This window comes from Methylophilus flavus (assembly GCF_042678905.1).
Taxonomy (GTDB): domain Bacteria; phylum Pseudomonadota; class Gammaproteobacteria; order Burkholderiales; family Methylophilaceae; genus Methylophilus; species Methylophilus flavus.
In genome coordinates this window covers 57,672-519,044 of record NZ_JBHTLN010000002.1, presented here as the reverse complement: position 1 = coordinate 519,044, position 461,373 = coordinate 57,672, and the positions used below count along the sequence as shown (strand labels likewise).

The following is a 461,373-nucleotide window of genomic DNA, read 5'->3' as shown; positions in this document are numbered from 1 at the left end:
GATGTCCGTGACAACCTGAGCAAATTGCGCGTGCCTGACGGTTTTAAAGTCGATGTTTACGCTGAAGTGCCAGGGGCGCGCCAGATGACGCTGGGTACCAATGGCAATGTCTATGTCGGCACCCGGGGCAGCAAAGTCTATGCTGTGGTCGATAAAAACAAGGACCATAAAGCAGACCAGGTCGTGGCGATCCTGGATGACCTGACCGTAGGCAATGGCGTCGCCATGGTAGACGGGCATTTATATGTCGCCGAACAACACCGCATCACGCGCTATGCCGCACCCGATTTTGACTTGACCTTGCCGTTCAAAGCCATGCGTGAAGTCGTTTACGACAAGTTACCGAATAAAGCACATCACGGCTGGCGCTATATCGCGACCGGTCCTGATAACAAGTTGTATGTCACTATAGGTGCACCTTGCAATATCTGCGACCCGACCGGTATCGAAGCTTCGATCATCCGCATGAACCCGGATGGCAGCCAGGTTGAAACCTTTGCCAAAGGGGTGCGTAACTCAGTCGGCCTGGATTTCCAGCCAGGCACCAATACCCTGTTCTTTACCGACAACGGGGTGGATTTACTGGGCGCGGATATCCCGCATGATGAGTTGAACGCGGCGCCTAAAGCAGGCCTGCATTTTGGTTTCCCTTACTTTGCCGGTGGTGATGCCCGCGACCCGAACTGGAAAAACAAAACACCGCCAGCAGCTGTGACCAAACCAGTCGTCGAATTCCAGGCGCACAGTGCCAACCTGGGCTTCAAGTTTTATACCGGCAAGCAGTTCCCGGCTGAATACCAGGGCAATGCGGTGATTGCGCAGCATGGTTCATGGAACCGTAAAGAACCGGTAGGCTATCAACTGGTGCGCGTGACTTTCGATGAACAGAAACAGGTGAAAGAAACCAAGGTATTTATTGACGGCTGGCTGAGTGCCGAAGGTGAAGTCTGGGGCCGCCCGAACGATGTATTGCAATTACCTGACGGTTCATTACTCGTTTCTGATGATTACAATGGCGTAATTTACCGTGTCAGCTACGATGGCAAAGCACCAGGTAAATCTGCCGCTGCCGCTCCAACGACTAATGCAGGTGAAACGACATTGAGCGGATTTGCCATGCCGGAGTCTGTATTTGCCGCCCCGAATGGCGTGGTGTATGTATCAGAAATCGGCGAGTTTGGTAAAGCAGGCGATGGCAAGATCACGCAGATTGATGCCAGTGGCACCCGCAAAACCCTGGCGGATGGCTTGAATGATCCCAAAGGCCTGGATCTCTTTAATGGTCAACTGTACGTGGCGGATGTAGACAGGGTCGTGCGTATTGATGCACAAAGCGGACAGCAAACTGTGGTTGCAGCCACCTCGGCATTTCCACGCAAACCGGTGTTCCTGAACGACATTGAAATAGATGGTTTGGGCAATGTGTATGTTTCCGACAGTGGTGATGACAATGGCAAAGGCGCCGGCATTTTCAAGATCGCAGCCGGCAAAGTAACTGAAGTGCTGAAAGGTAATGCCGGCATCAAGCGGCCAAATGGCTTGCTGATGGATGGTCCTGACAGTTTGTTGGTCGCTGACTTTGGCACAGGCAAATTGTTCAGGGTACAGCTGGGCGCTAAAAAAGCGGCAGTCACCCTGCTCAACCAGGGCTTCGGTGGTGCAGATGGCCTGGTCAGGGATGCACATGGTCACCTGTATGTGAGCGATTGGGCAGGCGGCAATGTCTGGCAATTGACTGACCCGAAAGCGACACCACAGCGCATTATCCAGGGTTACCAGTCAGCGGCAGATATCAGCCTGTCTGCGGATGGCCAATCTTTACTGGTGCCGGATATGAAAGCAGGCACATTGCATAGCGTGCCTGTTCAATAAACGTTTCTAGTACCCATGAAAGCCCGGTAAATCACGGGCTTTTTTTGTTGAGTTTTTTTATTCAGTCTTTTTGTTTACCTGGGCATTCTTCTCTGTGTCAGAATGCAATTCACAGGCACGCATATGGCGGCTTGTATCACACTATCATCTGTTTATTTTTGTTTGGAGACTTTCATGAAAAAACTGGTTCTTGCCCTGCTGCTTTCCTCAGTCTGTCTGTCAGTATCTGCAGGCCCGCAACAGGAAAAAATGAAAACCTGTAATGCCGATGCCAGCACCAAAGCCTTGAAAGGCGATGACCGCAAAGCTTTTATGAAAACCTGTTTATCAGCCGATAGTGCTGATTCCGGCCTGACTGCGCAACAGAACAAAATGAAAACCTGTAACGCCGATGCCAAAACCAAAGCATTAAAAGGGGACGAACGCAAAGCCTTTATGAAGACCTGTTTGTCCGGTAAGTAATTTTTAAGCCTTATCTGGCTGTCCACTCGCGCCTGCAGCCACACTGCAGGCGTCTGTTCAAAATAATCCACATTCCGCCTCAAGTTTTTTTCCTGCCTGCCGTTAACCCAGTTAGCTCTTGGTGTGGGTCCACAGTTGACCAGTTTTTTTAATACTGCTGCCCTTATACCAAGCCATCATTGCAAGGAACGCAAAGATAGAACGGTATGCATAACCCACTCAGAAAATTACCTGCAAAACTGTTATTGATTGTGCTGGCAGTGGCGCATCAAGCCTCGGCATCGACTCTGGTTCAAACTTCAGCCCCCGATAATCCAGGATTAATCAGTCATCTGGCGATTGAAGCAGGCATGACGGTGCTGGCACTGGCATGCATGTTACTCGTGTATCAGCTGTGGCGGTTTTACCTGCGCGCACAAAGGCGTGAAACCGAAGTGCGTCAACAGATCTGGCGCCAGGCCAATTATGATTACCTGACCCAGTTACCCAACCGCTACCTGTTACAGCAATGCCTGGAAAGCGCGATTCTGGAATGCCAGCAGTCGCAGCAACAGCTGGGATTGTTGCTGATTGACCTGGATGGTTTTAAGGATGTGAACGACATTGCCGGCCATGCCGTGGGCGATCGCTTGTTACAGAATGCCGCGCTGCGGATTCAATCCTGCGTGCGTGATGGTGATACCACGGCCAAGCTGGGTGGCGATGAGTTTGTGGTTGTGATCCCCAGGCTGAAAGATATCAAGATACTGCATGACATTGGTGCCAAAATTGTAGAGACGGTGCGCTCGCCTTTCCATATCGATGACAACCAGTACTTTGTCACCGCCAGTATAGGTATCGCCGTTTTCCCGGACCACAGCGACTCTGCCGAAACCCTGATGATGTATGCAGACCAGGCCTTGTATGCCGCCAAACGCGCTGGCAAAAACCAGTACCAGTTTTTTACGCAAACCATGCAACAGGAAATCAAGGAGCGTATCTCACTGACGCATGACCTGCGCTCGGCGATTGAAAATGGCGAACTGCATATGGTCTATCAGCCGATCTACCGCCTGCATGACATTGCGCTGATTAAGGCAGAAGCGCTGATACGCTGGCAGCATCCGACGCGAGGCAATATTCCACCGAGTGCATTTATTCCACTGGCGGAAGAATCCGGCATTATTATAGAGATAGGCAAGTGGATTTTTAACGAAGTACTGCATGACTTATCCACCATAGACCCCCTGCGCCTGCAAGGCATTCAGATCAGCCTGAATATTTCGCCAGTGCAGTTCGCCCATCCGCAGCACCTGATGGCGTTTATTAAACGCCTGGAACGTTCTAACATCCCGTGTGAGCTGTTCTGCTTTGAAATCACTGAAGGCTTGTTGCTGGAGCCTTCGCGCGTGGTTCAGGACACCCTGAAAGCCCTCAAGCAGGCAGGTATCAAGCTCTCGATTGATGACTTCGGCACCGGCTATTCAGCCCTGGGCTATCTGAAGAAATACCATGTGGATTATGTCAAGATCGATAAGTCTTTTATCAACAACCTGGGCGTGGATAACTACGACTTTATCCTGTGCCGCTCCATCATCCAGATGGCGCATGAACTGAATATGCAATTGATCGCCGAGGGTGTGGAAAATGCGCAGCAGGAGAATATCCTCAAGGTGATTAACTGCGACTTTATCCAGGGCTTCCTGCATGGCAAACCTGCCATGTTCAGTTCTTTATTACAGCAGATAGACCAGCAAACACTTGAACAACTATCCCAGCCTTTACTGGGCGTTGGGGCAAACATAGCTGGCGTTGAAACAAAAATGGCAGCATTTAAACATGCTGCCACCAAGCTCTCTTGATACTGGCTGAGCCTTAGATCAAATAATGATCCAGTAATAAAGCGGCGAAAATCAGGCTCAGGTAAAGAATCGAATATTTGAAAGTGGTTTTAGCCAACTCATCAGAATAGCGACGATACAGGCTGACCACATAGTACAGAAACACGGCATTCAGCACCACCGAAGACGCCAGATACAACCAACCGCTCATGCCAAGGCCATAAGGCATCAACGACACCACAATCAGGATCACGGTATACAGCAGGATATGCAGCAAGGTGAATTGCTCACCATGCGTCACCGGCAGCATAGGCATCCCGACTTTGGCGTACTCTTCACGGCGGTATAAAGCCAGTGCCCAGAAGTGTGGCGGCGTCCAGGCGAAAATAATCAGGAACATGACCAGGGCTTCAGGCGACACGGTATTATTCACCGCCGCCCAACCCAGGATAGGCGGCATAGCGCCGGATGCACCACCGATCACAATGTTCATGGGCGTCGCAGGTTTCAGGAACACGGTATAAATCACGGCATAACCGACAAATGTCCCCAGTGTCAGCCACATGGTCAGCGGGTTGACCCAGTAATACAGAATACTCAGGCCCAAACCACCAAGCACACTGGCAAACAGCAAGGTTTCCATTTGCGACAATTGCCCGGTAGGGATAGGACGCGCACGCGTACGCGCCATCATGGCGTCAATCTTATTCTCAATCAGGCAATTAAACGCCGCAGCAGCGCCTGAAGCAAAGGCAATCCCCACTGTTGCCGCCAGTAATATCTGCAACGAAACCATGCCCGGCGTGGCCATAAACATGCCGATGATCGCGGTGAAAACAATTAACGACGTGACACGTGGCTTGCACAAGGCATAAAAATTGCGCAAGCTCATCTTGGCCAATGTCAGTTGTGTAACCCAAATACTTTGCATGACTAATCCCCCAACTTTTCTAATAAGACGTATTCATTAATCTTGCATTGATCGTGACCAGGCAGATGCCCAGTAACGCAGCGCCAGCATTATGCAACACTGCCAATACCAACGGCAGTTGCAAAAGCAGGTTGCCGATACCGACACTGATTTGTAACAACAGAATAACCAGCAGTGTCCATGCCAGAGTTCTTGCAGTTTTCCGTTGCAACAAAATCCTGATGCTTACCAGCCCCCACGCAAGCACGAGCAGAGCGCCCAGCCTATGCACCCATTGAATCGCAGTCAACGCATCCAGGTGCAATTGCCCGCCATCACGGCTTTCACCCAATGCGCGGGTCAGGTGAAATGCATCATGCATATCCATGCAAGGCCACCACAGGCCATGACAGGTGGGAAAGTCGGTACAGGCCAGTGCCGCATAATTACTGCTAGTCCAGCCGCCAAGCATCACCTGCAGCAACCACACCAACAACCCCAGGCGTAACCACCATTGCTGCGATGAGGGCAATGCGATGGATGCTTGCGAGGTGTTGCGTACGGCGATCCAGCATAAGATTGCCAGGGTTGTCATTCCACCCAGCAAATGCAGGGTGACAATCACCGGTTTGAGCAACAAGGTCACTGTCCACATACCCAGTAAAGCCTGTAACACAATCAATACGACCAGGGCAGCAGATAACTGCCAGGAAGTGTGGATACTTTTCCTGTGCTTGTAGGCCAGCCATGCCAGGGCGACGACGACTAACCCCAGGCTACCGGCCAGATACCTGTGCGCCATTTCCTTCCAGGCCTTGGCATGTTCCAATGGTCGATCAGGATAAGCCTGCTGCGCAGACTGGATGGCGGATTCACTTTGTGGAACCGACAAGGCGCCATAGCAGCCTGGCCAGTCCGGGCAACCCAGTCCGGCATCGGATAAACGCACATATGAGCCAAGCACAACCACGCAAAATGCCAGGACAACGGCTAAAACACTTAATGGTCTAAACATGATCAACCAGCCCAGGAAGCTTTCAGCAACTTCATCAGGTCTTTACGTATCCACTTCGCTTCCTGCTCAAGGTCGTACTGCATCATGACATTACCGAGCGGATCAATAAAATACACCCGTTGCGCCGCCAGCGTATTTTGGCCGCCGCCGCTAAGCATACGCCCCAGTGCAGCCACCTGTTCAGACTCACCATTGATGATCAGCAGGTCAGGATACCGTTCACGAATCTGCTGCGTATCTGCCTGTTGCGTGATCAGCACGCGCTGTACACGTATCATGTCTTTATACAACGAAACATATACTTGTCTCAAATCGTACAGGCGCTGCATACAGCGTGCATCACACTCGCCTGCAATCAGCACGATATTCCATTTGTCTTGCCAGAAGGCGGGCGCAGCTTGCTGATTGTCAGTGACCCAATGAGTAGTAGAAGCGATTGAAACCGGGGGTTGTATCAGCTGGCCGTAACTTTTGCCACTGGGGCGCCAGTCAAATTTGATCATCGCCACCACGACCACCAAAGGCACGGTGAAGAAAATCGCCAGCAGTAAAAAGATCATGCGTCCTTTGCGTTGCTGTGCTGCATCCAATGAAGCGTGCGTATTTGAATTTTCTTGCATGACTACCTGACTAACTTTCTTCCTGCCGTTTTTCCAGCATTTGATACACACCAATCAGGATGCTTGCCAACGCAAAACCAAACCATTGATAGGCATAACTTAAATGTTTCTCCACTTGCCCGGCGGGCACATCCCAGTTCCGGACAAATCCATCTTGCGCGACTGCAGGATCAAGCTTGAGTATGGCATGCGGCAGTAAGGGATAGGGTAACTGCTGCTGCAAATATTCAAAATCGATCACCTGCTGTACTTTATTCCATGTGGCATCCTGTTTACCCAATTGAAAACCGGTTTTCTTTTGATGCCACAACATGCCTGCAACGGTCTGCTCCGCAGGATTAGTCTCTACCACTGGCAATTGCTGATGATCAGAAAAACCTGCCACCCATCCTCGATTGACCAGAATAACTGTGTGCCCATCATTTAACAAAAATGGCGTCAGCACATGAAAACCTGCCTGCCCCTGCTCCACCTGGTTATCGAGGAAAAAACTGTGTTCAATCAGATAATGCCCGGTCAGTTTAACCGTCCGCGTGTGTAGTGCTTCTATATTCTCTTCATCCAGCTTACCCTGCGCGAGCAACTCGACCACATTCAGCTTGCCATCGGTCAGGGCAAGCGTAATCGCCTGCTTTTGTTCGGCTTTGTGCCACTGCCACATGCCCAATTTAAAACAGCCAAAAACCATGAGTGCCACCACCAGAATCACCACCGGCCGCACCCTCAACACATACGATCCTAAAGGTATTTGCATTTTCCTACTTACAGCCCATAATGTGCCTTCACTATTTGTTTTCACTTAGCGCAGGATCACACCATGCTTATCAAAATTGCAACGGTTCTAATACTACTTGTCATTATAGGCAGTTTGTTTTCAGCCCTGGTATTTCTACTCAAAGATAAACAAGGTTCTGATCGCACCGTGAAAGCACTCACAATGCGTATCGGTCTGTCCATTACCTTATTTCTGCTACTTATTATTGCCGCTCATTTTGGCTATATTGGCCACACACTGTAGTGACCTGCAATTTAGAAACTTGTCAGTTGATAAACTGCGCCAAGTGAATTGTCATGAATCAACCTCTTTGATCGAATTTCTTTGATGGTAAACAGCTGACAAGCAACAGTCACAGAAAAGGGCGCTTTTGGCGCCCTTTTTAATATTGCTAGAGCATGTAGACAAAGATATACAAGCCCAACCACACCACATCTACAAAATGCCAGTACCAGGCCACGCCTTCAAAACCGAAATGATGTTCTGGTGTGAAATGCCCTTTAATGCTGCGCAACAAAATCACGATCAACATCAAAGTACCAATCGTCACATGGAAACCGTGAAAACCGGTCAACATAAAGAAGGTGGCGCCATAAGCACCGGACTTCAGTGTCAGCCCCATTTCAGTGTAGGCATGGTGATATTCTGCAGCCTGGCAAATCAGGAAAGTAATCCCCAAAGCCACTGTCAAAGCCAAGCCTACAATCAATTGTTTGCGGTTATTTTTAATCAGCCCCCAATGCGCCCAGGTAATGGTCGCGCCAGAGCTCAATAATAACAAGGTATTGATCAGAGGCAGGCCACTCCATGACATCGGGTGGAAATCAGGATTAGGCTTGAACGTCTCACCCAGCACGACCCCGCCCGGACCCTGCGTTGGCCAGGTGTTTAAAAAGTCTTTATAGGGCGTGATATCGGGCGCATACGAAGCCAGGTCAGGCACCGATAACACCCGCATATAAAACAGCGCACCGAAGAACGCTGCAAAGAACGCGACCTCTGAACAGATAAACACAATCATCCCGATACGGAATGATTTGTCTTCCCATTTTTTATACTGTCCGGTCATGCTCTCGGTGACCACATCACTCAGCCATTTGAACATCATGAACAGAATGATCGCCAAGCCAAGATACATCATGTATTTGCCAGGTGTAGCCAGGTAGTCGAGCGATGGATTCTTGAGCGAACCGTCACCGCGTAAATCAGAGCCCGTCACGTTAAACACAAAACCGCTGGCCATGGAGAGCAGGCCAACCGAAATGAAGGCGGGGTAAATGCTGCCGTGCGGTACGAAATAATGGTTATCTGAATGACTTGCCATGCCTAAAACTCCCAATCATTTGATTTTTATAGTTACGTAAGCTTTGCTTGAGCCCACCTTCGTCGCCATACATTGCTACTCATAAAAAATTTATCCTGATATATCAATATGTATACCGCGTCAAAATTTTTTACTCACACCTAGTCTGGCTTGGAAGTTGCCCTCAATCTAAACTTCCTGATACTCACATCAATTAATTAATTTGAATCATTAGTCGCCGGAAAAAATGAGTACGATAACGTTAACTCATTCACATCTGTCGGCAGATCCGCGCTGATAAAAAACCTGAGTGGCAGCTGTTTCACCTGGCCGGGATTGAGGGATTGCCGCACAAAGCAAAAACACTCAATCTTCTTCAGGTGGGCCGACGCTTTACCCGGTGTCACACTGGGAATCGCCTGCCCCACTACCACTTCACTCGTAATATTTTTCGCTTCAAACATCACCACGGTCACTTGCCCGGGGTGTACCTTGACGCTACTTTGTTTGGGATAAAAATTCCAACCCAACCCTGGCATGACAGATGATACAAATTGCACCGTCACTTCACGCGAGGTATCCACCTTTTGTTTAGTTGCCGTCTGCGCAACATTGCTTGTTTTGCCATTCAAACCGGTGACAGAACAAATCACGTCATACAGTGGCACCAGGGCAAATGCAAACAGCAAAGCACCTGCAATAATCCACACTAACTTTAATGCCAGTTTTTTATTGGCCTGCGACTGTTGCTCGTTCACTAATGCATGCCTTCAATATTATTTCCACATGGTAAACATTGAAATCACATACCATGCGATTGCCACACCAGCCAAAATCCAGGCAATCTTTTTGTTATTACTTTGCTTTGGTTTACTCAAAATCTGTTCCTGTCTCACGATTGCATTAAAGACCACCCAGCCATTGCCGAATGGTCTGATGCATGCTTATTTCACAACAGGCTGCTCGGTAAAGCTGTGGTAAGGCGGAGGTGAAGGTAATGTCCACTCCAGGCCAATCGCGCCTTCCCAAACTTTGTCAGTCGCTTTTTGGCCGCCTCTGGCACAACTGATGATGTTGTACACCAGCAACAGTTGTGACAAGCCCAGTACAAAGGCACCCACTGTCGAAATCATATTGAATTCGGCAAATTGCAGTGCGTAATCAGGGATACGGCGTGGCATACCTGCCAGACCGACAAAGAACTGAGGAATGAAAGTCACGTTGAATGAAATGGCAGTTAACCAGAAGTGCAATTTACCCAACTTCTCGTTGTACATATGGCCTGTCATTTTTGGCAGCCAGTAGTAAACACCAGCCATGATACCCATGATGCCACCGGCAAACAGCGTGTAGTGGAAGTGGGCAACCACGAAGTAACTGTTATGGTATTGCGCATCCGCGGCTACGTCGGCCAGTACCAGACCTGTCAGGCCACCGACACCAAAAAGGATAATCCAGCCCACGGTAAACAGCATAGGTGTTTCAAACGTCATGGCGCCTTTCCACATGGTGCGGATCCAGCAATAGAACAGCACGGCCAGCGGCAATGAAATCGCCATGGTGCTATACATAAAGTACAGCAAGGCTGGCACAGGCATACCTGCAGTAAAGAAGTGATGCGCCCAGACAACGACTGACAGCGCGCCAATAGACCACAGCGAATACACTTGCGCTTTGTAGCCATACATTGGCTTACGGCTGAAAGTTTGCAGGATCTGTGGAATGAAACCCCATACCGGCAACAGCAGAATATACACTTCAGGATGGCCAAAGAACCAGAACAAGTGCTGGAACATGATAGGGTCACCACCACCGGCCGCATCAAAGAAGTGCGTACCAAAATGTCGGTCTGTCAGCAACATGGTCACCGCACCGGCCAGCACAGGAATAGTAGCGATCAGCAGGAAAGCAGTGATCAGCCAGCCCCATGCAAACAATGGCATTTTCATCAGAGTCATGCCAGGCGCGCGCATGTTGAAAATAGTGACGATGACATTAATAGAACCTAATACTGAAGAAATCCCCAGTAAGTGCACAGCAAAAATGGCGAAGTCCACGCCTATGCCACCTTGCACTGAGAGTGGCGGATAGAAGGTCCAGCCGGTTGCCAGCGCACCATCACCAATGCCGAATAAGGCCAGGGTAAAAGGCAAGGTCAGCAGAATGGCTGATGGCGGCAGAATCCAGAAGCCCCAGTTATTCAACCGCGGCAATGCCATGTCCGGCGCGCCCAGTTGTAACGGCAACATCCAGTTGGCAAAACCGGTAGCGGCAGGCATGAGCGCCGCAAAAATCATGATCAACGCATGCACGCCAATCAGTTGATTGAAAAACTCGGGGTTCATCAGTTGCAGGCCCGGCTTGAACAGCTCGGCACGAATGCCAAGAATCATACAGCCACCAACCAGAAACATGACCAGTGAAAATGTCAGGTACATGGTCCCGATATCTTTGTGGTTGGTCGTCGTCAACCAACGAATGATCCCGGTAGGATGCTCCTGGTGCTCGTCGTGATGTGCTACGGAAGTAGTACTCATCGTTGCTCTCCTAAAAATCTCTTAAAGTATTATTCACGCGCTGCTTTGACTTGTGGCGGCTGCACCAGGGCATCTACCGAAGCAGTATTCCCCAGGGCATTGCGCTCATAAGTAATCACAGCAGCAATTTCAGTATCATTCAGGGTCGCTTTCCAGGCCGGCATTACACCTTTGCCGTTCAGTACGCGATCAAGATGACTGTCTTTTTGATATTTACCATCCGCCCCGAAGATAGGCCCGACAGCAATCTTGCTGCCTGTCAGTGCCGGGAAAGCCGGAGGCAGGCCAGCACCGGTAACCTGGTGACAGACCGCACAGTTTTTCTCGTAAACGGTTTTACCCTGGGCCAGCAATTCTTCTTTGGTCATTTCTTTGACATCACCGGCGGCTTTTTGCTCCTCCTGTTTTTTACCAGCCCAGGCAGCGAACTCTTCTTTAGAAACCGCATTCACTACCACTGGCATATAGCCATGGCCTTTACCGCATAACTCTTTACATTGGCCGCGATAGACACCGGCCTTTTCAACCTGCACCCAGGTTTCACGGATAAAGCCGGGTACAGCCACGCGTGAAGAACCAAACTGCGGCACCCACCAGTTATGCAATACGTCAGATGCTGTCATCAGGATGCGGACTTTCTCGCCTACCGGCAGCACCAGCGGATTATCAACTTCCAGCAGGTAATGCTCGCCTTTTTCTTCCTTGTTGTTCAGCTGGTCATTTGAAGTTGCCAGGTTGCTGACGAATTTGATGCCTTTGGCATCACCGTCGAGATACTCGTACTGCCAGCGCCACTGTGAACCGGTGATCTTGATGACCATGGTTGACTGGTCACGCGTATCTTCCATCATGACTACACTGTGGTAGGCCGGGATGCCCATGATGACAAAGTCAATCAGCAACAGGATGACAAACGGGATCAGGGTCCAGAAAATTTCGACTGTGGTAGAAGGTGGCTTATCAACAACCGCTTTATAGCCTTTGTCGTGCCGGTGCTTCACAATTGAATAAATCATGATTGCCAGTACCACCACAAAAATCACGGCAGTAATCAGCATGAATTTGTTATGAACGTGCAATGTGTCCAGCGCCATCGGTGTGACCGGGTCTGGGAAATTGAAAGTGTAGTCAGCGCGTGCGCTTAATGAATACAACAGTGCAAACGCACTAGCCCCAAGCTTCTTCATTCCTTGCATCTAATCTGCTCCAAAATCTAGTTATTTAGTTTTTAGAAGTGTGCGCCTTAAGTGAGACACCAGCTCATCGCGTTGCGCGTTGTTCATGGTGTCACGACCAAACTCGACTTCTTGATTATGGGACCCAATCCACAGTGACGTTTTACCGTTCTCACCTTCCCTGAGCGTTATACGAGTCCAATATCGTTGAAAACGAACGTGTTTTATTTTGCCTAATACACTCTGTTCAATCTCAACATGATCCTCGGCGAATGTGATTTTTTCGTAATCACTGCTGTGTCGCAACACCAACACAAACGCCAGAACCACCAACACTAATTCCAAACCGGCAAACGGCAACACCATCCAGGCACCGATATGCAAAAAAGCAAAGGCTATCAGTATGGTTAATACGCCCAAACTTAGCAGCAATCTCCACACACTTTCAGCAGAAGCGGAAGCGTTAGGCTTTGCAATGCATTGTGTTTCGCAGATGGATAACATGTTTGCCAACCCGGAACTGAATCTGTAGCAACTAAATTACGTTTAGTTACAAATTTGTTACACATTGAAAGGTAGCATAAGACAACCTGAGTGACAAGAAAAAAGAATACGCCTGCCTTTGAAAATATAAATAATTAAATGCATCAACGAATCTGCATGCCTGATAGCGAATGGCTTGCGACTGTGCATTGCCATAAAAAATCAGTTTGAAAAATCCGAAGGATGACAAAAGATTCTTTTACAAACGTAAACAGTGCGCGACTGGTTTGACTGAAAAATCTTGCGTTTGTGCAGCGAAAAATTCGATTGATACACTTAGCGTTATTGATACGCAAAAAAGATCCCCACACTTATCCGAGGAAAATGGCAAGTGCAGGGGTTGAAATGCAGACACCATCGTTAAGAAAGTGAGGGATTGCATTTCCGATGATGACTGCTGCAGATCTGTTATATTTCTTATTCCAGTTTGAAAGATACCGGGATCGAGACTTTGAAGGTCTTCTTGCGTAAACTGTCTTTCACGCCCAGTTGTGCGATGGCTTTTTTCACCATCCGCATCGCTTCCTCATCGAGTGGCACATGTTTGCTGCTGTCTACCATCGACACCTGCACCAGCTCCCCGCGTACAAATTGCGCCAGGATAATTACCTCACCTTCCAGATGTCTGCGAATGGCAATGGTTGGGTATTGTTTGCTTTTGTTGACCAGGGAGCGTAACTGTTCACCGTAATCGCCCCAGGCATCATTATCGCTGGTGGTCAGCTCATCCGACTCACTGCTTGCCGGTGCATTGACTGCGGGTGACGGCCGGGACTCTTTGGCAACCGACTCGGTCGCAGTATGGTTAGCTGCATCACTATTACTGGGCGAAGCTGTCGCATTCACGGCTGGCGCCGGCTCTACACGCGCTGGCAAGGCCTGCTCCGGCACCTGGTAATCTGCCTCGTTATGCGCAGGCGCAGTGATCACTGACTTCTGGTTCTCCACCGGCGGCGCTGTGCGTGGCTTGACGGTGGTAGTCGTCCTTTGTGGCTCTGGTGGAGCCGAGGTCACCATCGGAGGAGAAACTTGTTGCTCGCTGGGTCTTGAGGCGGGCATTTTCATGGTAAAGAATTCGATTTCCAGCCGGTCGGGGATTTTGGGTAGCTGTATGTGACTGAGTGTCGGGTAAATCACGACTACCAACACGTGCAACACCAGTGACAGAATGACTGCGCGCCATACCTGGGTGGACCTATCATCTTCCATATAGACCAGGCTGGTCATCTTTGCTACTTGCCCGCTTCCGGTGACATCACAAAACTGAACTTGCTGATGCCAGCCCGCTGGATGGCCACCAGCACCTTGGCCACAATGCCATACTCGGCATGCTCATCGGCATAGATCTCAACAGCCGGGTCCTGTTGTGCTTTTAAAGTACCCAGGTTGCTGGTCAGGGTGTCCAGTGCCAGCTTCTGCTGGTCGAGGAAGATATCACCGGCATCGGTGATGCTGATATGCGCGGTCTTGGGCACAGTAATGGCGACTTCAGCACTGGCTTTCGGCAGCTTTACTTTCACTGCGTTCATCAGTAAGGGTGCGGTGACAATGAACACGGTCAGTAGTACCAGCATGACATCCACCAGCGGTGTGACGTTGATCTCGCTCACCAGGTCTTCCTGTTCTGCATCGCCAAGGATTGCCATGATTTAGCCTTCTACACCGGATTGGGTGAGTAAAGACTGGAAGCGGCTGGCGACTTGTTCCATATCGGCACGGTGTACTTTCTGGCGGCGCATAAAGTAGTTATAGGCGAGTACGGCAGGTACCGCAGTGGCAATGCCGATGGCGGTGGCAATCAGTGCTTCGCCGATAGGACCTGCCACCACATCCAGTCCGGCAGAGCCGGTGGCAGTGATGGTCTTGAGCGCATTCATGATGCCCCAGACGGTGCCGAACAAACCTATAAAAGGCGCAGTCGAGCCTATGCTGGCCAGGACAGCGACACCGCCGTCCATACGTTTATGTTCGAGGTAGGCTTGCTGCTTGAGCGAGAGTAGGATCACTTCCTGCCGTTCGTTGCGGCGCAGTACTGAATTGGCCATCACTTCGTTCATGGCGTTCATACCGGCATTACATAAGCGGGCAAAGCTGCTTTCGCTCTTGGAGATGAGTAGTGGTAATTCATAGATACTGCGCGTCTGTTGCCACTCGGACAGGAAGTCTGTGGATTCGCTTTGGGATTTGTACCAGGCCCAGCTTTTGATAATGATGATGGCCCACACCACCACTGAAAGTACGCCAAGCAAATACAACACTAAATCTACGATGTCAGGTACCAAGTCCACAAATCACCCCAAAGATAAAAAATCAAACCTTTTTTGAACACATTCGCAATGTCGGGAAAAACACCCATTGACATGGGGAATGTTTCCTTTTATCGCGTCTACATATATTCATCGTTGGGGATGCAAAAAACCTCACGTTTTTAACTTATTTTTACATTTATGATTGCTATGCGGGTTTTATCGTGCAAGTGGTATATGGATTGGGAAAGTGCGGAACGAAGCTACTGAGCAAAACTTACTTATCCGGTGGGCCAGTTAAAGCGGATTCTGGCCTGAAATAGCGGGTGGCACATAGACAAAGTACCATTCACCGTAATAACGCTTGTTATTCAAATGCTGCAACTCGCCGCGATAACCCTTGATCTTGAAGGGTGGTTTATCAGACAAACTGTAAATACCCATGATACCGCCGCTGGGGGCTTCCACTATGCCCCAGCCTTCACGTTGTGTGATCGGATCAACATATGGCTTGCGCAAATGGCGGCGCGGGATAGGAAACCGCTCATCATTGAGCAAGGCTTCGAAGGTACGCGGAAACATCTTCACCACACCCGGCGTCTGGTTGTAATAGCGTCCGATGGCGTCTCTGTAAGCCAGGCCGACACGGATCAACTCCTGCTCCCTTTCTCGCAACACCTGGGTCTGCCAGCGCATGGCTGCCTGCGCCATCACCAGCCCGCTCAGCATCACCAGCATAAACATGCCGATCAGCACGAACCCCGCAGGTGATTGCTTACCAGATGGCATAGGGCGTGCCATCGCCGGAAAGCTGGTTGGAACCACTATGCACATCAAATACACTGCCCTGCTCGTCTATATTCGGCGGCAGGGTAACCACCCAGGTATCGCTACGCTCTGTCATCGGGTCAGGCGGAATCGCTTTCAGGTATTGCCGCTCGACCAACTCTTCAAGGACTTCCGGGTAACGGTTTTTATCACTGTAAAACTTGTCGATGGCGTCACGCATGGTCAGCAGGTCATGCCGCAAGGTGGTTTCTTTTGAGCGTTGCAACATATGCATGAACTTGGGGCTGACAATGGTCAGCAGCATGGCCAGGATCGCCAGCACCACCAGCATTTCAATCAGGGTGAATCCGCGCTTCATCTGCATTCCACTCGCCATCGCTCTACCAATCACTATATGGTTGCCGGTTGATGCCGATAGCACCGGAACGGGATGAAACGTCATAGACATCCTTGGCCATTTCATCAATATCGCCGTCATATGCGCGTATGCGCCAGGTCTGGGCATTACTCAATGTGATATCTGACGCAAACGGGTCACGCGGGATACGCCGCAGGAAAAACACTTTTTTCTTTTTTGGATCCTGGGCATTTTCAACCCCGGTCACCAATATCCTCAGATTGGAAGGATAGCCACTACTGTCAGCGGTTTTTTTAATGACCCCCTGGTCCACGGCATCCTTATAAGCATCCAGCGCATCGCGGATTTGCCACAACGCCCGTTTCAGTTCGCGCTCTTTTTCACGTTTGCTATTCAGCTGCACCACCGGGCTGGCCGAAGTCACCAGCAACGCCAGCAAGGCCAGCGTCACCAGCAACTCCACCAGCGTAAATCCGTTTCTGCGCCCTGATGCTGACATCATCATACTGTTCACAAGCCTATGGCTGCACGGTGCCAGTATCAGTGCTGTTCATGATTTGCGCGCCGAAGCCGCCATCGCTACGGGCATTGGTGCTTTGCGTGGATTGCGGCGTCACCGCTTGTGGCGTTACAGGCTCTGCCGCCTGCACCGTGCGCGCACCACCTGCACCCACCGGATTGGCAGTCGCCGCCACCCCGGAAGGAATCAGGCTATACACCGAATTGGCCGGGCTGATGTTATGCATGATGCGTGGCGTGATCAGGAGCACGATTTCATTCTTGCGCTTGTCCTGATTATTATTGCTGAACAGCTTGCCTATAAACGGCAGGTTACCCAGCCCTGGCACCCGGCGCTGTGTTTTCTGTTCATCATCACGGAACAAGCCTGCCAGTATCTGGGTTTCGTTATTGCGTAACTGCAAGGTGGTATTGGCATTGCGGCTACCGATGGTATATGCCAGCACGCCGGTACTGGTGGTGACCTGGTCAGTGATATTGCTGACCTCCATGGCGACCTTGATGCTGACCTGGTCCTGCATCTGGATCACCGGCTCCACATCGAGCTTGATGCCCACCTCGATATAGTTGACATTCTGGCTCACAAACCCTTGCGCACTGGCGACGCTGGTCAGCACCGGAATTTTATCGCCGACATGGATCTTGGCCCGGTCACGGTTCTTCACGCGTATTTTCGGGCTGGCCAGCAGGTTGGTATCGGTATCCTGGTGCAACAGATTCAACACAATGGCGGGGTCACTGATGGTAAACACACCCAGGTTGCCATTAAAGTTGCGCAACTCTCTCAGTGTCAGTTCGCCACCTTGCGGCTGGGTACCGTTGGTATTACCCAGGGCGTTACCCTGCACGCCGACCCCGATCTGGCTCGGATACTGTATGCCCAGGTTTTCGAGGTTGCGGCGGTTGATTTCCATCACCTCCACCTCCAGCATCACTTCAGACTCGCTCAAGTCCTGCGAGGCGATCAGTTTCTCGGCGACCTTAATCCTGTCCATGGTGTCGCGTATCACCAGCGTATTCAATTTTTCATCTATATAAATGTCACTCGTCCGCAACACGGTTTTCATCAGATTCAATGCCCGCTTGGCGTCCATATAGGTTAAATAAAAGCTGCGCACAAACAGTTCTTCATATTGTGCCGCACGAGAAACCGGGTAGATCAGCAAGGTGTTGTCATTGAGGACTTTCTTGCCTAACTGGTGGCTGGTCAGAATCACGTCCAGCGCCTGTTCAATCGGCGTATCCCGCAGAAAAACACTCACGCGTATGCCTTCATTTAACTCCTGGTCAAAAGAAAAATTCAGATCCCCGGCTTTGCCCAGATACTCGAAAGCATTTTTAATCGGCGTATTTTTCAGCTCTAGCGTGACTTTCTTTTTCAGTGACGATTGCACTGGCCGTACCACGCCAACGCGTTCGCTTTTCTTCTGTTCCAGTTGCTCGAACAGTTTCCGCGCCTCCACATGCGCAGGCTGCTCAGCCAGCACATTGCGTAATAAAAATTCGCCACCGGCCAAATCCCCTGCCGCGATGGCGGTTTGAACCTGCTCTATTTGCATCGCGTGTTTCCGCATCATTTTCACTTTTTGCAGGCCATCACTGGCGGCACGGTTGGTGGATGAAGCCTGCAGCACTTGCTGGTAAATCACTTCAGCAGCGTCATACTGCTGTGCCTCCAGCAAACTGTCAGCCTGTTGCACCTGCTTTTGCAGCTTTTTCTCCTGCAGCAAGGTCAGCCAGTTTTTATATTGTGGTTGGCGCGGGTGAGCGTCCACTAGCGGTTGCAACAATTTGATCGCTTCATCATCCTGCCCGCGCGCGGCATAGATCCTGGCCTGTTCCAGCGTGGCATCGCCAGGCGTGGCTGTGGGAAACAGGTTGCTGCAACTGGCCAGCAATAACGGGCTCCACAATAACAATGGCCTGGTTGCAGAGCACGCCGACTGCCAAAAATTCTTCTTTTGTATTATTTGCTTATTCAAAACACCACCCCGTTATCCACCTTGTCATCCAGCCTGATCTCAAATCGCTCGGCCGCGTGTTGCAAAACGACTTTCTGCTGATCAAGCACGGCCACCTTCCACCCTTCGGCAAAGCGGTCGCCTTCCTGTAATACATATTGTTGCTGTCCATCGGTTAAAAACACCGTCCAGCGTCCGCCTTCCTGCAAGCGGCCAGCATAGGTATAAGGGCTGACCGGTACAGCGGCCGCTGCCGTTTCCGTTTCCGCTACAGGCATGGGCATGGCGCTGAATAAATTCACGCCAGCTTCCTCGTCTGCCACGATTGTTTTTGCTGGCGTCACTTCCTGACTGTCGGCTTTCAGTATGGGCATCACTTGCGCCAAAGGAATGCGTTTTTGTACACGTGGGGGCGCCGTGGCGACGCCGGCATCCGATGGCTGCTCCGCCTGCTCAACCCACCAGCAAGCCAGTAATGTCAGCCCCAGTGCGCCCAGCATTACCCAGCGCCGCATCATGTCGGCTCCCGCTTGCGGGTATACAAACTGAACTCGACATAGGCTTCCACCCCGGTTTGCATCACATCGCTACGTTGCAGTTTGAACTGGCTCAATGCCAGGCTGGGGTATGCCTGCAATACCCGGTTTAAGAATTGCCGCACCTGCAGGTAATCGCCTTTCAGCGGCAGTTTGATCCGCTGTATTTGCAAGCTGGAATGCTCAATAGGGAGTGATTGAAATTCAGCCCGCTCAAAGATCATGCCCATGGCATCGGCCTGTGCCAGAATCTCGCCACTGATCCCTTCAGCTTCGTCTTCTGATGGCCATTGCTGCAGCGACTGTGCCGCATTGGACACTGAAGATTTTGCAAGAGGGATAGCTGGTGTTGAACGTGCAGGCAGTCGCTGCAAGTCCTGTTGCAATTGATGACGCGTGAAAAAGGCATGACTCAATAACGCTAAAAGTATCAGCACGATCACCAGCAAGGCTGCCACCCAGCGCTGCCCCAAAGGACCTTGCTGCCAGCGGAAAAGCAAACGCTGCACAGGATGATTCAGTACAGCCATCCTGCCTCCAGATGTAAGGTAGTCATCATTGATCCGTTCACATCGGTGGATTCGCTGGCATTCAACTTGACGTCAGCCAGGCCGGATTGCTGTTTTAAACGCTCAACCAGCGCCCACCCCTGTTTGCGATGCGGGGCCAGCACCGTCATGCGGATATGCTTTCGTTTGGCATCCGGCGCCAGTTGCATCCAGTACAACTGAGGCTGTTGCACTTTTTCCAGTGTATTCAATAAAGGTATCCAGGGTGTTTGTATATGCGATTGCGCTTCAGCTATTTCTGCGGTGATCGCCTGCTGGCTGGCTGACGATAAATTGGTTTGCGGATTTTTGACCGGGGAAATGGCTGCCTGCCGCGCCTGCAATTGCTGCTGCAACACCGCATTCTCATTGGCCAGTTGCAGATAAATGCCAGCCAGCATGCCAGATACCAGCAAGAGTCCCAGGCCGAACAACAATGGCGCTGGCCCCGGTGCCTGGCCCCGCGCATGGTTAAATGTCAGCCGCCGCATTACGCCAGCCTCCTGCGCAACTGCTGGTGAAAGGCTTCGCCCAGCCAATGACCTGGTTGCACATCAATCAACGCAAATGGCGATAAAGAGTTGGTGGTGACGCCACTCAATTGCGCCTGTGGCAAAAACACCGGCAAATCGACCCAGTCGGGATGCATCACCTGCTCGCGCATTAAACACTGGCTCAGGCTCTCACGCCATTGTGCATCTACGGGTAAATAGCGGATTTGCTGCCATTCACCATCTACCAGGCAGCCTATGGTCAAGCTGCCGGATTCGCGGCTGATGATCCAACCCTGCTGAGGTAGTTTTTGCTGCCGCATGGTATGCAGTGCCTGGTTCACAGACAACATCCAGGCTGGCGCAATCACACCCGGCGTGAAACGGACTTCAGCAAACACGGCATGCAATTGCTCAGTGAGTCCGGGTGGTACGGCATTGACCAGCGTATTTTTCCCATAGCTACTGGCCTGCGCTTGTACTTGCCAATCCTGCACCTCCAGGCCGAACGCCTGTTGCAGGCCATGGCTGTAATAGGCCTGTTTTTCGGCAGCACTGCGAATCTCGCTTTGCCAGGGCAGCACCAGCCAGCGCGTATATTGATCGGAAAGCACCACCACCACATGCCAGCGCTGGCCCTTCAGCGCTGCGAGTATGTCACGCAGGCTCTGCCACGTTTCCTCTGGCGGCAGCGTATCCTGCGGCCGTCCGGCTAAGGGATAATGTTGGTGACTCAACAATGCACGTGGTCCGCCTGGCAACCACTGGCGTTCAAACGTCAACACTTCCAGTGCATCGCAAGTCACCACTATCCTTAGCTCAGGCGCACTGAGTGCCTGCCACCAGCGGCGGCTATCCGCGAAATGGCAGTCAATGCCGGGATCAGGATAATGCTGTAACACGATTGATCTCCTGCAAGGTGGTTTCGCCGGCCTTAACTAATGCCATACCCGCTTCACGCATGGAGCGGGTACCGGATTTGGCCGCCAGTGCCTTGATTTGGCTGATGGGCGCTTTCGCCACGATCAGCTCCCGCATGCCATCATCAAACAACAGCAACTCCGCAATGCCTTTACGGCCCTTGTAGCCGGTGCCATGGCATTGACCACAGCCCTGCCCTTTCTTGAAATGGAAGTGCGCACTGGCTTCTGCATCCAGCCCGGATTTCAGCAACAACTCCTGGTCAGGCTGGTCATCTACCTTGCAAAACGGGCAGATCACGCGTATCAGGCGTTGCGCCAGAATGACGTTCACCGCCGACACAAAACTGTAGGCATCCACGCCCATATTGGTAAAACGGCCGATCACATCAAACACGTTATTGGCATGCACGGTGGTCAGCACCAGGTGACCGGTCAGCGCTGACTGCACGGCAATCTGCGCGGTCTCGCCATCACGGATCTCACCGACCATGATTTTGTCCGGGTCATGCCGCAAAATGGAACGCAGGCCACGCGCAAAGGTGAGACCTTTTTTCTCGTTGACCGGAATTTGCAGCACCCCAGGTAGTTGATATTCGACCGGATCTTCAATGGTGACTATCTTGTCCTGGCCGGTATTGATCTCGGAGATCATGCCGTACAAGGTGGTGGTCTTTCCGCTGCCGGTGGGGCCGGTCACCAGGAACATGCCATACGGCGCCTCGGCCTGGGTGCGGATCTGCGTCAGCATGGCCGGGGCAAAGCCCAGCACTTCCAGGCTGATACCTTGCGCTTCACTGAGTGCCTTGCGGTCTAGCACCCGCAATACCGCATCTTCGCCGATCACACTGGGCATGATGGATACCCGCAGATCGATTTCGCGCCCGAGTGCATGCACCTTACAGCGCCCATCCTGCGGGATACGGCGCTCGGCAATGTCCAGTTCCGACATGACCTTGATCCGGGAAATCGCCTGTTCTGCCTGCATGACGCCGCTCAGTCCCCCGGCTTCATTGAGCACGCCATCAATGCGGTATTTCACGCGCAGGCCATGTACGGTGGATTCAAGGTGGATATCACTCGCACCTGCTTTCAGGGCATCGTATAAAGTCGAACGCACAAAGCGCACCACCGGGCTGCTATCTTCGCTGATAGATTTAAGTGACAGCTGTTCGACAGGCACCTGGTCTTCACTACTCAGCCCGTCTTCAGTATGCATCTGGTCCAGTGCTCGCATTTGCGATTCGTGATACTGTAAACAGGTAGCGATATCATTGCGGTGCGCCAGGCACCATTGCACAGGGAGGCGCACGCTGTTCTGCAAGCGCAGCTGCAAACCATGATCGAACGGGTCGGCAATGACTAATCTGACTTGTCCATCCTGGTTCTGCATCAACACCGCCTGCATGGCAACTGCCTCGTTGAAGCTTAGGCGGTCAAACAACGGCTGCATGGCATTCAGATCCAGCGCACTCAATGGCGGATAATGCATCAAGCTGGCCAAGGCCAGCACAAAGGCATCTGGCGATAACGTGGATAATTCTTCCAGCACTTCGATCACGGGACGCCCGCTCTGCGCTGCCAGGCTTTTCGCTTCAGAGAGCAATTCTGCTGTCAGGGCATGCGCTTCCGTACCAGCCATTGGCAGATCCTGCATGTTCATTCAATGGCTCCTTTGCTTTGCCTAGCCATTACTCGATAGGATTTTTGGTTTTGGCCAGTCATTACTCAATCGCTCCCGCCAACTCAAAAATCGGCATATACATCAGCACCACCACCAGCCCGACGATCAGCCCAATGAGTACCATCAGCGCAGGCTCCAGCAACTTGCTCAGCCACTCGACACGGCGTGCCGTATCTTCATCATAAAAGATACCGATGCGCCCCAGCATTTCATCCAGCTGCCCGGTGCGTTCGCCGACACGTAACATACGGTTGGCAATAGAAGTGGTCAGGCCGTGCGCTTCCATTGATGAAGAGAGTTGTTTGCCTTCACGCACTTCGCTGATGACCTTTTGCAGTACTTGCTGTAATTCTTGCGGTAGCAGAGACTGCACCATGCCCAGTGCCGTGAGCAAGGGAATTCCTCCCTGTAACAGCATGCCCAGCGTGCGGTAAAAACGCGCCAGCTGGTAAATGCGTAAGGCCTCACCCAGGCTGGGGATACTCCACACCCGTTGCATGACCCAGATTTTGCTGGCCGGACGTGAAAATATCAGCCATAGCAACACGCTGATACCTATGGTGCCCATCAGCACCCATTCACCATGGCCTTGTAGCAATTGCCCCCAGCGCAGCAGCATGCGGCTGGCCCAGGGCAGGTTATCGCCGCCACTTTCATAAATGGTGCTGAAGCGCGGCACCACATAGCCGAGCAGAAACAATACGACCATGCCGCCAACGACGATCAGCAACACCGGGTAGATAGAAGCAGAAATGATTTTTTTGCGGATGGCTTCCACTTGCGCCTGGTAAGCCACATGCCGTCGCAGCGCTTGCGCCATATCACCGGTGCGCTCACTTGCGCGTATCAGTGCGACATACAACGCACTGAATACCTCGGGTTGCAGGGCCAGTGCCTGTGACAGTGGCAGGCCCTCGTACAAAGAAGTACTCAGCCGGGTCAGCACATAGCGTGACTGGTCATGCTGCTCTTTCTCCGCCAGGCCCTCAATCGCTTCGATCAGGCTGAGCCCGGATTCCAGCAAGGCCAGCAACTCCTGGCTGAATAAACTCAGGTTAAAACTCTGCTTGTTGAACGGCCATTTTGGCAGCCAGCCGGTAGCATCCGCCTGGCGGATCTGCAAAATACCGTAGCCCTGCGCCTGCGCCTGCTGGCGTGCAGATTGCTGGTCTGCCGCATCCAGCGACAGCCAGCTGACCTGCGTGCCTTGCATGACTTTTAGCTCAAATTTCATGCGCGTTTACTTCCTTTACCGGCATGGCTAACAAAGATCAGCGTCTGGCATTACCAGTTGCCGACATCACTATCAGCATCCTGTCCACCCGCGACCCCGTCACTGCCCAGGCTCCACACATCGTAATCGCCATGTTCGCCAGGGTAACGGTATTGATATTGCCTGCCCCATGGGTCGGCCGGCACGCCTTTGGCCAGGTATGGCCCTTGCCACTTCGCCTCGTTATCCGGGTTACGATTCAACGCGGCCAGGCCCTGCTCACTGGTGGGGTAATGCCCGACATCCAGACGATAGGTATCCAGCGCGCGTGACAGCGCTTCAATTTGTGCCTTGGCCGTTTTGGTTTCGGACTTGCCGATCTGGGCAAAGTATTTGGGGCCGACATACCCGGCCAGCAAACCGATAATCACCATCACCACCAGCAATTCCAGCAAGGTAAACCCTGATTGTTTGATTTTTTTCAAGACACTGATTTTTCTCAAGATATGACTCCCTCATAAAGCTTTATTTTTTTGCGATAAACAACTGGCTGACGCGGCTCAAAGCATCCAGCGTCAGCAGCCCACTACTGAATTGCAGGTTCACCCAGTCACTGATCAGGCTGTAATAGGCCTTGCTCAGCGACAGTTGATTGGTAAATAATTTCTGCTGCGCATCCAGCACTTCATGATTGGTTTTAAACCCGGCCTGAAACCCCTTCTGGGTGCCGTCCAATGCCACTTTGGCTGACTGTACCGCCTGCTGGTAAGCGCTGATGGATTGCTGCTCGGCTATGAGGTTCTGGTAATACTTGCGCACATTGAACTCGATTTCGCGCGCCTTGGCAGTCATGGTCTCTTCACTGGCGGTAAGACGGCTGGCGCTCTGGCGCACATTGGCATTGACGTAACCGCCGGCAAACAAAGGCACATTCATTTGCAAGGCAATGGTCGAAGTATCAAAACGCGAGCCCAGCGTATTATTGCTGTCGTTCTGGCTGTAAGAGCGCACACCGACCAGGTCCAGCGTCGGGTAATGCCCGGCCTGTTTCTTTTCTACCTCTTTCCTGGCGACATCGATATCCAGCGTCGCCGCGATTAATTCCGGATGATGTTGCCGTGCCGCATCCAGCCAGCGTTCCAGGCTATATTCGGCACCCGAAAGGGTATTCAGGCCATCGACTTTCAGCTCGGCTGATAGTGCATGCGTACTACCAGTGAGAATCTGCATGCTTTGCTGGTTGGAGAGTAAATCATTTGCAGCCTGGATTTTCTCTACCTTGGCTATATCCAGGTTGGATTGCGCTTCATTCACCTCCACCACCGTGCCACTACCCCGGTGATATCGTTGCTCCGCCTGCCGTAACTGCTGGTTCACTGCTTCCAGCTTATTCGTCTGCAAAGTGACGCGATCTTGTGCATAGAGGGTTTCCAGGTAAACTGATACCAGCTTGAGGATCAGCTTGGCGTTTTGCTGTTCCAGCAATGATTCCTGTGCAGTGACATAAGACTTTGCACCGCTGTAAATGGCAAAAGTTTCCTTGTTGTACAAAGGCTGGCGGACGGTCAGGCTGTAATTTTCAAGCTCATAATTCAGCTCAGAATTCAACGCGCCGATACTGGTCTGCGTAGTGCGGTCGGTATTGCCGCGGCCACGCATCAACCCGAGTTGCACCTTGGGGTAAAACAAGGCTTTTGCTTTGGTCAGTTCTTCACGTTCGGCTTCGGTATTGGCGAGTGCCGCTCGGAAATCCGCGTTGTACGTGACGGCTAATTGATAAAGCCCATTCAGGTCATCTTGCGCTTGTGTAGCTATGCAATAAGATAGCAAAACGCAGCTAATGAATACTTTCATGGTAATAATGCAACGCATTTCGAGATTCACAATAAGTGATCGAGCGTGATGAAGTGCAAGGCGCACGGAACGGACGAGCCGAGACAGTACAACTAGTACGGCGAGGTTAGGAGTACCGCGCAACGCCGCAATTCGCTCGCGCAGACACTTATTCAGCGCTTCCATTATTCTTCCTTCATCGAGGCTGCCAACCGCTTGCTCAAAGGATGCATCCAGTAATCCCATAAGGTGCGTTCACCGGTTTTAATGACGACCTGTACCGGCATGCCGGGTTGTAACTGGCGACCCTGTAAGGCTTTGGTACCTTTTTCGGTCAGCACGATTCTGGCTAAATAGTAACTTTGGCTGCCTTCAGCAGTCGCTGCCGGTTTGCTCAGCAAATCTTTTGAAAGCGATTTTAACTGGCCTTCAGCCAGCAATTGCGGGCTATTGGCAAAGGTGGAAAAACGGACATCGGCGGCCTGTCCGACATGGATCTTGTCGATCAAATGTGGTGGAATTTGTGCATCGACAATCAGCGCCTCGCCAGAAGGCACGATATCCATCAGCTTCTGCCCCGGCTGGATGATCGCGCCTACGGTATGTACCTGCAAGCCAACCACCTGGCCGGATGCCGGTGAACGGATTTCGGTACGGCCCAACTCGTCGCGCAGTGCCAGCACCTTTTGCGCATCGGCTTCTACCTGCAATTTCACCTGCGCCATCTCGGCATCCATCTCTTTGCGCTCCAGCTGGTTGCGCTGGTTGATCTGTTGCAGCAGTTCCATGATCGCCCGTTGCGCACGGATGATATTCGCCTGGGTATTGGCGCGTTCACCGTGCAAAGCCGCCACGCGTTGCTCCAGGTCATTCTGCTGGTTGCGTGGCGCATAGCCTTCGGCAGTCAGGCCGCGCACCCCTTGTAACTGGTCTTCAAGCAAAGTGAGTTGTGATTCGTGGCTGGACAACATGCCTTTATAGCCCTGCACCATGGCTTCGTAACCAGCGATGGATTCTCGTTTACCGGCGATGTCGGCTGCCAGTGCAGAGGTGCGCGCTGCCAGTAACTGGGTCTGGTTACGCATTTGCTGCTGTATCAATGGGTCATTTTTTTCTTGCAATAAGTCGGGATGAAAATCAATCACTCTGCGATGCAATTGCTCGGCCCGTAAACGGTCTTCCTGCGCACGCAAACCGGCATAGCGCTGGCGCACTTCTTCATAGCGCGCTTTGCTGGCCATGTCATCCAGTTTGAATAACACATCGCCCGCCTTCACCTCCTGGCCTTCGTGCACCAGCAAAGCGCTGACGATGCCGCCAGATAAATGCTGCACGACTTTGTGGTTACTCTCGATGCTGATCTGGCCTTCGGTAGGCACACCTTCATCGAGCGGCGCGTAGGCAGCCCAGACCACGAAACCGACCACCCCGGCCAGTAAAATAAACGCGCCTTTTCTGGTGTGGCCTGTGTTCTGCGCATAGCTTTCAATGGCATGCACATTATCAGGAACAGGTTGGGCGATATTTGAAAGCCCGGGATTTAATTGCATAGCGCTAAACTCATGTGGACTCCGCAGTCAGGCTTGAAGCAGCAGAATGAAGTTGATTAAGATAGGCGATACCCGCATCACGCGGGCCATGATGGACCACCTCGCCACGTTTCAGGATCAGTAGATCATCGGTGACTTTGAGCACGCCGGAACGATGCGTCACCACTACGATGGTGGTGTGCACCAGTTTTAAGGCTTGCAGCAACTCCATCAGTCGCGCTTCGCCAAACTCATCCAGGCTGGCATTCGGTTCATCCAGCACCAGTAATGGCGGCTCTTTGTAAATAGCGCGGGCCAGCCCCAGCAACTGGCGCTGACCGCCCGATAATGGCAGGCCTTGTTCATCCAGCCGGGTGTCATAGCCATGCGGTAAGCGCAGAATCGCTTCGTGCAAACCTACGCGCTGGCAAGCCTGGATAATGTGCTGGCTTTCCAGCGTGCCGAACCTGGCCACATTCTCGGCAATCGTGCCTTCAAGTAATGACACCTGCTGCGGCAGATAACCGACACTAGTCAGCAAGGTGCGGGCATTATTGGCCTGGATGGCTGACTGGTTGATCTGATATCTACCGGCATGTGGCGAAATGACACCGACCAGTAAACGCGCCAATGTGCTTTTGCCTGAGCCGGAAGGCCCCATGATGCACAGCAATCTTCCTGGCGAAATACTCAGGTTCAGTGCATTCAGGATACGACGCGACTGGAGCTCCACAGTCACTGACTCCAGCTGCAGGTGATAAGGACGTTGCAGCGGCTGCACCACAGGCATGGCGCCCAGATTTTTTTCACGGCTTTCCAGGATCAACTGCAGATCGCTCGCCGCAGTATTGGCCTGCAACCACTGGCGCCAGCTATGCACAATCACATCGAACGGTTGCAAGGCGCGGGCGATCAGCACATTTGAGGCAATCATGGAACCGACACTGATCTGGCCTTTAATGGTCAACCAGGCGGCAATCGCCAGCATCAGCGATTGCATGGTGTAACGCACCCATTTATTGACAAACTGGCTGCGGTCACTGGCGGCCAGCCATATGCTTTCGGCCTGGGACTGTTCGGCCAGCAACGACTGCCAGCGCTGGCGCAAGGTTTGTGACATGCCCAGCACATGGCTGGTTTGCAGATGGCGTATCTTTTGCTGGATAAAGTTTTCGGTGAATTGCTTGGTTTGCTGCGCTTGCTGTGCCGGGCCAGCAATCACCTTCTGGTTCCAGAACGCGACCATGCACTGGACCAGGCAAAACACGATAGCCGTGGCACCCAGCACTGGATGCAGCACAAATAACACCGAGATATACACCATACTCCACGGCATATCCAGCATGGCAAACAAGCCTTGCCCGGTCATAAACTGCCTGACGGTGGTGAGCTGCTGCAAGGACTGCACCGGCGACTGTTTTTGCGTGGTGCGAGTATCAAAAATGGCAGAGAAGATTTGCTTGCCGTAGGTGAGGTCAAACTGCACGCCAGTCTTGATCGCATACAGGTTACGCAACCAGTCGGCGCCTGCCATCAATATCAGCAAACCGGCGGTCAGCGCAGTCACCGCTACCAGCGTCAAGGTATTCCGGCTTTGCATCACGCGGTCATACAACTGCAGCATATAAAGCGTAGGCACCAGCATCAGCACATTGGTCAGCAAGCTGAGCCATGCCATTTGGATAAACTGCCGACGGAACGGCTTGACCAGCACCCACAATGAATTTCTAGTCGCCGTCTTCATGGTTGTGCTGCTTTCACTACTTGCGGCTTCGCAGTTTGCGGTTTGACGGCTCTTGCTTTAACTGTTTCCGCTTTTGCAGCATCTTGTTGAAAACTCGCCATCACATCATGCGGCTTGCCATAGCGGATCATTTGCCCCTGGCACATCACCAGCATAAAGTCTGCGATATTCAGGATGTGTTGCAAATGGCTGATAATGATAAAAGTCGTACCCTGCTGTTTCATGCGCGCAATCGCCTGCTGAAAGGTGCGCTCGGCAGCCGTGTCGAGGTTGGCATTCGGTTCATCAAGCACCACGATACGCGGGTTGCCATACAGCGCACGCGCCAGGCCAAGCAGTTGCCGCTCACCGCCGGACAAGGGCACACCGGATTGACCAATCAGTGTATTCAATCCATCCGGTAACTGGTTGATCCAGTCAGCTAACCCCAGCAGGGCAATCACTTCGGATAAGGCCTGTTTGTCCGGGCTGTTAAAGCGGCAAATATTGTCGATCACCCGGCCATCAAACAGGTCTACCTCCTGTGCCAGGTATCCCACATACGGCCCTAGCCTGTTTTTGTCCCAGCCGTGCACATCGACACCATCGTAACGCACGCGACCACTGGTTGGCGCGACCAGCCCCACCAGTAATTTTGCCAGGGTGGTTTTGCCGGATGCCGAAGCACCCGCGACCACCAGCACGTTTCCAGCAGGCAAACTAAACTGCACCTGGCGGATAAACACTTCTGCTTGTGCCTTCCCCGCTTGTGGTTGCGCATACGCCAGTTGGTCTACCGAAACTTCTCCGGTAGGGGGCGGCAGTACCAACCCTTCACCTTTTTGCGCAGCTCCGGCAAACAAGCTTTCTATGCGCTGCCATGCGGTCCACGCCTGTTCATAGGTTTTCCAGTGACCCACGCATTGCACCAGCGGCGCCAGTACCCTGGCTGCGAGAATGGAGGCGACAATCATCATCGCGCCGCCGTTGAATAATTCGCCTTCAATAAACAGGTAGCAGGCCAGGCCCAGAATCAGGCTGGTTTGCATGGTCTGCAACCAGCGCGAAGCCGCCGAATTTTTGCCTGCCAGCTCGGAAGCCTGCGCCTGCTGCCATAAAAAACCATGCTGGCTTTGCAACCAGCGCTGCTCCACCGGCGCCATCATCTGCATGGACTGCATCACATCAGAATGGCGGCTGATGCTGGCAAAGTAACGGTGGGATTCCATCGCATGCTGATTGGCCTGCTTCATCATGGGCGCAACGCGTGCCTGGTTTTGCACGGTCAACACTAACTGGATCAATAAGCCCAACAGCGTCAGCACGCCCAATGCCGGATGGATCAGGAACACCGCCACCAGGAAAATCAGGCAGAAAGGTGCATCAATCAGGCCCAGCAAGGCAGAAGAATGCAATGTACTTTTGAGGGTAGAAAAATCGGAAAATACTTGCTGCGCCGGAAATTCCGGCATGGATAATTTGGCGGTAAACACACGCTCAAACAGTCTTTGCTGCAATGATTTTTCAAAATGGTGAGAGGCGGATTGCAGAAGGCGGCGGCGTTGCCACTCCAGCGCTTCCATCACCAGGTAAGCAAAGGCAGCCATCAAGGTCAGCATCAGTAATGTAGACACATTACGGCTGTTAATGACACGGTCATACACCTCCAGCATATACCAGGAGGGCACTAAAATAAGCAGGTTTGTCACGACGCCAAACAGCCACACTTTGCGCCAGATGGGCCAAAGTTCAGACATGACTTGTTTAAGAGTTTCAGATTGCGACAACATGTTCACCAAGGTATTTCTTTAACTAAAAACTGCGGACGCTAGGCCGTCCACAGCTATCGCAATTAAACGATGATGAAGTCTGAAGTAGACAGAGTATTCACGCCTGTAAGCACAGCGATGTCTACCTTGGCACCGCTACCATTACCGTCAGCGTCATAGCTGAGTGTTTTAGTAGTTGTGTTGTAAACCAGGTAGTCATTGGAGTCTTGCGCAGTACCGGTTGAGTTCACACGCAAATTGTTGGCGTTAAAGCCAGCCAGTTTGCTGTACTGGTCAAGATGCAATTCCAGCTTGTCAGTACCACGTGTGAAGTCAGTGATGGTATCTACACCAGTCAGGTTGAAGCCGGTGTTAGTGTAAGTCTGCACAGAGGTGGCAGAACCCGTCACCACTTGCTCATACACTTTACCGAATACAAACTTGTCAGCGCCGCCGCCGCCAGTCAATGTATCGTTACCTCCATTGCCAACGAAAACGTCAGCTTTGCTGGTGCCGATAAAGGTTTGCTGGTTGGCATTACCTTCAAAACGCAGGCCGTTGGTAGTCACGCCAGAAGCATCAACGACTACATTGTTGATGGTGCCGCCGTTGTTACCCAGGGTGTTGGAAAGGTCAGCAACTGTGCCGTTGGCTTTGAAGTAGTAGTGGTCGTTCAGCAGTTGCAGGTCTGTATTTTCTACATTCAAGCGACCGACAGTACCCCCAACTTGCACGACTTCCATAGATTTGAAGTTGTCGTTGTTGAGCACAACAGTGCCATTGGCTTTGGTGTTGGCACCGATACCGGTCGTGATACGCAGTGTATCCACACCGTCACCACCCACGATCACATCGTGCTTAGCGCCAGTAGCGATCCACTCTTTGTTACCGTCATCTGCTTTGGAAGTAGTGCCTTGCACACCACTGCCGAAACCGCCAATCACGAAAATGTCATTGCCGGTACCGCCGTCCAGGTAGTCAGCACCACCATGACCGATCAACAGGTCATTGCCGCCGTTACCGTAAACAGTGTCATCACCCAAACGCATGGTTGCGTAATCAACACCTTCGCTACCCAGCACGATTTCATGCGCATCGCTACCTTCGTTAGCACCATCGATACGGGTGAAGCTACCAGCTACGCCTTCAGAAGCGTCGTAAGTAACATCTACGTTGTGGTAAAGGTGAGCAACAGAGAAATCATCCACCTCAAATACCGCTTTATCGTATGTGACCGGAGTGGCACCCACGATGGAAGCTGCTGGTTCAAACTCTTCCTCTTCGAACTCAAGTTCCAGAGTTACGTTTTCAACATCGCCGCCTGCAACGCCGTAGATGTGGGTGCCCGGGCTGATTTCACCTAAAGCAAGGGACTCACCATTTTCTTCCAACTGTTCTGCTTCGAGAGTGATACTTACACCACTGGCAAGTTCAATACGTTCGATACCTGAAAAAGCAATGTCTTCAAACTCACCTGATTCTGTGAAAACTAAAGTATCAACGGCATTGTAACCAGCAATTGTGGTTGCAAAAGTACTGATTGCTGATGATCCTGGGCGCGTAACAAAGTTCAAACGTACATCAGTCTCAACTTCTTCGGCAATATCATCATCAAGCTCAACGTACTCACCTGTGACCGTATCGAAGACAAGAAAACCAGCATCCTCGTTACCTTCTTCAGCTTCGACTTTACCCACATATCTGGCTGCATTGCCATCATTGTCTAGCCCTGAAACGCCTGCGGAAATAATAATGCCTGTTGAATCATCCTCACTACCAATCACAAAGGTGTCATTACCCTTATCACCTAAAAGATAATCATCAGATGTAGCAATGAACACATTGCCATCTACATTCTCATCTCCCAATGTGCTTGCTCCACCGGATACAAAATCCTCACCAGCGCCGCCAGTAAGAATGTCATCTCCTTCACCACCAAAAATGCCATCATTACCTGCACCGCCACTGATAATATCGTTACCACTTCCGCCAGTAAGATTATCATCGCCACTCCCACCCAAAATGACATCATTACCAGCACCGCCATCAATATAATTACCAAGACTGTTACCAATGATTAAATCAGCGCTTGCTGTCCCGGTATAATCAGTCTCTGTTGCATTGAACACTTTAACAGCCATATCTTTCTCCTAAACTTTTAGAAGCAAGGCAATAAAATTGCCTTGCTGTAGTTAACTATCGGGAAGTCTCCAAACTACTATGGCGTACCGATGGCATAGCCAGTAATATCAATTGCTTTCAGCGTTGCATTTTCTTGACCGGTTTGACGCAACCTGATTGCGCCTGCTTGCTCCGTTGGGTCTGCACTGCATGGAGCTTCAACATATGCCACTGCAGAATAAGCGCTTGTTGATCCATCATCATCGGTAAATACTGCATCCATGGTGAAGTCCACATGATTACTATTCACAACAGCATCTTGCGTAGCACTTGTGGTTGATGCCGTTGTTGTTGAAGAAATACCAGTAGGCTCACCAGATGTTGCAGTCGTCACACTGTTTGCGGTTGGCAAGTCAAGGTAATTTGTACCATTCAAAGCTTTGTTCGCGAGGGTGTCATATTTCAAAGCACGGTGCTGAACAGAAGTAAATGTTCTACCAACACGGTAGACCGGAGACATGACAGTGATAGGGGTCAGGTTGCTCGGGAACGCATAAGCAATGCTTACACTTCCTGAACCGCTAAAGCCACTGCGAACAACATCATTCACCTCAAACAATTGTGTTCCTGTGGCTGCATCCGAATCCACATTCAGCATCCGGACACGTGTGGCAATCACGCATACATTTGTCGTTGGATTGCGCCAAAACTTATCAAAAACACTACCAATGGAAGCTCCACCAGTTGGGTTAGGGATTGATCGTGTCACGCTACCCGATACAGTAAAGCCAGTAAATGCAACCCCTGATTTATCTAGAGGAGGCAAGGAGGTTTCCGTAGAAGGGGCTGTAGTCCAGCATGTATCGCTTGTACCAGTTGAAGGATATTGTGCTGCATTAATGGGGTAGGATCCAAAGTTGCCTTTAGGCGCGGCCGCTGTGCGCCCTGCATTGTAGCAATTGGCATATGCAGAGCTTCCAAAACCAGCGGCTGGAACTGTCAGCCAGCCTGCTTGTGCCTGAGCCGATATAAACAAAGCTCCAATAACCGCTAATTTCAATGTTATGTTTTGCATTTTTAACTCCTGAATTAAAGAGGTACAATTAGCAGGCATTTGTGGCTGCCTGCATCACCAACTCACCTCAGTTCTAGACCCTTGTAAGTTCTATTAGCTAGAGGAGAATTCTTAAATTCATTTTAAGAAAGGCAGTTCACAAATGCCCTCATATTGTTGATATTTTTCTAGTCGATTCAATTTTTAGCTAAGACAGTCTTGATTAAAAACTTCTGTTAGAAAAGTGAATGTCATTTTTGCAAATTTCTAGAAAAACATTCCGGGAATAATTCCCAAAATGAATTAATCAGGCACAAAGTGCCAATTCAAACTAAACCACACACCTCTTGGCGCACCCGGTGCAATGAAATTAGTGCTTAGCCAATCTCCGGAGTTATGGTTATATCCATCTGGCCCGATAGCGCCATTGATGCTTGGAGAGAATGGGTTACGCCCTAAGCGACCCGCACTGAAATATTCTTTATCAAAAATATTATTAACCAGCATAGTGGCCGTCCACTCTTTGTTGAATCGATAGCTAGTCTGGAAATTAAATGTGGCATACCCATCCACTTTTCCCGGATTTGTAGTTGGTGGGCGAGATACAGTAACCGGTCCTAACAGCGGGTCAAAAACATCGAACGTACGCGCTACTCCCTGCCTATGTTGATTGTTTTCGTTCCCACGCAAATAACTATCGGAATGGGCTACGCCGGTAAGGCCTAAAGTCCATCTATCGGTCACATCATAGGTCAACGTGGCATTTAAGTTATGTAAAGACACCCCAGGCATAGTGCTACCCGGCTTGACATCAATGGCCTGTCCATAACCATCATTTCTGTCGGTAGAACTACTGTTATCCAAGCTAATCATCCGAAATTTATCTTCGAATGTTGCATCCGTTAACGAATAATTTAAACGAAAACCCCATCGATCTTTTTTACCAGAGACACCTGCTTCAATCCCTCTTCGGCGTGTTTTACCGACGCTGTCAAAAAAACCAGCACCATTCCCCACCGCTACAAAGTAAATATCGTCTTTTAAATCAGTCTGGAAAGCACCCAAATTCCATTGCACCGCATCAATTCCAAATACGCTAGGTAAGCTTCCTCGAAAGCCCACATCATAGGTAGTTGCTTGTATTTGAGGTAAAAATGGGTCGCCAGATAAACTGGTAGGCAAGGTACATTGCCGGTTTTCAGCCAAGCTCCTTGGCACCACATTGCCCCCAGCGTCTAGTGTTGGTGTTTTATCAAATGCACACCCCAACTCAATCACACTAGGAACACGTGTTCCCTTTGCCCAGTTTGCGTAAACATTTAAGCTTTCTTTTGCTTGCCAGCTCACCCCTAGTGAAGGATTGAATGAGTAAAAACTAAATTTCTCGGTTTCGGCCGGATCAAGGACTCTAGTTAAGTTTAGCGGGCGATAGCCTAATGGGATGCCAGCGCAATCCGCCATGGTGACAACGCCATCGCCATTGGTATCTCCGCAAACGTTATATCGATCAGGTTCCGCGATTACATCGCCTATGCTGTAGTTTAAAAAACCACTTCTGGCTGCAATTTTGTTTTTTACAAACGTTTGGTTATATCGACCTGAGGCACTTAAATGGAGGGTTTCAACTGGTGTCCACGTCTCGCTAAAATAGACACTTTGGGTGACTTGCGTGCCTTCAAAATTATTATTGGCCAGCGGGACAAACGCCCCAGCAAATTGTGGGTGTGCTTGTTCAGGGTCAAGATAGCCGTTACGTTCAAAATCCAAGAAACCTAAGCGCTGATAGTTCGAGTAATCAGCATTAGCAGAGTCAACTGATGCTCCAACCATAAATTTGTGCTTTTCCAAATTCCAGTTGAGCTGTAACGAAACACCGTCTTTGACCTGGTCAATCTGGTTTTCAGTGATTAATGCAGTGGGTGTACCTTCAACAACCCCTGGTTGGTTTAAACCTTTGCCATCAACTAATATTGGTTGAAAAGTTACAGGATCAAACCTCTCTAAAGACTGCGGATTCAGACAATCAGCAGAATTAAGTGGGGCCAGTAACATCACATAGTTTTTAATTACAGCGTTAGTTACCGGATCTCTTGAAAAAAAATAATTTTCCGGAGAGTTATACGAAACACCTCCTACATCTGTAGGAGTACGTATGTCTAAGAAAGTAGCGAAAAAAGATGGTTCGTTGAAGAAATCAGGGTCATTTGCACCTTCACGAACCGGAGGAGTGTTACCACGAGTATAAATATTCTGCTCTCTGAAGTTTTTCCACTCCTCAAATGTATAACCATAGGCTTTTACTACCTCTGGTGGTAACTCAGTGTTAATGAATTGGGTATAATTATTGATGTCTAAAGTTCCATTATTGTAATCTTGCGCGAAGGCACTATTCTCAAAATCAACATTGCTACCAACTCCCGGATTGTTATATTCGACCGGTATCACGACATAATCTGGCAGACCATAACGATTGGCTTGGCTAGCTGGACTGTATGCATTTGCACCACTAGTTCGATATAAACAAGTGAATTGCTCTGACGGATCTGGCGTTCTTTTTGCTGTCAATTCCTCATCGTAGTCAGTCATGACATCAGTACCTTTTTGACTACGCTTGCTATTTCTTCGATGCACTTGCGCAGTTATAGTGAAAGTGTCATTGACGAAATAACTACCGCTAAGCTGAAACTGACTTAATCTATTTTTGGTTTCATCGGGGCTAGTAAAAACGTCATTTCTGTTTCTTTCATACATCTCGCTTGGAATCAATCCATTGCCAGTTAAATCATTGCCTACCAATAAAGTGCTGAAATTGAGGTCAATCTTTTCTCCACGAAAACTAGCTTTTGTAAACAATTGATTTACTTTACTTGGAGAATTTTTACGCCAGCCATCTTCAAGAAAGAAGTTGCCTGCGGCAAACAAACCAATCGTCCCGTTGTTCCAGCCTGCCTCAGCCTGTAATTGTTTCCTGCCGAATGATCCTGTCAATACATCAGCATCCATGCCCGCATTATTAAAACCATCTTTGGTTTTCATGGAGAATGCGCCACCCAAGGTGTTCAAACCAAAGATCGGGTTTGAACCAGGAAACACATCTACGCCTGCTAAGGCGTTCATGGGAATCATGTCCCAGTTCACCACGTCACCAAAGGGCTCGTTAACCCTAATACCATCCAAGAATACGGACAGACCTTGGGGCGTTCCAATCTGGGGTCCAGCTGTGAAGCCCCTGTATTGCACATCCATTTGAAACGGGTTGCCTTGGTAGTCATTGACCGTCACTGATTGAAGCTTGCGGTTCATCAGATCAGTCAAACTAAGAGAATGCGCTTCTTTAATTTCCTGGGCAGATATACTTTGGACGTTGCCGGGAATTTCCTCTTTGGTCAAACCCAGCCCAGGTAATGGGCCCACCTCATAAAAACGCTTGGCACGCACTTCGACTTTATCGAGCGCAACCGTTTTATCTTCTTTTTTTGGGGGGGCCTTTTGAATGTAAACGCTATCCCCTTCAATTTTGGGAGCCAGACCAGTGTCATTCAGCATGCGGCGTAACGCTTCCTGCCGCGTCATACGGCCGCGCACTTCTGGCGCCGTTTTGCCTGAAACCAAGTCATTAGGGAAAGAGATGCTCATGCCAGTTGCTTTACCTAAAGCATGCAATGAGTTAGCCAATGGCTGCTGGGGGATATCAATATTGACCGGTACACTGAACGTCTCCTCTTGCTGTTTTGGTAGCTGCGTATTCAATGCTTCAGCGATGGCAAACGGCGCTGACCCTACTCCCCAGACTGCAAACAATGTGTACATTGCACACTGTTTAATATTCTTGATTTGCATGACCTAAATCTCCCTCTGTATAGACTCATCTCTGAGGGAAGTAAAAACCTGACGTCGTTTACTTAATTTTACAATTAGCATATCAATGCAGAATCACAGTGCAATTTGAAAGATCACTGCCAACTTCTGAATATTCAGAAAATGAGTTATAAAATAAATAAAGAGCGAAGACATCGCCAGCATTTAGTCTCAAATGTAAGGGGCATTAGAATGAACGAATTACAACAAAATACAGAATTCAAAAAGGCTTTGACATTCCATCAAAACGGCAATGTGCTTGAGGCTAAAAACATATATCTCAATTTGTTAGGTGTTTATTCAGATAGCCCTCATCTTTTGAACAATTTGGCCATGCTTGAATTTCAACAAGGACGCTTTGAATCTGGATTGGGTTATGTTGAGAAATCTTTAGGCTTAGACTCAAGCCAATTTGCCGCATATGGAAATCGCGGTGCTGCTCTATTCGCACTTGGAAGGGTGGACGAAGCGTACGATGATTACAATAAAGCGATCGCTTTAAGTAACAATTACGCTGAGGCTTATTACAATCGAGGAATTCTGCATGAGAAATCCGGAAGGCATGAAGAAGCGCTGAGGGACTACGATAAGGCCATTGAAATCAGACCTAATTATACGAACGCTTACAACAATCGCGGCAATGTGCTAAAAGTACTTAAACGATTTGAGGAAGCACTGTTAAATTACGAGAATGCAATTAAATTAAATCCACGCCATGCAGAAGCTCATTACAACCGGGGCGTGATTTTTAAAGAACTCAAAAGCTATCAAGAAGCACTTTCAAGCTACCAACAAGCAATCTCGCTGAAGAGCAATTATGTAGATGCATATAACAATTGCGGAAGCGTCTTAATTGAACTTGGAAGATTTGAAGATGCATTAGCTTATTACCAAAAGGCAATTCAAGCGAACCCCGATTATGCGTATGCTTATACCGGCCAAGGCATTGCATATATGGAGCTCAAGAGATTTGATGAAGCGTTTGCTAGTTTTGAGAAAGCAATCGTGTACAACTTACGAACATGTGAAGCCAGACACAATAAAAACAACACGCTTTACAACGTTACAACTACACCTGACGCTGATGTCGCTGACGCGTTTTGGAATAAAGCCATTCTAAAAATCTTGCTGGGAGAGTATGCAGAAGGTTGGCATTTATATGAATATCGGCGCCATCGCATTGAACAAAAACAATCTTATCCCGATTACAAACAGCCGCTATGGCTAGGTCAGGAATCTGTAAATAGTAAGGTCTTATATATTTACCCCGAGCAAGGGCTGGGGGATTTTATACAGTTTTGTCGTTACATTCCCCTGGTTGAAAAACTGGATGCTAATGTCATTCTGAGTGTGCCTGCACAGCTGTATCCTGTAATAAAAACAATGGGCTTGAATGCCGAAATTGTTATGAAGGATCAGATGGTGGATGCATTTGATTTACATTGCCCGATCATGAGCTTGCCACTGGCATTCAAGACGACATTGGAAAGCATACCCAACACGTTGCCTTATTTGTATTCTGATAAAGTGAAAAAACATGCTTGGGAAGATAGGTTTAAAGCTAGCCAACAACTAAAAGTAGGATTGGTTTGGTCAGGTTCTAAAGACCATAAGAAAGATCATGATCGCAGCATTCGACTGGAGCAACTTGAACCGTTACTAAGCTTGCCAATTGCGTTTTACTCTCTGCAAAAAGAAGTCAGGGAACGGGACATAACGACGTTATCTCGACTGCCTCAGATACGTCAGTTTTCAAACGAGTTAATTGATTTTTCTGATACCGCAGCATTGGTTGATTGCATGGACTTGATCATCACGGTAGATACGTCGGTTGCACATTTGGCGGGGGCAATGGCAAAAAATGTCTGGATACTCATCTCATATTTACCAGATTATCGTTGGATGTTAGACCGGGACGATACGCCTTGGTATCCGACAGCGAAGTTATTCAGACAAGCAAATGTAGGTGATTGGGATAATGTTGTTTTGAATGTTAAATCAGCATTAGAAGAGTTGCTAAGAAAAAACACCTAAGCTTCCTAGAGGAGCAAAAACGAGATGTTAAAAAGGTGTCTAAAAGGTACCTTTTTGTTAAGACAATTACCTAACTACTTGCTTTTAACAAGCGTGTATTGCGGTGTTTCTTTAATCGAAACCGGGGCGATATTTGGTAAGCCGCGCAGGAATTGCTCTATGTCTTTAATATTGATATCTGCTGAAATATTACGGATATCTTTACCCATTGAATGGACTGGTTTTTGACGGTAACGTGAGACTGTCGTTGCGATTTCATTGGTATCGGCGCGATCAAACACCAGCCGGCCATTCAGGAATGCAAACGCATCAGATGCAGGACGATTGACCAGAACGGTTGCATAATTCGGGTAGACTTCGACCACCTGGCCATTGGTGATCACACGCGTTTCAGTCGTTGAATCTTGTTGATTTTGTACCTTGGGCTCCACTTTGACAGTGCCATGGTCTACGCTGACCCGCACCAATTGCTCCAGTTTATTTACAGCAAATCGGGTACCTAATACGGTCACGCGTGCAGTGTCTGTTTCTACAATAAACGGGCGATCAGGATCTTTGGTCACTTCAAAAACAGCTTCACCTTCTTTAAGCAATACGTGGCGCTCGTGCCGGTAGTAGGTGACTTCCATATCACTTTTAGCACTTAACGTGACGTGTGTGCCGTCATCCAGTGTTTTAAACGCAATTTGGCCGACCGGGTTCTGGGCAGCCATTTGCATCACAGGTGTAGCTTGCCAATCCAGGTATTGCTGATGGAAAACATAACTCATGATGCAAAGCAAACTGACCAGGAACAGTTGCCCGATATGGCGCTGCTTTGTTTTACGTTTAGCTTCCTGCGCTAAAAACACTTGCTGTTCGGCTTCATCCGCCAGTGAGGACAATGATTCAGGCGAGCTCATTCTTTGCATGGCGCGCCTGATGCTTTCATACTCGGAGGCATGCATGGGGTCATCTGCCAGCCATTGCTCAAATGCATCACGTTCAGGGGTACCATGTGAATGCTCACGCATCCGCAAATACCACCGTGCTGCCACTTCGCTGACTGTCATTGGTTTTAGCATTAAGTATAGTTTTAAGAGTGAATTAGCGCGCCATTTTTTCCTGGAATGCGCGTATGTCGAGCATAGCACGAATCAGGTGTTTTTCTACCATGCTGGTAGTGATCCCTAAATGCGTTGAGATGTCGCTCTGTTTCATTTCATCCACATGATATAGCCAGAAAACCTGGCGGCATTTTTTTGGCAACAGGTCGATAATCCGCTGCAAATTAAAAAGCATCTGCCGGGTTTCGTATATCTGCTCAGGAGAGCATTCCAGAATAGTTGCAGTTTCGTCTATCTGGTCTTCTTCTACAAAGCGGGTGCGATAACGGTACTCATCCACCATCAGGTGATTGACGATGCCATTCAGGTAGGCCTGCGGCGATTCTTCCCTGGCCGGGTGGCTGGAGACGGCAAAATAGACTAACGCATCATGCAGAATATCTTTTGCACGCTGCACACACGCCGTGCGCCTCCCAATGCGCCGCAGCACATCCGTATACGCCCATTGCAAATCAATCCCAGACCATGCCAATGTATCGTTCATATTCCATCACCAAAAATTTTCATTTCACTGAATCAGGTGCAAAACGCGTGCCATTACATTTGTTTGCAATAAGCGACTGATTCTCAATTAGAAAAATTAAGGATAGGGAATTTTTCCCGAATAAATTCAGGTTGAATGCAGCCATTTTGCTTAAAATTGGCTAACTACAACCACATTTTGCAATGTGGTTGTTGGGTCTAAAGATAATCGCTATTTTATTTAATGCGCTGATGGCGGCATCTTGCGGATTTTAGCAACCGCCTTGGCACTGGTTTCTTCAAGGTTATGATTCCAGGCTTTCTGCATAAAACTCACCAGTTCCGCCACTTCAATATCATTTAACGTATGGCGGAATTTGGGCATGTTGTATGGCGCTGCAACGCCTTGCGGTTTCAGTTGCGGCGAACCGTTCAGGATCACATTGATCAGGGAGGACGGATCCGGGTCCATGACCGCAGAGTTACCGGCTAGTGGCGACAAGTAAGGCGCAACCCCCTTGCCATTTGCCCCGTGACAGGCCGCGCAATATTGTTGATAAAGCCTGGCGCCCTTAAACTTTGTGGGCTGATTGAGTTGAGCCAGAGTGCTGCTGGCATTGTACTGATAGGGCTTCTGGCCTTTGTCGTCCGTACCCTTCACGGTTTTCAGGTATCTGGAAATGCCGGTTAAATCCTCGACACTCATGCCTTCTGTGCTGTTGTTGATCACCGGCGTCATAGTGCCAAATGCAGAACTATGCTGGTTGGCACCCGTTTTGAGGTAGACCAGGATATCGCCTTCTGACCAACGGCCCAGACCGGTATTGTGATCACCACGCAGATTGGTCGCTGACCAGCCCTCCAGCACTTCGCCACTCAGGAAGTGATCTGATTTTTCTGTGAGTGCTTTTTCCTGGAACGCTACTCCACGTGGGGTGTGGCAGGCACCACAATGCCCCAGACCTTGCACAAGGTATGCGCCGCGATTCCAGTGGGCATCCTTTGCCGGGTCAGGTTGATAGACTTCTTTATCGAGAAAGATGGCATTCCATACAGCCAGCGGAAATCTGTAATTCAAAGGCCAGGGGATCTCACTGGCTTTATTGGCCTGACGTACCGGCTTCACCCCATTCATGAAATACACATACAGGTAGTGAATATCCTGGTCACTGACCTTGGCATAGGATGGGTAAGGCATCGCCGGGTAAAGGTGATGCCCATCTTTTGCAACGCCACGCCGCAGGGCTTTGCCAAACTCCGTTTCGGTGTATTTACCGATGCCGGTTTCAGGGTCAGGTGTGATATTGGTGGTATAGATAGCGCCAACTGGCGTCAGCATGGGCAGGCCACCGGCGAAATCTTTACCGTGTGGCGCGGTGTGACATGATACACAGTCGCCTACCCTGGCCAGGTATTCCCCTCTTTTGATATCAGCAGGACTCACGGCAAGCGCCTGTAAAGACCAGGCTAAGGCAACAATGGTGAAGCATACCGTGGTAAGGCGTGATGTTATTTTCATCGTGATTCCTTATGCCTGTAATTGATTACCGATAGGAAGCTTGCGAATGCGTTTGCCGGTGGCCGAGAATACCGCATTGGCCAGGGCAGCGCCGATGGCGGCTGTCCCCGGTTCACCGATACCGCCTGGCGCTTCGGCACTCTTGATCAGGTGCACATCAATCGCCGGCGCTTCGTTGATACGCATGATGCGGTAGTCGCTGAAGTTGTTCTGTTCGACACGGCCATGCTTGATGGTGATCTCGTTGTGCAATACCGCGGTCAGCCCAAAAATAATGCCGCCCTCAATCTGGGCGATGACGGTGTTGGGGTTGACGGTCAGCCCACAATCCACGGCAGAGACCACACGATCAACCTTGACTTCGCCCTGGTCATTTACGGTGATATCCACCACCATGGCCAGAAAGGTACCGAAAGCATGCATGACGGAAACGCCACGCCCCTTGCCTTTTGCCAAAGGCTGGCCCCAGTCACTTTTACTCACGGCTGTTTGCAGCGCTGTTTTCAATCGTGGGGTTTTGTCCAGGAGATCGAGCCGGTATTTCACCGGGTCCACATTGGCCAGGTGTGCGAGCTCATCAATAAAACTCTCCACGACGAAGGTGCCGCGGGTAGGACCAACGCCGCGCCAGAATGCCGTAGGCACATCGCGCGGCTCGACACGTACATAATCTACATACAGGTTGGGTAACTCATAGGGAGGGTCCGCTGACACTTCGACTGCATCCGGATCCACACCGTTTTTGACAGCTGGTGGCGCAAAGCGCGCCATGATGGAGGAGCCGACGATGCGATGCGACCAGGCGACTGGTTTGCCGTCAGCATCCAGCCCGGCGGAAACACGATCATAGTAATAGGGCCGGAACATATCATGCTGGATATCTTCTTCCCGGGTCCAGATCACCTTGACCGGTCCTTTGACCTGCTTTGCAATCTTGACTGCCTGTACCACACCATCAAACTCCAGGCGCCTGCCGAAACCACCGCCAATCAGGAAGTTATGCAATCTGACTTTTTCAACCGGAATGCCCAGGGTTTTGGCGGCCATGCCTTGTGCAAACGTCGGGATCTGCGTACCTACCCAGATGTCGCAGCCCGTAGCACCTACTTCCACCGTGCAATTCATCGGCTCCATCGTCGCATGCGCCAGGAACGGCTGCTCATAAACCACAGCGTGTGTTTTACTGGCACTTTTAAATGCCTTGGTCGCATTGCCTTCTTTTTTGGCAACGGCGCCTGGTTTCTTGGCCGCTTCCCTCAAATCATTGATCAGATCACTTGTGGTGACATCCGTACTCTTGCCTTCATCCCACTTGATATCAAGTGCGCCCAGGCCACGTTTAGCCGCCCAGGTATGTATGCCGATCACCGCCACAGCATTGTCTGCTTTCACCACCTGCAGCACACCCGGCATTTTCAGGGCGCGGCTGTCGTCCACACTAATCAGCTTGCCGCCAAATACCGGGCTGGTGGCGATGATGGCAAACTTGACCTTGTCAGGCGCTGCATCTATGCCAAATTTTGCCAGGCCATTGACCTTGTCCGGCGTATCCAGCCGCCGAGCTGAAGTGCCAATCAGTTTGAAATCTTTGGGGTCTTTAAGGGGGACTTCTTTCGGCACGGGTAGGGTGCTGGCAACCTTCACCAGTTCTCCGTAGCCGAGGTGACGTCCTGAAGCATCGTGATACACAACACCGGACTTCGCGTGACAGGCAGATGGTTCAACCTTCCATTTCTGGGCGGCGGCCGAGATTAACAGTGTGCGGCAAACAGCACCTGCCTGGCGCATGGGATCCCACAGTGCACGGATAGAGGTAGACCCACCTGTCACCTGGGCACCCAACATGGCATCTGCATATAGCTTGTCGTTAGGCGGCGCATGCTCCAGCTTGACCGTCTGGACATCCACCTCCAGCTCCTCCGCCAGCAACATGGGGATAGAGGTATACACACCCTGCCCCATTTCAACCTTAGGCATAATCATGGTGACAACACCGTTAGCATCAATCTTGATGAATGCATTGGGTGCCAGGATATCCTGCTTTGCGTTCGGCTCCGTATACGCCTGAGTCTGTTTGCTCTGGCTAAGCGCAGGCAAGCTAATGCTTAATACCATCCCGCCTGCGGTAGTGGCACTGATGGTGGCGGCAAATTTAAGAAAATTACGGCGCGGAGGATTGGCGACGGTATGTGTGTCGGATAAGCCCTGAATCAGACCTTGTGACATGATCAGGCCCCTTCCTTGGATGCAACCTTGATGGCAGCACGTATTCTGGGATAGGTGCCACAGCGGCAGATATTGCCTGCCATCGCAGCATCAATTTGCTTGTCATCAGGATGCGGGTGCTGACCCAGTAGTGAGCAAGCGGACATGATCTGGCCAGACTGGCAATAACCGCATTGCATCACTTCCAGATCCAGCCAGGCTTTCTGGATAGACTTGCCTGCCGCAGTTTCCCCGACCGCTTCTATCGTTGTGATTTTCTTGTCACCGACGGCAGAGACGGGCAGTACACAGGATCGCGCGGCCTGACCGTCAATATGTACAGTACAGGCGCCGCATTGCGCGATACCACATCCGAACTTGGTCCCGGTTAATCCTACGATATCCCGGATTACCCAAAGCAGAGGCATATCTCCAGGTGCATCCACTTGGTGGGTGGTGCCATTAATACTCAAGCTGACCATTGCTAAATCCTTCCTTGAAAGGGGCGCATCACTTAGTGATGTCGTTTATTGATTTTTAAATGACGAATATGCGATTCTGACAGATAGAGATTGGAACAATTCCAAAACTGAGGCAAGTAAAAATTTCTCAAACTCTTGCCTAAAACTATCAAATGATACAGCTTTAAAAGAGAAGGCATGTAGTAACTGTTAGTCACGCGCCCGCCATGACTCAACTAGCAAAGGAATGTGGCAGTACGTACTATTCGTATAGGAGAACCTGGAAATGCCATGATAAATTTCAGCGTATCGATGAGTTATATAGCGTTTTATACAAGGAGACAATATGCGAAACCTTACACAATCTTTATTGAATAAATGAGACCAGAGGATGAGGCCCATCGTGATAAGTGCCATCATTTCCCTGATAGCTTTGCTAACCGCCTCCTGCACACAGCAATCAATACTCACAACAAATACTTATGAAAAGGCAATGCCGTTTTCCAAGCCAGAAATCAAAAAAGTGGAAACCAACCAAGAGGCAACATGCGCTATATATGCTGCCAAATCAAACATCCGTATATAGCGGATGAAAGCAATCAATGCCTCCATGAATGAGCAAGGCTTAACGCAAAATCAGCAAAACGAAAGATATGATTACTCAATGGCTCACTTGAATGATGGATTAGAAGATTCCGAACAGTGGAAAGACAAGTGCGATGCCTTGAATAAACAGCTTGATCAAATGTACGAGGCAAATCATAAAGCTGGTAATAAATATTTAGATCAGCGCAAAAGCAAATGATTAGGTGGTGGGAATGTTTAAGAGACTGCCAGACATAAAGAATATTTTTAATCAATGATTTAAAGGATTTTTAGATCTTAGTAAGACTTCTTGTAACATTCCGTTGGAGGGAGCCTGAACCGAATGTTGCGTTTAACAATATTATTTAAGTCACTTTAAGTAAATTAGAAATATTATTTACCCTCCTCCCAAAAAAAGTTACCCCAGTTTGATAAAAGTCACTATCTAAAGCTTCATTAAAAAAGCGCTTTGTAGCAGGCAAGTGGAATAAACAATTGGAAAGTCTCACTACCTTTAATTTACTAAGTAAATAAATTAATTAATCTCTATCATTAACCCATTTTGGCTATTGCCAAATTATTATTTTTCAATATGATTTCTCCCTAAAAATTTCAAATAAACAAACAGGAAAAAATAATGAAAAAAATATCTTTGCTCTTCGCTCTCCTTTTGATTTCGGTAAACGCAAGCGCAGCAAGTTCAGCCGGGGCTTCTTTAAGTAACTTTAAGCTCGAGATTATCTCTGGAGATGCTGTAATTCCTTATCTTGATACTTTAAGTATCGATATAAATAACAATGTCAGTAATCAATTCTTAACGTCTGCATATGACCATACTCATTCAGTAGGACTGCCTTTCTCTTTAAACTTGACTACTACTGATGGACTAAGCTCATCTACAGGCATTGCAACAGGATCCTCTCAATTACAATCACTTTCCGCATCTGCAAATACTTCCGGAGGCAGCGCTAACTCGGACGTTTCTGGCAACATGGCATTAGCCTATAAAGCCTTTACATTACTTTCGTTTAGTGCTGATGCTTTAGTGTATGGATCAGCCGATAACCTCAACGTTGATAATTCCAATTCTAGAGCCCAAATTTCTTTATCGACTTCTTCATTTGATGATGCGTTTTCAACCACTTCGATCTATTCTGATTTAACTTCAGGAAGCGGACTATTTGAATCGGGTGACTACTCCTCATCAAAGCGAATTAAATTTTTCTTCTACGATGACAAAGATAGTTTTATTCGCTTGGCAGCAACGGTAAATGCGTCTGCCTATTCCATCCCAGCAGTAACTCCAGTCCCAGAACCTGAGAGCGTGGCAATGTTGCTTGCTGGTTTAGGCTTATTAGGTATTGCTGTACGTAAAAAACAAGCTTAATCAAGCTCACTGACAAGAGGCCGTCGGTTGGTCACTTTACGGTGCAACTAATCCACTATCAGTATATAGAAGCATGAACACTGCAAATGGCTATCCATATCAATGGCTATACTTCACTCCTAAAGAAACACCTGGTTTAAAAATATTAGGCACGCCATTAGCAGCCGTTCCAGAACCAGAAAGCCTAGTAATGCTAATAGCTGGTTTAGGCTTGATAAGCCTATGTGTTCGTAACAGAAAAAACTAAAAGAGAGGATTTGTTTTGAAAATTGTTAAATATGTTGCTCTGACTTTGCTGAGCTTTGGTACGATAATCGCATCAGCTAGCGCACACGCTATTAATCGACTGGAGATTGAGTACTATGGCAATCTGCAAGATTCAACGTGGGGCGTAACAAACTCATATGTTTTCACTGATGCGACGGGAAGTTTTTGGGCTTACACTCCATACTCAGGCAATCCAAACTATGAGCAGTCAGTCAGTTTTATATATGAGTCAAACGTTCGTTTTGAACGGTGGATAACTTTAGCCTTCTCGCCAGATACTCTTGGCTTAAATCGATTAATTCCTGGCATTTATGAAAATGCAGTAGGATTTCCCATGAACACATACGGTCCCGGATTGGACTTTAGTAATACAGGCCAGGGATTTAATACACTTGAAGGTCGTTTCCAAATCTTTGAAATCGAGCGAGATTCTACGGGTAGATATGCATCATTGGCAGCGAGTTTTGAAATAACAGGCAATAATGGAACAAGCAAATACATAACAGGAAAGCTTTGGTACAACACAGATGTTTTCGTTGGTCAAGTAGGTACAGTAAGTACAGTCCCAGAACCAGAAAGCATCGCTATGCTATTCGCAGGTTTGGGTCTATTAGGTGTTGTAGTACGCCGTAAGCAAGCTTAACTGAGGCTTGATAATCAAAGGCCGGGATAACCGGCCTTTATTCTTCCCAAACGCAGGTAGAGGTTTATAAACCTGATTCAGATAGCTATTCATTTGAGTTTATTCAAGCGCAGCAATTCATGCTGGCAGCTTATATCTATAACGGACCATTCTATTTGATGCTACCTGCTCATATTCATGGTCGCCGGCTGGTTGAAAGTATGATCAAACCTATGCCTCCGATTATACTTCCAGCCATTGTAAGCACTGCTGCCACTTCTATCTCCAATAGATAGACAGCAATCCAAGCTCCGGCTAAAGCAATAAAACCACCTATACGAAAAATCCGCCACCCTCCTCTCGCTATTTCTGGGAGTTTTCTTTCAACAAAATCGGTAAATACATAAAAGATTAGAGGAGCTAGAACACAAACAATCTGAGCAACAATCAGCTTTGAGTTCATATTTTCCATAAATTTCCAAAATCACATCAATCTAAAGATCGGATTAAGAACATGGAGTGTGACTTCTGGATATGTACCAAAAGACATTAGTTTGGGTTTACCCAGATGACGGTAACGAAAACGCCACCCTTTAGCACCTTTACTTGTTATCAGTATGGATAGGCCTTGACCGTCTGTGATCGAATAATCTTTCTCAGCTGGTTTAGCATTGCGAAGCTGTGTATCAGTGAGTGCGATATGTATAACATTTCCGTGTGTATAAGAATGTTATACACAAAGTTATACATGGAACGTGTATATGTCAAGCGACGGTATGATATGAAAAAAGGCCTAGATTTTCATCTAAGCCTTTGAATTAATTCGTTTTTGCGTCTTTTTGATACTTCTTGAGAGTATTACATGGTGCCGGGAGCCGGAATCGAACCGGCACGCCTTGCGGCGCTGGATTTTGAGTCCAGTGCGTCTACCAGTTCCGCCATCCCGGCATGGGATATAATGTAGGACATCAAAGACCGCTATTATAACCATAATTTTGATTTATGAGAACTCTAGATTTCGATTTTCATCTTCCGCAGCACTTGATTGCACAACATCCATTACCCAATCGCTCACAAAGTCGCCTGCTGGAAGTCAATGCCACTCACGATACTATCCGGGACAATTTCTTCCGCCAGATCAGCGATCATTTTGAAGCCGGTGATGTATTGGTGCTTAACGATACCAAAGTGATCAAAGCACGGCTTTTTGGGCAGAAAGCCACCGGGGGAAATATCGAGGTGATGATAGACCGCGTATTCGAGTCGCAGGAAGCTTATGCGCAGATCAAATCATCCCGCTCCCCTAAAGCTGGCGGCCTGTTGCACCTGGCAGATGGTTACCAGGCAGAAGTGTTAGGTCGCCATGCCGATATGTTCCATATCCGCCTGCTGGGTAATGAGTCATGGTATGACTTTCTGGAGAGCTATGGTCAATTGCCATTGCCGCCTTATATTGAACATGCAGCCGATACTGCCGATGACACTCGTTACCAGACGGTATTTGCCAAACATGAAGGTGCAGTAGCTGCACCTACCGCAGGGCTGCATTTTGATGAAAAGTTGCTCAACACACTGGCTGAAAAAGGCGTGCATGTACGCTATGTCACCTTGCATGTGGGTGCGGGCACTTTCCAGCCGGTGAAAGTGGATAATATTGCCGAGCATCATATGCATAGCGAGGTGTATCACCTGCCGGAAGAAACCATTGCAGCTATTCTGCAGGCGCGGTCAGCAGGCAAACGTGTGACTGCGGTGGGGACGACTTCATTACGTACGCTGGAAAGTGCAGCGCGTGCCGGGAAACTATTTGCGCACCATGGCGAAACCGATATTTTCATCACGCCTGGGTTTGAGTTTCAACTGGTCGACCGGCTGATCACTAACTTCCACCTGCCTAAAAGTACCTTGATGATGCTGGTTTCTGCCTTTGGCGGCTATGATCTGCTCAAGCGTGCTTATGCCCATGCCATTCAGGAATCTTACCGGTTTTTCAGTTATGGCGACGCCATGCTGATCACACGTGTAACATCGCAAACAATTCAAAAAAGTTCTGATTAGGTGGAATTTCCAAGCCAGACCAGGCGCGAGTAAAAAATTGACGAAGTATATATTTGATATATGAGGAGAGTTTATTTGCGAGCAACAACATATGGCGACGAAAGTGGGCTTAATCAGCATTTTTTAAAACTTGTCGCTTAAAATAGCGTCCATACAACACCCATAAAAACAGGATCACGGAGATATGCAATTGAATACAAAATTACTAAGCGGTTTGGCACTGCTATGCCTGTCGCTTGCCAGCCAGGCAGAAATTCTGCCGGAAGCAGAAGTCGGCATTAAAATCCCGCTCGCCAAGAAACCGACGACGCGCCCGATGACTGTGGCTTATTTGCCCGGCAACCAGCATTACTATATTGCGGATGGCGGCCTGGCACCTATGGGTACCGAGTTTGAAGCACCCATTTCAAAATCGGAAGTGCATGCTTATACTGCCAATGGCCAATACGTGAATTCAGCCAAGCCGGGATTTGATAACCGTTCACTGTATTACAACGCCAACTCCAACAAGCTTGAAACGATTACTTACAACATTTCTACCGCCGCAGGTTTTTCACCTAATACAGGCATCTTTAGTATCGAAGTTAACGACAAGGGTGAAGTGCTCACCAGTTCTGGTGATATTTCCCAGTTTAACCCCGCTTTTGGCGACGCTGGCACCATGCCAAGTTACGATGCTGCCAGCAATCTTTATTATGCCAAGCAGGAACACGGCAACCTGGTGTTTGTGGTGGACAACAAGCAGCGCGAAAAGCTGAAAGAAATCAAACTGGATTTCAGCAAGGCACAAGTTGCATATGATGATGTGAGCGACCACTTTGTCGGCTTTACCGGTGTGGCTGGCAATGAGCTTGCCCTGCTTGATGTTGACCATAAAACCGTATTGATTTTTGACCTGAATGGGCAGTATGTCGGTAAAAGTGCGTTGCCTAAAACCATGAAGCTGCGTTCACACAACCATTTCAATGGCGCCGGTTACAGCAACGGCATGCTGTTCGTTTATCACGAGAATGAAGGCGAGTTTGGCACTTATTACGGATTCAAAGTCGTCAAATAAAAGTGGCTAAGTAAAAATGTATATAACAAAAAACCGCGCAGCAGCGCGGTTTTTTTCAATCAGCCAGGCCTTATTGGCTGGCAATATTCATTTTTAGCGGAGAGTCATAATGCCAGTGATTACGCCAGGCACCTACCACAAGGTTAGGATATTCCGGCTTGCCCAGGCTACCATTATAGCGGCCTAAGGCGCGATAATAATCCCCGCGTTCGATATCCAGGTAGTGCCGCAAAATCGTGCAGCCGTAACGCAGGTTCAGGCGCATATCAAACAGGTTATGCTCGTTGGCACCTATGCTTTTCACCCAGAACGGCATCACCTGCATATAGCCACGCGCACCGACACTGGAAAGTGCATATTTCTTGAAACCACTTTCAACCTGTATCAAGCCCAGTACCAGTTGCGGATCCAAGCCCGCACGCGTCGATTCATAATGCACTGACTTTAAAAAGTCTTCACGGTATTGTGTATCCGGCATGCGTTTTGTTAACCGCACTGACATCTCCTGCAACCATTGCTGCGCCGTCTGCTCGGTGTCAAACAGCAAGCGAGGTGCTGCCACATCGCTGACTGATTTTTGCATCACAGATTTGACGCTGTTAGCTAACGGCTCTTCTTTCTGGTTACCGGCCAGGGTGATTGACGACCATAACAACAGGCCGGTCAACATCATGGCAGCAGGTAAAAAGCTTGGTTTATTCATCTTGCCTATTCTATGCAATAGAGAAGCGATCCAGGCGCAGAACAGAAGCAATAAAGCCTTCTAGTTAATGCCCAAGTTTGTCACGTAAAAACGCAACACTATCAGCCACTTGCAAGTTCTGTGCCTCGGCATCCGTGCGGCCTTTATATTCCACTTTACCTTCTGCCAGGCCACGGTCGCCAATCACAATCCGGTGCGGGATACCCAGCAAATCACTTTCGGCGAACATTACCCCTGGGCGCTCGCCCCTGTCATCCAGCAACACATCCACGCCACCTTGCTGCAATTGCTTGTACAAATCAAATGCGGCTTGTTTCACAGCATCACTTTTATCCAGGCCAATCGGGCAGATCACCACATCAAACGGCGCCATGCTGCGAGGGAAAATAATACCTTTGTCGTCATGGCCCTGTTCAATCGCCGCACCGACAATCCGTGACACACCAATACCGTAACAGCCCATTTCCATCACTTGCGACTGACCGTTTTCGTCAAGGTAAGTCGCCTGCATGGCTTCGGAGTATTTGGTACGCAACTGGAAAATATGGCCGACTTCAATGCCTCGACACAAACTCAGCGTCCCTTTGCCATCCGGGCTGGCATCGCCTTCTACTACATTGCGGATATCGGCCACGATGACAGGCTCTGGCAAATCACGGCCAAAATTGACACCCGCCAAATGGAATTTAGGCTTATTGGCACCGCAGACAAAATCGCTTAACACTGCGACGGATCGATCTGCAATCACACGTACGTTAGCATTAACACCGACCGGGCCAATAAAGCCAGGTGGGCAGCTTAAATTCGCACGAATCTCTTCTTCAGTCGCCAGGCGGAAATTTTGTACGCCTGCCACTTTGCCGAATTTGACTTCGTTCAGCTGGTGGTCGCCACGCAGCAAGGCCAGGGTAAATACTTCATCAACGATCAACGCGACCGATTTCACGGTTTGAGTGACTGGAATTTCCAGCAGTTTCGCTACATCTTCGCAGGTGGTCTGCTTGGGCGTATCCACTTCACGCATGGCTTCAGCCGCAGCCGCACGGCTGCCGGTAGCGATGCCCTCGGCCATTTCAACGTTGGCTGCATAGTCAGACTGCTCGCAGTAAGCCAGTGCATCTTCACCGCTGTCGGCCAGTACATGAAACTCCTGCGAACCATCGCCGCCAATGGCACCGGAGTCGGCTTTCACCGCACGGAACTTGAGGCCAAGGCGGGTAAACACATTGCTGTAAGCCGTGTGCATGCCGTTATAGGTATTCACCAGGCAATCAACGCTGGTATGGAAGGAATAAGCATCTTTCATCAGGAACTCGCGTGCGCGCATTACGCCAAAACGCGGGCGGATCTCGTCACGGAATTTGGTCTGCACCTGGTAGAAATTCAGCGGCAGTTGTTTGTAGCTGCTGATTTCCTTGCGAGCGATGTCAGTAATCACTTCTTCATGGGTAGGGCCAAAACAGAAATCGCGCTCGTGCCTGTCCTGGATTTTGAGCATCTGCGGGCCAAACACTGCCCAGCGGCCGGTTTCTTCCCATAACTCTTTCGGTTGCACGGCTGGCATCAGCAGTTCCAAAGCACCAGCTTTGTTCATCTCATCCCGCACGATGTTTTCCACTTTGCGTAACACGCGCAAACCCAGCGGCATCCAGCTATACAAACCACTGCCCAGTTTTTTGATAAGCCCGGCCCTCACCATCAGTTTATGGCTGATCAGTTCAGCATCTGAAGGGGCTTCTTTTTGGGTAGCAATAAAAAATTGTGATGCGCGCATAAGAATCGAATTTATAAAGATTTTGAACACGCGATTTTAGCGTTATTCAGCAACTGCGTCAGTAAAAAGGTCGCTACATGCGGTATTAACACTCATAAACAGCCATTTAAGATGTAGCAATTTACATTTAAGCAAATCTAATATACATTCAACAAGATCAGCAATGCGCTGTAACAAGCGTTTGCCTGATGCAACATGCCGTCACCGTCCTTGCATTATTATTCTAATAACAGAAAGGCTTTGCTATGTTGACAACTTCCCGCCGTCTCCCGTCCCTGCTTGCTTTTACTTCTTTGGTTGTCACCCTTTCTACCAGTCTGCAGGCACAAGCTGCTCTTGTGAACTATAGCTCTGCGGGGGTGGACCTGTATTACAGCAGTATCAGCGATGTCAGTTGGACACAAAATGCCAACCTGCTCGGCTCCCTGATTTCCAATAATGGCTATAGTACGGTTGTGGATGCCATCATCAACGCCAATAGCGGAGTGAGTTACGGCAGTACGCCTTACACACTTTCCAGTAGTGATTTCAGTAATGTGGGCGAGACCTCATGGTGGGGCGCACAAGCTTTTGTCCATTACCTGAATACCGTCAACTATGCTGGTAGTAATGAATGGCGCCTGCCTACGGTAGCAGACATTGGCAATGATGGTTGCGACGGCAATGACTGCGGTTACAACTCTTCCACCAACGGCACCACCGCTGGCGATGAATTCGCAGAGCTTTATTACAAGGAATTAGGCCTGCCACCATTTGGCGGCGTTCATAGTTCAGGCTACGGTATCGGTAGCCCTTTCAGCCAGGTGCAATCGTTTTACTGGACCGGCACCGAAGTAGTCAACTCTGGAGATGGGGCATTTGAGTTTTTTGCCACCTATGGATTCCAGCAAGTTTATCCGAAAGACGCCACCGTCTGGTATGCCTGGGCGGTGACCCCGGGTTCTATCATCCCGGTAAATGTGCCGAGCGCCGTGCCTGAGCCCTACAGTGCAAGTTTGCTACTGGCAGGCTTGTCAATACTGCTTTTTGGTCGCATAAACAAGTCATCCCAGTAGAGAAACTTAAATAAGCCTTCAGTTACATTCACTTGCGCTCAAGTATAGGGCTGTCTTCAGGAATGTAACCTTCTTTCCACTGTGCCATAGGCACGATGGTCGCAGCATGGCCGTTATCGTAAAACCAGCTGTCGACCGCAAACTCGGCTTGGGTGTCATTTTCACGGATAACAGCGGTGCTATGTGGCCAGCCGGTAAAGAAGAATTTGCGGGTACGGGTATCCTGAATGGTATGAAAGCGTATCAAGCGCGCCTGCTGCATCAAGCGCATGTAGGTGGTGCTATTAATGGCCTCATCATTACAGTCTTGCTGATGCTGGTAATCGCTATTGCCAAAGGTACCGGCGCGATCAGCGGCAGTGCCGATTTTGGTGCCTACGATATCTTCCAGCATGCCGATGGCTTCGGCTATCTGGATGCGTTCTAGTTCAGCGGTTTCGGGGAGGGGAGAGAAGATTCTTAGTACATGATTCCACTCGGATTCAGCCAGTTGCAAAGTATCTGAATGGGTGCAGCCACCACCTTGGCAAATTTCGAATGCCGCCAGGCTGGGCTGGGTGTGGTAGATGCGATAAATATCTTTTAAGTCAGCGTGCGCAGTGACTGCGGCAATCAGCAATAAACCGCCCGGCAAAACACTAGAGCACCAATACGTGATTGCAGAGCTCGTTGCGCGGAGTCGCTTGTGGCGGGAAGTACTCTGCAAGATGCTCGCCAATTGCGGTAATGCCGTGTGTAACGCCTTGTTCAAACTGCCCACTTCTAAACATCCCTTCCATTTGCTGGCAGATATGCTGCCAGCCCTGCGCTTGCACGTGCCGGTTTATGCCGCGGTCGGCGATAATCTCTACATCCTTGTCCGCCAGCATCAGGTAAATCAGCACGCCGTTGTTCTGTTCAGTATCCCAGATATTCAGTTGGCCGAACAGGTGTATCGCCCGTTGCCGTGGAGAGACGCCCTGCATAATGGCAGCAAGCGGCAGGCCGGACTCGATCACGACGCGGATTTCACCGGCATGCAGATGCTCATTTGCAGCAATTGCGTGTTCAATATGTTGCAACGCAGTCTCGGAGAAATGGCGTTTGACCTGCCATGGATGGCTGGTGAGATGCCGGAAGAAACGTCTGAATGGATGTACGGGTCTCATTACCAATCTCCTGACGCGCCACCGCCACCAAAACCGCCACCGCCGCCGCTGAATATATCGCGGCCGCCGCCTCCACCGCCGAAGCCGCCCGGGAATCCGCCTATCGGCAAACCACCCTGACCGCCGCCCATGGCCAGCGTGAATATAAATGCGGCAAGGCCGACCAGCCCCATGACCAAGAGCGTTGCGCCCAAGAAACCAGCGAGTACAGCTAAAGCACCACCAGTGAGGGCACTGCCAAAAAACGAGCCCAGCATGCCGCGCAAAATAGCGCCGAGGAAAATGGCGGCAAACATCAGGATGGGCAACCAGTGCATCAAGCCCTGTTGCCCTGCCGCCGCTTGACCTTTGGCAGGCGCGGGTAATTGTTCGCCCTGTATCAGTTTGATCAGGGTATCTGTCGCCACATGCAGGCCTTGGTAAAACTGGCCTTGTTTGAATGCGGGGCTGAGCTGTTCAGCGACAATACGCTTGGCGACCGCATCGGGAATGGCACCTTCAAGCCCATACCCGACTTCAATGCGCATTTTACGGTCTTGTTTGGCCACGATCACAATCACGCCATCGTCCTGCTTTTCGCGGCCTATCTTCCATGCTTCCGCCAGCCGGATACCGAATTGCGCAATATCTTCCGGTTGAGTAGTCGGTAATATCAGCACGGCGATTTGTGAGCCGGTCTGTTGAGAAAACTGCGACAGTTTTTCGTTGAGCGCAGTTTGCTCTTCCGCCGAAAGCGTCTGTGTCAGGTCAGTAACGGCGCTGCTAAGCGGTGGAATATCAACCAACCCCTTGGCAGCATGCGCGTTCAGGCCTGCCATCAACATGCCACCTATCAGCAGCATGCGCAGCCAGCTCATTACCAACACCTTCACAGACATCAACAAATAATTAAACTATTCAATTACTTATCACCAAAGTCTACTTTTGGCGCAGATGAAATCGATTTTTCATTTTCTACGGTAAACGATGGCTTAGGCTGATAGTTGAACATCATGGCGGTTAAGTTATTGGGGAAACTACGCACGGTGACATTGTATTGCTTCACCGCCTCAATATAACGGTTACGGGCTACAGTCACGCGGTTTTCGGTACCTTCCAATTGCGCCTGCAAATCACGGAAGCTGGCATCAGCTTTCAGGTTAGGGTAGTTTTCAGACACCACCATCAGGCGCGATAACGCACTGGTCAACTGGCCTTGTGCAGCCTGGAATTTCGCAAACGCTTCCGGGTCATTCAGCAATTCAGGCGTCACCTGCATACTGCCTACTTTGGCACGCGCTTCGGTGACTTCAGTCAGTACTTTTTCTTCATGATTGGCATAGCCTTTCACGGTGGAGACCAGGTTAGGCACGAGGTCAGCACGGCGCTGGTACTGGTTCAACACTTCGGCCCAGCTCGCCTTGGCTTCTTCATCCAGGGATTGAAACTGGTTATAGCCACAGCCAGACAGGGTCAATACCCCGGCCAACAGCACAATCTTGAAAATTTGACGCATCAGATATTCCTCTTAAATGGATGTCATTAACATGGGGGCATGGCGACTAGCTTCAACCAGCCCGGTTTTTTATTTTTCTGCCAGTTTATTGGGTTGCCAGAAGCAGGCACACATCATGCCAGACTTGTTTTTTCAGTAAAGGATCTTCAAGCATGGCATGCGGATGGTGGGTGACCACATAGCTTAAATCTGCGTGCTTCAGTAATTGGCCTCTGATAGAAGTGATCTCGGCATGATTGGTTCCCAGGAATGTATTGGCGGCTTGCAAACCAAACAGGATGCAAAAGCGGCCTTGTACCTGGGTGACCTTTAAATCCTGGTCAGAAACATGTAATGCCTCAGGTGGCAATTTCAAGGCCTGCACAATATTTTTCAGCAATTGCTGCGCAGCGGCATCACCGGCTTGCGGGCACAATACCAGCCAGGGGGATTCAATCAATGGCGGGGAAATGACTTCTTGAGGCTGAACTTCAGTAGCTGCTAATGGTGGTGACGCCACCTCTTCAGCAAAGCGAATGCCTGGCTCAGAGATGAAAGCCTCCGCGATGACAGGTGAAGCGATGACAGGCTCAGCGATCACTGGTGTAGCAATAACGATCTCAGGCAAAACATCCGCAACCTTTTCTGACGGCGGTTCACTTATCGGTGTGACTGGTGCCAGCGCGACCGTATCGGAGACCGTATTTACTTCTACAGGTGCGCGCAAACGCCAGACCGGTAACAACTCCAGTTCGCGCAGCATATCTTCGCGAACCAGACTCATGGAGTACCCTTATTCATTCTATACATAGTGAAACTCCTCATAATGCCAGCCCCATTAGCACAGCATCTTCCCGCCCTTGACTGGTAGGATAATAGTGTCGACGAATACCCATTTCACAAAAACCCATCGCCTCGTACAAACCAATTGCTTTCGTATTGCTCGCGCGCACTTCCAGAAACATATTGGTGGCAAGCCGCTGCCTGGCAACTGTGATCATCTGTGCCAGCAACGCTCTCCCCAAGCCCTGGCCCTGATAGTGCTGACTGACGCTGACATTTAACAGATGCGCTTCATCCAGCACCATCATGACCAGCGCATACCCTATGATTTCCCCTGCCATTTCCATGACCCAGGCGCTGTAGCCAGAGTCCAGCGAGTCCTTGAAGTTTCCGTAAGTCCATGGATGACTGTAAATCGTCGGCTCAATACGGCAAATCGCGATCAGGTCTTCATAAGACATCTTGCGGAATTGCGGCTGATGCTGGGGTAGTGCACTCATGATATATCTACAAAGTTTGTCCTTGGGCGCGCTCGGCAGCAGTCAGCGCCACGCGGTTACGTATATATAGTGGTGCAGCCTGTTGCGGTGACTGTGCATTACCAGCCACAAACTGAGGCATGGCAAGCATTAATATCGCTGTCGCAGTTGGCATGATCTCTGCACGAACCTGGCCGATCTGCTGCTGATATTGTGCAGACAATGCTTCGCCAAACACACCCCAGCCAGAACCCGCCGCCAACCAGCCGTCCCCGTCAACGGTGGGCACTTCGTTTGGTTTGCATACAATAGGCGGCGACACTTCCAGCCAGCCATCCTGCTGCCTGATTAACGCTGCATGATACACCTCACCCATACGTGCATCTAGACATACCAGTACTTTCTCGGCTTGCGTTTCCAGCCATGCCGCTTGCGCTACCGCCTGCACAGAGCTGATTCCCACCACCGATAAGTGAGCACCAAAAGCCAGGCCCTGCGCGACGCCGACTGCTACACGCACGCCAGTAAACGCGCCCGGGCCAGTGCCATATACGATGCCATCCAGGTCCGCGAGTTGAATGCCCGCCTCTGCCAGCAAGCGCTGGATTTCCGGCAGGATACGCTGCGAAGCGGCAGGCCCGGTTGACTCATGGAATGAGGTAATCCCAGCCGAGCTTTGCACGGCCAGTGAAAGAAATTCGGTAGAAGATTCGATGGCGAGTAGCTTCATGGGATCAGGTGCATTCCACGCATCATCTGTTCGCTCATTGTTTGAATGCGGCTCATGTTTAATAACTGTGCCTGGCCGTTGGAAATTCGCCGCGTTTGACGGCCTGCACATAGCACAGCACTGCCTGTTCAATACTACCGGACTGACTTAAAAAGTCTTGCACAAATCTTGGTGCTTTATATTCCTGCGGTGTTTTTTCGGCAGGTCCTGTATAAATCCCCAGCAAATCCTGCAGTACCAGCACCTGGCCACTACAGCCAGGCCCTGCACCGATGCCTATGGTGGGCACCGGGATGTTTTCTGTGATATGTGTCGCCAGCGCAGCAGGCACCATTTCAAACAGCACCATACTGGCACCAGCGGTTGCCATGGCTTGTGCATCAGCCAATATGGTGTTGGCAGCCTCTTCCGTTTTACCCTGGATTTTATAACCGCCCAGCTTTTCAACAGATTGCGGTGTAAAGCCCAGGTGCGCGCACACGGAGATGCCGTTCTTAACCAGGTAGCGCGCGGTATCTACCATATGGCCGCCACCCTCGATCTTGACGATATGCGCGCCTGCCTCGATCAATGCCTGCGCATTGGCCAGTGCTTGTGACAGATCATGCTCATAACTATCTACCGGCATATCACTCATGATCACCGTCTGCGGCGCACCTTTGGCGACAATGCGGGTGTGGTAGAGCATGTCCTGCATCTTCACCTCCAGCGTGCTGTCGGCACCTTGTATCACCATGCCCAGCGAATCGCCGACCAGCAATACGTCTACTCCGGCCAGCGTCATCAGCTTGGCAAAGGTAGCGTCATAGCAGGTGAGCATGGCGATCTTCTCGCCGGACATTGCACGTGATAACAGGGCGTTTAGCATATTTGGAAGACAGTTTTAAAATGCATGTACAGGATAAATTCAAGACTCACCGAGCGCAGAAACCGGAGTGTACATGAGTATCCTGATCACCGCGCAAAGCAGGCTTTCGCCCGTTAATGCATTTTTTACTAGAAGTTGGGATTAAAGTACTCGCGGCTGCTTTTGATCTGGTTAATCCGCTCAATCAGTAAATTAAAGGCTTCCTGGTCTTTAATGATGTTGAGCTTTTCATTATTGACGATCAGCAGTGGCGATGCGTCATAAGTGTGGAAAAACTCGCTATAAGCCTCGGCCAGGCGTGCAATATACTCGCGCGGCATGTCCTGCTCATAACTGATATTGCGTTCTTCAATCCGGCCCACCAGCGCATCGATAGGTGTTTGCAAATACACCACCAGATCAGGCTTGGGCGCTTTCAGTTGCAAGTGCTGGTAAATCTGGTGATAAAGGGAATATTCTTCATCATCGAGGTTCAGCCGTGCGAACAGCGGATCTTTTTCGAGAAAGAAGTCAGACACCGTAGGCTGACCAAACATATCACGCTGCGCCATATCTTCAATCTGGCGTGAACGCTGGAACAGGAAAAACAGCTGGGTCGGCAAGGCGTAACGCTGGGCATCCTGGTAAAAACGGGTCAGGAAGGGATTGGCTTCAGCTTTTTCTGACAGCAGTTCTACCGAGAACTTGTCTGCCAGCATGCGCGCCAGCGTGGTTTTGCCACTGCCTATCGGGCCTTCAATTACAACATAAGGAAAACGGGTAAACATTGTTATTGCTCGTTCAGCTAATTTAATCAGTGATCCAGTTTTTGCGCGTCCAGTTTCCGCACATCATCATGCGGGAATTCTGTTGCCCATTCTACAACAGTCTGCCCTTGCGGCAGTACAAAGTCAGGCACAATTTCAGCCAGCGGCAAAATAACGAAACCACGCTCATGCATGCGCGGATGCGGCAATGTGAGGAGAGCTGTCGCCATTTGCAGACCGGCATAATCGAGCAGGTCCAGGTCCAGGATGCGTGGCGCATTCGGGAATGGCCGCTCACGGCCAAAGGTTTGTTCAACCGAGAGCAATAGCTGCATCAGTTGTTGTGCAGGAATCTCGGTAGACACCTGTATCACTGCATTGATAAAGTCAGGCTGGCTGTCATAGCCGACCGGCGCGGTGGCATACAGGCTGGAAGCTTTCAACAGGTGAAGCCCCGGCGTTTCGGCCAGCACCTGGATGGCTTTAGACACTTGTTGTTTGGGCTGCTGCAAATTGCTGCCCAAGGCGACCAAGGCCAGGGCCATTACGCCGACTCACCATTCGTAGCTGCCGGTTTTTTCTTGCGCGGACGGCGACGGCGTTTTTGCAAGCCGCTGTCAGGCAGCAGCATATTGGTACGCTCTTCGGTACCGGCATCGGCAAAGCGTGTCCACCACTCACCCAGCTCTTCTGGCAATTCGCCGGAAGCGCAGCGCAACAGCAGAAAGTCATAGCCTGCACGGTATTTCGGATTCGTCAGCAGGGCATAAGGGCGCTTGCCCGAACGCTGTTCAAAGCGTGGCTGCATGGCCCAGATTTCTTTCATGGTGGCAGTGTAGCGATTGTGGATCGCCATTTTTTCGCCCTGCTTATCGATGATCTCATTCATGGCCGCATGTAGTGCCGGAATCAAAGGCTCCCCGCGCTTCTGATTTTCCAGCCAGGCCTGCAACACTTCATGCCATAGCAAGGTCGCGAACAGGAAACTTGGGTTGGAAGACTTGCCTGCCAGAATGCGCTCATCGGTGTTTTTCAGCGCCAGCATGACAAATTTTTCGCCTAGCGGCTGCTCAAGCACGACATCCAGCAAGGGCAGCAATCCGTGATGCAAATGCTGGGCGCGCAACGCGCCTATGCTTTCAATCGCATGTCCGGAGAGAAACAGCTTGAGCATCTCATCAAACAGGCGGCTCGGTGGTACATCCTCCAGCAAATCAGCCAACTTGCGGATAGGCGCTTCAGTGGTTTGTTCCAGCTTGAGACCCAGTTTGGCGGAAAGGCGCACTGCACGCAGCATGCGCACAGGGTCTTCCTGATAGCGTTTCACCGGATCACCAATGATGCGCAGGGTTTTGGAGCGGATATCCGCCACGCCATTGTGAAAGTCCAGCACTTCATGGCGTTTGGGATCGTAATAAAGCGCATTAGCAGTGAAATCGCGCCGCACCGAATCTTCTTCAATCGAGCCAAAAATATTGTCGCGGATAATGCGGCCGCTGTCGTTGGTCTCTCCATCGCCTTCACTTTGGTGATGGCCGCGGAAAGTAGACACTTCTATCGTCTCCTGTCCCCACAGCACGTGTACCAGGCGGAAACGTCGGCCTATGATACGCGAGCGGCGGAAGGTTTTATGCACCTGTTCCGGCGTGGCATCGGTGGCGATATCAAAGTCTTTGGGGGGATGATTAAGCAGCAGGTCACGCACCGCCCCACCGACAATGTATGCCTGGAAACCGGCTTTTTGCAGACCATCGCAGGTCTTTAATGCGGCCTGGCTGATCAGCTTTTGGTTGATTTTATGTTTACTGGCGGGAATCACCAGAACAGCAGACGACTTGCCATGCTTGGGCGCCAGCTTTGAATCCAGGTCTGAATCTGAAGACTGACCACGCTTGCCAAATACTTTTTGCAGAAATTGTTTAATCATTACTCAGTGCACACAGGCGCTAATCGCGCATTACAGTTTATGTTGGTTATTCCACAGCACATCCGGAAGGCCGGCGTGCCGATTCAAGGTACGGCATAGTACAAACAGCAAATCAGACAAACGATTCAGGTATTGCAAATTCACCACCGTCACCGGCGATTGCGCGTGCAGGGCATGGAGCACACGCTCGGCACGCCGGCAGACGGTACGTGCCAGATGGCACACTGCCGCTGCGCGACTGCCGCCCGGCAATATGAATTCTTTCAACGGACTCAGATCGGCATTCCAGCCATCCAGGGTTTGCTCCAGAATAGCCACACGGCCTGCCTGCATAAATGTATGGCCCGGCATACTCAGCTCGCCACCCATATCAAACAGATCATGCTGGATAGCCTCCAGACCGTTACGCACATCATCAGGCAATGCTTCCGTCAGCAGCATGCCCAAGACAGAATTCAGCTCATCCACCTCGCCCATGGCCTGTACCCGCAGGTCAAACTTGCTGACACGCGAGCCATCACCCAGGCCAGTCGTGCCATCGTCTCCGGTACGTGTATAAATCTTGCTCAGCCGGTTGGCCATCCCTATAACCCGTTTGAAATCCTATATAATCCGTCTATTATAAATCATACCGTGCCATTTCGATGTGCCCAGCGATTGCAGTGAACGCCCCGGTCGGCGTGATGGATTCAGGTGTAGGCGGATTGACCGTTCTCAAACACCTCACGCGCCAACTGCCGCACGAGCATTTTATCTATTATGCGGACAGCGCCTATGCTCCTTATGGCAATCAATCTGCCATAAAAATCCAGCAACGCTGCTTTGCCATCGCCGACACGTTGATCGCGCAAGGCGCCAAAGCCTTGGTAGTCGCCTGTAATACCGCCACTGCCGCGGCCATCAGCCCATTGCGCGAACACTTTCCTTTGCCCATCATAGGCATGGAGCCCGCCGTAAAACCCGCCGCTGCAGCCAGTAAAAACAGCATCATAGGCGTGCTTGCCACCACGGGCACATTGCAAAGCGCGCAATTCGCCGCGTTGCTCGAACATTACGGGCATGGCGTACAAGTGGTGACTCAAGCCTGTGTCGGGCTGGTCGAGTGCATAGAGCAAGGACAGCTGGATAATCCACACACGATTGCTTTACTCGAAACCTATTGCCAGCCACTGATGGCCGCTGGCGCCGATACGATAGTCCTAGGCTGCACACATTACCCTTTTGTGCGTGCGCACATCCAGAACATTGTCGGTCCGCAGGTGACACTGATTGATACAGGCGCAGCAGTAGCGAAGCGCTTACAACAAGTTTTGGCAGAAAAAAATTTACTTCATCCCGTCAAAGATCCATTTTTAGGCAATGCGCAGGATGAACCATCAGAATTAAAACCGGTATTTTTAACCAGTGGCTCTGAAGAAACACAACGCGTGATGCAGCAGCTCTGGCAAATACTTGGAACAATATGAACAAAACCCACGCATTGCGTGGGTTTTGTTTAATGACTCATGCTTCAGTGATGATGCACTTGGGTGCCAGGCTTGAGCTTGAATTTCGTGCCGCAATAAGGGCAGGCTACTTGCCCGGTTTTCGCCACATCCAGAAATACGCGTGGATGTGAAGCCCATAAAGCCACTTCTTTGGTCGGGCAATGCAATGGCAGATCATTGCCATCCACTTCAAACTCTTTTACATCAGACATTCAGTTTCTCCCGCACAGCGATTCAAAACAGTGACTTAAACCAACGTCAGCCAGTGCTCATATTTGGCGTTTTTGCCTTTAACCACATCAAAATACAGGCTTTGCAGTTTTTCAGTGATAGGGCCGCGTGTACCTTCACCAATGGCACGGTTATCCAGTTCACGGATAGGCGTGACTTCAGCCGCCGTACCGGTAAAGAAAGCTTCATCCGCGCTATAGACTTCGTCACGGGTGATGCGTTTCTCAATCACTTCCAGGCCCAGCTCGTCTTTAGCCAGTGTGATGATGGTATCGCGGGTGATGCCTTCCAGAGCAGAAGTCAGATCCGGCGTATACAGCTTGCCATTACGGATAATGAAAATGTTCTCGCCAGAACCTTCAGCCACAAAACCATCCACATCCAGCAACAACGCTTCCTGGTAACCATCCTGAGCAGCTTCCTGATGCGCGAGGATACTGTTCATATAGTTGCCGTTCGCTTTGGCTTTACACATGGTGATATTGACGTGGTGACGTGCGAATGAAGAAGTCTTGACGCGGATACCTTTGGTAATCGCTTCTTCACCCATGTAGGCACCCCAGCTCCAGGCACCGACAATCACGTGGGTAGATAATGTTTTAGCAGAAATACCCATCGCCTCGGCACCGTAAAATGCCATCGGGCGCATATAAGCGGATTCAAGATTATTTTCGCGCACGGCTGCGCGCTGCGCTTCAACCAGGGTCGCTTTATCAAACGGCATTTTCATACCCAAAATATGCGCACTGCGGAACAGGCGGTCGGTATGCTCTTTCAAACGGAAAATGGCCGTGCCTTTGTCTGTTTTGTAAGCGCGTACGCCTTCAAACACGCCCATGCCATAATGCAAAGTGTGGGTTAATACATGGGTAGTGGCATCACGCCAGTTGACCATTTTGCCGTCGTACCAGATTACGCCGTCACGGTCTGCCATCGAACTCGGTATTGCCATTTAAACTCGCCTCTAATCCGTCTATCGTCAAAAACCATTATTGTAAACCAATCTGCACCCTTTTCGCCTATGCTAAAATCCATTTCAATGATGATTTACAAGGATTTTTGTATGCGCGCTCGTTTCCTATGGGTTTGGTTTATCGCAGCATTGCTGACTAGCCTGCTGGCGGGTTGCCAACCCGATAAAACTTCCAGCTTTATCGGCACCGACCTGACCGGCACCCAGTTTGGCAAACCACTGACCCTGACTGACCATACCGGAAAATTACGCAGTATTGATGATTTCAAAGGCAAGGTCATCGTGCTGTTTTTTGGTTATACCCACTGCCCGGATGTGTGCCCCACCACCATGAGCGACCTTAAGCAAACCATGAAACTGCTGGGAGAGAAGGCCAATGATGTACAGGTGTTATTTGTCACCGTAGACCCGGAACGTGACACGCAGGAAGTCCTCGCGCAATTCGTACCGGGCTTTGATGCAAGATTTATTGGCCTGCGCGGCACGCCCGCTGAAGTTGCCGCCAACCTGTCGGAATATAAAGTCTATGCCGCGAAAGTCGCGGAAACGGGCAAGTCTGGTTACACCATGGATCACAGCGCCGGGTTATATGTATTTGATAAAACCGGTGCCCCGCGCATTTACCTGGGTTATGGTGAAAAACCAGCTAATATCGCGCATGATTTGCAGCTGCTAATCTAGTGTTGAGCAGGCATTAAGCGCTGTTGGAAAATGCGGGATCAAGAACGATTTTCATTTATATTATTGTTTAAAAACTCATTTTAAATCAATAAGTTACATAATATTTTTTATTGCATACTTTTCATTTTCCTGTATCATGCACTTCATTGAAAATGCATACAGGAGCCGATGATGAAAGGCGATAAAAAAATTGTTGATATTCTGAATGATTTACTGGCAGGCGAGTTAACCGCTACCGACCAGTATCTGATTCACGGTGAAATGTATGCCGACATGGGCCTGGGTGTGATTTCCCAGCGCATCCTCCACGAATCACTGCATGAACGTGAACATGCCCGCGCGCTGATCCAGCGCATCCTGTTTCTGGAAGGCACCCCTAACCTGACCAAGCGTGACCCAATCCATATTGGTAAAGATGTGAAATCCATGCTGGAATCTGACCTTGACCTGGAATATGCCGTGGTCAAGCATCTGAAAAAAGCCATGGAAGCTTGTGAGCATGCGCAGGATTTTGTGACCAAAGAAATGCTGCTGGTGCAACTGGAAGATACCGAAATGGACCACGCTTACTGGCTGGAAAAACAATTAAGCCTGATCAAACTGATTGGCATTGAAAACTATTGCCAAAGCCAGATGGGCGACGGCCCTGCTGTTGCAGTTTAAGGAGACCGCATGAAAGGCGAAAAACAGATTATCAGCACTTTGAACAAAGTGCTTAAAAATCAGCTGACCTCTATCAACCAGTATTTCCTGCATGCACGCATGTTCAGGAAATGGGGTCTGGAAAGACTGAACGACTATCAGTACAAGCAATCTATCCGCGTCATGAAGGAAGCCGACGAAGTGATTGAACGCATCCTGTTTCTGGATGGCCTGCCTAACCTGCAAAACCTGGGCAAACTTCTGATTGGTGAAGAAGTGGTGGAATGCCTGCAAGGCGACCTGAGCTTCGAAAGAGAAGTGCAGCGTCCACAATTGGTCGAAGCGATTGCCGAAGCAGAAAAACTGCAGGATTATGTCACGCGTGATTTGCTGACTGAATTGCTGGAAGCCTGCGAGGAAGCCATAGACTGGCTGGAAACCCAGCAGCGTCTGATTGCAGATGTGACATTACCGAACTACCTGCAAACACAGATAGAATCCGATTAGTCACGAGTCGTTTTGAACACCTGAATTAAGCCGCTTTTGCGGCTTTTTTCACGCCTTGCCGGAACCAAACTACGCTTGACAATCTCTCAATAAATGATAATAATTATCATTAGTAACTTAACTTGAGATGATATGTACGTTTGCGTATGTAATGCAGTGACCGAGCGCCAGGTGCATCAGGCAGTCAGGCAAGGCGCCAAAACCGTTAAGCATTTGAAAGAGCAGCTAGGCGTCGGTGCCGACTGTGGAAAATGTGTCAGTTGCGCAAAAGCCTGCCTGAAAGAGGCTCATGCCGAACAGCACCCTGGCCTGGTCAAAAAACTGATCCAGTTAACGCCGGTCCAATTGGGCGCTGCGTAACTACAACTCTACATCAAATATTTGAAAAGGGGCTTTAAAGCCCCTTTTTGCATTTTATTGTTTACGCTTTGCAACTGGCTGCCTGGCCACTTACAATCTCTATACTGCCATCCATTTTTGCAATCTTGGCACATCCCACTTAAAAGACTTCAATGCAAGATAACCCAGTCGCACCATTACATTGGCGCATACTATTATTGTTATTACTGCCACCCCTGTTGTGGGCGGGCAATTTTATTGCCGGACGTGCCATTAATGCCGCAGTGCCGCCAGTCACTTTATCCCTGATCCGCTGGAGCATTGCGTTTCTGTGTCTGCTGCCTTTTGCCCTGAAGCCTTTTTTGCGAGACCGCGTTCATTACTATGCATATCGCTGGCACATTTTCGGTACAGCCATCACCGGCGTTGCTGCCTTCAATTTACTGGTGTATTGGGGCTTGCACACGACCAGCGCCACCAACGGCATTATCCTGAATTCATTCATCCCATTCCTGGTCGCGATATTCGGTTTTTTGTTTTACCGGCAAACCCTCGCTTCCAGCCAGCTGACCGGGCTGCTGGTGTCGCTGACGGGCGTGTTAGTGGTTGTTTCCCATGGCGATTTGCAAGTGCTTTTAACACTGGCTTTCGCAGAAGGCGATGTGATTATTTTCCTGGCGATGGTGTTCTGGGCCTTGTACACATTATGGGTTAAGGAGATTCCGGCAGCCATCAATCGTACCGGGCTAATGTTATGTCAGGTCATGATCGCCCTCATATTTCTATTGCCGCTTTACCTTTGGGAGAGCCAGACCACTATTGTCCATTTAGAAAACCCGCATACCCTTTGGATACTGGCTTATATCGGCATCTTCCCCTCAGTGATTGCATTGCTGGCTTACTCTAAAGCCGTTACCCTGATAGGTTCTGTGCGCGCCAGTGTTTTTATTCATGCCATGCCCATCTTTGGCTCTGTGCTTTCCACGCTGCTATTACGGGAAACATTCCACTTGTATCAACTTCTGGGTATGCTGACGATATTCACTGGTATCTGGCTGGCGAACAGAACACACTAGCCTGCGCTGCCCACTAACCTTTTCGGGCTAAACCGTGCATAGCGTTTTATGACACTTAAAGGAGAAGCGGTATGACGATTGAAATCAACCCGGAACTGGATTTGATCCTTGAACGAGAAGTCGATGTATCCCCTGAAGAAATATGGCATGCATGGACCACCCCGGAACACCTCAAACAATGGTTCTGCCCGCTGCCATGGAAAACAGTGGAATGTGAAATGGACCTGACACCTGGCGGTCGTTTCCATACGGTGATGCAATCGCCTGAAGGACAGCAGTTTCCGAACACCGGCTGTTACCTTGAGCTTATCCCCAACAAGAAACTGAGCTGGACGAATGCGCTGGAACCCGGCTTCCGACCAGCAAAGGGCCTGGAACCGTCACCAGGACATGAGTGCGCAGAGTTACTGATGACGGCCAGTATTGTGCTGGAAGCAACCGCTACCGGCACCCGCTACACAGCTTATGCTTTGCACACTAGCCCTGCCTCTAAACAACGGCATGAAGCGATGGGTTTCCAGCAAGGCTGGAGCATGGTGCTAGACCAGCTGGTGGCGGTCATCAAGCAGTCTCGCTGAATGCTGAAATCAGGTAATCCACAAAGGTAGTGAGTTTGGGTTGCGACTGCCGGTTGCGCGGGTATACCGCATGTATAGGCCTGGCAGTTGGTGTGTAATCGGGGAGTAACTCTATCAGTCGCCCCGCCTCTATGTCTGCTTTCAACAGTGCCCTTGGCGTTAAAATAATCCCCAGCCCTTTGACTGCAGCGACGCGTAAGGCCTGGCTATTATCCGATTCGAAACGCAGTGCCGAAGAAATATTTAAATACGGGCTAATCTGCTTCCAGCCACCCTGACTATGCCAATTGCTGAACCCTAGGCATTGATGCTGTAATAAATCTTCAGGTGTTTGCGGGATACCATATTGCTGCAAATAGTCAGGTGAAGCACAAATGGCGACTTCAAACATGCTCAGTTTTCGCGCAATCAGCGACGAATCAGCCAGATTGCCGATGCGGATAGCGACATCATAGCCTTCATCTACAATATCTACATACCTGTCCGTCAGCGACAGCTGCAGATTCACCTCCGGATACACTTTCAGGTAATCACATGCCAGTGGCGCCAGTGTCAGCGAGCCAAACCAGACTGAGGCACTCACGCGCAACATCCCTTTCGGGTGGCTGCTCATGGCTTCGACACCCGCTTCAGCCGCCGCCACGTGCACCATGATCTGTTTGCATTGTTCGTAATAGGCTTGACCGGCTTCGGTCAGATGCTGGCGGCGTGTGGTGCGTTGCAGCAGTGGCGTGCCCAGGCGTTTTTCCAGGGCACTGATATGTTTGCTGATCATGGACGGCGTCATCTTCAACAAGGTGGCCGACACGGTAAAACTTCCGCTTTCCACCGCAGTCACAAAGACTTCCATACTTAAAAATCTATCCATATTGATGACTTTAAAGACAATATATTTTTAATATTACATGATTTATCTGCATGAATTAATCATGGACAATGCGTTCACACATTTTAATTTCTGGAGAAACACATGAAAGTCTTACTCATAGGTGCCAACGGCACCATAGGCAAACTGGTCAAACAGAATCTGGCATCACGCCACGAGATCATTGAAGTGGGCAAAACCAGTGGGCAGTTTCAAGTGGATATCAGCAGTGAAAGCAGTATCCGGCAATTATTCGAGCAGGTCGGAAAAGTAGATGCGATTGTGGTGACTGCGGGTGATGTGCATTTCGGCGCCATGAAAGAGATGACTTCAGACCAGTTCACCCTGGGCCTGCACAGTAAATTACTAGGCCAGGTGAATATCACCTTGATCGGCCAGCATTACCTCAACGAAGGCGGCTCCATTACTTTGACCAGCGGTAGCCTTAGCCACAACCCGACCTTTGGTGGCACCAACTTTTCAACCGTGAATGCCGCAGTGGATGGTTTTGTCAAAGGCGCAGCGCTTGAGTTGAAGCAAGACCGCCGTATTAATGTGGTCAGCCCTACGGTGCTCGAGGAATCATGGCATATCTATGGCGCGGCGTTTCCTGGCCTGGAAGCGGCTCCGGGCGCCAAAGTGGCACTAGCTTATCAGAGAAGTGTGGAAGGGTTTGAGACGGGCCAGGAATATCGTGTCTGGTAATGTGCAGTCAGGCATTAACCTGCCTGATCAGGCCATGCGGTGCAAGATCGCTGACAGTGACTTCAATTCTTTTTCCGCCTGCACATGATTGGGAAACAGGCTGGCCTGCACTGCATAAAACCTGGCTGAATGGTTCATCTCCCTGAGATGGGCCATTTCATGACAGATCACGTATTGAATAATATGGGGTGGTGCCTGTATCAAGCGCCAGTTCAGGCGGATCTGCTTGCGGCTATTGCAGCTTCCCCAGCGTGAACGCGCATTCGACAGCGCTACAGAATTCACTTTTTCACCCATCTGTGCCGCCACCAGTTCTACCCGCCGCGTGAAATCCGGCAAGGCTTGCTGGGCAAACCACTGTAATACTTTGCGGGCGACAAATGCCTGCTGATCGATCTGCGGCGACCTGACTAACAACTGGTTACCCTGCAGGATGACCGCTTTATTAGTGGCATGATGCTGCAGGGATAACACAATATCCTGCCCCATAAACATCAATGGTTCACCATCCACCCACTGCATGGGGCTCACCTGGTTCACTTCTCGCAAGGCGAGTTTTTGCTGTATCCAGCTGGCTTTTTGCAGCAACACCTGTTGCAGCTGGCTGGCGCCGATACGTTTCGGCGCATGCACCACCAGGCCTTGCGCAGTGATTTTAAGACCTATGGTTCTGCGTACCCGCAAATCAAGCTGGTAGGGAATGGTTTGCCCGTCAGGCAATTGCAGCACCTGCTCTATCATATGGCGGCAATCACAGAGACTGCATCTCCGTTTCTATCCAGTCTTCCACCAGCTTATTGACGGCATCCGGCTTCAGGCCTGTGGTATCAATCGGTGCACCAATGACTACCTGTATGACACCAGGGTATTTCAAGATAGAACTCTTGCGCCAGTAGCGTCCGGCATTGTGCGCGACCGGGACCACGGCACTGTTGCTATGCGTAGCCAGCCATGCACCGCCGATATGGTATTTGCTGCGCACACCTGGCGCAGTACGTGTGCCTTCAGGGAAAATCACCACCCATAAGCCGCGCTTGAGCCTGTCTTTGCCGTGATTGACCAATTTTTTCAAAGCCTCACGGCCTGAACTGCGGTCGATGGGGATAGAGCCAACCGCCCATAAAGCCCAGCCAAGAAAAGGGATAATCAGCAACTCTCTTTTAAGCACCCACACTTGTGGTGGAAAAATGCATTGCAACGCGATGGTTTCCCATGCAGATTGATGTTTGCTCAGGATCACGGAAGGCGTGGCCGGGATATGCTCGCGGCCTTTGACTTCGTAGCTTAAATTGCAGGTGACTTTCAACCACCACAACACACTATCAGCCCAAAGACTGACCCAGCGCGAGCGCGTAACGGCTGAGGGTAACGGAATCAATACCAGCGCAAACAATGAAAAAGGGATAGTCAGTGCGAATAGCCCGACATAAAACAACAGGGCACGTACGTACAATACCGCATGGCGCATTACCTATCCCCTGCGATGATATCCTGCACAGCAGCGGCCAGGTCGGCGACGACAATGGTATTAGGCGGCACGGTGGACAGGTTATTGGTTTCCTCACCTTTACCGGTGCGTACCAGGTAAGGCTGGCAACCGGCATCGGCAAAGGCCTGCAAGTCGCGCAAGGCATCACCGACACCAGCGACTTTGTTAAGCTCAAGATTAAAGCGCAGGCCGATCTCTTCTATCATGCCGGTTTTTGGTTTGCGGCAAGCGCAATTGTCACCGGCGGCATGCGGGCAATAGAATACCGCATCTATCCTGCCACCTGCCTGTGCGACAGCTTTATGCATTTTCTCGTGAATGGCATTCAGGGTAGCCATATCGAAATAGCCTCGTGCAATGCCTGACTGATTAGTGGCTACAGCGACGCGGTAACCACGCTGGTTTAATAAGGCAATCGCTTCCAGGCTACCGGGAATCGGGATCCACTCGTTGGGATTTTTAATAAAGGTCGCGCTGTCCTGGTTAATGACACCATCACGATCTAATATAACGAGTTTCATCAACTTTCTCCGGCATTCCTGAACAACAGGAATGTCTTACATTAACTGGCTAATTTCGATAAATCTGCTACGCGGTTCATGGCCTGATGCAAGGTTGCCAGCAGGCCTAAACGGTTGGCCTTCAATGCAGGGTCCTCTGCATTGACCATGACATCCTCAAAAAATGTATCCACCGGCGCTTTAAGCGCAGCCAAGGCTTGCAGTGAAGCGGCATAATCACCGGTTTCAAAGAGCTGGTCGGCCTTGGGTTTAGTATTTGCCAATGCCTGGTGTAGCGCTTTCTCGGCTGGTTCCTGTAGCAAGCTGGCGTTCACTTCCGCAGTCACTACGCCTTCGACTTTTTTCAGGATATTGCTGACGCGTTTGTTAGCGGCTGCCAATGCTGGCGCTTCCGGCAAGTTAGAGAAAGCCTGCACCGCAGCTAAACGGCGAGGCACTTCTGCCAGCCGGTTGGGTGACAACGACAGTACGGCATCCACTTCCAGCGCGCTGGCGCCCTGATCGCGCAGGTTAACTGCCAGGCGGTCAAAACAGAATGCCTGGATCGCTTCCGCCACATCCGCATTGCCGTTAAATACACTTAATGTTTGCGCAATCAGCTTGTCGAATGCCAATGGCAAATCTGTTTCCATCAGCATGCGCAAAATGCCCAGCGCCTGACGACGCAAAGCAAATGGATCTTTGTCGCCGGTTGGTTTTTCGCCTATGCTGAATAAGCCGACTAAGGTTTCCAGTTTGTCTGCCAGGGCAACCACCACACCTACCTGGCTACGTGGCAAGTCATCACCGGCAAAGCGCGGACGGTAGTGGTCTTCAATCGCATAGGCGACATCATCGGCCAGTCCTTCATGCTGCGCATAGTAGCGGCCCATGATCCCTTGCAGCTCAGGGAATTCACCGACCATATCTGTCAGCAAATCGACTTTGGATAAACGTGCCGCTTGCGCGACTTTTGCCACAAATCCATCACCCCCGATTTGCTGGGCAATCACAGAGGCAATCGCCACCACACGCTCGTTCCGCTCACCCTGTGAACCTAGCTTGTTGTGGTACACCACTTTCGCCAGGCCAGGCAAACGGCTGTCCAGTGTCTTTTTCCTATCCTGGTCAAAGAAGAACTTGGCATCGGCCAGGCGAGGACGCACCACGCGCTCATTACCACCAATCACTTTGCTGGCATCCGCCGGGTTGATATTGGAAACGATTAAAAACTTGTTGGTCAGTTTTCCGCTGGCATCCAGCAATGGGAAGTATTTCTGATTGGCCTTCATGGTCAGGATCAGGCACTCCTGCGGCACGGCCAGAAACTCTTCTTCAAACTGGCCGAGCAGCACATTGGGACGTTCCACCAGCGCAGTCACTTCATCCAGCAATGCATCATCTTCAATCGGTTTGAGGTTTTGTTTAGCAGCCGCGGTGTCGAGCTGTTTAACAATCTCGGCACGGCGCTCTGCAAAACTGGCAATCACAGCTCCTTCTTCAGCTAATTGTTGCGCATAAGTGTCAGCAGAGCTGAGTGTCACCAGTGGATTCTTCGCTTCAAAACGGTGACCTTGCGTGGTATTGCTTGCGGTCAAACCCAAAGTTGAAACAGGGATAATCTCATCGCCATGCAATGCCACCAGGCCATGCGCCGGACGCACGAAATTGACACTTTGCCAGCCATCATTGATCTGGTAAGTCATCACTTTAGGGATAGGCAACTTGGCCAGCGTGTCATCAAGGGCTTTTTGCAGGCCTTCCTGCAGATTTGCACCTGACTGCGTCGCATCCAGGAACAGGATATCCGCTTTGCCATCATTTTCTTTTCGCAATCTGGCAACCGCAGATTCGTTTTCACCCAGCGCCTGCAGTTTCTTTAGCAACGCAGGTGTTGCATTGCCGCTGGCATCCAGACCCACAGTCGCTGGCATCAGTTTTTGCTCGACTTGCTTGTCCGCAGCCCTGGCAGCTACATTTGTAATATGCGCGGCCAAGCGACGAGGGGAAGCGAACGTAGTCACGGCACTGCCATCGGCCAGCAAGCCGGTCGCTTTCAGGCTTTCGGCCAATACGCCACTGAATGCCTCACCTAATTTATTTAGCGCTTTGGGCGGCAGTTCTTCTACAAACAATTCAACTAACAGATTGCGGGTACTCATGCGGCGGCTTTCTTATTTTGTTCTGCTTTATCGCTTTCCAGTTTGGCGATGACTTCGTCGGCCCATGCTTTAGGTGCCATCGGAAAACCCATACGCGCGCGGCTATCGAGATAGCTCGCAGCGACTGCACGGGCCAGGTTGCGGATACGGCCAATATAGGCTGCACGCTCGGTGACTGAAATGGCGCCACGTGCATCCAGCAAATTAAACGTATGCCCGGCCTTGAGTACCTGCTCGTATGCAGGCAAGGCCAGTTGCACCTCCATCAGATGCTTGGCCTGTTTTTCATGCGCGTTAAAGGCGGTAAACAGGAAATCGACATCGGAATGTTCAAAGTTATAGGTAGATTGCTCAACCTCATTCTGGTGAAACACATCACCGTATTTCACCCCAGGTGAATACTCTAAGTCATAGACGTTTTCTACACCTTGCAGATACATCGCCAGACGTTCCAGGCCGTAGGTGATTTCGCCGGTGATCGGTTTGCAATTGATGCCGCCGACCTGCTGGAAGTAAGTAAATTGCGTCACTTCCATGCCATTCAGCCAGACTTCCCAGCCCAGGCCCCAGGCACCCAGGGTCGGGTTTTCCCAGTCATCTTCCACAAAACGGATATCGTTCTCTTTCAGGTTGAAACCCAGGGCTTCGAGTGAGCCCAGATACAGTTCGAGAATATTGGCCGGTGCCGGTTTTAGCACTACCTGGTACTGGTAGTAGTGTTGCAGACGATTAGGGTTTTCGCCATAACGGCCATCTTTTGGGCGACGGCTAGGTTGCACATAGGCGGCCTTCCACGGTTCAGGGCCTAATGCGCGCAGGAAGGTGGCAGTATGGCTGGTGCCTGCACCGACTTCCATGTCATAGGGTTGCAGCAAGGTACAACCCTGTTTATCCCAGTATTCTTGTAGTTTTAAAATGATTTGTTGAAAGGTCAGCACCATTTTGCCTGATCCGATGAAATGCAAAAGGCAGATTTTACCTGATTTACAGGTAGCGACGAAATGATTCGCCGTGTGGGAAAAGTGGTTAGATGGTCATCAAACAGTTCTTGCTACAGGAGGAACTGATTACCTCTTAAATTCTGACTTGCATTCTATGCTTTGGCTTTATACCGGAAAGCGGCCGCCAGCCCTAATATACTCAGGATAATAAACAGGTAATTCCCCCACTGCACATAAGGTGTAGCTCCCTGATAACTCTGCGCCTTGCCAACCAGGATCAAACCTTCATCGTGTGATGCATGCTGCCTGACTTGCCCATCCTGACCAATAATGGCAGTGGCGCCGGTATTGGTGCTGCGTAACACCATACGCCCGGTTTCAATCGCCCTCACCTGGCTGAATTGCATATGCTGTTCTGCCGCAAACGATTTACCGTACCAGGCGTCATTGCTGATATTCACCAGTAATTCTGCTTCCGGCAGCTGCTGCGCGATCTCTTCACCAAACACATCTTCATAGCAAATATTCACACCTACTTTTTGCCCGGCAATGTGCAGCGGCTTCCTGGAAGTACCGCGGGACAGATCACTGAGCGGCATATGCAACAAGTCCTCGTATATCCAGCCGAATAAGCTTTTCAATGGAATATATTCACCAAACGGCACCAGGTGACTTTTGGAATAAGCTTGCTCAGGTGACGCACCCACGCTGATAGCACTGTTGTAGTAATTGTTATTTTTGGCTTCTACTACGCCGAGCAGGATATCCCCTTGTTGACTGACGGCATGCTGTTTCAGTGCTGCCAGATAAGAGGGATCAATCTGGTCGGCCAGCATAGGCAAAGCGGTCTCGGGCAGCACAATCAGTTTCGCTTCCGCCATGCGCACCATATCCAGGTATTGCCGCAAGGTACGCTGCGCCTGCTCGGGTGACCATTTAATGGTCTGACTGATATTGCCCTGTAAAAGGGCGACAGTAACAGGCTGACCGACCGGTCGGCTCCACGGGATGACAGCCAATAGACTCCCAATCGCCAACAACACAACCGGTAGCGCCAATGCACGTAAACGATTGGCGGCATTCAGGCATGCATAGGCCAGACTGGCAGCGATGACTGCCGTCAACGCCGAAACACCATACACGCCGATAACTGGTAAAAAACCGACCAAAGGGCTGGAGGGTGCTTGCGAATAACCCAAGGTGAGCCATGGAAAACCGGTAAAAATCCAGCTGCGCACCCAGTCTGAAACGGCCCATAGGATAGGGGCTGCCCACAATAGATTGCCCAACCGTTTTGCCAGATACCCGGCCAGTGCGGGGAACAATGCCATAAATGCACACAGGCAAAACGTGCTGAACCCGGCAAACCACCAGGGCATACCGCCAAAATCATGCAGGCTGATATATATCCAGTAAATGCCTACGCAATATAAACCAATGCCGAATGCCAGCCCCAGCTTGAATATCTGACCTGCGGTACTGGCTTGTTGCCATAGCAATAGCAGCATTGCTAAAGACAACCATGGTAACCAGAACAGGTAATACGGCGCGAAACCTAAAACAGTGAGCGCGCCCAAAGCGACTGCCAATAACGCGCGTTGCCAGAGTGGCGCTGATTGCGCCCATTGCTTGAACCTACTCAATGCGACCCTTTCACAGGTTGGATATCAGCTTTAGAAAGCCAGGTAGAAAAATCTGGGGATTGCATGACTTGCCATTCAGTAATGCGTGCCTTTGCGATTGGATCGCTGCCATCGACTAGATCAGATGGTTTTGCAGGATGGCACATCAATACGGGTGGCAAACGATGTTCGGCAGGCGCCGGGCATTGTTTCAATTGCCTGGCCCAGGTTAACCAATGTGCCTGATAGGCCGCAGCATCGCCTTGAAAATCGTAGACACCCAGTAATTGCGGTGACACAAGAAACCCTGATTGTTTAGCTTTGGTTTGCAACGCTTTTGCGCCTAGCCAATGGATAATTCTTGCCTTGAAACCACTGCCCGCAGGCGGGCTGGAAACCCTTAACCACGGCCGCTCGGAAACTGGTAACTTTCCATAGCGCTGCTGCATTTCCGCTAGCAACTCGTCACGGATCATGGGCAACTGGTGTACATGCAAATGTCCGTCCACATAATCTGGTGCGGTGCCGGTTGCCTGTTCAAAGGCATTTAACTGCTGCTGAATGTTGGCGCGCACCGCATGTTGATCCAGTAAACCAAGCAGACTGCGTAACACTAGCACGGGATGCGATAACCGCAACGTTCGCGAAAACTGCGTGAAATCCAGATGCAGGCCAATATCCGCTTTGGCACGAATATCAGGTGTTAACCGGGTCGCGCTTTCAACCCAGGCAGGACTCAGCGTCATACACGAAGTCGCCGTGAGTACGCCGCGCTGGATGAGGTCAAGAATGGCGTCATCAATCGCTGCAGACTGTGCGAAATCGTCTGCACATACAATCACGCGAGTCATTGCAAGCCCTCACGCATGCTTAAATGCCCAGAAGCGGCTGAGCAGCCAGGTGCTTACTGCAACAATCACCATCACAAAACCCAACACAAACCAGAACGGCAACGGCGTGTAAGTAAGCGCCAACCATACCAGGGCCTGGTTACCCATAAAACCCAGCAGGGCAACGGCTAAAAATTTGGGAAAAGCTTGCTGGTGCCCGGCTTGCGTGCCGCGAAAAGACCACCAGCGATGCCCGATGTAACTGACTGGGAATGCAGCAAGAAAACCGAGCCAGTTAGCATTTGAAGGCACTAAACCTAGCGCATGGGCCAACAGGGCCACCACATAATGCACAGCTGCAGCCACGGCACCTACACTGACAAATCCTAATACTGAAGCGCGCATTTAGTCACTAAACTTCAACTTTGGGTTTACGGCGACGAGGCGGTTTGACAGCTGCTTCGGGTTTAAAGGTTAACGGCTCTACCACTTCCGCCACAATATAAGGCGGGCGGCCTTTGACTTCGTCATACACCCGCGCCAGGTATTCACCGAGTACACCAATGAACAACAATTGCACGCCGGCAAAAAACATCATGCCGGCGATCATCGTTGGCCAGCCTGGAATGGATTCATGAAAGAATAAAGCATCAATCACGACCACTGCGCCATAGGCAAATGCTATCAACGCCAGCACCACACCGGTCAGACTGGCCAACCGTAAAGGCAATACGGAAAAACTGGTAATGCCTGTCCACGCCAGCGCAATCAATTTGAGTTTTGAATAAGCACTTTCGCCATGTAACCTCGGTAAAGGCGTATACGGGATACCAATCGATTTATAGCCAACCCAGGCATAAATACCTTTCATGAAGCGGTTACGCTCTGGCAGCGCGCACAGGGCATCCACCACTTTTCTATCCATCAGGCGAAAATCACCGGCATCACGCGGAATATCGATATGGCTGCTGGAACTCATCATGCGGTAAAACAGGCGGGAGCCCCAAAGCTTGAAAGAGGATTCTTGTTCTCGGTCCTGACGCACGGCATAAACCATGTCATAGCCTTCACGCCATTTCTCCAGCATGGTAAACATCAGCTCGGAGGCGTGCTGGCCATCGGCATCCATACAAATCACCAGGTCACCTTTGGCAAAGCCTAAACCGGCGCTGATGGCGTTTTCTTTACCGAAATTACGCGAGAACCTGACCAGGGTGACATGGTGGATGTCTATCAGGGTTTGTACCACCTGCGCCGTTTGGTCGCGACTGCCGTCATCCACCACCACGATATCCCAGTGCGGAGACATTTTCTGCAAAACACTGCCTATATTTTGCAGTGTACTGGCAATGTTTTTTTCTTCATTGTAAGCCGGTACCATCACCGTGATATGCGGCTGGGCGGTCGGGCGGGCAGAGTCTGTGATTTTCATGGCATTACTTCGGTAATGAACTGGTTAGATTGTAGCGGATTAAATCTAGTTTTTGGCGGGCGTGGCCAAACGATCTTTACCTTGCAGCATGCGACGGTCTTTCACTACAGCCAGCGACATCCCTTCCCGCTGGATATTGATGATCACTTTGCCCTGCATGACTTCATGGCAGTGCATATTGGTGGTAGAAAGATAAAAATCTGCCTCTTCCCACCTGCGCGTGACGCTGAAACGGCCGTCAAGGTATGGCTCGATTTGCGGCGTATCCACACATGCTCCTACCCAATAAGGCCCTGGCCGTGCGGGCAATTTCAAGTTTAGCAACTGATCGGCAGCTGCACGCAAGGCGCTGGACCAGTAATCTTCTTCCCACTTGAACTGGGCCTGTTTCTGGTCACCTGCGAGCCGGTTCAGGCGTACATATTCATATGGGTGTAACTGGATAATATCGACCAGTGTCACCAGCATCAGGCCGGTGATCACGCCTGCCCACAATGCCTGGAAAGTGGCTCGCGCCTTCAGGTGGCTATTCGCCAGCGCTTGCCATACCGACAGCACTGACCAGGCGGCAAGAATTGCCAGCAGTGGCAGCAGGAAAGTAAAGTGACGCACACCATTGTAAAGTGCAGGCTTGTCATTCAGGACAAATCCCAGCGGGAATAGAATACCCAGCAACAGGGTGTGCAGCACAATACGCGTCTCTATGTCAGCCGCTTTTAAAGCGTGCTTGCACAACAGCCACACTACCGGGATAGCGGCCAGCCCCAACAAGGCAGCTTCAGGCAGTTTCACCGCCAGATACTGAAACAGGTAACTGCGTGGCACGTCGCCAATGTTATAAATGACACCGTTAACCATGGTCTGCATATTGAAATCAAAGTGTGAGAACGATGCGGCGGCTTCGAAGATGTTATCGACGTCAATCACGCTCCATGGCCAGCAGATTGCCATAAACACGAAAGCCAGCACTGCCGCCGGCAGCAACACCACTACCATACGCAACAACCGGGAAAATACAGGATACCCGTTTTTTATATGATCCAGCCACGCGCGCCAAACCACCAACAGAATAAGGTAGATCACAGCGAAGGCACCGCCGACACGCAAGCCCAGCGCACCGCCTACTGCAAATCCCAATAGCACAATGGTTTTACCACTGATATTTTCCATATCACGCGCCACCAGCGCGGTGGCGTATAACGCCCATAGCATGCAGGCAGCGAAAGGCACATCTTTGGTATGGGTAAACATGGTGCCTGACCAGGAAACGGTCAATAGCAACATCGTCATCGACAACAAGGCCAGGCGCTGTCCGCCTAACAGATGGGCAAAACGGGAAACCCCATAAAAGCCAAGCAGGCCAAACAAGGCGGAGAGCAGGTGGCGGATATCCCAGATCATGATGGGGATATAAGGATCCAGCGCGGCGGCAATGATATCGAACAGGCCGCCATACAGGTAAAGATTACGGTAATGAAAAGCGTCCTGGTCAGTGAATCCCGAGCGGTACCAGTCCAGCAGCATCTGCCCATAAGTATGCTGCACATACTCGTCGTTACTGATGCCGTGCTGCCTGAAGGTTAAGGCGACCCAGACAATCAAGCCCAGCCAGAAGAGTCGCGTTAACCGGCGAAGCGTAGAGGCAGAAGAAAGTTGGGCAGGCACAGGTTTCATAGGCTTATGAATATGAAAAACGAACTCGCAAGCGTATCACGACGCCAGGCCTTAGGATAGAGCGCGCCCTGCCCTGCAAACAAAAAAGCCTGCAACAACGCAGGCTTTAGGCAAATTGATTATTGGCCGGGATCAGTATGCACCGAGAAGCGGTAGCCGGAACCACGCACTGTTTGGATCATGTCCTGATGGTTAGACGCGACCAGTGCATTACGCAGACGACGGATATGCACATCGACCGTGCGGTCCTCCACGAATACGCGGTCACCCCAGACCTTGTCCAGCAACTGTGTGCGGCTGTGCACCCGCTCAGGGTTGGTCATGAAAAAGTGCAGCAATTTGAATTCGGTAGGTCCGAGCGGGATATGCACATTATGGCCGGTGACGCGGTGGGTCGTCGGGTCCAGGTGCAAGCCCGCAATTTCAATCGGATCATCTGTCATCTGTGGCGCACGGCGGCGCAACACGGCCTTGATACGGGCATTCAGTTCACGCGGGCTGAATGGTTTGGTGACATAGTCATCGGCACCGACTTCCAGGCCGCGTACTTTATCGAACTCGTCGCCTCGGGCGGTGAGCATGATGATAGGCACTTCTTTTGTCAGGCCGTCAGATTTCAGGCGGCGGGCGAACTCGATGCCACTCATGCCCGGCAGCATCCAATCCAGCAGAATCAGGTCAGGCATGGTTTCCCGCAATAACATTTGCGCATGTTCAACACTGGTTGCGCGAATCGCGTGATGGCCAGCCTGCTTGATATTCAATGCAAGCAATTCCTGGATTGCCGGTTCATCTTCTACGACCAAAATATTTGCTGCTGCCATGACGCTCCCTTTAAGCATTTCCAACAAAATGTACTTCCTTTAATTGCTCGCCAGTTTATGAATGTATTGTGACATTTTAATGACAAACTCACATAATTTTAAATTTGCGTGGATTGCCTTTTGGGTCAAACTGTAACAAGATGTTACCGGGAGAAATTTAAGGGGTATTAAATGTTGTTCAATCTGTCAAAAGAACATATTACGGCAGGCAAAGGCTTTAACCGCTGGCTGGTTCCACCGGCCGCATTAGCAGTACATTTATCGATAGGCATGGCTTATGGATTTAGTGTTTTCTGGAAACCACTTGGTACCGCATTGACTGGGCCAGATGGTAAACCACTCGCTGCCTGCGCAGCAGGTGCCACTACCTTTGCCGACAAACTGGCAGGCACCGGCGAGGCACTGTTTGCCACAGATTGTAACTGGACCCAGTTTGACCTCGGCTGGATGTATACCCTGTTTTTCGTACTGCTTGGTTGCTCGGCTGCACTGTGGGGTGGCTGGCTGGAACGCGCAGGCCCACGCAAAGCCGGACTGGTGGCGACACTCTGCTGGTGCGGTGGCTTACTGATTTCTGCGTTTGGCATTTATCACCACCAGCTATGGATGATGTGGCTGGGTAGCGGCGTGATTGGCGGCATAGGCCTTGGCCTTGGCTACATTTCGCCGGTCTCCACCCTGATCAAATGGTTTCCTGACCGTAGGGGCATGGCCACTGGCATGGCGATCATGGGCTTTGGCGGCGGCGCAATGATAGGCTCGCCGCTGGCGACCAAGCTGATGAGTGTGTTCTCCACACCGACTGATCCCGGAGTTTGGCAAACGTTTGTCGTCCTTGCCATTGTCTATACCATCTTCATGACCTGCGGATCACTGGGCTACCGTATCCCGGCTGCCAACTGGAAACCGGAAGGCTGGACACCGCCAGACCAGCAGCATAAGCGCATGGTGGTGAACAAACATGTACACCTGAAAAATGCGCATAAAACACCGCAATTCTGGCTACTGTGGCTGATTTTGTGCATGAACGTTTCTGCGGCGATTGGCATTATTGGCGCAGCAGCGCCCATGCTGCAGGAGACTTTTGGCGGCAAACTGATTGGTCAGCCATCTCTGAGTTTTGCCGATATTAAAGCCGATGAATCCCTGACTGTCGCGGCAGCGGCGGTTGGTGCCGGATTTGTTGGCCTGATCTCGGTATTCAATATCTTTGGCCGCATAGGCTGGGCCACGTCATCAGACAAACTGGGCCGTCGCAATACCTACTTCATCTTTTTTGTACTCGGTGCACTGATGTATGTCACCGCGACCTACGCAGCTAACCATCATCAGTTACCCTTGTTCCTGGTCGCATTTTGTGTGATTGCCTCCATGTATGGCGGTGGGTTTGCCACTATCCCTGCCTACCTGGCTGACCTGTTTGGCACCCAGTTTGTCGGTGCCATCCATGGCCGACTGCTTACTGCCTGGTCCACCGCAGGCATCGTCGGGCCGGTGATCGTTAACTATACGCACGATGTGCGGTTGGAAGCGAAAACGCCGTTTGCAGATATTTATGCGCCTATTTTCCTGACACTGGCAGCGTTACTGGGCATAGGATTTATCGCAAACCTGCTGGTCAGGCCGGTGGATAGCAAATACTTTATGACCGATGCCGAGCTTGCCGCTGAACAATCCGTGGGCAAAGCTCAAGACGTGAGCACAAAAGTCGTCAAGCTCGCGAGCAAGGGACAGCCGAGCTCGCCATGGCTTGTCAGACTGGCCTGGCTGACAGTCTTAATCCCTATCACCTATGGCATTTCCATGACGGTGCAAAAGGCCTGGGCGCTATTCGCATAATACAAATCATCTTAAGTAATGATGACAATATCCGGCTAAAAAGCGGCGTGAACGCACACTTTTTAGCCGGCCCTACATTCAATCAAACGCGAGTCGGGTCGTTTGGGTTAAAATACATGTTTTAAGTATTAGCCCACGGATTCCCAAGTGAACAAAATCTCCCCAAACCTGGATGGTACCGGCAAAAAAATCGGTATTGTTCTTTCACGCTTTAATGACAATATCGGTGCCGGTCTGTTGCAGGCTTGCGAACAGGAACTGCTGAAACTGGGCGTGAAAGCCGAAGACATCACCCTGGCTACCGTGCCTGGCGCACTGGAAACACCCCTGGTTTTGCAACACATGGCCCTCACTGAGGCCTATGATGCACTGATTGCACTTGGTGCCATTATCCGCGGCGAAACCTATCACTTTGAAGTGGTTTCCAATGAATCGGCGCGTGGTATTTCGGAAGTCCAGCGTGATACAGGTGTGCCGGTCGCTAACGCCATTCTGACGACTGAAGATGACGAACAGGCGGAAGCGCGGGTCGCTGTCAAAGGTGCTGAAGCAGCACAGGTCGCCATTGAAATGGCAAACCTGGTAAATACGCTATGAGCCAGGATCAGGCCACAGGTAAACCCCAGGCATCAGATAAACCGCAAGCCTCGCCTGCAAAAGGCAAAGGTAGCAAAAATCGCCGCAAATCACGCGAACTGGCACTGAAAGCGCTGTATCGCAACCGCATGAATGCAGGCGATGTGAAACAGTTACGGCTGGATAGCCTGGATGACCCGGATTACACCAAAGCGGACGAAGGCTACTTTAAACAACTGCTGACTGGTGTGCTCGACCACACTGCTGATGTAGATAATATGATCAGCCAGTTTATTGACCGCCAGCTGGACGAACTTAGCCCGATCGAACATGCCATCTTGCGCATTTCCGGTTACGAATTAATGTTTGATGTCAGCATCCCTTACCGCGTAGTGATCAATGAGGGCGTGGAGCTGGCTAAAACCTATGGCGGTATTGATGGTCATAAGTACATTAATGGGGTACTTGATAAAATTGCAGCCCAGGTCAGACCGCAAGAGTTTAAACGTTAGGCAAGTTCACGACATGCAAAAAAGCCCTGGTTCACAGGGCTTTTTCATTTATCCGCCAAATATGTCCAGCCTTTAGCATCAACTCCGGTAAATGTAATAACCATTGCGGCCAGCGCTTTTTGCCTGGTACATCGCCTGGTCTGCCTGCTTCATCCATTCATTCACCGGCCCTTGCGCTGTGATGCCGCGTAGCGCGACACCGACACTCACGCCAATCTTGATCTCCTTGCCATTCACCAGTATCGGGGCGGCAAAACTGCTGACGATTTTTCTGGCTACCAGCTCGGCATCCTCATCCTTTTTCAGTTCAGGCAGCATAATCACGAACTCATCCCCGCCCTGCCTGGACACCGTATCGGTTTGGCGCAAACAACCCAGCAAGCGTGCAGCCACTTCTTTCAAGATGGCGTCGCCTACATCATGACCCAGGCTATCGTTGATCTGCTTGAAGTGGTCCACATCGAGGAAGATCAGTGCAGCCAGCTGCTGGTAGCGTTCTATATGGGCATGTAGCTGATGCAAGCGCATAAGCAGCATGCGGCGATTCGGTAAATTGGTCAGCGCGTCAAAATAAGCCTCTTGCGCCACCTCGTCAAACTGGTGTTTGCGGGCGGTGATATCTTCAATTTGGGCAATAAAGTATTGTGGCGCCTGCTCGTCATCGCGGAAAATAGACACCGACAGTTGCACCCAGACCATGGATTTGTCTTTACGGATGTAGCGTTTTTCCATCTGGTAGGCATTGATCTTGCCATCCAGCAACTGGTGGACGTATTCGAGATCCGCGGCCAGGTCATCGGCATGGGTGATTTCCTGGAATGTGCGGATAATCAACTCTTCTCTGCTGAAGCCGACAATATTACAGAGCGCCTGGTTGACCTTGGTAAAGCGCCCTTCCAGAGACACGATCGCCATACCAATCGGCGCAAAATCAATAATTTCCCTGAAGCTCTTCTCGCTGGCGCGCAACGCCGATTCTGTTTTCTTGCGGCTGCTGATATCATCAAACACCACTACCGCACCACACAGCCTGCCATCGCGGATGATAGGCACCGAGGTCACATCGATATGGATAGGTTTTTCATCACGCTGCCAGAGCACCTCATCTGAGGATTTAATCGGCTGGCCGGTTTTCATGACGTTGCACATCACACATTCGTGCTCTGGATAATGCGAGCGATCTGCCTTGTGGTAATGGAACAAGGCATGCGCATTTTTACCCCGTACGGCGTGCTGATCCCAGCCCAATAGCCGTTGCGCCTCCGGATTAATAAAGGTGATCAAACCCGCCGCATCAGTCACATAGATGCCCTCACCCAGCGTATCCGTTATTTCCTGGAACCTGGCAGAGCTCTCTTTCAGTGCCTGGGTTTTCTCGTCCACCAGCGTCAATACCCTGGCGGTGAATCCGGTACCAATCAGCAGGATCGCCCCCACCAGTCCGGTACAGAAAATACCGACCACCAGCATGCTCCAGCTTTGCCAGCCACGGTGACGGGCGAAATATTGCTGCGAAGGGGACATCTCCAGCCGGTAATGCTTGTCACCAAACTTGAATTTTCGACTGAATAACACTTCCGATGGCTGGCTGGCGCCAGAGACATACACGGTGTCACCGCTCTCCTGCTCTATCAGCCGAGCTTCTATCAAATCGCGCGATCCTGCAAACAGCTCGCCAAAAAACTCCCTAGAGACCAGTACGGTCTGTACCACGCCATCCCAGGAATAGCCATGTACCGGATACATGAGCAACAAACCGGTTTCGCGGCCGGAAGACAGGTAAAGTTTGATGGGTGCAGTCACCACTGCAGCATTCTGCTTGAACGCCTGCAACAGGGTGATCTTACGGTTATCCAGTGCCGCCATATCAAAGCCTATCGTGCGTTGCGACTGGGCGGTGGCTGGTTCAATATAGGCCAGGGGAAAATAGAACGAGCGCGCTTTTGCAGCATGCCATTGGTTATCGGCGCCCGGTTCAAGGATGCTGTAGCCGGGAAAGTCCTGCTGCATCTGCGCCACAAACCTGTCGCGTTTGGAATGACGCACTTTGGGTACCCACTCGATGGCATAGATCATGGGGTATTTATCCAGTGTCACTTTCACAAAGTTGCTGAAATCCTGTTTGCTGACATCGGATTGCTGGTAGGTAAACAGGGCACTGATCTGCGCCAGTACTGCTTCCTGTGCTTCTAGCCGTGTACGCAACTGTTCGGACAACTGGCTGGCAAGGCCATCGAACTCGGTAAGCGATTCCTTGCGTTCCCATTTACTGGCAATGACATAGGCAAAGACCAGCAAGGCAAACAGAAACAGCATAGGCACAGCCACCGTGTACAACCGTTTTTCCCAGAGTTTGCGTGGCTGTCCGAAGATCACCAGCGTCAGCGGCAGCATCACCATCAGGCCAAGAAAATCGCCTACCCACCAGCTGAGCCAGCTTGTCAGTAAACCCTGCCAGTCCAGCATGCCCAGCGCCAGCAGGCTGGCAGCTGACAAACTGGCGCTGATCAGGCAGATGACCGGGGCATAAACTAAAAAGGCGACGACTTCACGGGGAGCGTCCAAAGTTGTCGGATAAGGGATCTTGCGCTGCAAGCACCAGCCACCAGCCCACGCCTGTATGGCGGAAGCGGCGGCAATCAGCACAGCGGCGGCGAGGCTGATAAGACTGATCTGCTGCTGGGCGCTATAGCCTATCCACAAATTAAGGATAAACGAGCCGAGAAAAATCGCAGGCAGCATACGCTTGCCTGCAATATAGGTAACCGCAATGGCAATGCCCGCAGGCGGGAAAATGGCTGAGGCATAGCCGGGAGGCACTGCCAGCATCAAGCCCAGCTTGCCGGTGACGATATAGATCAGCACTATCGCAAGGCTGTAAAAGGCACTTTTATAGCGAAATAATAATCCGGACAACATCAATAACGCGACTCATAGACTAGACAAATAATCTGCTGCTAAAGGAAAACATCCTTTATCAGCTATTTTAAGAATAGCATTTATCTTGAAAGGCGCAAGTTGGAAAGTAAGCCTAAAAAAGTGCTTAATTTCAGCACAATACGCGCGCAGTCAGATAAAAAAGCTGAAAGAAGACGGGCAGTTGTTGCGAAGACTTCAGGCTGGAAAGGAGCTTAAAGTATGAGTGATAAGGTATGTTGCTGCAGGCCTGTGTCATCGAGCTTGCAAACGATTGCTGTGTCATGCCAGTCACCCAATACCCAGCGTTCACAGTGGTGCCCATCGACAGTAAGTGCATGCATGCCCGGCCTATGAGTATGCCCGTGTAACAGTACTTCGGGATATTCATATTCCCGTATCAAGGCAATCACCGCCTCTGTATTCACATCCATGATATCTATGGGTTGCATGGCCTTGTTTTGCGCGCTCTGGCTACGCGCCTGCTCGGCAAAGGCAATACGTGCAGCCAGGGGTTGCGCGAGGAAAGCCTGCTGCCATGCTGTGCTGCGCACCTGGTTGCGAAATTGCTGGTAAGCGAGATCATCCGTGCACAAGGCATCCCCATGTGACAGCAGGATGCGTTTTTCAACAGAATAAATCATGGTGGGATCTGCCAGCAACTGCAAGCCACAGGCTAGCGCAAAGTGTTCACCGATTAAAAAGTCGCGGTTACCATGCATGAAATAGAGTTTGACGCCGCTATCCGACAATCTGCGTAACGCATGCACCACCGGTTGGAATTCGGAACCATGCTGAGCATCATCCAGCACATCGTCACCCACCCACACCTCGAAAAAATCGCCGAGGATATAGAGCGCTTCGGCTTGGGTAACCTCAGTCTCCAGCCAATGCAAAAAAGCCTGCGTTACCGCAGGCCTTTGCGCACTCAGGTGCAGATCAGAGATGACCCAAATCGTCATGCCTTAATCAATCACCACTGCTTTTTCGATAATCACTGGCTCGACAGGCACATCCTGATGACCGGCACGGTTACCCGTAGCAACGGTTTTGATTTTATCTACGACCTCAGTGCCTTCAACGACTTTAGCGAAGACACAGTAGCCCCAACCCTGGCTGGTGGCTGAGGTGAAGTTAAGGAAGTCATTATCTTTCACATTGATAAAGAACTGCGCTGAGGCGGAATCTGGCACTGCGGTACGTGCCATGGCCAGTGTATATTTGTCGTTGGACAAGCCGTTATCAGCTTCATTTTTGATAGTAGGATCAGTCGCTTTTTGCTTCATGTTGACATCAAAGCCACCGCCCTGGATCATGAAGTCATTGATCACGCGATGAAAAATCACGCCATCATAGAAACCTTTATCAACATAATTTAAAAAGTTAGCCACCGTGATCGGGGCTTTGTCAGCAAAAAGTTCGATAATGATATCGCCAAAGTTGGTAGTAAGTTTTACCAAAACATTCTCCGTTTATTGATTGAAAAGTCGCATCTAGTGTTCTGCATAAGCACTACAGTGACTTGAATAGAAACTGATGATTACTTGGCGCCAACTATCGTTGCGCGCTTGATAATCACAGTCCGAATAGGCACGTCAGAAAATCCGCGCTGATTGCCGGTAGGCAGATTACTGATTTTGAATACCACGTCCATGCCGGAAACCACTTTACCAAACACGCAGTAGCCAATCATGCTGGCTTCCGGGCTGGTGTAATTCAAAAACTGGTTATCTGCCACATTGAGAAAAAATTGCGCGGTGGCGGAATTAGGGTCCTGTGTACGCGCCATGGCAATCGTACCGGTCTGGTTGATCAGGCCATTGTTGGACTCATTTACAATCGGCGCGCGGGTTGGCTTTTCGTTCAACTCGCGGTCAAAGCCACCACCCTGAACCATAAAGCGGCTGATCACCCGATGAAAAACAGTATTGGTATAAAAGCCGTCTTTCACATATTGCAGAAAATTTTCTACTGTCTTAGGCGCTTTATCGGCATAGACTTCCACCGTGAAATTGCCCTGGTTTGTTTCAAAGGTGACTTGTGTCGCCGCATTCACTGATGAGAAAGAAGCGATAAAACACAACAAAAATACTGCTATCAGTTTATGCATCAAGCGGACCCTTCATATAAAATTTTCCATTGGCCGTTTTCCTGTACCCAGTACTGGCGTTTTTTCATGACGTTGCGTAAAGCCGTGCTGATGTATTCCTGTTCAAAATCAACCACCACCATGTTTTTGGCAGAATTGGGATAAGTAAACATGCTGACTTCTGACAAGTTAATATTTACTTTAGGCTTGGTCGCCTGTATCTGGCGCTTGTAGCCTGACCACTTGGCCAACCCGCCCTCTGAATAAAAGAAATCACCTGCATAATGCGATAGATATGCATCGGTATTCTGCGAGACCCAATCCTTGCGCCAGTCTTCAAGCGCCACTTTTAATGCAGACTTTACTTGCGCCTGCTGCTTGAGCGACTCAGGACTGATCCACTGGAAATTGACCCCGATCACCACCGGCGTATTACCAAACTGCAAAATGTCCTGCAATGCTTTCATATCCGGATTGGAGAGCACAACACAACCATCGCTGGCACGTGGCGGACGGCTGTAGGTGTCGCGCGGGGTGCCGTGAATCCAGATGCCTGAGCCGGTCTTGCGCTCGTAACTGTCAATCTCATTAGGATAGTTCAATGGGTAAGCAGCATCACCGTATAGATCAGGCAAAGGGCGATTAAGTTTCCGCGAGGCAAAGTAAACACCGATCGGCGTGCGCTTGTCGCCCTGGTCTTTCTTACCGATGCCATTCTTACCGATAGTGACGTAGTAATCCGCCAGATACTTCAGTGTATCTTTTTGGCTTTTTTCGTAGACGTACAAGCGAGAGCGGGCAGTATCGACGAACAATACATGCGTTTGCTTTTCAGACAACTCCACTAGCAGATTAGGCTGGGTTAAGCCACGATTCTGGTCAAAGTAATTGCGGATACGAATTTCCGCTTCGTCTTTGAGATCCTGGATACGGTTCAAATTGGCAGCATCCGCATCGCCAAAACCATTGAGGATGCGCGCTTTGGCGGAGAGTAAATCGCCATGAATAAGGTGGGCAAGTGCGAAGTTTGGAGAGATTGCCAGTAACTGGTCTACGTAATCCAGCGCCTGTTGCAGGCGCCCTTCCTTGATGGACTGCAGCGTTTGTACCAGCATACGTTCTACGCTACCGGTGTTTTTATTTTGTATGAACAAGCGCGTGGTTAACGCCTCATGGTTCACCGCTGTTGCATTCCACGGCAACAGCGCGGCACTCACAAATGCGATACAGCAATATTTTCTCAAACTTCTCATGCCGATATTATACATTCGTTAATTCAAAAACTGCGCGCAACTCGCTGAATTGGCTGGTTATTCCCGATTTTAACTGCTCAATTCAGCGGACACATGCATTAAAACTTGCCAACGCGCTCCTGCTTGATCAACCAGCGTGAACCTTCTTTGACCAGATTCAAGGTTTTATTGGAGTTTGCATCCAGGCCTGTCGCCTTGTATACCTGTCTGAATGTCACTTTTGCTGACGTCGGGCTTTCCATCTTCACAACGATATTCTGCAAATTCACCGATATTTTGGCCGGACGGCTGACACGGTCGCGGCGGGTTGTTTCCCATTGCTTACGCGTCTCGCCGCCTGGTGTTTTGAAATCTTTGGCATAACTATCCAGGTATTTATCCACATTTTGTGCTGCCCAGGCATCCGCCCACGCATTGACTGCATCGGTGACAGCCTGTTCCTGCGGATCAACAGCTGGCTTGGATTCAACCGGTTTAGTTTCTACCACGACAGGCTTTTTGGGCTCAACAACAGCAGGCGGGGTTGTCGTAGCGGGTGCCGGATTCGCCGGCGGCGTGACAGTTGGTGCATTGCTGACCGGTGGCATCACAGGGACGGTAGATGCTGGAGGGGTTGAGGAAGCTGAGGTGGCCGGACGGGGAACGGCGCGTTTACCGCCAAACAGATCGGTAATCATCGCCAGTTTATTTTGTGCACGGCTGTTGGAAGTATCCAGCTTGAGCGCTTTGTCATACGCTTCAGAAGCCATACGTGCATAAATATCACCCAGGTTTTCATGCGCTGTGGCATAACTTGGATGGGTTTTAATCGCAGACTCCAGCGCTTTGCGGGCCTTGTCATACTGACCCTGGTCTGCATATAAAACAGCCAGGTTATTGTAAGGCTCAGGCAGATTTGGAAATTTTTCGGAAAGGTCAGTAAACGCTTTAATCGCATCATCACGCTTGCCGAGTTCGACCAGGATCACGCCACGCATAAACATGGCTTCGGCATTTTTAGGGTTGGCCGACAGGTAGGTATTTACCTTATCCAGCGCTGCAGCCTGATTCCCTTGCTCTGAAAGCTGATTGATTTCGCGAAGTTCTACGTTTGTTTGACCGGCCATCACCACATTTGTTAAAGCGGCCTGACTGAAAATGACACTGAATACCAGTAAATATTTTTTTAATGTTGCATTCATGAGTTAATTACCTGAGCAATCGTTGATTTTTAGCAGTATGTTATACTTGAATTGTACAAGAGACAGTGCAAATTTAGGTGATTATTACGCAATGATATCTGGATCAATTCGCGTTTTAATCATTTGCCTGACAACATAATCATTCGGATTGTCATCAATGTTAAGCCAAGTGCAGAGGCCATTCACTTAACATTCGTCAAACATTCCCTTACTTCTGCTAATTTTATCACGCATTAATCCACATTACATTTGTTAGCATGTTAAAACTACACAACACACTCACCCGCAGCAAGCAAGATTTCAAGCCCATCCAGCCTAATAAAGTACGCATGTACGTCTGTGGAATGACGGTGTATGACTTTTGCCATCTGGGACATGCTCGCGTGATGGTGGTTTTTGACATGGTCGCCCGCTGGTTGCGCGCCAGCGGTTACGAAGTCACATATGTACGCAACATCACCGATATTGATGACAAGATCATTAAACGTGCCAGCGAAAACAATGAATCTATTCAAAGCCTGACACAACGTTTTATAGAAGCGATGGATGAAGACTCAGCCAAACTGGGTATTATCCGACCGGATATTGAGCCGCGTGCAACCGAGCATGTGCAAGGCATGCTGGATATGATCAGCCAATTGATTGCGAAAGACTTTGCCTACCAGGCCGATAACGGCGACGTGTTTTACAAAGTGCGGAGCTTTAATGACTACGGCAAATTATCCGGCAAAACGCTGGATGACTTGCGGGCCGGTGAACGCGTGGACGTAGATGGCCACAAACACGATCCCCTGGATTTCGTATTATGGAAGTCTGCCAAAGCAGGCGAACCATACTGGGAATCGCCATGGGGCAATGGCCGCCCGGGCTGGCATATTGAATGTTCAGCCATGAGCGCCGAACTGCTGGGCGAACACTTTGACATCCATGGCGGCGGCCAGGACTTGCAGTTCCCTCACCACGAAAACGAGATCGCGCAATCCGAAGCCACCCATGGTTGCACCATGGCTAACTACTGGCTGCACAATGGCTTTGTACGCGTGGATGACGAAAAAATGTCCAAGTCACTGGGCAATTTTTTTACCATTCGCGAAGTGCTCGAAAAATACGATCCTGAAGTTGTGCGTTTCTTTATCCTGCGCGCACATTACCGCAGTCCCCTCAATTATTCAGACAAGCACCTGGATGATGCAAAAGCATCATTGACGCGTTTGTATACGGCTTTACGCGGTGTGAACGTACCTGATATAGAGATCGACTGGCAACAACCGCAAGCTGCCAAATTCAAATCAGCCATGGATGACGACTTCAACACGCCAGAAGCACTGGCTGTGTTATTTGAGCTGGCCAACGATTTGAACAAAGACAAATCCGACCAGACCGCCGCATTATTGAAACAATTAGCCAGTATTGTCGGTCTGTTACAACGCGACCCGGAAGCGTTTATGCAGGGTGAAGATGTTGGCGGTGAACTGGATATCGACAGCCTGATCACGGCACGTATCGCGGCCAAAAAATCCAAGGATTTTGCCGAAGCAGACCGTATCCGCAAAACCTTGTCTGATGCAGGTATTGTGCTGGAAGATACGGCACAAGGTACCACCTGGCGCCGCGCCTGACTTATTCACCAACCCATTCTTTGAAATACTGAAGGAAAACGGATGCCCGTTAAATTAACCGCTCCCCTGGCTCAAGACTTACTACCTGTCCCAGGCGTACAGCTAGGCTTTACGCAAGCCCATATCCGCAAACCGAACCGCAAGGATGTGCTGGTCATCACCGTGCCAGAAGGCAGCAGCGTGTCCGGCGTGTTTACCCTTAACCGATTTTGTGCGGCACCAGTCACGGTCTGCAAAGAGCATTTACAGCTAGGCAATGGCATTCGCGCTTTATTGGTGAATACAGGTTGTGCCAATGCGGGCACCGGCCAGCAAGGCCTGGATGATGCACATGCCAGCTGTATCGCCGTCGCACAATCGCTGAATATCAGCCCTACGCAAGTACTGCCATTTTCCACGGGCGTGATCCTGGAAACCTTGCCTATGGAAAGATTGTTGGCAGGTATCCCCAACGCAGTCGCCAACTTGCAAACGGATAGCTGGCTGAATGCTGCTGAAGCGATCATGACAACGGATATCGTTGCCAAAGGCACTTCCCGCACTTTGACAATCGGCGGCAAAACTGTGACCATCACCGGCATCAGCAAAGGCTCCGGCATGATTCACCCGAATATGGCGACCATGCTGGGCTACATTGCGACCGATGCAGCAATCAGCCAAAATGCTTTGGACAAGATGATTCAGCATGCGGTGAACAGATCATTTAACTGCATTACTGTAGATGGTGATACCAGCACCAACGATAGCCTGATCCTGATGGCGACCGGCCAGGCTGGCAATGCAGAAGTGACTGAAGACAGCGCAGAATTTGTTGCTTTGCGGGATGCGCTGACAGATGTAGCGACAGAACTGGCACAAGCGATTGTGCGTGATGGTGAAGGCGCGACCAAGTTTATGACCATTCAAGTTGAAGCAGGTAAGGATGAAGAAGAATGTCGCAAAGTTGCCTACGCGATCGCACATTCACCATTGATCAAAACTGCGTTCTTTGCTTCTGATCCGAATCTGGGACGTATTCTGGCAGCGATTGGTTATGCCGGGATTGATGACCTGGATGTCAACACGTTGCAGCTATACCTTGGCGATGTCCTGGTGGCTGAAAAAGGCGGGCGGGCAGCGGCTTATGTTGAAGAGCAAGGCGCAGCGGTGATGAAGGAAAGTGATATTCTGGTGCGGGTAGTGCTAAATCGTGGTGATGCAAATGCTACGGTTTGGACGTGCGATTTTTCTTATGATTATGTGAAGATTAATGCGGATTATAGATCCTAGAATGAGTCAGTATTTTGCTACTAAGTAGCATTTCCTTTCGCCTCTAGGCGAGTTACTTTTCTTTGTTTGCCCAAAGAAAATGTAACCAAAAGAAATGCACCCTAGCTTCCGCTTTCTCCCTGCGTTGCTCATCACCGTGGGCGGCCAACGAAACTCGCCCTGACAAGCCACACAGAACGTGGCTTGTTGCGGAACTCAAACAGACGCTGGCCGACTCCTCCCACGCTGACTGCGCTACTCGGCGCGTCAGATAGGGGCCCGTAAAAGCCACACGCTTTCACATAGGTGTACATCTTTATACATCATAGCCCGCTCAATTATTGTTAAAACAAAAAACAGCATAGTTTGTTGAGTTTTTAGTCTTGAAGTTAAAAAGCCACTAAGCGCCCACTACCCATTATGTTCAACCAACGATTCATCGTGGTGGTTTTATACGGGCCCCTATCTGACGCGCCGAGTAGCGCAGTCAAAATAAGGAGGAAGGGAGCGACTGTGTGAATCCCGCGGTGGCCTGCGTTTTGTGCAGGCCGCTAGGATGAGTTTCGTGACCGCTTATTTTGATGAGCAACGCAGGAAACAGCGGAAGCTATGGCGCCCTTTACTTTGGTGACTTTGCTTTGGGCAAGCAAAGGAAAGACACTCGCCTAGAGGCGAAAAGGGATGATGAATACTCGAAGAAATACCGATTAAAACTTACAGAAAGTGCAAAATTTGCGCTTTTACTGTAATCAAGCTAATCATCAACCGAGACTGGATTCCGGCCGTCGCCGGAATGACGAGCAGTTGCAGGTAGTAAGTACCTGTTTTAGCACAATACGGGTACACAGCTTATTCAAAAACCCAACGCTGAATATTTAGCACCTCACTCTTAATGATCCTCAACCACTCTTCCCCGCCCCTGCTTAATCACTCCCCGCTGAATCTTCCCCGCCACCCTGCGCTTCTGTGAAGCCCGCGTCGGCCTTGTCGCATATCGCGTCGCATGCACATGACAAGCCGCTTCCACAATCGCCTGCAACCTTGCTATTGCATCCTTTTTATTCGCCTCTTGTGTACGGTATTGTTGCGCCTTAATTATCAATACGCCTTCAGCAGTAATACGCTGGTCTTTACTGCTTAACAATCTGGATTTCACAGCCTCATTCAGGCTTGAGCAATGAATATCGAACCGCAGATGAATCGCAGAAGATACTTTATTTACATTTTGCCCACCAGCGCCTTGCGCGCGGATAGCGGTCAATGTGTATTCATTTGCCGGAACTGTGACCATGTTGCTTAGCTACCCTAATAGGCTCAGGCTTTTCATCCACACGCTCAAAAAATGCCTGCACTTCATCGAGTTTCCGCGTGCGCTTGAAAGGCGGCAAACTCTGCCAGATACGCCGTCCATAAGGCTTATCAACCAACCTCGGATCGCAAATCACCAACACACCTGAATCGCTCTCGTCGCGAATTAAACGACCCGCGCCCTGTTTCAGCGTAATCACAGCATAAGGTAACTGATATTCCATAAAGGCATTTTTGCCTTCGGTATTCATTTTATCGATGCGTGCCGCAAGCACCGGATCATCCGGCGGGGCAAATGGCAGTTTATCAATGATGACGCAGGAAAGCGCTTCACCGCGTACGTCTACGCCTTCCCAGAAACTTTGCGAACCGACCAGCACCGCATTGCCATGTGCGCGGAACCGGTCCAGCAATTCGGTACGGTTACTTTCACCTTGCATCAGCAATGGGTACTCCATGCCGTGCTCTTCAAATGCCTGCTTTAACAAGGCATGTACTTCGCGCATAGCTCTCAGTGAAGTGCACAGCACAAAAGCACGCCCCTTACTGGCTTGCAATACCGGCAAAGCGATGGCGGCTACGGCTGCCGCGTAAGCAATGCTATTCGGCTCTGGCATACCTTCTGGCACATAAAGCAAGGCTTGCTGATCATAATCAAACGGGCTTTGCCAATGCCGGGTTTGTGCGGCAAGCAGGCCCATTTGTCCCTGGTAGTGATTGAAATCACTTTTCACTGCCAAAGTGGCAGAAGTGAAAATCCAGGCACGCGGCTGTGCATTCAACTGTTTGCCGAAGCCATCTGCCACACTGAGCGGCGTTGCATGCAACTGCACACTTTGCGTAAACACTTCTACCCAGCGCACCAGGTTGGCGTGATTTCCTTTTTGCCAGGCCTTCAGCAAAGCCAGTAAAACTTCGCCGCGTTGCCAGCATTTTTCCAGTAGAGGATCGCGTGATGCCTGCGTCTCCAGCACTTTGGTCAGTGTCGCCAGGGTTTCCAGCATACGTTGATAGGCATCGGAAAAATTCTTTAATGCCTGCGCTTTTTGCACCGGCATGCGTGCACCTTCAAACTGGAATACCAGGCGAAAATCACGGCAGGCTTTTTCAAGTGGTGGGACCGCTTCCGATAAAGCCACACAATCTTTGACAATCGAGAGGTAGGCCATCTGGCTGTCACGTGCCAGATCCATCAATTGCGAGGTGGAAATATCTTCACCAAAAAACAATCCGGCAACTTCCGGCAGTTGATGCGCTTCGTCGAATACTACGGTGTTGGCACTTGGCAGCAGTTCAGCTACACCTTCGTCCCTTAACATGACATCGGCAAAAAACAGGTGGTGATTCACAACCACGACATCGGCTGCCAGCGCCTGCTTGCGCGCTTCCATCACAAAGCATTGTTTGTAAAACTGGCAATCCTGGCCGACGCAATTGTCTCGCGTAGAAGTGACCTGCTGCCAGACAGTGGCCTGTTCTGGCACTTCGATTAACTCGGCCTTGTCACCCGTCTGGCTGTTCTCGGCGAAGCTTTGCAGAATGGGGATATATTGCGCGTCTTCGCGTGACTGGAAACGACCTTCCTGGCTGGCACGCAGTAAATGGTAATGGCAGATGTAGTTCGCTCGGCCTTTAAGCATGGCGACAGACACCGGCACTTTGAGCGCTTCGCGCACGGCGGGCAGGTCACGCTGGTAAAGCTGGTCTTGCAGGGTCTTGGTGCCGGTGGAAATAATGACTTTGCCACCAGACAAAAGAGCGGGCACCAGGTAGGCATAGGTTTTACCGGTACCGGTGCCGGCCTCGGCCACCAGTTGCTGCTGCTGATCAATCGCCTGCGCAATCGCTTGCGCCATTTCCTGCTGTTGCGGTCGACTTTTAAAGCCCGGCATGGTCTGCACCAGACTTCCGTTCTCTGAGAATGCTGTCGTGACTTGTTGCATTAAAGACATGCGGCAATTATCCCACGGGCGACCCTGAATGATGCAGTTTTTTAATGATCAAGCGATGCCTGATACATTTAAAATAAAGCTGAAAACTTGCATCTGCGATTGAAGTATGGCAAGGTTTAGGCCGTTATACTTATTTCTGACACAACAAGAACGATGACCAAGCTTTGATTGTGATGAATAATTTAGTTCTTCGACTCGCCGCACTACTTATCTGTGCACCTCTGATCAGCACCCTTTGCATCTCCCAAGGTCATGCCGCCCCGGGTGAGGACAAGCGCTGGCAGAACGCCTACAGCTATTCGCAAGAAGAGGTGTTAGACAGCCAAACCGGACTTTCCGGTTCCTGGTCAGAAAAAGTAGAAGAAATCATGATTCGGGCGCTGAGCCTGACTGGTGTAGGTTATAAGTACGGTGGACGTACTCCTGAAACCGGCTTTGATTGCAGCGGGTTTGTACAATACGTCTTCAAGCATGCCGCCCAAATTTCACTGCCGCCATCCGCCCGCACCATCAGCGAATTGGGCGATACCGTCAAGCGTGACGATCTTCAGCCTGGCGATCTGGTATTTTTCAACACATTAAAATCAGCCTTTTCCCATGTCGGCATCTACGTAGGCAACAATCAGTTTATTCATGCACCACGGGCGGGCGCTAAAGTACGTGTTGAAAACATGGATGAACGCTACTGGCGTACCCGTTACAACGGCGCCAAACGCATAGAAGCGGAAACCGGCAATTAAAGCTTAGTTTTAAATAAGCTTCTGACTTGATTATTCACCCGTACTTTTTACCGGACTATCGCTGTGCCCAAGTGACCGCTCCGGGTCAATCAAATCTCTAATCAGCTGCTTTAATTCTTTTGCTTCAGGAAACCGCCCTGCTTCTTTGCGTGAAAAAATCACTTTTCCATCACAACGTATGTCCAGAGTCCCTCCGGTGCCGGGCACCAGATTCACCGATCCAAGATCAGTATCAAATGTGGTGAGCAGCTCTTGTGCCAGCCAGGCGGCGCGTAATAGCCAACGACACTGTGTACAAAACTCGATTTCTACGATAGGCTTTTGCATATTGCACTCTAATAAATTATTTGCGTGAAGAGTATAGTCAATTTTATTGAAATAGCGGAAAATGAACTTAACATGATTGTTTCCACTCTCTCAAAACAGGCTGACATCAACTGATGGCAACTGAATCTTTATTACAGTAATCTTCACTCAATAGTATTCTTCGCTTAATTGATCATACAAGGCTGGTATGCGTTCCAAATTTGAAAAATTTAGCTTGCTTGGTGCAGGCGTTTTTGTAGGTATTCTGGTAAGTATCAATATCTCTGCCTGGGCGGATAGAACCTCTGTTTCGCAACTGCCTATCGACGAGCTGCGCGTATTCGCCGAAGTGTTCGCCAAAGTCAAATCTGACTATGTTGAACCGGTCGAAGACAAGAAACTGATTAACGAAGCACTTGCAGGCATGCTGCAAGGCCTGGACCCGCACTCCACTTTCATGGACGCCGACGCCTATAAGGAATTGCAGGCAGGTACGCAAGGCGAGTTTGGCGGCCTGGGTATTGAAGTGGCGATGGAAGATGGCCTGGTCAAAGTAGTGACACCTATTGAGGACAGCCCTGCTTACAAGGCAGGCTTGAAATCCGGCGACCTGATTATGAAGCTGGATGACACGCAAGTGCGCGGCTTGACATTGAATGACGCCGTGAAACGCATGCGCGGTGTACCGGATACTAAAATCACACTGACAGTCGTGCGTAAAGGCGAAGACAAACCGCTCACCTTCACGCTGACGCGCGCCATCATCAAGGCACAAAGCGTGAAGAGCAAACTGATTGAGCCTGATTATGCCTATGTGCGCATTACACAGTTCCAGGAGCGTACTGGTGAGGATCTGGCTAAAGCCCTGAAAACCCTGCGTGCCGATAACAAAGGTCCGTTCAAAGGCCTTGTACTGGATTTGCGTAACAACCCGGGTGGCTTACTGGATGCTGCGGTCGGTGTTTCTGCTGCCTTCCTGCCAAAAGATGACCTGGTGGTGTACACAGAAGGTCGCGTGGCTGACTCCAAAATGCGCCTGAATGCAACACCTATGGATTATGCCCGCCGTGGTAAGTCTGATTACCTGAAAGACCTGCCGGAAGAGTATAAATCAGTGCCTATCGTGGTATTGATCAATGCAGGCTCTGCCTCAGCTTCAGAAATTGTTGCCGGTGCATTGCAAGACCACAAACGTGCCACCATCATGGGTATCCAGAGTTTTGGTAAAGGTTCAGTACAAACCATCTTGCCAATGAACAACGGCAGCGCGATCAAGTTGACCACTGCGCGCTACTTTACACCTAACGGCCGCTCTATCCAGGCGAAAGGTATTGTGCCGGATACGATTGTGGATGATGGTTCTGACCCAAGTCTCAGCCTGCACGAGGCGGATTTGAAACGTCACTTGTCCAACCCTAGCGATATTGCCAAAGCCAACGCAGAAAAAGCTGAAGAAGTGAAAGCCCGCGTCGGTGGTGATAAACCGAAGGAAGAAAAATTTGCTGAAACCCGCGGTCCTATCGAACCGGCCAGCAAAGATGACTTCCAGTTTGTACAGGCCATGAACCAGCTTAAAGGCTTGCCAGTGCAGAAAGCGCCTGAAGCTGCTGTGAAAGCCAATGCCGATAAACCGGCCAGTTCTGGAAAACCTGCTGACAAACCGGCAGCGACTGATAAACCAGCCAAACCTAAAAAACCATGATGCCTATGCCACTGCCTGCAAGATACACAAGTGCCTGCAGGCAGTGGCGATCTACAGGGAGTAAGCAATGACGCTGCCACCACTTACACTGGACAAAGCGATTGCCGTACTGGATATGGGCTTACGCACAGTGTTCAGCCAGGCAAGTCCGAGTCGCCCCTACCCACAAGCAGAAACGTCTGACGACAGCGCGCTGTCTGATAGCGAACGCAAGCATGCAGCCGCTCTTATGCGTATCAATCACGTCGGTGAAGTCTGTGCCCAGGCTTTATACAGCGGCCAGGCACTGGTTTCCCGGGATCCGGACAATGTGGAAGCGCTTCAAGAAGCCTCGCGCGAAGAAGTCGATCACCTTGCATGGTGTGAGCGACGCATCAGCGAGCTTGGCGGCCGCAAAAGCCTGCTCAACCCTTTATGGTTTGGAGCAAGCTTTGGCCTGGGGGTGACGGCTGGTTTGCTCGGCGACAAATGGAACCTGGGGTTCCTGGCTGAAACCGAGCATCAGGTCGCGGCCCACTTAGGCAAGCACTTGCATGAGTTACCCGCGCAAGACCATGCATCGCGTGCTATTGTCACGCAGATGAAAAAGGACGAGGAGCACCATGCCGAGACTGCGGAGCATCTTGGTGGCGCCACGCTGCCAGCCCCGGTTAAACTGGCTATGCGACTCGCGTCCAAAGTGATGACGCGTACCGCGTATCATTTATAGTATTCGTAGTCACCTAGAGTCAACCATGCAAAAATTTAGTGATAACCTACTCACCCTTGACAGCGCGGATCATGTGAAACGCATTGAGCTGTACGATGAGAAAAGCCAGCCTGCCGGCCAGATTGAAAACAAACCTGGCACCCAGGGCTCCATCAAGGTCTACCATCATTTGTTCAAGATCTATGGTGAGATCAACACCGATGCCGCAGTAGAAGGCCTGGCCTTGTATGCGGAGCATACTGAAGATGCCGAGAATCACCCGGGCAAACACCCGAACATTGATCGTTTGCTGACGGTTCTGGATAAAGAGCAAACACTCTCAATCAAATTAGTGACCAACTGAATTCAGAGACTGTAAAAATTAAGCCTCCACGCTGGAGGCTATTTTTTTGTCACACGTTCCTTAAGAGATCACTTTTCCTTGTTCAGGCAATGTTGCATCAAGTTTAAAGTGATGGGACTTAAAATAGCCGGGCTGTGAGGCAATCGTCTTTATTTCAAACCATTATAAATTAATAATCTGATGTTATTTAGATTCCATATAATTTATTGTTATATTGGAAATCATGAATTTCCAACAATTAAAAATCGTACGTGAAGCGGTTAAACTCAATTACAACCTGACCGAAGTTGGTAAAGTACTCTTTATTTCCCAGTCCGGCGTTTCCAAAAGCCTGACCGAACTTGAAAATGAACTTGGGATTGAAATCTTTAATCGGTCAAAAAACCGGTTGATCGGTTTAACCAGTGAAGGCGAGGCGCTGATTCCCATCATTAGCAAGATATTGTCTGAAACCCAGCATTTAAATACGCTGTCCTCGCAGATGGCCAGTAAATCCAAGGGGAATTTGTTTTTAGCAACCACCCATGCCCAGGCACGTTATGCCTTGCCCGAAGCAATCAAGAATTTTGTCATCGACTACCCTGATGTGCATTTCACCCTGCATGAATCCAGCCCGCTTGAGATTTGCGAGCTTTTAAAAAGCGGCGAAGCAGACATCGGCATTGCGACGGAAGGCGTTCATCTGAATGACGCTTTGGTAACTATCCCCTGGTATGGGTGGTATCACTCCATCATTGCCAAACCTGACCATCCGATTTTTGAGTCTGAAGTGATCACGCTGGAGCAGTTATGCCAGTTCCCTATCATTACCTACCACTCTGGCCTGACCGGCCGCTCCCGGGTAGACAAAGCTTTTTCTGACCAGGGTCTTTATCCGGACATTCCCATCACGGCACTGGATGCCGATATTATTAAAACCTATGTTGAGCTAGGGCTAGGGATAGGTATTGTAGCAAGTATGTCTTTTGATCCTGTCAGGGATACCAATTTGAAAAGCGTGTCAGCGGCACACTTGTTTGAAAAGAACGTCACCAAGATTGCCCTGCGGAAAAATCACTACCTGCGGCCGTATGTTTATGACTTTGTATCCCGCCTTTCACCCAGCTATAACACTGCAAGTATTAAAAACCTGATAGGCGTATAGGTTACTTGCCCAGCTTAAGTATCAGGATACCCGACAAGATAAACACCAGCCCGGCCAGATGCAGCAGCGACAAACGTTCACCGTAATACAGCCAGCCTACCAGTGCAATGATGGCAATCCCTGCGCCTGACCAGGTGGCATAGGCGATTGCCAGCGGTACTGTACGTAAGGCCAAAGACAGAAAATAAAATGCGCATACATAGCCGGAAACCACTACCAGCGACCAGGCCGGATGGGTAAAGTTTTCTGCATTCTTTAATGCCGAAGTGGCTACCACTTCGGCCAGAATAGCGACTACCAGATATAACCAGTGCATTTATATATTCTCAATCAAACTCATCACAGGATTATCATTGCTCTAGTGAATCAATATAGTCATTCAAATGGTTTATCTCTCCGGTAGCGACCTGAATACATCGCAGATCACTTTCACATATAGTGGTTTATTGTAGACAAGCTAGTATTTAACTGGCCTGGATACCGTCCTCCGCCGGTATGACGACAGTGGTAAATAATTGCAGGTGTTTAACATCACAGCGACCACACTTACAGTAAAGCAATTCTAAAAAGGTACATCCCCAACGATGGTCGCCCTGTGCATGGTGCGGCGCTCGGGCAGGTAATCCGCGACAGCATAATGCTGTGTCACCTGGTTATCCCAGAAAGCAATGTCATTGACCTGCCACTGCCAGCGCAAGGTGAACTCGGGCCGTATGCTGTGTGCAAACAGAAAGCCGAGTAAAGAATCGCTTTCCTTTTGGCCAATGCCATCAATATGCGTGGTAAAGCCCTCATTCACGAATAACGATTTTTTGCCTGAGACCGGATGCGTTCTGATCACCGGATGGCTTATCGGCGGATGTTTTTTTACCGCCGCATCATAGCGTTCTTTAAACGCATCATCTGTTCCCCAGCGGTCTTTAGGGAAAGACTTTGTTACGTCATGTGTCGCCGTTAAGCCCTCCAGGGAACGTTTTAATGAGTCCGACAACGCGTCATAAGCTGCCGTATTGCTAGCCCATAAAGTATCCCCGCCAGCAGAAGGCAGTCTTTTTGCCGCCAGGATGCCTGCTCGGGGCGGCGTCGTACTAAAGGTGACATCCGTATGCCAGTTATCATTGTCAGGCAAAAAATTCTCATGGGTATCGATATTCATGATTTCCGGCAGATCTGGCAACACCGGATAAATAGGATGAATATGCAATTTTCCAAAATTGGCGGCAAAATTCACTTGCTGGTGCGGCGTGATTTCCTGGTGACGGAAAATCAGGATTTCATGCTCAAGCAAAGCTTGTTCAATCGCCTGTTTGTGTTCCTTGGACAATTCCCTTGAAAAATCCACCCCTGCGACAGTCGCCCCGATGGCAGGTGTAATCTTTGTTAATGTAAGCGTCATTTATTTCCTCTTGTACTAATAGTTCTTACCCTTCCAGGGCACCAATCTTTGCTGGATCATGCGCAGGCCTATCTCCATCGCATACGCAATAACCGCGATAAACAGGATGCCTGTGATGACCAGGTCTGTAATTAAAAACTGGGAAGCAGACTGGATCAAAAACCCCAATCCCTCGGTTGCTGCAATCAGCTCGGCAGCCACCAGCGTAGACCAGCCCAGACCCAGGCCTATCCTGACCCCGGTCAGGATATCCGGGAAAGCGCCAGGCAAAATGACTTCCCGGATGATTTGCCAGCGACTGGCACCCAGCGTTTTGGCCGACCTGATCCACAGCGGGTTGACCGCACGCACACCATTTGACGTAGTGACCACTACCGGGGCGAAGATGGCTAGTGCAATCAGCAACACTTTTGAAAATTCACCGATACCAAACCAGATCACAATCAAGGGCAAATAAGCCAGCGGCGGCACCGGCCGGTAAAATTCGATCAGCGGATCAATCGCTGCATGCGCGTTGGGGTTGACGCCTATGAGTATGCCTAAGGGAACCCCGACCACCACTGCAATCACCAGTGCTAAAAACACCCTGCCCAGGCTGGCAGATAGATGCTGCCAGAAGCTGGCATCCATATAGCCGTTCTGGATTAACTCCAGCGTTTTGCGCACAACATTGAGCGGACTTGGCAGATATAAAGGTGGCAGCCATTCAAAGTAAGTTGCCACCGACCAGGCAAGAATCAATCCGAAAACGGTGAGGAGGCTGATGGCAACCTGGCGCTTATGCAGCAACGGCATTGCTCACCCCCGGATCATTTTCAAAAAAATAAGCCAATACCGCCTCACGCACCTTGATAAAATCAGGATCGGATTTGATGCTGCGCGCCGACTCACCGGATATATGCCGCTTCCCAAAATCGAGCGGGATGACCTGGGCAATTTGACCGGGATTCGCTTTCATCAATATCAGTTTTGTGGCCAGAAACACAGCTTCCTCAATGTCATGCGTGACCAGCAATATCTGCTTGTGCGTGGCATGCCAGATATTCAGCACCAGCGTCTGCATCTGCTCTTTGGTAAAAGCATCCAAGGCGCCGAAAGGCTCATCCATTAACAATATCTGCGGGTTGGTCACCAGGGCCCGTGCCAGGCTTACGCGTTGCTTCATGCCTCCGGATAGATTCCAGACCTGACAATCCACATACTGTGATAGGCCCACCAGATTTAAGTATTCTGCGCTTGTTACAGCACGGCTAGCTGGCGAAATACCTTGTAGCTTCAATCCGAACTCAACGTTTTCACCCACTGTCAGCCACGGCAGCAGTGTATGCTGCTGAAAAATCACGCCCCTATCCGGGCCTGGTCCGGATACTTGCTTCCCATTGAGTAGAATATCTCCCGATGTGGGCTGCTCGAACCCTGCGACCAGGTTGAGCAATGTGGTTTTACCGCAGCCCGACGGGCCGACAATCACTACGATTTCCTGCGGCAAAATGGTCACCGATATATCTCGCAGAACAGTGCGTTGTTCGCCCCCTGCCCTAGTAAAGCTGGCAGTCACCTGATTAACAGTTAATGTGCTCATATCATGCTCAAGGAATAAACCTGTCCGTGGCATACGCCCGGTAATCCGGCAGCAACCGGTCTATCTTGCCCTGTTCTTTGAGGAACAAGGCGGTATCGGCAATAGCTTTGATCACCGAGGTCTGTAGCAACAGCTTTTGCCTGTCAGCTATCGGATACTGGTTACCAACCAGCAGGCCGGGAATCTGCTCTGCCGAAGCGCCGGTCAGGGTGGCGATTTTATTCAGGTAGTTGTTATCTGCCAGGTATTGCGGTTTATTGGCCTGGTAAGCGGCGTAATAATCGGTCGAGGTTTTGCTGAATGCCTTGAGGAAAGCAGCATTCTTTTCTGCAAACGGCTTGCGCGTCACCCATACATCAAAGGTCGGTGAACCCCAGGCAGCGACTTCTTCAGAACTCACCAGCACTTTGCCATTGGTTTTGATTTTGCTTAATGCAGGATCCCACACATAGGCTGCATCAATATTGCCGCGCTGCCAGGCAGCGGGGATTTCAGAGATACGCAGATTGACAATCTTGACCTTGGTACGGTCTATGCCCCAATGTTTCAGGGCCGCCAGCAGGCTGTAATGCGAGGTAGAAACAAAAGGCACGGCAATCGTTCTTCCCACCAGATCCTGGTAACGCTGGATGCCGGAACCGTTTCTGACAACTAATGCTTCTGAAGTCCCCAGCTCGGAAGCGACCAGGAAAGTCTCCACCGGCAGATCACGGCTGGCAGCCACCGCCACGATACTGGACCCCACATTCGCAACATCGATATCCCCGGAAGCCACTGCGCGTATCAGCTCTGCCCCGTTATCAAAGCGACGCCAGTTTATTTTTGCACCGGTGGCTTTTTCGTACTGGTGATCAACGATAGCTACTTTCGCGGGCTCTACACCGGTCTGGTAACCTATATTTACTTCTAGTGCTTGTGCCATGGGCCCTGTGCCTGATATTAGAAACAGAAAAATATACCGCAAAACGTTCATGTTCATCATGTGTACTCGAATGATTGATGCCACCCCAAAACGGGGTGGCATATGGCGTGATTAAAACTCGCCGGCAAACCTGACAAACGCCGTGCGTGGTGCCCCGGCCAGCAGGTTATAAGCATCGCCAGTTGGGTCTGTGGCTTGATATGGGTTATCACCAAACGCAAAATACTTCTTATCAAACAGGTTGTTCACCCCGATTTGTACATTCACATTTTTGGCCAGTGAGACATTTCTCCAGCGGTAACCACCGCTGATATCCCAAATCGTGTATCCGCTGACAGATTGATCATTGGTATAGGTGTAATAACGCTGGCCTATGTAATTGGCACCTATTTGCCCGTACAAAGACCCATCGTTATATTTGAGCTGGCTGCTGACAATCGTTTTTGGCGCATCCACCACATTTTTGCCATCGGTACGGAAAACAGTGTTATTAATACTAAAGTCATCACGGTATTTTGACTGGTTCAAGGTCAGCGAGTTATTGAACCAGACATTGGTAATCGGCGACCAGTTAGCCGAGAACTCTGCCCCTACCGTTTCCACCTTGCCAACATTGGTTAATACTGAAGGATTACCGACAATCCCCGATCCCTGTTGCAACGCTAACAACCTGTTTTTAAAGTCAACATGGTAGAGGGCAACCGAGCTGTTGAAATTGGGTTGACGATAGCGCCAGCCGCCTTCTACCACTAAAGACTCTTCCGGCTTGATAGAGCCCTTGATGGCATTAAACCCGGCCTGCGTGGTATCGAACGGCGAAGCGCCACCTTTTACAACACCCCTGAAGGCGGCGACGTTTTCAGCCGCATCGGCAAAAAACTCATTTTGCTCATCCAGTTTGAAGTTGAGTCCAAGTGATGGGAGAAAGTGATCGGAAGCAGTCAGTGACCCTCTCAGCTCGTTACCCGCCGCAGTATCTCTCAGGGTAGACACTGAAGTAGTGGCATCCAGGGATTTGAATCCGGCATTGACAGTTAACTGATCGCTTAACTTGATATTGTCCTGAAAGTGCAGCTGTAAGGTATTGGTATCAAACTGGTAGTTCCAGGCAGTGAAGAATGGATTTGAAGGCCGCCTGTAGGGCGATGAAGGCCCGTTATCCTGTGCGTAAAAGCGCATGGCGTGCTGGAAATCATTGTTCTCGTACCAGAAACCGGCATTAAAACTGTGTATGCCCTGATTATAGGTAAGGGCACTCAGTATGCCGGAACGGTTAATATCAAACTCCAGTGTGCGCAGTGAAATCGGCGTGCCGCCTGGAGATGCCCGATAAGGCGTCCACCAGGTACCGGTACCATCCTGATCATGATGATAAATAGTCGTTTTCAGCGAGACCGTGTCACTCAGGGCTAATGCCAATGTTCCGCCCACCAGCCAGTCTTCACGTAACCCGGAGCCATTGTAGTAGGCGTCATCCAGCGAAGTGATATTACCAACCGTACCACCTGCCCCCACTTGCGTGGCAACTTGCTGTGCGAGCGCCCAGTCAGGGGCAAAATAATCCCAGCGATAACCCAGACGCCTGGCGCTGGATTTTGATAAATCCATGTAATCGACATCTTTGCGGTCTGAGTAGTTGATAAAACCGGTAAATTTACCAATATCAAAATCTTGCGTCAGTTTGAAATTCACCAGCTGGTGGCGTTGCTCGCCGTGACCTTTCCACTTATCGGCATTTTGCTCGGTGGCGCTGATGGCAAATTTGGTACCCGTGCTTAACAAACCACTATCAAAGCGGGCAAAGGTACGTCGGTTGTCATATTCCGCAAAAGATTGTTCGAACTTAACGCCTTGCTTTTCTGCAGGTTCCAGTGAGTAAAACTGTATGGTCCCGCCCAGGTTACTCGAAGATGCCGTTCCCAATGCACCTGTCCCTTGTGAAACCACGATACGCCCGATATTCTCGCTGGAAATCGCCCTGGAGATATGCAGGCCGTTGTAGTTGCGGTAGCTCATATCACCGAGCGGCACGTCGTCCAGGGTGAACCCAAGTTGATTCTGGTTAAAGCCGCGAATCGAGATTCTTGAACCCCATTCATAGTTACCGAAGCTGTCCGGTGAGTTGTAATTGACTCCAGGCAAAGTGCTCAAAGCTTTGATCGGGCTGGTGCCAGGCGCAGTGTTATCCAGATCGGCTCTGGAAATCTCGCTGACCTGACGCGTTCTTTTCTTGCCGAACACAACCACCGAATTAAGCGCGGTTTCTTCATCAGCAACGCTTTCTTTAGTCTGTACTTGTGCGTCATCAGCCGCATGGCCCTGGATACCATATAAAGCACCCATCACCGCAAGCGTGACTGGCAATCGTTTTAATCGATAATGCATGACAACTCCCTTTTTATTTAAAATTTTAAAAAAGTATAGGGAGTGGCAAACGTTTAATCGAATGGCATTAAGTCATCACACGATGAATTTTAGTTCTGGCAAGTGGAGGTAACTGGCAGTCAGAAAACTGCATGGAAAGAGGGTTTAGAGAGGCTGAAAAAAGCAGCAGCGCATCTCAGGGAGCAAAACATCTTAAGGCGCAGGCTTAAGCAATGACTTCGCGATGGGTGGATGGTAAATGAATTCCAGCAAATGGCCGACGCTGTCCAGGCAATAAAAACCACGTGAACCGTCTCTATGCGTTTTAGGGGCTTCGGTGATACGTACCCCATGTTTAACTACATGATCATACCAACCATCTACTGCCGATTCATCCACTAGGGCAAAGCCGATATGGTCCAGTCGCTGCAGCGGGTCGGCTTTGTAATCCACCCTATGCAAGGCAAATACATCACCATGATTGGTCAGGTAAACATTGTCAGGATCAGGTTGCCACTCGATCTGCATGCCGACAATGCGCGTATAGAAATCTATCGCCGACTCCAGGTCTTTGATAAACAATGCCACATGGCGGATACCTAACATACCAGCAGGAGTTGTCATCATTTACTCAGTAGTTGGCGTTCTAATTTCAAAATCATGCGTAATTTCACACGCCTTTTGCAGCATGATGCTGGCTGAGCAGTACTTTTCTGCAGACAAGCTTATCGCACGCGAGACTTGTTGCTCGTTCAGGTTTTCACCGGTGACTACAAAGTGCACATGAATCTTGGTGAATACTTTAGGGATGGTATCGGCACGCTCTGCTGAAATTTCTGCCACACAATCCACAATCGGCTGGCGTGCTTTTTTCAGGATGGTCACGACATCGAATGCCGTACATGAGCCCATGCCTATCAGCAGCATTTCCATAGGACGCATGCCAATATTACGGCCACCATTTTCAGGCGCGCCATCCAGCACGACTGCGTGACCGGTTTCAGACTCGCCGACAAAGCTGACGCCATCTATCCATTTCACTGTGACTTGCATTGTGACTTTCCCATCATTCTATTGATTTGTATCTGTGAGGATGCGGCGGGAACCCGACCTGCCAACCGCATCCGAAAGAATTTGCTTTTTATTTAACGTTGAGCAATTCAACATCAAACACCAATGTTGCATTTGGTGGAATCGCGCCACCGGCACCACGTGCGCCGTAACCCAATTCAGAAGGGATGATCAGCGTGCGTTTGCCGCCGATCTTCATCCCTTGCACGCCTTCGTCCCAACCTTGAATCACCTGGCCACCGCCAAGGAAAAAGTTGAACGGGGAATTACGGTCCAGGCTGCTGTCGAACTTTTTACCTTTGAAGTCTTTGGCATTGGCGTCGTACAACCAGCCCGTGTAATGCACAGTCACGTTAAAGCCGACTTCCGCTTCACGACCATTACCCACAACAGTATCAATCTTTTGCAACTCGGTGATATTGGCAGACATTTGTGTATTTTCCTTAGTATTAGTAGAGTTGGATTGCGCCTGGCAACCCGCTATCGCTAAAAGCAACACCATGCCCAAGCTTAATTTTTGCATTCCTGATTTCACATTCGCTCCTATAAAACGACCATAATCATACGCGTTTTTAGTTAAAAACACTTGGTTAACATACTTGCTTACGTTACGTACTAACGTCCTTCGATCACAGCTTTTATCAAACCATCCTGAATTGCGCGGGAGGCCGATGCCTGCGAGTGATTTACCAGCATGACCACGACATAACGCTTACCCTGGGTATCCTGCACATAACCGGCAATACTGCTGACACCTTCCAGCGAGCCGGTTTTCAGGTATGCCATGCCCTGGCTGGGAGCTTCGGGCAAACGCTTTTTCAGCGTACCATCTAACCCAAGAATCGGCAGTGAAGCCATTAGCACCGGCATCACAGGACGCTGATAGGCTGTGACGAGTAATTGCGCCAGATGTTCCGCACTGATGCGCTCAATGCGCGAGAGGCCAGAACCATTTTCCAGCACCAGTTCAGGAAACGACAGGCCACGTTTGCGCAATACTTCCTTGAGCATCAAAGCGCTACTGCTTTCATCAACGGGGGCCAAGCCTGTCTCCATGCCTATGGTCAGCATTAGCTGCCGCGCCATGACATTGTTGCTCCATTTATTAATGTCGCGGATCACCTCATCCAGCGGGGCTGACCACCAGGTAGTGACTAAATGCGCGGAGGCTGGCAACGCTGCTGCTAGAGCCTGGCCATCCAGCCGCCCGCCCAGTTGTGCCCACAACTTTTTAAAGGTGCTGACAGCATATTGCTGCTGGCTGAGCACGTTTAATTCAAGGTAGCGCTCATCGCATTGCTCAGGCAATGTGCCACTAAACGTCACCGTTGCGCCTTCTGATGTTGTAGAAACGCCATACCGCAGGTTATTACGCCAGTCTCCACAAGCGCCCTTACTGACCTGCATGGCATTCACCACTTTGATCTGTGGCAACTCAAACTCTTGGGTGATATTCACGACAGGCTTGCTGCCTTCTTTTGCTACGCCAAATCTGAAACTTGTGTGCCCGCCATTCAACAGCAATGCATAGGGATTGACGTTATAAGCACGCCATGGCTCGTCATCCAGTATCGGACGTTGACTGACTTCTGCCGTATAAATGGAACCATCTAGAACCAGGTTACCTTTGATGTGCTTGATCCCTTGTTGTTGCACCTGCTGTAACAAACGCCAAAGCTCGGCATTATTCAGGGCCGGGTCACCGTAACCTTTGATTATAAGATCACCATCAAGCACACCCTGATTGACCGGCCCGTTTTTATACACTTCTGTTTTCCAGCGATAAGCGGGCGTCAGGGCTTCAAGTGCGGCATAAGTCGTGACCACTTTCATCACACTGGCCGGATTCAAGGCCTTGGTCTGGTTATGGCTGATGAGCGGCGGCTCACCATTCAGCGGTTGCACCACAATCGCAACGCTATCCAGCGGCAGCTGCGCTTTGGTCAGCGCTTCCTGCAGTGAAGACGGCAAAGCCGCCTGCGCAACGCCAGCCCATAGACAACAGGCAAACAGGCACCAGCGCTTAGTTAGCTGCATGCCATACTTTCCAGAATCGCGGTTTGTGTCGACTGTACCAGATGATCAATCTCTGCCGCATTCAGACAATACGGTGGCATCCAGTACACGGTATTAGCTATAGGCCGCAGCAATAAGCCATGCCGTAATGCAGCCGTATAACAATGTTGGGCAAATTGCGGATTGCTGGTCTCGACCTCAAAGGCAGTAATCATGCCCCGCTGGCGGATATGCCCCAGCGGCAAGTCATATGCCTGCACAGCTGCCAAAAGTTGCTGCGCGGTTTTCTGATTATTACCCAGCACGTTAGTGGTTTCGAATAGTTTCAGTGTTGCCAACGCCGCACTGCACGCCAATGGGTTGCCCGTGTAACTGTGGCTGTGCAAAAAACCTTTGGCAGTCTGGTCATGGTAAAACGCCTGATAGACATCATCGGTCGTGAGTACCACGGACAATGGCAAATAACCGCCGGTAATCCCTTTGGAAAGACACACAAAATCGGCGATATCACTGACTTTTCCACCCGCCTGCTCGCACGCAAACAGGGTGCCGGTACGGCCAAAACCAACCGCAATCTCATCTGCAATCAAATGGATGTTATAACGGTCGCAAATTTCCCTTGCCCTGCGCAAATACACCGGGTGGTACATAGCCATCCCGGCTGCACCTTGCACCAGGGGTTCAATAATGAAGGCTGCCAATTCGGCATGGTGCTCGGCTGCATAAATTTCGAGCGCCTCAGCGCAGCGTAAGGCGAAAGCTTCTTCAGATTCACCCGCTTCAGCCAGCCGACTATCCGGACTGGGCATTTGTGCCGACTGTAAGATCAGAGGCGCGTAAGTGTCTTTAAAAATGGCCACATCGGTGACGCTAAGCGCGCCTAGAGTTTCACCGTGGTAACTGTTTTGCAGGCTGATAAATTTTGTTTTCTTTGGCTGACCGATATTGCGCCAATAGTGAAAGCTCATCTTGAGCGCAATCTCGGTAGCGCTGGCGCCATCCGACCCATAAAAGGCATGGCCCAGGCCAGTCAATAAAGAAAGCTTCTCCGATAACTCGACAACAGGTCCATGGGTAAAACCGGCCAGCATCACATGCTCTAACTGGTCTAGCTGGGCTTTGATCGCGTCTTTGATGACGGGCTGGTTATGCCCGAACAGATTGACCCACCAGCTGCTGACGGCATCCAGGTAGCCTTTGCCATCAGTATCAAATAGCCAGGCGCCCTCACCACGTGAAATAGGTACCAATGGATAACGTTCATGATGCTTCATTTGCGTGCATGGGTGCCATACACTATTGAGGCTGCGTTGTAATAAATCCTGATTTCCGCTCATGCCGCTATTTTAAACCAAGCGTAAACAGCATGCTTGGTTTAAAATAGCGTCTTAAATCAAGTTGTTACACTGTACATAGACTCTTTCATGCAAAAAACCCGCAAACACCTCGAACTGCTCTCACCTGCCAAAAATGCTGATTTTGGCATTGAGGCAATCAATCACGGCGCTGATGCCGTGTATATCGGTGGCCCGGCATTTGGTGCGCGCGCCAAAGCCCCGAATACCGTGCAGGATATTGCCCGACTGGTGCAGCATGCGCATAAATTCCATGCTGAAGTGTTTGTTGCACTGAATACGATTTTTCATGACAACGAGCTGGAAGGTGTACGCCAGCTGGTGCATCAACTGTATGACGCTGGTGTAGATGCGCTGATTGTGCAGGATATGGGCTTGCTGGAACTGGATCTACCGCCGATACAACTACATGCAAGTACGCAAACCGATATCCGTACCGTGCAAAAAGCGCAGTTTCTCGATCAGGTGGGGTTTAGCCAGATCGTACTGGCGCGCGAGCTGGATATCGCGACGGTGAAAAAGATTGCCGATGCCACGACGGCTAACCTGGAATATTTTATCCATGGCGCCTTATGTGTTGCTTTCAGCGGGCAATGTTTTATCAGTCATGCCCACACAGGCCGCAGCGCCAACCGGGGTGAGTGCTCACAAGAATGCCGTTTGCCTTATACGCTGGAAGACCAGAAGGGTCGCATCCTGGGTAAAGACAAGCATTATCTATCCATGAAAGATAACGACCAGAGTGCCAACCTGCGTGCGCTGATTGCCGCCGGCGTCAGCAGCTTCAAAATCGAAGGCCGCTACAAAGACCTGCCTTATGTGAAAAATGCCACGGCGCATTACCGCCAGCTGCTGGATGAGATTCTGGAGGAAATGCCGGAATATGCTAAATCCTCAGCAGGGAATGCCAGCTATACATTTACGCCGCAGCCGGAAAAAACCTTTAACCGCAGCTCGACCGATTACTTTGCCAATGGCCGCCAGGCAGATATCGGTGCCTTTGATACACCCAAATTTTCAGGTGAAGAACTGGGTAAAGTGCGTAAAGTCGGTAAGGACTTTATCGATGTGGCGACAGAAGTTGCATTACACAATGGCGATGGCGTGTGCTTTTTTGATGTGCATAAAGAGCTGGTCGGCCTGCGTGTAAACACGGTACAAGCGCTGGATAACTATACACAACGCCTGTTCCCCAATGAAATGCCGGCAGATATCCGCAACAACACCCAGCTCTACCGCAACCGTGACCACGCTTTTATGCGCTTGCTGGAAAAGGATTCAGCCTCACGAAAAATCGCATTGGATGTTGTTCTTTACGAGACGCGCGATGGCTTTGCACTGACACTGACGGATGAACAAGGCTTTAGCGCTACCTCCCAATGCACTGCTGAAAAGCAGCCTGCGAACGATGCAGAAAAGGCCGAGGCATCACTGAGGGAGAATCTGGCAAAACTGGGAAATACCGATTTTTCTGCCAGAGATATCGGCCTGGAATTGACCCAGCCTTGGTTCCTGCCCGCCTCTGTTGTGAACCATCTACGCCGTGATGCCGTGGAAGAGTTAATTGCCATCAGAACATTAGGCTACGACCGTCCGCCATTGCGTGCGGCTGCCGAACCGCCTGCGACCTATCCGCAAGACAGCCTGAGTTATCTTGCCAACGTTTACAACCAGAAAGCACGTGATTTTTATCATAAACATGGCGTGAAACTGATTGCCAATGCTTATGAATCAAACGAAGAGCTGGATGAAGTGCCAGTGATGATCACCAAACATTGCCTGCGTTTTAGCCACGGCTTGTGCCCGAAAGAAGCCAAAGGCGTGATAGGTGTGCAAGGCACGGTGACGGCCGAACCCATGACGCTGATCAGCGGCAATGACAGGTACACACTCAAGTTCGATTGTAAGCCCTGCGAAATGCATGTGATGGGCAAAGTGCGCAAACATATCTTGCAGATGGCACCGCCACAACCAATTGCGTTTTTTGACAAGCGTCCTGCATAAATAAAATGACCTTGGCAATTTGCCTACACCATTCTTTTCAGGCAAGCTTGGCGACAAAATCCGATGCCAAAAGTAACCGCCATGAACGAATATACCTACCTGCTTAAAATCGCGATTGCCTTGCTGGCGATTGTGAATCCCATCGGCAGCCTGCCAATCTTCATCAGTGCCACCAGTGGCTGGAGCAAAAAAGAACGCGCCCGCACTGCGCGCACAGTCGGCATGACCGTGATGATTGTGCTGTGCGTCTCGGCTTTTATAGGCGACAAAGTACTAGACTTTTTTGGCATCGACATCCCTTCATTCCAGGTCGGTGGTGGTATTTTGCTGCTACTGATTTCTATCTCAATGATGCATGGCAAGCAAAGTGGCACTCGCCAAACAGCCGAAGAAGCGCAAGACCTGTCAGAGCGTGAAGTGATTGCGATTGTGCCATTGAGTATCCCGCTACTTGCCGGACCAGGCGCGATTTCCAGCATGATTATCACTGCGCAACAGCATCCTGGTTTTTGGGGGCATTTAAGCCTGATAATACCGGTGGCTTTAATTTCACTGTTTATCTGGGGCTTGTTATTACTTTCTGATGCCATCACTGATTACCTGGGCTCTATCGGGATCAATATCGTGACCCGCCTGATGGGGCTGATTCTAGCGGCAATGTCAGTAGAGTTTATTGCGCATGGATTGACTGGTTTGTTTCCGCAGCTGGCGGGGTGATGACAGCATAACTACAAGTGCATGGCAATGGTCCCAGGCTTTAAGATAATTACCGCAATCAATCACTTAGCGTTAAAATAGCGCTTTTAACGAAACCCGCGTATTTTGAATTCACCTGCCTCTTCAAAATCCTCCCAGCAGTGGAAACCCAACGTCACCGTGGCGGCAATTATCGAACAACACGGCAAGTTTTTGCTGGTTGAAGAAACCACTGACCGTGGCAATCGCTTTAACCAGCCAGCCGGTCACCTCGAAGAAAACGAAACGATTATAGAAGCGACGATTCGGGAAACGCTGGAAGAAACTGCGTATGATTTTACGCCGGAAGCCCTGGTAGGCATTTACCACTGGCAGCATCCGGGCAATGGCATCACCTATTTGCGTTTTGCTTTTACCGGCAAGCTGGGCACACATTATCCTGAACAAGCGCTGGACGACGGCATACTCCGCACTGTATGGAAAACTGAAGCCGAGATCGCTGCCGAGGGTGAGTTGATGCGCAGTCCTCAGGTGCTGTTATGCGTGCAGGATTACCTTGCGGGCAAACGTTATTCTTTAGATATTTTGAAACATTTGGGCCAGGCATTATGAGTAAGCCACATGTGATCGTCGGCCTGTCCGGCGGCGTTGATTCTTCTGTGACCGCTTTGTTGCTAAAGCAACAAGGCTACCATGTCACCGGTTTGTTTATGAAAAACTGGGAAGACGACGACACTGATGAATACTGTTCGTCCAAGCAGGATTTGATCGATGCCGTATCTGTCGCTGACAAGATAGGTATTGATATTGAAGCCGTCAATTTTAGTGAGGAATACAAAGAGCGAGTATTCACTAACTTCCTGGAAGAGTACCAGGCTGGCCGTACACCTAACCCTGACATCCTGTGTAATGCCGAAATAAAATTCAAGGCATTTTTAGACCATGCGATGAGCCTGGGTGCGGATTTAATTGCGACTGGTCACTATGCCCAGGTACGTGAGAACCCGATTCAACCGGGTAACTATCAGTTGCTGAAAGCAGATGACGGCAGCAAGGATCAGAGCTATTTCCTGTCACGCCTGAACCAGGCACAGTTATCTAAAACATTATTTCCTTTGGGTAAATACCTGAAGCGCGAAGTGCGTGAGATCGCGCGCGAACATGGACTCATCAATGCCGAAAAAAAGGATTCCACCGGCATTTGTTTTATCGGCGAACGCCCGTTCCAGGAATTTTTGCAACGCTACCTGCCAAGACAACCCGGCATCATGCGTACCCCTGAAGGCAAGGTGGTCGGTGAGCACGAAGGTTTGATGTATTACACATTAGGCCAGCGCCAGGGCCTGAAAATTGGCGGCAGCCGCGACAGTAACGGCGAACCCTGGTTTGTCGCAGGCAAAGACATGGTAAGCAATGAATTGATCGTCGTACAAGGGCACGATCACCCGCTACTGCAAAGTGACGGCCTGACGGCCGGGCAATTGCATTGGATCAGCGGCGAACAGCCCCGCACCAACTGGGTTTACGCGGCCAAAACCCGCTATCGCCAGCCGGATGCGCCATGCGAAGTCGATGCGGTGAATGACGAGGAAGCGACCATCCGCTTTGGTCAGCATCAATGGGCAATTACCCCAGGCCAAAGCGTGGTGGTTTACGAAAGCAATGTCTGCCTGGGTGGCGGCATCATCAATGGGGCGATTTAAGTAACCCAAAGGCATGGTTATTGCTTCTGCTTTCCTGATAAACAATAACTCACACCTAAAGTGACAAGGAATGACACCTGATGGCCTATATACTCAAAAATAAAGAAGGTTCAATTATTGCCGCAAGCCCGGATACACAAGTGTCTGCTGATTGGATAGAAGTAGAAAATTCAGATACCGATTATCTACACTTTCTGGACGAAGAACTCAAAAAGCATCACACTTTCCGCGAAAGTGACATTCAATTGGCACGCGTGCTGGAAGACCTGATCAGCATTCTGATCGAGCGCAACCTGATAAGTTATACCGACTTCCCAAGTGCTGCTCAAAAACGCCTGAATGAACGCCAGACATTGCGTCAAAAGAACAATCTGCATACATTGATTAGCGACGATGACGTCGCGCCACTCTAAAACATCCTCCCATAAATAACTCGGCGCTGGAATATTACAAAGCGCCGAGAAATTCATAAGCTTTACTCCAGACTCGCGTGTAAATCATTTTTTGTATTTGCTTATTAAATTATCCATCCACGATAGATAATTTATTTATCCAGTAAAACCCCTGAGTAACATCGTTTTATTTACGACCTCAGCTACCCTCCTTTTAGAACCAATTTTTTACTTAAAAAATTTAAATTTATTTTGATAATAATTCTCATTAACATCTAATGAGGTAAAATTACCAGACAATAAATTCAATAGTTTTGAGAGGATGAAGCATGTTAAAGCATTTACATCGTGCACCGATACTGGCTTTCCTGGTATCGGGCACTGCCTGGGGTGGCTATTACCCCATGTATGCAAGTTGGGACCAGCCGAATGGTATCGGCTCACCAATTACCCTGACCTACAGTTACAGTAATTTATTTGATGGCGGGATTATCAGCGCTACCGGGCAATCACTTTCAACAGACATTATGCGTAGCGCTTTCGAACAGGCATTCGCTGACTATGCTGCAGTGTTGCCTATTCACTTCGTAGAAGTGGCTGATCATGGCCCGCTACCGGAAACAGGGCAATACGATCCTACTGGCCTGGCTGATATCCGGATCGGGGTGGTTCCGCATGTGGATGATGCGAATGCCTATGCTTATTTCCCGCAAGACACCAGTGGATTAGCTGGCGATGTGATATTCAATGGACAGCGTTTCGGTTTTGGCTGGAGCTCGGTTTTATTCTATGCAGTCGCACAGCATGAATTGGGCCACTCGCTAGGTATGGGGCATTACATTGACTCAGATGACCCTGGGAATTCAATACTGTCGAAATCTGCCTATACCGGCCCGGTTTTCCCGTTAAATAACATGATGATCGCCGCACTACAAGATGTGTATGGTGCAGGTACAGGTGCTGTCACACCACTATCCGCAACACCAGTGCCTGAACCTGGTACATGGGCATTGTTGCTGGGGGGGTTATCAATCCTGCTGTTAAAAGGAAGAAAAAACACATGAAAAAATTGCACATATCAGTGGTAGCTGTAGGGTTACTTGCCACCATACCAGCACAAGCGCTTACCATCGAATTTGACTACACGTACGATACCAGAGGCTTTTTCACAGACCTTGTCACGGTGACACCACTTCTTGAGCGTAGAGCAATCCTTGATCAAGCTGCTTCCTTTTACAACACATTTACCGATACATTGACGGCAATCACACCACAGGCCGGTGACGTCTGGTCTGTACAAATGACGCACCCCAGCTTGGCAGGTGCGCCTATCACCTTAAACAACCTCAACATTGCTGCAGACACATTGCGCATTTATGTAGGTGGCTCCTCCTCGGCACCAGGAGTATTAGGCTTCGCCGATACTGGTTACAACCTTATCGCCACCGGGTCTGATGCATTTGTAGATTCAGTGACAACCCGTGGACAAGCCAATACAACCGGTCCTGCAGCAACGGATTATGCTGTATGGGGTGGCATGATCTGGTTCAATGCCGCCAACGATTGGTACTTCGGCAGTGATGTTGGTGGTTTGACCGTTGGGCGCCCGGATTTTCTCACCACAGCAACACACGAAATAGGGCATATTCTTGGTTTCGGCGAAGCAGATTCATGGCTAGCGCAAATCGATAACGGCTACTTCACTGGCGCAGCATCCGTTGCAAGCTATGGTAGTGCGGTTCCTGTAGACCAATATGGTAGTCACTGGGCACCAGGTGTTTCGAGCACCTACAACGGCGTCACACAGGAAACACTGATGGATCCAAGTACAGTAAGAGGCCAACGTGAATTGCCGACAGTTCTGGACTACGCAGCGTTTAAAGATATCGGTTGGCAAGTAAATGTCACCGCAGTGCCGGAACCGGGCAACTTTCTTATGTTAGTAACGGGTTTAGGACTAATTAGTTTGGCTGCACGCCGTAGGCATTCTATAAAACAAGAACAGCCATAAGATTTAGAGAAAAAGCCCCATTAGTAACTGGGGCTTTATTTTTTAACTATGAAACTGGATTTAATATGTCAGCTCGACCAGAAATTTGACATTACGGCCAGGCGCTGGCAAACCAAGAGATCCAAATGAACCATTCAGGTTATAAAACTCATTCTTCAGATTTTCCCCGATCAATCTGAACGTTAGTTGTTCGCTGGACTTCCAACGGACACCGGCATTCCATAATTCATATCCATCCTGGATACCAAATCTGTAGGGATTAAGGAGTGTCCCAGAACCACCGACAATGATGTCCCTCTCTGAGACCCTCCTGTAAGTTAAGTTGATATCGACACTCTTGCTTAATTCAGCGCCGACATTCAAATTGAAGGTATTACCAGGCGCAGTGAAAAGTGGCGTATTAATCAAATCGAGATGACCTGTGACCTGCTCTCCTGTAATCCGAGAGTATCCGGCACGCGCATATAAGCTTTTGTATTGGACAAAGCTTTCGATCTCAACCCCATTTCTGCGCTCCCAGCCATCCTGCGTCACACGCCCATTATCCTCACCTAAAGATGAGAGCAATCTTGAAGTATTGATATGAAAGAAATTAAGCTTGCCGGTGAAAAATACATCGGTACCAAGCAGATGTGGCGTTTGATAACTTACGCCGGCCTCCGTCGATTCGGACAATTGTGGTTTGTAGTAATCACCACAAATTTCTGAAGGTCTTCCCTGTGTCGGCATAAATGCTGATCTGCAAAAACCAAATGGGCCTTGTGTGAAATACTCATCGATCAAAGGCGGACGGAATCCCTGTCCATAATTGCTGTAAAGCGTCAGTTTCTCTGGATTTTTTCTATCAAAAAAATCATAGGCCAACCCTAAACTCCAGGTCTCTTTTTTGAACTCTATTTTACTTTCTTGACCAAAGCGTCTCAGCAAAGCCAATGTGCCGCCATCTGCCTCTACTTTATATCTATCCTGCCTATAGCCAGGAATGATACTTACCTGGCCAATTTCAAATTTTGGCTGGATATAAATCGCATGAAAGGTTTTCGTTCCGGGTGGGACAGCAGGATTAAAGCCACCGACAGGGCTAATCACCGCATTATCAAAAACGCGAGTCACATCGCGATGACTGAAATTATATTGATAACCAGTTAATAATGAGACATTGAAAAACCCCTTTTCGGCAAAAATCGCCTCATTACTAATATCGACAGTCCTGGTTTTGAAGTTGAAAGTATCCGTGGCATTACCCCTGCATATTCCAGTGTTGCTTGGATCAGGTATGTAAATAATCCCGTTACAATCAGGTTGAGCACGGTTTACCACATCAGAGAATCCTGGCGGGAAAAAATCCTCAACATCCGAGTGTCCAGCACCTACAATAGCTTTAAGGTTCACCCATGGATGGTCTGGATTGTACTTTACGGTTTCAGACCATGTGAAATCGTCCACAGAGCGAATAGTTTTACCAAAGAAACCTGGCGTCGCGGAATTCACATCATATTGCTGCAGTCCTGAATCCTCAAACTTAACTATAGAAGTGACCAACTGCAAATCCTCAGTCGGAAAAAGACTGAATTTCAGTAGATGAGAAACTGACTGTATCGCTGAATTTGCCAGCTTGGAATTATCACCTAATGTAATGTTATTGGCAGTCCTGTTTGAATAGTTGTAGAGAATATCCACTCGCTCATCAGGCCTGGCATACAGTAAATAGGATCGGGAATACTCATCACTATTATTACCATAGCCGAATTTGACTTTTGCGCCATATTTCTGACCAGGCTTCAAAAAATCTTCGGCATCCTTAGTATTTGCGATGACGGTTCCCCCCAACGAGCCTGATCCGCTGGCAATTTGCGGACCGCGTTGAATCTCTATACTTTTAAGTAATTCTGGCTCAATAAATGTGCCACCCATCCGGTACTTCTCAAACCCTTTAGGTACTCCATCGACCTTGACCAGCACATCTTCATTGTCCTCATAGCCTCGAATATTGAATGACATACCACTTGGGCGGGGACCGCCGTTGATAGATACGCCTGGAGCTGATCGCACGGCATCAAAGATATTGCTAGGCTGACTACGCTGTAACTGGTCAGACGTGATAGTTGTAATTGGAAGTGTCCGGTTGATGCCTGAATTTTCAATGACTCTTTTGTCTTTGACAGATACCTCAGGTAAGGTCTCTAACTTGTCCGTTTCAGTCTGTTGAGGCACCGCTGGCGAGAGCGTGTTTACCGCTTTATTTTCCGACTCGTCTTGTGCAGCATCTTCTGCTGCTGATACATGCGGACTGGTAATTAACAATGTCGCTAAAACGACCAGACCACATAGCCACATAGTTGGAATGTTCTTTGTTTTTGTGAATTGCCAGTAATATTCAAGACTTGCCAACATGGGGTGTTTTACTTATTCGTTAATATTCAGGTAAAACAAAAGGGCTATAAAAGCCCCTTTGTTATGAAAACTACTAACCGGAATTAGGCTTTTTTGGAAGAACGACGTGCAACAAATGCCATCAGACCCAGGCCCAGTGCCATCATGCTGAACGCTTCTGGTTCTGGTACGGGGGTGACTGTCGGCACAGAAACTGTTGCCAGCGCCACTTGATCCAGACTCATGTGAGGACCAATAGCAGCGAAGTTAAATGTATACAGGCTGGATGCTGAAACGTCTTCCCATTTCCAGTACACCTCTTGCGCAGCACCACCAAATGGACCACCTGCTGCACCACCATCCCACACGACTGAAGTGGCTGCAGTACCATTTAAAGTAGCTGATGTACCTGCAACCTCACCAATGGTACCGATGCGCAGGTACACATCAAATAAACCCGTTGTCGCGCCGCCACCCAAAGTAGCGGTGAACGTTGTTGTGCCTGTAAAACTGTAAATATTGCCACCCAAGCCGCCACCGGTTACAAACCCGTTTCCAGATGTTTCACGCAACGAAGCAGAAGTGGCACCGCTAAAACCGGCATCCGGAGTAGTGTCATTGATAGATTCAATAGCACTCCACTGCGCAAAAGATGCAGTAGCATCGCTACCCCATGGTGTTGCGGAGTTCCAGGTAGCCGCTGCAGCAAATGCAGAACCACTGAATGCCATACCCAAAGCCAAAGCTAAAGCTGATAATTTCATTTTATAAGTCTCCTCTTACAGCGCATGAGTCCCTTCCTCTTGAAGGTGATACGCCATTTACCTCAAAATAAGCCTCACGGACTCACACCGTTGAGTATTCAATTTCCATGCTGACAAGCATGGACAAACACCTTTACCGCTTATATGCGCTACCAGCGGCTTTAGGAGGTTGCCTAGAGCAAGATAAAGACCCCTTGGCAGGGCCTTTACCGCTCAGCATAGGTTAAATCGTTAAACCTGACGGCGGCGTGCTGCAAAGCCGATCAAGCCTAATCCCGCAAGGATCATTGCATATGACTCTGGTTCAGGCACTGGTACCGCAACCACTTGATTGAACGTGTCGCTCTGTGTCAGGCGGGCTGCGTAGGTTTGACTGTGAGCGACCACATCGAAAGTCACATTGAACGATGAAATATTGCTGTAGCCGCTCAGATCCCACTGGAATGCATACAGGTTGATGTAGATCGGCTCTTCTGTACCGCCAGCACTTGTTGTGCCGTTCTCGCCTTTGGTGCTCAGTTCAGCCCAGTTGGCAGATAACTGAGTTGTTGTGTTATCACCAAAGGTCAGGTTGAGTGTAGGGAAGTAATTGGTCACGGCTAAAGCACCTGCCGCATGCGTTGAAGCGCCACCAATTGTGGTTGTATTGCCCACAGAAGGCTGGTAGAAATCGTAACCATTGGCACCGCCAATTTCGACCTGGAACACCACATTGGCCAGATTGTCCACTGGCGCAGTTTCAAACACACCCAGCTTGCCACCGTTAACATTGAAAGCACCGCTGAAAGAGCCAGCATAAAGGCTATCGCTGGATGGGAAAGCGCCACCTGTTGCACCATTGTTCACTTTTCTGAAAGTCGCTGAATTGTCAGCGTCAGATTTGACTTGTGACACTACATTTGGCAGTGGTGCCATGCCTGGGAAACCACCACCAGGAATACCAGCGATGGTGACAGACTGGCCGTCCACTGTTTTGGTTTTGGAGGCAGAGCTCAGGTTATACCAGCCGTCATCCTTTTTAGTACCATTCAGCGATTTAGCGACAGGGATAGCATCCTGAATACCAGTAGGGGTTGCAGCGAAAACCGAGCCTATATTCAGGCTAAATGCAGTCAATGCAACGATTGAGAGGGGTTTGAAACTTAGTTGATTCATCATTTTTTCTTCTCCATAGTTCATACGGGCACAAGCCCATTAAACCGGCTACCCCCTTCTCCTAGTTAGAGGTAGCTGGCATGCTCGTTCGCAGCAGATACTGCACTGCAGGACAATGAGCCCGGCAGGTAACGAATCTTTTAATGTCTTGTTGAGTATGTAATCGGAGGCGAGAAGATGCTTATGAACATAAGCATGCAATACCACGTAGAAACCTAGGTAGAAACCCAAGTAGAAACATGGTGCCATGGATAATGCCGTTGACCCTTCCTCATGAAGGCGCTTGCGGGCGAACTACTCAACTCAACATTTCCACGGCCCCATGCCGTCGGAACTTTTGGGGAGATATCCCCGGTTTTATTCAACTAACCAGCGAGCTACTTGCTGTCAGCTAGTTCTGCAGCAGGCTGAAAATCCACCACAAATCGATATTGCTTTCCGCAGTCGATAATGACTTCTTTCTGACCGCGCTTTAGAAGACGAATATCTACCCTAATGCTGCCAAAACCGTCATGCGCAATTAGCTCATCGACTAATTCAAGCAATCTTTTTTTTACTGGCATGCTGGCATCCATCATGAAGTTGTAACCGTTACTGAACACTGTATTCTCAAATGATAACAATTATCATTTTTATTATCAATGCCAAATTAAAGACTTATAGTGATCAATGGAACTTTTTACAACATTTAACGAGAACGGTGGTTTGCGGGCTAATGACAGCTAAATTGAAATGACAATTCAACTTAGCTGAATGTGATTGCAGTTTTACTGCAATAGAAAAGATAACAGCTTCAAGACTGTTATTGTGGAAGCAGATTTGCTAAGGTTGCGGCATGGTCTGTTTGAAGCTTGGGCGCTTGACCAGCACGCCATAATGCTTGGCGAGGTTAGGAAATTTCTCCTGCCAGTATTTACCCTCTAACTGGGTGCTCTTGAAACGCAAATCGATGTAGCCCAAGGTTGTGCCCAAGGCAATATCGGCGAGGCTGAATGTTTCATTGACACACCATTTTTTCTTGAGGAGATCATTATCTAATGCCGTCAGGCCAGCGACTACTTTAGCCATTTGCTTCTCTATCCAGGCACCTGTTTGCTGCGCTTCAGGTTTGCGCTGTTCCTGCATCACTGCAACCGCTGCATCACAGACACCATCAGCCAGGGCCTCCCAGCGACGCACTTTGATTTTGGCCAGATGATCCTGCGGGATTAAATGCGCCACTGGCGTACGGTGATCCAGGTATTCCACGATGACACGCGAGTCATAAAGGCTTTCGCCATCATCGAGCACCAGTACCGGCACTTTGCCCAAAGGGTTGAATTGACTGACAGGACAGTCAGGCTCAGCCAGCACGACACTGGTTAATGTGAGGTCAATGTGTTTTTCGATGGCAACGATGCGAACCTTGCGTGCATAAGGACTGTTAACCGTATATAAAAGCTGCATAGTGTGTTTGCCAATGAAAGGTGCTGTTGAAGAAAAAAAGCCGGTCACAAAAACTGATGTCCCGGGTCGCTATTTATTATAATAGCTTTTGGCATGGGCTTAAAATTGTCCTGTGCATAATTTTCAATCATGCAGATACCCTCATGGCACAATCTTCGATCTACCAAACCTTGCCACCTTACCTGAATGCCGCGTTGATTGCAGAGCAGGTAAAGGCGACTTTGCAGGAAGACATAGGCAAAGGTGATCTTACCGCAGCCCTGATTCCCGCTGGCACGCCTGCCTCAGCGACCATCATCAGCCGTGAGCCGGCAGTGCTTTGCGGATGCGCCTGGGCCGAGCAATGCTTTGCGCAGCTGGACCCGGCAGTCAGCTTCGATTGGCACGTTAAGGATGGCGACCTCGTGCAACCCAACCAGACGCTGGTAGCAATAGAGGGCGATGCCCGTGCCATGCTGAGTGCCGAGCGCCCGGCGTTAAACTTCCTGCAAACATTATCTGCGGTTGCAACCCACACCCGCCAATATGCCGACCTCATTGCGGATTTGCCTGCCAAGGTATTGGATACGCGCAAGACCTTGCCCGGTCTGCGGCTGGCGCAAAAATATGCAGTACTCACAGGCGGCGGTGCCAACCAGCGACTCGCACTCTACGACGGCATATTAATCAAAGAGAATCATATTGCCGCTGCCGGCTCGATTTCATCTGTGCTGAACGCCGCATTTGAAATAGGCGACACTGGCAATATCCAGATTGAGGTCGAGACACTGGATGAATTGAAGCAGGCGCTGGATGCCGGAGCGAAAAGTATTCTTCTGGATAACTTTACGCTGCAAGACTTGCGTCAGGCAGTGACAGTCAACCAGAAACGCGCTTTGCTTGAAGCTTCGGGAAATGTGGATTTAACAACCGTTCGGACGATTGCTGAAACCGGCGTTGACCGCATTTCGATTGGCGCCTTGACCAAGCATATTCAGGCGATTGATTTGAGTATGCGTATTCAGATGCAGCTTTGAGTCAGGCAAGAAAGTGACCATTCTTGCCATATTTCAGTGGCATGCTTTTTGCACAATAGGCTAATACTTAAGCCTAGATGTGTCATGAATACTCCAGCCCCATTTTCACTACCTAAATCCCTAGAAAGTCTGCGTCTGGGTGATTTGCTGCGCATGCTGGTCTCAGATGGTCGCATCGAGAAGGTGATGGCAGAAAAGCTGCATCAAGACCGCAAGCGCGATAGCTCCAAGACCCACCCGATTGTTGTCGTTGCCGAACAAAAGTGGCAAGACCAGCGTGAGCCCGCACAAATACTCACTGTCGACAACCTCAGCCGCTATGTCGCTTACAAGGCTAAAGTACCTTTCTATCAGATAGACCCCCTGAAACTCGACTTTAGTTCAGCCACCCAAGTGGTGTCTCAGGCTTACGCCGAGCGTTTGCGCATCATGCCGATTTCGGTCAAGGACGGGATCGCTAAAATTGCGACTGCCGATCCCTTCCATCAGAACTGGGTGTTTGATCTTGAGCGCATACACAATCTGCGGATTGAAGTGGTCATGGTCAACCCACTGGATTTGCAGCGATACCTGCCCGAACTTTACAAGCTGTCTTCCGCCATCCAGTCGGCCAACATTGCCAAAGCCGGGCAGATTGTCGGCGTACAGAATTTTGAGCAACTGATCGAGCTGGGTAAAGACCGCCAGCTGGATGCAAATGAACAGCATGTAGTGAATATCGTTGACTGGTTATTTAAATATGCATTTGAACAGCGCGCCAGTGACATTCATCTTGAACCGCGCCGAAATCTAGGCTTGATGCGTTTACGTATCGACGGCGTATTGCACCAGGTTTACCAGTTACCCAGCAATATCATGAACGCGATCACCAGCCGCATTAAACTGCTGGGCCGTATGGACATGGTAGAAAAACGCCGCCCCCAGGATGGCCGCGTTAAAACCGTGGACACCGACGGCAAGGAAATCGAATTACGTTTATCGACCATGCCTACCGCTTTTGGCGAAAAAATGGTCATGCGGATTTTCAAACCGGATGTGCTGGTACAGGATTTCCAGATGCTGGGATTCTCCAAACGCCAGGGCGAACAATGGGCGCAATGGACGAGTCATCCAAATGGGATTATCTTGGTCACGGGTCCGACCGGCTCGGGCAAAACAACCACGCTGTACACCACACTCAAGCAACTGGCCACAGATGAAGTGAATGTGTGCACGGTAGAAGACCCGATCGAGATGATAGAACCCGCATTCAACCAGATGCAGGTGACTCAGAATATTGGACTGGGTTTTGCCGAAGGCATACGCACGCTGATGCGCCAGGACCCTGACATTATCATGGTCGGCGAAATCCGCGACCAGCAAACCGCAGATATGGCGATTCAGGCGGCACTGACCGGGCACCTGGTACTTTCAACCTTACACACTAACGACGCGCCTTCTGCCATCACGCGTTTGCTGGACCTGGGCGTGCCTGCCTACCTTATCCACTCCAGCGTGCTCGGCATCATGGCGCAACGCCTGGTACGCACATTGTGTCCGCATTGCAAAACCGAAGGCGAGATTTCCAGTGCCGAATGGGCAAGCATCACGCGCCCGTTTAAAGCAGCCAAGCCAAACAAAGTCATGAAAGCGGTTGGTTGCCAGGAATGTCGTCACACCGGCTATCGCGGGCGCACCGGCATTTATGAAATGCTCACGCTCACGCCAGCCATCCGCAAACTGATCACACCAGAGACTGATTTATTACAACTGCGTCAAGCGGCGACACAGGCCGGATTGCAGCCATTAATGTTGAACGGCGCCGAAAAGGTTGCCGCTGGCATGACCACGGTTGCAGAGGTTTTAAAAGTCGCGCCACCGATTGAAATGGATTAATTTCCCGGCTCCGACTTGTGTAAGGCCGGAAATACTTACTGGTAGCGTAGTGCTTCTATCGGGTTCAATTTAGCGGCTTTTCTCGCAGGATAAAAGCCGAAGAAAATACCAATGGTTGCAGCCACGCTGAAAGCGATCAACACCGAATCACTGGACACAATCACTTCCGCCTGGGTAAGCAGACTGACTAATACTGCTCCGCCTATTCCAATCACAATCCCGATCAGGCAACCTACGATAGAAATCATCACTGCTTCCAGCAGGAATTGCAGCAGGATGTCGCGTTCACGTGCACCGATCGCCATGCGTATACCGATCTCTCGCGTACGCTCAGTCACAGACACCAGCATGATATTCATAATGCCGATGCCGCCCACCAGCAATGATACCGAGGCAATCGCGCCCAAAAGCAGCGACATCGTACGTGCGGTTTCAGCAGCGGAATTAGCAATGGCGGTCAGGTTGCGCACCGAGAAATCACTGTCAGCACCTTCGCGTATATTGTGCCGCTGATTCAGCAGGCTGTTCATGGATTCTTCGACCATGCCCATGACTTTGTCTGAATTGGCCTGCACAATAATCTGGCGCACGCTGCCTGGCAGCTGGTTACCAAATAACTTACGTTGTGCAGTGGTCAACGGCACGATGATAGTGTCATCCTGGTCACGGCCATCCAGCGTTTGCCCTTTGCTGGCCAGGACACCCAGCACTACAAACGGGCGCTGGTTGATACGAATAGTCTGGCCGACAGGGTCAATATCATCCCCAAAAATATTCTGCACTACCGTTTGGCCTATCAGGGCCACGCGGGTTGCGGACCGGACATCCGAATCAGAAAAAGCATAGCCGGCAGCCATGTTCCACGAACGTACATCAAAGTAGCTGGGCGTGGTGCCGATAATATCGGTATTCCAGTTATTGCTGGCATAGACGATTTGCGACTTGCCCATGGTGACCGGGGCAACACCCGCCACATCGCTGAGTTCGGCGAGCGCATTGGCATCTTTGACATTCAATGAAGGGGCATTGCCGGTAGCAGAACGTACTCCGCCCATGCGGGGAGGGCCTGAAAGCACCACAAACAGGTTACTGCCCATGGCATTGATGGAGCGTTTGACGGAAGCTTCCGCGCCTTGCCCGATCGCCATCATCAATACAACCGCACCTACGCCTATCACCATCCCCAGCATGGTCAAAAAGGTGCGCAGACGGTTAGCGCCCATGGCATGCCATGCTTCCCCTAACATGGCGCTAAACATGCTGCCTTCTTTGCATCACACTGAAGCTGCCGGCTGGATAAGAGTTAAGCTTTAAATTGTTCATTTCAATCATCAGTTGTGGCCAGGCAAAATCCATGACACTGTATTTATTCAGATTGCTCACTGGCGCCCTCACCAACTTGCCTGGAATCTGTGACCGTATCCTGCACGATTTCGCCATCCAGAAAACGTACCTGCCGCTTGGCATGTTCGGCAATATCATTTTCATGTGTGACCAGCACAATGGTAATACCCTCTTTATTCAGCTGCCCGAACAGTGCCATGATCTCTTCACTGGTCACACTATCCAGGTTGCCGGTCGGTTCATCGGCGAGGATCAGGCTAGGCGTATTGACCAGCGCTCGTGCAATAGCCACCCGTTGCTGTTGACCGCCAGAAATCTGGTTCGGGCGCGAATGGATATGCTTGCCCAGCCCGACCTTTTCAAGCAGCACTTTGGCCCGGGCCTGCCGCTCGGCTTTTTCTACGCCTGAATACACCAGCGGCAGGCCGACGTTATCGAGCAGGCTGGAACGCGCCAGCAGGTTAAACCCCTGAAAAACAAAACCTATGGTCTGATTGCGTACACCAGCAACTGCATTTGCCTCCATGGTCGCCACCGCATGCCCGTCCAGCACATAGTTGCCTGACGTCGGTTTATCCAGACAGCCAAGTATATTCATGAAGGTAGATTTACCGGAGCCGGACGGTCCCATGATGGCGACGTAATCACCCTCGGCAATACGCAAATTCACATCTTTCAGCACCGGAAACGGTCCGGCAGCCGTCTGGTATTCCTTATACAGATGACTGACCTCAATCACATTTTTTTGACTCATCTGATTACCCGCTTAGAACATTCTCGGTCCGCGGGCATTATTATTATTCCCACCCGGCTTTTGCTGGTTATCAGGCTGCAATTCGCTGACAATGATCTTATCGCCCACCGCCAGGTCACGGCTGTGAATTTCTGTTGAGCGTCCATCGGTGATGCCGACGCGCACTCTGACCATGGTCGGCTTGCCTTCCCTTAAGACATAGACTTTACCCATGTTGCCGCCACCTGGGCGTTTACCACGGCGCTCGCCTCTGCCTTCACCGCCACCACCATCGCCACGGCCAGCACCGCCACGGCTCCACCGGCCTTCGCCACCACCATTCTCCCCGCGTCGCCCACCTCGTTCACCACGCTTTTCGCCTCCCGGGCCGTTTTTCTCAACGGCAGCCTCATCTTTCTTGTCGCCAGCGTTTTCTTTTTGCTTGTCGTCTTTGCCGGCATCGGCATCCTGTTTGGGCTTATATCTTAACGCTGCATTCGGCACCAGCATTGTTTGTTTCACATGCTCGACGGCAATATTTACATAGGCCGTCATCCCCGGCAACAAGGTTAAATCCTGGTTATCGACAGAAACGACAACGTTATATGTCACCACATTGGAAGTGTTGGTTGAATTCAGGCGCACCTGTTTGACCAGGCCTTCAAAATTACGGTTTGGGAAAGCATCCACGTTAAAGCTGACTTTTTGCCCGACCTTTATTTTGCCGATATCCGCCTCGGCAAAGCTGGTATCGATCTGCATGTTGGCCAGGTCCTGCGCAATCTGGATCAGGGTTGGAGTCTGGAAACTGGCGGCAACGGTCTGGCCAACATCTACCACACGGTTAATGACCACGCCGGACACCGGTGAACGGATAATGGTGAAATTCAGATTGGTCTGGTCACGTGCCAACAAGCCACGTGCGCTTTCCAGCTGTGCCTTTGCAGATTTCATCACTTGCACTGCGGTATCCAGTTCCTGTTTGGATACAAAATCCTGCTCATACAATTCACGCATGCGCTTTTCATTCGCCACCGCCAGCTCAACGCTGGCCTGATTGTTACGGACACTGTTTTGCGATTGGACAATCTGGGCATTGAACAGCGCACTATCCAGCTCCAGCAATACCTGGTCTTTTTTTACCTGGTCGTTAAAATCCACATACAATTTGCGCACAATGCCGGAAACCTGGGTACCGACACTGATCAGGCTGACCGGGTTCAATGTGCCGTTCGCTGACACGGATTGTTCAATATCTCCACGAGTGACTTCATCAAGGCGATATAAGTCTTCCGGTTTAGGCTGATGTGTTTTCTGGTAATAGTAATAAGCACCAGTCGCCGCCGCTGCCAATAAAACAAACACAACAATTTTTTTGAGTAATTTCATAATATTGAATAGGTGAAGTTCTGATTAATTGTTGGCCGGGAGCGTGGCATTAGGCAGGGATTGAATCATCGCATTATCCAGCGCCCCCATGGCTTGCGCGAGGGTTGCGCGTGCAATGTTCGAATTCAGCCCGGCCTGAATATTCTGCTGCCGCGCCAGCGCCAGCGCACTTTGCGCGTTCAGCGTATCAATGATATTTCCCACCCCGGCCTTGTAACGTCCCAAAGCTACCCGGTACGATTGCTCTGCACTTTCCAGTAACACCCTGGTAGCATTAATTGATTGCAAAGCGGTACGCAGGTTTTGGTAGGCGTTCCATACATCCAGCGAGATTTGCAAGCGTAAGCTGTCACGTTGCGCGGCACGCAAATCGGCGGTTGCTTCGGCAGCGCGGATGCGGTAAGTAGGGGCGTACCCGGCAAAAATGGGGATAGACACTGTCAGACCTAGCGTCGAATTATTGCTTGAATTCAGTTGAGAACCATCCTGCAACCCATTCGAAACCGAGACAAAAATGGTAGGTTTGGCTGCGGCCTTACTGGCATCGATACCTGCCTGCGCCGCTTTCACCTGCGCCTCACTGGCCACCAGGTCCGGTCTGCGCGTACCGGCCTGCTCTATCAACGCACTCACATCCTCCAGGATAGTCGAAGGCGCATCATTCGCGGCAGTGATCAACTGCACCTTTTGCTGGGCAGGCAAACCCATGACATTCACCAAATTACCATAAGCGATCTGCAGATTTCCCTCGTTGGTAATACGTGCCAATGTAAATTGCGCAAATGCTGTTTGTGCCTGCAACATATCCGCCGGTGTTGCCACCCCGGCCCGGTAGCGCGCACTGGCAGCTTTATAGCTTTCTTCTCCTGCACGTTCAGCCTCCCGCGCTGCATTTAATGCGGCGATATTTGCCTGTACCTGGTAATAGGCCACCGTAGAAAACAGCAAAATTTGCTGCACCACGCTACTTTGACTGGCACTGGCGGAGAGTAATAACTGGCGTGCATTTTCCAGGTTGGCGTTTCGATTGCCAAAGTCATATAGAAGATAACTTGCCACCAGGCTATTGCTTAAATTGAGTGAGGGATTACTACGCGTCGCAGACTCGGGACGCAGCACATTCAGGTTGGTGGAAACATTATCCGTCACTGTCGGCAGGTAAGCAGATTTGGCAACTCCCAGCTGCGCTGCCTGTACGCGTACACTGGCCCAGATCTCACTGGTTTGCGGGTTGTTACACAGGCTTGCATCTGCCACTTCAGCCAGGGTGAGCGGTTTATTCAGGTCGAGCTGCGCACAAGGCGAGCTCGACCCACGGTAACCCTCAGGAATTCTGGGCAACGTTTGAATCTGGGTTTTCAGCGGATCGCCATCTCTATACCAAATGGACTCATCAGCATGCAGATGCATACTCAGACTTGCTAATGCAATTAAAAGCAGGCGCTTGTTCATTTAACAGTTAAACCAATTCATTCTATTAATAACTAAAACAGCCAGCGTAAACACGCCGGCTGCAAGTAGTTTATGCCATACATAAACATTGCAATTATAAATGAGAAACGTTATCATTATCTCTTTGATACATATTTATACATTCTGATACATTTTGAAAAGCCTAACTTGCTTACATGAGTGAAGCCAACCAATATCAGGTGCAACGAGCAGTTAGTCTGTGTTAATCACACTAAATTTCTTAGATTGACCACTATAAGTCAACGCTCGCAATTAAGCGCGAATCATCTCTCAAAAACACTTACTTGCATAGCTATATGCAAAGACGTTTTGTAAGGATTTGTATCTGCGCCAACTCCACAAAAATATTGTATTAAAGCCCCATCGTGCCAGCCTAAGGTTTCCCCTGCAGCCAGCAAAACATTATTTGAGGAAAGAACCATGCGTCATATTCGTAGCCGCAAGCATCATCCAGCGCGCATCGCAGCTTTAGTAGCTGCTACTTTTTCAATGACTGCCTTTGCGGCAGAAGAAGCAGCCCAGTTACCTGAAGTAGCTGTTAAATCAAAAAAAGAAGTCGCACCGTTCAAGGCTGATACTTCAGCTAATACCAAATTCACCAAGCCTTTGATTGATACACCTCAAACTGTACAGGTCATAAAAAAAGAGTTGCTGACAGAACAGGGTGTATTTACTTTGGTTGATGCTTTGCGCAACACACCTGGCATCACTGTTCAACAGGGCGAAAACGGTAACACATCAGCCGGTGATACTTTCTCCATGCGTGGCTTTAATGCGTCCAACCAATTATTCGTAGATGGCATTCGTGACCTGGGTGCAGTCACACGCGACATATTCAATACAGAGCAGGTAGAAGTGATCAAAGGGCCAGCGGGTGCGGATATTGGCCGTGGCGCTGCTTCCGGATACATCAACCTGATCACCAAATTACCAACCTTGACCAATGCTAATTACGCAACAGTAGGCTACGGCACAGCGCAAAGAAAACGTGTCACCATTGACGTTAACCAGGCACTGGATGCAACGACGGCTGTTCGCATCAACGGCCTGATCACGGAAGGAAATGTGCCTAAACGTGATGAAGTCGATAACCAGAACTTCTCGATTGCGCCTTCTATTGCCTTTGGTCTGGGTACTGATGCACGCGGCTATTTTTATACCCAACACATTCGTCAGGACAATACGCCAGATGGTGGGATATCCTCTATCGGCAGAAGCGGCTTCTTTAACACAAATGCCGCTATCCGAAATGGTGCTAAACCTGACCGTGAAAATTTTTATGGCAGCAAAAACGATTATGAGCGTATTGACTCAGACATGCTCACTGCAAAACTCGAGTATGACTTATCTGAAAAAACGACTCTCCGCAACATTACACGTTATGGCCAATCATCCATTGACCGTATCCTTACAGGTGTGAATGGGATTACTGCCGTAACGCCTGCAAACCCAAACACATGGACATTAGCCAGATCTCGCCAACGCATTAACCGTGATGACGAAATATTGATCAATCAAACCAGCCTGAATAGCATTTTCGACATTGCCGGTTTCAAGAACTCCTTTACCGGTGGTGTTGAATTCATTTACGAAAGACAGAAGAACAAAGGTTTTGGTACTGCAGCGACTACCACTAGTGGTGTCCCTTTCACTGCCACTCCCAATCCGCCGGCCAATCTATACAACCCGAATGAAAATGACGCACTGGGCAAACCATATGCAAATGGTGCAAATACGGATGGCCGCACTTCGACCATGGCTGTGTATGCATTTGATACCGTAGACTTGAATGATCAATGGCAGGTAAATGGCGGAGTCCGTTTTGAACGTTATGACACCAGAGCCATTGGTGCATCAATACTACCAGGCGGCAATCCTGTACCTGCTGTGACGACTTTAACTCCCTTTAATTTGAGCGATTCCGACAACCTCGCCAGCTACAAAGCCGGCGTATTGTATAAACCAGCCTCTAACGGAAGTGTGTATCTCGCTTACGGGAGTTCATATACACCACCAGCAAGTGCTAACTTTGCACTATCAGGTACAGCTAACAACCAGAACAACGGTGCGTTAGACCCGCAAAAAACCGATAATTACGAGTTGGGTACGAAATGGAATGTGCTAAATAACCAATTGAATGTAACAGCTGCTGTTTTCAGAACCGAGAATGACAAACAAACTTCTTTTGACGACCTGGGTAACCCGGCACAAATGGGTAAAACACGCGTCAGTGGTTATGAATTGGGTACTGTCGGTCAAATAACCGAAAACTGGCAGATCAGTGCCGGATTCACCAAGCTGAACGCTAAGGCACTTGACCAGCAAACCGCCGCAGGCGTGAATACAAATGCAGTACGTTGGGTCCCGGATTACAGTGCCACATTGTGGACGCAATATTCCTTTGATAGTTTAACAATTGGTGGTGGTGCGCGTTATATGGGTGAACAAAAGCGTTTAGTGACGACGAACACAGCAGCTAACGTTAACAACATGCCTGAGATACCTTCTTATACTGTATTCGACGCCATGTTGGCTTATGCCGTAAATCAAAATTTGAATTTGCGTCTGAATGTATATAACTTGTTCGATAAAGAATATATCAACACCATGAACAACAGTGGCGCACGCGTGCAGTTAGGTTTGGCACGCTCTGCAATGGCAACTGCAGAAATTAAGTTCTAAATGCATTAAACTGAACGCCCGTCAGATGTTTCTGGCGGGCTTTTTTATTTGTAGGCGAGAGTGATCATGCTGTTGCATATTCCCGAGATATTTAATCCTTCTCAAGTTGAAACTTTGCGCAACGCTTTACAGAGTGGACCGTGGGTTGATGGTGCTGCGAGTGCCGGACCATTGGCTGCTGAAGCAAAACATAATCTGCAATTTTCTACCGAAGCGGAAGAATATCCATCGCTCGCCAAAACCATCGCTGCAGCATTGGAGCGCCACCCTCTTTTTCTTTCAGCCGCATTGCCGCAGTTCATTCTGCCATTCATGTTCAACCGCTATACCGGTGGTGGCAATTATGGTGACCATATCGACAACGCCATACAGACCGACAGGAATAGCGGGCAACGCTTGCGCACCGACATTTCAGTGACTGTCTTTTTGTCTGATCCTGAGAGCTATGAAGGTGGTGACCTGATCATAGAGGATACATATGGTGCCCACGAAGTGAAACTGCCAGCCGGTGATGCCATTATCTACCCTTCTTCCAGCCTGCACCGGGTAGAACCCGTCACTGCCGGTGAGCGTATTGCGGCTTTTTCATGGGTACAAAGCCTGGTGCCCGACGCTTGGCAACGCAGCATGTTGTTCAACCTGGACATGACATTGATCAAACTGCGCAGCCAGGTTGGCAACTCGGAAGAGATTGTTGCACTAACCGGCCACTACCATAACCTGTTAAGGCAATGGAGCCGCTAATGGTGAAGCCAGCCTTAACCGCGATCCCCCAGGATATCGTTTCTGCGGCTGACTACCAACGGTATGCTCGCGAACATATCCCGGATGCGGCTTGGGCATACCTGCAAGGTGGTGCAGCGGATGAGTTAACACTGACTGCTAATATCAACGCCTGGCCGGACCTGAAATTGTGGCCGCGTGCATTGGCAGAAGTGGCTGGTGGCCACACCCGCTGCCAACTGTTTGGCGAAGAATTAACACACCCTATTATCCTGGCGCCGGTGGCTACCCAACGTTTGTTTCATGACCAGGGAGAACTGGCTACAACCTTGGCAGCCGGGGTGATGGGTGGACTAGCCGTAGTTTCGACACAAGCATCTATCCCATTGGAGGATGTCGCCAGTCATGCACAAGGCCCGTTATGGTTTCAGCTTTACTGGCAGGCAAATCGGCAAGATACCCTGGCACTGGTGAAACGTGCCGAGTCAGCAGGCTATCGCGCACTGGTACTGACAGTAGATGCGCCGGTTTCCGGTGCACGCAACCGCGAACAGCGTGCCGGATTTTCTGTGCCGCCAGCCGTCGCACAATCCAATGTAGCTTCAATCGCACTTCCGGTAATGGCAGACAATGCGAGCCCGGTATTTGACGGCCTGATGACACTGGCGCCGGCATGGGCAGATATCGAATGGCTGACCAGCCAGACGCAGTTGCCGATTTTGCTGAAAGGCATTATGCATCCTGACGATGCCGTAAAAGCTGTCAGTGCCGGGGCGTCAGGGATCATTGTATCCAACCATGGCGGGCGGGTACTGGACACAGCACCAGCCACGCTGTGGGCACTGCCGGGTATTATTTCAGCCACGCATGGCGCGATACCAGTGATTATTGATGGCGGCATACGGCGAGGAACCGACATTCTCAAGGCGCGTGCACTCGGTGCCACTGCGGTCATGATAGGCCGGCCATATATTCATGCGCTGGCTACGGCAGGCGCACTGGGTGTGGCACACTTGATCCGTCTATTACGTGAAGAGCTTGAAATTGCCATGGCATTGACGGGTTGCCGGACATGGGATGATAATCATGCGGGCGTATTGGCGAACAAATCTCTTTAAAGCACGGATTCCAGCCACTTCACCCTCACATCTTCACAGCTGGCACATCCGATACAAAAAGATACATTGCAGCACTACTCCTGACTGGCAAGCTTTATGCCGCCTCTGCTATAATGAGACTAGTTCTCATTTCCGCTGAAGCGGACAGAATATTCAATAAAAATTCTCGCTGAGAATGACATCTTATCTACTAGCCAGACATGCAAATACAACTAAATTCTAACCGGGCATTCTGGCTTAAACATCTTTACCGCTGGCACTGGATCAGCTCGGCCGCCTGCCTGGTGGGCATGCTGCTGTTTGCATTCACCGGCATTACACTCAACAACGCCAACCATATCGAGTCTTTACCGGCAGTGTCTAAGAGAACAGCCACAGTGCCCGCGCCGCTGTTAAAGCAAATTCAAACCGACCCGGCCGATGACAAGGCCGCTTTGCCCAAGGCGACTGCCGACTGGGTAGGCAATGCCATTGGTGTCGAACTTGCCAATCAACCCGGCGAGTGGTCCGAGGCAGAAGTGTATGTATCGCTACCCAGGCCAGGCGGGGATGCCTGGCTGGTGATAGACCGCGAGAGCGGCGAAGTGAACTACGAGCTGACCGACCGCGGCTGGGTTTCATATATTAACGATCTGCACAAAGGCCGGAACACAGGTGTTGCCTGGAGCTGGTTCCTGGATATTTTTTCAGTGGCTGCACTGGTATTTTCCATCACAGGCCTGTTCATGTTGAGCATGCACGCCGGAAACCGGCCATCCACATGGCCGCTGGTTGGCCTGGGCGTCGTTATTCCGCTAGTGCTGGTTATTTTATTCATTCATTAAATTATTAGGAGTGTTCGTCAATGCGTAAATGGGTTCCTGCGCTTATCCCCACACTGATTGCTGGCTTGTTTGCCAACCATTCAACGGCTGGAGAAATCAACATTAAAGTGGCGATTCCTCAAATCAATACTGCTGAATATCATCGCCCTTACGTGGCCGTGTGGATTGAAAAACCGGACCAGAGCGTGCAGAAAAACCTGGCCGCCTGGTATAGCCAGAAGAAGGCTGCCAATGGTGACGAAGGCAACAAATGGCTGAAGGATCTGCGTCAATGGTGGCGTAAAAGCGGCCGTGAGCAATCGCTGCCGATTGATGGCGTATCCGGCGCGACCCGCCCGGTTGGCGAACAATCACTAAGCTTTACTGAAGGCAAAGAGCCGCTGGGCACCTTGCCGGCCGGCCAATACAATATTGCCGTGGAAGCTGCGCGCGAAAAAGGCGGCCGCGAAATTATCCGTGTCCCTTTCAACTGGCCGGTGAAAAACGCTGAACAAGCCAAAGTTACCGGGCAGCATGAGCTGGGCGACATTACTGTCGATCTGAAACCCTGATTCTAAGAATAATCCTGAGGAATACACAGATGAAAAAAATTGTTGCTTTGCTTTCTTTGGCACTCGTCATGACAGCCTCGACAGTGCAGGCACATGGCTTCTGGATTTTGCCATCCAGCACCGTACTGTCCGCATCGCAGTTCGTCACGTTTGATGCCGCCGTTTCCAATGACCCGTTTCAAATCAACCATCGCCCGCTGGCGATTGACGGGCTTGCCATTCTTGCACCCGATGGCAGCCAGGTTACGCCGGTGAATACCCTCAAGGGTGAATTGCGCACGGTGTTTGATGCGAAGTTTGATAAAAAAGGCACCTATCGCGTCGAACTGGTCCGCTCCGGGTTCCGCGCTAACTGGAAAGATAGCGAAAACAAGCCTAAACGCTTCATGGGCACGGCTGAAGCATTGGCTAAAGAAGTACCCGCCGATGCGAAAGACCTGCAAGTCTCGGAAACTGAAAGCCGCCTGGAAAACTATATCACCGTAGGCAAACCGTCAGCGCTCACGCCTAGCAACAAAGGTCTGGAATTAGTGGTAGGCAGTCATCCTAACGATGTCGTCTCGGGCGAACCGGTAGAGCTAACATTCCTGGTAGACGGTAAACCGACTGCCGATGTAGAGGTGGCTATCGTGCGTGGACAAACCCAGTACAGGAACAATCCTGAAGAGAAGAACTTCAAGACCGATAAAAACGGCAAGATAAAAGTATCGTTTGACCAGGCCGGCATGTACTGGCTGGATGCTGACTTTAAAGACAACCATGTTTCAAACAAACTGGCGAAAGAGCGTGCATTGTCGTATGTGCTGACGCTGGAAGTATTGCCGCAATAAGTCATGCCCACCAAGTAATGCAACGTGTCCTGATCCCACAACATTTAGCAACATTGCCTCAAGCATTACCGGTTGGGGAGCAGTTCACACTCAGCGGACAGACTATGGGAACGACCTGGACTGTCCGCTATATTCACTCGCAGCAGCATTCACAGCATGCTATACACGCCTTGATACAGGATGAGCTGGATCTGGTTATCAGACAGATGAGTACCTGGCAGCAGGGCTCAAACATCAGCCTGTTCAACCAGGCAGAAGCCGATACCTGGCACCCGCTCCCTGACCCTTTCTTTACTGTGATCGATTGCGCGCTGAAAATAGCGGCTGATACCAATGGCGCATTTGACCCCACCATAGGTCCGCTGGTTAACTTATGGGGGTTTGGTCCACAGGGTGAGCGCAGCGCTCCTCCGCAAGCAGATGAAATCAGCAGATTAAAAGCCAGCTGTGGCTGGCAGCGCCTGCAACTGGATACGCATAGTAGACAGTTGCGGCAACCTGGCAATGCCTATATAGATTTTTCTGGGATTGCCAAAGGCTATGGCGTAGACAGGGTTTCGCAAGCGTTACAACGCGCCAGGATAGAGAATTACCTGATAGAAGTAGGTGGCGAGTTATATGGCGCGGGGATCAAGCCGGATGGCCAGCCGTGGTGGATAGCACTTGAATTACCTCCTGCAATTGCATCGGCTGCCACCGAATCAATTGCCGCTTTATGTGGCGTGGCGGTTGCGACCTCCGGTGACTACCGACGCTATTTCGAGCATGACAATCAACATTATGCGCACACCATAGACCCCCGCACCGGTTACCCGATTGACCGCTATAACAACGCACTGGTATCTGTCACTGTCATTCATGAAGAATGCATGCAGGCCGATGCTTTAGCCACTGCCCTCATTGTCATGGGAGTGCGGGCTGCGCTTGATTATGCGCAAAAACACCACATTGCCACGCTATTGATAGAGCAAACATCCGATGGTGTCAAAGAACACTTATCTCCTGAATTAATGGCAATGCTGGAATGAAATACTTGCCCTTCGCATTATGTGCTCTGTTTAACCCAGTCATTGCTTTTGCATCGGACTTTGAACGTGGTTATACCGCCAAAGCAACTGGCGTTATTTTGCTGTACCTGATTTTCTGTGGATGGATCATCTGGAGGCACAGGAAAAAGACCGCACTCAATCGTCAGGCAGACCAGGCTGATAGCAGCCTGCGCAATTCCCATAGCATTTTGGTGGCTTATGCCAGCCAGACAGGTAACGCCGAATTGATCGCCAGGAAAACGGCAGAATCACTTAAGACCACTGCATTATCATTAGAAACATTGCCGTTATCAGCGATTGATGCCACCACGCTGCAAGATTTTAGCCGGATATTATTCGTTGTCAGCACCACCGGGGAAGGTGATGCACCTGACAATGCCGCTGACTTCCAGCAAAACCTGATGCAGAGCAATATCAATTTGTCTCATCTCCAATACGGGATACTGGCTTTAGGCGATTCAAGCTATACATTTTTTTGCGGCTTCGGTCATGCACTGGATGCCTGGTTACAAAGTACACATGCGCTGCCCTTATTCGATTTGGTAGCAGTAGACCACCTGGACGATGGCGCCCTCAGGCACTGGCAATACCAGCTTGGGCTGCTGGCGCATAATACAGAAATGCCGGATTGGGAAACGCCGGTTTACCAGCCATGGACACTTGTTGCACGTTCACAGCTGAATCAGGGCAGCGCAGGTGCTCCGGTCTTTCATTTAAAACTCGCTAGTCAAAAGAAAAACATGCAATGGCAAGCGGGTGACATTGCCGAAATAGGCCCGCGCAATTCGCAACAAGCTGTGACCCAGTTTCTAACCCGGCTTGCGCTCGATAGCACTTTAGCGGTGAGTGCCGGAGCGACCACGCTTGCAGACGCCTTACTGGAAAAACTGCTACCTCATGACGAAGCCAGCTGGAAAGCCTTGTCCGGCCTGGATGCAGAAGCAATCTTGCGCACGCTGAAAAACCTGCCGCACCGCGAGTATTCAATTGCCTCTATCCCGCAGGATCAGCATCTTGAATTACTGATCCGCCAAACACACTATGCCGACGGCAGGCCAGGCATAGGTTCCGGCTGGTTAACGCAGCATGCAGCAGTCGGTGGTGACATTGCATTACGTATCCGGGAAAACACTGCATTCCACCTACCAACGCACAACATCCCGTTAATCCTGATTGGCAATGGCACCGGGATTGCAGGTTTAAGAGCGCACCTGAAAGCCCGTATTACCAGCGGTCATCTGCAGAATATGCTGATTTTTGGTGAACGAAATGCCGGACATGATTTTTATTTCAAGGATGAATTACATACCTGGCTTGAGCAAGGTTCGCTCACTAAGCTGGCCACTGCATTTTCACGCGACCAGGCAGAAAAAACCTATGTCCAGGATGTCGTCAGATCACTGGCAGGAGAGATTAAAAACTGGGTGCAGAATGGTGCCGCTATTTATGTGTGCGGAAGCGCCACTGGCATGGCGCCTGCCGTACATAACCAGTTACTGGAGATTCTTGGCGAGCTTACAGTTGCCAACTTGACAGCATCAGGACGCTACCGTCGCGACGTATATTAAACACGCATCCCCAGCTTGTTGGGTGACCCTGCCGGCAGCTTGCCATTTTGTACGATCACCTCAGACACTTTGCGTGCCTTGCGCTTTTTCAGCCACAAGTACACACCGGTCACCGAAAGCATCGCTACCACCACGCCCATAACAGAAATCAGGACACGGCCTGGTATAGCTAAAATACGGCCTGAGTGTAATGGAAACTGGGCCTGAACAATGACGTCTCCCGCCGTGCCTTCCCAAGGAATGCGTTTGTTAACGTAATGACCATCCAGCCCATCGTAATACAGCCTTTTATGCCCAGCACCGGCGACGCCATGATCGGCATCCGGGTAGTAAAAATCCACATTAAACAGCTGGTAAGCCGCACTGTAGGAAATTCGACCGGCAGGCTCTGGCCAACCCTGAGCCCTGGCGTCTTTGATTGCCAATGCCAGGACCTGTTCAAAATCAACTTTTGGTGGCTGTTGTTGTGCCGGTGGTAAACGCGGGCGCAAATCAAACGGCGCAGGCGTTAACGTGAATGCAGCATTCATCACCGGCATAAACACTTCGCGGCGCAGATTTAATGCCAGTGCAGAGAATGCCAGAATAATTAATAGAATCCATGTCCATAAGCCAAATGCTCTATGCATATCGAAATAGCGTTTATGGGTACTACCGTTCCATCGCATTTTCCAGGCAGGCCACCATCGCTGCCAGAAAGAAGCCTGATTCGCAGAATGCGTCGCTTGCGCTTTATGCAGGCGCGTTTGCGGTTTTCTGCCGGATTTAGGCAATGTCAGGTATAAGCCGACAAAACTATCTATCAGCCAAATGATCGCCACCCCGCCCATCAGCCAGATACCCCAGCGGTCTATTCCCCACACTTCAGGCAGGTGCAAACTGTAATGCAGTTTGTATAGGAAGGAAATCACATTGGTTCGGTCTACCGGCCACACGGCACCCCACTCACGCTTACCTAATTCCTGACCGGTGACCGGGTCAACAAACACCTGATTAAATTTGACAGGTTCCAGCCCATCAGGCGGGTTTGGCAATGGCCTTACGCCAATAGACAGCGTATGCCCTTCTTCCACCGTCAATGGGATAGAACTTACTTGTATTTGCCGATAGCGCTCTGCAACTTGTTTGGCCAACACCAAACTGGATTGATGCAAGCCGTTAGACTTGCTATGCATCCATACCGGGTTTAGCAACTCATCAAGTTCGTGATCCCAAGAGATGATGGCACCAGTGAGGCCGGTGATTAATAGAAATAAAGCACTGGCAAGACCCAGCCAACGATGGCAGAGCAATAGTGTTTTTCGCCATGAGCCTGTGTCAGGCTTAGATAAACGCATACACTTCCAAAAGAATATGATAAAGGTGCAGCTGCAACTTCCGTTAAAAGAAGTTTATTTATTCTCGAACAACTAAAAGGAAAAAAGCTGCTGAATAAATCAGCAGCCTCAATATGAATAGATTTATTTCTTACCAAAGGTAACTTAGCTGCGCATCCACCGTACGTGAAGTGCCGTAGTAACAATAGAAATCACACGCGCTGAGGTACTCTTTATTAAACAGGTTGGTCGCATTCACTTGCAAGCTCCAGTGTTGTGAAACTGGATAGCTCGCCATGGCATCCACAAGCGTATAAGAGGCTACTTTCAATCCAGGGTAATTCGCCTCATCCTCTGTACTGCCGTTGTAACGTACGCCAAGTGTGAATTTCAAGCCATTCAATATTTCACTATTCGTATGTTTATAGCTGATGCGAACTGCAGCCTGGTTATCAGGAATCAGGGGCGCTCTAACAGTTCTCGTAGTGTTTAAATCCTGCTCTGCGTTGTTACGTGTATAGCTAAGTCTTGCAGAAACATTGTCAGCGATGCGCATGTCAGACTGTAACTCAATACCTTTATTACGTCTCTCACCAGCTTGTGTCTGAATATTGGATGCATTTGAAATCAAAGCATTTTTTTCTGTTAAATCAAATACTGCTAAATTGAAGCTTGCTCTCATCCATGTAGGTTCATATTTCAAACCAACTTCCAATTGCTCACCTTCGAATGGTTTATAACCTCTGCCAGCGGCATCTGCACCTAACAAAGGATTAAACGATGTTGAGTGACTTACATATGGTGACAGACCAAGAGAAGTACGTAACATAATACTGGCGTTGTGAGTATTTTTATTTCCATTCGCAGAGTTAGCAGCTGTACCAATAAATGAACGACTATCATAATTGTCGTTACGCAGGCCTAGGTTGATTAAAACAGTGTCATTCCAATCAAATTTATTAAATATGTAAGTACCCTGTTGTTTTAAGCTGAGCTCATAAGGACTGCCTGTGACAGTGAAAGGTGCGCCATATACTGGTTCAAACAAATCGATCTGAGGCACGCCACCAAATCCATTATTTTGTGCGTCAGCTTTGCTGCGTTTGTAATCAATACCAAGCAGAACAGTATCTTTAATATCCCCAAACTCGAATGTTTTACTTAATCGATTATCGATGCTATGTACTTTGGATTGACCATTAAGATATGAATAACCACGATTGGCTAGCCTATCATTGTTAGAGCCAAAGGCAAATACACCCAAGAAATCATGATCCATCTTGCCATATCGATAGTTTTGCGTGAATCTGAACTGTTGCCCAAAGTCATGGCTGAATTCATAACCTATCGAATATTGCTTACGGTCAAAATAGTCGCGACCTGGCTCGCCGAGGTTTGTGTCATAGCCTATTTTTCCATATTGTGTAGCAATAAGAGAACCATATCCAGGCATAAAACCGTTGGTTGGCGTACCCTTTTTCTTAAGCAAACTAGCTAAAATTGTGAGGCTGGTCCGATCATTGATATCCCAAGTAAGACTAGGAGCAAAATAGAATTGCTCCATACCAGTATAGTCAATTGGATAATCCATTTTCGAATATAAACCAACCAAACGATAACTAACGGAATCGTTAATAACTCCGTTGTAATCACCACTGACTGTTCTTCTATCAAAGTTACCAACGCTGACGTTTAACTCACCAGCTACATCCTTCATTGGACGCTTGGAAACCAGGTTAATAGTACCGCCTGCGTCAGTAGCTCCATAGTTAAATGAATTGGCACCTTTGAGAACTTCTACTTTTTCCAATCCGTAAATTTCTTGTTCCCAAATAAAGAAACCATTATTCGAAAGAGATGTACCATCTAATGTAGTATTGGCATCGAAACCCCTGACCTTAAACCAATTTGTTTTATTGTCAGCACCGAATTGTTTTGATAAGACACCAGCTTCATAGCCTAATAAATCATCTAACTTTTTATTAGCACCAATATTTTTAATATCTTGCTCATTAATAATTGAGACCGATTGTGCTGAAGATTTGAAGTTATCTCCAGACTTATCTGCAGAACCAACTACTGCAATTTCTTGCAGGGTTACCGTCTTTTCTTTTTCGGACTGCTTCTCTTCTGCAAACGCTTGAGTGGCTGCACATGCAAGCATCACGGCAATCACGGTTTTTTTAGGCATTAGATGCATTCTGTAGCCATTTTTATTCATAACGGTCATTCAAACTTTCATCAATCAAAAAGGTATCAATAGAAAAAGGCTACTGAGAATCAGCAGCCTTCTTTTTAGTTTTGGCTAACAATCCGATGAATGATAATAATTATCATTTGTTCTAGCAATGACTTTTACTCAAAATCACTTATCTCGATAACTAATGTTGTATAAATCCAACTTAATAAATTAACTAGTATTGCCAGGTAACCGTCGCCAACGCACTTGCGGGAGGGGCATAAAAAGCTTGCGCACCTTCTGCATACCTCAAGCTCGACAGGTATTTCTCATTTGTCACATTATACAAATTGAAGGCTGCATTCCAATGTTTATCGATTTGATAATTTGCCATCAAATTCAGCACTGCGTAGCTATCTTGTCTGTAGCGAATCTCGTCGCCGCCCAGCTCAATATCTACATAAGTTTCGCTCTGCCAATTCACGCTTGCACCAACCTTCAGCTTTTCAATTGACGGAACTTTATAAACAGTCGTCAAATGCACAAGGCTTCTAGGGATAAATGTGTTCACATTTTGCCCCTGATTATCCTTGACACGCATTAAACGCGTATAGCCTGCACTCAGGCTCCAGCCTTCACTGATTTCACCCGAGACATCAAACTCAAAACCTTTAGTGGTGGCTTGTATACCCTTGTAAACGTCTACTAGAGCACCTCCAGGCCCAAGAGGTACCCTGTCAAGAAACTGTGGCTGATTTTCCTGCTCGGTTTTAAACAATGCAAATGAACTGTTTAGCAGTTTATTAAACCACTCACTTTTAATACCGATTTCAGAATTCTTACCCTCTAATGGTGCCAATATTTTACCGCCAGCCCCTTTTTCCACTTGAGGCTTATAAATCTCACTGTAGCTCGTATACAGCGAGTGCGTCTCATTGAAATCATATACAGCGCCAATGTATGGTGTGAACTTGTGATTATCTTTGGCATCCTGATCGACACCATAACTAACACCGGTTAACTTGTAACTTAGCAAACTCCCACCCAGGGTAATTTTTAGGTTATCTGCCGGGTTGAGTTTGGCAGCGGCATAAATATTGGCCGTTGTGCTTTTGTAATCTGAGCTTGTGCTTTTGGCACCAAATGTAGGCAGTGGAAAATTACCTATGTCATCAAAGCTACTGGTGATGATATTGCCAAGAGTGCTGCCATCGCGTGAGTATTCCTTCATGTAGGATTTACTCAACGTTGCGCCTACTACCACCTCATGCTTACGGCCTGCAAATTCAAATGGGCCATTCGCATAAACATCGGCAACGTGGTCTTTAGTCACGAAGTCATACACGTATGGATAACTGGTATAGGTAATCAACCCAGTAGTACGGTCTTCTATACCATCAATATAATGATGCCGCCCCTTCGAACTAACGTCTTTATGGGTTAACTGCCCTTTCAGCCTCCATTCATTATCAAAATAATGTGTCAATTCGACAAAACTGATATTGGTATCCACATTCCTGTTACTCCAGCTAGGTGCGGTTGAAGCTGAAACATTGTAATCGCGCTTACTCCCATCAGAGTAAAGTAAGGGCAAACTACCGAAACCGCTGCCGCTGGCATTATTCTGATTATAAGTGTGTCCAATTGCCAAATTGGTGCTGTCGGTTAAATCTGCTTCAACAACCCCATATACAGCATTTCTTTCCATGCTGTAGCGATCAATATAAGAGTTTTTGTTTTGATTGGCCACCACCAAGCGGCCACGTACACTACCATCACCATTTAGTGCACCATAGACATCTGCATCCAGGCGACGATTGTCCCATGAACCTAAAGATGCATTTGCTTTTGCCTGGAATTCCCTGGTCGGACGTTTGCGAATGAAGTTTATCGTGGCAGAAGGATTACCTGGACCTGTTAACAAGCCATTGGCACCGCGCAACACTTCTATCCGGTCATAAGTTGCCACATCCAGATCACCATAATTCGTACCACTAAAGCTAATAGGCGTGCTTAAGCCATCAACTTGAAAATTAGTAATCATAAACCCACGAGCAGTATATTCAGTGCGGTCTGTCTCAAATTGCTCCACTCTGATACCTGTCGCATAAGACAAAGCATCATTGACACTGAACACACGAAAATCATCCAAAAGCTCACGAGTGATCACCGAGATAGACTGTGGCGTCTCCCGAATACTGGTATTTAAACGGGTGGCTGTTGAAGTAGACTTTACCGTATATGATTTTGTTTTTTCTGAAGGTTGATCTATTTCGGCCTTGGAAGTCACTTTAACCTCAGGTAAAGAATCGACCTTTTCGTTATTGACCTGCTCTTCTGCAAGTGTCGACACTGGTGGAAACGCTAACATTAAGGCTAGTGAAATCGCATTGATACGATGAGAGTGCATAAAGGCTCCGATAAACATGTTTGCTGATACTTGGAGTGAAGCTCCATGGTGAGCAAATCTTGAAAGGTTGAGAATGATAACAATTATCATTCAATGACTCAAGAAGGTATTTAAAGGTGCCTGCTGAAGACTAAGCTACTGGATTAAAATGAGGCTGTTAGCTCAAAATGATTTTTGTGCTTTACTGGGCGCGACGATGACTTCACCACTGTCACTGACAGCGCTGATCAAGCTGACATCGTAAAGGGCTTCTAACAATGGAATCGTCATCTGCTGGCTTATATAGTCCCCCGTCAAAGAACCATTCTTGATAAATATCAAACGGTCAAAGCCCTGCAATGCCTGGTTGATATCATGCAGGATTGCCAGAATGGCGTGGCTTCGCTGTGCGGCAAAGGTATAGATGGCATCCATTAAGCTGAATTGCAGCCCGGGATCCAGTGCCGCGAGTGGTTCATCTACCAGCAACAGGCCTTTTTCAACATCCCACAGCTGCGCAAACACCCTTGCCATCTGCACACGTGCTTTTTCTCCACCGGATAAGGTATCAAAGCGGCGTTCTAATAAATGTCCGGCACATGCGAGTTCCGCTGCCTGGCGCACAATGCTCCTGATGTCAGGATCATAAGCTCTGACAACGCGACCCAGTCCGATGACCAGTTCCACGGGTAACCCGAAAGCGACTTCGTGGGATTGCGGCAAAATGGCGCGGCGGCGGCTCAAATCAGCCAGCGACCATTCTTTGAGGTGAAGTTGACAAAATGTGGCCTGACCACCGGCGGGTGTTAATTCACGGGCCAGCAATTTAAGTAGGGTCGATTTGCCTGCGCCACTGGGGCCCAGTACCGCAATGCGCTCACCTGCTTGAACCGATAAGGTAAAGGGCCCGAAAGTACGCTTGCCCAGATCGATAGTGACATTGTGCAGTGCAAGCAAAGGCTCTTGATTCGTTGCAAGATACATGAATTACCTTCCCTTCCGGATACCGGCCAGCAACACCAGGAAAAACGGCGCACCAAGCAAGGCGGTGAAGATACCCACCGGAATTTCGGCTGGAATGGCCACGGTACGCGCAGCGGTATCTGCCACCAGAAGAATAATGGCACCGACCAGCATGGACAATGGCGCAAGACGCCGCTGATCAGGCCCTATCACCAGCCGTACAATATGGGGAGCCACGAGGCCGATAAAGCCTATCATGCCGCACCAGGCGACGGCAAAGCCACACAATAAAGCGACCAGTGTAATGACCCGCGCACGCAGATGACGTACATTGACGCCTACATGTGCTGCGGTCGCTTCGCCCAATGCCAGGGCATTCATCTCGTTCACCAGGCGGCGTACATACCAGATGGCGGCTAACAGCAATGCCAGTAATGCCAGCAGTAAGGGCCAGCTGGCGCCAGCCAGTGAACCTAAGGTCCAGAAGGTCAGGCTTCGTAGTTGTTCATCGGTCGCTAGGTAAGTACATAAGCCGATCACCGCCGTAGCCAGGGCATTCAGCGCAATACCTGTTAGTAACAGCCCGGCTATTGAATCAGCCGTTAACCAGCGTGCGATAGTATCTAAAAGAAAACACACACCGATCGCGCCGGCAAAAGCCGTGACCGGTAGTATCCAGTAGCGGAGTGAAATGGGGATATGGATATCACTGTTGGCTAATAACACAATGGTCAAAGCCGCAGCGCAAGCCGCACCGCTGGTGACGCCCAGCAAACCAGGGTCAGCCAGAGGATTACGGAATAAACCTTGAGTCAGCGCACCAGAAAGCCCCAATGCAGCCCCTATCAGTGCAGCAAAGAGGATACGCGGCAGGCGCAGATTCCACAGCACATAGGCGCCGCCGGTCAGCGGCTGGTCATCGCCTGCTTGAAGCAGTGCCAGCCAGTCGGCAGGCATTACATTCACTGCACCCGCCCATGCTGCTACCCAGATACAGGTAATCAGGGCCACCCATAAAAACAAAGCTGGCCGATGCATCAGGCCAGCTGTTAAACGTGATGCAAACGGCATCACGTTGGTTGAGGCACTCATCCGTTCATCGCTTTCAGCAGTGCGTTATCCAGTGCTGCGACGGCCTGCGGCAGGCGCGGACCAAACCCCAGCATAAACATGGCCTCTAGCGAAGCAATTCGGCGCTTTTGCCCGGCGGGCGTTTGCGCCAGGCCAGGCAGTTTCAACGCACCATCAATGCCGCCGACCACTTCCAGCCCTTGATCGGTAAACAATACGATATCCGGTTGCGCAGCGATCACGGATTCAGGCGTCAATGGCTTAAAACCATTAAATCCCTGTACCGCATTTTGTGCGCCTACATAATGCATCATCGCTTCAGCACTACTGCCTTTGCCGCCGACCATGATCTGGCTTGGGCTATGCGACAACACAAATAGCACGCGCGGAGTTGGCGTCTTGCGCACAATAATCGGCTCGCGCACTTTCTGCCAGTCCGCTTTCATTTTTTCCACCAGCTGGCTGGCTTGTGCGGGGCGGTCTATCAAGGTGCCGATGCGGGTAACCCGATCCAGCACACCTTCAAATTTATCATTGGCTGGTAACACGGTGACCGGCACACCCGCGGCATTGATTTGCCTTAAAACAGCTGGCGGCCCTGCATCTTCAGTCGCCAGCACATGGTTGGGCGCCAGTGCCAGTATGCCTTCACTTGATAACGTTCTGGCATAACCAACGCTAGGCAGTTTTGTCGCGGCTTCAGGGTAAAGCGAGGTGGTATCCACGCCGACCAATTCATTCTGCGCACCCAGCGCATAAATGATCTCGGTCAGGCCACCCCCGATACTGACAATGCGTCTTGCCATTTTTTTCTGGCTCTCAGCGGCCCAGACCAAAGTCTGTGGCAGGCAGGTGGCAGCGGCCAGCGCCCCCATTTGCAGGAGAAATTTACGTCGAGCCGATCTAGATGACGATGGTGATGATTCTAAATCATGCATAGGGTTGTTTAATTCAGACATGGTTCATGATCCTCGAGCAGCGTTTCTACCAGTGCACGCCACTCGGCAAGTTCAGGCTTACCAGGTTTGCGCTCACCGAAGAACATGGCAATCACATTGCCATCAGCGTCAAACAGTTCCAGCGCAGTGACCAGGCCATCTACGGTTGGTTTGCGTACGACCCAGGCACTCGCAATATGGTCTTCACGCAAATGCAGGTTAAAGCCCGGGTCCAGCACATTCAGCCAGGGACCCATCACCGCCACTTTTTTAACAATACCGGAATGAATCTGCACCATGCCAGGGTTAGCGACAAAGATCATCAGGGCAACGCCTTCATTGGCCGCAGCTTCCAGCACCTTGCGTGCGCTTTGCTGGTTTACCTGCTGCACATACTGCTTTTCGGCAAGCCGCATGCTTTGCAGCCGCGAAACGCCGTACTGCTTAAGTAAACCAAAAAAGTCGTGCGTGTCTTGCAGAGCGCGCCATGCAGCTTGAAATCCTGTTACATCGATTTCGCTATCAGCTTTATCTACTGGCAGAGGCGGAGCAGGCTCGGTGGTAATACCGGGTTCCTGGTTCTCATCGGCAAAGTGTTTGACAAAGGTTTTATAAGCCTCTACATCGCTTTGCGGTTTAAGAAACGCCTTGTGAATGGCAGTGCCTTGCGCGTCAAAAAACTGCAGACTTTGCTGAACACCATTATCGACCATCTCAGACACCGCAAATCCATGCGCCCAATGGCTGTAAAACGCACGCAAATCAATATCACCGCCGAGCACCAGCCCGACGTGCCCGGTGTCGCTTACATTTTTGTAAACACCGGTTTTTTCATGCACACATGAAATATTGCGCGTCAGGGCCATCACTTCGCCGAGCGGCTCAAGCGACTTGATCAATGTTGGCCAGTCAGTTTGCAGCTGGGTGGCTTTGAGTAACGAAGCCTCTTCTTGTAGGCCGGCATGGGCAGCTATCAGCGCACCTTCGGATATTTGTAATTTTTCAGCAATATCGCGATGCCGTTTCCCGGCCTGGCGTTCTATGCCAAATTGCTCACGTATGGTGGCGAGGCTTTTACTCATTGGAAAATCAATCACCGTTATGCCAGTTCATCCAGTTTTTGTTGCGCAGTTGCGTCTGGCGCTGCATGGCCCTGGTCATTGCGATGGGTAATCTGTAATAAATCCTGGCCATTCAGGTGGTAGGCCTTTGCGAAACCGGCCACATAACTGCCGTGCGTAGGGGTTAATTCCACCATATGGAAATCGGTCAGCTTACCAATCGCATCCATAAAATTGCCAAATTTTTCATAGAAAAGCGCCATCACCTCATCAAATCTGGCTGAACTACGCTCAACTTCCTGCGCAGTGCATTTGAATACCAGGCGTTTTCTGGCAAACAGGTGACCGGCGTCTTTTTCACTCTCAACAAACATCGCGGAACACAGGCCGGTTTCGCGCAAGTTGGCACAATGCGTCGCCAATTCGCTCACATAGATATAAAACCTGTTATCACATTCAACATAAGCAGCATAACTAGCCTCAGGTACACCCTGCGCATTGACAGTCGCCAGCTGCACCGTTTTAAAAAGACCTTTGAACGCAATGGCTTCTTCGCCCACTGATTGAAGTTTTTCCTGATCGGTCATCTTATTTCCTTAAAATACATTAATTACAGAGGCATCGATGTGGTGACAAAGGCTGCGGGAGTAATGGTTAAGCACAATAGTCATGCGCGCTTTGATTCAGATTATTTATGTTGCACTAAAGCCCTAAAATCTGACAGACGAGCTGTTGCTAACGATGGGCAGTAATAAATTCTGACAAAGCCTATTCTACATGAGAAGCATTCCCATTTTCAAGTAGCTCGCATTAAACAGGGACTGTCTTTGCCATAGTTAACATGCAGTATGCGCCAAAAAATGCAGGAACCATAGACGCAGACGATCGTGAAAATACCTATCACATATGTCACTGGAACTGTTCCAGACAATATGAAGCTATACAATCCAAGACAAGTGGCATAAAAAAACTCCGCTACCTAGACGGTAGCGGAGTTTTCTAATACTGGCTTTTGATTAACTAAATAACAGCTTAGATCAATTTCAGCGTGCCCTTCATCAAGGCAGCATGCCCAGGGAATGAACAGAAGAATACATAGTTACCAGCAGCATCCAGCTGGGACGGTGCGAAAGAAGTACTTGCAGTCTCACCACCACCGATGACAGTCGTTGCGGCCACAACGCGCGGATCCTGCGGTTTCACATAGGATTGCGCTGCACCTGCTTTACTGCCATCCTGCAACACGCCTTGCTCATCCGCTTGCTTGCTCACAACCAGGTTATGACCCATGATAGTTTTTTTCATGGCGCCTGCATGCTTGAGGTTAATCGTGAATGATTTACAGGCTTTTGGCACAGCAATTTCTTTCACGCTGAATGTCATCTGGTCTGTGGCATCTACACTCACATCACATTTATCAGCCGCTTGCGCAGGTTGTTGCAGCAAACAGATTGCGCTACCGGCTACAGCTAGTAATTGTTGCCATTGTGTACGTTTCAAATTCATGCTTTCTCCGTTTCATCCATAACAAAAAATTTAGCTGGCTACTGAAGTTTTCACTCTTTGGCTGGCTGGGCTTTAAAACTGCCTCAAGAAAACTTAGTTCAGGCAATATTAACTTTTTCAGCCTTTCGCGCATTCGCGCGCGGCTTTATCCAATAGTAATAAGCGGCTATCACTATCGGTAACGCTACTGCAGCATCAGACATCAACTCGCGTGTATCGTCCACTAGCAAGGCGGTCAGCAAACCGGTGAAAGACACTATCGCAATCACCGTTGGCCATAAAAAAATTTTTGTTAATGACTTATTCCGCATGAATACACACTCTATCTGGATATTTTGCTTGCTGGCATTGATTGATCAAACCGATTATGAGATAGCTTTATGCAATATCGGGCGCGCACTTGTCACTGGAAGGTATTGACGCCGTTTTTTCCACCAAAGTTTCAAGCCGGTCCATAAAACGATAATGCTCAGCACGTCTAACACAGCCCAAATCCACTTCAGGCTCATGCCGCCGTAATCACCAAAATGCAACGGTTGCGAAACCAGTAATGCGACCAGGTACCATGGCAGAGGGCGGCTGTCGGTTAAGGTAGCGTTTTGTGCATCGATCAATACCGGTTTAAACAAGCGCTTGGTAAGCGGGCTGTCGCCACGCATAAAAATGCCATAATGGTGCTGGCTGGTGTAAGCCGTCCCTGGGAAGGCAATAAACCCTAATTGCATGGCTGGTTCAGCTTTCTGGGCAACCTCAAGCGACTGCTGTAGCGAAGCGAATTGTGTTGGCGGCGGCAAGTTTTTATAAGGCGCAATCATTTGCGACATCTGGTCAAATTGCCAGTATTTCACCAGCAGGTCTGACCAGGCATTGATGACGCCCGTGGCGCCCACCACCAGAAACCAGCTCAGGGTGACGATACCGAGCATATTATGGATATCCAGCCGCTTGAGTTTTTCACCACGCTGGTGGCGGACCTCACCGAACGCCAGCTTGCGCATGAACGGTGCATAAAGGACTATGCCTGAGATAATCGCAATCACCAGCAGAAAGCCCATCAATCCTAAAAACAGCATGCCTGGCAAACCTGCAAACAGATCGACATGCAATTTGAAGACGATATACATAAAGCCTTCTTCTGCTGGTGGTTCGCCCAGTACTTTTGCCGTACGGGCATCCATCACTACGTATTTAAAACCACTGGTGGCATCTGTGGTTTTGGCCATGCTGATGGTCCACTGCAATGGCTCATCATCATCGCGGTACATGTACAAAGGCACAAATCCGGGATTCTGTTTTTTTGCTGTCGCCAGCAGGCTGTCCATACTCGCCATAGCCCCGTTGTGCTGGATATCCGGGGTGGCTATATGATCGCCCAGCCAGTCATGGATTTCATGGCTGAAAATCAGCGGCAGGCCGGTCAGGCACAGCAATAACATAAAGACTGTACAAACCAGGCTGGACCATTTATGGATCCAGGCCCATCGACGGATAGATTGCTGTGTCATAGTCAACGGCTTGAAATTCTATTTACTGCTGTGGCTGGCTGACAAAACCAACTTTTTTCATACCCGCTGTCTGCGCTTGTGCCAGTACTTCAGCCAGCACCTGGTAACGGGTATTTTTATCGGCACGTATCTGCAACTCAGGCTGCTCTTTTTTCACGCTTTCGTCTTTCATGCGCGTTACCAGTGTTGCCTGATCAATTTCCGTATCGTTCCAGAACATCTTGCCATCGCCATCCACTGCAAGGTCTATCACTTCCGGCTTTTCTTCAAGCGGCTGTGAAGTCGCCTGCGGCAGGTCAATCTTCACTGCATGTGTCAGCAAAGGTGCAGTAATGATAAAAATCACCAGCAGCACCAGCATCACATCGACCAGTGGCGTAGTGTTGATCTCGCTCATCGGCTGCGTGTGCTCGCCTGCGCTGAATGGATTGTGCCCTATCATGGATTGCCACCTTTATTCACTACCTTGGCGTGAATGTCTGTCACATTGGCTGACTTGCTACCGAGCTTTATCATAAGCGGCGCCCCCGTCGTCAGCAGCGTATGCAGGTCCTGGGCAAAACTTTCCAGTTCGGCCATAATGCCGCGATTTGCTTTGATAAACGCGTTGTAAGCCAGTACTGCCGGAATCGCCACTGCCAAACCGATCGCCGTCATGATCAACGCTTCACCGACTGGCCCTGCCACTTTATCAATGGTGGCAACGCCGGATTGTCCAATGGCTGTCAAGGCGTGATAGATACCCCACACCGTACCGAACAAGCCCACAAACGGCGCAACACTGCCTACCGAGGCCAATACTGACAGACCACTGTCCAGGGTTGCCTGCTCCTGCGATAAGGTACGGCGCAATTGACGTGCGATAAATTCATCCTGGCTGCAAGCAGCGCCCAGTGATTGGGCAGCATATTGCTGATGGTGCTGGGTCGATTCAACTGCAGTCTGCGCCAACCTGTATGCAGGAGAAGGCTGCCTGGATTCCTGTAATGCCTCTTGCAAGGTCGCTTTACGCCAGAACTGACGCACATAAGCACTGACCTCACGCTTATGTTTGAATACCTGCCAGGATTTAACCACCACAAAATACCAGCTCGCAACCGACATGGTCAGCAAAATCAGCGCAACAAGCACTGACACAACGCCACCTTCAGTGATAAATGCCAAACCGCTCGTAGATTCCATTAAAAAATTTCCTTTCCGATCAAACTTATATATTTAAATGAGCTATTTAATTGAGTGTAAACGCCAACGGCACAATGACATAGGCACTTAATGTTTTACCGCCTTTACGCGCTGGCTCAAACCGCCATTGCTTTACCGCATTCATTGCAGCTGTATCCAGTCGCTCAAAGCCACTGCCTTTTGAGATTTCTACTGTTTCCGGGCGACCATCAGTCGATACCAGCACTTTTAACAATACACGGCCTTCTTCACCGGCACGCTTAGCCATCTTGGGATATTCCGGGGGGGGATTGTTGAGATAGGCCACGCCAAACTTGGGCGGCTCCTCTTTTTCTTCTACCACTTCCTGTTTTGGCGGGGCAGCTGGCGCAGGGGCAGGCTTGGCAGAGGCTGCTGCCGGAGCTTCCATAGGCGGGGCGGCTGGTTCTGTGCTGGCCTCGAAACGTGGCGTATCAGCAGTCGGCTCCACGATACGTTCAACCACCGGGGTTGGCCGCTCAACGGGTTTGACCGGCGTCTCTTTCGGCTTGACGACTGGTTTTTCAACAGGCTTTTGCTTAATGATAGGCACCACTTCAGGCGCAGGGGCTTCTTCTTTTTTGGCAGGCAATGTAATCAGGGAGACGGTCATTGGCTCCGGTTTTGGCGGGATGACTGGCGCTACCGTATGGATAAACATCCACCAGATGAGCGTCGCATGTAACAGCACGACTGCCAGCAAGCCTGCCCATGACCAGCGCTGCTGCTTGTCATAGTTCAGCCATGCCTCAGTCGCCAATGCGGGCCAGCGGAAAACACCAGCCAACGGCTTGGGCTGACGATGATGCAGACTCATATCAGGGGCCTTGGAAGCTTGCGCCCGCACAGGCCTTAAAGGCAAGCCTGTTATAGATTCACGCTGAAACATCCACACTCATCCTCATACTTATAAAAATAGCTGAAAAGCAGTTAATGCGCATCATTATCATATTAGTTTACTCAAAATCCGGCATTTTGAGTTTATAAAAAGCATTTTGTTATTATGACTTTATGGTCACAATTGAGGCAATTCACAGACAGTTTATAGGCCCTTATTCACTCAGGGTGAAAGCAGCAATAAACCACCAGGAAATAAATCAGATGATAAATAATGATAAAACCGATATTTGCCATTGCACCATGACAATGATCAGTATTGATTTGCTTAAGTCTGCTGCACTTTAATATTAGCGCACATTAATATTAGCGAATATTAGCGCACGACAACTTAATCAAATGAGTGGCGTCGCTACCAGGCAAGATGATCATTTCTGCCATCTCCCAACAATTGCCAGGCATCAACCCCGCTAACTGCAATTCCAATCGTCCTGCAGCGCATAGTTTCCGCTAAGGCTAAAGACATTGGTTGCAATTAGTTATTCATTCCTATATGATTGGACCCCAAAAAAAAGCCGACTTACATGCAAAAGCACAGCGGCATCAGATTTCAAGGAACACCCTTACCAGGGGTAATTTGGCGCATAAAAAACAACGCCTATTTGAGCAATGACATGTTGGGGTTAGGAGCATTGCTCAAACTCTTTATTCGAGCAGCCTCAGGGCTGCTCGAAGCATTTCTTAAACGCGGTTAGCGTAATATTCAACAACCTGCTGAACATCCAGCGGGAACGGTACGTCATCAATCGATGGCAAATGTCCGACTTTCACAGAAGCAGTTGTCGAATCAACAGACACCCACTCAGGAATCGCCAGGCTTGGTGTTGCCAAAGCTTCAACCACCATCGGAATCTTGCGGCTTTTCTCTTTCAACGTCACGACATCACCCACTTTCAAGCGGATAGATGGAATGTTTGCTGATTTACCATTCAGCAAAATGTGACCGTGGCTTACCAATTGGCGAGCTGCGATACCTGTTGGTGCAAACCCTGCGCGGAACACAACGTTATCTAAACGGCGTTCCAGCAAAGACATCAATTTTTCACCAGTAGGCTCATTACCTTTACGGGCTTCCAGCATCAAACCACGCATTTGCTTTTCGCTCACGCCGTAGTTAAAACGAATCTTTTGTTTTTCCACCAATTTCACAGCAAAGTCAGAGCGACGACGACGCGCTGCCTGGTTGCCATGTTGTCCTGGTGGATTTGGACGGTTTTCAATAGACTTGCGTGACAAACCAGGTAATTCGATACCCAATGCGCGCATAATCTTTAGTCTTGGTCCTGTGGTTCTCATTGTTTCAAAGCCTTTCCTTTAAAATCTGAAGTTAAATATTAGTCGCTACTAAATTAGTGAACCCTATATTGTAGCGTATTATTGTAAAGTTGAAGAGGGGGTAACAAAATCCGTGACCTCTTGTTGCAAAGAAAATTCACGATGCGCCTGTAAAAGCGCCTGCCAATCCTGTAACAATTGCTTGGCTGCCGACTCAATCAAATGACTTTCCGCATACTCCGGCGCGTTTAATGTCTGCGCCAAACTGCATCCCAACAATGCAAGGTCCTCGGAAGGATTGATTGCGTAGCGGGTGGCCACACAACTTAACGATACAAGTACAGCGCTCGCTGTCGGTAAATCCGGATCAAACAAATCATTTTCCTTGATAGCGAATTCAGCTTGCATTGTTTTGTTAACTTTCCTCAATCAGTTCTCAAATGATAATGTTTCTCATTTAGGAAGTCAACAATTATTTGCAAACTCTTTTTTCGAGATAAACAAATAACTTTTTATCAGCCTCTTGCGACAACCCCGATAATCTTGACCAAATTAGTAAACCAAGCTAATGTATAGGGTTCAACATTAATTAGCATAATAATCAAGATTTTATGGACTCTTCAGCCCACTCTGCGACCGACACTCACGCCAAATCTATGACTGGTGCTGATATTGTCATCAACTGCCTGAATGAAGAAAAAGTCAAATTCGTCTTTGGCTATCCAGGTGGTGCTGTCTTGCATATCTATGATGCACTCTATAAACAGAATGGTTTCAAACACATTCTGGTGCGTCACGAGCAGGCTGCCGTACATGCGGCAGACGCCTATTCACGCGCGACAGGCGATGTAGGCGTTGCCCTGGTCACCAGTGGTCCAGGCGCCACCAATGCCGTAACCGGTATTGCGACGGCATACATGGACTCCATCCCTCTGGTTGTCATCAGTGGCCAGGTACCGGTACCTGCCATTGGCATGGATGCGTTCCAGGAAGTGGACATGGTTGGCATCACCCGCCCCTGTGTAAAACATAACTTCCTGGTAAAGCACGTTAAAGATATCGCGCCTACGATTAAAAAGGCGTTCTTTATCGCCAAAACCGGCCGTCCAGGTCCGGTAGTGGTGGATATCCCTAAAGATATCACTGCGCATATCGCAGACTTTATCTACCCGAAAACGGTGGAGATGCGTTCTTACAGCCCGATTTTGAAAGGTCACAGCGGCCAGATCAAAAAAGCGGTTAAATTGCTGCTGGGTGCCAAACGTCCGATGATTTATACCGGCGGCGGCCTGGTATTGGGTAACGGCTCAGCCGAACTGGTAAGACTGGCTAAAGCGCTTAACTTCCCGGTAACGAATACACTGATGGGCCTGGGCGGCTACCCTGCCACTGACAAACAATTTGTTGGTATGCTCGGCATGCACGGCACATATGAAGCCAATATGGCGATGCAGCACTGTGATGTGCTGCTGGCGGTTGGTGCACGTTTTGATGACCGCGTTATCGGCAACCCGAAACATTTTTCCGGCCAGAAACGCACCATCATCCATATTGATGTAGACCCTTCCAGCATTTCCAAACGCGTAAAAGTGGATGTGCCTATTGTTGGTGACGTACAGTCTGTACTCGCCGATATGGTAGAAATCCTGGCGCAGGAAGAAAACAAGACTACGGATACTGCCGACTGGTGGGATCAGATCAACGAGTGGCGTGGCGTGCAATCGATGGATTACACCTACTCCGATACCGTGATCAAGCCTCAGTATGTGGTTCAGAAGCTTTGGGAAGTGACCAATGGCGACGCTTATGTGACTTCTGACGTGGGCCAGCACCAGATGTGGGCGGCACAATACTACAAGTTTGACAAACCACGTCGCTGGATCAATTCCGGCGGCCTCGGCACCATGGGCGTAGGTTTACCATACGCGATGGGCTGTCAGTTTGCTGACAAACATGCGCAAGTAGCCTGTATTACCGGCGAGGGCAGTATCCAGATGAATATTCAGGAGCTCTCGACCTGTGCGCAATACGGATTGCCGATTAAGGTAATCCTGCTGAACAACCGTTACCTGGGCATGGTGCGTCAGTGGCAGGAGTTCTTCTACGAGAACCGTTATTCCGAGTCTTATATGGATAGCCTGCCGGATTTCGTGAAACTGGCGGAATCCTATGGTCATATCGGCATGCAAATCACCAATCCGGCTGACGTGGAAGGCGCATTGAAAGAAGCGTTCGCCAGAAAAGATAAATTTGTATTCATGGACTTTTTAACTGATCAGGCCGAGAACGTATTCCCTATGGTTGAGAACGGCAAAGGCTTGTCAGAAATGGTCTTAAGCCCATTGAGCGGTTCACGCCTGAAGGGAGAGAAATAATGCGCCACATTATCTCTCTGTTGATGGAAAACGAAGCCGGTGCCCTGTCACGTGTGGCAGGCCTGTTCTCGGCGCGCGGTTATAATATTGAATCACTCACCGTGGCCGTGACCGAGGATCCAACCTTGTCACGCATGACAATAGTCACCACCGGTTCCGATGATGTGATTGAACAAATTATCAAGCAACTCAACAAGTTGATTGACGTGGTCAAAGTGCTGGACCTCAACGATGGCAAGCACATTGAGCGCGAATTGATGCTGGTCAAGGTTAAAGCCACCGGCGTTTATAAAGACGAAATGAAGCGTATGTGCGACATTTTCCGCGGCCGTATTATCGATGTGGCCGACAACAGTTACACCATTGAGCTTACCGGCTCTTGTAGCAAACTGGATGCATTTATCGAAGCCATAGACCGCAGCGCGATTCTGGAAACCGTGCGTACCGGCGCGTCCGGCATCGGTCGTGGCGACCGCATCCTCAAAGTTTAAATACCCCTATTTCTTCATATATATACCAAAGCATTTGTATTGAAAGGCAAAAGCAGACATGAACGTTTATTACGACAAAGACGCCGACTTAAGCATCATTAAAGGCAAAAAAGTGACTATCGTGGGCTACGGTTCACAAGGTCACGCACACGCAGCAAACTTGCGCGACAGCGGTGTAGACGTCACTATCGGTTTGCGTAAAGGCGGCAGTTCATGGGCTAAAGCAGAAGGCGCAAAACACACCACACTGGAAATCGCCGCTGCAGTGAAAGAAGCTGACGTAGTGATGGTATTGCTGCCGGATGAGACCATGGCAGAAATCTTCCATGCTGAAATCGCACCTAACCTGAAAAAAGGTGCTGCGCTTGCATTTGCCCACGGCTTCAACATCCATTACAACCAGATCGTGCCACGCGCTGACCTGGACGTGATCATGATCGCACCAAAAGGCCCAGGCCACACCGTGCGTTCCGAATACCTGAAAGGCGGCGGCGTACCTTCACTGATCGCGGTTTACCAGGACACTTCCGGCAAAGCCAAAGAAATCGCACTGTCATACGCGGCTGCTAACGGCGGCACCAAAGGTGGCGTGATCGAAACTGATTTCCGTGAAGAAACAGAAACTGACTTGTTCGGCGAACAAGCGGTACTCTGTGGTGGTGCGGTTGAACTGGTTAAAGCCGGTTTTGAGACCCTGGTTGAAGCTGGTTATGCACCAGAAATGGCCTACTTCGAATGCCTGCACGAGCTGAAACTGATTGTTGACCTGATGTACGAAGGCGGCATCGCCAACATGAACTACTCCATTTCCAACAACGCGGAATATGGTGAGTACGTGACGGGCCCACGCGTGATCAACAGCCAATCCAAAGATGCCATGCGTGAGTGCCTGACTAACATCCAGAACGGTAACTACGCTAAACAGTTCATTCTGGAAGGCCGTACCAACTACCCAGAAATGACTGCACGCCGTCGTTTGAACGCTGCTCACCCGATCGAGCAAGTGGGTAACAAACTGCGCGCCATGATGCCTTGGATTGCGAAAAACAAACTGGTTGATCAATCTAAGAACTAATATTCTTGGTCAATTGATCAGGCCTATGGTTGTGTTTAAAACCCATTAAACCACCATAGGCAAAAAGCACAGGCCGATGTAATATCGCCTGTGCTTTTTTATTTGTGACCACGCAAATATAAACATGAGAAAAAAAGAATTCTTGTATCACATCAGAGACGACTACTGATAATGAGTCAAGAGAATAAGGACAAACGTGAAACTCGCCATTCTGCTGCAATACATCGCCCCTAAACAATTACTGACTGCCGCCGCTGGCAAACTGGCGCATTGGCAGGCTGGCGCCCTGACTACGGCTTTTATCGGCTGGTTTGTGCGCAAATACCACGTGAATATGGAAGAAGCACTCAACGGTGATATTGCCAGTTATGCCTCATTCAACCTGTTTTTTACCCGTCCGCTCAAACCCGATGCCCGTCCCCTAGCAGACAATGCCTTCGTATGTCCGGTAGATGGCGCTATCAGTCAGTTTGGCATAGTGGAACAAGGCCAAATCTTCCAGGCCAAAGGCCATCATTACACCGCTCAGGCTCTGGTTGGGGGTAATGCTGATTTGGCTGCCAATTTTGCCAACGGTAGCTTTGCCTGCTTGTATTTAAGCCCCAAAGACTATCACCGCATCCATATGCCTTGCGATGGCAGGCTATTGCAGATGACTTATGTGCCTGGTGATTTATTCTCGGTAAACCCGCTGACTGCCGCCAATGTACCCGGCCTGTTTGCACGCAACGAACGTGTGGTATGTACATTCGAATCTGCACAACATGGAAAATTTGTAATGGTACTAGTGGGAGCAACAATTGTCGGCAGTATGGGTACGGTTTGGCACGACGCCAAAGACCGCATCATCAACCCGCCACGTCCAGGCAAGGTTCTGCACTGGGATTACAGCGACCGAAACTTCAGCCTGAAGCAAGGTGAAGAAATGGGCCGTTTTCTGCTGGGTTCTACCGTGGTCATGCTGTTTGAAAAGGATGTATTGAAATTTAACGGTAGCTGGCACGCAGGCAAACCGATCCGGTTGGGTGAAGCCATGGGGCGCTAAAACGGAACGAACACTCTCGAGATTAAAAACGGGCTAGTTATATACTAGCCCGTTTACATTTTCAACTAGCACTTTTTGTGAGCGCCTAACTTCAAGTTCCGCAAGTTACTCATCATAAAGTATTAATGTGCAGCGGTGCGAGAATCCCACAATGGTCGTCCATTACCAGTGTCATAAATAACAAGGTTATTATCATTTTGAATCACCAGAATGGCAGGCCCAAACTGAGTAGTGTATGTCTGGCTATCAATTTCATATGGTGGCAGAGAGTCTGTCCATTTTTTGTTGCGCTTTTTGACCTCTGCAATTGAGTTCCAATAATTAGCGACACCATCTGGCTTATAAAGAACCAGATTACCGTCTTTCTGGAAGACCGCTTTTGCCAGCAACCCGGCGGTGCGGGTATTCCAGATAGCTTTAAATTTTTTAGGATGACATGAAATTTGTTTATAGAGCACCAGATTGGTGTCCTTTTGAAAAGTCAGGAAAAGCGTATAGTCCTGAGACCAATAATTTCTGCCTTTCTCGAAAACAGTGTTAGAAGGGATGATCCATGGTTTAGATCCTGGAACACGGATTCTCGGCGGGTCACCGGGACAATCCGCAATGGCATGATTCGCGGTGAATATCCCACTGCACGCGAAAAAGGTTGTGAGACAAATCATTGTTAAGCGCTTATTCATACATCCCCCCATTATCATGATTGAAAATGCCAAGACGAACCTTAACAATAGCACATGTGGGAAATGTAAATTAGATTAAAGATAAAAAGACATGGATGACCTGTCTTATCCCGATGCAAAAAAATAAAAGGGAGGCAATTGCCTCCCTTATTTAACGCTCGCATCGCTGGTTAGGCGTTAAGGCTCTTACTTACAATCTCGAACACATCCCCAGACAAGTTTGGCGTTGCCAATATGGCTTCCAGGGCTGCTTTCATGTGCGCCTGCAATGCTGGAGTGTAGCGTTTCCACTCCCGCAGTGGCGTCACCATGCGTGCAGCGATTTGCGGGTTGATGGTGTTCAATTCGATAATCACATCGCGCAAGAAAGCATAGCCATTGCCGCTAGGGTCATGGAATTTCACCGGGTTGTTAATCGCAAATGCGCTATACAGTGACCGCACCCGGTTAGGATTTTTGATATTGAAATCTGCATGGTTGCGCAGCATGGCGAGGTCATCAAAAATCTGTTCGCGATTGGCAATTGCTTGCAGTGAGAACCACTTGTCTACTACCAGCGGATAATTCTTGAAGCGCGCATAAAAATCAGCAAACACTTCAGCACGTTGTGGTTGGCTGCTATCTGACAAACAGGCCAACGCTGTCACGCGGTCAGTCATATTATCAGCCGCATCGTAATGCGCTTTTGAACGTGCCGCGCAGCCGGTGCCATTGGTTACGGTGAGAATGTCCAGCACTGCATGCTGCAACGCACGGCGTCCCATCGCTTCCGGCGTGATGGAGAACTCACCCGTATTGCGGTTTGCATCATACAACGCAGCCAACGCATCTTTATGGGTACTTTTGATTTGCTTGAGAATCGCAGTGCGCGCTTCGTCAATGGCTGCCGGGTCCACCACCGCCTGATGCTGCGCAATCACGCCAAGCAGAGGCAGGCTTAGTGCACGTGCCAGCAAGGCTTTATCACCCTGCACCGCCAAGCCTTGCTCTACCAGGGTACCTACATCGGCAACGAATTGCGAAATATCGGTTTCTGGTTTTTCCATGACGCGCTGAATAGTACGCAACGCCAATGTCTGGCCAGCTTCCCATTTGTTAAAACCATCGGTGTCATGCACTTGCAGTAAACGCAGGTCATCGTCGCTTAAATCAGTCTCCAGTTTCACAGGTGCTGAAAAACCACGCAAGATAGAAGGCACAGGCCTGCCTGGCAAATCAGCAAAAGTGAATGTTTGCTCACGTGCTGTCACTTCCAGTACGCGGGTTGGCAGAATCTCTTTACCACTGTCATCCAGCAGACCAACTGCAACTGGAATATGTAACGGTTGCTTGCTGGTTTGCTCAGGTGTATCCGGCTGCGATTGCTTAAAGGTCAGCGTATAGCTTTGCTGAGCTGCATCGTACTGACTGCTGACCTGCACCGTTGGCGTTCCCGCCTGCTTGTACCAGCGGAAAAACTGCGATAGATCGCGACCTGACGCATCCGCCATGCATAGCACAAAATCGTCGCAGGTCACGGCATGGCCATCATAGCGGTCAAAATACAGATCAGTGGCTTTGCGGAAGGTCTCGCCGCCCAGCAAAGTATGTTGCATGCGAATCAGCTCGGAGCCTTTTTCGTAAATGGTCTTGGTGTAGAAGTTACTGATTTCGATAAACTGGTCCGGCTGCACCGAGTGGGCCAGCGGGCTGCCATCTTCAGGAAACTGCAAGCGACGCAAACCGTTTACATCGTCGATCCGCTGCACCGCACGCGAGTTCAAATCAGCACTGAATTCCTGGTCACGGAACACGGTAAAGCCTTCTTTGAGTGATAGCTGGAACCAGTCACGGCAGGTCACGCGGTTACCGGTCCAGTTGTGGAAATACTCGTGACCGATCACACCTTCCACACTCATAAAGTCGCTGTCGGTCGCAGTTTCCTGATGCGCCAGCACCAGTGCGGTGTTAAAAATATTCAGCGAGGTATTTTCCATCGCACCCATATTAAAATCACTCACCGCGACAATATTGAACAAGTCGAGCTGGTATTCGCGGCCATACACTTCCTCGTCCCATTTCATGGATTTTTTCAGTGACTCCATCGCGTGGTCGCACTGTTTTTCATCCCCTGCCCGCACATAAATATGCAGATCCACCTTGCGGCCTGACATGGTGGTAAATGTGTCTGCAACACGCACCAGATCTCCTGCCACCAGCGCAAACAAATAACAAGGTTTGGGGAAAGGGTCATGCCAGACAGTGTAATGACGACCATCCGGCAAGCTGCCGGAATCCTGTAAATTACCGTTAGACAGCAGCACCGGATAAGCCTTGGCATCTGCTTCAACACGCACGGTAAAGATACTCAGCACATCAGGCCGGTCCTGGTAATAAGTGATGCGCCGGAAGCCTTCAGCCTCGCACTGGGTGCAATAGTTACCCTGCGATTGATACAAGCCTTCAAGCGCCGTGTTCGCCGCCGGGTCGATCTCGCTGATGATGGTTAACGTGAATTCATCGCCTGGATTCACTAACGTCATTTGCCCATCAGCAACCGAATAGCTATCAAATCGCTGACCATTCAACGTTACAGAAAGAATATTTTGCTCTTCACCATCCAGCACCAGGTCATTCGAAACACCCGCAGGATTTTTCGCATATTTCACTTCAGAGGTGACGATGGTTTTTCCGGGCAACAGGTTAAAACTTAGATTGATCTGTTTCGCCAGATAAGGCGCCGGAGTGTAGTCTTTAAGGTAAATGGTTTTTGGTGCAACAGCGTTTTCGGTTCGCATGGGATTACCTGATTTAAATATAAGTAGGGATTATATTTGAGAGTTAGAACTGGGGAATTGGTTTAATTCATGAATATGTAAATGATTCAGCATCACATTGTTAATTAATGTTAGATTATTAGGCGCACACTGTTGGCTAATAATTTTATGTAATTACAATAATATAAAATTAAGCTACACGAATATTAAAAATCTTGGGAATATTCAAAAACACGGCATCTCACTTGATGATGCAAGATTACTGGATTGCGATTCGCTTATATTTATTGAAGATAAGCGAAAAGATTATGGTGAAGTACGTTTAATAGGTTTTACACCTATAGCTCATCGTTTGTATTGCATCGTTTACACTGAACGAAATGAAACTATACATGTTATTAGCTTACGGAAAGCGAATACAAGAGAGGTGAACAGATATGTCAAATCACGCCAAAACATTGAAACCTAAAGTGCTGGAATTGGAGTTACCGGATGCTGCGGAAGAAGCGCGTATTAATGCGGGAATAGCAGCCGACCCTGACACCTTTGAAGTAAGCGATGCACAGTTCAAAAAAATGCGGGGCAGGCCAGTCGGGAGCAATAAAACACTAGTACATATCCGACTGGACAATGATGTAGTGGAAAAATTTAAAGCTACCGGAGCTGGCTGGCAGACGCGCATCAATGAAGCATTAAAAAAGATTAGCGTAGCCTAGCCTGCTGCTGGTTCAACTTTAATTAAGGCTTAGCTGGCTTCTCAGGCCGCTGGAATGTACCTACCAGCTCACCTTTTGCAATCACATGATCTGCCATCGCTTTTAGCAAGGTGTCACGATTTGCACCCGGCGGAATTTGCAGCACCCTATCTAATGCAAACACCTGCACATGGTAATGGTGCGGTGGGTCACCTGCTGGTGGTTTGGGGCCGACATAGCCGATTTTCCCGGTGGTCGCCTGGCCTTGCATCAGGCCATCCATGCGTTCAGCTTTATCTTCCAGCCTGTCCTGCTTTTGCAGGCCTTCACGCAGAGTAGTGATTTCTTTGCCTATATTCCATGCTACCCAATGCACAACGGGAGTGACAGGTTTGGCATCCGGGTCTTCCATAATGATGGCATAAGATTGCGTTGTCGTTGGCCCCTTACTCCAGTTCAACTCAAAGCTGGCATCCTGATCATAGCTGGAATGACTATCCGGTATTTTTTCGCCATCGGCAAACGCAGGGCTGCTCACAGTCAATTTTCTGGCTTGTTTTCCTGCAATCTCGGTCTCAGTACGCAAAGTGGCAATCTGCACACCAGAACCTTGAACAGCTTGCTGCTTCATACTATCCGCAGGAATGGCTGAAGGTGGATTCGCAGCTGCTTTTCCATCGCCTTTGTAGCTGACCTTATAAATAACACCGTTAACGTCATCACTGAAAAGCAGATTGCCCTGCTTATCAGTCACCAGTCCGAATGGTCGGCCGCTCTGGCCTTTATTGCTAACAAAGCCTGTCAGAAAAGGCGCGATGGAGACAGCTTTACCATTCTCGAAATGGATACGCACGATCTCATAACCGGAAGGATTCTGGCGGTTCCAGGAACCATGCATGGCGACAAAGGCATCATTACGGTATTCGGCGGGAAACTGGCCCGCATTGTAAAACGCCATCTGCATCGGTGCAGCGTGACCTGTATAACCAAGCACCATAGGCACGCTGGTTTTCTTCCATTCCGATTTTTCCAGTTTGCCTGAAGGAACCAGGCGCGGATTTTCTACGTTGTTACCAAAAATATATGGCCAGCCATAACGCTTGCCCTGCTCGATCTTGTTGACTTCTTCAGGCGTTACATCGTCACCGAGCCAGTCTATGCCATGATCCATGCCCCATAACTCACCGGTGTGCGGGCTCCAGTCAAAACCAATCGTGTTGCGCAAACCGGAAGCAAAAATGACGCGCTTTTTACCATCCAGCGTACTGCGCAGCATGGTGGCATTTTCAATATTGGTTTCTATACATTCATTACAGGTAGAGCCGACCGAAATGTACAGCATGTCATCCGGCCCAATTGCAATCGTGCGGTCATGGTGTTGTCCCGCATCCGGCAAATCGGTGATGATCATTTTCAACGGCCCGAAACGGCCATCCGCCAACACAGGGGCAGTAAAGACTTCTTTCACTGTCACCATGTAAACCGTATCCCCTCGGAAAGCGATGCCATGCATGCCGGAACGGCTAGCGACGCGCACTGGCTTGCCAAACGTATCACCCGTTTTTGGCAACATCAACACATCGCCCTGCTCACGCCTGGTCACGTAAAGATTGCCTTGCGGTGATATCGCCAGCACCCGGGCATTGCCCACGTTTTCTGCCACCTTGCTGACTGAAAAACCTTGCGGTACTTTAAGCTCACTAATGGCAGGAGGTGGCAACTCTGCAGGCTGCAAAATGTAACTTTGAATCGGCAGAGCCACCTTTGCAGCAACATTTGTCTCTGCCACTGCTACATGCGCTGAGAAAACCAGTTGCGACAGCAAAGCGGCTACACCCATCTTGCTGATTACTGGTTTACGGATGAACGGCTTATGGGAAAAATGCAATGACATTAAAACGATCCTTAATGGGTTGACTGAAACCTGGAGACAGACGGCTTTAAATAGCCACGCCATGGTTTGTTTTGATTTCAATCTCATCCACAACGCCGTCGTTAATCACAAACTCAGAAACAGGATGCCCGCCCTGATAAAGCAATGCCACATTGGCTTCAGTAGCGGGCACGGTAATGCGGGAATTGTTAATCATAAAAACGGTGAAATACTTGTTAGCGTTTTTATCGTAGTGTTCCCACACAGAAAATACATCTTCAAGATACAAGCCAGCGATCTCCAGCCCATCAAGGTGGAGATCTGTTTTATTAAAATTGTTCATTACATTCGATTCAGAGAATTAACTTTGCAGCGGTTAAACCTGTTTGATAACTACGAAGTTACTTAGTTGCGAGAAATATCTTTAGTTCTGGTGTGTGACACCGCTTTTAATATGCCAATACCCGTGAGAATCACAGAAGCAATAATGATGTATGTATGCGGCACACCCGCTTCAACCAACGCCCAAGCAATACCGCCAATAAGAATTGCGAAACCGATAAGATATAGAACGAACGATGACATAGAGCCTCCATAATTTAGTTTTTATAAGCAATTAAATGATAGTTTCTAAAAAGGATTGCGGTATCAGACGGGTGCTGAAAATTATGTAGGAAAAGTGGAAATTATTATTACGGTACGTGGTTCATGCTCAATATAGTCAAGCTTGCCAGTTTTTGATTTATCTTTGTTTTTCTAACAAAAATGCAATAAATCTTTTCATAGTCCAAGTACATCCAACAATAAGTTTACTTAAATATAAAACAAATGAATAATTTGTTTCATTATTCCTACAATGCTCAAAACAGAGGATATATTAATGGCCTTGAATTTACATAACATCGACGATGCAAAAAGGAAGTTAAATAGATGTAACGTTGAAGCATTTGAGAACGTAGGAAATAGCTTCCGCCACTACACAAAAAAATTAAAGATAAACTTATTTCGGCACATAAATAATATCGAACTAAACTTTGATCATCCAGTAACAATAATCAGTGGAACAAATAAAGTTGGAAAAACTAGTTTGCTTTTAATTTTAGCCTGTAGCCATGAAGAATTTAAAAAAGTGGATGCCACTGCTCCAGCCGGAGAAGTAAGAAATCACGCATGGAAAGATGTTTTGTCATTTACTTCAAATGAAAATGAAACCAAAGACTATTCATATGAAATTGATTGGCGCGTTGCAAACCAAAGTTTTACCGGTGAAGGTAAAAGGCTTGCTAAAAGTGGTGCATGGAGTGGACTTGGTAAAAAAAGTAGTGCTAAAAGAACAAATGCAAAAATTAAAATCCGTGAAGTAAGGCTAATAGATTTAGAAAGAATACTACCTGCTAGAAGTTTTTCCAGTACCTTGTATCGCAAAGCTAACGCCTCAAGACCTAATCGCTTAAATAGTGAAATCGAACAAGCATTTGAATATATATTTAATTTATCAAATGTGAAAATCAATGAAATTGGTTCTCATATTAATAAGACCTGTTACTCAATCCAAGCTGGCTCAAATTACTACTCAACTTACAATGCAGCTTCAGGTGAAGAGTCTGCAATAAATCTCCTAAAAGATGTTATTGGAACAGCTAAAGATTCTTTAGTTTTGATTGATGAATTGGAAGCTGGCTTCCATCCTTCAGTACTAAGAAAAATAGCAGATATTATTCAATATATTGCTTGGAGAGATAAAAAACAATTCATTATTACGACTCACTCGCCCTCTTTATTATCTTCTTTTCCAAAAAACTCACGAAAATTTATTGAGAGTCATGGCAGTGATTTGAAAGTTGTTAAAGGTATATCCGTACATGCTGCACTCTCTAAGATGGATGCAATAGGCTACCCTCTAATTAGCTTATATTGCGAAGATGATATTGCAAGCTATTTAATAAAAAAGATCATGATTCACATAGCTCAAACACATCCATACTTTGATAGATTAGTTAACATAATTGAATCGGGACCGGTGAACGAAGTTAAAACAGACTATGAGCGACACAAGAGGAATTTCCCCCAACTAAGAAACAAAATTGGGTATTGCGCAATAATTGATGGCGATTATAAGGACGACTCTAACTATTCAAACTATCATGAAAATTCATCTGAAAAAGTTATGTTCTTATATCCATATGAGGCACCAGAGAAATTTTTATTAAAATCATATTTAAAAAAACATCCTAATAAAAATATTGAAGCAGAATCTCAGCATACAGATCATCATTCCTATTTTCAAATGTTAGTAAATTATTCATTAGCTACAGATGAAGCGGATGCGAAAAACAAATGTTATGAAGCTTTCAAAGAGTCCGCAGAACATACAAAACATAAAGAGGATATAACTAAGTTTCTAAAATCAGTAGTAACAGATTTTAGTACCTAAATAATTTAAGCCTTTTTAACAAACTCCGATTTCAACTTCATCGCGCCAAAGCCATCGATCTTGCAGTCGATATCATGATCGCCATCGACCAGGCGGATATTTTTTACCTTAGTACCGACCTTCACCACTGATGAAGACCCCTTGACTTTAAGGTCTTTGATCACGGTAATCGTATCGCCATCCTGCAACACATTTCCGTTGGCATCACGCACTACTTTTACCTCTTCCGAATCTGCCGCGGCAGTCTTACTCCACTCATTTGCGCACTCCGGGCAAACGTAGTTATCACCATCTTCATAGGTGTATTCGGATTGGCATTGTGGGCAAGCTGGGTAAGACATAGCGACTTTCATGGGGCAAATAATAAAGCCTCATATTTTACAGGGTTATTATTGATGACTTTGTTGTTTATTAACCCTGCCTAAATCTTATCAATCATTTGTAGGCGCCGCTCCGACTTTCTTATTAAGCCGCTTAGGCTACACTTCAGCAATTCTAAATCTCGGTTTATTGCGACCCATGATTTTTGCAAACAGGCGTTTCATCACGAATTTGAGCTTTTCTCAAAACATAGCTCCATTCATTACATTGCTGATTGGGTTACTCGCTCAAAGCTGTGCGGTGATCCCTGACCACGAGCGAGCAATTGAGAAAATTGACCCACAATCACAACAAGTCGAGATCGTTGGTGCAAAAGATACCCTATCCCAGGCGAAGGTGGATAAGGCCCTGCAAAAACTCACCCCTGACGAGCAGAGTCGGGCGTCACTGGAGAATCACCTTAAGATTGAACAAAGCATCTCTGATAACCACTTGTTTGCCGATAACGCATTCACCCTGCTGGTGGATGGCGAAACTACCTTTGGCAAAATAAAAGAATTGATCGGCCGCGCCGAGAAAAATATTCATCTGGAATACTTCACTTTTGAAGATGTGGATCTGGGTGGCGTGACGCTTAAGCCATTACTACTTGAAAAGCTTGCCAAAGGTGTTGAGGTGCATGTGATTTATGATGCTTATGGTTCCCAGCAAACACCGCCCGAGTTTTTTGAAGCACTAAAAAAAGCTGGGGCCAAAATCACGGTATTTCACCCGCTGGAGGGTGCATCCCTCAAGCAAATGAATCAGCGCGATCACCGCAAGATACTGATTGTGGATGGCAAGGTGGCGATTATTGGCGGCGTGAATCTGAGCAAAACTTACCAGAGCAAAGGTTCATTCAAAACCTATAAAAAGGAAACGCCCAACCCTCTAACCGATGCGGCCTGGCGCGATATGGATGTGCTGATACAAGGCCCTATTCTGGGCGACATTCAACGCGTATTTCTGGAAAACTGGGATAAAGCGCAACCATTAGACCAGACACACTTTTTCCCCAAGCTGAGCAAACAGGGCAACCAGTTTTCCCGCGTGATCGCCACACCCGCTACCAAACGTAAAGATACAGACTCGCCCTATTACCTCTCCATGCTTTCAGCCATTGAAAGTGCAGAAGACCGTATCCTGATCAACGCCGCCTATTTCGTACCGACGCAGGCACAGTTGGAGGCTTTGGTGAAAGCGGCCAACCGTGGCGTGCGTGTGGAGTTAATGGTTCCCAGTTTTACTGATTCCACTTTATCACTACTGGTACAACGCTCCAGATACAGCCTGCTGCTGGAAAACCACATTGCAATCTATGAAATGCAGGGGCAGGTGTTGCATGCCAAAACCATTACGATTGATGGCGTATGGTCTGCCATCGGTAGTTCAAATTTTGATTACCGCAGTGCCGGGATCAATGCGGAAGTAGACGTGGTGATTCTAGGAAAAGAAATCGCCAAAGGACTGGAAGACCGTTTTAAAGAAGACATGAAAGACGCCAAAAAGATCGAGATGGAAGAATGGCAAAAGCGTGGCTTACTAGATAGGATTAAACAACAGTCGGCACGGATTTTTGAAGGCTTCTTGTAGCGATCAATACGGCGTGCCCATAAAAAAATCGCCTCAGAAGAGACGATTTCCATGCATCAACAGCGCCAAATCTTCAGAATCGTTTCGGTTTGGGTAAGGTTGCTTTCGCTTCTGCCAGGCGCATTTGCCGCGCAGCCTCCTCATCGCGTACGGCGTCTATCACACGCACAACACTCTTCAAATCCACCGGTTTATTGTCTTGTTTGAAATGGCCAGTCAGCACCGTTTCAGGGGTGAGTTCGCCATGCGCATACAATGCCCAGATCTCTTTGCCATATTGGGTGTTGAGTAGCTCAGGCGCGAACTGGCCAAAGAAATCAGCCAGATTCCTGACATCGCGTTCCAGCATGCTCATGGCGTGATTGTTACCAGCGGCATCTACGGCCTGCGGCAGGTCGATGATCACCGGGCCATGCTCACTGAGCAGGATATTGAATTCGGAAAGATCACCATGCACGATGCCTGCACACAGCATGCGCACCACTTCTTTGAGCAGTGTCTGGTGATGCTGGCGGGCGTCTTCAGCCGTGAAAACGACATCGTTGAGCCTGGGCGCGGCGTTGCCTTCGGCATCAGCCACCAGGTCCATAATCAACACGCCTTCGTAGAATTGATAGGGAGTTGGCACAGTAACGCCCGCTGCGGCAAGTCTATACAGCGCATCGACCTCTGCACTCTGCCAGGCTTCTTCTTGTGCCTGTTTACCGTATTTTGAACCCTTGGCCATGGCACGCGCCTGGCGGCTGCTTTTGACTTTACGGCCTTCGGTGTAATCGACACTCTGGCGGAAGCTGCGGTTATTCGCTTCTTTATACACTTTGGCGCAACGTGTTTCTTCGCCACAGCGCACTACATATACGGTTGCTTCTTTGCCGCTCATTAGCTGGCGGATGACATCATCAATGATGCCGTCTTCAATAAGTGGTTGTAATCTTTGCGGGGTTTTCATAAGTCTAATTAACAAGAGGTGTGCTCAGACTACCATTAAATGCAAAAAACGGGGCAAGTCTTGCAAATCAAGCGAACTTTTGAATCGTATGCGCGTCATGTAAAGGTCATGAGCAGTTTATCCAGATGAAGGTTATCCAGGTGAAGGCAAAAGTACGGCTGGATCCTGATAATACGGTATTGAGAAGAATGGGCGACTCAATACACTTGAAAAAAACGATGCACAGCATTTATCACAACAGGCTAAAAATAAAAATGAATAGACCATAATGAATACACCACATAAGGATCACACGATGTGGCTACGTACTGAATGTGACATCACATTTAATGTCAGTATCCCTACCCCGTTTATTTTGATGTTGCGTCCCCGTAGCGGTGTGCAGCAATGGGTAGCGCGACAGTCTTATACGCTGACTCCCAGTGTGCCTGTAATGGAATATACCGATGTTTATGGCAATCTTTGCCAGCGGCTGATGGCACCGGTAGGCAAGTTTCAAATTAGCACCTCTGCGGATATTTTAACGACGGATGGGATAGATACCGCACCCGGTGCCCCCTTTAATGATGTGCAAAATCTGCCGGATGAAGTGCTCACCTACCTGTTGCCTTCGCGTTATTGCGAGTCCGACAAATTGCTTGATCTGGGCCAGCAGATAGTTGCGAATGTGCAGCCCGGCTATGACCAGGTGATGGCAATTGAGCAATGGATTAGGGAAAACATTCGCTACAACACAGACTCTCCGCACTATCAGCTATCTGCGTTTGAGGTGAACCAGGAGCGGGAAGGCGTATGCCGCGAACTGGCGCACCTGGGTATCGCCCTATGTCGTGGCCTGTGTATTCCTGCGCGGATGGTGGTTGGGTTTTTGTATGAACTTCATCCCATGGATTTCCATGCTTGGTTTGAGGCTTATGTGAATGGCAGATGGTACACCTTTGACCCAACTCAACCTTCTCCTCGAGGGGGGCGTGTGACCGTCGCTTATGGGCACGATGCTGCCGATGTCGCTATTTTTACCCAGTTTGGCCCGGCATTGTATCCTGAAGAGATGACAGTACGCATGACCCAACTTCCGGAGGCGCCTGGTTAACGTGACCGGATGTAGATACCTTGAAACGCCTTAGAATCAAACATCTTACCGAGTATGTTTTTTCTTCCCCGGTGACGCTGCAACAACATCGATTGCTGATACGTCCGCGTGAAGGTCACGATCTGCGTATCGAATCTTCTATCCTTAACATATCGCCGGCCTATCAGATCCGATGGTCTCGTGATGTGTTCGATAATTCGTTGGCGACTGTCAACTTTTTGCAGCCTAGCGACAGGCTGACTATCACCAGCGAGGTGGTAATACAACATTATGAAGAGGCGCCGCTTGATTTCTGGATGGAGAGCTATGCGGTGAACTATCCATTTTCTTATGCGGAAGCCGAATGGGCCGATCTGGCAGCTTTTCAGCGCCTGGGTTTTGCGCAAGACGAGTCTCGCGTTCATGAATGGCTTCTGCAACTTGGGTTGCTCAATGGCCAGCGGAATACTTTTGAGTTGCTAACTACCTTGAATCAGGCGATTTATACACAATTCCGTTATCAGGCACGTGAGGCACCGGGCGTGCAAACCCCCGCTACCACCTTGCAGTATGGCAGCGGTTCATGCCGGGATTATGCCACGCTGTTTATTGAGGCTTGCCGTCATCTGGGGCTGGCCAGCCGGTTTGTCAGTGGTTATCTGCACGCACCTGCCACCGAGGCAGGCAACGCCACCACACATGCCTGGGCAGAAGTATATTTGCCGGGCACTGGCTGGAAAGGCTTTGACCCGACCTCGGGCCTGGTCACAGGAACACACCATATCGCCGTGGCGGTAGCCCGCGATCCGGAAGCGGTTCCTCCGGTGGCTGGCAGTTTTATCGGCCCCAATGTGGCGCCTATACTGCAGGTAAATGTGCAAGTGAATTTACTTTGATAAGTGGTTGGTGATTGCTGGTTTTGCTACATTTATCTGCAATGACAGGTACTGATAATCACACAACCTGCTGATTTGGGTGTGCTTGGTGCTGACTTCAATTTCAAATACTTGATGCCTGCCTAGCGGCAATCAAGCGACATAAAAAAACCGCCTCACAAGGAGGCGGTTTTTATTCGGTCAATCTGTCTTGTATTACAGTACAGATTTAACAGTAGCTACAACGTTCTCTACCGTGAAACCGAAGTGCTTCATCAGTGCGCCGCCAGGAGCAGACTCACCGAATGTGTCGATACCGACAACAGCACCTTCTAAACCTACATATTTACGCCAGAAGTCCGGGTGAGCAGCTTCAACAGCAACGCGAACAACGCCTGGGGTCAGAACGCTGTCTTTGTAAGCCTGGTCTTGACGGTCGAATACGTTAGTAGATGGCATGGAAACCACACGCACTTTAGTACCGGCAGCATTCAGTTCAGCAGCGGCTTTCACAGCCAGATCCAGCTCGGAACCGTTAGCGATGATGATCACTTGTGCACCAGCAACATCAGAGAACACGTAGCCACCCTTACGGATCGCCTCGAGTTGTGATGCTTCGTGCTTGATACCTGCCAGGTTCTGACGGCTCAGTACCAGGCTGGTTGGTCCATCAGTATGCTCAACGGCAGCTACCCATGCTACGGTAGTTTCTGTCGCTGAACCTGGACGCCATACATCCATACGAGGGATGTAACGCAGACCGGAAGTGTTTTCAACTGGTTGGTGAGTCGGGCCATCTTCGCCTTGACCGATAGAGTCATGGGTCAGCACGTAGATCACACGTTGATGCATCAACGCAGACATACGCATGCCGTTTTTCATGTAGTCAGAGAACATGTGGAAAGTACCGCCGAATGGCAGCAAGCCACCGTGCAGTGCAATACCGTTCATGATCGCAGCCATACCGAATTCACGTACACCGTAAGAGATGTAGTTACCTGGTTTTTTCGCATCAACGTGAACGAAGCTGCCAGTTGAAGTCAGGTTAGAACCTGTCAAGTCAGCTGAACCGCCCAGGAACTCTGGCAACAATGGAGCCAAAGCGCCAATCGCGTTTTGTGAAGCTTTACGGGAAGCATTGCCTTCCGCTTTTTCGTTCACTGCAGCGATGATCTTGTCTGTTTCTGCTTTCCAGTTAGCTGGCAATTCGTTAGCCGTACGGCGTTTGAATTCTGCAGCTTCTGCCGGGAATGCTTTTTCGTAAGCTGCGAATTTTTCATTCCAGCTAGATTCTCTGGCAGCACCTTTCACTTTTTGGTCCCAGCCTTCGTATACGTCGGCAGGAATCACGAATGGCTCATGTGCCCAGCCGATTTCAGCACGTGTCGCAGCAACTTCAGCGTCACCTAATGCAGAACCGTGGCAGTCATGTGAACCAGACTTGTTTGGTGAACCTTTACCAATGATTGTTTTACAGCAGATCAATGATGGTTTGTCAGTCACTGATTTAGCTTCGTCAATCGCTTTTTGGATTGCAGCCTGGTCGTGACCATCTACTGAAACAACGTGCCAGCCGTATGATTTAAAGCGGCCTGCTGTGTCATCTGTGTACCAGCCTTCGATGTGACCATCGATAGAGATACCGTTGTCATCCCAGAATGCCATCAGTTTGCCCAGGCCCCAGGTACCAGCCAAAGCACAAGCTTCGTGAGAAACGCCTTCCATCATACAACCGTCGCCCAGGAACACGTATGTGTAGTGGTCAACGATGTCGTGGCCTGGCTTGTTGAACTGGTCAGCCAGCAGTTTTTCTGCCATGGCGAAACCAACACCGTTAGCAATACCCTGGCCCAGTGGACCTGTGGTTGTTTCAATGCCTGGTGCGTAGCCGAATTCTGGGTGACCAGCACAGCGTGAGTGCAGTTGACGGAAAGTCTTGATATCTTCGATACCCAAATCGTAGCCGGTCAGGTGCAGCAAGGAATAAATCAGCATTGAGCCATGGCCGTTTGACAACACGAAGCGGTCACGGTTAGCCCATTGTGGATTTGTAGGATTGTGGCTCAAATTGTGGTTCCAAACCACTTCAGCGATCTCCGCCATGCCCATAGGTGCGCCTGGGTGACCGGAGTTTGCTTTTTGTACAGCATCCATGCTCAAAGCACGGATAGCGTTGCACAAGTCGACACGTGTTGCCATTGTTTTCTCCCAAATGAAAATAAGAGCGGTCTTACACAAAAAGCTGCAAAACCTTGATTGAATTCTTTAAAAAGGGCGAGAAACCGGCCCTTTTACGGAAAGGGTAGATTATTCCTTAGAACCCGTTTTTCATCAAGGGTTAAAGCCATTTAATTGTAGCTGGCAAAGGTAGCACTGAAATCTAAAACCTGATAAAGCGCCCGTCTGCGATAGCCATGCCTGGCGTTTTCCCCTACCATGTAAAAAACGTATTGATCACAAAGGAGTTTTTAAATGTCTGACGATAGAATCATTATGCGTGTTGGTGAAGCCCTGGTCGCCGGCGGCCCACCGGGAACCGCAGCGGAACCGGAAGTCGCGATTGGCGAAATGAATGGCCCTATGGGCACTGCTTTTGCCAACCTGCTCGGTGACCAGGTCAAGGGTCACACCCGCGTGCTGGCGATCATGAATACCGATATCATGGTGCGCCCGGCGACCTTGATGGTAAGCAAGGTGACGGTCAAAGACCCGCGCTATACCAATATTCTGATGGGCACCGTGCAAGGCGCGATTGCCAATGGCGTGCTGGATGCGGTGCGTAGCGGCGATATCCCGAAAGAGAAAGCCAATGACCTGGGCATTATCGTGTCGGTCTGGTTAAGCCCGGCGATTCTTGAACAGGACAAAATCGACCATAAAGCCTTATTTGATATTCACCGTGAAGCGACTTTCAAGGCGATCCAGAAAGCCCTGCGCAATGAGCCCAGCATAGACTGGCTGCTGGAGAACCAGGAAAAGATTGTGCATAAGTATTACCAGATGGGTTTAGACAACAAAATCTAATTCATCTATGGCTGTGTGCGTTGCTCGGGCTGTGCGCGTTGCTCGGTTCTAGTGCAGGCATACCCTAAAAGATAAGCCTGCACTCACCCCCTGCACCGTGGTATCTGGTTTGCAGATTGGATCTGTGCAACCAGCCCAGCCATTGCATTTGCCCTACATTCAGATCAAGAACCTTAATTCATCTCATCTCGTAAGTGCCTGAATGGCCTTCCGCTACAAGCGGGCAAGCGACGCCCAATGAGATTGCCAATAAATGATATACATAAGGCACGGATGTGATCGCACTCAGCGTTGGCGTCAAATTGAACACAAAAGATATGGTAGGAATCAGCACCAGCCAATGTTTGCCGATTAAATGCCCCCTGATCAAACAAATTCCCCAAATACCCATCATAGATAAAACATAGAGTATAGAAGGCATGTTCAGCGTGCTTAGAGACAGGCTGTTTTTGACCATGCCTGAATAAGTTAAAAAGGAAATTGGTAACAAAAAAACAAGATAAGTAATGACAAATATTTTAGTATCGGCATATGTTTTATACATGGCCCATCCCCCTGGTTTTTCTTCACTATAAGAATTGATCCAAGTCATATCTTATACATTTCCATACATAAAATTAGTCCTGCAAACCGCATATAACTGTTTCCATATGGGATACAATCAAGCGATGTATGATCTAAATTTAATGATTATTTTTGCTAATGTGGTCAGTGAGCAAAGCTTCTCAGCGGCAGCTCGGAAGATGGGTATGACCAAATCTTCAGTGAGTAAAGGGGTGGCCAAACTAGAACTTGCATTAGGTGCCAGCTTACTTAATCGCAGCACCCGCCATCTGAGCCTGACCGAAATTGGTACCAGCTTTTATGACTATTGCACCCGTATTAGTAATGAAGCTGAAGAAGCGCATCAAATGATCGAAAGCCTGAATGCGCAACCCAGAGGCGTGCTTAAAGTCGCAGCCTCTGTGGCGTTTGGCACCTTACATATCGCGCCTGCCATCGGTGAGTTCATGCACCGCTATCCGCAACTGAAAATCGATATGACGATTACAGATCGCGCAGTGGACTTGACTGAGGAAGGCTACGACGTTGTGATTTCCATTACAAAAGATTTGCCGCAAAGCCTGGTCGCCAGGAAATTAGCGCCTATTCGACGAAAGCTGTGTGCCACCCCAACATACTTTGAAAACCACGGCGTACCTGCCATCCCGCAAGATTTAGTCAACCATAACTGTTTGGATTACATCCATTCAGGAGATAAAGGCCTGTGGCGCTTTAACGGACCCGAAGGTGCGGTGACAGTGAATGTGTCTGGCAGGTTGCGTATCAATGATGATGAAGCATTATCGCAAGTGGTATTAGGTGGCTTTGGTCTAGCCTTATTACCGACTTTTATTATTGGTAAAGACCTGCAAGCAAAGCGCCTGAAATCTGTATTGTCTGAATACCTGCCGATAGAGCAACACGTTTACGCGATGTTTATGCCCAAGCGGAATCTGCCACTTAAAACCCGTGTCTTTATTGACTATCTGTCTGAGCGGTTCGGCGCAGAACCTTATTGGGATAAAGAGTAAATAAATCCAGAATGCTAGCGCTCAACCTCGATCTCGAAGCATTTCTTAGATATGAATAAGCTATGGATATTGTAGCTCTATGGGAAACAGTGATATTCACCTGAACAGGCTTATTTTTTGACCCTTTACATATTATTCTCCCAGCTTGCTTTCAAGGATGAATAACAAGGTTTTTGTGGTTGAAAAATATGGAATCTGAAAATTTAATACTGTCGGATCAGGACTATGCGCGCTTATCCATGCTCTCAGATCAAGGGTTACTGCGAGATGAGCTGGGTAAAGCGATTGTGGTCTCTGCGGACCAAGTCCCTGGTGATGTTGTGATAATGAATTCACGAGTCACTTACCTGGATCATAGTACCGGTCTCAGCAGAGACATAGAGTTATGTTTTCCGCTGGAGGCAGATATCAAAGCCGGAAAGATTTCCGTATTTTCACCAGTGGGTACGGCATTACTAGGCTTGAAAGTGGGGCAGGAAATTGACTGGCCATTCCCGAATGGGGAATCACGAAGACTGAAAGTGATGAATGTTATTCATGCGCCTTGATCATCTTGGTTTTCTCAATAATCCATGTCCTCTAAGTGACATGATTGTCTAACTTTAACATATCAGATTGCGTCATTTTGCAGGTCATACATACAGTATAGAGACTTAGTGCCAGAGGTTTTGGGTGCACTTATGCACCCAAAACAACTTTTTAAACCCACCTACTACTTTTCCCTCAGCGACTTCCATTTATTGATTGGATACTTGCAACCTGGCGAATACTTAAGTTCTATTCACAGATAAACCACCATCCACCAGCGAAGCCGTACCGGTCACAAACGAAGCATCATCTGAAGCAAGGTACAACACAGACTGCGCGATTTCTTCTGGCTTACCGACACGTTTCAGTGCGTGCATGCCGGTAAGAAACGCCTGCGCCTCGGCCGTATTGTTTTTTTCACGATACATATCGGTATCGACTGCGCCTGGCAATACGGCATTCACCCGCACACCTTTAGGACCATATTCAGTTGCCAGCGCCTGGGTTAAACCAATCAACCCGGCCTTACTTGCCGCGTAGGCTGCGAACTCAGGGAACGCTGCACTATAGCCGACAAAGGTTGAGGTGAAAATAATGGAACCGCCCCCTTGTTTAGCCATTTCCGGAACCTGGTATTTGGCGCCTAGGAAAGCACTGGTCAAATTAATAGCCAGGGTATTGTTCCAGCCTTGCTGCGACACTTCGTGCGTTGGGCCAGTTTCGCCTAAGGTGCCCGCATTATTAAAAGCGATATCCAGCTTGCCGAAGCTGTTGACTGCCAGCGCCACCAGCGACTGGTTAAAGGCTTCGGATTGTACGTCACCGGCGAATGCAATCGCTTCACCACCATCAGCAATAATTTCAGCCACCAGGGTTGCCAATTCTGATTCACGGCGTGCGGCAACGACAACTTTCGCACCATGTTGGGCGAATAATTTGGCAGTGGTACGGCCTATGCCTGAACTGGCGCCAGTTACAATGGCGACTTTACCGGCAAGGCGTTGATAGGTTTTATTTGTAGCATTGGTCATGATGAACTCCTTAATGAATGAAAGATGTATTGCAACGACGAGTGCAGTATGCGCTTTCAATTCAATTACAATTAGTCACCAATAAATATAAATACTTTATACTAAAGGTATAAAATAAAATCAAAATGGACTGTCATCATGGAAACACTCAGCAGCATCGAATCATTTGTCCGCAGTGCCGAACTCGGCAGCTTTTCCGCCGCAGCACGCAGACTCCGCCTGACGCCCGGTGGCGTGAGCAAGAATGTGGCGAAACTGGAATCAGATTTAGGGGTAAGGTTGTTTCATCGCAGTACGCGCAGCCTTACCCTGACCGAAGCCGGGGAACAATTTCTGGCGCAAGTGACTGGCGGCTTGGACGCCATACAATCCGCCATTGCCAACACCAGCACTGTCGCCGGGCAGCCAGCCGGCACACTGAAGGTGGGCATGGCGATGGCATTTGGACGCGACCATATCCTGCCTTTACTGGGGCAGTTTCTGAGAGAGTTCCCAGCGATTAAACCTGACTGGCGCTTTGATAACCGGCAGGTCGATTTAATTGGGGAAGGATTTGATGCTGCCATTGGTGGCGGCATTGATATTGCTCCAGGTGTCGTAGTGCGGGAACTGGCCAGAATCCATTTGGTGTTGGTGGGCTCGCCGGAATATCTGGCCAATAAGTTCGTGCCTAAAACGCCTGCTGATCTGGCGCAGCTTGATGCGCTTATTCGCTACTCGCAAACCACAAACCGCCCCACCCCTTGGCATTTGAAAACAATTGCAGGCGAACAAGTGACCTTGGAACTTACGCCTCGCGTCACCTTGAATGACCCTGAAATGTTGTGCAATGCAGCCATGGCTGGTTTGGGTATCGCGCACGTGCCTATGCCACATGCATTACGCCATCTGGAGAGCGGCGCGTTGGTCAGGGTGCTACCCGACTGGTATACGGAAACCGGTGTGATTTCTTTGTACTTTGCAGCAAAAAAACTGATGCCCGCCAAGACCAGGGTATTCGTGGATTTTATTGTCGAGAAATTTCGCGCTGAACGATACTCAGAGAAATGGTCGGCAGTTTAGGCAACCACAGCGATCTCCAGAAGCGGAACGGGGCCATAAGCCCCGTAATGATTACTTCGTTAAAGCGGCGATCACTGCTTCAATAGCCTTGCAGTTACCCCTGGCATCATCAAACGTCAGCAATGGCGCTTTGTCGTTAAGCACACAGTCACTGAAATGCTCGATTTCGAGGTTAAAGTGATTGGATTTGGGTAGCACGATGGTTTCAGATTTGCCACCTGCCTCCCAGCTGATCACCGGATCATCCACAGGATAACTCCACATGTTATGGCACTTGATCCAGCCTTTGTCGCCTATCAGTTCATATTCGGCTTTGCGGCTGCGCTCGAAGCTCACATCAAAATGTCCATAGCGCGCACGCCCTTGTGCATCCGGCCCGAAGTCCAGCACGCCGCTGGCGACTACATCGGCACCATGTTCGTTTAACTTACCATAAGCGACGACGTGGCTCGGCTCGGCAGGCGCATCCCCGCCACCAAAACACCAGCGCAAGGCATGGATGGCATACGGGCCTATGTCCCACAAGGCACCACCACCTTTAGCCATACTGCGGTTGATGCGATACATACGGGCAGGCGGCATCAGGAAAGAAAAACTGGCGCGGCACGACAACACATCGCCAATCAAACCGGAATCCACCAACTCCTTGATTTTGGCGTGCTGCGGATGAAAGCGGTACATAAAACCTTCCATCACTTTCACGCCCTTGGCTTTGGCAGCGGCTTCAATCTTGTCTATATCTGCAAGGTTGGTGGTCATCGGCTTTTCAATCAGGATATGTTTGCCGGCATTGATTGCTTTCAGCGCCCACTCAGCATGTTCTTCGTTCGCCATTGGGCAATACAATGCATGTACATTGCTGTCGTTGATCAGGCTATCCATATCGTCATAGCAGGTGACGCCAGTCGCATCAGGTGCATATTTTTCCAGTATGGCTTTGGCGGCACCGGCACGGCGACTACCTATCGCTACCAGCTGTGAATTTTTTGCCTCGACGATGGCTGGCAGTAAGCGCTCATTGACGCGGGCGGCACCGAGAATGCCCCAGTTGAGTTTTGTAGTCATTATAAATATTCCTGTCTTCTATCGGTCTGATTATACCCTGCAAAAACTGCCGGGATATTTCACATGCGTGAAGTGAAGACAAACGCGGGCCAGCGTTAGTGCCTGAACACTATTAAATCAGCCCCATTTTCTGGGCACTGATCGCAGCTTCAGCGCGGGAAGAGACATTCAATTTGCGGTAGATTTCTTTGACATAACCGGCAATGGTATTACGCTTGAGGCCGAGTATATTGGCGGTTTCAGCCATGGTCATACCTTTGGCGATAATCGACAGCACTTCTTTTTCGCGCTCTGTCAGCAATTCTTGGGGCTGCGCAGTGTAGGGTTCATGGAAGTGGCGCAGTAACTTCCTGGCAATCGCCGGGGATAACGGTGGCTGCCCAGTGACAATGCCATTCAATGCCTGCACCAGCGCAGACTGTGGTTGGTCTTTCAGCAAATAACCATGCGCACCGGCGCGTAATGCCGGGAAAATATGCCTATCGTCGTCAAAAATGCTGGCAACAACGCAAATAGTCTGCGGACTATGCCGGTTAAACCATTCAATCACCGTAATACCGCTGCCATCTGGTAGACTTAAATCTATTAAGGCAATATCAATTGGTGCACTGGTAGAAATCACGGCGATCGCCTGAGCAATACTATTTGCCGAGCTGATCGCAACCCCTGCAAAGCTATTGTGTAATACTTCTGATAACCACAGTTGTGACTCCGGTGTATCTTCAAGTATGAATGCAGTTTTCATTGGGTAAGTAATGCGCGTGTGCTCAAAGAAATTAGAGTGACTATATACGAATTTAAAACGAATACACTCCCGTAAACGCGGGGGATCAAAATACCAACAACAAAAATAATCGGCACCATGACCCACCTGTTATCGCAAGTATCGAAAATGCATACACCCGCCTGGCTGATGTTATGGGCATCGTCTATCGCCGCTACAAATGCGGTTGCCACCGAGAATATACCCACTTCATCCTATTTTGCACTGGATACCATGGCGCCCGAAAGCAGCTGGGCCATCCGCTTTGAGCAGCGCCACAATCATTTTGATGCGCGTTATGATGACCGCGGGCATTTGTCGCCCATAGGCAGCGGCTTCAACAATATAAACCTGGATGCCAGCATGTTTCCTGCCCTGGCTGCACTGGGGCCAGGGGCTTCATTGGGCACTACGCGTTTTGACCACAAAACCGATAACCAGATCAGTATTTTAACCATAGGCTATGGCCTGACGCCCAACCTGACTATAGGCGCGATTATCCCTTATGGCATTTCTCAATCGCGGGTGAATTTTGCGGTCGATGGTGGCAACGTAGGCTTTAATCCGGCATTTAATGCCAACCAGCCTATAGGGCCTGGCAACTTCCCATTTGCGCCGGCAGGTGGTGGCATTCCGGCCATGGGAGCTGCGGGTGTGCAAAACATCCTGACCAATCCTGCTTTCGGCTATCAATACAAAGCACTTAAAGATACACGCAACGAAGGCTTTAGTGACCCGACCTTAGGCGTATTATGGCGTGCCATGAAATCGCCAGGCGAAAGCCTGATTCTCGGGCTTGGATTGCGTATGGGCCTGGCAAAAAAAGATGACCCGGACAACTTGCTGGATACGCCATTAGGTGATGGCAGCACCGACATCCGCACGCGGGCAGAATACTTTTATGACCTCGGCGCCAACTTTGATTTGCGTTTGCTGGCGGATTACAACTGGCAGTTTTCAGACAAAGCCCGTATGCGGATTCCAGCGGCCAGCCAGGGATTGGCGCTGGCCAGCACTAAACAAAAACTGGAGCGTGACCTCGGTGATTATTACGAAGCAGATATTGAATTAGGCTATCGCTGGTCGAACTGGCGGCTTGCCACCACCTGGCATCGCTTCCAGAAGAAATCCGATGAATACAACTCCAGTCAGGGAACGGACACTTCCACGCTGGAGGTTTACACCGACCGGCGCGCAGACCAATACCGTGTCAGCGCGACCTGGAGCGGCGTGCAGGCATGGCAGCAAGGTAAACTACCTTTGCCGGTGATCGTGAAACTGGAATTCCAGGATACCTATGCCGGCCGCAACTTCGTTGATGTGCAGGATATATACCTGCAAGTGATCACCCTGTTCAAATGAAAAAGCACACCCTATTTCACTCCTGGATCATCATCCTTGGCTGGTTACCAGGCTTTTTGCTTAGCCTGAACTCAGCCCTGGCTGACGATGCAGCTGCGGCGTCACAAGGGATAGAAATAAGCCAGGCCTCATTTGTCCTGAGCGACAGTGAAACACCGCCATCCGCACAGTCGGCCTGGTCATCGACCAGCTTGCCGGATATCTGGAAGCTGACCCACCCGGATGCATTCGGCACAGGCTGGTACCGTTTTCAGTTTGACTACAAAGGCCTGGATGCATATGAAATTTACGCCCTATACCTTTCCCGTATGAGCCTGAATGCCGAAGCTTACCTCAACGGCAAGAAGATCGGTTCCGGCGGCTCATTCACCGAGCCCGTTTCGCGTAACTGGAACCGTCCGCTGCTATTTACCATTCCGCCCGACACGCTGAAGGCCACAGACAACACGCTGTATATCCGCGTGATTGCGCCGCAGAACTCGCAGGGCATGTTGTACCCACCGGAAATCAACCTGCTGCATACGCTACAGCCGGAATATGAGAAAGCCAGGTTTATCCGCATCACGCTTAACCAGACTTCCAGCCTGCTGATTGTCGGTATCGGCCTGCTGATGCTCAGCCTGTGGTGGCGCAGGAAGCAGGATACTGCTTATGGCCTGTTTGGCCTGGCGGCTTTTGTATGGGCGCTGCAATCGCTTAATTTTTACATTATCACTGCACCGATACCCACCACACTATGGGAGATACTGGTCAATGCCAGTTTCCAGGCGATTGCCGCTTTGTGGCTGATTTCGCTGCTCGACTTTGTCGGTATCCGCCTGAAACGGTTTAATCAGTTGCTGTGGGCAATACTCATACTGGCCCCGGTGACATTACTGCTGACGCCTGCCAACTATTTTATGCTGGCTACCGATTTCTGGCATCTGGTCACCATGCTGGTGGTGATTTTCGGCCTGGCCTTACTGGCAAAAACCGGCTTTGTTGACCGCAACAAGGATGCCAGATTATTGCTGATGACACTGAGCATCATTCTGCTGTTTGCGTTTCATGACTGGCTGATTCATACCAATGTGCCCGGCATCAACGCCTGGCTGATCACGGAAGAAGAATACCTGATGCAGTTCTCGGCGCCGGTTTTGTTCCTGATTGTCGGGCTGATGATGACTTCACGCTACGTTGGCGCCCTGAATAATTACGAGCAACTGAACCAGGAACTGGAACAGCGCGTAGTTTCCAAACATCAGGAGCTCAACGATAACTTCCAGCAACTGCAAACTATCCTGAAGGAGCAAGCGACGCTGGAAGAGCGTGAACGCATTTACCAGGATTTGCACGACGACCTGGGCGCCAAACTGCTGACACTGGTTTACCGCGCACAAAACCCCAACAATGCCGAACTGGCACGCTCGGCACTGCAGGATTTGCGCGACGTAGTCTCACGTGCTGGCGATGAAAGTAGCGCGCTGAACGACATCATGGCAGATTACCGCATTGAGTGCGAAAAACGGCTCGGTGACGTGCAGATTCAATTGCTGTGGGACAACCAGATTGAAGACGACACCTTGCAGTTGACGCAACCGCAAGCCTTGAATCTGGGCCGCATCATCCGCGAGACCACCTCCAATGTCATCCGCCATGCGCAGGCCACAGAGCTGGCTGTCGCCTTGCAGTCCACCAATCATCACTTGCTGCTTGAAATCCAGGACAACGGCATCGGCTTGCCGGCAAGCAGCGATAAATCTGCGGGCCGCGGTTTAAGCAATATCCAGAAACGTGCCGCATTGCTTGGCGGTGAAGTCCACTTCGCAGCCAGTGCCAGCGGCGGATTAAAGCTCAGCCTTTATCTGCCGTGGCAACTGATCTCACGTCAGCCAATCTAGCGCATTCAACAAAGCAGGCGTCTCCCTCAATGCCTTACACCCCCAGTTCAAGGGGGTCACACGCCCAAAAATTCCTTTTAAGATTCAAGCAACAGGGTTAGTCACGCACCTGGCGCTCAAAAGTTGTCAAAAAGAAAGGGTTCAGATGTCCAAGCCACTTTTAATGCTCATGCTATTTGCAGGCATTCTAGTCAGCCCTGCCAGCCAGGCAGATGAAATCAAACCGCAGACTCAGCGCACCAGCAGAAAGCCCACCATCACACCAGCGACGGCTAGCAATCGGAAATCTGAGTCCTCCGCAGCGGCCAATAGTAATGCGTCGGAAAATAAAAATATTCAGGAACAAACTAGAAACCAATCCTCTGCAAGGGAACAAACTCAACTATTGCAGGACAATGCACGGGATGTCTTGAATGACCTGCGCGTGAAACCGGACGTAGCCGACAAGCTGGTCAAAGAGGTGGCAGATCCGGACAAGAAGGAAAGCGCAATCGATAGGGTCAGAGACATTGCCAACGCCGCTGGAGAGCTGGATACGGTGGGTGTTGATGCCAAGGTACGTGACCGCGTCGTGGATGCCATCAGCCGTAGCAAAAATCCAAAAGACACCGCCAATGAAACCGTAGGTGAAGCAGCAACCGAGAGCGTGTTTGGCAAAGATGTTGCCAAGCTGGTGCCAAGGAATAAAAAAGCCGAATTCAGAGAAGTTTTCATGTCCTTGCTAGAGATACAAGGCTCGCTGGAGCTTCTTGGCGCCGAGCCAGATGCGCCAGAGGTGGTGGAGGCGATTAAGGAAGGTGCGCAACAAGGGGTGACTACCAGGCAGGACGCGCGAACCATCATGGAAAAAGCAGCACACAAGGTGCTGGACAGGCAGGGATTCACACCAGGAAAACCAGGTGAGTCACTTAACGCGCGCCTGGCAAGCATGGCCGAAGAGCAAAAAATCCTGCAAGCCGAGCTGGACGCCAAAAAAGCAGCGAAAGCCAAAGCAGATTTGCTGGCACAGCAAAGGGCAAAGGTCAGGGCTGGCAATCCTGGCAACAGTGCCATCACCCAGGGTGCTGCTGGTTCAACCACCGCCGGGCGTAGTGTTTCAGCTAAAGTCAAAGTAGCGGTAGGCGGCGGCGTCAGTAATGCCAGTGGTGCAGGCACTGCGAAACAAGGCACGGGCACTGACGCCACGAGAAACACTGGCGTGGGCGGCGCGAATCGTGCAGACCTGGCCTCTAGCCGCCTGGCTGCCGGTAGCGGCGGCACTTCCAGCGCAGGCAGGCCAACTTCGGGCACGCCGACAGGTACCGCGCCGGCCGCCAGTAGCGGCGCACCTGCAACGGCAGACAATCTGCCCGCCTCATCGCAGCAGCCTGATGTACGTACAGAGGCTGCCACGACCACCACTCAAACACCGCAAACAGACACCTCACCGGTGAATAATACCAATGCAAGTAACCCGTCTGCAAACACTGGTGGTGCGGCGCCCTCGAATCCGAATACAACGGTTGCAACCGGAGAGATGTTACTGAACTCGTCTAATAACAATAGTGGCCCAACCACTAAACACTATGACCCGCCAGGTATGCCTAACGTAGGTGTTGATATTACCTACAACTCAGACACTACCTATTCTGGCACGGTTACTGTGGTCACAAAAGATGCAGCCGGCAACATTGTCAGTGTCTCTCATACGCCGATTTCGGGCACTTGGGGATATGACACTGAAGGAAATCCGACACCTGCGACGCAAACCGTAGGTGAAACCACCACCGCCCCAACCTCTGGTAACGGGCAGGGATCTGATACATCCAACAATCAACAGAGTGGTAATAATGACGCAACCTCTAATCAAGAAGAGGACGATGACAGTGACGACGATGATGATGATGACAAGACGGAGGATCCTCCGCCTGCGGAACAAACATCAACAGACCAGACCGAGACAGAAACCACCACTGAAGAAAGCAAAGAAGCCAGCACGACACCTAACCCGCTCGACATCGGTGGCGGAGATCCGGCAGAGCTATCCAGACGCACTGGCGGCCGGATGGGCAGCCAGGAGGCCAGACGTCAGCAGCGTGGACTGGATCTCGCACGCTCTGGTGGTGCTGCAGGCCCTAATCCTGAAGGTAAAGGTGGCGTCCCTACGTTGCTGACACCAGAAGAATTATCCAATGCAGAAAAAGCACTCAATATGCGTAGAGGGGCAGGAGTAACCAATCCGAACCCATTGGGTAAAGGAAGTGTTGTAGCGACAGACAGGGATGTCAAAGAAATGCATCTACGTCGCAATGGCGGGGCCAAAGGCCCAACAGATAGAACAGGTCCGGCCAAACCGCAAGACCCCCGCAGTCCTGTCGGAGGAGCCCCGGGGCCAGTACCGTCAGGTGGTACGCGCATCAACGTCTCCAGGACCAAAGCAGTGGCAGTCAATCGCAATTTGAGTAAAGACCACAACTTGGCACTAGGCGCCTTACAAACACTATTCAAATAAACACACAGGCTGCATATGCAACCTTTTCTGATGACTTCCTCGCAACATTGGTGTTGTTTGCAGCAAACAAACACATGTCGCACAAAAGTGTGGGATGCCGCAAAAAAGTAGCGGCGCAGCACCATCAGAAGTCACTGGCAAAGTGCGGGTTCAATATCTTTTTATCATAAGGTTTTTTATGGCTCTTCTTACAATCCGATACATTCCTCTGGCTGTGCTATTGTGCTGCCTGACTGGTTGCAGTTCTTTACAGACGAGCTCGACAGAATCCAGCAAGCCATCGAGCGCTTTGACAGATCACACCTTGCAGGCCAGGCGCCTGGCCGTTGTCGATGCGATTAAAAACGGACAATTTGAACAGGCAAAAAAATTAGCCGAAGAGTTGGTGCTGGGAGACCCGAAATCGGCTATCTCGCATTTGCTGCTCGGCCTGAGCTACCACTCACACGGGGATGCCGAATCGCTGAATCTTGCCAGCTCCGGCTACAACGCTTCCCGTCAGTTTGCCGGCCAGGATATGTGGCCCAACTACCTGGCAGGGGTGGTGGCCATGCAACAGCAAAATGCGCAGCAGGCAATGGAGTCTTTTTCAACTGCAGTGCTGGCAGACCCCGACAATCCTTATGCATTTGAAGGCCTGGCCGCGGCAGCCTATCTCTCGGGCAGGCTCACCATTGCAGAATATGCTGCACAACGTGCATTGCATTTACAGCCAGATTCAGCCATTGCCTGGCGCATGCTGGCACTCACCCTGGCAGCACAAGGCAAAGGCCAGCAGCTCGCAGCCGTGCTTGACCAGAAGCCGTTACAGGTGACTCAGGAACAGCAATACTGGCTTAAAACCAGAACGCAAAATCTTCTGCGCACCAGACAGGTGGATGAATATACCCAGCTAGCGCTCAATGAAGATGAAGATCAGGAAGTCCGCATTATCAAAAGAAGAGTCATTCCTGCAAAAGCAGCTGCGGCGCAACAATTAACCGTAGATGTCACCCTGATACTCTCGGATAAAAGAAACACCAGCCGCACCGGCGTGAATCTGCTAGATGGTTTGCAGGCCGTTTTTGGTTATGACCGCACGCTGACTTCTACCAAATTCCGCGAAACCGGATTTCCGGAAATCAACACATCCAATCGCACGATCACTCGCAGCATCAGCATTCCGGATGTGACTTACAACCTGAATATTTTCAACCGTGGTGACCGCTATTACGACGCCATTGCCAGGCCAAGCCTAACCGCTTTTGTCGGTGAAACCTCACGCTTTTTTATTGGTGACCAGCTCAATGTCAATGTTGCAGGTATTCAGTCTGCACAAATCGAAAAAATCAACGTCGGCGTCTCCATGAAAATTGTGCCCTCGCTCATCACTGAAGATGGCGCCCGCTTTCAGCTCGAAGTCGACAGAAGCTTTCTCAGTGATACCAACGCCGGGACATTTACACAAGCGGTAGGGACATTCAAGCAAACTGTCAGCGCCACAGCAGATATCAAATTTGGTGAAACACTTATTCTGAGCGGACTCTCGGAATCAGTGGGAGATAATACGGAATCTAAAACACCGATCGTGGGGGATATTCCTGTCATCAAGACGTTTTTCTCGAACAGAAACACCCTGAAAAGAGCACGCTCCGCCATTATTTTAGTCACCCCTTCCTTGCCCAGCAGCTTTTCCAGGACAGTGAACTACCTGCCAGCAACGACAAAATTGCTCGAGTTGTGGGATAAGGTGATTGAGCCTTCTGTCGGTAGCGAGAAGTTGATCCAGGATATTGCCCAGAACCCGCAATTCAGCCGTTTCTCTCACGGGGATGCACATGTACGCGGACTGGAAGATGAAACCCTGAAAAAAGTATTACTCGATAATATTAAAAACCACGCAAATATTTAAATCATGCCGCACGCTTGCGCTTGGAAATCATCATCGGGTGCAATTAGCCACCCCAGATTTAGCATTATTTTCAGAAGTTATTTCAGTAAATGCATACATAATTGATACTCCCCCCCCCCCGTTCTGGGGGTGCACGTTTTCTTCACTATCCGTTAGTCTTACAGCAAATTAGAAAAATGCTAATGGCTACTTTTGAGAGAGGAAGGCAACATGAATTTCACAGAATGGACGCGCCCAACGGGCCAACAAAAAAATCAGTTCGGACTGGTTTTATCAACATTGCTAGGCATCAGCCTGTTAATGTCCAGCATGTCTCATGCCAGTGAAATCGCAACCAATATGGTGCTGTCGTTTAATGAAGCGGCTAACTTTGATCAGGGCATAGACAAATTCCTGACGCTTGATGCAACGACAGCGAATGCGCGCTTCCTCACCAACCGCCTGGGCACATTCAGTGGTGGCAATGTGATATTCACACTAAACGGACATCAAAGTGTTTCTATCAATGATCCAGGTGTCGACACACTGCCAGACGCTCCGCGCAATTTGCTAAGGGTATATGCCAGCGCCAACGCCAGCGGTACCTTACTTGCCGACCCGGCTGCATTGACCTTCAACACCAACTGGTCTTGTACAAACACCTCGCTCAAATGCAACAGCAATACTTCAGTCAGCACACCCAAAAGTATCACGCCAGCCACACATGCATTGGCAGATATCCAGTCAGTGTTTCAGCCAATTCATTTACAAGCCAATGCCACTGTAGAGCCGCTGGTTGACAATGTGACAATCAATTCCGGCCAGTTGCACGTGAGCGGCACCGTACAAGTCAATGTAAACTTTACTGCCAAGACCACCACGCAATATGCAGCAGATGCACTGGCGGCGACTTCAGCCACCACTGGCGCCCTGCGCTGGGGAGCGGCGGCGGCTGACATACAACTGTTACGTAAAGCTACATGGACAGATGCGCCAGTCGCCAGCAACCTGCAAGCCAGCCGCACGCCAGGATTAGAAGAGGCGCAACAACTGCTGACGGTGGCTCGCGACAGTGCTACCTTACTGGCAACCGGCAACGCCCCTGGCACCAGCTACAATTCCGGATTCTCCCTGACACAACAGTTGTGGAATTTGACGGCAACCGTTGAACCGGCATTAGGTCGCAGCCTCGCCGGGCCTACCGGAGAAACCTTTTCCGGCACGAATGTCGCGGCAGAGGTTTCGGTACTGCGCAGCATGCTGAATGGCGCTACTGACGCCAGCTTTGTGACTGACCTGGAACAGGCACTCAACAATCCGTTAGATATAAGCTCAACGCCAGTACTCACTTTTGATGGCTCACTGATTGGCCTCGATAACGCTACCATGTCAGTGTTTTATGTAGGCGACAGCAGCGGGCGGGTAGAGATTGAACTTGATGCTGCCAGCCGTTATGCGTTCTGGCGCACTGCTTACAGTTTCGACAGAATTTCTTTCCTGGAAGGCGCCGCCGAAGGGGTGACCGTCATTGGCGGCAACAATGATGGTGTCCAGATCCGGCTCGGCGAAGAGCAATATGTGGGCGAAGTCTACAACGATGAGTTGTTCTATTTAAGTGGTAACCAAACGGCATCCCGGCTGAAATTAAACAACTTCTACAGCAATCAACTGTTAGTCGTCGCCAGCTGGGCCGTGACGCCCGTACCAGAACCAAGCATTTACTGCCTGATGATCTTCGGATTGGTACTGATCGGACGCATGAAAAAAATCACCTGACCAACACCAATAACAATAACAATAACCTGATTGTAATATCCTCCGGCAAGCTTTGAGCAGGCACTCGCGGCCTTCTTAAAGCTTGCAAACTTTTCACAGACCCGCCGCGCTTAACACCAACGCCAAGCGCTTAACACCAACGCCAAGCGCTTAACACCAACGCCAAGCGCTTAACTCACGCCTCAAAATTTTTACAGCATACCCTTCAGGAGAGCTCATTTAGTTTGCAGCAGTGTATGCAATTTCGCTAGCGCAATAGATCACCTGTTGGATTATCCTCAGGCGGATAATGACTAATCAATCTTCCACTTAATGGAACACCCGATACTCTGCACCTGTTCTTTCGGTCCATGGCCGGTTTGACTCACCTGTTTCATCGCCCTGAATAAATCGCGGCTGCTTTCGGGTGCAGTGTCCTTACGACTTTCGTCGAATCGTCCACGATATTGCAGCTCGAGGTTTTTATTAAAGCCGAAGAAATCCGGCGTGCAGACCGCATCGTATGTTTTTGCAACCTGCTGAGTTTCATCGAACAAATAAGGAAAAGGCAGCGCCAGTTCTTCAGACAGCTTTTTCATATTCTCCGGACTATCTTCCGGGTAATCAGAAGGGTCGTTGGACATGATGGCGACTGTGTTGATACCTAAGGCTTTCAACTCAGTGACATCGGCAATCAGGCGTGGCAGGATTGCTTTGACATAAGGGCAGTGATTGCAAATGAACATCACGAGCAGACCCTTTGGGCCTACACTTTCCTGAAGACTGACCAGCTTGCCATTGGTATCCGGCAGGTTAAATTCAGGGGCTTTCCAGCCAAAATTGCATGCTGGGGGATTGATACTGGCCATGTGATTCCTTTCAAAAACTTTCTAGACTGTCACTATATAACTTTGTGCAATTTCGGCGAAGGTTAACTCAGTGAAACCGATGTTAAGCGAAGCGGCTGCAGCCAAAATTGCACACGGGCGGGCTAATGCTTGCCATCTTCATTCGCCAGCCTCAATTAACTATCAAAACAGTATGGTACGTGATTAAGTCCTATCGGTGAATGTCGGCACGCTAGCATTTTGGTTACAATGTGATGCATGAGTAATTTACGTTTTTACAGTCCTGCCCCCCTATCCGTTGGCGAAACCACTGCACTCAGTGAAAACGCTGCTGCGCATGCCATACGCGTCATGCGCCTGAAAATCGGTGATACGCTGAATTTGTTTTGTGGTGATGGCTTTGACTACCAATGCGCACTGACTAATATTGAGAAAAAAGCGGCATACGTGGAAGTACAAAGCCGCACAGCGGTGAGCAATGAGTCGCCACTCAACATTCGTCTGCTACAAGGCATTTCCAGCGGTGACCGCATGGATTACACCATCCAGAAAGCAGTCGAGCTGGGCGTGACCGAAATATTCCCGCTGACCACTGAACGTTGCGTCACAAAACTCAGCGGTGACCGTGCCGAGAAACGCGTAGAACACTGGCAAGGCGTGGCGATAGCCGCTTGTGAACAAAGCGGCCGCGCCTTATTGCCGATAGTGCATGCGCCAGTCACATTGACACAATGGTTTGGCCAGCATGAAACACAATCCAGCCTGAATATCCTGCTAAATCCGGTAGGGGCGAAATGGCTGGCGCAACTCGAGAAACCATCCGGTCATATTCACCTGTTGATTGGCCCCGAAGGCGGCTTGAGTGGCAACGAAATTGCACTCGCTTCCCAGCACCATTTTCAATCGATTGTCATCGGGCCAAGAATCCTCAGAACAGAAACCGCGGCAGTGACTGCGATTGCCAGCATGCAAACATTGTGGGGCGATTTTTAGATAGTGATGATTCTTCTGCAAGTAAATCGCCAGCGCATGAAAGGAAATAGCCATGTTTAATGTGATGCTGCAAATGGCACTGCTGATCATTGCAGGCATTGCCTGGCAACGGTTCGCGCCAGACCATATCTCGGCCACTTCGCATAGGCGCGCGCTGACAGACCTGGTATTTTATATCTTGCTGCCGGCATTAGTCATAGATGTCCTGTGGCAAGCACCACTGGATGCCGACACTTTCAGTATCCAGCTCACGGCCATCACCAGGCTGGCCACAGCGGCAGGGTTAATGTGGCTAACCTTGCAACTATTCAACCGCGTTCAGCCACTCTCACGTGCGCAGCAAGGCGCATTAATGCTGGCGGCCACGTTTCCTAATGCCACCTATCTGGGGTTACCCGTGACCAGCGAAGTATTGGGTGACTGGGCACAGGAAATGGTACTTAAATTCGATCTGTTTGCCTGTACACCCATTTTATTATCGGTAGGCATGCTGATGGCTCAAACCTATGGCAAGAGCGAGGGACGTTCCAATCCTTTCGCGGAACTGCTGCGCGTGCCGCCACTGTGGGCGTTGCTGGTTGCCTGCCTGCTGAACCTGACACACACGCCTCAACCTGAAATGATAGGCCATGCACTGCACACCCTGGCTGGAGGGGTAGTACCGCTGATGCTGATTGCACTGGGCATGAGCATCCGTTGGGATACTTTCAAACCTTCACTTATACCCAAATTATTACCGGTCTGCATCATCGGCCTGCTGGTTGCGCCACTCACTGCCATGCTGGTGGCAGAGCAGTTAGGGCTGGGCGGACACACACTCACAGCCATCACCCTGTTAAGCGCCATGCCGACCATGGTATTCGGAGTCATCATCTGCGAGCGCTACCATCTGGATGGCGCGCTATATGCAGCCGCTGTATTCTCTACTACGCTACTCAGCATGTTCACGCTGCCGGCGTGGTTTCAATATCTATCCCATTAATTGCCATTCCGCCGGTAGAACAAATCACACCATTGCTGGTCAATCTTTATACGTTATATAACGCGTTTTCAGGCTTTCTTCCCTTGTTTAATATTTGCCTGAGTCCGTTGTGATTTGTATGCGTTTTGGAGGAGTTTCACCGCGATGCCAAAAACTACATTGAATCATTTCCTGGTGCAGCAGCCTGCGCCACCTGAAACACTGGTCAAGCTGTTAGGCAAGACTGGTATCACTATCAACGGCGATGCCCCTTGGGACATCCAGGTCTATGATGAAACCGTCTATCGCGATGTACTGACCCGTGGCACCCTGGGCTTTGGGCAGGCCTATATTGAAGGCCGCTGGGACTGCGCCCGGCTGGATGAATTTTTCACCCGCGTGATGCGCGCCGACATTGATGAAGAAATGGGCGGCTGGGGCAAGCTGCAATTATTGGGCGATATTCTTCGGCATGCGTTATTTAATCTCCAGGCGCCTAACCGCGCCTTCCAGGTCGCGCAACTGCACTACGATATCGGCAATGATGTGTTTGAATCTATGCTGGATTCCAGCATGAGTTATTCCTGCGCCTATTGGGAACATGCGCATACGCTGGAAGAAGCACAAGCCCACAAACTGGATATGATCTGCCGCAAACTCGATTTACAACCTGGTGAGCGCGTACTCGAAATTGGTTGTGGCTGGGGTGGCCTGGCCAGGCATATGGCACAAAACTACGGCGTAGATGTCGTCGGCATTACTGTCTCCAGGGAACAGCAAACCATTGCGAGAGAACGCTGCGCAGGGTTGGCTGTAGACATCCAGTTAATGGATTACCGCGAGTTGCAAGGGCAATTCGACAAAATCGTATCCGTAGGGATGTTTGAGCATGTGGGGCCAAAAAATTACCCGGTGTATTTTGAAACAGTACATCGCTTGCTGAAAGATAACGGCTTGTTTTTATTGCACAGCATAGGCAATCACAAAACGGCGCTATATACCGATGCATGGATAGACCGCTACATATTCCCCAACGGCAAGTTACCTTCTGCCAGTGAAATCAGCCTGGCGATTGAAAAGAAATTCCTGATTGAAGACTGGCATAACTTCGGCCCCGACTATGACCGCACCCTGATGGCGTGGTGGGATAAATTCAGCCGTGCCTGGCCGGAATTGCAGTTTAAATATGATGAAAGTTTTTACCGTATGTGGAAATACTACCTGATGTGTTGCGCAGGCTATTTCCGTTCACGGCAAGGCCAGTTGTGGCAACTGGTCCTGAGCAAGCGGCAGAGCAACCGCATTTACCGCTCGGTGCGTCCGGTACCAGGCTGATGTGATCATTCGCCTCTCTCTGTAACATTTAACATGACGGCTTAGGCCGTCATTTTTTATAGTTAATTTGCATAAAAATCCAATTTACTTTATTGTTTTGCAAATTATATTGATAAAATCAGATCATGATCGGCTCAAACATCAGAAATTTGCGAAAGTCGCAAAATCTAACCTTGCAGCAGCTCGCTTCGCGCATGGGCACGGATACCAGCAATCTCTCGCGCATAGAGCGCGGTGAAATTGGTATTTCAGATGCCTTGCTACGCGCTGCTGCACAAGCGTTGAGCACAACACCTGGCCGGTTATATGATGCCGATCTAACACCAAGCAACCTGACCAATACGCCACCGGCGATTCTGTCCAGCGCCAACAGCAAAGACTTCGTGCACTGGTTCCGTTCTGCTGCGCCTTACATCCATGCATTTGGCGGCAGTACATTTGTGATTGCCTTTGGCGGGGAAGTGGTCAGCGAACAACAGTTTATCGCCCTTTCGCATGACTTGAACCTGCTAGCCAGCCTGGAAGTACGTTTGGTGCTGGTGCACGGCGCCCGCCCGCAGATCGAACATAGACTTAAGCGGGATCACCTGATCCCTAAAATGCACAATGGCCTGCGCATCACCGATGACACAGCGATGGAAGCGGTGAAAGAAGCCAATGGGACTGTGCGTGTTGAAATTGAATCCCTTTTATCCATGGGCATTTCCAACTCGCCAATGGCAGGCAGCGATATCCGTGTCGCCAGCGGCAATTTCGTCACCGCCAAACCATTGGGCGTGCGAGATGGCGTAGACCTGCAACATACCGGTGAAGTGCGCAAGATCGATGCGGTCGGCATCCAGAAACGGCTGGACGATGGCGAACTGGTGCTACTGTCGCCTATGGGTTATTCACCCACAGGCGAGATATTCAACCTGACACTGGAAGATGTGGCGGTGAGTGCTGCGATTGCCCTGGATGCAGAAAAACTGATCTTCCTGATGGGCTCTGAGGGTATTCATAACTTGCGTGGCGAATTATTGCGTGAGATGACCTCCGCCAAAGCGAAAAATATGCTGCGCAATGTGCAGGAGAGTGATGACCCCATCAACTTCTCGGAAGATGTGAATTACTACCTGCCCGCTGCCGTGCGCGCCTGTGAGCATGGCGTCGCCAGAACGCACCTGATTTCAAGACATATCGATGGCGCCATTATCCAGGAACTGTTTACCCGGCAGGGCATAGGTACCATGATTACCGAGCTGCCGCTGGAAACCATGCGTCAGGCGAATATTGATGACGTCGGTGGCATCCTGATGCTGATCGAGCCGCTGGAAAATGAAGGCATACTGGTGCGGCGCGGACGTGAGCGTATTGAAATGGAGATCAACTATTTCTACGTGATGGAACATGACAACCGGGTGATCGGCTGCGCAGCGCTGTACCCGTTTCCTGCAGAGAAAATGGTTGAGTTTGCCTGCCTTGCGATTGACCCGGCCTATCGCGGCGGCGGGCGCGGTGACAAGCTGTTTAATTATTGCCAAGAACAGGCGAAAGCCATGGGCCACCAGTTTTTATTCTGCCTGACGACACGCACTGAACACTGGTTCCTAGAACGCGGTTTTACCGAGCAGACTGTGGATCAACTACCGCAGGAAAAGCAACAACTGTATAACCTGCAGCGAAAATCCAAAGTATTTGTGAAGGTACTGACCTGACTTCATCTAATCAGGCGCGACTATAATAACAACGCACCTTGGAATAGAAACACACCTGGTAAAAATGGCTGGCACTGATCGCCAGCCATTTAAAACAATTCACCAGCAACGTCTTAATTGCGTCATAGTCAGCGAATAAAGTTGAACAAAGTGCGTGAATCAGCTTCTTATTAGGCATCCTAACTAAAATTAAGCAGGCTATGCATTCACTGTTTAACTGTCAGCAGATAGAATACGCATATCCTTAATTGCATATCCATATGATGAACATTTCAAAAGCCGCCCAAAAGGCGCAAACCCTGTCTGAAGCCCTGCCCTACATCAAACGCTTTTTCGATAAAACCATTGTCATCAAATACGGCGGCAATGCGATGACCGATGAACGCCTGAAAGAGTGTTTCGCCCAAGACGTAGTCTTGCTCAAACTGGTGGGCATGAACCCGGTAGTGGTGCACGGCGGCGGGCCGCAAATCAACGAGATGCTGGATAAACTGGGTAAAAAAGGCGAGTTCATCCAGGGCATGCGTGTGACTGATGAAGAAACCATGGACGTGGTGGAAATGGTACTCGGCGGCCAGGTGAACAAAGAAATCGTCAACCTGATTAACCGCCACGGTGGTAAAGCAGTAGGCCTGACCGGCCAGGATGGTAACTTTATCCACGCGCAGAAACTGCTGATGGAAGACCTCAAAGACCCGACCAAAATGATCGATGTCGGCCAGGTCGGTGAAATTACCGCGATCGATCCCAGCATTATTACTTTCCTCGACACTGGCGACTTTATCCCGGTCGTCGCGCCGATTGGCGTAGGCCGCGAAGGTGAAACCTATAACATCAATGCCGATGTGGTGGCTGGCAAACTGGCTGAAATCCTCAATGCCGAGAAACTGATTCTGCTGACGAATACCCCTGGTGTCCTTGACAAAGAAGGTCAATTGCTGACAGGGCTGACTCCTAGACAGATCGATGACCTGGTGGCCGATGGCACTTTGAGCGGCGGCATGCTGCCAAAAATCAGTTCTGCACTGGATGCGGCACGCAGTGGCGTAAAAACCGTGCATATTATTGATGGCCGCGTGGAGCATGCTTTACTGCTGGAAGTGCTGACCGATGAAGGTGTTGGTACCTTGATCAAAGCAAAATAACTCCATTCTCCATTTCATTGTTGATACTGCGTTGACTGCTTCGCTTTCTCCTTGCAGTGCTATATGCACTGCCTGCGTAGGTCACTCGCTGTCGACTTGTCTCAACGTCGAACTGGAGCTGGAGTAAGTGTCTCGGGTGTGGATTTTCGATCTGGATGACACCCTGCACAATGCTTCCGCACATATTTTCCCCGTCATGAACCAATCCATGACCCGTTACATCATGGATTTACTGGCGATGGAAGAACCTGCCGCCCACCAGCTACGCCAGCACTACTGGCGCCTCTATGGCGCAACCCTCAAAGGGCTAATGCGGCACCATGGCGTCAATCCGCATCACTTTCTGTCCGAGACACATGCGTTTCTCACCGACGACATGGTGCAAACCACCAAACAATTACGCCAGATGCTGCAAAGTTTACCTGGGCGCAAATGCGTGTTCACCAACGCGCCGCGCGCCTATGCCATACGCGTGCTGGAAGTGCTGGGCATCAGTGACTGTTTTACTCTGGTATTCAGCGTTGAATCATCGCGCTTCCATGCCAAACCATCCGTACGCGGTTTCCGCATGCTGTTACGCCAGTTGCGTTGCTGTGCTGCCAGTTGCACCCTGTTTGAAGACAGCCTGCCAGCCCTGATGACTGCGAAGCGATTAGGCATGCGCACAGTATGGATCAGCCGCAGATTGCATAAACCAAACTTTGTGCAATATAGATTGCCGCATGTGTTGGCACTCACTCACAGTGCGTTGAAAAAACACGCTTAGTGCATTCCCGCTCCTAGAGAATCCGGTTAAAATAGCCGCAAAACGACAATAGCTGCATTCACAGGGATCCCGGAACACATCATGGCGACTATCAACAAAGAAGTAAGAGCAAACCGCAAACAACAAATCCTGGAAACACTGGCAAGCATGCTGCAAACGCCTAAAGGTGAAAAAATCACTACGGCTGCTTTGGCGGGTAAACTGGAAGTGTCAGAAGCAGCGCTCTACCGTCACTTTGCCAACAAAGCCAAAATGTTCGAGGGCCTGATCGAGTTTATTGAAGGCGCGCTGTTTGGTGTGATCAACAAAATCACCAGCGATGAAACCGATGGCCTCAAGCAGGTACAGCTCATGCTCACGACCATGCTCAAATTCGCCGAGCGCAACCCGGGCATGTCCCGCGTGCTGATTGGTGATGCACTGGTGAATGAAAATGAAGCATTGCAGTCTCGCATCAACCAGCTGATAGATCGCCTGGAAGCCAGTGTAAAGCAATCGCTGCGTATCGCAGAAGCACAAGGCAACAAAATCACTGACGCCAGCATTGCGGCAAATAGCATGATCAGCTTTGTGGTTGGCCGCTGGCACGGTTTTGCAAAGAGCGGTTTTAAACGTAAGCCAAGCGATCAGATTGAACAACATTTGGCGCTGCTTATTACTGGCAGTTTGCAATAAGCGTTAGTCCTATGACCCTCGACGTCAGAATGACCCTCTTGTGCCTCCGGACCATGGGCCCAACATAAAGGTTACAGGCACGCTATCCCATTTTTTCCAGGACCATGACTACGATACGCTAGCGCACATCTGAAATCTCTCCGCAGGCAACAAGTATTTTTATCACCCGGCGCACTGGTGCGCCAACTAAAGCAGGAAACACAATGGAAGCCACCATTTTTGGCATGAATGAAGCCCAGATCACAGAACTGGGCATGACCTACGGTGTTGGCGGACTCATGCTGCTGATGCTGTTGATTGTAGGAAACCTGGCCCGCAAATCCAACGCAGGCAAAACCGGCACCTTCGCATTATTCCTGGCACTCACCCTTGGCCTGGTGGGCTTTATCGCCAAATATGTCATCCAGTATTATTTGAATATCCGCTAAAGCTGTCTGGACGCGGCTGCCTGTTGCATAGCCAGCGTCGCTCATGCTCTCTGTTCTGCCAAACCATGCATTAAGCGCATGAATATGTGTCACACCTTTATGTCATCCAGTTACAAATGTGTTACATTTTAATTTAAGCAATTGCACAAGCAACGCCCGCTGCGAGACGCACACTAATTGGGTTGATGTTCGAGAATGCGCCATTAGCGGTACATGAAACGTAACATGGGGGCAGGGTCATGAGCAGAAGCAGAGTAATAGAAACCAGTAATGTGGATGCGCAAATCAAGGTTAAAAAGCACTTACACCCCGCAATGGTGATCGACTGGTTGCATGCTGGTGTGGAAGATACCCACCTTGGGGGATGGGCCAGCCTGTTTTATGGTTTTGCCTTCACGATCACCGGCATACTGATCCATGCTTTTTTTGCTGAGAATTACTGGCTGCTCGCCGGCCTTACCACTGGTTTTTTCCTGATTGGCCCGTTCCTGGCGACTGGTCTGTATGACATCAGCCGGCGCATTGCGTTGGGCCAGACACCCTCGCTATTACCCAGCCTGACCGCCTGGCTCCCCAATCTCGTCAACATTGCCTTGTTTGCTGCTTTTCTCTTGATAGCACTGGTCACATGGACACAACTGTCTTTTATTATTTTCGCCTACTACTTTAACCACCAGTTGCCCACTTTTATTGATATTGTATTTAACGTCCTGACCTTCAAACAACCGATTTTCACCCTGGTCTATTTTTCTGTCGGGGGTTTATTTGCAGCGCTGACATTTGCCATCAGCGTGATTGCCATCCCGTTGATGCTGGATAGCAATACCAGTGCCGGAACGGCCGCATGGGCCAGTTTGCGCGTTTGCTTGCGTAACCCTGGTGTGATGTCTCTTTGGGCATTCTGCATTGTGGTACTGATAGGCGTAGGCTTTGCCACCAGCTTTCTTGGACTGATCGTGACCATGCCGGTGGCAGGCCATGCCAGCTGGCATGTATATCGCTCTGTGATCGAGGTTCAACGCTGATCTATCCACCGGCCGCCGATGGATGGTAGCCATGGACTTCCTATGTGCACAGTCCTCACCCGGCATCTTTCCATCAGCTTGAAAGCCAATGCTAAGAGAGCGTCGCCCTATGCAACAGCTACTTGTATACGCAGATTCCCTCACCTGGGGCATTACGCGGCAGCGCGTGCCTTTTGAACAGCGCTGGCCGGGCGTGATGGAAATTGCGCTTACACAACAAGGTCATTTTGTACGTGTGATTGAGGACTGCCTGAATGGACGGAGAACGGCATTTGAAGTTCCATTCAAGCCTAGTCGCAATGGTCAGCAAGGGCTGGTGGGTTTTCTGGCCAAACTGGTAATCCAGCACTTCCTGAATATCCACTAACGCGAAAGAATGTTGACTGCCTATGAATATCCTTAAGATTTCCGGGATTGTTTTTTTGGCATGTGGGGCATATCTGTTATTCGATTACCTGATTTTACCGTGGGTGATTGCTAATCAGCCTCAGCACATCGTAAAACCTGCCGAAGAAACACCCGTTCGCTTTACGCGGCCCATCAAAACTCAGACAGCCCTTCCCATTCAAACCTCAACGTCAATTCAATCCAATAATCGCTGCGATGGCCGCACGCACTGCTCACAGATGACGTCGTGTTCTGAAGCACATTTCTTTCTGGCAAATTGCCCCAATACCGAAATGGATGGCGATAATGATGGTATCCCTTGTGAGCATCAGTGGTGCCAGCCACCTCCGCACTCATAGTCTAAAATGAATGACTTTTAATCAGGAGCAACACATGCAGCATATCCTGGTGTATTCAGACTCACTGACTTGGGGCATTATCCCCGACACGCGCCAGCGCCTGGCTTTTGAACAGCGCTGGCCGGGCGTGATGGAAATTGCGCTTACCCAACAAGGTCATTCTGTACGCGTGATTGAGGATTGCCTGAACGGGCGTAGAACGGTATTTGAAGATCCGTTAAAGCCTGGTCGTAATGGGCAGCAAGGGCTGGCAGAACGCTTAGAAATCCACTCGCCACTCTCTTTGGTAATCTTGATGCTGGGCACTAATGACTTTCAATCCATGCATCCACATACAGCCTGGCATGCCAGTCAGGGCATTGCCAGTTTGATTCACACCATACGCAACGCACCTGTAGAACCGGGTATGCCGGTGCCGCCTGTTTTGGTGGTGGCGCCACCGCCACTAATGTCAGCCAAGGGGTCGATTGCACCCAAATTTAAAGACGCGGAAACAAAATGCATAGGCCTGGCCTCAGCGCTTGAAGCAGTGTGCGTGCAGTTAAATTGTGCTTTTTTTGATGCTGGCAGTATAGTCACTGCCAGCCAGGTAGATGGCATACATCTGGATGCGGATCAACATGCCATTCTCGGTCTTGAACTGGCCAGACAAGTTAACGCTTTATTACGTTAATCCTGTCGGCGGGCTATTGCGAAGTGAATGCCGCTTATGTACCCTGAGATCACATACTGTGATAAAGAAGTGCGCGAAATGAATACACAAAGTGATGAGAACGATAGCACCATTTATAAAACGCTGCTGGAATCCACCAAAGCCATTCCCTGGAAAATCGATTGGGCAAGCAAGCAGTTTGCCTACATAGGCCCGCAGATCGAACAGCTGCTTGGCTGGTCGCAGGATAGCTGGAAAACGGTAGAAGACTGGGCCACCCGGATTCATGAGGATGAGCGTGAGCGCATTGTTAATTTTTGCGTGGAACGTTCATTGCAGGGCCAGGATCATGAGGCCGATTACCGTGCGCTGACCAGAGATGGCAGCTATGTCTGGATCAGGGATGTAGTGCATGTGGTACGCACGCCAACTGGTGAACCCGAAGCCCTGATAGGTTTTATGTTCGATATCAGTGAGCGTAAAAAAACCGAGCAGCAATTATTGGAACTGCAAAAGCAGCTCGAAGAATACTCATACAAAGACGGCCTGACCGAAGTGGCTAACCGCCGCATGTTTGATATGGTTCTGGAAAAAGAATGGCTGGAAGCAAAGCGTCATCAGCAGCCCTTGTCACTGATAATGATCGATATTGATTTTTTCAAACAGTACAACGATGTGTATGGTCATCTGCAAGGCGATGAAGTATTAAAGCGCGTTGCCCGCACGTTGAATAGTGCCGGATTACGTACCAAAGATTTTTTCGCGCGTTTTGGTGGGGAGGAATTTGCATTGATTCTTCCGGAAACTAACGCAGCGTCTGCCATCAAGATCGCCGAGCGTTGCCGCAACCTGATTTTCAAGGAACAAATCCCGCATGTCGGATCAAAGATCAGCCAGATTCTGACGATTAGCCTGGGTGTTTCTACCACCGTGCCGGTAAGCAATCTGGAACCAAAAGCGTTTGTGGAATTTGTAGATAGTCTTTTATATCAGGCCAAGAATGCGGGTCGTAACCGCATTCAGCAAGGGAGCAAATAGGCTTACAAAACAGGCTTGCGACTCAACGCCAGCATCGCCTCAATGGCTTGCATTCTGGCATCTGCCACGGCTTGTTTAATTTCAGATGGTGTAGCGTAGTGTTTGGCAATGGCACCTGCATCAACCGATAGCGCTGCCTGCAATGCCTTGCGCAGATGCTCGGCATCGTCAAGCGGACAATTTTCCAGTCCTAACCTTCCGCGACTGTCGCACTCACACGCCAGTAGAAAATCATCGAAGCGTGTGCGCTGGCGAAAAGCATCCAGCTCTTCAAGAAAGTTTAGCAAGGTGCTGGCTTTCATTTCGCGGGCAGCGTGCAATTTGCCGTGGTACTTCGCCACTACCAGCGCCAGGTCCTTACAATCGTTAGGCACTTTGAGGCGTGCAACTACATCGCGAATCTGGTCCACACTGCGTAATTCATGACCTATATGCCGTGGCAATACATCAGCCGGTGTCGTGCCTTTACCCAGATCATGCACGAGCGCAGCAAAACGCACCGGTAAGCTGAAGCCTTGTTTGGCGGCATAATCGATCACCATCATCACGTGTACGCCAGTATCCACTTCGGGATGGTAGAGCGCCGTCTGCGGTACGCCCCACAAGCGCGCTAGTTCGGGCAGTATCACTTGCAATGCACCGCAGTCACGCAGCATCTCAAACATACGGCTCGGCTGTTTTTCCATCAGACCTTTGGCAATCTCCTGCCATACCCGTTCCGGCACCAGTGCATCGACTTCGCCTGCTGCGACCATGTCACGCATGAGCGCCAGGGTTTCGGTCGCAACGGTAAAATCAGTGAATCGGGCAAGAAAGCGCCCTGCCCGCAAGATGCGCACCGGATCTTCACTGAACGCTGCAGTGACGTGCCGTAACAGTTTTTTCTGAATATCCTGTTGCCCGTGGAAAGGGTCAACCAGCGTGCCATCTTCGGCTTGCGCGATGGCATTCATGGTGAAGTCACGCCGGGCGAGGTCTTCTTCCAGTGTCACTTCGGGCGCCGCGTAAACGCTAAAGCCTTTGTAGCCTTTGCCGGTCTTGCGCTCGGTGCGTGCCAACGCATGCTCCTGATGCGTTTCGGGGTGAAGAAATACCGGGAAATCCTTGCCGACTGCACGATAGCCTGCCGCCAGCATCTGCTCCGGCGTGGCACCGACCACCACGTAGTCGCGGTCTTTGACAGATAAGCCTAGCAGGCCATCGCGGACTGCACCACCTACCTGGTAGATTTGCATTTGCAGTTATCCATAGGCCAGAGAAAACAACGCATTAGCGTCTGGCGTTGATCACACGCCCTGCCGCAGCACGAAACTGGTCGTAAGCACCACGCGGATTATTTTCCACCAGGTAGCCGGAAATCACCGCAAACATATCGGTAGGCACCACGCCCAACTCATTCGCCATCGGCTGTTGACAGACATTATCCACCTGCATGGATTTCACATTGTCACGGGACAATAATTTGATCGGCAGTAATTGCATAAAGCTGCCTTGCAGTAGCGAAAGCCTGGTGCTCAAGCCTATGATAGGCCGTTGCACGCCTGTGGTTTTCATCACTGCTTCCATCACCTGTTGCAAGGTCATGATTGCCGGTCCGCCCAGCTCATAAATCCTGCCATATGTGGCTGGCTCATCTACCGCATTCACTATGGCGGCAGCTACATCCTCAACCCAGATCGGCTGAAATTTGGCTTGTGGCATCGCCAGTGCCAGCACCGGAATGTAATGGATAAGTTTGGCAAACAGGTTGATAAAGCGGTCGCGCGCACCAAAAATCACTGAAGGACGGAAAATCGTGACATGCAGTTTTTTACTGCACTCCATCACGGCCTCGTCCCCGGCCGCTTTGCTGCGTAGATACTCGCTAGGTGCACTGACTGAAGCCTGCAAGGCGCTCATTTGCAGCAATCGTGGGATGCCCAGCTCGACACACAGTTGCGCCACACGACGAGGCAATTGATGGTGCATCTTTTCAAAACCATTGTCGCTGGTCTGGTGCAAAATACCGATCAGGTTGATCACAACGTCACTGCCTGCCAGCTGTGTCCGCAATGCCGATTGGTCGTTTACATCGCACTCGACCACTTGCACATAAGGTAACAAAATCAGGTGTTTTGCCTGCTCCCGGCGACGCGTCAACACCTTGACCTGGTAGCCGGCCTGATCCAACCCGGCCACCACACTGCTACCGACAAAACCGCTACCACCCAATACTGTGACTGTCTTCATATTGCTTATTCCCGATGCAGGTTGGTATTAAAAGGAAGCTTTGATTAAGCCCATCTTCGTCGCCATACGTTGTTGCTCATAAGAAATTTCTCCTTATATATTACAAATATACAGCGTCAAAATTTATTACTCGCGCCTAGTCTGACTTAGAAGTTGCACTTAATCAAAGCTTCCTTAAGAGAGATTGTACAGAAAAATGCCGTATCAGCTTACTCTTGATCTGTAATGGTGATGGTGGTTGTCACCGTTTCCACATCGGCGAGACCAGCATTACGGGCCGGAATCGTCCCCAAACGCTTTTTGAGGGTAATGACCGGCAACCCCAGCCTGGGCGCGTACATATGCGCATTTGCCAGCACCTTTTTCACATAATTGCGTGTTTCGCTGAAAGGGATGGTCTCTGCATAAATCGCCCCTTCCAGTGGAATATCAGCCGCCCAGCGCCTGGCGCGACTGGGGCCAGCGTTATAAGCGGCAGTCGCCATCGCTTCCTGGCCATTGAAAGTATCCAGGGTATAGCGCATGTAATAAGTACCGAGATTCACATTGGTATCTATATCATGCAGCATGGCTTCACTGTAGCTGCTCCATCCCAGTTTTTTGGCTATCCATTTGGCGGTGGCAGGCATGACCTGCATCAAACCACCTGCACCGACTGAAGATTTGGCATAGTGCATAAACCGGCTTTCCTGGCGGATAATGCCATATACCCAGGCCTCGTCAATTTCTCGCGCCTTTGATGCTTTTTGCAGATAGTCTCTGTACGGCGTCGGGTAGCGTAATTCAAAGTTGTGCGTGCGGCTGGTTTTATCAGCAGCTAGTACAGTCAGATCGTACCAGCCTTTGAGCAAGGCATATTGCGCGGCGACAATGCGTGACGGGTCATCCAATGCTTCGAGTAAATACATCCACTCCAGTCTGGCCTCATAACGTGCGTCAGCGTCAAACAGCGCCTCAATACGCTTGATAGCGGGTAGTCTGGCAAACTGGCGGACTTGTTCATCGGCAGGCTGGAAAGTCGCCATTGGCTCGCCAGCGACCGGCCCCAGCTCTTCAGCCGCCAGCCAGCCATAAAAATGGCGTTCCTGCGACAGTTTTGCCAGCAACAGATTCGCTTCTGTGACTTGACCTTTATTCTTAAGCGCGCGTGCTTTCCAGTAGCGCCAGGTATGCTCGTCTGCCAGCGCATTCGGCATATTGCCTATGACTTTCAGCAATACTGGCCAGTCCTGCTGACGCAATGCGCTGCGTGCATACCATTCCCATTGTTCATTAGTCAGGGTACCCGGCTCGACTTTGGCAAAAGCGCGCACGGCTTCGGGCTCATGTTTACGGGCCGACTCCAGCGCAATATACGCTTGCATCAGCTGCTTTTCTTCGTTATTGAACACACCGTTATATTTCTGGTAACTGCTTTGCGCCAGGGCAATGTCCGCCTTGGACTGGCGATGAATAGCGTACAAATACAGTGCGCGTCCATAGGCTGATTTATCCTGCACATTGTTCTTTTTCAGTACCAGCGCCGGGTTCTGCGCCACATCATCAATCTGTTTCAGCAAAGTGACATCGGTTTTCCTGCTGCGTTTCGCCAGGGTTTTAGCCATGCCTGGTTTATTGGCAAACAAGGCATTCCGGTAAATCGACAGCAGGAACGCTTCATCCAGCACACCCACCTGCTGCAATGCTTCCAGCATGCCCTGGCAATCGGCGGGCAACTCCTTGCCTGACAGCAATAATGTTTTGCCATCTTCATAAGCCGCCGGATCATCCAGGGCGATACCTGCCTGCACCTGGAAGCATTGGTTGCCGGTGTCATTCAAATTGTAATAGTTGGGAATTTGCGCACGCATTTCCACAAACTGGTCCCAGAACTGTACGCGCCCCAGCCGCTTGAGCCATAGTTCACGTACACGTTGCGAGAGCAGTGACTCGTTGTTTTCCTGCAGAAACGCCTGCACCTGGTAATAGGAGAGCTGATCCATGGTCAGGATCATCTGCCAGTATTGCAGATAAGGCGCCAGCGGTGATTTACGTTGCCTGAGTGTCTCCAGCGACTCGGTCAACAGCGGCAGGTTCTTAGTCTGGTAAGCCTGTTTGGCTTGCAGATAGGTTTCAGTATCACCAGCGTGGGCCGGCGTTGCCAGCATAGACAGGCACGGTGCCATTACACAGGCGGCAATCGAAAGGAGATGACGGAGTTTAGTCTTCATGAGTCAATAATCACAGGGTCTTGCTCAATATTCAATCGGTCAGGCTCACGTGCAATTGAGCTCACGCCCGTTCGAATATTTGCGTGCACTTCACAGTGCACTCGACGCATCACGTGGATTCAGGGGGGGTAACAATCAAATTCTGGCCAGGCGACTCAGAAAGAAAAATAAGAGCAAGAGCAGCAAAACGACGAAGCCGCCTTTCCACACTTTTTTAAGCCATTGCCAATAGCGCGCGTTGCCGGTTTGCCAGCCTAGCAGGGCCAGCACCAGGGTACTCAGCACCAGCACCGCAAATAATATCCGTATCCACCACATATCCGGGTTTACCCCTTAAGCCGCAGGCAAAAATGGCGCGGGACTAAAATAGTCACGCTGCCGCACAAAGCCAACCGGTGCCTGACTATCATCGAAAGTGCAGTATTCCCAGGCAGTGTCGTCTTTGAGCAAGGCACGCAGCAACTGGTTGTTCAAGGCATGTCCGGATTTGAAAGCCGAAAACTGGCCTACAATTGGATAACCGAGGATATATAAATCGCCAATCGCATCCAGTACTTTGTGCTTGGCAAACTCATCTTCATAGCGCAACCCGCCGCCATTCAGTACTTTATATTCGTCGAGCACAATCGCGTTATCCAGACTGCCACCTTTGGCCAGGCCATTCGCGCGCAAGTACTCTACTTCGTGCATAAAACCAAAGGTACGTGCGCGACTGATTTCGTCAACGTAACTCTGGCTATCGTAATCTATGGTCACGGTTTTACCGGAGAATTCGAACACCGGGTGCGCGAAATCAATGGTAAATTCGGCTTTAAAGCCATGGTGCGGCGTAAATTTTGCCCATTTATCGCCATCTTGTACTTCAACCGGTTTCAGGATGCGCACAAATTTCTTTGGCACCTCCAGTTCAGCTAATCCGGCCGTTTGCAATAAATAGATAAACGGCCCCGAGCTGCCATCCATGATGGGCACTTCGGCTGCCGTTAACTCTATCAATACATTATCTACCCCCAGACCGGCGAGGGCAGACATCAAATGCTCCACAGTAGCAACGCGCGCACCTGAAAACTCTAGGGCTGAGCTCAGGCGAGTGTCGTTCACTGCCGTCGGTGTGACCCGCATGGCAGGCGTATCGGGCAAATCGATGCGCTTGAACACCACTCCGTGATCAGCAGGCGCAGGTTTGAGCGTCAGCGTGACTTTCTCACCGCTGTGCAGCCCGACCCCGGTCGCGCTAATCTGTTGTTTAAGCGTGCGTTGCTTTAACATGGTTTTCTCTTTATCAGTGTCTGACGACTATTATAAGCCAATCCCACTTCCAAGCCGACAAGCAATCACTGCCTGAGGGTTAATCAGCCTGCTTACGCAAGAAAGCCGGGATATCATATTCTTCAATACCGGAATTCTTCATGGCTTCAACCTGGGCACGACGGCTATTGCTGGTGAACACTGCCGGCTCATCCTCTTCAACCACATTCTGGAAGATAGGCTGGTTAGTCGTACCATCACGCAATGTCGTCGTGGTCATGACTTTCAGCTCAGGTTTGGCCTGGCGCTTGCCGATGGAGCCGTTCAAGCCGGTAGCAACCATGGTCACACGCAGGTTATCGCCCATTTCTTCGTCGATCACGTTACCGATAATCACCGTTGCATCTTCCGCCGTGAATTCCTTGATAGTGTTCATCACATCATAGTATTCACGCATCTTGAAGCTGGTGCTGGCGGTAATATTCACCAGTACACCACGTGCATTAGCCAGGTTCACATCTTCCAGCAACGGGCTGGCAACCGCTTGTTCAGCCGCGATACGTGCACGGTTAGGCCCGGTAGCTTCAGCAGAACCCATCATCGCCATGCCCATTTCAGACATCACGGTGCGTACATCGGCAAAGTCAACGTTAACCGTACCAGGGCAATTGATGATTTCAGCAATGCCGGATACCGCATTCTGCAATACATCATTGGCCGCGCGGTAAGCTTCAACCACGGTCACATCCTCACCCAGCACATCCATCAGCTTTTCGTTAGGGATAACGATCAGAGAGTCAACGTACTGTGAAAGTTCTTCCAGGCCTTCTTGCGCGACTTTGGCGCGTTTGCCTTCAAAAGCAAATGGCTTGGTCACGACGGCAACAGTCAGGATACCCATTTCACGCGCGACTTCCGCAATGATAGGCGCAGCGCCGGTACCGGTACCGCCACCCATACCCGCTGTGATAAACAGCATATCGGCACCATCAATGGTTTCTGCGATACTGTCACGGTCTTCCAGTGCGGCTTCACGGCCGATCTCCGGCTTGGCGCCAGCACCCAGGCCCTTGGTAATATCGGCACCGATTTGCAGTACGACTTTGGCATTACTTTTCTTCAATGCCTGCATATCGGTGTTGGCGCAAATGAATTCTACGCCCGGCACCATCTTGGTCATCATGTGCTCAACGGCGTTACCACCGCAACCACCGACACCAATTACCTTGATGACAGCACCTTCATTCTCTTTATCAAAAATTTCAATCATACTAACCCTCCATTGCCTAATTATTTGAGTGATTGGTTTGCCCCGCACACTCGCCCTAAAAAAAGTTAAAAATTACCTGTAAACCAACTCTTCATTCTCTCCAGCAACCGGCCAACCGAGCCCGACTGCAAATTCCCTACCATTTGTTTTTCTACCTGCTGTTTGGCCATCAACAGCAAGCCTATGCCAGTGGCATAGCGCGGATTACCCACTACCTCGGATAAGCCTTCCACTCCTCTGGGCACGCCTAGTCGTACCGGGGTATGAAAAATTTCTTCACCCAATTCAACCATGCCGCGCATTTGCGCAGCGCCGCCGGTGATCACGATGCCGGAAGCGATCATGGATTCCATGCCGCTACGGCGCAGTTCCTGCTGTACAAACTCATAAATCTCTTCGACGCGGTCTTCAATTACCTCGGTCAATGCCTGGCAGGACAACTGGCGTGGCTCGCGGCCATCGACCGCCTGCACTTCCACCACTTCACGCGGATCAGCCAGCTGGCGCAAGGCACAGCCATGCTTGACCTTGATCTCTTCGGCTGACTGCGTTGGTGTGCGCAAGGCCACGGCGATGTCATTGGTGATCTGGTCACCCGCAATCGGTATCACCGCGGTATGGCGGATCGCGCCATTTTTGAATACTGCGATATCGGTCGTGCCACCACCGATATCCACCAAGCAAACGCCCAGTTCTTTTTCATCTTCAGTCAGCACTGATTCACTGGAAGCCAGTGGCTGCAGGATCAGGTCGCTTACTTCCAGACCACAACGCTTGATGCACTTGACGATATTCTGTGCAGCCGCAATGGCGCCGGTCACAATGTGCACACGCACTTCCAGGCGGATGCCGCTCATGCCCAGTGGTTCACGCACGTCTTCCTGGCCATCAATAATGAATTCCTGGGTCAGGATATGCAGGATCTGCTGGTCAGCTGGCAAGGCAATCGCGCGCGCGGTGTCCACCACACGGTCAATATCGCTTTGCGAAACTTCGCTCTCTTTAATTTTCACCATGCCGTGTGAATTCAGGCTTTTAATGTGGCTACCTGCGATACCGGAATACACGGTGTTGATTTTGCAATCTGCCATCAACTCCACTTCTTCAATTGCGCGCTGGATCGCCTGCATGGTGGAATCGATATTCACGACCACGCCTTTTTTCAGTCCGCGTGACGCATGCTGGCCAACCCCGATCACCTTCAAAGTGCCTTCCGGCAATATTTCAGCCGCAATCGCCACGATCTTGGATGTCCCGATATCCAGGCCGACGATTAAATTTTTATCTTCTCTTGCTCTACTCATGTGTTTTCCTTGCTTCCGGCCATCCCTTAAGCGCCATTACGTGGCATACGTAATGCAAAGCCATTCGGATAGCGTAAATCTGCATACCGCCAGTCACTTTCAGCGATGGCTGGCTGTTGGCTATAAGCGGCCACAAACTGTTGTAATCGTTGCTTGGCAGCTTCACGGCCCAGCATCATTAGTCTTTTATCCACGGTTTTGATCTCCCATGCGCGACGGGAGGACAAACTCAACTGCTGAATCTGCAACTGTGTCACCGACAAAGTCTGCGCAAAACTGGCATAGCCTTGCGCCAGTTCTTTCACCGCATCGCCCGGGCCATAAAACACCGGTAACTGCTCATCAGAAGCGGCCTGGAACAACTCGCCGTGCCGATTGACCAAAGCCACGCCACCCCAGCGGCCCAGTGCCTGATGCTCTTCAATCTGTACCACTATCGTATCCGGCCACTGGCGGCGCACACTGACCTTGCGCGCCCATGGCAGCTTCTCGAAGGCAGTACGTGTGCGCTGTAAATCCAGCGTATAAAAATTACCTTTTAAATACTTGCTGACAATCAGCTGGATCTGTTCATGGTTGACATGATCCAGGTTGCCTTCTACCTGCACGTGCTTGACCGGGAAGATAGGCAGATGCAGCACCACAAACAGCAAGGCGTACAGCATCAGCACCACTGCCAGTGAAAACAGCAGGTTGGCAGTCCAGTTCAGCAATGTCGGTCTATGCCACATCGTTTATCCAGTTCCCGTTTTATGCCTTCAATGTCTGTTGCAAAATACGCACGACCAGCGCATCAAAATCCAGTCCGGCAGCCTTGGCCGCCATAGGCACCAGACTGTGGTCAGTCATGCCCGGGCTGGTATTCACTTCAAGAAAGTAATGTTTGCCAGCGTCATCCATCAGAAAGTCCACCCGGCCCCAGCCACTGCAACCCAGCACCCTGAATGCCTGCAGGGCTTCTGCCTGTATCTGTTGTTCCTGCGTGGTAGATAAGCCACTCGGGCAACGGTATTCGGTATCGTCACGCAGGTATTTGGCTTCGTAATCGTAGTATTCGTTTTTCGGTACTATGTGTATCACTGGTAGTGCGGTATCGCCCAGAATACCGACCGTGTATTCGCCGCCGCCAACAAATTGCTCGGCAATCACCAGCGGGTCAGAGGCTTTAGCCAGCGTGTACGCTTCAGCCAGATCGCCTGCCTGCTTGACCTTACTGACCCCTATGCTGGAACCTTCGTTGGCCGGTTTCACAAACAGTGGCAGGCCCAGTTTTGCAACTACCTTATCTGTAGCAGTGGCGTCATCCATCAACACATAGTCAGGCGTCACTACACCCGCGGCTGTCCATAACAGCTTGGTGCGCCATTTATCCATACCTAGTGCAGACGCCATCACGCCACTACCGGTGTAAGGAATATCCATCAGTTCCAGTGCGCCCTGGATAGTGCCGTCTTCACCATAGCGGCCATGCAAAGCGATAAAAGCACGGTCATAGGCTTTCAGCTCAGACAGTTCCTGGGTCGCCGGGTCAAATGCATGTGCATCCACGCCCTGGCGCAACAAGGCTGCCAGCACTGCCGAGCCGCTTTTGATCGACACTTCACGCTCGCCGGAACGGCCACCGAATAACACCGCTACCTTGCCAAAATCTTGCTGTGTTGCACTCATGTTCTTAAACACTTTCCCCAATGACTTTCACTTCCTGTATCAATTCCACGCCCTGTTTTTCCTGGACGGTAGCTTTCACACGTGCAATCAGCGCTTCAATATCTGCCGCACTCGCATGGCCCAGATTCACAATAAAGTTGGCATGTTTTTCTGAAACCTGTGCACCGCCTATGGTGGTGCCCTTCAAGCCTGAAGCTTCAATTAATCTCGCCGCAAAATCGCCTTCCGGATTGCGGAAAGTGGAACCTGCACTCGGCATGTTCAATGGCTGGCTGGCCAGGCGTTTTGCCAGCAATTGCTTAATCTGTTCTGCGGAGGCTTTACCATCCCCTTGAGGGATGGCAAACCATCCACCCAGAAACCACTCATCTGCTACCGGGTGCGTCACGTGCCGGTATACAGGCTGATACTCTGCCCGGTCGCGCACCTGCACAGCACCATTACGGTGTATGGTTTTCACCTGATCCACCCATTGCCAGGTTTCGCCACCATAGCAACCGGCGTTCATCGCCAGTGCACCGCCGACTGTGCCGGGAATGCCAGCCATAAATTCAGCGCCTGCGCGGTTATTACTCGCAGCGAAACGTGCCAGCTTGGCGCAGGTCACACCGGCGTCGGCATACACGCGTTCGCCTTGCATTTCCAGTTGCTGCAAGGCCTGGTGCATCACCACTACCGTGCCACGCACACCCCCATCACGTACCAGCAGGTTGCTGCCCAAGCCGATGAAAGTCAGCGGCTCATTTGCCGGCAACTGTTGCAAAAACTGTTGCAACTGCTCTACGTTATCTGCCAGCACCAGTTGATCGGCCTCACCCCCCACACGCCAGCTGGTGTAGCGGGTGAGCGGTTCGTGCTGCAGTACCTGTAAGGTTGTTGCGCTCATGCTGTCGCCAGCTCCCGCGTCTTGGCGGCGACGTTACCGATATTGCCAGCACCCATCACGACCACCACATCTCCTGCTTGTACGCTGTCCAGGATGCTGGCTGGCAATTCATCCGTCGTTTCTACAAACCGTGGCTCTACCTTGCCGTTGACGCGGATGGCCCGGATCAGGCTGCGGGTATCTGCCGCGACTATTGGCGCTTCGCCAGCCGAATACACTTCTGTCAGCAGCAGCGTATCGACGGTTGACAACACCTTGACGAAATCCTCGAAGCAGTCACGGGTGCGGGTATAGCGATGCGGCTGGAACGCCAGCACCAGTCGACGCCCCGGAAACGCACCGCGTGCGGCTGCAATCACTGCCTGCATTTCAACCGGATGGTGACCATAATCATCAATCAAAGTCGCATGGCCATCGGCCACCGGGATTTCACCGTAACGCTCAAACCTGCGGCCTACACCCCTGAACTCGGCCAGCGCTTTCAGGATGGCGGCATCCGGCACATTCAATTCAGTGGCAATCGCAATCGCAGCCAGCGCATTCAGCACATAGTGGTGCCCTGGCAGGTTAAGCGTGACTTCATTGCGTACCGTGGTGCCATTCTTACGGATCAGCGTGAAATGCATTTTTCCACCATCGGCGACAATATTCTCGGCGCGGATGCTGGCTTCTTCATGTGTACCGTAAGTAGTCACCGGCCGTGTCACACGCGGGAGTATTTCGCGGACATTGGCATCATCAATGCACATCACCGCCATGCCCCAGAACGGAATCTGCTGCAAAAATTCAACGAAGGCTGTTTTCAGTTTGTCAAAGCTGTGCTCATAAGTATCCATGTGGTCCTGGTCAATATTGGTGACCACTGCCAGCACCGGGTTGAGGTGCAGGAAGGAAGCATCAGACTCATCGGCTTCGACCACTATCCATTCGCCGGTGCCCAGTCTGGCATTGGCACTGGCCGCTTCCAGTTTGCCGCCAATCACAAAAGTCGGGTCCATATCCGCTTCGGCCAGGATGCTGGCAATCAGGCTGGTGGTGGTGGTTTTGCCATGCGTACCGGCGACGGCGATGCCCTGCTTGAAGCGCATCAGCTCTGCCAGCATCAATGCACGTGGAATCACCGCCACCTTGCGTGCGCGGGCAGCAATAATTTCCGGGTTCTCTTCATTGATAGCACTGGAGACCACCACCACATCAGCATCGCCCAGATGCTCGGTCGCATGGCCCTGGTACACGGTGGCACCAAAACCCTGCAGACGCCTGGTGGTCACGTTGCTGGCAAGATCAGAGCCGCTGATTTCAAAGCCAAGATTCAGCAATACCTCGGCAATGCCGCTCATGCCTGAACCGCCTATACCGACAAAATGAATTTTTTTGACTTTATGTTTCATAGCGAACTTTGTTTCATATGTGTATTGGCTGCTGCCAGTTGCCGGCAAATGTCTGCTACCTGGCGTGTTGCATCCGGTCTGGCCAGTGCCCGTGCTTTTTGTGCCATCGCCAGGCAGGTGATACGGTCCAGTGTTTTCAAAATATCGGCCAACTCGGCTACATCCAGATCCCTTTGCTGGATCAGCAATGCGGCGCCCGCCTGTTGCAGGTAAGCAGCATTGGTGGTCTGGTGGTCATCCACCGCAAATGGGAACGGGACCAGTATGCTGGCAGCGCCGACATTCGCCAGTTCAGCCACAGTCAGTGCGCCCGCACGGCAAATTACCAGGTCAGCCCAGGCATACACCTGTGCCATGTCCTGGATAAACGCGCGACAATCGGCCGCCACACCAGCGTCTGCATAGGCCTGTTTAAGTGCCTCAATATGCTTTTCACCTGCCTGGTGAATGACCTGCGGCCGTGCATTTTCTGGTAGTAACGCGAAAGCCTTGGGCAACTGCGTATTCAATGCGGCTGCGCCCAGGCTGCCACCTACCACCAGGATGCGTAACTCGCCTTGATGTTCTTTAAAGCGCGCTTCCGGAACAGGCAAAGTAGTAATGTCTTCACGTACCGGATTACCGACCATCTCGCCTTTGCTACCTAGCGCTTGCGGGAAACCGGTCAAGACACGGTTGGCAATTGTTGCCAGTGATTTATTGGTTAATCCCGCGACAGAATTCTGCTCATGGATGACCAGCGGCACACCTGCCAGTTTCGCCATCACCCCACCCGGGAAAGCTGCAAAGCCGCCCATGCCCAGCACCACGTCAGGCTGATGCTGTTTAATCGCCTGCCTGGCCTGACTAAACGCACGCACCAGTTTCACAGGCAATGTCAGCCAGCCTAGAAGACCTTTGCCGCGCACGCCCTGCATGGTCATCATGGCTTTGGCATAAGGCTTATTGGCAATCAGGCGATTTTCCATGCCGCCTTCGGTCGCCAGCCAGACAATTTTCCAGCCTTGCGCATGCAATGCATCTGCCACCGCAATTGCCGGATACACGTGGCCGCCAGTGCCGCCAGCCATCACCATTAATGTGCTCTGCTGACTCATGTTTGCAAGCCTTTCTGCAAACGTCTATTCTCGAAGTCAATACGCAGCAACACCGCCATGGCGATGCAATTGGCCAGAATACCGCTACCACCGTACGACAACAGTGGCAACGTTAAACCCTTGGTCGGGAGCAAACCCATGTTCACGCCCATATTGATAAAGCCTTGCACGCCCATCCAGACACCTATGCCTTGCGCCAGCAATGCAGCGTAATAGCGCTCGTTCGCAACGGCTTCCTTGGCGATGCTGAAAGCGCGGATCACCACCCAGGCAAACAGCAAAACCACGACCATGACGCCGACATAGCCTAATTCTTCAGCAACCACTGCCAGCAGGAAATCCGTATGCGCTTCCGGCAAATACAGCAGTTTTTCCACACTGCCGCCCAGGCCTACGCCCCAAAACTCGCCACGGCCAAAAGCAATCAAGGCATGGGATAACTGGTAGCCGGTATCAAACGGGTCATCAAACGGATTCAGGAAGCCTTTCATGCGCTCCAGGCGGTAGGGTTCCATCACCACCAACCCGACCACTGCCAGCGGTAACGCAGCGAGCATGGCCAGGAATATCTTGATATGCACACCACCCAGCCACATGATGGAGAAGGCAATCGAAGCGGTCACGGCAAAGGCGCCGAAATCAGGCTCGCGCAACAGCAGCACACCGACAAACACCATCACGCCCAACATAGGCAAAAAACCTTTGGTGAAACTGTGCATGCTGCTGGCTTTGCGCACTGCGTAATCAGAGGCATACATGGCAATAAACAGCTTCATCAATTCGGAAGGTTGCAGGTTCATGACCAGTAATGAAATCCAGCGGCGGCTGCCATTGACCACTTTGCCTATGCCGGGGATCAGCACCAGCACCAGCAGCACAATGCCAAACACAAACAGGTAAGGCGACATCTTTTGCCACCAGGCCATAGGCACCTGGAACACGACCACGGCGGCCACCAGCCCTACCGCGATATACAGCGCCTGGCGCATCAGGAAATAAGTGCTGTTATGCCCGAACATCTTGCTAGAATCTGCATAGGCGATCGAGGCGGAATAGACCATGACCATGCCAAATGCCAGCAATGACAGCACTACCCACAGCAGCGACATATCGTAGCTGGGTGAGTTATAGCGCTCGCGTGTCATCATCAGCGGACCAAGCATGCGGCCTCCATGGCTTTGACGGCTTCAACAAATACCTGTGCCCGGTGCTCGTAGTTCCTGAACATATCGAAACTGGCGCAAGCAGGCGACAGCAGGACCGCATCCCCGGCTTCTGCCAGCGTTTTGGCGATATGCACTGCTGCAGTCAGGTCCACAGCATCCACCACCGGCACCTGCACGTTTTGCAGTACCTGCTGGATTTTTGGCCCATCACGCCCTATCAGCACTACTGCGCGTGCGTGTTTAACAACCGCTTCTCTCAAGGGATTGAAATCCTGGCCTTTGCCATCACCTCCGGCGATCAACACCACTTTCTGCGGTTTGCCCTGTTTGAGCATGCCGCTGATGGCAGCCGTAGTCGCACCGACGTTGGTGCCTTTGGAGTCATCATAAAAATCGATTTCTTCGATATTGGCTACCCATTCGACGCGGTGTGGCAAACCGGCAAAAGACTGCACGGTATGCAGGATAGATACCTTGTCTACGCCTATGGCCTGGGTTAATGCAATCGCTGCAAGCGCATTGGCAATATTATGTTTGCCGCGGATATGCAGACTATCCGCTTCGATATAGTGCCTGTGCCCGGCGCACAACCAGCCGAGGTCATTCAAGCCGTAATCGTTAATGGTAGGTGCGGGGTTCACACCAAACGACACCTGCGGCAACTGGCCTGCCAATGCGGCACTGGCAGGGTCATCGCGGTTCACAATGGCGATACGGGCATGCTGGTAGATACGCGCCTTGGATTGCGCGTAATCATCCATGCCGGAATACCTGTCCATGTGGTCTTCAGAAAGATTAAGTACTGTGGCAGCATCTACCACCAGATGATGGGTGGCTTCCAGTTGAAAACTGGACAGCTCCAGCACATAGACATCAGGCGCAGTCATCTGCAGGGTATCCAGCACCGGCACGCCAATATTGCCTGCAACGATGGTATTCAGCCCGGCCTGTTTGCAGATTTCACCAACCAGGGTGGTGACCGTGGTTTTGCCGTTAGAGCCGGTAATCGCAATCACTTTGGCATATGGCGCGCGAAAGCGTGCAAACAACTCGATATCGCCGATCACGCTCTTGCCTTGCGCGATCAGCTGCTGCAATACCGGTTCTTTCAACGAAACACCTGGGCTGGTGACGATGGTATCCATGCTGGATAGCAATGACGCATTGAATGCACCCAGATGGCATTCCACGTTAGGGAATTCCTCCAGCAAGCGGTCCTGGCCTGGCGGATGCAGGCGCGAGTCAAACATCACCACTTCAGCACCCATTTGACGCAGCCAGCGCAAGGCAGAGAAACCGGTGTCACCCAGTCCTATCACTCCAACGCGTTGCTTTTCAAATTGCTTTTTCATGTGCTTATGCTCGAAAGAATTGCCTTGTTATCTCAGTTTCAAAGTGGATAAACCCACCAGTACCAGCATCATGGTGATGATCCAGAAACGTACTACGACCTGTGTCTCTTTCCAGCCTTTTTGTTCATAGTGATGGTGCAAAGGCGCCATCAGGAAAATGCGCTTGCCGGTACCGGTCATTCTTTTGGTGTATTTGAAATACAGCACCTGTGCCGCGACCGAAAAAGTCTCGACCACGAACACGCCGCCCATAATGAACAGCACGATTTCCTGGCGCACCACTACGGCCACCACGCCCAACGCCGCACCGAGTGCCAGCGCACCGACATCACCCATAAATACTTCTGCCGGATAGGCGTTAAACCACAGGAAACCCAAACCGGCTCCCGCCATCGCGGCACAGAACACCATCAGTTCACTGGCACCTTCCACATAAGGAATACCCAGGTATTTGGCGAATACGATGTGGCCGGCTACATATGAAAACAGCGCCAGCGCGGCAGCGACCATCACGGTCGGTAAAATCGCCAGACCATCCAGGCCATCGGTCAGGTTGACGGCATTGCTGCTACCGACAATCACCAGATAAGTGAGTACGATGAAACCCACCGCACCTAATGGCAGTGCCAGATGTTTGAAAAACGGCACAATCAGGGTGGTCTCAACCGGCGTGGTGGAGGTTGCGTATAAAAATGCTGCCACGCCAAAGCCGATCAGGCTTTGCCAGAAATATTTCTCTTTGGCAGACAAGCCTTTAGGATTTTTGTAAACCACTTTACGATAGTCATCGACCCAGCCAACAGCGCCGAAACCCAGGGTTGTGATCAACACCACCCAGATAAAACGGTTATGCAGATTGCCCCATAACAGGGTAGAAATCGCGATCGCCACCAGGATCAACGCGCCACCCATGGTCGGTGTGCCGGCTTTCACCAGGTGTGTTTTCGGACCATCATCGCGCACGGACTGGCCTACCTTGTATTGAGTCAGTTTACGGATCATGGCTGGCCCGACCAGGAAAGAGATCGCCAGTGCAGTCAGCGTCGCCAGCACTGCGCGCAGTGTGATGTAATCAAATACATGGAATCCACGTACATCCGACGACAACCATTTGGCCAATTCCAATAACATAAGCTTCCCTATTTCCCCACCAGTTCGGCGGCTTGTGTTTCCACCAGCGCATTGACCACCCGTTCCATTTGCATGAAACGTGAGCCTTTCACCAGTACGATGTCTTCTGCGGATGTGTTTGCCTGTAATGCGGCAATTAATTTTTCGATGGCGTCGAAATGCTGCGCCTGGCTGCCAAATGCGCTGACGGCTGCTTTTGTGTATGCCCCCAGTGTGTATAGGGCATCCACACCACTGTCTTTGGCATAGCTACCTATCTCGGCATGCATGGCTTCGGCGTCATCGCCCAGTTCACCCATATCGCCCATGACAAACACGGTACGATGTTCGTAGTTGCGCAACACATCAAGTGCCGCTTTCATTGAATCCGGATTGGCGTTATAGGTGTCATCAATCACTTTGGCACCGTTGCTTGCGGTTTTCTGTTGCAAACGGCCTTTGACACCACCAAAGCCTTGCAGGCCCTGTGCAACTTCATCTAATGTTGCCCCGGCGGCCAGGCTGGCAGCAGCGGCAGCCAGTGCATTCATCATGTTATGTGCACCTGGCACAGCCAGTGTCAGCGTGACTGATGCATTCTGGTAATGCAGCTCAAAGGCATCATTGGCTAATGCTTCAGCGCGGACATCCGCTTGAGCATGCACGCCAAACGTCAGCACGCGGCGTGAAGCATTCAGGCCGCGCCAATAGCTGGCAAACTCACTGTCGGCATTGATCACCGCAATACCATCGTCGGCCAGTCCAGCAAAAATCTCACCCTTGGCTTTGGCGATGTTCTCACGCGAGCCCAGTTCACCAATGTGCGCGGTGCCAGCATTGTTGATGACCGCGACATTCGGCTGTGCAATGCGTGTCAGGTAGTCAATTTCACCCAGGTGGTTCATGCCCATCTCGATCACGGCACTCCTGTGGAAGGGACGCAGGCGCAACAGGGTCAATGGCATGCCGATATCGTTATTAAAGTTGCCAGCGGTCGCCAGCACTTTATCAGCCCCGCCTACATGCAGTTGCATAATGGCGGCAATCATTTCTTTGGTAGTCGTCTTGCCATTGCTGCCGGTCACCGCAATTAAAGGCGTGCGCAGATGCTTACGCCAGTAAGCAGCCAGCTCACCCATGGCCAGACGCGTGTCCTTGACTTCGACCACAGGTAGTTCTGCTTTCACCGGGTGTGAAACCAGTGCGGCAGATGCGCCGAGTGCAGTCACCTGTGGCAGGAAATTGTGCCCATCAAACTTTTCGCCCGGCAATGCAACAAACAGCTGGCCTGGCTGCGCCCGGCGGCTATCAGTATCGACTGAGGTCACTTCGATATCCGCACTAAGCCCTTCGGCATGTAAAGTGCCTTGCAATACTGCTGCGATGGTGTGCAATGACATCATGCTTGCGCCCTCTTTTTCAGCGCATTCAGCACCCACTCGGCATCGCTGAACGGATAGCGTATGCCCTGGATCTCCTGGTAATCCTCATGACCTTTGCCAGCCACCAGCACGACATCGCCTTTGTTGGCACGCGACACTGCCAGCGCAATCGCTTTGGCACGGTCAGTTTCCATGGTGAATTCACGGGTCAGGCCTTCGGAAATCGCGGCAATAATGGCGTAAGGATTTTCACTGCGCGGATTGTCGTTAGTGACAATCACACTATCTGCCAGCACGCCCGCAATACGGCCCATTTCACTACGCTTACCGCTATCGCGGTCACCGCCGCAGCCAAATACGCAGCTCAATTTTCCGCGTGCCTGTACACGCAGGGTATCCAGCGCTTTTTCCAGTGCATCTGGCGTATGCGCATAATCGACCACCACCAAAGGCAAATCTCCGCCGCCAAACATCTGCATACGGCCAGCCACCGGCACCAGGCCGGATACTGCCTGCAAGGCTGCAGGCAAAGCGACGTCATTGGCCAGCAAACTTGCCAGCACCGCCAAGACGTTATAGACATTAAACTGTCCCAGTGCATGCAATTGCACCACACCATTGCCGTGCGGTGTACGCACCTGGACTTCAAATCCGGTCGCATGCATGGTCACCGCCGTGGCGCAGACATCTGCTTCATGCATGCCATAACTCAGCACCTGTTTGCCTTCATGGCGCAAACGGTCAATCAGCGTGACGCCAAACGCATCATCCGCATTGATCACAGCGGCTCTGAGGGTTTGCCAGTCAAACAGTTTTTGCTTGGCCTCCTGGTAGGCCTCCATGGTCAGGTGATAATCCAGATGATCCCGTGTCATGTTGGTGAATACGGCTACGTCAAACGACACGCCATTCACACGCCCCTGATCCAGGCCATGCGAAGAAACTTCCATCGCCACCATCTGCACATTCTCCAGCAGGAAATTGGCAAGGATTTTCTGTACTTCCACCGGGCCAGGCGTGGTATTTTGGGTAGGCTGCAAATCATCCAGCGTGCCATTGCCCAGGGTGCCTATCACCGCTGACTTTTGTTGCAGGAAACGGTAAGCTTGCGCCAGCCAATGGGTGACCGTGGTTTTGCCGTTGGTGCCGGTGACACCTATGCACCACAACTGCTCGGATGGGTCTTTATAGAATTGGCTGGCAATATGGCCTACCTGGTATTTCAGGTCAGGAATAGCAATATTGTGCACTGTCCACTCAGGATTCCAGTCAAACGCCTGGTTATCCCAAATCACGGTATTGGCACCTTTGTTAATCGCGTCAGCGATATAGTCACGGCCGTCGCCATGCTGCCCCGGATAAGCCAGGAACAGGCCATGCTTCTCCACCTGGCGGCTATCTGCCGTAATCCCGTGTACCGGCGCTGGAATAATGTATTTACTCACATCGCCTCCGGTACTGCAGCTGCTTCTGCAGGAGTGGCCAAAGGCACTGCGTTACCATCCTGGGGAATCGCCAGCATGCGCAAAACATCATTCATCACAGCGCTAAACACAGGCGCAGCAACACTGCCGCCATAATATTCGCCATTGTTAGGCTCATCTATCATGACCGCCATGATCAGGCGCGGATTCGACGCAGGCACCATACCCACAAACGAACCGACATATTTGTCATGTTCATAACCATGTGGACCCAGCTTGTGCGCGGTGCCGGTTTTGCCGCCGACGCGGTAGCCGGTGACTTGTGCTTTCAGGGCTGTACCGCCCGGCTGTACTACCAGTTCCAGCATATCTTTCACGGCATTGGCGACCTTGGCAGAAAACACCTGGCGGCCTACTGGCGGCTCAGGCAATTTGGTCAGCGTCACCGGCATCAATTCGCCTTCGTTAGCGAATACGGTATAGGCACGGGCCAGTTGCAATAGCGTCACGCTGATGCCGTGACCATAAGACATGGTCGCCTGTTCGATCGGACGCCAGGTTTTGTAGTCGCGCACTTTGCCGGAGGCTTCACCTGGGAAACCGATTTTTGTCGGTGAGCCAAACCCTAACTGGATATAGGTATTCCACAATTGTTCGCGGTTGAGCTCCAGTGCCATTTTGGCGGAGCCTACATTGGAGGATTTCTGGATAATCTGTGACACGCTCAACATCTGGTTAGGGTGCGCATCATGAATAGTGGCAGTACCTACGCGCAGATAACCAGGCGCAGTCTGGATCTTGGTATCCGGCTGATAAGGGCCGAACTCCATGGCAGCAGCGGCAGTCACCGGCTTCATGGTAGAGCCTGGCTCAAAAATATTGACGATGGCTGAGTTGCGCAGCTTGCTTGCGACATTGCCCGGATTATTAGGGTTGTAGGTAGGAATATTCACCAGTGCCAGCACTTCACCGGTTTTCGCATCCAGCACCACCGCCGCACCCGCCTTGGCCTTGTGCTTTTCTACCGCGCGTAGCAATTCGCGATGTACCACATATTGCACAGTGCGGTCTATGCTCAACACCAGGTCCTGGCCATCGTGTGGCAATTTAATGGCAACCAGGTCTTCCACCACATGGCCTTTGCGGTCACGCACGAAATCGCGCTTGCCGGAAGTGCCTGACAGCACGCTGTTGCGGAAAAGCTCCATGCCTTCCACGCCGGTATCGTCTACACCCGTGAAACCGACGATATGCGCCGCCACTTCTGCCGCAGGGTAGAAGCGTTTGTATTCTTTCTGACTGAATACGCCGGGCACTTTCATCGCCATCACCAGTTTTGCCACATCGGGCGCTACTCTCCGTTTGATATATACAAATTCTTTTTTCTTTTGCTGCACTTTTTGCTGCAGCTCTTTTGGCCGCATTTCCAGCAACTTTGCCATTTGTTTCAACTGCACCGCCGAAATATTCACATCGGTCGGGTTCATCCATAACGACTCCACCGGCAGGCTGATCGCCAATGGCTTGAAGTTACGGTCATAAATCTTGCCTCGGTGCGGCATCAGTTCCACTTTGCGACGCGAAAACGCTTCGCCTTTTTTAATCAGGTAATCCTTATGCAGGGTTTGCAGGTAAAACCCGCGACCGAGCAACAAGGCAAAACTCAGCAACAGCAATATCAGCAGCGTTCTTCTGCGCCAGGCTGGTAACTTCACCAGTTTGTGTTGACTCTCTTTAAGCAGCATGACGTTTATTCACTCGCCCCGCTTAAGGTGCTGCCGGCGCAACAACAGGCCCAACGACAGGCGCAGCTGGCAGATCTACAACAATGACCTGCGTCTGCTGCATGCTTGGGCTGTGCATATGCAAACGCGCGGTGGCAAACTCTTCCAGCCGTGAATGCATGGCCCAGGTACTTTGCTCAATCTGCAACTGGTCATACTCGGTCATATATTGCTTGGTCAGCATTTCCTGCCGGTCCAGCTCAAAATACAATTTGCGCGCCTTATACTGCGCAGTCACTACGCCCAATGCCATGGCGATGGTGACTGCAAATAAAATCAGGTTCAGGCGTATCATTTGCCACGACTACTGAACACTAGTACGCTCAGCCACGCGCAGCACTGCACTGCGCGAACGCACATTGGCAGACACCTCAGCCTTGCCTGGCTTAATGGCTTTGCCAATCGCATTCATACGCGGCTGTGGCAAGTCCTTGGCGCGCACCGGCAAGCCGCTAGGCAAATTATCCCTATCCGTTTCTGACTGGATAAAACGCTTGACGATGCGGTCTTCCAGCGAGTGAAAGCTGATCACCGCCAACCGGCCGCCCTGACGCAGCAAGCGCAAACAGTCCGGCAACACTAGCGAGAGTTCCTCAAGCTCTTGATTGACGAAAATCCGTAGAGCCTGAAATGTGCGCGTTGCAGGGTTCTGGCCCGGCTCAACCTTGTGGATGGCGCCTGCCACGATCTTGGCAAGTTGTCCCGTAGTGGTGATGGCATGCCCATCTTCGCGCTCCTTAACAATCGCCCTTGCAACCTGCTTAGCAAACCGTTCTTCACCATAATCCCTTATCACCTCACCCAATTGCTTCTCTGAAATAGTCGCCAACCACTCGGCGGCAGTTTTGCCACGACTCTGATCCATACGCATATCCAGTGGTCCGTCAAAACGGAAACTGAAGCCGCGCTCGCCTTCATCAATCTGCGGAGACGAAATGCCCAGATCGAGCAAAATACCGTCAACCGCTTCTATGCCCAGCTCAGCCAATACCGCCGTCATACCGGAAAAATGCACATGCGCAATACTGAAGCGCGCATCGTTAATGGTTTGCGCATGCGCAACCGCTGCCAGATCGCGATCCAGCGCAATCAGGCGGCCTTTGGCTCCCAACTTGGAAAGTAACAGGCGGCTGTGGCCGCCACGCCCGAAAGTACCATCAACATAAATACCATCGGCACGCACATTGAGCGCAGCGACAGCCTCATGCAATAACACCGTAATGTGGCTGGCGGCTGGCGACACAGACGTTTCCGTCGAAGACGCGGGCGCTGACTTCGCGCCCGTCATCATAGTGAGAATCCCTCTAGTTCTTGCGGGATCTGCAGTTGATCAGTGGACATCAGTTTTTCCAGTTGCGCATCCCAGGCGGCGACATCCCAGAGCTCAAAATGGCTACCCTGGCCGACCATCATCACGTCTTTATCCAGATGAGCGAATTTGCGCAGCACTGCATTCACCAGCAAGCGACCGGCTGAATCGAGATGCATCACATCGGCCTGGCCGACAATCATGCGTTGAATACCACTGATTTGAGGATTAAAACTGGACAAGCTGGTCAGCTTGGTTTCGATGGGCTCCCAGGCTGCCTGGGGATACAGGATAAGGCAGCGGTGCGGGTGTGCTGTTAGCACAAGTTCACCCTGCCCACCCGCAGTCAGGGCGTCACGGTGCTTGGCGGGCACACTGAGCCGACCTTTTGCATCCAAACTTAACTGTACTGCCCCGCGAAACATGGTTACCTGACTGTCCTTTTTGCACTTTGCGCTTGTTTATGAGTAAATTTCCCACAATTCAACACAAAACTACCCTTTTGCACACTATAGATAAATTAAAAGTGCTTGGCAAGCACTTTCATGGAAAATTTTCTTTAAAGACAAAGACTTACAGCATTTTAACAAGTCAATTTAAATCAACATATTGCAGCACTAAACAAACAAAGTTGTTTAATAAAAATAGCTATGTCATTGAAAATATTGAATAATTAAAAAATGTTAGTTTTGATGCTATTTTTTGCATTAAAACTGGTCGAATATCCAGCGCTTAACGAAGATTGCACGCACACTTATGTCACGCAAATTGAAGTTTTTCTTGATAGGCACCGGTATTTTATTGGCCATGGAATGGCGCTCTTTATACTACTACCTGTTTCCACTACCGGATTTTGGGCAAGGCAAGGTCACACTGTATGCCACCGACTGGTGCCCTTACTGTGAAAAAACCCGCAAACTACTCGAGAAGGAACGTATCCCTTATAAGGAATACAATATCGAAACCTCTGAAGAAGGCAGGAGCCAATACCAGCGCCTGGCTGGAAAAGGGGTGCCGGTATTGCTGGTGGATGGGGAAGTCGTGCGCGGATACAACGAGAAAACCATCATTACCGCACTAGCGCATTGGCAAAACAGCCAGGCGCAAAGCAGTAAAAGCAAACTTGAAACATAACAGGCTGAAAATAAAAAAGAAAAGTAAAGCCAACCGATAAGCCGGGTTCTGTGACTACTTGCGTAGACGACAGTCATTCATCTAGGCGTGCAATTACTCACACGCTCAAGCTATCTACCCGCTGGCAGCGCGAGCCACGCCTTATTACTTGCGTAAAATGCCAGCCTATTTGATATTGCTGCAGATGGAGGTTACCGCGTTTCACCGTAACTTAATACGCTCGTCTCTGTGGCCCTATTCCTCACCTTATACTGTTACCAGCTTTCAGCGTACGGCCGTTAGCCGTCATCCCGCTCTGTGCAGCCCGGACTTTCCTCCCCCTAGCAAATGCTAAGCGGCGACTGTCTGGTTGGCTTCAGGCGGCAGTTTAACACGAAGCAAAAAACACTTGCCGGAGGATTCATTAAAGAATTAAACTCAAACGCATGTTTTATCTGGATTTATTCAAACAACTCGCTCAGCATCAGGTGCAATATGTGCTGATTGGCGGATTAGCCATTTCCATGCACGGCATAGAACGTGCCACCATGGATATAGATATTACAATCGCCATGACCCCTGACAATCAGGAAAACCTGATTTCTTGGGCACAATCATCAGGTTTAAAACCGGTATTACCGGTTCCACTGGAAAGCCTGCGCGATGTTGCCCTGCTCAAACAGTGGCATCAAGAAAAAAACCTTGTGGCCTTTGCATTAACCACACCCGAAGTAGCAGGCGTCACCATTGATATCTTACTTTTTCCTTCCGTAGATTTTATTGACATGCAGCAACGTGCCTCACATTTCATGATTGATCATGTTGAAATTTCAGTAGCCTCTATCGATGACCTGATCTCGCTCAAACAAGCGGCAGGCAGAGCGATAGATTTAAGCGACATTGATCATCTGAAACGCTTGAAAGGTTAGTACTGTGCAAGGCTCATTCAAACGAGAAGACAGAACTTACTCCCTTACCGATGAGCGCATGGCAGCGTTCAGGGCACTGACGCCAGCACAACGTCTGGCGTGGGTAGAACAAATAGCGGTGTTTCTACGCAAGGCTGCCGTTGCCAGAGAAAATCAACATACAGATCGAGCAACCGTGCTTTAAAAGCAGTCTTTTACCATACAGATCAAAATGACCTCACCAGAAAAATCCGGCCAGCTACATCCTTCCTGGCAAACCCATATAGGCGATGAGTTTGAGAAGCCTTATATGCAATCGCTCAAAGCATTTTTGCAACAGGAGAAAGCAACGGGTAAAACGATTTACCCGCCCGGCCCTTATATTTTCAATGCATTCAACCACACCCCATTCGACAAAGTACGCGCGGTGATTATCGGGCAGGATCCTTATCACGGACCAGGGCAGGCGCATGGCCTGAGTTTTTCGGTGCAAGCAGGCGTTGCCTTACCACCATCATTGATGAATATCTTCAAGGAAATAGAATCAGACATTGGCATCCGCATGAGCGGCAACGGCGACTTAACGCCCTGGGCAGATCAGGGTGTGTTGCTACTGAATGCCACACTGACTGTGCAGATGGCTACTGCGGGCTCACACCAGAACCGCGGCTGGGAGCAATTTACCGATGCAGCGATCACAGCCCTGAATGCAGAGCGCGAGGGATTGGTGTTTGTGCTGTGGGGAAGTTATGCGCAAAAAAAAGGGGCCATGATAGACCCCAATAAACATTTGATTTTAAGATCAGTGCACCCATCCCCACTCTCGGCACATCGCGGTTTCTTTGGTAACCGCCAATTTTCCCAGATCAATGACTACCTGTTGTCGCGTGGGCAAGCACCTATAAACTGGCAACTCTAGGCTCTAGAAACCCTGGAGATCGGTGGTTCGCCGTTTAAGCAAGAGTCGGGAGACTAGCTTTTTAGAACGTAACTTTCAAAGGCTAGCGAGAACAAGCAAGCTTCTGCTTATTCATCGCCATACTCTCAGATCAGGGTACCAATTTCCAGGCGATTGTTTGTCCGGCACGCAATGGCACCAGCACATCATCCGCAAATGGAATACTTTCCGGCACTAACCAGCTTTCCTTGCGCAATGTAATTTGCTCGGTATTACGTGGCAAACCATAAAAGCCCGGTCCATGGAAACTGGCGAATCCTTCCAATTTATCCAGCGCGCCTGCCGCCTCAAAGGCTTCAGCATATAACTCAATGGCGGCATGGGCGGTATACATGCCGGCACAGCCGCAACTGGCTTCTTTGGCAGACCTGGGATGTGGCGCACTGTCAGTACCCAGGAAGAACTTAGCCGAACCCGAAATCGCCGCCTTAACTAAAGCTTTACGATGTGTTTCGCGCTTGAGCACCGGCAGACAGTAATGGTGAGGACGAATGCCGCCGCTAAACATAGCATTGCGGTTCATCAATAAATGATGCGCTGTAATTGTTGCCGCCAGATTGGCCGGGGCTTGGGTAACAAACTCAGCAGCATCCTGGGTGGTGATATGTTCAAACACCACTTTCAGACCAGGGAAATCTTTCAGCAATGGCTGCAAATGACGCTCGATAAATACTTTCTCACGATCAAACACATCAATCTCGGCATCAGTCACTTCACCATGAATTAACAATGGCATGCCTAATTTTTCCATCTCAGCCAGAACGGCCGCACATTTGGACAGGCTGGTCACGCCTGAATCACTATTGGTGGTAGCGCCGGCGGGATACAACTTCACTGCTTTGACTATGCCATCCTGATGCGCACGCGAAATTTCTTCAGCCGCCATATTGTCGGTCAGATACAGCGTCATCAACGGCTCAAAAACGACCCCAGCAGGCAATGCCTGCTTGATGCGGTCATAATAGCCACGCGCGGCCTCGGCGGTAGACACCGGCGGACGCAGGTTAGGCATCACGATGGCGCGAGCAAACTGCTTGGCCGTATCCGGCAAAACCGCCTTTAAAGTCTCGCCATCGCGCAGGTGTAGGTGCCAGTCATCCGGGCGGGTAATCGTCAATTGTGTAGTCATATTAGAGATATCTTGAAAGTTTAAACGGCGTCTTTTAATGCCAGCGCCGCTTCATAAAGTTCGTTTTTCTTATGGCCGGTAATATCTGTTGCCAGCGCAACTGCTTGTTTCAAAGGCAGATCCTTCAACAGGCGTTTGAGGATACGCTGGGTTTCATCATCCAGCCCTTCCGCTTTTACTTCCGGCGCCGGGTGGATCAACAGCACGAATTCGCCGCGCTGCTGATTACTGTCTGCTTGCAACCAGTCTACAGCCTCTGTCAAACTGCTGATATGTATGGTTTCAAAGGTCTTGGTTAGTTCGCGTGCAATGGTTAGCAAACGCTCTCCGCCGAATACTGTTTGCAGGTCTTGCACGCATTCGATAATACGGTGCGGTGCTTCATATAAGATCAATGTGGAAGGATAGGCTTTTATCAGCTCAAGCCGCTTACGCCGCTGCGAGCCACTGGCGGGCAAAAACCCTTCAAAGCAGAAACCTGTTTGCACAATGCCTGAGGCGGACAAGGCCGTGATCAATGCACTGGCACCGGGGATAGGCACGACTTTCAAGCCCGCTTCCAGCACTGCATGCACGACTACCGCACCAGGGTCACTGACTGCCGGTGTGCCAGCATCTGTCACCAACGCGATGGATTCACCGGCCTGCAATCGTTTAAGCAGGGCTTCGGCTGAATGCTGTTCGTTATGCTCATGCACGGCGATCAAGGGTTTGCTGATGCCAAAATGCCGCAACAAACCCACGCTGTGCCGGGTATCTTCGGCCGCAATCGCATCCACCTGCTTCAGGGTTTCCAGCGCGCGCAGGGTGATATCCCCCAAATTGCCGATCGGTGTCGCCACCACATATAATGTACCCGGTTCACTCATACCGCCATTTTAAGGCATAGAGAACGTTTCGCTAAGCGATATAGAAACAGACGCTATAGAATCATGGACTAAAGAGACGCATACCTTCAATGAGACGCATACCTTCAATCACAAGAGCCAGGCAAAGATGAAGCTTAACCTCAACAACAAAGGCATTGCGGCTGAAGCTGCGGCGGCCAGGTTTCTCAAAGAACAAGGCCTGATCTTGGTGGAACAAAATTATAGCTGCCGCTTTGGCGAAATCGATTTGATCATGCGCGACCAGCAGTCGCTGGTTTTTGTAGAGGTCAGGCTGCGCAGCAACCTGAAATTCACCAGTGCCGCTGACAGCATCCATCCGCACAAACAGCAAAAACTCATACGCGCTGCCCAGCATTACTTGCAAAATCTAAATTCCAGCAGCCCATGCCGCTTTGATGTAGTGCTATTTGATAATGCCAGTTACGCGTTACCCAACTGGATTCGTAATGCAATCGACACATAAAAAGCGTAGAATTTTATTTATTACCTGCTGTCACACTACACATCTTCACGATTTGTCTCGTGAACCTAAGCTTTTATCTTAGATCAAGGACCCTCATGAATCAAAAAATTCACGCCAAAAAAATCTCCGTCATTGCCATGTTATTGATCAGCACACAGTTAAGCGGCTGTTTCCCAGCCATTGTCGGTGGTGCAGCAGCGGGTGGCGCCATGGCCGCAGATCGTCGTTCTTCAGGCATTTATGTCGAAGATGAGAATATCGAACTTAAAACCTTGAAACGCATTTCGCAATACATGGATAAGTCTTCGCACATTAACGTGACCAGTTATAACCGCATTGTGCTGTTAACTGGTGAAGTGCCTAACGCTGGCCAGCAAACGCAAGCCGAAACGCTGACACGCGAGATTCCTAATGTCCGTGACATCCATAACGCTATCACTGTCGGCTTCACATCCTCTATTAGCGACCGCAGTAATGACGCTTATATCACCACCAAGGTGAAAGCGCGCTTCCTCAGTGAAAACCTGTTCCCTGCCAACGTCGTAAAAGTCGTGACTGAAGCAAGCGTGGTTTACCTGATGGGTATCGTGTCTGAAAAAGAAGCCAATGATGCGGTGGAAATTGCCAGAACCACTGAAGGCGTAAGCAAAGTGGTTAAAGTCTTTGAATACAACAAATAAATTTTTAATAGCAGCGCTTTAAGGAAACTGAATGGAAGACCAGGAAATTATCATTCAAGGCATTACGCTTGCCGGAAAACCCTTTCGCCCCAGCGACTGGGTGGACCGCATGTGTAGTACGTACGCCAGTTTTGGTACCGATAAAAAATTGCGCTACTCGCCTTATTTAAAACCCAAGCTGGTGAATAATGTGCGTAGCCTGTCTGTGGATATGAAGTTGAAACAGGTCAACCCGGAAGGCTTTGAACAATTGATTCAGTTTGCCAAAGAAAATCAGTTGAGTATTATCAATCCGGCTGGTGAAGCAGTAACTATCGAGTCCTAGCCTCCTTGGCCTAAGGCAATGGCGCGGCGTCTTTCAGCAACTGCTCTAACCAGAGTTTGCTGACAGCGCCGCGTTTCAGTTTATACAGCCGACCATCCGGATGATATATATAAGTAGTAGGCAACACTTCTGGTTGCGGCAATGCTTTCTTTTGTGCGTCACCTAAAATAACCGGATATGAGATCAGCATATCTTCAGCAAAATCCCTGACCGATTTTTCACTTCTGTACTGCACGGCAACGCCCAGCACCACCACATTCTGATGCCTGTGTTCATCGTAGAATGCCACCAGCTCCGGCATCTCTTCCAGACAGGGTGAGCACCACGGCGCCCAGTAATTGACCACCAGCCACTTGCCTTTATATTGAGACAACTGATGGGTTTTACCTGCCGTGTCCTGCATGACCCAACTCGCGGATAGCTCTGCCAGCAGGCTATTCACCCAAAGCAATGCCAGCATACCTATGATCCATTGCTTGTAAATGTTATGTTTCATTAAATACCATCAGTCGATATTAACTGTCTGCTCTTGAAAACCACACTATTAATCCCATCATAGTATATGTACAGAAAAAGACTTGATTCTGCTGGAAATGTGTTGCTATACTTACCGCAAACACATTTAGTAATTTCATTTTCAGCAAATTACTAATTCAAACAATTTAAGCCAAACAATTTTTAGTACCAATTATCAGAATTATTCTGTTTAATTCCACTCTATCTATTCTCCACCCATTCTTACGAGGCAATAATGAGCGACAACATTACCCATTTAAGCGATGCCAGCTTTGAACAGGAAGTTTTACAATCAACGGTTCCCGTACTGGTTGATTACTGGGCAGAGTGGTGTGGCCCTTGTAAAATGATTGCGCCTATTCTGGATGATATCAGCAAAGAATATGCTGGCCGCCTGAAAGTTGCCAAACTGAACATCGATGATAACCAGAATACGCCGCCTAAATACGGCATTCGTGGCATTCCTACCTTAATGCTGTTCAAAAACGGTAATGTAGAAGCCACCAAAGTAGGCGCACTATCCAAGTCTCAACTCAGCGCGTTTATCGACAGCAATATTTAAAACACTCTACCCGGTTTCAATAGCCTCGAAACCGGGTTTTTCTCTTCCACTCTCCGGCGTCTCTCAATCTAGCGAGTCACTCATGCACTTATCCGACCTCAAACATCTCCCTGTTACCGAACTGGTAGAGATGGCCACCAGTAACGAAATCGAAAATGCTAGCCGCATGCGCAAGCAGGACCTGATTTTTGCCATTCTGAAAAACAAAGCAAAAAAAGGCGACAGCATTTTTGGAGATGGGACGCTAGAAGTATTGCCTGACGGCTTTGGTTTCCTGCGTTCACCAGACACCTCTTATCTGGCCGGGCCGGATGACATTTATGTCTCGCCTTCGCAAATCCGCCGTTTCAACCTGCACACCGGCGACAGCATCCAGGGTGAGATCCGCACCCCAAAAGATGGTGAACGTTATTTTGCATTAGTTAAAGTAGACAGCGTGAACGGCGAAGCGCCTGAGAATACCAAACACAAGATCCTGTTCGAGAACCTGACGCCATTGTTCCCGACCGTACCGCTCACGCTGGAGCGCGAGATCCGCGGTGAGGAAAACATCACCAGCCGCATGATCGATATGATTGCGCCTATCGGCAGAGGCCAGCGCGCTTTGCTGGTCGCCAGCCCCAAGAGTGGTAAAACCGTGATGCTGCAAAATGTGGCACACGCGATTACCGCCAACCACCCTGACTGTGTACTGATCGTATTGCTGATTGACGAGCGTCCGGAAGAAGTGACCGAAATGACCCGCTCGGTACGCGGCGAAGTGGTTGCATCTACCTTTGATGAACCAGCCACACGTCACGTGCAAGTGGCCGAAATGGTGCTGGAAAAAGCCAAACGCCTGGTTGAACACAAAAAAGATGTGGTGATTCTGCTGGATTCCATTACACGGCTGGCACGTGCTTATAATACGGTGATTCCTTCTTCAGGCAAGGTACTGACCGGCGGTGTGGATGCAAACGCTTTGCAAAAACCGAAACGTTTCTTTGGTGCAGCCCGTAACGTCGAAGAAGGTGGCTCACTGACGATTATCGCGACCGCGCTGGTTGATACCGGTTCGCGTATGGATGATGTGATTTACGAAGAATTTAAAGGTACCGGCAACATGGAAATCCATCTGGATAGACGTATGGCCGAAAAACGTATCTACCCTGCCATCAACGTCAACAAATCCGGTACCCGCCGTGAAGAATTGCTGCTGGATAAAGATGTACTGCAAAAAATCTGGGTGCTGCGTAAATTGCTTTACCCTATGGATGACCTCGAGGCGATGGAATTCCTGCTGGACAAAATCAAGGCCACTAAAACCAACAACGATTTTTTTGACAGCATGCGTCGCGGTTAACCCGCCTGCGCGTAAAAATTATTTCCCTGCATCTATTGCTAAATAGAATGAATTGGGTGATAATCGCGCGCTTACCGCAACTGCTTAAAGATTAGAGAGAAAGCATGAAAGCCGACATTCACCCAACATACCCTGAAATTAACGTCACATGTAGCTGTGGCAATAAATTCAAAACCCGTTCTACCAGCAGTAAAGACCTGAACATCGAAGTATGTTCACAGTGCCACCCGTTCTACACTGGCAAACAGAAGATCGTGGACACCGCTGGTCGCGTCGAGAAATTCCGCCAGAAATACGGCATGTAATTGGGTGGAATGTATATCAAAAAGGCAGCATGGCTGCCTTTTTTGTTTTCAACGCATGCTGGCTAGTCTTGATGTTTACGTTAAGATACCAGCATACATGTCTTACACGAGCACACCGCTGACACATGCAGTTTTTTATTGATCACGACTGGCAGGAAAACATGGCCACCCCGCGCGCAAAAGTGGGGGAACGCGCCAAAACACATCTGCTGATTCTTTTGTGTGCCATCTGGTTGTGTGTCGGCCTGATCGGTCACTCGCCCTGGAAGCCATTTGAGTCACAATCTGCCAGCATTATCCAGAGCCTGATCGACCATCCATTCCTGTCCGCGCAAAGCTGGACCGATGGCCACTGGATCGCGCCAGTCTCCGCCGGACATCCCGCGCTAGAAACGCCGCCCCTGTTTTACTGGGTAGCCACCGGATTTTCGCAAGCCCTCTCGCCTTTGTTACCCATTCATGATGCCGCACGATTAAGCGTTGGCGTATGGATGCTGATTACCCTATTGATGATGGGATTGAGCGGCCGCGAATTGTGGAACCTGGGTGCCGGACGCCAGACCAATTTCATCTTTATTGGCTGCCTGGGCCTGGTTGTCAGCGCGCATACCATCATGCCGGAAGTAGCCGCACTCAGCGGCATCAGCATGGCTTTTTATGCATTGACCATGGTGATGCGCAAGCCCGTACGCGCCATGTGGCTGCTCTCTGGCGGATTACTGATTGCGTTTTTATCGGCCGGCCTGTTACCGGCGACCATGATTATTGGCACCACCATAGGCGTCATGTTTCTACCTGTGATCTGCCAGCATGAAGCAGCCAAACGCGCTCTATTGTCTGGCCTTGCACTGGCGTTACCTGGTATTTTACTCTGGTGCTGGTTATGCCAGCAGTGGGCACCCGGCTTATGGGCGGGCTGGTGGCCTACACAGGTGACTATTCAGATGCCGAGCAAGCACTTATATTTTTTACGCACCCTGGCCTGGTATGCCTGGCCCTCATTACCGCTCGCCATGTGGGGCATCTGGCGCTTCAGGCATGCAGTGCTGCACACCTATCGCTTTCAGCTCAGCCTGATATTCTTCATTTTTGCATTTCTGCTAATAGGATTTTTTAGTGACCGCAGCGAAGTCAATGCGTTACCCCTACTGATCCCGCTTACTGCACTGGCAGCTGGCAGCATAGAGACACTCAAACGCGGCGCAGCTGGCGCATTAAACTGGTTTGGCCTGATTCTTTTCGGCCTGTTGATTGCCATCGCCTGGCTGGGATGGTGGGCGATGTTAACGGGTAACCCGGCTAAACTTTACCAGCGCCTGGCTTATTTATCCGGTCTGCAAACCATACATTTGAGTGTGTTGTACGGGACTATTGCCTTGGCCGTCACCCTGATCTGGTTGTCAGGTGTGATACGTTCCAAACACTCCAACCGCTCCAGCGCCACCAACTGGGCGATAGGCATGACCTGCGCCTGGACAGTGTTCATGAGCCTGTGGTTACCGATGATAGAAGCCGCGCGTACTTATCAGCCGATTTTCGAAGATTTGCGCAATCACTTGCCTGCGCACTACCGCTGCATCAGCAGCCATAATATTGGCTCTTCACAATCGGATTTGCTGCATTACCATGCGGGAATTCGCCTGACGGCAGATGTTTCAGGTTGCGATTTGTTATTGATTGAGGACCAGCCTGGTAAACGCCATGCATCCCCAGGTGCAGAATGGTCGCTTATCTGGGAAGGCGAACAAAGCCGCCAGAGCAAAGAGTCTTACAGGTTGCTTCAGCGCCGTTAACTGAATAACGTCAGTACAGAAACACTCAAGCCTGCATATGTTGTTGAATTGCAGCAAGCACCCTGGGATTCAACCCTGCGCCCTGCTGCTGTTGCACATGCGCTACCAGCGATTTGATCATCACCGAATTCCAGAATTTCTTCAGATGCCCGGCAATCTCCTGCTTGGCATCTTCAACGTCCGGATTCGCCTCAAAGAAATCACCAATCTGATTGGCCATTCTGATTAATTTATCTACTTCCATTCCGCGCTCTTTTCAACTGTAAATAACTGACGCTCAAGCTTTATTTCATCCAGGTAACAGCATCCTGTTTTCCTAGGTCTGACTACTGATTATGGTTAATGATTGTTCAACCTGCCTCTACCAGTGACCCGTGGTAAACCACACACTGCGCAGGCCTGGCAAACCCGACCAGTAAAAAATCGTATTCTTTTGCCAGGTTTACAGCCAGGGCCGTAGGTGCAGAAATGGCAACCAGTGCACGGCCACCCGTCATGGCCACCTTTTGCACCATTTCATAACTGGCCCGGCTGGTGGTGAGCACCCAATGCTTTTGCCATAATGCATTAAAATCAGGTGATTGCCGCAACAATGACCCTATCAGCTTATCCAGGGCATTATGCCTGCCTACATCCTCACGCACTTTCAACACCTGCCCCTGGTCATTTGCAATTGCACACGCATGGGTAGCGCCTGTAATCTGCTGTAGCGGTTGAAGTGATTTAAGCTGTACCATGGCGGCATCAATGACTTGCAATGATAAGGAAGGCATGGATGCTTTTGAATGCTCTGGCGTTTTAAATACCTGCGCCAGGCTTTCCGCACCGCATAAGCCACAGCCGGTACGCCCGGTCAGATTACGCCGTTGCTCCTTGAGCGCGGCAAACTGTGCCGTGGCTAATTCGATATGCAACTCAATCCCGCGCAGCTGGCCATCCTGTTGATGAATAGCTTTGGCATCTATGCCATAAATCTGAGCCCGCTCGCTGATAATGCCTTCTGTGTATGAAAAGCCATAGGCAAAATCTTCCAGGTCAGCCGGGGTAGCCAGCATCACCACATGCGAGATACCGTTATAGACCAATGCAATCGGCACTTCCTGCGCGAGAGTATCGACGACACCAGTGGCGGCCTTTTCACCTCGGCAGCGCGTAACTGCAAATTGGCGTCCGGTTTCGCTGGCTGCTACGGGCTGCCAGTCACTGCTTACATCCGCAGTGATCGCACAATCGTTAACTCCAGCCGCCAGTGATGCCATCAGGAAACAACCGTTTGCGGATCCATCCCCGACAATTCGATTTGCGTATCGCTGAAGGTACGGTAGTCTTTCTGCCACTCAGATAACTGGTTCACCTTGGTGACCTGCACCGCTGTGACTTTATATTCCGGGCAGTTGGTCGCCCAGTCAGAGTTGTCAGTGGTGATCACATTGGCGCCGGATTCAGGATGGTGGAAAGTGGTATACACCACGCCAGGCTGTACGCGCTCAGTGATCTTGGCGCGTAAAACGGTCTGGCCTGCACGGCTGGTCACGCCTACCCAGTCACCTTCCAGAATGCCACGGTCTTCAGCATCATGCGGATGGATTTCAATCTTGTCTTCCGGATGCCAGACCACGTTGTCGGTACGGCGTGTCTGCGCACCGACGTTGTATTGCGACAAAATACGCCCGGTTGTCAGGATCAACGGGAACTTGCCATTGACGCGTTCAGTGGTCGGCACATATTGCGTGATAAAGAATTTGCCTTTGCCGCGCACGAACTCTTCCACATGCATGGTCGGGGTGCCTTCAGGTGCTTCATCATTACATGGCCACTGGATACTGCCTAGCTCATCCAGTTTTTTGAAACTTACGCCTTTAAAAGTAGGAGTCAGCGCTGCAATTTCATCCATGATGTCGCTGGCATGGCTGTAATGCATGGGGTAACCCAGCGCTTCCGAAAATCTGGCAGTGATCTCCCAGTCTTCCAGGCCAGCTTCGTGTTTGCCATCATCCCTGAGGCCATTTTTTGGCGTCATCACCTTACGTACCGGTGAAATGCGCCGTTCGGCATTGGTGAAAGTACCGTTTTTTTCCAGGAAAGAAGCGCCTGGGAAAAATACATGGGCAAATTTGGCAGTTTCGTTCAGGAACAAGTCCTGCACGATCACGCACTCCATATTTTCAAGTGCATGTGTCACATGCTGGGTATCAGGATCGGATTGCGCAATGTCTTCCCCAACGCAATAGACTGCTTTAAAACTACCCTCAGCTGCCAGGTCCAGCATATTCGGGATACGCAAACCAGGGTCCGCGCTCAAGGTCACACCCCACGCGGCTTCAAACAATGCGCGGGTGTCGTTATCCGACACATGGCGATAACCTGGAAATTCGTGTGGCATGGAACCCATGTCACATGAGCCTTGTACATTATTCTGTCCACGCAACGGGTTGACGCCTACACCTTCGCGGCCGATGTTGCCAGTCGCCATCGCCAGGTTGGCAATACCCATCACGGTGGTGGAACCCTGACTATGCTCGGTTACGCCCAGACCATAATAAATCGCGGCATTGCCACCAGTCGCAAACAGGCGCGCGGCTTCGCGTACTTTTTGAGGATCCAGGCCCAAATCTTTTGCCAGCGCTTCTGGTGAATTTTCCTGCTTGGCTACAAAGTCACGCCAGGCAACGAAAGAATCCCACTCGCAACGTTCTTTGACAAAATCTTCTTTGACCAGGCCTTCGGTGACCACCACATGTGCCAACGCACTGATCAATGCCACATTGCTGCCTGGGCGCAGATTGAGGTGATAATCTGCACGGATATGCGGTGAATTTTCTACCAGGTCAATCGCACGTGGATCTGCGACGATAAGTTTAGCGCCTTCACGCAGGCGGCGCTTCATTAATGAGCCAAACACCGGGTGACCATCTGTCGGGTTAGCCCCCATCACGAAAATCACATCGGATTTCATGACGGAATCAAAGGTCTGGGTACCGGCAGACTCACCCAGTGTTTGTTTCAGGCCATAGCCGGTCGGACTGTGGCAGACACGTGCACAGGTATCTACGTTATTACTGCCGAATACGGCGCGTATCAGCTTCTGAGTGACGTAGACTTCTTCGTTGGTACAACGGCTGGAAGTAATACCACCGACGGCATCTTTACCATATTGAGCCTGGATACGTTGAATTTCACTGGCGGCATAGTTAATCGCCTCATCCCAGCTCACTTTTTGCCATGGATCATGAATACTCTTGCGTATCATAGGCGTTGTGATACGGTCAGCATGGGTGGCATAGCCCCAGGCAAAACGGCCTTTAACGCAACTATGTCCGTGGTTGGCGCCACCTTCTTTAGTCGGCGTCATGCGTACCACTTCTTCGCCCTTCATTTCAGCATCAAAGCTGCAACCTACGCCGCAATAAGCGCAGGTGGTGGTCACGCTATGTTCTGGCGTACCTGCAGCGATCACAGTTTTTTCCATCAGGGTAGCGGTTGGGCAAGCCTGTACACAGGCACCACAGGACACACATTCTGAATCGAGGAAATCCTGGTTACCGGCAGAAACCTTGCTGTCAAAGCCACGGCCCTGAATGGTCAAGGCAAAGGTACCTTGTGTTTCTTCACAGGCACGTACACAGCGGGAACAGACGATGCATTTTGATGCATCAAACGTAAAGTAAGGGTTGGATTCGTCTTTAGCCTGACCAAGGTGATTCTCACCTTCATAGCCATAGCGCACCTCACGCAGACCTACTGCACCTGCCATATCCTGCAATTCGCAATCACCGTTGGCGGCACAGGTCAAACAATCCAGCGGATGGTCGGAAATATATAATTCCATCACACCACGGCGCACATCGGCCAGTTTTGGTGTTTGTGTTTTGACTTTAATGCCCGAAGCGACAGGCGTCGTGCACGAAGCCGGATAGCCACGGCGCCCTTCAATTTCCACCAGGCACAGTCGGCAGGAGCCAAAAGCTTCCAGCGAATCGGTCGCACACAATTTAGGCACGGTTACGCCACCCAATTGTGCTGCATGCATAATCGAAGTACCTTCAGGCACAGTCACGTCGACGCCATCGATATTCAGCGTCACCATGACATCGCTGTCAGATTTTGGTGTGCCGTAATCTTTGTTAGCGTCGTACTTCAATACTGAAGGTTGGGAAGGGGTATATTTGATGTCATCCATAATGTCACCTTTACTGCCTAGGCAGCAGCTTCTTTATTACTCAGACCAAAATCTTCGGGAAAATGATTCAGCGCACTTAATACCGGGTAAGGCGTCATGCCACCCAGTGCGCATAAAGAACCATTCAGCATGGTGTCCGACAAATCCCGCAGCAACTGCACATTCTGCGGATGGTTTTTACCGGCCACAATTTTATCCATCACCTCAACGCCACGAGTAGAACCAATCCGGCACGGCGTACATTTACCACAGCTTTCAACGGCGCAGAATTCAAACGCGTAACGTGCCATTTTGGCCATATCCGCCGTTTCATCGAATGCTACGATGCCGCCATGACCAAGTACCGCCCAGATTTTGCCAAACTCCTCATAATCCAGCGGTGTATCAAACTGGCTTTCCGGCAGGTAAGCACCTAAAGGGCCTCCAACCTGCACCGCACGGATAGGTTTACCGGAGGCCGAGCCACCACCATAGTTATACAACAGCTCGCGCAAAGTGGCGCCAAATGCCAGTTCAACCAATCCGGTTTTCTTCAGGTTACCCGCTAGCTGGATAGGTAGCGTGCCGCGTGACCTGCCCATGCCGTAATCAGCATAATACTGCGCACCTTTATCGAGGATGATCGGCACAGTTGCCAGCGAAATCACATTATTTACGATGGTTGGTTTGCCAAACAGGCCTTCAATCGCAGGCAATGGGGGTTTGAAACGCACCAGGCCACGTTTGCCTTCCAGGCTCTCCAGCAGAGAAGTCTCTTCACCACAGACATAAGCCCCTGCGGCACGGCGTACTTCCAGATAAAAGGTTTTGCCGGAGCCTTGGATATTTTCACCCAGGTAGCCAGCTACATTTGCCCGGCGGATGGCTTCATTCAGGGTTTTGAGTGCGTGCGGATATTCGCTGCGTAAATAGATATAGCCCTGGGTAGCGCCGACAGCGACTCCGGCAATCGTCATCCCTTCAATCAGGACAAACGGATCATCTTCCATGATCATGCGGTCAGAATAAGTGCCGGAATCGCCTTCATCGGCATTGCACACCACATACTTCTGCTCTGCCGGCGCATTCAGCACCGTATTCCATTTGATACCGGTCGGGAAAGCTGCACCACCGCGGCCACGCAAACCGGAATCCGTCACCGCTTTCACAATATCAGCTCCGCTCAATGCCAGTGCATTTTTCAGGCCTTTGTAGCCATCATGGGCCAGATAATCTTCCAGCGATACCGGATCGGTGATCCCTACGCGGGCAAATGTCAGGCGCTGCTGTTTTTTCAACCAGGCAAGCTCTTCGGTTAACCCGAGATACAAAGGATGGGATTTGGCGGAGTCAGACAGGGCGTTGATAAAATCTGCATCAAACAGGCTGGCAACGTCTTTAGGTTGCACTGGTCCAAAAGCGACGCGACCTTCGGCAAGCTCGACTTCCACCAATGGCTCCAGCCAGAACAGTCCGCGTGAACCGTTACGGATCAGCTGTATATCAATACGTCTTGCTTGCGCTTCTGCCACAATGGCTTTGGCAGTGCGCTCGGCGCCTAGCGACAAGGCGGTCGAGTCAATTGGCACATATAACTTAACCATGACAAACCTCGGCAATCAGCTCAGAAACCTTTTCGCTATTCATACGCCCATAAACTTCATCATTCAGCATCACCGCCGGTGAACAGCCGCAGTTGCCAAGACAATATACGGGTAACAATGTGATCCGGCCGTCTTGTGTTGTTTGATGGTAGTCCACACCCAGGCTGGATTTAAGATCGGCCTCAAGTTTTTCAGAACCCATTGCCTGGCAGGATTCGGCGCGGCAAATCTGTAATACGTGCTTGCCTATCGGGTGAGTGCGGAAGTGATGATAAAAACTGACTACGCCATGCACCTCGGCAACCGAGAGTGCCAGGGCGCTGGAAATATCAGGATAAACGTCTTCTGGCACATAGCCAATATCATCCTGAATCGCATGTAAAAGCGGCATTAAACCGCCTGGTACAAGACGATGTGCTTGAATATGCGCTTGAATGCGCGTTTGCTGCTCATGGCTCAGTGTCTGGTTCAAACCAACCTCGCATTTACAATTCAGTTACATTCTATCACCATCGAATAATAACCTCTATTTATGCCTTGTTAAAGCAGGAAAAGGGCATAATATATTGATTACTTTAAGATTCATGAGTTTCATGACCCCTTTGGAAAATTTTCCTACCGAGTTGATCGACCAGTTTGGCCGTCGGGTGGACTATATTCGCCTGTCGATTACAGACCGTTGCGACTTCCGCTGCCAGTACTGCATGGCTGAAGAAATGACCTTTCTGCCACGCGATGAAGTGCTGACGCTGGAAGAGTGCGCACGGCTGGTTAAATTATTTGTGCGCATGGGAGTGAGTAAAGTGCGCATCACAGGCGGCGAACCGCTGGTGCGCAAAAATGCCATGTGGCTATTTGAAGAGATCGGTCACCTGCCTGGCCTGCAAGAATGTCTGCTCACCACCAATGGCAGCCAGCTCGACCGGTTCAGCCTGCCACTAAAAGTAGCCGGGGTTAACCGTATCAACATCTCACTTGATAGCCTGGATGAAGCACGTTTCCGCAAAATTACCCGGGTGGGGGATTTGGCAAAAGTGCTATCTGGCCTCGAGCATGCCATTCAGGCCGGGTTTGATAATATCAAGCTGAATACCGTGCTGATGCGTGGCATCAATGACGATGAAGCGTTCGACCTGGTTAACTTTGCCATCAGGAAAAATATAGACATCAGCTTCATTGAAGAAATGCCTTTGGGAGAAGTGAATCACACCCGGGAAAGCAGCTGTGTCAGTAATACAGAAACACTAGAAAAATTAAAAAGTAAGTTCTCACTCACACCGAGCACTCACAAAACCGGCGGCCCTGCACGCTACTGGCAAGTCAATGGACAAAAAACCAGAATCGGATTTATCTCGCCACATAGCCATAATTTTTGTGAAAGCTGCAACCGCGTCCGTATCACTTGCAAAGGCGAACTCTTTTTATGCCTGGGGCAAGAACACAATATAGACCTGATGCCGATTTTGCGTGCGCACCCTACGGATGATAAGCCACTGGTAGAAGCGATTCTGCATGGCATGCGCATCAAGCCAAAAGGCCACGATTTTGATTTACAGCGTGCCGCACCAGCCGTAATCCGCTTTATGTCACACACAGGTGGTTGATGGATATTACCGCAGTGATTCTAGCCGGTGGCCGCGGCATGCGCATGGGTGGCGTTGATAAGGGATTAGTCGATTACCAGGGCAAGGCGATGGTGGCGCATGTGCTGGAACGCATCCAGCCGCAAGTGGCTCAGGTCATTGTTAATGCCAATCGTAATATCGATCTTTATCAGCAATACGGCGTCACGGTTGTCACAGATGCCACTAACCAGTTTGATGGCCCCCTGGCAGGACTCCAGGCAGGATTAGCGCATGCCGAGACAGAGTGGATACTCACGGCGCCATGCGACTCGCCACTATTACCGCTGGATTTAGCCGAACGACTGTCGCAGGCCATTCAGGAATCAAACACTTTAGTCGCCATTGCCCGTAGCGCCAGCGGTGACCATCCCGTTTTTTGCCTGCTTCATCGCTCCTTAAGTGCTGACCTGAATACATATTTGAATGATGGCCAGCGGCGGGTCAGCGCCTGGCAAGCGAGACATTCTCCCGTGTTTGTTGATTTTAAAGATGAGCAAGCATTTACTAACATCAATCATCCTCAGTAACGATGTTATGTTTTAAATTAACTTCCCTGGTTGAGCACATAAGCGTCTGCCGCTGAAAATTGGTGACAGCCCCTTTTAGTATGTAAAAATAATGTTTTTCGCGATTGGTGAATATTTGTCATGTCTCCACAACCTTCTGATTTAGACCTTTCTGCTTTAGTTTCAAATGCTTCCTGCGTGGACGATTATGACCCGAATGCCATGTCGGTAACCCAGGCACGTCATTACATTCAACAGTTTTTAAGTCCGGTGAGTGAGACCGAAACGGTAGCGATTAAAGCCAGCCTGGGGCGCGTATTAGCTGTTCCGGTGACTTCTGGCCTGAATGTACCGGGCAATGACAACTCAGCCATGGATGGCTTTGCCTTCAGACATGCCGAAGCGAGCAATGCGCTTAAAGTCATAGGCACTGCCTTTGCGGGTGCCCCCTTCAACGCCGAGATTCCTACAGGCTGCTGCATCAAAATCATGACCGGTGCTGTGGTTCCGCCTACGGTGGATACAGTGATTATGCAGGAACACACATCCACGCAAGGCGAGTGGGTGACCCTGACAAAATTACCGGCGCCGGGTGCCAATATCCGCCTGACCGGTGAAGATATCGCTGCTGGCCAAGCGGTGCTGGCGAGGGGTCATCGTATTGAACCGGCGGATATGGGCCTGCTTGCTTCTTTGGGCGTTGCCGAGATTGAGGTTTACCGTCGTTTGAAAGTAGCCTTCTTCAGCACCGGTGATGAGTTGGTCAGCGTGGGTCAGCCTTTGCAGCAAGGGCAGATTTACGACAGCAACCGTTATAGTTTATGGGGAGTGTTGCAAGCCGCGGGGGTTGAAATAAATGATCTTGGCAATGTGGCTGATGACCCTGCAGCATTAGAAAAAACATTACTAAAAGCGGCGGCTGAACATGATGTCGTGATCACCACGGGTGGCGTCTCGGTGGGCGAGGCAGACTTTATGAAACAACTGTTAGCCAAGCATGGACAGGTGCTATTCTGGAAAATCAATATGAAGCCCGGCCGCCCGCTGGCCTACGGCAAAATTGGCGGTGCCCATTATTTTGGCCTGCCTGGCAACCCGGTTTCTGCCATGGTGACTTTTTACCAGTTTGTACAGGATGCGCTCAAGCACCTGATGGGCACCGCCGACTTGACATCGCCTGCTTTCAAGGTTGAATGCGTAAATGCTATTAAAAAGGCTACTGGCCGTACCGAGTTCCAGCGCGGCATACTATTTAAAGACGGGGAAGACTGGAAAGTCAAAACCACCGGTGAACAAGGCTCAGGCATTTTAAGCAGCATGAGCCGGGCCAATTGCTTTATTGTGCTGAGTGAAAAAACCGGCGCACTGGCTGCGGGTGCGATAGTAGAAGTACAACCTTTCCAGGGCGCCTGCTAGATAAACAAACCTTTTGCCTCTGGCAAGAATGCTAAAAAATAGCTTATAGTGTCGGGTCGTGATGGGGGTTTAAGGTTAGGATTTAGGCGTGCAAGCCGTACTGAAAGAATCAAAACAATTCAAACATGCATTGGAGTGGTGCCTGATTGGCTCGCTGTTGATACATGCATCGATTGTGCTGTTCACTCCAAAACCTACCTATGAAAAACCGCCTGTCATAAAACAGGAAATCCAGATTGAACTGGTGAAAGAGACGCCGCCTGCGCCCGCTTTGCCAGCTGCAGAACCTCAGCCTACACCACCAACGCCTGAGCCACCCAAGCCACAGCCGGTCAAACCGCCACCTAAGCCGGTAGAGCCTAAGCCAACTGAACAAAAACCAGTGCCGCAAAAAGCATCACCAGTGGTAGAACCACCATCAGAGCCCACGCGCGCAGTCGCAGAAGCACCCGCCCCGGCGGTGATTACGGCAAAACCTACCGCGAGTGAAAGTAAATCTGAAGTGGTGGTGCCGCCCCCGGCCCAGCCTGCACCGCCAGCTGAGCCACCCAAAGCCACCGGCCCGAGTGAGGGCGATATTGAAGCTGCGCGCAATGCGTTTAGAAATGCAGCGCACCGGGAACTGAAGAAAAACCAGCGCTATCCCAGAATCGCTCAGGATAGAGGCATTGAAGGCGATGTGAGGTTGAAGATCAACATTGATGACCACGGCGACATCACAGGCATTGAAGTGGTGGAGTCCAGTGGTAATAAGGCAATCGATGACGCAGCCTTGGCCGCAGCGCAGAAGTCGCAGTTAAAACCTCACTTCAACGAGATCCTGCGCGGTAAAATCAATAATATTATCGTCACGGTCAGCTTCAAGCTGTCCAGCTAAGCCCGCGGCCCATGGCATTTCCCAAAGAAAAATTTAAAACGGCTTTCACACAGCGGGCTTATGGCAAATCGCTCAAGCATTTACTGCTGTTTCATGACCTGTATTTTATTGCTTTGATTATCTTGGCGGTTGCCAGCGGTGGCTACGGCATTTACCTGTGGGATAAGGCTTCCAAGCAATCGCAGCGTATCAATATGGTGATCCAAGAAATTTACCTGGTCAGAGGCGATCTATACCGCCAGGTAAAAGAATTGTTCGATGCTTTTTTCCTGCAGGAAGAAAATGCACTGAATGAATACAATCACTACACCACGTCCATCCTCGTGCATTTGCAGCGCTTACAAAGCATCGCCATTGATGAAGAAGAGCGCACCGCACTCAGCGAGATAGAAAGTAAATACCGCAAGCTGGTGAATGAAGCGCCTACCTTGTTTTACCGCTACCAGAACAACCCCAACAAACAGGCGCAAAAATCTATTTACCAGGATATCGAGACTGGTATTTTCACGCACTACGAAGAAGTCTCCAAACGCGCCGAACACCTGCTGATGATCAAGCAAAGCGAGATCAAGAACCGGCTGGATGATGCCAGAAGCAGCTCCATTGCCGTGCTATCCCTGCCCCTTCTGCTAGCCTTTGTGCTGATTCTTTACTCACGCCGCATTTTAAAACGCTCTATCGTTAAACCCATTAATGACATCATGGTTGCCACCAATGCCATCAGTACCGGCAACTTGAGCCATCAAGTGCCTGAAGCTGGCGCTGAAGAACTGGCAGTGTTATCAAAAGAAATTAACAAAATGGCGGAAGACCTCGCTTTAAGCCGGGACGCGCTGGTGAAAAGCGAGAAACAGGCTGCGCTGGGCCTGCTGGTGCCTATGCTGGCGCACAATATACGGAATCCGCTGGCCAGCATACGCGCCACCGCCCAGGTGATCGATGCTCCGGATAAAGACACCCAGGAATCTGTGCATGGCATCATCCACACGGTGGATAGACTGGAAAGGTGGACCGGTAGCCTACTCTCCTATCTGCACCCGATCAAACCGATGCTGAACCAGTTGATGCTTTCTTCGATTGTACAGGGTGCCATCATTACCTTGCAGCCCAAGCTGACTGAGAAAAACATCAGAGTGATTGAAGACAGTGCCAATATCAAGCGCCTGATCCTGACCGATGAGCACCTGCTGGAACAAATGCTCTACAACTTACTGCTGAATGCCTCAGAAGCTTCTCCCAAAGGCACAGATATCCATATCCAGTGTTCGCTGCTGGATAATATATTGACCCTGGTGATTATTGACCAGGGGCCGGGCATGCCATTCAAACCTGACCCGCATGCCATTACACCGGGCCCGACCACCAAACGCTTCGGTACCGGCCTGGGCATTCCTTTCGCATTCAAAGTCTGCGATGAGCTGGGCGGGGCGATGGAATTTGAAAGTCAGGCTGGCAACGGCACCCGTATTACCATTTCCCTGCCGCAGTAAGGCAGGCCAAATGCCTACATGCCTGATGGAGGCGGCATAATGGGTAGTCCGGAAATTTTTCTTTTTCTGCTTGCTTAATTTTGGTTTTTTATCAACAATGTGATTAAGCTTTTGCCACCAATATTATGTTGAATTCACCTGCTCCCGCATTATCCCTGCCGACAACTTCCGGCCTTCAATTCAAAGTCAGTGACTATTTGGGAAAATTCGTTGTTTTGTATTTTTACCCCAAAGATGCCACCCCTGGCTGTACTACCCAAGGCGTTCAATTTCGAGATCTGCATGCCGAATTCACTGACGCTAATGCAGTCATTTTTGGCATTTCGCGCGACAGCCTCAAATCGCATGAAAATTTCAAAGCCAAGTACACCTTTCCATTTGAATTGATCTCGGACGCGGATGAAATGGCCTGCCAGGCATTCAATGTGATTAAAATGAAAAACATGTACGGAAAACAGGTACGTGGTATTGAGCGCAGTACGTTTTTGATAGACCCAACAGGCACCATTGTCCGCGAGTGGCGTGGTGTCAAGGTCGATGGCCACGCCGCTGAAGTGCTGGCCAGCATCCAATCTTTCCACTCATAAAGTGATTTTCTATGGCACGTGCTCCGCAAACTAAGTTGTTCGTTCTGGATACAAATGTACTGATGCACGATCCTTCATCGTTGTTCAGGTTTGAAGAACATGATGTGTATTTGCCGATGGTGACCCTGGAAGAGTTGGACAATGGCAAAAAAGGGCTGACTGAAGTTGCCCGCAATGCCCGCCAGGCTAGCCGCTTCCTTGAAGAAATCATGGGTGGGGCAGACACCAGCAATCTGGAGGCTGGCTGTCAACTGGCAATCAAGGGTAATCGCCACCTGTCCGGCAAACTTTTTTTCCAGACCGAACATGTGCCTACAGACCTGCCAGGACTGGCGGGTAGCAAGGCAGATAACCAGATTATCAGTGTTGTCCTGGCACTCAAAAAACAATCCCCGGACCGTAATGTCATTCTGGTCAGCAAGGATATCAATATCCGCATCAAGGCACGCGCCATGGGTGTGCCTTCCGAAGACTATTTCAATGACAAGGTGCTTGAAGACAGCGAGTTACTGTATACAGGCTTGCGCGAGCTACCGGAAGACTTCTGGGAAGCGCATAGCAAGGATATGCACTCCTGGCAGGAAGCAGGCCGCATGTTTTACAAGATCAACGGCCCGATTGTGAAATCTCTGCTGATCAATGAGTTTGTGTTCTACGAGTACAACAAGCCATTTCACGCGATTGTGCGCAAACTTGAAGATAACTCTGCGGTGCTTGAAGTTGTACATGACCACGCCAACCCGAAACATAATGTCTGGGGCATTACTGCACGTAACCGCGAACAGAACTTCGCCCTGAACCTGTTAATGGACCCTGAAATCGATTTCGTGACCCTGCTGGGCCAGGCCGGTACAGGTAAAACCTTGCTGACCCTGGCTGCAGCCCTCACACAGACGCTGGATAAAAAACGTTATTCTGAAATCATCATGACCCGTGTCACCGTGCCGGTAGGTGAAGATATCGGCTTTTTACCGGGCACTGAAGAGGAGAAAATGGCGCCGTGGATGGGTGCGCTCGAAGATAACCTGGATGTACTGAACAAAACCGATGAAGATGTCGGTGAATGGGGCCGTGCCGCGACACAAGACCTGATTCGCACACGGATCAAGATTAAGTCACTGAACTTTATGCGCGGACGCACATTCCTAAATAAATTCCTGATTATTGACGAAGCGCAGAACCTGACGCCAAAACAAATGAAAACCCTGATCACCCGCGCAGGTCCAGGCACCAAAGTGGTTTGTCTCGGCAATATTGCCCAAATTGATACACCCTACCTGACCGAGGGCAGTTCTGGCCTTACCTATGTGGTTGACCGTTTCAAGAACTGGCAGCATAACGGCCACATTACCTTGATTCGCGGCGAACGCTCGCGCCTGGCGGATTTTGCGGCAGAGGTGCTGTAGACGCAGGTCTGCCCCATGTTATGGTCAAAGGCTTTTATACACTACTGATTGCCCAGTTTTTATCGGCAATCGCCGATAATGCACTGCTGTTTGCGGCAATCGCTCTGCTCGCGCAACTCAACGCTCCGACTTGGCACGAGCCTTTGTTGCGCGAGTTTTTTGTGATTTCTTATATCGTGCTGGCGCCGTTTGTCGGTCCATTTGCGGATGCCCTGCCTAAAGGCCGCGTCATGTTTTTGAGCAATGGCCTGAAGTTTATCGGCTGCTTACTGGCGCTTGCTGGCGTCCCGCCCTTATATGCCTATGCTGTCGTCGGCATAGGTGCCGCTGCTTACTCGCCGGCGAAATACGGCATCCTCACCGAAATGCTGCCTTCGCATCTGCTGATTAAAGCCAATGCCTGGATGGAAGGTACAACGGTAACCGCGATTATTCTGGGACCTGTATTTGGCTCTACCATCGCGGCGGCAACCAGCCCTTACGTTGGCATTGCGTTTATCACCCTGCTTTATCTACTGGCCGCAGCATTTAATTACTTCATCCCTAAAGTCCCTATCGACCACAAGGTTGAGCAAAAAACATTGAGGTTTTTGCTGAAAGACTTCTGGCACGCATTTGTTACGTTGTGGAAAGATCCACAGGGGCAAGTGTCATTAGCGGTGACTACATTGTTCTGGGGCGCAGGTGCCACCTTACAGTTTGTGGTACTGAAGTGGGCGGATGTTAAGCTGGGCTTTACCCAGCAGGAAGCCACTTACCTGATCGCTATCCTGGCCGTAGGCATCGCTGCAGGCTCAGTGATTGCCTCGCGCTATGTGCAGCTGGAAAATGCAGTCAAAGTGCTGCCAGCCGGTATCTATATGGGTATCCTGGTCATCAGCATGGTGTTGATCACCAATCCTATAGTCGCGGCGGTTTTATTGTTTGTCATTGGCGTGTTGTCGGGCTATTTCCTGGTGCCGCTTAATTCGCTGCTACAACACCGTGGTCATCATTTGCTAGGTGCCGGACACTCGATTGCCGTACAGAATTTTAACGAGAATATCGGCATATTATTGCTACTGGGTGCGTATACCTGGATGGTGGGTGCGCAGTTCGAGATCAATACTATCGTGGCGATCTTTGGCGTGTTTATTATCGTCAGCATGTCACTGATTACATTCGTCTACCGCAAACATATTCAGCGCTAAACATTTTTATTGAACAGTATTCAGAATAAATAAAAGGGCGCTTGAAGCGCCCTTTTATTTTGTGATGCTTTTGCAGTCTATCTGCAAAAACCACCCTATCAAAATCAGTGCAATTTCACATGCGGTTCGGTACGTCTGGAAATCAGACGGCCTATGCTATGAATAATCACCGCCAGCACACCATGCAAAGCCATCAAGTGCATTTTATACAAGCTGCGGTACATCACTCTGGCAAACAACCCTTGAATATACATGCTGCCGCCCGCCACTGCGCCCATCAGGCTGCCAACCGTGGAGTATTTGCCCAGGTTAACCAGTGAGCCATAATCGCGGTAATGAAACTCCGGCAGCGTTTCTTTACCGGCAACGCGCGCCTTCACTGTTTTAACCAGTAATGATGCTTCCTGGTGTGCAGCCTGTGCACGTGGCGGCACCGTGGTGTCATGCCCCAGCCATGGGCAGGCGGCACAATCGCCAAAAGCAAAAATATGCTCATCCCGCGTCGTTTGCAGATGCTGGTTCACTACGAGCTGATTGATTCTATTGGTTTCCAGGCCGTCGATATCCTTCAGGAAATCCGGCGCCTTGATACCTGCCGCCCATACCACCAGTTCCGCAGGAATAAAGCGTCCACTGTGCGTGGTAATGCCTTTGGGCGAAACTTCGGTCACACGCTCACCGGTAAATACATTGACGCGCAGTTTACGCAACTCAACATCCACCGCATAAGAAAGCTTGTTTGGTAATGCAGGCAAAATACGATCACTGGCTTCAATCAGTGAAATCTTCACATCACGGTCAGCGTCAATCTTGTCCAGCCCATATGCCGTTAATTCACGCGTGGTGTTGTGCAATTCAGCTGCCAGTTCCACACCTGTTGCACCGGCGCCAACAATGGCCACTTCCAGCTGACCGGGTTTCAATGGCTCAGGCTGTGTTTGCGCACGCAACAATGCGTTATGCAAATAACGATGGAATCTTTGTGCCTGGGAATGCGTGTCCAGTGCTAGTGAATATTCGCGAGCACCTTTAATACCAAAGTCGTTGGTTGTACTGCCCACTGCAATAATCAGCGTGTCGTATTTAAAGGTGCGGCGCGCAATCACTTCATTGCCATCTTCATCCATAAATGGCGCCAGGCTCACCTCTCGTGTGGCACGGTTCAAGCCATCCATACGTCCCAGGCGGAATTTGAAATGATGCCAGTGTGCCTGCGCCAGGTAATCCAGCTCATGGCGGTCCGGGTCCATACTTCCGGCAGCGATCTCATGCAATAACGGCTTCCATACATGTGTCCTGGTGCTATCGATCAGCGTGATGAGAGCCTTCTTCTTTTTGCCAAGGGAATCTCCCAGCTTCGTCGCCAATTCCAGGCCACCTGCGCCACCACCTACGATGATGACATGGTGTAAATTATTTTCATCCGTCACACTTATATCCTTCAATAAAAAAGCGCGCCTGCCGTACAGCCAAGCGCGCACAACAACTACATTATACCGCTATTCGTTGCCTGTGATTTTTGCATGGCTACGAATAAAAGCGATCACTTTCAATACGTCGTCTGGTTTCAAGCCATCATCTGGTGCCATCAGGCCAAACCCTTTGGCCCCCATGCCACCGTTAGTGCCGTGCCAGATGGTTTCAAACATACCTTTGTTGGTGGCATTCTTGGCATAACGGAAGTTTTCACCAATCAGGCCAGGCCCAACCGCGCCTTCACCGTGTCCGCCATGACATGCCACGCAAGAGAACAGGTTGAATTTCTTTTTACCTTCCTTGATCGCATCTTCCTTGCCGATGTAAGGATTTTTGCCTGTGCTCAAAAACTCTTTTGCACCCGGTGTATCAAACATTTTGACATCGATTTGCAAAGGCTGTCCGTCCTGGGTCGCCTCGAATTTAATCGCTTTAATATCTTCAGACGACTCGGCGCTAGCACCTGATGTTTGACTACCGTTACCACATGCCGCCAACAACGCTGCCAGCACTGACGTTAACAACATACTTCTCATGATTGCCCCCATACCTTTAAGTAAGAATTTTTCTTTGAAATAAAACAGTTTTTTCTTGTTTTTATTATGGATAAAACTGACTGAATCATTGTGCCATAAAAACAAAAAACGGTCACCAAGGTGACCGTTTTAAGTTCGCATTATAATTATTCGTTACCAGTTGCTTTTACAACACTGTTACTACGGATGAAAGCAATCACTTGCAATACTTCATCTGGTTTCAAGCCATCATCTGGAGCCATCAGGCCATAGCCTTTAGCACCCATACCACCGTTAGTACCGTGCCAGATGGTTTCAAACATACCTTTATTGGTAGCATCTTTAGCGTAGCGGAAGTTAGCACCGATCAAACCAGGACCAACTGCACCTTCACCTTTACCACCGTGACAGGCCACACATGAATACAGGTTAAATTTCTTTTTACCTGCTTTAATCGCAGCTTCATTGCCGATATATGGGTTTTTACCTGTCGCCAAAAATTCTTTAGCTGCATCGGTATCAAACATGGCTTTATCAATAGTGATGGTAGATCCGTCTTGAGTAGCCGAAAAAGTAATATCAGCCACTGCGCCGGTAGCAAATGCCAACAGTGAAATCATTACAGCTGATTTAATTTTGTTGCCTAACATGTTGTCTCCTAATCCTGAACAAAATGAGCGGCGCTAATCAAATTTCGAAATAATTAACGCATGCTCATTTAACGAATCGTTTCAGAAACGGTTGACGAATTTTTCCGAATAATCTTCAGAATGCTTCACTTGGCCATTTCAAAACAAGTGCTCGATTTTACTGAGTTTTTTTCCCAATGTCATTAATCAAGGCTTGTTTATAACAATTTTTCATTTCAGTGTTATTTTTTGTACACACTATCACCCTCAACGACAGGCACCGTTGGGATACCGTAGTCTTTCAGGATTGCATCAATCTTGTCTTTGTTTCGCTCTAGTGCTTCGTTGATCATCTTGATACGATCTTTATCTTTCATCCTCACGGCGACAGAGATATTCCAGTACTCTTTACCTTTCAGATTCACTTTGTTGTATTCAGGAATCATGCGTAACTCGAGCGGCACTTTTGATTGCTTTGCGTAATAACCAGCAATCGGAGCCCACATGATCGCTACATCAATTTTTCCGGCAACCAAGTCATCAATCATAAAGCTGGTTGGCAGGTTTAAATCACGTTGCAGGCGATAAGGGCGTGCATTGGTCATCAGGTTGAAATCATTTAAAGGAATAGTGGCGGGACTTTGACCCACAATACCAATGATGCCTTTTTTCAGGTCTGGCGAATCCCAGTTGGTAATATCGTAGTTGCTGTCTTTACGCCAGACGAACACATGGCCAGAACGGTAATAAGGTTTGGAGGTGCGCAAGCCATCAAAATCTGAGGTCATGCCGATAATGACATCACATCGCATGGCATTAATCGTGTTACGCAAAAAACCCTGGCGGTTATAAGCGTATTGGAATGTCAATTTCTTACCAAGATCGTCTGCCAGTACTTTCGCGATTTTGTCTTCAAAGCCTTCCAGTTTTATATTGGAGTAAGGCATGTTGTCAGGGTCAGAACAGACCTTGAATTCTGATTCATCGGCTACGCGGCGTACTTCACCGATACGCCCCTCATCCGGATTAATAGATGGAATTTCTATTTCCTCTGCAAACACTGTTGTTTGCGCTACCCACATCAACCCAATCGCACCCAGTAACTTCCATGTCATTTTCATCTTGATTTCATCCTTATTGTGGTTTTACCTGTCGTACTTGGAGTCCTTTTTGAAGCCAAAAGTTCTGCTAACGCCCGACAAGAGCCATCATCTTATCTTGAATAAGTTTCTATTTGTTGCCAAAACGTATTTTAATTTTTAATGCATTTACTAATCATGAATTTCATGAAAAAAAAACACCCTGCCGAAGCAGGGTGTTAGAGGAGTCAACGTATTTCTTAAGTTAACTTGAAATAAATTTCAAATTACAGTGAGAATACATTCAGTGCACCGCCGCCAGGAGCAGCGTTGTACTTGGTCAACTCTTTGTAACCACCAGCAGCACCCAGTGCGTCTGTGTCGTTAGTCATACCAAGGTTCATCGCAACGCCAGCCCAACCACCGATACCGGAGAAGACACCAACGTATTGTTTACCTTTGTTACCGTATGTGAATGCGTTACCGATTACACCGGAACCAACTTGGAATTTCCACAGCTCTTTACCGTTTTGTGCATCAACAGCTTTGAACCAACGATCCAAAGTACCGTAGAACACAACGTTAGTAGAAGTAGTCAAAGCACCACCCCAAGCAGAGAATTTCTCTTTGTTGTACCAAACTTTTTTGTTGGTCATTGGATCATAAGCGCCGAAGCCACCCATTACGCCGTCAGGACCAGCAAACATAGTCAATGTCGCACCAACCCATGGTTGACCAGCAACGTATTTGGATTCAACTGGCTCGTATGTCATACACACGTGGTTCAATGGTGTGTATACCAAACCTGTTTTTGGAGAGTAAGCAGCAGGCTGTTGGTCTTTAGTACCCAAAGCAGCTGGGCAAACACCCTTAGCATTGTAGTCTTGGTGAGTAGAAGCTGATGCCAATTTGTCTGGCACACCAGTTTTCAGGTCAACGTTGTTAGCCCAGTTAACAAATGGATGCACTTTTTCAGCTGCAACCAATGTACCGTTACCAGCTTGCCATGTGTACAAGAAACCGTTACGGTCATGGTGCCATGCGTATGTTTTGCCACCTTTGTCGAACAGGATTACTTCGTTAATACCATCGTAGTCCCACTCATCGTGTGGAGTCATTTGCATGCCCCATTTAGCCACGCCAGTGTCTAAGTCACGAGCGAAAATAGTCATAGACCATTTGTTGTCGCCTGGACGTACATCTGGGTTCCAAACGGATGGGTTACCAGTACCGTAGTAAACCAGGTTTGTTTTTGCATCATATGGCCACCAGCCCCATACGGAACCGCCACCATGTTGCCAGCCATCTTTAACAGCTTGTGGTTTCAACCAGGTACGTGTACCCAATTCTTTTTCACCTGTTTTCAGTTGGTCGTTAGGCAATTTTTTGAAAGAACCACCTTCTTTGTTACCGCCGTTTACGTCTTGGTAAACTGACAGAGCACTGTATTGTGGGTTTTCTTTGTTGAAGTCAGCACCGATCAAAGATTCGCTGTCTGGACCTGCTGAGTAAGCTTTCCATGCCAATGAACCATCTTTCAGGTTGTATGCAGCGATAAAGCAACGTACGCCGAATTCAGCACCTGAACAACCGGTCAATACTTTGTCTTTGATTACGTGTGGAGCGTTAGTGTTAGTAGCACCGACTTTAGGATCAGTGTTTTTAACATCCCATACTTTAGCACCAGTTTTTGCATCCAAAGCGATCAGAACGCCATCGTTCTGTTGCAGGAAGATTTTACCGTCGCCGTAGCCCAGACCACGAGATACGTTGTCACAGCACAGAACTGCTTGAACGCTAGGGTCTTGTTTTGGGAAATAGGACCAAACGATTTTTTGATTGTCGTTCAGATCCAGAGCGTATACGTTGTTTGGGAAAGCAGTGTGCAGATACATCATGTTGCCCACTACTACTGGAGAACCTTCGTGACCACGGTTTACACCGGTTGCGAATGTCCATGCAGCTTTCAGGTTTTTAACGTTGCCTTTGTTAACTTGTGACAGCGCGCTGTAACCTTGGTTATTATGTTGACCGCGTGGGTGAGCCCAGTTGTTCGCATCTTTCAATGCAGCTTCTTGGTCTGCTGCAGCAAATGCCACTAATGGCAACGCTGCTACCAGGCCCAAAGCCAGTTTGATTTTATTAACTTGCATATTGATCTCCAAAGTTGATACTAAGGGTTTAATATTAAGTACATGTTCAACTTGCATCCACTAGGATTGGAGTACTAAATTGTCCGCATACTTTACACAATACCGGCTAGGGAAAATTTCCCGACTAACTGTAGAAATTCACACTTTGCCGCATATGAGGATTGCAATATAGAACAATTTGTTTTCAATTGCAACACTTTCGTTACAAATTGGTTACACTTTTTTCAGCTTTGTTTTTGTTATTTCTTTTTATTAAAATCAGCTTGAAAAAATATCCTAAAAATCAGATAGTTAATTCACCAGTCAAGAAAAATTCGCTTTATGAATCATTTAAGTCTTTATCCAGAATGTACACCTTACAAGCATGAACTTTTAAAAGTCAGCACGACGCATGCAGTGTATGTTGAACAATGTGGCAATCCTGACGGCGTGCCTGTGATTTTTTTACATGGCGGGCCTGGCAGTGGTTGCAATCCTGCGCAGCGCCGTTTTTTTGACCCTGAGTATTACCGCATTATCCTGTTTGATCAACGCGGATGTGGCCGCAGCAAACCGGCAGGTGAAACGCAGGACAACACTACCCAGGCATTGGTAGAAGACATAGAAAACATACGCAAGCACTTGAATATCAAGCACTGGCATGTGTTTGGTGGCTCATGGGGCAGTACGCTGGCGCTGGCCTATGCCACCCAGCACCCCAATGACATTATCAGCCTGACATTAAGAGGCATATTTTTAAGCAGGCCCCGGGAGATCAATTGGTTTTTAGGCGAAGTTGCCATATTTTTTCCAGAAGCATGGAGTGCGCTTTTGGAAGAGGTCCCAGCAGACCAGCAGGAAAATATCCTGGATTACTACGCGAACCTGGTATTCAATACAGATACTGCTGTCAGCATACCGGCAGCCATCCGCTGGAATGCTTTTGAATCCAGCATCATGAGCCTGGTTCCTAAAGCTGATAACCCAGGCACTGCCAGCCCAGACCAAACAAAAGGAACACAAGCAAAATTAACAGAAGCCAGCCCGGCAAAAGATACTTCAGCTGTAGACGGCCCCACCGAACTGGCCCGTGCGCGCGTTCAAATTCATTACATACAGCATTTGTGCTTTATTGATGGCGAACAGCTGCTCACATCGGCAGCAACGACATTGCGACAGATCCCTACCACGATAGTACAAGGCCGCTATGATATGGTGTGTCCTCCACAAACGGCATGGCAACTTTCGCATGCCATGCCGCATGCCGAATTGATCATCGTGCCCGACGCAGGCCATTCAGCCATGGAGAAAGGTACTTGCCAGGCATTATTGGCGGCGACAGAACGTTACAAAGCGCTGGTGGCTTTGTAAGCATGGAATCCAGTTAATGCTGAAGACAAGTTTTATCAGGCTAAAGCGCTACTGGCATACCTTACGGCAGTACCTTCTGCCTTATGCTTACTCCACACCGCTATTTGTCATTAAAACCACGCTGCAAGGTGTCACCAAACATCGCCTGATGGGTTTGTCTGCCGCATTATCCTTTTATGCACTGTTCGCGTTGATTCCGCTGATCATCCTGATCTTCTTTTTAATCAGCCATATGGTTTACTCATCAGACTATGCCATCGTCAAACTGGCGATACTGACCAGTAACCTGCTACCGGAATTCAGCCAGCGCATCATGATAGAGGTGTACAACAATACGCAGACCAAAGCGGCGTGGGGCGCAGTGGGCTTTTTCATTTTGCTGTGGACCATCACCCCACTGGCCGCCGCGATGCGTTCCAGCTTCTACCAGATCGCAAGTCGCCATGATGTGCCGTCTTTCTGGAACAAGAAATTCCGCGACGTGATGGCGGTACTTGGGGTGCTGCTGGTTTTCTTCCTATTCACTGCCGCTGGCTTTGTCCTCGAATCAGTCATCGTTTTTCTGGCGGTGCATTTGCCCCCTGCTCTGATCAATTTTGTTGGCGGGGTGCTATCGCTGCTGCTCACCACCCTCCTGATTGCCGGGTTTTACCGTACATTTTGCCCCTTGCATGTGCAATGGCGTCATTTGTTATTGTCTGCGTTATTAACCGCCGGCTTATGGCTGCTGATGCGCCCGGCATTTGGCCTGTTCCTCAGCGTGAATAAAAATTTCGGTGCGGTGTTTGGCAGCATGAAAGCCATGTTCGTTTCCATCAGCTGGCTTTACCTGAACTTTGCGATTTTCCTGATTGGCTTTGAGTTAATGATCACCCTCAGGCAGAAAGATGTCTTGCTGCTAAAAGGGCTGTTTGATGACATTCCCAATCAGCAGCATTACTTGCAGACATTGATGCACAAATACGGGAAGAGCTATGCCAACGGCGATTACATTTTCAGTCAGGGCGATCCAAACCATCACTACTATATGGTGATAGAGGGCACGCTACATTTAATTCAACGCTTGCCGGATGGCTCGGATAAAACCATACGCATCCTGCAATATGGCGATTTCTTTGGCGACATTGCCTTATTTTCTGCCCAGCCTGTTACAGCCAGTGCGATGGTGGTGTCAGAACAAGCTGCGGTGATCGAAATTGATGCCGAATGCATAGAAGATTTATTGCAGGAAGATCCGAAGATTGCCGTGCGCCTGCTAAAACAGTTATCCAGTCATGCCCAGATCAACAGTATTCCAGCCTGATTAATTATTTACAGCATCAAGTTCATGCGCTTTTAGACCGTGAATCTTGCCAGTTCTTGTCCTAACTCAAATCGCCAAAGCCTTGCAGAATTGCCAGAGCCTTGCCTAATTATAAGATATGTTACAAAATTGTAACAATCTTAGGAATGACGCATCATGGCACTCACCCTCCCGCAAGAAATCAATGCGCTGATCCAGCAGTTGAATGCACAACAATTTTCCAGCGTGGCGAGCCGTGCAAAGCAGCTGGTTGCGCAATTTCCACGGGAATTCATTTTGCATCACTTGCTGGCACTGGCACTGGATCAAAACCAGCAATACCCCGAGGCATCCCTGGCCTATGCCCAAGCATTGAAACTGCAACCAAATAATATAGAGCTCTGGTTTAACCATGCCATAGTGTTAAGGCACTTGAATCACCTGCAACAGGCAGAACAAGCCTACCGAAAAGCCATTGCGCTGAATCCGCAATTTTTTGAAGCCCACGGCAATCTAGGCACCTTGCTCCAGAAACAAGGACGCCTGGATGAAGCGATTACCAGTTATCAAACTGGTTTGCGTATTCAACCGCAGGATGCGCGCGGCCATTTTAATTTGGGCACCGCCTACCGTGACAAAGGGCAATTAACTGAAGCTGTAAGCAGTTACGAACGTGCGATTGAATTGTTCCCCAATTACACCGATGCCTACAACAATTTGGGCGAAACCTGGCGTGACCAGGGTGAGATGACGCTCGCAGTGCAGTACTACCAGCAAGCATTACAGCGATATCCGGAGCATGCTGGCGCCAATTACAACATGGGCGAGTTTCTTTACCTGGCAAAACGTTATGAAGAAGCGATCCCTTACTTTCAACGCTCCCAACTCGATGACTGGCAATCGAGAGTGTTGTATTGCCTATATCAAGCCGAAGAATTTGCAGCGTTCAAGCAACTGCGCGCCGAGGTGATCGCGCAAGGTCCGCACACTGCACCATTTATTGCCACCTTATCCAGCCATTACAGCATCAACCATGGTGAAGCAGACCCTTACCAGTTTTGCGCCAACGGGCTGGAATTCGTCTATCAGCGGCATATGCCCGAGCTGGCGCCTGGCAGCCCGCTACTGGCACAGCTGCTGGAGAATATTGCTCAAACCGACATTGCAGAACGCAAGCAAGCACGATTAACCAATGGAAAACAATCGGCGGGTAATTTGTTCAAGCGCCCGGAAGCGGCTTTCCGCGCACTGGGAGAGCTGGTGAAACGTGAGTTCCGCCTTTACCAGCAACATTTCCAGCAGGCGCAATGTGCATTGATTACGCACTTTCCTCAAGAACTGGAATTCACCAGTTCGTGGTACGTCAATATGCAAAAAGGGGGCCATCTGGATGCACATATCCATGAAATAGGCTGGATCAGTGGTGCGGTTTATCTGGCCATGCCGGAGACAGCGGACCCTAAAGAAGGCGCATTTGAATATGGCACGCATGGCGACGGCTATCCAAAGTTACATGACAACTTTCCCACCAATTTTATCAAGCCTGGCATCGGCGATATTGTCTTGTTCCCCTCTTCGCTTTTCCACCGGACGATTCCCTTTCATGCAGAGGCCAACCGCATCTGTGTCGCCTTTGATTTAAAACCCGCCACGCACCTGCAAATGGCTCGCAGCCAATATTGATTGAACGCGCAATATCCCTGGCCTAATCCGCAAATAACACGAAAATAACTTGCTTATCATATACATACAGAATTTATCAGTGTTTTAGATTGTAGATTTTGCGCCACAAGGTATGATGTTTGATTGTTAAGCGCTAATTGCCTGCACCTGTTTTAAAAGGATAGTCAGTGGCGCTCCCCGATGACATCACAAGGGAGTTCAGCCTGAAAATGAAACCAAGCTTTTGCAGGAGAACGCAGCCGTTAAGCCTGGTCATGTCACTTTTCCCCGGCTTTGTATCCCATCGTTTGCCGGTCATGTTGCAGCCCAGTCGCCGCGAGAAAGTGCGACCATATCACGCTTCCTTAACTGTGATTCGCCCTGCCCTGAATGTCATCCTTTTGTGCCTGGGCCTGGTAACCGCCAATATTGGCTGGGCAGCTTCTGCACCGCACGACATGCGTGAAACCACTTCTGAATTGATTTACAACTTTGCCTTGCTGAGCCAGACCCCAAACCGCGTGACACAGGACGCCTATCACATTTGCGCGTTTGAAGAAGATATTGGCTACCTGCAATCCAGCACCCTGGAATCACAAAAACTCCAGAATTTGCCGGTTTTTTTACTGCCACTCAAAACAATCGCTGACGTGAAACGTTGCAATCTGTTGTATATTCAGGACTTTATTCCACAAAAGCCGCTGGAATTACAACAGTCCATTCAAAAAGAGGTCGTACTGACCGTGGTCCACGCAGGGAACAAATTTGCTGACAATGGCCATGTCGTGATTAATGCCCAGGATAAGCGCTACCAGTTTGATTTGCGGATACAACCGGCAAAACAGGCCGGTATCGTGTTTGATGCGCGACTGTTGAAATTGGCGACTAATATTATTAACGATTAAGCGTGTATGTTAAGACTGTTTCGTAACCTGAAAATTGCCGAGAAATTACTGCTGACAGAACTGGCAATGACTTTGAGCATGCTATTGGTATTTAGCATATTCGCCCTTGGTAATCACTATCACGATCTACGCTCGCACCTGGCACAGGGCATTTTGCTGCAAATGAATGTGGTGACTACCTCGATCGGCCCGGCAGTCATGTTTGGCGAACTGGATTCAGCGACCAAAACACTGGAACCCTTATCGGACAACACCAATATCCGCACCATTGTGATACTGGACCAGCATCAAAACAAGCTGGAAAGCCTGCACCCTCAACACCTGCCCAGTTCTTCTGCATGGCAATGGCTTTACCCGTTTTTTGGCGATATGGAGCTCAATGCCCCTATTGTTGTGAACGAAAAAACAGTAGGCACTCTACGCGCCATCATCAAACAGGAACAAACTGTCGACATGCTGATCGGCTTTGCCTGGTCAAATACTGTTGCCGCCATTGCAGCGGCGCTGTTCGGTTATTTCGTGATGTGGCGCTTGAACCGCTATATTGTCGGCCCGATTCATACCCTGCAAACCTTCGTCAGCAACATCACGCAAAATCACCACTACGAGCAACGCATTTACACCACCAGCCAGGATGAAATCGGGCTGCTGGGCAAAGACATCAACAACATGCTGGAAAGTATCAGCCAGCGCGATGCCCAATTGCAGAAAGAGCTGGAGCACCGCAAGGAGATTGAAGAGAAACTGCAATTCCTGGCGCATTACGATAAAAGCACGCTGTTACTGAATCGCCACGCGTTCGAAGAAATCATCACCAAAAAAATCACTACGCCTGCGGATGAACGCAAATGCGTTTACCTGCTATTGCTGGATCTGGACCGCTTTAAGATCGTCAATGATACGTTTGGCCATAATACCGGCGACAAATTGTTGCAACAGGTCGCTCACAGGCTGCGCGGCAATATGTCGCAGGATGATGCGATATTCAGGCTGGGCGGGGATGAATTCGCCGTGATTCTAGAAGCGCCTAAACGCAGTACCATAGAACAGGTCTGCAACCGGGTGATACAAAACATTTCCACGCCATTTATTGTCGATGATCATGAAATTCATATCGGCGTCAGCATTGGCATAGCCACGTTAAGGCCAGGTTTTGACTCTAAAACTGAAGTCATGAAAAATGCCGATATGGCGCTTTACCAGGCCAAAGATGCAGGCAGAAACACCTATCGTTTCTACAGCAATGAAGATGAAACCAATACTTCTGAGCTACGCACATTGCGAGAAGAACTGCATTTTTCACTGCAGAACCAGGAGCTGGAGCTCTACTACCAGCCTATCATCCATACCCAGCAATTAAAAACCATAGGCTTTGAAGCCTTGCTCAGGTGGCGCCACCCGACTAAAGGTGTGCTTGCACCAGACCAGTTTATTCACCTGGCAGAAGGCTCCGGCCTGATTATCAGCATCGGGGCCTGGGTCATCCATCAGTCATTGAAACAACTGGCCATGTGGCAGCAAATGTTTGATAAAGAGCTGTTCATGAACGTCAATATCTCTTCCCGCCAGCTGGATGATGACAGTTTGTCCGACACCATACGCCACGCGCTGGATTTTTATCATATTGCCCCGCGCACACTCAATCTGGAAATCACAGAATCCATGGTGATGCGCAATATCGAATCCGCCAAGCATATCCTTTATGCATTGAAACAACTGGGCATAGGCATTGCGATTGACGACTTTGGCATTGGTCATTCCTCCATGAATTACCTGAAACAACTGCCGGTAGATATCCTCAAAATTGACAAACAATTTACCGGCGGCATTCCGCATGACAAAGTGGATATCGCTATTGTGGATGCGTTGGTGGCCCTTGCGGTCAGCCTCAACCTGAAAGTGGTGGCGGAAGGCGTGGAAAGCGCCATCCAGTTTGAATACCTGCAATACAAACTCTGCCACCATGTGCAAGGGTACCTGTTCAGTGCCGCATTGTCGGCCAGCCAGACCACTACTTTCCTGGCAGATTTCCCGGAAAGTATTCCTGCAGGTTTCCGTAAAGTAGTACTACCGGAAGCGTAATACTGGTTGAGCGTTAAAATACATACAAGCTTTAGGGGGTTTCATGTCACGTTTTTCATCGCCATTGCTGGTTGGCATTCTATTATCGGCTCAGCAACTCACAGGCCATGCGGCTGGCTTTGCGCTTTCCGAGCAAAGTGGCAGTGGCATGGGCAACGCCTATGCCGGTGCAGCAGCAGTGGCTGAAGATGCGAGCACGATTTACTTCAACCCGGCCGGGATGACTTATATTCAAGGGCGCCAGCTGGTTGGTGCTTTACATACAATAAAGACTTCGGGTGATTTTGACAATCAAGGGAGTTTAGCCGCTGCGGGACGTCCGTTAGGCAGCGAAGGCGGTGATTTCGGTAGCTGGGCTTTTTTACCCAACCTCTACTACAAACAAGACCTGACCGAACAATTGAAATTCGGCATAGGCATTGGCACTCCGTTTGGCTTGAAAACAGAATACAACCGGAACTGGCTGGGACGTTTCCAAGCAGTTAAATCAGAACTAAAAACAATTAATATTAATCCCTCACTGGCCTGGAAAGTAAATGACCAATGGTCGCTAGGTGTTGGCATTTCAGCCATGTGGGCTGAGGCCGAACTGACCAGCGCAGCTAATTTAGGTCTGCTTGGTACAACCACCGTCAAAAACAAGGGTGATGACTGGGGTTTTGGTTATAACCTGGGCGCCATTTACCAGGCTACACCTGACACCCGTTTCGGGGTGGCTTACCGCTCTAAAGTGGAACAGCATTTAAAAGGCGATGTACGCTCGCCATTTACTTTAGCCAACGGCAGTCCTACACAGACGTTGAATACCGATATCTCGGCAGACCTGACATTACCTGAAACATTTTCTTTTAGTGCGTTCAGCCACTTGAATGATCAGTGGGAATTGTTGACTGATATCACCTGGACGCGCTGGAGCCAGTTCAAGCAACTCCGCATCATCCGTGAGAATGGCAGCAATACCACAGTGGGTCCTACAATCACCGAGCACTGGAATAATGTATTTCGCTACTCAGTTGGCTTGAATTACCTCTACTCTGACACGATTAAACTGCGCACCGGCCTTGCTTATGATGATGAAGCGATTGATAACGAGCACCGCACCGCGCGCATCCCGGGCAATGATCGTATCTGGTTTTCTCTAGGTGCCAGCTGGCAATATAGTCCCCAGACTAAACTGGATATCGGCTACACGCATCTGTTTATCAAAGATGCGCGCATTAACGATGATCAGCGTCCGACAAGAGGCTTGATCGCAGGAAAATATGAAGGTAGCGCCGATATTTTAAGCCTGCAATTTGCCTATAATTTCTAGCTTACACACTGCTGTTTTACACAAGCCGTGCTTCTGAAAAGCACGGCTTTTTCTTTACACTCGCTGCCACCCAAATCAAGTTGTCAGGTTGATGTAAGCCGATTGTCATCTAACATTCACACGCAAAAACGAGAATCCACTCTTTGAAATAACCCGCAACATCGCTTTCAAGGATAATGGATGACCATCAAGCATTTTTTCACATTCGCATTACTGCCACTTGCCATTCACCAGGCATTTGCCGCCGAGGCACAAAGCCCGGCAGACCAGCCCACGGCAGTTTCACAAGAATCACCTTCATTCCTGACACGTTTTATGAATGATGATAATCCGTTCAGGATCAATTTTGACTTGGGCGATCATCCCTCTTATTTCCAGGTATATGGTCTGGTAGATATTGGCCTCACTCATATCAACCACTCTTTACCTGAAAGCTACGAATTAGCGAATAACTTTTATCCTTACGCAGGCGCAAAAAAGACGCCCAGAACTACTTCAAGAACCAACTGGGTCAATGGTGGCTGGCAAGGCTCACGCCTGGGCTTCAAGGGCGAAGTCGCCAAACTGCAGGCATGGGATCATGACTTTAAATTCATCTATCAATTTGAAGCCGGTTTTAATACGCTGGATATGAAATTACATGATGCTGCACAAACGCTGGCAGACAACTCCGGTACTAATGCCAACTCCAGCGTCAGCACCAACTCATCCATGAACGGTGAACTGTTCACCCGTCAAGCCTGGGCAGGGATAGACGGTGGTTCATTAGGTAAAATGACCTATGGTACCCAGTACAACCCGTTCTTTGAAATTACCGTCACCTATGACCCGAACGGCAAAGCGGACAGTTTTTCACCATTGGGTGAAAGCGGCACGGTTGGCGGTGGCGGTGGTGTCTCAGAAAACTCGCGTATGAAAAACTCTGTTAAATACGCCAATGTGTACGAATTGGAAGATCATGACAAAATCAATTATGCAGTCATCAACCAGTTCGGCAATTCGGCAGGCACCTCGCACGGCAATGGCTTTACCACGCAACTAGGCTACGAAAGCAGTGCATTCGGCGTCCAGTTTGCCTATGACAAGTTTTTCGACTCGGTGCGTTCCGGTGTGGCTGCACCTGGCAACCCGTTGGCAAATGACACCATTGCAGTCGCCCTGCTTAACACCGAAGCCGCATTGCTGACCGGCAGATGGTCACCCACCAAAGACCTGAAAATCATAGGCGGTATGGAATGGTACCAGTTAAAACCTTCATCTACGCCTACCATCAGTTATCACAACCTGTATGATCAAACGGTGTTCGGCGGCGTGGCAACCTCGGCTTTGCGGCCAGGTTTTAAGCAGGATAATCATGTGTATTACCTGGGTGCCAACTTTGACTTTGCGCAACGTGTGCCTGTACTGGCTGGCCTGACCACTTCTATCGGTTTCTATGAAACCAAAGCGGATGCCATTGAAGGACCGACGATTTCAACCAATTCACAGGGCAAAATCGATACCTGGACAGCGATGGCTGACTACCGGTTCAACAAACGCTTTGATACTTATGTCGCTTATACCACCAACCACTTTTCAGGTGACAAATACCCGAGTGCCACCACCTACCGTGATGTCAACAGCGTAGGTGCAGGCCTGCGCCTCAAGTTTTAAAAACGGTGCTGGAAACAAAAAAGACTCAAGCAAAGCTTGAGTCTTTTTTATATGGGTCAGCGCTAGCCGAATTGCGATCAGGCTTTAAATACGCGCCTGCGTGAGCATCTACCAACCACTGCCAGCCCTGCCAATAGCATGGCATAAGATTCAGGCTCAGGCACTGGCGTCACCGTCAGCCCGGCAACTTCGGTCGTTTTAAACATACCGTTCACATTGACTTGCGTGTTGGTGTTCCAGCTTTTGCCAATCACGTTACCGTTGATTGCAGTGTAGCCACCGGTAATATCTGCCAGCGGTGCAAGTATGCTACCTGTTGCACCAGAGCCGGTATCTAGCGTAGTCGCCTGGTAAAAGTTATAAATCACATTGAAACCATACTTGCCAAAATCGGTACCGGTGCCGCCATCAAACTTCAAGCCATTACCGGAAATGTTCAGGATAATGGTCTGGCCATTGGCGAAACCATTGAAAGTGGTATTGTTCCTGGAGTTAAACAAGCTGCCGTCGATGTCAAAAATCTGTGCATCCGTGCTATTACCAGCTGTTAACTGCAAACCGGAATAGTTATAGGTGGCAGTACCTGTATTGGCCAGGCTATTCAGGCTGGCTGAAAGATCTGTCAGGTAGGTACGTTCATTTGCGAAATTGACAGGATGCGTATTGATATGACTGCCATCAAAGCCAAAACCTGAAGTCTTGATTGTGCCACCTGCGTTGATATTGCCGTTCTTGACACTGCCATTACTGAAATCCAGGTCTTTTCCCACCACCAGCGCGTTGCCTGCGACTGCCTTGTTGCGTTCATTCACAGAATAGCTGGTCGCCTTAAAAGCTCCACCTACCGCTACGGCACCTTCAACATCAGAATTGCTGCTGGTGAAATCCTCAAACACAAATACATTAAATTGCCCGGCAACACCAAAATCCAGGATGGCTGCCGAAGCGCTGAATGCCTGCAATGACAGTGCAGTGATGATTAAACTTTTAACGAATGATTTCATATTCTGATCAGGGCCGATTTCTTTAAGCAACAAGGAATCCGGCATGCTAATGAATAATGAAGCAATTAGCTTGCGCTTTTAATTTCTTTTACTTTGGGGGAAATGCCAGGTAGCGCAGGCAAATCAGTACTTTATTGAAATCAGGCTCTAGTCATGTTTTGCTGTGAGTCTGCCTTGAGCAAGTCTTCAAACACGTCAGCAGGGACCGGTGGAGAATAGAAAAACCCCTGCGCGTAGTCACAATGAATATCGCGCAGCAGGTTGCGCTGCAGGGCGGTTTCCACGCCTTCAGCGATCACTTTGAGCCCGAGCTTGTGAGCCATGACAATAATTGCTTCACATAGCACATAACTTTCATTGCCTTCGTTCAGGTTACGTGTGAATGACTGGTCGATTTTAAGGTAATCAATATCAAACTTGCTCAGATAAGACAGCGATGAGTAACCGGTGCCAAAATCATCAATCGCGACCTGGATGCCCCTATCCCGGAAATGCAACAAGCGCTGTTCTACAATAGGATCAGGGTCTAATAACAGCCCTTCTGTGATTTCTACCACAATGCGCCTGCCATCCACACCCAGGGTGTGCAGAAGCTGTATCCAATCGTCACTCATTGTTGAAGGGTCGATAAACTGCATCGGCGATTTATTGACGCTGATAGCGAATTCGTCGCCTGCCAGTGACTGCCATTTCAGTGCATTCTGCGCAGCCTGCCTGAATATCCAGTCACCCATGCGGATAATCTCGCCGGTTTCTTCGGCAACCGGAATAAACAATGTCGGGCTGATCAGTCCACGCGTAGGGTGCTGCCAGCGCATCAATGTCTCGCCCTTGACGATCCTGCCGGTACGCAGGCAGATAATCGGCTGGTAATAATCCCGCAGCTCATTGTTATCAACGGCGCTACGTAAATCCCTGGCGAGTGAAGTACGCTGTGCCAGCGCATCGCGGATTGCCAGCGAGAAATACCTTACATTATTACGTCCGCGGCTTTTGGCTTCATACATGGCCTGGTCAGAATGCTGGATCATTTCGTCGGCATTGACCGCATCATCGGGAAACTGGCTGATGCCGATACTGGCAGTGACGAATATGCGCTCACCTCCCAGGGTGTAGGAGTGGGAAATATCCTGCAGCAATTGCGTACACAACCTTTGCAGATCTGCGACATCTTCCGTCAGGATAATAGCGAACTCGTCCCCTCCCAGGCGGGCTACGATGGCAGCGACCGGCAGGTTTTTCTGGATGCGGCGCCCGACTTCAATAAGCAAATCATCACCCCAGTGATGCCCCAGCGTATCATTAATATCTTTAAACTGGTCCAGGTCCAGGAACAGCAACGTTAACCGCTGCTGTTTTGCAGAAGCTTCCTCTATGGCTTCCACCAGCCGCTGGTTAAAATAATGCCGGTTAGGCAATTGCGTCAGGCTGTCATAATTGGCCTGCCGCCAGATTACTTCCTCTGCCGCTTTCTTGTCCGTAATATCAAAATGCGTACCGCGCATGACCAGCGGCTCGCCGGAAGGCGTACGCGAGATCAGGCTGCCGCGGTCAGACACCCATATCCAGCGACCATCCTTGTGTCGCATCCTGATATCACACTCATAAAAATCCATTTCCCGGTTGAGGTGGCGTTCAATCATCTGCATGGCTACCTGCAAATCCTCCGGATGCATCAGGGATTTGGCGACCTCCAGCGTCAGCGGCTCCAACTCTTCCAGCGTATAGCCGACAATCTCCGCCCAACGCGCATTGAACTGGCATTCACTGGTCTGCATATTCCACTCCCAGGTGCCTGCCCGTGTCGCATCTATGATCTCGGTCAGCCGTAAGCGCTGGTTTTCAATTTCTTCACTCTTGCTCTGAATCTCAGCCGTCTTGCGCCTCACGGCAACGCGCAGGGTATAAATCAGCAGCATCAGCAGCGCACCGACAATCAATACCACCACACCCGCCAGGATGGCCTGCCTCGAATAAGCATTGCGCGGAACATGGCTGCCTTTCCATTTTGATTCGATGGCAGCGATTTCTGCGGCTGTAATCGACGCGGCACCTCGTTCCACCAATGCCAGCATAGGCTGGTTTTCTTTTTTGACCGCGCGGTGGAAATGACCCTGATAAAGGGTAAATGCACGCAAGATGTTATTTTCTGCGCCAAGGCGGTATAAATAGTAACGGGCAGGATAGTCATCCATGCAGCTGATCATGACTTTTTCGTTCAGCGTGGCCTGGATAATTTCGTCATAGGAGTTATAGACCCTGAAAGACTTCACCCCTGCTTCTTTCAGCTTGAAAATGCAACCATCGCCTTTTTGCACACCAACGGTAAATCCGGTCAGCGAGTCGGCAGAAATCAGGGCGCTCATACTTTCGTGGGCATAAATGCCTACCGGTACGGTGGCATAAGGTGCAGAAAAAGCATATTTACTCTCCCGCTCGGGGTTGCGGAAAATCATTTCAATCACATCGGCATTGCCACTCAGCAATTGCTGCTGTGCCATCTCCCAGCTAGTAGAAATCAGTGTCACATTGACACCGGTTTTCTGCTCCCACAGTTTCCAGTAATCGGCCACAATGCCCACGGTATTGCCATGGTCATCTTTGAACAGGTACGGGGGGTAATTATCATCACTGATGACAGTGATGGCCTTGGCAGGCGCGGCCGCAGCCTGGCATACAGATACCAGGCTAAAAAGCAGAAGAGATGCGTATCGAATAAAATTCCACATGGCGAAGGGAGTGACCACTTACATCAATTGATCTTTCGTCACAGGAAAATAATTGTTATAAAGGTTTTTAACGATTATGCGGGATAAGAAAAATTAAAACCATCTCCATACAATTAATTTAATAATAATGATGACAATACATGTGTGGCATGAGGCAAAAATCAGACATCAGGTGCGCCAGCCTTGATTTTCTCTACCCAGTCTTCCACCTGGATAAAGCCGGCGTCCTGCGCTTTTCTAGCATCTTCTTCGGATAACACATCCTGCATAAACTCAAACCGCTTCCACTCGGCCAAAGGTGTTTGGCACTCCGCCACCGGCACATAGCGTGACGGGCTTTGACGGGTGTAGCGATGAATATAGCGCGGGCAGTTTTGCCACAATTCGGACAAGGTGACCTTGACGACAAATTCCGCTTCCTGATACATGGCCAGCAACTGCGGATCTTTGGAAACGTTACTCACGCCTTGCAGGCGGATGCGATGCGGCTTATCAAACGCAATAAACAGCATACCGATCTCAGCATTGCCAACCATATTGCCCACCGACAATTGCATGCCATTGCCGTTATATACCGGAAAAATCAGCGTGTGGGCATCCACAACTCTGACAAAGCCTGTGAAGCCGCCTTTGTAAGAAACTGTTGGCCGCCCGTTGTGGTCCACTGTCGAGAGAAAAAACATATCCAGTGATTCAATAAACGCTTGAGCATCGGCATCAATCTCGGTTTTACAGGCGATTTCCTCTATCCTGTCAGCCAGTTTCCTGGTGCCTTGCTCATCCTGCACCTTGCGATGTACTTCCCCATATAAACGACTCATGACCTGCCCCTATCCAATTTTTTCAATCTCTTCAGAAATGGCATACTTGAATGAACAGTCAACCCAAGTAGCGAACAGATATTGTAAATCCGGCGCGGATAATCGTCACTAGAACACGCGGATCAGTCTGAAACTCCATAACTTTTCTGTTTTGCCGGTAGCGTTGAGTGTCGAGGCCGCAGCACCTGCCTGTATGGTGTAATGCTGGTCGATATCATAGTGCAACTGAGGCGTCAGCCGGTACCGCCATGTCCCGCCGCTGCTGACTTCCTGATTCAGTTCCAGACCCAGGGTCAACCTGGGTGAAACATCATAGAACACCGTATTGTTCAGCAGATATTCGACCTCGGCACTGCGATTGATGCCATGAAAGCGCAAGCCCAGCATACTCAGTGAAGACCATTGATCAGCCCAGCGCACGGCATGAATATAAGTCGCGTCGCCGGAAAGGGTTTTAGTGTGTTTATTCAGGTCAACAAAGGCCTGCCAGCCATTAGCCATGCCGAGATGGTTATAAATACCCAACGTTTTCTGGATAGCCACCTTGTATCTTTCATGGCTGGCATCCTCAAAAGGCAATTCAAGCTCCAGCGCCAGGTCATCTGCCAATCCATACTCCACTTCAGGTGCCCAGCTGACATCCTCAGTCTGCGGATTGATATCCACCAGCGCATTCACCTCCATATCGCCCTGCCTTACCCCTAAAGGACGCACCAGGTCGTACACCATGGGCTCAGGGATTTTCAGCAAGCGATCACTGTGTGCCGCGTCCGTTTCATGGAAAACCGGCTCTTCTGAAGCATGACCGAGGGGAAGTAAAAGTGAGGAACAATAAACGAATGTAAAAATATTTTTCTTTAACTTCATTAAGTGCATTGATATAAATAAAAATGCAATGCTATCATGTGATTGAGAGATAGTTAGTTGCACAAGCATTTAAAGCCTAGTCGGCATAGGCTTTAAACGCGCAATCTCTGTGGGAATGGGTAACACCCTTGCAAAAGATGCATTTGATCCAGCCTGGCGAGTCACGCATGCAGATCAGCATCTTTGCATATATCTGATTTTTTAACGTTTTTTTAGATTAACGTTTCCTGAACAGGATCAGAGCAAGGAATCCATGTCGACACTAGGCTACTTTTTAACGGGACAGAATAACCCGTTCGTAGTGCTGCTATCACTACTGATGTCGTGCAGTATCTGGTGGGGGGTGCTCGTGATAGAGTCGACCATCCGCAGCCTGGATTACCTGAATGCCCGCAAATGGCGTATCTGGCAAACATTGCTGCTCGGATTTGGTATCTGGGCCTTTCATTTTATCGGCATGCTAGGCTGGCACCCGGGCTTTACGCTGTACTTTGATACCACCCTCACCTTTACCTCCCTGATTATTTCCATCCTGGCTGCCTACTCGCTGATTTCAGCCTTCAGGATGAAAGCCGGACTTTTTTCGACATACATTGTGTTGCGCACGCTGGGATTCACCGTCGGCCTGGGCCTCATGCATTACCTGGGGATTTTTTCCGCTCAGACCGTACCTAGTGCCAAGTGGGACTGGGGGTGGGTACTGATGTCACTGGTGCTCGCCATCGTGCTTAGTTTGAGTGCCGTGGCGTGGACGCAGTGGAAGAGCAAGTTACCGGCTGATAAAAAACGTCATGTGCGCTTTTTTGTCGCCCTCGCTCTGGGAGTGATCTTATTTTTCGTGCATTACACCGGGGTGATTGGTGCCAGCTTCCCGCAAGGCAGTTTTTGCATTAACAACGCAGCTTTTTCTACCGGCACACTGGCGACTATTGTGATCATCTGCGGGCTGATTCTTGCCGCCAGCATGATGTTTACCAGCAATATTGAAGCGCGTATTGAATCGAAGCTGCAGGAGCAGAACCGTAACCTGACCAATAGAACAGAGTTACTGGAACAACTATTATTTGTCGACACTATTACAGAGTTACCCAACCGGAATGCGCTGGACCAGAAATTGCGCGAACTGGTTAAAACCAACCACAACCATGCACACCTGATCAAAATCCTGCTGGTCAGTTATGAGTCTATCTGTGACTCGTGGGGGCAGGAGTTTGGCAATAAAGTCATCCACCTGATGAAAGACCGTATCCATGGCCATAAGCTGCAAAACGGCACGCTTTATCGCGCATCGGAGAATGTATTCGAAATATTGTCCACCCATTACATTTCGGATATCCCGGCATTTATCTCACAACTGAGTGAACACATTTCGCAGCCTTTTGAAATCGATGGAAAGTCGATTTCAGTAGGCTGCCAGATTGGTTTTGCCACCGCCAACTCATATGGCGAATTGATGCAACTGCCTTCCATGTCGCGTTCGGCGTGTGACTATGCGCAGCGCAGCAGCGTCAGTTGGTTAAGCTTTGAGCCTCACATGCTGAAAGATACCCGTGATGAACTGGAGATCCAGGGCCAGTTGCGTAAAGCCATCCATGACTCCGAGTTCAGGCTGGCTTTCCAGCCCAAGGTGGATGCCAATTCTGGCGAACTGATCGGTGCCGAAGCACTACTCCGCTGGAGCACTGGCGATAACCAGTTTATCAGCCCGGCCAAGTTCATCCCCATCGCTGAAAAGTACGGGCTGATCAATGCCATTGGCCAGTTGATCCTGCACCAATCCCTGGCACAACAGGCACGCTGGATAGCCGACCACCTGCATTTGCGGCTTTCGATCAATCTGTCTCCTTACCAGCTTGAACAACCAGACCTGGTGGAAAGCATTGCCTCCCTGCTGAAAAAATACAAAGTCCCGCCTGATACGATCTGTTTTGAGATTACCGAATCTGCCGCCATGCTGCGACCACAGCTCACGATTGAGAAGCTGAAAAAGCTCAGGCAACTTGGGGTTGAGCTCTCTATCGACGATTTCGGTACCGGCTACTCCTCACTCAGCCTACTGCATACACTACCGATACATGAACTGAAAATTGACCGCAGCTTTGTGCAAAGCATACGCACCGGCAGCCTGCCAATCATCCGCGCCTCTATCCAGATGGCGAAAGACCTGCGCATCAGGACGGTGGCTGAAGGCATCGAATCTGAGGATGAACGCATTTGCATGGTTGCTTGCGGCGTTGATGAGCTGCAAGGCTACCTGATCTCCATGCCTTTGTTTGGAGAAGCCTTTACCACTTTTGCCCTGAACCATAAGCAGGTAACTCATGAAGGCATTTTTTAGTCTAAGAAATCTTGTCGCTGCGGCAGCCATAATGACACTGACGGTGTATGTTGTGCCACAACATGTGCTATCACCTATCGTTTCCGAAATGCTGATGGAAATCCAGCTACTGGCCGAACTATTTGTGATTGTGATATCGGCGCTGATTGCGATTACCGCATGGAACAGCCTGCCGGCAGGTCTGGGTTTCTCGCGCGCCGGAGCTGAAAGAAATGTGAACCATATCCTGCTCACCGGCTTCTCGCTGGTGGTCATCATGCACGCAGCTTACCTGTATGGTTTCGTCAACGAACATACTTTAGAACCTCCCCATAAAACCACGGCATTCCTGTTCTATGCCCGGCTGTTCGAGATCATGGTGTATGCCGCATTGACGTTTGGCATCAAGCTCCGCGCGAGCCGCCAGACATTGCTGATTACAGGTTTAAGCCTTGCTATGGTTTTATTGTTATTCACCGAGCCTTATATCCCTTCCAACCAGGTGCAATCGGCCGGTTCCATCTTTGTTTACGCGGTAGCGGGATACATGCTGGCCTTGCTGTATGTGGCACTTGCCTATTTGTTATTCTCGCAATCCACAACCACCTTGCTGCAACACGAGCGCGCCTGCCTGCTGGCCTATACCTGTGTGTTTTCAGGCCTAAGCCTGCTTTGCCTGCAATCGCACGAGACTGGCTCTGATGTTGGCGAACTGGCCAGCCATATGTTTACGCTGATTGCGTATATCCTGTTGTCGAAACTGACGTTTGTGTTCACTTTTGATCAATACTCGCAGAATCTGAAGCAAATCCAGCAACAAAATCAAACCGAATTGAATACATTGATCCAGGCATTACCGCTCTCGATCGCCCGGCTGGATCACAGCCTGCGTTACCGTTACGTGAATACTACCCACGAGAAAGTCATGGGGTTTCCCCTGGATGACACTATCGGTAAACATGTGGATGAAATATTGCCACATGAGATTCGCGAAACAGCTCGCATGCACCTGGCAAAAGCACTAGAGGGCAAGCAAGGCAACTTTAACTATTCGATTGAAAAAGTCGATTCCAAAATAGCTTACCGGCACGTTCAGGTAGTGCCGGAACCGGATGAGCACAATGAAGGCGGTGTGCTCATGATTATCCTGGATACCTCGAATCAGGAAATCATGCAGCAAAAAGTCAGGCAGTTTGTGCGCGAGCTGACGGAGTTGAATGCCGCGCTGGATGCGCACGCGATTGTTGCGTTTACTGACCGCAACGGCATTATTACCAAGGTGAATGACAAGTTCTGCGAGATATCCAAATATTCGCGTGCCGAGCTGATCGGCCGCACGCACAAGATCATTAACTCCGGCGTGCACCCTACCGCTTTTTTCAGGGATCTGTGGCAGACGATTTCATCGGGACAGGTGTGGAATGGTGAAATTTGCAACCGCGCGAAAGATGGCAGCCTGTATTGGGTGCACACCACCATTGTGCCTTTTCTGGGGCCGGATAATAAACCTCTACAATATGTGGCCATACGCGCCGATATCACCGAGCGCAAACTGGCTGAAGAGCGTGCGAATTACCTGGCCTTACACGACGTGCTGACCGGGCTCGCCAATCGCAGGCTGATGCACGAGCGACTCGAAATCACCATGGCCAATTGCCAACGGGCCGAAGTGTATGGCGCATTGATCATGCTGGACCTGGATAAATTCAAGCACATCAACGATACCTATGGCCATGCCAGCGGCGACGAATTACTCAAGCAGGTTGCCAAACGGCTGCAACGCTCTGTACGCGGCAACGATACCGCTGCCAGGCTAGGTGGCGATGAGTTCGTGATTATTATCAGTGACACCGGGGCTGACTGGCAGGCTGCCAAAGACACGACAATGCAATTTTGCGGGCGCATGAAAACGCTGTTGAATCAGCACTATGAAATTGATGAACATGTATTCAAGGTCACCGCCAGCATGGGCTTTGTGCTGTTTAACGGCAACCAAGTCTCGGTGGATCACTTGTTTGAGCGTGGTGATGCAGCCCTGTATGAAGCCAAAAACCTGGGCAAGGACCGCTTTGTATTTTCAGAAGTGTAGGCAGGAATATTTATTGCCAGAAACTGTAAGTGTTGCGGCCTTTTTGCTTGGCTTGATACAGGGCGATATCCGCCTGCTTGAATAACTGCTTCAAGGTAAATTCAGAAGTTGGTTCAAATAACGTTAAGCCTATGCTCAAGTGCACCGTGATCTCGTGACCGTGAATATGCATAGGTTTTTTAAATACGTTTAAAAGCTTGGTTGCGACCTTGACCAGGCTTTCTTCTGAGTGCTGGTCCCTGACCACGATCACAAACTCATCGCCGCCGATCCGGCTCACCGTATCCACATCGCGGATATTAAATTTAAGCACATTGGCAACTTGCTTGATCACCTCGTCGCCGACATCATGGCCGTAATTGTCATTGATACTTTTAAAGTGATCGACATCCAGCGCCATCATGCCAAACATTTTATTAAAACGCTTTGCTTCCGAATGTACGTAGTTAAGGCGGTTCTCCAGCAAGCGGCGGTTCGGCAAGCCGGTCAGGCTGTCCATCAATGCACCCTCAGACAGGTAGTAGCGTTCTTTGGCAAAAAAGTAAGCAAACAGCCCGACCAGCATACTAAAAAACAGGCTGAGGGACACGCCAAACCTGCGGTCATGCAAATCATGTATTTTTTTATTTTCAATCGCCCATTCCCACTTGCCATTCGGCACCTGGCTTTCCTGGATATAGACATGTTTCTGCCTGAACAACGCCGGGTCACCATAAAACACATGTTTGTTATCTGCGGTCCTGATTGCAAACGTAAACTCGTGACGCAAGTGATCTTTAAATGCCGCCTCTAAAAATCCATGTGTATCAATGACAGTGGACATAATGCCCCAGTACTCGCCATCCACAAAAATCGGAAAGCGGTAGATCATGCCGCTGCCGCCCTGGATCAGGTCCAGCGGGCCATCGAGCACACCTTGCCTGGAGTCGATCGCCAGTTTGACTTTCGGCCACTGTGAAGGCACGTCGCGGTAATCGATACCGACGATTTTCTCATTGGATTTTTCGGGATAGACATAGGCCAGTTTGTAATTGACTGCCACTGCCAGATTTCTTACATGCTGGGCCTGGGTCCACAAGTCGGCCAGAATCGCCTGTACCTTCTTGGTCTCCAACTCGTTGCGGTAGACTTTGATAAAGCTGGATAAGCCATTGGAGATGAACAGCAGCGCGTTCAGCTCGCGATCCATTTCGGAACGGAGCAAACTGCCGTAAGATGACGCTTCCAGGTATGCCTCGCTCTCATCTTTCTGACGCTGGTACTCAAACAGGGAGTACCAGAACGAAAAAGCAAGCAGCCCTGCCAGCGCAGCCACACAGAAGCTTTTCAATGTTTGACTGGGTTTACGAAACACCGGTTTTTGATCACATAGTGGTTTGTAAGGATTTTATTTTAACAAGCCTACGCTCTTTTGATACAAAAGCACGGTGTTTATTGGTTTGTTTCGAAATCAATTACCGTGATAAAAGCACATTCAGCAGCATTGATCGCGGATATTTTCCTCACAACATGGCTAATATCCATAAAAACAAGGCTTTGTTCACCATCGCAGTTTTCAGCTAAGGATTTATCACAGGAATGAATCAGTATTTACCTTAGTCCGAGCTCATGATTAAGTACAGCCTGATAAAGCTGAATTCGGCAACAATAGTCCTTGTATATACAGATCTGTATATGCCTGAAAATAACTAGCTACTCACGAGAGGATATTCATGAAAAATCTATCATTACTCATTGCACCCATTATGTTAAGCGCGGCAACCGCTGCCTTTGCACAAGATAATATCGAGCGCATGCATGCCAGCACCATGCAATCATTCACGCCGGAAAATGTGCAATGGAAAGACGAGCCTATCTTACCCAAAGGGGCAAAAAGTGCCATCCTGGTTGGTGACCCGACTAAAAAAGGCGTATTTATTGCCTGGCTGAAATTTCCTGCCAATTACCCCGATTCCACCGCATACCCATCCCTATACTGAAGTGGTGACTGTGCTAAGTGGCAAACTGGGAAATGGCATGGGTAAAGTGCTGGACAAAACCAAAGGCGAAGTGCTCAATGCCGGCTCCAGCTTTGTCCTGCCTACCGGGCATACGCATTATGTATGGACAACTGACCAGGAAACCATTGTTGAACTGATTGCCACCGGGCCCTGGGATATTACCTATACTAATCCGGCCGAAGACCCGAGGAAAAACACAGCATCCTCCAAAAAATAAAGGCTGCCGTTAAAACTCGGTATTACCAGGTCATTCGCTGTTGTTCAAAGAACGCTAGTGCTTCTAGAACCGCACTTTGTTGTATCGCTGCGTAAACCATCGCAACGCGAATAGTTCACGGCCGCTGCTTGAGGCGGCCATTTAAAACGAACGTCCCTCTTGCACACAGGTCTGACTGTAAAGCGAAGAAAAACGCTCTCAAACTGACTCTTTTATGACTATATATTTTATGAGTATTTTTATATAGTTTGAATGCATTCACTCACGGGAGACATTGTGACCAGTTATGAAAAACCCAGTTATGAAAAACTAAGACTAGAAAAGTTAAGGTCATTGGGATTACTGGATTCAGACCCGGATGAGTTTTTTGACTGCATTACCCGTGTTGCATCCACCATACTCGGCACCCCCATCTCTGTCATTTCCCTGGTCGACGAGAACCGGCAGTGGTTCAAATCCAGGCACGGCATAGAAGCCACCGAAACCGCCAGGGATATCTCTTTTTGTACACACGCCGTGAGCAGTGGCAAGGAGCTTATCGTTGAAGATGCGAGCAATGATGAACGCTTCGCCAGTAACCCCTTGGTCGTCAATGCGCCCAATATCCGTTTTTATGCAGGTATTCCTATAAAAAGCGTGGAAGGTTATTCACTGGGCACCTTGTGCGTGATCGATAACAAGCCTAAACGCCCCAGCGTGAGTGAATTAAAGGCGCTCAATGATCTGGCCCAATTGGCCACCAAAGAGATTCAATTCCGCGAGCGCATGCTCAGTGCGCAAGATTCCATTGATGTCGCGCAGAATAAATTTCAGGGTATCTTTAAAAACGTCCCCATAGGCATCGCCATGGTAAAACCGGACGGTACATGGCTAGAGGTCAATGATGAGTTGTGCAGCATTTTGGGGTATTCGAGAGAAGAATTGTTGAATTTAACTTTTCAGGACATCACCCATCCCGATGATTTAAACACTGACCTGAATCTGCTGGATCAGTTGGTCACACATAAAATAGACCGCTATCAATTAGAAAAAAGATATATCAGAAGTGATGGTTTAAGTGTGTGGACTGGCCTTACTGTGACCAAACAATTAACGGAAACTGGTGAAATTGCTTATTTTCTTTCCACGATCCAGGATATTCAGTCAGAAAAAGAAACCGAGCTTGCACTGACTGCCTTGAGAAAAACCCTGGAAGAAAAAGTCGCGCTACGCACGGATGAACTCAGGTTGGTCAACCAATCACTATCCAAGGCCTATCAGGAAAAAATCCACTCCGAACAAGAGTTACAAAACAAGGAACTCGAGCTCAGAACGATTCTGGACAATGCTAATGAGGCCTATATCTGCATGGATGCAGGCGGACTAGTCACCGCCTGGAATAAACAGGCAGAACATACTTTTGGCTGGCTGGAGCAAGAAGCCATTGGCAGGAAACTTGAAAAACTGATCATTCCGCCAGAATCCCAAGCCGCCCATCATGCGGGTATGCATCTCTATCTAAGTGAAAAAAAATCAAAGATATTGGGGAACAGGATTGAACTCGAAGCAATGCGCAAAGATGGCATCCGCATACCGATTGAATTGCAGGTCAACGCGCTTGAGATCAACGAACAGGTATTGTTTACCTCATTTCTGAGGGATATCACCGAGCGCAAGCAACTTGAGAACCTGCTCAAGAATGAAGCCAGGAATGACCCGCTCACCGGCTTGGCCAATCGGCGTAAGCTGGAAGAAATCCTGCCGATTGCTTTCCAGCGTGCCCGGGCGAACAACGTTTATGTGGCGCTGGTGTTTATAGACCTGGATGGATTCAAACTGATTAACGATACCCACGGTCATCAAGCCGGTGACCAGTTGCTGCGCGAAGTCGCCAACCGCATCAATCAATGTACCAGGGCGTCCGACACTGTGGTCAGGTATGCCGGTGATGAGTTTGTGATTGTGCTTGAAAACCTTAAAAGCAAAGATGACACCAAACGGATCTCGGCCAATATCCAGAAAATAATTGCCGAAACGGTGCAGATAGGCGACAAGCAGCTGAATATCACGCTGAGCATAGGCATCGCCTATTATGGCGGTCCGGAACCTCAATCCATAGAGCCACTGGAGTTGATCAGGCTGGCGGACAAAGCCATGTATACCGCCAAAAAGAACGGAAAAAACGGGGTAGTGATCATAGATTAATGATCAATGATCACTCTCACCACTTAGCACCCACCTATACTGGATTGCGGATGGAAATCGGCTGGTATGGACTTAGCCATCAACAGAATGATTCCACCTTTCACTTTTTGACCATTACCTGTTTAGATTATGCTTCTCTTTTAAAATACGCTGCCGTCAGCATAGGCAACACGAGTAATGTCAGGATGGTGGCAGTAACCAGCCCGCCGATCACAACAGTCGCAAGCGGCTTCTGCACCTCCGCGCCAGTGCCGGTCGCAATTGCCATCGGGATAAAGCCGAGGCTTGCGACAAGTGCGGTCATTAGCACTGGTCGCAACCTCTCGATAGTGCCGTCAATCACAGCCAAATCAGCCGCTATCCCGGCCTGCACCCGTTTCTGGATGGAGCCAATCAATACCAATCCGTTTAAAACGGCGACGCCGGAAACTGCGATAAAACCTACCGCCGCAGAAATTGAAAGCGGCATATCACGCAACACCAGCGCAAATACGCCGCCTGCAGTGGACAGCGGCACCGCGGTCATGATGATGGCAGCCAGTGGCACGCTGCCAACGGCTAAATAGAGGGTGACAATGATCAGTAACAGGCACACCGGGATGACGATCATTAATCTATAGGTTGCCTCCTGCAGGTTCTGGAATTGCCCGCCCCATTCAATCCATGAGCCGCTAGGCAACACGACTTTTTTCTCTATGCGTTTTTTCGCCTCATCGACAAAACTGCCGAGGTCACGGCCCTCGATATTGGTCTCGATATAGATACGCCGTTTACCGTTATCGCGGCTAACCTCGTTCAAACCCTCATTGAACCTGAACTGCACCAGTTGCCGCAACAGCACAGCCCCATCTTCTCCATTTTTTGCAGCAGGCAATTTGACCGGCAGCGCACCGAGGATATCCAGGTTGTTTCTCAGCGCGCCCGGCAGCCTGATCACTACATCAAAGCGGCGGTCGCCTTCAAACACCTGCCCGGAAGGCAACCCTGCCAGCGCGGCAGACACCGTCTCTGCCACCTCTTTCACAGACAGGCCATAGCGGCCAATCGCGGCGCGGTCAAACACGATATCAAAGGTAGGGAAACCGGTGGTTTGGGCAAAACGGGTATCGACCGCACCGGGCGTATTGCGCAGCACATTAGTGATTTGCCTGGCCGTTAACGCCAGTTGGTCGACATCATCCCCATACAGTTTGACCGCAACATCGCTTCTCACGCCGCCAAGCAGTTCGTTGAAGCGCATTTCAATCGGCTGGGTGACATCGTAGTTATTGCCGACCACCGGCTTAGTCGCTTGCCTGATGCGGTCTATCACCTGTTGTTTGGTAGTGATACCAGCCGGCCAGTCTGCCTTGGGTTTCAGGATAATGTAATTGTCTGAAGCGTTAGGTGGCATGGGGTCAGCTGCCAGGCTGGCCGTTCCGGCTTTGGAATACACCATTTCAATTTCAGGCAGGGCTTTGACCACCCGTTCAATCTGCAGGTCGAGGGCTAGTGAACGGTCTATGGAGGTAGACGGAATCCTGACTGACGAGAGATTCAGGTTCTGTTCATCCAGGGTAGGCATAAATTCCCGGCCTGCCGACCTGAATGCAAACACTGCAACCAGCAAAATCACCAGCACACCCAGCATGATGATCAAGGGATTGCGGATCGTCCATTTCAGGATAGGTGCATAGTGTTTTTTGGCAACCTGGATGACTTTGACTTCTCTCTCCTGCAAATCACCTTTCAGAAGTACCGCAATCAAGGCTGGCACAAAGGTTAATGAGAGCACAAAGGCAGACGCTAAGGCCAGCATCAGGGTAATGACCATGGGAGAAAACATCTTCCCCTCAACGCCCTGAAAAGTCAGGCATGGCAGGAACACCAGGAAAATGACAACCTGACCATAGATGGTGGGTTTGACCATTTCCCTGGAGGATGCAATAACTTCTGCCAGGCGCTCCTGCAATGTCAGCAACCGGCCATATTGCACCTGCTTTTCCGCCAGGTGCCTGACCGTATTTTCAACAATAATGACGGCACCATCGATAATCAGGCCAAAGTCGAGCGCACCCAAACTCATCAAATTGCCGGAGATATCCAGCTGATTCATGCCAATGGCACTCATGAGGAATGAAAGAGGAATGACCAGCGCCGCGATCAAGGCCGCACGCCAATTGCCCAGAATCGCAAACAGGATAGCGACCACCAGCAACGCACCTTCAAGCAAATTTTTGGACACGGTTTTGATGGTGGCAATCACCAGTTGTGAGCGGTCCAGGGTAGGCACAATGATGATGCCATGCGGCAGCGTCTTGCTAATATCCTTAAGCTTGTCGCCAACTGCACCGGCCACAATACGGCTATTCGCACCCACCAGCATCAAGGCACTGCCGACAACGGCCTCAACACCATTTTTACTGGCAGCCCCGGTACGCAACTCGCCGCCAATCACCACATTGGCAATCTGGCCCACCATGACCGGCACACCATTGCGGTTAGCTACCACGGCGCGTGAGATTTCTTCGCCGTTTTGCAAACGGCCATCAGCCCTGACGATGTAAGCTTCCCCTGCCCTCTGCACGAAATTACCCCCGGCAGAGACATTCGCCGCTTCTATCGCCTGGCTCAGTTCCAGCAAAGAAATGTCATAGGTCGCCAGCCGGGCAGGATCCGGTTCCACGACATACTGTTTAACATAACCACCCAGACTATCAATATCAGCCACGCCAGGTGTGGTTCGTAGCTGCGGGCGGATAATCCAGTCCTGCACCGTGCGCAGATAAGCCACCTGGGAAACCTGGTCTTTCAGGTATTCACCTTCTTCGGTCAGGAAACTGCCATCGGACTGCCAGCCAGGTTTGCCGTTTTTTGTTTCTGCACCGATGCCATTGGGATGTTCAAACTCAACGCTGTAGTGGAATACTTCACCCAGCCCGGTAGATACCGGACCCATGATAGGTTCTGCACCGGCAGGCAAGCTTGAACGAGCGAGCGCCAGGCGTTCGGACACCTGCTGCCGCATAAAGTAAAGATTGGCGCTATCTTTTAAAATCACCGTCACCTGGCTGAACCCGTTCCTGGAAATCGAGCGGAAACTTTCAATGCCGTTCAGGCCAGCGATGGCGGTTTCAATCGGGTAAGTCACCCGCTTTTCCACCTCGACCGGACTCAGGGTGGGGATGACCGTATTCAGTTGTATCTGTTTATTGGTGATATCCGGCGTCACGTCTATCGGCAACAGATTCAGTTGCCAGGCGCCAATACCGGCAACAATCAGCGTGAGAAAAATAACCAGCCAGCGCTTGCTGACAGACGAAGCAAGAATCGCGTTAATCATTCTTCCTCCGCAGTCGCACTTTTGATCAATTCAGCTTTCAACAGGAAAGCGTTGCGGGTGGCGATAGATGCACCCTGATCGAGCCCGGACAATATCTGCGCTTCCCCGCCACTTCGCATGCCCACAGCCACACTCTGTGGCTTGAAGCCTTCTGCCGTTCGAATAAACACCACATCCTGCCCATCCACCCGCTGTATGGCATCTTCCGGGATAACCAGTCCGGTATCTTTATCAGGATGCGAATGCAGCGTGATCTGCAGGCCTTCGCCAAGCACATAAGGCGGATTCTGCACATCGGTGGTCAGGATGGCGGTGGCGGCCTGGTTATTGCCATTCACAGATGGCGTAATCGAATGCACATTGGCCGTGATTTTTTTGCCATTACGTGTGGTCAGCGTCGCAGTGTCGCCTACCTTTACCCTGGAAACTTCAGTGGCAGTGACAAAAGCCTCAACCTGTAATTGCTGATTACTCACCACCCTGAAAATCTCTACACTCGGCTGCACAAAGGTGCCGACCAGGGAGGACTCGGAAGTGATATGGCCCTTGAACGGGCTCACCACCAGTATGGAATTTCCATTCGGGGAAACTCTGGCAGCCTTAACCACCGCGTCCGCTTTTGAGGCCTCAACTTCTGCCAGCTTTAATGCAGAATGTGCTGATTCCATCTCTTGCCTGGGCGTGACACCCTGCTCAAAAAGGCTCAGCTCGCGCTGATATACTTTTCGCGCCAGGTCTAGTTTTGCATGGGCAGTATTGCGCTCAGCCGTGAGTGCAGAGGCTTCGAAACTATCGACAATAGCCACCACTTCCCCGGCCTCGACTGTATCACCAAGCCGCTTATTGATACGTGTGATGGTACCGGCCACTTTGGCTATCACACTGGCCTCCCCTCCTGGCGCGGCTTCCACCCTGCCGGAAGTAGTGATTTCAGCCGCAATGTCGCCTGCGGTCACCTGTTCAACCACAATATTGGAAGAGGCCAGATAAGATTCGGGCAGCTTGATCTCAATATCGGTTGGTTGTTTGGTGTCGGCAACCTCCGTTTTAGGGGATGGCGCCGGTTGCTGGTCCGATGCGAGAAAATAGCCTGCTGTACCGGCTAGCAGGGCCGTGATCAATACCCATATCCAGGTGTTATTCTGAGTGTGCATTATTTGATGTCTCCAAATGCGATACGTCCTTCTGACGCCGAGAGGATGGCAAGCGCTTTCACCAGTGAATATTTAGCATCTACTGTTAAAAGGCGCGCATCGGTCAGTGATTTGCGGATCAGCAGCAATTCCATCAGCGAAGTCTTGCCCGTTTCATAGCCTATCTTTCCTAACCGGTATGCTTCCGAGGCAGCCGCCTCACCCTGACTGGCAGCGTCCATTCGTTTTTCAGAGGCTATTACATGTGAAAGTGCCGAACGGCGATTCGCACCCGCCATCAACCTGGCAGCATCCAGCCTGGCATCTGCAGCCAGCACCCGCTCCCTGGCTGCGGCAATACCGCCTTTGTTCTGGTCAAAGACGGGGATATCAGAACTGATGGCGAATACAAAGGCATTGTCATTGCTGCTTTCAAAACGCCTGACGCCTGCACTCACTCCTACAGTCGGAAGCCAACGTTTCTCTTCAAACTGTACTTGCGCTTCCAGGGCCTCTTTTTCGGTTTGCGCGCTGGCAATGGCCGGCGTGATTTCGTCACTGGTTTGCGACCTGTCTACCTTAGTCACTATCGCCTTGCTGATGAAGTCATCCGGCACGCTGGTAAAAGACTCCCTGGCGCCACTGATGGCTGACAACCTTTCCAATGCTTCAGTAAAATAAGCTTGTGCCGATTGTTCAGCAGCTTGAGCCGCTGCTGCATTGGCTTGCGCCTGGGATAAACGGAGCCGCGCTTCACGCCCGGCATTGACCAAAGCAGTGACGGCTTTGAGATCTTCCCGCGCACGCGTGTAATCATCCCCGGTAATTTGCACCCGGTTACGCATGGCTTCGGCATTCGCATAAGCGGTCGCCAGCTCGGCGGCATAATTGACCCGGATCTGATTTTCCCTGGCTTCAGCCACCGTGACATCCCGTTTTCTGGCCTCTATCCTTGCGGCACGTTTGCCGCCGATTTCAAAAGGCTGGGTAATCATCAGTGTATCCTGGCGCGGCTGGTTGTCCCTGGCAGCCGCATTCAGGTTTTCGGTCATGCCATTGATATTCGGGTTCAGAAACACCTCGGCTTGCCGGGCATCCGCAGAAACTGCGCGGATATTAGCCGCCTGCTCGACCAGCACCGGTGCCTGCACCAGCGCCTGCCTGAGTAGATCGCTATAATTCGGCGCTTCTTCCGCCACTGCGAGATGAATACACTCGGTAACCAGCATCCATAAAAGACATAACAATGCGTATCCATAGCGATACGCAGACTGTAGGAAACAAAACATGGGAAACCCCTGCAAGTTGAAAACATTCAGCAAAGCAGGCGGTTAGCGCCGGCAATGTGCCAGCGATCTAACCGCTACAGGGCCTGGAGGGGTGGTTTGGTCAGCGGGGGAGGTGAATGACTCTGATATAACTCAGAAGTAAAGACAGGGGCCGAATCTGCAAAAGACTCGGCAGTGAACACTTTCTCGCTGGCTGGCAGCATGATCAGGCTGCATACGCAATCGCAGACCAGTATATGCAGTGCAGACTTGCTGGATTTACTCTCATGCGAGCTGCCATCCTGATGGTGATGATGGGCCACGTGATTGATGTGCTCGATCATATGCTGCATGGTTTCTTTAGCTGAATGCTGGCCTTGCATCAGGTGTGCAAACTCGGCTTCGGCAGCCACCAGGGGCTGCAATGGAAGCAATAGCATCAGCATGCATAGAAAAGACTTTCTCATTGATTTGATTTTAGCATATTACAAAAAATGATCATTTGATTAATATCACGGCGACCAAAATCGGCAAATAAGAGTTTATATCCGTCCTGCAATCCCAAATGTAAAAATATTATTTAGATAAATATTTAACAAAGTTTAATAAAGGTGTAAGCTGGCTTTTCGTGGTTTTTTATTGCGATCTTCCTACAAAATTGTAGTCAGGGAGTGAATCAAGGGACGGTCACTATCGTGACCGGAACTATCACGCAGGAATGTCAGTGTTTGGTTAATCACTGGGGAGGAAAACGACATGCGTTTTGAAACCATTGCCACGGATGAATTAATCCGCATCGCCCATGCCGGACTGGGTTTTAAACTGAGTGTAAACAGCAAGTCGCTTGATGACCTGATCAGGATTGCCGATGCAGCCAAAGATAAAGGCGCAAAGATCACATTTACCGGTTTAACAAGCCTGAGTGATTACGATATCAAACGCATTGAACTGGCAAGTGCTGGACATGTGTTGTTTGAGCATTGAAGTCGACGGATGTAAATGTCACCTGACTCAGACAGGTATATCTGGTCAGCAATTGCACATTTAAACTTCAATAAACCCGACCGTAAATGACAGAATAATCAACACCGCAATTACCACGCCCATCACACCTTTATTAGAGTCGTACTCACCCCAATGAATGTTATAAGGCAAGGTACGGGCGGCGCTGATCGCAGCCAAAACGACAAATACAATAAGCAGAGTACTAATCATGGTGTTCTCCTGCAAATCAATTCAGGCATTGCCAGAAAGCCTAGCGTTTTGGCCTTGAATTCTTAAAGTTAAACGATGATTCATCATCGCGAATTCGAAGTAATACCGCTATACAATTTATGCTGAATGTTTTGTAGGAAAGTTCAGACAAAACTTATGGTGCCAATTCACGAGCGCATTTTTTACTCCAGGCAAAGCGTTATCCTGGTGATTACTCTTCCACTTTACGCGCTTTTAAATGACTGATAGCCAGTGCCTGCTTAACCGTGCGTGAACATGATTTTCCTTCGCGGCTCTGTAATTTTTCTTCACGTATATTCGTTTCCCTGGCATTCGTATGCCTGGATGAGGTTTCACCTTCCCTGCAATCCAGACTTGTCGGCTCTATCCATGTATTATCTGAACGTGATTTATCTAACATAGTGATCTCCTTGCATGATGTCTCTGCAGTGTTCAACACTTATTGCATATAGGAAGTGATTCAGATGGAACTGCAGTGACAGCTGATGTAAACATCAGGATTGATTGTATTAAGTACTTATTCACAGAATACGCGACTCTGGTCAGGCGCTCTGTCGGCGATTTCAGGAACCCTGCGTAGGAATATTCAGCGCTTTATACCATCGCATACACCAAGAAATTCTGACATGAGTTTCAGGCAATCACTGATAAAAAAGCGTGCTTCAGTTAAGTATCTTCAGTTGTTAACGGATATTAAACACGGAGATAACATATGACACAGTCACTTATCGCACAACACTTTTTCGGATCAGCTGACGAAACCACCCATCCGGTATTTCCAGAGGAAACACACAAGCCGATCAAACCTGACCCGGATACGCCTTATCAGCCTACAGAACCTGCCAATCCTGACGTTCAGCCTGATATCATCGGTGACAATCAGCAATAGAATTAAATTACAAAAACTTGGTTATGGGCTCTTCACTTCTAAAGAGTGGTGGGAGCATTTATTGGCTTGATGTTGAGGCAGTATGGAATCCGGCTTCTGTTAATCTGAAAGCTTCGTCCAGAGGGATTATCCATTCCTGAGATTTGGCGAATTCAATGCCATTGAGCAAATCTTCCTGGCTTTTCTGCTTATCGTACCAGACACTACTGAGTTTACTGGCTAACAAAGCTTCACCTGTCAGTAATTTAAAGTGATTCACAAAGATATCCATTAGCAATAGTGCATTTTCCTCACTGGTCTGTAAAGTATCAGTTTCTACTGCGCTATTAGGCCCTGCCTTATTAATCTGTGATTCTCCACACATTCTAAGTTCTCCTTTAATGTAAGCACTAGTGTAATGTAAGCACTAGTGGCCTCTATCCGGTCTATGTTGCCGTGCAGACAAGAAATCCGCCATCAAAAAGTGGCTGAATTCTCTGTAGGAATGATCAGACATGCATAGTGATTCATTAGTAGGGTAGCTCAGCAAAATTCAGATTCAATTCACCTGTCTCAAATACAATTTCCTGAAAGTGATTGAAGAAGGGAAGTGTTTCGTATGATGAAGAGATATAACCTTGTATCTGCTTTGGTCTTGATTTTAATGCATTGGACGCATGCGATAGCCGGACCAGAGGAGGACGGTGGTTACTGGTTCAATCTGCGCATGCAAGGCGGACTACCTGCTCCCAACTTTTACTGGGACCTTGATATCAACCCCCGTTTGCGAAATGAAGGCAAGCATCTCGACACCCTTTATGTGCGACCCGCGCTGTTTTACAAACCTGACAAAAAAACCAGCTTCTGGTTGGGTCACGACACCATTACCAGCCACCCGGATGGCAAAGCCTCTTACCAGGAAAATCGCTGGTGGCAACAGTTTCAATATCAGTTTGACCCCCACTATTCGCTCACATTAAGCAACCGCAGTCGTCTCGAAGAACGTACTCGACAAGGCTTTCATGAGACTGGTCACAGGTTACGTCAAATGTTCAAGGTCTCTCTCCCCAGTCACTCCCCCGCGCTTACCTATGTCATGTCGGATGAGGTGTTTGTGAATGTAGACCAGACAGATTGGGGAGCACAGCGTGGCTTTGACCAGAACCGTCTTTTTATCGGAATCAACTGGAAAGTAAGTAAAACCTGCTTGCTGGAGACCGGCTATCTCAACCAGTTCGTTCATAAAACTACGCACAATCTCGAAAACCATGTCGTCAGTACTACAATAGGCTTTAAGTTCTAGGATTCAAGTGTCTCAGCACATGCATTTTCAGCATTTTCCTACATCAGTTTACGCCCGCTCTGACAATATAATAGCGATTAGTTTTGTAGGATTCTGCCCTAGCATGGGCTTATTATAATCGCTATTTAATGCATACCCAGGGGGTAGAACCGTATGGATTTCTCAACATTTCACCTGACTGTGCCACTGTGGGAAATCGTCCTGCGCGGAACAGTGGTTTTCTGGTTCCTCTTCCTTATTTTCAGATCTATCCTGCGCCGTAGCATGGGCAGTGTCGGCGTCAGCGACTTCCTGTTTGTGGTGATTATTGCCGATGCTTCGCAGAACGCCATGAGTGGTGATTCCAAATCGATTTCCGATGGCCTGGTGCTTATCTCCGTCCTGGTCTTCTGGAATCTGCTGATTGATTATCTGAGTTTTAAATATGTATGGGTAAGAAAAATGGTGGAAGCGCAACCGCTGGTACTGGTTAAGAATGGCGTACTGCAAAGAAAACAGATGCGCAAGGAGTTCGTGACACAGGATGAAATCATGGCAAAACTCAGAGAAGAAGGCATAGGTAACATCTCGGAAGTCAAACAAATGCAGATCGAAATGGATGGTGAAATCAGCGTGGTTCGCTACGACAATGCATGACGCAAGACAGATTTACTATCACAGGCCATAAAATAAAAAAAATTAACATTTAATCGCCCTTCACTCTACAGACTAGCCATCTCGCGCCGATAACTACCCTATGGAAGATAATTTAGTATCAATTTAATTATCTTCCATACGCTTCAAGATCGATATCCAAACGACATCAAAGAAAAAAATAAATTATGTTTATCACTCTTGTACTTCGCGCGCATTTAATCAATTCCAGATTGCACACTTCTATCCCGTGACGCTGATCGGCTTTGTATGACTGGCCGATGCAAGCTAAAGACGCAGCGATAAGACTGACCTTTTGGAAGGGTGTATCAATATGAATAATCTGTTAAATATGAGTTGGCGTAACAATAGGATGCTGACTGGTGTCACTATCCTCCTGATCATAGTCACCGCTTTTGTGTCTATCTTTTTGTCTTTAATGATTGCGCAGAATCAGGCGATCAGCAAAGAAACCAAACGCCTGCGTGAAATCACCAGCGGCGTGCTAATGCGCATGAGCTCCACGCGGGACCAGTTCGCCAATGTGGTCAACCATTTCTCGCATGTGGCAGAAAAAGACGCCTGCGCACCGCAACATATCCAGAAAATGCAGGAATTCAATATCTCCGGTTTTTTTCTGCAGGCGGTCGCGCACGTCAAGGATGACCGGATTGTATGTTCGTCCATTTCGGAAGTGTTCGATGGCGTCATACTGGGCACACCGTTCAGGACAGAGCCGGATGGCACGCGTATGTGGGCCAATATCAAAGTGTCAGACTGGCAAAACCATCATTTAGTGGTCATGGAAAAAGCAGGTTGGGCAGTCGTGCTGGTGCCTAGCCATGCGATCGAAGCATTAGGGAGTTCTGAAGTTTCAGTTGGTATTTTTGGCATCGAGTCACACAGGCTGTATACCTCCAGAGGCACGATTGCGTCCGAATGGTTAAATAAATACAACGGTAAGCAAGCACTCACATTTATCGATAAAGAGCGTCACATGTTGGTGTATATGGCGCCCAATAAGTTAAATCTGACCGGTGTCGTAGCCGCCATGCCATTGCAGGATATTAACGATGACCTTATTTCTTTTATCCAGATTCTGATCCCGCTGGCAATGGTGGTGGGCATCTCGCTGGGCGGCATTTTCGTTTATATGCAGCGCACAAGATATTCAACAAAATCCGCAATCCTACGGGGGCTGGCGAATAACGAGTTCTACCTGGAATACCAGCCCATCATAAACCTGCAAACCCATCAATGCGTAGGCGCTGAAGCATTGATTCGCTGGAAAACCCCTGATAATAATTTTATCAGCCCGGACACGTTTATTCCGGCCGCGGAAGCCTCAGATGTCATCTGCCAGATTACCCAGCGCGTGTTTGAGTTAGTGGCGAAAGATATGCACACGGCACTGAATATGCACAGCAACTTTCATGTCGGCATCAATATCTCTTCGCATGATATTCGTTCAGGCAAGTTATTGCCGATGATAGAGCATCTGAAAAAAACCACCGGGGCGCAGGGAAAACAGATTGTCATTGAAGTCACCGAACGAGGATTCCTGGATGATGACGAAGCACTGAACACCATTAAAAATATCCGCGCTTGTGGCGTCATGGTGGCGATTGACGATTTTGGTACCGGTTATTCCAGCTTGTCTTACCTGACAAAATTCCAGCTGGATTACCTCAAGATAGACAAGACTTTTGTTGACTCGGTAGGCACCGATGCCGTCACCAGCCATGTGGCTTTTCATATTATCGAGATGGCAAAAACCTTGCAGCTGGATATGGTGGCCGAAGGCGTTGAAACCGAGCAGCAGGCGCAAATACTGCGCGAGCGCGGTGTCAAATACGTGCAAGGCTGGTTATTCTCGAAATCCCTCAAGCGCAAAGATTTTTACACTTACCTGGAAAAGCATACTGGAGTGAATTAACCAGAGATAGATTAATAAATATAGGCATCGTTCGTAGCAATAAAAAAACTCGATAGTGCCGAGCTTTTCTAATTGATCAGGCTTAAAGATGATCTAACGACCCGGTTGATCATTTCTTCTGCTGCCGAATCTCAACCAAACTCTGTGCAATTTGTGATTTTCAATTTTTTATTTCCCCATCCAACAGCAGATTCATGATGCAGTTCTGTCGCATGTTGGAAGCTATTGGCTACTGACGGTAGGTGACCTGCGGCATAGGCAGCATTGCCTAACGCATAATCAAACCAGGTGATCTAGCCACTGCCCTGGTAAACCGTTTTCCGCCCCAAGGCTGGCTTCCTTATCGAGGAAATTGAGCAGAATAAAAATTGGCTTAGACATTTCTATCTAAGCCAATCGAATAACGGTTTTTTACAACCTGCCGGTCAGAGCGAGAATCAGCAGGATCAACACCACTAGTCCCAATCCGCCACTTGGGTAATATCCCCAACCAGAGCTGTAAGGCCAGGCTGGCAAAGCGCCGATCAGGGCAAGAATAAGAATCACGAGCAGGACAGTTCTGAGCATAGCGGGTTCTCCTAAATTTTAAATTATTGGACTTCAAACTATTGCCGAATCTCGAGCAATCTTGTTTTGAATTATTAAAGTTATGAGGCTCAATCATGCAGGCACATGATTAAACCTGCTATGCCTTTATGGCTGAATTAATTGTAGGAATATTCTGATAGCGGAATATTTACTTGACCTGGTTTCATGTGCATTCACCTGGCTAAAGTCAATCACCAGCATGCTGTCTAATTACTTTATGCCGTGCGTTCGCAGGAAGAATACTTGCACCGCGCGGATATTGAGCAAGCGATTCAAGCCATGCCACAGCTGAAATTCAAGCTGTATACCAGCCAGGTATCAGGAGATGCGCAAGGCAGGCTGACCATTGATGATATTCCGCCGGCAGTCCTGAAGAATGCAGAGATTTACATATGCGGGCCGACAAGTTTTATGCAGGCGCAGAAGCAACGTTTAGTCGGGTCAGGGGTTGATACATCCAGTATCCACAAAGAAGTATTCGGGCCGGACCTCTTGGAGGAACTGGTGTAATGGCAAAAGCCAGGGCCTCGCAAACGAGGCCTTTTTCTCATCCAGACATTGCTCCGATAGGCTCAATTCCGGCATTAACATATTCCCTGCAACTTTGAATCTTTTGTGAAATCGCCACAAATAGCGCTTTCAGGTTTAAGTTAACGGCTATGCGTTACGTTATTGCTAGTGAATTGTAATCAATAGATAAGTCAGCAATGCTTGCCCACAAAAAGAATGCAACTATGGATAGATCGGCACAATTGGATAGAACAGCACAATTAATTGCCAACCTGGCTTACAGCTGGGGCGCCAAGTGGGGAGACGATCAGCGCAAACTATTTGAAAATAGCCGTAATGCGCACTCGCAGGCCATTCTGGATATCCTGATCAATCGTAGCCTGTCCTCGGTTTACCAGCCTATCGTGGCATTGCAGAGTGCCGATATTTATGGCTTTGAGGGCCTGATCCGCGGACCGGCAACTACCAGCCTGCACTCGCCACTCGATTTATTTGAGGCAGCCAAAGAGCAGCTTTTCCTGCCGGAGATGGAGCACCTGAGCCGCCAGATTGTGCTGGAGAATTATGCGGCCACCTGCAAAACACGTAAGCTCTTTCTCAACAGCACGCCGGAAATGTTGCTGATGTCTGCTCCGAACAAAGGCGAAACCCTGGCCTACCTGGCCAGCCTTGGGCTGGAACCGAAACAAATCATTATTGAAGTGACCGAGCAAACGCGCAATATGGATTACGGCCTGCTGCGCGAGGCGGTGCAGTACTACCGCAATATCGGTTTTGAAATCGCCATGGACGATCTGGGCGAAGGCTTTTCCAGCTTGCGTTTGTGGTCAGAACTCAAGCCGGATTACGTCAAAATCGACAAGCACTTTATCCGTAACATCCATCAGGACCAGGTCAAGTTCGAGTTCGTCCGCTCTATCCAGCAGATTGCGCAAAACTCGGGCGCCAAGGTGATTGCTGAAGGCATAGAAGCTTATGAAGAGCTATGCATCATCAAAGATCTCAAAATTGATTTCGGCCAGGGCTACTACCTGGGCCGGCCGGAGCCTGAGCTCATCTTATCGATTGATGCCGACGTTAAAAAACAGCTGGTGAGGAACACGCTGCACCTTTACCAGAATAACTATGTGGCACTCGATCAACGTTCCAACGTCAACAAGTTGTTAAAGTACATCCCGCCGATTCCTGCCGACATGACCAACAACGAAGTCATGCGCCTGATTGAAAGTGACAGCAGCATCCATATGCTGCCGGTGGTCAATGGTGAAACGCCGATCGGCATGATTACCCGCTATGCCATGATAGAAAACCTGGCGCGGCCTTACCGCAGGGAGCTATATGGTAACCGCCGCTGCTCTGAAACATTTATGGATGCACACCCGCTGATTGTGGAAAAATCCATGAGCCTGAAGGCATTGAGTGACATCATCGCTGAAGAAGCGCAGCACTTCAGCAACGGATTTATCATCACTGACAGTGGCCGTTACCTGGGCATAGGTCGCGGGCAGGATCTGCTGCGTGAAGTGACGCAAATGCAGCTTAACGCTGCGCGTTATGCCAACCCGATCACGCTACTGCCAGGCAATGTACCTATCAATGAACAGCTTGAGCGCCTGCTGACTTCCGAATGCAAATTCAGCGTCTGTTACTTTGACCTGGATACCTTCAAGCCCTATAACGACATTTATGGTTTCCGGCGTGGTGACGAAATTATCAGCTATACCGCCAAATTGCTGCTTAACCATGTCGACCAGCATTTTGACTTTGTCGGCCATATAGGCGGCGATGATTTTATTGTGATCTTCCAGAGCGAAGACTGGCAGGAGCGCTGTAAACAAATACTCAGAAACCTGGAAAAAGACATTCCGGAATTTTATGACACCGCCCACAAAGCTGCTGGCGGCATAGTGGCAGAAGACCGGCAGGGCAAAGTGGTGCAATATCCTTTTGTCAGTCTGTCGATAGGCGCAGTGAAAGTAAAACCTGGCAAATACAGGTCACAACATGAACTGTCATCTGCGGTGAGCATGGCGAAAAAACAGGCTAAAAAAATGCCGGGTAATAGTTTGTTTATTGAACGCAGGTGTTAAAAGTGACAAGCTATAAAAAGTTACAAAAAGCAAAAAGGCGAAGCTAGCTTCGCCTTTTCTGATTTAGTGTACGAACAACGCAATCAGGATAATGATTGGAATTGGGATACCAATGAACCACAATAATAATGAACGCATAATAATCTCCTGAATTAAAAGTTAACAATCACCTTGCAAATTAACGCACAAACAAAGCAATCAAGATGATCAGCGGAATAGGCACGCCTAAAAAGAAAAGTAGTAATGAACGCATATTAATTCTCCTGACAATTTAAAAAGCTGGGCCTTGCTGAGTAAGCCCAAGCTTGATCAGCGAGGGCTTAACAAACTAATTACGCATCGCGGCAGCGACCACCCCATGTGGCGGCCAGGCTAGCTGAGAAAGCGCCGATCAACAGGGAAACAAACAACCATAAGCTGATGCCAACTGAAGCTTTACGAGCTGTATCAGCGGCTTCTTTAGCTTTCAATTCAACTTCTTTAGCTTTGTCTTGCACGGTAGTGTAAATCTGGTTCACACGGGCTTGAGCTTCTTGTTGAGATAAACCGGTATGCTGAGAAACCAGTTGAGCAAGGTAAGCTGAGTCTTCAGCAGATAATGAACCGTTGGCAACTGAAGTCGCAATGATGCGGCTTACTTCAGCGCTAGGCACCGACTCTTGCTGGGTATTCGCAATCGCTGGATGCGCAGCGTGGGAAGATGGATCATGATCAACAGAGTCTGTCGCAGTATTCGCAGGTGCTGGTCTGAACAAAGAGTCTACGAAATAGGCAGAAGCACTACTTGCTTGCTCGCCAGCCTCTTCACCCATGCCAGTATGAGCCGCAGCTACCACACCTGCTGTCGCAGCACCGCCTGCAACGCTGGCAGTGGCCTGCACTCCTGTGCTCACTATAGAGCCAACGACTGACGTTAGCAGTGTCGCGGTTACTAATGTAGCCACACTCCAGGAAATAAAACCGTGCGCGGTATCACGGAAGTAGACTTCATCAGGGTCTGTGTCTTGCCATCTGACACGCAGGCGGCCTGTCAAATAGCCACCCAAACCGGAAGCTAATGCCTGGGTCACAGTGATCCAGATAATGGCAGCAATACCGAATGTAGTAGCGGTGACACCATCATGCGACCATGGTGAAATAGAAGATAAACCCAGCCCTGTACCCAGGATGAACAAGATAAGCGAAATAACCGCAGCAGCCACTGCGCCTAGCAGGATTGCGGCCCATGAGATCGCACTCTTATTAGTTGCATCGACATGCGTGAGGTTTGTTGGGCGACCCGACGACGGGTCAGTGGATAAAATAGCTTGTGCCATGATGTAGCTCCATAAATTTATAATTAAGTTTTTATTTGAACCTGATGCATACTGCTACTGGACTTGATCAAAAACCTGGCAAAAATGACCGGTATCAAATCAGCCCTATCAGCGAAAAAATGAGCATTAGAACGAGTACTGAACCTATGATGCCAATCGGGTAATAACCCCATTTGGTACTGTAAGGCCACGCCGGGATTGCAAAAAATAAAGCGATAATAAGAAGTCCAATCAAAATATTACCGAACATGATCCCTCCAGAATCGCAAAAATCAACAGAAGATTGAACGCTTTATTGCGGGTGTTACGCCAAGTAGCGCCGCAATCATTTCACTACAATGTATCGTGTGTCATACCCAGTAGAATGAGGCTTAATCATGCGGATTTATCGGAGGCTGCTCCATAGCATTTCCACTGAATTTTTTGTAGGAATCGTCGGACGCCAGCTACAGCCTTAGATCAAGTGGATATGCTTAACATCGACACTTTCTTAAGTGTGGTTAAGTTATGATTTGGAAAACAGCTTGATGATATTAGGCGTGAGTTGTTGCTTGCTGCCCAGGTAATGTTTCCAGGGGTCATTCGCCAGCCCGGACAGCCGTTCAGAGATATTCGTGATATTGAAAGTATCGGCCTGTATGCCCGCGCCTACTTCTTCCCAGGCGAGCGGTGTCGCTACCGGCGCACCAGCGCGTGCCCTTGTGGAATAAGGCGCAATAGCCGTCGCGCCTGAACTGTTGCGAAGGTAATCTATAAAGATGCGCCCTTCCCGTTTCTTTTTGGAAATACTGGCGGTAAACCGGTCCGGTATTTGCGCCTCAAGATAGTCGGCCACCCCGTGCGCAAATGCCTTGATCACGTCCCAGGGATATTCTGCCTTGATAGGCACTTCCACATGCAAACCTTTACCACCCGTGGTTTTCACAAAGCATTGCAAATCGACTTCTTCCAGCAAGCCCCTCAATAACAGTGCCGCTTCGGTGACTTTTTCCCATGCCAGTCCGGGGCCCGGGTCCAGGTCAAAAATCAAGCGGTCTGCCAGGGCAGTGACCGGATAGCGTGAGCCCCAGGTATGTAACTCCAGCACACCTAGTTGTACCAGCTCTATGATGGCGGGCAGCTGGTTAGCGACAAAGTATTCGGCGGCCTTATTGGCCGGGTCAAGCTGTATGGCCTGCACATGTCTATGGTTATCTTTGCTGACATGCTTCTGGAAAAAACAGGTTTTGTCGTAACCATCCGGGCAGCGCACAATAGAAAGTGGCCTGTCCTGCAAGTAGGGCAATATCCAGTCTGCGACATCGACATAATGGCGGGCAACATCGCGCTTGGTGTAACCATCTTCCGCATACAATATCTTGGCCGCATTGCTAAGTTTGATACCTGCAATGTGCGATCCGGTAGAAGCTGCCTGGCGTAATGGGCCTGCTTTGCTGGACGCCGGGCTGGCCGATATGCTTGGTGGCGCGCTGGCAGTTTGTGCTGGCTTCTCTGCAATCTCCTGCCTGATAAGCTTGGCGGGCTTGTCGTCGCGCAGGCCGACAAAACTGGCATGCCGTGCCAGACCACCACTGGTCCACTGGGCAAACTTCACTTCTGCCACTAATACAGGTTTCAGCCAGTGCACGCCTATCGCATCGCGGCCACTTGGCGGGTTTGCAAATGCGGGCTTGCTGGCGCCTAGTTTAGGGAAATTAGCTGCAATCATTTTCAGGCTATCGCCGTTAAAACCGGTGCCCACCCGTCCGGCATAACGTAAATGTCCTTCCTCATCATAGGTGCCTATCAGCAATGCACCGAATAAATCACGGCTGCCAGCCGGATCGGTATAGCCTGCCACCACAAACTCCTGGCGCATGCCACATTTGATCTTTAGCCAATCCGCGGAGCGTTGCTGTACATATGGGCTTTGGGCATCTTTGACCACCACGCCCTCCTGCCCATGCACGCATGCCTGCCTGAAGACTTCTTCTGTGTGGCCGCTGATGTCATCGCTGAAATGAACAGGGCTTTGCGCATCCTGATTGCCCAGCAGGGTACGCAGTAATTCCTTGCGGTCACTGAGCGGCAACTGTGTGAGGTCATGACCGTCCAGGTACATGAGGTCGAATACAAAATAGACCAGCTTGGCATCGTGTCCCAGGCGCATGGCATTTTGCAGCAACTGGAAGCTGACGTGGCCGTCTGGCCCAATCGCCGCCACTTCTCCGTCCAGCCATGCTGAATCTGCAGGTAATGCAGCCAGCGCTTTCACCAGCGCAGGCCATTTGGCTGACCAGTTGTGGCCCTGTCGGGTAAACATATTGACGCTGCCGTTCTCGATCCTGGTCAATGCACGGTAACCATCATACTTTAGCTCTGCCAGCCAGTGCTCACCTGCTGGCACATGTGTGGCCAGGGTTGCAAGTTGCGGCTGGAAGGTGGCGGGCATGGCAATGCGGGTGCTTGTCTTAGCGTTTTTGGTGGTGGTTTTTGCGGGTGAATGTGTAGATGGGTTTGGGTTAGGAGCATGCGTATTCGTGTCAGGTATCGCGCTGACAGATCCGGCAGCCGTTTCTGTGATATGCGCGTCTTTGCCGCTGCGGGACTCCGAATCCTGTTCTTTGATCAGCAACCAGTTGGCTTTATTATCCTTGCCTGCAGCAGCGCCCTTCATGCGTACCAGTGCCCATTTGCCCTGTAATTTATGGCCATGCAGATAGAATTTCAGCGAGCCGTTTTTGTAGCCTTTCACCGGGTCACCTATCGGCTCCCAGCTGCCCTTATCCCATAACATCACATGTCCGGCGCCATACTGGCCGGTTGGGATATCGCCTTCAAACCTGCCGTATGCAATCGGGTGATCTTCGACTTCAACTGCCAGGCGTTTGTCAGCCGGGTCCAGGCTGGGCCCTTTTGGCACTGCCCAGCTTTTCAGGGTGCCTTCCAGCTCCAGCCTGAAGTCGTAGTGCAGATTGCGGGCATGATGCTTCTGGATGAAGAACAACAGTTGTTCACCGGAAGACCCCACCTGGCCGCGCGGTTCGCTGGTGATATTGAAATCGCGCTTTTTCCAGTATTGTTGTAAGCCCATGGCATATCCAGTCAGGCAGAGCGTTTTCGTGCAGGGTCGGCAGCTTTGGTAGCAGCCTTGCTGGCACTGGCCTTACCAGCAGTTTTCGGGCTGGCCGCTTTTGAACCACCCTCTTTTGTATTGGCCGCCCGCATGGTTTTGTCGCCTATGCTGGCTTTGAGCAACTGCATGAGATCGACCACATTGCTGGATTTAATGGCGGTATTCTCTTCCCCCTCATCAGCAGGCTCGGTGAGGGTATGGGTTTGCTTTGCTTTCACTTTTTTCTTCACCAGTTTCAAAATATCCTGACGGAAAGTATCCTGGTATTGGGCAGGCTCCCAGCGCTCGGACATATCTTTCACCAGTGACAATGCCATATCGATTTCCTTGGCCGACACTTGCGACTGTTTACCGGCTTTGGGCTGGGTGATTTCCGGTAGTTCGCGGATTTCTTCCTGGTAACGCAGCAGGTTTAGCACAACCACGTCCTGAAAAGGCATCAGCGCTGCCAGGTGCTGCTTGGTGCGTATCACCACCTGCCCAAGTGCCAGCTTGCCCGAGCGTTCAAGCGTCTGGCGCAACAGGGCATAAACCTTTTCGCCACCTTTGCCTGGCACCAGGTAATAGGGTTGCTCAAAAAAGAACACCGGGATATCGCTGGTATCTATAAAAGACAGGATATCAATCGTCTGCGTGCTTTCGGGATTGGCGCGGCGCAAATCTTCGTCGGTCAGTACCACATATTCGTCTTTTTCATAGGCATAACCTTTGACAATATCCTGCTGCTTTACTTCCTTGCCGGTCACCTTGTTGTAGCGCCTGTAGCCAACCGGCGCAAAATCACGCTTATCCAGCAGGTCCAGGTCTATGCCCGCACTGCTACTGGCAGAATGCAATTCAACCGGGATATGCACAAGGCCAAAACTGATGGCACCTTTCCAAATCGGGCGGGACATAATGAACTTTCAATGGACAGATTGGGAATCATCTCGTTTAGTGAATTTCACCCGTATCGGATTTGGCTGAAACTAGTGTAGGAAAAGGATGAAAACTCAACAACCTGTCATAAAACGCATGCTGAATAACGCACAGTCCTGCTTGACGCGTATTAAAAAAACGTGAAATCTTCCCGTGCATAAATTTATCTACGAAAAGATAGTGTGGTCATTGAGAAAAAAGCGTATATTGAAATTTGCCTCTTGCAGGCAGTCTTGAATATCTCCTCTTTGTAGCCATGTGAGGCCCTGAGTAGTTTTCCAAGTATGTTTGTTCTGAATCTCCCTCTCGTGCTCCTCTAGTAGTTCATTTACTTCTGCAGCATGCGATTGATTTCGCTGGCTAACGTAACACGCAGTCCGCGTGGGTGCATCGGTGATTGCTGTATATACTCATCCATTCTTCCCCCGCTTAAACCTAGTAAAGGTCAAGTTATGGATGAAAATATATTGTTCAGCCATGCTGATGTAAAAGTCAGTCGTGAGCATTTAGATGTGCATGGAAAAATCTATCCGGTGTCAGACATTCATCTTGTCGAATCCCGCCTGGTTGAACCAAAACGCATCACGGCGTTAATTCTGCTATTCAGCGGCATGACATTGTTACTTGATGAAGGCAGTTTATTTGCCGTGGGTGGCTTTTTAGTACTGCTGGGAATTGTATTTTGGGTATCTGGTGGCAGCAAGTATTCAGTGGTGATTCATACGGCTGGCGGAGAACATCGCGTGATAACCAGTAATGATCGCTTGTTCACTGAAAAAGTGATCACAGCGCTGGATACCGCCATGCTCAATAATGGCTCGCCAATAGTAACGAGCTTGCAATCAGCTGCTGAAACTTCTTTCCGGGATAATAATAAAGATATTCGTTTTGGCGCTTCGTAGGTCTGTTTTTATTAAACACAGACTCTAATGAACCCCGGAAAAGTACCTTCCACTTTAAGCTGGCTGGGAAATCCCTATCAGCGCATCGGTAGCCGCCAAGCTATCCGTCAGGGCAAGGTCAGCCAAAGAAATGATGCCAACCAGCTGGTATTCGCTGTTCAGCACCGGTAACCTGCGCACCTGAAATCGTTTCATGTAACTCGCAGCATCTTCTACCGTCTGATCTTCATACATATAGCGTGCTTCGGTTCCGAGTAACTGATTAATTCTAGTATTGTCCAGCGACAATCCACGCGCCACAGCGCGGATGGTGATGTCGCGGTCTGACAGCATGCCAATCAACTCACCATTATCGCAGACAGGCAAGATGCCTAAATCATGCTCTGCCATGGTTTGTGCCGCACTGCGTAGGGTATCGTTGGGGGAAGCGACAATTACTTCTGGGGTCATTATCTGGCTGATCAGCATGTTTTATCCTTGTCAAAGTGAGCGTGCCAACTTTGGTTTTAAAAGCGTGCCAACTTTGGTTTTAAAGTTGAAGCACCGTTAGATCAATGATAAGGGTCTGCGAGTATGTACATTATCAGCAGGCGACTGATTGCCGTGTCAGATGTTGATTCAATTGCACGCAGATTCATCTGACAAGGCAATCCCCAGCATTTAGTCTATGGTCACCAGCTGTTTATCTTCCATGGCTTTCGCACCTGGAATCAACACCACTTTCCGGCAGTCTTCTTGCTTGTTGTTGAAGATGTCATAGCCTCTGGCCGCATCTTCCAGCGCCATTCTATGAGTAATGATATCGGCCGGTTGCAATCTACCCTCTTCAATAGCTTCGAGCAACTCACCCAGGTAGCTATGCACATGGGTCTGGCCCATTTTAAATGTGATGCCTTTATCAAAAGCATCGCCTAATAAAAAGCCATGAATAAAACCGGAGTAGACCCCTGGGATACTGATGATGCCGCCACGGCGGGTGGCCGCTATACATTGACGCAATACCTGGCCACTACTTGTTTCTAGTTTTAAGGTAGTCAGCGTGGTTTCAACCAGACTGCCTTTGGCTTCAAAACCCACTGCATCAATGCTGGCATCTACGCCTCTGTATCCGGTGTGCTGGATGATCAGATCTGCCGGGTCTTCGTTCTCATCAAAATTGATACTGATGGTGTCATAGGCTTGCTGTGCAAAATCCAGACGATACTGGTGATGATCAATCATGAAGATGGTTTCCGCACCCAGCATGCGGGCACAGGCCGCCGCCATCAGGCCGACTGGTCCCGCACCAAAAATGGCAATTTTTGAACCGGGCACCACATCCGCATTCAGAACTGCCTGGTAACCGGTCGGCAAAATATCGGTGAGGAATAACACCTGCTCATCTGCCAGTGAACCTGGCACTTTAAACGGGCCTACATTACCATGCGGCACGCGCACCAGCTCCGCCTGCCCGCCAGGCACGCCGCCATACAGGTGGCTATAGCCAAACAGGGCAGCTGGTGGTTTGATATCTTTTTTGTTCAACGACGCGCCACGATCAGGATTGGTCGTTTCACACGCGGCATACTGGCTTTTTTCACAGAAAAAACAGTGTCCACAGGCAATCACAAACGGAATGATCACCCGATCTCCTTTTTTCACATTGGTCACCGCAGGGCCCGCATCTTCTACTACTCCCATAAACTCATGGCCGAGGATATCACCGTCTTTCACTTCTGGGATTTTGCCGCGATACAAATGCAAATCAGAGCCGCAGATAGCGGTAGCAGTGACCCGCAGAATGACATCATCCTCTTGAGTCAGGACAGGATCAGGAACGCTCTCGACTCGAACATCGTTGCTTCCATGATAGGTGAGTGCGCGCATAGAAAATCCTTAGATAAAGTTGAAATGTATCGGGCTGATTGATAAGGGTCAGTGTTTCACCATAGCCAACCAATCGCTCAACTTTAAAGAGCGCAAATAATAAGCATAAGCGTGCTATCTCTGATACTTTTGTAGGTATAGCTAATCCTTACCTACTAGACATTTGGTGATTGAAAGCACGGATAAAAGCACGCTTCTCACTGACTGACAGGTGAATCAGAGAGGCACTGACAGTCAGCATTCTTGTTTACCCCTACACTGATTTCAAGTTCAACCATAAAAAGGAAATCGTCATGTATTCAGTCAAACGTTTTGTATTGGGTTCAGCCTTGCTAGGCTTGATATTTATAAGCCTGAATGCCAGTGCCAAGGATATTACTTCATCAGATAAACGATTCCTGAAGAATGCCGCTGAAGGGGGCAATTACGAAGTGGAAGGCAGCCAGCTGGCACTTAAGAAATCAAAAGATGCGGAGATCCTTAAGTTTGCCAAGATGATGACTGAAGACCATACGCAGGCAGCGGCGAAGGTAAAAGAGCTAGCCGCTAAACGTGGAGTGGAACTTTCAAAAGAGCCTAGCCTGATACAACAAGCAAAACTGAAATACCTTGAAACCAAAGAGGGCACCAAATTTGATAAAAGCTATGCCGCAGGTGTAGGTGTTTCTGCTCACGAACAAACCATCAAACTGTTTGAAGATGCAGCTGAAGATGCCACTGATCCTGAGATCAAGAGATTCGCGACTGACACCCTCCCAGTATTGAAAAAACACCTGGAAGAAGCAAAAAGAATTGATGCCCGAGTGAACAAAGATGACTAATGCGTGAAGTAAGCGTTCGCAGATTATTCATCTATCAGTCATTCAAATTGTTCCCTTCCTCAATACTGTTGAGGGAGGGAACATGTTTTAAGCGCATGCATCCATGCACTGGATTTTACCGCTGTCTCGCGGCAATGGCTGCCTCGATCCAGTCTTCCAGGTGGTCACTGATATAGGCATATACCTCTTTACTGCTTTCACCTGGCGGGTCATAGGTCTGGACAATGGAAGATAACTGCCTGCCATCGGGTAAAGTGAGTGTAGCAAAAGGGTCCGGCCCGGCAGAAGATTCCTGTTGATGCTGATCAAGCAATCTGTGGATGCGTATACCTAACAGGCCTTTGCCACTGCTGAGGGATTGTTCAATTTCATAATTTACCCAGCAACTGTCGGCCGTTCGGGCGCCAATCAGCACAATGGTACAGCTGCGCCCATTCAGCTGATCATCTATCCAGTGCCTGATGGCTGCCTCATCACCCTGCTTGACCCTTTCCCAAGTGTTATCCTTTGCTGCCTGATCACCTTCCACCACGCCGATATTGCGCACCATGGAAGCACGCCAGCAATCGTTTTCGTAATCAAAACTATAGAAGACCCTGCGCGCCATACCCGACCCTGTGAATTTTAAAGCCCGGATAGTACTTTAAACTGAATGGCGTTGAATATCTAATTGAAGATGCTGTGTATTGCCGGAAAGAAATCAGAAAGAGGAAAGGGATTTAGTCATTAGGACTTACTGCGTGGCTTTGGTATTCATATAGGAAAAATGCGTATGAAACATGCGTGCGAAATCGATATCGGCCAAATCTGCCTGCGTGCCATAACCATGGTCCAGGGCCAGGGTCAACGCCGCACCGCCAGGTGAAGGCACTGGCAACACACTGGCATTCGGATGATAAAATTTAAAGATGGCATGCTCTGTTTCCACACCTTCCATGCCGCCAATAAACACGGCACCTGTCAGGTCCTGGCGAGAGAGCATTTCCTTGCGCATATGCAATACACTGGCCTCGCGGTCTCCGGCCACGGCATTGGTAAAAATCGCATTACCGAATTTCCGGTTTTCTTCAGGGTAATCATCCTCGAAAAACTTGCTTTGATATAGCACCACCGCATCTGCATAATCGACGCCCAGATCTTCACAGATGCTCCATAGCATAGGCGTGATTGCCGGGTGCCCGCCCCAGATGATCTGATGCTGCCGGATGATGGCGATAACGATTTCACGGACTGCGCACTGGATCAGGAACGGATTGGCAGTCTCATGATAAGTGCCACGATGCTTCAACGGCACACTGGCGGAAAGAAAAATCGCCCCCATACCTAATGTCTCCACTTCGTAAATTGTGCACTGGCTTCTGTAGCTTTGATCCAACGGGCGGCTTGCACATGCGTCTTCAACCAGTCCAGGTGCTTGAGCCCCTCCTGATGCAGCCCCACCGGGTCGTAAATCACCGCCACAGAGTGGTGCGGCGAGTATTGATACGCTTCTTCGAGGTTGAACGGAACCGGCACCCCTACCGTAGGGTAAACCGTCAATTGTTCACCATTAGGCAACAGCAGATGCACGGCTTTGTGCGCACTCATGCCCAGCATTTTGCCGCCTATGGCCTGGATGGCAATGCGGATGCTGCTGATCAGATTGACTGAGCGCACCGCATGGTTCTGGCTGCGGATTTCTTCAAGTTGCTGGCAAATATTAGCCAGGGCATCTTCTGCCATGCGCCCGGAATCAGGCGTGATATCTGATGCCGAAAGTTGTACGACACTGGCGGTGGATGAACGCAGGGAATTGGCAGCATCTGGCCAGCACACTTTCATCACACTGATGCCTTTTGCCAGCACCCGGCCAAACTCTGCATTCGTCCAGCGATTTTCAAAATAGTCGGGCGTGTCTAGCATCAGTAATACATCCGAATCATACAATCTATGCCATGACAGGGCTTCCACCTCTTCAGCCGGTGCCGTGCCCTGACTATCGAGGAATACATCAAACTGCCGCTCTGACAGCACATTAAACAGTTGCGTCGCCACCACAGCAGCCTCGTCGCGACGATAACTGATAAATACCCGCCGGTGGTGGCGTAATAAACCCACACTTTCCAGCAAGGCAGTCGCGATAGCTTCGGCGCCCGCTTCTAAATAGCTCAGGTAATTCAGGGGCTGCAATATTGCAGGCAACTCGATATGCGCCTGATCGACGCTGGAGACGACGGGTAAGATAGGAACACCGCGTTGAAGCAGTTCTTCCAGGTTGGCAATATCTGCTGGCTGGCCACCAAAAAAAACAGCGGCAGCAGGTTGCAGTTGATGCGGTTTGAATGTGGTTGGTAAGACTTCCCAAGCCACATCGTGCCCTAAACGGAGATTGAATGTTGCCAATGCTGCAGCAATCCCTTCGCTGAGCGTACTGAGTTGAACCTCAGTCGGTGCGCCTAGCACAGCGAGTTGATACAGGAATGTCATGACAGGGCATTCATTTGATATTTCTCTCAGGGGAGTTATGCAACGATGTCATCATTTTAATGATTGCATGGATACTAACCTTCATACTTCACATCCTTTAGTGATTAATTACATTCCATTTTCAGCGTTTTATTCAACTTCTTCAGCTCGCACAACAATAAATTCTTCTTTATTTTGATGTAATAGAAGTATCCCGCCAGAAACAAACTAATTAATCTTGCGCAATATATTATAAACAAACAGATTAATGATGCAGATTAGTTGCTCATCTCAGTAGCCATTCAACGCTGATATGCATGTAAGAATTTACCGACAATTGAGAAGATCGCATACATCTGCAAAAGATAAAAAAAGGATGTGTAGAACACATCCTAAAATGACCCGGCGAAAGTGAATCACCGGACATCATCATGAATCAGTTTTTCTTGTCAGTCTTATTACCAGACTTGGCATTGTCATTAGCGCTACCTGATGCATTTTTACTTTTTTCATTTTTGTCACTTTGCCCTGCCTTTGAATCTTTATCGCCAGACCCACTACCGGATTTTGATGCGCCCTGCTTGTTAGCTTGTGTTGTAGCCATGATATTTCTCCTGTTCGCCTCCAGATAATGACCCACTGCCTCAGGTATCTGGAAAGACGGGAATGAGGTGAAGCAATGTGTGACTATCTTATGGGGAGAGTGATCATGGGATTATCCGTACATGGCTGATTGCATCGTCAGACTTTCATTCAAACACATTGTTTAATTAGCATAGTCAGATAACGCCGCCCAGTGCTAATCCGATGAGCATAGTCAATAAGGCGCCAGTCACCCAGGTAGGACAATATCCCCACCTTGCGCTGTAAGGCCAGGCTGGCAAAAAGGCAAATAAAGCGACTATGTTAATACCTATGAGTAGCGTACCTAGCAAGTTGACCTCCTCAAATCAAACCAGCTACGCTTGGGAATTAAGCAATTTCCAGTGATTGATTTTTAAATGCATAACACTGGATATTGCTTGATTATCGCTGCATATACTATAGAGCTGCCACTGAGACGCTTGTCAGAATTGATAGGCATCCGGTAGATATTCATTCACAATCCCCATGCAAATTCCAGGAAGTCCTACACTTTAAAAATCACCGGCTTCCCACTTTTCAGCCTGTCGCCGCACAAATCCGCTACCAAACCCATTAGTAAAGAAGTGACCTGCTGCAATAAGAGGTTGTAATTAACAAGATTTAATTTAGGATGACGCCCTGTTAATTTGTTTTTTTGAATATTATTGGAGCATGCCAGTCTAAAATTGCACTAACGGTATGTGCTTGGCCTGGCAAAGAGTAACTGGAAATATGAACGAGCTACACATCAAACAAGCTAAAGCTGCATTACAAACCTTGCCTATTCTGACACTCTGCATTTTTATTTCTTTCGTGGTTGCCCTATATATCAAGACCGGGCTTTCATCCCTCACAGTGGCAATTCTGATGTCTACAATATTAATGACTGCTTATGGTATCTGGGATTTGCATACGACCTCGAAAAGGCAAGTCTCGATTAACAGGCTTAAAGGCCGGATTACGGTTTTGAGCGTGACCATCTTTGGTCATCAACGCATCAGACATTACCCCATTCAATATTTCAGTGCCGTGAGGTCTTATATCACTACCGATAATGCGGCAAAAAACATGGTCGAACTGGTCACAAATGATGGCAAACGAGGTTTACTTTTATCCAGCTTCTCATCTAATGGTAAAAAACGCTGGCCTCTTGACGGAGAAACCGAAAATCCGGATGCCGCAGCATTGGTAAATGTTGTCACAGCATTTATACCTTTGAAGAATCTGGGATTCGTAGGCAAGCGATTTGAAACCGACTCGGTAGAGAAAGAGAAGGGCAACTTTTTCAGCAAGCTATTCTAGCGTTGCGCATGCACTTGCTTCTTTGGGAGCGGTTGTAAAAACGATCGGCTTCGCTTTATGTGTCCTTTGCTATGCCATATCTGCTTAAATACGTGTCGCTGATTTCGAGAAGCGTATCAAATTTATTTTCAAGGCGTTTGAAGTGATGGCAATCGGGCTTCCACACAATTTATAATTAGCCCGATTCAACGCTCTTCTGAAAACATTGCCCGCTTCAATATATTTTTCCGGGTCTTCAAGCAAAACAATCAGCAGTTTTTGTTTTTGAAACTCCCATATCCCGAACCCGGTAATTTCTGACCTCGGAATAAAGCCAGCTGAAACACCACTACCATTATCATAGATGCCCTGGCTATTCAAAACCAGGCCGGGCTTCTTATCAAAAAACTTGATGATGGCAACGACCATTCCCAGGCCGAACAATATGATGGCAACCAGCCCGAGTCCGTGAATGAATTCAGGACTGTTAAAACGACGCTGACTTTGAATTTGCACAGCATCCAGGGAAAACATCCACCATCCGAGCCAGACAAACACAATTGAAATGAGCAAGAGTACTACTATTTTACTTTTGCTCAGTTGAATGATTTTTTCATCCGTCACCGACATACCACCCCCCTGTTTTCTGAATAATGAATGCAGGCGACTTAACATGCGCCGCCTCTTTTATTTAAAGATACCCTAATGTTTTGAGCGCACGCAATACTTAAGAATAGCGAAGATGTATGCCAGGTTTTTATACTGCCACTCCCAGGTTTTAAATCGTATTGATCAAAAAAGTGTGTGAGATCACAACTTGAAAACAACGCCTTTAAAAATGAAGTCTGAAATAATCATTATCGCGAAAGTAAATAATCATAAACCCCAATTTCAATAATTCCCTTTTAGTCACAAAACCAGTTAGACTGCTTGTTTTAGCAGGTATTTTTTAAATAACAAAAACAAAAGATTGAGTTCTTTTAAAACACGGTAATCCATTTACCGGTAACTGAACAACGGAGATAAAGATGAGTCAGGAATCAGCATTGCAACTCACTGAAGTGATTAAAGGGAATGAAGAGGCTTTGGTAGATGAATTGATTTTAGCCATGAAAACTAAAGTCATTCGATTTGACCGGGTGGCCGAGGCAGAAATCAAACAGCAGGCAGCGCAGTTGCTGACGTTGCTGGAAACAAATATTCCAAAAACGACCACTTACAACCTGAATGAAGCAATTTGGGCGGAAACAAAACAACTTCTGACTGAGTTTTCACATTCCAGAGTGAAACAGGGGTTTTCGCCTGCTGAAACCGCCGGGTTTATTTTCTCTTTTAAAGAGCCTATTTTTAAATTGCTGCGGTCAGCGCTTAAAGACAAGCCTGAGCAGCTGGCAGAGGAAATGGCAATCACCACCTCCTTATTCGATCATCTGGGCCTGTTCACAATTGAGGTATACCAGAAAGCGAGAGAGCAAATCATCGCGCGCCAGCAACAAGAACTGCTTGAATTATCAACCCCGGTTGTTCAGTTGTGGCAAAACGTGCTGGCGTTGCCACTGATAGGCACACTGGATAGTGCGAGAACCCAGGTGGTGATGGAAAACCTGCTGCAGAAAATTGTAGAAACCGGTGCATTGATCGCCATTATTGATATCACCGGGGTACCGACTGTGGATACCCTGGTAGCACAGCATCTGTTGAAAACGATTGCTGCCGCCCGCCTGATGGGTGCCGACTGTATCATCAGTGGGATCCGTCCTCAGATTGCCCAAACCATTGTCCACTTAGGTGTGAACCTGGAAGATGTCATTACTAAGGCAACGCTGGCCGATGCTTTCGTGATCGCCTTGAAAAAAACAGGGGCATCTGTCACCAATCCTATCGCAGTTTAAGAGGGCATTATGGAACGCATTCCAATATTGAGGATGGGCACACTGTTACTGGTGACTATCCAAGTCGATATGCATGACCGGCTGGCCATGACATTACAGGAAGATCTAACCGATCGTATTGTCAAAGACCGGGCCAAAGGGGTATTGATCGACATTTCAGCGCTGGATATCGTCGACTCGTTTATCGGGAGGATGATCAGTAATACGGCTGCCATGGCGAAAATCCTGGATGCGAAAACCGTGGTGGTTGGCATGCAGCCTGCCGTGGCGATTACGCTAGTTGAATTAGGCCTGGCGCTGGAAGGTGTGATTACCGCGCTCAATGTTGAGCGCGGCATTGCCATGCTAGAACAAAACGCATGAAAGGCTTCCCACACTGTCAGAAAATTACCCTTGGTACTTAAATGAAAACAGCAGAATCAGGCGCCGTGGTGATGCCTTTGTATAGCGACGAAGATGTTGTCCGCTTAAGAAAACTGGTACGCGAAGAATTAGCAACTTTAGGCTTTGGCATTGTTGACCAGACCAAAATGATCACGGCAGCAAGTGAACTCGCCAGAAACACCCTCAAATATGGCAAAGGAGGCGAGTGTCACTTAAACAAACTGAATGAATCGGCAAAAATCGGTGTTGAACTGTTGTTCACAGACGATGGACCCGGCATAGAGGATATTGCATTGGCACTGACTGATGGCTATACCAGTGGTGGCGGTCTAGGATTAGGGTTGAGTGGCGCAAAAAAGCTTTCTGATGAGTTTCATCTGGAAACGCAACCCGGTCAAGGGACGCACGTTACGATTAGAAAGTGGAAGTTCGCATGATGGTTTTAGGCACACAAAGTTGCCACAATGTGGGAGAGCTCAGCGAAGTGTCATCGGCACGCAGGGCAGGTGTCGAGATGAGTCGTAAACTGGGATTTGATGACGTGCGCTCTGGAGAGCTGGCCATCATTATTACCGAGGCAGCGACCAATATAGGCAAACATGCAAAATCGGGACAAATCTACCTTAGAGCGATTTCAGAAGGTGATAAACATGGCATAGAGGTGCTTGCCGTGGACTCAGGACCTGGCATGCGCGATATTGAAATCAACTTTATTGATGGGAACTCTTCCACAGGGACCTCGGGTACTGGCCTGGGAGCCATTAAAAGGTTGGCGCATTTTATGGATATTTATTCTGAGCATGATAAAGGCACCGTGCTGCTGATGATCTTATGGGCAGATCCTGAAATCATCTCAGAAAATTTTTGGGAGATTGGCAATATGTGCCTGCCGATTCCTTCTGAAACAGTATGTGGAGATTCCTGGATTGCCGTAGGCTCAGAAAATGGCTTGAGTGTATTGGTCGCTGATGGATTAGGTCATGGTCAGGGCGCGGCAGAAGCCTCGTTATTGGCGGTGAAAGCCTTGCAAGACGATCCAGCACTATTTCCTGCCAGAGTGATGCAAAATAGCCATCTGCTCATGCGGGGTAGCCGCGGTGCGGCAGTGGCTGTGGCCAGAATTGATGCAATCGCGAATGAACTCAGATATTGCGGTATCGGCAATATCGCCGGATGTATATGCTCGCAGAAAAGTCGTCAACATCTGATCAGTCATAATGGTATCGTCGGCAATAACATGCGTAAAACACAGGAGTTCCTGCACAAATGGACGGATGATTCGATTGTGATCATGCATTCCGACGGCATAGGCACAAAGTGGTCCATTGAACATTATCCAGAGCTTGAAAATCGTCATTCATCCGTGATTGCGGCTGTGCTGCACAGAGATTTCACCCGTGGCAGAGATGACGCCACCATTGTGGTCTTCAAGCGAATACTAAATTAGGTTCACATGTCTATCAGATTTCTCGCTTTAAATATCGAAACAGAACTGGATGTGGTGGCTGCGCGCCAGCGTGCCAGGGATATTGCCGGCATCTGTGGCTTTGCTTTGCAGGACCAGGCGCGCATTTCTACCGCCGTTTCCGAACTGGCAAGAAATGTGTACAACTATGCCGGGAAAGGCAGGATCGAATACTCGATAGAAGGATCCACCGTTCCTCAGTTATTAAAAATAGTGATTGAAGATAAAGGCCCGGGCATCCCGCATATCAAAGAAGTGTTGTCTGGAGGCTATCAATCCCCTACCGGTATGGGGGTGGGGGTGATTGGCGCAAAAAGATTAATGGACCGTTTTGAAATCACAACAAACAGTGCCGGCACCACAATTATTCTGCGCAAATTCTTGCCGAGTTCTGCGCCTTTGCTCACGCCAATGATGGTTGGAAGCTCGATTTCCAACCTTTCAGAACTGGCACCGAATATCTCATTGTCCGAAGTACAGCATCAAAACAGGGAGCTCCTGCGCACCCTGGATGAATTAAATGCAAGGCAAAAAGAATTGCTTTTGCTCACACAGGAGCTTGAAGATACCAACCGCGGTGTTGTCGCGCTATATGCCGAACTGGATGAGAAAGCCAGCCATCTGCGCCGGGCGGACGAATTAAAGTCCAGGTTCCTTTCAAATATGAGCCATGAGTTCAGGACACCGCTTAACTCCATCAGGGCACTGGCAAAATTATTATTAGATAAAATGGATGGCGATTTGACGGCAGAGCAGGAAGTGCAAGTCGAATTCATTATGAAAGGTGCAGTTTCTTTAAGCGACCTGGTCAATGATTTACTGGATATCGCCAAAATTGAGGCTGGCAAAACCGAGATCAAACCGACTACGTTCTATGTCAGTGAAATGCTGAGCGCATTGCGGGGCATGCTCAAACCGCTATTAGTTTCTAACAAACTGGCCCTGAATTTCACTTTTCCCGAAGAAGATATCGAGTTGTTTCAGGATGAGCCCAAGCTGTCGCAGATCCTGCGCAATTTCATCTCAAACGCGCTGAAGTTCACTGAGGCTGGCAGTATCGATGTCAGTGTGTTTATCACCAAGGACCAATGCGTTACCTTCTCAGTAAAAGATACCGGCCTGGGCATCTCTCCAGAGCATCTGGAGGTGATATTCGAGGAATTTTCCCAGATAGAGAATCGTTTGCAGAAAGACGTCAAAGGCACAGGCCTGGGCTTGCCTCTCTGTAAAAACCTGGCAACGCTGCTCAAAGGAAAAGTTTCGGTTGAAAGCACGGTTGGTGAAGGTTCTACTTTTTCGGTGACGGTGCCTGCGCAGTTTAAAGTCATCAACCCTGTGGAAGCGCTCAATCCGGCATTAGTGGCGTCGGATAATCGGTTGCCCGTCATGATCATCGAAGACGAGGATTATGAACAATTATTGTATGAGCGCTATTTAGCGGACAGCGAATTTAAGGCCATCCCTGCGCGCTCCCTGCGGGAAGCCAATGCCTTATGGGGTCAGGTGAAACCGGTAGCGGTGCTACTGGACATTTTACTTAAAGGGGAAGACTCCTGGCGCTGGCTGGCGGAATTGAAACAGGACAACCAACGCCAGCATGTGCCGGTCATTGTAGCTTCAAGCGTAGAGGATGAAAGAAAAGGGCTGGCTTTGGGGGCAGATGCCTACTACCACAAGCCTTTGCTCAAAGCCGATTTACTTAGCAGCTTAAGGGAATTACTTCATGTGCAGCAGGATGATTCTTTAGAAGCGTTAGTCAACACTAAAAAATCGAATATTGATGCAGCGATGCATGCTTCGGATACTTCAAAATGAAAGACTCTCAACCAAGAGCGCTTGGAATGATCAGGAATCATGCGCTGAGTGATTTCTTGATCCTGAATGTCGATGACACAGATGCGACCAGGTATGCAAAATCGAGGGTGCTGACTAAAGCAGGATTCAAAATCATAGAAGCCTCCAACGGCACGGATGCGCTGGCTTTAGCCAGAAGTAAGCAACCGGACCTGATTTTACTGGATACCCGCCTGCCGGATATTAACGGGTTTGAGGTTTGCAGAAGATTAAAATCCGAAGCTGAGACTGACTCGATTGCCATCCTGCAAACCTCTGCCTCTTTCATTACCCTGCTGGATAAAATCAATGGTATTGAATGCGGGGCTGATAACTATCTGTTTGAACCGATAGAGCCTGAAGAGCTGGTAGTCAACATCAAAGCCCTGCTTCGCTTAAGCCTGGCGGAAAAAGATGTACGCGAGATTGATAAAAGAAAAGATATCTTCCTGGCGACGCTTGCGCATGAACTGCGCAACCCTTTAGGCCCGATCAGAAACTCGATCAAACTGCTTAAAATGCTGGATACCACACTCAAGCCAAAAGAGCAGGAGTTGCTGGAGATTATCTCCCGCCAGACTGACCAGATGGTGAAGCTGGTCGATGATTTACTGGATGTATCGCGTATCTCTCAGGGAAAGATCTCGCTGGATATTGAGACATTAAAAGTCAGCGATTTTGTAGCTGCAGCGGCAGAGGGGAGTAGCAACTTAATCAGCGATCGCGGACATACCATTACGCTCAATTTCCTCCCGGAAACGCTGTGGGTATCGGGAGACAAGGTCAGACTCATACAGATCATCAGCAACCTGATTAGTAACGCCGCAAAATTTACGCCTAACGGCGGATTGATTACCGTCGATGTAGTTAAAGATGCACAATCTGTTCTGATTAAAATCACGGATAATGGCATCGGGCTGAATAGTGATCATCTGCACAATATTTTTGACTTGTTCGTGCAGCATGCACACACCGAAGAGCGCGCACATGAAGGCTTGGGCATCGGGCTGGCGCTGGTGAAAAATCTGACCGATCTTCACCATGGTGAAATCCATGTCACAAGCCCCGGCACTCATTTGGGCAGCACCTTCACATTGGCCTTGAAGCTGGTCGACGCTCCGCAAAGCGAAGTGCAGCCGGCAACCACTCAAACGTTGCCTAGAGTCAATGCACGCGTGCTGGTGGTGGACGATAATGAGGATGCCGCCAGCACGCTCTCAGCCTTATTAGAGTTAGCCGGCAATGAAGTGAGAACCGCTAACTCGGGCAAACAAGGCCTGGCCGCGGCGAAAGACTTTCAACCCAGCATTATCTTCCTCGATATCGGGCTGCCGGATATGACGGGTTACGAAGTCGCGCAAGAGATTCGCAAAACAGACCAGATCAGCAAATGTTATTTAATTGCGTTGACTGGCTATGGTACCGAGGCTGACCGAAAAATGGCTCTGGATGCGGGCTTTGATCTACATCTAACCAAACCACTGGATTACGAAAAAATCGAGTCGATTAACCTGGGGCTTTAATCACCTGGGGCTTTAAATTTTAGGATTAAAGATTAATCTAGGGCTGTCATCCTTTTATCCAACCTCAAGCAAGATTGGATATCACAATCCGCTCTTGTTCCTTTGAAAATTTCGCGCCTTGGCAGATCAGCTGGATAGCATCCCAGTCAACAAATTTGGCATTTCCATTCGCAGGCTTACTTTCGCCAACTGCAGGTTGCATGGTCATTTCAATCACTAATTCCCCTGCCACCAGCTCAGCGGAGAGCGTCACTTTTGTTGCTTTGTCAGTGATGTCTATAAAGGTGAGCAGGCAGGCAGCCAAGACATGCCTTAGTTTGCTCACCTTGATCAAAGCCTTTGAATCAATCGTGTTTTCAAAAGAAACATTGCTGGTATAAATATCCATTTTTAACAAATCCAGGCACTCTTCCACCACCGCATTCAAAGCCTGCAAGCTGTGGTCATCAGGCGTTAACCAGCTGAAAAGATCAACTGTGGCATCGGTAGCAGAGTTCAGCGACTCCTTGAGTTCCTGTAGCCTTTTTAACAGAAACTCAGGCTCTGTTTGACCAGATTGTATTTTTTTACCCATCAAATGGGAAAGCAAAGAAATCGGTTGCATACGCCCCAGCATGCGGTGACGGAAACCCGGCGAAAGGCGTTTGATAATCTCAAATCGGAGTGCTAATGCGGAGGAATGATGAGAATTGGTCGGCATGATGATTTTTATTGATTAAGGCTAAAGATTTTCATTTTGCTGTGTTTTGATTTCTTGGTTTGTTCTATAGATTTTGTGAGTGCTGTTCTATCAGTTGACAAGTCAACTCAACACAATCCCTATCATCACAATGGTGGTGATAAATATGAGGAACATCATTAACACGGAAGCAACCAATGCACCGGCCGAAATAGCCATAGAGGTGATGCTGCTTAACCGTTGTTTGCTGAGATAACTTTTTGCCATTGCGAACCTGTTATTTAATTTTTTAAGTGTTTAATTATTTGAACTAATTTATTTTGTAAAACGAATCATGATGTATGCCATCAAGATGGTGTAGCGCATTCCGGCTGAGTTTATTGTAAGAATCCGCGTACTAAGTGATTGATTATTTGGATATTAATATGGAAATTTCCATAAAAAAAATCCCCACCGAAGTGGGGAGATAAATTAGGGTGTCTCAGGGAAAACAGAAGAGCTCTAAGCCAGCTACCTCTGTTACCGCTATATTCTCAATTTTTGTGACTTTCCAGTATCGTGAAAGCGCTGATTAATGAGTAGGCGCTATCTGACACGATCAGATGATGTCTACTGGGCTGAATAAACAACATCCACGCGACGATCATGCTGGAAACATTCTTCCTCCGCACAATTCTGCTTGGAGCGTTCTTCACCATAACTTACTGTCTCAATCTGCTGATCATTCACGCCTTCAATATTGAGTGCTTTTTTCACCGCCACAGCGCGACGTTGACCCAATGCCAGGTTGTATTCATGCGAACCACGCTCATCAGTGTTACCTTGCACAACCACTTTGGTTTGCGGATGGGCCACTAAATATTTTGCGTGATTGGTGATCAGGCTGCGGTATTCGTCACGGATTGCGTCACTATCGTAATCAAAGAAAATCTGGCGTTTTGCAAGCTCTTCGGCACTGATTTGATCTTTACTGGAATCAACTTCCACTGTTTTAATGGTGATCTTGTTCGGCGTGGCAGGTGTATCAGCACTGCGATTGTCCTGCGTGGCAGGGATAGGCTTAGTCACGCTGGAACCCTCATTGACAGCGGGATTCATCGGTGTGCTTTTACAAGCGGATAAGACCAATGCCAAAGCAGCAATTTTCCACAGATTATTTGTCATGTTTTTTCCTTGAAATATATCGTTATAAAATTTAGAAACCGCACCACCAATCGTAAGCGCTGACTACATTCAGGTGGGCCCGGTTAAAGAATTCATGAAATCCGCACTATAAAGCGCATCCGAGAAATGTGCCGCTTCCTCATTGTGGGGTTGAATATCTTGCACCTTCTCATGCGTAGCGACAGCGCTTTCGTTTCCGGACAAGTCATTGCCGGTCAAACTGGTGGAAACCCACGCCCTGTCGCTGGGTAAATTCCAACTGGCATCGTTAGACAAGTAAGAAGAAACCAGCAGAAAAAATACTGCAGCAATAATACCGACTGTCACACTTGCTAAAGAAATGCCACCATCAACTTCGCTAGAACTATATTCATTTGAACTATCAGCTTGACTCATGATGAAACCTCCCTGATCGACTTGGTATTAAGCTGCAATATTTCAGAGGCGATTTACGCCCCGCCTGTCAGTGCCAGAATGATCAATATCAGAAGGACCAGGCCAAGCCCGCCACTCGGGTAATAACCCCATTTAGCGCTATGTGGCCAGGTTGGCAAGGCGCCAATCAGAGCAAGAATTAACAGCACAATCAGAATGGTATGCAGCATGAACTTCTCCTAAATAACCTCACCAACAAATGTCGAAAATTGAATCGCTGAATATTTGCACGACTCAATGTCTGTAGGATTAATCATGCAGGCTTTGCGTCAAACGCTCTATACCGTTTCAGCTGAATTTAACGTAGGAATCATCGGACAAAAAAACAAAAAAACCCAACGCATTCACGTGGGGTTTTAGAGGAAAACATAAGCTTTAAAAGGCCGGGACCAGTGATTGCTGTATTTAAATTTTCCTACAACTTTTTCGTGCTCCATACTGGCACAGTAACTAATGTAGCTTAAGTGGAGCGGTTATCCAGCCTGGAGAGTGCTTCTTCCAAAGCTTCAAGTGCTATAGGTTTAGTCAGGTGGATATCAAACCCTGCCTGTTTGGACATGGCGATATCTTTTTGCTGGCCATAGCCAGTGAGGGCAATCATGAAAGGTGCCTGGCGTGCGTTTTTCCTGATCAGCGTCGCCAGTTCATAGCCGCTCATGCCTGGCAACCCAATATCCAGGATAACAATGTCAGGATTGAATTCAGGCATCACTGACAGCGCATCATCAGGGTGGGTTGCGGTGGTAGTGTTATATCCTATCAACTCAAGGTATTCGGCCAGGGTTTGTACCGCATCGACATTGTCATCGACCAATAAAATTTTCTTAGGGGATATCGTGTGGGCTGTTTTGTCAGAAACCAGTTCCATCTGGCCGGCGTCATTTGCGACTGGCAGTAAAACGGAGAATTTTGCGCCATGCCCTTCCACACTCTCGACCTGTACGCGACCCTTATGCAGTTCGACCAGGCTTTTAACCACAGACAAACCGATGCCCAATCCCCCTTGCGACCGCTCTATCGTTTGCCTGCCCTGCTCAAACATGTTGAATATATTAGGGAGCAATTCTGCCGGTATACCTGGGCCTTGATCCTGGATGGTGATTTCGATCATGTTTCCGCTGAGCGTGGAACCGACATAAATATGCCCACCTTCATTCATGAATTTAGCGGCATTATTCAACAGATTGCTGAAAATCTGGATCAAGCGGTAAGCATCGCCCCTGACAAAATGCTGATGTTCGCTGGATAAACTTTTGCTGAAGTGATGCCGCTTTTCATTCAGCAGCGGGGTACAGTTTTCAATCGCTCTGGCAAGCACATCCTGCAGGTTGACCAGATCATTTTTCAAGGTGGTTTTGCCAGCAGTAATGCGTGAAATATCCAGCAAGTCATCTACCAGCTGCGTCAAATGTTTGGCTTGCCGGTCAATGATGTGCAGCTCGTTCGGCAGGTCACCTTTATTTTTGATTTTCAGGACATCCAGCGACATCATGATAGGCGCCAGGGGGTTTCTCAACTCATGGCCGAGAATCGCCATAAATTCATCTTTGGCGCGGTTGGCTCTTTCTGTTTCCTGCTGTGCTCGGGCAGTCAATAAGCCGGTGCCTGCCAGCGTAATAGCCGACCGGATAAATGCCAGATCAGTCAATGAAGGGAAGTCAGGCTTTTGCGAGCCAAACCAGATGGTGCCACCAGTGGGGCCATAACCAAGCCTGAGTTTAATGAGCCGTAACGTCTCTCCATGCAGGATATGTGTATATGGCTGGGCTTCCTGCATGGCAAGTTGTTTGAAATCGTTTAGTGCCGGTTGCCAGGCACCCAATTGATCTCCCGATTCAAACTGGCGGTCCCACATCAGTGAAGCATAGACTGAATGTGGTTCCAGCTGCACCTCAGAATAAATGAACCGTATCGGCAGCGTGCGTTCAATCGCTTCAAACGTCAACTTGAGAATGCCTTGCCCGCTGCGCCCTACCCATAAACCGGGCAGCGCGAGCAAGCCCATCATATTGCGTAAGGTATCGGATAACTCCGAAGGAATGATTTGCCCTGCAGGTCTATCTTGGCCAGCGCTTACTTCGATGAGCGCTTCCTGGTCATGCGTTGCATCACCCGGCTTCCCATCATTGGCCTGCGTTGGTGAATTCACTAACTTCAGGTAGCTGACCTTATTCTCATCCATTATGAGTAAGCATTGCTGCGGGCATCTAGTTCTTCCAGCATTTTAGAAGCTGGCGTGTAGAAAGGATTTTCCTGGACAACCCCATTCACCAGTGTCAACGGATGCGTCCTCAATAAGTCCATCATCATGGAGCCGGACAGTTTGGCGATATCGTAGACACAGACTGCGGGCTGCTTGTTCAAGATCAGGAACTCATTCACTTCAGCCTCATATGAAAGAATGCCCCTGAAATCCATACTCTCGAGAAACACCCAATCCATGTCGCCCACGACTCTTAAGCGTGGGAAGCCCGCATCTATGGCAGCATTGCGTGCATCAATCAACTTTGTGAGCATGCTTGAGCGTTCAAATTTACCACCACCATCGAGGTAAGAACTATGCCATGTCATCACCTCTAACTGTCCAGATTGTTCAAGATCAGGCACATTCATGCCATAGGCATTCAAGCGGGATTTATGGTCCTGCTCATTGTCGGGATTAACCAGATGCAGTGTCTTCTCGCCTTGTCCATGTGCTTCAGCATAAAAAGGCAGTAATACTTCGTACTCATCTGCCTTGCTGTTAAAAAAAGCACACACATGAAAATGATCTGTAAGGGGTGTCCCTGCTAATGTGAAACTGCTCATGATTTCCCCCTGATTAAGATATACGAATCTAAGCTTTTTTGAATGAATTAGCAAGCCAGGGCATACCGGCATCGCGATTGTCGTGCGCCGGAATCCCTTAACATAGCCAATAAAAAAGACCTAAGGCTATCAACCTTAGGTCCTTAGTGTTATCACTACATAGTGACTGATCAAACTTGAAACAGCCAGTATTCAGAACACAAATCACTCAGCCCTGGATCTCAAATTTTCCAGCAATGAATACTTTTCCCTGTCGATCTCATCCTGCGTTCTGATACCCATGCGTCTCAACACCGGTAAAGGCGGACACCACCCTTGCAGACCGTGTTGTAACAGAAAAGGCAATACTACAGCTGGTAATGCCAGCCATTTTTTATTGAGCGTCAACCCCAAAAAAAGACCAGTTAATGCCAGCGTAGAAGCATTCACTTCCAGCACGCGCTCAACATCCCACTCTTTCTCCAGAGCAAGAATACGCTTTTTCACTTCCCAGGCTGGCCTGGTGGAAAAGTACTGGATATTGCGGTTGGTCACCAGATCAATATGAATATTGATGTCGGCGGCGGTGGAGTTTCTTACCCGGTCAAACTGATTGGTATTTCTCACTTGATAATTCACATCCATGCTGTGCTCCTCATAATCTCAATTTTGTATTATCTTAAGTGGGCTTTAAACGCCTGCGGCGTGTTTAATGTTAAGACCCAGTTTCATATTTGCCGGAATCGCTTTATCGATCATCTTTGGCGGCGGCAGATCGAGGGCATCCATGATGCGGATGAATTCCTCGCGGCTCTTGCCGGCAATCCGTTTATTGGTACGTTTTTCATGCCCTATCGTTGATTGGGTATTGCCATCATAGTCATGACATGGATACACCAGCGTCTCATCCGGGTAACTAAACAGTCGCTGGGTGATGCTGTCGTAAAGCGCACCCGCATCGCCGTTCTGGAAATCGGTGCGGCCGCAGCCATCAATCAGCAGGCTGTCGCCGGTGAATAATTTACCGTTCCAGAAATAAGACATGGCACCGGCAGTATGGCCTGGTGTATGTACGGCCTGAATCACCTGATTCTTGCCAAACGTTAATACCTGACCGTCAGCCAGCTGGATTTCAGCAGCGGTAATCTTGCAATGCACGGGTGTCGCCGCCCTGGCGCCGGTCAATGAGCAAAGCGCACCCGCTGAAGTAATGTGATCAGCATGCGTATGTGTTTCGAAGACTAACCTGAGTTTCAGATTCTGTTTCGCCAGCAGGGTCATGTACTGGTTTAAATGCTGGTCTACCGGGTCAATGATGACGGCTTCCTGAGAGTCAGCGTCGGTTAACAGATAGGTGTAGGTACTGGATTCATCATCAAAAAATTGATAAAGGTCCTTCATTCTTCATCCCCATTTTGCTTGATATCCCTGCTACTGGAGCATGAACTTTTATTTAGCCTGCATCAGGCGTTTTTTCATTTTAATGTATATATTCAAAGCTGCGCATCCGACTAACTGTTGACCTGCCGGAATTTAACTATTTTGCAATGACAACACCTGGATCCACTTGCTCGTTAGAGGTCAGCTGAATGTCTGATTGGCTAGTCTCAGACAGAAACGGCGATTCGCTTTTTGCTTCATCTTCGAACATAGAGCCCAACACCATCTCTAGCGCAACCAACCCTATCAACATGGCAACCAGCACAGGCAATATCTTTAAAACCGACCAGGCGATCACATTAATCACGCCATTAATGGCACTGGCAACCTCATTAATTACAGCTGGATATGACATGGTGAATCCTCTCGCATCAAAGTTAATTAATGAGGAGCACTATTCTAAAAGTGCACTAGCTTGGGAGTGAACTACCAGTTTGGACTCATGTAGCAGGACACAAGTTCTGAACTGGTAGTGACTTGCTATACCTTAATGCGTAGTGGCTGGTGGAGCCGATTCGTACTCAGTTGGCTGCACCGGGTTACCTTTGGTGGTTCCTGCTTTTTCATCCTTGTTGTTCAGTACTTTGTTTTTCTTTTTCTTAAACTGTGGGTCAGCTGAACCTTTGTCAGTGCGTTTGTTTTGCTCTTTCACCTGTGGGGTGTCTGCATTGCCCAAGTTGCTGGCATCATTAGGTACACCATTCTGGTTAACATCAGTTGGACCTTTATCGGTGTAGCGTTGCTGTCTTTCCACTTGCGGGCTATTAGAAGTGCCTAACTTGGCGCCGTCATCTTTGCTCTCAGCGGCATAAGCAGACATTGAAACAGTTGAAACCAGTAATGCAATAAGTAACTTGTTCATTTGAAATCCTTTTTTAAAGTGAGCGTTAATTGACTTAAAGCCAGTTCTTTTTAAGCTTGAGCCATTAAATAATGATTTCATATGCGCAACTATCAGTTCGATGCTCATTCCAGTGTAGGAAGTTGCTGACCTATGCTGACGCGGACAATCAATGCTGATTAAAATGTGGGACAGAAAGACCAAATCGGAAGCCTGCAAATGTTAAAAAATCATTTTTTAGGACTTGCTTTGTTTATTTTCTTGACCCTTGCTAGCTCAGGTTGTAGCAGGCAAGCGTGGTATGAAGGGGTGAAAGAAGGCGCAAGGAATAATTGCCGCAGCCAGCCTCCCGGTGAGGTAGAGCCATGCCTGATAAAGCTGAATACGAAAACCCATGAGGAATATGAAAAAGAACGTTCTGGTACGAAGTGAACTTAGCTACAAGTCTTTAATAATTAATACCATGAAGTCTGCAATGACAAGAAGCTTAAACTGGCACCATTAAAATGCCCGCATGAAGATTGCTGATATCCCGGTTCGGCTTGTCCGCATCAGGCAAGTCCGAATCCGGCTCGGGATCAATATTCTCCTCCCCTTCATCCTCACCCGGATCTTTCTCATCGGGGTCGATGACGTCATCCGGGTCTACCACAGCGGGATTAGTAATATCAGGATCGATAGGGTCAGGATTAGTTGGATCGGGAGGAGCGACTTCCGCATCTGAGGCATCGTTAGTTGACTGCGTACCAGCAGGGTCGAGTAAGTTCGGATTGGTGACTTGAAATAGACTTTCGTCTGAATCCGTCAAGTAATTGTTATCACCTTGGGCTAAAACCATCAACATCTCCTTATTTTACAGAATTCACAGCGATGTGAATTATCTGAAAAGAAATCTGTGAATTCGAAATATCAATAGAAAGATTAAGGAAATTACGCACCGCTAGTTATCCGTAGACGGCTGATAACGACGTAAGAATGGGGCTCCAACCTGAATCAGTCCATGACCATTGAATGTGTGAGATGAATCTGACAAAAAAATCAGTCTCTTGCGAGTACTTATTTGATAAAATAAAAATTACATTTATATAAATGATAGTGAGCTATGTCCTACTCAAATTTCAGCCTCAGTGTTGAATTCGAGTCAAAACGCAGCATGCAATAAATGACTTTAAAGCTTCCAGCGCTTCATCAAGCCGACAGCGCCTAACGATAAAGGCACATCCGGTAATAATTTATCGATCAACCTTTTGCAAAGGGTATTAACGATGAGTATTGATAACCGATCTGCTGATGATTTCATCAGGCCAAACCACCAAAATCTGGCGCCGGCACTAGACGAATCTATCTTAAATAATGCACTTGAAAACAACCAGTTTGCATTGTTCTATCAGCCCCAGATAGATTTGCCGACCGGTGAAGTGATTGGATTAGAAGGCTTGTTACGCTGGAGGCACCCTGAACAAGGGATGAAACTGCCGGAGACCTTTATTGCAGTCGCCGAGGAAACCGGGCAGATTGCGCAACTCACGCGTCTGGTGATTGATACCGGCTTTAAATTCATCGAGAAACTAGACTCTGACTTATCGTTTTCTTTCAATGTGTCTGCGCGCTGTATCAGAGACAACCATCTATTACATACGCTGGATAGCTCCTGTCATACATTCCATATTGATCCGCATAGAATCGTGCTGGAATTTGCCGAAACTGCCACGGCAGAAAATCCTGCCCACGCAGAAGGCATTCTGGGCCAATTAAGAACCAATGGTTTTAGACTAGGGATAGATGATGCCGGCAATGGCTATTACACAGTCTCGGAACTGAGAAAGTTGCCTTTTTCAGAGTTGAAGATAGACAAATCGCTGGTGACTACCATGCAAAGTTCGTCTAAATCGCGCAAGTCGATTGTGTCTGCCATAGAGCTGGCTGACTCCTTGGGGATTACAACCTTTGCAGCTGGCATAGAAAACCATCTTGAGGCCATCGGGTTGCGGGAGCTGGGTTGCCAGTATGGTCAGGGCTTTTATTTTGCCAGGCCTATGGATGAAGCGGACACTTTAACATGGCTGGAAAACTGGAATAAACATCCCGGTCTTCCTGTATAGGTTTCACAATATCAAGCATTACCTGCTGAAACTGCTTGATGGCTGATCGTTACTTCTTGCGCGCCAGCATATCCACATAAGAATCTTCAATCAGTTGTTGAGGTGAAACGCCTAAATCAGCCATGAGTAAAGTGGCTTCTGCAATGGCGTTTTCAGGGCTTTCATCTTCTTCAAGCACCACTTCCAGCTCCAGGAATTCACCAAGGCTTTCAACCTTATCCAGGTGTATGCGTGTGCGACCGCACATAATCAGCGTCCTGTGTTTGATCACACGGCCAATCACGCCCTGACCTGTACTCAACACATCCCTGAGCGTATTGGGCTCACTGGTGAGTGTGACCAGGTAGAAAGACTCCTTGGGCCCGGACTGGTGGGCACGACGATAAAAAATCAGTTCGCCCCTGGCAGGATCAAACATACGCAGCTTCAGGCGGCCATTATTGCATTGGAAAAAGGTATCGTCCTGGAAGATTTCTACCGGCGCTGAAGTCGCCTGTGCAAGTGCTTTTGGAAGTATTGAACTGATGCTATCGATATTTGCTTTTATTTCTATATTGCGTGCCACTTGTTGTTACCAGAGTTGTCATGAATAGCGCTAGAGTATAGCAAAGACCATGCATTTAAATATGGCAAAACGTTACATATTGACTTACTAAATTGCCTTCCATGATGCACATGATCAATCTATGAAATATGTTAGCCTCGCGCCCTTAAAAACGGTAATGCCAGTAAAGGGTCACCACTTCTACACCCGGATTGACACTATCCAGGTTGGCATTAGACAAATGGCTGGCTGCCAGGCCCAGACTGTTATTTGGATTGATATCTTTGGCGACCTCCAGCTGGGTACGGAATTCCACCGGATAGCCCAGGTCAAGGTCACTGCTGCCCCGGCTGTAATAGCCAACACCAAGACCAGGTTTCAGGTGCCAGGTTTCAGCAAACGACCAGTCGTATAACAAGCCGCCGCCCAGCCATATCGTGCCATCAGTAGTGGCTTGCGTACCCAACCAGGGTTTGAGGTCATTCAGCCAGATGGACGTATCGTATTCATAATCCACGCGAAAATCCGTGGCTGAATGAGAGCCGTCGATATCATATTGACCCACCGCAAAACCCAGCGTGTCTGCCTGTGCATTAAAAGTGGAAGTTAAAGCCAGCGCTAGAATAATGGTTATTCTTTTCATTTGTCAGCATGCCAGTGAAGTGAGCTGTTGTTCGGCAGCGAAGATACCCTTGATTTTGTTTGTGATTGCCAGATCATCCAGCGAAACCATACCCACCAGGTGATAGCCACGGTCTAATACCATTAACCTGCGCAACTGGTGCTCAGTCATAAAATTGATGGCATGTTCTGTGGATTGGTCTGAAAAAACGTATTTGGCTTCAAAAGTCATGAAATGCGCGATTTTGTTTTCTTCAAGTGACAAGCCATTTGCGATTGCTTTCACCGCAATGTCCTGCACAGTGATCATGCCTATCAGCTGGTTGTTCACACAGATAGGCAGTGCATCATAATCATGTTGCTCCATGATCTGCGCTGCAAATTTAAGGGATTCTTGTGGTGGCGCAATTAGAACATTAGTGGTCATTACCTGGTTGATGATCATATGCAATCCCTTTAATCATAAGCAATCATTGTTGGGTATAAATACGGCGGCCCCCTTTGAGAGCCACCGTATCGCTGATCACCATTCAGGGAATCCTATGTAGTTTCCACAGCTGGCATCAGCGCTTGTAGATTAATCAAATTGAATGACCTGGTTTATCAGAAAGGCGCTGCAAATTGTGTAGGATTTGTCGGACTTAAATTTGCGTGCTTTAAAAGTGGCAGGCATTAAAAAGACCCAGGCGATGCGCATAGGTCTTTTTAATATAGGTCTTTTAAATAATGTTTTTAAGATTAATTAAAGTCAGGCTACTTGGGAAAAGTCTCGATTTTAATTTCTAAACCGGAAATGTTGCTTTATTTATGCGGAATCAAACTGTCGTCCGGGATCTTGCCCGGCTCAATTTCCGGTTCAATCGCAGGGTCGGTTTCCGGATCAACGCCCGGAATCTTGCCGGGTTCAATCTCAGGAATTGTAGGCGGGCTGCCTGAGTTTCCGTCATTACTTCTATTCGGGTTCAAATCATCATTGTTTCCGTTTTGCTGGTTTGAGCCTTCAAAAATGCTGTTTGGGTCTGTTGCCATCTTTATCTCCTGTTTCCGAATCATTTGTCTCAGTGCATTGCAGAGTGCTACCAATGTGAGATGAATGATAGTGATAAGTCATCTAAAGCATTATCAGCAAAGCGCTGAAAGCGCTGTAAGAATTTTGGCTGATTGGGCCAGGATTTTTTTGCAATATACCTATGGAAAAACAGGTTCTGCTTTCATCATTAAATGCATGACTGCATGAGATAAACCATCATACGGCATGCTCTACTCCGCATCGTTGGCTTATGTGCTGACTTTTTACACCCATCAGACTAAGATTTTTTCGAGCGCCTCCAGGCAAAAGTGACTGGGAACTAATCAGAGAAGATGCTGCTTGTCATCATTGCAGCAGGATTTGGGGATACTCGACTGATTCGCAAAAGGTTGCAAGCATAGCGCCATAAAATGCAGCATAATAAGCATACCTCCACGTCAGGAAACCCTGATCAACTAACATTGCCCAGCATTTCAGGAAATCGTACCCACCTTAAAAAAATCTCAGAACAGGATTGGATTTTGACTAAAAAAACAAGAGGAAATGTCATCAAGGCCCAGGAATTCGATCCGCATGCGCTTGCCTGCGAAGAGTTGCGTCATGTTTACCGCGGTAAAAACAGCAGCAAGCTCATTGTATTGTTCAGCGGTTTTGTCGCTGCCGGCATGCTGGCATGGGATATCGGGATTGTGTATGCATGCGCCTGGTATGCCTGGTTGCTGGTGGCCCATGCCTGGCATTGGTGGCTGGGGCGGCTGGATTTCCACTCCGCCAACCTCAGCGCCGAATTAGCCCGTATCAACCGTCATGTGATGGCGGCTGCCTTTGCCGGTCTGGGATGGGGTGCGCTTTCAATCGCCTTGCCCTTTTTGAGCCGGCCAAGCAAAGCGGCCATTTTGATTATCATGATTATCGGTGTGATTGTGGCATTGCCACGGCTGGTGGTGTTCCTGCCGATTTTCTTTGCCTTTGCCGCTGGCGTATATGTGCCGCTCCTGCTGGCGACACCATTCCTGGATTTTGAAACCTTGCATATGGTCGTGGTCATGCTGCTGCTGGTGGGCGCCACCCTGTGGGCATCGGCCCGAGATATTCGCAAGATACTGATAGAGGTCTTGCTCAAGCAGGTAGCCTCAGAGCAGGCCTCGTGGGAGGATAAACTGACTGGCATTGGCAACCGGCGCAGCTTTGATGTCAACTTTGCCAATCATTGGGCACAGGCAACCCGCTCCAAAGTACCGCTGTCACTGATGATGGTAGATGTGGATTTTTTCAAGAAATTCAACGATAACTATGGCCATCAGGCGGGAGATGAGTGCTTGCGGCAGGTGGCGCTGGCATTGGACAGTTGCGCGCGGCGCGCCGGCGATTCAGTCACCCGCTATGGTGGCGAAGAATTTGCGGTCGTGCTTTTTCATACCTCGCTGAACGAAGCGCAACATGTCAGCGAAAATATGCTCAATGCTATCCGTAGACTCACTATCCCGCATGCACAATCCCAGCATGAAATCGTCACTATCTCTATGGGGATAGCCACTATCCTGCCTACCCTGCACGACGATATGCAGCACTTTGTAGAAGAAGCAGACAAATGCCTCTATCGCGCAAAAGAAAACGGACGTAACCGTGCGGAATGGCAAATCGTAAAAAATGTGAAGAAAGAATAACTTTACAACTTCCCCAAAAATTCATCTCCAGTGAATGCCCATTGTCACAATTTGTCAGGTTTAAGACAAAATATGTGAATCTGTGATATTAGTTGTTGCGAAATCCATTCAATAATATTTAATTAAAATATATTTAAATCAAACAGTTACACGGTTTTTCACGAAGATTAACATTCATGGCACGCAAGTTGCTAATTACATTGCGAGCAATATATGCTCAGGCAGAAAAGAGTTGCAGGTGTAGCTTTATTAGGGTTCCACTTTCGCTTGCAGAGCAAAGTACCTTCCAGGTACTTACTTTTTTCAATGTAATCAATGAGGCATTTAACGATACCTCGCTTATCAATTTCTCGGGGAACCCAGATGTTAAACTTGATCAAAACTGCTGTTGTAAACTTCATTTCCGACGAAGAAGGTGCCAGCGCTATTGAGTATGCATTGATTGCAGCCATGGTAGCGATTGCACTTGTCGCATTCGTCGACCCTATCAACACTGCTATTACCGCTATCTTCACCCAGATACAAGGCGCACTTACCTAGCTTGTGCAGTCGCCAGCAGTTCTGGCGATCAATCACTGAATGCATAGCATGACTATCGCAGAAATGATTGTAATTCCCTGGTGCCTCGGTGTCATCCTGGCAGATCTGCATGCAAGGCGTATCCCGAATATCCTGACTTTGGGTATGTGCCTGATCGCTATCTGCTGGCTGCTGCTCACCGGCCATTCAATGATGAATGCCACCATGCAATCTGCCGCGCTGGGCGCAGCCATCAGCCTGCTATTGACATTACCGGCTTATGCAGCTCGCCTGCTGGGCGCTGGTGATGTCAAGTTATTGCTGGCAATTGCCCTGGTCAGTAGTGGTTACATCACACTGCTTGCCTTTGTGATTGCGGCCTTGCTTGCGATAGTGTTTGGCGGTGCTTATCTGATACTTGCCCGGTTACGTTCAAAACCCTTTACCCGCAGCCGGTGGCTGCCGTTTGGGGCTGCCTTGAGTGTGGGATTGCTACTGGCAATAGGAATAACGAAATGATGATGCCAAAACGAACAACTTGCCATCTGCAGGATTTGCAGCCACAAAAAGGCGCAGTAGCCATCGAATTCATGATGCTGTTCATGCTCTTTTTTGCGCTGTTTTATGCCATGGTCAACTACGCCATGGTGATGTTGATGCAATCGGCTTTTGTCCATGCGGCAGAAGAAGGCGCGCGCGCGGCCATTGCGGTGGACCGCCTGGCATTTGCCAATAATGTGGCTTACCTCAGTAGCGGCGTTGATCCCAAGGTGCGCAGTGTAGTAGGTGATGCATTGAACTGGTTACCGGCAAAGCCTAGAGACAAAGTGCTGGGCGCTGGTAACAGCCGCGTGCAACTGAGCATGAATGGTAACCAGCTGACGGTCAGTGTTGTTTACAGTGGCTATGCCGCTGACCCGCTGATTCCTATGCTGACATTACCCATCATAGGGCAGATTCCAAAAGTGCCTGCCGATTTGGCGGGCAAAGCAGTGATCGAACTTTAATGTATTCAATAAAGGACCTGGTATTTTGAACAGTACATTTCTGCGTGTATTGGCGACCTTGATGGTGATTGCTGCCGTTATGACAGGCTACGTCGGCTATCGGCTGAGCCAGAAAAAACCGGCGGATACGCTGGCGGTAGTGGTGCCTACCTATACACATGTCATTGCAAAAAATGCGCTAGCGGCTGGACACGTGCTGGCCATGGAAGACCTGGAAACCGCCACCACACCCCAGTTTGATAAACATGCATTCAGCGACCCTCAGGCCCTGGTTGGCAAAGTAGTGACGGCCTCGATCATGAAGGGGGCACCTTTCAATACTTCGCATTTCCCTGTCAGAAATTTGCTTGGGCAGGCACTGGCGCCTGATCAACGTGCAATCGCCATCAAGGTCAATGAAGTGATAGGCGTCGGCGGATTTATCAAGCCTGGTGATCATGTCGATGTGTTGCTGTATTTACGTCAGGAACGTGAAACCGGAGATATCAGTTCTGCCCAGGTGGTGATCACCAATGTAAAAGTGCTGGCCTACGGCACACTCACTGCCGAAACAGAATCCAGCCAGGAAGATGCATTGGCGCCATCCGCGCCGGGCAAACTGGGCAGTGACAACAGATCCGACAAAAATGGCAAAGACAGTCGTTCTGCCATCCTGGCGGTACCCGCACAGGATATGGCCAAGCTGATGCTGGCAGACAGCACCGGTAGTTTGCGATTGGCATTACGAGGTGAGGCCGTGCCTGGTGCAAACAGTGCCGCAGTCGCAGATAGCCAGTTTATCCGCCTGGGAGAGGTTTCCCAGACATCCGGACTCAAGCCAACAGCACTTTCGCAAACTGTTGCGGCACCAGCCCAGGTCAGCATGCAAAAAGATTCTATTCACCCTTTGCCTAAACGCGAACACGTGATCGTGCATCTTGGCGGAAAGACAGAGGTCATCGATGTGGCCAAGTAATCATGAAAACCAAAGACTGATCATGTCGAATTTCAAATACGCCTGGCTAGTGCTTTTAAGCTGCCTGTGCAGCCTGGTTGCGATTGCGCAGGCCGAAGACGCCAATACATTCAACCTGGCAGTGGGCGACCAGCAGGTATACGTGCATGCCAAACCGGTCAAGCGTGTGGCGGTTGGTAACCCGGAGACGGTGAATATCAGCATGCTCACTTCACACAATATCCTGATCACCGGCAAACAGGCAGGCGTGACCGAGGTTGCCATCTGGGAAAGTGAAAAAGCGGCAGCACCTGCAAAACGAATCAAAGTGGCGGTGCAAGTCAGTGTCGAGCTTGAAAAGCAGCGTCTGACACTCTCAAAAAACATCCAGTTGCTGCCAGCGGGTAACCAGGTGGCGATTGCCGGTGAAGCCGAGTCCCTGGAAGAGCATGCATTCGCCCGCCAGGCCATTGATAAAAATACCGCCGCGCCTATGGACGCCACCTTGAGTGGCTTCGATAATCAAGTGCAGATCGATATCAAGGTTGTAGAAGTCAGCAAGCAAAATATGATGCGTGCCGGGTTTTTCCTGGGTAAGAATAATCGTAACACCACCTTGTCGATAGGCGCGCCAGGCAATCTCAATGGCGTTAACAAAGGAATTCCAGGCGCATTTAGCGGTGATGCCGGCGGAAATTTCACGCTCAACAGCGCCTCAGGTTTTTTACCTATCACCAATGCATTCAACTTTATGGCGGGTAATGCAAGTCGCGGCTTACTCGGTACGCTCAGCATTCTTGAAGCCAATGGCTTTGCTTATACCCTGGCAGAACCAAGCCTGACCGCCTTTTCCGGTCAAAGTGCCAGTTTTCTTGCCGGTGGCGAGTTTCCCATCCCCATTCAATCTGGCGCAGGCGGCTTAGGAGCAGTCACGATACGTTACAAGGAGTATGGCGTGCGCCTTATGCTGACGCCCACAGTGCTGGATTCAAAAAGAATCTTTCTGAAAGTGTCACCGGAGGTCAGTGAAATTGATTTTACCAACGCAGTGCAAAGCGGCGGCGTTGCCGTACCTGGCCTGCGCGTGCGCAGAACCGATACCAGCGTCTCGCTGGGAGATGGCGAAAGCTTCGTCATCAGCGGGCTGGTCAGCCGTAACACGTTACAGGATGTGGACAAGGTGCCGGGATTGGGCAACTTGCCGATTATCGGTGCCTTTTTCCGCTCTACCCGCTTTGACCGTGAGGATAAGGAGTTGCTGATGATAGTGACCCCTCACCTGGTGCGGCCCATTGCCAAGGAGGCAGCGCTGCCTGCCATGCCGGGCGGAAACCTGCGGGAATATAACCCCAGCTTCAGCGATCTGTTTTTCCAGAAAGGGCCCAAGCCGGATAGCGGCATCCCTGATACCGGCTTTTCGAGGTAACCCATGAGCGAACGCAACTGCTTTATTGCCATTACCGATAGCCAGGAATGCCTGCAATGGTTAGGTCAGTCGCTCAGGGATGAGGGCGACCTGATTCCTGCCGACTCGCCTTCTACCGAACGCGTGATACAACTCGCGGATGCCATTGGGGCTTCCATCGTGTTTGTGCAACTGAATCCAGCTGACTACAGACAGGAAGCGTTACTGATAGAAGGCATTATTGCAGCCAAGCCTTTATTGCCAGTGATTGTGGTGGCTGACGCCTTTGACCAGAACCTGCTGCTGACTGTCATGCGCCTGGGCGCGCGTGACTTTATCAAAAGCGGTAGCCGGGCAAGCGAAGTGGTGGCAGAGGTCAAACGCCTGATTCCCCGCGATGGCGGTTTGCAGTCCACTCAAAGTGACCAGCACGGCAAGATCACCGCCGTGGTGAGTGCACGGCCGGGCAGTGACTCGCCCATGCTGGCGCTGCATCTGGCACTGGCCATCCAGGAAACTGAACCTACCCTGCTGCTTGACCTGGGTGTGCCACATGGCGATGCCATGCTCTATCTCGGGCTGACTTCTTCGTACAGTTTCATTGACGCGATCCGCAGTTTGCGGCGTATCGATTCAACCCTGATCCAGACCGGTTTTGGTCGGCATAAGAGTGGCCTTACTGTGCTGTCTATGCCTGAGGATTCATGGACAGGTGCACAATTCACTGCCGCCGATGTATGCGTGCTTTTACGCAGCCTGCGCCGGCATTTCTCCAGAATTGTGCTGAATCTTGGCGGCATGGTCGACTCTAACTTTCTGTTACTGCTATTGGGTAATGTTGACCAGATCGTGCTGCTGGTGGAGCAAAGTGTGCCCAGTTGCCGACAGAACATGCAGTTGATCAAGCACCTGCGTGAGGAGAAAGTCTCCCTGACCAACACCGGCGTAGTGGTAGACCACTACCTTTCCAAAATGCCTCCGGATGCCGAAAGCATTGCACAGTCTTTTGGCCTGCCGCTACTTTCCACTTTGTCATCCTCAGGGATGGCGCGCCTTGCCACCATGAACTCTGGTGAAAGCATGTTTGAATTATCGCCGAATGATCCCTATAGCATCAGTGTGCGCAAACTGGCCGAAAAACTGGTAAATGGCCAGGCCACACCAGCAGTAAAGAAACCTGGCCTGCTACACAAGCTGGTTACTGCCATCACTGCTATGCAAGAAAAAGCATAAAGGCTGCATGATGAATTTTCAGCTAAGTGGATTTGATTATGGCCTGAAACAGGCACAGGACTTTCAGGAACTGAAGTTTCAGTTACATCAGCACCTGATTGCGGAAATCGAGCGTGACCATCTTGGGTTGCTGGAGCTGGCACGTGACGACATCGCAGACTATGTACGCGAGAAAGTCATTGCGTATGTCGCCGACCGCCATCTGCCTATCAGCGGCTACGACCTGGATAACCTGGTCGAGGAAGTAGTCGATGAGCTGGCCGGGTATGGCCCGCTGGAAAGCCTGATCAGGGATGACCGTATTAACGACATCCTGGTCAATGGCCCCAAAAAGATCTTTATCGAACGTGATGGCAGGCTGGAAACCACCAACTTGCGTTTTATTGATGATGAGCATGTGTTACGCGTGATCCGGCGTATTCTTGCCCATCTTGGGCGTCGTATCGATGAAGCCAGTCCCATGGTAGATGCCAGGCTGCCGGATGGCAGCCGTGTCAACGCCATTATTCCGCCGCTGGCGCTGGATGGCCCTTGCCTGTCTATCCGTAAATTCCGTAAGCAACCATTGTTGTCTGCTGACCTGCTGCAATATGGCACACTGGATGAAGAAATGCTGACTTTCCTCACAGCTGCGGTTGAACGCCGCTGCAACCTGATCGTGAGCGGCGGTACCGGCGCTGGTAAAACCACTTTACTGAATGTGTTAAGCCGGTTTATCCCGCCGAACGAACGCATTGTGACCATTGAAGATGCCGCTGAATTGCAGCTTGAGCACGCACACGTGGTCAGGCTTGAAACCCGGCCTTCCAACATTGATGGCAATGGCGAAATCACAGCACGAGAGCTGGTGAAAAACTCTTTACGGATGCGGCCTGACCGTATCGTGCTCGGTGAAGTGCGTGGTGAAGAAGTGATGGACGTGCTGCAGGCCATGAATACGGGCCATGATGGGTGTATGAGTACCGTGCATGCCAACACCCCGGAAGATGCCATGCTGCGTTTTGAGATGCTGGCAGGCCTGGCCAGGTTTCAGGGTACTGAGGGCACCCTGCGCAAGATGATCACTGCCGCGATTGAGCTGGTAGTACAGATCGCCCGCATGCCTAATGGTCAACGCAAGGTAGTGTCGATTACCGAAATTGCAGGCGTACGCGATGGTCACTTTGTCTTGAATGAGCTTTATGCGTATGACGCTGCCAGCGGCAATTTTGCACACCCTGGCGTGCGGCCCTGCAACAGGAAATTGCAGAACTTACCATTCCGGAGGCAGCCATGAATGGCCTGCTTATGTCATTTGTTCTGCTGCCGGTGGGCATGCTGCTTTTAGCCATCTGGATGTTCAGGCACAGCAAACAGGTAGGCATGCGTGAACGCATGGCACGTCATTTCAGGGCAGTGCTGCCTGATGGTATGACCGTTTCCGGCCTGGCACCGGGTGTGCAGCAGACGCGCTGGCACCAGCTCGTCACACGCGCTTCTATCTATATCGGTTTTGAACTGCAAAAGAAACATGCCGTGCTCATCCCGCTGGCATTAGTGCTTTTAGGCGTTGTTGGATGGCTGATCTATGGCTTGATCGGGGCGATACTGATTATCGGCACCAATCTGTTTATATTCGGTTTTTTACTGCCATACAGCCGTTTGCGCCGCCGCCAGGCACAAACCATTGCCCAGATTCCGCTGTTTATTGACCAGCTGTTACGCAGCCTGAGTACCGGTCGCAGCCTGGAAAGTGCGATCCGCTTTGCCTCGAATGAATCGCTACCACCTTTACGTTATATCGTGGACCGCGTCACCCGTGCCGCAGACCTGGGTGCCGATATGGTGGAGAACCTGACCGAGGCGGCCAAACTGCATAACCTGCGTGAACTCAACCTGATTGCGTTGTCCATGCGCATCAGCAACCAGTATGGCGGCAGTCCGCGCGATATGCTGGACAGCGTGGTCAAAATGGTACGCCAGCAGGAACTGGCGCGCCGGGAATTGGCAGCCATGACCGGTGAAACAAGGATGTCGGCCTGGGTGCTGGGCATGACCCCCATCGCGATCGCGGTTTACATCATGGTAATGAATCCTAACTACCTGAACATGCTACTGGAAGATGCCACCGGTAAAACCCTGCTGACGACAGCACTGGGTCTACAGGCAATGGGCGCATTGATACTTTGGCGCATGCTGAGGAGTGTGTAGGGATGAGTCTGTTTTGGGCCATTTCGATTGTATTCATGCTGCTGGCGGCAGGGTTACTGCTTTACGGTGCGCAGAAGGGTAGTCACCCCAGGTATATTCAACGCCGCTTTCGTGAGGCTTTGCAGCAGGAAGGCATCCATATTTCTGCACGGCTGGGGCCACTAGATTTCGAAGAAACGCTGCACGAGATGCTGGACAAGGTTTCCCGCAGCGAGATGGCGGAAATGCAGCTTCTTCTGATCCAGGCTGGCTGGCCCGGGGCCAAGGCAAAACTCACATTCCTGCTGACCGCATGGGTGCTACCGCTGGTACTGGGCGGACTGGCGGCCGCTTATGCCATTGCGAACCAGGATACTTTTATCAACGTGCTGTTCCATTTGCTGTTCGCGTTTGCAGCCGCGTTCGTGCTGGTCCGCCGCCTGTTGCGCTGGAAGGCGCAGGCCAGGCGTGATGCCATCCGCAAAGAAGTGATTCCATTTTTGCACTTACTGCGCATGCTGTTTGAAGCGGGCCTGTCGATGGAGCATATCTTGTTGGTCATTGAGCAACAGGGACAGGCCCTATTGCCCAATCTGGCCGATGAATTACACCTGGTGATCAAACGCATACAGTCAGGACAGGACAGGACCGATGCACTCAATGAAATGGCAGCGCCATTAGAAGTGATGGAGTTGAACGACACCATCGCCATGCTGAAACAGGTGACGCGCTATGGCGGCAATATCCGCGATTCACTGGCTGAATATACGACACTGGTTGAACAGCGCCAGGTGTCCGATTTGCGTGAATATGTCAGTAAACTCTCCGCCAAAATGACGGTGATCATGATTCTATTCCTGTTCCCGGCGCTGATGATCTTCCTGGCCGGACCAGGGTTTATGGGTTTATCTAAAGCATTAAAAGGAGTGAATGGCTTATGAGACCGATCTCACAATTAATCACGCTCGCATGGCTATGCATGCTGAGTTTGCCAAATGCAGTCGCCGCTGATATTAATGCAAAGTCGGCACTGCCTATTAAAACCATTGCCGACAAGCCTTGCGCAGAGCTCCCCCCTGAGGAAACCACCAGGCTGGGCTTGATCCAGCAGATGCTGTCAGAAGGCAAACCGCACGCGGCCCTTGCCCACCTTGAGTCCATCAAGGTCAAGAGCGAACGCGCAGAGTTACTGCGCGCGCATGCTTTGCGTCAAACCGGGCGGGCACCGCAGGCACAGGCGATTTATGAACAGTTAGCCAACAGCTGCGTTTCCGGGCATGCCTACCGCGGCCTGGGTCTGATTGCCAGTCAGGGTGGCAACCTGCAGGAGGCGCTGCGTTACCTTAAAGCGGCCAGCAATACATTGCCAACCGAACATACCATCCGCAATGATTACGGTTATGTGCTGATGCAGGCAGGCCAGAATGAGCCTGCCCTGCATGAATTCCTGACCGCGGTAGAGCTGGCACCGGATTACCGGCAGGCTGCCCACAACCTGGTTTTGCTGCTGTACAAGCAAGGTGATATGGTAAAAGCGGAGGCATTTGCCAGGCAGTTTGGCCTGGTTGAGGATGAAATGCAGCAACTGAAAAAAATGACGCAAGCCAGTAACAAAGCTACCCCCTAACCGAGCAAGGAGTCGTCATGAACCGTATTTTGATTGTTTTGTTAGGTGGGCTTTTCAACCTGCCTGTCGCCCTGGCCGAAGATGTACCAAGCCTGCCAACACCACCGGCAGCAATACAGCTTCCATCTTCCTCTTCATTATCGCCGACCCAGCAATGGCTGGAACTGCAACGTTCGGGTAAAGCCGCCTCAGCCCAGGCGCAGCCAGTCACGGGCGAAGTGATGGATAAAGTACATACGCGCTATCTCAAGAGCTTTGAAAAACCGATTCCGGAGTTCTTTGAGCATGAGATGCGCACCGCTCGCTAAATACTCCTACCAGCGCGGGGCCATCGCTCTCGCAGGCGGCCTTGTTTTGTTGCTGGCATTACTCCTGACCATGCTGGTCGTGGATAGTGGCAGGCTTTGGATGCAGCAGAAGCAATTGCAATCCATCGCCGACATGACTGCTATCCATACCGCGCGCCATCTCGGCTGTAATTCCAGCCAGCAGGGTGTGACACAAATCGCGCAGCAAGCAGCCGTGAATAACGGCTTTGCAGGCCAGCTATCTGCCAACCCGAACCAGGTGCTGCTTGGCAGGCTGGACACCGTGCAGGGCGTACGTCAATTTACTGCCGATGGCAGTGCTGGCGCGGTGTATATCAGGGCTACCAAAGAGGTGCCCAGCAGCATGATCGCTGGCGGCCTGGTTGGCAATACGGTGACCTTGCATGCAGAAGCCGTCTCAATATCTGACCCGACATTGGCCACTTTCGGTGTGGGCAGTTTCACCACCAGCCTGACCAGCCAGCAATCCGTCCTATTGAATGGGCTATTAGGCGGCATGCTGGGCGGGCCGCTCAACCTGGATGCACTGACTTACCGTGGCATTGCAGCTACCACAGTCACTTTGCAAGATATTCTGGCTGTTTCAGGGCAAGCCGGCACGGTGGAGGGACTACTGAATACCAATATGTTAGTGGGAGATTTACTTGACCTGGTCGCCAGCGCTGCCGCACAAAACGGCATAGCAGATCTGCAAGCGATTTCAGGCATACAAACCATCGCCAATATAGCCGTGAAAAATGTACCGCTTAAACTGGGTGATGTGCTTGCCTTGGCAACGCCTGACACCAAGGCTGCTGCCAGCGTCGCGCTGAATGTATTGTCCATCATTACCACCACCGCCATGATCGCGAATGGCGCCAATGCCATCACACTCCCTTTAGGCATCAATATCCCTGCGCTGACCAGCATCAACGCCCAGGTGACTGTCACTGAACCACCGCAACTGGCCATAGGCCCAGCGTGCGGCAGCGGCACCTTACGTACCGTCGCGCGCACGGCACAGATCAGGACACGTGTCGCTGTGCTGGTCAATATTCCCTTGCTGGCCCGTATTGACCTGGCACTGGGTGTAGAAGTCGCGCAAGGGTCTGCCAGCCTGCGCAGTATTCAAACCGGTGATGGTGAAACCGAAGTGCAAATTGAAGCCAGCCCGGGCATTGCTGCAATAAGGCTGACTAATATCGCCGGCACGCAACCGGCCAGAATCTCGACATTATTGAATATCCCGCTTGCCGATATTGGCCTCAACCTGCCGCTGCAGCCACCCAACCCGCAAACTATCGAATTTACCGTAGCCCATCCGGTGAAAGATCACCTGCCACTGGCACAAACCGTTAGCAGTCCGCTAGGTAGTAGCCTTGAGAACGCCCTGGGAAGACCGAATACACTGACAGTGACCGTCTTGAGTGTATTGAATCTAGGCCTGATCAATAATGTGCTGTCATCGATAGTGAGCCCGTTACTCGCGGAGATAGGCAGGGTATTGCTGGACCCGCTGCTGAATTTACTCGGCATCCGTTTGGGCGGCATGGATATCACGCTGGATGATGTGCAATACCGCCAGGCCAAGCCGCTGGCTATTTAAGTCATTACCTGATTGCCGGCCTGCTCAACGATTTCAGCTTTAATCGCCATGCTGCCAGCTTTTGTAAACAAACTCCAGGCTATAGCCATCCAGGTCTTTCACCTGGGCAGCGTAATAGCGCGGGTCATAATGCAGCTGCGGACCTGGCGGGTGTATGGAAGTAGCGCCAGCGGCAAGCGCGGCATGATAAGCCTCTGCAACCATCTCTTCCGAATCTGCCACCAGCCCGATATGCAAAGCACCTGGTGCCGCCTGACCTTGCCGCAGCCAGAAGAACATGCGCCCTTTCGCACCAAACCCTTTCAGGTCCGGGTGCCCTGCCGGGCCTTCTTTCCCGTCATAGTTGTGGCGCAAGCCTATACCCAGCAGCGGCAACACCTTTTCATAAAACGCAATTGAGCGCTCTGTGTTGCTGACAGTTAAAAAGATGTGGTCCAGCATTCTATTTTTTCCTCAACGAAACTGCATAGGCTGTGGCTGCATGCCTATGGCTAAAAAGGTACAACTAAAGTGTGCATTTGAAAGAGTGAATGTGTTTGGATCAGGCGCATCAATTGTGGTTACGACATCAGACAGAATCGAGAATGCAGCATAGCCATCGATGATGAATAGTCAGCTCTCTTTTGCTTCAGCACCTGACGACAAGCGTGTGTAAGCCACCATCTAATGGCAGTTTCAGCGTGCTATCTTTAATGGTTAATGCTATGCCATTGCTCGTTGCGCTCGAGATGAGGCTGCCCGTACTGCCATGATTTTCAACTTGGATACTGTACTTTGTATCCTGAAGGTTAATTTCCACCTCAAATGCTGGCCAGGTTTCCGGTATACAGGGTTTCACTAAAATGTCATTGCCCACTCGCCTGATCCCCAATATCCCTTCTACGCCGGCCCTGTACATCCATCCTGCAGAACCGGTATACCAGGTCCAGCCACCGCGCCCTGTATGAGGCGCGACAGAATATACATCGGCTGCAATCACATATGGCTCAACTTTGTAGCGCTCCGCTGCGGATTGATCAAGTGCATGGTTAACCGGATTGAGCATGGCAAATAAATCAGCTGCTTTACCCCCCTGCCCCAATTTAGCGAAGGCAAGCACTGTCCACATGGCAGCATGGCTATATTGGCCACCGTTTTCTCGCAACCCTGCCGGATAGCCTTTGATATAACCTGGGTCATGGTGGGTATGCTCGAATGGCGGTGTAAATAATAAGGCGAGTGCATCCGTCTGATTAATCAGGTACTGCTCTAACGATGCCATCGCTTTTTCAACACGGTTTGCATCAGCGGCGCCTGATATCACTGCCCATGACTGGGCGATTGAATCAATCTGGCATTCATCACTTTCCTGAGACCCTAACCAGGACCCATCATCGAATGTAGCGCGCCGGTACCATTCGCCATCCCATGCCTCGCGTTCAATCGACTGCCTGACAGCGTCTGCATGCGCATACCAGCGTTTGACACGTGCATCATCAATTGCCGTATGGCGTGATGCAGCGATAGGCGCGAATACCATGATGGTGCGAATAAGTAACCAGCCCAGCCAGACACTTTCCCCGCGACCCTCTTTGCCGACATTGTTCATGCCATCATTCCAGTCGCCGGTGCCCATTAGCGGCAATCCATGCTCACCGGTTCGCTGTATGCTGAGCTCCAGGCCCCTGACACAATGCTCATAAAGAGAGGCGGCTTCATCGCCTATCATGGGCTGGAAGAAACAATCATGCTCGCCTTCCCGTAATAACTGGCCCTCAAGGAATGGGATTTCCTCATGCAATACTGCGGCGTCCCCTGCACATTCAACGTAATGTGCAGTACAAAATGCCAGCCAGACACAGTCATCAGAAATTCTGGTGCGTACGCCCTGCCCAGTCTGCGGTTGCCACCAGTGCTGCATATCGCCTTCAACGAACTGGCGTCCCGCCGCGCGTAATAAATGCTTGCGGCTGATTTCAGGTGCCACGAAAGACATGGCCATGCAATCCTGCAGCTGGTCTCTGAAACCATAGGCGCCACTTGCCTGGTAAAACGCAGAGCGTGCCAGAATCCGGCAAGCCATGGTCTGATAAAGCAGCCAGCCGTTCAGCATGATATCCATAGACCTGTCAGGCGTTTTCACCTGAATCGCGCCCAGCAGATTCTGCCAATACTGTTTGACTTCATTCAATACGACATCAAGATCTGTTTCACGATAGCGCTGTATCATTGCTCTGGCATCTTCCACAGAAGCGCACTGACCCAATAGCGCACTCACCTCAATGGATTCTCCTGGCGCCAGGAGAATGGTGCGTTGTAAGGCCGCACAAGGGTCCATGCCCGCACCCACACTACCGGACAGTGATTGTTTACCCAACAGAGCTTTAGGCTGGGAAAGATCACCATGCCTGCCGATAAACTCAGTGCGATCAGCCGTCCAATCGGTTTGTTTACCCGCAAGGTCTGTAAACGTCACTCGATTTGCGTACGAGATGCTCCACGCATTTCTGACTAAAAAGGCGCCAGTCACGCTATCAACCTCACTCGTGATGAATGGTGCTGAAGCGGTACGCGAAGTGCCTAGCACCCATTCTGTATACGCGGTCACTGAAATCCGGCGAGGACTTTCCGAAAGGTTGCGGATGGTCAGGCGCGAAATCTTGACAGGGTCTTCCAGCGGCACATATTGCAATAACGTCAGTGCAAGTGCATTTGATTCATGTTGAAACTGGCTGTAGCCAAAACCGTGTCGCGCGACGTAGCTACCATCATCGCGTAGCGGTTGTGCAGTCGGGCTGGAGACGACATCATTATCTTCGTCGCGCACATAAAACACCTCACCGGAAGGGTCCATCACCGCATCATTTGACCAGGGTGTGATCTGGTTTTCCCGACTGTTATCTGCCCATGTATAGCCACTGCCCGCAGCAGACACCTGGAAACCAAATTGCCCGTTCGAGATGACATTGATCCAGGGTGCCGGGGTTATTTTCCCTTGGGTGAGAACCGTCACGTACTCTTTACCATCCTCCGCAAAGCCACCAAACCCATTAAAGAATTCCAGATGCCTGGTTAAAGCTAATGGCTCTGATACTGACGACTTTAAAGCAGTCATCTCTTTATCCACCACGCCTGGGAGGGCTGGCGCAATGTAGTTCGATTCCGGCATTCGGGCCAGTTGCTGTGCGATCAAACCGTGCCTGGCAGTTAAAGCGACTCTGGCAACAGATTGCAATAAACTGCGGGTTTCCAGACTCATCAAATCTGCGCGCAAGGTAAAGACGATCCCTTTTGACAGATTTTCGCCATCCCTGCGTCTCGCCTGGCTGGTTCGCACGGCAGTCTCTATGGCAATCTGTAAATCCTGCACATAGGAAGAGGCACGCTCGTTGATGATGACCAAATCGACGAACAGGTGCTTCATTTTCCAGTACTGATGCGCCCGCAATAGTTCATGCACTTTGGGCATATCTTCCAGGTCATCAATCCGCAGCAATACGATAGGCAGGTCTCCGGAAATAGACTGTGACCAAAGCCCGGATTGAGAGCCCGCACCGCGCGTGATCACATCGGTATGTGACCTGAAACGATGATCAGCATATAACGCCGGGGCCGCCAGCTTCTGAAAGTTTGCCGCCTCTTCCGAGGTGATATCCAGGTAGCGCATTTGCACCTGGGACAAGGTCCAGGCCAATGTATGCGCTCGCTCAAACGCACTACGGTCGTGATGCTTGTCTATGATATCCAGCAACGCCTGCCGCGATGATGCGACAACCGTCCAATAGGCCAGCTTCGCCACTTTCCCGGGTGCAACTGTCACACGGTTACGCAGTGAAAAGATGGGGTCCAGTACCGTGCCCACGGTGTTGGAAAGTTTCTCGCCACTGGTAATCACATTGGCGGATTTAACCGTCTTTTCACGACCGATAAAGCGCGCTCTATCTGATTCGTACTGCACCGGTGCCGACATGTCAGCGTCCACCACACAAAAATGCGCCGCCCACAGTTGCGTATCATTTGCCGAGCGTAAACGGCGGGTTGCCAGCAGCGCACCAAACTCGGCCAGATACTCGGTGACCACAAACATTTTTGAAAAAGCCGGATGTGCTTTATCACTGGCAGAAGACGCTAACACAAGCTCCAGGTAAGAAGTCAGTTCAAGTTCATAGGGCCGGCGGCTATTATTGGTCAACGACACGCGGCGCACTTCGGCGTTTTCTTCTCCGGAGACGACCACATCCATCTGTGTCAGCAGATGATTGTCATGCCGCACAAACTCTGCGTGCGCTTCGCTGAAAATAATGCTGGTGCCTGCCCGGGGCGTGACAGCGCTATTGCGGATGTCCTGTCCCGCCGAGGTCCAGATATCGCCACTCGCAACATCTTTGATAAAGATATAACAGCCGTCTTCTTCGCGGGTGGTATCCGCAGACCAGCGGCTGATCGCTGTTTCATGCCAACGGCTATAACCCGCCCCGGTGGCTGTGATCATGATGGAATAGGCGCCGTTTGAAAGCAGATGCGTGATGGGGTTGGCTGAGTGCGTATCGGTGAGTCTGCGTACATAAGGCGTACTATCGCTGGCATCCGTCGCGATATTGACCTCTTCGGCACGTGGATGGGCAATGGCGATATCCCTGGGCATACGCTCTTGCAGTAAAAGCTCGCAACTCTGGATCATGGGCTCACGATGAAACCGGTTACGCATTTCACCATCACGCAAACAGTTAGCAATCGCAACAATCGTCATGCCCTGATGATGAGCCATGTAGTTGCGAACGATGGCCACACTCTGATCTTCACGTAATCTGGATGGCGTGAAATCTAGCGCTTCGTAGAAACCATAATTCCCTGCCGCGCCCATGCTTGCCAGCAGCGCAAAGTTTGCCTGCGCCCTGGTTGCATCAACCATGGTGGCGAGGCCGGTTGCATACGGCGCAATCACGAGGTTTTCAGATAAACCCCGTTTCAATCCCAGGCCGGGAATACCAAAATTCGAGTATTGATAGGTGAATTCGATATCCCGCGCATTATAGGCTGACTCTGAAATGCCCCAAGGCACGCCTGATGACTTTGCATAATCCTGCTGCCTGTCCACGATCAGTTTATTGGTTTGCTCCAGCAGGCTGCCGACCGGGGCACGCATGACCAGGGAGGGCATCAAGTATTCAAACATGGACCCGGACCATGAAATCAATGCCGATCCATTCCCGATAGGCGTGGCAGTGCGGCCTAGGCGAAACCAGTGCTTGGTCGAGACGTCGCCTTTTGCAATGGTAAACAGGCTGGCCAGTCGTGCTTCTGAAGCCAGCAAATCATAACAGCTGGCATCCAGGCTGTTGTCCTGCAAGCTGTAACCTATCGATAACAACTTCCGTTCCGGCTCAATCAAGAACGCAAAATCCATGGCCATTGCCATGGTGCGCGCACTTTCCGAAACGACCTGCAGTCTGCTGGTGATTGAACTGGCAGTTTGTTGTAAAAGCAGTTGATCCTGCTGATGGGCAATCACTGATTTTACCAGGGCATCTATCCAGTAAACTGCATCAGGAGGAGAGTCTGTATCTAGAACAGGCATAAGGCTGCGTACGCTCACGGCTGCTTTTTCAGCCAGCCGTTTTAATGCGGGTAGCGAGTGCATGAGCTGGCCATCATTCAACAAGGTGGCGATCTCATCCAGCCTGGACATCAGCAATGTTCCGGCCTCACTATTGGCTATCGTTGTAGCGAGAATGCCACGTCTGGCCAGGATCAGGTGATCCAGCATGCCAGCCTTTGCATCACCGATCACCAGCTTGTCTGCCCACTCGTCACAGGCATTCGCCAGCGCGATTAAATGACCAGCCAGGTTGCCGCTATCGACTGATGAGATATAAGCCGGGTCTAGCACTCTCAGATCAAGGGTGCCATACCAGTTAAATAAATGGCCGCGAAATTTGGGCAGTTGCCGTAAAACCGTAAACGTGGCTTCCAGGCGCTCAATGGTTTCCAGCGTACCAGACCAGCCAAAATCCCTGGCCACCACGGTTGAGAGCAGATATAAGCCAATATTGGTCGGCGACGTCCTGTGCGCAATCACCGGAAGCGGCTCTTCCTGAAAGTTATCAGGCGGTAACATATTATCGAGAGGCGTGACAAACCGCTCAAAGAAACGCCATGTCCGGCGTGCCGTCAGCCTTAAAGACTCTGCCGTCACATCAGAAATATCAACGGCTTTCGTTTTAGAAGCGGATATCGCACTGGCATTAAAAGCCAGCAATGGGGCGAACACCCATAGCAGACTAAACGGCAGCACCATTGGCCATGAAGCCGGATTGAATACGAGGGTGAGCGTAGCGATCATGATTGCAAACAAGACACTGCCTGCCATTTCCTGATAAAAACCAGACATGGTCAAGCTAGGGTTGCCCTTGGATTTTGCTGCGGTTGTCCACTCAAGCAAGTGTTTGTGCGTGAAAAACAATCTGGTGAATGTGCGCACAATGGCATCTGCCATTTTCAAAGACTGATCCACCAATAAGGCGATGGATAAAAAGTGATACGACAGCAACTGCCATATATCTTTGACGACATTCCTCGAATGGTTGCGCAGCTGGAAATCTCGTCTATGCGGCAATAAGGTAAAAAGGACAGGCAGGATGGTAGGTATGGCGAATATCAGTAAAACAAACGCAATCGCTTTGGCGCCCACCATCAGCGGTAGCCACCAGCAGAGTGCCAATATGGCCAGGTAACCGGGCGCGACCAGTGATCTGCGCAGGTTGTCTATCATCTTCCAGCGGCCGACCATGGGCAGATAACGGTCAGGTGCAACGCTGAATATCCATGGCAATAATTGCCAGTCACCTCTGGTCCACCGATGCTGCCGTTTAGCGGAAACATCATAGCGGGTGGGTGATTCCTCTACGACTTCAATATCGGATGCGAGTCCGGCACGCGCAAATATCCCTTCAAACAGATCATGACTCAGCAAGGTGTTTTCCGGCACCCTGTTGCCTAAGGCAGACTCAAACGCATCGATATCGTAAATGCCTTTGCCGGTATACGAACCCTCGCCAAACATATCCTGGTAAACATCAGAGCTTGCGGCGGCATAGGGATCAATGCCACCAGGTGCGGAAAAGATGCGTTGAAAAAGAGAACCCTCGTAATTGAGGGGCAATGACGGTGTGACGCGTGGTTGTAAAATGCCATACCCTTGCACCACACGTTGCTCCGATGCATTGAAAATGGCACGATTGAGGGGATGCGCCATTTTCCCGATCAACTTGCCGACAACATCTCTTGGTAGCCGTGTATCCGCGTCTAAAGTGACAACGTAGCGTATCCCTTCAGGTACTTGAGGCGAATCGCCCTCCACCGTCACGAAAGTTGTATCCTTCGCGCCACGTAACAGGCGATTTAACTCGCGTAACTTGCCGCGCTTGCGCTCCCAGCCTATCCATTTGCCCTCGGTAACATTGAATAGTCTTTTACGATGCAGGAACAGGAAACGCGGCGTAGAACGGATTAAGTCGTCATCCCCGGCATACTTTTGATTCAGCTCTTCGATTGAAGCTTGTGCCAACGCTAATAAAGGCAGGTCAGTTAAAACCTCTTCCTCATCGGCATCTGCACCATCTGATAACAAGGCAAAGTAAAGATCGCCGCCAACGCCTGATAAATAATGGACTTCCAGCCGCTCAATATGCTGGAGCAACTCGGCTTCATCTGTTAATAAAATGGGAACAGCAACCAGCGTACGTAATGCAGGCGGGATGCCTGACTTTAACTCCAAACCTGGCAAGGCGGTAGCAGCGACACTCCAGACAATGAAACGATTGATCAGGCTGGTCGCCGCCTCACTGGCAGGGATGATGCCAATGACAGCGATAGCCCATAGCAACAAAGTCTGTGTATCAAGCACATAAAGCCAATACAAAAATAATCCCAGCAGTAAAAAGCTGAGCAATAGAATCGCACCTACATAACCGCCAATACCCACACCCAGATTGAATCGGCTGATTCGCAGCCTGGCGGGTGCCTGGAATTGAATGGCTTTTTCGAGCGCATTCCGCCCTTCTGCAATCAGGTAGTATCCTGGCTCCTCGACCCTCGCCGAGGTTAGTGAGTCATTTGAGAACCCTGCTTCTCTACACAAATGCAGCGCGGCCTCAGCGATATCCACCTCGGAATACCTGGAGCCACGTGCCAGTTGCTCAATAGCACTCCTGTATACATTACGCGTGGAAAAATCCATGGCATAAAAGTCATGGCCATGGTTTAACCGTTCATCAACTAAACTCACGCTCTCAAATAAAGCTGCCCAATCAATATCTGAAATGAGCCGCATGCTGGTAATCACATTACGCACAGTGACGTTGGTCGCGCCTTCTTGCTGTTGTGTTCTTTGCACAAGGTCATCAAGAGAAAGGCCCTGTCTTTTAGCCATCTGTTCCAGCCAGGTGATGGCAGGCATGGTTCGCTGATCCTGATCGCGCAAGCGTTTGGATAAATGGACGATGAAAGTATCGGATAAGGGCTTTGATAAATGTGCGGCAATATCGCTGTCCAGCGCCGCTTTAGAACGACCGGTTTGCAATAGTGTTTCTGCTAAAGATTCTGCCTCCGCCCGCGCTGCGCGTTCCTCATCAATCTGGTCACCCAGGCGGCGTAAATTTTCAATGAGGACGATGCGTAAGGTAATGGCGACGGCCCAGAGCTCACCAATCGTGAGCAGCTGAACGCGTTGGTAAGCACGAATAAACTGACGCAGCGCCTGCGGGTCAAAATGACTATCGGTATGCGCAACAAAAGCCCAGGCAATACCGAACACCCTGGGATAACCCGCAAAAGGCCCGTCCGCAAGCTTGGGCAACTGATCGTAATAACGTGGAGGGAGCGCCGTACGAATGTCGCGAATTTGTTTTTCAACAACGTGGTAGTTATCCAGCAACCATTCTGCGGCATGCGCAATACCATGGCCGCTCTCGAGGTCAGAGGTGATCGTCTGATAAGTTTCGCGCAGCGCTTTTGCATTATTACTCAATCGGTTTTGCAAGGAATAAACCGATGTTGGATGCTTGGTCACATCCTGAGCTTTAGCTAAACTTTCAGCATGTTGTTCTAGCCGATCAATGCCAAAAAGCGCTTCTCTGATCGGGGTGCGGTCATTCCAAGGAGACGATCTACGACGCCTCTCCATATACCAAGAGAGTATCAATGCATGGCACCTTTGCAGGAAATACTACGGAAGTAAGAAAATTAATGTTCAAGCATGTAGACTTGGATCTAAATGCTTGAAAAACTAAGGCAGGAAGGGACAGTCTAGGCTTGTTTGGTGGTGACGGCTACATAATTAAAAAAATAAATACTTCCATTTTGCTTAATTTATCGCAGCGTAAGTATTCACTTACGAGCCTGAAGAATGGTTGATAAAGATGGATAACTTCCGTAATGACTAATAATGATTTAATTTTTTTAAAGTCTTTATTAGAATCATAAAAAACAAAATTCCGTTGAAAACAAAGAATGAATAAAACCCTGGCCTACATTTTATCCGTCACTTTTGCAGCAATATCCACCATTGCGAGTGTTTGTGTCATTGCCGAAGAATCGCCTGCACCCTCAACCATCAGGCTGCCTGGCATTGCCCATGTATGGGGTGTAGATACGAAAAACATGACTACGATTACTTTTGAAGAGTTAGAAAACTGCATCAACGCTGATGCAGCGATCAGGCAGCAATTTGATCACTTTCAACTTGAAACAAAGCAAATTAACGAAGAAGTATTAAAAGCCGAAACCGTTGTTCAGCAAAACCAGACTGCCAGGCTTGCTTTGGAGAAGGAAGCAAATGAAGTGCAGCTGGAGATTTCAGAAATGAATACGCTGAATGAGCAGTTCTCTAAAAGAAAACAGGAGTTATCTTCTTTAACCAGCAAAAAAGTCGATGCAGCGGCAGCGAAGAAAATCAACCAGCAAGTCGATCAATTCAATAAAGAGATCATTCAATTCAATGCGGACTCATCCGCATTAAAAGAAAAGACCCAACAACTCAAATCAAAACAAACCAAATTCAACGACAGCCTGGAAGGATTGAAAAGCCAGTTGGATCAACTGAATCTCAAAACCAATCAATTTAATGAGCGGAAGAAATCTTTTGACGTCACGCTGTTATCTTACAAAGACAAATGCACAGGCACGCATAAGCTGGAAAAATAAATTCAAGCCCTGCCGAGCTCTCTTGCTCACGTAAAAAAAGCATGACTCAAGGCGTTAATCTTGAGTCACACTTCTAGCATTCTGTAATACGAACCCATTTGCTGGATTTCTGAATCCGCTGCCAAGCCCAGCATCAATGAAGTCGTTATACAGAAATTCTTATCCTCCCCCTTGCATTCACCAACAAATATTTATAAACTACAAATAGACAGACCTGTCTTCCTTTATTTGGATTTTATCGTTAATCATCATTTCAAATCAGCGTTGATCAGGCTGGCATATAGGTGCAGTTAATTAAATAAAGATTTCAAGGGGAAATAAAATGAACGAAGATAAACATGCCGGTAATGTGATTTTACTGAGAACAGCTTGTATTACATTGCTTATCGGTCTGGTGCTTGCATGGTGCCTGGTAATGACGCGCGGCATGAAAATTCCTTACATGCTTAACATATTCACCAGCACTCAAAACCTTCTATCCGGGCACCTGGACTACTTGATGATGACCATGCTTTTACTAGGTTTTTACGCGTCAAAAATCAGATTGCCCAAGTTTGTGGTTTGGCCCATGGCATTGGGTTCAGTCGGCAATCCAACAGCCTTTCTAATTTTGGCGATTGACCCCAAAATCCATTCATTGCCTTATATCCTGTTCCTCTACACCACATTATCGTTAACCACTTTTGGCTATGGGATGGCTGCCATCAAAGTGCTCAGATACTCCCTCAAAAATTGAGTCTAGAGCAAAGCTATAAAATTAGGGAGTAACCGCTATGGGCATTGATCTTAAAAACTCGCATACACAATATGGTTTGATCGCCAGGATTCTGCATTGGTCCAGTGTTGCGATGCTATTAACCATCATCGTGGTTGCCAGCCAGTTTGCAGATCAATCTCCCGGCCCTGAAAAACTGCAATTGATATCCCTGCATTCTTCAATCGGTATCATGCTGCTCATGCTGATGATTGCCAGGTTGACATGGCGAAACCTGAATCCAAACCCTATTTACTCTTACAGCATCAAAAGCTGGCAAAAACTGCTGGCAGTTTCACTTCACAGGTCCATCTATCTCATCATCATTGCGCAATGTATTTTAGGGGTATTGATGTTGCTGACTGGCGGCGAAACATTCCACTTTTTCGATCTGTTTGAATTACCGGCTTTGCTTGGAAAAGCCTCCCCCATTCACGACACGATATTAGGCCTTCACTATTTAATTTCGGTCATGATTTATCCCTTATTCGCTATCCACATTAGTGCAGCCATCTATCATCAGATATTTGGCTTAGTTGAAGACCATTAATGAATAGAAAAAGGCTTTTGGGTACCCGACGAGCTCCCGCTCCCAGGGAGCGGTCTTCAAGTCGTCAGGTGATCTCAAACTGTTGCGTTTTATAATTTATTTAGCTTCTGAGATTTTCTTCAGGTTATCCAGGCCGCCTCTGTAAACACCAGAAATTGTTTTCAAGGCATCTTCATCTGAAGCACCAGTGGATTGAAATTTTCCGCGCCATGTTACTTTAGTTTTGTCTGCTGAAATCGCTTTCACTGAGATAGTGGAACGGTAGTCACTCACCGGCAATACACCTTCCAGTATCGTGTATGAATACCTCTTCCTGGCTGCGCTGTAAAATTCCAGCTTTTCCTTGATGGTGCCACCATCCTGCAATGTCAACACACGCACTGCATCTTTTTCGTTGCTCTTGCCTTCAATAATTTCAGTCGACTTTACAGCGGGGTGCCATGCACCCAAATCGCCATAATTACTGACCTTTGCCCAAACGTCGCCTGCCTTTGCATTAATCTCAATCGACTCCTCAGCTTTCAAATGTTTAGCTGCCCATACATTGTTGGACAAAACCCCTGCAAAAAGCAGTCCGGCCAAAAATAACTTGTTCATTTTTTTATCCTTTTGAATAATGTAGAAAGTCAAAAGGCTCCGATTTCTCGAAGCCTCTTCAGCAAGATCAATATGCAGATTAATCGTATGCGGTAAGGGTACAGCGCCCCGATATAGATAAATGAATGAAGTATCTGTATTGGTCCTAGTGGCGTGTAGCCCTTGGTAGCTACTATGCAGCATGGACTACAGTTTCGAATCAGGATTATCACCGCATAAATACGGGAAATTTTCCCGATTATGATTACAGGCAAATGACCTTAGCATCAAGAAATGAAATCAAAACTCCGGGCATCATTCCTAGAGAGTTTAGTACAGTCGCCAAGATTACTCCTGCAAATATAATTCCACCTCTACTTTTATCAGACCCCGCATAGAAAACACCATATTGAAGTGCCAGAACCGAAAATGAGGTACAAGGTTAGCAGCAGTATTTAGTAGGAGCAGTATAGTTTGCAAGTCGTAGATACCATCATTTTCGACCTCGGAAATGTTTTGATTCGTTGGGACCCGCGTTTTCTGTATAAGCAGATCTTTGGTGATGATGTAGCCGCAATGGAATACTTTCTGACTGAGGTCTGCCACGCGGAATGGAATGAGCGACAAGATAAAGGCGGACTATGGGAAGATGCTGTTGCAGAAGCTATCGGAAGACATCCTGCCCATGAAGCAAACATCAGAGCTTACGTTGATCGTTGGACAGAAATGATTTCAGGGCCAATTGAAGAGACTGTGGTTATTCTTCAGCAACTACGAGAGATGAATATCCGCTTGTTAGCGATGACCAACTGGTCTCACGAAAGCTTCCCGGTAGCAGAAGAGCTATTTCATTTTCTAAGTTGGTTTGAGGGTATCGTAGTATCTGGCCGTGAAAAGATCATGAAGCCTGACCCAGCAATCTACAAACTAATTATCGAACGTTACCAGTTGAATCCAAGTTCAACAGCGTTTATTGATGATTCAGTTAAAAATGTAAAAGCTGCTAATGCTCAAGGCATTAATGGTATTCACTTCCAAGGCGCTAAGGACCTGCGAGTACAACTAAAAACATTTGGTATTGAATTGCCCCCGACTGTCTAACTGCGAACAATATTTTTATATCCAATGAGACCTAATATAGTCTGCTACTAGCACACCATTGAGACTTTTAAAGTCCCCATCATAAAGGAAGGCAACACTGAATCTTGCTCTGGTTGTTACTGAGTACAACTTGATAGCTGAGACTGCAATATATTTAATTTCTCCAGATTTGAGTATGTTTCGACACACTCTTTTTGCTTGCGCAATTTTAAAAGTGTTTCGTCGGCACCTTCCCACAGTCAAATGAGAGGTTCACCTTTCTCATTGACCTTTATATTGATGTGGGTGCATCCTTTATATCACATAATTTCTGTCTACCTGACCTCACCAGCCTTTGAAATCTATAACCTCACAGATATTAAAAAATGCCTCACCCTGTATAGACTAACTATCTAAACGCTGTTGTTATCTATTGTTATCATATAGTAATATAACGTTAAATCGTTGGCCAAATAAGTTTGAGGTTAAAGATGGAAGAAACCATTTTCTTCAGCCATCAAGGCATCAGTGTTTGTGACAGTCGATTCATTGTGAATGGCAAAGCCATATACATCCAGAACGTGACCTCAGTTGAATCTAAAGAGCTAAAGCCAGATTTAAGTTTTGCTAAGATATCTTTATTTGGCGGTTTGGGACTTCTATCAGGGACTGGCAACCTGCCACTCGTCGGTGTTATATCCATTATATATAGTGCAACCTGCTGGTTCTTGACGACTCCAAAATACGCAGTTGTTATTCACACTTCTGCAGGAAATATTCATGCCTTGGTTGGTAAAGATATTTTAGATTTGGAAATTGTCCTGTCCGCACTGAATGTGGCAATCGCATCAAAGAAGTCACCCCAATAAAGTATCTGGCCATAAATGGCAATATAAGTCATTGCCCATTTTAGTGGTTTTAAATAACCAATTCTTCGAAATTACTCACATAATAGGTAGAAGGAGTTTGAAGATTCTTTTCCACGAAAAGGTGAGCCACTAATCATCAGGCAGCACCTGCACTTCATTGGCAAGGATTTAACGCGCAATATTCAATAGCAAGAAAAACCATGGATATCAATCAATAATACTTTGGTCGATTGGCATTAATGCAATGTAAAAGACTTTTTCAAACAATCAAAACCATCAACCCTAGTAATGCAGAACCATTAAAATTAGAGAATCTGATTCAATGATTCGTTGATAAAGATGAGAAGTCTTAACGGGGCAATTCGATTTCAAAAGTAGTCCCATCAGCCGCCGATGAGCTCACATTGACAGAGCCGTTATGCGCTAGCACGATTTCTTTAGAGATATATAAGCCAAGTCCTAAACTGGATTTGTATGCATAAATAGTTTCCGCATTTTCTTCATGTCGAACCAGAGGGTCGAAAATATATTGAATTTTATGAGGCGGAATTGGTTGGCCTTGATTATTAATTTTGATAAAGACCGCATCTTGTGATGATGAAAGATGAACTTGAACAGGACTTGAGGTTACGCCATATTGAATCGCATTTCCAAGCAAGTTAGAGAACACCTGGGCGATGCGTTGGTCATCCCACTTACCGTCAAACGAACCTTCCATTGACAACACAATCAAGTGTTCAGGATTGGCAATTTGCTGCTCTTCAACAATATCAGCACAAATTTTAGCAAGATTTGAAGGCTTCAAAGTCACAGGAAGCTTTTTACCTAGCTGGGTACGGGAGTAGTCCATAAGGTCATTGATAAGCATACTCATCCGCTGCGAGCTGTTATATATTCTTGTGGCAGTGGAAACGATCTTATCGCTCACATTCTCGAAACGCATTAATGCCATTGCAGAAATGCTTGTAGTTGATAAGGGGTTGCGAAGGTCATGGCCTAATATTGCCAAGAACATATCCTGCGAAGTTTTGAGTAGTTTAGAGTAGCGCGACAGAGATTCGGCAATTGCCTGGTCAATCGCCTCGTTGAAGCGTGTTATATCTTCCGGATTACTAACTAGACCTTCTTTAGAACTCTCATGCCAAAGGTGTAAAACACTGGCACGCAATGCTCGATATTCAGAAAATAATTGCCCTATAGTAAAGCCTGACAGTAACCTTGCCTCTGCATGTTGTTCTGCAGGAGAAGTGTTTGGATTTCTGGGAGCCAGATCTTTAGATTTATCAGATTGCTCTTTTCGAGTTTGAGGCTTATCCAAGTCTTTAGCTATAGCATTTAGCATCAATTCTGCATGGTCTCTAAGTGATGTGCTATCCATCGTTAAGGCGGGAGGATTAATGGTCCGGGCGAACTCTTCCCAACCCGTTAAGATCACTTCCATATTTTGATTAATAAAGTCACTTAGGCGGATTGGGTTTTGCATATACTTTTCCCGCTGAGGGATTGCCGTTGAGAGTGGCTGTTACTCAGCATACACCTAATCAAGAACACTTGTATTCATTGTTTGTGCAGATTTAAAGTTTGGGTTCAATCTCGCTTTTCACCCCCCCCCCCGAAATTAGAAAAACACACTTTTCACACTCGCACGTAGTGAACCATAGACAAGCATCAAACGCTGGCTTATAAAAGTTAATCCCGGTGGTAAATGTTGGCCGTTATGTTGGCTTGTTGTGGGAAGTCTGATTCAATCGTCCAAATGGGATTTAGGTCAATGGCTTAGCATTTCACCTATAACGTTTCCTACAGTAATTTCAGCCTAGTATGCATTTAACAGAAATTCAATTCATGTCACTATTTTGTGATGTTGTTAACGATTTGGAGTAGAAATATGGCGAATACACTAGAGTATAAAACCACGGAAGAGTTACTGATAATGGCGAATGCGGGGTTGGGGTTTACTTTAAACGTCAATAGCATTCCCGCTAAAAAACTCTTGGAAATCACTCATGCTGCCGCATTAAGTGGAGCACAGATCACTCTGATTGATGAAGCACAGAAGTTAGCTAGAGAACCAGTTAGATAAAGCCCCTGGCTTGCAAGTAGCCGCACGTCTTGAGCCATAGCCGTGCGTTAACGCACTTTGTCTATTCATATTTTCGCTGAGTCGAGAATGCCATAACATTAATGCAGCATTTTTTGTGGATGTTTTTCTGTCGGCATCTTGTCACTGCTTCTTTTCCTGATAGGTGCCTGATTTATTAAGTTATTTCATCATAGGCAAATCTATGTTTGCATTGTGTTTTTTGCTTTCGTGTTTCTCTTGCATATTCCAATGCCATGGTCGTTAGTCAGCTAATTACATGCATATATTCCTTTGCATAATTGAACATCATTAACTCTTCATCGGTGGCTATTCGACAGATAGGAAGACTCTCTGCCATACTGATGAGTTGTGCGTTTTCTAAGTTTAGGTGATGCTCTATTTTTAGATTGAGGAAATTTAGAGATTCACAAATCTTAGCTCGTATGATTGGTGAATGTTCACCAATACCGCCACTAAATACTAGTCCATCAATGCCGCCCGCTTTTGCAGCCAGGCTGCCGATTGCGCCAGTAATTTGATAGCAAAAGTAATCAACCGCAAATTGGGCTATTTCAGTTTTACTCACTATCAGTTCTGACATATCACTACTTTCCCCGTTTGAAAGAGATATAAGGCCCATTTTGTGATTTACCATATCGGAAAGAGATACCGAATCATAGCGCTTAGACAGCTCAATCATTACGCCTGGATCTAAATCCCCAGATCTTGTTGCCATGGGTATTCCTCCACAAGGTGTATATCCCATAGTTGTATCTACCGATTTGCAGTCAATGGTTAAACATAAACTTGAGCCTGACCCCAAGTGTGCAAGAATCACTTTCTGGTTGGCTCTGTGTGGAATCATAGAAGGTAACTGACTCACAAGGTAAGCATAACTGATGCCATGAAAACCATAACGGTGAATGTTTTCTGCCGATGGAATCGGGAGCCTTTTGGCAATGTCGGGTAACTGATGATGAAACGCCGTATCAAAACACGCAATTTGGGGGCTATCAAAATGGGTAGCGCAGATCTCGGCTCCAAGCAGATTGGCTGGCAAGTGCAATGGCGCCAATGGGGTGATGTTTTTCAGTCGCAACAACTCTTCATTATCCAAGTGTCGGTAGTCCTCAGGAATATCTCCCCCGTGCACAAAACGATGCGCGATAATATCTACACTAGCGTGTTCGATATCTTTAAAAAGCTGGTTGTAGGCAAGCTTTAAATGATGATCATCTGCTGAGGCCTGAACGTGATAACGAAAGTCCTGACGTGGGCCATTTGCCCTAAACAAACTTGCCTTCAGGCTTGAAGAGCCAGCATTGATCGCCAGCACAGTCGGATTTAATTTTCCCATATCCATTCTTGAATCTCCGGCATATCCTCCCCATGCTCGGCAATGTACTGGCTATGCTCTGACAGCTTGCTATCCATAAGCGTATTGAGTTCGGTGTAAGTTTCCGGGTCTGGCATTCTGCGTAAAACACTTTTTACCAGATTAAATCTGTCCAGCCTGTTAAGCACTACCATATCGAATGGCGTGGTTGTGGTCCCTTCTTCCTGGAAACCATACACATGGAAATTGTGATGATTAGTTCGGTTATAAGCAAAACGGTGTATCAAGCCGGGATAGCCATGAAAAGCAAAAATCACCGGTTTGTCTGTGGTAAATAAATCGTCAAAAAGGAGGTCGCTTAATCCATGTGGGTGAATCTCTTTCGGCAGCAGGCTCATGAGGTCTACAACATTAACGTACCGCACTTTGAGTTGGGGTAAATGTTTTTTTAGAATTGACACGGCGGCGAGTGATTCCAACGCAGGAATTTCACCCGCACTGGCAATCACTACATCAGGATTTCCATCATCATTACTTGCCCATTTCCAGATACTTGCACCGGCTTTGGCATGCGCAGTCGAAGACTCCATATCCAGCCATTGTTGCTGAGGTTGTTTGCCCGCCACAATCACATTAATCAAATCGCGACTACGAAGGCAATGGTCAGCGACGGTTATCAAAGTATTTGCATCTGCCGGAAGATAGATCCGCACAATTTCCGGCTTCTTATTGGCGACATGATCCATAAAACCAGGGTCTTGGTGAGAGAAGCCATTGTGGTCTTGGCGCCAGACATGAGAAGTGAGCAGGATATTGAGCGAGGAAATAGGTTCACGCCAGGGAATGTCCCTACACTCTTTCAACCATTTAGCGTGCTGGTTCAGCATGGAATCAATGATATGGATAAACGCCTCATAACAGGCGAATAAACCATGCCTTCCAGTCAGTAAATAACCCTCCAGCCATCCCTCACAGGCGTGCTCAGACAAGATTTCCATTACACCGCCTTGGGTAGACATATGTTCATCATTGGGGTGATTTTCACCCATCCACTGGCGGTCAGTAACTGTGAAGAGTGCGCCCAATCGATTGGACAGTAACTCATCTGGACAGAAGACCCGGAAATGCCCCTGATTGCGTTGCATGACAGCTGCCAAATACTTACCCAGTTCACCAGTAGAGCTAATGAAGGGAGCACCATGTTTTTTAATGGAAACTGCATAATCCTGATAGGCCGGTAGATCAAGCTCTCTTAAAAGGATCCCGCCATTGGCATGCTTATTAGCGCCCATGCAGCGCTGCTCTGAAGGGGCCATTGATGCAATCTCATCAAACAGTTTTCCTTCATTGTCGAAAAGCTCTTCAGGTTTATAGGACGCTAACCAATTTGCTAGCAGTTTGAGATGTTCAGGATTTTCATGGACCTCGCTGAATGGGACTTGATGCGAGTGAAACGAGCCGACCGATGGTTTATGATCTACTCGTTCCGGACCAGTCCAGCCCTTTGGTGTGCGTAGAACAATCATAGGCCAAGATGGCCGTTTGGGTGAATCTTCGTTTTTTGATTTCTTCTTAATTGCCTGGATGTCGGATATCGCTTTATCCAGAGTTTTTGCCATTAACCGATGCATTTCCTCAGGCTGATCGCCTTCAACAAAATATGGCTTATAGCCGTAACCTTCAAATAGCTTCCTTAATTCATTATGACCAATACGAGCTAGAATCGAAGGGTTGGCAATTTTGAAACCATTCAGATGCAAAATTGGCAGTACAACTCCATCAGTCTTTGGGTTGAGGAATTTGTTTGAATGCCATGAAGTAGCCATAGGACCGGTTTCCGCTTCGCCATCGCCAACTACACAGGCAACAATTAATCCAGGATTATCGAAGGCTGCCCCATAAGCATGAAACAGAGCATAGCCTAATTCTCCCCCCTCATTTATTGACCCTGGCGTTTGTGCCGAAGCATGGCTTGGGATGCCTCCTGGAAAAGAGAATTGCTTGAACAGTTTTTGGATGCCTTGTTCGTTTTGAGGAATTTCCGGGTAAACCTTGCTATATGTACCTTCTAGATAAGTGTTTGCTACTACTGCGGGCCCTCCATGACCAGGCCCTGTGACAAATATCATGTTGAGATCATGGTGTTTAATCACTCGATTTAAATGCGCATATACAAAATTTAAGCCAGGCGTAGTTCCCCAATGTCCAAGTAGCCTTGGTTTAACATCACTGGCTTCTAGACATCGTCTTAAAAGGGGATTTTCATACAAGTATATTTGTCCCACTGATAAGTAATTAGCGGCACGCCAATACTTATCTATCAGAGCAAATTCGTGGTGCTTTCGAGCTGTTCTTTTGTGCATACATACTCCAACCGTTAATTCAGTGTAGGCAAACCGTATATTCACTCACTGTCAGAGAAGTCTGATTTTGGCGTCACAGATTCAGATATAAGACGTCTATTCAAAGCAGCACCTGATAAGCAATAAAAAAGCCGCTTATAGCGACTTATAAGGGAGATTTTTGTGACTTTTGAAAGTTAATATGCAACAGTGATATTGTCGCTAACTTCGGAAACGCCCGGAGTGTTGCGTACAGAGTCACTGACCATATCGCGCTCTGACCAACTATGTACTACGCCAGAAAGGTTAACCTTGTCACCATCGACCGTTACCACTACTTCTTGGGAGTCTGTCAAAGCTCTCCTTTTTAAGGCTGCTTCAATCACTGATTGAACACTGCTCTTTGATAAAAATGGCTTTAGCGTAATTTGATTACTCACACCGGTAACGCCCATTAAATAATGCACGTTAGAGAATGCACGCTGACGTTGATATTCATAGTCCAATTGACCTGTTAAAGTAATCCAGCCATCCTCCACCATCACCTTTACTTGATCTTTTGGCCAGTCTGTCGTCCAGTCGAGAACATTTTTAGCAGTGCGTGCAATGTCAGTATCATTTCGATTATTAGCCCCTAATAACTTGACATCCAAATCAATTGCCAATGCTTTTACACCTTGAACCTTTTGTGCAGCACGCTCTGCCGCCCACTTTTCTGAATACTTACCTACATGCCCAGATAAGGTGACGATGCCATCTTTAACCTCAACACCAATTTCATTTTCGTTTACTGAGCTATCCCACTTGAGCTCTGCTGCGACATCGTGCTTTAACTGAGTATCTGTTTTCATAATATTTATTCCAATCAATTGCAGGAGTTCAATCATGAGCCAATCTAGCTTAGGCTTCTGTGCGTTGGTCCACATATTCAATTGCTTGCAGAAGTAATTTCAGTTCTTCTTGATTTAAAGTAGAAATCAACCGAGTCAGTTTCTTCTCAGCCGGGATATCTCATCTAACAGTTCAATTACCATGGCGACGCCAGATGTATTTATCTCAAGATCATGCATCAATCTCATCGCTTTTTTTGCACGGTTGAGTGAATCTCCGCTAAATATCCATTCTGCTGGAGAACGTCCATCAGGGATGAGTATGCCCTCTAAACCCATTCAGTAACAAGTGGAATGTTAGTATTCGCAGCCTTGCACAACTCAATCAACGACATTTGAATTTCATCCTCAACGACCATGGAAGTTACGCTTCGTACACTAAAAATAGTCATACCTTTTCCTGAAAGTGCAGTCTGGGATCAAAATGAAATGCATTTGCCATGGCAATATAAGCTGCTTTTTCTTCTTCAGTATCCGCAGGGGGAGTAACAATTGTCGTTACAACATATAAATCCCCGGGCTCCACTCCAGGGATACCTCGTTTCCTGAGGCGCAATTTACGGTTGGAATTTGATCCGAGGGGGATTTTAAGCTCGACCGAGCCATCTGGCGTTGGCAGGCTGATGGTAGCGCCTAGAGCCGCCTCCCATGGGGTGACAGGTAAATCCATGTAGACATCTCGACCCTCAGTACGGTATCGTACATTTGGCTTGAATGCTATTTCCAGATATAAATCCCCGGCGTTGCCTGTACCCATGGCAGGTGATCCTTGACCACTTAATCTAAGATGCTGACCGGCGTAAATGCCTTTGGGGATAGTCACATCTAGTGTTCGATCCTGCATTCCCATGCGGCCGCTACCGTCTTGAACTGGCAATTTAAGCGAAATGCTTTTCTTGGCACCAGAATATGAGTCACCCAGATCAATCATGACCTTTGCGTGATGATCTTGTCCTTTTGCATGATTGTTTTGATTTTGTTGGTTTCTGGCTTGGCGCCCAAAAATTTCCTCAAAAAACTCACTATTGTAAGTATTAGAATTATTGCCAAAACCATTTCCGCTAAATTCGAAGCCTGCATCCCAGTTTGGTGGAGGAGTGAATTCTTGTCCATGCTTAGAACCCGTCCCAACTTGGTCATAGGCTGCACGCTTTTCAGGGTCCTTTAGTACCGCATAAGCTTCGCCTAGCTCTTTAAATTTGTCCTCGGCATTCGGGTCTTTACTAACATCGGGGTGATACTTACGAGCCAGTTTGCGGTAGGCGGCCTTAACTTCAACGTCAGTTGCAGATTTTGCAACATTCAAAACTTCGTAATAATCCTTAAACTTCATGGAATGTCCACCTACATCGCTCACGCATATCGCATCGATAGGAGACCAAAGACTTCAAGTTAATCAGCATGCCGCGACCTATGTTGTAATAAATCTCAATTCTGCACTTTTGCTGGATTATTGCTGTGCTATACCGCACACATGTCAGTTCGCTAGTTACTAAAAGTCACGCATAATTCACATTTCACTATGTACGCCACCATACCGACATTTCATCTCAAGCTTCCTATTCTTAATGTAAGTATCTTAAATACGAAGGTACGTCGAAATCTTAAACAAACAGCACATAACAAATGGAAGTCTAGAAAAATTGATGAATTTTGATAGCTTGGTTTTTTTAAACTTTACTATTGCCCTGGGTATCGGTTTACTTATTGGGGCTGAGCGAGAGAGAAATAAAGGTGCTGGGTTAGGCAAATCTTCCGAGGGAATACGCACGTTTACGATTGCAACACTGTTAGGAGCGGTGACAGCGTTTATTCACTTTTGGCTTTTTGTTGTAGCTATATTATGTGTATTAGTGTTTGCAGCAATTGCATACTACAAACAATTAACCGAACATCCGGGAATTACTACTGAAATAGCCCTAATTCTTTCTGTGATCCTAGGCGGTCTATGCATAAGTGCACCCGACTTGGCTGCATCAATTGCAGTTATGATGGCAATTTTACTCGCTGCAAAAGACACTATTCATGGTTTTATATTGAGTATTGTGTCTAGGGAGGAGTTAAACGACTTTTTAATTCTAGCAGCATCAACAGTAATCATTTTGCCTTTGGTACCCAATGATTTTATTGGGCCATTTAACGCAATCAATCCCAGAAACCTTTGGCTGATTGTCATTTTGGTCATGGTCGTTGGAACACTCGGTCATGTTTTATTACGAGTGCTAGGTGAGCGCATAGGCCTACCAATCGTCGGGTTGTTATCAGGATTCATTTCAAGCATCGCTACCGTTACGACCATGGCTGAGCGTGCAATAGAAACACCGACTTTAATGAGTGGTGCGATTGCAGGTGCAACATTATCAAGCCTCGCTACCGTTTTGCTGTTGGCCATACTTCTTCTTCTCGTAAACCCACCCACGTTTCTTGCACTCGCATGGCCACTACTTTTTAGTGGAATATCAATAGCCGTCTATGGGTTATTAATGAGCATTAAATCATTTCATGAAAATACATCCGACATGATCACTCAGCCAACTAAAATGTTTAGGCCAACGACTGCGCTATTGTTGGCTTCAATGATTGCAATAGTGCTGATAATTTCATCTGTAATCAAAGACTGGTTTGGTCTAGCAGGTTTAATTGCTATTTCAGCTGTTACTGGCTTAGCCGATGTGCACGCACCGACGGTCGCAGTGGCAACATTAGTGGCGACAGGTAAGTTGGCTACAAGCAGTGCCGTGATTCCGATCCTGGTTGCATTCTCAGTCAACTCACTCACCAAAGCTTTTATGGCAATTATGAAAGGTACTAGACAGTTTTGGCAGCCAGTAAGTTTGGGGCTGCTGATTCAAGTAATATTTACTTGGCTGGGATGGTCGTTTACCTTATGAAATTTACTAAATAGATAATCTGGCTATATCTGCAGTAAGTATGTGGCACGGAGGTGCGTGCCACATTTATATAAATAATCTGATTTTTCGAGCTGTGAATTCTACTTTTTTGGCACTATCTTCAGCTCACTTTTTACGGAATTAACTCCTTCAACTGCCTGTGCGATCGATATAGCTTTATCCGCTAACTCTTGAGTCGTCACTTTCCCTTTTAATGTCACCTCACCAGATCCATCTGTTTCAACCCTGATATTTACCAAGTTCGATAATTTTTCTTCAGCTAGATTTTTTTTGACTTTGCTTGTGATCACTGAATCTTTTACGTAAGTATTAGTTTCATGAGTGTCTCTATCGGCTGTGTATCCTAATGCAGAAAAGATGAGGCCGGCTGTTAACAGAAGGCTTAATATATGTTTGAAAGTCATGATGGTTCCTCTAGTTTTTAATTTGATGTGATTCATTAATAAAATGAAAACTTAATGCGCATATGTTTTTGATAAAAATTCATGTGAGTCTGTATTTTCTGCATTATTTCTTATCAAGATACTCTTAGCTTTTTCAGCATCCTCATACTTTCCATGTAACAAGAGAACAAATTTGTCTGTCTTGATCGCTGTCTCATACATCAGTACACTATCTTTAGGGATGCCTATACCCGCAAGTGCGCCGCCAAGTGTGCTTAAGCCACCGACGATTGCAGCAGACTCCAAGGCACCCAAAAGCCAACTAACGATTGGGCCACCCGCTATAACGGGGCCAATACCGGGGATAAAAAAGAATGCAGATCCAAAAACGACTCCCCATACCCAACCCCAGAATAATCCGTTCTTGCCCCAATGAGCCATCCGAGCGCCAACGTTGTAATAACCAACAACGTTTTCTTCACTATGATAACCACGGCCAATGATGGATAGTTTTTTCATGTTATAGCCAGCTCTCTCTAAATCCTTAACTGCAGTCTCTGCATTGTCATGGTTAGCAAACACTCCAACAGTCACACAATGAATTTTTGTCATATTGATTCCCTAATTCCAAGGTAAGAGGCGAGAGTATTGTCTTATCACGCATAAATCTCTGTACGCTTTGACACTTATGGGAAAGCTATTTTGTAAACCAGAAAATAATCTAAATGAGATGTTTAAATGTTATTAAACACTACCGAGGCAAGAGAGCTAATTCATGGAAGTCGGCTGAAAAGCATTTAATGTGTAGCACATCAATATTTGTAGGGGCGAATGGAAGTGGATGTAGGCTGACTTGCTGTTTTCGTTAAGGTGGGCTACTGGCTGATTACTGATAATTTCAGCCAGACAGGCCGGTTGATATTTATTGAATTAACTTACCCCAGAAGTTGTTTGCCTTTTGTAATGCAATTTCTTTGGCGCCTTCAGCGTCACTCAAGCAGGCCACTTTATCGCTAAGCGCAACACCATCACATTTTATGATGGCAACTTCGTGGTTACCATTCATATGAGCCATCAATGCCGCATAGCGGGACTTTGCCGTAGGATTCACATTTGCCTTCAGCTCAGCCCGGTCAATATCTCGTTTAGAGTTTGCTTGTGCAGTGCACACATCGCTTTCATTCCAATTCAATGTGTCACAAACCTTCAGGCCTTGTCGATATTCAAATGTAATGGACTCTTCTAATTTAGATATTTCCTTTTTTGTTAATACAGTAGCACTTACTGTGGTAGATGCCAGGCACAGGCATACAATCGATACTATATAACGTAGATACATGTTCATTTCCTTTGGAATATGTCACTTGCTTTGTACATTGGATTGTTAAAAACCTGAGTAGCCAGTCACTTGTGTTTCATTTACTCATATCGTCCTTGCGAAGTCTGTCTGTTAAGTAACTTAGTGTACGGTGAATCAATTGTATTGTGCGCTAACAGACGGAAAGTGGCTGGGCTATTGACTAGGCTTGGATAGCACGTCATTGAATTTTTGTGAAATGGATGGTTACCAACATGAATACTGCAAACACTACTGCTTGTTTTTTAATGTCTGATAATGGCCCTCGGCAGAAACGGCATAGCAAACCGTTAACCCAACCAAAGTACGATAAAGAAAATGACCCATCTTCTGAGCACAAAATGAAAAAAAGTTACGAACATACGACGGCTGATGTAGAAAACCAAATTCTAGATTGGTTAAAAGACATAAAAGATGATATGGGAAAGTAAACGTTTACAGTCCTAACTTCCACCGAATATAACAGGCGCACCCGACGTCCATTGGACATCAGAATAAAAGAGGATTTATAAAGGCCTATGTAACTTGCTTAAGTTGATGCCTATATGTGCGATACCGAACATACATGAAAGTGAGTATGGACTATGCTCGTATTAAATCTCATATAACAATTTGAACATTAGCGAGAGAATCTTCCATGCCTCATGTTATGGCTTTGTTGATAAATGTTCTGCGCGGATGATATGACAGTTCTTCAGCTACTCAATCAGCTCAAGCCCTTTATAACCAAGGGCATTGGGCAGACCCTATAGTAGTTAACCAATAATTTCCTCATGAATGACGTCTAACTTTAAGTTAAATACTTGGATGATTTATGGAAGATTCTATTTACTTCAGTCATCTGGGAGTGATCATAAGTTACAGTCAGCTTATTGTTAACGGTAAAGCTATATCTCTTAAAAGCATCACTTCAATTGAACCCAAGATGCTTAAACGCCCATTGGGCTTTGCCAGAGTTTCCTTGTTTGGAGGACTAGCCCTTCTATTTGCTAGTGGATTCGGGCCTCCAATTGGTCTCCTTTCAATCGTATTTAGCGGATTACTTTGGCATCTTGCAAAACCTAAATATTCGATTGTTATTCATACTCCAACTGGAGATCACCAAGCAATATTGAGTGAAGATTTTTTGGATATGGAAAGCGTCATGACGGCAGTGAATGTAGCTATCTCTTTGAGAGGCTCGCCTCAGCTAATGATTAACTAAGAAAAACAGAATATGGAAGATCTACCCTCGCCACAACAAAATCATCTGTTGCAAGCACTGCCAGAAGCCGATTACACACGAATTCTTCGTATGCTTGAGTACGTCGCTATGCCATTGGGGCAGACGTTATATGAGTCTGGGGGACAGTTGCAGCATGTTTACTTTCCAACCACCTCTATTGTCTCTTTATTGTATGTATTGGCCAGCGGTGCATCCGCTGAGATTGCAGTCGTAGGTAATGAGGGCGTATTGGGAATCGCATTATTCATGGGGGGCGAAACCACGCCTAGTCGTGCTGTTGTGCAAAGCGCTGGCTATGGATATAGGATGCGGTCCAGCCTGTTAAAAATGGAATTTAACAGTGGCGGTGCGATGATGCATTTACTCTTACGCTACACGCAGGCTTTAATTACACAAATGACTCAAACTGCTGTATGCAATCGGCATCATTCCATAGAGCAACAATTGTGTCGTTGGTTATTACTGAGTCTGGACAGATTATCTGCAGATGATCTTCTCATGACGCAAGAGTTGATTGCGAATATGCTTGGTGTGCGTCGTGAAGGGGTCACTGAGGCCGCAGGAAAGTTACAACGTGCCGGAATGATTGAGTATTCGAGGGGGCACATACATGTACTCGATCGACCCAAGCTTGAAAAGACGGTCTGTGAATGTTACCAGGTGGTGAAAACGGAGTTTGATCGTCTACTTCCAGATATGCATAGAAATCATAAGCAAATAGCACATATTGATCCCATTGATGTTGTAGGTGGCAATTTTAATATGGATATCCACCTAACTTAAGGACATGCTCTAAAAGATGGATATCTTCCAGTCTTAAACATAGTTTGATTAAATCCACTTGCTTCTGGCTCATCGTATCCAACTGATTGAATATTTCATTCACGATGTAAAACTTATCATGAGGTGTTTTCAGGGAAAGGCGGAACTTGTGGTCAGAATGACTGACAGCGTCTGCTAATTGGAGACGCTCACTCTCATTCAATTGTAGTTTCTCGATCATCACAAGTTCAAGCTTTTTCCAATCTACATTTTTGTGACCAGATTCAATACATGCGATGGTGCTGGCATTCAATCCAAGTAGATGTGCAATTTCTTTCTGATATAAATTTCTGCTGGATCTTGCAGTCTTTAAAAAGAGTGCTCCGGGGGACATATTCATTCCATTTGTGTAATCGAACAAAATTTACTACACTAGGGTAATTATTTCAATAAGTCATTGATTATTAACATATTAACTATATATGTTATTAGATTGACAATTGATTTTTGTGTTTACGTGGGTTCACTTTTGAAGTGAAGAATGAAAGGTTGTAATGAAATTAATATTGCCTGAAGTTGCTTGGAGTACTCCGTTCAAGAAATTACCAAAGGATAAGAAAACTCTTTTAGTAAACTATCTCGTCCTTTGGAATTATTTTGAAGCGAAAGTTCTAAATTTCGATTCATCACTGAAATCAATCAGAACTCTAGTTACCGAGGGCCATTTAGCCAGCTTAGTTTCAAAGGAAGATCCTGTATATAAAGAAACTTACGAAACCTACAAGCAACTTCTTACTGTTAATGGTAAGCCGAGCATAACTACAGCGTTTTATACAGTTTCCATGGGCGACTGTAACAAAGATAGATTTCTTCAGAATACTTTGCAGCTCTCTGACCCAGAGTTCTCAGATTTACTAATCAGCTTGATACTCATAATTAGTGGTCTAAGGAAGTACTTATTGGGCAATAGCTTTCTTGTCTACGGGAATTATGAGGATGAGGTACTTTTTGCAATTGCTATTCCGATATTTATAACATTAATCGAATTGTCAAATAGTTTTACCTCTATTGAAGAAGTGAACAATCTGCGTGCAATTGCAAAGGAAATATTTCCAGATTTTGTGGCTGAATTACTCTATGCCTCATGAATAAAAAAGACCCAAGGCGCTAACCTTGAGTCTTTTTAACTTGGTGGCCCCTCTGTGAGTCGAACACAGCACCAACGGATTCTGGTTTGTGATAGTTTCCTATCTCCCTGGACTATGCCTTCACCATGGTGATTTTTCAATCGCTTTAGGTGGGTGCCGTCTAGTCTCTACACGTTCTACAAACATTTCTATTTGAAGCTTCGCTCGGCATTGCCTTGTGCATTTCTGCCGTCAGGTTTCACCGAATTTGACACCATCCCATATGAAGTTTCCAAACATATGGCACAAATTTCTCTATGAGTCCGCTGCTCTAACCAAGCATGAGCTAAGGGGCCTTTAAAACATTTATGTTGACTGAAATAGCGGTCAACAATTTCTATATCAATACATTATAACTTCTTTTGATTTTCCATTACTGGTAAATCACTGTTAGTAAAATGGTAACTTACCACCTCCAGACCCCTTGTGTTTGCTTGGTTCCTCTACCGAGTGGTAAATGGTAGGGGGGAAGACGTGCTCTAACCAAGCATGAGCTAAGGGGCCGGAAAGCGAGTGATTATAAACTAATCTTGTCCGTTTTCTAAGAAGCTGCGCAGGCGCTCAGAGCGTGTTGGATGACGCAATTTACGCAGTGCTTTCGCTTCGATCTGACGGATACGTTCACGGGTCACGTCAAACTGTTTGCCCACTTCTTCTAGCGTGTGGTCGGTGTTCATTTCGATACCAAAACGCATACGCAGTACTTTGGCTTCGCGTGGCGTCAATGACTCCAGGACTTCGCTGGTGGCGTCACGCAGGCTGGCGTAAACCGCAGCATCCATTGGTGCCAGTGTGGTGTTGTCTTCGATAAAGTCGCCCAAATGGGAGTCTTCGTCGTCACCGATAGGCGTTTCCATCGAGATCGGCTCTTTGCTGATTTTGAGGATTTTGCGGATTTTTTCTTCCGGCATTTCCATTTTTTCAGCCAGGGTCGCCGGATCAGGTTCCAGACCGGTTTCTTGCAGGATCTGGCGGCTGATACGGTTCATCTTGTTGATGGTTTCGATCATGTGTACCGGGATACGGATGGTACGTGCCTGGTCAGCGATAGAACGCGTGATTGCCTGGCGGATCCACCATGTCGCGTAGGTAGAGAATTTGTAACCACGGCGGTATTCAAATTTATCTACCGCTTTCATCAGGCCGATGTTGCCTTCCTGGATTAAGTCGAGGAACTGCAAACCACGGTTGGTGTATTTTTTTGCAATCGAGATCACCAGACGCAAGTTGGCTTCGATCATTTCGCGTTTGGCACGGCGGGCACGGGCTTCGCCTGTAGTCATTTGCTTGTTGATATCGCGCAGCTCTTTGATAGGCAAGCCTACACGCACTTGCAGGTTTTGCAGGCGTTCTTGTTGATCGAGGATAGAGTGTCTGAAACGTGACAGGCGCTCGGTGTAAGCCGGGTTACCCGCCAGTTCGCTATCCAGCCACTCCAGGTTGATTTCGTTACCGACAAAGCTCTTGATGAAGTGCTGGCGCGGCATACCGGCGCGGTCTACACAGAATTCCATGATTTTACGTTCATGCGAGCGCACTTCTTCAACCATGTTACGTACCTGGTCGCACAAGGCTTCAACCTGTTTGGCAGAGAAACGGAAAGTGGTCAGTTCATCAAGGACTTGCTGGTGCAAGGTTTTGTATTCGTCGTTTTGCGTGCCTTTGGCTGCACGAATTTCGTTCATTTTGGCATTGGTTGCGCGAATGACGGAGAAGCGATTAAGTACTTCTTCCTTCAGTTTCGCCAGCAACTCGGCGGACATGGAAGATGCTTTGGCTTCATCATCTTCTTCGTCTTCTTCTTCCTCTTCTTCGCCAGCTTCTTCTTCGGCTTCTACTGCAGCCAGGGCATCATCCAGGCCCAAGTCACTATCAATCAGGCCGTCCACCAGCTCGTCGACGCTCATCTCGTCTTTTTCGACTTTATCTACCATCTCCAGCAACTGGGCGATGGTGGTCGGACAGGCGGCAATTGCATGCACCATGTGCTTGAGGCCATCTTCGATACGTTTGGCGATTTCGATCTCGCCCTCACGGGTCAGCAGGTCTACTGTACCCATTTCGCGCATGTACATACGCACCGGGTCAGTAGTACGGCCAAATTCTGAATCTACGGTTGCCAGGGCTTGTTCAGCTTCTTCGGCAGCATCTTCATCGGTGACAGCTGGCGGTGCGTCAGACATGAGCAGGACTTCGGCATCAGGCGCCTCTTCATACACCTGGATACCCATGTCATTGATCATGCCGATAATGCTCTCGATCTGCTCGGAGTCTTGCACATCATCCGGCAGGTGGTCATTAATTTCGGCGTAGGTGAGGTAGCCACGCTCTTTACCAAGAACAATCAGGGTTTTAAGGCGGGTACGGCGCGCCTCGGCATCCATCGCCTGGGTGGCTGGGTCTTTAGGGGATTCGACTTCTTTGATTCCGAGTTCTTTATCTAAACTTTTATCTGCTTTGGGTCTGGCCATGGCCGATTCCACCTCTAAAATGATTGTTGTCGAGCGCCGACCATATCTTCTGACACGCCACTCGCTATAACATTACGGGAAACCCTACATTTTACCTGATTTTTGCATTTTCTTTAAGCATACCCATGACGCTTTTTGTGGGTATTTGGTAAAAACAGGCTAGCGCTTGCTGGTTAACTGTCGTAACGACTCTCGTTCAGCATCTGAGAGTGTAGAAAACGGCTTTTCTGTAAGTTTGCCGAGCAACGATTTATCTCGTGCTGCCAGCGCCATATCGGATAATTGGGTACACGCCCCTTCAAATTCAAGAGTGAAGTCCAGGCTTTCGTCCAGTAAAGACAACTCTCTGTGCAATTGATTGCTGAACACTTGAGAAATGACAGGGCTGATGATCTGCAACAGCACCACCGGGCGCGACGCAGGATGCGCGATCGCTGCTTTTACAATCTCGCGCAACATGTGTTCCTCATCACTTTCACCCAATATCTGATCAAGCAAATCCTGCCGTGCCCATTGCGGCCGCATGAGCAATATCAACGCCAGGCGCAAATGTAACGATGACGGTGTTCTTGAACGTTGACGTGGCGCTTTTTGCTGCGTTTTGGCCGGGTTGGGTAGTTTCAGCATGCGCTGCATCTCACCTTCACCCAGGCCAGTCATTTCAGCGACTTTTTTGCGTAACAACATGGCAAAGCGTGGCGCTTGTATCTGCTTGAGGATAGGCTCGGCATCATTCAGGAACTGCACTTTATCTTCCTGCGACGCCATAGCATTGTGCTCACTCAAGTGCTGGATAATATACTGCGACAGCGGCATGGCTTTATCCATTTCCGCCTCGAATGCCTCTTTGCCGAATTCACGCACAAAACTGTCGGGATCATGTTCGGCAGGCAGAAACAGGAAACGCAATTTCAGGCCATCTTTAATCGCAGACAAGGCATTCATCACCGCACGCCAGGCCGCTGTGCGGCCGGCTTTATCACCATCAAAACTGAAGACGATTTCATCGGTCTGGCGCATCAATTTGGCAATATGAAACGGCGTCGTCGCCGTACCCAATGCTGCCACAGCATATTCAATCCCATATTGCGCCAATGCCACTACATCCATGTAGCCTTCAACGACCAGCACGCGACCAGCATCGCGAATAGCGCGCCGCGCCATAAACAGGCCATACAGCTCATGGCCTTTTTGGAACAAGGGCGTTTCCGGCGAGTTGTAATATTTTGGCGTATCTTCCGGGTTGATCACGCGGCCACCAAAGCCGATCACTTCGCCCTTCTGGTTATGGATGGGAAACATGATTCGGTCGCGAAAGCGATCATAGCGCCGCCCCTGCTCGTTTTGCACCACAAGGCCCGCAATTTCAAGCGCCTCTGCTTCATAGCCTGGGAATACCGCTTGCAGATTTTGCCAGCCAGCCGGCGCGTAACCGACCTGGAACTTGGCAGCCACCTGCCCGCTCAAGCCACGGCCCTTTAGATACTCAATCGCATGCGGTGATTTTTTCAGCTCGGCCTTGTAAAAAGCCGCCGCCTGATGCAAGGTTTCCTGCAAACTCAACATCACTGCTTTGCTGGGCGCTTCGGGCTGGTTAGGGTCGCGTTTTTCCTGCGGTACGATCATGCCGACCTGCCTTGCCAGGTCATTGATCGCTTCGATAAAGCTCAGCCCGTTATACTCCATCAGGAAACTAAGCGCCGAGCCATGCGCGCCACAGCCAAAGCAATGGTAAAACTGCTTGGTCGGGCTCACGGTGAAACTGGGGGATTTTTCGTTATGGAACGGGCAACAGGCTGAATAATTCGCCCCCGCTTTTTTCAGTGGAACTACCTTGTCGATGACTTCGACAACATCAACGCGATTAAGCAGTTCTTGAATAAAACTTTCGGGGATCATAAATGCAAGTATCGCTTAAGCGGAGCAAAAAACAAAGGGCGCCAATGCGCCCTCTAAGTCTTGTGCCACCGTCTGCAAACTTAGCCTAAAGCAGCTTTAATTAGGCCGGATACTTTAGCCATATCCGCTTTGCCTGCTACCAGCGGTTTCACAGCACCAACCACTTTACCCATATCTTTGGCACCGGCAGCACCAGTGTCAGCCACCACTTTGGCGATAATGGCCTTGATTTCTTCTTCACTCATCTGTGCTGGCAAATATTCCTGCAACACGGTGACTTCAAACTTTTCCTGGTCAGCCAGATCATGCCGCTCGGCACTTTCAAAAGCAGCAATTGAATCGCGGCGCTGTTTGAGCATTTTCTCAATGGCAGTAATAACAGCGGCATCATCCAGTTCAATACGCTCATCCACCTCACGCTGCTTGATCGCCGCCAGCAATAAACGAATCACGCCAAGTTTGGCCGTATCTTTGGCGCGCATGGCGGTTTTCATGTCTTCGGTGATTTGTGCTTTTAAGCTCATAAGGTATCCAACAAAAAGGCTGACTATAAATAGCTAAAGGTTGTGGCACGCCACAACCTTTGCAATATTCAGTTAACCAAGCATCCGGCTAACCGCAGAACACACTCTAAAAATTAATAGAGTTTTGTCGGCAACTGTTGGTTGCGCAGACGACGGTATTGACGTTTCACCGCAGCAGCAGCTTTACGTTTACGTTCCCATGTTGGTTTTTCGTAGAACTCGCGTGCACGCAAGTCGTTCAACAAACCGGTTTTTTCAATCAAACGCTTAAAACGGCGCAATGCAACGTCAAACGGTTCGTTCTCTTTCACACGAATAGCGGTCATGTAAATCCCTATCCTTCAATTATTAGTTTAGACAATCGTGCTTGCGGATTGATGCAGCACTGAAAACCGCGTATTCTATCGCGCTTATCTGGATTTATCAATCTTTTCTGTAAAAAATCATAAGCGAGCCGTTTCTTAATGTTGGTATTAGGCATTGAATCTTCCTGTGACGAAACCGGGGTAGCGTTGTACGACACGCGCCGTGGCTTGCTGGCGCACGCGTTGCACTCGCAGATAGATATGCATGCCGCTTATGGCGGTGTAGTCCCTGAGCTGGCCTCCCGCGACCATATCCGTCGCGCACTACCACTGACACAACAAGTGCTCGCCCAGGCAGATAAAACTTTGCAGGAAATAGAAGGCATTGCTTATACCCAGGGCCCGGGGCTTGCGGGGGCGTTGCTGGTCGGAACCAGTATTGCGCAATCACTGGCGTTTGCGCTAAACGTGCCATCCGTTGGGGTGCATCATCTGGAAGGGCATCTGCTCGCACCCATGCTGGAAGAAAACCCGCCAGCGTTCCCGTTTGTGGCGCTGCTGGTGTCTGGCGGCCATAGCCAACTCATGCGGGTGGATGGTATCGGCCAATATGAATTACTGGGTGACACGCTGGATGATGCGGCGGGGGAAGCCTTTGATAAGACTGCCAAGCTGATGAAGATCGGCTACCCGGGTGGCCCTGCGCTCTCAAAGCTGGCAGAGTCTGGCAAACCGCGCTTCCAGCTACCTCGCCCCATGTTGAATAGCCCGGATTTGAATTTCAGCTTTAGCGGCCTGAAGACGGCAGTACTGACGCTGGTGAATAATCAGCCACAGCTGGATGAAGAAACAGTGCAGGACATAGCCTGGGAATTTCAGGAATCAGTCACCGAAATCCTGACGCTCAAATGCATGAAAGCACTCAAGCAGACCAAACTGAAAAGACTGGTGGTTTCAGGTGGCGTGGGCGCCAACAAACGCTTGAGAGAACGCCTGAACGAAGCGGCAGCAAAGCGCGGCGTGAGCGTCAGTTACCCGCGGCTGGAGTTCTGTACAGATAACGGTGCCATGATTGCCTTTGCCGGTGCCATGCGCCTGCATGCCATGCAGCAAAGCACGCCAGATTACAGCTTCAGCGTACGCCCACGCTGGGACTTGGCCGAGCTTAAAGCGCCAGCTTGATTCACTTTTTGCCGAAGCGCGTTTCGGTACCCGCCAGTAATTTCTCGATATTGGATTGATGGCGAATAACCAAAAATGCCGTCATCACCACAACCACCGCGACATACACCGGATAAGGTGACAGGAACTGCCAGGCAATCACCGGAGCAAGTAGCGCTGCAACCAGGGCTGACAATGAAGAAATCCGGCTAATTAAAAATACCACCAGCCACACCGCGATGACACTTAACGCCAACCAGCCTGAAAACGCTATCATCACACCAAGTGCAGTGGCTACGCCTTTACCGCCTTTAAATTTGTGGTAAATCGGGTATAAATGCCCCAAGAAAACCGCCAGGCCAACCAGCGCAACCACATCCATCAACATGCCTGCATGCAATGCAAGCCACACCGGCAACCAGCCCTTAAACGCGTCACCTAACAAAGTTAAAATAGCAGCAGATTTTTTACCGCTACGCGCCACATTGGTCGCGCCGATATTGCCGCTACCGACCGAACGCGGGTCTGGCAGGCGATATAGCTTGCTGACAATAATGCCGAAAGCAATCGACCCGATCAAATAGGCAGCCACCACCCAGATCAGCGCCTCAACCTCAAACCCGAAACCAAATTCACTCATGCTCAAACTCTCAAGAGATGCGTAGCAGGCGGTATGTCAGCCACTGCGCGATGTTGTATGATGCCGAATCATACTGGATTCCGGCCCGCGCGGAAATAACAAAGGACGCATAGCGATGGACACGATTTTTCTTGAACAAGTCAAAGTACAAACCAAACTTGGCGTACCGGATTGGGAGCGCGCCGTGCCGCAAACCATTATTCTGGATATTGAAATCGGTTATGACTTTAGTAAAGCCTGCCACAGTGATGCGATTGAAGACACCATTGATTATGGGCAGGTGGTGGGGCGTATTCGAGAGACATTAGCGGAGCGTAGCTTTAAACTGGTGGAAGCGTTGGGGGAACATGTTTGTCAGTTGGTGTTGCAGGAATTTAAGGCAATGGATGTGAAGTTGAAGGTGAGCAAGCCGGGGATATTGCCGGGATTGAAGGCGTTGGGGATTACTATTTATCGGAAAGGTTAAAATTGCTAATTCTTAGCGATTTGGTCATGTTGTTTTTCGCCCCTAGGCGAGTGACTTTTCTTTGCTTGCCCAAAGAATAAGTAACCAAAAGAAAAGGCACCCTAGCTTCCGCTTTTTTCCTGTGTTGCTCGCCAAAACAAGCGGTAGCGAAACTCGACCTGGCAGCTCACATAGAGCGTGAGCTGCTGCGGGACTCAAACAAACGCTCCCTTCACCTTGTTTTGACTGCGCTACTCGGCGCGTCAAATAGGGGCCCGGTTAAAACCACCACGATGAAACAGCTATATAATGTTCAGGACGGTGGGCGCTAAGTAAGTTTTTAACTTCTAAGAACAAATTCAAATTCTGATAATTCTAATTCTTTGTTTCTTTTCCACAGTGGCTGAGCGGGATGCAACGTAAAGAATTACACTCAATTTGAAAGCGTGTGCTTTTAATGGGCCCCTATCTGACGCGCCGAGTAGCGCACTCAGCGGGGGAGGTGTCGGCCAGCGTCTGTTCGAGTTCCGCAACAAGTCACGTTCTGTGTGGCTTGTCAGGGCGAGTTTCGTTGGCCGCCCACGCTGATGAGCAACGCAGGGAGAAAGCGGAAGCTAGGGTGCATTTTTTTTGGTTAGCTTTTCTTTGTGCAAGCAAAGAAAAGTAACTCGCCTAGAGGCGAAAAAGAATGGACCAATATTTGAAGAATTACCTAATTAATTGATACAGTAAGCGCAGAGCTCACTCTTCGATTGTAACCAAACTAGAAATCAACCTCGCCTAGATTCCGGCCTTCGCCGGAATGACGAGATTTTTGCAGAGCACCTTGATTTCTGCATAAGCGTCGTTACGTAGGTACAGAGCATGCTGCACGAAACTCCTGCTCACTCTCAGCCACAATCCCGATCAGAACACTTCTACCCTCTCGGATGATGCATCTTATGCAACTGCTGCAACCGCTCCCTCGCCACATGCGTATAAATCTGCGTCGTAGAAATATCCGCATGCCCCAGCAGCATCTGCACCACCCGCAAATCCGCACCATGATTCAGCAGATGCGTAGCGAACGCGTGCCGCAACACATGCGGGCTGATATGCTGGGAAATGCCCGCCTGCAGCGCATACCGCTGAATCAGATGCCAGAAAGCATGCCGCGTCATCGCATCGCCACGATTAGTGACAAACACCGCATTACTCAAGCTGCCTTTTAATATCTCCGCCCTGGCCTGGCCCAAATAACGGTCTATCCATTCAGCAGCTTCCTGCCCCATAGGCACCAGCCTTGTTTTGCTGCCTTTACCGGTCACACGTACCACACCATCTTGCGTGCTGACCTCTGCAATGGTGATATTCACCAACTCGGAAACCCGCAAACCGCTTGCATACAACAACTCAAGCATCGCCCGGTCGCGCATTCCAAGTGGGGTATCCACATTGGGCGCGTGCAGCAAATCCTCCACTTGCGATTCGCTCATGGTTTTAGGTAATTGCTTGGGCATTTTTGGCGCTTCGATATGCAGCGTCGGGTCCTGCTTGATCAGGTTCGTCAGCAAAGCATAGCGGTAGAAGCGACGCAAGGTCGCAATCAGCCGGTTGATGCTCCTGACTTTGACCAAGGGGAAGCGATGCGCTAGGTATTCCTGCACATGATGCGATTGCACTTCCCATAGCGTGAGCGCGTGTTTACTGGCCCATTCGGCAAAGCCTTTAAGGTCATTGCGGTAGCTTGAAAGTGTATTCTGTGACAATCCGTCTTCAAGCCACAACTGATCGATAAAGCTATCGATCTCGGGAAGCGTGACAGCTGACGCACTCTCTTTGTTTTGCAACATGGCGTTATTTATCGGGCACGTTGCTCGTGTGCCAGTAACCAGCGCTTGATGTCCAGGCCGCCCTCTATACCCTGCATAAACCCGCCCAGGCCATTGCTGGCGACGATACGGTGACACGGGTTAAACAAAGGCAGCGGGTTGGCGCCACAGGCGTTGGCGACGGCACGCGGGCCAGACCGGATGGCGGCAGCCAATTGCCCATAAGTCCGCGTTTCGCCGACCGGGATTTCGCGCATGGCTTGCCAGACACGTTGCTGGTAAGCGGTGCCACGGTTTGGGGTTATTGTTTGCCAAACCGCATGCGGATCTTCCAGATAAGCGGAAACTTGCTCAGCCACTGCGAGGGCACGCGGATTCGGATTAGCTTTCAGCGGCAAGGCTTGTAACAAGAGCTGGAGTTCTTCACCTGCTTCATCACAGCGCACACCGACAAAACCGAACGGTGCCGGGACTAAAGCATCAAGTTCATCATCAAGGCTTTTCATGCACTCATTAAACTTTAATCTTGTGCATGGCGCAACAACCATAAAGGCACATTGAGTAATAAAAAAAGCCCTTCCGAAGAAGGGCTTTTTGAGCAACGCTTAAATTAACTGTTGTTTGCAGCGATATCTTTCTCGCGCGCAACCAGTTTCTCTTTAATACGTGCAGATTTACCTGAACGCTCACGCAAGTAGTACAACTTGGCGCGACGCACGTCACCACGGCGTTTCACTTCGATAGAAGCGATTTGCGGGGAGTAAGTCTGGAATGTACGCTCAACGCCTTCACCTGAAGAAATTTTACGTACGATAAATGAAGAGTTCAGGCCTCTGTTACGTTTAGCGATCACGACGCCTTCGTAAGCCTGCACCCGTTTACGTGTACCTTCAACCACGTTCACACCTACGATCACTGTGTCGCCTGGTGCAAAGCTAGGGATAGTTTTGTTCAAGCGGGCGATTTCTTCCTGCTCTAACATTTTGATAATGTCTGCCATGTTACTTCCTTTCGTTCCTTTTAATTGTAAAGAGCTCGTTCCTACCCTACATCTTTGAGTAGCCTAGCCTCTTCCTTCGTCAACTGCCTTTCGGCGAGTAAATCCGGGCGTTTAGCCCTTGTTAGCAATAGCGATTGCTGTAACCGCCATTGTCTAATCTTTGCGTGGTGCCCCGACAATAACACCGGTGGCACCGCTAATCCTTCAAATACTTCCGGGCGCGTGTAGTGCGGGTAATCGAGCAGGCCGTTTACAAACGAATCTTCCTGCGCTGAATCAGCGTCCCCAAGCGCACCTGGTAACTGGCGGATAATCGCATCCAGCAATACCATGGCGGGTAATTCGCCGCCACTTAACACATAATCACCGATAGAGACTTCCTCATCTACCAGTGACTCCAGCAAGCGCTGGTCTACTCCTTCATAGCGACTGGCCAACAGCACCAGCCCCTCACAATCTTTGAGCGCCATCACTTTTTCATGAGTGAGTGGCTGTCCTCTTGGTGACAGATGAATCACCGTGGGCGTTAACCCTCTTGCCTGCAAGCTTGCCTTGGCATCTTTAATCGCTGCCGCCAGCGGCTCCGCCATCATCACCATGCCGGGGCCACCGCCATACGGCCTGTCATCGACCGTGTGATGCACATCTTGCGTATACTCGCGTGGATTAATCAGGTTTAACTGATACAAGCCACGCTGCCTGGCACGGCTGGTAATGCCATGCTCTGTCAGTGCTGCAAACATCTCAGGAAACAAACTGATGACTTCAATCTGCATCATGAGCATTGTTTCCTTTAAAAATCGGCATCCCAGTCAACCAGCACCGTGCCCGCTTTTATATTCACATCCGGCACTGCATCACTGGTAAAAGGAATCAAGCGCTCGCGGTATTCCTCATGCAACTTGCCATCTTTACCCTTGACGCTGGTGGGGTGCTCTTCACGCACAACCAGCACGTCATTGGCACCGGTTTCAAATACCTGCGTGATTTTGCCAAACACAACGCCTTTGGTATTAGTTACACTCAAGCCAACCAGGTCAGACCAGTAATACTCACCTTCATCAGGTTCCGGCAATGCTGCACGCGGTACCGCGATTTGCTGGCCTTTCATGCTGAATGCGGCATCGCGGTCTGCGACGCCTGCCAGCTTAATCAGCAACACATCATTGTGAATCTTGGTTTGCTCAACTGTGCATTCACGCCAGTTAGGCGCTTTGCCTATCCACCAGGCCTGGTAATCCAGCAGCCCATCCAGATGCTCGGTATCCGGCAGCACTTTAAGCCACCCATAAACGCCATATGGGGCGACAATGCGCCCCATCACAACCATATCTTCAAACGCCATCTGAATTCAGGCGTAAATAAAGATTATTCAGCAGCTGGTGTTTCAGCAGTTGCGGCGGCTGCAGCAGCATCCGCTTCAGCTTTAGCGTCTGCATCAGCCTTTTCTTTGGCAGCGGCTTCTGCAGCAGCTGCGTCAGCTTCAGCTTTTACTTTAGCAGCAGCATCAGCTTCTTTTTTCGCCTTGGCAGCATCCGCTTTAGCAGCGTCTTTAGCTTTAGCAGCAGCCATACCATCCACACCTTTAGCGTGGAATTTAACCAGACGTGCAACCGTGTCAGACACTTGAGCACCGGTACCGATCCAGTATTGCGCGCGCTCTTCATTGATACGCAGGCCTTCTGCACCAGCACGCGCTGATGGATTGTAAAAACCGATGCGCTCAACGAAACGACCGTCACGACGGTTGCGGGAATCTGCCACAACTACGCTGTAAAACGGGTTCTTCTTAGAACCACCGCGTGATAAACGAATAACGACCATAATCTTGTTCTCTTAAAAATGAATTCTTAGCAGAAAGGCGCGGATTATACTTGATAATTACGCGCAGTGGCAAGTTCTTTTCACTTAGCTGATCAGACATTCCGGTATAGGGTTGGATCATTGACGCCGGCTTGCACGAAACCCGTTTTGCGGAACCGGCAGGAATCACACACCCCGCAGGCTGCCCCGGCATCATCTGCCTGGTAGCAGGAAACTGTCAGCCCGTAATCTACGCCTAATGCATGGCCAGTGCGGATAATCTCGGCCTTGGTCATATCGATCAGCGGTGCATGCACGGTGATCGGTTGGCCTTCCACTGCCGTTTTGGTCGCCAGATTGGCCATTTGCTGGAATGCTTTTACATACTCGCCGCGGCAATCAGGATAGCCTGAATAATCCAGCGCATTCACACCAATAAAAATATCACTGGCTTCCAGCACCTCTGCCCAGGCCAACGATAATGACAGCATGATGGTATTCCGCGCCGGCACATAGGTCACCGGGATGCCTTGTGTTTCATGCTCAGGCACCGCAATCGCATCATCTGTGAGCGCAGAGCCACCAAACAATGACAGATCCAGTTGTACTGTTTTATGCTCTGCTGCACCTAAGGCTTGGGCGACCCGTTGTGCGGCCAGCAATTCAACATTATGCCGCTGGTGATAATCCAGGCTCAGGCAGTAGCACTCATAGCCTTGGGATTGCGCAATCGCCAGCACGGTTGTGGAATCCAACCCGCCGGACAGTAAAATAACAGCTTTAGGTTTGTGTCCGGATAGATCGTTTTGCTGATTAATAACCATCCCCTTATACCCCTTGCTTCTCGCCCCATAAAATCTTGTGTAATTGCAGTTGCATCCTGACAGGCAAGTGGTCCTGCAATATCCAGCTGGCTAAAGTCTCGCCGCTCACCTGATTAAAACTGGGCGAGAACAGATGATCGCAATTGCTTGGAAACGGCTGCTCCGCCATCATTTGCCTGGCCCAGTCGTAATCTTCACGGCTACAGACCACCCATTTCACTTCGTCACCTACTTTAAGTAGCGGCAGGTTTTCCCAGCGATTTTTTGACATTTCACCGGAGCCTGGCGTTTTCACGTCCATAATCACTTTCACCCGATGATCTACCGGTGTGAGATCCATGGCGCCACTGGTTTCCAACGAAACCTGGTACCCGGCATCGCATAACCGGGTGAGCAATACACTGCAGCCCTTTTGCGCCAGCGGCTCGCCACCGGTCACACATACATAGCGCGTGCCGTGCTGCTTGATTTCTTGCATGATTTCATCCACTGACATATTGCCACCGCCTTTGAACGCATATTCGGTATCGCAATACACGCAACGCAACGGGCAGCCAGTGAGGCGAATAAAGATGGTCGGCAAGCCGACACGCGAACTTTCGCCTTGCAGGGAGTAAAAGATTTCGAAAATTCTGAGTGTGGTCATGAGAGTAGTAAAGTAAACGGGCAGATATCGCTATCTGCCCGCTATTATCGCCGAAATCCGGTGATTTCAGTAATACAATCAGCTATTTAATGCTTTCAAGCACCTTCAGGCGTTTTTGCGCGCTAGGCGTCACTTCTGCAGAAGGGTGGGCGGCAATCAGATCTTTCAGCGTCTTCTTGGCTGCTGGAATTTGCCCAAGCTGAATCTGGCTGTTGGCCAGACTGAGCATGGCATTCGGTGCCAGCGGATGTGAAGCATAGCTATCCAGGAACTTCTGCTGGGTAGCCACTGAGGATTTGTAGCTTTTCAACGCAAACTGGGCGTAACCCAAGCCATACAAGGCATCAGGCGCCAGCTTGCTGCCCGGGTAAGTTTTCAAGAAGTTGTCATACGCAGTAAACGCTTCTTTATACTTACCAGCCTGATTCAGCGACTCGGCCTCGGAGAACGCACGCGCCTCCTGCTGGGATGCATCGGAAGCTTTACCCGAATCACCTCCGGCAGCGCCTGGAGCAGTTACCCCAAGCTGTCCGGAGACTTGTTGGGCCAGTGATTCCAGACCTTTAACGCGAGTATCCAGATCAGTGTACTGGGCATTTTGCTTGGTGCGCATATCTTCCAGCTGATGGTTGACCACTTCAAGGTCACCCTTCAACTGCGCGACATCCTGACGGATCTGTTCCAGCTGGTTCTGCATATCCAGCAAACCTTTGCCATTGATCAGCGATTCCAGGCTCTGCACCCGCTTATCCAGGGATTGCTGGGTACGCGTCAGATCGCTGATGGCTTTCTGCTGGGCATCATGCTCGGAAGTCTGCTTGTTTTCCAGCTCCAGGATGCGTTTGCGGGCTTCACCATCATCAAACAGCGCAGCATGGCTGACTGCCGGAACAGTCAACCCTATTGCTAGAGCCATCAAGATGGCTGAACGCAAATTACTGACCTGCATAGACAACATCTACGCGACGGTCATGCTGGAAGCAATCTTCATCTGCGCAATTTTGCTTGGAACGCTCTTCACCGTAGCTCACTGTTTCGATCTGGCTATCGCTAACGCCCAATACGTTCAAAGCGTTTTTAACAGCTACAGAACGACGTTGGCCCAATGACAGGTTGTACTCATGTGTACCGCGCTCATCGGTGTTACCTTGCAATACCACTTTAGCTTGTGGATGTGCAGCCAGGTATTTAGCGTGGTTAGCTACCAGGTCTTTGTACTCTGCACGAATCGCATCGCTATCGTAATCAAAGAAAATCTGGCGTTTTGCCAGCTCAGCAGCGCTCAGTTGATCCTGGCTGTTATCCACATCTACTGTTTTGATGTCGATTTTGTTAGTGCCTGCAGAACCGTCAGCACCATTGTTCTGTGAATTAGAAATAGGCTTGGTCACGCTTGAATCTTCAACCTTGGCCGGATTCATCGGCGTGCTTTTACAAGCGGTTAACACCAATGCCAGTGCAGCAATTTTCCAAATATTATGTTTCATACTTTCTCCTTAAAATTGAGTTAAAAAACCAAAAACTGATGACTACTTGGGAGATGCCTGTGCAGGCCCCCATGCAGGTTCACGAATATCACCGCCAGCTTCAGACAGGCGCTGCCTCACCAGACCATCCACTGCCACGGTGGCCAATGTGCCTTTACCACCCACCCGCGTGGCATACATCAAGGTACGTGAGTTAGGTGCGAAACTGGGTGACTCATCCTGTGAGCCAGCACTGAGTATCTTTACGCTGCCAGAACCCAGGTCCTGCACAGCGACTTTAAATGAACCGCCATCGTTACGGATGTAGGTCAGGTATTTACCATCAGGGGAAAAACGCGGGCTGACGTTGTAACCGCCTTCGAACGTCACGCGAGAAGGTGAGCCGCCGGAAGCCGGTACTTTGTAAATCTGCGGACGACCGCCACGGTCTGAGCTGAAATAAATGAATTTACCATCCGGGGAGAAGGCAGGCTCAGTATCAATAGAACTGCTCTTGGTGACCTGCTGCAAGTTAGACCCATCCGCAGAAATCGTATAAATCTGTGAGTTTGCGCCATAAGTAAGTACGACTGCCAGCTTACTGCCATCTGGTGCCCACGATGGCGCACTATTATTCCCTTTGAAGTTAGCAACTACTTTACGCTCACCAGTATACAGCGACTGTACAAACACAATAGGTTTCTTTTTTTCAAAAGACACATAGGCCATTTTGCTGCCATCGGGTGACCATGATGGAGAGATGATAGGCTCGTTAGACGACACCAATGTCTGGGCGTTAAAGCCGTCAGCATCGGCAATTTGCAAGGTAAACCGTTTCCCGGCTTTAGTCACATAGGCAATACGGGTAGCAAAAGCGCCCGGCTGACCGGTGAATTTCTCGTAGATCTGGTCTGCAATCAAATGCGCAACATGGCGATACTGGCTAGCTGGCACCGTGTAGGTCGATTGCAACAAAGGCGTTTGCCGTAAAACATCCATCACCTGCACGTTGACTTTCAAGTTGCCATTGGCAGCCTGCTGCACTTCACCAATGCTCAAGCCCTGGGCTTTGAGTGCGGTCCAGTCTGTGTACTTGATATCTGCGGCGGTAGTTGGCAATGAAGGGATACCGCTGGTATTCAGTACGCGGAACATGCCGCTGCCTTTTAAATCATTGCTGATAATGTCATGGATACGGTTTTTGCCCTGCACATTGGCAGACTCGGTTAACGGCAAAATCGCGATTGGAATCTGGATGGCACTACCGCCACTGATTTCGATGTCGAGCGCTGCGTTTGCAGGGCTTGCAAACATCCATGCGAGCGCACTGGTACAGCATACTTTTACTAATACCCGACGATACTCTGTCAGGCGACTTTTAACAGTTTTCATGGTTTCAGTATTGTTCACTTTATATAATTATCCTGTTAGTTGAAGAATTATAACGAAAAGCCCGCTCAACGTCATTGTTACACTTAGTTCCGCTATTTCATTTAGTGACACTCTCAGTCACGTTAACTACGCTTTACTTAACCGCGCGGCTTAAACTTCAAATGCAGTAAATCAAGCAAGGCTTTACGCGCTGCGGGGTCATCAGGCAAATCAAATGGCTTAGCTTGAACAATTGCGCGAAATACTGCTTCATCACACACGGAATCCCCCGAGCCTTTAATCATTTTTGGCATGCCAGACAAATCACCCGTATTGGTTAACTGTATATCAAACAACAATTGCGGATTCGAAACCGGGCACAAACCAGGGTTTACATAGGTCCTGATCTTGCGATTCATCAACCCGACGTAGTAGCTCAACACCGAGGGATCCACTGGGCCCGTAGCGGCAGCCTGCGCATCCATATCCTGCTGGCGCATGGCATCCTGGATTTTTTTAAGCTTCTCCTGCTCTTCTTCTTTACGCAGGGCTTCCTGAATTTTCTTCAGTTTCTCTTCCTGCTTTTTCTTCTCTTCTTCTTTCTTTTTCTCTTCCTCTAGCTTTTGCTTTTTCTCATCTTCCCGCTTTTTGAGTGCAATTTCCGCTTCTTGTTCCTCTTTATTCACTTGCGGCTCAGGCGGGGTAACCTTTTCAGGTGGCTTAGGCTTAGGTTCCGGCTCGGGTTCCGGCTCTGGTTTGGGCGGCTCCGGTTTTGGAGGTTGAGGTGCCGGTTTTGGCGCCGTTTTGCTGGGCAAACTATCCCACAATGTCGCTTCCATAACTGACGGATTCACATGCACTGCTTTCCAGTCGATCATAAAGATCATCGCCAGAAACAGCACGACATGCATCAGTACAGACAATATCGCTGCGCGTCTGCGGAATACCTGGTCCTGTGGGGAATGTGCGATTTTCATCTAAATACGCGACCTGTCGCTTATTTTTCGTTCTGGAACAACAAACCAACCTGGTTGACTTGCGCCTGCTTCAACAAATCCATGACAGACACCACTTCACCATATGGCGTGTTTTTATCGGCCGATACCACGACAGGCTTTTCTGATTCGGACAACTTCTGACGGATCAATGCCAGCATGTCATCACGTTCCATCTCCTTGCCATCCATGGTGACGGTGCCTTCTTTCAAGACAGTCACCACAATCGGGTCACCACTTTGTTTCAACGCCTGCCCGACTTTTGGCAATTCAACCATGCCCGGGTTAGTCATTGGCGCGGTGACCATAAAAATCACCAGCAATACCAGCGTCACATCAATGTAGGGGACTACATTGATCTGGTTCATCATGCGCCGTTTACGCGTTCTGCTCATAAGCGCTCCGATCAGGCTCTACGTTGCAAAATGTTGGTAAATTCTTCCATAAAGCTTTCGTAGCGGACCAGCAGTCGATCTACGTTAGCTGCAAAGCGGTTATAGGCGATCACGGCCGGAATCGCAGCGAACAAGCCAATCGCTGTCGCCACCAATGCCTCTGCAATACCTGGCGCTACCTGGCTCAGCGTAGCTTGTGCCACGTTAGATAATCCGCGGAAGGAGTTCATGATGCCCCACACCGTGCCGAACAAACCGATATAAGGGCTGACGGAACCCACTGATGCCAGGAATGGCAGATGCGAATCCAGGTAATCCAGTTCGCGGTTATACGCTGCGCGCATGGCCCGGCGGGTAGCTTCCATCACATCGCTGACTTCAGCGTCTCTTTGCGTATCTTTCTGCTGTTTGTGGCGGATGAATTCTTTTAAACCGGCCTGGAAAATACTGGCCATGCCTTGCGGCGTTTTACGACCGGAACCGATGCGTTCATAGAGCTCATTCAAATCACCACCTGACCAGAATTGTGCTTCAAATTGATCGACATTTTCAGCGGCGGCCTTTAATGAAAACACTTTAATGAAGATATACCACCAGGATGCCAGCGAGGTCAGCAATAAAATCAGCATGACCACCTGGACGGGCAAACTCGCCCCGCTCACCAGGGTAAAAATCGACATATCGTTTGTTACATTCATGAAGACTCCAGTGCTATTTTGATACGGGCCGGAATACCCGTGGGTTTAAATGAATCCGCGTCTACACAAGCAACCTTTACCTGTGCTTCTAATAAAACCAGTTCGTCGCGCATAATCTGCTGCTGGCAGCTAAAACTGCCAAGCCGCATTTCAGTGACCTGCGAAACTATTTTTAACTCGTCATCCAGCCTGGCTGGCTTCTTAAATTGTATTTGCATGCTGTGCACCACAAATAACACCTGCTCATCTTGTCGCAACGCGGCCTGAGCAAAACCCAGGCCGCGCAACCATTCAGTCCGCGCGCGCTCCATAAAGTTCAGATACTGGCTGTGGTATACCACGCCGCCGGCATCCGTATCTTCGTAATAGACACGCACGGAAAAATCAAATGTTCTACTGCCCGCCATCTTGCCACAATTCGCCACTGCTCATGCTGGCAGGCGCTCTTAATCCAAAATGCTGGTAGGTTAACAAGGTGGCGACACGGCCACGCGGCGTGCGCATCATATACCCTTGCTGGATCAGGTAAGGCTCCAGCACATCCTCAATCGTATCGCGCTCTTCGCCTATCGCGGCAGCCAGATTATCAAGGCCTACCGGGCCGCCGCCAAATTTTTCTATCACGGCCTGCAACAGTTTACGGTCCATCACATCCAACCCTTGCTGGTCGACGTCGAGCATTTTCAAGGCAGCATCGGCAATCAAATTCGTGACAATACCGTCGGATTTTACTTGTGCGTAATCGCGCACCCGCCTTAACAGGCGATTGGCTATGCGTGGTGTACCACGTGCCCTGCGCGCGATTTCGATAGCACCGGCCTGTTGCATTTCAACTTCCAGCAGATTGGCTGAACGCGCAACAATCTTGGCTAGTTCATCGTGGCTGTAAAACTCTAATCTTGCGACGATACCGAAACGGTCGCGTAACGGATTGGTCAGCATGCCGGCACGGGTGGTGGCCCCTACCAGCGTAAATGGCGGCAAGTCCAGGCGCACACTACGCGCCGCCGGGCCCTCACCGATCATGATATCCAGACGGTAATCTTCCATCGCCGGATATAGAATCTCTTCCACCACCGGGCTCAGGCGATGGATTTCATCAATGAAAAGCACATCATTGGGTTCAAGATTGGTGAGCAGCGCTGCCAGGTCACCGGCGCGTTCAAGCACAGGGCCGGAAGTCATGCGCAGATTAACGCCCATTTCCTTGGCGATGATATGGGCAAGTGTGGTTTTACCTAGCCCCGGCGGGCCGAACAGCAGCACGTGGTCAAGCGCTTCCTGACGGCCGCGGGCGGCATTGATGAAAATCTCGAGTTGACCGCGTGCTTTTTCCTGGCCGACGTATTCGTCGAGCACTTTCGGCCGAAGCGCCCGCTCCAGCGCTTCTTCATGCACGCTGACGGTGGCAGGAGCGACAAGTCGATCGGTTTCTATCATGGGATGGTCGGTGATGAGGTCATGGAACACATAGTGTCAATGCAAATTTAATCAGTGCAGGACTTCATTGCCGCTAATTTAAGAAGTTATTTTTTATGCATCATACCATGGCGCGCCTGACTATTACAGGCGCCCGCAGATGCGGATCCTGGTTTGGTTTTGTGGATTATTTGGAAAGATATTTCAGTGCCTGGCGTATACCATCACTGACGCCCACGCCCGGCTCCAGCAATTTGATCGTCGCTGTCGCTTCGCGCTCGTTGTAACCAAGCGCCACCAGCGCATTCAGGATATCGTCAGTCGCCGCTTTAGTCACAGGCTGCGCCGAGGTGGAGCCGGTCACCACAAATTTGTCTTTCAATTCCAGCAACAGGCGTTCTGCGGTTTTTTTACCAATGCCAGGCACACGCGTGAGCATGGCAACTTCTTGCTGGCTGACTGCCAGCATTAAATCATTGACGCTGACACCGCTTAAAATAGACAGCGCCGATTTGGCGCCTATGCCATTCACTTTAAGCAACTGCTTGAAGGTATTTTTCTCCTGCTCGCTGCCAAAACCATATAGTAACTGTGCGTCTTCACGCACGACCATATGCGTCAGCAATTGCACCGGCTGGCCGAGTTCAGGCAGGTTATAAAAGGTGCTCATCGGCACCTCGACTTCGTAGCCCACACCATTACAATCCACCACAATCAGCGGCGGTGACTTTTCCAGCAAACGACCATTCAGACGCGCAATCATACTAACCTTCCATTTTTGACCCTGAATCCGGTCGTTGCCAGTGCACCCAGGCCTTGCCCACCATGCGCATGGCAGATGGCACAGGCCAAGGCATCCGCCGAGTCCGGGCTTGGGTTTGCAGGGAGTTTTAACAGGCGCTTGACCATTTCCTGCACCTGTTCTTTTTGGGCGTGCCCGTTTCCGACCACAGATTGTTTCACTTGTAATGCGGTATATTCCGCAACCGAGAGTTGTTTAATGACCGCTGCTGAAATCGCTGCGCCACGCGCCTGGCCTAGCAACAACGTAGATTGCGGATTCACATTTACAAATACTTTTTCAATTGCCACCTGAGTGGGCTGATAGGTATCGATCACCTCGAACAAGCCATCCAGAATGACCTTCAAACGCTCCGGCAAAGCTTCTTTTTCTGCTTCACCAGCAGCACTCTTCTTTGCCGATGCGGTTTTAATCACCCCACTGGTGACATAACTCAACTTGCCCCCAAGGGCTTCGATCACGCCAAAACCGGTGACGCGCAGGCCGGGATCTATGCCTAGAATACGCTGCATGGTCATGGCAGATTAGCCGCTGAAAAATTCAATTAGCTCTCTTCAATCACGGCAGAGGTATAGACATCCTGCACATCATCCAGGTCTTCCAGCATATCGAGGATTTTTTGCATTTTTACCGCATCGTCGCCGGTGAATACCACTTCATTGAGTGGTTTCATGGTCACTTGCGCCATGACTGCTTTCAGGCCGGCGGCTTCCAGGGCTTCCTTTACCGTCACAAAATCATTTGGCGCGGTGATCACTTCAATACTGCCGTCTTCATCGGTAATCACATCTTCAGCACCAGCTTCCAGGGCAGCCTCCATCACTGCATCTTCCGAAACCCCTGGTTCAAACACCAGCTGACCACAGTGCTTGAACATAAACGCCACGCTGCCATCCGTGCCCAGGTTACCCCCGTGTTTGGTCAATGCATGCCGCACATCCATCACCGCACGCTGCCGGTTATCAGTCAGGCAATCAATAATGATAGATGCGCCGTTGATGCCATAACCTTCATAACGGATTTCTTCGTAATTCACGCCTTCCAGCTCACCGGTACCTTTTTTAATGGCACGCGTGATATTGTCAGAAGGCATGTTCTCTTCTTTAGCCGCGGCCACAGCAGCCCGCAAGCGCGGATTCATGGCGATATCGCCACCGCTCAGCCTGGCAGATACCGTGATTTCCTTGATTAACTTGGTGAATATTTTTCCGCGTTTGGCATCCTGGCGACCTTTCCGGTGCTGGATATTGGCCCATTTACTATGTCCCGCCATGTAATGTCCTTATCAGTCTATGCTGCGATGGTTGTTATCTTAAAAGTGGCGATTTTACCACAGCGCAGGCACCGGATTTTCATTGTTCAGCCACAATCACCACGATGGGTAATCCTTCATATCCTGATATCCACAAGTCCAAATAAGAAAGCCGGCTTTCGATTTTTCACCACAACACTTCTGAATTTACATATGCAAAACTGGTTTTTTTTGTTTATAAAGAAATGTTAGTATTTGTTTCCCCTTGTAATCAAACATTCTAAATTCGTTAGAAGGGGAATCTTTATAGCGATGTTTCTATTGATGATAAATATCGCCATAAAGCCTGGAGAAGTAAAGAAAACAAATTAAGGAGAAGTGTATGGCATTACTTAAAACCCTGACGTTTGGATTGTTTGGCACTGTCAATGATGTGATTGATGGCACCCAAGCGAGGTTGAATAGCTTACTTCCGCAAGTCATCACCCCGGAGGATAACACTGTCGACCATTTACTCGCTGGTACCGGCAGCCTGCTCAATGTGGGAGGTTTAGTGAACACAGTGACAGGTACTGTCGGTGGTGTGGTCAATACGGTTAACCAAACCGTCGGCCATAGTGTCGCAGAAGTCGGTACGCTGGTAAACGGCACCACCGCCTTGGTTGGCGATGTGGTGGCAGGCACCGGAGACTTGCTTGAAGACGTCACAGGCGTGCTGGCCAATACGACAACGACCCTTGGCGAGGTGGTTGGAAGTACCACCAGCCTGGCGGATGTTGAAGCCGTCGTAGGTACCGTCAACAACATCGTTGGTGACGTAGTGCATGCCACAAACACACTTCTGGATCAGACAGCCACTACTGTGGGTGCTACCGTGAATGGCGCGACCGCCACAGTAGGTACTTTGTTGACCGATGTCACCACAGAAATTGCCGCGCTCGTGAATGGCGCCGGCGATGGCACACCACAAGATGTCACAACTGTCGTAGGTGGCGTGGTTGGTACCGTTTCAGGCGCAGTTGCAGGTGCTCCGGAAACCGTCGGCAATTTGCTTGATAGTGCAACCGGTCTGGTTGATATCAACGGTTTACTGGGTAGCGTCACTCATGTGGTTGACAATGTGGCCAGTCAGGTGGATGTGGGTGGTTTGCTCGGCAATGTCACAGGTTTGCTGGATGTAAATGGTGTGGTCAATACCGTTACCGGCGTGACTCAAGGTGTCACCGGTGAAGTGCTGAATGTTGCGGACGTATTGTTTGAAACCACCGATGGTTTGCTGGACAGCGTGATTGCTGCTGCCGGCGACATCACTGCGACGACACCAGCCGTCACTGCCGGCTTGACACATGCAGTAGGTGATTTAACGCATGCAGTAGGCGACCTGGGTTCAGTACTCGGCAATCTGCTGGGTGGAGTCAACAACGGCTTGCACGAACTGGCTTGATAGCCATCATGAGTGGAAAAAGCCCGCATCTGCGGGTTTTTTTATATGGCTTTGACTGGTTTGGGCTGTTCGCGGATAGTGACCCATGAGATCACCAGCAGCGCAAATGCAATCAATACCATACCGACAGACTCCATTGCATCCGGCACCTCACCAAGTTGTATCCAGGCAGCAATCACACCTATCACCGGTGCCAGCATGGAGCCCATGCTCGCTACACCTGCAGGTAACCTTTGCAGGGCAAACAGCCATAACAGCCAGGCGAATGCCCCACAGAGAACCACATTGAACAACACTGCCCCTATCAAATAGGGCTCCCACATAATGGGCGGCGCTGGCACCAGGAAAGCAATCACTATCATAGGCAATGAGCCCAGCAACATTGGCCAGGCGGTGAGATTGATTAAATCCAGGTCCGGATGACGCCTGTGCAATTTTTTAGTCATGATAACTGACAAAGACCAGGAAATACCGGAAATCACTGCCAGCGTCATGCTGAAAGCATCGGCCCGGATATGCAGCGGATCAAAAATAAACAGCATGCCGAGTACGGCAGAAATCACCGCCAGCCATTGCCAGCCGTGTACGCGTTCACCTAATAATGGCCACGCGAATAATAATGTCCAGAAAGGCATGGTGTAAGTGAGCACGGCGGTTTTACCCGCGCCGCCTTCCACCAATGCCCACATCAACACCCCGGTAAAGCCTACGTTTTGCAGCAGGCCCAGAACCAGCATGGTCGGGAATTCTGTCAGCCGCATGGAACGCCGCGTGACATACAACACCAGAAACAGCACCAGCGCACCAAAAAAGGTGCGCATGGCGGCAAACTGGAACGGCCCGGCATAATGCAGCGCACTCTTCATCACCACCCAGTTATATCCCCAGATAATGGCGAGGACTAACAGGGCGGTAAGTGCCTGTGAACGCTGTTTAACCAGTTGATCCATTTTGCTTGTCTTTGGAAGTTTCTAAGGAAAAACGATTCATTAATTCCAGATATGCGTTACGGCCAGCCACTGTCCATCGGCCTGCTTCTGGAATACCACTTGCACATTGCCGCCGAATTGCTGTTTTACGCCATCTTCACCTACCATTGCGCCAGCCCAGTTGCCGGTTTGCGTGGCCAGGGTATCAGTCACAATCGCTGTTTTCATGGTCAGCGCGTGTTCAATCACACCGGCCTGAATCAAGCCACCAAAGAAATCGGCAATCGCCTGACGGCCTTTGACAGGTTCACCTGCAGGTGCTGGCAATACGATGGCGCTTTCAGCATACAAAGCGGCAATCGCCTGGGTATTTTTGCTGTTGAACGCGGCATCAAATTGCGTGTTCAATGTTTTTAAAGTGTCTTCTACTGTCGCCATGGTGTTACTCCTTTATAAATACGATTGGTTACTGATTGAAATCCCAGGCAGACATACCATCATCTATAACGCCTAAAATACTTTGCAAGTCACTACGCTGACTCTCTGATAAGCCCTGCATGCACAAGCGCAAGCGGCTGTAATAATCCGGCATCACCGCATCCAGCTTGGTCTGCCCGGCGGCAGTCAATTTAATCTGCACACTACGCCTGTCCTGCGGCGCTGAAACACGTTGCACTAACCCGCCTTGCTCCAGGCCGTCCAGCAAACCGGTCATGGTGGCGCGTGTCACACCCAGTTTTTCTGCCAGCACAGAAGGCTGTGAAGTCAGATCTGCCTCCCGCATCAGCAAAATAAGCACCCACCAGCGGCCCTGCAATAAATCATGCTTGGTCAGGCAGGCATCGAGCGCCACGGACAAATCCGTTGCTACTCTGAGCAGCATTAAAAAACTGGCAATCGCGGTGACGTCGGCCGCAGGGTAGCGCTCAGCAAAGCGCTGTAATACTTCCTGGGTTGGGAGATCTCTGAGCTGCAACATGATTAGCAACATTATAGTTAGCTTCCTAACTATGTCAAGTATTATCAAAAGTTTTGCTTACGCAAACATCGGTGTATATTAGAGATCCGGGATGATGGAAGGAGGAAGTGATGAAGACTCTTCAACAAGTACTCAATCTGAAAACACACCAGGGGATCATCAGCATTGCGCCCAACAGGCCGGTGTATGATGCATTGGTGATTCTTGCCGAATACAAAATCGGTGCGCTGGCAGTGATCAAAGACGGTGAGCTAGTGGGGATTTTTTCCGAACGCGACTATGCGCGGGAGATTGTCTTAAAAGGCCGCTCCTCCAAAACGACAAAGGTGGCTGAAGTGATGACGCAAAAAGTCATCACCGGCAAACCTGACGAATTGGTGGAATCTGCCATGAACACCATGCTGGAAAAACGCTTCCGGCATTTACCGGTAGTGGATCACGGCAAAATGCTGGGGATGCTGTCTATCGGCGATATCCTGAAGGAAACCATCAGTTACCAGCAGGAATTGATCAAGCAGCTGGAAAGCTATATCCATAGCTAAGCTTTTCCTCCCTGATTCAGATGCTTCCAGCTGAATCAGAGATTTGCCACCTGGCGCTAGCCCCTACTCGCCAATAATCTTAACCAGCACACGCTTGTTGCGCCTGCCATCAAACTCGCCGTAAAAAATCTGTTCCCAGGGGCCAAAATCCAGCTGGCCTTCAGTCACGGCCACCACTACTTCACGGCCCATGATCTGGCGTTTGATGTGTGCATCAGCGTTGTCCTCGCCGGTATCATTATGGCGATATCCGCTGACAGGCTCATGTGGTGCCAGTTTTTCCAGCCAGATTTTGTAGTCGTGATGCAGGCCACGCTCATCATCATTGATAAATACACTGGCAGAGATATGCATGGCGTTAATCAATACCAGACCTTCTTTTATGCCGCTTTCACGTACACATGCCACTACATCCTGCGTGATATTTTTAAAGTCCATACGTGCCGGAATGTTGAACCATAACTCTTTACGAAAACTTTTCATGCTTGTTTCTCCTATCCCCAATTGAATTTATTTTAACACTGAGCATGCGCTGAACGATAAATGCCATAAAAACAAAAGGGCCTCAACAGAGGCCCTTTTTCGTATTCTTAAAACTTAGCTGTGTACATCCACACTTTGGGTAAATGATTTGCCTTCATTATCGGTAGCCACCACTTCCAGCTTGCCTGGAGCATCAGGAATAAAGCTGAATTTCATATACGGGTCTTCACTGGTACCTACACCTACATCTACCGTCATCACCTCTTTGCCATTGTAGGTAAAAGTGGTTTTGTTGATATAGAACGCAGGTACATACCCTTGTGAAACCAGGTCGCGTTGCAAGCCGGTACGCATCACATGCCTGATATTAAAAGTCGCGGTGGCTGGCTCACCCATTTTTGGCGCGTCAACATTGAATTTGATTTTTCCGGCAGCGGCGCGTACTTCAGATTCGTTATTATCTACCGTGCCACCACAGCCGCCAGCTGCGCGTATCTCACGTTTGGTCATATACAGTTTGCCATCCGCCGTCTCGCCAATCAGGCGCACAAAAGAATCAGACTCCTGGCGAATCCTGGTTGCCATCTGGAAACCGTTTAAACTGTCTGTTAAGTGATAAGTTGAAGCTAGCTGGATAGGATTGGCATCGACAATCACATACAGCTTCTTGATAGCCACACCGTTAGCCGCCGCTTTGTCATAGATGAGCGTCACCGGCACTTGCGCGCCGCTTTCGGCGCGCCGCGGCGCTTCAATTTTCAGGAAATCCACTTCCTGGATATCACGCTTGGGGAAGAATGCTTCTTTCACCACCGTCCACAGTTTTGGATCTGCTTCTGCTTGCGCCAATGTGCTGAAACCTAAGCTGCTTAAACATAAAGCAGAAATACCTGCTATCAATATCCATACTTTTTTCATCGTATTCCCCATATTTCACTTTGTAATTATATGATTTGCATCAAAGCCATTCTCTACTGAAATCACAATTTCAATATGTGATTTCCATCACACATATTCGACCCTCACGCCAGCTTGCTGGGGTCGCCAGACGGACGCATTTCATAGGTAGGATCGGCAAATTCTTCGAAATTCAGTTCGACACCATTACCAGCTGGATCACGCAGGTTAATCTGGTGGATTCCATTTGCCAATATGCGGGTAGTATAGGTTAATGCATGCGCTTGCAAGCGCGCTTCCATCTCCGGCATATCGGTACAGGTAAATGACACATGATCGAAAGTGCCGTTCACATGCAATTGCGGTGCTTCCGCAGTTTTATATTCGGCCAGGTGAATCACATCGTTATGGCCGATATACAGCCAGTAGCCATAGGTGGTACTGGCGACGCGCTTGCCAACCGTGAGCCCCAGCACATCACAATAGAAATCACGCAGTTTGTGCATGGTGTCGCGATCGGAGCGGAAATTCACATGATTGATTTCGGTCAGTGGCATGATTACCTTATAAATTCATTGTTGCAAGTCGGCAACTATAGTACAAATTTTGTTGTGTACAAACTAATGCGCTTTAATCAATGCCCTGAAAATTGACACAGGGCAAATCCCTGCACACCGGCGGCAGCCAATTGCTGCATGCCGCCGAGCTCGGGCAGGTCTATGACAAACGCGGCCTGCTCTAACAAGCCGCCTAATTGACGCACTAGCGCCACCGCCGCAAGTGCGGTGCCACCGGTGGCTATCAGGTCATCCACCAGCAAGATGCGCTCGCCGGGCAAAATCGCATCCTTATGTACTTCCAGGGCATCACTGCCATATTCCAGCAGATAGGGTTGCGAAATGGTGGTCCACGGCAGCTTGCCGGGTTTGCGCGCTGGCACAAAACCGGCACCCAGCTTGACTGCCAGTGCTGCGCCTATGATAAAGCCGCGCGCCTCCATGGCGACTACCTTATCGAAAGTATTATTTTCATAGTGTCGGGCAAGGCCATCAATCGCAGCTGCAAAGCCCTGCTTGTCCTGTAACAGGGTGGTGATATCCCTGAACTGGATACCCGGTTTGGGATAATCAGGAATCGTGCGTATCAAAGCTTCAAACATAAGGACCTTAAAATTAGCTATTCACTGGCAAATAAAAAAGCGCGCCCTGATGGACGCGCTTTATACGACTGCTGCACTCCTACTGCATGGCATGGCGAACAATGCCAGCACGGACATGATTAGCTGGTAGCGGTATTCTGCTGACGTACGCGGATATGTAATTCGCGCAATTGCTTCTCATCCACCTCGTTAGGGGCATTGGTCATCAGGCATTGCGCGCGCTGCGTTTTCGGGAAAGCGATCACATCACGGATAGACTCGGCACCGGTCATCAAGGTCACCAGGCGGTCCAGGCCGAAAGCCAGGCCACCGTGCGGAGGCGCACCGTACTGCAGGGCGTCCAGCAGGAAGCCGAATTTCTCCTGCGCTTCTTCCTTGCTGATCTTAAGTGCATCAAATACTTTGGATTGTACGTCCTGTTTGTGGATACGTACTGAACCGCCACCCACTTCCCAGCCGTTCAACACCATGTCATAAGCTTTGGACAGGCAAGCGCCAGGATTGCTGACCAGCAGGTCTTCATGCCCCTCTTTAGGCGCAGTGAACGGATGGTGCAGCGCAACCCAGCGATCATTTTCTTCATCATGCTCAAACATCGGGAAATCAACTACCCACAATGGCGCCCACTGGCGGCCATCCAGATGGCCTTTTTCGTGACCCACTTTGCTACGCAATGCGCCTAATGCTTCGTTGACGATTTTGGCTTTATCGGCTCCGAAGAACACGATATCGCCATTTTGCGCGCCGGTACGGTCAATAATCGCTTGCAGCGCGTTGACATGAATGTTTTTAACAATCGGGCTTTGCAGGCCTTCTTCGTTCAATTTGGTAATATCGTTGATCTTGATATATGCCAGACCTTTGGCACCGTAAATTTTGACAAATTCGGTATAAGCATCAATCTCGGAACGGCTGATCGCCGCACCGTTAGGCACACGAATCGCAGCCACTCGACCACCTGCCATATTGGCAGCACCGGCAAATACTTTGAAATCGACATCTTTCATGACATCGCTCAGCTCGGTGATTTCCAGTGTGACGCGCATATCTGGCTTGTCTGAACCGTAACGGTTCATCGCTTCACTGAATGGCATGCGTGGGAATTGCGCTGGGAGATCCACATCCTGCACTTTTTTCAGCATGCGGCGGATCATTTCTTCCACCAGGTCCATGATGTCGTTTTCTTCAAGGAATGAAGTTTCGATATCGACCTGGGTGAATTCAGGCTGGCGGTCAGCACGCAGATCTTCATCGCGGAAACATTTGGTGATCTGGAAGTAACGGTCAAAACCCGCCACCATCAGCAACTGCTTGAACAGTTGTGGCGATTGCGGCAAGGCAAAGAACTGGCCGTGATGCACACGGGAAGGCACCAGGTAGTCACGTGCACCTTCCGGTGTAGAGCGTGTCAGCATCGGTGTTTCAACTTCAATAAAGCCGTTTTCATCCAGGTAGTCACGCAGGTTTTTTGCCACCTTGTAACGCAGCATCAGGTTTTTCTGCATGGCCGGACGACGCAAATCGATATAGCGATGTTCCAGACGGACGGTTTCAGTCAGGGTGTCATCATCCAGCATAAACGGTGGCGTCAATGAAGCATTCAGCACCTCAATCTCAGTCGCCAGCATTTCTACTTCGCCAGTCGGCAAATTGCTGTTTACTGTGCCTTCAGGACGCGCGCGCACTTTACAGACTACCCGCAGCACGAATTCGTTACGGACGGTTTCTGCGATGGCAAACGCTTCTTTTGTATCCGGGTCGATCACAATTTGCGCCAGGCCTTCGCGGTCACGCAAATCAATAAAAATCACACCGCCATGGTCGCGACGCCTATGGGCCCAGCCACACAGTGTCACGGTTTGTCCGATATGTTCGCGGTTCAGGTGACCGCAGTAATGTGTACGCATCATAATAATTTTTATAAAGTTGAAAGGGTTGCGGTTAGTGCTGTTTTGGCAAAGGCGCCACTGTACCCATGCTGATGATGTATTTCAAGGCTTGATCCACACTCATATCCAGCGTGATCACATCAGCCTTGGGCAACATCAGGAAAAAACCCGAGGTCGGATTCGGCGTAGTGGGGACATAGACGCTGACATATTCACCTTGCAGGTGATTAGCGACATCGCCACCGGGCGTGCCGGTCAGGAAAGCGATGGTCCATACGCCCTGACGTGGGTATTCAATCAACAGTGCCTGACGGAAGGCATTGCCGGAATCTGAAAACAGGGTATCAGACACTTGTTTGACGCTGGAATAAATGGACTTCACCACCGGCACGCGGATAAGCAGGCCTTCCCACAGTTCAATCAACTGCTGACCAAAGATATTGGTCGCCACCAGGCCGGTCGCCAGCACGATTGCGACTGTCAGAATCACGCCAAAGCCCGGGATATCAATACCCAGCAATGTAACCGGACGCCAGGCAGCAGGCAGTAAAAACAAACTCTGGTCCAGCGTTTGCACTAAAGTTTTGAGCACCCATACCGTAATGAATAACGGGACCAGCACCAGTAAACCTGTAATGAAATATTTTTTCATGGTGATTGTTTTTCGCGGTTAGTGACAGGCACAGCCGGTAGCACATTTCGCTGGACTGGCAGTTTCCGTGCTGGCGCTTGAGGGCTCAGCGGCTTTGCTGCTGCCAGACGCACTACCGTTTTTAAAGTCTGTCGCGTACCAGCCGCTGCCGGTCAGCTGAAAATTAGGTGCGGACACTTTTTTAGAAAAAGTCTGCTGTTTGCATTGTGGACATTCATCCACATTGGGGGCAGAAACTTTGCGCATCAGCTCTTGCTGATAACCGCATTCGCTACATTGGAAATCGTAGATAGGCATATGTAAACGCAACCCGAAGACAACTTGCTGGAAAAATTTTACTAAGCGGCAAATTATACCTGATTCGCGCTATAAAACATCAAAACAGCGGCGATGTAATTGAATTAAAAAGACTTTAAGGACACATGCATGCAACAAACAAACGTTAAAACCGTGGCGCTTTCCACCCTGTTTATATTTCTGGGATTCGTCAGCCGCGATCTGAATGCGCATCACCAGCGCTTGACATTGCATAGCACCCCGCAAAAACCGCGCACACTTTCTGTGCTGGTCACTGATCTGCTGTATACCGAACCTACGCTTACTATCCGCAAGCTTAAATAGCAGCGCGGTACTCAGGCTGGTTAAACTTGCGCCTCGTATGTTGCCTGATCCAGCAAAGCCTCAGCGCCACTGGCATTGGCTTCCAACTTGAAAATCCAGGTAGTGTAAGGGTGGTCATTGATTTTTTCAGGTGAAGACAATGCAGCTTCATTAATCGCCAGCACAGTACCAGTCAGCGGCGCATAAATATCAGAACCGGTTTTTACCGACTCAATCAGGCCACAAACGGCAAATTGTTCAACCGATTCACCGACCTTGGGCGGATCAACAAACACCACATCACCCAGCATGTTTTGCGCATATTCGCTGATGCCAACCAGCCACGACCCATCTTCCGATTGCGCCGCCCAAGTGTGTTCTTTAGAAAAGAGGTATTTCAAGCCTGTTGACATAAGATTAGAAATCAAAAAATTAGGTGATAATAATTGTGCCATAGTCTATTAGCCACACCAACGCTTATTCATTATTCACTTACAGCAACAGTTGTTGTAAAGGTTTAATTGTTTACACTAAAAAATTGCGATAAGTGATTGACGATGAATAATAACTGGGCAATAATAAAACTGGTCTGTGGAAGGTGGATTATGAGTTTTTTCAAGCATTGTCTTAAAGTTTTACTGGTGAGTTCCATCGCATTTGCGCCAGCAGGTCAAGCGATTGCAAAATCACCGTCGAAAAAACAATCGGTTTCTAGCCAGAAAAAATATAATCCACGCGTTTCGTCCGAATATCGCGTTAATCCAAACAAAACCAGAGCCATGCGTCCGGCCAAAGTCAGGGCGCATGCAAAAAAAGTGTCAAAACCTGCCGTTGATGCAGAAATGTTTGATTCGTTTACTGGTAAATCAAGCAACAGCAATTTAGCGATTGCCTCGACCAAAGCGCTGGTGATGAACCAGAATACGCACGAAATCATTTATTCCAAAAACCTGGATACACCAACTCCGATTGCCTCTGTCACCAAACTGATGACAGCAATGGTGGTGCTTGATGCAAAACTCAACCTGAATGATGAAGTCTCCATTACCGAAATGGATGTCGATTACTTGAAAGGTACCTCTTCACGCCTGCCGGTTGGCACTACCATGACACGTGAAGACTTGCTGAACCTGGCACTCATCGCTTCAGAAAACCGCGCCGCCTCAGCTTTGGCGACACATTATCCGGGCGGTAAACAACGATTTATCCAGGACATGAACGCAAAAGCGGCCAGCCTGGGCATGATGAATACCCACTTTGAAGATTCCACCGGCCTGAACAGCAACAATGTGTCTACCGCCATGGACCTGGCAAGAATGGTACATGCGGCTTACCAGTACCCCATGATTCGCCAAATCACCACTACTTCTGACTACGACTTGAACGTTCACAGAAGACAACCTTTACATTTTCACAATACCAATGCATTGGTACGGGAAAGCACCAACAGCAGCTGGGAAATCGGCTTATCAAAAACCGGCTACATAAGCGAAGCCGGACGCTGTCTGGTAATGCAAGCGACGATCGCAGGTGAACCGCTGATCCTGGTGTTACTGGATTCAGTCGGCAAACTGACCCGTATCGGTGATGCCAAACGCATCAAAAAATGGATGGAGCACAATTACAGCACATTGACTTCACACAACGATGGCCGTGGCGACATTGTGCTGACAGGCTTGTCCATGAGCAAAACCTTAGGCGAAGACGCTAACTGATCATAAGGGATGCAATAAAAAAGTCCGCGATATCCGCGGACTTTTTTATTGCATACGCTCAAAGCGAAGAATCAAAGTCTAGACTAAGGCTCTGCCCCATCAAACTCCGGGTCATACCCCTCACTAGTCGCTGCCTTCCGCTGATGCTCCTTCCACTGCTTGCGTAGCGCCTCTTTCTTCTCCGGCGTCAAACTCTGGAACTGCTGGTAACGCTTACGCGCATTTTCGCGTTCATAAGGCGTCATCCGGCTCCATTTCACCAATTGCTTCTGCACACGCTGTTGTTTCTGCGCATCCATCTTCGGGTACTGATGGGCGATATCCAGCATCTTTTCGCGCTGCCACGGACGCAGGGTATCCCACTCGGATTTCAATGGCGCCAGCACCATACGCTGCTGCTCGCTTAATTGCGCCCAGGTCACATTAGCGGCAGGGTCATCCGGTGACAGATCATTTTTGATCGCACCAATATCCGCCATTGCCAACATCGATGTGCCAGGATAACCATCAGCAGCTAACGTTTGCGCAGCATATGAACCCGCACCGATACTCAAAGACAATACCACCCAGCCTAATACCAACGAATGATTTCGCATCACTTCTCATTGTTCCAGTAATTAATACGCATTGCTTGAACCTAGATATGCTCTGAATAATGCCACGGCTCAAAGCCATTATCGACGAATGCCTCTACCGGCAAATCCGCGCTCAGCAACATGGCGTCATCGTTTTGCTGTGCAGACACCATCAACACACCCACTACCAGGCACACAGATAAAGCGGCTGCACCCATCATGCGCGGATGCCCAAATGACGCCCACGACAAAACATCACCTACCGCTGGCGACGTTCGTTTGGTATCGGCAAAGCGCCTTAAGGCAGCCTGCCTGGCTTCAGTTAAACGGGTTTCAACCTCTGCGGATAATGGCTGGACATCATTTTTCAGTAAATCCACACATTCGCGTAGAGGGAGTGGCAAGTCGTCTTCCGGATGACGTTGATTCCTCATGGCTTTACTCCTCTTTTTTGCAACTTCTGGACGCCGAGACCGGCCTGGCCTAATGACTGCGACAAAGCACCGACCGCGCGTGAGCAATGCGTTTTAACGCTTCCCTCCGAACAACCCATCGCGGCCGCAGTTTCGGCAACATCCAATTCTTCCCAATAACGCAATACGAATGCTTCTCGTTGACGTGCTGGTAATTTTTCTAGCGCTTTTCCAATCAGGGTCATGGTTTGCGAGCGCTGTAACTGTTCAGAAGGGTCGCTTTCCGGCCCTTCTACGTCTATGGTTTCCAGCAGGTCAAACTCTTCATCTTCCTGCGAACCAAAGGAAGAAAACAAAGAGGTCCATAAATTACGGACCTTTTGCCGGCGCCAGAAATCGCGCGTGGTATTTTGCAAAATACGCTGAAAAAGCATAGGGTATTCCGCAATCGGTTTATTGGCATACTTATCTGCCAATTTCAGCATTGCGTCCTGAACGATATCCAATGCTGCATGGTCATCACGCACGGCATAGGCAGTTTGCCTGAATGCCCGCTTTTCAATCTGACGTAAAAAATCTGATATTTCTTGCGCACTCGCCACTACGGTTCCTAATCCCCGAGATAATCAAAGTTTTCAACTTGACGATCACTACTACTTTGCTGCATTTATGAGTGTTTTTGGCAGTCAAAGAAATAGGCATCGTTTATCTCCCTGTTGATCGGAGTATATCAGTTTTAATTTTATTACTGATAGAATAAGGCTTGATGGCTGCAAAACGATGGTTCACCTCATGACACTCAAACAAGAACTCACTTCACCTCATGGCATGCAGTCGCATCCCATGAATATAAACCCAGCCACCGAGGAAGCAGTGTGATGGCCTCTGACCTGCCTGCCGATCAGCCTGAAAAAACACCCGACGTGCAACATCTCAGGCTATACAGCCTGTACCGCCTTTGCGCGTCCGGCATGCTACTGGGCAGCCAGTTGTGGCCATATTTAAGGGGGACGTTTGCTGAGTCTGCTTATGTTTTCTGGGCGCTGGTGCTGTTTTTCTTTTATGCGCTGACCGTCAGCTTCAGCTTCAGGCATCTGCAGTCAAAAAGTGGCATCACGCTGAAACTGCAAACCAGCGTGGATATCGTCTTTATTGTGGTCATGATGCATTTCCTGCAAAGTGGCCAGAGTGGTATCGGCCTGTTGCTGATTATTAATATTATCTTTGCCGGGTTGATCAGTGATGGCCGCTTTGCCATGTTTTATGCGGCGATTGCCACCATAGGCATCTTGCTGGAAAACACGCACCGCGTGTTGAAACATAGCCTGTTGGGCAATAGTTACAATGATTACAGCAGCGCGGTGTTGCTTTCATTAAGCTGTTTTGCCACTGCCTGGCTGGCGCAAACCCTGACAAGCCGCATGCAAAGCAGCGAGAAACTCGCGAATGAGCGTGGCCAGGATATCGAGCAGCTTGCCAGGACCAATGCGCTGATTACGCAGGAAATGCCGAATGGCGTGCTGGTGATAGACCAGCACCAGCGCTTGAAACATTACAACTTCCAGGCCTGCAAACTACTCGGACTGGAAGACAGCCAGTGCCAGGAAGCAGTGCGATCACAGGCTGCATTGAGCATGCTGACGCCAGCCATCACCCAACTCCTGCAAACCACGCCCGCAAACAAGCTTGCACCACAGGATGCCACCAAACTCACCATCAATAACCGTGACCTGGGCATCCGTTTTCATGCGATTTCTGAAAACATTAATAATGGTGTGGTGATTTTTATTGAAGACTGGTCACAAATCCAGACCCAGGCACACCAGGTGAAACTGGCGGCACTGGGCAGGCTGACGGCCAATATTGCCCATGAAATCCGCAACCCTTTGAGTGCCATCAGCCATGCCACGCAGCTATTGCAGGAAGACTCTATAGAACCGGGGACGGAACGCATGCTGCAAATCATTTCAGACAATGTGCAGCGACTGGACCAGATTATTAAAGATGTACTTGAGCTCAACCGCCGTGACCGGACCAATCAGGAACAATTTAATATCAAAACGTTTATGCAGGAGTTCTACCAGCAGTTTTGCGCAGTAGAAAAGATCGACCCGCTAAACTTTACCCTCAGCATCCCTGAAAGACACGGCACTATCGTATTTGATAGGCGTCATATCAACCAGATACTATGGAATCTATGTAAAAATGGCTGGCGGCATAGCAAACAACAATCGCGCAGCCTGCAACTCAAAGTGACTGGCGACAAAAGTGGCCAGTTCATCCATGTGCTGATTAAGGATGATGGCAGCGGCATAGATCCCAAGATTCAGCCGCATTTATTCGAGCCGTTTATGACGACAGAAAAAACCGGTACCGGCCTGGGCTTGTTTATTGCGCGCGAACTGGCAGAGGCCAATGGTGCCAAGCTGGACTATTCAAGTACAGCAAGCGGCACACAATTTTCACTGACAATTAAGAAGGTAATCGTTTAATGGCAAACTCTTATCGATGTCTGGTGGTCGACGACGAGACCGATATCCGTGAACTGGTGGTCCTGACCCTGGAGCGCATGGGCATACAGGCCGAGAGCGCCAGCAATGTCACGGATGCCAAACATATGCTGCACTCTTTCAGTTATGACCTGTGCCTGACTGATATGCGCCTGCCGGACGGCCTGGGGCTGGAACTGGTGCAACATATCAATGCGCAATTCCCAGGCCTGCCTGTCGCCGTGATTACCGCTTATGGCAGTGCGGAAAATGCCGTTTCCGCTTTAAAAGCCGGCGCGTTTGATTACATCACCAAACCGATTTCACTGAAACAATTACGCCCGCTGGTGGAGTCTGCGCTGAAACTCTCTTCACAGAAAGAGTCGCACGGCGCGAATACCGTAGACCTGATTGGCGCCTCTCCGGCCATGAGTTATGTGCGCACCATGATAGCCAAACTGGCACGCAGCCAGGCGCCCGTATATATCAGTGGCGAATCAGGTAGCGGCAAGGAACTGGCCGCCAGGCTGATCCACCAGAACAGCTCGCGCAAGGACCAGGCATTTATTGCCGTCAACTGCGGCGCCATCCCGGAAAATTTGATGGAAAGCGAATTTTTCGGTTATAAAAAAGGTTCTTTTACCGGCGCCATCCAGGATACGCAAGGTTTATTCCAGGCCGCTAATGGCGGCACCTTATTCCTGGATGAAGTCGCGGATTTACCGCTGGCGATGCAAGTGAAGTTATTGCGCGCCATCCAGGAAAAGAAAGTACGTGTGGTCGGCAGCACTGTGGAAGAAACGGTCGATGTGCGTATTATTTCCGCCACCCACAAAAACCTGAATGCCATGATGGAAAAAGGCGAGTTCAGGCAAGACTTATACTACCGCCTGAATGTGATCCAACTCAAAATGCCTTCCCTGCGCGAACGGCCGGAAGATATTCCGGAATTGACCGAACGCCTGCTGGGCAAACTTTGTCAGAATCAGAGCATCAGCAAACCCGGCATTGCACCTGAAGCCAAAGTCTACATCCAGCAACTACAGTTTCATGGCAATGTGCGTGAACTGGAAAACATGCTGGAGCGGGCACTGGCCTTGTGTGATGGCCTGAATATTGCGATAGAGGATTTATCCCTGGAAGATATGCCTGCTGCACCGATCAGCGACAGGCCGGTGATGCCATGGAACACCCCGGCCATCGAAGACCGCATCGCCTCACCGGCAAACACTGCTCAACATAACGAGATCACCTTGCCACTGGAAAATGGGCCTGGCTCGTCAGCCGCGGGCAATACCATGTTGCCTATGGATGTCAGCTTGTCTGACTATCTGGAAGACATTGAGAAGCGCACCATTTTGCAGGCACTGGAGAAAACAAACAACAATAAAACTGCGGCAGCCAAATTGCTGGGCATCAGTTTCCGCACCTTGCGCTACCGCTTGTCCAAACTGGGGCTGTCCAAAGAGCAGGATGTCGAGGATAGCGACGGCGAAGAAGAATAAGGTTTTAAAGGATATGTGTGAAGAGAAGTTGAAGAGGATATAACGATTGGCATAACCGTTAACATCCTCTTGTTGCAAACTACTGAAGCAATTATTTAGCTCAGAACGATAGCCAGATACAAAATATAGAACAGGCCGTTGACCAGTAAGTGCCATACCAGCAAACCACCTTTGGCCACGCGGTAACGCAACCATACCGCTGCCAGCAAGGTAATCAGAATCCCCAACGCCACTTCTTTCCTTGGCGCCCAGTCTGTCAGCATAATCCCGATGGCAGGCAACAATGTTCCCTGAAATACCATGGCACCGGTGATATTGCCAAACGCCAGCGTATCCTTGCCTTTGCGTATCCATAAAATGCTGTTTACTTTTTCCGGCAGCTCAGTCGCAATCGGGATAATCAGCAATGACAATAACAGGGCGGACACGCCCAGAATCGCAGCCGCCGTTTCAACCTCATTGATAAAGCCTTTGGCACCTGCGACCAGCAAGCCAAGCCCGATCAGCAATTGCAGCACAATAGTGACGATATTGGTTGGCAGGCCAAGCCTGGACAGCATCATGACATCTTCAGCTTCGGTGGCATGCCCTTCTTCAACCAGCCCACGCGATGCCTTGATGGTCATCAGCACATACACAAAATAGATCAGCACCATCAGTATGCTGATGCCGTAACGCACCAAGGCTTCGGTGTGTGGTACAAACATGGCAATCGTGGCAAAGATAAAGGCCAGGATAAAGAAGTTCAGGTCACGCACCAGGCCGGTACGCTCTGGACGAAGGTGCCCTGTGCTGCCGCGTCGCTTCCAGACTGACAAGGCCATCAAACTGAGGGACAGTGTGGCCAGCATCAAGGGCGCACCCAGAATCGCGCCAACGCCAATATCGTGGCCGGCATGACTATCACCTGTCGAAGAGGTATAAGAGAAAATAGCCAGCAATGGCACCAGTGTCTCAGGTAACGCCGTACCCACTGCTGCAAAAATAGAACCGGTCACGCCTTCCGAGATACCCAGGCGCTCACCCAGATGTTCCAGCGCATTGGTAAACACTTCGGCTGCGATCAGGATCACTACCAACATTAAGAATAACTGCAAGAAAACCATGACTCGTTCCTGTCTGGCGGCAATCAGTTTTCCATGCGCTTCCGCCAAAACGGCATGGAATGACAAACCTGTGGTTGCGGGCGGAATCATAACGCAATTCGCGCGAATTCACCTACAATGTTGGCATGTCGCAAATACTTTCTGCCCCTGTGGAAATTGATGAGCAGGGCATTGCCAGCCCGTGCCAGATCATACTGTCACCCAATACCGATAGTCGCCCGGAAAATATGGGTGTAGACATGATCGTGGTGCATAACATCAGCCTGCCCCCCAGCCAGTTTGGCGGTCCAGGCATCATCCAGTTATTTACTAACCAGCTGGATGCCGCCGAGCACCCTTATTATGCGACGATTGCCCACTTAAAAGTATCGTCACACTTCCTGATCCGCCGCGATGGGCAGCTGATCCAGTTCGTCAGTTGCAACCAGCGCGCCTGGCATGCGGGCGTTTCAAGCTGGCAAGGTAGAGAGCGCTGCAATGATTTCTCGATCGGTATAGAACTGGAAGGCAGCGACGATTGCGCATTCAATGACGCGCAGTACCTGACCTTGCAGGCATTGATTGACGCACTTAAAAAACGCTACCCGATCCAGCATATCGTTGGCCATTCAGAGATTGCGCCAGGGCGTAAAACCGATCCCGGACCTTTCTTTGACTGGCAACGCATTACAAAGCCATCATAGTTGGCGGTACCAGCATTATTCGCTGGTACCTGACAGCCCCACCCTAAACCTCAGGATCAGTCACTCGCGGTGGCGGCGTGGTATCCATACTTACCGCAATCACACCAGTCATCACCAGCGCAGTGCCAACGCCTTGTACCCATGATAACTGCTCATCCAGAAAGAGATAAGCCAGCACAATGGTGGACACCGGGCCAATGGCACTGATCAGTGATGCCTTACGGCTGCCTAATTGATGAATACCCAGATTCATCAACATGGTGGGCAATACCGTAGCTATCACTGCCATTAACAATGCCAACACATACACCTCTTGCGGGAAAACGGTGAGTGTCGAAAAAGAGGCATCAACACCAAAATGACATGCACTCACGAGCGTCGTCAAACTCATGACAATCGCTGTAAACCTTGTCGCGCCAAGTTTGGGAATTAACTGCCCACTACCTAGTAGGTAAGCAGCAAAAATAATGGCACTGAGTAATATCAGCCATGCACCATACAAGGTATCACTTGAATTCAATGTGGCAAACTCAACATCGTGCCAGACAACCAGGATGACACCGGCATAACTGGTGATCATGGCAAGCCACTCGCGCCGCGTAATATGGTGCTTTAAAAAGACTGCACTCATGACAACCACCAATGTTGGGTAGAGAAACAGAATCACTCTTTCCAGCCCGGCCGACACATAATGCAGCCCTTCAAAATTCAGCCACATTGAGCCATAACCCCCAACCGTGGTCAGAATCACCAGAAAAACCCAATCTTTGGTTGTCATCGTCACCGGTGATTTCTGGCGCATAGCCCACCAGCCCAAACCAATAAAGAATGGGAGCGCGAATGCCATACGCAATGCAATCAGGCTGGAAGTATCTATGTGATAAACATAGGCGAGCTTGGCCATGATTGCTTTTGAAGAAGCAAAAATAGACGATAACAGCACCAGCATGGCGCCGTAATAAGGGTGTGTAGCGTGTTTCATATCAGCCCTGGATTTATCGGGCTCAACGGGAAGGGAATGCAAGATCAACCGCGGAGAGCCCGCGGTTGCAAAAGTTTAAGACAAGCAGCAACCGCGACAGGATGTGGCGACCAGCCACAATGCCTTTCGGGTCATCGTCACAACAGAAGGTTGGGGAAGTTGCTTGTGCATAAGGTTGCGGAATTTACGCGGAATTAGTGGGATGGTCAAGTAAAGGGTTTTATCACTACCTTTGAGTATGTATTTAGAACATGGTGGTGTAAACATGAAACGCTTTAGAGGACTATGTAATGTCTGATTTCGCCTTTAGGCGACCGTTCTTTCTTATGCTTGTCCATAAGAAAGAAGGCAAAGAACAAGACACCCTAGCTTCCGCTTATTTCCTGCGTTGCTCGTCAACGTGGGCGGCCAACGAAACTCGCCCTGACAAGCCACACTGAACGTGGCTTGTTGCGGAGCTCAAACAGGCGCTGGCCGACAACTCCCACGCTGACTGCGCTACTCGGCGCGTCAGATAGGGGCCCGTGAAAACCACACGCTTTCAGTTACGTGAGGCTAGCCCATCCATTCCCGCTCAACTTAAAAGCAAAAGACAAAACAACGTAATGCTGTTGGGTTTAGACTTGAGAGTTAAAACGGTCACTTAGCGCCCTCTGCCCATTGCATCTCACAACTGTTTCATCGTGGTGGTTTTCAACGGGCCCCTATCTGACGCGCCGAGTAGCGCAGGCAAAATAAGAAACAAGGGAGCGACTGTCTGAATCCCGCGGTGGCCTGCGGTCTGTGCAGGCCGCTAGGATGAGTTTCGCGACCGCTTATTTTGACGAGCAACGCAGGATACAAGCGGAAGCTAGGGTGCCTTTTCTTTTGGTTACTTATTCTTAAGGCAAGCAAAGAAAAGGAACTCGCTGAGAAAGCGAAAAGCAACGGTGAATGTTCTGAGAAATATCTATTAAAACCATCAGTAAGCGCAACATTCGTTTTTTTATTGTAGCCAAGCTAGGAAGTAACTCTGCCTGGATTCTGGCCTCCGCCAGAATGACGAACAGAAAAGTCTTGTTTGAAAAGTAACATACATATTACTAAGCGTTGCAAGGGACTCTATTAACAGGCAGGTTGAGCAAACAACAACCGATCACAACACCTTCTGCAAAATATTCAACTGCATATTCTCAACCTGCGCCTGCCACATATCCGGCTGGTGCGGAAACGGCACCGTCTCCCCGGTCGGCTGGTATCCCAGCCGCTGATAAAATTCAATCAACTCTTCCCGCAAACTGATCACCATCATTTCGGCGAGCTTCGCCTCCCACTGTGCCTTTGCCAGTTTTTCCGCTGCCAGTATCATGGTTTTTCCATACCCGCGATTCTGCAATAACGGTGAAACAGCAATCATGCCGAGGTGCACAACCTCAGCTGATTCTGCATGCCGCTCCAGGCAAATACAGGCAGCCACTACCCCACCCGCTTCCTCACCGAGCAAGATACAGGCATCCTGGCTTTCAATCAGCGCCTGTATGGTGCGCTCACTGGTGCGCACACCGCTCAGTAAATCGGCTTCTGTGGTCCAGCCTGCACGGCTGGTCTCGCCGCGATAAGCAGCATTGACCAATGCGCAAATGACGGGTGTATCTGATACCTGGGCTATGCGTTGTTCTAGCATGGATAAATTCTAGCTTGAAGAATGGGATTCAGTCACGTGTTGTACCACCAGGCAACCTATCATATCGCCTTCCACATTGACCGCGGTTCTTACCGTATCCAGCAAGCGGTCTATTGGCAATAATATCGCAATCGCTTCCGCAGGCAAGCCTACGCTTTGCAGCACCATCACCATAGTGACCATCCCGGCACTGGGAATGCCAGGTGCACCCATGGCCGCGATCATGGTGGTAAAACACACCACAAGTTGCTGACCGAGCGATAACTCAATCCCTGCCAGTTGTGCGACGAACAAGGCAGCAGCAGCTTCGTACAAAGCGGTGCCATCCATATTGACTGTCGCCCCAAGCGGTACGACGAAGCCGGCAATTTCGGGTTTCACCTGCATATTTTGCGTGGCGCAGCGCATGGTGACAGGCATGGTCGCATTGCTGGAGCTGGTTGCAAAAGCAGTGAGCAGTGCCTCTTTAGCATTGCGCAAAAACCACCACGGCCGCTTGCGGGTGATCAGGAATAATAAAGCAGGCAATACGACCAAACCATGCAGCAAAGTGGTACCAGTCACCACCAGCATAAACTTGGCTAAGGTTGTAAACAGGCTCAAATCCTGTGTGGCTACCAGCTTGAACAGCAAGGCGCCAATCCCGAATGGTGCCAGGCGCATGATCCAGCCTATCATTTGCATGGATAAACCCATGCCTTCTTCAAACAAACCCAGCAATTGCGGATAACGGTCTGAAGCCATCACCAGTGCGATACCCAGCAGCAATGCGTAGGCGACGATGGCAATAATATTGCCGTCTGCCAATGCCTTGAACGGGTTCATGAATATGCCGTGCAGAAACTGGGTGAAAAACTCCGACAGGGTCAATTGCCTGGATTCAAACTGCTGCATCGCATCAGCAAACATGGCCAGATGCAAGCCTTCACCCGGTTTGAAAATCTGGCTGGCACTAATACCGATGACCACTGCAATGATCGTAGTGGTGGCAAAGAAGAGCAGGGTGGTTTTCCAGACCAGGTTGATCTGGCTATGCTGGCGAAGGTTGGCTATGCCGGTCACGATGGCGCAAAACACCAGCGGGATCATCACCATTTTGAGTAAGTCGATAAACAGCGTACCGACCAGATTGCTTGCGTAAAGACTCCACTGCACTGTTTCTGAATTTGCTGGCAAGCCATGCATCGCCCAACCACCGGCAACACCCAACAACGCAGCAATGAGTATTTGCAGATTCAGAGTCAGTTTTTTCATTTCTGTGTTTTAAGAGTGAATCAATCGTGATGGATCCAAGAATAACCCAAAAAAGTAATGTTGACATGTCCCAGGCGGCTATTGCCTTTAACTAACTGTGACAAAGATTGCTGCTAAACCTATTTTAATCGAGACTTAGCAGCTCTTTAGTGTTTGCTAATCAAGCATCCTTTGCAACCTCGGTTGTTTGGCTGGTCTTTTCAAAAACCGCCGCAAAAAAGCCATCCGTGCCATGTAAATGCGGCAGTTGTTTGAGGTATTCGCCAGTATCCAGTTCAATGTTCTGCTGCGCCAATACTTCACTGGCAGGGATCAATTTAAAGTCTGGATGCGCTTGCAGAAAAGCTTCCGCGATTGCCTCATTTTCATCGCGTAATAAGCTACAGGTTGCGTAGATAACCCGGCCACCGATCTTACACAACTTCGCCGCACGCGACAGGATATTGGTCTGCTTTACATTCAACTCGGCAACATCCTGCTCAGTTTGGCGCCATTTCAGATCCGGGTTACGGCGTAAGGTACCCAAGCCGCTACATGGCGCATCCACAAGCACGCGGTCAAACTTGCCGTTCAGGCGTTTGAGTTTCAAATCATTTTCGTTATTGATCAGCTGCGCTTGCAGGTTGGATAATCCACTGCGCTTCAAGCGATGACCTAAATTATTCAAGCGTTTTTCAGAGACATCGAACGCGTACAAGCGACCTGTGTTTTTCATCAAGGCACCTAGCGCAAGTGTTTTGCCACCTGCACCTGCACACAAGTCAGCCACCATTTGCCCGCGTTTTGGGGCAACCAGGTAACTGAGTAACTGGCTGCCTTCATCCTGAACTTCGATCTTGCCTTCGACAAACAGGATATGTTTGCCAATATTCAGGCGGGCACCCATGCGGATACCAACCGGAGAATATGGCGTAGTGGTGATCACGTTGTCTTTCACGGTGTTTTCCGCCAGCATACGCGCCATCACTTCTTCACGCGTCGCTTTGATGGTGTTCACACGCAGATCTAGGCTGGCTTGTTCAAACATGCTGCGGCAAATGGTCATGGCTTCGGCTTCGCCGTACTGCGCTACCAGCTTGTCCCAGAACCAGTCGCGTACATCGGCCAGAATGGCGGGCGCAAAGCCTTCGCTGGTTTTGCTTTTGATTTGCACGGCCCATTCTTTTTGGCGCTCGTCTAGCATCTCGTCGAGGTCGCGTATGCTTTTGCCTTCAATCTTGATCAGATAGGCCAGGATCAGTTTACGCGTGTCTTCCTGTTCATCAGCTTCTGTGATGCTGATTTCGCGCAGGTAGCGGTAGCGACGCAATACGCCATAGGCAGTTTCGGCGATCCAGGCACGCTCTTTAGTGCCCAGCTCCCTATGCTGGCGAAAAAACTCACTGAGTTTGCCATCGGCCGGACTTTCGAACTGCAGCATGTCGTTTAATAAAGCCGCCGTTTGGCGCATAAGGGTGGAATTCATAAATGTCTTTCAAATATGTTACGTCTTGCGTTATTCAGTGATCAAACGCTTGGCGACTTGCTCAATCACCATGCCGTTTTTTTCCTGTTTTCTGATCTTGACTGGCACATAGCGGTAATCGGTAGCCAGCCATAATTCAATTTTTTCGTCGGTCTCGCCACGGGTATGCGCTATATGTACCGTTTGAATAGCCTGGTCAGCGATCTCCATCGAATCTTCACCTTCAAACTCGTACTGGTAGGTATTCAGGCGTCGCCCGTTGGTTAAGGCAATATGCATTTCCTGCAATGGCGGAACAAACATAAATTGGTACATAAAGCTGAGGATATCCTGCGTGTTACGTGGCAGGTCCAGCCGTTGCTCGCCCTTGGAAGTTTTGAGGGTAATAAAGTTGGTTTCCCAATCCAGAGTCGCCTCATATATTTTGTCCGCCTTGCTGCCAAACGCGTAACGGTAAAACTGCGGTTTCAATCCATGTGGGCCAATGGCGCCACGGCTTTGTTGCTCAAGCGTCGGATAGAGCAATTTTAACAAACCACGCCCTTCTACCACCCAGCGCAGGCTATATTGGCCAGATGGTTCCTGCGCATAATCAATTTTTGCGCTGCCCGCAGGTTGCTTTTCGCCATTTACAAACACCGCATACTCGGTACTTACCCGCTGATAAGGCGGCGGTAACGCCGCATCCGGCTCCACGATGGCACTGTCAGTTTCATGCCAGGCGGCAATTTCTGCCTGCCGGGCTTCTTCTGCCTGCGCTGTGTCCTGTTCGCTCATTTCTGCGGGTTGCGATGCAACCGGAGATTCGGCCACGGGTTCTGGTGGATCTTCAACTGGATTAGCTTTTGGCGCTGGATCAGGCTTGGTTACAGGTGGCTTTTCTTTGGCTACAGCTTTGACAGGTGCTTTGACCGGCGGCTTGGCTGGCGCGGCTTCCAGCTGCGCACTTAACAAGGTTGGCGGCGGCTCTTCGCCCGAAAACCAGCTTTGCCAGGCAACCTCCTTCACCAGCAGCACATGCACAAGCAAGGATACGCACAATGCCAACCCTAATCGCCAGGAAACGTGTTGCCGCATCCATTTTCGCAGGCCTTGTGTGTTAATCACGTGCTTTCCCGATGTGGAGAATACCCGTTATTGACCAGTGATGCTGGTGATCACTTGTTCCATGCGTTTGCCATCATCCTGCACGACCAACTTCACCGGCAAATAGCCTTTGTCCCTGGCAAGGTAAAGCGTTTTTTCACCCTCGCTATCTTCCAGCTTGATCACATTAAATGTACCTGCCTCGGTTTCCAGCGGTGTCTTTTCTTCACTCACTACAAATGTGTGTGGCGATAGTTTTTTACCATTATTGATCAGCAATTTCACCTGTTTACCTTTAGGCGGTTGCCACATCCAGCAATACAGTATGCTTAATAAATCCTGGGTACCTTTCTCCAGCTTCTCGGTTTCCTGCTCGCCTTTCACCTGCATATTCAGTACTTTTTTGCCCCAGTCAAAATCACTGATCAAGGCTTTATCTGGATGTTTGGACTGACGGGATTCAAAATGTGCAGGGCGTAACGTATTTTGGGCCACATCGCCCTGGCTTGACAGTGTGCGCTCACCCATCAGCTTGTAAATACCTTTACCTTCGGCCAGCGAATCAATCTGGTATTTATTACCGGTCACCGTCAGTTGATCTTTGACACTACCTATAGTGACACCCTGCTGCAACAAGTCATATTTCACTGTGAGTTGCTTGGGTGCTGCCACCAAATTTGCGGAAGCAACAAACAGTAGTGCCGCCAGCCCGCTGACGACCCTTTGATGAAGGCAAATAGAATTCATTACACCACCACAGTCGGCGCTTCGCCAGCCTGTTGCGCGCGAATCTGGCCAATGCGGTATACCGTTTCACCAGAACCCGCCAGCACAGCTTCTGCCTGCTCGGCATGTTCAGCAGCGACAATAATCGCCATGCCGATACCACAGTTAAAGGTACGGTACATTTCCACCGATGCGATATTGCCCTGAGCCTGCAACCACTGGAACAGCGGTGGCAATGTCCAGCTCGATTTTTGCACTTCTGCCGTCAGGCCTTCCGGCAAAACGCGCGGGATATTTTCGGTAATGCCACCACCAGTGATATGCGCCATGCCTTTGACGGGCAAGGTTTCCAGCAATTTGAGTACAGATTTCACATAAAGCCTGGTTGGCGCCATCACTACATCTTTGAATTTCCGGCCATGGAAGTCTGATTCCATATCAATGCCAGATTGTTCAATGAGTTTGCGGATCAGAGAATAGCCATTGGAATGCGCACCGCTGGAAGCCAGGCCCAGAATCACATCACCTGCTTTGATGGTAGAACCATCAATGATATTGGCTTTATCGACACAGCCAACCGCAAACCCTGCCAGGTCATATTCACCCGCCGGGTACATGCCCGGCATTTCAGCCGTTTCACCACCGACCAATGCACAGCCGGATTCTTCACAACCCTGTGCGATCCCTTTGATCACTGCAGCGGCGGTGCCAACTTCCAGTTTGCCACAGGCAAAATAATCGAGGAAAAACAGCGGCTCGGCGCCTTGTACCAGAATGTCATTCACACTCATGGCCACCAGGTCGATACCTACGGTGTCATGCTTGTCGAGCTGGAATGCCAGTTTGAGTTTGGTACCTACGCCGTCAGTACCGGAAACCAGGATTGGCTCCTTGAATTTTTTCGGCATGGCGAACAATGAACCAAAGCCGCCAATGCCGCCCATCACTTCCGGGCGCATGGTGCGTTTGGCAAATGGCTTGATCTGCTCGACCAGCGCATCACCAGCTTCCATATCCACACCGGCATCGCGGTAAGTGACTGAAGTTTTATCAGAAGAAGTCGTCAAAATACTCTCGTTTCTTTCTATGCTATGAATATTTAATTCAATATAAATTCATGGATCTTGCAACAAAGCGCGTTACGTCCACGAAATTCAGTATAATTTTAAGAATAATCATTATTTTAACGCATCTTGCCAGTTCGACCTATGCCGGATTGAGCAGGAGCATTACAGGCGCCCATGTCAGATCACCAGCATCAAACGTCCAGTGTGACTCAGTTTGTCAGCGAAAATCGCTGGTGGATCGTGGCTGCGCTTTTTATCTACCTGTTTTATTTGCTGGAACCTGTGCTGACGCCCTTTCTGGCAGCCATGGTCATTGCCTACATGCTGGACCCGCTGGTAGACCGGCTCAGTGAAGCCGGATACCGTCACTGGAAAATCGGCCGTACCCTGGCGACTTTGTTAGTGCTGTCTGGCGTGATCCTGGCGCTGATTGGCTTGACGCTGGTTATCATCCCGCTGTTGCAACAACAGTCCATGCTCATTGTGCAACGTTTGCCGGCAGTGGTGGATCATTTTCACCAGCAGGTGGAGCCGTGGCTGCAACAGCGTTTTGGCATCCGCTTCGATGTGAATCCGGCCTATATACAAAAGCTGGTGACCGAGCACTGGCAATCAGCGAGCAGCTTTGTTGGCAGCGTATTGTTAAGTGCTGGCCAAAAAGGCCTGAACCTGATCGGCACGCTCGCAAATATCCTCCTGTTGCCGGTAGTGCTGTTTTATTTCTTGCGCGACTGGGACGATATGGTGAATAAAGTTGGTGAGTTGATTCCACGCGACCTGATAGGCCGTGTCAAAAAAATCGCCAAGGATATAGACAGTGTCGTGGCCGAATTCCTGCGCGGGCAGTTATCCGTGATGCTGTCACTCTGTGTATTTTACAGTGTTGGTTTATGGCTGGTCGGCCTGGACATGGCACTGTCTATCGGCATGATTGCCGGCTTACTCAGCTTTGTACCTTATCTTGGTTTTGCCCTGGCATTTATCCTGGCCATGATGCTGGCATTATTACAATTCGCCTCCCTGCCGGAGGTGGTTCCGGTGCTGCTGGTGTTTGGCGTCGGCCAGTTTGTGGAAAGTTTTTTCCTGACACCTATCCTGGTCGGTGACCGTATTGGTCTGCATCCGGTACTTGTGATTTTGGCTTTGATGGCAGGTGGGCAATTATTTGGTTTTGCAGGCGTATTGCTGGCGTTGCCGGTCAGCGCTGCGATTGCCGTCGGTTTGCGTTACGTGAAAAAGAGTTATTTGCGTAGCGACACTTACCTGCACAGCCAGGCATCAGTGATTCACTTATCGGATGACTGATCCCGAAACAACCTAAAGTCTTTGCTGTGAAACAATTACTACTGAATATCCAGCCGCCTGCTGCTCCGGGGTTTGACAACTTCATCATCGGCCAGAATCACGAGGCCTTGAACAGCTTGAAAACTGTCCTGGCAGGGCAGGCGCCCACACAGTTCATGTTCTTGTGGGGCGGGCCAGGCAGTGGCAAAAGCCATTTGCTGCTGGCAGCCCAAGCCATGGGTGCCCATATCGCTGACGATGTGCATAGCCTGGATGCAGAATCGCAAATCATCCTGTTTGATACCTTTAACCATATTAAAGCGGAAGGTGGCGTACTGGTCGCAGCGGGTAATCATGCCCCCTCCCAGATGGGTCTACGCGATGACCTGGCGACACGCCTGGCCTGGGGATTGGTTTATCAATTACAGCCACTCAGTGACAGTGAAAAAGCCGATGCCTTACGTGCCCATGCGCAAGACCGTGGCATGAAACTGCCGGATGAAGTGATCGCTTACTGCCTGAAATATTTACGCCGGGACTTGCCTACGTTGGTGGCGGTGTTAGATGCGCTGGATGAATGGTCACTCACGACCAAGAAGCCTGTCACTGTGCCGCTGCTGAAAAAAATGCTGCAACTAGAACTGGCAAATTAGCGGTTATTCGCCATCAAAACTGAAAGAGTTTTTTCCGTTTTTCTTAGACACATACATCGCTTTATCGGCCGCATGCAATAGCTGCTTTACCTGCTTGCCATGCCGCGGGTACTCGGCTATGCCAATGCTGACGCCGATATTCAGTGCCATCGTCCTGACGATCACTGGTCGTGAAAATAGTTTTATCAGGCGTTGCGCCAGTTGCACCAACTCCATACGGTGAAGGTAACTCCCGACCACCAGCACAAACTCATCACCACCTTGCCGGGCCAGGAAATCCGTTTGCCTGAGCACTTTTTGAAACATACTGGACACTTCAACCAGCAGGGCATCACCAATTTCATGCCCATATTCATCATTGACATGTTTAAAGCCATCCAGGTCCATAAAGAAAATCGCAAATGGTTTTGAGACATGCCTGGACCGCTGGAATACAGTTTCGAGATGTTCATCCACACTGCGCCGGTTAGGTAAGCCGGTCAGCAGATCGTGATCGACCTGATGACTCAGCTGCTCGGTAACAGCCTGGGTTTTCAGCATCTGCTCCAACAAGTCAGTAGTACTGCGATATGAAAACAACAGTACGCCAATAATAAGCATACATAACAGTACGGCACCGATGACAGCCTCAATCACGCGCTGCCGTATCTCCTGTTCATAATCGCCCCTAAGATGCTCCAGTTTGCCATCCATTTCGCTCAGGCGGTCGTTAATCAGCTTCATCAGCTCACGGCCCTTGTCTTTGCTCAAGGTGAGATGTGAGGCATAAGAACCGGCACGCATTTGCACCTGTATGCTTTTATCGATGGCATCGAATTTCTGGTGGACCAATTGTTTGACCCGCTCCAGTTCCGGACGGATTTCGTCTGCCTTGGCTATGCGCTTGTCCAGCCGTGCAAGTAATCTGTGCGTTTCTACCCGCCCCTGCTCCATGGTGTCGAGGAATAAGGTATGTCCGGTCAGCAAATAGCCGCGTTGACCGCTTTCTGCATTGGTGATGGCTTTACCCAGCGCGGCGACATCATACCGCTGGCGGTCTACCAAATCTTTCTGTTCCGAAAAAGACACAAGCTGATACATAGCGATAAACAGCCATATCATTGAGCCGCACAGAATAGTTGCAGCAATGATTAGCGGAGTAAGTATTTGTCGCTTGTAATTAAACATAACTCCTTTAACGACCAAATCCTATACTAATTAAATAGAACCGATATGAAAATCTAGCATACGTTAAGACCGAATGTAATAAAATACGTTTTTGATAGATAACCACTATCCACGAGAAAGTTATGCTGCGAATCACCGAAATCAAATTACCTCTAGTGCAAGCGGAAACGCTTAAACATCAAGATGACGAAATCAGGGCCGCTATCCTTAAACGGCTGGAAATTCCCGAGAGCGATTTAATCCGCTTTGAAATCTTCAAACGTGGGGTGGATGCGCGTAAATCACATGCCATTCTGTATGTGTACAACATCGATATCGAAGTCAAAGACGAGTCCAGGATTCTTGCACGGTTTAAAAAAGATCCACATATCAAACCTGCGCCAGATACCAGCTATCAATTCGTTGCCACCAATACGCAGGCTTCGGAACATAGGCCTGTCGTAGTCGGCTTTGGTCCCGCTGGTATTTTCGCCGCCCTGATCCTTGCGCAAGCGGGTTTCAGACCTATCGTATTGGAGCGTGGCAAAGAGGTTCGCGAGCGGACCAAAGATACCTGGGGATTATGGCGTAAAGGCAAGTTGAATCCTGAATCAAACGTGCAGTTCGGGGAAGGTGGCGCCGGGACCTTCTCGGACGGCAAGCTGTATAGCCAGATTAAAGATCCCAAACACTATGGCCGCAAGGTCTTGCAGGAGTTTGTCAAAGCCGGCGCACCGGAAGAAATTTTATATATCAGCCATCCGCATATTGGTACCTTCAAGCTGGTGAGCATGGTGGAAGAGATGCGTAGCACCATCATCAGCCTGGGCGGTGAAATCCGGTTTGACCATCGCGTGACCGAGATTGATATCAACGATCAACAGGTGCAAGGCGTGACCTTGCAAACGGGAGAATATTTACCAACCCGCCATCTGGTATTGGCCGTCGGCCACAGCGCGCGCGATACCTTTGAAATGGTCTACAACAAAGGCATCTACGTCGAAGCTAAACCTTTTTCGATAGGTTTCCGCATCGAGCATCCGCAAAGCCTGGTCGACCGTGCACGTTATGGCAAAAGCTATAGCGATGATATTTTGCAAAAGCTCGGCGCTGCGGATTACAAACTGGTACACCATGCCAAAAATGGACGCAGTGTGTACAGCTTCTGCATGTGTCCGGGTGGCACTGTAGTTGCAGCTACTTCCGAACCTCACCGCGTCGTCACCAACGGCATGAGCCAGTACAGCCGCAATGAACGCAATGCCAACGCAGGCATTGTGGTAGGTATCACGCCGGAAGTCGATTACCCGGACCATCCTCTGGCGGGGATTGAATTACAGCGCCAACTTGAAAGCCATGCGTATGTGCTGGGTGGCAGCAATTATTCAGCGCCAGGGCAACTGATAGGTGATTTTTTAGCGAATCGCCCTTCATCCGAATTTGGCGATGTCACACCTTCCTATACACCGGGCGTGCATTTAACTAACCTGGAATCCGCTTTGCCAGCGTTCGCGATTGAGGCGATCCGTGAAGCGATTCCCGCGTTTGCCAAGCAGATCCCAAATTTTGACCTGAAAGACGGCATTTTAACTGGCGTGGAAACCCGCACATCCAGTCCTATCCGTATAAAACGTGATGATGCGTCTTTACAAAGTATCAATACCAAAGGCTTGTTCCCCTGTGGCGAAGGCGCTGGTTATGCCGGTGGCATTCTGTCGGCGGCAGTGGATGGTATCAAAATTGCGGAAGCGGTTTCTTTATCGTTAAATGCTTGAATCAACAACCTTAAATAAAAAAACCTGCCTGAGCAGGTTTTTTTATTGCTACAGAATTACTGACGAATCAGGTAATCAAACGCACCCAAGGCGGCATTCGACCCTTCGCCCATTGCAATCACGATTTGCTTATAGGGAATGGTTGTCACATCCCCCGCCGCAAATACACCCGGCAACGAAGTCGCATTATGGTTGTTGATTTCAATTTCACCATATTTGCTCAGGTCTAGTGTCCCTTTCAGCCAGTCCGTATTTGGCACCAGGCCAATCTGGATAAATACACCTTCCAGTGCCACATGCTTGCTTTCGCCACTCACGCGGTCAGTATAGGTCAAACCATTCACACGTGTGCCATCACCAGTAATTTCAGTGGTTTGCGCACTGGTCAGAATAGTGACATTTTCCAGAGTGCGTAATTTGCGTTGCAGCACGGCATCGGCTTTCAGCTCGGTATCAAACTGCAGCAAAGTCACATGACCCACTACACCGGCCAGGTCAATCGCCGCTTCCACGCCGGAGTTACCACCACCAACCACAGCAACATGCTTCCCTTTAAACAGCGGGCCATCACAGTGCGGGCAATAAGCCACGCCTTTGTTTTTGTACTCTGCTTCACCGGGCACGTTGAGATTTCTCCAGCGCGCACCGGTTGCCAGGATCACCGACTTGCTGCGCAAGATTGCGCCGCTCTCCAGCTTCACCTCAATCAGGCCGCCGTGTTTATGGTCAGCCTGCTTAGGTTCGCTCAGGCCAACCGCACGTTGCAGAGGCATGATATCCACCTCATAAGTCTTCACATGCTCTTCCAGCGCCGCCACTAGCTTAGGCCCTTCGGTTTCTTTCACAGAAATAAAGTTTTCAATCGCCAGCGTGTCGTTGACCTGGCCACCAAAACGATCCGCTACGATGCCGGTACGGATACCTTTACGTGCAGCATAAATCGCAGCTGAAGCGCCAGCCGGACCACCGCCCACCACCAGCACATCAAATGATTCTTTTGCATTCAGTTTTTCAGCTTCTTTCGCTACCGCACCAGTGTCCACTTTAGCCAGGAACTCTTCCACCAGCATACGGCCGGAAGCGAACATCTCGCCATTGAGGAAAGTCGCAGGCACTGCCATGATGTTGCGCTCGTTGACTTCGTCCTGGTACAAGCCGCCATCAATCACCGTCACATTGATGCGTGGGTTGAATACCGTCATCAAGGTAGTCGCCTGCACTACGTCCGGGCAGTTATGGCAAGAAAGGCTCATATACACTTCAAAGTTCAAGTCGCTATCCAGCGCCTTGATCTGGTCGAGCACATCCTGCTCCACTTTTGGTGGATGACCGCCGGTCCATAACAAAGCCAGTACCAGTGAAGTGAATTCATGGCCCAGTGGAATCGCCGCAAAGCGCACGCCATGGGTTTCGCCTTCCTTGGCGATCACAAATGAAGGTTTGCGTGCATCGTCGCCGCTTTCGTCCAGCGTCACTTTGTCCGACAAGGCGGTAATCTCTTGCAGCAATTCGCGCATTTTTGCGGCATTGTCGCTGTTATCCAGGGATGCGATCAGACGGATAGGCTGACGCAGCATACCGAGGTAGGTTTGCAGTTGTGTCTTTAAGGTATCGTCTAACATTTTTATTCTCCAAAATTTCCTGCCCTTATTTCAGGCGGCAAGAAGCCCTGGCCATTCCACATGGCATTTAAAACGGTTGGGGGGAAGCTCAGGTAAACCCACTAGCAGGTAATAAAACCTCTTAGTGACTTTACCTGAGCGCCCTGCTATCGCAGGGCTATGCTCAAGCTAATCTCAGAAAGATTAAATCTTACCTACCAGGTCCAATGATGGTGTCAATGTCGCAGCACCGTCATTCCATTTGGCCGGGCAAACCTGGCCTGGGTTAGCAGCGGTATATTGAGCCGCTTTCAACTTGCGCAAGGTTTCTTTTACATCACGGGCGATTTCGTTGCTATGTACTTCAGCTGTTTTAATCACACCTTCGTTATTGATCACGAATGTACCGCGCAATGCCAGACCTTCTTCATCGATATGCACGTCAAATGCACGTGTCAACTGGTGAGTGGGGTCGCCAACCAATGGGAATTTTGCTTTGCCCACTGCTGGTGAAGTCTCGTGCCAAACCTTGTGGGAGAAATGCGTATCGGTGGTCACGATGTACACTTCAGCACCAGCCTTTTGGAATTCTGCGTAGTTGTCTGCCGCATCTTCAACTTCTGTCGGGCAGTTGAAAGTGAACGCTGCCGGCATGAAAATCAGCACAGACCATTTGCCCTTCAAAGACTCTTCTGTCACTTCGATGAATTTACCGTTGTGAAATGCCTGGGCCTTGAATGGTTGTACTTGTGTATTGATCAATGACATGTAGCTCTCCTTTTATTTATGGTTCAAAACATTGGTTAATTAAAAAATCTGCTGTGTTTCAACAGCGAATGGATGCATTTTAGACAGTCTTATTATATATGTATAATTGATTGTTTTAATTTTATTGATAAATATTATTTATCAATAAAATTAAGTAGAAACGGTTACCTGACTATGCCCTTCAAACCCGCGGTTATCTTGCCAGTTTACCGCAATCACATCGCCGACCCTGGCGTCTTTTACATAAAAGGTGAAGTAAGGGTTACGTGCAATACCAGTGCCGGTCTGCACATCGACGATCAATTTTCCGTTTAACAGCACTTGCATCAGCTGCATAAAATGCGCTGGCATTAAAACACCGTCATCATTTTTACTACGCCCAGTGCGCATCGGGTGCACAATAATAATCTTGAGCTCGACTATACCCTTACCCAAAGGCCCATCTTCAAGAGGGCGCGCACGCATTTTCATGCTGCTGGCAAACGGCTCTTCCCGCTCACTGCCAGCACAGCCGTCTTCCAGCACAATGACTGAGCGCCGTTGTTGCTGAAACTGCCCGCCATTTTGTTGTGCCAGCGCAATCAGATCACCTGACTGCGCCAGCTTGATACGCGTCACTAGTTTGGGTAATACCTGTTTACCCAATTCAAAACTGGCAATCAGTGGCGTTGGATTGGCATCTGCAAGCAAACGCAGGCTACTGATGCTGCCAGCAGGTTGGTTACTGGAAATTTCCACCTGCACCACTGCGCCATTCTCGGCCTTTTGCGGCGCTTCAATTTGAATATTTGGCGACACCGGCACTGCCGTCGCCTGCAATGCAGCCAGCACGTCTGACGTCTGTTTGGCATCAAACGCCTGTGCAAACCAAGTAGCCGCCTGCACTTTCTGGATTACCATCCAGAAGGGCATCGTTGCCAATCCCAGCAGGCCTTTTAATACCGATCTTCTTTGCATTAAACGCTCCGGCAATCTGTCAGCTTTTGTCATCATCTTTGTCCCGCGCCTGCTGTAGTCTAAGCGCCTTTAAACGCGCTTCCACCTTGGATTGCAGATAAAAATCCCCATCCCTAGCTTTGCTGGCAATATCGAACTGGTCAATCGCGCGCGGCAAATCATACTTGCGCACGTACGACTCACCCAGTGCCTGATGGCGCAGCATCTGCTTGCCCTGGCCCTGATAAGCTGCGGCCAGCCAGTCATACAATTTCGGGTCTTCAGGAAACATGGACAACTGTTTCTGGATAAAAGTCACTGCTTGCGGCCACTGATTACTGCGTATCAGCAATTCTGCTTCGCCCTGAGCCAGCATCCTGTGCTGCGGATATTTTTGCAAGCCTTGCACAAATTGTTTCTCAGCCTCGGCCACCAGTCCCAATTTGGCTAAGGTTAAAGCTTTCAAGGTCACCAGGTAAGGGTTGACCATACCATGCTGCTCCAGCCATTGCACTTCCTGCTGGGCATTTTTTGCCTGGTTTGCACGCAAATAAGCATACGCCAGCCCATAGTGTTCGGACTGTTCATTCTGGAAGCGCCCCTCTTCCAGGTTATTTTTAAACTCCTCTATCATTTGCGTAGGGCCACCTTCAAACGCACGGATTTTTGCCCGCATCAATGAAAAAGCCGGATTTTCATTCACTTGCTTGTAAGGCAGGTTTTGCACGCGGTTACCCATATCGGCAATTCGTTCGCTGGTCATCGGGTGCGTACGCAAATAGCTGGGCATATTGCCATCAGAAAACCGTGTGGCACGCTGCAAGGTATTAAAAAAGGCTGGCATGGCGCGCACGTCAAACCCGGCATCCTGCAAGATGGTTAAGCCGACGCGGTCGGCTTCGCGCTCATGCTCGCGCGTGTAGTCAATCTGGCGCTGAATACCGGCAGCGGAAGCAGCAGTCATGGCACCCATGCCGGCTTGCGGATTGGAACGCATGACAAGTAATGCCAGCGCAGTCGCGGCAATATTCTTGAACATATCGTATTTTTGTGACGCCAGCATACGTGCCAGGTGATGCTGTGTCACATGGCCGATCTCATGTCCCAATACGCTGGCCAGCTCTGATTCGCTATTGGAAGAAGTAAACAACCCGGTATGTACACCGATCACGCCCCCAGGCATGGCAAACGCGTTGATACTTCTTTCTTGCAGAACAAAAAAATAAAACTTCTGCTGCTTGTCGGGGCTGCTGGCGCCCAGCCGTTTGCCTAATGCCTGCAAATAGTCAGTGACTTCGGCATCATCGAACACATCTTCACTGGTCGCCACCTGCTTGAGAATCTGGTTAGCGATTTTTTCTTCATCGCGTGCAGATAATACGGTTTGCGATGCATCCCCCAGTTCAGGCAACTGATTGGAAGAGTCCGCTGGCAAATTCAAATCCAGCTCAGGCTCATACGGTTTGCCGGAGAATTGACCAACCGCGCTTTCTGCCAGCATGGGGAATCCTGATGGCATCAGCAAAGCGAATGCCACCACGCATCGCCTTATCGCCAGGCGCGGGTGCTGATGAGTATATTTAAGTGGATTAAAAACCATGTGCCAGTAGTAAAAAGGGAAATCCTAAAATAGACATTATTCCTGGATCAATATAAACCGCTGAGCCAAACTTGTTATGATAACGACTTCACCGCTTGAGTTCATCATTTTTCACCATGTCCGAATTAACCCATTTCAACGCCCAGGGCCATGCGCATATGGTCGATATCGGCGACAAAGCGCACAGCAAACGTGTCGCCATTGCTGAAGGCCGCATCCACATGCAAGCGGCTACGCTGCAAACTATTTTGCAAGGCAATGCCAAAAAAGGCGATGTGCTGGGGATTGCGCGGATTGCTGCCATACAGGCGAGCAAAAAAACCAGCGACCTGATTCCCCTGTGCCATCCGCTTAGCTTAAGTCGTGTTGATGTGAGCTTTGTGGCGGATGAGGTTAACCATCGTGTTGTTTGTCGTGTGCAATGTGAAACGACCGGGCAGACCGGGGTGGAGATGGAAGCATTGACTGCGGTTCAGGTGGGTTTGCTGACGATTTATGATATGTGTAAGGCGATAGATCGTGGCATGACGATGGATGGTATTCGATTGTTGGAGAAGCATGGTGGGAAGAGTGGGGATTGGGTAGCGACAGAGGGTAGTGGCAGTTAAGTTGTCGCTACTAAAACTTCCCCACAATGCCTTTAGTGATGATGATTTTATTGAAGAATTTAATTTCTATTGTTTGGTTAGCAGGTTGAATAGACATTCTTTTTCGCCTCTAGGCGAGTTAATTTTCTTTGCTTGCACAAAGAAAATGTAACCAAAAGAAATGCACCCTAGCTTCCGCCTCTTTCCTGCGTTGCTCATCAAAATAAGCGGTCACGAAACTCGCCCTGACAAGCCACACAACCCGTGGCTTGTTGCGGAGCTCAGACAGTCGCTCCCTTCCTCCTTATTTTGACTGCGCTACTCGGCGCGTCAGATAGGGGCCCGTTTAAAATCACCACGATGTAACATCCGAGAATTGCAATGGGCAGAGGGCGCTAAGCAAGCGTGTAATCTAAGACCAACCCGCCAATGATCGTTTTTGCTTTGTTTTTGATTTGGTTTTATTTCGCTGGTCGAGCGGGATGCAATGTGAGGAGTCTGACACAAGTAACCGCGTAGTGCTTTTCAGGGTCCCCTATCTGACGCGCCGAGTAGCGCAGTCAGCGTGGGAGCCTTCGGCCAGCGTCTGTTCGAGTTCCGCGGTGGCTTGCGTCATATGCAAGCCGCTAGGGCGAGTTTCGTTGGCCGCCCACGCTGATGAGCAACGCAGGATAAAAGCGGAAGCTAGGGTGCCCTTTCTTTTGGTTACTTGTTCTTTGGGCAAGCAAAGAAAAGTCACTCGCCTAGGGGCGAAAAGGAACAATTAATCATTCACAGAAATACCAAATTACATCTTCCAGAAAGCGCAGCACTAGCTATCTATTGCAACCAAGCTAAGCGTTAACGTTGCCTGGATTCCGGCCTCCGCCAGAATGACAAGCTCTGGCAGGCCCGCAGCACAACTACCCACGAAAGGTAAGTGACGTGTCAGGCAATCAACGCCACAATCCTGCGCGCACACTCCGGCGCCATCGTCACCCCATACCTGAAATGCCCGGTATTCAAATACAAATTCTCAATCTGCGGATGCCGTCCTATCATCGGGATGTTATGCGGCGTCCCCGGCCGTAACCCGCTCCAGTGTTTGATAATCGGCTGCCCTCGCAATGCTGGCAATATTGCCTCTGCCTTCGCCTGCATTTCCAATCGCATACTCTCTGTCACCCCGGTATCAAACCCTACATCTTCCAGGCTACTGCCCGCCAGCAAATGGCCATCAGCACGTTGCAGCATATAAAAACCATCCCGATACACAATGTGCGGCAACAGGCCTGGTTGCAACTCGTATAGCAGCATCTGCCCACGCATGGGTTTGATATCGAGCGTGAGCGCAGTCTGCTTAAGCAACTCGAAGCTCCAGGCGCCTGAAGTGACTACGTAGGTATCCGCTTGCATGGTTTCACCTTCGGTAGTTTGCCAGCCGCTGATAGGCGATTGCCCTTCTTGCAATGGCATTAAACGGGTCTGCTCACGCAACTTCACACCGTGCTTGATCAACCAGGCTTTGAGAGATTGCAATAGACGGGGATTACGGATTTGGACGACTTCGGGGATCAGCAGGTTTTCGCCTTGCTCTTCTATTACCAGACCAAATTTGCCACACCAGGCCAATGCCTGCTCACGTTCAAATGGCGGCTGGATCAGCATACCGCTCTGGATGCCTTCGGGGTCAATCCCGGTTTCTGCGAATAACTCGGCACTGACTGCAGGATAAGCCTTCGCTCCGGCCAGTGCTAATTCGTTGACCACATCCTGGTAAAACCAAGGCAACAGCGGAAAGGCGATACCCGCCCCGGCCCAGGAGGCTTCGCCCGAGGTTTGTGCAGCGATGATATTGCGTTCGACCACTGTGACCTCATGGCCTTGCTTGCGCAATTGCATGGCGGTCAAACAACCGACGATGCCGCCGCCGACGACTAATACCGAAGTGTTTGCCATAAAGATTTTTTCAGGAAAAACGCGTGTGTTTAGCCAGTGAGTTAAACAAGCGACCGAATTTAAACAAGCGGTCAACTGTACACTGTTAGCCGCCTGTTTGAAATCAGGGATGGATTAAGGTTTGCGACCGGAAATCAGATAGACTTCCATGGCGATCAGGGCGGCATTGCTGCCTAGCAGGACCAGCACGTCGCCTTCGTTCAAGACAATATCGCCTCTCGGCACAATGGGTTCTGGCATATTCGGGCGGCGCAGTTGTTTAACCTCGACCGCAAAATCTTCAAACGGGATATGATCCAGCCGCAAGCCGTGCGCGTAAAAGTTTTTATACATTTCCACCGAGTGCAATTGTGGCAATGACGCGGTAGAAGCATCTGCATCACTGACACCGCGGAAGTAACCCTTGAACATTTTGTAACGTTCTTCACGGAACAGGCGGATACGTTTAACCACCCGGTTCAACGGCACACCCAGCGTGACCAGTGCATGTGAGGCCAGCATCAGGCTACCTTCAAGAATCTCTGGCACAACCTCGTGTGCACCTGCAGCGCGCAACTCGTCCATTTCACTGTCATCGTGGGTACGCACAATCACAGGTAAATTCGGATGCCGTTCTTTAATTACATCCAGCACTTTCATGGTGCCACGCGTTTCGGCATAACTGATGATGACGGCTTTGGCACGTGCCAGGCCCGCTGCTTCCATCACTGAACGCCTGCTGGCGTCACCGTAAATCACATTCTCACCGGCGGAGGCGGCTTCCTGCACGCGGCTGGCATCCATATCCAGCGCGACATAGGGAATATTTTCTTCACGCAGGAAACGGCCCAGGTATTGTCCGCTGCGGCCATAGCCACAAATAATGACATGCCCGCTTAATTCCTGGCTGTGCTCCTGAATGGTATCCACGCCTTTGATGCTGTTACGGGTATAGCTTTTCACCAGATAACGCGCGATACGGCCGTTGTACTGAATAATAAACGGCGCTACCAGCATGGAAAGCACAGCGACCGACAAAACCAGCTGCAAGGCATCGCCATCAATCAAATGCGTTTGCAGGCCAAGGGCCAGCACCACGAAAGTGAATTCACCGGCCTGGCCGAGGATGATCCCGGTACGCACACCTACACCCATTTCAAAACCGTAAAACTTGGTCAGGACTGCGATCAGCCCCATTTTGAACAGCAGGTACAACGCAAGTAGCAGTATCACCAGCAATGCATGATCCAGGATCACCCTGACATCCAGCAGCATGCCGACACTGATGAAAAAGAGGCCGAGCAAGATATCGCGGAACGGCGCAATATCGGACTCCACCTGGTAGCGATATTTGGTTTCTGAGATCAGCATACCGGCAACAAACGCACCCAAGGCATAGGACAAACCTGCAAAATTGGTGGCTGCAGACATCAGTAAGGTCACCATCAGCACGTTCAATACAAACAGTTCACGCGAGCGTTGTTTGGCCACCAGCTCAAACCAGAAGTTGAGGATGTTTTTGCCGAATTTGAATAACAGGAATAACAGGATTGAGGATTTCAGCAACGTCAAACCGAGCACGTCCAGCCAGTTATTGCTATGTGCCCCCAGCGTCTGGATCAGGACCAGGATAGGGATCACTGCCAGGTCCTGGAACAGCAAAACGCCAATACTCAGGCGACCGTGGCGGGAATTCAGGTCCACGCGCTCCATTAGGATTTTGGACACGATGGCAGTCGAAGACATGGTCAGCGCCGCGCCGATGATGAAGGCAGTGGTCAGGCTTAATCCTGCCATCTTACCTAGCACCAGGCTGACGACCAGGGTTAGGATCACCTGCCCGCCACCCAGGCCGAACAGGGTTTTACGCATGGCGTACAGTTTGGGCAGGCTGAATTCCAGGCCTATGCTAAACATCAGGAACACAATGCCGAACTCTGCCACCTGGCGACCGGTTTCCTCATCCTGTATCAGCCCGAGCGCATGCGGACCGAGGACAATGCCTATCATGAAGTAAGCCAGAATGGCGGGCATGCCCAATATGCGGAACAAGCCGACGGCGAATACCGAACTGGTGAGCAATAAAAGTAAATGGATTAGGGAGTCAAACATGCAAAAGTTCTAAAGCAATTAAATCAAACCACGTGACGCTTTCGTTAGTGAGTGCGCGTCTCGTGGTCAATGTTCTATGATGAAACAGGATTGTGTCAGCCTGATTATGCTGCCACAAATCTTTGTTTAATGCAAAAAATGTGCCTGATATTAAAAAATCAGTAAAAAAGGCTTGTTTTACTTTCTCGCCGGGCTGGTCACTTGCTATACTTACTGCCCATGAGTATAGCAAAATCAGGTGTCAAACTTGCTGAAAGTTCTGACATCTTGGAAAAAGCGCGTCATGTGTTATTGCACGAGGCAGATGAGATCCGCCAGCTGGCAGGACGCCTGGGCGCTGCGTTCGAAGCAGCAGTGCACATGATTCTTGATTGCCGCGGCCGCGTGGTGGTGACCGGCATGGGGAAATCCGGCCATATCGGCGGAAAAATTGCGGCCACTTTTGCCAGCACAGGCACACCGGCTTTTTTTATGCATGCGGCTGAAGCCAGCCATGGTGACCTGGGCATGATTACGGCTGAAGATGTGGTCATTGCGCTTTCCAACTCGGGTGAAAGCGATGAAATCATCAATATTCTGCCTGCGATCCGCCGTTTGGGTGCACGCGTACTAAGTATTACCGGCACAGAAGACTCGACCTTATCGCGAGAATCTGAAGTGCATTTGAGTGCCGCCGTTAGTCACGAAGCCTGTCCGCTAGGCCTGGCACCAACCGCAAGCACTACTGCTGCCCTGGCATTGGGTGATGCACTGGCTTTATGTGTGCTGGAGCTGCGTGAATTTACCGCTGAGGACTTTGCCCGCTCACACCCCGGGGGTAGCCTGGGGCGCCGTTTACTGGTGAAAATCAAAGACGTGATGCGCACCGGTGACGCGATTCCCAGTGTGAAAGAAAACGCAACGGTGCAGCAGGCTATCCAGGAAATCACCAGCAAAGGCATGGGGTTCACCGCGATTGTGGATGCAGGACAACATCCGGTGGGCGTGTTTACCGATGGCGATGTACGCCGTCTGTTTGTACAAGGATTCACCGATCATCAGGCGCCAATTAGTGGCGTCATGAGCCATCAACCTAAATTGCTGGGTTTACAGCAAATGGCGGTTGAAGCAGTCAGCCTGATGGAGCAACATAAAATCAACGGTTTTCTGGCGGTGAATGAACAGCAGCAATTGGCAGGCGCATTTAATATGCACGACTTGCTGAAAGCGAAAGTGGTTTAGGCTGATCGGGATCAATATCAATGCTTAAATATCCGATTCTGCTACCGATAGGCCTGATGGTATTTTTGGCCCTGCTGACCTTCTGGATCAACCAGACGGTGCAGGAAGAAGCCTCGCGCATGACCAGTGTCAATCGTCATGCGCCGGATTACATGCTTTATAATTTTGTCAGCACGCGCACAGACGCCGGTGGCCATATTAAATATGTGCTGGCGGCCTCGCAAATGCGTCATTACCCTGACAGCGACTATACCGAACTGGACCGGCCGCGCTTTACCCAGTTTGGCGAGAATATGCCTTATACCCAGATTTATGGTCAGAAAGGCAAAATATCCGGCAATGGTAAACTGGTGGAGTTTGTGAAGCAGGTCAAAGTGGTTCGTCAGGCCACCGCTGAAAAAGGTGAAATGCAACTGAAGACGGAACAATTATTTGTTGAACCGGATACGGATATTGCTTATACGGATTTACCGGTGACTATACATCAGCAACCGGGTAGTGTGGTTACAGGCACCGGCATGCGCTTTGATAAAAAATCTGACACCATGCAATTATTTAACCGGGTGCATGTACATTATGAACGCGCACCGGTAGCAGTGAATGCCGCACCTGCAGCCAAGCCTGCGAAAACAAAAAGCACGGCCACCACCAAAAGGGCCACGCCTAAAATCAAGGCAATAATCAAGGATCGATGATTCTGGAGAGATGAGTTGAAAACGTACAAGCAATTATTTTATGTGACCTGCCTGCTACTTGGCACGCTGTTGCATTGGTCAAATACAGTCAAGGCCGAAGAGTCTGATCGTGAGCAACCGATTGAGCTGGAAGCCGACACCGTCAGCGTCAACGATGCAAAAAAAATTAGTACCTACACAGGTAACGTCATCCTCAACCAGGGCACCCTGCAGATCAAGGCGGACAAAATGATCGTCCGCGAAGATCAGGACGGCTTTCAGCATAGCACCTGTATCGGCAGCCCGAGCAGGCCGACCACCTTCAAGCAGAAGCGCACCGGTAAAAACGAATGGATGCAAGGCAGCGGCCAGCGCATTGAATACAATGGCCGTATGGATAAAGTGCAACTGTATACCGATGCCTGGGTCAAACGTGGCGAAGACATTGTCACCGGTGATTACATCAGCTACGACGCCAATGCGGAATATGCGGAAGTGATCGGTGGCACCAAAGCCAATCCTAATGGCACTGCCAACAGCCGGGTCAAGGCGATTATTCAGCCCAAGAACAAAACTACCCCTCCTGTGATTGATAACAAGGCCAATGCACAGCAAGGGCTGCGCATGAACCGTTCATTACAGCTCAGGACAGAACCGGCAGCGAGCGGCACCGCAAACGAAATCAAGAAAGATCCACAGTAAAGACTGGCAATATGCAAACAACTGCTTCACCAGACAATAGCCATTTAAGCGTCAGCCATTTAAAAAAAGCTTACCAGGGTCGCACAGTCGTCAGGAACACGACGCTGGAGCTGCATAGCGGCGAAGTGATCGGTTTACTGGGCCCGAACGGTGCAGGCAAAACCACCAGCTTTTACATGATTGTCGGCCTGGTCGCCCTTGATGACGGGCACATCACCCTGAACGGCACCGATGTCAGCCACGCCCCCATGCATGAACGCGCGCGCATGGGCCTGGCCTACCTGCCGCAGGAAGCCTCCATTTTCCGCAAGATGACAGTGACAGATAACATCCTGTCTATCCTGGAAACCCGCCCTTACACGTCAGAAGAACGTGAAGCCAAACTCGAATCATTGCTGGATCAATTGCATATACAGCACATCCGCAACAGCCAGGCGGTCAGCTTGTCCGGTGGTGAACGCCGCCGTGTGGAGATCGCCCGTTGCCTGGCGACTGACCCGAAGTTTATTTTGCTGGATGAGCCGTTTGCCGGTATCGACCCGATTGCAGTGATCGAGATCCAGAAAATCATCCGTTATTTGAGCAGCCAGAATATCGGCATCCTGATTACAGACCACAACGTTCGCGAAACGCTGGATATCTGTGACCGCGCCTACATCGTGAATGAAGGCGCAGTATTTGCCGCCGGCACGCCCGATGAAATCATCCAGAATGAAGGTGTGCGTGAAGTATATCTGGGCAAAAACTTTAGGCTGTAATCCCTTATGAAGCAAAACCTGCAATTACGCATGTCGCAAAACCTGGCACTGACGCCGCAGTTGCAGCAGTCTATCCGCCTGTTGCAGCTGTCGACGCTGGAATTGAGCCAGGAGCTGGAAGCTATCTTGCAGGAAAACCCCTTGCTCGAGATGGCCGATAATAATGAAGAAGGCGAGTTTGAAGACAATACGCCCGACGCCCCGTTAGCGGCGCAGGCTGAAGTCGAAGACGCCAGCTCCTTTGACGTCGCCATGCAGCAGCAAGATATCCCCTCACCGGCCGACACACTGCGTGAAGAATTGCGCGATGACCTCAGCGGCAATGAAGGTGAATTGCCCAACCTGAATGAAGAATTTACCCCGCCGGAATTTGAAGACGATTACGGCGAGTTTGGCAGCACCAGTAACTGGGATGAAGCAGGCCGTAACAACAATGATGATGAAGACGGTGACTTCTCCCGCCAGGATGCCACCAATATCAGCCTGCGTGACCACCTGATAGACCAGATTCAGCTGGCACATTTGTCACATCGCGATATGAGCCTGGTCAAACTGCTGCTCGACAGCATCAATGACGATGGCTACCTCGAACAGGATCTGCAGGAAGTCGTTGAGAACCTGCCGGAGGAACTGGAAGTGGATTTGCTGGAACTGGAAACGGCACTCAAGTTGATCCAGAATCTGGACCCGATAGGCATAGGTGCACGCGATTTGCGTGAATGCCTGTTGCTGCAACTGAATGCCCTGCCAGCAAGCACACCCTACCTGAAAGTCGCTATCGCCCTGGTCAAGGACCATCTGGCGCTGCTTGCCAATAAAGACTTTATTAAGCTACGCAAGCAACTTGGCTGCGATGAAGCCTCACTCAAAGGCGCGCAGCAATTGATACGCCAGCAAAATCCAAGGCCAGGCAGCGAATTTTCGAACTTTAGCCATGATCATTTTATCCAGCATGATGTGGTGGTGAAAAAGATCAAAGGTATCTGGGTAGCCACCCTGAATGATGGCGTGATCCCGAAATTGCGCATCAACCAGATGTACGCCGACATCCTCAAACGTAACAGAGATAGCTCAGGCCAGTACCTGCAAAGCCAGATGCAGGAAGCGAAATGGATGATCAAGAATATCCAGCAGCGCTTCTCGACGATTTTGCGCGTCTCGCAGGCGATTGTGGACCGTCAGCGTAACTTCTTTGAGCACGGCGACATTGCCATGCGCCCACTGGTATTACGCGAAATCGCAGAAGAGCTGGACCTACACGAAAGTACCGTTTCACGCGTCACTACCCATAAGTACATGCTCACTGCCAGGGGCGTGTATGAACTGAAATACTTCTTTGGCAGTTCGGTTGCCACAGATGCAGGCGGTTCATGCTCGGCCACGGCTATTCGCGCGCTGATCAAGCAGATGGTGGCAGAAGAGAATGAGAAAAAACCGCTGTCCGATAACCAGATTACCGACACGCTGGCGCAACAAGGCATAGTAGTTGCACGCAGGACGATTGCCAAATACCGTGAATCACTGAGTATCCCGCCTGCGAATTTGCGTAAATCGCTTTGATTTTTTAAGCATCGCCAGAATCAAAAAGGCCGCTATTCAGCGGCCTTTATTTTTAAAATAACAGCGTTTACCGAATCGTTATCCTGGCAAATTTCCGCTTACCCACCTGGGCAACCACTACGCTTTTTGCTAATTGCAGATTTTTGTCTTCCACCTTGACGCTATCCAGTTTCACCCCACCCTGCAGAATCGCACGCATCGCTTCACTGGTGCTTTCCACTAAACCAGCCTGCTTCAATAACTGGCTGATGCCTATGCTGTCACCTTCAATCGTCAATGCAATTTCAGGCACGTCATCAGGAATGCCGCCTTTGGCGCGCGTCTGGAAATCCTGTAATGCTTTTTCAGCAGCGGCCTGGCCATGGAAACGGGCAACGATTTCCTGCGCAAAACCTACCTTGATATTGCGCGGGTTTTCGCCTCCTTCAACACTGGCTTTCCATGCAGCAATGGTTTCCAGCGAAGCAAAAGACAGCAAATTGATATAACGCCACATCAGTTCATCAGAGATAGACATGATCTTGGCAAAAATACTCTCGGGCGCCTCGCTGATACCAATATAGTTGCCTAATGATTTGGACATTTTATTGACGCCATCCAGACCTTCCAGCAATGGCATCATCAACACACATTGTTGCGACTGGCCAGCCTGTTTTTGCAGCTCACGCCCCATCAGCAGGTTAAACTTCTGGTCGGTGCCGCCCAGCTCCATATCTGACTGCAATGCCACCGAATCATAGCCCTGCAACAGCGGGTACAGGAATTCGTGAATCGCAATCGGCTGGTTACCCTTGAAACGTTTGGAAAAATCATCGCGCTCCAGCATGCGCGCAACGGTATGGCTGGCAGCCAGTTTAATCATACCTGCCGCACCAAGCTCGCTTAACCATTTGGAGTTAAACACGATTTCAGTTTTGGCCGGGTCCAGTATTTTAAATACTTGCTCGGCATAGGTATCGGCGTTGATTTTGACCTGCTCGACGGTCAGCGGCGGGCGGGTGGTGCTCTTGCCCGTAGGGTCGCCTATCATGCCGGTGAAGTCACCGATCAGGAATAAAATCTGGTGCCCCAGATCCTGCAACTGACGCAATTTATTGATCAGTACGGTATGCCCTAAATGTAAATCAGGCGCGGTTGGATCAAAGCCTGCTTTAATGCGCAACGGCTTGCCGGTTTTGAGTTTTTCAATCAGCTCCTGCTCGATCAGCAACTCATCCGCACCCCGCTTGATAATAGCGAGCGCTTTTGTGATCTCTGGGCTGATCGCTTCAGGTGTGGGTTTTGCGTCTGTCATAAATACAATTCTGTCACGTTGCTTTACCTATACAGGCAATCAACATTATTGATTAAATTTAAAGCGACTATTTTAACGTAATCCGCTGCTTAACTGTAGGCATATCCCTGCGCAGTGTTACCATGTTGGCCTATGATTTCCCAGTCAACTCCCGCTACCCGTTATTTTATTGGCATCATGTCAGGTACCAGCCTGGATGGTGTGGATGCGGTGCTGGTTGCACATGCAGGCAGAGACTTTCAACAAATTAACCAGGCATTCGTGTCTTATCCACCGGCGGTCAAACAAACTTTGCTGGCATTGCATCAACCAGCCATCAATGAATTGCATGATGCAGCTGTTATGGCAAATACTTTGGCAGCGCTGTACGCAGAGGCCGTGCAAAAACTCTTGCAGCAAAGCGGATTACCCGCATCTGAAATCACGGCTATCGGCTGCCATGGACAAACCATACGCCACTGCCCCGACCTGCCGGACGGACAAGCCTATACCTTGCAAATCGGCAACCATGCGCGCCTGGCGGAGTTGACACAGATCGCTGTGATTGGAGATTTCCGTAGCCGCGATATTGCGGCAGGCGGCCAGGGTGCGCCTTTGGTACCGGCGTTTCACCAGGCCGTGTTTGCCAGCACGATTAAAAACCGCGCCATCATTAATATAGGCGGCATCGCCAACATTTCCTGGTTACCAGTGATGGGACAAGTGACCGGATTCGATTCCGGTCCCGGCAACATGTTACTGGACCAATGGACACAACTACATACCGGCCAGGCCTATGATGCGAATGGCGACTGGTCTGCCAGCGGTCAAATAAATAATGAATTATTACAAGCCATGTTAGCAGAACCCTATCTGGCTCTCGTTGCGCCTAAAAGTACAGGACGCGATTTGTTTAACCAGCAGTGGCTTACACAACATTTGCAGGCGATCGATGACCGCCCGGAAAATATTGCCCGTACCTTGCTGGAACTGACCGCGCTCAGCATCGCCGATGCCATCACGCGCTTTTGCCCTAACCTAGACGAAGCGTATGTCTGTGGCGGTGGCGCACATAATGGCTTGTTAGTGACTCGTTTATCCGCGCTGCTGGGTTGCGCTATCGAACCTACCGACCAACTGGGCGTGGAGGTAGACTGGGTAGAGGCAGTCGCTTTTGCCTGGCTGGCGCAACGCTGTGTCGATGGCTTGAGTGGTAACATGCCTGCCGTGACAGGCGCGACGGGTCCCCGCATACTTGGTGTCATTTATCCGGCATAAGAAATTTCTTTTTTAGTCTGCTTTTTCACTTATGCAGTGCAACTGCACCATGCCCAGGGTTGATACTGGTGCATGTTTTTGTGGCATTTTCCGTGTTTTCACTTCTATCTCCCGGCAAGTGCGCTTTTTTAAGAGTTGATTGCGTATAATTTAGCCTTAACCCATCTACCTATTTTGAGCATGTTATGGCAACCAAAGCGACCATTTCTTTTGATAACGATACTCCTGCCATTGAACTCCCGATCCTGAAGGGTTCGCTAGGTACTGATGTCATAGACATCCGCAGCCTCGGCAAACATGGGATTTTCACTTATGACCCCGGGTTTATGTCTACGGCGGCGTGTGATTCAGGCATTACGTTTATCGATGGCGAAGAAGGCCTGTTGTATTACCGCGGCTACCCTATCGAAACCCTGGCTGAAAATTGCGATTTCCTGGAAGTCTCGCACTTATTGCTGCATGGTGAATTGCCGAATGCCACCCAGAGTGAAGAGTTTGGGCGAGCCATACGCAAAAACAGCATGCTGCACGACCAGATGAGTAATGTATTCCGCGGTTTCAGACGTGATGCACACCCTATGGCGGTCATGATTGCGGTGGTAGGCGCGATGGCGGCGTTTTATCCGGACAATAACGATGTGACCAATCCGGAATCACGCAAGCGCGCAGCGATGCGCCTGCTGGCCAAGGTACCGACCATTGCTGCCTGGAGCTATAAATATAATATGGGCCAGCCGTTCATGTATCCGAAGAACGATTTGGGCTACGCTGAAAATTTCATGCACATGATGTTTGCCACGCCCTGTGAAGAATACGTGCCTAACCCTATCCTGGCACGTGCATTTGAGCGGATTTTGATCCTGCATGCAGATCATGAACAAAATGCTTCAACCTCGACGGTTCGCCTGGTAGGCTCAAGCGGTGCGAATCCATTTGCCTGTATTGCGGCGGGCATTGCCTCACTGTGGGGCCCTTCTCACGGTGGCGCAAATGAAGCCACGCTGATCATGCTGGAAGAGATGGGTGACATCAGCCGTATCGGCGAATTTATCAATCGCGCCAAGGATAAAACTGACAGCTTCCGCCTGATGGGATTTGGTCACCGTATCTACCGCAATATGGATCCGCGCGCCTCTATCATGCGCAAGACCTGCCACGAAGTGTTGAATGAACTGGGCTTGCAGGATGACCCGATGTTCAAGCTGGCAATGGAGCTGGAGAAAATCGCTCTTGAAGACGAATACTTCGTGTCACGCAAACTGTATCCTAACGTCGACTTTTATAGTGGTATTGTCATGCGTGCCATGGGCATCCCCAACTCCATGTTCACTGCCATTTTTGCGCTGGCACGTACGGCTGGCTGGATTTCGCAGTGGTGCGAGATGAATGCAGACCCGGAGCAAAAAATCGGGCGTCCACGACAGCTTTATGTCGGCGAAGCGCGGCGGGAATTTGTGCCACTGCATCAACGCTGATTTCAGCATTGCTGGAAAAACAAAACGCCGGAATATTCCGGCGTTTTTATTTGATGCGTAACTGGTTAAGTTGAGAAAGAACTACCGCAACCACAAGTCGTGGTGGCATTCGGGTTACGAATCACGAACTGCGAGCCTTGCAAGCTGTCGGTATAATCAATTTCCGCCCCTGCAAGATATTGCAGACTCATTGGATCAATCAACAAGATAACGCCATCTTTGTCGACTTGCGTATCGTCATCATTCACCTCTTCTTCAAAGGTGAACCCGTACTGAAAGCCCGAGCATCCGCCACCACTGACAAACACGCGCAATTTCAGATCAGGGCTGCCTTCTTCATCAATCAGCTCTTTCACTTTTTTGGCGGCATTGTCGGTAAAAACCAATGGGGTTGGCATTTCAATATCAATCATAGCTTCTGCGGTCATCATAGACTCCTGTCAATCTCTCAAAATCAATATGGCGGCGAATTCGTGTATTTCAAGTCAATTCTGGAACAGTTACTTCCGGTGGCTGTTCTCCGAGATAAATCAACTTGCCTTCAATCACCGCGCCGGTATGCATTTCCAGTGACTTGTAATACAAATCACCTACAATGCGGGCCTTGCTTTGCAATTCAATAAAGACCGAAGCTTTCACCGGTCCGCGTATCAATCCATTTAACACCACTTTAGAAGCTTCAACCGCACCGGTAATGTTGCCGTTTTCACTGATGATCAAAGTGCTGGGATGCTCTCGTTTCTCAATCACGTTACCTGCAATCTGGCCATCTACCCGCAGGCCACCGGCAAATTGCATATTGCCATGTATCTGGGTCTCGTGACCAATTAGAGTATCTATATGGCTGTCGATATGAACGCTTTTTTTGAAAAACATGGCACTTCCTAACTTTTTTTGCTGCTAACGCTGCACAAGCTCACATCATGCACGCAGTTAGCGCTTGGTTATTTTCTTGTAAAACACCAATTCTTCTTTCAGTTTGATGTTTTCATCCTGCTGCGCAGTCAGTGTTTTTGCAAGGTTATTGCTGGTTGCCAGCTCTACCTGCAACTCACGCTGCGATGCAATCAACTTTTTCTGTAATTCAAAATTTTCCGAGGTGACCTGGTTTAAGCGCTGGCGCACATGGTCACTATTATCATCATGCAGCGCCCAGTACGCCAGTGCAAAGCCCAGCAGTAAGTTAATGACTGCAAGTATGCCCTGAAAGTACCAGGGCCGGTGTGAGCGCACTGCAACTTGCTTGGCGGTTAATCCAAAATGGTTTCTGAGTCTTCTGCGTATGGGTCGTATCATTATGGCAATAATGGCAACACTTGCAAACCGGTATCTTGCGCCAGGCCAAACATGAGGTTCATATTCTGCACCGCCTGGCCTGAAGCACCTTTCACCAGGTTATCTTGCACCACAACGATTGTGACATAATCATTTGCCTGTGGATACAAAGCCATCCGCAAAACATTGGAGCCACGAACCGAGCGTGTTTCCGGTAAGGCACCTGCAGGCATCACATCAACAAAATAATCGTGCTGGTAACGTTGCTCATATACTTGTTGCAGTGACTGTTTACTGCCTTCAGCGTTCAACTTTACGTGCAAAGTGGTCAGCATACCGCGAATCATGGGAATCAGATGAGGTACAAAGATTAAATTGACCGCATCATTCCCGGAGAGTTTCTTCAATTGCGCCAGAATTTCAGGATGATGCCGGTGCCCGGCAACGCCATAGGCTTTGAGATTATCGCTTGCTTCTGAGAACAGGGTGCTGACTTCAGCTTTTCTGCCTGCGCCGGATACGCCGGATTTGGCATCCGCAATAATCGGCACGCTATAATCAATCCAGCCATTCTCCAACAGCGGTGCCAGCCCTAGCAATACGGTGGTTGGATAACAGCCAGGATTGCCTATCACTTGTGCCTGCGCTACCTGTTCGCCATACAGTTCTGTCAGACCATACACAGCCTGTTGCAAAATATCAGTACAGCTATGCGGCAGTTTGTACCATTTTTCAAACTCCACCGCGTCTTGCAGGCGGAAGTCTGCCGCCAGATCAATGACTTTCACACCGGCCGCCACTAACGCAGGTGCCTGGCTCATGGCGACGCCATGCGGCGTGGCAAAAAATACCACGTCACATTGTGTCAAATCGATGGTGGCAGGATCGCTGAATGCCAGATCGACCACACCACGCAAGCTGGGAAACATGTCAGCGACCGGCAACCCGGCTTCGCCGCGCGAAGTAATGACTTGCAATTGCACCTGCGGATGCCGTGCCAGTAACCGTAACAATTCGACACCGGTATATCCGGTACCACCGACTATGCCAACTTTAATTTTTTCCATAGACTTCAACCAGGCTCGCGATTAATCCAGATACTTGCGATTTATTGAGAAAAGGTAAAACAATAAATGAAAAAGGCCGCCAATGCGACCTTTTTGCACAACTCTCTTTGTAACAAACGTGAAATTAACGTTTGGAGAACTGCTTCCGGCGACGCGCTTTGCGCAGGCCAACTTTTTTACGTTCAACTTCACGTGCATCACGGGTAACGAAACCAGCGTGAGACAGGGCGCTCTTCAAAGCGGTATCGTAGTCGATCAATGCACGGGTAATACCGTGACGCACTGCACCAGCCTGACCGGATTCACCACCACCATGCACGTTGACCAAGATGTCAAAAGTACCGGTGTTATTAGTTAATTCCAGTGGTTGACGCAAAATCATGCGAGATGTCTCGCGTGAGAAATAAACGTCAACTGGCTTGTCGTTTACTACGATGTTGCCACTACCGGACTTCAGGAACACACGTGCCACGGAGCTTTTGCGGCGGCCTGTGCCATAGTTGTATTTACCGATCATGCTTTATCCTAATCGTCTAATATTAGATGGTTAATGTTTGCGGTTGCTGAGCAATGTGCTCATGCTTGTCACCAGCATACACTTTCATTTTCTTGATCATGGCATAGCCCAAAGGGCCTTTTGGTAACATGCCTTTAACCGCTTTCTCCAGCGCGCGACCTGGGAAACGGTCCTGCATTTTGGAGAATGTCGTGGTTGTGATACCACCTGGGTAACCGGAGTGACGGTGATACAACTTGCCACCAGCCTTGTTACCAGTTACTTTAATTTTGTCCGCATTCACGACAACGATGTAGTCACCAGTGTCTACGTGAGGTGTGTAAATAGCTTTATGCTTACCGCGCAGGCGATGGGCAATAGCACTGGCCAGACGACCCAAGACTAAATCTGTGGCGTCGATCACGAACCAATCACGTTGAACTTCATGCGATTTTGCTGAAAATGTTTTCATTTTATAACTACCGAGTTATAGCGTGTAAATTAAGAGGGCGGATTATAAGCCAGCTTGAGAAAGCTTGTCAACGAATTAATCCGAAAAAGAATCGTTGGAACTGAACAGATCACAATCCGCAGGACAAATAGCAGCCCATGCCTGTTTTGGTCTTGTCAAATATGCAAATTATTCGAAAAAACTTTAAATTCTGGCGTTTTCCCTTTGATTTTTAGGGACTTTCTTCAACCAAGTGTTATATTAGGCCATTCATTAAGTTTCTGTGCAAGCTCAATTTAAAAAAAACGATATCCTTGTATCATGCTTTTTGGCAATCACAAGCAAACACAAAAAAGTAAGCGCTTCGCAACTGATTCCCGGTTGCGATCCTGTGCTTTATTGCTAGCCTTATTTATTTCCGGCCTGGCACCGACATCAAATGCCGCCGAATTGAATACGCTTAGTATTGAATCTGCGCCAGGTCAGCCTTTTCTGGCACAACTGCCGGTTAATAACGCGCATCCCAACGCTGATATCAGCTGCTTCACCCTGCAACAGCCTGCGGCCGTTGACCCTGTCCAGCTTGAATACACCACATTAGGCAGCCAGCAAGGCATCCTGATGCTGTGGTCTACTAGCGCCATTTCCGCCCCGCTGACGTTGACACTGACTGATCGTTGCCTGCATAGCAGCCAAGCTTTTACTATCCAGGCTGACAACACTGTTTCCACTTCCGTGCCAGCTGCTACCCCTCAAGTGGTACAGGATGCAACTCCCAAAGTCGCTCCCATCTTGTCACCTTCGCCTGCTCAGCCAGCCGTGTCGGTTGAGCCAGCCATAGCAGCAAGCCCGGAAATCCCGGCCGAGGCTTACAATGCCTTGCAGCGACAGATTGATGCCCTGCAAACAGACTTTAAACAATTACAGAAAAAGTCCGATATCCTGTATGCCAGCAACCTGGCCCAGACCAGTATTTTAACGACCCTGAAGCAGCAGCTGATCCAGCTGCAAAATGAAAACCATTTGCTGCGTACACTCGTACTGACATTGGGACTGGCATTAATCATCACCGGCTATTTCTTTGCGGACTGGTTACGCCGGTATGCGGCTGTTCCCAAAACGCCTAAAGTGCGGGAGAAAGCGAAAGCACAAAGCAGCCTCACGCAACCTGGTCATACTCAGCCGCCGCATAGCAATACGCAAACCCAGCATGCGCAATCAACACCGGGCATTGCTGGCAGCCATCAGGCGCCGCATACGCAATCGCCTTACCAGCCAGCACCTGGCAGACTGCAACCTGTGCCCTTGCATGCGAATGACGATGCGGTTTCACCAGCCAGCGCCCCGCAAAAAGTCAGTTCGCAGCTAAGCACCAATGCCGTCATGCAAGATGCATCGCGCCTGTTTACTCATGGCCGCATCAACCAGGCCATCGAACATTTGCAGCAACATCTGGCCAGGCACCCCAAATGCTCGCCGTGGATGTGGCTTTACTTACTGGACTTGTTATCCAAAGAAGGCAAACAGCAGGAATTTGATATTGTCGCCGGGGATTGCCGGAAACATTTCAATCTTAGCGTTGAACGCAATCCTGACTTTAAACAGCAAGGCATTGAATCTTACCCGCGCATCATGAAGGCCTTGCAACAAACCTGGAATACACCGCAGGTAATCTCGCTGATTGATGACCTGGTGTATAACACGCGGCTGGTGCCTCGCATGGGGTTTGAGCGCAGCATCTTTGAAGAGTTGATGATGCTGAAGGAAATTGCCTGCCAGACGCAGAATCTGCCTACCTCCCAGCCTGCGGTAAAGCCCTCAGCAGACGCAGACTCCATGCAGGATAATTTGCGCGAGTTGCAAAAACTGTCCGGGGATATTTATGTACTGGCGCCGGTAGACCAGACGCCGTTCCAGTACTGGACAGACTTTACGTTTGAGCTGGATGAACCTTCAACAGTGCGCAAATCAGCTTAGCCAGTAGGGAATCGCCAAGCCTGCCGTTAAAGCCGCCCCTATCCAGACATTCTCCAGGAACGCTTTAAAGCATAGTCTTGGGTCTCGCCTGCGAATCAGCTGGTATTGGCGAATGATCAACACTGCTGCCACGCTCCAGCCCAGCCAAAATGTCCATCCTAACTCCAGGAAACAAGCCAACTTGGCCAGGATCACCAGCATGACGACGAAACAGGCCATGATCCCCAGCACATCCCAACACCCAAAAGTAATGGCAGAAGAGCGGATACCGACCTTGAGATCATCGGCCCTATCTACCATGGCGTAAGCGGTATCATAGGCGATAGACCAGCTCACATTTGCCAGTAACAGCCACCACGCCAGCGCAGGTACCTGCCCTTGCAAGGCCACAAATGTCATCGGGATGCCGAAACCGAATGCCACACCCAGATAGGCTTGCGGAATCGCTAAAAAACGCTTGGTGTATGGATAGCTGATTGCCAGAAATAATGCGGGGACTGACCAGGCAACAACTTTCAACCCCAGAGTACACACCAGCAGAAAGGCAATGAGTGCCAGGTACAGGGCTACCAGATAGGCTTCCTTCACCGAGATCTCACCGGTTGCCAGCGGGCGCAAATGTGTACGCGCCACCGCGCCATCCCAGTGCCGGTCGGCAATATCATTCAGTGCGCATCCGGCAGAGCGCATCAGAATAGTGCCCAGCACAAACACAAGCACGACATGCATGTCCGGCTTGCCTTGCCCGGCGACCAACAAACCCCATAAGGTAGGCCACATCAGCAGCCAGATACCGATAGGTTTATCCAGCCGGGTCAAGCGGTAGTAAGCATTCCATTTTGCCAGTGATAACATAATTTTTATCCCGCTATATTCATAAAGCATCCGCCTGGCCGGCTGAGGCAGGTAAAAATACCTCAGTCACCAGCAGATGATGGCGTTGCAGGCAGAATAATGAGCGCCGCGCCCACAATGACTGGTGCGGCAGCAATGGCAAATGTTTTGATACTGTTTTGCGCAAGGGATGAGAAGCAGAAAGTTTACGGAAATGCAGTGCACCACGAATGACGGCGGGATTGGCAAATAACGCCGCGCCCAGAGGCAATCGCCCCATATTACGCAGGCCATACCAGGCGCCTCGCAAATCCTTGCGCGAGATCACGCTATGCGCAAACACACGCGGCTGCCCGTCGCCCATCAGCCACACTTCACGCACCCATGCCTGCGTGCCTGCAGGCAATTGCAGCAATTGCCTCTCGTCAAGATGAGGTTTGCGCCAGGACTCATGCGCCAACTGCACAGAAAAGTCGGCATAGTGACGCTTCAGGCGCGCAGTGAGTGACCCGCGCTCTTGCAACCAGGGGCGCAAAGCATGGTCGGCGGCCGGGGTTGCCTGCCAGCCTGCGTCATCGCAATAATGGACGCGGTGCATGCCAGTCACTGCTGCGGGAGTTTAAACGTTTTAGGTAGCCAGACCCACAACTGCCCTTGCTGGCGCATGGCACCTGCCAGCTTGCCGGCAGACTCACCCTCACCCCAGTAGATATCGGCGCGTACGCCACCCTTGATGGCGCCACCGGTGTCCTGCGCCAGCATGAGCTGCTGCAAGGGCATCTCGGTATCAGGGTATGGTTGCGTGGTCGCCATAAACACTGGCGCGCCCAACGGGATATAAAATGGATCGACGGCAATGCTGCGCGCCGCAGTTAAAGGCACACCAAGCGCACCTAAGGGGCCGGATAAGCCTGCCGGTAATAATTTAAAAAACACATAGCTGGGATTGGTATTCAGCAAGCCTTGCAATTGCTCGGGATGCTGCTGCCCCCAGGTTTTAATACCTTGCATGGAAGCTTCGCTGGCAGTCAGTTCGCCTCGTTCTACCAGCACTTTACCAATAGACTGATAGGGATGCCCATTCTGGTCAGCATAGCCAACCGGCACGCGTTCGCCATTTTCGAGTTCAACAATGCCGGAACCTTGCACCTGCAAGAAAAAGGCTTCTACTGCGTCATTCACCCATATCAGCTCATTGCCCAGCAAGGGCGATTGCAGTTGATCAATTTCGGTACGCGTGTAGTAAGGCACCAATGTTTGCCCCTGCACACGACCGCGCACACGCTTGTATTTTAAATCCGGGAATAAGTTGGACAGATTTACCGTGATCAGGTCGCCAGGCACTTTATACAAAGGCACCGGGAAACGCTCGCTGGCGGCCCTGGCACCTTTTAACACCGGCTGGTAATAACCTGTGATTAAACCCTGTGGCGCACCATCCACCTGCTGCGTGGCATAAACGTTGAAATACTGCTGCCAGTAGGCCTGGATAGCCGCGGCATCATCGGCTTTCACAGCTTGCGCGGCAGTACAGACGGCTTGCCAGTCAGGTTTTTTCTTCAACCCCTGACAGCTTTGCAGCCATGCCGTCCAGCTGGCAAGCCAGTTTTCATTTTCCAGGCCCGGTATTTCTGACCAGCTGGCCGGATTCAGCAATGCATACTGCTGGGTAGGCGGCTTAAGATCAATTGCAGATGCATCTGGTTTTTGAGGCACAACCGGGACACTGGTCGGCGCTTTAGGCGGTGATTTTTTGGGAGGCAACGGTGCATTGGTCTGGCAACCAGCCAGCAATAATAAGCCTACCAGCAACCCTAACTGACTGAGGCCGAATAGTCGCATTGTCACTAACCTATTAACCAGTTTCACTTCCATTAACTTCGTTTTGACTAATTCCACTTATTCATTCCGTTTGGATATTTCAGCCTTAATGCAAACCCGCTGCCTGATGCAGCCAAAAAGTCGGAATATCCACTTCAAACCAGTGACCATCGACTGCCACCATTTGATAAGTGCCATACATCTCGCCGCTGGGCGTATTGAACATCACGCTGCTGGTATATTTATATTCGGCATCGGGTGCCAGTAAAGGCTGCTCACCGATCACGCCCAGGCCTTTTACTTCACGTACCTGCTGCATGGCATCGGTAATCACCCAGTGGCGGCTGATCAATTGCGCCGCGGTGGTGCCGGTGTTGCGGATAGTCACGGTATAGGCATAAACATACTGTCCTGCTTCCGGGGAGGATTGGTCCTGAAGGTATTCGGTAACCACCGATACTTCACATGCATATAAGCCGCTATCTGTCACATTTACCCTATCATGCCAGTGGTGGGAGAACTGGGGCTGGCAGAGTACAGTTTTTTCGCCATCCGCCCCGCTAAAAATGATTCGCGCCCTGCTTCGACCGCTTTTTTCATGGCACTTGCCATCAATACCGGGTCACGCGCAGCCGCAATTGCGGTATTCATTAACACCCCGGCACAGCCCAATTCCATGGCAATTGCCGCATCCGAGGCACAGCCAACGCCGGCATCGACCAGCACAGGAATCCTGGCGCTCTCGATAATGATCTGCAGATTCCACGGATTCAGGATGCCCATACCGGAACCTATCAGTGAAGCCAGCGGCATCACTGCCACACAGCCAATGTCTTCCAGTTGTTTGGCGATAATCGGGTCATCAGAGGTATAGACCATGACTTCAAAACCTTCTTTCACCAACGTTTTGGCGGCAGCCAGGGTTTCTGTCACGTTCGGGTATAAAGTATTCGGGTCACCGAGCACTTCCAGTTTGACCAGTCTATGGTCATCCAGTAGCTCGCGCGCAAGGCGCAAGGTACGCACGGCGTCATCTGCACTATAACACCCGGCCGTATTCGGCAGATAAGTAAATTCCGAAGGCGGCAGGTAATCCAGCAATGAAGGCTCGTTGGCGTTCTGGCCAATATTGGTACGCCGGATGGCGACTGTCACTATCTCGGCACCGCTGGCATCAATCGCCGCGCGCGTTTCCGCAAAATCTTTATATTTACCAGTCCCAACCAGCAGGCGGGATTGATAACTGTTACCGGCAATGACCAGTGCATCACTCATATCTTTATTTTCTAACAATCTGGGTATTCTCTAAAGTTGATAGGATTCGCAAGTAAGGCTTTGGTTGCAGGCGATTGATCGCCCTGGCTTAACCGCCGCCGACTGCGCCGACGATTTCCAGCTTGTCATCGCTTAGGAGCTGCACGGCGGGAAACTGGCTGCGGGGTACAATATCACCGTTACGCTCAATTGCAATGCGCTTTCCAGTCAACTGCATGTGCTCTACCAGGGCCAGCACCGTCATCGCCTCGGATGGCAGTTGCATGGCATTACCATTCACAAAAATTTGCATCCCGCTCTTCATTTTTCATTGATCCAGCCGTTATTTTACGAAATATTGACGCATTTGGCTTTCAGTTTTTAAGCGCTGTTGGCTGTTGTCATCCAATAGTCATGGCTGCGCGTTAAAGTAAGCAAACATGGCATCATGCTTGCTTTGATGTTGTAGCGGCGCAAATACAGCATCAGAATTGGACCAAATTGGGCACTTTGCTGTTTAACCCTTTGCTCAACCAGGAACTTTTTGTTAATTTTGTCGCCACAGACACGACGAACACAATTCGTCATGTTTTACTGGAAATATTGAATCCCAAAAGGAAAATTGAAATGCAAATTGTAGAGTCTTATCAACCAGCTTCGTCCATCCATTTTTTAACCGACGAAATTTATTCCCCAGGCTTAAATACTGCTGCTGATGTGAGTGCTTCAAAAGCTTCACTTAAAGCACAGGAACATAAAAAAGCCATTCTCGAGTTACATCGTTTTCTGGAATCCAGTTGCGATTGCGTTTAAAACTTTAAACTACGCTCGACCGCGACCCAGGCTGGGTCAACATTTTATCTTCCAGGCGCAATAAAAAAAATTAAATAGTGCAATCAGACTGTTTTTTGGCCGTGAACTGATAAATGACAAAAAAGATGGCATTTAGCCATCTTTTTATTTTTACATCTTCCAATAGTGCAGATGCCTATGACATCTACACTTCAGACATTCATTTACTCGATCTGCAATTCCGGACGATCTTTTTCTGGCCAGTCCAGGTGGAAGAATTGACCGCGTGGATGATCTTTACGCTCATAGGTATGTGCGCCGAAGAAGTCACGCTGCCCTTGCAACAGGTTAGCAGGCAGGTCAGCACTTCTGTAACCATCGTAATAGGCCAACGCCGCCGCAAAGCCCTGCGCAGGAATACCATTGGTCACTGCCAGCGCAATCACCTTACGCCAGCCAGCCTGGCCTTCATTCATCGCGTTCGTGAAATATGGGTCCAGCATCAAGTTTTTCAGGCGTGAATTCAATGCATAAGCATCGGTGATTTTTTGCAGGAATCGCGCACGGATGATACAACCGCCACGCCAGATTTGCGCGAGCTCACCGAAGTTGAGTTTCCAGTTATAAGCCACCTGGGCTTTATCAATCAGTTGGAAACCTTGTGCATAGGCGCAAATTTTGGAGCAATACAAAGCGTTTTTAATCGCTTCAATAATCGCCAGCTTGTCAGTTTCCTTGACGATCTCTGGCCCTTTAAGGATACGGCTGGCTTCAACACGCTCCTCTTTCAGGCTGGACAACGCGCGGGCGTAAACTGCGGCGGCAATCGCGTTGGCCGGGGCACCAAGTTCCAGTGCGTTGGCCGCGGTCCATTGACCAGTGCCTTTCTGGCCTGCGGTATCCAGTATATTGTCGACCAGGAAGCCTTTGCCACCTGGATCTCTTTGTTGCAGGATATCTGCCGTGATTTCGATCAGGAAGCTGGACAGCTCGCCCTTGTTCCATTCGGCAAATACTTTACCGATTTCATCTGCTGGCATGCCCAGCAGGTTTTTCATCAGCCAGTAGGCTTCGCAGATCAGCTGCATATCGATGTATTCGATACCGTTGTGCACCATTTTTACATAATGGCCGGCGCCATCTGGACCAATGTACTCTGCACAGGAGAAACCGCCTTCTACAGGCTTGCCTGGCTCGCCACCTTCCATAGGCGTGCCGGTGACCGGGTCCACCTTGGCGGCGATGTCACGCCAGATCGGCTCCAGGCTGGACCATGCCTTGCGCGTACCGGATGGCATTAATGAAGGACCAAAACGGGCACCGGTCTCACCACCTGATACACCTGAACCGATAAACTCGATGCCTTTTGCAGCCAGTTCCTTTTCACGACGGATGGTATCTGTCCACAGCGCATTACCGCCATCAATAATAATATCACCCTGCTCGAGGAAAGGCAGCAAAGCGTTGATGGTCACATCCGTCGCGCTACCAGCTTTTACCAGCAATACGATTTTACGAGGACGTTTAATGCTCAACACGAAAGAAGCCAGATCCGCATGACCAACTACACGCTCATGTGAAGGCTCCTTTGCTTTGCACTCCTCAATGAAATTCAGCATTTTTTTCGGGTCACGGTTATAGACCGCGATGGTATAGCCATGATCAGCAATGTTTAACGCCAGGTTTTGGCCCATCACTGCCAATCCTACCAATCCAATATCCGCATTTTTTGTAGTCATAATTATTGTCTCTAAATAAATGGTTAATTTAGTTGAAAAAAAAGCACAGGCTTTTGGCCTATGCTTGGACTAGATGACATATTGAACGTTCAGCGATTGTTTTAACAGCAGACCGTTCAACATATGCATACTAAGTTTTCGGTTTTAAATTATTTCAGTGCGTTACCCAGCAAGTGCAGCGCCAGTTGGTAACCGATGCCGGCGACTTGCGCATCATATCTTTCACCCTCATCGCGCATAAAGGCATGTTGCCCGTTGACTTCATGCCAGGTGTAATTCAGGCCGGGGATGTTAGCAAAGCGGTTATATAGCTCCGCACGTTTATCGCCAGGAATATGTGGATCCTGCTTACCCCAGATCATCAGCAATTCGCCTTTAATCTCGTTCACACGTTCCATGCTGTGCTGGCCAGGCTTGTTAGGAATAAGGGTAGTATGTAAATCGGTCGCGTAGAAACAGGCCGTTGCTTTCACTTCAGGCTGCAAAGCAGCACGGAATGCCAGATGACCACCGATACAGAATCCGGCTGCGCCCAGTTTGCCGCTATACCATGGCTGCGCATTCAGGAACTCAATCATCGCGCGGTTATCGGTGTCATAAGCCTGCACGTCTTTAGCAAATTTATCCGCGTTACCTTTATCGCGACCGGCGTCGTCATAACCAAGCACGGTGCCAATCGGGTTCAGTTCATGGAACACTTCAGGCACTAACACCGCGTAGCCATGGCTGGCTAAAAATCTTGCCGCACGTTCGATTGGGCCGGTTTGCTGGAAGATTTCCGAGTAAAACAAAACCGCAGGTACTTTACCATCCTGCTTTGGACGATGCACATAGGTGCGCATCACCCCGGTTGGCGTGTCCAAATCAACGATTTCGCTTGTAATCAGCATAACTA

The 461,373-nt window shown here is 49.5% G+C and carries 452 protein-coding genes, 1 tRNA gene and 1 other RNA gene (1 of these 454 cut by a window edge); 174 read left to right on the top strand and 280 right to left on the bottom strand.

What is annotated here, in order from left to right; all coding sequences use genetic code 11:
- From ACFQ2T_RS12490 to ACFQ2T_RS12480, 3 genes are all read left to right on the top strand, one after another.
- Window positions 1-1,872, top strand: partial view of a PQQ-dependent sugar dehydrogenase gene (locus ACFQ2T_RS12490; protein ID WP_379034900.1) — the 3' portion only. The gene continues 78 nt to the left of window position 1, outside the view; 1,872 of the gene's 1,950 nt are visible here — the last part of the coding sequence; its start codon lies beyond the left edge, outside the window; the stop codon is at window positions 1,870-1,872.
- Window positions 1,873-2,046: 174 nt separating this feature from the next.
- Window positions 2,047-2,334: a PsiF family protein gene (locus ACFQ2T_RS12485; protein WP_379034898.1), complete on the top strand. Its 288-nt coding sequence runs from the start codon at window positions 2,047-2,049 to the stop codon at window positions 2,332-2,334.
- Window positions 2,335-2,540: 206 nt separating this feature from the next.
- Window positions 2,541-4,175, top strand: coding sequence for a putative bifunctional diguanylate cyclase/phosphodiesterase (locus ACFQ2T_RS12480; RefSeq protein WP_379034896.1), 1,635 nt, complete (start codon window positions 2,541-2,543; stop codon window positions 4,173-4,175).
- A 13-nt stretch (window positions 4,176-4,188) separates the two neighbouring features.
- Here ACFQ2T_RS12480 and cyoE read toward each other — a convergent pair whose 3' ends face one another.
- From cyoE to ACFQ2T_RS12460, 4 genes are read right to left on the bottom strand one after another with little or no spacing between them, the layout of a single operon-like run.
- Window positions 4,189-5,085 (bottom strand): heme o synthase, encoded by an 897-nt coding sequence (gene cyoE, locus ACFQ2T_RS12475; RefSeq protein WP_379034894.1) that lies wholly within the window; start codon window positions 5,083-5,085, stop codon window positions 4,189-4,191.
- Between the two features lie 19 nt (window positions 5,086-5,104).
- Window positions 5,105-6,079 carry a COX15/CtaA family protein gene (locus tag ACFQ2T_RS12470; protein ID WP_379034892.1) on the bottom strand — a complete coding sequence of 325 codons (975 nt, stop codon included), beginning with the start codon at window positions 6,077-6,079 and terminating at the stop codon, window positions 5,105-5,107.
- A 2-nt stretch (window positions 6,080-6,081) separates the two neighbouring features.
- A complete protein-coding gene (locus tag ACFQ2T_RS12465) occupies window positions 6,082-6,699 on the bottom strand; it encodes an SCO family protein (RefSeq protein ID WP_379034890.1) in 618 nt (205 codons plus the stop codon).
- Window positions 6,700-6,709: 10 nt separating this feature from the next.
- Window positions 6,710-7,453: an SURF1 family protein gene (locus tag ACFQ2T_RS12460; RefSeq protein ID WP_379034888.1), complete on the bottom strand. Its 744-nt coding sequence runs from the start codon at window positions 7,451-7,453 to the stop codon at window positions 6,710-6,712.
- 63 nt (window positions 7,454-7,516) lie between these two features.
- Here ACFQ2T_RS12460 and ACFQ2T_RS12455 point away from each other — a divergent pair, with 63 nt between their 5' ends.
- Entirely contained in the window at window positions 7,517-7,717 is a 201-nt protein-coding gene (locus ACFQ2T_RS12455; RefSeq protein WP_379034886.1) for a twin transmembrane helix small protein, read from the top strand.
- Window positions 7,718-7,865: 148 nt separating this feature from the next.
- On the opposite strand, the gene ACFQ2T_RS12450 is transcribed toward ACFQ2T_RS12455, so the two are convergent.
- The 26 genes from ACFQ2T_RS12450 to ACFQ2T_RS12325 form a co-directional block, all read right to left on the bottom strand.
- Entirely contained in the window at window positions 7,866-8,798 is a 933-nt protein-coding gene (locus ACFQ2T_RS12450) for a cytochrome c oxidase subunit 3 (protein WP_379034884.1), read from the bottom strand.
- Between the two features lie 197 nt (window positions 8,799-8,995).
- Window positions 8,996-9,535, bottom strand: coding sequence for a cytochrome c oxidase assembly protein (locus ACFQ2T_RS12445; RefSeq protein ID WP_379034882.1), 540 nt, complete (start codon window positions 9,533-9,535; stop codon window positions 8,996-8,998).
- Window positions 9,536-9,721: 186 nt separating this feature from the next.
- Entirely contained in the window at window positions 9,722-11,314 is a 1,593-nt protein-coding gene (gene ctaD / locus ACFQ2T_RS12440) for a cytochrome c oxidase subunit I (RefSeq protein WP_379034880.1), read from the bottom strand.
- Between the two features lie 29 nt (window positions 11,315-11,343).
- Window positions 11,344-12,510 (bottom strand): cytochrome c oxidase subunit II, encoded by a 1,167-nt coding sequence (gene coxB, locus ACFQ2T_RS12435; RefSeq protein WP_379034878.1) that lies wholly within the window; start codon window positions 12,508-12,510, stop codon window positions 11,344-11,346.
- Window positions 12,511-12,531: 21 nt separating this feature from the next.
- Entirely contained in the window at window positions 12,532-12,993 is a 462-nt protein-coding gene (locus ACFQ2T_RS12430) for a DUF2244 domain-containing protein (protein WP_379034876.1), read from the bottom strand.
- 456 nt (window positions 12,994-13,449) lie between these two features.
- Entirely contained in the window at window positions 13,450-14,259 is an 810-nt protein-coding gene (locus ACFQ2T_RS12425) for a TonB family protein (RefSeq protein WP_379034874.1), read from the bottom strand.
- A gap of 5 nt (window positions 14,260-14,264) precedes the next feature.
- Window positions 14,265-14,678, bottom strand: coding sequence for an ExbD/TolR family protein (locus tag ACFQ2T_RS12420; protein ID WP_379034872.1), 414 nt, complete (start codon window positions 14,676-14,678; stop codon window positions 14,265-14,267).
- A 3-nt stretch (window positions 14,679-14,681) separates the two neighbouring features.
- The gene (locus tag ACFQ2T_RS12415; RefSeq protein WP_379031902.1) at window positions 14,682-15,320 is read right to left on the bottom strand and encodes a MotA/TolQ/ExbB proton channel family protein; all 639 of its coding nucleotides are present in this window, start codon (window positions 15,318-15,320) and stop codon (window positions 14,682-14,684) included.
- A gap of 255 nt (window positions 15,321-15,575) precedes the next feature.
- The gene (locus tag ACFQ2T_RS12410) at window positions 15,576-16,067 is read right to left on the bottom strand and encodes a type II secretion system protein (protein WP_379034870.1); all 492 of its coding nucleotides are present in this window, start codon (window positions 16,065-16,067) and stop codon (window positions 15,576-15,578) included.
- Window positions 16,054-16,425, bottom strand: a complete 372-nt coding sequence (locus ACFQ2T_RS12405) for a type II secretion system protein (protein WP_379034868.1) — start codon at window positions 16,423-16,425, stop codon at window positions 16,054-16,056. The genes ACFQ2T_RS12410 and ACFQ2T_RS12405 overlap by 14 nt, the downstream gene beginning before the upstream one ends.
- Window positions 16,426-16,447: 22 nt before the next feature.
- Window positions 16,448-16,927 (bottom strand): prepilin-type N-terminal cleavage/methylation domain-containing protein, encoded by a 480-nt coding sequence (locus ACFQ2T_RS12400; RefSeq protein ID WP_379034866.1) that lies wholly within the window; start codon window positions 16,925-16,927, stop codon window positions 16,448-16,450.
- Window positions 16,928-16,943: 16 nt separating this feature from the next.
- Window positions 16,944-18,926 (bottom strand): type II and III secretion system protein, encoded by a 1,983-nt coding sequence (locus ACFQ2T_RS12395; RefSeq protein WP_379034864.1) that lies wholly within the window; start codon window positions 18,924-18,926, stop codon window positions 16,944-16,946.
- Window positions 18,923-19,423: a hypothetical protein gene (locus tag ACFQ2T_RS12390; protein ID WP_379034863.1), complete on the bottom strand. Its 501-nt coding sequence runs from the start codon at window positions 19,421-19,423 to the stop codon at window positions 18,923-18,925. The genes ACFQ2T_RS12395 and ACFQ2T_RS12390 overlap by 4 nt, the downstream gene beginning before the upstream one ends.
- On the bottom strand, window positions 19,420-19,971 hold the full coding sequence (locus tag ACFQ2T_RS12385; protein WP_379034861.1) for a hypothetical protein: 552 nt from the start codon (window positions 19,969-19,971) through the stop codon (window positions 19,420-19,422). The genes ACFQ2T_RS12390 and ACFQ2T_RS12385 overlap by 4 nt, the downstream gene beginning before the upstream one ends.
- A complete protein-coding gene (locus ACFQ2T_RS12380) occupies window positions 19,959-20,480 on the bottom strand; it encodes a hypothetical protein (RefSeq protein WP_379034859.1) in 522 nt (173 codons plus the stop codon). Before ACFQ2T_RS12380 ends, ACFQ2T_RS12385 begins: the two co-directional genes overlap by 13 nt.
- The gene (locus tag ACFQ2T_RS12375; protein WP_379034857.1) at window positions 20,480-21,382 is read right to left on the bottom strand and encodes a hypothetical protein; all 903 of its coding nucleotides are present in this window, start codon (window positions 21,380-21,382) and stop codon (window positions 20,480-20,482) included. Before ACFQ2T_RS12375 ends, ACFQ2T_RS12380 begins: the two co-directional genes overlap by 1 nt.
- Window positions 21,363-23,063 (bottom strand): GspE/PulE family protein, encoded by a 1,701-nt coding sequence (locus tag ACFQ2T_RS12370; protein WP_379034855.1) that lies wholly within the window; start codon window positions 23,061-23,063, stop codon window positions 21,363-21,365. The genes ACFQ2T_RS12375 and ACFQ2T_RS12370 overlap by 20 nt, the downstream gene beginning before the upstream one ends.
- Window positions 23,064-23,124: 61 nt before the next feature.
- Window positions 23,125-24,318 carry a type II secretion system F family protein gene (locus ACFQ2T_RS12365; protein ID WP_379034853.1) on the bottom strand — a complete coding sequence of 398 codons (1,194 nt, stop codon included), beginning with the start codon at window positions 24,316-24,318 and terminating at the stop codon, window positions 23,125-23,127.
- A gap of 50 nt (window positions 24,319-24,368) precedes the next feature.
- Window positions 24,369-24,800, bottom strand: a complete 432-nt coding sequence (gene gspG, locus ACFQ2T_RS12360) for a type II secretion system major pseudopilin GspG (protein WP_379034852.1) — start codon at window positions 24,798-24,800, stop codon at window positions 24,369-24,371.
- 22 nt (window positions 24,801-24,822) lie between these two features.
- Complete coding sequence (locus ACFQ2T_RS12355) at window positions 24,823-26,151, bottom strand: TolC family outer membrane protein (protein ID WP_379034850.1); 1,329 nt, start codon at window positions 26,149-26,151, stop codon at window positions 24,823-24,825.
- 164 nt (window positions 26,152-26,315) lie between these two features.
- Window positions 26,316-27,680: an HlyD family type I secretion periplasmic adaptor subunit gene (locus ACFQ2T_RS12350; protein ID WP_379034848.1), complete on the bottom strand. Its 1,365-nt coding sequence runs from the start codon at window positions 27,678-27,680 to the stop codon at window positions 26,316-26,318.
- Between the two features lie 10 nt (window positions 27,681-27,690).
- A complete protein-coding gene (locus tag ACFQ2T_RS12345; RefSeq protein WP_379034846.1) occupies window positions 27,691-29,403 on the bottom strand; it encodes a type I secretion system permease/ATPase in 1,713 nt (570 codons plus the stop codon).
- Window positions 29,400-31,139, bottom strand: a complete 1,740-nt coding sequence (locus ACFQ2T_RS12340) for a type I secretion system permease/ATPase (protein WP_379034844.1) — start codon at window positions 31,137-31,139, stop codon at window positions 29,400-29,402. The genes ACFQ2T_RS12345 and ACFQ2T_RS12340 overlap by 4 nt, the downstream gene beginning before the upstream one ends.
- A gap of 95 nt (window positions 31,140-31,234) precedes the next feature.
- The gene (locus ACFQ2T_RS12335) at window positions 31,235-33,292 is read right to left on the bottom strand and encodes a calcium-binding protein (RefSeq protein ID WP_379034842.1); all 2,058 of its coding nucleotides are present in this window, start codon (window positions 33,290-33,292) and stop codon (window positions 31,235-31,237) included.
- A 77-nt stretch (window positions 33,293-33,369) separates the two neighbouring features.
- Window positions 33,370-34,347: a hypothetical protein gene (locus ACFQ2T_RS12330; protein WP_379034840.1), complete on the bottom strand. Its 978-nt coding sequence runs from the start codon at window positions 34,345-34,347 to the stop codon at window positions 33,370-33,372.
- Window positions 34,348-34,629: 282 nt separating this feature from the next.
- Complete coding sequence (locus ACFQ2T_RS12325; protein WP_379035179.1) at window positions 34,630-38,136, bottom strand: TonB-dependent receptor domain-containing protein; 3,507 nt, start codon at window positions 38,134-38,136, stop codon at window positions 34,630-34,632.
- Window positions 38,137-38,376: 240 nt separating this feature from the next.
- Between ACFQ2T_RS12325 and ACFQ2T_RS12320 the strand changes: the two genes are divergently transcribed.
- Entirely contained in the window at window positions 38,377-40,218 is a 1,842-nt protein-coding gene (locus ACFQ2T_RS12320) for a tetratricopeptide repeat protein (protein ID WP_379034838.1), read from the top strand.
- 74 nt (window positions 40,219-40,292) lie between these two features.
- Here the strand turns inward: ACFQ2T_RS12320 and ACFQ2T_RS12315 are convergent, their stop codons facing one another.
- The 5 genes from ACFQ2T_RS12315 to ACFQ2T_RS12295 form a co-directional block, all read right to left on the bottom strand.
- The gene (locus ACFQ2T_RS12315) at window positions 40,293-41,270 is read right to left on the bottom strand and encodes a FecR family protein (protein ID WP_379034836.1); all 978 of its coding nucleotides are present in this window, start codon (window positions 41,268-41,270) and stop codon (window positions 40,293-40,295) included.
- A 34-nt stretch (window positions 41,271-41,304) separates the two neighbouring features.
- The gene (locus ACFQ2T_RS12310) at window positions 41,305-41,808 is read right to left on the bottom strand and encodes an RNA polymerase sigma factor (protein ID WP_379034834.1); all 504 of its coding nucleotides are present in this window, start codon (window positions 41,806-41,808) and stop codon (window positions 41,305-41,307) included.
- Window positions 41,809-42,027: 219 nt separating this feature from the next.
- A complete protein-coding gene (locus tag ACFQ2T_RS12305) occupies window positions 42,028-43,305 on the bottom strand; it encodes a c-type cytochrome (protein ID WP_379034833.1) in 1,278 nt (425 codons plus the stop codon).
- A 9-nt stretch (window positions 43,306-43,314) separates the two neighbouring features.
- Window positions 43,315-45,531: a xanthine dehydrogenase family protein molybdopterin-binding subunit gene (locus ACFQ2T_RS12300; protein WP_379034831.1), complete on the bottom strand. Its 2,217-nt coding sequence runs from the start codon at window positions 45,529-45,531 to the stop codon at window positions 43,315-43,317.
- Between the two features lie 2 nt (window positions 45,532-45,533).
- Window positions 45,534-45,992 (bottom strand): (2Fe-2S)-binding protein, encoded by a 459-nt coding sequence (locus tag ACFQ2T_RS12295; RefSeq protein ID WP_379034829.1) that lies wholly within the window; start codon window positions 45,990-45,992, stop codon window positions 45,534-45,536.
- A gap of 568 nt (window positions 45,993-46,560) precedes the next feature.
- On the opposite strand from ACFQ2T_RS12295, the gene ACFQ2T_RS12290 reads away from it, so the two are divergent.
- The 4 genes from ACFQ2T_RS12290 (at window position 46,561) to ACFQ2T_RS12275 (ending at window position 48,853) form a co-directional block, all read left to right on the top strand.
- A complete protein-coding gene (locus tag ACFQ2T_RS12290) occupies window positions 46,561-46,776 on the top strand; it encodes a hypothetical protein (RefSeq protein WP_379034827.1) in 216 nt (71 codons plus the stop codon).
- Window positions 46,777-47,193: 417 nt separating this feature from the next.
- Window positions 47,194-47,943: a PEP-CTERM sorting domain-containing protein gene (locus ACFQ2T_RS12285; RefSeq protein WP_379034825.1), complete on the top strand. Its 750-nt coding sequence runs from the start codon at window positions 47,194-47,196 to the stop codon at window positions 47,941-47,943.
- A 73-nt stretch (window positions 47,944-48,016) separates the two neighbouring features.
- Window positions 48,017-48,190: a PEP-CTERM sorting domain-containing protein gene (locus tag ACFQ2T_RS12280; RefSeq protein WP_379034823.1), complete on the top strand. Its 174-nt coding sequence runs from the start codon at window positions 48,017-48,019 to the stop codon at window positions 48,188-48,190.
- A gap of 15 nt (window positions 48,191-48,205) precedes the next feature.
- Window positions 48,206-48,853, top strand: coding sequence for a PEP-CTERM sorting domain-containing protein (locus ACFQ2T_RS12275; protein ID WP_379034822.1), 648 nt, complete (start codon window positions 48,206-48,208; stop codon window positions 48,851-48,853).
- Between the two features lie 175 nt (window positions 48,854-49,028).
- Here ACFQ2T_RS12275 and ACFQ2T_RS12270 read toward each other — a convergent pair whose 3' ends face one another.
- From ACFQ2T_RS12270 to ACFQ2T_RS12260, 3 genes are all read right to left on the bottom strand, one after another.
- A complete protein-coding gene (locus ACFQ2T_RS12270) occupies window positions 49,029-49,304 on the bottom strand; it encodes a hypothetical protein (protein ID WP_379034820.1) in 276 nt (91 codons plus the stop codon).
- Window positions 49,305-49,316: 12 nt separating this feature from the next.
- Window positions 49,317-49,532, bottom strand: a complete 216-nt coding sequence (locus ACFQ2T_RS12265) for an Arm DNA-binding domain-containing protein (protein WP_379035177.1) — start codon at window positions 49,530-49,532, stop codon at window positions 49,317-49,319.
- A 163-nt stretch (window positions 49,533-49,695) separates the two neighbouring features.
- A tRNA-Leu gene (locus tag ACFQ2T_RS12260) sits at window positions 49,696-49,780 on the bottom strand.
- 54 nt (window positions 49,781-49,834) lie between these two features.
- On the opposite strand from ACFQ2T_RS12260, the gene queA reads away from it, so the two are divergent.
- Together queA and ACFQ2T_RS12250 are read left to right on the top strand one after the other, a co-directional pair.
- Window positions 49,835-50,890, top strand: coding sequence for a tRNA preQ1(34) S-adenosylmethionine ribosyltransferase-isomerase QueA (gene queA / locus ACFQ2T_RS12255; RefSeq protein WP_379034818.1), 1,056 nt, complete (start codon window positions 49,835-49,837; stop codon window positions 50,888-50,890).
- Between the two features lie 184 nt (window positions 50,891-51,074).
- Entirely contained in the window at window positions 51,075-51,947 is an 873-nt protein-coding gene (locus ACFQ2T_RS12250; RefSeq protein ID WP_379034816.1) for a hypothetical protein, read from the top strand.
- A gap of 70 nt (window positions 51,948-52,017) precedes the next feature.
- Here ACFQ2T_RS12250 and ACFQ2T_RS12245 read toward each other — a convergent pair whose 3' ends face one another.
- Together ACFQ2T_RS12245 and ACFQ2T_RS12240 are read right to left on the bottom strand one after the other, a co-directional pair.
- Window positions 52,018-52,620 carry a lytic transglycosylase domain-containing protein gene (locus tag ACFQ2T_RS12245; protein WP_379035175.1) on the bottom strand — a complete coding sequence of 201 codons (603 nt, stop codon included), beginning with the start codon at window positions 52,618-52,620 and terminating at the stop codon, window positions 52,018-52,020.
- 94 nt (window positions 52,621-52,714) lie between these two features.
- Window positions 52,715-54,424, bottom strand: a complete 1,710-nt coding sequence (locus ACFQ2T_RS12240) for a proline--tRNA ligase (RefSeq protein WP_379034814.1) — start codon at window positions 54,422-54,424, stop codon at window positions 52,715-52,717.
- 245 nt (window positions 54,425-54,669) lie between these two features.
- On the opposite strand from ACFQ2T_RS12240, the gene ACFQ2T_RS12235 reads away from it, so the two are divergent.
- Complete coding sequence (locus tag ACFQ2T_RS12235) at window positions 54,670-55,479, top strand: hypothetical protein (RefSeq protein WP_379034812.1); 810 nt, start codon at window positions 54,670-54,672, stop codon at window positions 55,477-55,479.
- 28 nt (window positions 55,480-55,507) lie between these two features.
- Here ACFQ2T_RS12235 and ACFQ2T_RS12230 read toward each other — a convergent pair whose 3' ends face one another.
- The 12 genes from ACFQ2T_RS12230 to ACFQ2T_RS12175 all read right to left on the bottom strand — a co-directional run bounded on the left by ACFQ2T_RS12230 (window position 55,508) and on the right by ACFQ2T_RS12175 (window position 64,216).
- Window positions 55,508-56,098 carry a hypothetical protein gene (locus ACFQ2T_RS12230; protein WP_379034810.1) on the bottom strand — a complete coding sequence of 197 codons (591 nt, stop codon included), beginning with the start codon at window positions 56,096-56,098 and terminating at the stop codon, window positions 55,508-55,510.
- A 19-nt stretch (window positions 56,099-56,117) separates the two neighbouring features.
- Entirely contained in the window at window positions 56,118-56,627 is a 510-nt protein-coding gene (locus ACFQ2T_RS12225) for a TPM domain-containing protein (protein ID WP_379034808.1), read from the bottom strand.
- Window positions 56,627-57,484: a TPM domain-containing protein gene (locus tag ACFQ2T_RS12220; RefSeq protein WP_379034806.1), complete on the bottom strand. Its 858-nt coding sequence runs from the start codon at window positions 57,482-57,484 to the stop codon at window positions 56,627-56,629. The genes ACFQ2T_RS12225 and ACFQ2T_RS12220 overlap by 1 nt, the downstream gene beginning before the upstream one ends.
- Window positions 57,485-57,528: 44 nt before the next feature.
- A complete protein-coding gene (locus tag ACFQ2T_RS12215; RefSeq protein ID WP_379034804.1) occupies window positions 57,529-58,122 on the bottom strand; it encodes a LemA family protein in 594 nt (197 codons plus the stop codon).
- Window positions 58,123-58,207: 85 nt separating this feature from the next.
- A complete protein-coding gene (locus tag ACFQ2T_RS12210; protein WP_379034802.1) occupies window positions 58,208-58,885 on the bottom strand; it encodes a hypothetical protein in 678 nt (225 codons plus the stop codon).
- 37 nt (window positions 58,886-58,922) lie between these two features.
- A complete protein-coding gene (gene rimI, locus ACFQ2T_RS12205; protein WP_379034800.1) occupies window positions 58,923-59,384 on the bottom strand; it encodes a ribosomal protein S18-alanine N-acetyltransferase in 462 nt (153 codons plus the stop codon).
- A 7-nt stretch (window positions 59,385-59,391) separates the two neighbouring features.
- Window positions 59,392-60,093 carry a tRNA (adenosine(37)-N6)-threonylcarbamoyltransferase complex dimerization subunit type 1 TsaB gene (tsaB, locus tag ACFQ2T_RS12200; RefSeq protein ID WP_379034798.1) on the bottom strand — a complete coding sequence of 234 codons (702 nt, stop codon included), beginning with the start codon at window positions 60,091-60,093 and terminating at the stop codon, window positions 59,392-59,394.
- Window positions 60,094-60,151: 58 nt separating this feature from the next.
- On the bottom strand, window positions 60,152-60,961 hold the full coding sequence (panB, locus tag ACFQ2T_RS12195) for a 3-methyl-2-oxobutanoate hydroxymethyltransferase (RefSeq protein ID WP_379034796.1): 810 nt from the start codon (window positions 60,959-60,961) through the stop codon (window positions 60,152-60,154).
- 128 nt (window positions 60,962-61,089) lie between these two features.
- A complete protein-coding gene (locus ACFQ2T_RS12190) occupies window positions 61,090-61,728 on the bottom strand; it encodes a deoxynucleoside kinase (protein ID WP_379034794.1) in 639 nt (212 codons plus the stop codon).
- Window positions 61,729-61,754: 26 nt separating this feature from the next.
- The gene (gene folK / locus ACFQ2T_RS12185) at window positions 61,755-62,252 is read right to left on the bottom strand and encodes a 2-amino-4-hydroxy-6-hydroxymethyldihydropteridine diphosphokinase (RefSeq protein ID WP_379034792.1); all 498 of its coding nucleotides are present in this window, start codon (window positions 62,250-62,252) and stop codon (window positions 61,755-61,757) included.
- Window positions 62,252-63,634, bottom strand: coding sequence for a polynucleotide adenylyltransferase PcnB (gene pcnB, locus ACFQ2T_RS12180; RefSeq protein WP_379034790.1), 1,383 nt, complete (start codon window positions 63,632-63,634; stop codon window positions 62,252-62,254). The genes folK and pcnB overlap by 1 nt, the downstream gene beginning before the upstream one ends.
- Window positions 63,635-63,664: 30 nt before the next feature.
- Window positions 63,665-64,216, bottom strand: a complete 552-nt coding sequence (locus ACFQ2T_RS12175) for a cob(I)yrinic acid a,c-diamide adenosyltransferase (protein WP_379034788.1) — start codon at window positions 64,214-64,216, stop codon at window positions 63,665-63,667.
- Between the two features lie 62 nt (window positions 64,217-64,278).
- Here ACFQ2T_RS12175 and murI point away from each other — a divergent pair, with 62 nt between their 5' ends.
- Window positions 64,279-65,100: a glutamate racemase gene (murI, locus tag ACFQ2T_RS12170; RefSeq protein WP_379034786.1), complete on the top strand. Its 822-nt coding sequence runs from the start codon at window positions 64,279-64,281 to the stop codon at window positions 65,098-65,100.
- 44 nt (window positions 65,101-65,144) lie between these two features.
- On the opposite strand, the gene ACFQ2T_RS12165 is transcribed toward murI, so the two are convergent.
- Together ACFQ2T_RS12165 and ACFQ2T_RS12160 are read right to left on the bottom strand one after the other, a co-directional pair.
- On the bottom strand, window positions 65,145-65,333 hold the full coding sequence (locus ACFQ2T_RS12165) for a zinc-finger domain-containing protein (RefSeq protein WP_379034784.1): 189 nt from the start codon (window positions 65,331-65,333) through the stop codon (window positions 65,145-65,147).
- A gap of 35 nt (window positions 65,334-65,368) precedes the next feature.
- Window positions 65,369-66,286, bottom strand: coding sequence for a branched-chain amino acid transaminase (locus ACFQ2T_RS12160; protein ID WP_379035173.1), 918 nt, complete (start codon window positions 66,284-66,286; stop codon window positions 65,369-65,371).
- A gap of 129 nt (window positions 66,287-66,415) precedes the next feature.
- Here ACFQ2T_RS12160 and ACFQ2T_RS12155 point away from each other — a divergent pair, with 129 nt between their 5' ends.
- The 6 genes from ACFQ2T_RS12155 (at window position 66,416) to ACFQ2T_RS12130 (ending at window position 70,148) form a co-directional block, all read left to right on the top strand.
- A complete protein-coding gene (locus ACFQ2T_RS12155) occupies window positions 66,416-67,006 on the top strand; it encodes an SCO family protein (protein ID WP_379034782.1) in 591 nt (196 codons plus the stop codon).
- Window positions 67,007-67,177: 171 nt separating this feature from the next.
- Complete coding sequence (bfr, locus tag ACFQ2T_RS12150) at window positions 67,178-67,669, top strand: bacterioferritin (RefSeq protein ID WP_379034780.1); 492 nt, start codon at window positions 67,178-67,180, stop codon at window positions 67,667-67,669.
- Window positions 67,670-67,678: 9 nt separating this feature from the next.
- Window positions 67,679-68,155, top strand: a complete 477-nt coding sequence (gene bfr, locus ACFQ2T_RS12145) for a bacterioferritin (RefSeq protein WP_379034778.1) — start codon at window positions 67,679-67,681, stop codon at window positions 68,153-68,155.
- A gap of 132 nt (window positions 68,156-68,287) precedes the next feature.
- A complete protein-coding gene (locus tag ACFQ2T_RS12140; RefSeq protein ID WP_379034776.1) occupies window positions 68,288-68,515 on the top strand; it encodes a (2Fe-2S)-binding protein in 228 nt (75 codons plus the stop codon).
- Window positions 68,516-68,667: 152 nt separating this feature from the next.
- A complete protein-coding gene (locus ACFQ2T_RS12135) occupies window positions 68,668-69,570 on the top strand; it encodes a DMT family transporter (protein ID WP_379034774.1) in 903 nt (300 codons plus the stop codon).
- Window positions 69,571-69,641: 71 nt separating this feature from the next.
- Complete coding sequence (locus ACFQ2T_RS12130; RefSeq protein ID WP_379034772.1) at window positions 69,642-70,148, top strand: SRPBCC family protein; 507 nt, start codon at window positions 69,642-69,644, stop codon at window positions 70,146-70,148.
- Here ACFQ2T_RS12130 and ACFQ2T_RS12125 read toward each other — a convergent pair.
- Entirely contained in the window at window positions 70,132-71,016 is an 885-nt protein-coding gene (locus ACFQ2T_RS12125) for a LysR family transcriptional regulator (RefSeq protein ID WP_379034770.1), read from the bottom strand. The genes ACFQ2T_RS12130 and ACFQ2T_RS12125 overlap by 17 nt on opposite strands.
- A 102-nt stretch (window positions 71,017-71,118) precedes the next feature.
- Between ACFQ2T_RS12125 and ACFQ2T_RS12120 the strand changes: the two genes are divergently transcribed.
- Entirely contained in the window at window positions 71,119-71,718 is a 600-nt protein-coding gene (locus ACFQ2T_RS12120) for a short chain dehydrogenase (RefSeq protein WP_379034768.1), read from the top strand.
- A 27-nt stretch (window positions 71,719-71,745) separates the two neighbouring features.
- Here ACFQ2T_RS12120 and ACFQ2T_RS12115 read toward each other — a convergent pair whose 3' ends face one another.
- From ACFQ2T_RS12115 to phoB, 11 genes are all read right to left on the bottom strand, one after another.
- A complete protein-coding gene (locus ACFQ2T_RS12115; RefSeq protein WP_379034766.1) occupies window positions 71,746-72,459 on the bottom strand; it encodes a M48 family metallopeptidase in 714 nt (237 codons plus the stop codon).
- Window positions 72,460-72,469: 10 nt separating this feature from the next.
- Window positions 72,470-73,186: a lysophospholipid acyltransferase family protein gene (locus tag ACFQ2T_RS12110; RefSeq protein ID WP_379034764.1), complete on the bottom strand. Its 717-nt coding sequence runs from the start codon at window positions 73,184-73,186 to the stop codon at window positions 72,470-72,472.
- Window positions 73,186-73,728 (bottom strand): D-glycero-beta-D-manno-heptose 1,7-bisphosphate 7-phosphatase, encoded by a 543-nt coding sequence (gmhB, locus tag ACFQ2T_RS12105; protein ID WP_379034762.1) that lies wholly within the window; start codon window positions 73,726-73,728, stop codon window positions 73,186-73,188. The genes ACFQ2T_RS12110 and gmhB overlap by 1 nt, the downstream gene beginning before the upstream one ends.
- 41 nt (window positions 73,729-73,769) lie before the next feature.
- Window positions 73,770-75,869 (bottom strand): glycine--tRNA ligase subunit beta, encoded by a 2,100-nt coding sequence (gene glyS, locus ACFQ2T_RS12100; protein ID WP_379034760.1) that lies wholly within the window; start codon window positions 75,867-75,869, stop codon window positions 73,770-73,772.
- Window positions 75,866-76,807: a glycine--tRNA ligase subunit alpha gene (glyQ, locus tag ACFQ2T_RS12095; protein ID WP_379035171.1), complete on the bottom strand. Its 942-nt coding sequence runs from the start codon at window positions 76,805-76,807 to the stop codon at window positions 75,866-75,868. Before glyQ ends, glyS begins: the two co-directional genes overlap by 4 nt.
- Before the next feature lie 155 nt (window positions 76,808-76,962).
- Window positions 76,963-78,453 (bottom strand): apolipoprotein N-acyltransferase, encoded by a 1,491-nt coding sequence (gene lnt / locus ACFQ2T_RS12090; RefSeq protein ID WP_379034758.1) that lies wholly within the window; start codon window positions 78,451-78,453, stop codon window positions 76,963-76,965.
- Entirely contained in the window at window positions 78,450-79,283 is an 834-nt protein-coding gene (locus tag ACFQ2T_RS12085) for a ChbG/HpnK family deacetylase (protein ID WP_379034756.1), read from the bottom strand. Before ACFQ2T_RS12085 ends, lnt begins: the two co-directional genes overlap by 4 nt.
- 9 nt (window positions 79,284-79,292) lie before the next feature.
- On the bottom strand, window positions 79,293-79,667 hold the full coding sequence (locus ACFQ2T_RS12080; RefSeq protein WP_379034754.1) for a GtrA family protein: 375 nt from the start codon (window positions 79,665-79,667) through the stop codon (window positions 79,293-79,295).
- A gap of 7 nt (window positions 79,668-79,674) precedes the next feature.
- The gene (locus ACFQ2T_RS12075) at window positions 79,675-80,694 is read right to left on the bottom strand and encodes a glycosyltransferase family 2 protein (protein WP_379034752.1); all 1,020 of its coding nucleotides are present in this window, start codon (window positions 80,692-80,694) and stop codon (window positions 79,675-79,677) included.
- Between the two features lie 45 nt (window positions 80,695-80,739).
- The gene (locus ACFQ2T_RS12070; RefSeq protein WP_379034750.1) at window positions 80,740-82,368 is read right to left on the bottom strand and encodes a hypothetical protein; all 1,629 of its coding nucleotides are present in this window, start codon (window positions 82,366-82,368) and stop codon (window positions 80,740-80,742) included.
- Window positions 82,369-82,487: 119 nt separating this feature from the next.
- Window positions 82,488-83,192, bottom strand: a complete 705-nt coding sequence (gene phoB, locus ACFQ2T_RS12065) for a phosphate regulon transcriptional regulator PhoB (protein ID WP_055827933.1) — start codon at window positions 83,190-83,192, stop codon at window positions 82,488-82,490.
- Between the two features lie 171 nt (window positions 83,193-83,363).
- Here phoB and ACFQ2T_RS12060 point away from each other — a divergent pair, with 171 nt between their 5' ends.
- From ACFQ2T_RS12060 to nusB, 3 genes are all read left to right on the top strand, one after another.
- Entirely contained in the window at window positions 83,364-85,031 is a 1,668-nt protein-coding gene (locus ACFQ2T_RS12060; protein ID WP_379034748.1) for an OFA family MFS transporter, read from the top strand.
- Between the two features lie 147 nt (window positions 85,032-85,178).
- A complete protein-coding gene (gene ribH, locus ACFQ2T_RS12055) occupies window positions 85,179-85,628 on the top strand; it encodes a 6,7-dimethyl-8-ribityllumazine synthase (RefSeq protein WP_379034746.1) in 450 nt (149 codons plus the stop codon).
- Window positions 85,625-86,119, top strand: coding sequence for a transcription antitermination factor NusB (gene nusB / locus ACFQ2T_RS12050; RefSeq protein WP_379034744.1), 495 nt, complete (start codon window positions 85,625-85,627; stop codon window positions 86,117-86,119). The genes ribH and nusB overlap by 4 nt, the downstream gene beginning before the upstream one ends.
- A gap of 78 nt (window positions 86,120-86,197) precedes the next feature.
- Here the strand turns inward: nusB and ACFQ2T_RS12045 are convergent, their stop codons facing one another.
- The 6 genes from ACFQ2T_RS12045 to ACFQ2T_RS12020 all read right to left on the bottom strand — a co-directional run bounded on the left by ACFQ2T_RS12045 (window position 86,198) and on the right by ACFQ2T_RS12020 (window position 93,558).
- Window positions 86,198-89,038: a sensor domain-containing diguanylate cyclase gene (locus ACFQ2T_RS12045; protein WP_379034742.1), complete on the bottom strand. Its 2,841-nt coding sequence runs from the start codon at window positions 89,036-89,038 to the stop codon at window positions 86,198-86,200.
- A 212-nt stretch (window positions 89,039-89,250) separates the two neighbouring features.
- On the bottom strand, window positions 89,251-89,997 hold the full coding sequence (locus tag ACFQ2T_RS12040) for a UDP-2,3-diacylglucosamine diphosphatase (RefSeq protein WP_379034740.1): 747 nt from the start codon (window positions 89,995-89,997) through the stop codon (window positions 89,251-89,253).
- A gap of 3 nt (window positions 89,998-90,000) precedes the next feature.
- Window positions 90,001-90,495, bottom strand: coding sequence for a peptidylprolyl isomerase (locus ACFQ2T_RS12035; RefSeq protein WP_379034738.1), 495 nt, complete (start codon window positions 90,493-90,495; stop codon window positions 90,001-90,003).
- 80 nt (window positions 90,496-90,575) lie between these two features.
- Window positions 90,576-91,145 carry a peptidylprolyl isomerase gene (locus ACFQ2T_RS12030; protein ID WP_379034736.1) on the bottom strand — a complete coding sequence of 190 codons (570 nt, stop codon included), beginning with the start codon at window positions 91,143-91,145 and terminating at the stop codon, window positions 90,576-90,578.
- Window positions 91,145-92,392 carry a L,D-transpeptidase family protein gene (locus ACFQ2T_RS12025; RefSeq protein WP_379034734.1) on the bottom strand — a complete coding sequence of 416 codons (1,248 nt, stop codon included), beginning with the start codon at window positions 92,390-92,392 and terminating at the stop codon, window positions 91,145-91,147. Before ACFQ2T_RS12025 ends, ACFQ2T_RS12030 begins: the two co-directional genes overlap by 1 nt.
- Window positions 92,393-92,475: 83 nt before the next feature.
- Window positions 92,476-93,558: a tetratricopeptide repeat protein gene (locus ACFQ2T_RS12020; protein WP_379034732.1), complete on the bottom strand. Its 1,083-nt coding sequence runs from the start codon at window positions 93,556-93,558 to the stop codon at window positions 92,476-92,478.
- 257 nt (window positions 93,559-93,815) lie between these two features.
- Here ACFQ2T_RS12020 and cysS point away from each other — a divergent pair, with 257 nt between their 5' ends.
- Window positions 93,816-95,177, top strand: a complete 1,362-nt coding sequence (gene cysS / locus ACFQ2T_RS12015) for a cysteine--tRNA ligase (protein ID WP_379034730.1) — start codon at window positions 93,816-93,818, stop codon at window positions 95,175-95,177.
- A gap of 42 nt (window positions 95,178-95,219) precedes the next feature.
- Window positions 95,220-96,446, top strand: a complete 1,227-nt coding sequence (argJ, locus tag ACFQ2T_RS12010) for a bifunctional glutamate N-acetyltransferase/amino-acid acetyltransferase ArgJ (RefSeq protein WP_379034728.1) — start codon at window positions 95,220-95,222, stop codon at window positions 96,444-96,446.
- A gap of 868 nt (window positions 96,447-97,314) precedes the next feature.
- Here the strand turns inward: argJ and arfB are convergent.
- Window positions 97,315-97,716 (bottom strand): alternative ribosome rescue aminoacyl-tRNA hydrolase ArfB, encoded by a 402-nt coding sequence (gene arfB / locus ACFQ2T_RS12005; RefSeq protein ID WP_379034726.1) that lies wholly within the window; start codon window positions 97,714-97,716, stop codon window positions 97,315-97,317.
- The gene (locus ACFQ2T_RS12000) at window positions 97,694-99,685 is read right to left on the bottom strand and encodes an ATP-dependent DNA helicase (RefSeq protein WP_379034724.1); all 1,992 of its coding nucleotides are present in this window, start codon (window positions 99,683-99,685) and stop codon (window positions 97,694-97,696) included. Before ACFQ2T_RS12000 ends, arfB begins: the two co-directional genes overlap by 23 nt.
- Window positions 99,686-99,858: 173 nt before the next feature.
- On the opposite strand from ACFQ2T_RS12000, the gene ACFQ2T_RS11995 reads away from it, so the two are divergent.
- On the top strand, window positions 99,859-100,425 hold the full coding sequence (locus ACFQ2T_RS11995) for a C40 family peptidase (protein WP_379034722.1): 567 nt from the start codon (window positions 99,859-99,861) through the stop codon (window positions 100,423-100,425).
- A 30-nt stretch (window positions 100,426-100,455) separates the two neighbouring features.
- Here the strand turns inward: ACFQ2T_RS11995 and ACFQ2T_RS11990 are convergent, their stop codons facing one another.
- Window positions 100,456-100,752: a SelT/SelW/SelH family protein gene (locus ACFQ2T_RS11990; protein ID WP_379034720.1), complete on the bottom strand. Its 297-nt coding sequence runs from the start codon at window positions 100,750-100,752 to the stop codon at window positions 100,456-100,458.
- A 187-nt stretch (window positions 100,753-100,939) separates the two neighbouring features.
- Here ACFQ2T_RS11990 and ACFQ2T_RS11985 point away from each other — a divergent pair, with 187 nt between their 5' ends.
- The 4 genes from ACFQ2T_RS11985 to ACFQ2T_RS11970 all read left to right on the top strand — a co-directional run bounded on the left by ACFQ2T_RS11985 (window position 100,940) and on the right by ACFQ2T_RS11970 (window position 104,629).
- Window positions 100,940-102,433 (top strand): S41 family peptidase, encoded by a 1,494-nt coding sequence (locus tag ACFQ2T_RS11985; protein ID WP_379034718.1) that lies wholly within the window; start codon window positions 100,940-100,942, stop codon window positions 102,431-102,433.
- A gap of 67 nt (window positions 102,434-102,500) precedes the next feature.
- Window positions 102,501-103,142, top strand: a complete 642-nt coding sequence (gene coq7 / locus ACFQ2T_RS11980; RefSeq protein WP_379034716.1) for a 2-polyprenyl-3-methyl-6-methoxy-1,4-benzoquinone monooxygenase — start codon at window positions 102,501-102,503, stop codon at window positions 103,140-103,142.
- Window positions 103,143-103,167: 25 nt separating this feature from the next.
- Entirely contained in the window at window positions 103,168-103,485 is a 318-nt protein-coding gene (locus ACFQ2T_RS11975) for a DUF2322 family protein (protein WP_379034714.1), read from the top strand.
- A gap of 223 nt (window positions 103,486-103,708) precedes the next feature.
- Complete coding sequence (locus tag ACFQ2T_RS11970) at window positions 103,709-104,629, top strand: LysR substrate-binding domain-containing protein (protein WP_379034712.1); 921 nt, start codon at window positions 103,709-103,711, stop codon at window positions 104,627-104,629.
- A gap of 1 nt (window position 104,630) precedes the next feature.
- On the opposite strand, the gene ACFQ2T_RS11965 is transcribed toward ACFQ2T_RS11970, so the two are convergent.
- From ACFQ2T_RS11965 to bioA, 11 genes are all read right to left on the bottom strand, one after another.
- The gene (locus ACFQ2T_RS11965) at window positions 104,631-104,945 is read right to left on the bottom strand and encodes a DMT family transporter (RefSeq protein WP_379034710.1); all 315 of its coding nucleotides are present in this window, start codon (window positions 104,943-104,945) and stop codon (window positions 104,631-104,633) included.
- Window positions 104,946-105,191: 246 nt separating this feature from the next.
- The gene (tauD, locus tag ACFQ2T_RS11960) at window positions 105,192-106,025 is read right to left on the bottom strand and encodes a taurine dioxygenase (RefSeq protein ID WP_379034708.1); all 834 of its coding nucleotides are present in this window, start codon (window positions 106,023-106,025) and stop codon (window positions 105,192-105,194) included.
- A 15-nt stretch (window positions 106,026-106,040) separates the two neighbouring features.
- Window positions 106,041-106,820, bottom strand: coding sequence for a taurine ABC transporter permease TauC (gene tauC, locus ACFQ2T_RS11955; protein WP_379034706.1), 780 nt, complete (start codon window positions 106,818-106,820; stop codon window positions 106,041-106,043).
- The gene (locus tag ACFQ2T_RS11950; protein ID WP_379034704.1) at window positions 106,804-107,607 is read right to left on the bottom strand and encodes a taurine ABC transporter ATP-binding protein; all 804 of its coding nucleotides are present in this window, start codon (window positions 107,605-107,607) and stop codon (window positions 106,804-106,806) included. Before ACFQ2T_RS11950 ends, tauC begins: the two co-directional genes overlap by 17 nt.
- A gap of 7 nt (window positions 107,608-107,614) precedes the next feature.
- Entirely contained in the window at window positions 107,615-108,529 is a 915-nt protein-coding gene (gene tauA, locus ACFQ2T_RS11945) for a taurine ABC transporter substrate-binding protein (RefSeq protein ID WP_379034702.1), read from the bottom strand.
- Window positions 108,530-108,640: 111 nt separating this feature from the next.
- Complete coding sequence (locus ACFQ2T_RS11940) at window positions 108,641-110,914, bottom strand: TonB-dependent receptor (RefSeq protein WP_379034700.1); 2,274 nt, start codon at window positions 110,912-110,914, stop codon at window positions 108,641-108,643.
- Between the two features lie 192 nt (window positions 110,915-111,106).
- Complete coding sequence (locus ACFQ2T_RS11935; RefSeq protein ID WP_379035169.1) at window positions 111,107-111,517, bottom strand: VOC family protein; 411 nt, start codon at window positions 111,515-111,517, stop codon at window positions 111,107-111,109.
- 3 nt (window positions 111,518-111,520) lie between these two features.
- Complete coding sequence (locus tag ACFQ2T_RS11930) at window positions 111,521-111,946, bottom strand: OsmC family protein (RefSeq protein ID WP_379034696.1); 426 nt, start codon at window positions 111,944-111,946, stop codon at window positions 111,521-111,523.
- An 88-nt stretch (window positions 111,947-112,034) separates the two neighbouring features.
- Window positions 112,035-112,487: an FKBP-type peptidyl-prolyl cis-trans isomerase gene (locus ACFQ2T_RS11925; RefSeq protein ID WP_379034694.1), complete on the bottom strand. Its 453-nt coding sequence runs from the start codon at window positions 112,485-112,487 to the stop codon at window positions 112,035-112,037.
- Between the two features lie 92 nt (window positions 112,488-112,579).
- Window positions 112,580-114,001, bottom strand: coding sequence for a D-alanyl-D-alanine carboxypeptidase/D-alanyl-D-alanine endopeptidase (gene dacB / locus ACFQ2T_RS11920; protein ID WP_379034692.1), 1,422 nt, complete (start codon window positions 113,999-114,001; stop codon window positions 112,580-112,582).
- Entirely contained in the window at window positions 113,992-115,317 is a 1,326-nt protein-coding gene (gene bioA / locus ACFQ2T_RS11915) for an adenosylmethionine--8-amino-7-oxononanoate transaminase (RefSeq protein ID WP_379034690.1), read from the bottom strand. Before bioA ends, dacB begins: the two co-directional genes overlap by 10 nt.
- A gap of 87 nt (window positions 115,318-115,404) precedes the next feature.
- Here bioA and ACFQ2T_RS11910 point away from each other — a divergent pair, with 87 nt between their 5' ends.
- The 7 genes from ACFQ2T_RS11910 (at window position 115,405) to ACFQ2T_RS11880 (ending at window position 122,141) form a co-directional block, all read left to right on the top strand.
- Window positions 115,405-117,339, top strand: a complete 1,935-nt coding sequence (locus tag ACFQ2T_RS11910; RefSeq protein ID WP_379034688.1) for a peptidase U32 family protein — start codon at window positions 115,405-115,407, stop codon at window positions 117,337-117,339.
- A gap of 81 nt (window positions 117,340-117,420) precedes the next feature.
- Window positions 117,421-118,056, top strand: a complete 636-nt coding sequence (locus tag ACFQ2T_RS11905) for a YchE family NAAT transporter (RefSeq protein ID WP_379035167.1) — start codon at window positions 117,421-117,423, stop codon at window positions 118,054-118,056.
- Window positions 118,057-118,215: 159 nt separating this feature from the next.
- Complete coding sequence (locus ACFQ2T_RS11900; protein WP_379035165.1) at window positions 118,216-118,647, top strand: NUDIX hydrolase; 432 nt, start codon at window positions 118,216-118,218, stop codon at window positions 118,645-118,647.
- Window positions 118,644-119,738, top strand: a complete 1,095-nt coding sequence (gene mnmA / locus ACFQ2T_RS11895; RefSeq protein ID WP_055827997.1) for a tRNA 2-thiouridine(34) synthase MnmA — start codon at window positions 118,644-118,646, stop codon at window positions 119,736-119,738. Before ACFQ2T_RS11900 ends, mnmA begins: the two co-directional genes overlap by 4 nt.
- 80 nt (window positions 119,739-119,818) lie before the next feature.
- Window positions 119,819-120,151 carry a hypothetical protein gene (locus ACFQ2T_RS11890; RefSeq protein ID WP_379034686.1) on the top strand — a complete coding sequence of 111 codons (333 nt, stop codon included), beginning with the start codon at window positions 119,819-119,821 and terminating at the stop codon, window positions 120,149-120,151.
- 308 nt (window positions 120,152-120,459) lie between these two features.
- On the top strand, window positions 120,460-121,194 hold the full coding sequence (locus ACFQ2T_RS11885; protein WP_379034684.1) for a matrixin family metalloprotease: 735 nt from the start codon (window positions 120,460-120,462) through the stop codon (window positions 121,192-121,194).
- Complete coding sequence (locus ACFQ2T_RS11880; protein ID WP_379034682.1) at window positions 121,191-122,141, top strand: PEP-CTERM sorting domain-containing protein; 951 nt, start codon at window positions 121,191-121,193, stop codon at window positions 122,139-122,141. The genes ACFQ2T_RS11885 and ACFQ2T_RS11880 overlap by 4 nt, the downstream gene beginning before the upstream one ends.
- A 60-nt stretch (window positions 122,142-122,201) precedes the next feature.
- On the opposite strand, the gene ACFQ2T_RS11875 is transcribed toward ACFQ2T_RS11880, so the two are convergent.
- The 5 genes from ACFQ2T_RS11875 to ACFQ2T_RS11855 all read right to left on the bottom strand — a co-directional run bounded on the left by ACFQ2T_RS11875 (window position 122,202) and on the right by ACFQ2T_RS11855 (window position 127,879).
- Window positions 122,202-124,535 (bottom strand): TonB-dependent receptor domain-containing protein, encoded by a 2,334-nt coding sequence (locus tag ACFQ2T_RS11875; protein ID WP_379034680.1) that lies wholly within the window; start codon window positions 124,533-124,535, stop codon window positions 122,202-122,204.
- An 83-nt stretch (window positions 124,536-124,618) separates the two neighbouring features.
- Window positions 124,619-125,278, bottom strand: coding sequence for a PEP-CTERM sorting domain-containing protein (locus ACFQ2T_RS11870; protein WP_379034678.1), 660 nt, complete (start codon window positions 125,276-125,278; stop codon window positions 124,619-124,621).
- A 231-nt stretch (window positions 125,279-125,509) separates the two neighbouring features.
- A complete protein-coding gene (locus ACFQ2T_RS11865; protein WP_379034676.1) occupies window positions 125,510-126,436 on the bottom strand; it encodes a PEP-CTERM sorting domain-containing protein in 927 nt (308 codons plus the stop codon).
- A gap of 374 nt (window positions 126,437-126,810) precedes the next feature.
- Complete coding sequence (locus ACFQ2T_RS11860; RefSeq protein ID WP_379034674.1) at window positions 126,811-127,011, bottom strand: hypothetical protein; 201 nt, start codon at window positions 127,009-127,011, stop codon at window positions 126,811-126,813.
- Window positions 127,012-127,255: 244 nt separating this feature from the next.
- Window positions 127,256-127,879: a glutathione S-transferase N-terminal domain-containing protein gene (locus ACFQ2T_RS11855; protein ID WP_379034672.1), complete on the bottom strand. Its 624-nt coding sequence runs from the start codon at window positions 127,877-127,879 to the stop codon at window positions 127,256-127,258.
- A gap of 143 nt (window positions 127,880-128,022) precedes the next feature.
- Here ACFQ2T_RS11855 and nadC point away from each other — a divergent pair, with 143 nt between their 5' ends.
- Window positions 128,023-128,895, top strand: coding sequence for a carboxylating nicotinate-nucleotide diphosphorylase (gene nadC / locus ACFQ2T_RS11850; protein ID WP_379034670.1), 873 nt, complete (start codon window positions 128,023-128,025; stop codon window positions 128,893-128,895).
- A gap of 84 nt (window positions 128,896-128,979) precedes the next feature.
- Window positions 128,980-130,770: a GspE/PulE family protein gene (locus ACFQ2T_RS11845; RefSeq protein ID WP_379034668.1), complete on the top strand. Its 1,791-nt coding sequence runs from the start codon at window positions 128,980-128,982 to the stop codon at window positions 130,768-130,770.
- A gap of 35 nt (window positions 130,771-130,805) precedes the next feature.
- Here the strand turns inward: ACFQ2T_RS11845 and ACFQ2T_RS11840 are convergent, their stop codons facing one another.
- The 4 genes from ACFQ2T_RS11840 to ACFQ2T_RS11825 all read right to left on the bottom strand — a co-directional run bounded on the left by ACFQ2T_RS11840 (window position 130,806) and on the right by ACFQ2T_RS11825 (window position 135,688).
- Window positions 130,806-132,029 (bottom strand): ABC transporter permease, encoded by a 1,224-nt coding sequence (locus tag ACFQ2T_RS11840; RefSeq protein WP_379034666.1) that lies wholly within the window; start codon window positions 132,027-132,029, stop codon window positions 130,806-130,808.
- A 107-nt stretch (window positions 132,030-132,136) separates the two neighbouring features.
- Window positions 132,137-132,868, bottom strand: a complete 732-nt coding sequence (locus ACFQ2T_RS11835) for an ABC transporter ATP-binding protein (RefSeq protein ID WP_379034664.1) — start codon at window positions 132,866-132,868, stop codon at window positions 132,137-132,139.
- A 12-nt stretch (window positions 132,869-132,880) separates the two neighbouring features.
- On the bottom strand, window positions 132,881-134,236 hold the full coding sequence (locus ACFQ2T_RS11830; RefSeq protein ID WP_379034662.1) for an efflux RND transporter periplasmic adaptor subunit: 1,356 nt from the start codon (window positions 134,234-134,236) through the stop codon (window positions 132,881-132,883).
- Window positions 134,237-134,260: 24 nt separating this feature from the next.
- Window positions 134,261-135,688: a TolC family protein gene (locus ACFQ2T_RS11825; RefSeq protein WP_379034660.1), complete on the bottom strand. Its 1,428-nt coding sequence runs from the start codon at window positions 135,686-135,688 to the stop codon at window positions 134,261-134,263.
- Window positions 135,689-136,129: 441 nt separating this feature from the next.
- Between ACFQ2T_RS11825 and ACFQ2T_RS11820 the strand changes: the two genes are divergently transcribed.
- The 8 genes from ACFQ2T_RS11820 to ACFQ2T_RS11785 all read left to right on the top strand — a co-directional run bounded on the left by ACFQ2T_RS11820 (window position 136,130) and on the right by ACFQ2T_RS11785 (window position 145,054).
- On the top strand, window positions 136,130-138,391 hold the full coding sequence (locus tag ACFQ2T_RS11820) for a catecholate siderophore receptor Fiu (RefSeq protein WP_379034658.1): 2,262 nt from the start codon (window positions 136,130-136,132) through the stop codon (window positions 138,389-138,391).
- Window positions 138,392-138,457: 66 nt separating this feature from the next.
- Window positions 138,458-139,135 carry a Fe2+-dependent dioxygenase gene (locus ACFQ2T_RS11815; protein ID WP_379034656.1) on the top strand — a complete coding sequence of 226 codons (678 nt, stop codon included), beginning with the start codon at window positions 138,458-138,460 and terminating at the stop codon, window positions 139,133-139,135.
- Entirely contained in the window at window positions 139,135-140,232 is a 1,098-nt protein-coding gene (locus ACFQ2T_RS11810; RefSeq protein WP_379034654.1) for an alpha-hydroxy acid oxidase, read from the top strand. The genes ACFQ2T_RS11815 and ACFQ2T_RS11810 overlap by 1 nt, the downstream gene beginning before the upstream one ends.
- 200 nt (window positions 140,233-140,432) lie before the next feature.
- Window positions 140,433-141,056, top strand: a complete 624-nt coding sequence (locus ACFQ2T_RS11805; protein ID WP_379034652.1) for a PepSY-associated TM helix domain-containing protein — start codon at window positions 140,433-140,435, stop codon at window positions 141,054-141,056.
- Between the two features lie 20 nt (window positions 141,057-141,076).
- Window positions 141,077-141,607, top strand: coding sequence for a DUF2271 domain-containing protein (locus ACFQ2T_RS11800; protein WP_379034650.1), 531 nt, complete (start codon window positions 141,077-141,079; stop codon window positions 141,605-141,607).
- 29 nt (window positions 141,608-141,636) lie between these two features.
- Window positions 141,637-142,437 carry a DUF4198 domain-containing protein gene (locus ACFQ2T_RS11795; protein WP_379034648.1) on the top strand — a complete coding sequence of 267 codons (801 nt, stop codon included), beginning with the start codon at window positions 141,637-141,639 and terminating at the stop codon, window positions 142,435-142,437.
- Window positions 142,438-142,454: 17 nt separating this feature from the next.
- Window positions 142,455-143,465 (top strand): FAD:protein FMN transferase, encoded by a 1,011-nt coding sequence (locus tag ACFQ2T_RS11790; protein ID WP_379034646.1) that lies wholly within the window; start codon window positions 142,455-142,457, stop codon window positions 143,463-143,465.
- Window positions 143,462-145,054 (top strand): sulfite reductase subunit alpha, encoded by a 1,593-nt coding sequence (locus ACFQ2T_RS11785; RefSeq protein WP_379034644.1) that lies wholly within the window; start codon window positions 143,462-143,464, stop codon window positions 145,052-145,054. The genes ACFQ2T_RS11790 and ACFQ2T_RS11785 overlap by 4 nt, the downstream gene beginning before the upstream one ends.
- Here the strand turns inward: ACFQ2T_RS11785 and ACFQ2T_RS11780 are convergent.
- The 15 genes from ACFQ2T_RS11780 to ACFQ2T_RS11710 form a co-directional block, all read right to left on the bottom strand.
- A complete protein-coding gene (locus ACFQ2T_RS11780; protein ID WP_379034642.1) occupies window positions 145,051-146,391 on the bottom strand; it encodes a PepSY-associated TM helix domain-containing protein in 1,341 nt (446 codons plus the stop codon). The two genes, ACFQ2T_RS11785 and ACFQ2T_RS11780, sit on opposite strands and share 4 nt — an antisense overlap.
- A gap of 130 nt (window positions 146,392-146,521) precedes the next feature.
- Complete coding sequence (locus ACFQ2T_RS11775; protein WP_379034640.1) at window positions 146,522-148,600, bottom strand: TonB-dependent siderophore receptor; 2,079 nt, start codon at window positions 148,598-148,600, stop codon at window positions 146,522-146,524.
- A gap of 184 nt (window positions 148,601-148,784) precedes the next feature.
- Entirely contained in the window at window positions 148,785-151,049 is a 2,265-nt protein-coding gene (locus ACFQ2T_RS11770) for a TonB-dependent siderophore receptor (protein ID WP_379034638.1), read from the bottom strand.
- Window positions 151,050-151,121: 72 nt separating this feature from the next.
- A complete protein-coding gene (locus tag ACFQ2T_RS11765; protein ID WP_379034636.1) occupies window positions 151,122-151,922 on the bottom strand; it encodes an ATP-binding cassette domain-containing protein in 801 nt (266 codons plus the stop codon).
- A 3-nt stretch (window positions 151,923-151,925) separates the two neighbouring features.
- Window positions 151,926-152,993 carry a FecCD family ABC transporter permease gene (locus ACFQ2T_RS11760; RefSeq protein ID WP_379034634.1) on the bottom strand — a complete coding sequence of 356 codons (1,068 nt, stop codon included), beginning with the start codon at window positions 152,991-152,993 and terminating at the stop codon, window positions 151,926-151,928.
- Window positions 152,990-153,931, bottom strand: a complete 942-nt coding sequence (locus tag ACFQ2T_RS11755; protein ID WP_379034632.1) for a heme/hemin ABC transporter substrate-binding protein — start codon at window positions 153,929-153,931, stop codon at window positions 152,990-152,992. Before ACFQ2T_RS11755 ends, ACFQ2T_RS11760 begins: the two co-directional genes overlap by 4 nt.
- The gene (locus ACFQ2T_RS11750) at window positions 153,919-154,992 is read right to left on the bottom strand and encodes a hemin-degrading factor (RefSeq protein ID WP_379034630.1); all 1,074 of its coding nucleotides are present in this window, start codon (window positions 154,990-154,992) and stop codon (window positions 153,919-153,921) included. Before ACFQ2T_RS11750 ends, ACFQ2T_RS11755 begins: the two co-directional genes overlap by 13 nt.
- Before the next feature lie 17 nt (window positions 154,993-155,009).
- Window positions 155,010-155,558 (bottom strand): HugZ family pyridoxamine 5'-phosphate oxidase, encoded by a 549-nt coding sequence (locus ACFQ2T_RS11745; RefSeq protein WP_379034628.1) that lies wholly within the window; start codon window positions 155,556-155,558, stop codon window positions 155,010-155,012.
- 445 nt (window positions 155,559-156,003) lie between these two features.
- Window positions 156,004-156,477, bottom strand: coding sequence for an azurin (gene azu, locus ACFQ2T_RS11740; RefSeq protein ID WP_379034626.1), 474 nt, complete (start codon window positions 156,475-156,477; stop codon window positions 156,004-156,006).
- Between the two features lie 365 nt (window positions 156,478-156,842).
- Window positions 156,843-157,982, bottom strand: coding sequence for a PepSY-associated TM helix domain-containing protein (locus ACFQ2T_RS11735; protein ID WP_379034624.1), 1,140 nt, complete (start codon window positions 157,980-157,982; stop codon window positions 156,843-156,845).
- A 22-nt stretch (window positions 157,983-158,004) separates the two neighbouring features.
- Window positions 158,005-158,424: an ExbD/TolR family protein gene (locus ACFQ2T_RS11730; protein ID WP_379034622.1), complete on the bottom strand. Its 420-nt coding sequence runs from the start codon at window positions 158,422-158,424 to the stop codon at window positions 158,005-158,007.
- The gene (locus ACFQ2T_RS11725) at window positions 158,421-159,164 is read right to left on the bottom strand and encodes a MotA/TolQ/ExbB proton channel family protein (RefSeq protein ID WP_379034620.1); all 744 of its coding nucleotides are present in this window, start codon (window positions 159,162-159,164) and stop codon (window positions 158,421-158,423) included. The genes ACFQ2T_RS11730 and ACFQ2T_RS11725 overlap by 4 nt, the downstream gene beginning before the upstream one ends.
- Window positions 159,165-159,210: 46 nt before the next feature.
- On the bottom strand, window positions 159,211-159,999 hold the full coding sequence (locus ACFQ2T_RS11720) for an energy transducer TonB (protein ID WP_379034618.1): 789 nt from the start codon (window positions 159,997-159,999) through the stop codon (window positions 159,211-159,213).
- Window positions 160,000-160,760: 761 nt separating this feature from the next.
- Complete coding sequence (rpsD, locus tag ACFQ2T_RS11715) at window positions 160,761-161,375, bottom strand: 30S ribosomal protein S4 (RefSeq protein ID WP_325240208.1); 615 nt, start codon at window positions 161,373-161,375, stop codon at window positions 160,761-160,763.
- A gap of 78 nt (window positions 161,376-161,453) precedes the next feature.
- Window positions 161,454-161,762: a hypothetical protein gene (locus ACFQ2T_RS11710; protein ID WP_379034616.1), complete on the bottom strand. Its 309-nt coding sequence runs from the start codon at window positions 161,760-161,762 to the stop codon at window positions 161,454-161,456.
- Between the two features lie 203 nt (window positions 161,763-161,965).
- Between ACFQ2T_RS11710 and ilvB the strand changes: the two genes are divergently transcribed.
- The 4 genes from ilvB to asd all read left to right on the top strand — a co-directional run bounded on the left by ilvB (window position 161,966) and on the right by asd (window position 166,340).
- Window positions 161,966-163,729, top strand: a complete 1,764-nt coding sequence (gene ilvB / locus ACFQ2T_RS11705; protein ID WP_379034614.1) for a biosynthetic-type acetolactate synthase large subunit — start codon at window positions 161,966-161,968, stop codon at window positions 163,727-163,729.
- The gene (ilvN, locus tag ACFQ2T_RS11700; RefSeq protein ID WP_055828089.1) at window positions 163,729-164,220 is read left to right on the top strand and encodes an acetolactate synthase small subunit; all 492 of its coding nucleotides are present in this window, start codon (window positions 163,729-163,731) and stop codon (window positions 164,218-164,220) included. Before ilvB ends, ilvN begins: the two co-directional genes overlap by 1 nt.
- A 58-nt stretch (window positions 164,221-164,278) precedes the next feature.
- Window positions 164,279-165,295 carry a ketol-acid reductoisomerase gene (ilvC, locus tag ACFQ2T_RS11695; RefSeq protein ID WP_379034611.1) on the top strand — a complete coding sequence of 339 codons (1,017 nt, stop codon included), beginning with the start codon at window positions 164,279-164,281 and terminating at the stop codon, window positions 165,293-165,295.
- Window positions 165,296-165,491: 196 nt separating this feature from the next.
- The gene (gene asd / locus ACFQ2T_RS11690) at window positions 165,492-166,340 is read left to right on the top strand and encodes an archaetidylserine decarboxylase (protein WP_379034610.1); all 849 of its coding nucleotides are present in this window, start codon (window positions 165,492-165,494) and stop codon (window positions 166,338-166,340) included.
- Between the two features lie 122 nt (window positions 166,341-166,462).
- Here the strand turns inward: asd and ACFQ2T_RS11685 are convergent, their stop codons facing one another.
- Together ACFQ2T_RS11685 and pepN are read right to left on the bottom strand one after the other, a co-directional pair.
- Window positions 166,463-167,023, bottom strand: coding sequence for a hypothetical protein (locus ACFQ2T_RS11685; RefSeq protein ID WP_379034608.1), 561 nt, complete (start codon window positions 167,021-167,023; stop codon window positions 166,463-166,465).
- Between the two features lie 170 nt (window positions 167,024-167,193).
- Window positions 167,194-169,800, bottom strand: coding sequence for an aminopeptidase N (gene pepN, locus ACFQ2T_RS11680; protein WP_379034606.1), 2,607 nt, complete (start codon window positions 169,798-169,800; stop codon window positions 167,194-167,196).
- A 97-nt stretch (window positions 169,801-169,897) separates the two neighbouring features.
- Between pepN and ACFQ2T_RS11675 the strand changes: the two genes are divergently transcribed.
- The gene (locus ACFQ2T_RS11675) at window positions 169,898-170,248 is read left to right on the top strand and encodes a BrnT family toxin (protein ID WP_379034604.1); all 351 of its coding nucleotides are present in this window, start codon (window positions 169,898-169,900) and stop codon (window positions 170,246-170,248) included.
- Window positions 170,217-170,495 carry a BrnA antitoxin family protein gene (locus ACFQ2T_RS11670; RefSeq protein WP_379034602.1) on the top strand — a complete coding sequence of 93 codons (279 nt, stop codon included), beginning with the start codon at window positions 170,217-170,219 and terminating at the stop codon, window positions 170,493-170,495. Before ACFQ2T_RS11675 ends, ACFQ2T_RS11670 begins: the two co-directional genes overlap by 32 nt.
- A 22-nt stretch (window positions 170,496-170,517) precedes the next feature.
- Here the strand turns inward: ACFQ2T_RS11670 and ACFQ2T_RS11665 are convergent, their stop codons facing one another.
- From ACFQ2T_RS11665 to ACFQ2T_RS11655, 3 genes are all read right to left on the bottom strand, one after another.
- Entirely contained in the window at window positions 170,518-172,368 is a 1,851-nt protein-coding gene (locus tag ACFQ2T_RS11665; RefSeq protein WP_379034600.1) for a YbhB/YbcL family Raf kinase inhibitor-like protein, read from the bottom strand.
- Between the two features lie 46 nt (window positions 172,369-172,414).
- Window positions 172,415-172,690, bottom strand: coding sequence for a hypothetical protein (locus ACFQ2T_RS11660; RefSeq protein WP_379034598.1), 276 nt, complete (start codon window positions 172,688-172,690; stop codon window positions 172,415-172,417).
- A 62-nt stretch (window positions 172,691-172,752) separates the two neighbouring features.
- Window positions 172,753-172,932 carry a hypothetical protein gene (locus tag ACFQ2T_RS11655; protein WP_055828113.1) on the bottom strand — a complete coding sequence of 60 codons (180 nt, stop codon included), beginning with the start codon at window positions 172,930-172,932 and terminating at the stop codon, window positions 172,753-172,755.
- 295 nt (window positions 172,933-173,227) lie between these two features.
- Here ACFQ2T_RS11655 and ACFQ2T_RS11650 point away from each other — a divergent pair, with 295 nt between their 5' ends.
- On the top strand, window positions 173,228-174,781 hold the full coding sequence (locus ACFQ2T_RS11650; protein WP_379034596.1) for an AAA family ATPase: 1,554 nt from the start codon (window positions 173,228-173,230) through the stop codon (window positions 174,779-174,781).
- Between the two features lie 5 nt (window positions 174,782-174,786).
- Here ACFQ2T_RS11650 and ACFQ2T_RS11645 read toward each other — a convergent pair whose 3' ends face one another.
- The gene (locus ACFQ2T_RS11645; RefSeq protein WP_379034594.1) at window positions 174,787-175,122 is read right to left on the bottom strand and encodes a zinc ribbon domain-containing protein YjdM; all 336 of its coding nucleotides are present in this window, start codon (window positions 175,120-175,122) and stop codon (window positions 174,787-174,789) included.
- 211 nt (window positions 175,123-175,333) lie between these two features.
- On the opposite strand from ACFQ2T_RS11645, the gene ACFQ2T_RS11640 reads away from it, so the two are divergent.
- Complete coding sequence (locus ACFQ2T_RS11640; RefSeq protein WP_379034592.1) at window positions 175,334-176,734, top strand: phospholipase D-like domain-containing protein; 1,401 nt, start codon at window positions 175,334-175,336, stop codon at window positions 176,732-176,734.
- A 73-nt stretch (window positions 176,735-176,807) separates the two neighbouring features.
- Here ACFQ2T_RS11640 and ACFQ2T_RS11635 read toward each other — a convergent pair whose 3' ends face one another.
- The gene (locus ACFQ2T_RS11635; protein ID WP_379034590.1) at window positions 176,808-177,683 is read right to left on the bottom strand and encodes a PA4780 family RIO1-like protein kinase; all 876 of its coding nucleotides are present in this window, start codon (window positions 177,681-177,683) and stop codon (window positions 176,808-176,810) included.
- A 295-nt stretch (window positions 177,684-177,978) separates the two neighbouring features.
- Between ACFQ2T_RS11635 and ACFQ2T_RS11630 the strand changes: the two genes are divergently transcribed.
- Window positions 177,979-178,776 carry a transglutaminase domain-containing protein gene (locus ACFQ2T_RS11630; protein ID WP_379034588.1) on the top strand — a complete coding sequence of 266 codons (798 nt, stop codon included), beginning with the start codon at window positions 177,979-177,981 and terminating at the stop codon, window positions 178,774-178,776.
- 20 nt (window positions 178,777-178,796) lie between these two features.
- Window positions 178,797-179,651 carry a transglutaminase family protein gene (locus ACFQ2T_RS11625; RefSeq protein WP_379034587.1) on the top strand — a complete coding sequence of 285 codons (855 nt, stop codon included), beginning with the start codon at window positions 178,797-178,799 and terminating at the stop codon, window positions 179,649-179,651.
- A gap of 195 nt (window positions 179,652-179,846) precedes the next feature.
- On the opposite strand, the gene tkt is transcribed toward ACFQ2T_RS11625, so the two are convergent.
- Window positions 179,847-181,829, bottom strand: a complete 1,983-nt coding sequence (tkt, locus tag ACFQ2T_RS11620) for a transketolase (RefSeq protein WP_379034586.1) — start codon at window positions 181,827-181,829, stop codon at window positions 179,847-179,849.
- Window positions 181,830-182,102: 273 nt separating this feature from the next.
- On the opposite strand from tkt, the gene fae reads away from it, so the two are divergent.
- Window positions 182,103-182,654: a formaldehyde-activating enzyme gene (gene fae, locus ACFQ2T_RS11615; RefSeq protein ID WP_055828134.1), complete on the top strand. Its 552-nt coding sequence runs from the start codon at window positions 182,103-182,105 to the stop codon at window positions 182,652-182,654.
- 178 nt (window positions 182,655-182,832) lie between these two features.
- Here fae and ACFQ2T_RS11610 read toward each other — a convergent pair whose 3' ends face one another.
- Window positions 182,833-183,246 carry a hypothetical protein gene (locus tag ACFQ2T_RS11610; RefSeq protein ID WP_379034585.1) on the bottom strand — a complete coding sequence of 138 codons (414 nt, stop codon included), beginning with the start codon at window positions 183,244-183,246 and terminating at the stop codon, window positions 182,833-182,835.
- A 76-nt stretch (window positions 183,247-183,322) separates the two neighbouring features.
- On the opposite strand from ACFQ2T_RS11610, the gene ACFQ2T_RS11605 reads away from it, so the two are divergent.
- Together ACFQ2T_RS11605 and rnk are read left to right on the top strand one after the other, a co-directional pair.
- Window positions 183,323-184,228, top strand: a complete 906-nt coding sequence (locus ACFQ2T_RS11605) for a LysR family transcriptional regulator (protein ID WP_379034584.1) — start codon at window positions 183,323-183,325, stop codon at window positions 184,226-184,228.
- Between the two features lie 188 nt (window positions 184,229-184,416).
- Window positions 184,417-184,776, top strand: a complete 360-nt coding sequence (gene rnk, locus ACFQ2T_RS11600; protein WP_379035163.1) for a nucleoside diphosphate kinase regulator — start codon at window positions 184,417-184,419, stop codon at window positions 184,774-184,776.
- 222 nt (window positions 184,777-184,998) lie between these two features.
- Here the strand turns inward: rnk and ACFQ2T_RS11595 are convergent, their stop codons facing one another.
- Window positions 184,999-185,787 (bottom strand): SDR family oxidoreductase, encoded by a 789-nt coding sequence (locus ACFQ2T_RS11595; protein ID WP_379034583.1) that lies wholly within the window; start codon window positions 185,785-185,787, stop codon window positions 184,999-185,001.
- A gap of 138 nt (window positions 185,788-185,925) precedes the next feature.
- Between ACFQ2T_RS11595 and ACFQ2T_RS11590 the strand changes: the two genes are divergently transcribed.
- Window positions 185,926-186,849, top strand: a complete 924-nt coding sequence (locus ACFQ2T_RS11590) for a LysR family transcriptional regulator (RefSeq protein ID WP_379034582.1) — start codon at window positions 185,926-185,928, stop codon at window positions 186,847-186,849.
- Window positions 186,850-186,900: 51 nt separating this feature from the next.
- Here the strand turns inward: ACFQ2T_RS11590 and ACFQ2T_RS11585 are convergent, their stop codons facing one another.
- Window positions 186,901-187,914 (bottom strand): Gfo/Idh/MocA family protein, encoded by a 1,014-nt coding sequence (locus ACFQ2T_RS11585; protein WP_379034580.1) that lies wholly within the window; start codon window positions 187,912-187,914, stop codon window positions 186,901-186,903.
- Window positions 187,915-188,026: 112 nt separating this feature from the next.
- Window positions 188,027-188,659, bottom strand: coding sequence for a response regulator (locus ACFQ2T_RS11580; protein ID WP_379034578.1), 633 nt, complete (start codon window positions 188,657-188,659; stop codon window positions 188,027-188,029).
- Between the two features lie 117 nt (window positions 188,660-188,776).
- Here ACFQ2T_RS11580 and ACFQ2T_RS11575 point away from each other — a divergent pair, with 117 nt between their 5' ends.
- From ACFQ2T_RS11575 to ACFQ2T_RS11555, 5 genes are all read left to right on the top strand, one after another.
- Window positions 188,777-190,039, top strand: coding sequence for a hypothetical protein (locus ACFQ2T_RS11575; RefSeq protein WP_379034576.1), 1,263 nt, complete (start codon window positions 188,777-188,779; stop codon window positions 190,037-190,039).
- The gene (locus tag ACFQ2T_RS11570) at window positions 190,036-191,919 is read left to right on the top strand and encodes a sensor histidine kinase (protein ID WP_379034574.1); all 1,884 of its coding nucleotides are present in this window, start codon (window positions 190,036-190,038) and stop codon (window positions 191,917-191,919) included. The genes ACFQ2T_RS11575 and ACFQ2T_RS11570 overlap by 4 nt, the downstream gene beginning before the upstream one ends.
- A gap of 145 nt (window positions 191,920-192,064) precedes the next feature.
- A complete protein-coding gene (locus tag ACFQ2T_RS11565) occupies window positions 192,065-194,410 on the top strand; it encodes a hypothetical protein (protein ID WP_379034572.1) in 2,346 nt (781 codons plus the stop codon).
- 289 nt (window positions 194,411-194,699) lie between these two features.
- A complete protein-coding gene (locus ACFQ2T_RS11560; RefSeq protein WP_379034570.1) occupies window positions 194,700-196,301 on the top strand; it encodes a tetratricopeptide repeat protein in 1,602 nt (533 codons plus the stop codon).
- A gap of 210 nt (window positions 196,302-196,511) precedes the next feature.
- Window positions 196,512-198,056 (top strand): PEP-CTERM sorting domain-containing protein, encoded by a 1,545-nt coding sequence (locus ACFQ2T_RS11555; RefSeq protein ID WP_379034568.1) that lies wholly within the window; start codon window positions 196,512-196,514, stop codon window positions 198,054-198,056.
- A 293-nt stretch (window positions 198,057-198,349) separates the two neighbouring features.
- On the opposite strand, the gene ACFQ2T_RS11550 is transcribed toward ACFQ2T_RS11555, so the two are convergent.
- Window positions 198,350-198,904 (bottom strand): thioredoxin family protein, encoded by a 555-nt coding sequence (locus ACFQ2T_RS11550; RefSeq protein ID WP_379034566.1) that lies wholly within the window; start codon window positions 198,902-198,904, stop codon window positions 198,350-198,352.
- A gap of 237 nt (window positions 198,905-199,141) precedes the next feature.
- Here ACFQ2T_RS11550 and ACFQ2T_RS11545 point away from each other — a divergent pair, with 237 nt between their 5' ends.
- The 13 genes from ACFQ2T_RS11545 to ACFQ2T_RS11485 all read left to right on the top strand — a co-directional run bounded on the left by ACFQ2T_RS11545 (window position 199,142) and on the right by ACFQ2T_RS11485 (window position 210,344).
- Window positions 199,142-199,876 carry a 16S rRNA (uracil(1498)-N(3))-methyltransferase gene (locus tag ACFQ2T_RS11545; RefSeq protein WP_379034564.1) on the top strand — a complete coding sequence of 245 codons (735 nt, stop codon included), beginning with the start codon at window positions 199,142-199,144 and terminating at the stop codon, window positions 199,874-199,876.
- Window positions 199,877-199,928: 52 nt separating this feature from the next.
- Window positions 199,929-200,858 carry an AEC family transporter gene (locus tag ACFQ2T_RS11540; RefSeq protein WP_379034562.1) on the top strand — a complete coding sequence of 310 codons (930 nt, stop codon included), beginning with the start codon at window positions 199,929-199,931 and terminating at the stop codon, window positions 200,856-200,858.
- Window positions 200,859-201,002: 144 nt separating this feature from the next.
- Window positions 201,003-202,172 (top strand): cyclopropane fatty acyl phospholipid synthase, encoded by a 1,170-nt coding sequence (cfa, locus tag ACFQ2T_RS11535; RefSeq protein ID WP_379034560.1) that lies wholly within the window; start codon window positions 201,003-201,005, stop codon window positions 202,170-202,172.
- A 125-nt stretch (window positions 202,173-202,297) separates the two neighbouring features.
- A complete protein-coding gene (gene argA, locus ACFQ2T_RS11530) occupies window positions 202,298-203,869 on the top strand; it encodes an amino-acid N-acetyltransferase (RefSeq protein ID WP_379034558.1) in 1,572 nt (523 codons plus the stop codon).
- A 260-nt stretch (window positions 203,870-204,129) separates the two neighbouring features.
- On the top strand, window positions 204,130-205,014 hold the full coding sequence (argB, locus tag ACFQ2T_RS11525) for an acetylglutamate kinase (protein ID WP_379034556.1): 885 nt from the start codon (window positions 204,130-204,132) through the stop codon (window positions 205,012-205,014).
- Between the two features lie 127 nt (window positions 205,015-205,141).
- Window positions 205,142-205,780 (top strand): pyrimidine 5'-nucleotidase, encoded by a 639-nt coding sequence (locus ACFQ2T_RS11520; RefSeq protein WP_379034554.1) that lies wholly within the window; start codon window positions 205,142-205,144, stop codon window positions 205,778-205,780.
- 81 nt (window positions 205,781-205,861) lie between these two features.
- Window positions 205,862-206,455 carry a nucleoid occlusion factor SlmA gene (gene slmA / locus ACFQ2T_RS11515; RefSeq protein WP_379034552.1) on the top strand — a complete coding sequence of 198 codons (594 nt, stop codon included), beginning with the start codon at window positions 205,862-205,864 and terminating at the stop codon, window positions 206,453-206,455.
- A 203-nt stretch (window positions 206,456-206,658) separates the two neighbouring features.
- A complete protein-coding gene (locus ACFQ2T_RS11510; RefSeq protein WP_379034550.1) occupies window positions 206,659-206,883 on the top strand; it encodes a DUF2788 domain-containing protein in 225 nt (74 codons plus the stop codon).
- A gap of 239 nt (window positions 206,884-207,122) precedes the next feature.
- Window positions 207,123-207,908: a DUF2189 domain-containing protein gene (locus ACFQ2T_RS11505; protein ID WP_379034548.1), complete on the top strand. Its 786-nt coding sequence runs from the start codon at window positions 207,123-207,125 to the stop codon at window positions 207,906-207,908.
- A 109-nt stretch (window positions 207,909-208,017) separates the two neighbouring features.
- Window positions 208,018-208,275 carry a hypothetical protein gene (locus tag ACFQ2T_RS11500; protein ID WP_379034546.1) on the top strand — a complete coding sequence of 86 codons (258 nt, stop codon included), beginning with the start codon at window positions 208,018-208,020 and terminating at the stop codon, window positions 208,273-208,275.
- 22 nt (window positions 208,276-208,297) lie between these two features.
- Window positions 208,298-208,654, top strand: coding sequence for an excalibur calcium-binding domain-containing protein (locus tag ACFQ2T_RS11495; protein ID WP_379034544.1), 357 nt, complete (start codon window positions 208,298-208,300; stop codon window positions 208,652-208,654).
- Window positions 208,655-208,688: 34 nt separating this feature from the next.
- Complete coding sequence (locus ACFQ2T_RS11490) at window positions 208,689-209,327, top strand: SGNH/GDSL hydrolase family protein (RefSeq protein ID WP_379034542.1); 639 nt, start codon at window positions 208,689-208,691, stop codon at window positions 209,325-209,327.
- 78 nt (window positions 209,328-209,405) lie between these two features.
- Entirely contained in the window at window positions 209,406-210,344 is a 939-nt protein-coding gene (locus tag ACFQ2T_RS11485) for a sensor domain-containing diguanylate cyclase (RefSeq protein WP_379034540.1), read from the top strand.
- Window positions 210,345-210,346: 2 nt separating this feature from the next.
- On the opposite strand, the gene ACFQ2T_RS11480 is transcribed toward ACFQ2T_RS11485, so the two are convergent.
- The 21 genes from ACFQ2T_RS11480 to mraZ form a co-directional block, all read right to left on the bottom strand.
- The gene (locus ACFQ2T_RS11480; RefSeq protein ID WP_379034538.1) at window positions 210,347-211,579 is read right to left on the bottom strand and encodes a multifunctional CCA addition/repair protein; all 1,233 of its coding nucleotides are present in this window, start codon (window positions 211,577-211,579) and stop codon (window positions 210,347-210,349) included.
- 34 nt (window positions 211,580-211,613) lie between these two features.
- Complete coding sequence (locus tag ACFQ2T_RS11475) at window positions 211,614-212,573, bottom strand: complex I NDUFA9 subunit family protein (RefSeq protein WP_379034536.1); 960 nt, start codon at window positions 212,571-212,573, stop codon at window positions 211,614-211,616.
- A 209-nt stretch (window positions 212,574-212,782) separates the two neighbouring features.
- A complete protein-coding gene (locus ACFQ2T_RS11470) occupies window positions 212,783-214,783 on the bottom strand; it encodes a transglycosylase SLT domain-containing protein (RefSeq protein WP_379034534.1) in 2,001 nt (666 codons plus the stop codon).
- 135 nt (window positions 214,784-214,918) lie between these two features.
- Entirely contained in the window at window positions 214,919-215,101 is a 183-nt protein-coding gene (locus ACFQ2T_RS11465) for a hypothetical protein (protein ID WP_379034532.1), read from the bottom strand.
- Between the two features lie 15 nt (window positions 215,102-215,116).
- Window positions 215,117-216,052, bottom strand: coding sequence for a UDP-3-O-acyl-N-acetylglucosamine deacetylase (lpxC, locus tag ACFQ2T_RS11460; RefSeq protein WP_379034530.1), 936 nt, complete (start codon window positions 216,050-216,052; stop codon window positions 215,117-215,119).
- Window positions 216,053-216,131: 79 nt separating this feature from the next.
- The gene (gene ftsZ / locus ACFQ2T_RS11455; protein WP_379034529.1) at window positions 216,132-217,301 is read right to left on the bottom strand and encodes a cell division protein FtsZ; all 1,170 of its coding nucleotides are present in this window, start codon (window positions 217,299-217,301) and stop codon (window positions 216,132-216,134) included.
- 65 nt (window positions 217,302-217,366) lie between these two features.
- On the bottom strand, window positions 217,367-218,605 hold the full coding sequence (ftsA, locus tag ACFQ2T_RS11450; protein WP_379034527.1) for a cell division protein FtsA: 1,239 nt from the start codon (window positions 218,603-218,605) through the stop codon (window positions 217,367-217,369).
- Window positions 218,606-218,631: 26 nt separating this feature from the next.
- On the bottom strand, window positions 218,632-219,336 hold the full coding sequence (locus ACFQ2T_RS11445) for a cell division protein FtsQ/DivIB (RefSeq protein WP_379034525.1): 705 nt from the start codon (window positions 219,334-219,336) through the stop codon (window positions 218,632-218,634).
- Window positions 219,337-219,355: 19 nt separating this feature from the next.
- Window positions 219,356-220,273 carry a D-alanine--D-alanine ligase gene (locus ACFQ2T_RS11440; RefSeq protein ID WP_379034523.1) on the bottom strand — a complete coding sequence of 306 codons (918 nt, stop codon included), beginning with the start codon at window positions 220,271-220,273 and terminating at the stop codon, window positions 219,356-219,358.
- A 4-nt stretch (window positions 220,274-220,277) separates the two neighbouring features.
- Window positions 220,278-221,159: a UDP-N-acetylmuramate dehydrogenase gene (gene murB, locus ACFQ2T_RS11435; protein ID WP_379034521.1), complete on the bottom strand. Its 882-nt coding sequence runs from the start codon at window positions 221,157-221,159 to the stop codon at window positions 220,278-220,280.
- Window positions 221,156-222,550: a UDP-N-acetylmuramate--L-alanine ligase gene (gene murC, locus ACFQ2T_RS11430; protein WP_379034520.1), complete on the bottom strand. Its 1,395-nt coding sequence runs from the start codon at window positions 222,548-222,550 to the stop codon at window positions 221,156-221,158. The genes murB and murC overlap by 4 nt, the downstream gene beginning before the upstream one ends.
- Window positions 222,547-223,647, bottom strand: a complete 1,101-nt coding sequence (gene murG / locus ACFQ2T_RS11425) for an undecaprenyldiphospho-muramoylpentapeptide beta-N-acetylglucosaminyltransferase (RefSeq protein WP_379034518.1) — start codon at window positions 223,645-223,647, stop codon at window positions 222,547-222,549. The genes murC and murG overlap by 4 nt, the downstream gene beginning before the upstream one ends.
- Complete coding sequence (gene ftsW / locus ACFQ2T_RS11420) at window positions 223,644-224,810, bottom strand: putative lipid II flippase FtsW (protein WP_379034516.1); 1,167 nt, start codon at window positions 224,808-224,810, stop codon at window positions 223,644-223,646. Before ftsW ends, murG begins: the two co-directional genes overlap by 4 nt.
- Window positions 224,795-226,165, bottom strand: coding sequence for a UDP-N-acetylmuramoyl-L-alanine--D-glutamate ligase (gene murD, locus ACFQ2T_RS11415; protein WP_379034514.1), 1,371 nt, complete (start codon window positions 226,163-226,165; stop codon window positions 224,795-224,797). Before murD ends, ftsW begins: the two co-directional genes overlap by 16 nt.
- A gap of 27 nt (window positions 226,166-226,192) precedes the next feature.
- The gene (mraY, locus tag ACFQ2T_RS11410) at window positions 226,193-227,296 is read right to left on the bottom strand and encodes a phospho-N-acetylmuramoyl-pentapeptide-transferase (RefSeq protein WP_379034512.1); all 1,104 of its coding nucleotides are present in this window, start codon (window positions 227,294-227,296) and stop codon (window positions 226,193-226,195) included.
- An 8-nt stretch (window positions 227,297-227,304) separates the two neighbouring features.
- Complete coding sequence (locus ACFQ2T_RS11405) at window positions 227,305-228,678, bottom strand: UDP-N-acetylmuramoyl-tripeptide--D-alanyl-D-alanine ligase (RefSeq protein WP_379034510.1); 1,374 nt, start codon at window positions 228,676-228,678, stop codon at window positions 227,305-227,307.
- Window positions 228,675-230,102 carry a UDP-N-acetylmuramoyl-L-alanyl-D-glutamate--2,6-diaminopimelate ligase gene (locus ACFQ2T_RS11400; protein ID WP_379034508.1) on the bottom strand — a complete coding sequence of 476 codons (1,428 nt, stop codon included), beginning with the start codon at window positions 230,100-230,102 and terminating at the stop codon, window positions 228,675-228,677. Before ACFQ2T_RS11400 ends, ACFQ2T_RS11405 begins: the two co-directional genes overlap by 4 nt.
- Window positions 230,099-231,826, bottom strand: coding sequence for a peptidoglycan D,D-transpeptidase FtsI family protein (locus ACFQ2T_RS11395; protein WP_379034506.1), 1,728 nt, complete (start codon window positions 231,824-231,826; stop codon window positions 230,099-230,101). The genes ACFQ2T_RS11400 and ACFQ2T_RS11395 overlap by 4 nt, the downstream gene beginning before the upstream one ends.
- Window positions 231,827-231,848: 22 nt before the next feature.
- Window positions 231,849-232,160 (bottom strand): cell division protein FtsL, encoded by a 312-nt coding sequence (gene ftsL, locus ACFQ2T_RS11390; protein ID WP_379034504.1) that lies wholly within the window; start codon window positions 232,158-232,160, stop codon window positions 231,849-231,851.
- 9 nt (window positions 232,161-232,169) lie between these two features.
- Window positions 232,170-233,156 (bottom strand): 16S rRNA (cytosine(1402)-N(4))-methyltransferase RsmH, encoded by a 987-nt coding sequence (gene rsmH / locus ACFQ2T_RS11385; protein ID WP_379034502.1) that lies wholly within the window; start codon window positions 233,154-233,156, stop codon window positions 232,170-232,172.
- On the bottom strand, window positions 233,153-233,599 hold the full coding sequence (gene mraZ, locus ACFQ2T_RS11380) for a division/cell wall cluster transcriptional repressor MraZ (protein WP_379034500.1): 447 nt from the start codon (window positions 233,597-233,599) through the stop codon (window positions 233,153-233,155). Before mraZ ends, rsmH begins: the two co-directional genes overlap by 4 nt.
- 331 nt (window positions 233,600-233,930) lie before the next feature.
- Here mraZ and ACFQ2T_RS11375 point away from each other — a divergent pair, with 331 nt between their 5' ends.
- Complete coding sequence (locus tag ACFQ2T_RS11375; protein WP_379034498.1) at window positions 233,931-234,308, top strand: glutaredoxin family protein; 378 nt, start codon at window positions 233,931-233,933, stop codon at window positions 234,306-234,308.
- 21 nt (window positions 234,309-234,329) lie between these two features.
- Here ACFQ2T_RS11375 and rnpB read toward each other — a convergent pair.
- Window positions 234,330-234,665, bottom strand: an RNA gene (gene rnpB, locus ACFQ2T_RS11370) — RNase P RNA component class A.
- A 68-nt stretch (window positions 234,666-234,733) separates the two neighbouring features.
- Here rnpB and ACFQ2T_RS11365 point away from each other — a divergent pair.
- The 3 genes from ACFQ2T_RS11365 to ung are packed head-to-tail and all read left to right on the top strand — an operon-like array spanning window position 234,734 to window position 236,114.
- On the top strand, window positions 234,734-235,216 hold the full coding sequence (locus ACFQ2T_RS11365) for a nucleotidyl transferase AbiEii/AbiGii toxin family protein (protein ID WP_379034496.1): 483 nt from the start codon (window positions 234,734-234,736) through the stop codon (window positions 235,214-235,216).
- A 4-nt stretch (window positions 235,217-235,220) separates the two neighbouring features.
- The gene (locus ACFQ2T_RS11360) at window positions 235,221-235,400 is read left to right on the top strand and encodes a hypothetical protein (protein ID WP_379034494.1); all 180 of its coding nucleotides are present in this window, start codon (window positions 235,221-235,223) and stop codon (window positions 235,398-235,400) included.
- A 27-nt stretch (window positions 235,401-235,427) separates the two neighbouring features.
- Window positions 235,428-236,114, top strand: a complete 687-nt coding sequence (gene ung, locus ACFQ2T_RS11355; RefSeq protein ID WP_379034492.1) for a uracil-DNA glycosylase — start codon at window positions 235,428-235,430, stop codon at window positions 236,112-236,114.
- A 130-nt stretch (window positions 236,115-236,244) separates the two neighbouring features.
- Here ung and pyrC read toward each other — a convergent pair whose 3' ends face one another.
- Window positions 236,245-237,282, bottom strand: coding sequence for a dihydroorotase (gene pyrC / locus ACFQ2T_RS11350; RefSeq protein ID WP_379034490.1), 1,038 nt, complete (start codon window positions 237,280-237,282; stop codon window positions 236,245-236,247).
- A 20-nt stretch (window positions 237,283-237,302) separates the two neighbouring features.
- A complete protein-coding gene (rsmI, locus tag ACFQ2T_RS11345) occupies window positions 237,303-238,151 on the bottom strand; it encodes a 16S rRNA (cytidine(1402)-2'-O)-methyltransferase (protein WP_379034488.1) in 849 nt (282 codons plus the stop codon).
- Between the two features lie 127 nt (window positions 238,152-238,278).
- Here rsmI and ACFQ2T_RS11340 point away from each other — a divergent pair, with 127 nt between their 5' ends.
- From ACFQ2T_RS11340 to ACFQ2T_RS11330, 3 genes are all read left to right on the top strand, one after another.
- On the top strand, window positions 238,279-238,635 hold the full coding sequence (locus ACFQ2T_RS11340; protein ID WP_379034486.1) for a YraN family protein: 357 nt from the start codon (window positions 238,279-238,281) through the stop codon (window positions 238,633-238,635).
- Window positions 238,636-238,730: 95 nt separating this feature from the next.
- Window positions 238,731-239,315: a BON domain-containing protein gene (locus tag ACFQ2T_RS11335; RefSeq protein WP_379034484.1), complete on the top strand. Its 585-nt coding sequence runs from the start codon at window positions 238,731-238,733 to the stop codon at window positions 239,313-239,315.
- Between the two features lie 31 nt (window positions 239,316-239,346).
- Window positions 239,347-239,640, top strand: coding sequence for a DUF3579 domain-containing protein (locus tag ACFQ2T_RS11330; RefSeq protein WP_379034482.1), 294 nt, complete (start codon window positions 239,347-239,349; stop codon window positions 239,638-239,640).
- Window positions 239,641-239,650: 10 nt separating this feature from the next.
- Here ACFQ2T_RS11330 and ACFQ2T_RS11325 read toward each other — a convergent pair whose 3' ends face one another.
- Window positions 239,651-240,136, bottom strand: a complete 486-nt coding sequence (locus ACFQ2T_RS11325) for a TlpA disulfide reductase family protein (protein WP_379034480.1) — start codon at window positions 240,134-240,136, stop codon at window positions 239,651-239,653.
- A gap of 255 nt (window positions 240,137-240,391) precedes the next feature.
- On the opposite strand from ACFQ2T_RS11325, the gene trxA reads away from it, so the two are divergent.
- The 4 genes from trxA to ACFQ2T_RS11305 all read left to right on the top strand — a co-directional run bounded on the left by trxA (window position 240,392) and on the right by ACFQ2T_RS11305 (window position 244,158).
- On the top strand, window positions 240,392-240,718 hold the full coding sequence (trxA, locus tag ACFQ2T_RS11320) for a thioredoxin TrxA (RefSeq protein WP_019883507.1): 327 nt from the start codon (window positions 240,392-240,394) through the stop codon (window positions 240,716-240,718).
- 82 nt (window positions 240,719-240,800) lie between these two features.
- A complete protein-coding gene (rho, locus tag ACFQ2T_RS11315) occupies window positions 240,801-242,060 on the top strand; it encodes a transcription termination factor Rho (RefSeq protein ID WP_379034478.1) in 1,260 nt (419 codons plus the stop codon).
- 104 nt (window positions 242,061-242,164) lie between these two features.
- Entirely contained in the window at window positions 242,165-242,365 is a 201-nt protein-coding gene (gene rpmE / locus ACFQ2T_RS11310; RefSeq protein ID WP_379034476.1) for a 50S ribosomal protein L31, read from the top strand.
- A gap of 125 nt (window positions 242,366-242,490) precedes the next feature.
- Window positions 242,491-244,158, top strand: a complete 1,668-nt coding sequence (locus ACFQ2T_RS11305; protein WP_379034474.1) for an ArnT family glycosyltransferase — start codon at window positions 242,491-242,493, stop codon at window positions 244,156-244,158.
- A 25-nt stretch (window positions 244,159-244,183) separates the two neighbouring features.
- Here ACFQ2T_RS11305 and ACFQ2T_RS11300 read toward each other — a convergent pair whose 3' ends face one another.
- The 5 genes from ACFQ2T_RS11300 to ACFQ2T_RS11280 form a co-directional block, all read right to left on the bottom strand.
- Window positions 244,184-244,402, bottom strand: a complete 219-nt coding sequence (locus ACFQ2T_RS11300) for a formate dehydrogenase subunit delta (RefSeq protein ID WP_379034472.1) — start codon at window positions 244,400-244,402, stop codon at window positions 244,184-244,186.
- A gap of 106 nt (window positions 244,403-244,508) precedes the next feature.
- Window positions 244,509-245,417, bottom strand: a complete 909-nt coding sequence (fdhD, locus tag ACFQ2T_RS11295; protein ID WP_379034470.1) for a formate dehydrogenase accessory sulfurtransferase FdhD — start codon at window positions 245,415-245,417, stop codon at window positions 244,509-244,511.
- Entirely contained in the window at window positions 245,417-248,338 is a 2,922-nt protein-coding gene (fdhF, locus tag ACFQ2T_RS11290) for a formate dehydrogenase subunit alpha (RefSeq protein ID WP_379034468.1), read from the bottom strand. Before fdhF ends, fdhD begins: the two co-directional genes overlap by 1 nt.
- Before the next feature lie 17 nt (window positions 248,339-248,355).
- On the bottom strand, window positions 248,356-249,921 hold the full coding sequence (locus ACFQ2T_RS11285) for a formate dehydrogenase beta subunit (RefSeq protein WP_379034466.1): 1,566 nt from the start codon (window positions 249,919-249,921) through the stop codon (window positions 248,356-248,358).
- Window positions 249,914-250,381, bottom strand: coding sequence for a formate dehydrogenase subunit gamma (locus ACFQ2T_RS11280; protein WP_379035161.1), 468 nt, complete (start codon window positions 250,379-250,381; stop codon window positions 249,914-249,916). Before ACFQ2T_RS11280 ends, ACFQ2T_RS11285 begins: the two co-directional genes overlap by 8 nt.
- Window positions 250,382-250,514: 133 nt before the next feature.
- Between ACFQ2T_RS11280 and moaA the strand changes: the two genes are divergently transcribed.
- From moaA to lplT, 8 genes are all read left to right on the top strand, one after another.
- A complete protein-coding gene (gene moaA / locus ACFQ2T_RS11275) occupies window positions 250,515-251,525 on the top strand; it encodes a GTP 3',8-cyclase MoaA (protein WP_379034464.1) in 1,011 nt (336 codons plus the stop codon).
- Window positions 251,525-252,073 carry a molybdenum cofactor guanylyltransferase MobA gene (gene mobA / locus ACFQ2T_RS11270; RefSeq protein WP_379034462.1) on the top strand — a complete coding sequence of 183 codons (549 nt, stop codon included), beginning with the start codon at window positions 251,525-251,527 and terminating at the stop codon, window positions 252,071-252,073. Before moaA ends, mobA begins: the two co-directional genes overlap by 1 nt.
- 120 nt (window positions 252,074-252,193) lie before the next feature.
- Window positions 252,194-253,468: a molybdopterin molybdotransferase MoeA gene (gene moeA, locus ACFQ2T_RS11265; protein ID WP_379034460.1), complete on the top strand. Its 1,275-nt coding sequence runs from the start codon at window positions 252,194-252,196 to the stop codon at window positions 253,466-253,468.
- A gap of 88 nt (window positions 253,469-253,556) precedes the next feature.
- Window positions 253,557-254,345, top strand: coding sequence for an energy transducer TonB (locus ACFQ2T_RS11260; RefSeq protein ID WP_379034458.1), 789 nt, complete (start codon window positions 253,557-253,559; stop codon window positions 254,343-254,345).
- Window positions 254,346-254,356: 11 nt separating this feature from the next.
- Window positions 254,357-255,835, top strand: a complete 1,479-nt coding sequence (locus ACFQ2T_RS11255) for a sensor histidine kinase (protein ID WP_379034456.1) — start codon at window positions 254,357-254,359, stop codon at window positions 255,833-255,835.
- A 125-nt stretch (window positions 255,836-255,960) separates the two neighbouring features.
- Window positions 255,961-256,422, top strand: a complete 462-nt coding sequence (locus ACFQ2T_RS11250) for a peroxiredoxin (RefSeq protein ID WP_379034454.1) — start codon at window positions 255,961-255,963, stop codon at window positions 256,420-256,422.
- A gap of 11 nt (window positions 256,423-256,433) precedes the next feature.
- Complete coding sequence (locus tag ACFQ2T_RS11245) at window positions 256,434-257,828, top strand: PhoH family protein (protein ID WP_379034452.1); 1,395 nt, start codon at window positions 256,434-256,436, stop codon at window positions 257,826-257,828.
- Window positions 257,829-257,848: 20 nt separating this feature from the next.
- Window positions 257,849-259,018: a lysophospholipid transporter LplT gene (lplT, locus tag ACFQ2T_RS11240; protein ID WP_379034450.1), complete on the top strand. Its 1,170-nt coding sequence runs from the start codon at window positions 257,849-257,851 to the stop codon at window positions 259,016-259,018.
- A 104-nt stretch (window positions 259,019-259,122) separates the two neighbouring features.
- Here the strand turns inward: lplT and ACFQ2T_RS11235 are convergent, their stop codons facing one another.
- The 5 genes from ACFQ2T_RS11235 to ACFQ2T_RS11215 all read right to left on the bottom strand — a co-directional run bounded on the left by ACFQ2T_RS11235 (window position 259,123) and on the right by ACFQ2T_RS11215 (window position 264,870).
- A complete protein-coding gene (locus ACFQ2T_RS11235; RefSeq protein WP_379034448.1) occupies window positions 259,123-260,448 on the bottom strand; it encodes an NAD(P)/FAD-dependent oxidoreductase in 1,326 nt (441 codons plus the stop codon).
- A 69-nt stretch (window positions 260,449-260,517) separates the two neighbouring features.
- Window positions 260,518-261,030: a c-type cytochrome gene (locus tag ACFQ2T_RS11230; protein WP_379034446.1), complete on the bottom strand. Its 513-nt coding sequence runs from the start codon at window positions 261,028-261,030 to the stop codon at window positions 260,518-260,520.
- Window positions 261,031-261,176: 146 nt separating this feature from the next.
- Entirely contained in the window at window positions 261,177-261,659 is a 483-nt protein-coding gene (locus ACFQ2T_RS11225) for a c-type cytochrome (protein ID WP_379034444.1), read from the bottom strand.
- 221 nt (window positions 261,660-261,880) lie between these two features.
- Window positions 261,881-262,759, bottom strand: a complete 879-nt coding sequence (locus ACFQ2T_RS11220; RefSeq protein ID WP_379034442.1) for a quinoprotein dehydrogenase-associated putative ABC transporter substrate-binding protein — start codon at window positions 262,757-262,759, stop codon at window positions 261,881-261,883.
- Between the two features lie 245 nt (window positions 262,760-263,004).
- On the bottom strand, window positions 263,005-264,870 hold the full coding sequence (locus ACFQ2T_RS11215) for a PQQ-dependent dehydrogenase, methanol/ethanol family (protein WP_379035159.1): 1,866 nt from the start codon (window positions 264,868-264,870) through the stop codon (window positions 263,005-263,007).
- Window positions 264,871-265,191: 321 nt separating this feature from the next.
- Here ACFQ2T_RS11215 and pip point away from each other — a divergent pair, with 321 nt between their 5' ends.
- From pip to ACFQ2T_RS11180, 7 genes are all read left to right on the top strand, one after another.
- Window positions 265,192-266,220 carry a prolyl aminopeptidase gene (gene pip, locus ACFQ2T_RS11210; protein ID WP_379034440.1) on the top strand — a complete coding sequence of 343 codons (1,029 nt, stop codon included), beginning with the start codon at window positions 265,192-265,194 and terminating at the stop codon, window positions 266,218-266,220.
- A 16-nt stretch (window positions 266,221-266,236) separates the two neighbouring features.
- Window positions 266,237-267,523, top strand: a complete 1,287-nt coding sequence (locus tag ACFQ2T_RS11205; protein ID WP_379034438.1) for a YhjD/YihY/BrkB family envelope integrity protein — start codon at window positions 266,237-266,239, stop codon at window positions 267,521-267,523.
- Window positions 267,524-267,679: 156 nt separating this feature from the next.
- On the top strand, window positions 267,680-269,185 hold the full coding sequence (locus ACFQ2T_RS11200) for a tetratricopeptide repeat protein (RefSeq protein ID WP_379034436.1): 1,506 nt from the start codon (window positions 267,680-267,682) through the stop codon (window positions 269,183-269,185).
- 167 nt (window positions 269,186-269,352) lie between these two features.
- Window positions 269,353-270,069 (top strand): YfiR family protein, encoded by a 717-nt coding sequence (locus tag ACFQ2T_RS11195; protein WP_379034434.1) that lies wholly within the window; start codon window positions 269,353-269,355, stop codon window positions 270,067-270,069.
- A 6-nt stretch (window positions 270,070-270,075) separates the two neighbouring features.
- On the top strand, window positions 270,076-272,151 hold the full coding sequence (locus ACFQ2T_RS11190; RefSeq protein ID WP_379034432.1) for a bifunctional diguanylate cyclase/phosphodiesterase: 2,076 nt from the start codon (window positions 270,076-270,078) through the stop codon (window positions 272,149-272,151).
- Between the two features lie 43 nt (window positions 272,152-272,194).
- Window positions 272,195-273,463, top strand: coding sequence for an OmpP1/FadL family transporter (locus ACFQ2T_RS11185; protein WP_379034430.1), 1,269 nt, complete (start codon window positions 272,195-272,197; stop codon window positions 273,461-273,463).
- 180 nt (window positions 273,464-273,643) lie between these two features.
- A complete protein-coding gene (locus ACFQ2T_RS11180) occupies window positions 273,644-275,116 on the top strand; it encodes a porin (RefSeq protein ID WP_379034428.1) in 1,473 nt (490 codons plus the stop codon).
- A 77-nt stretch (window positions 275,117-275,193) separates the two neighbouring features.
- Here ACFQ2T_RS11180 and ACFQ2T_RS11175 read toward each other — a convergent pair whose 3' ends face one another.
- The 4 genes from ACFQ2T_RS11175 to ACFQ2T_RS11160 all read right to left on the bottom strand — a co-directional run bounded on the left by ACFQ2T_RS11175 (window position 275,194) and on the right by ACFQ2T_RS11160 (window position 280,420).
- Window positions 275,194-276,120, bottom strand: a complete 927-nt coding sequence (locus tag ACFQ2T_RS11175) for a choice-of-anchor A family protein (protein WP_379034426.1) — start codon at window positions 276,118-276,120, stop codon at window positions 275,194-275,196.
- Window positions 276,121-276,260: 140 nt separating this feature from the next.
- Window positions 276,261-278,849 carry an EAL domain-containing protein gene (locus ACFQ2T_RS11170; RefSeq protein ID WP_379034424.1) on the bottom strand — a complete coding sequence of 863 codons (2,589 nt, stop codon included), beginning with the start codon at window positions 278,847-278,849 and terminating at the stop codon, window positions 276,261-276,263.
- Window positions 278,850-279,010: 161 nt separating this feature from the next.
- Window positions 279,011-279,670, bottom strand: a complete 660-nt coding sequence (locus ACFQ2T_RS11165) for a pyridoxamine 5'-phosphate oxidase family protein (RefSeq protein WP_379034422.1) — start codon at window positions 279,668-279,670, stop codon at window positions 279,011-279,013.
- Between the two features lie 108 nt (window positions 279,671-279,778).
- The gene (locus tag ACFQ2T_RS11160) at window positions 279,779-280,420 is read right to left on the bottom strand and encodes a hypothetical protein (protein ID WP_379034420.1); all 642 of its coding nucleotides are present in this window, start codon (window positions 280,418-280,420) and stop codon (window positions 279,779-279,781) included.
- Between the two features lie 370 nt (window positions 280,421-280,790).
- Between ACFQ2T_RS11160 and ACFQ2T_RS11155 the strand changes: the two genes are divergently transcribed.
- The gene (locus ACFQ2T_RS11155; RefSeq protein WP_379034418.1) at window positions 280,791-282,875 is read left to right on the top strand and encodes a putative bifunctional diguanylate cyclase/phosphodiesterase; all 2,085 of its coding nucleotides are present in this window, start codon (window positions 280,791-280,793) and stop codon (window positions 282,873-282,875) included.
- Between the two features lie 31 nt (window positions 282,876-282,906).
- Window positions 282,907-284,943, top strand: coding sequence for a diguanylate cyclase domain-containing protein (locus ACFQ2T_RS11150; RefSeq protein ID WP_379034416.1), 2,037 nt, complete (start codon window positions 282,907-282,909; stop codon window positions 284,941-284,943).
- A 10-nt stretch (window positions 284,944-284,953) separates the two neighbouring features.
- On the opposite strand, the gene ACFQ2T_RS11145 is transcribed toward ACFQ2T_RS11150, so the two are convergent.
- Window positions 284,954-286,258 carry a sensor domain-containing diguanylate cyclase gene (locus ACFQ2T_RS11145; RefSeq protein ID WP_379034414.1) on the bottom strand — a complete coding sequence of 435 codons (1,305 nt, stop codon included), beginning with the start codon at window positions 286,256-286,258 and terminating at the stop codon, window positions 284,954-284,956.
- A 397-nt stretch (window positions 286,259-286,655) separates the two neighbouring features.
- On the opposite strand from ACFQ2T_RS11145, the gene ACFQ2T_RS11140 reads away from it, so the two are divergent.
- The 3 genes from ACFQ2T_RS11140 to ACFQ2T_RS11130 all read left to right on the top strand — a co-directional run bounded on the left by ACFQ2T_RS11140 (window position 286,656) and on the right by ACFQ2T_RS11130 (window position 289,344).
- Window positions 286,656-286,922, top strand: coding sequence for a hypothetical protein (locus ACFQ2T_RS11140; RefSeq protein ID WP_379034412.1), 267 nt, complete (start codon window positions 286,656-286,658; stop codon window positions 286,920-286,922).
- Window position 286,923: 1 nt separating this feature from the next.
- Complete coding sequence (locus ACFQ2T_RS11135; protein WP_379034410.1) at window positions 286,924-287,160, top strand: cupin domain-containing protein; 237 nt, start codon at window positions 286,924-286,926, stop codon at window positions 287,158-287,160.
- A gap of 276 nt (window positions 287,161-287,436) precedes the next feature.
- Window positions 287,437-289,344 carry a PAS domain S-box protein gene (locus ACFQ2T_RS11130; RefSeq protein WP_379034408.1) on the top strand — a complete coding sequence of 636 codons (1,908 nt, stop codon included), beginning with the start codon at window positions 287,437-287,439 and terminating at the stop codon, window positions 289,342-289,344.
- Between the two features lie 127 nt (window positions 289,345-289,471).
- Here ACFQ2T_RS11130 and ACFQ2T_RS11125 read toward each other — a convergent pair whose 3' ends face one another.
- The 4 genes from ACFQ2T_RS11125 to ACFQ2T_RS11110 form a co-directional block, all read right to left on the bottom strand.
- Window positions 289,472-292,666, bottom strand: a complete 3,195-nt coding sequence (locus ACFQ2T_RS11125) for a CusA/CzcA family heavy metal efflux RND transporter (protein ID WP_379034405.1) — start codon at window positions 292,664-292,666, stop codon at window positions 289,472-289,474.
- Window positions 292,663-293,820 (bottom strand): efflux RND transporter periplasmic adaptor subunit, encoded by a 1,158-nt coding sequence (locus ACFQ2T_RS11120; protein WP_379034404.1) that lies wholly within the window; start codon window positions 293,818-293,820, stop codon window positions 292,663-292,665. The genes ACFQ2T_RS11125 and ACFQ2T_RS11120 overlap by 4 nt, the downstream gene beginning before the upstream one ends.
- Window positions 293,820-295,088 (bottom strand): TolC family protein, encoded by a 1,269-nt coding sequence (locus tag ACFQ2T_RS11115; protein ID WP_379034402.1) that lies wholly within the window; start codon window positions 295,086-295,088, stop codon window positions 293,820-293,822. Before ACFQ2T_RS11115 ends, ACFQ2T_RS11120 begins: the two co-directional genes overlap by 1 nt.
- 74 nt (window positions 295,089-295,162) lie before the next feature.
- Entirely contained in the window at window positions 295,163-295,534 is a 372-nt protein-coding gene (locus tag ACFQ2T_RS11110; protein ID WP_379034400.1) for a hypothetical protein, read from the bottom strand.
- A gap of 289 nt (window positions 295,535-295,823) precedes the next feature.
- Between ACFQ2T_RS11110 and ACFQ2T_RS11105 the strand changes: the two genes are divergently transcribed.
- A complete protein-coding gene (locus ACFQ2T_RS11105) occupies window positions 295,824-296,051 on the top strand; it encodes a hypothetical protein (RefSeq protein WP_379034398.1) in 228 nt (75 codons plus the stop codon).
- A 60-nt stretch (window positions 296,052-296,111) separates the two neighbouring features.
- Here ACFQ2T_RS11105 and ACFQ2T_RS11100 read toward each other — a convergent pair whose 3' ends face one another.
- Together ACFQ2T_RS11100 and ACFQ2T_RS11095 are read right to left on the bottom strand one after the other, a co-directional pair.
- A complete protein-coding gene (locus ACFQ2T_RS11100; RefSeq protein ID WP_379034396.1) occupies window positions 296,112-296,282 on the bottom strand; it encodes a DUF3309 family protein in 171 nt (56 codons plus the stop codon).
- Between the two features lie 211 nt (window positions 296,283-296,493).
- Complete coding sequence (locus tag ACFQ2T_RS11095; RefSeq protein WP_379034394.1) at window positions 296,494-296,703, bottom strand: hypothetical protein; 210 nt, start codon at window positions 296,701-296,703, stop codon at window positions 296,494-296,496.
- Window positions 296,704-297,015: 312 nt separating this feature from the next.
- On the opposite strand from ACFQ2T_RS11095, the gene ACFQ2T_RS11090 reads away from it, so the two are divergent.
- The gene (locus ACFQ2T_RS11090; protein WP_379034392.1) at window positions 297,016-297,192 is read left to right on the top strand and encodes a hypothetical protein; all 177 of its coding nucleotides are present in this window, start codon (window positions 297,016-297,018) and stop codon (window positions 297,190-297,192) included.
- A gap of 58 nt (window positions 297,193-297,250) precedes the next feature.
- Here the strand turns inward: ACFQ2T_RS11090 and ACFQ2T_RS11085 are convergent, their stop codons facing one another.
- Window positions 297,251-297,556: a hypothetical protein gene (locus ACFQ2T_RS11085; protein ID WP_379034391.1), complete on the bottom strand. Its 306-nt coding sequence runs from the start codon at window positions 297,554-297,556 to the stop codon at window positions 297,251-297,253.
- A gap of 279 nt (window positions 297,557-297,835) precedes the next feature.
- Here ACFQ2T_RS11085 and ACFQ2T_RS11080 point away from each other — a divergent pair, with 279 nt between their 5' ends.
- From ACFQ2T_RS11080 to ACFQ2T_RS11070, 3 genes are all read left to right on the top strand, one after another.
- On the top strand, window positions 297,836-298,474 hold the full coding sequence (locus tag ACFQ2T_RS11080) for a DUF2490 domain-containing protein (RefSeq protein WP_379034389.1): 639 nt from the start codon (window positions 297,836-297,838) through the stop codon (window positions 298,472-298,474).
- A gap of 153 nt (window positions 298,475-298,627) precedes the next feature.
- Window positions 298,628-299,110, top strand: coding sequence for a DUF421 domain-containing protein (locus ACFQ2T_RS11075; RefSeq protein WP_379034387.1), 483 nt, complete (start codon window positions 298,628-298,630; stop codon window positions 299,108-299,110).
- A gap of 331 nt (window positions 299,111-299,441) precedes the next feature.
- The gene (locus tag ACFQ2T_RS11070) at window positions 299,442-301,043 is read left to right on the top strand and encodes an EAL domain-containing protein (RefSeq protein WP_379034385.1); all 1,602 of its coding nucleotides are present in this window, start codon (window positions 299,442-299,444) and stop codon (window positions 301,041-301,043) included.
- 411 nt (window positions 301,044-301,454) lie between these two features.
- On the opposite strand, the gene ACFQ2T_RS11065 is transcribed toward ACFQ2T_RS11070, so the two are convergent.
- Entirely contained in the window at window positions 301,455-301,610 is a 156-nt protein-coding gene (locus tag ACFQ2T_RS11065) for a DUF3309 family protein (protein WP_379034383.1), read from the bottom strand.
- A gap of 243 nt (window positions 301,611-301,853) precedes the next feature.
- On the opposite strand from ACFQ2T_RS11065, the gene ACFQ2T_RS11060 reads away from it, so the two are divergent.
- Both ACFQ2T_RS11060 and ACFQ2T_RS11055 read left to right on the top strand, forming a co-directional pair.
- Window positions 301,854-302,141: a hypothetical protein gene (locus ACFQ2T_RS11060; RefSeq protein WP_379034381.1), complete on the top strand. Its 288-nt coding sequence runs from the start codon at window positions 301,854-301,856 to the stop codon at window positions 302,139-302,141.
- A gap of 224 nt (window positions 302,142-302,365) precedes the next feature.
- The gene (locus tag ACFQ2T_RS11055; protein ID WP_379034379.1) at window positions 302,366-304,231 is read left to right on the top strand and encodes a GGDEF domain-containing protein; all 1,866 of its coding nucleotides are present in this window, start codon (window positions 302,366-302,368) and stop codon (window positions 304,229-304,231) included.
- A 332-nt stretch (window positions 304,232-304,563) separates the two neighbouring features.
- On the opposite strand, the gene ACFQ2T_RS11050 is transcribed toward ACFQ2T_RS11055, so the two are convergent.
- The 4 genes from ACFQ2T_RS11050 to ku form a co-directional block, all read right to left on the bottom strand.
- Window positions 304,564-305,547: a hypothetical protein gene (locus ACFQ2T_RS11050; protein WP_379034377.1), complete on the bottom strand. Its 984-nt coding sequence runs from the start codon at window positions 305,545-305,547 to the stop codon at window positions 304,564-304,566.
- A 94-nt stretch (window positions 305,548-305,641) separates the two neighbouring features.
- Window positions 305,642-305,797 carry a DUF3309 family protein gene (locus ACFQ2T_RS11045; protein ID WP_379034375.1) on the bottom strand — a complete coding sequence of 52 codons (156 nt, stop codon included), beginning with the start codon at window positions 305,795-305,797 and terminating at the stop codon, window positions 305,642-305,644.
- A gap of 255 nt (window positions 305,798-306,052) precedes the next feature.
- Window positions 306,053-308,620 (bottom strand): DNA ligase D, encoded by a 2,568-nt coding sequence (ligD, locus tag ACFQ2T_RS11040; RefSeq protein ID WP_379034373.1) that lies wholly within the window; start codon window positions 308,618-308,620, stop codon window positions 306,053-306,055.
- 11 nt (window positions 308,621-308,631) lie between these two features.
- Complete coding sequence (ku, locus tag ACFQ2T_RS11035) at window positions 308,632-309,558, bottom strand: non-homologous end joining protein Ku (RefSeq protein ID WP_379034371.1); 927 nt, start codon at window positions 309,556-309,558, stop codon at window positions 308,632-308,634.
- Between the two features lie 474 nt (window positions 309,559-310,032).
- Here ku and ACFQ2T_RS11030 point away from each other — a divergent pair, with 474 nt between their 5' ends.
- Window positions 310,033-310,482, top strand: a complete 450-nt coding sequence (locus tag ACFQ2T_RS11030) for a DUF6232 family protein (protein ID WP_379034369.1) — start codon at window positions 310,033-310,035, stop codon at window positions 310,480-310,482.
- Between the two features lie 54 nt (window positions 310,483-310,536).
- On the opposite strand, the gene ACFQ2T_RS11025 is transcribed toward ACFQ2T_RS11030, so the two are convergent.
- A complete protein-coding gene (locus ACFQ2T_RS11025; RefSeq protein WP_379034367.1) occupies window positions 310,537-310,932 on the bottom strand; it encodes a CBS domain-containing protein in 396 nt (131 codons plus the stop codon).
- Between the two features lie 210 nt (window positions 310,933-311,142).
- The gene (locus ACFQ2T_RS11020; RefSeq protein ID WP_379034365.1) at window positions 311,143-312,348 is read right to left on the bottom strand and encodes a zinc-dependent alcohol dehydrogenase; all 1,206 of its coding nucleotides are present in this window, start codon (window positions 312,346-312,348) and stop codon (window positions 311,143-311,145) included.
- A gap of 293 nt (window positions 312,349-312,641) precedes the next feature.
- On the opposite strand from ACFQ2T_RS11020, the gene ACFQ2T_RS11015 reads away from it, so the two are divergent.
- Complete coding sequence (locus tag ACFQ2T_RS11015; RefSeq protein ID WP_379034363.1) at window positions 312,642-313,169, top strand: DUF4142 domain-containing protein; 528 nt, start codon at window positions 312,642-312,644, stop codon at window positions 313,167-313,169.
- Window positions 313,170-313,284: 115 nt separating this feature from the next.
- On the opposite strand, the gene ACFQ2T_RS11010 is transcribed toward ACFQ2T_RS11015, so the two are convergent.
- From ACFQ2T_RS11010 to ACFQ2T_RS10990, 5 genes are all read right to left on the bottom strand, one after another.
- The gene (locus tag ACFQ2T_RS11010; protein WP_379034361.1) at window positions 313,285-313,776 is read right to left on the bottom strand and encodes a TIR domain-containing protein; all 492 of its coding nucleotides are present in this window, start codon (window positions 313,774-313,776) and stop codon (window positions 313,285-313,287) included.
- A gap of 126 nt (window positions 313,777-313,902) precedes the next feature.
- A complete protein-coding gene (locus tag ACFQ2T_RS11005; protein WP_379034359.1) occupies window positions 313,903-314,490 on the bottom strand; it encodes an SLOG domain-containing protein in 588 nt (195 codons plus the stop codon).
- 2 nt (window positions 314,491-314,492) lie between these two features.
- Window positions 314,493-315,635 (bottom strand): toll/interleukin-1 receptor domain-containing protein, encoded by a 1,143-nt coding sequence (locus ACFQ2T_RS11000; RefSeq protein ID WP_379034357.1) that lies wholly within the window; start codon window positions 315,633-315,635, stop codon window positions 314,493-314,495.
- A gap of 415 nt (window positions 315,636-316,050) precedes the next feature.
- Window positions 316,051-316,218 carry a hypothetical protein gene (locus tag ACFQ2T_RS10995; RefSeq protein ID WP_379034355.1) on the bottom strand — a complete coding sequence of 56 codons (168 nt, stop codon included), beginning with the start codon at window positions 316,216-316,218 and terminating at the stop codon, window positions 316,051-316,053.
- A 175-nt stretch (window positions 316,219-316,393) separates the two neighbouring features.
- Window positions 316,394-316,549, bottom strand: coding sequence for a DUF3309 family protein (locus tag ACFQ2T_RS10990; protein ID WP_379034353.1), 156 nt, complete (start codon window positions 316,547-316,549; stop codon window positions 316,394-316,396).
- Window positions 316,550-316,970: 421 nt separating this feature from the next.
- Here ACFQ2T_RS10990 and ACFQ2T_RS10985 point away from each other — a divergent pair, with 421 nt between their 5' ends.
- Window positions 316,971-317,540, top strand: coding sequence for a hypothetical protein (locus ACFQ2T_RS10985; RefSeq protein WP_379034351.1), 570 nt, complete (start codon window positions 316,971-316,973; stop codon window positions 317,538-317,540).
- A gap of 84 nt (window positions 317,541-317,624) precedes the next feature.
- Here ACFQ2T_RS10985 and ACFQ2T_RS10980 read toward each other — a convergent pair whose 3' ends face one another.
- Window positions 317,625-318,194: an STM3941 family protein gene (locus tag ACFQ2T_RS10980; protein ID WP_379034349.1), complete on the bottom strand. Its 570-nt coding sequence runs from the start codon at window positions 318,192-318,194 to the stop codon at window positions 317,625-317,627.
- Between the two features lie 353 nt (window positions 318,195-318,547).
- Between ACFQ2T_RS10980 and ACFQ2T_RS10975 the strand changes: the two genes are divergently transcribed.
- Genes ACFQ2T_RS10975 through ACFQ2T_RS10950 form a run of 6 tightly spaced genes read left to right on the top strand, consistent with a single transcriptional unit; the run spans window position 318,548 to window position 324,616 of the window.
- A complete protein-coding gene (locus tag ACFQ2T_RS10975) occupies window positions 318,548-319,411 on the top strand; it encodes an STAS domain-containing protein (protein WP_379034347.1) in 864 nt (287 codons plus the stop codon).
- Window positions 319,412-319,420: 9 nt separating this feature from the next.
- Complete coding sequence (locus ACFQ2T_RS10970; protein ID WP_379034346.1) at window positions 319,421-319,774, top strand: STAS domain-containing protein; 354 nt, start codon at window positions 319,421-319,423, stop codon at window positions 319,772-319,774.
- A 41-nt stretch (window positions 319,775-319,815) separates the two neighbouring features.
- Window positions 319,816-320,232, top strand: a complete 417-nt coding sequence (locus tag ACFQ2T_RS10965; protein ID WP_379034344.1) for an anti-sigma regulatory factor — start codon at window positions 319,816-319,818, stop codon at window positions 320,230-320,232.
- Window positions 320,229-321,242, top strand: a complete 1,014-nt coding sequence (locus ACFQ2T_RS10960; RefSeq protein ID WP_379034342.1) for an ATP-binding SpoIIE family protein phosphatase — start codon at window positions 320,229-320,231, stop codon at window positions 321,240-321,242. Before ACFQ2T_RS10965 ends, ACFQ2T_RS10960 begins: the two co-directional genes overlap by 4 nt.
- A 6-nt stretch (window positions 321,243-321,248) precedes the next feature.
- Complete coding sequence (locus ACFQ2T_RS10955; protein WP_379034340.1) at window positions 321,249-323,075, top strand: ATP-binding protein; 1,827 nt, start codon at window positions 321,249-321,251, stop codon at window positions 323,073-323,075.
- Window positions 323,076-323,101: 26 nt separating this feature from the next.
- Entirely contained in the window at window positions 323,102-324,616 is a 1,515-nt protein-coding gene (locus tag ACFQ2T_RS10950) for a response regulator (protein WP_379034338.1), read from the top strand.
- A gap of 64 nt (window positions 324,617-324,680) precedes the next feature.
- Here ACFQ2T_RS10950 and ACFQ2T_RS10945 read toward each other — a convergent pair whose 3' ends face one another.
- From ACFQ2T_RS10945 to ACFQ2T_RS10895, 11 genes are all read right to left on the bottom strand, one after another.
- Window positions 324,681-325,316, bottom strand: a complete 636-nt coding sequence (locus ACFQ2T_RS10945; RefSeq protein ID WP_379034336.1) for a hypothetical protein — start codon at window positions 325,314-325,316, stop codon at window positions 324,681-324,683.
- A 102-nt stretch (window positions 325,317-325,418) separates the two neighbouring features.
- On the bottom strand, window positions 325,419-325,562 hold the full coding sequence (locus ACFQ2T_RS10940) for a hypothetical protein (RefSeq protein ID WP_379034334.1): 144 nt from the start codon (window positions 325,560-325,562) through the stop codon (window positions 325,419-325,421).
- 342 nt (window positions 325,563-325,904) lie between these two features.
- On the bottom strand, window positions 325,905-326,459 hold the full coding sequence (pal, locus tag ACFQ2T_RS10935) for a peptidoglycan-associated lipoprotein Pal (protein ID WP_379034332.1): 555 nt from the start codon (window positions 326,457-326,459) through the stop codon (window positions 325,905-325,907).
- A 69-nt stretch (window positions 326,460-326,528) separates the two neighbouring features.
- On the bottom strand, window positions 326,529-326,855 hold the full coding sequence (locus ACFQ2T_RS10930; RefSeq protein WP_379034330.1) for a hypothetical protein: 327 nt from the start codon (window positions 326,853-326,855) through the stop codon (window positions 326,529-326,531).
- A 53-nt stretch (window positions 326,856-326,908) separates the two neighbouring features.
- Complete coding sequence (locus tag ACFQ2T_RS10925; RefSeq protein ID WP_379034328.1) at window positions 326,909-327,064, bottom strand: DUF3309 family protein; 156 nt, start codon at window positions 327,062-327,064, stop codon at window positions 326,909-326,911.
- A gap of 290 nt (window positions 327,065-327,354) precedes the next feature.
- Window positions 327,355-329,076 carry a hybrid sensor histidine kinase/response regulator gene (locus ACFQ2T_RS10920; RefSeq protein ID WP_379034326.1) on the bottom strand — a complete coding sequence of 574 codons (1,722 nt, stop codon included), beginning with the start codon at window positions 329,074-329,076 and terminating at the stop codon, window positions 327,355-327,357.
- The gene (locus tag ACFQ2T_RS10915; protein ID WP_379034325.1) at window positions 329,076-329,702 is read right to left on the bottom strand and encodes an MEDS domain-containing protein; all 627 of its coding nucleotides are present in this window, start codon (window positions 329,700-329,702) and stop codon (window positions 329,076-329,078) included. Before ACFQ2T_RS10915 ends, ACFQ2T_RS10920 begins: the two co-directional genes overlap by 1 nt.
- 204 nt (window positions 329,703-329,906) lie before the next feature.
- Entirely contained in the window at window positions 329,907-330,326 is a 420-nt protein-coding gene (locus tag ACFQ2T_RS10910) for a hypothetical protein (protein ID WP_379034323.1), read from the bottom strand.
- 45 nt (window positions 330,327-330,371) lie between these two features.
- Window positions 330,372-331,082 carry an MBL fold metallo-hydrolase gene (locus tag ACFQ2T_RS10905; RefSeq protein ID WP_379034321.1) on the bottom strand — a complete coding sequence of 237 codons (711 nt, stop codon included), beginning with the start codon at window positions 331,080-331,082 and terminating at the stop codon, window positions 330,372-330,374.
- Window positions 331,083-331,218: 136 nt separating this feature from the next.
- Window positions 331,219-331,476, bottom strand: a complete 258-nt coding sequence (locus ACFQ2T_RS10900) for a hypothetical protein (RefSeq protein ID WP_379034319.1) — start codon at window positions 331,474-331,476, stop codon at window positions 331,219-331,221.
- Between the two features lie 132 nt (window positions 331,477-331,608).
- Complete coding sequence (locus ACFQ2T_RS10895) at window positions 331,609-331,983, bottom strand: hypothetical protein (protein WP_379034317.1); 375 nt, start codon at window positions 331,981-331,983, stop codon at window positions 331,609-331,611.
- A gap of 198 nt (window positions 331,984-332,181) precedes the next feature.
- On the opposite strand from ACFQ2T_RS10895, the gene ACFQ2T_RS10890 reads away from it, so the two are divergent.
- Window positions 332,182-332,394: a hypothetical protein gene (locus tag ACFQ2T_RS10890; RefSeq protein ID WP_379034315.1), complete on the top strand. Its 213-nt coding sequence runs from the start codon at window positions 332,182-332,184 to the stop codon at window positions 332,392-332,394.
- Window positions 332,395-332,449: 55 nt separating this feature from the next.
- On the opposite strand, the gene ACFQ2T_RS10885 is transcribed toward ACFQ2T_RS10890, so the two are convergent.
- Window positions 332,450-332,800, bottom strand: coding sequence for a hypothetical protein (locus ACFQ2T_RS10885; RefSeq protein ID WP_379034313.1), 351 nt, complete (start codon window positions 332,798-332,800; stop codon window positions 332,450-332,452).
- Window positions 332,801-333,227: 427 nt separating this feature from the next.
- Between ACFQ2T_RS10885 and ACFQ2T_RS10880 the strand changes: the two genes are divergently transcribed.
- Complete coding sequence (locus tag ACFQ2T_RS10880) at window positions 333,228-334,064, top strand: EAL domain-containing protein (protein ID WP_379034311.1); 837 nt, start codon at window positions 333,228-333,230, stop codon at window positions 334,062-334,064.
- Between the two features lie 49 nt (window positions 334,065-334,113).
- Here ACFQ2T_RS10880 and ACFQ2T_RS10875 read toward each other — a convergent pair whose 3' ends face one another.
- The 4 genes from ACFQ2T_RS10875 to ACFQ2T_RS10860 form a co-directional block, all read right to left on the bottom strand.
- A complete protein-coding gene (locus ACFQ2T_RS10875) occupies window positions 334,114-334,629 on the bottom strand; it encodes a class IV adenylate cyclase (protein ID WP_379034309.1) in 516 nt (171 codons plus the stop codon).
- Between the two features lie 145 nt (window positions 334,630-334,774).
- On the bottom strand, window positions 334,775-335,251 hold the full coding sequence (locus tag ACFQ2T_RS10870) for an acyloxyacyl hydrolase (protein ID WP_379034307.1): 477 nt from the start codon (window positions 335,249-335,251) through the stop codon (window positions 334,775-334,777).
- A 3-nt stretch (window positions 335,252-335,254) separates the two neighbouring features.
- Window positions 335,255-335,656 carry a CBS domain-containing protein gene (locus tag ACFQ2T_RS10865; protein ID WP_379034305.1) on the bottom strand — a complete coding sequence of 134 codons (402 nt, stop codon included), beginning with the start codon at window positions 335,654-335,656 and terminating at the stop codon, window positions 335,255-335,257.
- Window positions 335,657-336,030: 374 nt separating this feature from the next.
- Window positions 336,031-336,258, bottom strand: coding sequence for a hypothetical protein (locus tag ACFQ2T_RS10860; RefSeq protein ID WP_379034303.1), 228 nt, complete (start codon window positions 336,256-336,258; stop codon window positions 336,031-336,033).
- 522 nt (window positions 336,259-336,780) lie between these two features.
- Here ACFQ2T_RS10860 and ACFQ2T_RS10855 point away from each other — a divergent pair.
- From ACFQ2T_RS10855 to ACFQ2T_RS10795, 13 genes are all read left to right on the top strand, one after another.
- Window positions 336,781-337,926 (top strand): GGDEF domain-containing protein, encoded by a 1,146-nt coding sequence (locus ACFQ2T_RS10855; RefSeq protein WP_379034301.1) that lies wholly within the window; start codon window positions 336,781-336,783, stop codon window positions 337,924-337,926.
- A 363-nt stretch (window positions 337,927-338,289) separates the two neighbouring features.
- On the top strand, window positions 338,290-338,466 hold the full coding sequence (locus ACFQ2T_RS10850; RefSeq protein ID WP_379034299.1) for a Flp family type IVb pilin: 177 nt from the start codon (window positions 338,290-338,292) through the stop codon (window positions 338,464-338,466).
- 48 nt (window positions 338,467-338,514) lie between these two features.
- Entirely contained in the window at window positions 338,515-338,964 is a 450-nt protein-coding gene (locus ACFQ2T_RS10845; RefSeq protein WP_379034297.1) for a prepilin peptidase, read from the top strand.
- On the top strand, window positions 338,961-339,452 hold the full coding sequence (locus tag ACFQ2T_RS10840; protein WP_379034295.1) for a TadE/TadG family type IV pilus assembly protein: 492 nt from the start codon (window positions 338,961-338,963) through the stop codon (window positions 339,450-339,452). The genes ACFQ2T_RS10845 and ACFQ2T_RS10840 overlap by 4 nt, the downstream gene beginning before the upstream one ends.
- Window positions 339,453-339,477: 25 nt before the next feature.
- The gene (gene cpaB / locus ACFQ2T_RS10835) at window positions 339,478-340,407 is read left to right on the top strand and encodes a Flp pilus assembly protein CpaB (protein WP_379034293.1); all 930 of its coding nucleotides are present in this window, start codon (window positions 339,478-339,480) and stop codon (window positions 340,405-340,407) included.
- Between the two features lie 22 nt (window positions 340,408-340,429).
- Window positions 340,430-341,812 (top strand): type II and III secretion system protein family protein, encoded by a 1,383-nt coding sequence (locus tag ACFQ2T_RS10830; RefSeq protein ID WP_379034291.1) that lies wholly within the window; start codon window positions 340,430-340,432, stop codon window positions 341,810-341,812.
- 3 nt (window positions 341,813-341,815) lie between these two features.
- Entirely contained in the window at window positions 341,816-343,024 is a 1,209-nt protein-coding gene (locus tag ACFQ2T_RS10825; protein ID WP_379034289.1) for an AAA family ATPase, read from the top strand.
- A 7-nt stretch (window positions 343,025-343,031) separates the two neighbouring features.
- Complete coding sequence (locus tag ACFQ2T_RS10820) at window positions 343,032-344,300, top strand: CpaF family protein (protein ID WP_379034287.1); 1,269 nt, start codon at window positions 343,032-343,034, stop codon at window positions 344,298-344,300.
- A complete protein-coding gene (locus tag ACFQ2T_RS10815) occupies window positions 344,297-345,214 on the top strand; it encodes a type II secretion system F family protein (protein ID WP_379034285.1) in 918 nt (305 codons plus the stop codon). The genes ACFQ2T_RS10820 and ACFQ2T_RS10815 overlap by 4 nt, the downstream gene beginning before the upstream one ends.
- A 2-nt stretch (window positions 345,215-345,216) precedes the next feature.
- Complete coding sequence (locus tag ACFQ2T_RS10810; protein WP_379034283.1) at window positions 345,217-346,134, top strand: type II secretion system F family protein; 918 nt, start codon at window positions 345,217-345,219, stop codon at window positions 346,132-346,134.
- Window positions 346,131-346,820, top strand: a complete 690-nt coding sequence (locus ACFQ2T_RS10805; protein ID WP_379034281.1) for a tetratricopeptide repeat protein — start codon at window positions 346,131-346,133, stop codon at window positions 346,818-346,820. The genes ACFQ2T_RS10810 and ACFQ2T_RS10805 overlap by 4 nt, the downstream gene beginning before the upstream one ends.
- A 17-nt stretch (window positions 346,821-346,837) precedes the next feature.
- On the top strand, window positions 346,838-347,128 hold the full coding sequence (locus ACFQ2T_RS10800) for a DUF3613 domain-containing protein (protein WP_379034279.1): 291 nt from the start codon (window positions 346,838-346,840) through the stop codon (window positions 347,126-347,128).
- Complete coding sequence (locus tag ACFQ2T_RS10795) at window positions 347,106-348,734, top strand: hypothetical protein (protein ID WP_379034277.1); 1,629 nt, start codon at window positions 347,106-347,108, stop codon at window positions 348,732-348,734. The genes ACFQ2T_RS10800 and ACFQ2T_RS10795 overlap by 23 nt, the downstream gene beginning before the upstream one ends.
- Window positions 348,735-348,773: 39 nt before the next feature.
- Here ACFQ2T_RS10795 and ACFQ2T_RS10790 read toward each other — a convergent pair whose 3' ends face one another.
- Window positions 348,774-349,175 carry a VOC family protein gene (locus ACFQ2T_RS10790; protein ID WP_379034275.1) on the bottom strand — a complete coding sequence of 134 codons (402 nt, stop codon included), beginning with the start codon at window positions 349,173-349,175 and terminating at the stop codon, window positions 348,774-348,776.
- Between the two features lie 187 nt (window positions 349,176-349,362).
- Window positions 349,363-357,741 carry a GH36-type glycosyl hydrolase domain-containing protein gene (locus ACFQ2T_RS10785; RefSeq protein WP_379034273.1) on the bottom strand — a complete coding sequence of 2,793 codons (8,379 nt, stop codon included), beginning with the start codon at window positions 357,739-357,741 and terminating at the stop codon, window positions 349,363-349,365.
- A 482-nt stretch (window positions 357,742-358,223) separates the two neighbouring features.
- On the opposite strand from ACFQ2T_RS10785, the gene ACFQ2T_RS10780 reads away from it, so the two are divergent.
- The 3 genes from ACFQ2T_RS10780 to ACFQ2T_RS10770 all read left to right on the top strand — a co-directional run bounded on the left by ACFQ2T_RS10780 (window position 358,224) and on the right by ACFQ2T_RS10770 (window position 360,220).
- Window positions 358,224-358,916, top strand: coding sequence for a hypothetical protein (locus tag ACFQ2T_RS10780; protein WP_379034271.1), 693 nt, complete (start codon window positions 358,224-358,226; stop codon window positions 358,914-358,916).
- Window positions 358,917-359,238: 322 nt separating this feature from the next.
- Window positions 359,239-359,652: a hypothetical protein gene (locus ACFQ2T_RS10775; protein WP_379034269.1), complete on the top strand. Its 414-nt coding sequence runs from the start codon at window positions 359,239-359,241 to the stop codon at window positions 359,650-359,652.
- A 37-nt stretch (window positions 359,653-359,689) separates the two neighbouring features.
- Complete coding sequence (locus ACFQ2T_RS10770) at window positions 359,690-360,220, top strand: cytochrome b (protein WP_379034267.1); 531 nt, start codon at window positions 359,690-359,692, stop codon at window positions 360,218-360,220.
- A 96-nt stretch (window positions 360,221-360,316) separates the two neighbouring features.
- Here the strand turns inward: ACFQ2T_RS10770 and ACFQ2T_RS10765 are convergent, their stop codons facing one another.
- Window positions 360,317-360,817, bottom strand: a complete 501-nt coding sequence (locus ACFQ2T_RS10765; protein WP_379034265.1) for an SRPBCC family protein — start codon at window positions 360,815-360,817, stop codon at window positions 360,317-360,319.
- Between the two features lie 453 nt (window positions 360,818-361,270).
- Here ACFQ2T_RS10765 and ACFQ2T_RS10760 point away from each other — a divergent pair, with 453 nt between their 5' ends.
- Together ACFQ2T_RS10760 and ACFQ2T_RS10755 are read left to right on the top strand one after the other, a co-directional pair.
- On the top strand, window positions 361,271-361,897 hold the full coding sequence (locus ACFQ2T_RS10760) for an HAD family hydrolase (RefSeq protein WP_379034263.1): 627 nt from the start codon (window positions 361,271-361,273) through the stop codon (window positions 361,895-361,897).
- A gap of 470 nt (window positions 361,898-362,367) precedes the next feature.
- Window positions 362,368-362,745: a DUF6232 family protein gene (locus ACFQ2T_RS10755; protein WP_379034261.1), complete on the top strand. Its 378-nt coding sequence runs from the start codon at window positions 362,368-362,370 to the stop codon at window positions 362,743-362,745.
- A 349-nt stretch (window positions 362,746-363,094) separates the two neighbouring features.
- Here ACFQ2T_RS10755 and ACFQ2T_RS10750 read toward each other — a convergent pair whose 3' ends face one another.
- Window positions 363,095-364,228: a sensor histidine kinase gene (locus ACFQ2T_RS10750; RefSeq protein ID WP_379034259.1), complete on the bottom strand. Its 1,134-nt coding sequence runs from the start codon at window positions 364,226-364,228 to the stop codon at window positions 363,095-363,097.
- Between the two features lie 405 nt (window positions 364,229-364,633).
- On the opposite strand from ACFQ2T_RS10750, the gene ACFQ2T_RS10745 reads away from it, so the two are divergent.
- Window positions 364,634-364,828, top strand: a complete 195-nt coding sequence (locus ACFQ2T_RS10745) for a hypothetical protein (protein WP_379034257.1) — start codon at window positions 364,634-364,636, stop codon at window positions 364,826-364,828.
- Between the two features lie 265 nt (window positions 364,829-365,093).
- Here the strand turns inward: ACFQ2T_RS10745 and ACFQ2T_RS10740 are convergent, their stop codons facing one another.
- The 5 genes from ACFQ2T_RS10740 to ACFQ2T_RS10720 all read right to left on the bottom strand — a co-directional run bounded on the left by ACFQ2T_RS10740 (window position 365,094) and on the right by ACFQ2T_RS10720 (window position 370,729).
- Entirely contained in the window at window positions 365,094-366,191 is a 1,098-nt protein-coding gene (locus ACFQ2T_RS10740) for an acetate/propionate family kinase (protein ID WP_379034255.1), read from the bottom strand.
- Complete coding sequence (locus tag ACFQ2T_RS10735) at window positions 366,173-368,527, bottom strand: phosphoketolase family protein (protein ID WP_379034253.1); 2,355 nt, start codon at window positions 368,525-368,527, stop codon at window positions 366,173-366,175. Before ACFQ2T_RS10735 ends, ACFQ2T_RS10740 begins: the two co-directional genes overlap by 19 nt.
- 176 nt (window positions 368,528-368,703) lie before the next feature.
- Window positions 368,704-369,393 carry a BON domain-containing protein gene (locus tag ACFQ2T_RS10730; protein WP_379034251.1) on the bottom strand — a complete coding sequence of 230 codons (690 nt, stop codon included), beginning with the start codon at window positions 369,391-369,393 and terminating at the stop codon, window positions 368,704-368,706.
- Between the two features lie 99 nt (window positions 369,394-369,492).
- Entirely contained in the window at window positions 369,493-369,675 is a 183-nt protein-coding gene (locus ACFQ2T_RS10725) for a chaperone modulator CbpM (protein WP_379034249.1), read from the bottom strand.
- Window positions 369,676-369,784: 109 nt separating this feature from the next.
- Window positions 369,785-370,729 carry a DnaJ C-terminal domain-containing protein gene (locus tag ACFQ2T_RS10720; protein WP_379034247.1) on the bottom strand — a complete coding sequence of 315 codons (945 nt, stop codon included), beginning with the start codon at window positions 370,727-370,729 and terminating at the stop codon, window positions 369,785-369,787.
- 313 nt (window positions 370,730-371,042) lie between these two features.
- On the opposite strand from ACFQ2T_RS10720, the gene ACFQ2T_RS10715 reads away from it, so the two are divergent.
- Window positions 371,043-372,287 carry an MgtC/SapB family protein gene (locus ACFQ2T_RS10715; RefSeq protein ID WP_379034245.1) on the top strand — a complete coding sequence of 415 codons (1,245 nt, stop codon included), beginning with the start codon at window positions 371,043-371,045 and terminating at the stop codon, window positions 372,285-372,287.
- Between the two features lie 101 nt (window positions 372,288-372,388).
- Here the strand turns inward: ACFQ2T_RS10715 and ACFQ2T_RS10710 are convergent, their stop codons facing one another.
- The 3 genes from ACFQ2T_RS10710 to ACFQ2T_RS10700 all read right to left on the bottom strand — a co-directional run bounded on the left by ACFQ2T_RS10710 (window position 372,389) and on the right by ACFQ2T_RS10700 (window position 374,030).
- A complete protein-coding gene (locus tag ACFQ2T_RS10710) occupies window positions 372,389-372,712 on the bottom strand; it encodes a BON domain-containing protein (protein WP_379034243.1) in 324 nt (107 codons plus the stop codon).
- A gap of 51 nt (window positions 372,713-372,763) precedes the next feature.
- On the bottom strand, window positions 372,764-373,303 hold the full coding sequence (locus tag ACFQ2T_RS10705) for a general stress protein (protein WP_379034241.1): 540 nt from the start codon (window positions 373,301-373,303) through the stop codon (window positions 372,764-372,766).
- Window positions 373,304-373,613: 310 nt separating this feature from the next.
- Window positions 373,614-374,030: a hypothetical protein gene (locus ACFQ2T_RS10700; protein ID WP_379034239.1), complete on the bottom strand. Its 417-nt coding sequence runs from the start codon at window positions 374,028-374,030 to the stop codon at window positions 373,614-373,616.
- Window positions 374,031-374,263: 233 nt separating this feature from the next.
- Here ACFQ2T_RS10700 and ACFQ2T_RS10695 point away from each other — a divergent pair, with 233 nt between their 5' ends.
- From ACFQ2T_RS10695 to ACFQ2T_RS10685, 3 genes are all read left to right on the top strand, one after another.
- The gene (locus ACFQ2T_RS10695; protein WP_379034237.1) at window positions 374,264-374,479 is read left to right on the top strand and encodes a hypothetical protein; all 216 of its coding nucleotides are present in this window, start codon (window positions 374,264-374,266) and stop codon (window positions 374,477-374,479) included.
- Between the two features lie 383 nt (window positions 374,480-374,862).
- Window positions 374,863-375,252 (top strand): DUF6232 family protein, encoded by a 390-nt coding sequence (locus ACFQ2T_RS10690; protein ID WP_379034235.1) that lies wholly within the window; start codon window positions 374,863-374,865, stop codon window positions 375,250-375,252.
- Between the two features lie 12 nt (window positions 375,253-375,264).
- The gene (locus tag ACFQ2T_RS10685; RefSeq protein ID WP_379034233.1) at window positions 375,265-376,056 is read left to right on the top strand and encodes a Crp/Fnr family transcriptional regulator; all 792 of its coding nucleotides are present in this window, start codon (window positions 375,265-375,267) and stop codon (window positions 376,054-376,056) included.
- Here the strand turns inward: ACFQ2T_RS10685 and ACFQ2T_RS10680 are convergent.
- Entirely contained in the window at window positions 376,031-376,429 is a 399-nt protein-coding gene (locus ACFQ2T_RS10680) for a helix-turn-helix domain-containing protein (RefSeq protein WP_379034231.1), read from the bottom strand. The genes ACFQ2T_RS10685 and ACFQ2T_RS10680 overlap by 26 nt on opposite strands.
- A 160-nt stretch (window positions 376,430-376,589) precedes the next feature.
- Here ACFQ2T_RS10680 and ACFQ2T_RS10675 point away from each other — a divergent pair, with 160 nt between their 5' ends.
- Window positions 376,590-377,183: a hypothetical protein gene (locus tag ACFQ2T_RS10675; protein ID WP_379034229.1), complete on the top strand. Its 594-nt coding sequence runs from the start codon at window positions 376,590-376,592 to the stop codon at window positions 377,181-377,183.
- Window positions 377,184-377,746: 563 nt separating this feature from the next.
- Here the strand turns inward: ACFQ2T_RS10675 and rpoD are convergent.
- From rpoD to rpsU, 4 genes are all read right to left on the bottom strand, one after another.
- Window positions 377,747-379,693: an RNA polymerase sigma factor RpoD gene (rpoD, locus tag ACFQ2T_RS10670; RefSeq protein ID WP_379034227.1), complete on the bottom strand. Its 1,947-nt coding sequence runs from the start codon at window positions 379,691-379,693 to the stop codon at window positions 377,747-377,749.
- Between the two features lie 159 nt (window positions 379,694-379,852).
- Window positions 379,853-381,592 carry a DNA primase gene (gene dnaG / locus ACFQ2T_RS10665; RefSeq protein WP_379034225.1) on the bottom strand — a complete coding sequence of 580 codons (1,740 nt, stop codon included), beginning with the start codon at window positions 381,590-381,592 and terminating at the stop codon, window positions 379,853-379,855.
- Between the two features lie 80 nt (window positions 381,593-381,672).
- The gene (locus ACFQ2T_RS10660) at window positions 381,673-382,116 is read right to left on the bottom strand and encodes a GatB/YqeY domain-containing protein (protein WP_379034223.1); all 444 of its coding nucleotides are present in this window, start codon (window positions 382,114-382,116) and stop codon (window positions 381,673-381,675) included.
- Window positions 382,117-382,229: 113 nt separating this feature from the next.
- Window positions 382,230-382,442, bottom strand: a complete 213-nt coding sequence (rpsU, locus tag ACFQ2T_RS10655; RefSeq protein ID WP_055828694.1) for a 30S ribosomal protein S21 — start codon at window positions 382,440-382,442, stop codon at window positions 382,230-382,232.
- A 138-nt stretch (window positions 382,443-382,580) separates the two neighbouring features.
- Between rpsU and tsaD the strand changes: the two genes are divergently transcribed.
- The gene (gene tsaD / locus ACFQ2T_RS10650; protein WP_379034221.1) at window positions 382,581-383,603 is read left to right on the top strand and encodes a tRNA (adenosine(37)-N6)-threonylcarbamoyltransferase complex transferase subunit TsaD; all 1,023 of its coding nucleotides are present in this window, start codon (window positions 382,581-382,583) and stop codon (window positions 383,601-383,603) included.
- A gap of 1 nt (window position 383,604) precedes the next feature.
- Here the strand turns inward: tsaD and plsY are convergent, their stop codons facing one another.
- The gene (gene plsY, locus ACFQ2T_RS10645) at window positions 383,605-384,222 is read right to left on the bottom strand and encodes a glycerol-3-phosphate 1-O-acyltransferase PlsY (RefSeq protein WP_379034219.1); all 618 of its coding nucleotides are present in this window, start codon (window positions 384,220-384,222) and stop codon (window positions 383,605-383,607) included.
- 115 nt (window positions 384,223-384,337) lie between these two features.
- Here plsY and folB point away from each other — a divergent pair, with 115 nt between their 5' ends.
- Window positions 384,338-384,688: a dihydroneopterin aldolase gene (gene folB / locus ACFQ2T_RS10640; protein ID WP_379034217.1), complete on the top strand. Its 351-nt coding sequence runs from the start codon at window positions 384,338-384,340 to the stop codon at window positions 384,686-384,688.
- Between the two features lie 896 nt (window positions 384,689-385,584).
- Here folB and xerD read toward each other — a convergent pair.
- The 19 genes from xerD to ACFQ2T_RS10545 form a co-directional block, all read right to left on the bottom strand.
- A complete protein-coding gene (gene xerD / locus ACFQ2T_RS10635) occupies window positions 385,585-386,499 on the bottom strand; it encodes a site-specific tyrosine recombinase XerD (RefSeq protein WP_379034215.1) in 915 nt (304 codons plus the stop codon).
- Window positions 386,500-386,507: 8 nt separating this feature from the next.
- Window positions 386,508-386,984: a methylated-DNA--[protein]-cysteine S-methyltransferase gene (locus tag ACFQ2T_RS10630; RefSeq protein WP_379034213.1), complete on the bottom strand. Its 477-nt coding sequence runs from the start codon at window positions 386,982-386,984 to the stop codon at window positions 386,508-386,510.
- Between the two features lie 104 nt (window positions 386,985-387,088).
- Complete coding sequence (gene rplS, locus ACFQ2T_RS10625; RefSeq protein WP_379034211.1) at window positions 387,089-387,478, bottom strand: 50S ribosomal protein L19; 390 nt, start codon at window positions 387,476-387,478, stop codon at window positions 387,089-387,091.
- Between the two features lie 41 nt (window positions 387,479-387,519).
- Entirely contained in the window at window positions 387,520-388,254 is a 735-nt protein-coding gene (gene trmD / locus ACFQ2T_RS10620; protein ID WP_379035157.1) for a tRNA (guanosine(37)-N1)-methyltransferase TrmD, read from the bottom strand.
- Between the two features lie 17 nt (window positions 388,255-388,271).
- On the bottom strand, window positions 388,272-388,823 hold the full coding sequence (gene rimM, locus ACFQ2T_RS10615; protein WP_379034209.1) for a ribosome maturation factor RimM: 552 nt from the start codon (window positions 388,821-388,823) through the stop codon (window positions 388,272-388,274).
- 23 nt (window positions 388,824-388,846) lie between these two features.
- A complete protein-coding gene (rpsP, locus tag ACFQ2T_RS10610; protein ID WP_379034207.1) occupies window positions 388,847-389,302 on the bottom strand; it encodes a 30S ribosomal protein S16 in 456 nt (151 codons plus the stop codon).
- A 92-nt stretch (window positions 389,303-389,394) separates the two neighbouring features.
- The gene (queC, locus tag ACFQ2T_RS10605) at window positions 389,395-390,105 is read right to left on the bottom strand and encodes a 7-cyano-7-deazaguanine synthase QueC (RefSeq protein ID WP_379034206.1); all 711 of its coding nucleotides are present in this window, start codon (window positions 390,103-390,105) and stop codon (window positions 389,395-389,397) included.
- 4 nt (window positions 390,106-390,109) lie between these two features.
- Window positions 390,110-390,751, bottom strand: a complete 642-nt coding sequence (gene queE / locus ACFQ2T_RS10600; RefSeq protein WP_379034204.1) for a 7-carboxy-7-deazaguanine synthase QueE — start codon at window positions 390,749-390,751, stop codon at window positions 390,110-390,112.
- 82 nt (window positions 390,752-390,833) lie between these two features.
- Entirely contained in the window at window positions 390,834-391,667 is an 834-nt protein-coding gene (locus ACFQ2T_RS10595; protein WP_379034202.1) for a YbgF trimerization domain-containing protein, read from the bottom strand.
- A 19-nt stretch (window positions 391,668-391,686) separates the two neighbouring features.
- Window positions 391,687-392,238: a peptidoglycan-associated lipoprotein Pal gene (pal, locus tag ACFQ2T_RS10590; RefSeq protein ID WP_379034200.1), complete on the bottom strand. Its 552-nt coding sequence runs from the start codon at window positions 392,236-392,238 to the stop codon at window positions 391,687-391,689.
- Between the two features lie 42 nt (window positions 392,239-392,280).
- Window positions 392,281-393,627 (bottom strand): Tol-Pal system beta propeller repeat protein TolB, encoded by a 1,347-nt coding sequence (gene tolB / locus ACFQ2T_RS10585; protein ID WP_379034199.1) that lies wholly within the window; start codon window positions 393,625-393,627, stop codon window positions 392,281-392,283.
- A gap of 119 nt (window positions 393,628-393,746) precedes the next feature.
- Window positions 393,747-394,565: a cell envelope integrity protein TolA gene (gene tolA / locus ACFQ2T_RS10580; protein ID WP_379034197.1), complete on the bottom strand. Its 819-nt coding sequence runs from the start codon at window positions 394,563-394,565 to the stop codon at window positions 393,747-393,749.
- 20 nt (window positions 394,566-394,585) lie between these two features.
- Entirely contained in the window at window positions 394,586-394,978 is a 393-nt protein-coding gene (locus ACFQ2T_RS10575) for an ExbD/TolR family protein (RefSeq protein ID WP_055828735.1), read from the bottom strand.
- Window positions 394,979-394,989: 11 nt separating this feature from the next.
- Complete coding sequence (gene tolQ / locus ACFQ2T_RS10570) at window positions 394,990-395,676, bottom strand: protein TolQ (RefSeq protein ID WP_379034195.1); 687 nt, start codon at window positions 395,674-395,676, stop codon at window positions 394,990-394,992.
- A complete protein-coding gene (gene ybgC / locus ACFQ2T_RS10565) occupies window positions 395,673-396,083 on the bottom strand; it encodes a tol-pal system-associated acyl-CoA thioesterase (RefSeq protein WP_379034193.1) in 411 nt (136 codons plus the stop codon). The genes tolQ and ybgC overlap by 4 nt, the downstream gene beginning before the upstream one ends.
- Window positions 396,070-397,116 (bottom strand): Holliday junction branch migration DNA helicase RuvB, encoded by a 1,047-nt coding sequence (ruvB, locus tag ACFQ2T_RS10560; protein WP_379034191.1) that lies wholly within the window; start codon window positions 397,114-397,116, stop codon window positions 396,070-396,072. Before ruvB ends, ybgC begins: the two co-directional genes overlap by 14 nt.
- A 166-nt stretch (window positions 397,117-397,282) precedes the next feature.
- Entirely contained in the window at window positions 397,283-397,858 is a 576-nt protein-coding gene (gene ruvA, locus ACFQ2T_RS10555; RefSeq protein ID WP_379034189.1) for a Holliday junction branch migration protein RuvA, read from the bottom strand.
- A complete protein-coding gene (gene ruvC, locus ACFQ2T_RS10550; RefSeq protein WP_379034187.1) occupies window positions 397,855-398,415 on the bottom strand; it encodes a crossover junction endodeoxyribonuclease RuvC in 561 nt (186 codons plus the stop codon). The genes ruvA and ruvC overlap by 4 nt, the downstream gene beginning before the upstream one ends.
- A gap of 26 nt (window positions 398,416-398,441) precedes the next feature.
- Window positions 398,442-399,170, bottom strand: coding sequence for a YebC/PmpR family DNA-binding transcriptional regulator (locus tag ACFQ2T_RS10545; RefSeq protein WP_055828748.1), 729 nt, complete (start codon window positions 399,168-399,170; stop codon window positions 398,442-398,444).
- A 361-nt stretch (window positions 399,171-399,531) separates the two neighbouring features.
- On the opposite strand from ACFQ2T_RS10545, the gene ACFQ2T_RS10540 reads away from it, so the two are divergent.
- Entirely contained in the window at window positions 399,532-400,593 is a 1,062-nt protein-coding gene (locus ACFQ2T_RS10540) for a hypothetical protein (protein WP_379034185.1), read from the top strand.
- A 41-nt stretch (window positions 400,594-400,634) separates the two neighbouring features.
- Here the strand turns inward: ACFQ2T_RS10540 and ACFQ2T_RS10535 are convergent, their stop codons facing one another.
- Genes ACFQ2T_RS10535 through ACFQ2T_RS10525 form a run of 3 tightly spaced genes read right to left on the bottom strand, consistent with a single transcriptional unit; the run spans window position 400,635 to window position 402,501 of the window.
- Window positions 400,635-401,543, bottom strand: coding sequence for a DMT family transporter (locus ACFQ2T_RS10535; RefSeq protein WP_379034183.1), 909 nt, complete (start codon window positions 401,541-401,543; stop codon window positions 400,635-400,637).
- 39 nt (window positions 401,544-401,582) lie between these two features.
- On the bottom strand, window positions 401,583-401,960 hold the full coding sequence (locus ACFQ2T_RS10530; protein WP_379034181.1) for a YybH family protein: 378 nt from the start codon (window positions 401,958-401,960) through the stop codon (window positions 401,583-401,585).
- A gap of 28 nt (window positions 401,961-401,988) precedes the next feature.
- Window positions 401,989-402,501 carry a MarR family winged helix-turn-helix transcriptional regulator gene (locus ACFQ2T_RS10525; RefSeq protein WP_379034179.1) on the bottom strand — a complete coding sequence of 171 codons (513 nt, stop codon included), beginning with the start codon at window positions 402,499-402,501 and terminating at the stop codon, window positions 401,989-401,991.
- Window positions 402,502-402,611: 110 nt separating this feature from the next.
- Between ACFQ2T_RS10525 and ACFQ2T_RS10520 the strand changes: the two genes are divergently transcribed.
- Entirely contained in the window at window positions 402,612-403,043 is a 432-nt protein-coding gene (locus ACFQ2T_RS10520) for a CBS domain-containing protein (protein WP_379034177.1), read from the top strand.
- A gap of 63 nt (window positions 403,044-403,106) precedes the next feature.
- On the opposite strand, the gene ACFQ2T_RS10515 is transcribed toward ACFQ2T_RS10520, so the two are convergent.
- The 7 genes from ACFQ2T_RS10515 to ACFQ2T_RS10485 form a co-directional block, all read right to left on the bottom strand.
- Complete coding sequence (locus ACFQ2T_RS10515; RefSeq protein WP_379034175.1) at window positions 403,107-403,526, bottom strand: secondary thiamine-phosphate synthase enzyme YjbQ; 420 nt, start codon at window positions 403,524-403,526, stop codon at window positions 403,107-403,109.
- A 114-nt stretch (window positions 403,527-403,640) separates the two neighbouring features.
- A complete protein-coding gene (locus ACFQ2T_RS10510; RefSeq protein WP_379034173.1) occupies window positions 403,641-404,444 on the bottom strand; it encodes a quinoprotein dehydrogenase-associated SoxYZ-like carrier in 804 nt (267 codons plus the stop codon).
- A gap of 104 nt (window positions 404,445-404,548) precedes the next feature.
- Window positions 404,549-404,980 (bottom strand): VOC family protein, encoded by a 432-nt coding sequence (locus tag ACFQ2T_RS10505; RefSeq protein WP_379034171.1) that lies wholly within the window; start codon window positions 404,978-404,980, stop codon window positions 404,549-404,551.
- A 77-nt stretch (window positions 404,981-405,057) separates the two neighbouring features.
- Window positions 405,058-405,582: an adenine phosphoribosyltransferase gene (locus ACFQ2T_RS10500; RefSeq protein ID WP_379034169.1), complete on the bottom strand. Its 525-nt coding sequence runs from the start codon at window positions 405,580-405,582 to the stop codon at window positions 405,058-405,060.
- Window positions 405,583-405,701: 119 nt separating this feature from the next.
- Window positions 405,702-407,492, bottom strand: a complete 1,791-nt coding sequence (gene aspS, locus ACFQ2T_RS10495) for an aspartate--tRNA ligase (RefSeq protein ID WP_379034167.1) — start codon at window positions 407,490-407,492, stop codon at window positions 405,702-405,704.
- Between the two features lie 31 nt (window positions 407,493-407,523).
- The gene (locus ACFQ2T_RS10490) at window positions 407,524-408,123 is read right to left on the bottom strand and encodes a DUF502 domain-containing protein (protein ID WP_379034165.1); all 600 of its coding nucleotides are present in this window, start codon (window positions 408,121-408,123) and stop codon (window positions 407,524-407,526) included.
- 18 nt (window positions 408,124-408,141) lie between these two features.
- Window positions 408,142-408,420 (bottom strand): FmdB family zinc ribbon protein, encoded by a 279-nt coding sequence (locus ACFQ2T_RS10485; RefSeq protein ID WP_379034163.1) that lies wholly within the window; start codon window positions 408,418-408,420, stop codon window positions 408,142-408,144.
- Between the two features lie 129 nt (window positions 408,421-408,549).
- Here ACFQ2T_RS10485 and ACFQ2T_RS10480 point away from each other — a divergent pair, with 129 nt between their 5' ends.
- Window positions 408,550-408,744, top strand: a complete 195-nt coding sequence (locus ACFQ2T_RS10480; RefSeq protein ID WP_379034161.1) for a hypothetical protein — start codon at window positions 408,550-408,552, stop codon at window positions 408,742-408,744.
- Window positions 408,745-408,764: 20 nt separating this feature from the next.
- Here ACFQ2T_RS10480 and ACFQ2T_RS10475 read toward each other — a convergent pair whose 3' ends face one another.
- Entirely contained in the window at window positions 408,765-409,124 is a 360-nt protein-coding gene (locus ACFQ2T_RS10475) for a glycine cleavage system protein H (protein ID WP_379034159.1), read from the bottom strand.
- Window positions 409,125-409,328: 204 nt separating this feature from the next.
- On the opposite strand from ACFQ2T_RS10475, the gene pbpG reads away from it, so the two are divergent.
- Window positions 409,329-410,438 carry a D-alanyl-D-alanine endopeptidase gene (gene pbpG, locus ACFQ2T_RS10470; protein WP_379034157.1) on the top strand — a complete coding sequence of 370 codons (1,110 nt, stop codon included), beginning with the start codon at window positions 409,329-409,331 and terminating at the stop codon, window positions 410,436-410,438.
- A gap of 83 nt (window positions 410,439-410,521) precedes the next feature.
- Here pbpG and ACFQ2T_RS10465 read toward each other — a convergent pair whose 3' ends face one another.
- Genes ACFQ2T_RS10465 through ACFQ2T_RS10455 form a run of 3 tightly spaced genes read right to left on the bottom strand, consistent with a single transcriptional unit; the run spans window position 410,522 to window position 412,028 of the window.
- Window positions 410,522-411,034, bottom strand: coding sequence for a DUF3106 domain-containing protein (locus ACFQ2T_RS10465; RefSeq protein WP_379034155.1), 513 nt, complete (start codon window positions 411,032-411,034; stop codon window positions 410,522-410,524).
- Window positions 411,035-411,075: 41 nt separating this feature from the next.
- Window positions 411,076-411,447, bottom strand: a complete 372-nt coding sequence (locus ACFQ2T_RS10460; protein ID WP_379034153.1) for a DUF3619 family protein — start codon at window positions 411,445-411,447, stop codon at window positions 411,076-411,078.
- Window positions 411,444-412,028, bottom strand: coding sequence for an RNA polymerase sigma factor (locus ACFQ2T_RS10455; RefSeq protein ID WP_379034151.1), 585 nt, complete (start codon window positions 412,026-412,028; stop codon window positions 411,444-411,446). The genes ACFQ2T_RS10460 and ACFQ2T_RS10455 overlap by 4 nt, the downstream gene beginning before the upstream one ends.
- 276 nt (window positions 412,029-412,304) lie before the next feature.
- Between ACFQ2T_RS10455 and ACFQ2T_RS10450 the strand changes: the two genes are divergently transcribed.
- Together ACFQ2T_RS10450 and ACFQ2T_RS10445 are read left to right on the top strand one after the other, a co-directional pair.
- A complete protein-coding gene (locus ACFQ2T_RS10450) occupies window positions 412,305-413,918 on the top strand; it encodes a two-component system sensor histidine kinase NtrB (RefSeq protein ID WP_379034149.1) in 1,614 nt (537 codons plus the stop codon).
- Window positions 413,918-415,420 carry a sigma-54-dependent transcriptional regulator gene (locus ACFQ2T_RS10445; protein WP_379034147.1) on the top strand — a complete coding sequence of 501 codons (1,503 nt, stop codon included), beginning with the start codon at window positions 413,918-413,920 and terminating at the stop codon, window positions 415,418-415,420. The genes ACFQ2T_RS10450 and ACFQ2T_RS10445 overlap by 1 nt, the downstream gene beginning before the upstream one ends.
- 95 nt (window positions 415,421-415,515) lie before the next feature.
- On the opposite strand, the gene ACFQ2T_RS10440 is transcribed toward ACFQ2T_RS10445, so the two are convergent.
- A complete protein-coding gene (locus tag ACFQ2T_RS10440) occupies window positions 415,516-416,526 on the bottom strand; it encodes a sodium:calcium antiporter (protein WP_379035155.1) in 1,011 nt (336 codons plus the stop codon).
- 125 nt (window positions 416,527-416,651) lie between these two features.
- On the opposite strand from ACFQ2T_RS10440, the gene ampD reads away from it, so the two are divergent.
- Window positions 416,652-417,209, top strand: coding sequence for a 1,6-anhydro-N-acetylmuramyl-L-alanine amidase AmpD (gene ampD, locus ACFQ2T_RS10435; protein ID WP_379034145.1), 558 nt, complete (start codon window positions 416,652-416,654; stop codon window positions 417,207-417,209).
- A 43-nt stretch (window positions 417,210-417,252) separates the two neighbouring features.
- Here ampD and ACFQ2T_RS10430 read toward each other — a convergent pair whose 3' ends face one another.
- From ACFQ2T_RS10430 to purM, 7 genes are all read right to left on the bottom strand, one after another.
- The gene (locus tag ACFQ2T_RS10430; protein ID WP_379034143.1) at window positions 417,253-418,191 is read right to left on the bottom strand and encodes a DMT family transporter; all 939 of its coding nucleotides are present in this window, start codon (window positions 418,189-418,191) and stop codon (window positions 417,253-417,255) included.
- A 1,135-nt stretch (window positions 418,192-419,326) separates the two neighbouring features.
- Window positions 419,327-419,854: a GNAT family N-acetyltransferase gene (locus ACFQ2T_RS10425; protein ID WP_379034141.1), complete on the bottom strand. Its 528-nt coding sequence runs from the start codon at window positions 419,852-419,854 to the stop codon at window positions 419,327-419,329.
- A 9-nt stretch (window positions 419,855-419,863) separates the two neighbouring features.
- Entirely contained in the window at window positions 419,864-421,108 is a 1,245-nt protein-coding gene (locus ACFQ2T_RS10420) for a dicarboxylate/amino acid:cation symporter (protein WP_379034139.1), read from the bottom strand.
- Window positions 421,109-421,268: 160 nt separating this feature from the next.
- Window positions 421,269-422,573, bottom strand: a complete 1,305-nt coding sequence (locus ACFQ2T_RS10415; protein ID WP_379034137.1) for an RsmB/NOP family class I SAM-dependent RNA methyltransferase — start codon at window positions 422,571-422,573, stop codon at window positions 421,269-421,271.
- A 30-nt stretch (window positions 422,574-422,603) separates the two neighbouring features.
- The gene (locus ACFQ2T_RS10410) at window positions 422,604-423,680 is read right to left on the bottom strand and encodes a DUF3108 domain-containing protein (protein WP_379034135.1); all 1,077 of its coding nucleotides are present in this window, start codon (window positions 423,678-423,680) and stop codon (window positions 422,604-422,606) included.
- A gap of 27 nt (window positions 423,681-423,707) precedes the next feature.
- Entirely contained in the window at window positions 423,708-424,406 is a 699-nt protein-coding gene (locus ACFQ2T_RS10405; RefSeq protein WP_379034133.1) for a DUF3108 domain-containing protein, read from the bottom strand.
- Window positions 424,406-425,452, bottom strand: coding sequence for a phosphoribosylformylglycinamidine cyclo-ligase (gene purM, locus ACFQ2T_RS10400; protein WP_379034131.1), 1,047 nt, complete (start codon window positions 425,450-425,452; stop codon window positions 424,406-424,408). Before purM ends, ACFQ2T_RS10405 begins: the two co-directional genes overlap by 1 nt.
- A 174-nt stretch (window positions 425,453-425,626) precedes the next feature.
- Here purM and ACFQ2T_RS10395 point away from each other — a divergent pair, with 174 nt between their 5' ends.
- Together ACFQ2T_RS10395 and ACFQ2T_RS10390 are read left to right on the top strand one after the other, a co-directional pair.
- Window positions 425,627-426,757: an AI-2E family transporter gene (locus ACFQ2T_RS10395; RefSeq protein ID WP_379034129.1), complete on the top strand. Its 1,131-nt coding sequence runs from the start codon at window positions 425,627-425,629 to the stop codon at window positions 426,755-426,757.
- A 26-nt stretch (window positions 426,758-426,783) separates the two neighbouring features.
- On the top strand, window positions 426,784-427,389 hold the full coding sequence (locus ACFQ2T_RS10390) for an HdaA/DnaA family protein (protein WP_379034127.1): 606 nt from the start codon (window positions 426,784-426,786) through the stop codon (window positions 427,387-427,389).
- A gap of 3 nt (window positions 427,390-427,392) precedes the next feature.
- On the opposite strand, the gene ACFQ2T_RS10385 is transcribed toward ACFQ2T_RS10390, so the two are convergent.
- Complete coding sequence (locus ACFQ2T_RS10385) at window positions 427,393-428,457, bottom strand: diguanylate cyclase domain-containing protein (protein WP_379034125.1); 1,065 nt, start codon at window positions 428,455-428,457, stop codon at window positions 427,393-427,395.
- Window positions 428,458-428,678: 221 nt separating this feature from the next.
- On the opposite strand from ACFQ2T_RS10385, the gene ACFQ2T_RS10380 reads away from it, so the two are divergent.
- Window positions 428,679-430,310, top strand: a complete 1,632-nt coding sequence (locus tag ACFQ2T_RS10380; RefSeq protein ID WP_379034123.1) for an NAD(P)/FAD-dependent oxidoreductase — start codon at window positions 428,679-428,681, stop codon at window positions 430,308-430,310.
- Between the two features lie 56 nt (window positions 430,311-430,366).
- Here ACFQ2T_RS10380 and ahpF read toward each other — a convergent pair whose 3' ends face one another.
- From ahpF to ACFQ2T_RS10360, 4 genes are all read right to left on the bottom strand, one after another.
- Window positions 430,367-431,932: an alkyl hydroperoxide reductase subunit F gene (gene ahpF, locus ACFQ2T_RS10375; protein WP_379034121.1), complete on the bottom strand. Its 1,566-nt coding sequence runs from the start codon at window positions 431,930-431,932 to the stop codon at window positions 430,367-430,369.
- A gap of 183 nt (window positions 431,933-432,115) precedes the next feature.
- Window positions 432,116-432,679: an alkyl hydroperoxide reductase subunit C gene (gene ahpC, locus ACFQ2T_RS10370; protein WP_055828833.1), complete on the bottom strand. Its 564-nt coding sequence runs from the start codon at window positions 432,677-432,679 to the stop codon at window positions 432,116-432,118.
- Between the two features lie 150 nt (window positions 432,680-432,829).
- Window positions 432,830-433,636, bottom strand: a complete 807-nt coding sequence (gene soxZ / locus ACFQ2T_RS10365; RefSeq protein WP_379034119.1) for a thiosulfate oxidation carrier complex protein SoxZ — start codon at window positions 433,634-433,636, stop codon at window positions 432,830-432,832.
- Window positions 433,637-433,655: 19 nt separating this feature from the next.
- Window positions 433,656-435,134 carry a beta-barrel assembly-enhancing protease gene (locus tag ACFQ2T_RS10360; protein WP_379035153.1) on the bottom strand — a complete coding sequence of 493 codons (1,479 nt, stop codon included), beginning with the start codon at window positions 435,132-435,134 and terminating at the stop codon, window positions 433,656-433,658.
- Between the two features lie 197 nt (window positions 435,135-435,331).
- On the opposite strand from ACFQ2T_RS10360, the gene moaC reads away from it, so the two are divergent.
- Window positions 435,332-435,823: a cyclic pyranopterin monophosphate synthase MoaC gene (gene moaC, locus ACFQ2T_RS10355; RefSeq protein ID WP_379034117.1), complete on the top strand. Its 492-nt coding sequence runs from the start codon at window positions 435,332-435,334 to the stop codon at window positions 435,821-435,823.
- Between the two features lie 906 nt (window positions 435,824-436,729).
- Here the strand turns inward: moaC and ACFQ2T_RS10350 are convergent.
- Together ACFQ2T_RS10350 and ACFQ2T_RS10345 are read right to left on the bottom strand one after the other, a co-directional pair.
- Window positions 436,730-437,740 carry an NAD(P)/FAD-dependent oxidoreductase gene (locus ACFQ2T_RS10350; RefSeq protein WP_379034115.1) on the bottom strand — a complete coding sequence of 337 codons (1,011 nt, stop codon included), beginning with the start codon at window positions 437,738-437,740 and terminating at the stop codon, window positions 436,730-436,732.
- A gap of 114 nt (window positions 437,741-437,854) precedes the next feature.
- Window positions 437,855-439,831: a cation:proton antiporter gene (locus ACFQ2T_RS10345; protein ID WP_379034113.1), complete on the bottom strand. Its 1,977-nt coding sequence runs from the start codon at window positions 439,829-439,831 to the stop codon at window positions 437,855-437,857.
- Between the two features lie 219 nt (window positions 439,832-440,050).
- Between ACFQ2T_RS10345 and ACFQ2T_RS10340 the strand changes: the two genes are divergently transcribed.
- From ACFQ2T_RS10340 to ACFQ2T_RS10320, 5 genes are read left to right on the top strand one after another with little or no spacing between them, the layout of a single operon-like run.
- Window positions 440,051-441,052 (top strand): KpsF/GutQ family sugar-phosphate isomerase, encoded by a 1,002-nt coding sequence (locus ACFQ2T_RS10340; RefSeq protein WP_379034111.1) that lies wholly within the window; start codon window positions 440,051-440,053, stop codon window positions 441,050-441,052.
- Window positions 441,053-441,072: 20 nt separating this feature from the next.
- Window positions 441,073-441,747: an LPS export ABC transporter periplasmic protein LptC gene (lptC, locus tag ACFQ2T_RS10335; protein WP_379034109.1), complete on the top strand. Its 675-nt coding sequence runs from the start codon at window positions 441,073-441,075 to the stop codon at window positions 441,745-441,747.
- 15 nt (window positions 441,748-441,762) lie between these two features.
- The gene (gene lptA, locus ACFQ2T_RS10330) at window positions 441,763-442,428 is read left to right on the top strand and encodes a lipopolysaccharide transport periplasmic protein LptA (protein ID WP_379034107.1); all 666 of its coding nucleotides are present in this window, start codon (window positions 441,763-441,765) and stop codon (window positions 442,426-442,428) included.
- 11 nt (window positions 442,429-442,439) lie between these two features.
- The gene (gene lptB, locus ACFQ2T_RS10325) at window positions 442,440-443,186 is read left to right on the top strand and encodes an LPS export ABC transporter ATP-binding protein (protein ID WP_379034105.1); all 747 of its coding nucleotides are present in this window, start codon (window positions 442,440-442,442) and stop codon (window positions 443,184-443,186) included.
- A gap of 6 nt (window positions 443,187-443,192) precedes the next feature.
- The gene (locus ACFQ2T_RS10320) at window positions 443,193-444,746 is read left to right on the top strand and encodes an RNA polymerase factor sigma-54 (protein WP_379034103.1); all 1,554 of its coding nucleotides are present in this window, start codon (window positions 443,193-443,195) and stop codon (window positions 444,744-444,746) included.
- Between the two features lie 67 nt (window positions 444,747-444,813).
- Here the strand turns inward: ACFQ2T_RS10320 and tyrS are convergent, their stop codons facing one another.
- A complete protein-coding gene (tyrS, locus tag ACFQ2T_RS10315) occupies window positions 444,814-446,040 on the bottom strand; it encodes a tyrosine--tRNA ligase (protein ID WP_379034101.1) in 1,227 nt (408 codons plus the stop codon).
- Window positions 446,041-446,172: 132 nt separating this feature from the next.
- Between tyrS and ACFQ2T_RS10310 the strand changes: the two genes are divergently transcribed.
- Window positions 446,173-447,297 (top strand): anhydro-N-acetylmuramic acid kinase, encoded by a 1,125-nt coding sequence (locus ACFQ2T_RS10310; RefSeq protein WP_379034099.1) that lies wholly within the window; start codon window positions 446,173-446,175, stop codon window positions 447,295-447,297.
- 185 nt (window positions 447,298-447,482) lie between these two features.
- Window positions 447,483-448,772 (top strand): citrate synthase, encoded by a 1,290-nt coding sequence (gltA, locus tag ACFQ2T_RS10305; protein ID WP_379034097.1) that lies wholly within the window; start codon window positions 447,483-447,485, stop codon window positions 448,770-448,772.
- A 65-nt stretch (window positions 448,773-448,837) separates the two neighbouring features.
- On the opposite strand, the gene erpA is transcribed toward gltA, so the two are convergent.
- The 6 genes from erpA to rplM all read right to left on the bottom strand — a co-directional run bounded on the left by erpA (window position 448,838) and on the right by rplM (window position 452,082).
- Entirely contained in the window at window positions 448,838-449,200 is a 363-nt protein-coding gene (gene erpA / locus ACFQ2T_RS10300; RefSeq protein ID WP_379034095.1) for an iron-sulfur cluster insertion protein ErpA, read from the bottom strand.
- A 52-nt stretch (window positions 449,201-449,252) separates the two neighbouring features.
- Window positions 449,253-449,648 (bottom strand): bactofilin family protein, encoded by a 396-nt coding sequence (locus tag ACFQ2T_RS10295; protein ID WP_379034093.1) that lies wholly within the window; start codon window positions 449,646-449,648, stop codon window positions 449,253-449,255.
- Between the two features lie 57 nt (window positions 449,649-449,705).
- A complete protein-coding gene (locus ACFQ2T_RS10290) occupies window positions 449,706-450,005 on the bottom strand; it encodes a hypothetical protein (RefSeq protein WP_379034091.1) in 300 nt (99 codons plus the stop codon).
- Between the two features lie 62 nt (window positions 450,006-450,067).
- Window positions 450,068-451,114 carry an N-acetyl-gamma-glutamyl-phosphate reductase gene (argC, locus tag ACFQ2T_RS10285; RefSeq protein ID WP_379034089.1) on the bottom strand — a complete coding sequence of 349 codons (1,047 nt, stop codon included), beginning with the start codon at window positions 451,112-451,114 and terminating at the stop codon, window positions 450,068-450,070.
- Between the two features lie 124 nt (window positions 451,115-451,238).
- Entirely contained in the window at window positions 451,239-451,631 is a 393-nt protein-coding gene (gene rpsI / locus ACFQ2T_RS10280; protein ID WP_379034087.1) for a 30S ribosomal protein S9, read from the bottom strand.
- Between the two features lie 22 nt (window positions 451,632-451,653).
- Window positions 451,654-452,082 (bottom strand): 50S ribosomal protein L13, encoded by a 429-nt coding sequence (gene rplM / locus ACFQ2T_RS10275; RefSeq protein ID WP_055828872.1) that lies wholly within the window; start codon window positions 452,080-452,082, stop codon window positions 451,654-451,656.
- Window positions 452,083-452,460: 378 nt separating this feature from the next.
- Here rplM and ACFQ2T_RS10270 point away from each other — a divergent pair, with 378 nt between their 5' ends.
- Entirely contained in the window at window positions 452,461-454,038 is a 1,578-nt protein-coding gene (locus ACFQ2T_RS10270) for a hypothetical protein (protein ID WP_379034085.1), read from the top strand.
- Here the strand turns inward: ACFQ2T_RS10270 and ubiA are convergent.
- The 6 genes from ubiA to thiS all read right to left on the bottom strand — a co-directional run bounded on the left by ubiA (window position 454,030) and on the right by thiS (window position 458,260).
- A complete protein-coding gene (gene ubiA, locus ACFQ2T_RS10265) occupies window positions 454,030-454,893 on the bottom strand; it encodes a 4-hydroxybenzoate octaprenyltransferase (protein ID WP_379034083.1) in 864 nt (287 codons plus the stop codon). The two genes, ACFQ2T_RS10270 and ubiA, sit on opposite strands and share 9 nt — an antisense overlap.
- A 19-nt stretch (window positions 454,894-454,912) precedes the next feature.
- Window positions 454,913-455,470 (bottom strand): chorismate--pyruvate lyase family protein, encoded by a 558-nt coding sequence (locus ACFQ2T_RS10260; RefSeq protein ID WP_379034081.1) that lies wholly within the window; start codon window positions 455,468-455,470, stop codon window positions 454,913-454,915.
- Window positions 455,471-455,475: 5 nt separating this feature from the next.
- A complete protein-coding gene (gene mltA, locus ACFQ2T_RS10255; protein ID WP_379034079.1) occupies window positions 455,476-456,714 on the bottom strand; it encodes a murein transglycosylase A in 1,239 nt (412 codons plus the stop codon).
- Between the two features lie 85 nt (window positions 456,715-456,799).
- Entirely contained in the window at window positions 456,800-457,183 is a 384-nt protein-coding gene (gene apaG / locus ACFQ2T_RS10250) for a Co2+/Mg2+ efflux protein ApaG (RefSeq protein WP_379034077.1), read from the bottom strand.
- 2 nt (window positions 457,184-457,185) lie between these two features.
- Entirely contained in the window at window positions 457,186-457,968 is a 783-nt protein-coding gene (locus tag ACFQ2T_RS10245) for a thiazole synthase (protein WP_379034075.1), read from the bottom strand.
- Window positions 457,969-458,056: 88 nt separating this feature from the next.
- Complete coding sequence (gene thiS / locus ACFQ2T_RS10240; protein WP_379034073.1) at window positions 458,057-458,260, bottom strand: sulfur carrier protein ThiS; 204 nt, start codon at window positions 458,258-458,260, stop codon at window positions 458,057-458,059.
- A 314-nt stretch (window positions 458,261-458,574) separates the two neighbouring features.
- On the opposite strand from thiS, the gene ACFQ2T_RS10235 reads away from it, so the two are divergent.
- Window positions 458,575-458,760 carry a hypothetical protein gene (locus ACFQ2T_RS10235; RefSeq protein WP_379034071.1) on the top strand — a complete coding sequence of 62 codons (186 nt, stop codon included), beginning with the start codon at window positions 458,575-458,577 and terminating at the stop codon, window positions 458,758-458,760.
- Window positions 458,761-458,963: 203 nt separating this feature from the next.
- On the opposite strand, the gene gndA is transcribed toward ACFQ2T_RS10235, so the two are convergent.
- Together gndA and ACFQ2T_RS10225 are read right to left on the bottom strand one after the other, a co-directional pair.
- On the bottom strand, window positions 458,964-460,478 hold the full coding sequence (gene gndA, locus ACFQ2T_RS10230) for an NADP-dependent phosphogluconate dehydrogenase (RefSeq protein WP_379034069.1): 1,515 nt from the start codon (window positions 460,476-460,478) through the stop codon (window positions 458,964-458,966).
- Window positions 460,479-460,627: 149 nt separating this feature from the next.
- The gene (locus ACFQ2T_RS10225; protein WP_379034067.1) at window positions 460,628-461,368 is read right to left on the bottom strand and encodes a dienelactone hydrolase family protein; all 741 of its coding nucleotides are present in this window, start codon (window positions 461,366-461,368) and stop codon (window positions 460,628-460,630) included.
- Window positions 461,369-461,373: the final 5 nt, after the last annotated feature.

Bases quoted from the DNA above. Each gene is read 5' to 3' on its own strand.
- ACFQ2T_RS10790 (WP_379034275.1), bottom strand. From the start codon at position 349,175: ATGCTGGACCACATCTTTTTAACTGTCAGCAACACAGAGCGCTCAATT.
- ACFQ2T_RS11300 (WP_379034472.1), bottom strand. From the start codon at position 244,402: ATGGAAGTAGATAAATTAATCAGAATGGCCAATCAGATTGGTGATTTC.
- ACFQ2T_RS11020 (WP_379034365.1), bottom strand. From the start codon at position 312,348: ATGCGCGCACTCACCTATCATGGAAGCAACGATGTTCGAGTCGAGAGC.
- ACFQ2T_RS12480 (WP_379034896.1), top strand. From the start codon at position 2,541: ATGCATAACCCACTCAGAAAATTACCTGCAAAACTGTTATTGATTGTG.
- coq7 (WP_379034716.1), top strand. From the start codon at position 102,501: ATGACGCTGCCACCACTTACACTGGACAAAGCGATTGCCGTACTGGAT.
- moeA (WP_379034460.1), top strand. From the start codon at position 252,194: ATGTCTCCACAACCTTCTGATTTAGACCTTTCTGCTTTAGTTTCAAAT.
- ACFQ2T_RS10525 (WP_379034179.1), bottom strand. From the start codon at position 402,501: ATGTTGCAGCTCAGAGATCTCCCAACCCAGGAAGTATTACAGCGCTTT.
- ACFQ2T_RS10360 (WP_379035153.1), bottom strand. From the start codon at position 435,134: ATGCCATCAGGATTCCCCATGCTGGCAGAAAGCGCGGTTGGTCAATTC.
- ACFQ2T_RS10975 (WP_379034347.1), top strand. From the start codon at position 318,548: ATGAGTCAGGAATCAGCATTGCAACTCACTGAAGTGATTAAAGGGAAT.
- ACFQ2T_RS10860 (WP_379034303.1), bottom strand. From the start codon at position 336,258: ATGGCAACAGACCCAAACAGCATTTTTGAAGGCTCAAACCAGCAAAAC.
- ACFQ2T_RS10940 (WP_379034334.1), bottom strand. From the start codon at position 325,562: ATGGCAAAAAGTTATCTCAGCAAACAACGGTTAAGCAGCATCACCTCT.
- ACFQ2T_RS10730 (WP_379034251.1), bottom strand. From the start codon at position 369,393: ATGATTGAACTCCTGCAATTGATTGGAATAAATATTATGAAAACAGAT.
- ACFQ2T_RS10800 (WP_379034279.1), top strand. From the start codon at position 346,838: ATGAACCGTATTTTGATTGTTTTGTTAGGTGGGCTTTTCAACCTGCCT.
- ACFQ2T_RS11580 (WP_379034578.1), bottom strand. From the start codon at position 188,659: ATGAAAACTGCATTCATACTTGAAGATACACCGGAGTCACAACTGTGG.
- ACFQ2T_RS11010 (WP_379034361.1), bottom strand. From the start codon at position 313,776: ATGGCGCGCAGGGTCTTCTATAGTTTTGATTACGAAAACGATTGCTGG.
- ACFQ2T_RS10685 (WP_379034233.1), top strand. From the start codon at position 375,265: ATGGAAGATCTACCCTCGCCACAACAAAATCATCTGTTGCAAGCACTG.
- ACFQ2T_RS12295 (WP_379034829.1), bottom strand. From the start codon at position 45,992: ATGGTCAGCTTGAGTATTAATGGCACCACCCACCAAGTGGATGCACCT.
- pal (WP_379034332.1), bottom strand. From the start codon at position 326,459: ATGACAAATAATCTGTGGAAAATTGCTGCTTTGGCATTGGTCTTATCC.
- ACFQ2T_RS12140 (WP_379034776.1), top strand. From the start codon at position 68,288: ATGTACGTTTGCGTATGTAATGCAGTGACCGAGCGCCAGGTGCATCAG.
- ACFQ2T_RS12320 (WP_379034838.1), top strand. From the start codon at position 38,377: ATGAACGAATTACAACAAAATACAGAATTCAAAAAGGCTTTGACATTC.
- ruvC (WP_379034187.1), bottom strand. From the start codon at position 398,415: ATGACCATGCAGCGTATTCTAGGCATAGATCCCGGCCTGCGCGTCACC.
- ACFQ2T_RS11685 (WP_379034608.1), bottom strand. From the start codon at position 167,023: ATGAATAAGCGCTTAACAATGATTTGTCTCACAACCTTTTTCGCGTGC.
- aspS (WP_379034167.1), bottom strand. From the start codon at position 407,492: ATGATGCGTACACATTACTGCGGTCACCTGAACCGCGAACATATCGGA.
- murI (WP_379034786.1), top strand. From the start codon at position 64,279: ATGTGCCCAGCGATTGCAGTGAACGCCCCGGTCGGCGTGATGGATTCA.
- ACFQ2T_RS10965 (WP_379034344.1), top strand. From the start codon at position 319,816: ATGAAAACAGCAGAATCAGGCGCCGTGGTGATGCCTTTGTATAGCGAC.
- ACFQ2T_RS11550 (WP_379034566.1), bottom strand. From the start codon at position 198,904: ATGGCCAGTATCAATCCCCCAGCATGCAATTTTGGCTGGAAAGCCCCT.
- ACFQ2T_RS11795 (WP_379034648.1), top strand. From the start codon at position 141,637: ATGAAAAAAATTGTTGCTTTGCTTTCTTTGGCACTCGTCATGACAGCC.
- mraY (WP_379034512.1), bottom strand. From the start codon at position 227,296: ATGTTATTGGAATTGGCCAAATGGTTGTCGTCGGATGTACGTGGATTC.
- ACFQ2T_RS10755 (WP_379034261.1), top strand. From the start codon at position 362,368: ATGGAAGAAACCATTTTCTTCAGCCATCAAGGCATCAGTGTTTGTGAC.
- ACFQ2T_RS10770 (WP_379034267.1), top strand. From the start codon at position 359,690: ATGGGCATTGATCTTAAAAACTCGCATACACAATATGGTTTGATCGCC.
- ACFQ2T_RS12370 (WP_379034855.1), bottom strand. From the start codon at position 23,063: ATGAACATGCAGGATCTGCCAATGGCTGGTACGGAAGCGCATGCCCTG.
- ACFQ2T_RS10465 (WP_379034155.1), bottom strand. From the start codon at position 411,034: ATGCGAAATCATTCGTTGGTATTAGGCTGGGTGGTATTGTCTTTGAGT.
- dacB (WP_379034692.1), bottom strand. From the start codon at position 114,001: ATGCAGCTAACTAAGCGCTGGTGCCTGTTTGCCTGTTGTCTATGGGCT.
- ACFQ2T_RS12220 (WP_379034806.1), bottom strand. From the start codon at position 57,484: ATGAGCTGGCTGCGCATGCTGCTGATAGGTGGCATGTTGATGGCAGGC.
- ACFQ2T_RS10795 (WP_379034277.1), top strand. From the start codon at position 347,106: ATGAGATGCGCACCGCTCGCTAAATACTCCTACCAGCGCGGGGCCATC.
- ACFQ2T_RS10415 (WP_379034137.1), bottom strand. From the start codon at position 422,573: ATGAATTCCACCCTTATGCGCCAAACGGCGGCTTTATTAAACGACATG.
- ACFQ2T_RS10245 (WP_379034075.1), bottom strand. From the start codon at position 457,968: ATGAGTGATGCACTGGTCATTGCCGGTAACAGTTATCAATCCCGCCTG.
- argB (WP_379034556.1), top strand. From the start codon at position 204,130: ATGATGAACATTTCAAAAGCCGCCCAAAAGGCGCAAACCCTGTCTGAA.
- gltA (WP_379034097.1), top strand. From the start codon at position 447,483: ATGGCAACCAAAGCGACCATTTCTTTTGATAACGATACTCCTGCCATT.
- ACFQ2T_RS11730 (WP_379034622.1), bottom strand. From the start codon at position 158,424: ATGATAGGGCACAATCCATTCAGCGCAGGCGAGCACACGCAGCCGATG.
- rimM (WP_379034209.1), bottom strand. From the start codon at position 388,823: ATGGCGTTTGAAGATATGGTTGTGATGGGGCGCATTGTCGCCCCATAT.
- ACFQ2T_RS11000 (WP_379034357.1), bottom strand. From the start codon at position 315,635: ATGACATTCCTGTATCAACTCGCTGTGCTAGGCGCACCGACTGAGGTT.
- ACFQ2T_RS12110 (WP_379034764.1), bottom strand. From the start codon at position 73,186: ATGCGCCATGCGGTATTGTACGTACGTGCCCTGTTGTTTTATGTCGGG.
- ACFQ2T_RS11190 (WP_379034432.1), top strand. From the start codon at position 270,076: ATGTTAAGACTGTTTCGTAACCTGAAAATTGCCGAGAAATTACTGCTG.
- ACFQ2T_RS12455 (WP_379034886.1), top strand. From the start codon at position 7,517: ATGCTTATCAAAATTGCAACGGTTCTAATACTACTTGTCATTATAGGC.
- ACFQ2T_RS11480 (WP_379034538.1), bottom strand. From the start codon at position 211,579: ATGCAAATCTACCAGGTAGGTGGTGCAGTCCGCGATGGCCTGCTAGGC.
- ACFQ2T_RS10885 (WP_379034313.1), bottom strand. From the start codon at position 332,800: ATGGTTTTAGCCCAAGGTGATAACAATTACTTGACGGATTCAGACGAA.
- mobA (WP_379034462.1), top strand. From the start codon at position 251,525: ATGGATATTACCGCAGTGATTCTAGCCGGTGGCCGCGGCATGCGCATG.
- ACFQ2T_RS10440 (WP_379035155.1), bottom strand. From the start codon at position 416,526: ATGGTTTTCTTGCAGTTATTCTTAATGTTGGTAGTGATCCTGATCGCA.
- ACFQ2T_RS10720 (WP_379034247.1), bottom strand. From the start codon at position 370,729: ATGAAGTTTAAGGATTATTACGAAGTTTTGAATGTTGCAAAATCTGCA.
- ACFQ2T_RS10485 (WP_379034163.1), bottom strand. From the start codon at position 408,420: ATGCCTATCTACGATTTCCAATGTAGCGAATGCGGTTATCAGCAAGAG.
- ACFQ2T_RS10910 (WP_379034323.1), bottom strand. From the start codon at position 330,326: ATGGATGTGAATTATCAAGTGAGAAATACCAATCAGTTTGACCGGGTA.
- ACFQ2T_RS10815 (WP_379034285.1), top strand. From the start codon at position 344,297: ATGAATGGCCTGCTTATGTCATTTGTTCTGCTGCCGGTGGGCATGCTG.
- ACFQ2T_RS10420 (WP_379034139.1), bottom strand. From the start codon at position 421,108: ATGAAAAAACTGACTCTGAATCTGCAAATACTCATTGCTGCGTTGTTG.
- ACFQ2T_RS11935 (WP_379035169.1), bottom strand. From the start codon at position 111,517: ATGACAACTCCTGCTGGTATGTTAGGTATCCGCCATGTGGCATTGTTT.
- lpxC (WP_379034530.1), bottom strand. From the start codon at position 216,052: ATGTTAAAGCAACGCACGCTTAAACAACAGATTAGCGCGACCGGGGTC.
- rplS (WP_379034211.1), bottom strand. From the start codon at position 387,478: ATGGCAGACATTATCAAAATGTTAGAGCAGGAAGAAATCGCCCGCTTG.
- ACFQ2T_RS11120 (WP_379034404.1), bottom strand. From the start codon at position 293,820: ATGCACACTCAGAATAACACCTGGATATGGGTATTGATCACGGCCCTG.
- tolA (WP_379034197.1), bottom strand. From the start codon at position 394,565: ATGAAAATCGCACATTCCCCACAGGACCAGGTATTCCGCAGACGCGCA.
- ACFQ2T_RS12485 (WP_379034898.1), top strand. From the start codon at position 2,047: ATGAAAAAACTGGTTCTTGCCCTGCTGCTTTCCTCAGTCTGTCTGTCA.
- coxB (WP_379034878.1), bottom strand. From the start codon at position 12,510: ATGCAAGGAATGAAGAAGCTTGGGGCTAGTGCGTTTGCACTGTTGTAT.
- ACFQ2T_RS10895 (WP_379034317.1), bottom strand. From the start codon at position 331,983: ATGAACAAGTTACTTATTGCATTACTGGTTTCAACTGTTTCAATGTCT.
- ACFQ2T_RS11875 (WP_379034680.1), bottom strand. From the start codon at position 124,535: ATGTTGGCAAGTCTTGAATATTACTGGCAATTCACAAAAACAAAGAAC.
- ACFQ2T_RS11050 (WP_379034377.1), bottom strand. From the start codon at position 305,547: ATGGCACAAGCTATTTTATCCACTGACCCGTCGTCGGGTCGCCCAACA.
- lptB (WP_379034105.1), top strand. From the start codon at position 442,440: ATGCAAACAACTGCTTCACCAGACAATAGCCATTTAAGCGTCAGCCAT.
- ACFQ2T_RS12250 (WP_379034816.1), top strand. From the start codon at position 51,075: ATGCAATTGAATACAAAATTACTAAGCGGTTTGGCACTGCTATGCCTG.
- ACFQ2T_RS11565 (WP_379034572.1), top strand. From the start codon at position 192,065: ATGTCCAAGCCACTTTTAATGCTCATGCTATTTGCAGGCATTCTAGTC.
- ACFQ2T_RS10260 (WP_379034081.1), bottom strand. From the start codon at position 455,470: ATGCACCGCGTCCATTATTGCGATGACGCAGGCTGGCAGGCAACCCCG.
- ACFQ2T_RS11985 (WP_379034718.1), top strand. From the start codon at position 100,940: ATGCGTTCCAAATTTGAAAAATTTAGCTTGCTTGGTGCAGGCGTTTTT.
- ACFQ2T_RS11105 (WP_379034398.1), top strand. From the start codon at position 295,824: ATGCGTTTTGAAACCATTGCCACGGATGAATTAATCCGCATCGCCCAT.
- ACFQ2T_RS11780 (WP_379034642.1), bottom strand. From the start codon at position 146,391: ATGCGTTTATCTAAGCCTGACACAGGCTCATGGCGAAAAACACTATTG.
- ACFQ2T_RS11170 (WP_379034424.1), bottom strand. From the start codon at position 278,849: ATGTGGAATTTTATTCGATACGCATCTCTTCTGCTTTTTAGCCTGGTA.
- ACFQ2T_RS11610 (WP_379034585.1), bottom strand. From the start codon at position 183,246: ATGACTTGGATCAATTCTTATAGTGAAGAAAAACCAGGGGGATGGGCC.
- ACFQ2T_RS10445 (WP_379034147.1), top strand. From the start codon at position 413,918: ATGGCAAACTCTTATCGATGTCTGGTGGTCGACGACGAGACCGATATC.
- ACFQ2T_RS11115 (WP_379034402.1), bottom strand. From the start codon at position 295,088: ATGTTTTGTTTCCTACAGTCTGCGTATCGCTATGGATACGCATTGTTA.
- plsY (WP_379034219.1), bottom strand. From the start codon at position 384,222: ATGAGTGAATTTGGTTTCGGGTTTGAGGTTGAGGCGCTGATCTGGGTG.
- azu (WP_379034626.1), bottom strand. From the start codon at position 156,477: ATGAATTTGAAACGTACACAATGGCAACAATTACTAGCTGTAGCCGGT.
- ACFQ2T_RS12305 (WP_379034833.1), bottom strand. From the start codon at position 43,305: ATGAAAATAACATCACGCCTTACCACGGTATGCTTCACCATTGTTGCC.
- ACFQ2T_RS11285 (WP_379034466.1), bottom strand. From the start codon at position 249,921: ATGGTTAAGTTATATGTGCCAATTGACTCGACCGCCTTGTCGCTAGGC.
- panB (WP_379034796.1), bottom strand. From the start codon at position 60,961: ATGCTAAACGCCCTGTTATCACGTGCAATGTCCGGCGAGAAGATCGCC.
- ilvN (WP_055828089.1), top strand. From the start codon at position 163,729: ATGCGCCACATTATCTCTCTGTTGATGGAAAACGAAGCCGGTGCCCTG.
- ACFQ2T_RS11365 (WP_379034496.1), top strand. From the start codon at position 234,734: ATGTTTTATCTGGATTTATTCAAACAACTCGCTCAGCATCAGGTGCAA.
- ACFQ2T_RS11910 (WP_379034688.1), top strand. From the start codon at position 115,405: ATGCAAAAAACCCGCAAACACCTCGAACTGCTCTCACCTGCCAAAAAT.
- ACFQ2T_RS10945 (WP_379034336.1), bottom strand. From the start codon at position 325,316: ATGCCGACCAATTCTCATCATTCCTCCGCATTAGCACTCCGATTTGAG.
- mraZ (WP_379034500.1), bottom strand. From the start codon at position 233,599: ATGTTTCGCGGGGCAGTACAGTTAAGTTTGGATGCAAAAGGTCGGCTC.
- ACFQ2T_RS10530 (WP_379034181.1), bottom strand. From the start codon at position 401,960: ATGGCGACAGTAGAAGACACTTTAAAAACATTGAACACGCAATTTGAT.
- rimI (WP_379034800.1), bottom strand. From the start codon at position 59,384: ATGAGTGCACTACCCCAGCATCAGCCGCAATTCCGCAAGATGTCTTAT.
- ACFQ2T_RS12135 (WP_379034774.1), top strand. From the start codon at position 68,668: ATGCAAGATAACCCAGTCGCACCATTACATTGGCGCATACTATTATTG.
- ung (WP_379034492.1), top strand. From the start codon at position 235,428: ATGACCTCACCAGAAAAATCCGGCCAGCTACATCCTTCCTGGCAAACC.
- ACFQ2T_RS12410 (WP_379034870.1), bottom strand. From the start codon at position 16,067: ATGCCATCTGGTAAGCAATCACCTGCGGGGTTCGTGCTGATCGGCATG.
- ACFQ2T_RS11760 (WP_379034634.1), bottom strand. From the start codon at position 152,993: ATGAGTGCCTCAACCAACGTGATGCCGTTTGCATCACGTTTAACAGCT.
- ACFQ2T_RS11250 (WP_379034454.1), top strand. From the start codon at position 255,961: ATGTTGAATTCACCTGCTCCCGCATTATCCCTGCCGACAACTTCCGGC.
- ACFQ2T_RS11230 (WP_379034446.1), bottom strand. From the start codon at position 261,030: ATGAGAAGTATGTTGTTAACGTCAGTGCTGGCAGCGTTGTTGGCGGCA.
- ACFQ2T_RS11110 (WP_379034400.1), bottom strand. From the start codon at position 295,534: ATGAGAAAGTCTTTTCTATGCATGCTGATGCTATTGCTTCCATTGCAG.
- argC (WP_379034089.1), bottom strand. From the start codon at position 451,114: ATGGAAAAAATTAAAGTTGGCATAGTCGGTGGTACCGGATATACCGGT.
- ACFQ2T_RS11075 (WP_379034387.1), top strand. From the start codon at position 298,628: ATGGATTTCTCAACATTTCACCTGACTGTGCCACTGTGGGAAATCGTC.
- ACFQ2T_RS12400 (WP_379034866.1), bottom strand. From the start codon at position 16,927: ATGATGTCAGCATCAGGGCGCAGAAACGGATTTACGCTGGTGGAGTTG.
- ACFQ2T_RS10690 (WP_379034235.1), top strand. From the start codon at position 374,863: ATGGAAGATTCTATTTACTTCAGTCATCTGGGAGTGATCATAAGTTAC.
- tkt (WP_379034586.1), bottom strand. From the start codon at position 181,829: ATGGCAACACGTGTCGACTTGTGCAACGCTATCCGTGCTTTGAGCATG.
- ACFQ2T_RS11305 (WP_379034474.1), top strand. From the start codon at position 242,491: ATGCAGTTTTTTATTGATCACGACTGGCAGGAAAACATGGCCACCCCG.
- ftsA (WP_379034527.1), bottom strand. From the start codon at position 218,605: ATGAGTAGAGCAAGAGAAGATAAAAATTTAATCGTCGGCCTGGATATC.
- glyS (WP_379034760.1), bottom strand. From the start codon at position 75,869: ATGAGTACCCGCAATCTGTTAGTTGAATTGTTTGTAGAAGAACTGCCG.
- ahpF (WP_379034121.1), bottom strand. From the start codon at position 431,932: ATGTTAGACGATACCTTAAAGACACAACTGCAAACCTACCTCGGTATG.
- folK (WP_379034792.1), bottom strand. From the start codon at position 62,252: ATGGCCCTGGCCTTGGTCGCCTTGGGCAGCAATTTGCAGCAGCCCAAA.
- ACFQ2T_RS10995 (WP_379034355.1), bottom strand. From the start codon at position 316,218: ATGGCTACAACACAAGCTAACAAGCAGGGCGCATCAAAATCCGGTAGT.
- ACFQ2T_RS10345 (WP_379034113.1), bottom strand. From the start codon at position 439,831: ATGTTTGACTCCCTAATCCATTTACTTTTATTGCTCACCAGTTCGGTA.
- fdhD (WP_379034470.1), bottom strand. From the start codon at position 245,417: ATGGCATCACTGGCGGCTGGAGTTAACGATTGTGCGATCACTGCGGAT.
- ACFQ2T_RS11995 (WP_379034722.1), top strand. From the start codon at position 99,859: ATGAATAATTTAGTTCTTCGACTCGCCGCACTACTTATCTGTGCACCT.
- ACFQ2T_RS10900 (WP_379034319.1), bottom strand. From the start codon at position 331,476: ATGTCATATCCAGCTGTAATTAATGAGGTTGCCAGTGCCATTAATGGC.
- ACFQ2T_RS10930 (WP_379034330.1), bottom strand. From the start codon at position 326,855: ATGAGTCAAGCTGATAGTTCAAATGAATATAGTTCTAGCGAAGTTGAT.
- ACFQ2T_RS12470 (WP_379034892.1), bottom strand. From the start codon at position 6,079: ATGTTTAGACCATTAAGTGTTTTAGCCGTTGTCCTGGCATTTTGCGTG.
- ACFQ2T_RS11405 (WP_379034510.1), bottom strand. From the start codon at position 228,678: ATGATGTCATTGCACACCATCGCAGCAGTATTGCAAGGCACTTTACAT.
- queE (WP_379034204.1), bottom strand. From the start codon at position 390,751: ATGACCACACTCAGAATTTTCGAAATCTTTTACTCCCTGCAAGGCGAA.
- queC (WP_379034206.1), bottom strand. From the start codon at position 390,105: ATGGTTATTAATCAGCAAAACGATCTATCCGGACACAAACCTAAAGCT.
- pepN (WP_379034606.1), bottom strand. From the start codon at position 169,800: ATGCGAACCGAAAACGCTGTTGCACCAAAAACCATTTACCTTAAAGAC.
- ACFQ2T_RS11330 (WP_379034482.1), top strand. From the start codon at position 239,347: ATGGAAGACCAGGAAATTATCATTCAAGGCATTACGCTTGCCGGAAAA.
- slmA (WP_379034552.1), top strand. From the start codon at position 205,862: ATGGCGACTATCAACAAAGAAGTAAGAGCAAACCGCAAACAACAAATC.
- ACFQ2T_RS10630 (WP_379034213.1), bottom strand. From the start codon at position 386,984: ATGAAAAGCCTTGATGATGAACTTGATGCTTTAGTCCCGGCACCGTTC.
- ACFQ2T_RS10845 (WP_379034297.1), top strand. From the start codon at position 338,515: ATGACTATCGCAGAAATGATTGTAATTCCCTGGTGCCTCGGTGTCATC.
- ACFQ2T_RS11775 (WP_379034640.1), bottom strand. From the start codon at position 148,600: ATGACCGTTATGAATAAAAATGGCTACAGAATGCATCTAATGCCTAAA.
- ACFQ2T_RS12310 (WP_379034834.1), bottom strand. From the start codon at position 41,808: ATGAACGATACATTGGCATGGTCTGGGATTGATTTGCAATGGGCGTAT.
- ACFQ2T_RS12390 (WP_379034863.1), bottom strand. From the start codon at position 19,423: ATGATGCGGCGCTGGGTAATGCTGGGCGCACTGGGGCTGACATTACTG.
- ACFQ2T_RS12025 (WP_379034734.1), bottom strand. From the start codon at position 92,392: ATGTATAATATCGGCATGAGAAGTTTGAGAAAATATTGCTGTATCGCA.
- ACFQ2T_RS11005 (WP_379034359.1), bottom strand. From the start codon at position 314,490: ATGGGGGCGATTTTTCTTTCCGCCAGTGTGCCGTTGAAGCATCGTGGC.
- ACFQ2T_RS10295 (WP_379034093.1), bottom strand. From the start codon at position 449,648: ATGTTTTTCAAAAAAAGCGTTCATATCGACAGCCATATAGATACTCTA.
- ACFQ2T_RS11970 (WP_379034712.1), top strand. From the start codon at position 103,709: ATGAATTTCCAACAATTAAAAATCGTACGTGAAGCGGTTAAACTCAAT.
- ACFQ2T_RS11205 (WP_379034438.1), top strand. From the start codon at position 266,237: ATGCTGAAGACAAGTTTTATCAGGCTAAAGCGCTACTGGCATACCTTA.
- ACFQ2T_RS11635 (WP_379034590.1), bottom strand. From the start codon at position 177,683: ATGAAAACCCCGCAAAGATTACAACCACTTATTGAAGACGGCATCATT.
- murD (WP_379034514.1), bottom strand. From the start codon at position 226,165: ATGAAAAAGCAATTTGAAAAGCAACGCGTTGGAGTGATAGGACTGGGT.
- rnk (WP_379035163.1), top strand. From the start codon at position 184,417: ATGGAATCTGAAAATTTAATACTGTCGGATCAGGACTATGCGCGCTTA.
- ACFQ2T_RS11735 (WP_379034624.1), bottom strand. From the start codon at position 157,982: ATGACACAGCAATCTATCCGTCGATGGGCCTGGATCCATAAATGGTCC.
- ACFQ2T_RS10810 (WP_379034283.1), top strand. From the start codon at position 345,217: ATGAGTCTGTTTTGGGCCATTTCGATTGTATTCATGCTGCTGGCGGCA.
- bioA (WP_379034690.1), bottom strand. From the start codon at position 115,317: ATGAGCGGAAATCAGGATTTATTACAACGCAGCCTCAATAGTGTATGG.
- cfa (WP_379034560.1), top strand. From the start codon at position 201,003: ATGCCAAAAACTACATTGAATCATTTCCTGGTGCAGCAGCCTGCGCCA.
- ACFQ2T_RS10310 (WP_379034099.1), top strand. From the start codon at position 446,173: ATGATTTCCCAGTCAACTCCCGCTACCCGTTATTTTATTGGCATCATG.
- ACFQ2T_RS10430 (WP_379034143.1), bottom strand. From the start codon at position 418,191: ATGAAACACGCTACACACCCTTATTACGGCGCCATGCTGGTGCTGTTA.
- ACFQ2T_RS12125 (WP_379034770.1), bottom strand. From the start codon at position 71,016: ATGGATAGATTTTTAAGTATGGAAGTCTTTGTGACTGCGGTGGAAAGC.
- trmD (WP_379035157.1), bottom strand. From the start codon at position 388,254: ATGCAGATTGAAGTCATCAGTTTGTTTCCTGAGATGTTTGCAGCACTG.
- tauA (WP_379034702.1), bottom strand. From the start codon at position 108,529: ATGGCACAAGCACTAGAAGTAAATATAGGTTACCAGACCGGTGTAGAG.
- soxZ (WP_379034119.1), bottom strand. From the start codon at position 433,636: ATGCAAAGAAGATCGGTATTAAAAGGCCTGCTGGGATTGGCAACGATG.
- ACFQ2T_RS10350 (WP_379034115.1), bottom strand. From the start codon at position 437,740: ATGGCAAACACTTCGGTATTAGTCGTCGGCGGCGGCATCGTCGGTTGT.
- ybgC (WP_379034193.1), bottom strand. From the start codon at position 396,083: ATGGCGGGCAGTAGAACATTTGATTTTTCCGTGCGTGTCTATTACGAA.
- ACFQ2T_RS11080 (WP_379034389.1), top strand. From the start codon at position 297,836: ATGCATTGGACGCATGCGATAGCCGGACCAGAGGAGGACGGTGGTTAC.
- ilvB (WP_379034614.1), top strand. From the start codon at position 161,966: ATGGACTCTTCAGCCCACTCTGCGACCGACACTCACGCCAAATCTATG.
- ACFQ2T_RS11490 (WP_379034542.1), top strand. From the start codon at position 208,689: ATGCAGCATATCCTGGTGTATTCAGACTCACTGACTTGGGGCATTATC.
- ACFQ2T_RS12000 (WP_379034724.1), bottom strand. From the start codon at position 99,685: ATGTCTTTAATGCAACAAGTCACGACAGCATTCTCAGAGAACGGAAGT.
- rpsD (WP_325240208.1), bottom strand. From the start codon at position 161,375: ATGAGAACCACAGGACCAAGACTAAAGATTATGCGCGCATTGGGTATC.
- murC (WP_379034520.1), bottom strand. From the start codon at position 222,550: ATGAAACATAAAGTCAAAAAAATTCATTTTGTCGGTATAGGCGGTTCA.
- ACFQ2T_RS10705 (WP_379034241.1), bottom strand. From the start codon at position 373,303: ATGACAAAAATTCATTGTGTGACTGTTGGAGTGTTTGCTAACCATGAC.
- nusB (WP_379034744.1), top strand. From the start codon at position 85,625: ATGAGCCAGGATCAGGCCACAGGTAAACCCCAGGCATCAGATAAACCG.
- ACFQ2T_RS11725 (WP_379034620.1), bottom strand. From the start codon at position 159,164: ATGGAATCTACGAGCGGTTTGGCATTTATCACTGAAGGTGGCGTTGTG.
- ACFQ2T_RS10450 (WP_379034149.1), top strand. From the start codon at position 412,305: ATGGCCTCTGACCTGCCTGCCGATCAGCCTGAAAAAACACCCGACGTG.
- tsaB (WP_379034798.1), bottom strand. From the start codon at position 60,093: ATGAAGCTACTCGCCATCGAATCTTCTACCGAATTTCTTTCACTGGCC.
- ACFQ2T_RS10540 (WP_379034185.1), top strand. From the start codon at position 399,532: ATGGCATTACTTAAAACCCTGACGTTTGGATTGTTTGGCACTGTCAAT.
- tolQ (WP_379034195.1), bottom strand. From the start codon at position 395,676: ATGAATGTAACAAACGATATGTCGATTTTTACCCTGGTGAGCGGGGCG.
- ACFQ2T_RS10880 (WP_379034311.1), top strand. From the start codon at position 333,228: ATGAGTATTGATAACCGATCTGCTGATGATTTCATCAGGCCAAACCAC.
- ACFQ2T_RS11225 (WP_379034444.1), bottom strand. From the start codon at position 261,659: ATGTTAGGCAACAAAATTAAATCAGCTGTAATGATTTCACTGTTGGCA.
- ACFQ2T_RS11940 (WP_379034700.1), bottom strand. From the start codon at position 110,914: ATGCATTATCGATTAAAACGATTGCCAGTCACGCTTGCGGTGATGGGT.
- ACFQ2T_RS11595 (WP_379034583.1), bottom strand. From the start codon at position 185,787: ATGACCAATGCTACAAATAAAACCTATCAACGCCTTGCCGGTAAAGTC.
- pcnB (WP_379034790.1), bottom strand. From the start codon at position 63,634: ATGATTAAACAATTTCTGCAAAAAGTATTTGGCAAGCGTGGTCAGTCT.
- ACFQ2T_RS11860 (WP_379034674.1), bottom strand. From the start codon at position 127,011: ATGATGGATGCCAGCATGCCAGTAAAAAAAAGATTGCTTGAATTAGTC.
- ACFQ2T_RS12420 (WP_379034872.1), bottom strand. From the start codon at position 14,678: ATGGCAATCCTTGGCGATGCAGAACAGGAAGACCTGGTGAGCGAGATC.
- cyoE (WP_379034894.1), bottom strand. From the start codon at position 5,085: ATGCAAAGTATTTGGGTTACACAACTGACATTGGCCAAGATGAGCTTG.
- ACFQ2T_RS10710 (WP_379034243.1), bottom strand. From the start codon at position 372,712: ATGACTTTCAAACATATATTAAGCCTTCTGTTAACAGCCGGCCTCATC.
- ACFQ2T_RS11095 (WP_379034394.1), bottom strand. From the start codon at position 296,703: ATGTTAGATAAATCACGTTCAGATAATACATGGATAGAGCCGACAAGT.
- ACFQ2T_RS11575 (WP_379034576.1), top strand. From the start codon at position 188,777: ATGACCCACCTGTTATCGCAAGTATCGAAAATGCATACACCCGCCTGG.
- tauC (WP_379034706.1), bottom strand. From the start codon at position 106,820: ATGCCGTTGCTGCATAAGCGCCAGGTTGCCATCAGCCTCCTCACCGTT.
- ACFQ2T_RS11325 (WP_379034480.1), bottom strand. From the start codon at position 240,136: ATGAAACATAACATTTACAAGCAATGGATCATAGGTATGCTGGCATTG.
- thiS (WP_379034073.1), bottom strand. From the start codon at position 458,260: ATGCAAATTTTTGTGAATGGTAATGCCATGCAACTGCCATCCGAGGCG.
- ACFQ2T_RS11140 (WP_379034412.1), top strand. From the start codon at position 286,656: ATGAAAAATCTATCATTACTCATTGCACCCATTATGTTAAGCGCGGCA.
- ACFQ2T_RS11165 (WP_379034422.1), bottom strand. From the start codon at position 279,670: ATGAGTCGTTTATATGGGGAAGTACATCGCAAGGTGCAGGATGAGCAA.
- rpoD (WP_379034227.1), bottom strand. From the start codon at position 379,693: ATGGCCAGACCCAAAGCAGATAAAAGTTTAGATAAAGAACTCGGAATC.
- ftsZ (WP_379034529.1), bottom strand. From the start codon at position 217,301: ATGATTGAAATTTTTGATAAAGAGAATGAAGGTGCTGTCATCAAGGTA.
- ACFQ2T_RS12225 (WP_379034808.1), bottom strand. From the start codon at position 56,627: ATGAGACCCGTACATCCATTCAGACGTTTCTTCCGGCATCTCACCAGC.
- moaC (WP_379034117.1), top strand. From the start codon at position 435,332: ATGTCCGAATTAACCCATTTCAACGCCCAGGGCCATGCGCATATGGTC.
- ACFQ2T_RS12030 (WP_379034736.1), bottom strand. From the start codon at position 91,145: ATGCATAAACTGATAGCAGTATTTTTGTTGTGTTTTATCGCTTCTTTC.
- ACFQ2T_RS11555 (WP_379034568.1), top strand. From the start codon at position 196,512: ATGAATTTCACAGAATGGACGCGCCCAACGGGCCAACAAAAAAATCAG.
- ACFQ2T_RS12240 (WP_379034814.1), bottom strand. From the start codon at position 54,424: ATGCGCGCATCACAATTTTTTATTGCTACCCAAAAAGAAGCCCCTTCA.
- ACFQ2T_RS12325 (WP_379035179.1), bottom strand. From the start codon at position 38,136: ATGTACACATTGTTTGCAGTCTGGGGAGTAGGGTCAGCGCCGTTTGCC.
- ACFQ2T_RS10425 (WP_379034141.1), bottom strand. From the start codon at position 419,854: ATGCTAGAACAACGCATAGCCCAGGTATCAGATACACCCGTCATTTGC.
- ACFQ2T_RS12040 (WP_379034740.1), bottom strand. From the start codon at position 89,997: ATGACGATTTGGGTCATCTCTGATCTGCACCTGAGTGCGCAAAGGCCT.
- ACFQ2T_RS12460 (WP_379034888.1), bottom strand. From the start codon at position 7,453: ATGCAAATACCTTTAGGATCGTATGTGTTGAGGGTGCGGCCGGTGGTG.
- pip (WP_379034440.1), top strand. From the start codon at position 265,192: ATGAATCATTTAAGTCTTTATCCAGAATGTACACCTTACAAGCATGAA.
- ubiA (WP_379034083.1), bottom strand. From the start codon at position 454,893: ATGTTATCACTGGCAAAATGGAATGCTTACTACCGCTTGACCCGGCTG.
- ACFQ2T_RS11030 (WP_379034369.1), top strand. From the start codon at position 310,033: ATGGATGAAAATATATTGTTCAGCCATGCTGATGTAAAAGTCAGTCGT.
- ACFQ2T_RS10510 (WP_379034173.1), bottom strand. From the start codon at position 404,444: ATGAAAAAAGTATGGATATTGATAGCAGGTATTTCTGCTTTATGTTTA.
- murG (WP_379034518.1), bottom strand. From the start codon at position 223,647: ATGAGTCAGCAGAGCACATTAATGGTGATGGCTGGCGGCACTGGCGGC.
- ACFQ2T_RS10820 (WP_379034287.1), top strand. From the start codon at position 343,032: ATGATGAATTTTCAGCTAAGTGGATTTGATTATGGCCTGAAACAGGCA.
- ACFQ2T_RS10960 (WP_379034342.1), top strand. From the start codon at position 320,229: ATGATGGTTTTAGGCACACAAAGTTGCCACAATGTGGGAGAGCTCAGC.
- ACFQ2T_RS10740 (WP_379034255.1), bottom strand. From the start codon at position 366,191: ATGGATATGGGAAAATTAAATCCGACTGTGCTGGCGATCAATGCTGGC.
- mnmA (WP_055827997.1), top strand. From the start codon at position 118,644: ATGAGTAAGCCACATGTGATCGTCGGCCTGTCCGGCGGCGTTGATTCT.
- ACFQ2T_RS11660 (WP_379034598.1), bottom strand. From the start codon at position 172,690: ATGAACAATTTTAATAAAACAGATCTCCACCTTGATGGGCTGGAGATC.
- lplT (WP_379034450.1), top strand. From the start codon at position 257,849: ATGGTCAAAGGCTTTTATACACTACTGATTGCCCAGTTTTTATCGGCA.
- ACFQ2T_RS11570 (WP_379034574.1), top strand. From the start codon at position 190,036: ATGAAAAAGCACACCCTATTTCACTCCTGGATCATCATCCTTGGCTGG.
- ACFQ2T_RS12355 (WP_379034850.1), bottom strand. From the start codon at position 26,151: ATGAAAGTATTCATTAGCTGCGTTTTGCTATCTTATTGCATAGCTACA.
- ACFQ2T_RS11650 (WP_379034596.1), top strand. From the start codon at position 173,228: ATGGCCTTGAATTTACATAACATCGACGATGCAAAAAGGAAGTTAAAT.
- ACFQ2T_RS11025 (WP_379034367.1), bottom strand. From the start codon at position 310,932: ATGACCCCAGAAGTAATTGTCGCTTCCCCCAACGATACCCTACGCAGT.
- ACFQ2T_RS10700 (WP_379034239.1), bottom strand. From the start codon at position 374,030: ATGTATCTACGTTATATAGTATCGATTGTATGCCTGTGCCTGGCATCT.
- ACFQ2T_RS11835 (WP_379034664.1), bottom strand. From the start codon at position 132,868: ATGAGTCAAAAAAATGTGATTGAGGTCAGTCATCTGTATAAGGAATAC.
- ACFQ2T_RS10970 (WP_379034346.1), top strand. From the start codon at position 319,421: ATGGAACGCATTCCAATATTGAGGATGGGCACACTGTTACTGGTGACT.
- ACFQ2T_RS11720 (WP_379034618.1), bottom strand. From the start codon at position 159,999: ATGAGTCTGCATCATCGTCAGCCCAAGCCGTTGGCTGGTGTTTTCCGC.
- ACFQ2T_RS11150 (WP_379034416.1), top strand. From the start codon at position 282,907: ATGACACTGACGGTGTATGTTGTGCCACAACATGTGCTATCACCTATC.
- ACFQ2T_RS11155 (WP_379034418.1), top strand. From the start codon at position 280,791: ATGTCGACACTAGGCTACTTTTTAACGGGACAGAATAACCCGTTCGTA.
- tsaD (WP_379034221.1), top strand. From the start codon at position 382,581: ATGTTGGTATTAGGCATTGAATCTTCCTGTGACGAAACCGGGGTAGCG.
- ACFQ2T_RS11845 (WP_379034668.1), top strand. From the start codon at position 128,980: ATGAATACTCCAGCCCCATTTTCACTACCTAAATCCCTAGAAAGTCTG.
- rsmI (WP_379034488.1), bottom strand. From the start codon at position 238,151: ATGAGTGAACCGGGTACATTATATGTGGTGGCGACACCGATCGGCAAT.
- ACFQ2T_RS12130 (WP_379034772.1), top strand. From the start codon at position 69,642: ATGACGATTGAAATCAACCCGGAACTGGATTTGATCCTTGAACGAGAA.
- ACFQ2T_RS11505 (WP_379034548.1), top strand. From the start codon at position 207,123: ATGAGCAGAAGCAGAGTAATAGAAACCAGTAATGTGGATGCGCAAATC.
- ACFQ2T_RS11065 (WP_379034383.1), bottom strand. From the start codon at position 301,610: ATGCTCAGAACTGTCCTGCTCGTGATTCTTATTCTTGCCCTGATCGGC.
- ACFQ2T_RS12330 (WP_379034840.1), bottom strand. From the start codon at position 34,347: ATGCAAAACATAACATTGAAATTAGCGGTTATTGGAGCTTTGTTTATA.
- ACFQ2T_RS11665 (WP_379034600.1), bottom strand. From the start codon at position 172,368: ATGTCATTGCATTTTTCCCATAAGCCGTTCATCCGTAAACCAGTAATC.
- ACFQ2T_RS10660 (WP_379034223.1), bottom strand. From the start codon at position 382,116: ATGAGCTTAAAAGCACAAATCACCGAAGACATGAAAACCGCCATGCGC.
- ligD (WP_379034373.1), bottom strand. From the start codon at position 308,620: ATGGGCTTACAACAATACTGGAAAAAGCGCGATTTCAATATCACCAGC.
- ACFQ2T_RS10595 (WP_379034202.1), bottom strand. From the start codon at position 391,667: ATGGCTCTAGCAATAGGGTTGACTGTTCCGGCAGTCAGCCATGCTGCG.
- ACFQ2T_RS11590 (WP_379034582.1), top strand. From the start codon at position 185,926: ATGGAAACACTCAGCAGCATCGAATCATTTGTCCGCAGTGCCGAACTC.
- ACFQ2T_RS11255 (WP_379034456.1), top strand. From the start codon at position 254,357: ATGGCATTTCCCAAAGAAAAATTTAAAACGGCTTTCACACAGCGGGCT.
- ACFQ2T_RS12385 (WP_379034861.1), bottom strand. From the start codon at position 19,971: ATGGCTGTACTGAATCATCCTGTGCAGCGTTTGCTTTTCCGCTGGCAG.
- ACFQ2T_RS10575 (WP_055828735.1), bottom strand. From the start codon at position 394,978: ATGAGCAGAACGCGTAAACGGCGCATGATGAACCAGATCAATGTAGTC.
- ACFQ2T_RS11540 (WP_379034562.1), top strand. From the start codon at position 199,929: ATGTTTAATGTGATGCTGCAAATGGCACTGCTGATCATTGCAGGCATT.
- ACFQ2T_RS10490 (WP_379034165.1), bottom strand. From the start codon at position 408,123: ATGAAAAAATATTTCATTACAGGTTTACTGGTGCTGGTCCCGTTATTC.
- folB (WP_379034217.1), top strand. From the start codon at position 384,338: ATGGACACGATTTTTCTTGAACAAGTCAAAGTACAAACCAAACTTGGC.
- ACFQ2T_RS11855 (WP_379034672.1), bottom strand. From the start codon at position 127,879: ATGCAGCTTTTATATACGGTTAACAGTCCTTATGCACGCAAGGTTCGC.
- ACFQ2T_RS10920 (WP_379034326.1), bottom strand. From the start codon at position 329,076: ATGGATGAGAATAAGGTCAGCTACCTGAAGTTAGTGAATTCACCAACG.
- ACFQ2T_RS10545 (WP_055828748.1), bottom strand. From the start codon at position 399,170: ATGGCGGGACATAGTAAATGGGCCAATATCCAGCACCGGAAAGGTCGC.
- ACFQ2T_RS11440 (WP_379034523.1), bottom strand. From the start codon at position 220,273: ATGAGTGCAACACAGCAAGATTTTGGCAAGGTAGCGGTGTTATTCGGT.
- ACFQ2T_RS10535 (WP_379034183.1), bottom strand. From the start codon at position 401,543: ATGGATCAACTGGTTAAACAGCGTTCACAGGCACTTACCGCCCTGTTA.
- ACFQ2T_RS11645 (WP_379034594.1), bottom strand. From the start codon at position 175,122: ATGTCTTACCCAGCTTGCCCACAATGCCAATCCGAATACACCTATGAA.
- cysS (WP_379034730.1), top strand. From the start codon at position 93,816: ATGTTAAAACTACACAACACACTCACCCGCAGCAAGCAAGATTTCAAG.
- tyrS (WP_379034101.1), bottom strand. From the start codon at position 446,040: ATGACAGACGCAAAACCCACACCTGAAGCGATCAGCCCAGAGATCACA.
- ACFQ2T_RS11710 (WP_379034616.1), bottom strand. From the start codon at position 161,762: ATGCAAGCTGAATTCGCTATCAAGGAAAATGATTTGTTTGATCCGGAT.
- ACFQ2T_RS11750 (WP_379034630.1), bottom strand. From the start codon at position 154,992: ATGAGTAAAAGCCTCGCCACCATACGTGAGCAATTTGGCATAGAACGC.
- ACFQ2T_RS11950 (WP_379034704.1), bottom strand. From the start codon at position 107,607: ATGAGCACATTAACTGTTAATCAGGTGACTGCCAGCTTTACTAGGGCA.
- ACFQ2T_RS12215 (WP_379034804.1), bottom strand. From the start codon at position 58,122: ATGCGTCAAATTTTCAAGATTGTGCTGTTGGCCGGGGTATTGACCCTG.
- ACFQ2T_RS12075 (WP_379034752.1), bottom strand. From the start codon at position 80,694: ATGAAAATCACAGACTCTGCCCGCCCGACCGCCCAGCCGCATATCACG.
- argJ (WP_379034728.1), top strand. From the start codon at position 95,220: ATGCCCGTTAAATTAACCGCTCCCCTGGCTCAAGACTTACTACCTGTC.
- ACFQ2T_RS10235 (WP_379034071.1), top strand. From the start codon at position 458,575: ATGCAAATTGTAGAGTCTTATCAACCAGCTTCGTCCATCCATTTTTTA.
- ACFQ2T_RS10830 (WP_379034291.1), top strand. From the start codon at position 340,430: ATGTCGAATTTCAAATACGCCTGGCTAGTGCTTTTAAGCTGCCTGTGC.
- phoB (WP_055827933.1), bottom strand. From the start codon at position 83,192: ATGGCAGCAGCAAATATTTTGGTCGTAGAAGATGAACCGGCAATCCAG.
- ACFQ2T_RS11500 (WP_379034546.1), top strand. From the start codon at position 208,018: ATGCAACAGCTACTTGTATACGCAGATTCCCTCACCTGGGGCATTACG.
- ACFQ2T_RS12335 (WP_379034842.1), bottom strand. From the start codon at position 33,292: ATGGCTGTTAAAGTGTTCAATGCAACAGAGACTGATTATACCGGGACA.
- ACFQ2T_RS12070 (WP_379034750.1), bottom strand. From the start codon at position 82,368: ATGAAACCTGTGCCTGCCCAACTTTCTTCTGCCTCTACGCTTCGCCGG.
- ACFQ2T_RS10890 (WP_379034315.1), top strand. From the start codon at position 332,182: ATGTTAAAAAATCATTTTTTAGGACTTGCTTTGTTTATTTTCTTGACC.
- ku (WP_379034371.1), bottom strand. From the start codon at position 309,558: ATGTCCCGCCCGATTTGGAAAGGTGCCATCAGTTTTGGCCTTGTGCAT.
- pyrC (WP_379034490.1), bottom strand. From the start codon at position 237,282: ATGACTACACAATTGACGATTACCCGCCCGGATGACTGGCACCTACAC.
- ACFQ2T_RS10480 (WP_379034161.1), top strand. From the start codon at position 408,550: ATGCAACAAACAAACGTTAAAACCGTGGCGCTTTCCACCCTGTTTATA.
- ACFQ2T_RS12345 (WP_379034846.1), bottom strand. From the start codon at position 29,403: ATGAAGACGGCGACTAGAAATTCATTGTGGGTGCTGGTCAAGCCGTTC.
- ACFQ2T_RS11975 (WP_379034714.1), top strand. From the start codon at position 103,168: ATGCAAAAATTTAGTGATAACCTACTCACCCTTGACAGCGCGGATCAT.
- ampD (WP_379034145.1), top strand. From the start codon at position 416,652: ATGTCGCAAATACTTTCTGCCCCTGTGGAAATTGATGAGCAGGGCATT.
- ACFQ2T_RS12160 (WP_379035173.1), bottom strand. From the start codon at position 66,286: ATGGCAGACCGTGACGGCGTAATCTGGTACGACGGCAAAATGGTCAAC.
- ACFQ2T_RS11215 (WP_379035159.1), bottom strand. From the start codon at position 264,870: ATGCAAGTTAATAAAATCAAACTGGCTTTGGGCCTGGTAGCAGCGTTG.
- ACFQ2T_RS10505 (WP_379034171.1), bottom strand. From the start codon at position 404,980: ATGCCACTGACCGAAATCAATCATGTGAATTTCCGCTCCGATCGCGAC.
- queA (WP_379034818.1), top strand. From the start codon at position 49,835: ATGAGAACTCTAGATTTCGATTTTCATCTTCCGCAGCACTTGATTGCA.
- ACFQ2T_RS11055 (WP_379034379.1), top strand. From the start codon at position 302,366: ATGGATAGATCGGCACAATTGGATAGAACAGCACAATTAATTGCCAAC.
- ACFQ2T_RS11045 (WP_379034375.1), bottom strand. From the start codon at position 305,797: ATGTTCGGTAATATTTTGATTGGACTTCTTATTATCGCTTTATTTTTT.
- ftsW (WP_379034516.1), bottom strand. From the start codon at position 224,810: ATGCTTGGTCCGCTGATGATGACACGCGAGCGCTATAACTCACCCAGC.
- ACFQ2T_RS10735 (WP_379034253.1), bottom strand. From the start codon at position 368,527: ATGCACAAAAGAACAGCTCGAAAGCACCACGAATTTGCTCTGATAGAT.
- ACFQ2T_RS12425 (WP_379034874.1), bottom strand. From the start codon at position 14,259: ATGACCAGCCTGGTCTATATGGAAGATGATAGGTCCACCCAGGTATGG.
- ACFQ2T_RS12115 (WP_379034766.1), bottom strand. From the start codon at position 72,459: ATGATAGAGCAGGTGCTGCAATTGCCTGACGGGCAAACCATTCCCTAC.
- ACFQ2T_RS11605 (WP_379034584.1), top strand. From the start codon at position 183,323: ATGTATGATCTAAATTTAATGATTATTTTTGCTAATGTGGTCAGTGAG.
- ACFQ2T_RS12290 (WP_379034827.1), top strand. From the start codon at position 46,561: ATGAAAGCAATCAATGCCTCCATGAATGAGCAAGGCTTAACGCAAAAT.
- ACFQ2T_RS10865 (WP_379034305.1), bottom strand. From the start codon at position 335,656: ATGACCACTAATGTTCTAATTGCGCCACCACAAGAATCCCTTAAATTT.
- ACFQ2T_RS10985 (WP_379034351.1), top strand. From the start codon at position 316,971: ATGAACGAGCTACACATCAAACAAGCTAAAGCTGCATTACAAACCTTG.
- ACFQ2T_RS11840 (WP_379034666.1), bottom strand. From the start codon at position 132,029: ATGTTTAGCGCCATGTTAGGGGAAGCATGGCATGCCATGGGCGCTAAC.
- ACFQ2T_RS11905 (WP_379035167.1), top strand. From the start codon at position 117,421: ATGAACGAATATACCTACCTGCTTAAAATCGCGATTGCCTTGCTGGCG.
- ACFQ2T_RS11395 (WP_379034506.1), bottom strand. From the start codon at position 231,826: ATGCTGCTTAAAGAGAGTCAACACAAACTGGTGAAGTTACCAGCCTGG.
- ACFQ2T_RS10925 (WP_379034328.1), bottom strand. From the start codon at position 327,064: ATGCTGCATACCATTCTGATTGTGCTGTTAATTCTTGCTCTGATTGGC.
- ACFQ2T_RS11545 (WP_379034564.1), top strand. From the start codon at position 199,142: ATGAGTAATTTACGTTTTTACAGTCCTGCCCCCCTATCCGTTGGCGAA.
- ACFQ2T_RS10680 (WP_379034231.1), bottom strand. From the start codon at position 376,429: ATGTCCCCCGGAGCACTCTTTTTAAAGACTGCAAGATCCAGCAGAAAT.
- ACFQ2T_RS10765 (WP_379034265.1), bottom strand. From the start codon at position 360,817: ATGAACAAGTTATTTTTGGCCGGACTGCTTTTTGCAGGGGTTTTGTCC.
- ACFQ2T_RS12285 (WP_379034825.1), top strand. From the start codon at position 47,194: ATGAAAAAAATATCTTTGCTCTTCGCTCTCCTTTTGATTTCGGTAAAC.
- ACFQ2T_RS12165 (WP_379034784.1), bottom strand. From the start codon at position 65,333: ATGTCTGATGTAAAAGAGTTTGAAGTGGATGGCAATGATCTGCCATTG.
- ACFQ2T_RS10915 (WP_379034325.1), bottom strand. From the start codon at position 329,702: ATGAGCAGTTTCACATTAGCAGGGACACCCCTTACAGATCATTTTCAT.
- ACFQ2T_RS12235 (WP_379034812.1), top strand. From the start codon at position 54,670: ATGTTGACAACTTCCCGCCGTCTCCCGTCCCTGCTTGCTTTTACTTCT.
- rpmE (WP_379034476.1), top strand. From the start codon at position 242,165: ATGAAAGCCGACATTCACCCAACATACCCTGAAATTAACGTCACATGT.
- rpsP (WP_379034207.1), bottom strand. From the start codon at position 389,302: ATGGTCGTTATTCGTTTATCACGCGGTGGTTCTAAGAAGAACCCGTTT.
- ACFQ2T_RS11890 (WP_379034686.1), top strand. From the start codon at position 119,819: ATGGCCTATATACTCAAAAATAAAGAAGGTTCAATTATTGCCGCAAGC.
- ACFQ2T_RS10750 (WP_379034259.1), bottom strand. From the start codon at position 364,228: ATGCAAAACCCAATCCGCCTAAGTGACTTTATTAATCAAAATATGGAA.
- ACFQ2T_RS10775 (WP_379034269.1), top strand. From the start codon at position 359,239: ATGAACGAAGATAAACATGCCGGTAATGTGATTTTACTGAGAACAGCT.
- ACFQ2T_RS11475 (WP_379034536.1), bottom strand. From the start codon at position 212,573: ATGAAGACAGTCACAGTATTGGGTGGTAGCGGTTTTGTCGGTAGCAGT.
- ACFQ2T_RS10745 (WP_379034257.1), top strand. From the start codon at position 364,634: ATGGCGAATACACTAGAGTATAAAACCACGGAAGAGTTACTGATAATG.
- ACFQ2T_RS12365 (WP_379034853.1), bottom strand. From the start codon at position 24,318: ATGAAATTTGAGCTAAAAGTCATGCAAGGCACGCAGGTCAGCTGGCTG.
- ilvC (WP_379034611.1), top strand. From the start codon at position 164,279: ATGAACGTTTATTACGACAAAGACGCCGACTTAAGCATCATTAAAGGC.
- ACFQ2T_RS11465 (WP_379034532.1), bottom strand. From the start codon at position 215,101: ATGTGGTGGATACGGATATTATTTGCGGTGCTGGTGCTGAGTACCCTG.
- ACFQ2T_RS11820 (WP_379034658.1), top strand. From the start codon at position 136,130: ATGCGTCATATTCGTAGCCGCAAGCATCATCCAGCGCGCATCGCAGCT.
- ACFQ2T_RS11825 (WP_379034660.1), bottom strand. From the start codon at position 135,688: ATGAACAAGCGCCTGCTTTTAATTGCATTAGCAAGTCTGAGTATGCAT.
- bfr (WP_379034780.1), top strand. From the start codon at position 67,178: ATGAAAGGCGATAAAAAAATTGTTGATATTCTGAATGATTTACTGGCA.
- ACFQ2T_RS12315 (WP_379034836.1), bottom strand. From the start codon at position 41,270: ATGACAGTCAGCGAAGTGGCAGCACGGTGGTATTTGCGGATGCGTGAG.
- gndA (WP_379034069.1), bottom strand. From the start codon at position 460,478: ATGACTACAAAAAATGCGGATATTGGATTGGTAGGATTGGCAGTGATG.
- trxA (WP_019883507.1), top strand. From the start codon at position 240,392: ATGAGCGACAACATTACCCATTTAAGCGATGCCAGCTTTGAACAGGAA.
- ACFQ2T_RS11070 (WP_379034385.1), top strand. From the start codon at position 299,442: ATGAATAATCTGTTAAATATGAGTTGGCGTAACAATAGGATGCTGACT.
- ACFQ2T_RS11495 (WP_379034544.1), top strand. From the start codon at position 208,298: ATGAATATCCTTAAGATTTCCGGGATTGTTTTTTTGGCATGTGGGGCA.
- ctaD (WP_379034880.1), bottom strand. From the start codon at position 11,314: ATGAGTACTACTTCCGTAGCACATCACGACGAGCACCAGGAGCATCCT.
- ACFQ2T_RS12380 (WP_379034859.1), bottom strand. From the start codon at position 20,480: ATGCGGCGGCTGACATTTAACCATGCGCGGGGCCAGGCACCGGGGCCA.
- lptC (WP_379034109.1), top strand. From the start codon at position 441,073: ATGCTTAAATATCCGATTCTGCTACCGATAGGCCTGATGGTATTTTTG.
- ACFQ2T_RS11125 (WP_379034405.1), bottom strand. From the start codon at position 292,666: ATGATTAACGCGATTCTTGCTTCGTCTGTCAGCAAGCGCTGGCTGGTT.
- ACFQ2T_RS11930 (WP_379034696.1), bottom strand. From the start codon at position 111,946: ATGCAAGTCACAGTGAAATGGATAGATGGCGTCAGCTTTGTCGGCGAG.
- ACFQ2T_RS11800 (WP_379034650.1), top strand. From the start codon at position 141,077: ATGCGTAAATGGGTTCCTGCGCTTATCCCCACACTGATTGCTGGCTTG.
- ACFQ2T_RS11335 (WP_379034484.1), top strand. From the start codon at position 238,731: ATGAATCAAAAAATTCACGCCAAAAAAATCTCCGTCATTGCCATGTTA.
- dnaG (WP_379034225.1), bottom strand. From the start codon at position 381,592: ATGATCCCCGAAAGTTTTATTCAAGAACTGCTTAATCGCGTTGATGTT.
- ACFQ2T_RS11990 (WP_379034720.1), bottom strand. From the start codon at position 100,752: ATGCAAAAGCCTATCGTAGAAATCGAGTTTTGTACACAGTGTCGTTGG.
- ACFQ2T_RS11790 (WP_379034646.1), top strand. From the start codon at position 142,455: ATGCAACGTGTCCTGATCCCACAACATTTAGCAACATTGCCTCAAGCA.
- ACFQ2T_RS11810 (WP_379034654.1), top strand. From the start codon at position 139,135: ATGGTGAAGCCAGCCTTAACCGCGATCCCCCAGGATATCGTTTCTGCG.
- ACFQ2T_RS11785 (WP_379034644.1), top strand. From the start codon at position 143,462: ATGAAATACTTGCCCTTCGCATTATGTGCTCTGTTTAACCCAGTCATT.
- ACFQ2T_RS10405 (WP_379034133.1), bottom strand. From the start codon at position 424,406: ATGAATTCTATTTGCCTTCATCAAAGGGTCGTCAGCGGGCTGGCGGCA.
- ACFQ2T_RS10955 (WP_379034340.1), top strand. From the start codon at position 321,249: ATGTCTATCAGATTTCTCGCTTTAAATATCGAAACAGAACTGGATGTG.
- ACFQ2T_RS10675 (WP_379034229.1), top strand. From the start codon at position 376,590: ATGAAATTAATATTGCCTGAAGTTGCTTGGAGTACTCCGTTCAAGAAA.
- ACFQ2T_RS10395 (WP_379034129.1), top strand. From the start codon at position 425,627: ATGTCAGATCACCAGCATCAAACGTCCAGTGTGACTCAGTTTGTCAGC.
- ACFQ2T_RS11445 (WP_379034525.1), bottom strand. From the start codon at position 219,336: ATGTGGCATAGACCGACATTGCTGAACTGGACTGCCAACCTGCTGTTT.
- ACFQ2T_RS10500 (WP_379034169.1), bottom strand. From the start codon at position 405,582: ATGTTTGAAGCTTTGATACGCACGATTCCTGATTATCCCAAACCGGGT.
- ftsL (WP_379034504.1), bottom strand. From the start codon at position 232,160: ATGATACGCCTGAACCTGATTTTATTTGCAGTCACCATCGCCATGGCA.
- ACFQ2T_RS10905 (WP_379034321.1), bottom strand. From the start codon at position 331,082: ATGAAGGACCTTTATCAATTTTTTGATGATGAATCCAGTACCTACACC.
- ruvB (WP_379034191.1), bottom strand. From the start codon at position 397,116: ATGATAGAAACCGATCGACTTGTCGCTCCTGCCACCGTCAGCGTGCAT.
- ACFQ2T_RS10870 (WP_379034307.1), bottom strand. From the start codon at position 335,251: ATGAAAAGAATAACCATTATTCTAGCGCTGGCTTTAACTTCCACTTTT.
- ACFQ2T_RS11485 (WP_379034540.1), top strand. From the start codon at position 209,406: ATGAATACACAAAGTGATGAGAACGATAGCACCATTTATAAAACGCTG.
- ACFQ2T_RS11655 (WP_055828113.1), bottom strand. From the start codon at position 172,932: ATGTCATCGTTCGTTCTATATCTTATCGGTTTCGCAATTCTTATTGGC.
- ACFQ2T_RS10520 (WP_379034177.1), top strand. From the start codon at position 402,612: ATGAAGACTCTTCAACAAGTACTCAATCTGAAAACACACCAGGGGATC.
- ACFQ2T_RS10460 (WP_379034153.1), bottom strand. From the start codon at position 411,447: ATGAGGAATCAACGTCATCCGGAAGACGACTTGCCACTCCCTCTACGC.
- ACFQ2T_RS11885 (WP_379034684.1), top strand. From the start codon at position 120,460: ATGTTAAAGCATTTACATCGTGCACCGATACTGGCTTTCCTGGTATCG.
- ACFQ2T_RS10725 (WP_379034249.1), bottom strand. From the start codon at position 369,675: ATGGGTTTAGAGGGCATACTCATCCCTGATGGACGTTCTCCAGCAGAA.
- ACFQ2T_RS11670 (WP_379034602.1), top strand. From the start codon at position 170,217: ATGTCAAATCACGCCAAAACATTGAAACCTAAAGTGCTGGAATTGGAG.
- ACFQ2T_RS10340 (WP_379034111.1), top strand. From the start codon at position 440,051: ATGAGTATAGCAAAATCAGGTGTCAAACTTGCTGAAAGTTCTGACATC.
- ACFQ2T_RS10825 (WP_379034289.1), top strand. From the start codon at position 341,816: ATGAGCGAACGCAACTGCTTTATTGCCATTACCGATAGCCAGGAATGC.
- fdhF (WP_379034468.1), bottom strand. From the start codon at position 248,338: ATGGATGACATCAAATATACCCCTTCCCAACCTTCAGTATTGAAGTAC.
- ACFQ2T_RS11925 (WP_379034694.1), bottom strand. From the start codon at position 112,487: ATGCAAAAATTAAGCTTGGGCATGGTGTTGCTTTTAGCGATAGCGGGT.
- ACFQ2T_RS11745 (WP_379034628.1), bottom strand. From the start codon at position 155,558: ATGACCGATCAGGAAAAACTTCAATCAGTGGGCGAAGAAGCCATTGCG.
- rpsU (WP_055828694.1), bottom strand. From the start codon at position 382,442: ATGACCGCTATTCGTGTGAAAGAGAACGAACCGTTTGACGTTGCATTG.
- nadC (WP_379034670.1), top strand. From the start codon at position 128,023: ATGGCACAATCTTCGATCTACCAAACCTTGCCACCTTACCTGAATGCC.
- ACFQ2T_RS11805 (WP_379034652.1), top strand. From the start codon at position 140,433: ATGCAAATACAACTAAATTCTAACCGGGCATTCTGGCTTAAACATCTT.
- ACFQ2T_RS11755 (WP_379034632.1), bottom strand. From the start codon at position 153,931: ATGTCTGAATTAAACAACCCTATGCATGATTTAGAATCATCACCATCG.
- ACFQ2T_RS10805 (WP_379034281.1), top strand. From the start codon at position 346,131: ATGAGACCGATCTCACAATTAATCACGCTCGCATGGCTATGCATGCTG.
- ACFQ2T_RS12020 (WP_379034732.1), bottom strand. From the start codon at position 93,558: ATGAATGCAACATTAAAAAAATATTTACTGGTATTCAGTGTCATTTTC.
- ACFQ2T_RS11585 (WP_379034580.1), bottom strand. From the start codon at position 187,914: ATGACTACAAAACTCAACTGGGGCATTCTCGGTGCCGCCCGCGTCAAT.
- ACFQ2T_RS10840 (WP_379034295.1), top strand. From the start codon at position 338,961: ATGATGATGCCAAAACGAACAACTTGCCATCTGCAGGATTTGCAGCCA.
- ACFQ2T_RS12350 (WP_379034848.1), bottom strand. From the start codon at position 27,680: ATGCAATTAAATCCCGGGCTTTCAAATATCGCCCAACCTGTTCCTGAT.
- rsmH (WP_379034502.1), bottom strand. From the start codon at position 233,156: ATGATGACGGGCGCGAAGTCAGCGCCCGCGTCTTCGACGGAAACGTCT.
- ACFQ2T_RS11200 (WP_379034436.1), top strand. From the start codon at position 267,680: ATGGCACTCACCCTCCCGCAAGAAATCAATGCGCTGATCCAGCAGTTG.
- moaA (WP_379034464.1), top strand. From the start codon at position 250,515: ATGACCCCTTTGGAAAATTTTCCTACCGAGTTGATCGACCAGTTTGGC.
- ACFQ2T_RS11245 (WP_379034452.1), top strand. From the start codon at position 256,434: ATGGCACGTGCTCCGCAAACTAAGTTGTTCGTTCTGGATACAAATGTA.
- ACFQ2T_RS12080 (WP_379034754.1), bottom strand. From the start codon at position 79,667: ATGCGCGCTTCAGTATTAGGATTTGTCAGTGTAGGTGCCGTGGCTGCA.
- ACFQ2T_RS11510 (WP_379034550.1), top strand. From the start codon at position 206,659: ATGGAAGCCACCATTTTTGGCATGAATGAAGCCCAGATCACAGAACTG.
- ACFQ2T_RS11180 (WP_379034428.1), top strand. From the start codon at position 273,644: ATGACCATCAAGCATTTTTTCACATTCGCATTACTGCCACTTGCCATT.
- ACFQ2T_RS10950 (WP_379034338.1), top strand. From the start codon at position 323,102: ATGATCAGGAATCATGCGCTGAGTGATTTCTTGATCCTGAATGTCGAT.
- rpsI (WP_379034087.1), bottom strand. From the start codon at position 451,631: ATGATCGGTAAATACAACTATGGCACAGGCCGCCGCAAAAGCTCCGTG.
- ACFQ2T_RS11830 (WP_379034662.1), bottom strand. From the start codon at position 134,236: ATGAAATTACTCAAAAAAATTGTTGTGTTTGTTTTATTGGCAGCGGCG.
- ACFQ2T_RS11340 (WP_379034486.1), top strand. From the start codon at position 238,279: ATGAAGCTTAACCTCAACAACAAAGGCATTGCGGCTGAAGCTGCGGCG.
- ACFQ2T_RS12120 (WP_379034768.1), top strand. From the start codon at position 71,119: ATGAAAGTCTTACTCATAGGTGCCAACGGCACCATAGGCAAACTGGTC.
- arfB (WP_379034726.1), bottom strand. From the start codon at position 97,716: ATGGTCACAGTTCCGGCAAATGAATACACATTGACCGCTATCCGCGCG.
- ACFQ2T_RS12085 (WP_379034756.1), bottom strand. From the start codon at position 79,283: ATGACTCGCGTGATTGTATGTGCAGACGATTTCGCACAGTCTGCAGCG.
- ACFQ2T_RS12280 (WP_379034823.1), top strand. From the start codon at position 48,017: ATGAACACTGCAAATGGCTATCCATATCAATGGCTATACTTCACTCCT.
- ACFQ2T_RS12045 (WP_379034742.1), bottom strand. From the start codon at position 89,038: ATGTTGTCCGGATTATTATTTCGCTATAAAAGTGCCTTTTACAGCCTT.
- ACFQ2T_RS11630 (WP_379034588.1), top strand. From the start codon at position 177,979: ATGTGGCTACGTACTGAATGTGACATCACATTTAATGTCAGTATCCCT.
- ACFQ2T_RS11100 (WP_379034396.1), bottom strand. From the start codon at position 296,282: ATGATTAGTACTCTGCTTATTGTATTTGTCGTTTTGGCTGCGATCAGC.
- ACFQ2T_RS10320 (WP_379034103.1), top strand. From the start codon at position 443,193: ATGAAGCAAAACCTGCAATTACGCATGTCGCAAAACCTGGCACTGACG.
- ACFQ2T_RS12190 (WP_379034794.1), bottom strand. From the start codon at position 61,728: ATGTTTACCCGTTTTCCTTATGTTGTAATTGAAGGCCCGATAGGCAGT.
- pal (WP_379034200.1), bottom strand. From the start codon at position 392,238: ATGAAACATAATATTTGGAAAATTGCTGCACTGGCATTGGTGTTAACC.
- ACFQ2T_RS11220 (WP_379034442.1), bottom strand. From the start codon at position 262,759: ATGAAAATGACATGGAAGTTACTGGGTGCGATTGGGTTGATGTGGGTA.
- ACFQ2T_RS11815 (WP_379034656.1), top strand. From the start codon at position 138,458: ATGCTGTTGCATATTCCCGAGATATTTAATCCTTCTCAAGTTGAAACT.
- fae (WP_055828134.1), top strand. From the start codon at position 182,103: ATGTCTGACGATAGAATCATTATGCGTGTTGGTGAAGCCCTGGTCGCC.
- ACFQ2T_RS11090 (WP_379034392.1), top strand. From the start codon at position 297,016: ATGACACAGTCACTTATCGCACAACACTTTTTCGGATCAGCTGACGAA.
- bfr (WP_379034778.1), top strand. From the start codon at position 67,679: ATGAAAGGCGAAAAACAGATTATCAGCACTTTGAACAAAGTGCTTAAA.
- ACFQ2T_RS10380 (WP_379034123.1), top strand. From the start codon at position 428,679: ATGCTGCGAATCACCGAAATCAAATTACCTCTAGTGCAAGCGGAAACG.
- ACFQ2T_RS11185 (WP_379034430.1), top strand. From the start codon at position 272,195: ATGTCACGTTTTTCATCGCCATTGCTGGTTGGCATTCTATTATCGGCT.
- ACFQ2T_RS12465 (WP_379034890.1), bottom strand. From the start codon at position 6,699: ATGCAAGAAAATTCAAATACGCACGCTTCATTGGATGCAGCACAGCAA.
- ACFQ2T_RS11015 (WP_379034363.1), top strand. From the start codon at position 312,642: ATGTATTCAGTCAAACGTTTTGTATTGGGTTCAGCCTTGCTAGGCTTG.
- ACFQ2T_RS11770 (WP_379034638.1), bottom strand. From the start codon at position 151,049: ATGATAATTGTTATCATTCTCAACCTTTCAAGATTTGCTCACCATGGA.
- murB (WP_379034521.1), bottom strand. From the start codon at position 221,159: ATGAGCGCAACAACCTTACAGGTACTGCAGCACGAACCGCTCACCCGC.
- ACFQ2T_RS11880 (WP_379034682.1), top strand. From the start codon at position 121,191: ATGAAAAAATTGCACATATCAGTGGTAGCTGTAGGGTTACTTGCCACC.
- ACFQ2T_RS10225 (WP_379034067.1), bottom strand. From the start codon at position 461,368: ATGCTGATTACAAGCGAAATCGTTGATTTGGACACGCCAACCGGGGTG.
- rplM (WP_055828872.1), bottom strand. From the start codon at position 452,082: ATGAAAACATTTTCAGCAAAATCGCATGAAGTTCAACGTGATTGGTTC.
- erpA (WP_379034095.1), bottom strand. From the start codon at position 449,200: ATGACCGCAGAAGCTATGATTGATATTGAAATGCCAACCCCATTGGTT.
- ruvA (WP_379034189.1), bottom strand. From the start codon at position 397,858: ATGATTGCGCGTCTGAATGGTCGTTTGCTGGAAAAGTCACCGCCGCTG.
- ACFQ2T_RS10715 (WP_379034245.1), top strand. From the start codon at position 371,043: ATGAATTTTGATAGCTTGGTTTTTTTAAACTTTACTATTGCCCTGGGT.
- ACFQ2T_RS12405 (WP_379034868.1), bottom strand. From the start codon at position 16,425: ATGAAGCGCGGATTCACCCTGATTGAAATGCTGGTGGTGCTGGCGATC.
- ACFQ2T_RS10780 (WP_379034271.1), top strand. From the start codon at position 358,224: ATGAATAAAACCCTGGCCTACATTTTATCCGTCACTTTTGCAGCAATA.
- ahpC (WP_055828833.1), bottom strand. From the start codon at position 432,679: ATGTCATTGATCAATACACAAGTACAACCATTCAAGGCCCAGGCATTT.
- ACFQ2T_RS10850 (WP_379034299.1), top strand. From the start codon at position 338,290: ATGTTAAACTTGATCAAAACTGCTGTTGTAAACTTCATTTCCGACGAA.
- ACFQ2T_RS11865 (WP_379034676.1), bottom strand. From the start codon at position 126,436: ATGATGAATCAACTAAGTTTCAAACCCCTCTCAATCGTTGCATTGACT.
- ACFQ2T_RS12155 (WP_379034782.1), top strand. From the start codon at position 66,416: ATGCGCGCTCGTTTCCTATGGGTTTGGTTTATCGCAGCATTGCTGACT.
- ACFQ2T_RS10695 (WP_379034237.1), top strand. From the start codon at position 374,264: ATGAATACTGCAAACACTACTGCTTGTTTTTTAATGTCTGATAATGGC.
- mltA (WP_379034079.1), bottom strand. From the start codon at position 456,714: ATGCGACTATTCGGCCTCAGTCAGTTAGGGTTGCTGGTAGGCTTATTA.
- ACFQ2T_RS12340 (WP_379034844.1), bottom strand. From the start codon at position 31,139: ATGTCTGAACTTTGGCCCATCTGGCGCAAAGTGTGGCTGTTTGGCGTC.
- ACFQ2T_RS12300 (WP_379034831.1), bottom strand. From the start codon at position 45,531: ATGTCACAAGGTCTGATTCAGGGCTTATCCGACACACATACCGTCGCC.
- rho (WP_379034478.1), top strand. From the start codon at position 240,801: ATGCACTTATCCGACCTCAAACATCTCCCTGTTACCGAACTGGTAGAG.
- ACFQ2T_RS11375 (WP_379034498.1), top strand. From the start codon at position 233,931: ATGTCACGCAAATTGAAGTTTTTCTTGATAGGCACCGGTATTTTATTG.
- ACFQ2T_RS11765 (WP_379034636.1), bottom strand. From the start codon at position 151,922: ATGTATCTTGCAACGAATCAAGAGCCTTTGCTTGCACTGCACAATGTC.
- ACFQ2T_RS12060 (WP_379034748.1), top strand. From the start codon at position 83,364: ATGTTGTTCAATCTGTCAAAAGAACATATTACGGCAGGCAAAGGCTTT.
- ACFQ2T_RS12245 (WP_379035175.1), bottom strand. From the start codon at position 52,620: ATGATGTTGACCGGCCTGTTGTTATGGTCGTCAATCACCCTGGCCGGT.
- ACFQ2T_RS11965 (WP_379034710.1), bottom strand. From the start codon at position 104,945: ATGCACTGGTTATATCTGGTAGTCGCTATTCTGGCCGAAGTGGTAGCC.
- ACFQ2T_RS11175 (WP_379034426.1), bottom strand. From the start codon at position 276,120: ATGAAATCATTCGTTAAAAGTTTAATCATCACTGCACTGTCATTGCAG.
- ACFQ2T_RS11470 (WP_379034534.1), bottom strand. From the start codon at position 214,783: ATGAAGACTAAACTCCGTCATCTCCTTTCGATTGCCGCCTGTGTAATG.
- argA (WP_379034558.1), top strand. From the start codon at position 202,298: ATGATCGGCTCAAACATCAGAAATTTGCGAAAGTCGCAAAATCTAACC.
- ACFQ2T_RS12450 (WP_379034884.1), bottom strand. From the start codon at position 8,798: ATGGCAAGTCATTCAGATAACCATTATTTCGTACCGCACGGCAGCATT.
- ACFQ2T_RS11085 (WP_379034391.1), bottom strand. From the start codon at position 297,556: ATGTGTGGAGAATCACAGATTAATAAGGCAGGGCCTAATAGCGCAGTA.
- pbpG (WP_379034157.1), top strand. From the start codon at position 409,329: ATGAGTTTTTTCAAGCATTGTCTTAAAGTTTTACTGGTGAGTTCCATC.
- xerD (WP_379034215.1), bottom strand. From the start codon at position 386,499: ATGTTGCAAAACAAAGAGAGTGCGTCAGCTGTCACGCTTCCCGAGATC.
- ACFQ2T_RS12270 (WP_379034820.1), bottom strand. From the start codon at position 49,304: ATGGAAAATATGAACTCAAAGCTGATTGTTGCTCAGATTGTTTGTGTT.
- ACFQ2T_RS10515 (WP_379034175.1), bottom strand. From the start codon at position 403,526: ATGAAAAGTTTTCGTAAAGAGTTATGGTTCAACATTCCGGCACGTATG.
- gmhB (WP_379034762.1), bottom strand. From the start codon at position 73,728: ATGAAACTCGTTATATTAGATCGTGATGGTGTCATTAACCAGGACAGC.
- tauD (WP_379034708.1), bottom strand. From the start codon at position 106,025: ATGACGCTTACATTAACAAAGATTACACCTGCCATCGGGGCGACTGTC.
- ACFQ2T_RS12430 (WP_379034876.1), bottom strand. From the start codon at position 12,993: ATGTTATCCATCTGCGAAACACAATGCATTGCAAAGCCTAACGCTTCC.
- ACFQ2T_RS12175 (WP_379034788.1), bottom strand. From the start codon at position 64,216: ATGGCCAACCGGCTGAGCAAGATTTATACACGTACCGGAGACGATGGC.
- ACFQ2T_RS11870 (WP_379034678.1), bottom strand. From the start codon at position 125,278: ATGAAATTATCAGCTTTAGCTTTGGCTTTGGGTATGGCATTCAGTGGT.
- ACFQ2T_RS10980 (WP_379034349.1), bottom strand. From the start codon at position 318,194: ATGTTAAGTCGCCTGCATTCATTATTCAGAAAACAGGGGGGTGGTATG.
- ACFQ2T_RS12210 (WP_379034802.1), bottom strand. From the start codon at position 58,885: ATGAGTCTGGTTCGCGAAGATATGCTGCGCGAACTGGAGTTGTTACCG.